The following is a 461373-nucleotide window of genomic DNA, read 5'->3' as shown; positions in this document are numbered from 1 at the left end:
GGCTTCTCGTGGGACGTGCACGGCGATTCCACGCTCAAGATCTACGGCAGCGCGGGCGATTACTCGCTACCCCTCGATGGCAATGTCGCCCTCCGCGGCGCCTCGGCCTCGCTGTACCAGATCAAGTACTTCAGCTACACCGGCGTAGACCCGGTGACCGGCGCGCCGCTGGGCCTGGGCGCCCTTCCCCCGGCTTATGCAGCGGCGTTCCCGGCACGTACGGGCACGACGTACGCGAACGGCGAAGCCGGACAGGTACCGAATCCGCAGGCCGTGGCCACGCAGGACCTCAAGCCGTTCAAGCAGCGTGAGTTCATCCTGGGCGCGCAGCAGCAGGTGGAAGACTGGACGCTGGGTGTAAAGGCGATTTACCGCAAGATTCTCACTGGTGTCGACGATTCGTGTGATTTCCGCCCGATCGCCAAAGCCGCGAACGCGCAGTACGGCCTGAACCTGGATACGACGAGCCTGACGCCGGAAGCCGCAAACGTCCCGGGCTGCTACATCTTCAACCCAGGCAGTGCCGTCACGCTGACCACGCCGGTCGATGCGACGGGCAAGCTGTACAACATCCACCTCACCGGCGATGACGTCGGCGAGCCGAAGTACAAGCGTGCCTATGAAGCCCTGCAGCTGACCGCCGAACGCAACTTCGACGACAAGTGGTACCTGAAGGCCTCGTACGTGTGGTCGCACCTGCGCGGCAACTCCGAAGGCGGCGTGGATTCCAGCAACGGCCAGGCTGATACCGGCACCACTGAGCTTTTCGACTATCCGGAGATCATGGCGGGTTCCAACGGCTACCTTCCCAACGATCGCAAGCACACCTTCAAGGTGTATGGCGCGTGGCAGATCAACGACGAATGGCTGGTCGGCGCCAATGGCGTGTTCCAGACCGGCCGTCCGGAGAACTGCTATGGCCTCAACCCGATCGATGGCGTGGTGAACGGCGGCTATGGTTCCGGCGCGTACCTGTACTGCGATGGCATGATCGTGAAACGCGGTTCGGTGGGCCGTACACCGTCGTACTGGAACATCGACCTGAACACCTCGTACAAGCCGCAGTGGGCGAAGGGCCTGACGCTCTCGGCCAGCGTGTTCAACGTGTTCAACAAGCAGCACACGCTGACCATCAACGAGGTGGGCGAAGACCCGAACGGCGCGCCGCTCACGGATAGCACGTACAAGATCCCGACGAGCTTCCAGAGCCCACGTTACGTGCAGGTTTCCGCCGAGTACGACTTCACGCTGTAACCGTTCATTACAAGAAGACAGGGCGTGCGGCCCCTCCCAGCCGCACCGCCTTGCAGATCTCCCCGGATCGCCGCCCGCTCCCACGGGCGGCTTTTTTTAGGCAGCGGTCGGCTTGCGCAGCAAAGGCGAGACGATGAACACGCCAATGCCGAGAAGGATGAGCAGGACGCCTAGCCACAACGCCGGCGGGAAGCGTTCGCCGAAGGCGAGCCATGACGTGGCGATGCCCGATACCGGTACGAGCAACGACAGTGGCGCCACCGACGAGGCCGGATAGGTCTTCATCAGGAAGTTCCACACCGCGTAGCCAAAGATGGTGGTGATGTACGCCTGGAACAGTACGGATCCCACGGCCGCCCATGTGAGGGTCGCCGGCAACGTGGCAAAAGCCGCCGGCCCCTTCGCGACGAGCGTGAGCACGACCAGCGCCGGCACCGCGAAGGCGCTTGTCCAGACGACGAACGCAAGCATGTCGGGTGGGCGGAAACGCTTCACCAGCAGATTGCACAGGCTCCAGTTGAACGCGGCGAGAAGAATGAGGGATGTGCCCACAAGCGTGGATGTACCCGGCGCTGCGCGGATCACCACGATGAGACCCGCGGTACCCAGAAGCATGCCGGTCACCTGGGGAGCGCGTATCGGCTCGCGGAACACCATCGCGCTAAGCACGACGGTCATGAACGCGGCGAACTGAAGCACCAGCGATGAGAGGCCCGGCGACATACCCTGCGCCATCGCGATATTGACGACACCCCATAGCCCCGCACCGAACAACAGCCCGTAGGCCGCCATCGCGGCGAGCGGCACGCCCACCGGTCGTCGCACGAAGAACACCAGCGGCACCGCGGTAAGGGCGAAGCGCAGCGTCGTGAGCACGAACGGATCGAGGGCGCCCAGGCCTACTTCGATCACCGAGAAGTTGCTTCCCCATATGAGCGTCACAAGAACACCCAGGAGAATGTGGAACGGCCGCATGATGTATCCCTTCGCCATCAGCAAAACGCTAGCGTAAGGCCTCGTGCGGCCACTGACTACGCAACCGTTTTGCGTTCCAAGCCTTGTAGGAGCGCGCTAGCGCGCGATGGGTCTTTCCGCGAGCACCCATCGCGCGCAAGCGCGCTCCTACATGGGGGAACCACGCCGGTCAGGCGCCCGGCAACACCTGCCGGCGCGACACCGCGTAATAAACAAGATTGCCCACGCCAGTGCAGGCCACGAGCACAGCGACGACGCCCGGGTTCAGTTCGTCCCAGCCCTTGGCCTGGATAAAGGCGAAACCGACGGCCAGCAGGGTGAGGACGGTGCCCCAGCGAAGGGCGGACTGGCGGCGCTGATTGAGTTCTTCCTCAAACCATTGCTTCTGCAGCTCGCCCGTCACGCCGGCCTGGATCATCTTGTGGCGGAACCGCGCGTCGATGATCCACTTGATCACCAGGGCGATGGCAAAGAACAGGCTGATGGGAATGAGGGCTTCGACGGCGTTCATGGGGGGCTCCTGTGGGGCCGGTGGTCTTGGCATCATGGATACGGGCAAGCCATGACCGGTTGCACTGCAACCGACCGGGGGGTGGGCGTATCCATGGTCCACATGGACGATAGCGCGACATGACTGAAGACCGGGCCCTGGTGGAGGCCGTGCTGGCTGAGGCGCCGGGGGCGTTCGCGCGCCTGGTGCGCCAGTACCAGGGCCTGTGCTGGCACATCGTGCAACGGATGGTCCGCCAGCCGGACGACACGGCGGAGCTGTGCCAGGAGGTGTTCCTGCGGGTGCACCGGACGCTGCACCAGTTCCGCCACGAAAGCCCGCTGCGCGCCTGGATCGGCCGGGTCGCCTACCACGTGGCCCTGCGCCACCTGGAGCGCAAGCGGATCGACATCATCGACCTGGGCGACGATGAGGACGGCATGGCGTTCCTGGAGAACCTCGGCGATGGCGCCGACATGGAAGCCCGGATCGGCCAGGACCAGGCCGACGCCCTGCTGCATACCGCCATCGATGCCCTGCCGCCCGTACAGCGCACCGTACTGACGCTCTACCATCTGGAGGAGCTGTCGATCGCCGAGATCGCCCAGATCACGGGCATGGCCACAGGTACGATCAAGAGCCACCTGTTCCGGGCCCGCCTGCGCCTGCGCGGCGAACTGGAGCCGAGCATGGGAGTGACACCGCTATGAAAGACATCGATTTCCGTACCCACCCGGCCGCCGAACGCGAGTGGCAGGCACAGGAAGGTAACGCAGGGCCTTACGCTGCGGTGACCCGCGCGGCGCGGCACGCCATGGAGCCCGGCCTGCCTGCGGACTTCGCGGAACGGGTGGCGACACTGGCCCAGGCGCAAGCGCGCGCCAGGCGCCAGCCAGCGCGGTTCGAGGCATGGCTGATCGGATCCCTGCTCGCCACCATGATCGGTGGCGCCGTGGCCTTCCTTGCCACCGATGCCCACGCCCTCGATACCATGCGCCAGCCGTGGCTGCTCGTGCTCGCTGGGTGCGCGGCACTCACCCAGGCCATGGCCTGGCTGCGCCCCACCGGTCGGCGAGGCTAGCGGTTACTCGTTTTCACCCTCGAAGCGCAGGTGCTTCACGCTGCGGCCGTGGCGGCGCACCAGCTTCAGGGCTTCCACGCCTACCTTGATGTGCTTCTCGACGAAATTGGCCGTGACCGTGGCATCGCTCGCTTCGGTCTTCACGCCTTCGGGAATCATCGGCTGGTCGGATACCAGCAGCAGCGCGCCACACGGAATGTGGTTGGCGAAGCCCGCGGCGAAGATCGTGGCCGTCTCCATATCGATCGCCATGCTGCGCGTCCGGCGCAGGTGTTCCTTGAACGCCTCGTCGTGCTCCCATACCCGGCGGTTCGTGGTGAACACGGTACCCGTCCAATAATCGTGGCCAAGGTCGCGGATCATGGTGGAGACGGCACGCTGCAGCTGGAACGCGGGTAGCGCCGGCACTTCGGGCATGAGGTAGTCGTTGGAGGTGCCTTCGCCGCGGATAGCCGCAATCGGCAAGATAAGGTCGCCAATGGCGTTCTTGCGCTTCAGGCCACCGCACTTGCCCAGGAACAGCGCCGCCTTGGGCTCGATCGCGCTAAGCAGGTCCATGACGGTCGCGGCATTGGGGCTGCCCATGCCGAAGTTGATCAGGGTAATGCCATCGGCCGTGGCGTTGGGCATGGGCCGGTCGCGACCACGCACTTCCACGCCGTTTTCCTGGGCAAAGCGCTCGACGTAATGGCCGAAGTTGGTGAGCAGGATGTGCTCGCCGAAGCCTTCCAGCGGCGTACCCGTGTAGCGGGGCAGCCAGTTGGAGACGATTTCATTCTTGGTTTTCATGGGGAACCCGGTGCCAATGCGCCGGCGAAGGGCGGGCCTTTGCAGCCTGGCCGGCGCGGTTACCGGCGACGCCACGCCGGCAAGATGCCAAATTCATTCGCGCAAGTGTAGCATCCGGCGCAGCGGGGTGGGCAGGGCGCAATGGGTGCCCCGGACGCCGCTGGGCCTGGTCCAGGCCCAACTGGAATGAGGGGTAGACCCGATGCGGATCGGTGTGGCAATTGATGCGGCGGTCGACGTACCGCAGGACTTCGTGGAACGTAACGGCATCGCGGTGATGCCCATCACCGTCAAGGTGGATAACCACAAGTTCAAGGATGACCGCGACCTGGCGGAGATCCAGCGCTTCCGTGACCAGAAGCTCGGCAGCCGCAGCCACTCCGCCGAGACCGAAGCCAGCAGCGTGGAGGATGTGCAGAGCCTGTTCCTTGATCGCCTGGTCAAGGAATACGACTGCGTGGTCTGCCTGACCATCATGGCGACGCGCAGCCCGATCCACGACAACGTGATCAAGGCCAGCTTCTCCATCCTGAAGAACTATCGCCCGATCCGTGAAGCGGCGGGCATCAGCGGGCCGTTCCTTATGCGCGTGGTGGATACGCGCAACATCTTCGCGGGCGCCGCGCCGGCCGTGGCTGAAGCCGTGCGGATGATCCAGGCGGGCAAATCACCCGCCGAAGTGCGTGAGCGCGCGGCGCATATCGCCGATTGCTCGTACGGCTACATGCTGCCGCGCGACCTGAATTACCTGCGTTCACGCGCCCGCAGCAAGGGCGACCGCAGTGTGAGCTTCATGAGCTCCATGCTTGGCACCGCGCTCGATATCAAGCCGATCCTGCGTGGCCACCGCGGCGAGACCGGTCCGGTGGGCAAGGTGCGCGGGTTCGAACACGGTGCCCAGGTGCTGTTCGAATACGCCTCCAAACGTGTCCAGGCGGGCCTGCTCGTACCCTCGCTCACCCTGAGCTACGGCGGCGACCTGGACGAGATGCGCAACCTGCCCGGCTACACCTCGTTGGTGCGCCACTGCGGCGATGCTGGCGTCGAGATGCTCGAAACACCCATGAGCATCACCGGCATGGTCAACGTCGGCGAAGGCGCCATGACCATTGGCTTCGCCTCCGAAGAGCACGTCGCCGAGTTCTGACGATGGCCCCACGCGACTACTCCGGGTGCGATGGAGTCCGCTCGTGTAGGAGCGCGCTTGCGCGCGATATCTTTTCGCCACGCGCCCCGGCTTTGCTCCTGCTCATCACCCTGCTCACGCTTGGGCTGATCGCCTCGCACGCCCACGCCGAAACCGTCTACAAATGCACCACGGCAGGCCAGACGATCTATCAACAAACCCCCTGTGCCAGATCGCAACACCAGGAACAACTCCAACTGACCGATTCGGCGCCCGCGGATGGCCGCGTGGCGCCGATGCCTAAGCCACCCACCGACGGCGTCTTCGTCGATGAGACGCCACCACCACAACCACCGCGCCCCCTACCCGCGTTGTACCTGTGCGTGCGCGCCACCGATGGCAAGACGTACACCAGCACCAACGGCCATCCCGATTCGTACGCAGCGCCGCTGGGTGTGCTCGGCGCCGTGGACAACGGCCTGGCCAATACCTACGGCAGCCGCAACGCCGCGGTGTCCTCCTTCCCCGAACTCAACCGCGGCAAAGGCAACGCCGCGTCCGTGGCCACCAGCAACTACGTTTGGGTGCAGGACCAATGCCGCCCCATGTCGCCGACGGAAACCTGCCAGGCACTGCGCGACCAGAACGACGCGAACCAGAAAGCAATTCGCAACGCGTTCAAAAGCGAGCGTGCGCCCCTGGATGCTAAGGATGCGGAGCTGCGGTCGCAGTTGCAGGGGTGTGGCTAGCACCGAGCTGCGGCGGTGATGCGGAGAACGACGGCACCGCATACACGTAGTCGTAGCCCTGCAACTGTTCCGATTGCGCGGTACCGACCGCGGTAAGCTGCCCCGGGGTGAACGCTGCGACACCGGGCAGGTGCTGGACCGCACACGCCCCCATGCAGGCCCACGTCGTACCGTCGTGCGCCGCGGTCACGATGATGTGGCGCATGGTATCGGCAACGTAAGCGCCTGCGGGTTTGACGTCTGCCCCCATGTGCTGCGATTTCTGCGCATGGGCATTCCCCGCGTAAGCGATGACCGTGCCCTTCGCCACCAGCGGCATGAGGCCCTCGCCCATGTACTGATCGGCCTTGTCCTGCGATGCGGGGAAATCACGCATCACACTGTCGTACATCCAATACGTCGTCAGCTTGCCAGCCTTCTCCTGGCCATCCAGCCAGCGAACCAGGCGCGCCATGGCCTTCGATGCACGGCCATCGGTGGCAGACCAGCCAGGCCAGTGAAGATCACGCGCGGGGGACAACTGCTCCAGCGCCACGGTCGGGTGGATGCCACGTGCAACGTCGTGTTCAACCACGCACTGGACGAATGCAGGCGCTTCGTTGGTACCGTGCATCTCGCCGATGAAGACGCTTCCCATCTTCGTAATCGCATCGAGCGTTTTGACATCAGGGCAGGCCGCAGCGTGTACGGCATGGGTGCCGAAGCCAGCGAGCATGACCAGGAACCAGCGGGTGACGTTCATGACAATCCTTATCGATGGTGGATGAAATACTAGAAACCGTAACGCAGGAACCCACCATCAACGCCGATGGTTTCGCCTGTGACATAACTGGACGCCGGTAGGCACAGGAAAGCGACCGCACCTGCTACTTCTTCCGGCTCGCCAATGCGCCCCATCGGCGTGTGATCGAGCACCTCATCCAGGTATTCCGCATCGGCCAGGGCCGGGTCGGTACGCTGCGTTCGGATATACCACGGCGCCACCGCATTCACACGGATGCCGTCCTCGCCCCATTCACAGGCCAGGTTGCGGGTGAGCTGGTGGATGGCCGCCTTGGTCATGCCGTAGGGCGAGCCGGTGCGCACGTGGCGAATACCCGAAACCGAGCCCACATTCACGATGGCTGCGTTCGTGTGTTCCACCAGGTGCGGGTGCGCCAGCCGGCACATCTCGAATGCGGAGAACACGTTCAACTCGAAGATGCTGCGGTATTCCTCTGCGGTGTACGCCAGCGTGGACTTCACGATGTTGCCGCCCACGTTGTTGACCAGGATCGAGAGTTCGATCTCAAGGTCGTTAACCCAATCGAAGACCGCCAGGCGGTCTTCGTGATCGGTGAGGTCGGCGGTCATCGCCAGGATCTCCACCTCGGGGCATTCCTCGGCAAGTTCCTGCGCGGCCTCTTCCAGCGCGGCTTCGTCACGCGCCACCATGAGCACATCGGCGCCAAGCACCGCCAGCTCGCGGGCACAGGCATAGCCAATCCCCTTGCTGGCACCGGTTACCAGGGCCGTACGGCCATCGAGCCGCCAGGCGGCCAGTCGTGGATGCATCGGATAGTCCTCCATGGGGTGATCCTACCGTATGCTCGGGAGCATGGATGCCACGACACCCCTGCTCGCTATTGATCGTGCCACCGTCCTGCGGGACGGGCGTGCCTTACTCGACCGCCTTTCGCTCACGATCGCGCAAGGGCAGCACACCGCCATCCTCGGGCCCAACGGTTCGGGCAAATCCACGCTGGTGAAGCTGGTGGAACGTCGGTTGTACCCACTGGTCCATGACGACGGTTCACCGGTGGTGCGCGTATTCGGGCGCGATCGCTGGAACGTCGCCGAATTGCGGACGTTACTGGGCGTGGTGTCATCTGACCTGCGCCGTGAGTTCGAGGCCACACATGAGAAGGCGATCGATACGGTGCTGTCGGGGTTCTTCGCGTCCATGACACTGGGGCTGGACCACGTGGTGGATGACCGCATGCGCTCTCGGGCCGTGGCCGCACTGGAACGCGTCGGCGCCGCGCACCTGGCACGTCGGGATGTTTCCACCCTGTCGACTGGTGAGGCACGCCGGGTGCTCATTGCGCGGGCACTGGTTCACGAGCCACGTGCGGTTCTTCTGGATGAACCTTGTGCGGGCCTGGACCCGGGCACGCGGCGTCGTTTCCTCGACCTGCTTCGCCAGCTCGCGCGGGAGGGCACTACGCTGGTGCTGGTCACCCACCATGTCGAAGAGATCGTTCCCGAGATCGGGCACATCGTGATGCTTCGCGATGGCGCGCTGCATGCCCAGGGTCCGAAGGACGAGCTGTTGGCCGACACGCACCTTTCAACGCTGTTCGACTGGAACATGGAAGTGGCGCAAGTCGACGGTTTTTACGATGCGCGATTGCGCTAACCGGCATGCCGCCCGAGACTCACGCCCACGCCGCCTGGAGACACCTCATGATCCGCAAAGCCCTGCCCCTCGCCCTGCTGGCCCTGTGCACCGCGTGCTACAAGCCACCCCCGCCCGAGCAGAAACCGCCAGAGCCGCAGGCACGCGTCGAGACGCCGTGGGATAGCCTTGAGGCACAGAAGAAGAAGGCGCAGGACGTGCAGAAGGTGGTGGACAAGCAGGCGGTAGATCAGCAAAAGGCTATTGACGCGCAGACGCAGTGAGCCGCGTTACCGCGGCGAACAGAAGCAATAAGCGTAAACATGCGGCTTGCCGGCTTCCGCCGTGCGGAACAACGCAAACTCCGGCGCCAGCTTCGGCAGCTCCGCCACCCACGACGGGACATGGAAGCCCCACGATACGGCGACACGCGCCTCGGTGCTGTCGCCGACGCTGGTAAGGAAGCGTTCGAACGCGCCCATCGGCTTCTCGGCATAACGCACGTTGTAGTCCTTGCCGAGCCCGGCCTGCTGCGCGGCATCGCGCACGGCATCATCCAGGCTACCCAGGCGATCGACGAGGCCACGCTGCATGGCCTGTTCGCCGGTCCACACGCGGCCCTGGGCGATCGTGTCGATCGCGGCGAAATCCTTGCCGCGCGCACGCGCCACGCCACCGACGAAATCGCGATAACCCTTGTCGATGATGCTCTGGATCAGGATGCCGACCTTCGGATCGAGCGGCCGGGTCATGTCGAATGCACCGGCCAGTGGGCTCGTACCTACGCCGTCGCTCTTCACGCCCAGCTTGGCCAGCGTATCGGGCACGGTGAAGAACATGCCGAAGATGCCGATCGAACCGGTGATCGTGTTCGGCTCGGCGTAAATGCGGTTGGCGTTCATCGAGATCCAGTAGCCGCCACTGGCCGCCACATCACCCATGGAAACCACCACCGGGATACCCGCCTCGCGGGTGAGCTCCACTTCGCGACGGATCTGTTCGGCGGCGTACACCTCGCCACCGGGTGAGTTCACCCGGAGCACCAGCGCGCGCGTGCGGCGATCCTGGCGCACGCTGCGGATCAGCGCCGCCGTGGAGTCGCCACCAATGGTGCCCTGCGCCTGCTTGCCGCCGGTGATTTCACCTTCCGCCACCACCACGGCCACGCCGGGCGAGGTCTGCAGCATATCGATCGTCGTCAGGCCGCGATCAGAGAGGTACGTTCCCAGGTCGACGTTGCGGAAGCCGGTGTCCTTCCGGCCGGCAGGCACGCCTTCCTTGCGGAACATACGCACGATGTCCTGGTCGGTCGCAATGCCATCGGCAAGCTTTTCGTCCACGGCCAACTGCGCCAGGCTGCCCTTCGCATCGCGCACGCGCTCGGCGAGGCCATCCACGTCGGCGCGGAGTTCGGCCGGATCGATATGGCGAGCCTTGGCAACCTCATCGATCCAGGTATTCCACAAGCCACCCAGCCAGTAGCCATCGGCTTCCTTCGACTCGGGCGAGGCGTGATCGAGAATGAACGGCTCCGCCGCGCTCTTGAACTGGCCCACGCGGAACAGGTGCACCTGCACACCCAGCTTGTCCAGCAGATCCTTGTAGAACAGGCGGTAATTGGCGAGGCCAGTGGCGATGACGCCACCCTGCGGGTCCACGTAGATCTTGTCGGCATGCGCGGCCAGGTAGTACTGGCCCTGCTCGAGATTCGCGCCCCATGCGATCACCGGCTTGCCGGCCGCGCGGAAGCGATCCAGTGCACCGCCCACCTCGCGCAGCGCAGCGAAGCCGCCCGCCTGCAACTTGTCGGTGCGCAGCAGGATGCGGGTGATGCGGTCGTCCTTCGCCGCGGCATCGATCGCGCGGACCAGGTCGCGGACCTGCACCTGTTTCACGCCATCGCCTGACAGGCGCGAAAGGGCACGCGATGCCGGGTCGGCACTGTACTGCTCGACCAGGGCGCCATCGGGCGCGAGGACCAGCACGGTCTTGTCATCGATCTGGTCGGCACGGTTGCCGATGAAGACCAGCAGGAAAAAGATGCCGAGGACGCCGAAGAAGATGACGTTCAACACGATGAGCCGCGTGATGTTCAGGCCACGACCCAGCCCGCGCAGGAACCGGCCGAAGCCGTTGCGACGGGGCGGCGGTACCGGCGGCACGGGCGACGGACGTCCGGGCAGGGGCGGCGGCGTGGTGTTCAGCGGATCCGACATCGTGGGCTTTCCTTACGAGTTACGCGCAGCGTAGCGCGTTGCCTCGTCGGCATCACGTGTGGAATGGCACGGGGGTGCTCCCGACGTCCTCGGGCCAGTCGGCGCGGCCGCTGATGCGCCAGAACCTTGCGAACAGGACGATGGCGGCCACGCTCAGGCCGGCGACCAGGCCCATCCACATCCCACGCGCGCCAAGGTCGTGCTGGAAAGCCAGGTACCAGCCGACCGGCATGCCTACCATCCAGTACGCGAACATCGTCAGCCCCATCGGCACCCGGGTGTCCTTCAGGCCGCGGAGCGCGCCGTTCGAAGCCACCTGGATGCCATCGGCGAACTGGAACACGCCGGCCAGCAGCATGAGCTGTGCGGCCGTGGCGACCACCGCGGCATCGTTGGTGTAAAGGTGCGCGATCGGCCCCGGCAACAGGATCATGATGCCGGACGAAAACAGCTGGGTGACGAGCACCAGCGCCAGCCCGGAGAGGCCGGCATAGCGAACGCCCTGGGCATCGCGGCGCCCGGCCGCGTTACCCACGCGAACCGTGATCGCCATGGAAACACCGAGCGGGACCATGAAGGCGACCTGGGCCACGTTGAGGGCAACGTGATGCGCGGCGGATACGGTTTCACCGAGACGGCCGATGAGCAGCGCGACCGCGACGAACAGGCCGGCCTCCATCAGCAGGGTCACCGCCATGGGCAGGCCCACGTGCAGCAACTGCCGGATCTTGGCCCAGTCCGGCGGCGCCATGCGGCTACGCAGGTTGAGGTCGCGATAGTTGCGGTGCATGAGCACATAGGTAGCGAAGCCAAGCATCTCCAGCCACAGCACCGTGGCCGTGGCGATGCCACTGCCGCGTGCGCCCATGGCCGGGAAACCCAGCTTGCCGTACATGAGCACGTAACCGAGCGGTGCCAGCACCACCGTGCCTGCCAGGCTGAAATAAAGCGACGGCTTCGGCATGGACAAGCCATCGGACAGGCCACGCAGGGTGAAGTACACCGTGAGCGCGGGCGCCGCGAAGGCGATGGCGTGCAGGAACGCCGTCACGTCGGCGCGCATGGATTCGACCACATGGAACAGGCCCATCAGCGGCGAGGCATGCCAGACCGCCACTCCGAGGACAAGGCCAAGGACCAGTGCGATGTAGAGCGCCTGGTGGAACACGGCGCCCACTTCAGCGCGCCGGTTCGCGCCATCCAGCTGCGCGACGGTGGGCGGCACGGCCATCATGGTGCCGATGCCGGCCACGATCGCCAGCACCCAGATGTTCACACCCGTCACCACCGAGGCCTGCGTGTGGGCGCCCTGGTGCCCAGCCAGCACCGCGTCGACCACATTGGGGCCAACGGAGGAGAGCTGCGCGGCGATGATCGGCAGGGCCAGCCGGGTGGTGGCGCCGATCTCGCGGCGCGCACGGGCACGGTCGAGGGGCATGGGCAATTCAGAACCAATGGGCCGTCCATTGTACCCGGGGGCATGCCATCATCCGCAGCCGGAAGGGGACAAATACGGGGATACCAGCGGAATGAACGAACTCAAGCCGTCTCCCGCGCTGATGTGCGCGAACTGCGAAGCCGTGCTGCAGGGCGAGTTCTGCCATGCATGCGGCCAATCGGTGCACAGCGTGCTGCGCCCGGTCTCGCACATGCTGGAGGATGCCGGCGACATCTTCTTCCACATGGATGAGCGCATCGTCCACACCGTGCCGCCGCTGTATACCAAGCCGGGCTTCCTTACCCTGGAGTACTTCGCCGGCCGCCGGGTGCGCTATATCGCCCCGTTCCGGCTCATGTTCGTGTTCTGCCTGCTGGCGTTCTTTTTCATGCATGTGGCGATCAACGGCGTGAAGATTGGCGAGGCGGATGGTGGCGATACCGATTCGCTGGGCCAGTTCACGAAAGCTGCCACGGCCGATGACGTGCACGAGATGTACCGCAAGGAAGTCCGCTCGCTGCTGGCGACCCAGGCCGACCCGAACGTGCCGGCGATCGCCAAGGGTGGCCTTTCCATGATGCAGGGCATGGTCAGGGATGCCGCCAACAAGCGCCTGGCCCAATTGAACGCACCAGCGATCGCACCACCGGGCAGTGGCGACGAGGACGATGTAAAGCTCAAGCATGTCCATGTCCTCAGTTCCGATTCGGGCGACATGCGCTTCAACATTGGCTGGGTCCCTGATGCGGTAAACGCCCGCCTCAATGCCGGCCTGGATCGCCTCAAGGCGAACCTGGTCCAGGCGTCCAACCCGGGGCCGCAGAAGAAAGAAGCCATCCAGCGCATCGTCGAGGGCATCTTCGGCGTCCTGCCGCAGACCATGTTCATCATGATCCCGATCTTCGCCCTGATCCTGAAGGTGTTTTACGTGTTCCGCCGGCGCCTGTACGTGGAGCACCTGATCGTGGCGCTGCACAGCCACGCCTTCCTGTTCCTCGCCCTCATGCTGCTGACCCTGCTCAGCTTTGCGCGGGGAGCGATTGCCCCGCACCTGGCGCCGGCGGGCACCCTCATCCGGGTGGTGGAGGTGGCGATGTGGATCTGGATGCCGGTCTACCTGCTGCTGATGCAAAAGCGGGTTTACCGTCAGGGATGGGGAATGACTATCCTTAAGTATTGGTTGATAGGCAGTGTCTATTTCTGGCTACTTGGTTTCGCCCTGACCATTGCCGTGATCATCGGTATTTCCCACTAGGATTTTTTCCTACGTAGCAAGTGGTTGTACACAGGCCGCGAGGTCCCTTCGCCTTTGTCAAGGTTTTGCGGACATCCAGTGAACGCCTATCGCATCGCATTTTTAACCTATTGATTTCACGCTATATTTCAGCTTGGTTAAAATGTGTTCAAGGTAACCGGCACGGCCTGAGAAAGCGGCTGGAGGCCCTCCATCCGAGTCTCATCCACAGACTTATCCACAGCGCTTGTGGATAACCCGGAAAGGGTCCCGAGGACGGGCACTTAGCCACAATTCCTCCCGCCTGACACGTCATTGCCATCCAAGCCCTCGCCACGCTGGTTAATCATTGACCAGCGAAATCGCTGGACCTCGTTAAACTAGGCCTCGCATGACATCCGTTCTCCGCGTCGCCCTCCCGGTTCCCCTGCTCACCTTTTTCGACTACCTGCCGCCCCAGGCTGGGGTCGCGGAGGCGGGCTCGCGCGTGCGCGTGCCGTTCGGTCGGGGCGAGATGGTGGGCATCGTGGTCGATCCGGCCGCCGAGGCCGCCGTGGGCGTCAAGCGGCTCAAGAGGATCAGCGAGGTGCTGGATGAAGCCCCGCTGCTCGATCCCGAATTAATGGCCACGCTGGCCTGGGCCGCCGATTACTGGGCGGGCGCGCCGGGCGAGGCCTTCGCCAACGCCCTGCCCCTGGCGCTGCGCGAGCCAAAACCGCTGCCTGCGACAGGCCGGGAAGTATGGGCACTGACCCAGCAAGGTCGTGCCGCCCACGACGCGCGCAGCCGCAAAGGCGGCTCGGCTGCGTTGCTCGGGGCACTCTACGAAGGCCCGCGGGCCGCCGATGAACTCGGCTTTGCCCTGCCCGACTGGCGCGCGGCCGCCCGCCGCCTGATTGAAGCCGGCCTGGTCGAGAAGCTCGAACTCAAGGAAGGCTCGCTGCCGGCGACGCCGGCACCCGGCCCCGCGTTGAGCGACGAGCAGGCCGCGGCCGTCGAGGGCGTTGCCGAAGGCATGGGTACCTTCCAGCCTTATCTACTCGACGGCGTGACCGGCAGTGGCAAGACCGAGGTGTATCTCGCGCTGATCGAGAAGGCCCTCGCGGCAGGCAAGCAGACCCTCCTGTTGGTACCGGAGATCGGGCTGGCCCCACAGACCGTGCGGCGCCTGCGCGAACGCCTGGGCATCGCTATCGAGGTACTGCACTCGAACCTGGCCGAAGGGGACCGTGCCCGTGCCTGGCTGCGCGCCCGTGATGGCACGGCCCGGGTGGTGATCGGCACCCGCTCGGCCGTGTTCACACCACTGCCGGCGGCGGGCCTCATCATTGTCGACGAAGAGCACGACGCCTCCTATAAGCAGCAGGAAGGCTTTCGCTACCATGCCCGCGACCTGGCCCTCGTACGGGCGCGCGCGCACGGCGTGCCCGTGGTGCTCGGATCGGCGACGCCCTCGTTGGAGAGCCTCGCGAACGTGGATGCCGGCCGTTACAAACGGCTGGTGCTGCGAGGCCGCCCGGGCGCGTCGCAGCCTACCCGCGTGCAGATCGTGGACATGCGTGCACAGCGCCTCGATCACGGGCTGTCGCCCACGCTGGTGAATGCGGTCGCCGCATGCATCGGCCGCGGGGAGCAGGCCCTGGTGTTCCGCAACCGGCGCGGGTATGCGCCGGTACTGCTCTGCTACGACTGCGGCTGGCATGCCGACTGCCCGCGCTGCGAGCGGCCCATGACCCTGCATGCTGGTCGCCGCCGCCTCATCTGCCACCACTGTGACAACACCGAGGCGCAGCCCGCCGCCTGCCCCGCCTGTGGTTCGGCCAACCTCAGCCCGCAGGGCCAGGGCACGGAGCGGCTTGAGGAAGCCCTCGCCGAGCGCTTTCCCGAGGTGCCCGTTGTCCGGATCGATCGCGAGACGACACGTCGGCGCGAGGCTTTCGGCGAGATCCTGGACGGCCTTCGCGAGGACAAGCCAGCCATCCTGGTCGGCACGCAAATGCTTGCGAAGGGCCACGACCTGCCGAACCTCACGCTGGTGGCGATCGTGGGCGTGGACGAAGGGCTGCACAGCGTTGATTTCCGGGCCAGCGAACGCCTGGCCCAGCTAGTCGTGCAGGTGGCCGGCCGCGCCGGGCGCGCATCGCGCCCCGGCAGCGTGCTCCTGCAGACCCACCACCCCGACCACCCCATGCTGCATGGCCTGCTGCGCGGTGGGTACGCCACCGTGGCCGCCGATCTCCTGGCCGAACGCCGCCTGCTCGAACTGCCGCCGTTCTCACACCAGGTGTTGCTACGGGCGGATGCACACGGCCGCGCCGAAGTGGATGCGTTCCTCCACGACGCACACCTGGCGATCGGCGAGCCGGGCGACCTGCGCCTGTCCGGCCCCATGCCCGCACCCATGCCCCTGCGCGCCGGGCGCTTCCGTGGCCAGCTGCTGGTGGAGGCTGCGACGCGTGCGCGCCTGCACGCGTTCCTTCGGCCCTGGCAGCACGCCCTGGCGGCGCTGCCATCGGCCCGCAAGGTACGCTGGTCCCTTGATGTGGACCCCATCGACCTATATTGAACATGGCGACCGATACCATCGGATGCCTATCCCCGCTGCCACCATGGCGCGACAATCTTTTTCCCCACAGGTAACGGAAGCTGCAAACGTGACCAGCCAACTCGAACAACTGCGCAAAGTAACCAAGGTCGTCGCCGATACGGGCGATATGTCGGCCATGAAGACCTTCAAGCCGGAGGACGCGACCACCAACCCGTCCCTGCTGCTCAAGGCGGCCGGCATCCCCGAGTACGCCCCGTACATCGACGAGGCGGTGAAGTGGGCCAAGGAGCAGAGCAGCGACCGCTCCCAGCAGCTGATCGATGCAGGCGACCGCCTGGCCGTGCTCGTGGGCCGTGAGATCCTGAAGATCGTCCCGGGCTACGTTTCGACCGAAGTCGACGCCCGCCTGTCGTTCGATACCGAAGCCTCGATCACCAAGGCCAAGCGCCTGATCGGCATGTACAAGGATGTGGGCGTCGACCCGAAGCGCGTGCTGATCAAGCTGGCCTCCACCTGGGAAGGCATCAAGGCCGCCGAGGTCCTGCAGAAGGAAGGCATCAACTGCAACATGACGCTGCTCTTCAGCTTCGAACAGGCCGTAGCCTGCGCAGAAGCCGGCGCGTTCCTGATCTCGCCGTTCGTCGGCCGCATCTTCGACTGGTATGTGAAGAACACTGATACCAAGACCTATGCGCCGGCTGAAGACCCGGGCGTGAAGTCGGTGCAGCGCATCTACAAGTACTACAAAGACCACGGTTACAAGACGATCGTGATGGGCGCCAGCTTCCGCAACATCGGCCAGATCCAGGCCCTTGCCGGCTGCGACCGCCTCACCATCTCGCCGGACCTGCTCAAGCAGCTGGACGAGACCGATGGCGACCTGCCGCTGGCCCTGAAGGACACCGGCAAGAAGGACGAGCCGCCGAAGAACAAGATGACCGAAGCCCAGTTTCGCTGGGGCCACAACGAAGACGCGATGGCCACCGACAAGCTCGGCGAAGGCATCCGCAACTTCGCCAAGGACCAGCGCAAGCTTGAAGAACTGCTCGGCGCGAAGCTGTAAATCGCCCCTCACCGAGCGACACAAGAAAGGGCCCTTCGGGGCCCTTTTCTTTTAGAGCTTTATTTTGAACGCCAGGAGGCGGTCGATCGCCTTGCCGTAGGGTGGGCGAAGCATCGCGGTGATGTCGAAGCGCGATTGGCGGTAGACGGCGCGGGCGTGGCTGAAGGTGCGGAAGCCATCTAAGCCGTGGTAAGCGCCCATGCCTGAAGGACCGATACCGCCGAACGGGAGGTTGTCCTGGGTGAGGTGCACGACGGTGTCGTTGATCGTGACACCGCCAGCCACGATGTTTGCCAGCACGTGCTCCTGGTCGGCGCGCGCATTGCCAAAGTAATAAAGGCTCAAGGGACGTGCGTGCGTGTTGACGTAGGCGATCGCGTCGTCCAGCCGGCCGTACGGAACGACAGGAAGGATCGGCCCGAAAATTTCCTCGCGCAGCACGCTCATGTCGTCACTCGCGTTCAGCACAACCGTGGGTGCCATGCGTCGGCTATCCAACACCTCGTTCGATGGGTTCAGTTCGCGGATCGTTGCACCCTTGTCGCGAGCGTCGCGGAGATAGCCTTCGAGGCGCTCCTTGTGCCGGTCGTTAATGATGGACGTATAGTCCGGATTCCCGCGCAGCGAGGGAAACATGGCAGCGACGTTTCGCGCCAGCGCGTCGACGAACGCGTCGACTGATTCCATCGGCACCAATGCGTAATCAGGCGCAACGCAGATCTGCCCTGCGTTGAGGGTCTTCCCGAATAGCAGCCGGCGCGCTGCCAGATCGATATCCGCATCTCGCCCGACGATCGCCGGTGACTTGCCGCCGAGCTCCAGGGTCACCGGCACGAGGTTTTCAGCCGCCGCGCGCATCACATGCTTCGCAACCGACGTAGCCCCCGTGAAAAGCAGGTGATCGAATGGGAGCGCCGAGAAGGCCTCGGCCACATCTTGATCGCCGGTAATGACAGCCACTTCTGCTTCGTCAAACGCTTTCGCCACCATCGCCTGCATCAGCGCCGACGCGCGTGGCGTGAACTCCGAGGGTTTGATCATGGCGCGGTTGCCGGCCGCCAGGATGCCAGCCAGTGGCGCGAAGGTAAGGTTGAAAGGGAAGTTCCACGGTGCGATGACACCGACGACGCCCTTGGGCTGGTAATCAACCCAGGCCCGCGCGCCAAGCAATGCTAACGGTGCCGGCGATACACCGCGGTAGTCGCGGCGCATCCAGCGGCGCACTTGGTGCTTTGCATGCTTCAGCGGCTCGATGGACGCCGCGACATCACTGACCAACGACCCCTGGCGCGAGCGGTGACCGAAGTCATCGCTCAGTGCATCAGCAATGTCGCTGGCGTGATCGACCAGCAGGCCGATGGCGCGATCGAGGCGATCGATGCGGAGGGCCGCCGGTGGCGTGCCATCGCGGCGGTGGGCGGCTTGCTGGCGATCAAGGATGGTCTGCATGGGCCGATCATAGGCGACCTCATGCTCGTGTAGGAGCGCACTTGTGCGCGATGGGGTTGCGGCGAGCACCCATCGCGCGCAAGCGCGTTCCTACAGCGGCCCGTCGGCGAAAGCCGGGCCCTTACGACGCCGCAGGCGCCTGCCAGCCGCCGCCGAGGGCGCGGATAAGGGCCACGCTGGCGCGGAGCTGGCGGGTTTCCAGATCGATCACGCTGCGGCGCGCATCCAGCGCGGCGGTCTGTGCCTGCACCACGTCAAGGTAGCCGACAGCGCCCTCGCGATAGCGGTTGAGCGACAGGTCCACCGAACGCTGGGCGGCATCCGCGGCCGCGCGCTGGTCGGTCAGTGCCGAACCCAGGTCACGCAGCAGCGTCAGGTTGTCTTCCACCTGTGCAAACGCGTTCAGCACCACATCGCGGTACTTCGCGCCGGCCTCGTCCGTGGCTGCCTTGGCCGATTCCACGGCGGCCTTGCGGCGGCCACCGTCAAATACATTCAGCAGCACGGTCGGCCCAATGGCCCAGAAGCGGTTCGGCGCCGTGGCAATGCTGCCCCAGGCGTCGCTCTGCCAACCGCCCTGGCCGTCCAGCGTTACCTGCGGGAAGAAGGCCGAACGGGCCACGCCTACGCGAGCGTTAGCGGCAGCCGTGCGGCGCTCCGCAGCGGCCACGTCGGGACGGCGCTGCAGCAGCGCCGAGGGCACTTCAAGCGGAATCGTCGGCACCTTGACGGCGTCGTCCTTCGTTTCCAGTGCAAAGGTGGAGGCACTATCGCCCACCAGCACGGCGATGGCGTGCAGGACCAGGCCGCGCTGCGCCTGCGCCTGGGTGAGCTGCGATTTCGCGCTGGAGAGCTGGGTCTGCGCACGCGCGACATCCAGCCCGGACGCGATGCCACCCTCATGGCGCGACTGGGTGAGCTGCAATGCCTTGCTGAAGGCATCGATGCTCTCGTTGAGCACCTTGATCTGCCGGTCCTGCCCATTGAGCTGCAGGTAGTTATCCGCCAGTTGCGCCTGCAGGCTGAGCTGCGCCCCTGCCAGGTCAGCGGCCGATGCCGCCTGCTCGGCCGTGCCCGCGGCGACGGTGTCACGCACGCGCCCCCACAGGTCCACTTCGTAATCGAGCTGGCCGCCGATGGTGTACGAGTTGTAGTAAGCCGGCGATGTGGCGCCACGAAGCGGACGGGTATCCGACTCGCGATTACGCGTGGCGTTGCCGTTCAGGCCAAAGGTCGGGAACAGGCCGGCGCGTGCCTGCTTGGTGAAGGCTTCCGCCTGCTGGTAGTGCGCGTAGGCCGCAGCCAGCGTGGCGTTGTTCTTCAGCAGCTGGCCCTGCAGGCCGTCGAGGCGTGCATCACCGTACAGCGACCACCAGCTCGAGCGATCAAGATGATCGGCCGGTTTGGCCTCCACCCACGGTGAGTTAGTGTTTGCGAACTGCGGTGCGACCGGTACGTCCGGCGTCTTGTAGGTCGGCGCCATCGAACAGGCGGCGAGGCCTGCCGAAAGCAGCAGGCCCGACAGCAGCCGCAAGGATTCACGCCTTGCCATTGCCGCCTTCCTTCTTCGCCGGGATCACGCGCACGGTGTCACCACTGGCCAGGCCATCGGGCGGGCTTTCGATCAGGCGATCACCGGCGGCGATGCCCGATGCCAGCTGCACGGTCTTACCGAAGTCCTGGGCGATGACCACATCCTTGAACGTCACCTTGTTCTGCGCATCGACCACCGCAACCCGCAGGCCGCTGCCGTCGTACACCAGCGCACTGGCAGGCACGCGGAACAGTGCGGCGTTCGTCGGCAGATCGAAGGTGACGCTGGCATACCCACCCGGGAGCAGCTGGCCATCGTTGTTATCCACCGCGACCTGGACCAGGGTGGTACCGCTGGCGGCATTGATCGCCGACGAGGTCGATTCCACCTTGCCCTCGAAGGTCTTGCCCGGGTACTCCGGCACCGTGAGCTTGACGGTGGCGCCCTGCTTGATCGACGGCGCATAGTTCTGCGGCACGTTCACGTACATGCGCAGCTTGTGTGTGTCGGAAACCACGAACAGTTCCTGGCCGCCGCCACCCGCATTGATCAGCGCGCCGACATCAGTTTCGCGTGCCGTAACCACGCCATCGAACGGCGCAACAAGCTTCGCAAAGCCCTTCGTGGCCTGGATGCGCTCGAGGTTGGCCTGGGCCGCCTGGGCAAGCGCGCGCTTGGCGTCGTAGTCACCGGTCTTCTCATCCACTTCCTGCTTGGAGACAGAATCCGAATCGCGCATGGACTGCCAGCGCTTGGCCGTCGTCTGCGCGAGTGCCTCGTTGGCACGCGCGCTGGCGAGGTCGGCCTTGGCCTGCAGCAGCTGCTGGTCGAGGTCGGGCGTCTCGAGCTCGCCCAGCACATCGCCCGCCTTCACCTTCTGCCCAATGTCGTACTTCCACGACTTCAGGTAGCCACTGGTGCGTGCATAGATCGGCGCGCGGGCATAGGCCTGCAAGCGGCCGGGCAGGTTCAGGTCACCACCGCCCTGGCCACCTTCGGGCGTCACCAGGGTGACGCTCGGGACGGCCTGCTCGTTGGTCCAGTCGCGCAGGTTGCGTGATTCGTTGGCACGCGTGGCGACGCCAGCGACAACAATGGCGAGCACCACGATGGCGGCGATGATGCCGGCCAGGCGCAGGCGGCGCGGCGGGGGGGTATGGATCGTATCAGGCGACATGGACGGGCTCTCCGGAAGCGTTCGCCGGGGTTTTGGAGGCGTGGCCGCGACGGCCATGGACGATATTGAAGACCACCGGCACGAACAGCAGCGTGGCCGTGGTGGCGAAGATGAGGCCGCCGATCACGGCGCGGCCGAGGGGCGCGTTCTGTTCACCGCCCTCGCCCATGCCCAGTGCCATCGGCAGCATGCCGATGATCATGGCCAGGGCGGTCATCAGCACCGGGCGGAAGCGGACGAAGCCACCCTCCGATGCGGCAATGAAGGCATCACCGGTGTCAGCCAGGCGCTCGCGGCAGAAGCTCACCACCAGGATCGAGTTAGCCGTGGCCACGCCCATGCACATGATGGCGCCGGTCAGGGCGGGCACCGACAGCGTGGTATGCGTGGCGAACAGCATCCAGATGATGCCGGCGATAGCGGCAGGCAGCGCGGTGACGATCACGAACGGATCCGCCCACGACTGGAAGTTCACCACGATCAGCAGGTAGATCAGCACGATGGCACCGAGCAGGCCGAGGATCAGGCCGGTGAAGGCGCTGTTCATCGTCTGCACCTGGCCGAGCAGCGCGGTGCTGGATGCCTTCGGCAGATCATTCTTGTGCGCATCCAGGATTTTCTGGATATCGGCAGCGACGGCGCCCAGGTCGCGATCCTGCGTGGTGGCGAAGATCTCCACCATCGACTGGATGTTGTACTGGCTGGCCACCGTGCTACTGGTCGTGCGGGTGAACGAGGCGAAACCACCGAGGATCTGCGAGCCCGCCGCACCCGTGCTGGGGCTGATCGGCACGTTGGCCAGGTCCGGCAGCGTATCGATCGCGTACTGCGGCGTCTGCATCACGATCGGGTACGACACACCATTTTGCGGATTCAGCCAGAAGGTCGGTGCGATCTGGCTGGAGCCGGCGAGGTTCACGCCCAGGCTGTTGGTGACATCACGCTCGGTGATGCCCACCTGCTGTGCACGGCTGCGGTCCACATCCACGTTGAACGTGGGGCTGGCCTGCGACTGCTGGATGCGCGCATCGACGATGCCCGGGACGCGGCGGATCTCGCGCAGCAACGTGTTCGCGTACTTGAAATTGGCCGCCACGTTCGGGCCACGGATCTGCAGATCGATGGGCGCGGGCGAGCCGAAGTTCAGGATCTGGCTGATGATGTCGGCCGGCGGGAACGAGAAGGTCGCGGTCGGGAACAGGCGCGGCAGTTTCTCGCGCATCTCGCGCACATAATCGGCCGTGGGCTTGTGGTCTTCCTTCAGCGAGATCTGGATATCGCCATCGGCCGAGCTGACCGTACCCGTGTTGTTGTAGGTGTTGTTAATACCCGACGACGACAGGCCCATGTTATCGACCACCGTACCGAGCTCGTCGGCCGGGATGATCTTGCGCACTTCCTTGGTCACCGCGGCGAACAGGTTGGCCGTCTCTTCGACACGGGTGCCCACCGGGGCACGCACGTGCATCAGGATCTGGCCCGAGTCCACCGAGGGGAAGAAGTTACGGCCAAGCATCGGCACCAGGGCGAACGACAGGATGACGAAGGCCATGAATCCGATGACGAACGGCTTGCTGTTACGCAGTGCCATTTCCAGCAGGCCGTGGTAGCCCTGGCGCAGCGCTTCGAAGCGCTTCTCGAACCCGCGTTGGAACCGAACCAGCGGGTTGCGCGACACCTTGCCGTGCTCTCCGTGCGGGTCGTCCACCGAATGCGGATGCAGCAGGTACTTCGCCATCGTCGGTACAAGCGTACGCGACAGGATGAACGAGCAGATCATGGCGAACATCACTGCTTCGGCCATGGGCACGAAGAGGAAACGGGCGACGCCATCGAGGAAGAACATCGGCACGAACACGATGCAGATACAAAGCAGCGAAACGAAGGCCGGGGTCACGATCTGTGCCGCGCCATCGAGGATCGCCGTTTCGACATCCTTGCCGTGCTCGAGGTGCCAGTTGATGTTCTCGATGGTCACCGTGGCGTCGTCGACCAGGATGCCCACGGCGAGCGCCAGGCCACCGAGGGTCATGATGTTCAGCGTTTCGCCGAACGCGGAGAGCATCGCGATCGCGCCAAGGATCGCCAGCGGAATCGAGGTGGCGATGATCACCGTCGAACGCCAGCTGCCGAGGAACAGCAGGATCATGAGGCTGGTGAGCGCCGCGGCGATCACGCCTTCGCGGGCCACGCCCGAGATCGCACCACTCACGAACAACGACTGGTCGCCGATCGGGCTGATCTTCAGGTTTTCAGGCAGGGCATCCTTCATGCCCTTCACGCGATCCTTGATGCCCTGGATGATCGCCAGCGTGGACGCCGAACCGTTTTTCAGCACCGTCATCAGCACCGAACGGTTGCCGTCGACGTGCACGATGTTGGTCTGCGGCGGCGAACCATCGCGCACATGCGCGATATCGCGAATAAAGACGGTCGCGCCATTCACCGACTTGATCGGCAGGTTGCCCAGTTCCGCGACCACCGATGGCGAGTTGTTGAGCTGCAACGTGTATTCGAAATCGCCGATCTTCTGCGTACCCACCGGCGTGATCAGGTTCTGCGCAGCCAGGGCGTTCGCCACGTCCTGCGCCGAGAGCCCACGCGCCTGGAGGGCGGCCGGGTCGATATCGATCTGCACCTGGCGGGTCTTGCCGCCGAACGGGAACGGGATCGCCGCGCCGGCCACCGAGGTGAGCTGCGGGCGGATGATGTTCAGGCCCAGATCGGCCAGGTTCTGTTCGGTCAAGCCATCGCCCGACAGCGCCAACTGGATGATCGGCACCGTCGAGGCGTTGTAGTTCAGGATCAGCGGCGGCGTGGTACCGGCGGGCAACTGCCTAAGCAGGGTCTGCGCCACGGCGGTGACCTGCGCGTTGGCCGTGCGGATATCCACGGTGGGCTGGAAGAAGATCTTGACGATGCCGAAGCCGCTGATCGAGTTGGCCTCGATGTGCTCCACGTCGTTCACCGTGGTGGTGAGCACACGTTCAAACGGCGACGACACGCGGCCGACCATCTGGTCGGGCGGCAGGCCGGTGTACTGCCATACCACGGCGATCACGGGGATCTTGATGTCGGGGAAGATGTCGGTCGGCGTACGCATCGCCGACAGCGGACCTATGATCAGGATCAGCAGGGCGAGGACGACGAAGGTATACGGCCGCGTGAGGGCGATCCGGACGATGCCAATCATGGGGGGACGGTTTCCGAGCGCGATGTTGCGTCGCTGCGAATTTTGCCCCCGCCAGTTCCTGCGGCGTAGTTAATATTTATTTAGGCGTATTCGGCTAGGCCGCCGGACAGGTCACCGAGAACACCGCACCTTCGTCATTTCCGCCCACTGCCAACGAGTAACCATGCAGGCGGACGATGGCACTGACGATGGCCAGGCCCAGGCCGCAGCCTGGTTTGGCGCGGGTCTCATCGCCGCGATAGAAGCGACGAAATACCGCATCGCGCTCGCCCACGGGAATGCCCGGACCGGTATCGGCAATATCGATACGCGCATCGCCGGTGGGATCAGTAAGTGCCACCATGCGAATGGCCCCGCCATTTGGCGTGAACTTGATCGCGTTGCCCACCAGGTTCGCAAACGCCTCGAACATCAGCTGCGGATCGCCACGCAGGGGCGGCAGCTTGCCCACATCGAGCTCGAACCGCTGGTGGCGGTCCTCGGCCAGCGGTGCGTAGAAATCGTGGACGTTCTTGAGCACCGTGCCCAGGTCCATGTTCTCGAAACAGGCACTACGCCGGTGGTCTTCCAGCTCGGAGACACGCAGCAGGGCCCGGAATCGCGCCAACACCGTGTCGATCTCCTCCACCGCCGCCTCGAGTTGTTCGGCCTGCGGGGTACCCTCGATCTGCTGCTGCACCCGGTACAGGCGCGTGCGCATGCGGGTGAGGGGCGTACGCAGGTCGTGCGCGATGTTGTCCGTCACGCCCTTGACTTCGCCGAGCAGCCGCTCGATCTCGCCCAGCGTGGTGTTCACGGTGCCGGCCAGCAGATCGACCTCATCGCCGGCGCCGCTGACCGGCAGGCGCACGCTGAGGTCGCCTTCGCGGATGGGCTCCATGGCCAGCTGGATCTGGCGCACGCGGCGCGCCGGGCGGCGGGCGATGAGGATGCCGCCCAGCAAACCCGGGATAAGCGTGAGCGAAAGGCCCCAAAGCGCACCACGACGAATGATCGCGCCCAACCCGTCGATGGTCGCGCTTTCCTTGACCACGACCAGCCGCTGGCCATTCGGCAGCGTACTGGCCAGGCCGCGGGCACGACGGCCGGCTTCGCTCGGGTGATCCTGCACCTGCGCTGTCACGGCGCGGACGACGCCATCTTCTTCGAGGCCCTTGGGGATCTTCCCGACATTGCCCGCGAGGCGGCGCCCCTGCGCATCAAACAGGCCCGCGGCCATGAAACCGGTCGCATCGATGGCACTGGCGGCATCGACGGTATCGGTGAGGCGGCGTGTGTCGGTGCGCTCGAGGTAGTGCAGGCGCGCAGCGAGCATGCCATCCACTACGTTGGTGAGGTAGCGCGACGATTCCCACTGCACGACACCCAGCAGGATGACGCACCAGATGGCGAACAGCGCGCCATAGATGAGGATGAGGCGCGAGGTGGCCGAACGCCAGGCGTCAGTCAGCGGGCGCAAGGACGTACCCCGAGCCGCGCACCGTGCGGATGAGCGGCACCTGGCCAGCACCGTCGATCTTGCGACGGAGCCGGCCGATATGGACATCGATCACGTTGGTGCCGGGATCGAAATGGAAACCCCAGACGTGCTCGAAGATCATCTGCCGGGTAACGATCTGCCCCGCGTTGCGCATGAGGAATTCGAGCAGGCGGAACTCGGTGGGCAGCAGCGTCAGCGGTTGGCCACTGCGCAACGCGTTGTGTTTGACCAGGTCGAGCTCAAGGTCCTCCACGCGCAGGCGGGTCTCGTTGGCGGCTGGCCGGTTCCGGCGTAGCAGCACCTCGGCGCGCGCGGCGAGTTCATCCGGCGCGAACGGCTTGGTGAGGTAATCGTCGCCACCGGCCCGGAGGCCACGAACCCGTTCGTCGACGTCCGACAGCGCACTGATCATGAGCACCGGGGTTTCCACCGCGCGCTTGCGAAGCTCGGAAACCACGTCGATGCCGTCCATGCCGGGCAGCATGCGGTCGAGGGTGATGATGTCGTACCCGTCGGCGAGCGCGCGCGCCAGGCCGTCGCGGCCGTTGGCCACCCAATCGGCCTGCAAACCATGCGCGCCAAGCTCCGCGACGATATCGCGGGCGGTGACTTCATCATCTTCGATGACCAGGGCCCTGGGCATCCTTCTCACTCCACGGTGGGGACAACGGAAAACGGCCCCACGAGGGGGCCGTTCCGGATCTTACGCCGTTCGCAGCCCTCAGGCGGCGATGGCGACACGCATTTTCTTCATGGCATTCGCTTCGATCTGGCGGATACGCTCAGCCGAAACGCCGTACTCATCGGCCAGATCCTGCAGGGTGGCCTTGTCGTCTTCGGCCAGCCAGCGGCGCTGGATGATGTCGCGCGAGCGGGCATCCAGGTTAGCCAGCGCCGAACTAAGGGCACCCATCTGGTTGTTCGAGGCGTCTTCCTCGGCCAGGTTGTCGTACGGATCGGCGCCTTCATCGACCAGGAACGCCGCCGGTGCCGGCTTCTCGTCGTCATCGGCGTCGGCGGGGGCTTCGAAGCCCACGTCACGGCCCGACAGGCGCGATTCCATCTCGCGAACAGTGGCTTCCGGCACACCCAGGTCCTGCGCGACCACGCGCACTTCCTCGGCATTCATCCAACCCAGGCGCTTCTTGCTCTTGCGCAGGTTGAAGAACAGCTTGCGCTGCGCCTTGGTGGTGGCGACCTTCACTATGCGCCAGTTGCGCAGGATGAACTCGTGCATTTCGGCACGGATCCAATGGACCGCGAAGCTGACCAGACGCACGCCCTGGTCCGGATCGAAACGCTTCACCGCCTTCATCAGGCCGATGTTGCCTTCCTGGATCAGGTCGGAGAGCTGCAGGCCGTAGCCGTTGTAACCGCGGGCGACGTGCACCACGAAGCGAAGGTGGGACATCACCAGCTGGCGGGCGGCGTCGAGATCGGCGTCGTCGTGGAAGCGCCGCGCAAGCGTCTGCTCCTCGTCAAGGCTGAGCACCGGGATGCGATGGACGGCCGCGATGTAGGAATCCAGACTGCCAACGACGCTCGGGAGCCCGTAGTTACGGGTGGCGAGGGCTTGGGACATGTGTGGAACCTCCTGAAAGTCTCGGTGCAGGTTAGCAGTCCCATGGTGGGAGTGCTAACCCCTGCCGAAGTTCAAATTGGTTAGCTGTACTCAATGGTACAGAAATACCCCCGGGATGTCCAGAGGACCCGGGGGTGTATTCAGGGGGCAGACGGCCAACCGGAGGGCCCGGCAGCCAAGGGCGGCACGTAGGTGCCTGCAGCACAAGGAAAATGGGGCTGGACCCCCGAATCTAAAGGGGTCAGGACTACACATCTTGCCGCCGGGCGCCGGCAGTCGCCCCGTGGCGCCCTGCCTAGGCTCACAGGCATGCCCTTCTTCTACCCACCCCTTCCCGGCACCGTCCTGATTTGCCGGTTCCCACCGCCTGGCTCAGCGCTATCCGGGGAAATGACAAAGACCCGCCCTGTGGTGGTGGTCAGCCGTCGCCTGAAGGGACGAACCGGACTCACCAACATCGTCCCAGTGAGCATGACGCCACCACGGCATGAAGACCGCTGGCACGTTCGCGTTCCCGCAGATGCTATGCCACCTGGATGGTGCGATCGCGAGGGTGACCGTTGGGCCAAATGCGACATGGCGATGGTGGTAAGCTTTGAGCGACTTTCTCAAGCACGCGTGCAAGCGACGCGAGGCAACGCACTCGCACCTCTATCGCGAGTGAGTGCGGCGACGCTCTACGAGATACGTAAGGCCTTGGCGTTCGTGTTCGAAATCGAATGAATGTAGGCACCGCGCCCTTGCATCTTGGGCGCCCAACAACTATGGTCCCTTTGTCCATCGGCTGCGAAGCCGATTTCAAGACCTCGATGCATTGAGTGGTAGCGATCGAGGCGGGCCGAACCACGATGACAAGTGATCCGGTTGCTACTTAGCCCGCGCGCTTCGGCCGCGGGCTTTTGTCTATTCAGGACTCACGTTCCAGGCGCCGTGGCAACGACCAGTCGATCGGCGCTTCGCCGCGCGCTTCGAGATACGCATTGGCCTTTGCGAAGTGCCCGCACCCCATGAATCCGCGATGTGCGGAAAGTGGCGAGGGATGCACGCTACGCAGGATGCAGTGGCGCTTGCCGTCGATAAGCTGGCCCTTCTTCTGCGCGTGGCTGCCCCACAGCATGAAGACCAGGCCTTCGCGTTCGCGATTCAGCGCATCGATCGCGGCGTCGGTGAATCCTTCCCAGCCCTTGCCCTGATGCGAGCCAGCCTGCCCTGCTTCCACCGTGAGCACCGCGTTGAGCAGTAGCACGCCGCGATCGGCCCAGGGCGTGAGGCAACCATGATCCGGGCGCGGGATGCCGAGGCAGCTCTCGATTTCCTTGAACATGTTCTGCAGTGACGGCGGTACGCGCACGCCGGGGCGAACAGAAAAACTCAAGCCGTGCGCCTGGCCAGGGCCGTGGTAAGGATCCTGGCCAAGGATGACGACACGCACCTTGTCGAATGGTGTGTGCTCAAACGCACTGAAGATCTCGGGGCCGGGCGGGTAGATAACCTTGCCATGGGCTTTCTCATCGCGCAGGAATGCAGAGAGCGCCAGCATCTCTGGCCGATCCAGGTAGTCGCCAATGCGCTCCTTCCAGGAGCTTTCCAACCGCACGCGATCGTTCACGCTTCCGCCTGGGCGCGTAGATGCAATGCCACACGCAACTGGAACAGCAGCTTCGTGATCAGCAGTTTTTCTTCAACGGGCTTTTCGACCAGGTCATTGGCACCAGCGCGCAATAGCGCCGCCTGATTCGCGGGGTTCTCATCGCCCGTCATGATCAGCGTCGGCAGCTTACCCTTGCCGTAGCCGAATTCATTGCGAATGCGCTCAACCAGATCGCCACCCGTGAGTTCACCCTTCAAGCTGACATCGGTGAGCACGACATCCGCACCGACACGGCCTTCTGCCTTCGCGGCGCGCAGGAATTCAATCGCATCTTCCGCGCTGATCACGTGGTGCACGGTCAGGCCGTACTTCTCCATCATGCGACGGGTCGCAAGTGCCACGACGCGACTATCTTCCACGTAGAGCACTTCACCTTCGGCGCCACCCTCGGGGCGCACGTAGCCGCGGATGAATTCCGCGAGCGCGCCGAACCCGAGCGACTTGTCGAAGTAGTCGGTGACGAATTCACCCAGCTCACGGCGATGCAGGCGCTGCTCCACATCGCCGGAAACCACCACGATGGGCATGTAAATCTGCGGCGCCGCTTCGCGAACGAAACGAGCCACTTCGAGGCCATCCATGTCGGGCAGGCGCAAGGCCACCGTCACGAAATCGAAGACGCCGCGCTGCAATTCCGTCTGGGCCTCGGCGCCCGTGCCAACGCCGACGATCTCCACGCCCGGTACCTCGGCGGTGACCACGCGTGAAATAAGCTGGCGCACGACCTTGGAGCCGTCCACCAGCAGGATGCGCGGCGTGGCGCCAGCGACGCCTGATCCGATATGCGATGCCACCCCCTGCCTCCCCTCTTAACCCGCCGCGGCGCGGCGGATCTGCCGTGCACTGACCAGTCGCGCCCCCAGCCATCCGAGGATGGCCGACGCAACCGGCACCGAAAGAAGCAACCACACCGGCAGCCCGCCGAACTGCACGCTGCCGTCGTAGGCGGCGGCCAGGCGCCCGACCGGGCCGGCCATGGCAAGCTCGATCGCGACCGCGAGCACGACGGCAAGGATGCCGGCAAGCAGGCCCAGCCAGATACCCGCATAAAGATAGGGGCGGCGCACGAACGGACGGCTGGCTCCGATAAGCAGCAGCACGCCAATTTCCTCGGCGCGGCTCTGGATATCGACGCGTATGGTGTTGCCCACGACCAGCAGCGCCGCGACGCCAAGCAGCAGCGCGAGCATCGTGGTGGCACGTGCTCCCACGCCAACGATCGCATCGAGGCGCTGCCGCCATGCGCCCGTGTCCTGGACCATGTCGACGCCCGGCGTGGCCTTCATCGATTCAACGAGACGCGCGGCATCATCGGCCGACAGGCTGGGCTTGGGCTGCACCGACAGGACATAAGGCAGCGGGTTTTCATCGAGTGACTGGAGCGCGCCCGAGAACCCCTGCACTTCGGCCAACTCGGCCAACCCATCCTTCGGCGTGCGCACGGTGATGTCCTGCACCTCGGGCCGACCACGCAAGGCGGAGGCTGCCGTTTCTGCCATGGCCGCATTCTGGCCGGGCTTCATGAAGGCGCTGATGGTCTGGTTACGGCCCAGGGCATCGCCCATGCGCTCGACATTGCCGAGCAACAGATAGAACGCAAGCGGAAGCGCCAGCGCCACGCCCATGACCGCCACCGTAAGCAAGGTACCCAGCGGCCGCGAGGCCAGGCGGCGCCAGCTGATCGAAAGACTCCATGCATGGTGCTCACGCCAGGCGCCAATGTGACGCGGCGTGGTGCGCTTGGTTTTCTCCGGCTCGGGCGCGCGGCGCGGCTCGCGTATGGTGTTCATACGACCTCCGTGGCGGGCACGTCGGCAATCAACTTGCCGTGGTCGAGGACGACGACGCGCTTCTTCATACGCTTGATCAGCATCAGGTCGTGGCTGGCGACGAGGACGGCGGTGCCTACCGCCTGGAATTCGGCGAACAGGCCCATGATCTCCATGGCCAGCTGCGGATCGAGGTTGCCCGTGGGCTCATCGGCGATCAGCACGGCGGGCTTCGCGACGATGGCTCGCGCGATACCTACACGCTGCTGTTCGCCGGTGGACAGGGTACCGGGTAGCTGTTTTTCGTAGCTCAGAAGCCCCACTTTCTCAAGGGCGGCACGAACCCGGCGCGCACGCTCCGTGGGCGCCACGCCCGCAATCACCAATGGCAACTCGACATTGGCGAAGACGCTGCGATCCAACAGGAGACGGTGATCCTGGAAGACCATGCCGAGCTTGCGGCGGATACGGGGGATATCAGACGAACGGACGGTGTTGAGCTTCTGCCCATCCAGGGTGACCACACCGTTGGTGGGGCGCTCGATCATGGCCAGCAGCTTGAGCAGCGTGCTCTTGCCCGCGCCGGAGTGACCGGTGACGAACGCCATTTCGCCGGCATCGACCTGGAACGAGACATCCGTAAGGGCCTGGTGGTCGCCCTCGTATCGTTTGCTCACCAGATCAAAACCGATCACCGCGTTACCCGTTGGCCCGTGAATCCCTAGAGGATACGGGATGCGGGGGCCGTTTGGGCTGGGTGTGGGTCGCGGTTCGGGGGTGACGAGGGGACACGAAGGTGCCGCGTCGCCGCTTCGTTGGCTTATCGCTTGCGAGCACGCTCCTACAAGGGCGCCAGGCCCTGTAGGAGCGCGCTTGCGCGCGATGGCGCTTATTTGCCGCCGAAGATGCGACCCAGGCGGCGGAAGAAGCCTTCCTTCTTCACGGGCGCGGCGACCGGTGCCGGCGTGGCCGCTGGCCGCGACGCCGCGACGTGACGCGACGGGCGGCGGCTGCCGTTCGCCGTCGCACCATCCGCACCCGCCGGGCGCGGGGTGGCGGAGGTATTGGCGTCCTGGATCCGGACCGGCGGCGCACCTTCGCCACCCTCACGACGGCCACGGCCACGACCGCCACGACGGCGCCGCTTCTTGGGTGCCGAATCGGCAGCCATGGCTTCGGCGGCGGCGGGCAGTTCGGCCACCGTCTCGGCCACCACCACGGTCTTCACCGGCACTTCGGTCGAGCCACCGGCCGGCTTGTCCTGGCGGGGACGGCGCTCGCGATTGCCCGATCGCTCACCCGAGCCCGAGCCCGAGCGCGAACCGGAGCGCTGGCCATCGCGACCGCCACGGCCGCCACGACCACTCTTCTCCGGCGGCGCGCCGCGGGTCGGAATATGGCCGCCGGTGTCGTTCGGATCATCCACCTCGTCCTGCACGCCATCGGCGCGCGGGCGAGGGGCCGGCATCACCAGCAGCCGCGCATCGATCGACGCCGTCGGGATCTTTTGGTTGATGTAGGTCTCGATGTCCGGCAGGCCCATCGCGTACAGGTCGCAGGCGAAGCTGATGGCATCGCCTTCGGCACCCAGGCGGGCGGTACGGCCGATGCGGTGCACGTAGTCTTCGGCATCCTGCGGCAGGTCGTAGTTGAACACGTGGCTCACAGCCGGGATGTGCAGGCCGCGCGCCGCCACATCGGTGGCGACCAGCATGTCGATCTGGCCATCCTGGAAACGCTGCAGCAACTTCTGGCGCTTGACCTGCGGCACGTCGCCCGAGATGGCGCCCACGCGGAAATTGTGGCGCTTGAGGCGATCGGTGATGCGCTCGGCCGCGGCCTTGGTGTTCACGAAGATGATGCTGCGCTCGGCCTTGCTCTCCTCGAGCAGGTTGAGCAGCAGCGGCATCTTTTCTTCCTTGGAGGGGAAGTAGACCACCTGGCGGACGCGGTCGGCGGTGACGTTTTCGGTCTCCACCACCAGTTTTTCGGCCTCGTGCATGTGCTCGTAGGCCAGCTCCAGCACGCGGTGGCTCAGGGTGGCCGAGAACAACAGCACCTGGCGCTTCTCGCGGGCCGGCAGACGGCGGAAGATGAAGCGCACATCCTTGATGAAGCCCAGGTCGAACATGCGGTCGGCTTCGTCGATGACCATCACTTCGACGCTGCCAAAGCCGAACACATCCTGCTTGTAGTAATCGAGCAGGCGGCCGGGGGTGGCGATGATGATGTCGCAACCGTCGCGCAGCTGCTGGCGCTGCTTGTCGTAATCCACGCCACCATAGATCAGGGCGCTACGCAGGCCGGTGGCCTTGCCGATCGTCTGGAAATCCTTCTCGATCTGGATGGCGAGTTCGCGGGTGGGCGCGATGATGAGGGCGCGCGGGTCAGAATCCTTGCGCCCCGGGGCGGCCGGGTTCTTCAGCAGGCGGTCCATAAGGGCCACGAGGAAGGCGAAGGTCTTGCCGGTGCCGGTCTGGGCCTGGCCCGCGACATCGCGGCCGGTCAGGGCGACCGGGAGGGTCAGCGCCTGGATGGGCGTGCAGCGGGTGATGCCGACGGTGGCGAGGCCCTGCTGCAGCAGGGGATGGAGCTCGAGGTTTTCGTAAAAGACGTCGGTAAGTACGGTCTGGGACATGATGGGCCTGGAAGCTTGCGCCGCGGGTACGCGGCGCCGTCCCTGCGGCAAGGAATGCACCACGGGACGGGTGGTTGATCCGGCCGGCGCCAGCGGGAGGGTCGCAAGGCCCCCGGTTGCCAGCCCGGCGGCGTGTCGACGCGCCCGGCGCACGTTGGCCGGAGGCGGAAGTACCAGGCCCGACAGCTCCCGCTGGCATAGCTGAACCGGCTGCTCGAACCGGTTTACCTATGTCAACGGAAACCATCCGCTGGCACCTTGAATCGCTTGAATCGCGCCCCTAGTTCGGGTGGAATGAGGGCCACCGGCTGCAATGGCCAAGACCTTCGGTTCCGGTTGGACCCGCGACATGGGGCTCCTAAGTGTAGCCGATGCCAGCGTCACGGTCGTCAACTCCCCTTAACACCCGATTTGGAGACCACGGTGAGCGACAAGATCACCCACACGAGCGACGCCGCCTTCTCGAAGGACGTCCTTGAATCCGACACCCCTGTCCTGCTCGATTTCTGGGCGGAATGGTGCGGCCCCTGCAAGGCGATTGCCCCCGCCCTCGAGCAGCTGGCGGATGAGTACCAGGGCAAGGTGAAGATCGTGAAGATCAACATCGACGAAAACCAGCAGACCCCGCGCCAGTTCGGCATCCGTGGCATCCCCACCCTCATGGTGTTCAAGGATGGCAAGGTTGCCGGCACCCAGGTCGGTGCCGTGAACAAGGGCGTGCTCGCCCAGTTCATCGACAAGTCCATCTAAGCGACAACGCGTCATCTTCTCGAGCCACCGCGTGAGGCGCTTTACCTTGCGCCTCACGCGATGCTAGGCTCTAGGCGTTCGCCCCGGGACACCCCGCTGTCCCCCCAGCCGCGAACCCTCCCACCTCTTTCTTCCAACGGCGCCCCGTGAGGTTTGCCCGTGTCCGATATCGAAACCAAAGACTCCATCGACGCCAAGGGCGCCGGCGACCAGCCTGCGACCGAACCGCGTCCGCGTACGCGCCGCAAGGCGCCGACGGCCCCTGCCGCCGCGGTAGAGACGAGCGCCCCGGCGCCGGCTCCCGCACCGGCCCCCGCTCCCCCTCCGCCACCGCCGTTGCCCCCCGTGCCGGCACCCCAGGCTGAGCTTCAGCTCAATAACCCGCCGGCTGCCGAAGCGCGCCAGCCGCAGGAAGGCCGCGAAGGCGGCCAGAATCCGAATCAAGGCGGCCAGGGCCAGAACCCGAACCAGGGTGGCCAGGGCAACCAGGGCGGCGATCGCCGCGAACGCGAAGGCCGCGGCCGTCGCCGCCGCAACGACCGCAACGACCGCAACAACAACCAGCAGCGCCAGGGCGGCGGTGGTGGCAACGGTGGTGGCAACTACCAGCACCAGCGCAACAACAACGGCTACCCCGTCGATGACGACGAGAACGCCGATGCCGGCAGCAACGATCGCCTGATCAACCTGACCGAGCTCAAGCGCAAGAATTCCATCCAGCTCCTCGAATTCGCCGAATCGCTGGGTATCCGCGAGGGCGTGGCCCGCCAGCGCAAGCAGGATGTCGTGTTCAGCATCCTCAAGGCGCATGCCCGCTCCGGCGGTGGCATCTGGGCCGAGGGCGTGCTCGAAATCCTCCAGGACGGCTTCGGCTTCCTGCGTTCCGCCGATGAGTCCTACCTGGCCGGTCCCGACGACATCTACGTCTCGCCCAGCCAGATCCGCCGTTTCAACCTGCGCACCGGCGATTACATCACCGGACGCGTGCGCCACCCGAAGGAAGGCGAGCGTTACTTCGCCATGCTCAAGGTGGACGACATCAACGGCGATCCGCCGGAAGCGTCGAAGAACAAGCTGCTGTTCGAAAACCTGACCCCACTGTTCCCGCGCAAGGCGTTCAAGCTCGAGCGTGGCAACGGCTCCACCGAAGACATCACCGGCCGCATCCTCGACCTGGTGGCGCCGATCGGCCGTGGCCAGCGCGGCCTTATCGTCTCCCAGCCCAAGTCGGGTAAGACGATGATGCTGCAGAACATCGCGCAGGCCATCCAGTACAACCACCCCGACGTTCACCTGATCATGCTGCTGATCGATGAGCGCCCGGAAGAAGTCACGGAAATCGCCCGCACCGTCCGGGCCGAGGTCATCAGCTCCACCTTCGATGAACCGGCCGTGCGCCACGTGCAGGTCGCCGAGATGGTGATCGAGCGCGCCAAGCGCCTGGTCGAGCACAAGAAGGATGTGGTGATCCTGCTCGATTCGATCACCCGCCTGGCCCGCGCGTATAACACCGTGGTGCCCAGCTCCGGCAAGGTGCTCACCGGCGGCGTGGATGCCAACGCCCTGCAGCGCCCCAAGCGCTTCTTCGGTGCGGCGCGTAACGTCGAAGAAGGCGGCAGCCTCACCATCATCGCCACGGCGCTGACGGACACCGGTTCCAAGATGGACGAGGTGATCTACGAGGAGTTCAAGGGCACCGGCAACATGGAAGTGCACCTGTCCCGCCGCATCTCCGAGAAGCGCGTCTACCCGGCCATCGACATCAACCGCTCCGGCACCCGCCGCGAGGATCTGCTGATCGATCCGGACCTGCTCGCGAAGATCTGGATCCTGCGCAAGCTCCTTCACCCGATGGACGAGCTGGCTGCGATGGAGTTCATGCTCGACAAGATGAAGAACACCAAGTCGAACGACGAGTTCTTCAACTCGATGAAGCGCTGAAGTCCAGTAATGGCACAGACGAAAGGCCGCCCCTCGGGGCGGCCTTTTTCTTGCCCGGCGCTCGCACGGCAGTGACCGGGTTTTGTTACGCTCCGCCGCGGGCATGACACCTTTTCCCGGGCGGCATGCGCCCCCATGTGGGGCGGCTACGGCCCCTGCCGTCCACTGCCAAGGAAGTTTTGTGTCCATTCCCAGCGCCGCCAAGAGCACGCCCATCGGTGACCGCCACGACCTGGTCGCCTACCTCGCCGAGGGCGAAAAGCCGCGCGACGCCTGGCGCATCGGCACCGAGCACGAGAAGTTCGGCTTCTATACCGATGACCTGACCCCACCGCCGTTCGAGGGCAAGCGCCCCGGCATCCGTGCCATCCTCGAGGGCCTGGCTGAGCGCTACGACTGGGATATCGCCCGTGAAGGCGATACGCCGGTCGCGCTGTCGAAGGGCAAGGCCAACATCACCCTTGAGCCGGCCGGCCAGCTGGAGCTCTCTGGCGCACCGCTGGAGTCGATCCACCAGACCTGCGACGAAGTCAGCAACCACCTGAAGGAAGTGCGCTCGGTGGCCGACGAATTCGGCATCGGCTTCCTCGGCATGGGCTTCCAGCCCAAATGGCGCCGCGACCAGATGCCGTGGATGCCAAAGGGCCGCTACAAGATCATGCGCGAGTACATGCCCAAGGTCGGCTCGCTCGGCCTGGACATGATGACCCGCACCTGCACCGTGCAGGTGAACCTGGATTACGCCACCGAAGCGGACATGGTGAAGAAGTTCCGCGTCGCGCTGGCGCTGCAGCCGATCGCCACCGCGCTCTTCGCCAACTCACCCTTCACCGAGGGCAAGCCGAACGGCTTCAAGTCGTTCCGCTCGCAGGTGTGGACCGATACGGACGCCGACCGCACCGGCATGCTCGATTTCGTGTTCGAGGATGGCTTTGGCTACGAGCGCTACGTGGATTACATCCTCGGTGTGCCGATGTACTTCAGCTACCGCGATGGCAAGTACATCGATCTGTCCGGCAAGGATTTCCGCAAATTCATGCGTGGCGAGCTCACCGAACTGCCGGGCGTGAAACCCACCATGAAGGATTGGGCCGACCACCTCACCACGGCCTTCCCGGAAGTACGCCTGAAGCAGTACCTGGAAATGCGCGGCGCCGATGCCAGCCCGTGGAACCAGCTGTGCGCCCTGCCCGCCTTCTGGGTGGGCCTGCTATACGACGATGTCGCACTCGATGCGGCATGGGACCTGGTGAAGGATTTCAGCAAGGCCGAGCGTCACGCGCTGCGTGATGGTGTGCCGAAGGAAGCGCTGCACCTGAAGTTCCGCGACCACACGGTGCGTGAGCTGTCGCTCGAAGCACTAAAGATCGCCGATCACGGCCTGAAGCGCCGCAACGTGCGCAGCAACCGTGGTGCGGATGAATCGATCTACCTCGAGCCACTGCTGGAGATCGCGCTCTCGGGCAAGACCCAGGCCGATACGAAGCTCGAGCAGTTCCATGGCAACTGGAACGGCAGCGTGGATCCTGTCTTCAGCGAATACGCTTACTGATTGTAGGAGCCCACCCTGTGGGCGACGGCGGTCGCGGACGAGCGGCAGGTCCTGCGGCGTCATCGCAAAGGATATCGCCCACAGGGTGGGCTCCTACGGAAGGCATAAAAAAAACCTCCCCGTCGCCGGGGAGGTTTTTTTTCAGTGCCTGTTCGCGTTAAGCGATCAGAACTGGTACTTGGCCGACAGGCTGAGCAGGTTGCCCTTGTCGTCGTTCTCGCCGACCAGCGTATCCCCGGTGGCGCTCTCGACGCCGTTCATGTGCGCCTTGTTGACGAAGATGTGGGCGTAGCCGGCGTTGATCTCGAACTTCTCCGACACCTTGTAGCCCATACCGAAGGCGAGCCACTTGCGGGTCGAATCCGGCACGCGCGGCGAGCGGGTGTCGGCGTAGGTCGGGGTGGTATCGACAGCGACACCGCCACGCAGGGTGAACTTGTCGTTGACGTAGTACTCGCCACCGACCGACACGAACCACGTGTTACGCCAGTCGTAGACTTCCGTCGTCGGCGGCTGGTTCGGGTTGGAGTAGTTCACCGTGAGGTTCTTGAACGAATCCCACTTGGTCCACGAGGCATCGATACCGAAGCCGAACTTCTGGTCCTGGTGCCAGAAGCTGGCCGTGGCCACGGCCGGGGTTTCGAAGCCCGCGGTGCCATCGGTGTGCGTGAACGGCGGCTGGCCCTGGAACAGGCTGGAAATTGCCGGGTTCGAAAGCAGCGCGCTGACGTTGGCCGGCACGGTGAAGTTACCGGTGCCTTCCAGGTGGTGCTTGATGGCGCTGCGGTAGTTCAGCGCGATGCGATCCTGCGCGGTGAGCTTCCACAGGCCGCCGAGCTGCCAGCCGTAGGCCCAGTCGTCACCCTTGATCTTGGCGACGCCGTCGGTGCCACGCGGCACGACGGTGTTGATGAGGCCGGCGTACTGCGCCGCAGCCTGCACCGGGATGGCGCCAGCAGCGATACCCTGCTGCAGCACGCCCAGGGCGGCGCTGTTGTAGTTCACGGCGCTGGTGAGTTCAGCGGTGGTCTTCTGCGCGATGAAGCTGGCGCCGATCGCGAAATCGTCGGTCACGTCGAACGAGGCCGACAGCGTGGCGTCGTACGACTTGAAGTCGGACTTGATGGCGTTGTAGCGGCCCTTCCAGTCGGCGTCGTAGTCGGTCTTGAAGCCGAACGGGGCGGTGAGGCCCAGGCCGATGTGCCAGCGATCGCTGACCTTGGATGCGATGTAGAACGCCGGCACCGGGATGGTGGTGCCTGCATCGCCGCCGTTGCCGCCAGAGATCGGGCGACCCTGGGCATCGGTGGCGGTGCCATGGAACTTGGTGCTGAAGTTGATGCCGGTGACGTCGGCCTGGAAGGTGTTGCCTTCCAGCATGGACATGGCAGCCGGGTTGTTCACGATAACCGAGGCATCGTCACCCGCGGCGGCCGAGCCGGCGAACGCGCGGCCGAGCGCCTTGGCGCTGTTTTCCTTCAGCTGGAACGCGCTGGCGTGGGCAGCCTGCGGGGCCACGATCGCGCCGGCGATGGCCAGCGAGAGGGCCGCGATGGCCAGCGGGCGGGTGTGAAGTTTCATCTGCATGCGGAGCGGCTCCTGCTTATTGTTCTGACGGGGATCGAACGGGGCGGAAAACGCAAAACTTAGCCGTTTTCATACGCGCGTTTAACAATCTGGGGTCGAACTCTGGACGAGTTGACGAAGATTTTGCAAGTGCAGGTGCAACAAACCTGAAACAGGCCACAGATTCTCCCCTCGTCCCGACGGCGGATCCGGTAGACTGGAACGCCACGCCGCCGCGAGACCTGCCGTCATGCACTGCTACGTCTACGCCAGCCTGCGCAAACCCGATACCTACGTCTGGCTCGCCCGCCGGGAAGGCTTCGATGTGCTTCCCGAGCCGCTCGTGCTATTGCTCGGCGAACTGCGCTTCGTGCTTGAAGTGGAACTCACCCCGCAGCGGAAGCTCCCGCACGAGGACACTGAGAAAGTCCTCGCTTCGTTGGGTGGGCAGGGCTGGCACCTGCAAGCGCCACCGAATGAAACCCTGAGCGTTTGCAACCAGCCCAACCTGAACCGAGAGATCGACCCGGACGCATCGCTCGTCAGGGCCTGACCTGGCCGAAACCGCGCATTCCGGAAACGTCGAGCCCGGGTTAACACAGGGTTACCGCGCAGGCGTGGCGTGGTCCGTATACTCGCGCGCATGGCCAATCCCAAACGACGTCGACCGCCGCTGATCAAGGCGCTGCCCTGGTTCCTGCCCGCCCTTGCCGCTGTCGCGTGTGCTGGCCTTTCCGCCTCACCGCTCGCCCTGATCCCGCTGCTGCTCGCCAACGCGCTGGGCATGGCCGCGGTATGCCACGCCATCGGTTTCGATCCGGAGCCCACGTACCTGCGGACCGCCCTGCGCCGGGGCTCCGCTTACGTGGTGATGTTCACGATCTACACCTTCGTGGTGTTCGTGCTGGTGGCCTGGCCGCTGCTCAAGCTCACCCAGGCACCCAGCCTGGGTGCCGCACTGCTCCTCGCCGCCTCGCTGGTCGTGGCGTTCGGCGTGCTGTGGCGCATGTGGCCCGCGTTTGGCCTGGTGTACCTGTGGGATGACGCCTACCCGGAAAGCAGCGGCGATGGCTCATGGATCTTCACGGCCATGGCCCGCTCGCTCAGCTTTGGGAGGCACCTGTCGGCCGAGGAGCGCTTTTTCACGCATTTCCTCCCGGCGGCACTGGGCCTGCTCGTGCTGGCCTTCTGTGCCGTCGCGCTATCCGGGCTGTATGGCGTACTTCCCTCCGAGATGCGTATCGCCGCACTGGCGATCTATGGCGTCGTGGTGTTGCCCGCTTGCTCGCTGCTCATCGCCAACCGCACCCTGCGCGCCTTGCTCTGTGATCGCCGCGGCCATCTGCGCACCGCACGCGCGGATACCCGTCGTGAGCCGGCCTTGAACGATGCCCACAGGGTGCCGACCCCCACGCCCATTCCGCAGCTTTCCACGGAAGAGCAGCAGCCTGAAATTCGTGACGGCGCCCTGCTGGCCGCGATCCGCGCGGCCGATGTCGCCCGTGCGGTCGCCCTGGTCGAAGCCGGAGCCAACCCGAACACCCCGGCCGAACCGGGCGATCGTGACCAGCGCCCCGTGCTCACGCTCGCGGCGCTCTCGGCGGATACACGGCTCCTGCGCGCACTCATCGCGCGCGGCGCAGAAGTAGACCGACCGCACCACGGTGTCACCGCCCTGCTCGCCGCCTGCCGCGATAGCTGGCACGGTCGCCCGGATGCCGTTCTCACCCTGCTCTCCAACGGCGCGAATGCCTCGGCCACCGATGCAGAGGGCAACACCGCCCTGCACGGCGCGGTGCTCAGCGCCGAGCCAATGGTCGCGGCCATGCTGCTCGATGCTGGCGCGCCGGTCGATGCGGTAAATGCCGCCGGCGAAACGCCCCTGGCCATCGCATGCCGCGCCGCCAATTGGGCGCTGGCACGGTTCCTCCTTGAACACGGTGCGAAGCCGGCACCGGTGGGCGCGGAACCCGCGCTCGTCGCCGCCGCCAGCATCACGGATGACGATGCCGAGGGCGTCAAGATCCTGCTTCGGCACAAGGCCCCGGTGAACGCGGCCAACGCGCATGGCCGTACCGCGCTGATCGCGGCCGCCGCCGAGGGGCACGAGCAGGTCGCGCGCGCGTTGCTGCAGGCCCACGCCAACCCGAACCTGGCCGATCGCCACGGGACGACGGCGCTGATGGAAGCTGCACGTGCGGGCGCCGCCGGCATTGTGCAGATGCTGGCCGATAACCAGGCCGATGCCTCGCCCCGCGATGGCCACGGCCGCGATGCACTCACCCTCGCCTGCCAGTCGCCGCGCGCCCAGGCTGCAACCGTTCGGGCCCTGCTCGCTATCGGCGCACAGGCAAAGGATATCGGCGCGGACGGCCGCAGTCCGCTCGACCACGCCACGGCCGGGGGGCGTTGGGACTTCGTCGCGTTGCTCGATCCTGAAACGCCGCTGCCGACCTCCCTGAGCGAATCGGTGTTGCCCGAGGCTGGCGCGGATTCGCCGCTACACCTGCACGATGCGCTTCGCTTCGGTCACTGGGCCGTCGCTTCCACGTTCGCGGCGAAAGTGCGCGAATGGCCCGTACATGAGCTCGCGGCGATGTACATCGACCTTGCCGGCCCCGGCTTCGATGCGGCACGGGCGTGGCTTTTCGATCATGGCTTGGCCGCCGAGGCACGCCTTGCGCCGCCGGCGGATGAGACGGGCGACGTGCTTGGCCGACGCCTTTTCGATGCGCTACTACCCCAGTTGCCGCAATCGGCGGATGCGCTGCTGCAACTCATGCGTGCTGGCGCCAGCCCGGCTGGCGCAGGGCTCCTGGGCCAGGCCATCTGCCGCCTTGACGGGGCGGATGAGCGCCTTGCGCTGGCCATGCTGGAAGCCGGCGCCGATCCGTTCGGCGCCGATGCGCGCGGCCGCACGCCGATGCATATGGCCGCCGCCACCGGCTGCTCGCGGTTGCTTGGTGCGCTGCTCGCACGCGGCCTCGATCCCAACGTGCGCGATGCCGGTGGCCGAACGCCACTGCATGCCGCGCTCGAGCATGGTGGGGATGCGCTCCCTCTCGTTCGCTTGCTGGTGGCTAACGGCGCTAACCCTGAAGCGGCCGACGTTAACGGCGAGACCCCCTATGGCCTGGGCATTGGTCACGGCGATGTCGAGCGCTGGCTCAGCTGGCCACAGTGGCCCTTGCCGGGCCGCCCGCTAACCGCCGCCGACCTGCCCGCCGCGGCCGCCGTGGGGGACATGCAGGCCATCGACCGCCTGCTGGAACTCGGGTTCGATGTGGATACACGCGATGCACAAGGCGCCACCGCCCTGCTGCGCGCCGCCGGCGCGGGGCAGGCCGATGTCGTCGCCCACCTCATGGATGCCGGAGCCAACCCGGTGACCAGTGCCGCGTCCGGCGTGACCCCGCTGGCAGCGGCGGTCAATGCGCGCCGTGAATCGGTGATCGAACTCCTGCTGGCGCGCGGCGTTGCCGCCGACCAACGCCTGCCTGGCGATACCACGGCCCTGATGATCGCCGCCGCACTCGGCTACCCCGAGATCGTGGAGCGGCTGCTTACCGCCGGCGCGGATGCCAACGCAGAGGATGCGCACGGCCACACTGCACTGCATGCCGCCGCACAGTACTGCTTTGGCAGCAGCGACAGCCTGCGTGCGCGCCGCCTGCTCGACATGGTGATCGGCAAGGGTGCCGACGTGAACAAGGCTGACAAGGATGGCGCGACGCCATTGCTTCTGCTGCTGGGGTCGCACATGCGTCCTGGCGCTACGGCGGATGCTACCCACCTTGGCGCGCTGGTACCCGTGCTGCTCGATGCCGGCGCGACGATGGAGCATGCGGATCACCGCGGCGTAAGCGCACTGCATGCCAGTGCCATGCACGCGCTGCTACCGCCTGCACGCGTGCTGTTGCACCGTGGCGCGAACCGCAACGCTGCGGATGCCTTTGGTCGTACGGCGGCGGATGTAGCGCGGCATATTGGGTATGTGGACATTGCGCACGAGCTGGGGGTGCGGGCGAACGCCATTCCCAGCGTGAGGCAGACGTTGCGGCAGCCGGCGCAGCCCGAATAGGAGCATCGCGCGCAAGCGCGCCCCTGCAAGGGCGCCTTGCGTTATTTTTCTTCGGCGCGTTCGCGTTCTTCGGCGGCATCGGCCTCGAAGAGGTGCTGCAGGTCGTTCAGCGCTTCCTTGGAGCTCTGGATCAGCGCGGCATCGTCGTCGTACACCAGGTACTGCGAGCGCAGCACCTGCTCGTCGAGCTTGCGGAAGCGGGCGATGCGCGCTTCGACCACCTCCGGCGCCATGTCCAGCGCCTCCAGCACATGGCGAGTCATCATCAGGCTGGAGTAGAACGTCTCGCGCACCGGATCTTCCACGCCGATATCCATCAGGCGGAACACGTGCTGGCGATTACGCGCACGCGCCACGATTTTCAGGTGCGGGAACTGGCGGCGAACCAGGCGTGCCGTGCGCAGGTTGGCTTCCGGGTCATCCGTGGCCAGCACGAACACTTCGGCTTTGTCCGCCTGCGCGGCGCGCAGCATCTCCGGGCGGCCGGGATCACCAAAGAACAGGGACGTACCACCGAAGCGGCGCGATGTCTCCACCTGCTCCACCGAACTTTCCAGCGCAACGAACTGGATGCCCTGCGCGCGCAGCACACGGGCGACGATCTGGCCCATGCGACCGAAGCCCGCGATGATGACGCGCGGCGCATCGGTTTCGATCTGGTCGAATTCGCGGTCCGGCTTGCGTGCGCGCTCATGGACGAGCCGCGCGGCAAGCAGCACTAGCAAGGGCGTCAAGGCCATCGAAAGCGAAATCGTCATGACCATCAGGCCACGCTGCGGCTCGGTGATGATGTGTTGCTGCTGCGCCAGGTTGAGCACGACGAAGGCGAATTCGCCACCGCTGGCCAATATCGCGGCCAGCCGTACCGAATCGGCATTGCTCAGCCCCCCGACCAGCTTGCCCAGCGGCATGATAAGGATAGCCTTCACCGCCAACAGCGCGGCGACCAGCGCGATCACCACCAAGGGCTTCGCGTACAGCAGCTGCAGGTCGACCGACATGCCGACGCTGATAAAGAACAGGCCGAGCAGGAGGCCCTTGAACGGCTCGATGTTGGATTCAAGCTCATGCCGGTATTCCGAATCCGCCAGCAGCAGGCCCGCAAGGAAGGCACCCAGCGTGCTCGAGATGCCCGCCAGCTCCATGAGCCAGGCCGTACCCATGACCACCAGCAACGCCGTGGCCGTCGAGACCTCCGTGCTCTTGGCGCGCGCCACGAAACGGAACACGTGGCGCAGCACCACGCGGCCACCGATGATCACGCCGATGATGGCGCCGACCACGCGCATGATGCTCATGATGTCGGGGGCGTGCGTATCGCGCGCGAGCGCGCCGCCCAGCAACGGCACGGCGGCGATCAACGGGATGGCGGCCAGGTCCTGGAACAGCAGGATGGCGAACGCCTGGCGGCCATAGGCCATGCCCGCCTCCTTGCGCTCGGCAAGGATCTGCAGGCCAAACGCCGTGGAGGAAAGCGCAAGGCTGCCGCCGACGATCACCGCGGCCTTCCAGGTGAGCCCGAACAGGTAATAGCCCATGGCGCCGAGCGCCAGCGCGCACACGATCACCTGCAGCGTGCCGCTGCCAAACACGGCGCGGCGCATGACCCACAGGCGCGAAGGCGATAGTTCGAGGCCGATGACGAACAGCATCAGCACCACCCCGAAATCGGAGATGGTGGCCACGCCGGCCGTATCGCTGACCAGGCCCAGCACCGAAGGGCCGATAATGACGCCTGCGAGCAGGAAGCCGAGGACGGCGCCGAGACGGAAACGCTTGGTCAGCGGGACGGCAATGACCGTCGCCAGCAGGAAGACCACCGCCGTTTCGAGGAAATGATGTCCGTCCATCCCGTGACTCCCGAAATACTGTCCGGGATTATGTCATGGGCATGCCCGCGCGGTTTGGACGAAACACCTGCCTGCCGGCGAGCGGGTTCAGCCTTTGAGCCAGCGTGCGACGTCGATCGCGAAATAGGTGAGGATCGCGTCGGCGCCCGCGCGTTTCATCGCCACCAGCGATTCGAGCACCACCGCTTTCTCATCCAGCCACCCGTTCTGTGCGGCCGCCTTGATCATGGCGTACTCGCCGCTCACCTGGTACACGAACGTGGGCGCACCGAAGGTCTCCTTCACGCGGCGCACGATATCGAGGTACGGCAGGCCCGGCTTCACCATCACCGCATCGGCGCCTTCGGCCAGGTCGAGTTCAACCTCGCGCAGTGCCTCGTCGCTGTTGCCCACGTCCATCTGGTACGTGTGCTTGTTACCCTTGCCGAGGTTGGCGGCCGAGCCGACGGCATCGCGGAATGGGCCGTAGAAGCTGGATGCGTACTTGGCCGAATAGGCAAGGATGCGGGTGTGGATAAAGCCTGCCGCCTCCAGGGCATCGCGTATGGCACCGATGCGGCCATCCATCATGTCCGAGGGTGCGACGAAATCCATCCCGGCCGCGGCCTGCGCCAGCGACATCTTGATCAGGGCCTCGACCGTGGGCTCGTTCATGACGTAGCCCTCCGCGTCGATCAGGCCATCCTGCCCGTGGGTCGTATACGGATCCAGCGCCACGTCGCCGATCAGGCCCAGCTCGGGGAAATGCTTCTTCAGCTCGCGCGTGGCGCGCTGGAACAGTGCGTCGGGATTCCACGCCTCGCGGGCATCTTCGGTCTTGACCGAGTTATCCACCGAGGGAAACAGCGCCAACGCCGGGATGCCCAGGGCGACGCATTCGGCGCCCAGCTTCACCAGTTCATCAATCGACAGGCGCTCCACGCCCGGCATGGAGGGCACCGGCTGGCGGACACCTTCGCCATCCACCACGAAGGCAACCATGATCAGGTCGGCGCTGGTGAGGACGGTTTCGCGCATCAGCGCGCGGGAGAAAGCGTCGCGACGCATGCGGCGCATACGGACAGCAGGAAAGGTCATGGGGACGTGCCTGTTCGTGTGGCGATCCGCCTATTTTACGCCCCGCCGGGCGCCGGGCGGGGCGTCAGGTCGTCGCAGGCGCCTTCAGGCGACGTCGATGCCGAACGCCCGCCCCAGGGGTATGCCGTAGATCTCGGATAGCAAAGCGGTATCCAGGGCTTCCTGCGGTGGGCCATGGCGCAAGAGGGCGCCCGATGCCAGTACCGCCACCTCATCCGCATAGCGCGCGGCCAGGTTCAGGTCGTGCAGCACGGCGATCACGCCCAGGCCAAGCGCAGCACACGCACGCGCCCGGCGCAGGATGAAGTGCTGATGGGCAATATCCAGCCCGGCCTCGGGCTCGTCGAGGAGGAGCCAGCCGCCCGAACGTCCACCTTCCCACACCTGCGCCAGTACCCTGGCCAGCTGCACGCGCTGCTGCTCGCCACCGGAGAGCGCGGTATACCGGCGATCGCGCAGCTCCCAGGCGTGGGCCGCGCGCAGGGCGGCGGTAGCGATGCGCTCATCACGCGCGGCGTCCTGTACGTGGGGACTCCGGCCGAGCATGGCCACTTCCCATGCCGTGAAACCGAAGGCCAGGTCCACGCGTTGGGAGAGCATGGCGCGGTGCCGGGCCAGCTCGCGGGGGTCCCACTCGGGCAAGGGCCGGCCATGCAGGCTCACCTGCCCCGCATCGGGTCGCACGCGGCCGGCCAGTGCCCCAAGCAGGGTGCTCTTACCCGCACCGTTGGGGCCTACCAACACCAGCAGGCGCCCCGGCGATGCAGCCAACGACACGTGCCCAACAATGGTTCGCCCCTGGCGGACGATGCACACGCCCTCGGCGACCAGATCGCCACTGTTTGCCATGGTCATGACAAGGCCTCCCCCGCACGCCGGCGTAACAGCAGCCATAGGAAGAAAGGGCCACCGACCAGTGCGGTCAGGACGCCGATGGGCAATTCACCGGGTGCGACGATGGTACGTGCCAGGGCATCGGCGGCCACCAGCAGCGTCGCGCCACCCAGCGCGGACGCCGGAAGAAGAAAACGATGATCCGGCCCGCACGTCATCCGCAACAGGTGCGGAACGACGAGCCCGACAAAGCCAATGACCCCGGTGAACGCGACCGACGCACCGACCGACAGCGCGACCAGGGCCACGAGCAACGGCTGCAGGCGCTCCGGGCGAAAGCCGAGTAACGCGGCTTCGCCTTCGCCAAGCAAGAGCGCATTCAGCGCCACCGCCGCGCGCGGCACGAGCAGCAAGGGCAGCACGATCCATGGTGCGACGATGCCCAGCCGTGACCAGCTCGCGCCACCCAGGCTGCCCAGCGACCAGTAGGTGAGATCGCGCAGCTGGTTTTCATTGGCGAGATAGGTGAGCAAGCCCACGCCCGCCATGGCGATGGCGTTGATCGCCACGCCCGCCAGAAGGAGATTGGCGACCCCGGGGCGCCTGCGCCCGATCAGGAAGACTAAGGTGGTCGCCAAAAGACCGCCAACGAAGGCAAAGGCGGCGACAAGCCAGGAGCCCGATTGGCTACCCAGCACGATCGCGCCGACCGCACCGAGCGCCGCACCCGCGGAGACGCCGATGAGGCCGGGATCCGCGAGCGGGTTGCGGAACAGGCCCTGCATAGTGCCGCCGCCGGTCGCCAGCGCCGCGCCCACCATGGTGGCGAGCAACAGGCGTGGCAGGCGCAGGCCGAGGATGATCTGATCATCACCGCGCGCGGGCGCACCCGTCAGCCAACGCAGCAAGGCCCCCGCGACATCGCCCGGCGAGATGGCCATGGCACCCCGGGTAAGGCTCCAGGTCGCCGTCGCCAACAACAGTAACGCCAGCGCGCCAAGCAGGGCCTGGCGGCTGGCGCGGCGCCGTGGCAACGACGCTGCCACGCTGTTCACGGGTGCGCCCAGCGTGCCTGTAGCGCTGCCGCATTCTCGGCCGTGCGCGGGCCGAATCCGAGCAACGCCTGGCCTTCCACGAAGTAGATACGCTTCGCCTTGCCCGCTGGTGTATCGACGATACCCGGCATGCGCAGCACGCCGTCGATGCCACCGACGGCCTGCTCCTGCTCTTTCATCAACAGGATGGCATCGGGCTTCATTGCCACCAGCGCTTCCGGCGATACCGCCTTGTAACCCGGTACCTCCGCCGCGGCATTCACGCCACCCGCCAGCGTGATCGCGCGATCCGCCGCGGTATCGTGGCCCGCTGCCATCGGGCTGCCGTGCCCCGCCGACATGAGGTACACGGCGCGGGGATGGTTTGCCATCGCCGCCACCGATTTGGCGAGCGCCGCAAAGCGAGCCGCCACGTCGTTGGCCAACGCATCGGCTTCCTTCGGGTGGCCCGTGAGTTCGCCGATCTGGCGAATCTTTGCCTCGATATCTTCCGGCGAGCGCGAGGCTGGCAAGGTCTCGATGCGCACACCCGCACCGCGGATCTGCTCCATCGCCGTCGGCGGCCCGGCATCGTGCGTCGCGAGGATCAGGTCCGGACGGAGCGCGAGCACGCCTTCGGCGCTCAACTGGCGCACGTAGCCCACGTCCGGGAGCGTGCGCGCTGCCTCGGGCCACGTACTGGTGCTGTCGACGGCGGCGAGCTGGTCCTGTGCATGGATCGCGTAGATCGTCTCCGTGACATCGCCACCGAGCGACACGATGCGTGTGGCGGCCATCGCCACACCGGGAAGCGTGAGCAGCGCGACCGTTGCCGCGAGCAGGGTGCGACGGACGTTCATGCCGCCACCTCCACGGTGGCGAGCAGCGCACGCCAGTCTTCGCGCTCGGGCACGCCCGGTTTGCGCTTACCGAAGATCTGCACGATCTGCGTTCCGTCCGCGGCGTAAAGCTCGAGCGATGTAACCACGCCCTCGGGCACTGGCTTCCTCACGATCCAGCTGCTGACGATCGCATCCGTCCGCAGGTGCAGGTTGAACCCCGGGTCCATCACGTTGATCCATGGCCCGGCCATCATGATGTTGCCCACCGGCCCGGTGTGGATCTGCACCACGCCGGGCGAGCCCACGAACACCATGAGCGGTGCACCCGTCGCCGCGGCGCCCTCCAGCACGGTGCGGATCGCGCCGTCGTCCACCCGGGTAGCGAACTCATCGCCGACCAGGCGAAGCGCCTGGGTACGCGTCACCTTGTGCTTCTTCAGCATGGCGAAGAAGTCGTGGGGATCACGCAGCGCACGCCAGTGGTCGCGCAACGAGTCCACATCCACGCCGTCGTCTGCCAGGCGCTCGGGAAGCGGCTCATCGACGCTTACGATATCGATCAGTGGCGACTGTACCGCTGCCGTGTAACGGTTCAGCAGCGCACGCCACGCGGCGCGATCGGTGTGTTCGGTCAGGTAGACCTTGTGCACCGCCGCTCCATCGCCGTCGAAAAACTGCAGGCTTTCGAGCTCACGGCCACGCGAGGCCTCCTTCACGGCAAAGCCAAAACGCCAGTGACGGAGGAACAGGCGCAGGTCGATATCTTCCGCGAGCACGATACCCATCGTGCCGCCGATATCGATGTGATCGTACTGGCCGGTCTTCTCATGCACGCAGTATTCATTGCGCGTGAGTGCCATGACCGGCCCAAGCGCTGGCAGTTCGCGGATCAGGGCGGGCAACTCGCCTTCCAGGCGAATCACGCCATCCCCCACGCGGCTCGCGACCAGCGCGCCTTCGCTGACGCCCAGGCGCTGTGCGGCATCGCGGGCACGCAGGCCGGGCTCGGTTTCACGCAGGCGGCGGTAGCCATTGAGCAGCGCCGGAATATCGATTCGCGGCGCGGGGGCCGTCTGGATCTCTTGCATGGCAAGGCCTCCTTCAGAAGGTATAGCGGGCCGAAACAACGAGGGCGCGACCGGGCATGGTCAGCCGCTCAATCTGCGCATTGCGTGCCTGGGTATCGTCGATGCCACCGCCCGTCGCCACGTTGGTGAGTACGCCGCCATGCAGCGAGCCCCAATCCCAGTACTTGCGGTCGGCGATATTGGTCACGCCAGCCATCAGCTCCAACGGCTCCCACGGTTTCCAGTGCGCGTAGAGATCCAGCGTGGCGTAGCCGGGCGCACGGAACGTCGTCGTGTCGTCCAGGCGTGATTTGCGCTGCACGCCCTTGCCAATCAGCTCGGCACCCCAGGTTTTCGCGTCGTACGCGATACCCAGCGAGGCAGTGAGCGGATCGACGCTGTTGAGCGGCGACCATCCGCCTTCATAGGTCTTCTTGTCGCCCTTGGAAGCGGCAAGATTACCTTCCACGCGCCAGCCGGCCAGGGCATCGTTGAGCGCGCCGAGCATCAGGCCACCCGAGGCTTCCACACCCTTGATGGTGGCCTTGGGAAAGTTCACCGCCTGCATCACGATCAGGAGGTTCTGGTTGATCGCCCACTGCGGCCACTCGCTGCGCGGCAGCGTGTAGCCCCCGTAGATGAAGTTGCGGTAGCGGTTGTAGTAGGCGCTGGCGCTGAAGTAGCCCAGCTCGCCGTTACCGCGTACGCCGATCTCGATACCCTTGCTGGTTTCGGGCTTCAGGTTCGCATTGGGCACGATGCCGTACAGGCGCGCGGTGCCCCACGCAACGGCAAGTTCGTTGTAAAGCGGCGGACGGAAGCCCTGGCTGTAGTTACCGAACAGCTCAATGTTCTCATTCATGGCCCAGGTCACGCCCAGCTTGGGCGAGAACCGGTTCTTCTTCACGTCATCCAGGCCCTCCTGCACGAAGGAGCTCTGGTAGTACGGATCGTTCTGGTCCGGCTTGAATGCGTAGTGGTCCCAGCGCACGCCCGGGGTGATGTGCAGGCGACCGTCCACGAGCGAGATATCGTCCTGCGCGAACACCGCGTAACGGTCGGTGTCGTTGCGCGGGAAGAATCGCAGCGGATAGTTTTCAGGCATGTACGGTGAGCTGCTCGACGTGATGCCCGTGGCGATGTTGGTGCCCTGCCCGCCCAGCTGGCCGGTGGGCGTGGTGCGCGAGGCTTCGAGGCCATACGTGATGTGCTGCTGCACGCTGCCCGAATCGATCGTCTTGCCGAGGTTCAGGTGCCCGCCGAACAGCTTCTCCTGCAGGTCGCTGAGGTACAGGCGGTCGTAGGTCGCTGCGCGGGACGGCACGTTGGCGAGCGTGCGGGTCTGCGATTCGGTCTCCGACTTCTGCCAGTACGCATCCCATTCGAGCGTATCGGCGATCCCCATGTCGATCGTCGGGAAACGCTGGCCCACCGAGACACGCTGGCGGGTCGCACGGTCGTTAGCGGTGTCGGTCAGAAGCTTCGTCGTCCCGGACTGGCCGACGGCGCTCAGCACGTTGGTATCGACGTTGTTGCGATAGAAATCCGCCGTGATGCGATCTTCGCGACCGCTGGCGGCCACGTGCACGTACTTGGCCAGGATGCTGGTGGTGTTCTGGGTCAGCGGATCGGGGCGGGTGCGGGTGTAGTCCTGCGTCGCGACATCGCCCTTGTTGCCGAGGTCATGGCCTTCTACGTGGTTCGCGACGATCACCAGGCCGTTATCGGGCCGCCCGCCTGCCAGCGTGAGCGACGTGCCGAGCGAACGGTCGGCACTGTCGTAGCGCTCACGCACCGACACGTAGGTATCCTTGCCGTCCTTCAGGTAGTCCGCCGGGTCTTTCGTGGTGTAGCGCACCGTGCCGCCGAGCGAATCCGACGGATTCAAAGCGGAAGCCGGGCCACGGGTGATTTCCACGGCCTTGAGCGTGTCCGGATCGACGAAGCTGCGGCCCGCGCGCATGCCGGTGGTCGAGAAGCCGAACGAACTGGACGCCGGCACGCCGTCGGTAAGGATCGAGACGCGGTTACCGTCCAGACCGCGGATGTTGTAGCTATCCAGGCCCCAACGGCCGGCGGTGCCCACCACGGAAACACCCGGCTCGTACTTCACTAGGTCACGGATAGTCGCCACGAGGTGGCGATCCATCTTTTGACGATCGATGACGGTGACCGTGGCCGGTACGTCGAACCGCAGCGACGACCCGATGGCCGTCACGGTGATGCGCGGCAGATCATCGGTGGTCGTAGCGGCGATAGGCGCCGCAGGTACATCCGCTGCGTGCGCGGCGCTGGCACAGAGGAGCGCCGCGCCCACGGCTGCGGCGAGGAGGTTTTTCCGGGTTGTGAACACGTGGATCGTCCTTCGCTAGGCACACCACCCCAGGGGTGGTGCGTATCGGGAGCTTGCGAAGGAGGAACGTGCCTCCGGGCTGGCGGCCGGGGTTATCGGGGAGTCGTTCGCCGCCTCTTCATGAGCGGTCGCCGCCTAGTTTATTGAGAATGGCTCGCATTCGCAATATGAGACGATACTCACACTTCGATACGGGCCGCGGTCTCGGGATCAAAGAAATGCAGGCGTTCGGCGTGGAAGCCCAACCCGACGTCGCTACCCGGCTGGATCGACGAATGCGGCGGTACCCGCGAGACGAGTTCATCACCGGCGTGACGCATGTTGAGGAACACTTCGTTACCCACCGGCTCCACCACTTCGACATGGGCGCGCAAGCGCTCGTCGATGCCGGCATGATCGGCGACGGTGAGCAGATCCTCGGGGCGCAGGCCCACGATCAACGGCTTGTCGAGGTACGGCGCCAGGGCAGGCGAGTCCACGCCAAGGGTGATGCTGCCTTCGGGCATGACCAGGCGCAGCCCGTCTTCGCGACGCAGCGTGCCGTGGAACAGGTTCATGGCCGGGCTGCCAAGGAAACCCGCCACGAAAAGGTTCGCCGGCTTGTTGTACAGGTTCATCGGCGTATCGAGCTGCTGGATGACACCACCGTTCAACACCACGATGCGCTGGCCCAGCGTCATCGCTTCGATCTGGTCGTGGGTGACGTAGACCATGGTCGCGCCAACGCGGCGATGGATGCGGGCGATCTCCACGCGCGTGGAAAGGCGCAGCTTGGCATCGAGGTTCGACAGCGGTTCGTCGAGCAGGAACACCGATGGGTCCCGCACGAGCGCGCGGCCAAGCGCGACGCGCTGGCGCTGCCCGCCCGAGAGCGCGGCGGGGCGATGGTCCAGGCGTTCGTTCAGGCCGAGCATGTCGGAGGCGGTTGCGACGCGCTTATCGATCTCGGCCTTGTCGACGCCACGCAGCCGCAAACCAAACCCAAGGTTCTCGCGAACGGTCATGTGCGGGTAAAGCGCGTAGTTCTGGAACACCATCGCGATGTCGCGATCCTTCGGCGCCACATCGTTCACTACGCGATCGCCGATGCTCATCGTGCCCCCGGAAATGGACTCCAGGCCAGCGATCATGCGCAGCAGCGTGGTCTTGCCGCAGCCCGAAGGGCCCACCAGCACCAGCAGCTCGCCATCGGCGATCTCGAAGCTCGCTTCTTTCAGCGCGACGTGGCCGTTGGGGTAAACCTTGCGCACCTTGTCGAGGCGGACTGCTGCCATCAAAACTCTCCGGTAGGAACCCGGCCGGCAGGCGAAGGCCTGCCATCGGACTGGGTGATGGGGTATTCTGCCAACGTAATCGTTTACGTCAAAGTGTCGGATCCACGGCCCCATACAGGACTCCCCGGCCGTGTCAACGGAGTGAAGAGCAAACCGTCACTAGACGACAGCCCCCGCAAGAGGCACCCTTGCGGGCTTCCGTGACACGACAGGTTTCCCATCATGGCCAACGTTAGCGCCGCGGCGCCGACCCTGCTCGCCGACCTCGGCGGCACGAATGTCCGGTTTGGCATCGCCCATCCCGAAGCCGATCAGCCGCTTATCCAGGAAAGCATCCGGTGCTACCACGTGAAGGATTACGCCTCGCTGGCCGACGCCGCGAAGCAGTACTTCAAGGAAACCGGGCACGAGGCGCAGCGCGCCATCATCGCCGCCGCCGGCCGTATCGATAACGGTGAGACGGTAAAGGTCACGAACAACCCGTGGGCCATTTCCGCCCATAAGCTCGCTGCCGAGCTGGACCTGGAATGGGTCCACCTGGTCAACGATTTCGCCGCGCAGTCCATGGCGGTGATGTTGATGAGCCCGGACAAGGTGGTCGATGACAAGGGCAACACCGAGCTCATGCGCGTGGGCAACCCCGCCGTGCCGCGCATTGGCGCGAAGGAAGAACAGACCTTCGTCGTCGTCGGCCCGGGCACCGGCCTCGGCGTGGGCGGCCTGCTCATCCGTGGCGACAAGGTCAGCGTGCTGCAGACCGAAGGTGGCCACGCTGGCTTCGCCGCGCATAGCGCCGAAGATATCGAGATCCTGAAGGTACTGAACCTGCGTTACGGCCGCGTCTCGAACGAGCGCCTGATCAGCGGCGGCGGCCTGCAGAATCTGTACGAAGCCATCTGCGAAATCTCCGGCCAGAAGCCGGAAGAAGGCATCACGCCCGAGCTCATCACGAAGCGCGCCACCGATGGCTCGTGCCCGATGTGCCTGCGCGCGGTCGAAACCTTCGCCGGCATCTTCGGCAGCGTCGCTGGCGACCTGGTCCTGACCCTGGGCGCATGGGATGGCGTGTACCTGACCGGCGGCATGACCCCGATCCTGCTGCCGTGGATCCAGAAGCATTTCCGCGAGCGCTTCGAAGCCAAGGGCCGCTTCCGCGACACCATGGAAGCCGTGCCCACCCAGGCCATCATGAACCCGGAGCCGGGCCTCATCGGTGGCGCGGCACTGGCGATCGTCGAAGCCGGCGGTACGCCGCTGCGCCGCTGACCTAGCTACTGATCGCGCGCAAGCGCGCTCCTACAGGAGCGTATGCAGCGCGCGATGCCCGCGTAGGAGTGTGCTTGCGCGCGACCCACCCACGAAGCGGCGAGCCTCTTCAGCTCGCCGGGGCGAGCAGCGCATCCAGGTCGCTTTCGTCGAAGCTCAGGCGTTCGCGGCTGCCGCCACCTTCAAGCACTGCATCGGCGAGTTCGGCCTTGCGGGCCTTCAGCTCCTCGATTCGCTCTTCCACCGTGCCTGCGGTGATCAGGCGGTAGACGAACACCGGCTTGTCCTGGCCGATGCGGTGCGCGCGATCGCTGGCCTGCGCTTCGGCCGCCGGGTTCCACCACGGGTCGTAGTGGATTACGGTATCGGCCGCCGTGAGGTTAAGGCCGACGCCGCCGGCTTTCAGCGACAGCAGGAACAGCGGCACTTCACCGTCCTGGAAGCGCTGCACGGGCTCCGCGCGGTCGCGTGTTTCGCCGGTGAGCGTGACGTAGCTCAGGCGGCGGCGATCGAGCTCGCTGGCGATGAGCTTGAGCATCTCGGTGAACTGGCTGAACAACAGTACGCGGCGGCCTTCTGCAAGCAGCGCCGGCAGCATGTCCATCAGCAGTTCGAACTTGGCCGATTCGCGCACGCCGCGCGCGGCTTCCAGTTTCACCAGGCGCGGATCGCAGCAGACCTGGCGCAGCTTCAGCAGCGCATCGAGCACGACGATACCGCTGTGGGCGATACCGCGCTGCGCGATGACCTCGCGCAGTTCCTCAGCCAGCGACAGGCGCAGGCTCTCGTACAGATCGCGCTGGCGCGGCTCCATGACGACGCGGCGGGTAATCTCGGTTTTGGCCGGCAGTTCGGACGCAACCTGCGCCTTCGTACGGCGCAGGATGAACGGGGCGATGCGCCGGTTAAGGCGTTCCTGCACCGCGGTGTCCTGGTGTTTTTCAATCGGCGCGCGGTAATGGCGGCGGAACGCACCTTCATCGCCGAGCAACCCAGGCACTGCCAGGTCGATCTGCGACCATAGCTCGCCCAGGTGATTTTCCAGCGGCGTGCCGGTGAGACACAGGCAACGCGGGATCTTCAACGCAAGCAACGCGCGACGTGCCTGCGTACGCGGGTTCTTTACCTGCTGCGCTTCATCGAGCACCACCAGCGAGAACGGCTGCTTCTTCAGCGCCTCGACGTCGCGTGGCAACAGCGCGTATGTCGTGAGGATGACGTCGTTTTCCGCCATGCGCGTGAAGGTTTCGGCGCGCTGCGGGCCGTGCAAGGCAAGCAGGCGCAAGCTCGGTGCGAAGCGCGCCACTTCGGAAACCCAGTTCGGCACGAGGCTGGTCGGCACCACGACAAGCGCGGGCGCCTCGAGCTGGCCGCTCTCCTTCAGCGCGAGAAGGTGGGTTATGAGCTGCAGCGTCTTGCCCAGGCCCATGTCGTCGGCGAGCACACCGCCGGTGCCCGCTTCGGCGAGTGCGTTCATCCAGCGCAGGCCGTCGCGCTGGTAGCCACGCAACTCGGCCTGCAGCAGTTCGGGCACGGCATCGCTCGCGCGCTCCGCGGCATCGCGCAGGCGCTTGGTGAAACCGCGCAGCCGCTCCGGTGCTTCGAACGAACCGCCGCTCGGCAGTGCCTGTACCAGTTCTTCAAGACGGCCAGCCTGCACGCGCGGCAGATGCAATTGCTGGCGTGGCTTTTCGAGGTATTCGGCCAGCGGCGCGAGCAGGTCGCGCAGTTCTTTCAGGCGAACCGGCACGCGGCGGCGATCATCCACCGGTGCGTACCACACGGAATCTTCGGCCTCGCCCGGCAGGGGGCTAAGGCTGAGCTGATGTTCGGCGAGCGCCTGCGCCACGGCGGGCAGCAGGTTCACCCGGCGGCCTTCCACCTCGATGCCGATTTCCAGGTCGAATGCGCGGTCGGCATCGTCTTCGCGAGCCTGGCCGTACCAGTGCACGGGGCCTTCCAGCACTTCGAACGGAAAGCTGGGTGCGTAATCGAGCAGGAAGCCATCGGCTTCCAGTTTCGGTCGCAGCGCGAGCCAGCGCGCCGGCGTGTTTACTTCAAGCGCCCCCGCGTACCCCTTGCCTGGGAACAGCCACGCATCGTCAGGGAGCGTATCGGCCATGTCCCACGGCAGACCCTCGGTATCCACCGCCGGGTTGAGGCCGGCGGTCTCCAGGCTCTCCATGCTGGCAAGTTCTTCGGCACGACGGCGGGTGATTTCCAGCAGCACGCCGTTGCGCACACGGCGCACCAGCGGCTCGCCGCCACGACCGGGCAGGCGCTCGCCCGCGTAGTCGAAGGACAGGCGGCCATAAGCCAGCGGCGGCGTACCGGCCGCCAGGCGTGCGTGGCGGGTGAGCGCGTGCAATGTAAGCACGGGGCGCGGCGATACCTCCGCGCGGCGCATCTCGCCGAACACCTGCGGGGCGGGAACGCGAGAACCCACGCCAGCCGAGCCCATGCCCGACACGAACGTACCGGTGCTTTCGGGTGGCAGGGGCGGAAGGTCCAGCCACGCGCTTTCTGCCGGGTCGCCTTCCAGCGGGCCCACTTCCGCGTGCTCGGCATCCAGGAACCACAGCGTGCCGACGCGGAACAGCCGCTGGCTAGATGGGACATCCGGAAGCAGTTTCTGGCCGCCGTCTTTCTCGACATTCCAGCGCCAGCGCAAGGCATGGGGTGCGCCGCGCGACAGGCGCAGCCCCGCCACGCCACCGAAAAAACAAGGCGCGGAATCCAGGACCTCGGTGAGCAGCTGGTCGCCCAGCGGGCCAGCGAAACGGGCGTAACTGCGGCTCTTGCGCAAGGTTTGCGGCAAGCCCAGCACCGTGGCGGCAAGGCGCTTCTCGGCAACGCTGAGAACGGATTCGGGGAGGTGCCGGCTATCCAGCGGCAGGGGCCGGGAGAACCGGCCATCCTCGCTGAGCGTGAGCAGGACAGGGGCGACATCCAGCCGCGCGGCGGGCTCGTGGTCGTCGTTTACACCTTCGAGGAAGAAACCAAGGACCGTGCGATCCGTGGCGGCCGCCGGGGCCGGCGCCGGCGCAATGCCGCCCATGGCCCGCTGCCAGGCCACCGGCAGGTCGCCTGCCGGCCCGTTTCGCCTGCGCTTTTCGTCCGGTTGATGCATCCGTGTCGGTCCCGCCTGCGCGACCAAAACAGGAAGCTTAGCAAAGGGACCGTGACGTGCCCGTAGGACTTTTTACCCGGGACCGGCCCGGTTCAGCGAACGGCGTGGCGTCCGGGGGCTAGCCCCGGCGGTTGGCGAACAGATCGACCGGGTATTCCGCCTTCTGCTCGCGGCCCATCAGGCGGCGCACGCCTTCCTCCGGCGTGACCTTGCCGTGGAGGACATCGCGGACGGCCGCGGAAATCGGCAGATCGAGGCCGTGGGCGACCGCGAGCCGGTCCACCTCATCGGCCGTCACCACGCTTTCGACCACCTGGCCGATCTGGCGGATGGCTTCCTGCAGCGGAATGCCCTTGCCCAGTGCCAGGCCCAGCCGACGGTTACGGGACAGATCGCCCGTGCAGGTCAGCACCAGGTCGCCCAGGCCGGCCAGGCCCATCAGGGTCTCGGCGCGAGCGCCAAGCGCTACGCCCAGGCGCAGCATCTCGTTCATGCCTCGGGTAATCAGGCCAGCGCGGGCGTTCAGGCCCAGCTCCATGCCATCGGCCACACCGGTGGCCACCGCCAGCACGTTCTTCATGGCACCACCGAGCTCGGCACCCAGGATGTCGTGGCCGGTGTAGGCACGGAAATTCGGAGCATGCAGCAGCACGGCCAGTTCCTTGCCGAACGCCTCATCGGTGGCATGCACCGTGACAGCGCTGGGCAGGCCCGCCGTGACCTCGCGGGCGAACGACGGCCCGGTGACCACCGCGGCAGGGTGGCCGGGGAGCTTTTCGTTGACCAGTTCGTGCAGGAACCGCCCCGTACCTGTCTCGAAACCCTTGGTAGCCCAGGAGATGCGGGCGCCCGGATCGAGCATCGGGATGATCTCGTCGAGCACCGACGCAAAGGCGTGGCTGGGCACCACGATGAGCACGATCGCCGCGCCGCGCAGGACGGTGGCAAGGTCGGCCTCGTACGAGAGCTCGGGCGGGAGATCCAGATCCGGCAGGTAACGCAGGTTGCGCCGCGCCGCGGCCATCTCGGCCAGGGCAGCGGCGTCACGTCCCCACAGGCGCGTGGGGACGTCATTGCGCGCCAGCAACGCGGCCAGCGCGGTGCCCCAGGACCCGGCGCCGAGGACGGCGACGGTGGGTCGGGAAGGAGCGGTCACGGCTTAGCTGTTGAGCGAATGGGTACCGGCGCCTTCGACCTGCTGGCGCTGCTGCTCGGCGTACAGGGCATCGAAGTTGATCGGCTGCAGGAGGAACGGCGGGAAGCCACCTTCCTGGATCATGGCCGAGACCATCTGGCGGCCGTACGGGAACAGCAGGTTCGGGCAGTACGAGCCCAGGATGCCGTCGCGGTCTTCGTCAGTGAAGCCGGCGATGCCGAAGATACCGGCCTGGTGCACTTCCGCCAGGTAGGCGGTGCGCTCGCCCAGGGCGCAGGTCAGGGTCAGCGAGAGCACCACTTCGAACAGATCGTTGCCGAGATCCACGGCCTTGTGGCCCAGGTTCAGCTGGACCTGGGGCTGGGCCTCGGTCTCGCCCATTTCCTGGAAGATCTGCGGCGCATTGGGCGCTTCGAAGGAGGCATCCTTCACGTAGATCTTCTGCAGAACGAGCTGGGGCTGGCCGGCCTGGCCGTTGGCGTTGAACTCTGCCATGGGTGTGGTCCTCGAAAATTGCGTCGTTGGGTAAGGATTCACGCCAGCGGCGCGAAAGCCGGGATTGTTTCACACAACCCGGGCAAGCGCACATCCGGCTTGCGTGAAGGGGCCGGTATCTGGGAGAATGCCCGGCTTCCCTATGCCAACCCGCTTTGTCGGGCAGGTCCTTCACGCGATGTGGGCCTCGAACTGGCGGAAGCGCTCCATCTCCAGCCATCGCGTGGCACCCCTGTTTCCACGGGCCGTGCTGCTGGGCCGTCACCACCCTGGCCAAAGGGCGGTCCAACCGAATCTATAAGGAGGCCACATGGCCCGTAGATGCCAAGTCACCAATAAGGGTGTGCAGACCGGTAACAACGTCTCGCATGCGAACAACAAGACCCGTCGCCGCTGGTTGCCGAACCTGCACGAGCGTCGCTTCTGGGTCGCCAGCGAAGGCCGTTGGGTCAAGCTGCGCGTTTCTAACCACGCCCTGCGCACCATCGACAAGAACGGCATCGAAGCCGTGCTGGCCGACCTCCGTGCCCGTGGCGAGAAGATCTAAGGAGTCCGACAATGGCTGGCAAGCGCGATAAAATTCGCCTGATCTCCTCCGCGGGTACCGGGCACTTCTACACCACGGACAAGAACAAGAAGAACACGCCGGAAAAGATGGAGATCAAGAAGTACGATCCCGTCGTCCGCAAGCATGTGATCTACAAGGAAGGCAAGATCAAGTAATTGATCTTCGAAGAACCCGCCGCAAGGCGGGTTTTTTTTCGCCTCCGTGCGGGCAGGGGCGTGAGTCGCCCGCTACTGCGGGCTGTGAGTCGGCCACTGCGTGGCCTGTGAATCGTCAGTAGATTCGCAAGAATGAGGTCCGCGACTTTGCTGACGATTAACAGGCCGCATCACGGCCGACTTACAGGCTGCGCAGCAGGCGACTTACGCCTTACGCCCTATATCTACCAAAGAAAAGGCCCGCCGAAGCGGGCCTTAACCTGGCTAACGGAGTGCGTTACCTCACGCACCGACCGCCGAATAGCCCTTCAGCCGCTGCGCGAATTGCTGCAGCGAACGAATGCCGCTCTCTTCCGCTTCGTGGATCCACTGTTGCAGGGCGCTGAGCGCCTTGTCCGCACCACGCTCTTCCATCAGTGCCACCAGGCGGGCACGGAAATCGCACACCGTCTGTAGCGCGGGGCGATTGGCCAGCGCGGCATGCATGCGTTCGCGGGCATCGTTATCCAGCCAGCGGCCGCCATCGGCCAGCGCACGACGCATACGGCGCGGGATCGCCTTCATGCGATCACCCGCCTGCTCCACCTCTTCACGCATGGTCGGCAGGATGACGTTGCGGTAGTAGTCGGTGGTGGCCTGGAAACGCAGCGTAAGCACACCCTTCAGCGTTTCTGCGTCAGGCAGGTGCACGTTCGGGCGAATGTTCAGCGTAGGCGCCACGCGCAGGACCTTGGCGAGGCCCACGGCACGCAGCGTGCAGATCATGGTCCAGCCAATATCGAACTCCCACTTGCGCAGGGCGAACTTGGCCGAGCTCGGGAAGGCATGATGGTTGTTGTGCAGCTCTTCGCCACCGATCCAGAAACCCCACGGCGAAATGTTCGTCGCCGTGTCGCTACTTTCGAAGTTGCGATAGCCCCACCAGTGGCCGATGCCGTTGACGAAGCCAGCCGCCCAGAACGGAATCCACAGCATCTGCACGGCCCACAGCGCCATGCCGATCACGCCAAACAGCGAAAGGTCGATGACGGCCATGAGCACGGGCCCCCAGTACGGGTGCTTGCCGAACACGTTGCGTTCAAACCAGTCATCCGGCGTACCGCGGCCGTACTTCTCCATGTCGGCCTTGTTGTAGCTGGCCTCGCGATACAACGACACGCCGTCGAGGAACACCTTCTTGATGCCGAAGATCTGCGGGCTGTGCGGATCTTCCTCGGTCTCGACCTTCGCATGGTGCTTGCGGTGGATGGCAACCCACTCCTTCACCACCATGCCGGTGGTGAGCCAGCCCCAGAAACGGAAGAAGCCGTTGAGGGTCCAGTGAAAATCCACGCCGCGATGGGTGGCGCTACGGTGGTAATACAGCGTCACCGTGAAGATGGTGAGCTGGGTGACCACGAGCATGTAGACCACGATCTCGCCCCACGTCGCGTGGGTGAGGCCGTTGGCCAGGAAGTCGAGCACCGTGTCGAACATCGAGTCGTTACCGCTTGGGCAGTGAAGGGGATGTACAGTTGTGCAGTCTATATCCGGCATTCCATACCCACCAGCACGGATCGCGGCAAATTGTGAAGCCCATGGTTGTGGGAAATGCGCCGCTTTCCGCACAATCGCCGGATGACTGCGACCCGCCTTGTTCAGCCACGTGAAGACCGCCCGGCACGATGCCTGCGGGTTCCCGCGCTTTGCGCGACTTTGGGCGATTTAGCCGCATGATCGATGCCGCTTTGCTGAATGTCGCCGGCGTTTCCCGCCGCCGGGCTGGCCGCGCGGCGGTGACCGACGTCAGTTTCTCGCTGAACCGGGGTGAAGTGCTGGGGCTGCTGGGCGTCAATGGCGCCGGCAAATCGACCACCCTGCAGATGTTGGCGGGCGCCCTGAAGCCCGATACGGGCACCATCCTGGTTGATGGCCGCGACTTCGTGTCCCACCCCGGGATGGCCCGCCGCCTTGTGGGCTGGCTACCGGAAAGCGCCCCGATGTGGCCCGAACTCAACGTGGACGAACATTTGCAGGCCTTCGCGACGCTGCGCGGGGCCTCGCGCCGGGATGCTCGCACGGCGGCCACTCGCATCATTGAACGCCTGCAGTTGGGTGAACTGCGCCAGCGGCTGGCTGGGGTCCTTTCCCAAGGCCAGCGCCAACGGCTAGGTCTCGCGTGTGCCCTGGTCCACGAACCTGCCCTGCTTATCCTGGATGAGCCCGCCAACGCACTGGATCCGGTCCAGGTGGGCGAACTGCGCAAGGTGATCCGCGAACGAGCGGCCGCCGGTAGCGCCGTGATCCTCTCCACCCACGTGCTCGCCGAAGTGACGGCCGTCTGCGATCGCGTCGTGATTCTGCACGAGGGCCGTGTGCGCCACGACGCACCACTCAGCGGCAACGCCGGTGGCAAGGCGCTCGAAAGCACGTTCTTTTCTATCGCTACGGGAGCGGCCGCATGAGTCTCGCCGCCGTCACCCGACTGGAGCTCCGCCGCCTCGCGGTGCGCCCGCTGGCGTGGGCGCTGGCCGCGCTCACCATTGCCTGGCTGGCCTGGACCTTCGTCCTCGGCCTGGGCCAGTTCCTGGGCATGCAGGTGAAGCTGGCGGCGGTGGCCGATGCGCCGGGATTCACCGACCTCGTGGCCATCCCGCTCCTGGCTGAGCTGGTGAAGCTGTCGTTCCTGGTGGTGCCGCTGATGACCATGTCACTGCTGGCGGGCGAGCGCCGCACCGGCACACTTGCCCTGCTCGCCTCTACCGGCCTGGCGCCCTGGCGCATCGTGGCTGGCAAATACCTTGCGGTCCTGACGTGGCTTGGCCTCTGGCTGCTTGTCACCCTGGCCATGCCGCTCGTGGTCGGGTTCAGCGCGACGGCGGATTGGGGCAAGCTGGCGGCGGCGACGCTCGGCACCGCCCTCGTGCTCGCCACGCTGGCCGCCATCGGCCTCGCGTGCTCCGCCGCCACGGCCTTCCCGGCCATCGCTGCCGCCATGGCGCTGATCATTACGCTGGCACTATGGACCATCGACCGCGGCGCCCAAGCCGCCGGCGTCAGTGGGGGCTTCCTCAACTGGCTCACCATGGCGACGCATTTGCAGAACCTGTTGCGCGGCCTGGTGACCTCGGAAGACCTGGTCTGGTTCGTCCTGGCCATCGCGCTGTCGCTCACGCTCGCCACCCGCCGCCTTGGCGCCGACCGGGAGCGCCAGTAATGCGCCGCCTTGATCGCTGGCTCGTCGTCATCGGGCTGTTCGTCGCCGCCGGCTGCATCGGCTTCCTGAGTTCTCGCCACGTGTGGACGGCAGACTGGACGCGTGGCGCCCGCGCCAGCCTGGCCCCTGAAAGCGTTGCCGTGCTCTCCAAACTCCCCGGCACGGTGGATGTCGTCGGTTACCTTTCACCGACCGGGCCGCTGCGCGAGCAGACGGCCGCGATCATCGAACGCTACAGCCGTGAAAAGAGCGACCTGATCCTTGCTTTCGTGGATCCCGACAAGGATCCGGCGGCATCGCGCCAGCTTGGCATCAGTGGCAACGGCGCATTGATCGTTCGTTACAAGGGCCGCGAGGAACGCGTCGAAAGCCCGATCAACGAGCGCAACCTGTCGAACGCACTGGAGCGGCTTGCGCGTGGCGGCGAACGCATCATCGCCTTCGTGACGGGCGACGGCGAACGCCAGGCCGATGGCATCGCGAACGCCGACCTGGGCACCTTCATGCAGCAGATGGAGCGTCGCGGTGTGCGCGCGGTGCCGCTTAATTTCAGCCAGACCCAAGGCGTGCCCGAGCACACCGATGTGGTGGTGCTCGCGAGCCCCACGGCAGCGCTCACGCCCCAGGCGGTGGGCGCCCTGGTCGATTACGTGCGCGGTGGCGGCAACCTGCTTTGGCTCACGGAGCCCGGCAACGAAGACCTCGGCACGGGTGCGCTTGCCGATGTGCTGGGTGTGCGCGTGCTCCCCGGCGTCCTGGTCGATGGCCAGGGCAGTACCTTGAACGTGCAGGATCCACGACTGGTCGTCGCGGCGGACTATCCGTTCCATGCGATCACACGCGCTTTCCGCGATACGACCCTGTTTCCCCAGGCATCGGCGCTCGCCCAGGTCTCGGACCATGATTGGGCCGTGGTGCCGTTCCTGCGCTCGGGCGAACGCAGCTGGACGGCTTTCGGTGGCATCGACAACGACAAGCCGTCGACCATTGCATTCCATCCGGAAGCCGGTGAGCTGAAGGGACCGTTGGACTTTGGCTTCGCGCTGAATCGCCTCTCCCCGAGCCCGGTGAAGAGCGAACAGCGTGCCATCGTGATCGGCGACGGTGATTTCCTTTCCAACACGTACGTTGGCAATGGCGGCAACCGCGCGCTGGGTGAGCGCATCTTCAACTGGCTGCTCGGCGATGACGTACTGGTGGACCTGCCATCACGCGGCGCGCCGGATCGCGTCGTGACCGTGTCGCAGGATGGCCTGAACCTGCTTACGTTCGGCTTCCTTTTTGCCCTGCCCGCCCTGCTCCTGGCGGCTGGTGGATTCATCGCCTGGCGTCGCCGGAGGCGTTGAGCATGCGCAACCGGATGATCGGCATCGTCGTCCTGATGGCGCTCATCGGTGCCGTCGCGTGGCAGCTACGCACGGATGACGCGGAGGCGAGCGCGCATACACTGACAGCCATCGATCCGACGGCCGTGCAGCGGATCGATATCACCATGAAAGGCTTGCCACCGCAGCACTTTGAGCGGCAAGCCAATGCATGGACCGGCAATGACCAGGGACGCCCGGCCGACCTCGCACAACTCGCACAGACACCCGTGACGGAGTGGAAGCCGGCAGCCGATTTCGACCCGGCCAAGTTGGGCCTGGCGCCTCCCCTGGCCGTGCTCACCCTGGACGGCACGCGTATCGAATACGGCGACCTGGCAGCGTTGGGGCGCCAGCGTTATGCCCGCGTGGGCGACCGCATCGCCTTCATCCCGGCGCAGGCCATGCCCCGCGCCCCACGAACCCAGGCCTTGCCCACCAAGCCCATGTAGGGTCGCGCTTGCGAGCGATCCCGCCAAACCCCACATTGGCACTATGCCCGAGCTGCCCGAAGTCGAAACCACCCGCCGCGGTATCGCCCCGCATATCGAGGGCCATCGCGTCACCGGCGTGGTCCTGCGCCGGCCGGACCTGCGTTGGCCGATCCCACCCGAAGTATCGACCCTGCTCCCAGGTCAGGTGGTGGACAGCGTAGACCGCCGCGCAAAGTATCTGCTCCTGCAGACAGGCGCTGGCACCGCCCTGCTCCACCTGGGCATGTCCGGCATGTTGCGCGTGCTGCCGGCCGATACGCCCATCGCAAAACATGACCACGTGGACATCGCCTTTGAAACGGGAAAGGTCCTGCGCTTCACCGACCCTCGCCGCTTCGGTGCGCTGCTTTGGCAGATGCCGGGCGAGACGCACGAACTGCTCGACGGCATCGGCCCCGAACCGCTGACCGACGCGTTCGATGGCGAGCGCCTGTTCGAGCTCTCGCGTGGACGCAGCGCATCGGTAAAGACCTTCATCATGGATAACGCCGTGGTCGTCGGCGTGGGCAATATCTACGCCAGTGAAGCGTTGTTTGCCGCCGGCATCGACCCGCGCAGGGCGGCAGGCAAGGTGTCATTTGAGCGATACGTGCGGCTTGCCGGAGAAATCAAACGCATCCTCGCCCACGCCATTACCCGCGGTGGCACAACGCTACGCGATTTCCTCGCGCCCGACGGCGCACCGGGCTATTTCTTCCAGGAACTCTTCGCCTACGGCCGGGCGGGCGAGGCGTGCAAGGTGTGCGGCACGAGCATCCGCGTCGTCACCCTGGGCCAGCGTGCATCATTCTTTTGCCCAGGTTGCCAGCGATAGATTCCTACAAGGATGTAGTCATTTCCCTACCCTCCTAGCCAGGGACAAGACCGTAAGCTGGCCTCACCCCTCCCTAAACGACGCAAGGATGCGTATGAAGCGATTGCTGGCCACCCTGCTTGGCGTCACGCTGGCGCCCATCGCCTGGGCCGCTGACCCGCGCGGTACCGATATCGACAGACCGTTCAATGAATACACCTGGCTGACCGCGCATAACGCGTTCGCCAATGCGCCAGCGCTACTGCCCGCTTTCTTGCCTAACCAGACGCTTTCCATCGGCGAACAACTGCAAAACGGCGTGCGCGGCCTCATGCTTGACGTACATGAGAGCAACGGCCGCGTACGGCTTTGCCATGGCACATGCATTGGCGTTGAACCGACACTGGCCGACACACTGGAGACGCAGATCCTGCCCTTCCTTGAGCGAGTGCCGCATGGTGTGGTCACGCTGCTTCTGGAAGACGATACCCGCCGCGAAGCGCTCGAAGCCGAACTGGAACGAACGCCAAAGACCGCCGCCCTGACGTTCAATCCGGCAAGCTGGGGCACCGCGGCGTGGCCCACGCCGCGGCAAATGATTGAAGCGGGCCAGCGGCTCGTCGTATTCACGCAGACGGTGCGTAACGCAGGCACGCTGAACACAGCGGGCGGCCCCTTCCATCTGCTCTACGATCGCGATTACACATCAGAAAACTACTGGAGTTTGGGCACGTCAGTCTTCGAACATGACATGTCGTGCCGCTCCCGCTGGGAGAGCCAGCCCCTGTATCTGGACACGACCCGCACCGCCCAGGCATGGCCCCGGCTGTTCGTCATGAATCATTTCCATGGCGTGCCATTCGGCAACCATAGTGGCTCGGACAACAGCTATGCCGTATTGCGTGCTCGCATCGACGACGAATGCGCGCCCGCCGCGCAACGCAAGCCCAACTATATTGCCGTGGATTTCGTCGAAGCCGGCCAGGCGCGTAGCGTCGTCGCCGCACTGAACCAGGGCGCCATTGAGTTCTTTGATGGCCCGGGCGGCACGGGTGAGCTTGTTTGCGCTGTGCCAGGAAGCGAGCGCCGCACTGTGGAGCTCGGCGACGCTGGCCTGGATCGCTGCCCGACCGCGCGGTTGCGTTCAGCGGTGTTGCGCGATCTCCCTGCAGGTACCCGGATCGTCCTGAGCGACGGACTGTCACACGCCGCCAGCCGCACGGCCATCCTCGTGCGAAAGGACTTGATGGGAGAGCGTGCCACCATCGCCCGTTTCAGCGAGGCTTACGATGGCGACGGTGTCCACGTACAACCATCCGCGAATGGCCTCCGGAACGGAATCACCCACGTGACGTTCTCGATCCCCCGCTGATCAATCGGCCCAGCGCATTGCAGCATGCGAATTGTTGAAGCGCGGATCGTTCTCGTCACCGCTGAGCTCAACGATGAGATCGCCGGCCACGCCATCGACTTCGATGGCCTGGCCGTTCTCGAAGTGGGCGCCGAGTGCACCAAGATCGACGAAACGCTCCGCCAGCGCGCCAGCGCGGTCAATCTCGCGATCAGGCACGTTGGTGATGCTGATATCCGGGCGGCCGAACTTGCGCATGCCGCGCGTGCGGATCCACGAGCGCCCCGTCGTTTCTTCCGGGCTGCACAGGATGAGCACATGGTTGCGCGTAGGTGCGCCGCCCTGGACCAGGTAGTGCTCGCGCCAGTCGTTGGCGCTGAAGAGGGTAAGGATCTGCGGATCGATCACGACCTTGCCTCCGACCTCGGTCAGGGCAGCGACCACGCCGAGCGTATCGCGCAGGTAATCCAGGCTGTCGCGATCCGGGAAGCGGCCACGAATCGCCATGACGTGCGGGGCATCCTTCGCCGTTTTGAATGCGTCGGGGTTTTCTTCCTTCAGCAGCTCACCCAGTGCGCCGGCGAGCGGATAGCCTTCCCAGCGCGCCAGCACGGCATTTTGCATGCGCCGCATTTCCACGCCTTCGGGCAGCCCAGGGCTGCCGTACTTCATGCTGGGAATGGCGACATCCTCGGCAAAGCTGCCGAACACGAAGAACAGCAGCACGCCCTGTTCATCGCTGGGGTGCCAGTGGGGGCGCGGCCATGCGGCGGCAGGGGTCGTCGTCTCGGTCACGCGTCGTGTCCTTCGGTGGGTTCGCTTTCGCCCAGCGGCAGCACGGGTTGCTGCAGCTCGATGCGGCCTTCGCCGGCAGTGATGCTCTTGAATTCAGCGCGGCTCACGGACACATAGCGGTCATTTCCGCCGATCTCAACCTGCGGGCCCTGGGTCACGGCCCTGCCGTGCTCGTCCACGCGGACCACCATGGTGGCTTTCTTGCCGGAGTGGCAGATCGTCTTGATCTCGTCCAGGTTGTCGGCCCAGGCCAGCAGGTAGCGGCTGCCTTCGAACAGCTCGCCACGGAAGTCGGTACGCAGGCCATAGGCCAGCACGGGAATGTTCAGGCGATCAACAACATCCGACAACTGCCACACCTGATTCTTGCTGAGGAACTGGGCCTCATCGACCAGTACGCAGTGAAGCGCGCCGCGATGGGCGATGTCCTTTTCGACGATGGCGAAGATGTCCTCCTCCCCTGCGAACCGCATGGCACGGGCCTGCAGGCCGATCCGCGAGGCCACGATGCCTTCCCCATAGCGGTTGTCCAGCGCGGGGGTGAGAATCAGGGTCCGCATGCCGCGCTCATGGTAGTTATGGGCGCTTTGCAGCAGGGTCGTGGTCTTGCCGGCATTCATTGCCGAGTAATAGAAGTACAGCTTGGCCATGCGCGTTCCTGGTCTGGACCGGACATGGTAGCGAATCCTGCCCCCTGCCGTGCCGACCGTCGCCGGGAGGACCCGGGCGGCATGGGGGCGGTCCTGCTACCATCAGCCCCCTCGTTCGCCCGCCCTGTCCCGGCCGATCCCGATGCTGAATCCGCAACAACACGCGGCTGTCGAGTACTGCGACGGCCCCCTCCTTGTGCTCGCTGGCGCCGGCTCCGGCAAGACCCGCGTCATTACGGAGAAGATCTCCCACCTCATCTCCCGGCGCCACCTGGCGGCGGAGAAGATCGCCGCGATCACCTTCACCAACAAGGCGGCGAAGGAGATGCGCGAGCGCGTGGGCAAGCTGATTTCGGATGAATCGGCCCGCGCCCTCACCGTGTGCACGTTCCACGCGCTCGGTCTCAAGTTCCTCCAGATCGAGCACGAGCGCGCCCAGCTGCGCCGTGGGTTCTCGGTGCTGGATGCCGATGACAGCGCCAACATGATCAAGGAGCTCTCGCCCAAGGGCGTGAAGCCCGAGGTGATCCAGGGTATCCGCAACCTGGTGGGCCAGGCCAAGAACGGCGGCCTTACACCCGACCAGGCCATGGCCGCGGCGCGCACGGCGCGTGAGATGGAAGCCGCGACGATCTACGGCCTGTACCAGCAGCGCCTGGCGGCGTTCAACGCGGTCGATTTCGATGACCTGATCCGCCTGCCGCTCACCATCCTGGAAGCGGATGACGAGGCCCGCGCGATCTGGCAGGAACGCCTGCGTTACCTGCTGGTGGATGAATACCAGGACACCAACGATGCGCAGTACCGCCTGCTGAAGGCGATCGCCGGGCCCAAGGCGCGTTTCACCTGCGTGGGCGACGATGACCAGAGCATTTACGCATGGCGCGGCGCGAACCCCGAGAACATCGACCAGCTCGGCCGCGACTATCCACACCTGAAGGTAATCAAGCTCGAGCAGAACTACCGCTGCGCCAAGCGCATCCTGCGTGCGGCCAACCAGCTGATCGCCAACAACCCGCACGTCCACGAGAAGAAGCTGTGGAGCGACCATATCGAAGGGCCGCCCATTCGCGTCATCGAGTGCAAGGACAACGACCACGAAGCGGAGAAGGTCGCCGCCATCGCGTCGAGCCTGCACGAGCGATTCAAGGACAAGGGCTGCCGCTGGGATGATTTCTGCATCCTGTATCGCGGCAACTTCCAGGCGCGGCCCATCGAGAAGGCACTGCGCCTTGCACGTGTGCCGTACCACCTGAGCGGCGCGCTTTCGTTCCTCGACCGCCAGGAAGTAAAGGACATCCTGAGCTACCTGCGCCTGCTGACCAACCCCACGGATGACGCCGCGTTCCTGCGCATCGTGAACGTGCCCAAGCGCGAGATTGGCGCCACCTCGCTGGAAAAGCTGGGGGAGATGGCGCAGTCGCGCAATGCGTCCCTGCTTGATGCCGCGCGCAGCGACAGTGCGCTGAAGAACATTTCGCCGCGACCGGCCTCCGCACTGGCGGGGTTCGCGCGGCTGATGGACGAGCTGCGCAGCCACGCGGTGCACGAGAGCGCCGCCGACCTCGTCAATACCGTCATCGAGAAGACGGGGTACGGCGCGCATATCGCCGCGACGACCACCGATGACGCGCTACGCGAGCGGCGCCTGGCCAACCTGCGCGAGCTGATTGACTGGTTCCGCGCGATGGGCCGCGATGGTGGTCGCACCGGCGATATCGCCCAGCAACTGGCCCTGCTTAGCCACGCCGATCGTGACGACCCGGGCAACGCGCTGCGCATGATGACGCTGCACTCGGCCAAGGGCCTGGAGTTCCGCTTTGTCTTCATCGTGGGTTGCGAGGATGGCACCTTGCCGCATGAAGGCGCGATCGACGAAGGCCGCCTGGATGAAGAGCGCCGGTTGATGTACGTGGGGATCACGCGTGCGAAGGAGATGCTGACGCTCTCGTTCGCCGCGCGCTCACGCAAGTACGGTGAAGTGCTCAACAACGATCCCAGCCGGTTCCTCGAGGAACTACCGGATGACGACCTGCACTGGGATGGGCAGGATCCGGAGGCCGATGCCGAGGTGAAGAAGGAAACCGCCGAATCGCACATGGCGCGCATCCGCGCCATGCTGGCCGGCAACGCCTGAGTTATCAGATGAGGTTTTCGGCTTCCAGCTCGCTCTTCAGGTACGCGTAGTAGATCGGTCCCGCCACCAGGCCGCCTATGCCAAACGCCGCCTCGAACACCAGCATGGCGACCAGCAGTTCCCACGTGCGCGCACGAATCTGGCCGCCGACGATGCGCGCGTTGAGGAAGTACTCGAGCTTATGCACCACCACCAGGAAGCCAAGCGCAGCGACGCCCACCCACAACCCGACCGATAGCGCGGCAATGGTCACCAGGGTGTTGGAGATGAGGTTACCCACGACCGGTAGCAGGCCAACCACGAACGTGACGATGACCAGGGTCTTGGCCAGTGGTACATGGATACCTGCGATAGGCAACGCGACCAGCAGGAACAGTGCGGCAAGCGACGTATTGATCGCTGAGATTTTCAGCTGGGCGAAGATGATGTTGTGGAATGCATCGGCCAGGCGTGTCGCGCGGATCGAGAGTTCGAAAGCCAGCGGACGCGTCGGTCGTCCGCCGCTGCCGTGCGATACCGCGACGATGGCACCCAGTACGAGGCCGATCAGGATGTGCGCGAACACGCGAGCCGCCGTGGTGCCCATGAGGCGCAGGTCGCCGGAGTGCTCGTGCGCCCAGCCCACGCCCTGGGAGCGGAAATCGGCAAAGCTGTCGGGCAGGTTCGAGGTGATCCACGCCGGCAGTTGCTCGTGCGCCTTGTCCAGCAGCGGCAGCAGCTTCTCATCCCACAGCTGTTGCGGGTCGCCCAGGTCGTGGCGGTAGAAACTAAGCCCCGAGACCACCAGCAACACGATGACGCCGACGACCACGACAGTAACGACCCCCACGGCAATGAGGCGTGCCCGCTCCCCGGGGATGGCACGGCGAATGAGGGGCGTCATCCCCTCGACGACCTCGTAGACCAGCAACCCGGCGAGGAGCGCCGAGATAAGGTGCAGCATGAGGATGCCCCACAGCGCGAGCGCGGCGAGGATATAGGTGGCGACGCGGATGGCGCGGGAATCGCCCGGCACGCTGACCATGCTGGAACTCCTTCAGAGGTGGGCGGATTCCAGCAGCCGGGCGATGAACGCTAGATCAAGCGCTCGGCTTCCAGTTCAGCCTTGATGTAGGCGTAGAAGATGGGTGCGGCGACCAGCCCGGGCAAGCCGAAGGCCGCCTCAAAGACCAGCATGGCCACCAGCAACTCCCACGCGCGGGCCCGGATCTGTCCGCCGACGATGCGTGCGTTGAGGAAGTATTCCAGCTTGTGGATGAGGATGAGGAAGGCCAGGGCGCCCAGGCCCACGTACAGCCCCACCGACAGGCCGACGATGGTGATGGCCGTGTTCGAGAGCAGGTTGCCGATGACCGGCAGCAGCCCGACGATGAAGGTGATGACGATCAGCGTCTTGGTCAGCGGCAGGTGCTGGCCGAACAAGGGGAGCACCACCACCAGGAAGATGGCTGTGAAGGCCGTATTGACCAGGGAGATCTTGATCTGCGCGAAGACGATGTTGTGGAACGCATCGGCCAGGCGCGCGCAGCGCAGGCCGAGTTCCGAGGCGAACGGGCCGATCTGGTGCGTGGGCCGCGCGCGGCTCAGCGCGACGAAGGCGCCGAGGATAAGGCCGAGCAGGATGTGCACCAGTACCCGCGCCGCTTCCTTGCCGGCCAGCTGCAAGGTGACCGCGTGCGAGCGGACCCAGTCCAGTGCCGTCACCCGCAGGGCATCCACGCTATCGGGCAACATGCCGACGATGGTGGGCGGCAGCTGCTGGCGGGCACGCTCCACCATGGGCATCAGCTTGTTCTGCCACAGGTCGGCAGGGTTGCCGATCTCGGTGCGGAAGAAGCTGATCGCACCCAGGATGAGCAGGGTGAGCAGCCCGACAACGACCACGCCGACGAGTGCCACGGCCAGGATGCGGGCGCGCTCGCCCGACAGGCGACGCCCCATGAGGGGCGCCACCGACACCACCACTTCGTAGACCAGCAGGCCGGCGAGCAGCGCGGGCAGCAGGCGCAGGAACATCACCAGCAGTAGGGCGACGCCAGCAAGGATATAGCTGGCGGTGCGCACGGCGCGGGTCCGGGTTTCGGCATCCATGGACAAGCTCGTCGTGTGTGAAGGCGCAGTCTGTCAGGACACGGGGGGCACGCGCTATAGGTGTGCCGCCGTCGTCACGCTGTCGTAAACTGCCGCCACAATCGCCGGCCCTCGGGCACAGGCGCCCGTTTTTCCAAGGGAATCCCATGATGAAGTTCGCCCCGGCTGCCCTTGCGGCCGCTCTTGCCGTCGCCCTGGTGGGCTGCGCTTCCGCACCCCATGCCCCTGCCGCTGGCACGCCCGTCGCGCAGCCGGCGCCCGCAGCCGAACCGGTAGCAAAGGGTCCCGCCGCGGACGACAACCTCAATGCCGTCCTCTGGTCGCAGACGGCGAACGAGCACGATTTCATCTACCTGCAGACTTACCGCGATGCGCAGGAGAAACTCCTCAAGGCCAAGGCGGACGCGACCTGGGATGCCCTCGCAAAGGACGACCGCGCCGCGCATGCATCACTGAAGGGCCTGAAGCCTGCCGTGGTGCTGGACGTGGACGAAACGGCGCTGGACAACTCGCCCTACCAGGCGCGGCTGATCCGCTCAGGCGGTGAATACAACGAGGCCGAATGGGCCGCGTGGTGCCAGGAAGGGGTGGCGAAGCCGCTGCCCGGTGCCGTGGCGTTCACGAAATTCGCCGCGGACCACGGCATCGCCGTGATCTTTATCTCCAACCGCGCGAAGGATCTTAACGACGCCACGCTGGAAAACCTGCGCAAGGCCGGCTTCCCGGTGGCGGGCAAGGAATCCTTCCTCGGCCTGGGCACGTTCGTAGAGGGCTGCGAGCAGTCCGGCAGTGAGAAGGGCTGCCGCCGCCAGCTCATCGCCGGCAAGTACAGGGTGCTGATGCAGTTTGGCGACCAGATCGGGGATTTCGCCAACGTCTACGGCAACACGGCCGAAGGCCGCACGAAGGCCATGGCTCCTTACACGGCCTGGATCGGCGAACGCTGGTTCGTACTGCCCAACCCTACTTACGGCAGCTGGGAACCCGCGGTGTTCGATAACGACTACACTCTTCCCCGTGCCGAGCGTCGCCAGAAGAAGATTGACGCGCTACGAACCAATTAAATCAATGACTTAATCATAGTTTTGTGACGTATTGCTTTAGCAATGTCGTCCAACTATCATTTGTCTCGCCGAAACCTGCGGTGCGTAAAGCAAAGCAGGCAAGGCCATTTCCCTTACCGGCTTCGGGCCGGATAACCCCGTGAGACGTCGCGTCTGCGGGGTTTTTCTTTATCCGGGGCCACTTGTGGGCGGCCCGCGCGCCTCGTACCCTCGCCTCCCCGCTGGTCTCCGACGAGCTACCCATGAAGCGCATGACCCCCAAGGCCTGGGTACTGCTATCGGCCCTGGCGCTGAGCCTGGTCGCTGGCTGCAACCGACATAAGGAAGCCCCGGGCACCCCAGGCGGCGGCTCGCCGGAAGATGCCGTTCGTGATTCGCTCGAACTCATCCGCGATGGCAAGTTCGATATGTTCTGGCAGCACGCGCTGCCGCCGGCCGATTTTGCCGCGTTGAAAGCCGACTGGCCCAGGCGCAATGCGGCGGAAGAACCCATCAACGACGATGACCGCGCAAAGTTCGCAAACGGCGTGAAGCGCCTGACCGAGCCCGATGCGGAAAAGAAACTGTACGCCGACCTGCGCCCGACCCTTGTCCGCTTCGACCGCGAGTACAAGGAACAGATGCCGCTGGTGACCGGGGTGGCCCAATCCATGGCACTCACCGCCATCGATCAGGCCAAGGATCTCACCATCCCGCAGAAACGGCAGCTGCGCGAGGCGGTGAACGTCATCGCGCCCTGGGCACAAACCGTGCCCTGGGGCGACCAGGACAAGGCGAAGCAGGCCATCGCCGTGCTGGTAGATACCGCGCGCAAGGCACGCCTGACCACGCCAGAGGCGCTGCATTCGATGGACTTCACGCAGTCCATGGCGTCGTATTCGGCGATGTGGCTTGGACTTAAGAACCTGTTCAACGTGTATGGCCTTTCGCTGGACAAGAGTTTCGAGTCGGTCAGCATCGATACGCTGGAGAACACGGGCGGGACGGCCCACGTCAAGATCACCTACACCCTGCTCGACAAGCCCATCCAGACCGACGCCACGCTGGTCCTGCTGGATGGCCGCTGGTACGACAGTGACCTGCTGCAAAGCGTCCGCAACCAGCACATCAAGCTGAACCCTGCGCCCGCCGCGAGCGCGCCAGCACCGGCACCCACAACCACCGCCGCACACCCACCTCGCGACCCCGCGGCGCCCGTCGCGGCCGCGAAGGCCCGCTAAAGCCGTACAATCCCACGATGTCCGAATTACCCATGAGTGCGGAGTCGCACGCCCAGGTCGCCCGCTCCCCCTGGTGGTTCAAGCTGCTGGGGCGGTTGCTCGAACCGTGGGTGCGCATCAAGCGCGACCCGGCGGAACCCGCCAGCCTGCTCAAGAGCGGCGCGGCCGTGTGCTACGCCATCGAACGCGATGGCACCTCCGATGCCCTGATCCTGGAGCGCGCCTGCCGCGAGGCTGGCCTGCCCAGCCCCATGCAGTTGCTGGAGCTCCCGGGACGGCGCAGGCGCTCGGTGTTCTCACTCAGCCGCCAAAAGGGCTGGTTGTTCGGCCGCACCGATGCCCGCGGCCCCAAGGAACCCATCGGCCAGCTTATCCGCGCCATCGAAGACGATCCGACGCGTGATATCCAGGTTATCCCGGTGTCGATCTACGTGGGCCGCGCCCCCAATCGTGAGAGCGGCTGGTTCAGCGTGCTGTTCGCGGAAAACTGGCTGGTGGTCGGTCGCTTCCGGCGCATGCTGGCGCTCCTGTTGAATGGCCGCGACACGGTCGTGCACTTCTCCGAGCCGGTATCGCTCAGGAACGTTCTCTCGGAATCGCAGGGCCTCACCAACGAGCGGCTAACCCGCAAGATCGCCCGCGTACTGCGTACGCACTTCCGCCGCATCCGCGCCGCGGTGATCGGGCCGGATCTCTCGCACCGCCGTACGGTGGTCGATTCGGTGCTGAATGCACAGCCTGTGCGCGATGCCATCGCCGCCACGGCCAGCAAGGAAAACATCACTCACGCCAAGGCCGAACGCCGGGCGCGTGATCTGGCGCTGGAAATCTCCGCCGATTATTCGCATCCGGTGGTGCGCTCTACCTCGTTCCTGCTTTCGAACTTCTGGAACAAGCTGTACGACGGCATCGCCATGCACCACTTCGACAAGGCCCGCGCCGCCGCGCCCGGCCACGAAGTGGTGTACGTGCCCTGCCATCGCAGCCACACGGATTACCTGCTGCTGTCGTACCAGCTCCACCACTCGGGCGTGGTGCCGCCGCACATCGCGGCGGGTGTCAACCTCAATCTTCCGGTGGTGGGCCCGATCCTTCGTCGTGGTGGCGCGTTCTTCCTGCGCCGCAGCTTCAAGGGCAACGCGCTGTATTCCGTGGTGTTCAACGAGTACCTGGCGCAGCTGGTGGATCGTGGCGTGCCGCTGGAATACTTCATCGAAGGTGGGCGCTCACGCACAGGCCGCCTGCTCGCCCCGCGTGCGGGCATGCTGGTGATGACCGTGCGCGCGTTCCTGCGCGCGCCGCGACGCCCGGTGATGTTCCAGCCCGTATACATCGGCTATGAAAAGCTGATGGAAGGCAAATCCTATGTCGGCGAACTTTCCGGCAAGCCGAAGGAAAAGGAATCGCTCCTGGGGCTCATCCGTGGCCTGAAGGTCCTGCGCCAGCGCTACGGCCACGTCACGTTGAACTTCGGCGAGCCGATCCTGCTCACGCCCATGCTCGATGACGTGGCGGCGGACTGGCGCGACACCACGGCCGATCCGGATACCAAGCCGGAATGGCTCAACCGCGTGGTGGATGACCTGGCCGAGAAGATCCAGGTCAATATCAACCGCGCGGCGGATGTGAACCCGATCAACCTGCTCGCGCTGGCATTGCTCGCCACACCCAAGCACGCGATGGCGGAGAACGACCTGCTCGCGCAACTGGAACTGACCAAGGCACTGTTCCAGGAACTGCCCTACTCCGATCGCGTTACGATCACGCCCATGAACCCGCAGGGCATCATCGCCTACGGCGAACAGATGGGCTGGGTCCGCCGCGTGCGCCACCCGCTGGGCGACGTGCTGGTGACTGAGGGCGAGCAGGCGGTACTGCTTTCGTACTTCCGTAACAACGTGCTGCACCTGAATGCCGCGGCGGCATGGGTGGCGGCGTGCTTCCTCAATAACCGCCGCATGTCGCGCTCCTCGGTGCTGCGCCTGGGCAAGATCATCTATCCCTTCATCCAGGGGGAGTTGTTCCTGCCGTGGGATGACGAGGGCTTCGCGAAGCAAGTGCAGGACACCATCGAATTCTTCGTTCGCCGCGGCATGCTCGAGGCCTCGTCCGAAGGCCGCGTGCTCGAGCGCGGCCCTGGCCAGGATGATGGCGCCTACCAGCTTCGCGTCATCGCGCGCAGCATGCTGCAGGCGTTCGAGCGCTACTACATCGCGATCGCCGCACTGGTGAAAAACGGGCCGCACACGATGTCCGCCGGCGAACTGGAAACGGCCTGCACCCTCACGGCGCAGCGCCTGGGCCTGCTGAACGAACTGTCGGCGCCGGAGTTTTTCGACAAGGCACTGTTCCGTGGCTTCATCCAGAAGCTGCGCGAGGCCAAGGTCGTGTGGACGGACGAGAACGGCAAGCTCGATTTCAGCGACGCACTGGAGGACATGGTGCGCGATGCGCGCGTCATCCTGGCTCGCGAAGTGCGCCATTCCATCCTGAAGATCACCCCTGGCGGCGACAACGACCGCGACCTCGACGCGCGGCCGCCCAGCGATCCGGGCGAAACCACGGCCGAGTCGCTGCACGATCGCCACGTGGCGAACGAAAAGCACCGCCACCACGAAGAACACTAAGGTCACCGCGTCATGGAAAACAAAACCACCCATTTCGGCTTCCGCGACGTTCCTGTCGGCGACAAGCAAAAGCTGGTCGGCCAGGTATTCACCTCGGTGGCCCGCAATTACGACCTGATGAACGACCTGATGTCGTTCGGCGTGCATCGCTTGTGGAAGCGGCACTTCGTGGCCGTGAGCGGCGTGCGCCGTGGCGATCGCGTACTCGACCTGGCAGGCGGCACCGGCGATATCGCCGCACTGCTGAAGCCAGTCGTCGGCGATGAAGGCGAAGTGGTGGTCGGCGATATCAACGCCGCCATGCTTGGAGTAGGCCGCGACCGCCTCACTGACCGCGGCCTGGTGGCTGGCCTGCGCTGGGCGCAGATGAACGCCGAGGCGCTGCCGTTCCCGGATAACAGCTTCGATGCCATCACCATCGCGTTCGGCTTGCGCAATGTCACCGACAAGGACAAGGCGCTGGCCGATATGCAGCGCATCCTCAAGCCGGGCGGCCGTCTGCTCGTGCTCGAGTTTTCCAAGGTGCAGAGCCCGCTGCTGTCGAAGCTTTACGACGTGCACTCGTTCCAGATCCTGCCGCGCCTTGGCCAGCTGTTTGCGAACGATGCGGATAGCTACCGCTACCTGGCTGAATCCATTCGCAAGCACCCGGACCAGGCGACGCTGAAGGAAATGATGCTCGGCGCTGGGTTTGGCCATGTGGAGGTACGCAACCTCACCAATGGCATCGTTGCGATCCACCGCGGCTACAAGCTCTGACACCGACCGCCTAGGGCCGAACGGGAAGAAACCTTACATCCCGTACGGCGCCTTGCTTACCTGACACTGCGGCGCCGCCCGCTCCCGCGCGGCAGCGCGTGCTCCATACACTTTGCGAAAGGACTTTATCCCCACGCAAAGGAATGTCATGGACATGACGCCGCCGCAGGCACCGCCTGCGCTGGAATCGCCGGCCCACCAGGCCGCCATCAACGCCTTCAACCGCCTCGTCGCCACGCGCGACTGGCTCGCCGCCCAGCGTGTCGCCATGCCACACGCCCCGGCTCACCCCGACGCGACGCAACGCATGGCCTACCTGCGCGCATTCGATGCGTACTGGCTCGCCGCCGCGCGGACGGAACTAGCGTCGCGTGTTGGCAGCGCCATGGCCGATCTCGCGCAACTGGGGATGGACGACCGCACGCTTGATGCCGCCGATGCCGCCCTGGTCCGCGCGTTCACCGACAGCGTGCCGGGCACGCCACGGCCGACCCTGCACACACGGGAGCTCGTGCTCGGCGGGAAGCCGCTGGCCGGAAGCATCGTGATCGAAGACAGCACCTTGTCAGCCAGGGTGTTGCTCTTCTCCTCGACGGCGGGCTGGGAATCGTTCGCCAGCCTGGACGCCCTGCAGGAGGCGATCGCGCACAGGGTGCGCCTGCATCTTGGCGTCGGCGGCTCCCTGCCCGGCCTGTCCCGCCGGGCACTGGGCAGCATTGCCACCGACGAAATGACGTCGCGAGCCAGCGAGCGCCATGGCCTGGCTACGTACATCGATCGTGCACTCGCCGTGCATCGCGAGCGACTCGACGAGGCGTGGACAGCCTGGGCGGTTACTACAATCCAAACCTCGCGCGACACTTTGCTGGCCGATTCGATCGCCGATGAACTGGCCTACATTCCCGCTCTCGATATTGAAAGCCTGCTGGCGACGCGCCATGCGCGCCTGGTAGAGGCCGCGAATGAAGAGCGCCTGGCGGCCGTCCCGGCCGATGCCGCGACGGCATGGCGCCAGGCGGCCGATGTACTGGCATCGGCTACCGATATAGTGGATATCGCGACGCCACCCGCGCAGACCCTTGCGAGCTTCGCCACCGCCGAGCTCAATATCCGCCTGGCGGCGCTAGGGGTGAGCGCGGCACCCGCCGACATCACCGTGGTTGTCGATGATCACCTCGATGTCGTTGCCCGTACACAATCGCTGCAAGCGTTGTTCAAAGGCAACACCCCGGCCAAGGTTCCCTTGCTGGACATGGCGTACCAGAACATCGCCGCATTCGATCCCGTCCGGCTTACCGCCCGTGATGCGCAGGGCCATGTCATCGCCGCGCTTGATGACGTGGCTATCCGCGCGCTCGTGCGCGACATGGATCTGGCAAACCGCTATACCGCCTATCTCGGTGAACATTGGCAACACGGCGAAGATGCGGGTGCGCGCAAGGCAGCAGCTACGGCACTGCTTGCGGCGCGTATGCGCCTGCAAGCGGAGGATGCACGACTCTCGTACTACCTTCCTTCTGAACCACGCTCATTCCGGCCCGATCACGCCGGGCGAGGCTACCACTGGGTAAAGGCCGTCCTGGATTCACCCGCGGCTAGCGGCCGCAAGCGCGTGGAGGGGCACGAGGTCGTGGTGCGCCAGGTGACCTACAAAGGAGTACCGGTGAGCGAGGTCCTGGAGATAGGCGTGCGCCAGCAACAGGCGGTGCCCACCGTTGTCTACTACACGCCAGGTGCCCCGGATGGAATCACCTTTCGTGAGTTTGACGATCGCCATGAAGCCGCCCGGCGTTTTCTTTACCACCCGGCCTTTCGCGAATACCTGCTCGACCGCCTCCCGGCGGACTTCGCCAGTACGACGCCAGGCCGAAGCGAGCGCATGTTTGCAGGGGACCGCCTCGGCAGTTGGGTGCTGGGCCAGGGCGGCACCGCCGACTACACCTGGACTGCGGAGCGGTTCGCGGATGCGGTCGTCGCGGAAAACGTTCTCGACCGAGTCTACGACACAGCCACCCAGCTGGCGCTGCGCAACACCCGTTCATTCACGCGCAGCGCTACCGAGGCGAACTGGGCCTGGCTGACCGAGCAGTCCTTCCGCCTGCTGCTCGATGATCCGCTCGCAGGAGCCGTTAAAGGCGTCGTCAGCGCACCTGCCCACGCCGCGCAAGCAGCGTGGCGGCTATACGACAGCGTCAAGGCAGGCGATGCCGCGCAGGCATGGGTCGATTTCACCGGCTTCTATGTTGCATCGCTTGGCGTGGCCGCGCCGGGCGTAGTGAGTGGTTCCGCGCAATCGCTCGTGGCGGCCAGCTTCCGTCACGGTGCGCGCGTGGGTGCCCATACGGCGTCGCGCGCAAGGCCCGCTCTTTTTGAACCACGTTACGAGGCGGGAAACGTGGCGCGACGCGGTACAGCTGACGCCAACGGCGTGATCACGATAGACGGCCACCGGTACATCGATCATGCGGGCACGCTATATGGTGTGCGTTACGACACGACGTTCGAGACGTGGCGTCTGCAAGCGCGCGACCGTGATCCACTTGCCTGGGGACCCGCGATTCGCCACACGGGCGGTGGTCGCTGGGATTACCACACCGTGGGACTCAAGGGCGGCTTCGATCGCGCTCCGACGCAGCGCCCCACGCAAACACGTGCTGCCCCAAACACGATGTTTGATCGATACAGCCATGCCATGGAGCAAGCATTTCCCGATCCATTTGAGCGCGAACTCGTCACGCGAACAATGGAGGCTGAAAGCCTTGGCACGGCACCAAACATGAACGTCAACCTGATCCAGCGTGCGCGCTGGATCGAGGCGCGCGCCAATGCCGTATCGGCGCAGGGGTTTTCCGATTGGCAGCAACTGCGGCTCGGGGCCCCGCAAATTGCTCCCGAAAACCTGGCAACGCGAACTGCTGGTTCGGCGGGCCTGTCGCTGCCGCCGTTACCTTCCGCATTCCGGCGTGTCGATCCGGCGCAGCTTCCGGATAACGTTTACTTCTACGGGCGATTGCCGTTCGCTTCCAGCCCGTTCTATCGCATACCCACGCAACATGGTTACAACACGCACTGGGCACACCTGAAAGGTGAGCGGCTTGCAAATGGTGTCATTGGCATCCCCATTACTACCATCGCCCCGCAAGCACCCATCGCTACGCTGCGTCACGCCGTCGGAAACAGCAGGCTAAGCCGCTCGTCAACGTTCGCTGTCCGGATTCAGCCCGCGTCGCTCCTCCGCAGCAATACCTCGCCACCGCGGGCCGAACTCATCGCCATGGAGCGCGACGGCGTTACCCGCCTCTATCTCAGGCCGCTGACCGGCGAGAACTTCCTGCGGCTTGGCAACAACCAGCAGGTAGTACCCCTGGGCCGAGAGCCCTGATCACACGAACCAAGGAAACGAGCAATGGATATGCTTCCACCGGAGACCCCCGCGCGCTACGGAGCGACGCGTGAGGCTGAAATGGCACAAGGTGCGCTGCAACGCCTCGCGGCTGCGCACGGATCACTGAGCCGCCTGCAGGATGAGGCACCCGCGTGGCGTGATCCGCCGCCACGGGACATGGCACCTTACCTCGATTCGCTTGACGCGTACTGGTCAACACACATCGAGTCGCTTGCCACCACGATGCAGGGCATCTGGCGCGACGAGGCCACGTTGCGCTCGGTCGATGGCACGTTGCCGGCGGATGCCGCGGACTTGATTCGGCGAGTCACGAATCAAATGGCCGATGACCGCGCTGTTCGGTGGAACGAACTGGTCCTCGGACAACAGGCGCTCGCCGGTGCCGTGGTCGTCAGCGCGGACGCCGTTGCGGGCCATCACCTGCTGTTCCTTCCCGGCGTCGGTTGGGAGTCGTTTCCGTCACTGGATACGCTGGCTAGTCACGTGCAACGCGAGTTTCTCCAGGGCGGCGCCCATCCCGTGGCGCTGCGCGGGATGACCACGGACGCCTATGCGCGGGCACGCACTGCGAGGACGGTAAGCTTGCGTCCACTGGGTTCCCAACCCGCGCGTTCCGTGGCAAGGCGCCTGGTGCAGGTGCAACGCGAGCAGATCGCCCTGGCATGGGATGACCTGCAGCTCGACCGCGACCTGGAGCATGCGGCTGCCACGTTCTCGGACAGGGCGCATGCCTATTTGCACATGGCCCAGCGCATCGATGTGCCCACCCTGCTCCGCACACGCGAGCATCGCCTGGTGGGCATGGCGAATGAAGAGCGCCTCGCCCGGGTTCCCGCTGAAGCCGCCAATGCATGGCGTGATGCCACCCGGGCTTATGCGAGCCTCGCCGTCACCGTGGCCACGCTTCGCCCGGGCCTCGGCATCGACGCACCGGCAACGCCGGCGGGGTTCACCGATCGCGAACTGTCGGCTCGCCTTGTGCCGCTGGGCATTACAGATGCCCCTGCCGATCTCGTGGTCGAGATCACTCACATGCCATTTCCCGGTTCTTACGAACACCTCACCCAATGGGTGCGCGGGGCGGATACCGTCCAGCAGTCGCTGCGGGAACTCGCATGGCGGGGATTATCCAGCCTGGATCGGGTAAGTCTTCGCGTCATGAGGCGAGATGGGGCCGGCATGGCCACGGCGCTGCCCGAATCATCGTTGCGTACGCTCATTCGTGACGTACGACTGGCCGACCGGTATCGGGAGTACCTGGAACAAATGCTGCGCGCCAGCCATCGAGGAGCTGCCGGCCGGGCCATCGACGTGGAAATGCTGGCGGCGCGCATGCGCGCCGAAGCGACCGAGGCACGGCTTTCCTACTATCTGGCCGATGAGCCACGCTCGTTCCGCCACGATCACGCAGAACGCGGGTACCGCTGGGTCGAAGCCGTGCTCGATCATCGGGCGGCCGCCGGGCGCGCGCGCGTCGAGGGCCACGACATCGTCGTGCGGCAAGCCACCTACCGGGGGGCCGCGGTGCGTGACGTGTTCATCATTGGCGTGCGCAACCCGGCGAGCGTCGGCACGCTCATCCTGTACACGCCCGATAGCCCCGATGGCGTCTCGTTCAGGGAATTCGACGATGCGGCCGGTGCACAGCGCAACTTTTTCTACGCACCGGCATTCCGCGAGTACCTGCTCGACCGGCTGCCAGCTGCTTTTGCGGAATTCGAACCCAACGGCGTGACACGGCGTTTCGCCGGCGGCCGGACGGTAGCCAGCTGGGTATTTGGCCAGCCCGGCGGCGGCGCATTTACGCGCACTGCCGAAGCCTTTGGCGAACGCGATGTGACCGGTGATTTCTTCGCCGCAGGTTACGACACGATGGTGGATCAGCGCCTGCATGATGCCGGTACCTTGCAGAGTGAGGCGCGGCGCTGGGCGTTCGATCCCCTGGGTAGGAATCCGGTGACGGGCCTGCTGGCCGATGCAGTGATTGAAACCGCGCGTGCGCCTGCCCGCACCTTCCAGGCACTCAACCGATTCTACGATCACGTCAAGGCGGGCGATGGTACGGCGGCCTACCTGGCGTTCACCGAGGCGTACACCAGCGCGCTCGACATTACGGCACCACCGTGGTTCCTGGGCAGGGCGCGTCGCCCGCTGATTCGCCCTTCCCTGGGGGCCGCGCCGCAAAGCGCCTCATTCCAGCTACCACTACCGGGGGTGCGTTTCGAATCACGCTATGCCGCGCCGGGTATCGACCTGACCGGCGTGCCGGACAGGAACGGCGTCTACCGCGTCGGTATGCAGCACTACATCCAGCAGGACGGTCATGCCTTTGCCGTCCGCTACGATCACGGGTTCGATACGTACCGTTTGCAGCCCGCGGGCGGCAGTGCAGTGTCGTGGGGGCCGGCGATCCAGCGAACGGATACCTGTGGCTGGGCGTTCAACGATGTGGGTCTTGCAGGGGGCGCAGGCCGCGGCCTGCGCGATCGTTTCCGCCGCCTGCTGCACCTTGACCATGAGCGGGCGCCGGCCGCCCAGCCGCCTGCGGGCGCGGCCGCCCTCCCGGACCCGGCACCTGCGGAGGCTGCGGCACCCGTAGCCAACCTGCGCCTCCCCGAAGCGCTGGAGCCGCGCCGCGCGGAACTGGAAGCTGCGTTCCGGGATAACCCGGGCATGGTGTTGATGACGCGCCACGGCAGTAACGATTCGCTACACATGCGGATGGAAGTACCCACCCGCAGCGCCGTCATCCATGAAGATGGTGTCGCGGCCGATCTGCGAACACTCGATCCTGGGCAACGGCGCTTTTTCATGCATGAACTGGAAACGCAATTTCCCGATCCGCTCGAGCGTTCGCAAGTGCTCGCGCGTCGTGGCTGGGCAAGCGATGGCCGTCGCGTTCCATCACGCACCGAGCACACCTGGCACGGCGACGATGGCCAGGATCCAGCGATTTCTTCCAGCAGCGACACTACCGTAACCGACCCTCGAGCGGACCTCTCGGCCACACAGAACCAGCGATGGGACGAGACGGTGGCTGCCGCGCGACGCCATCCCACTGAAGCCGCCGACCCCGCACTCCAGTCGCTGGGCCGCGCAGCTGAATTTATCGAGCCGGATGACTGGCCGGATCGCCTTTGGGTTTATACCGACCAGCGGCCGGCCCGCCGCCTGGGCAGCCAGGGCCAGGAACTGGTGATCCGGCCTGCGCCGGGCGAGTCGCTGCAGGCCTTTCACAATTACCGGGTCACGACGTTGCCCCCCGGCACGCCGCGCGCACAACTCGAAGAGGTTCTTGGGGTCACGCCCGGCCACCGCCTGGGTGGCCGGGACCCACTGGCCTATTGGGTGCAGATCGATACCCGCTACATGCGCGACGCGTTCCGCAGGCCCAACCACGCGCTTGACCGCAGGCAGCTCGCCAGCGGCGAATACGCGTACACGTTACACACCTGGAACCTGGAACTGCGCGTACCTCACAGCTACACGTTCACCGCGCCCAGGCAATAACCCCCCAAGGACGACAAAACGCATGGATATGCAAACACCTCAAACAGTATCCGCACCGCTGGCTTCGGCCGAGGAGTCGGCATTCATGAGCGAACGCCGACTCGTCGGCGCCGCACGCTGGCAAACGGCGATGATGGAGCGCAGCCCTTTGCTGCCCGATGCGCTCACGCCTGACGGAAAAGCCGCATTCCTCGCCTCGCTCGAGGCCTGGTGGAACGCTTCGGCCACATCCACGGATACGACCCCGGCGCGGACAGCGTTGGCGACACACCTGGCCCAGGTCATGCGAGACGATGCCACGCTACGTGGCCTTCAGGGCACGCTGTCTGCGGCTGATGCGGCTCGTGTCGTTGCATGGTTGGATGCCGGGGGGCATATCGCGCCCCCCGGCACGGACGCCCGGGAACTCATGATCGGCCAGGAGCCCTATGCCGGCTCCATCATCCTGGCGCGCGCCGACGGCGCGCTGCTTTTCCTTCCCGAGCGCGGCTGGGAGGCCTTCGCCTCCCTCGACCAGCTCCACCACGAAGTGGAGGAGCGAACCCGCCATGAGTTGATGGCGCGCGATACCTTGCCCGGCACGCGAAACGATATCGTCGATCGCATCGTGAAGGATGATCGCTTCGTGGACTCGCGCCCCACATCGTTCGGGGGCATACCGGTAATCGCGCAGCGGCTTGTCGCCCTGCAGGCGGCGCAAGTTGGCGAGGCATGGGACGGGTTGAATGCGGGCGACGACCCCGTCACCGTGGCCGATGCGGTACGCGTAGCGCTTGACCTCCACGGCAAGATCGATATCGAAAACATGCAACGCGATCGTGAATGGCGCGTGGCCGCCAACCGGCAGGTAACGAGGTTAGCGGCGGTTCCCGCGGGCGTCCGCACCGCATGGTGGGAGGCGGAAGATGCGCTACGCAACGCGCAGGTACACGCTGAGCAGCTGGCCGCACAGGCGGCGGCCGCGCCGGTATTCGCCGCCGCCAGCAGCCTGTCCCTGGCGGACGCGGTGCGCTCTTACCGTGAGGCCCTCATGGGCATGCTCGACGTTCCCGCGGGTTCTCCGCTGCGCGAGGCAAGCATTGCCTTGCGCAGCGCGCAGTTCCGGCTGGCTGTCGCCGATGCGCGGCTTGGGTACTATCCGCCGTCGGAACCACGGCGCTTCCTTCCCGATCACGGTGAACGCGGCTACACGTGGATGCGCTCGGTGTTTGAAAGCCCAGCGGCAAACGGACGCGGGAGAGTGGACGGCCACGAGATCGTGGTTCGGCAGTTAACCTACCGCGGTGCCGTCATAGGCGATCTCCTGGCGATCGGCGCGCGTGAACCTCGGAGTGCGTCCCGCGTCATCCTCTACACACCCGATGCGCCGGACGGGATCGATGTACGCGAATTCGTCGATGGCGAAGAAGCCGCACGTGAGTTCCTGTACAACCCGCGCTTCGAGGCCTGGCTACTGGCCCGTCTTCCGGCATCGCACGCCCGTAGCGATGCAAATGGCCAGCTACATTTCGACGTACCGGCGCATGTGGCCACGACGGCGTGGGTACTGGGAACGACCGCGGCAGGGACGCGGACGCGCACGGCGGAGGCATTTGGCCAGCGCGAGGTATCCAGTGACATCTTCGAGGCCAGCCATGCGGCGGAGCTGTCACGTATTTCCGTGGATTTATACGAGCTGGAGGCCTCCCTGCGCGAGACCCAACGCGCACCGGCCCTGCACATCGTGCAGGCTGCCATCGATACGTCGGCCGCACCTGATCGGGCGGCGCGTGACCTTATTGCGGGCCTAGGCCAGGGGCTGCGTGCGTTATGGCGCCTGGAAGACGCGCTGAGGGCGGGCGATTACGCGCAAGCCGCCATCGACGGCAGCGAGGCGTATGTCGGCCTGCTGGGCGCACTGCCGGTGGCGCAGGTGGCAGCGCGGCCCGGCCTTTTCCTGCAAGCGTCCATGGCCGGCCGTGGTGCGTCTCGTGGTGCGCTCAAGCCCGCGTTGCACCCTCTCGATAAGCGGTATGCCGCCACGGGCGTCGACCTGGCTGGCCTGAGGCCCGATGCACGGGGGATCCACACACTGGCAGGCAGGCGCTACATCGTCTCCGCAGGCCAGGCGTTCGAGGTGCGCTTCGACACCGGCAACACGACATGGCGCCTTGCCCGGCCGGGTGCCCTCGACAGCACCTATGCCGGGCCCCCCGTACGCTGGACGGCCAGCGGATGGCAGCTACGGCCCGACGTGGGGTTGCGCGGCGGCCGCACGGGCACGCCGCCGCCCGATTCCCCGGCGCTGCGCGTGTCTGCCGCAGGGTATTTCGAACTGACGGCCCACCAGCGCGATACCTTCCTTCGCACACTGCGCCGGCGCCTGGGCAACTCGGCCGCCGATGACATGCATACCGACGTACTGCTGGCCGACGCCCATGGCATCGCTGTGGGGCGGCGGCGCTGGAACGCCTGGAGCGAAGCCCTGCACACGGGCCGCGGGGCGCCCGCCGTGGCCCCGGCCGCCACGCCACGGGCTGTTGTCGCCTCGCCGCCGTGGCGCGAGCTGCCAGCATCCGAATGGCCGGATACGGTCTGGTACCAGGCCCCGGAATTCGCCGGCAGCCTCGAACGGCCCTCGCTATACCTCCCGGTGGTACGGGTGCGTGGGGCTGGGGTCTCCGGTGTCGTGGTATCGCCCCTTGATCCGGCACTGCAACAGGCACGGGGAATGTCCCTGCCATCGCGATGGGTACAGATCGATCTGCGCCGGTTGCGCTGGCGTGGCCAGGGCGGCACGCCAGCCCTGCGTGTGTTTGCCAACGATAGCGGCGCCAACCCGCATTTGGTGCTCCGCAGCGCGGCCGATGCACCGGCCATGTATTTCGTGCTGCGCCAGGGTGACTTCAGCGTGGCCCGGGCGCCCGTGCCATGAGCCCTGGGAGCCCCCAGGGCCAGCAATGGCATACTGGGGGCTTCCCTCCCACGGAAACTGCTCCATGCGCCTGCCTGTCTTCGCGGCCCTCACCGTGTTCCCCCTCGTGGCCCTCGCGGCCGATCCACACTCCTATGCCCAGCCGGACGTGGTCAAGGTCACCCATCTGGATCTCGACCTGAAGGTTGATTTCGCGAAGCGCGAGCTGGCGGGCAACGCCACGCTCAAGCTTGACTGGAAGGCCGGCAAGAGCAACGACCTGGTGCTCGATACGCGCGACCTGAAGATCGCCAGCGTCGATGCCGTGGATGCGAGCGGCAAGGCCTCTCCGCTGAAGTTCGCCCTGGCGCCGCGCGACAAGGAGCTTGGCTCCAAGCTCACGATCCAGGCGCCGGCCCACCCGGGTAGCGTGCGCATCGCCTACACCACGGTGCCCGAAGCCTCGGGGCTGCAGTGGCTCACGCCGGAGCAGACCGCGGACAAGAAGCAGCCCTTCATGTTCTCGCAGTCCGAATCGATCCATGCCCGTTCGTGGGTGCCACTGCAGGATTCGCCCGCCATCCGCTTTACCTACGACGCGCACGTCAGCGCGCCGAAGGATGTGCGCGTGGTGATGAGCGCGATCAACGACGCGAAGCACCCGCTCGATGGCGATTTCACCTTCGACCAGCCGCACCCGATCCCGTCGTACCTGCTGGCGATCGCCGCCGGCGATATCGCGGTGAAAGAAACCGGTCCGCGCAGCGCCGTGTATGCCGAGCCCAGCGTCGTGGGCAAAGCGGCGCACGAATTCGAGGATACCGAGAAGCTGATCGCCACGACCGAACAGCTTTACGGCCCGTATGCGTGGGGCCGTTACGACATCCTCGTGCTCCCGCCGTCCTTCCCGTTCGGCGGCATGGAGAACCCGAACATGACCTTCGCTACGCCCACCGTCCTGGTGGGCGACAAGAGCCTGGTCTCGCTGGTGTCGCATGAGCTGGCGCATTCGTGGTCGGGCAACCTAGTAACCAGCGCCGCATGGCGCGATATCTGGCTCAATGAAGGCTTCACGACCTACGTGCAGGGCCGCATTACCGAGGCGGTCTACGGCAAGTCGCTGGCCGATGAGGAAGCGCTGCTTTCCGCACGCGAACTGCAGAAGACCATCGGCGACATGCCGGCGAACACACAGAAGCTCACCCCTGACGCGCGCGGCGTCGGCGCCGACGATTCGCTGTCCTCCGTGGCATACGACAAGGGCTCCTGGTTCCTGCGCACGCTGGAACAGCGCTTCGGTCGTGAGACCTTCGATGCCTACCTGAAGGGGTATTTCGCCCACTTCGCCTTCCAGAGCATCGATACCGACACGATGTTCGCGTACCTGAAAGCCAACCTGCTCGATAAGTACCCGGGCAAGATGAGCGAAGCCGAAGCCCGCGCGTGGATCTGGCAGCCGGGTATCCCGAAAGATGCACCCCTGCCGACATCCGCCCGCTTCGACAACATCGACAAGGAGCGCACCGCGTTCCTGGCCGGCACGCTCGATGCCAGCAAGCTTGACGCGAAGACCTGGAACACCCAGGAGTGGATGTACTTCCTGGACCGCATGCCGGATGTGCCGCCGCTTGAGAAGATGAAGGCGCTCGACGCCGCCTGGCATCTCACCGGTACGCCCAACGCCGAGATCGGCATGCGCTGGTACGCGCACGCGATCGCCGCGGGTGACAAGGATGTGTGGACGGCCGCCGCTGAACACATGACCCGCATCGGCCGCCTGTACCTCACCACGCCGGTCTACAAGGCCTTTGCACGCACGCCGGAAGGGCTGGCCTTTGCCAAGGAAACCTATGCAAAGGCGAAGTCGGGCTACCACCCGATGACCCAGCAGGCGGTGGAAGGCATCCTCGCCGGCAAGTCGAAGAAGAAGTGACATGGCCAAATCACCTGCTCCCGTGAATCCCGCAACGGCCCGCCCGCTGTGGCAGCGGTTGCTGCTGCGCCGCCTGAAGTTCCTTCTGGTCGTCGCCGTGGTGCTCGGTGTTGGCGCGGGCCTGGTGTACCTTGCCGCGCCGCAGCTGCTCCTCCGGGCAGATGCGGCGCGCATGGCCATGCAGGCACACGTCGATAAGCAAACCGTCGTCGCTGGCGATACCACGTGGTCGTATTACGAAGGTGGCCAGGGCCCGACCATCGTGCTGCTGCACGGTTTCGCGGCCAACAAGGAAACCTGGCTGGAGATGGCCAAGGGCCTTACCGACCATTTCCACGTGGTGATCCCCGACCTGCCGGGTTGGGGTGAGTCCTCGCGCAACGACAACGGCGACTACGGCATTCCTGCCCAGGCCGCACGGCTCGAAGACTTCGCGAAGGCCACCGGCCTGAAGCACTTCCTGCTGGTCGGCCAGTCCATGGGTGGCGCCATCGCCGGCGTGTATGCCGCCGATCACCCGGATCGCGTTGCCGCACTGGGCCTGATGAGCTCGCTGGGCCTCACGTTCAAGGAGAACGATTTTGTCCGCGATGTGAAGGCAGGCAAGGACCCGTTCGTCTTCAGCGACCGCGAACAGCTGGAAGCGTTGCTCGCGCGCATCTTCGTCAAGCCGCCGCACCTGCCCGGCCGGATCCAGGATGCGCTGATCGAGCGCAACATGAAGGACCACGCTTTCATCGAGCGGACGTTTGCAGAGCTGAAACAGCCTGAGCAGGCTTACGCGCTCGATCCGGTCATCGGCAAGCTGCAGATGCCGGTGCTGGGCATCTGGTGCCACGATGACAAGATCATCGATGTCTCGGCACTGGATACGTTACGCGATGGCCTGAAGAGCTCGCCGTCGATCGGCGCTACCGTGATGAACGGTTGCAACCATATGCCGATGCTGGAGAAGCCTGAGGAAACCGCGCGGATCATTACCGGGTTTGCGCTGGCGCATTAAGCGCCAACGTAGGAGCCCGCCCTGTGGGCGACGCTGTTCGCGACGTGGATGCAGGTCCTGCTGAGTCGTCGCGAAAGATGTCGCCCACAGGGTGGGCTCCTACTAGTCGGCTACATCAGCGATGAGGCGGTCCAGCTGCGCCTTCAATGCGCTGCCATGCGCACGCAACCACGTACGCTGCTCCTTATGCTCCGGCAGGATGCTCTCCACCCAGTGCCAGAATTTCGGCGAGTGGTTGCGCACCTTCAGGTGGCAGAGCTCGTGCACGAGCACGTAGCGCAACGCCGCCGGTGGTGCGAGCGCCAGCGCGAGGTCCAGGTTGATGCGATCGCGCGTATCCAGGCTGCCCCACAAGCTCTTTAAGGGCCGGATACGCAACGCCGTCGGCGCCGCATTGATCTGCGGGATGTAACCCGGCAACCAGCGCGACACATCCCGGCGTATCTGCGCTTCAAAGAATGTCGCAAGCAGACCACGCGCCACCAGCAGTTCACGATGATGCGGACCGGGGATGATCAGCGTGATGCTCCCTTCCTCGTGCTGCACGCGCGGATACGGCCCCTCGGCCCAGTCCAGCGTTACATCCTCGCCGCGGAACGGGAACGTGGTGGGCACGCCTACGCGCAACGCAGGCAGCGGCTCGGCATCCATGTGGAACTCGCCGAGCTTTTGTTCGAGCCAATCGGCATGATGGCGCAGGAACGCGGTCATCTGCGCCACGTGCGTACCGTTGGGATAGGTGAGGCGCGCACCCTTGGGCGTCACCGTGAGCCTTAGCCGGCGCGCGCGTGGGTGCGCCGACTTGAGCACACGGATGGTGCCCCCGGTCGGGGTGGAGAGTTCCAGCCAGTCGCCTTGTTCAAATGCCATGTTGCCAGTCCCGAACCGATCCCGACAAACATCCCATCCTGCGGTATCAACCGATGCGACCGGCCCGGCGGATCACTCCGGGCGCGGCAGCTTGAACCACTCTTCGAGCTTGCCCAGCAGGCGCTCGTATTCCAGCGCCATCAGGGCGAAGGTGGCGTCCATTTCGGCGGCGGCGTTCTCGTGGCTATCCGCCTGTTCATCCAGCACCACGTCCGTGAACTTGATTTTACGCAGGATCAGGTCTTCGCCAAGCACGAAAGAGATGCGGTCATCGAACACCAAACCAAGCTGGAACACCTGTTTTCCGGTGCGCAGGTGCTCCCGGATCTCATCCGTGTCGAGATCCTGGCGGCGGCAGCGGGCAATGGCGCCCGAGGCCGTGGCCGGGTCACGCAGTTCGCACTCGTCGCCGAGGGCCAGGCCGCCTGGAAGCTCGCCCGTGGCCACCCAATGGGTCATCAGGATCCGCGGGGATTCCTCGGGGGCCAGCGGCACTGCCGGGAAGCTACCCAGGGCCTCACGCACCTGGCTCAGGGTGTTCTCAGCGGATTTGCGACTGGAGGTATCCAGCACGAACCAGCCGTTTTTCTTGTCGGCGTAGGCCTTCATCCGCGAGCTGCGCACGAACGCGCGCGGGACGAGTTCGTTCATCACGTCGTCCTTGATCTTCTTGCGCTCGCGGCCACCGACCTTGCGCCCCTCTTCCTCGGCGATCTTCTGGACGCGGTTGGCGACCTCATCGTTGATCACCGACGACGGCAGGAGCTTATCTTCGCTGCCCACCGTGACCATGGTGTTGCGGGCCACGTTGTGGGTGAGGCCTTCTTCGTTACGACCCAGCGGGGAGACAAAGCCGCGAGCGGAAAGCTCCATCGGGCCCACCGGACGCAGGCGGTGCTCAGGCAGCGCTTCGTCCAGGCGGTCGAGATCGGTGGCGACGGATTCGGAAAAGCGGAACAGCGTCAGGTTGCGAAAGAACATCTATCGGTGATTCTCATGCAAAGGATGAGCCGTGGCAGGCGCAGTGCGCCCGCCGGCGATAATACGAGCTGTGACTCAGACGACCTTGGCGATCGCGTCGGCAACGCGATCAATGTTCTTGTCGTTCAGCGCGGCCACGCAAATGCGGCCCGTGCCCACGGCATAGATCCCGAACGCGTCGCGCAGGCGATCGACCTGCGCGCCGCTGAGCCCGGAGTACGAGAACATGCCGCGCTGCTGTTGAATGAAACCGAAATCGCCCGCCTTGGCCAGGCGCTCCACGAGGCCACGACGCATGGCGCGGATGCGATCGCGCATGTCACCGAGTTCCGTTTCCCAGGTGGCGCGCAGTTCTTCGTGGTTGAGCACCGCGGAAACCACGGCCGCGCCGTGGGTCGGCGGGTTCGAGTAGTTGGTGCGGATGACACGCTTAAGCTGCGACTGCACGCGCACGGCTTCGTCATGCGAGCCGGTGACGATCGACAGCGCACCGACGCGCTCGCCATAGAGCGAGAACGATTTGGAGAACGAGCTGGCGACGAAGAACGGTACGTCGGCCTGAGCGAACAGGCGCACCGCCACGGCATCGGCCTCGATGCCATCGCCGAAACCCTGGTAGGCGATATCGAGGAACGGCACCAGGCCATGCGTACGCACGGCCTCGATCACGCGCTTCCAGTCGGCCTCCGCCAGGTCCACACCCGTCGGGTTATGGCAGCAGGCATGCAGCACGACGACCGAGCCCTTGGGAAGCTTCGCCAGGCCCGCCAGCATGCCTTCCACATCCACGCCATGCGTGGCGGCGTCGTAATACGGGTAATCCACGACCTGGAAACCCGCCGATTCGAACAGCGCGCGGTGGTTCTCCCAGCTCGGATTGCTGATGGCGACCGGCACATCCGGGTTAAGGCGCTTGAGGAAGTCGGCACCGACCTTGAGCGCGCCGGTACCGCCCAGCGCCTGCGCGGTGACCACGCGGCGATCGGCCAGCAGCGGCGATTCGGCGCCGAACAGGAGTTTCTGCACGGCGCTGTCGTACAGCGCGATGCCATCGATGGGCAGGTAACCGCGCGGCAGCTGCGCCTCCAGGCGCGCTTTTTCCGCCTCGCGCACGGCGCGCAGCAGCGGCACGTGGCCGTTGGCGTCGTAATACACGCCCACGCCCAGGTTCACCTTGTCCGCACGGGTATCGGCGCCAAAGGCTTCGTTGAGGCCAAGGATCGGATCGCGCGGGGCGAGTTCGACAGCGGAGAACAGGGTCATGATCGTCAGGCCTTGAAACGGTGGAAGGGGAAGTATCAGTCGTTGTCGTCAGCGGTATCGCTACCGCCGAGCCATGCATGGGTATCGGCGCGGGCCGCGCCTTCGCGTGCGCCAAGGCCCGCGAAATCGAACAGGTTGCGATCCATCAGCTGGGTGGGTGCGATATTGCCCAGCGCGCGGAACATGGTTTCGCTGCGACCCGGATGGGATTTCTCCCACTCCTCGAGCATGCGCTTCACCACCTTGCGCTGCATGTTCTCCTGCGAGCCGCACAGGTTGCAGGGAATGATCGGGAAGGCCTTCGCCTCGGCGTAGGTTGCGATGTCGTCCTCGCGGCAATACGCCAGCGGGCGGATCACGACGTGCTTGCCATCATCGGACTGCAGTTTGGGCGGCATGGCCTTCAGGCTGCCCTGGTAGAACATGTTCAGGAAGAACGTCCCGAGGATGTCGTCGCGGTGGTGACCGAGCGCGATCTTGGTAACGCCGTTATCGGCAGCCCACTGGTACAGCGCGCCACGACGCATGCGCGAGCACAGGCTGCACATCGTCTTGCCCTGCGGGATGACGCGGGTGACGACGCTGTACGTGTCCTGCTCGATGATATGGAACGGCACGCCGCGCCCGGTGAGGTATTCCGGAAGCACGTGCTCGGGGAAATCCGGCTGCTTCTGGTCCAGGTTCACCGCGATCAGCTCGAACCGCACCGGAGCCTTCGCCTGCAGTGAAAGCAGGATATCGAGCATGGTGTAGGAGTCCTTGCCGCCGGAAAGGCAGACCATGACCTTGTCGCCATCCTCGATCATGCCGAAATCGGCAATGGCCTGCCCGACCTGGCGGCGCAGGCGCTTGGCCAGCTTGCCGGCTTCGTAGGTGTGCTTTCGGGCGGCGTCGGGGTTGGCGGACATGTCGCGGGGTGCTTCGGAAGGGACGAGCCTCCTATTGTAGCTGCTGCGGCGCGGCACGCCGGGGGGTAAACTTGCGGCTTCCCCCAAGCCGCCGGCCGCCGCCATGCAGGTTCAGGATCCGATCCAGCTGTCCCACCGCCTTGCGGAGCTCAAGGTGGAGCACCGGGACCTCGACGCCGCCATCGACCACCTGGCCCAGTCGATCGGCCGCGACGAGCTCCAGCTCACCCGGCTGAAGAAGCGCAAGCTACTGCTGAAGGACGCCATCGCGCGGATTGAAAGCAGCCTCATTCCCGACCTGGACGCTTAGAAGGAGCGCCGCGCATGGCCGATCGCCTGGAAAACGCCTGGGTGGCCCTGGAACCCATGGCCCTCACCCACGTGCCCGCCCTGGAGCAGGCCGCGGCGGATGGCAACCTGTGGGACCTGTGGTTCACGACCGTCCCCGCCCCGGGCCAGATGACGGCCTACGTGGAAAAGGCCCTGCGCGGCCAGGTCGAGGGCCGGATGACCCCCTGGGTGGTCATCGAGAAAGCCAGCGGCGACATCGTGGGCACGAGCCGCTATTACGACATCACCCCCGATCCGTACCGGCTGGCCATCGGCTACACCTGGTACGCGAAGCGCTGGCAGCGCAGCCACCTGAACACGGCCTGCAAGCACCTGCTGCTGGATAACGCGTTCCAGAACCTGGGCGTGGTCGCGGTGGAATTCCACACCGATGCCTACAACCAGGATTCCCAGAAGGCCATCGAGCGCCTGGGCGCCAGGCGCGAAGGCGTGCTCCGTGCCCACAAGCGCCGCGAGGATGGCTCGCTGCGCGATACGGTCTGCTACAGCATCCTGGCCACCGAATGGCCCGATGTGGACAAGTGGCTCCAGCTACGCCTGAAGCGCCTCACGGCCTGAGATATCGCCCGTTAGCGTGACGCCACCTGGTCCGCCTGCGACGGGTGCACCACCAGCGTCGCCGTCATGCCGGCCGCAAGCACCGTGCCCTTCGGCAGGTTTTCCGCCTCGATATGCACGCGCACCGGCACGCGCTGCGCGAGGCGCACCCAGTTGAAGGTGGGGTTCACGTCGGCCAGCATGTCGCTACCGGTGGGGTTATCGGCATCGGTGATGCCGCGGGCGATGCTTTCCACGGAGCCCTTCAGGCGCAGGCCGCCGGCCATCAGGCGGATATCCACCGGGTCGCCGATTCGCAGGCCCGGCAGCTTGGTTTCCTCGAAGTAGCCGTAGATCCAGTAGGAATGGCTATCAATGAGCGCAAGGCGCGCCGTCCCGGCGCTGGCGTAATCACCTACGCGCACGTCCAGGTTCGTGATGTAGCCATCCACCGGGGCACGCACTTCCGTGCGATCGAGGTTGAGCTGTGCGGCGGCCACTTCGACCGAGGCCTGGGCCACGGCGGCGAGGGCTTGCTCCTGCGCGGCCGATGCCTGCTTCGTGCTTGCCTGCGCAGCCTGCCAACCTGCCTTCGCGGCATTCGCAGCGGCTAGCGCATTGGCCTTGTCTTCAGCCGAGATCACATTGTTGATCAGCTTCTGGCGACGCTCCGACTGGGCCTGGTACATCTCGAAGTTCGAACGGCTCTGTTGCGCACTCGCGGCTGCGGCGTTGATGCTGGCGCCGGATGCGCGCGCGGCTGCCTCCGCCGCGTGCAGGTTGGCCTGCGCCTGGTTCAGCGCATTCACGTAACGGGCCTGGTCGACGACAAACAGCAGGTCGCCCTTCTTCACCGTCTGGTTATCGATCACCTTCACGTCGGTGACGATACCGGCGACGTCGGGCGCGATGCGCACGATTTCGGCGCGCACACGGCCGTCGCGCGTCCATGGCGAATACATGTAGTGCTTCCACAGCGCGTGGCCTACGAGGGCCGCGACGACGATCACGGCAGCGGTGATGGCAAAGCGGATGAGGGTTGCGAGTTTCATGACGGCATCACTCAGATGAGGAACAGCGCGAACGCGCCGAAGACACAGACGAACACACCCAGGCGGAACAGCGGCGGATGCCATACCAGGCGATAAAGGCCAAAGCGGCCGGCCACCCAGTCGAGCAGCGCAAGCGCCACCAGGGCTAACACGAAGAGGACGAGCAGCCCCGGTACGAGGGCGTCGCCGAGCGCGATCTCACGAGGCATGGACGATCTCCTTGGCAAGCGGAGCGGAGGGCATGTACGCAGCGAGGACGGATTCACCATCCAGCAGGGCCATGCGGACAAGGTGCAGGTGTTCGAGCAGGTGCGCGTGACCTTCATGCTCACCCACGCTGGCGATCGCCGTGGCGACCGCGTCACGCGCGAGCAGGTAGCCGGCCGCGTCGGGCTTCTCGTAGAAGCGCGCCAGCGATCGCAGCGCATCTTCCAGATACGGGCGCAACGTGGATGCCACCTCGCGCCGGGCCATGTCATGACGCAGTTCGATCAGCGCACGGCCGGTCTCGTGCACCGCCAGCGCCCATGCAATGAGCGCACGTGAATCCGCACTGCCCGGCTGCGTCTGTGCCACCACCTGGCTCACCAGATCATGGTTCACGCTTTCAAAGCGATGACGCAGGCCCGGTAGCGGTGCCTCGGCCGCCAGTGCCACCTGGCCGCGCAAGCGGGCCAACTGGCGGCGACGCAACCAGGCGCTGCCGATCGCCGGCGGAATGACCACGAACGAAACCGCCGCGGCACCCAGGCCGATCACCTGCGCGATCGCATCGTTGATGAAGTGCGCTGGATCGTACGTCTGCACGTTCTTCAGCGCGAGGATGTACGCCAAGCCCATGCACCAGCCCAGTCCGAACGAACCCAGCCGGCGGCTCATCATCATGACCAGGCCCACTGCCAGGAACGGCGCGATGCCTACCACCAGCAGGCCATAGCCATCCACCTGGGTGAGCACGAAGAACTCGCAGATGAAGCCCATGGCCATGCCGAACAGGTAACCCAGCATCACGATCCAGGTGACGCGTGTCGGGTTCGGCGTGGTCGCGAACAGGCCGGCGAAGATGGTGGCAAGCAACATGGCGCTTGAGCCCAGCGGCCACGCGCTTTCAATCCAGAAAATACCCAGCACCAGCATGGTGACCGTCGTACGGAAGGTCGCGAGACCCGCGCCAAGCCAATCGTTGCCGCGATCGAAGCGCACGCGCTCGGCGGCACCACCGGCGATACGGGGTGCCTGCAACGACGCGGCGGCATCGACGTAGGCATGCAGCTCATCGACGAAGCGCATGAGCAACGAGGCCCCGGTGTCGTAGTCGCGAAGGTCCTGCGCATCACTGAGCGTGGCGCGCAACACCGGCACCTGGGCGCGCATGGTCGTGCGTGCATCCGCCAGGCGCGGCAGCAGCACCCGGGCGCCCATGCCGGCCTCGATCGGCACATGCAGGGCCTCGCCGATGGGGGCGTACAAGCGGACCAGGGTATCGGCGGTGCGGTCACGCTTCGCCCGCTTCAGGCGGTTCACCAGATGGTGCAGCGACTGGAAGCTGGTCGAGGCCGCCATGAAGCGCTGGTTGAACAGGCGCAGGTGGTTGCTGCGTGCACGGGCATCGGCATCCTCGAAGATCACCGAGCTGCGCAGGTCTTCCAGCGTTACCGCTTCACGCACGAAGCGGAGGTGGGCGGACTCCATCACATCGCGCGGGATGGCACCTTCCGTCGCACCACGCACAAAGCCCACGAAGTGAGCGAATTGTTCGCGCGCCGAACGACGCAACACATCGCGCATGCGGCTGGGGAAGACCACGTCGTTCACTACTCCGCTGACGAGCAGGCCCAGCAGCACTTCGGAAAGGCGAGCCACCGCGGAATCGAACACGCCCGGCGGGTTGTCGATCACCGGCAGGGCGACGATGGCGGCGGTGTAGCCACCCAGCACGAAGGCGTACGACTTGAAGTTGCGATACAGCGTCGCGCCGCCCGAACACACGCCAATCCACAGCGAAAGGGCCAGCAGGAACAGATCACGCTGCTGCGGGAATGCCGCGACGATGCCCACGGCGACCGTCGCGCCGCCCACCGTGCCAATGGCGCGGTAGAAACTCTTGGCCAACACCATGCCCGCCTGCCGGTTGGCCACGATGATCGTGGTCAGCATGGCGGTGGACGGCGCCGGCAGGTCAAAACGCATGGCCAGCCAACCCGTGGCGAAGAACGCCACAAGCGTCTTCACCACGAAGAGCCAGATCGAGGCTTCCTCGCGCAGCGACTCGACCACGACCTGGCGTGTATCGGGTGTAGCGGCAGCGGTAGGGTTAACGGCAGACATGGCGGCGTTCGCTCAGGCCCCGAAGCCGGCCAGCATTTTCTTCAGCAGGGCCTCGAGCTGGCCCTGCTCCGTCGCCGACAGGTTACGCGTCTGCCGGTGCAGCAGCGTGACGATGTCCGGCAGGAAGGTTTCGATGAGGGCGATGCCCGCCGGAGTGAGCGTGAGCTCCACCTTGCGGCGGTCGTCCTCGCTGGAGGCGCGGCCGATGTAGCCCATGTCGCACAGGCGGGTGGTCAGCCGGGTGACGTTGGCCGACTTCTCGCCGGCGGCGTCCGCCAGCTGGGTGGGGTTGAGTGCATGGCCCGGCGCGCCGTACAGCATCATCAGGATGTTGTACTCGGGGTGGTTCAGCCCGTAGGGCTTCATCACGCCGTTGGCCTCGTCGTGCACCTCTTTGTAGATGTGCTTGATAAGGCGCACCAGCACCGCCGGCTCCCGGGGGAAGGCGGGGTACTTCTTGATCGTGTTGTGGATCCGCGCTTCGGTGGGGACGAAATCGCTCATGAGGAGGGCCTGCGGCTTGGTTACCTCATAAGTATATAGTTCATTCCTGAATTATCAATATGCAAAATTACCCGTTTCACAAGCAGTAGAGATTTTCATCCGGGTTTAATATGTGCCGTTATGGAAGCTGCACCGAGTGGGGACGCAGGCCTCATCCGCGTGCGAGCACCACATGCGTCGCGCGCGCCGTCGGCACGTGCTCGATGGTCCTGTATCCCATCGCGCGCAGATCCAGCCCGGCGAACAGTGGCTCGCCCTGCCCCATGACGACAGGCGCCATAGCGAGGTGCATTTCATCCACGTGGCCGGCTTCGATGTACTGCCTGGCCGTGGCGACGCCGCCACCGATCTTGATGTCCTTGTCGCCCGCCGCTTCGCGGGCGCGGCGCAGGGCTTCCTCGATGCCACCCGTGACAAAATGAAACGTCGTCCCGCCTTCCATCTCGATGGACTCACGCGGGTAGCGGGTCAGGACGAAGGTCGGCGCGTGGTACGGCGGGTTGTCGCCCCACCAGCCTTTCCATTCGTCATCCGGCCATTCGCCGCGGATGGGGCCGAACATGTTGCGGCCAAGGATGAAGGCGCCGAAGCCTTCCATCGCACGATACGCGAAGTCGTTATCCGGTCCCGTCTCGCCGCCATCCTGGCCGATCATCTCGCGGAACATGCGGGTCGGGAAAAACCACTGGAAGATGTCCGGGCCGTTCTCACCAAGCGGATGTTCAAGGCTCTGGTTCGGGCCGGCGGCGTAGCCGTCCATGGAAACGTTGAACCCTGCGATGCGCACTTTCGACATGGGGACTCCCTGATTGGCTGCCAGGTGCAGCCATCCGGCGAGTATAAGTGCGCTGAAAGAAAACGCCCGGCGTCAGGCGGGCTGCCCCGGCGCCACAAGAAACGAGCGGGTTGCGTTGGATCAACCGCAAGACCGCAGCGATGCCGCCATCTCGACGAGCTCCACCAACGTCCGCGCGCGCATCTTCCGCATCACCTTGCCGCGGTGCGCCTTCACCGTGATTTCGCTGATGCCGAGCTCCATGGCGATCTGCTTGTTCATGCTGCCGGCGACGACCATGGCCATCACCTCGCGCTCGCGGCCAGTAAGCGTCTCGACGGCGGCCTGGAGCTTGCCCACCGCCTGCCTGGCGCTCAGGGCCTGGCGACTGGCATCGATCGCCGATGCGATCGCATCGAGCAGCGCATCAGCATCGAACGGCTTGGTGAGGAATTCCATCGCGCCGGCCTTCATCGCCTGCACCGTGCTGGGAATATCACCATAGCCGGTGATGAAGATGATCGGTACGACCTGCGTCTCGCCAAGCAACTGCCGCTGCAACTCAAGGCCGTTGAGGTCAGGCAGGTTGATATCCAGCACCAGGCACGCGGGTGCGCCGTCCCGCGCGTGATCAAGGAATGCCTGCGCGGACGAGAACGCGAGGAAGCGCCAGCCTGCAAAGCCAAGCATGGCCTCCAGCGACTCGCGTACCGAGATGTCGTCATCCACGACGTACACCACCGGATCGAGCACGACCGGTGCCCGGCGCTTGCGCGTGGATGGGTAGGCGTTAGCCAGTGGCACCATGCTGCATCCTCACTCGTTCAACGCGCGGGCATCGCCGCGGCAAGTGCCTGGAGAAGGTCTGGCTCACCAAACGGCTTCTGCAGGTAAGCCACCGCGCCCTCGGCCAGCAACGCTGGCCGCAACGCAGGATCGGCCTGCGCGCTGATGAAAACAATGGGAATGGCCCTGCCCTGCGCCTTCAGCTCGCGCTGCAGCTCGGGCCCGGACATGCCCGGCATCGATACATCCAGGATCAGGCAATGCGTGGCGTCCGCATCACCTTCGTCCAAAAAATGATGCGCAGAGACAAACGCCCGCACCGCGTAACCTAATTCGCGCAGCAGGCCCGCCAGGGCTTCGCGTATGGACTCGTCATCGTCTACGACAGATACGAGCAATGGCATGGCCATGGCACAAGCTCCACAAGTCACGCATGGTTCGGAAGAAAGCACGCGAAGCATGCGCCATGGTGCCGCCGGCGCCCATGATACCTTGGTGTCGGTGCTTTCCCGTGTCTTGCACGACCGTGGCAATGATACGTTGGTATGGATCAATACCTTGGTGCAATCGCCGCCCCCTCCCGGCTCTGCTGTCATCGCTCTTCATCCAAGCACACCGATGGAGAACGACCATGCGCGCAGCGACGCTCGCCCTGGGCATCGCCCTGTTGGGCACCCTCTGGCAATCCCCTGCCACCGCGGCCACCACCCCCGACGACACGTCGATACGGCCGTACCACGTACACGTGCCCGACAAGGACCTTGCCGACCTGCACCGCCGCATCGCGGAGACGCGCTGGCCGGACAAGGAAACCGTCAACGACGATTCCCAGGGCATCCAGCTGGCCAAGGTGCAGGCGCTGGTGCAGTACTGGGGCAAGGGCTACGACTGGCGAAAGTTCGAGGCCCAGCTCAACAAGCTGCCGCAGTTCGTCACCACTATCGATGGCGTGGATATTTATTTCATCCACGTGCGCTCGAAGAACCCGAACGCCCTGCCGCTGATCCTCACCCACGGCTGGCCCGGCTCGCCCATCGAGTTCCTGAAAACCATCGACCCGCTTGTGAACCCCACCGCCCATGGCGGTACGGCTAACGATGCGTTCGATGTCGTGATCCCGGCCATCCCGGGCTACGGCTTCTCGGGCAAGCCCACGGGTACGGGCTGGGGCCCGGATCGCGTGGCGAAGGCATGGGACACGTTGATGCACCGCCTGGGTTACAGCCGCTATGTATCGCAGGGCGGCGACCACGGCTCGGTGATTTCCGATGCGCTCGCGCGGCAGGCGCCACAGGGCCTGCTGGGTATTCACCTGAACATGCCCGCCACCATTCCACCCGAACTGGTGAAGCCGATCTTCGGCGGTGACCCGGCACCCGCAGGGCTGCCTGCCGACGAGAAACGTGCCTTCGACGAGCTCAGCGCGTTCTTCGGCCGCAATGCCGCCTACGGCGCCATGATGGTGACGCGCCCGCAGACCATCGGTTATCCGCTCGCGGATTCGCCCAGCGGCGAAGCCGCATGGATGTATGAAAAGTTCGTACAGTGGGCCGATAACCGTGGCCACCCCGATGGCGTGCTCAGCCGCGACGAGATGCTCGATGACATCAGCCTTTACTGGCTGACCAATACGAGCGCATCGGCATCGCGCTTCTACTGGGAAAACAACAACAACAATTTCAGCGCGGCGGCGCAGAAGACCAGCGAGATCAAGGTGCCGGTCGCGATCACCGTGTTCCCCTACGAGATCTACCGCACGCCAAAGGCCTGGGCGCAACGCGCCTATCCCTCGCTGTACTACTTCCACGAAGTGGATAAGGGCGGCCACTTCGCCGCCTGGGAACAGCCGCAGCTGTTCGTCGAAGAACTCCGTGCAGCCTTCAAATCCCTGCGTTAAAGGAGCCCCCACATGTCCCCTGAATATGTTCTCTCGCGGCGCCGCTTTCTTGGTGTGAGCGCCATGGCCATGGCCGCGGCCCCGCTCGGCTTCGCCGGCCTGGCAGGCGCTTCCCCCGCACCCTCGCCGGCGCGCGCAGGCGCCCCTGCCGGCGCACACGGCGCAAGTGACGCGGCGTCGCTCCCGCCCCTGAAACAGATCCGTGCGGGCGCGCTGGATGTCGGTTACGTGGATGCCGGCCCGGCCAAGGGTCCGGTGGTGATCCTCCTGCACGGTTGGCCGTACGACATCTACAGCTTCGCGCAGGTCGTACCGGTGCTGGTTGCGAAGGGCTACCGCGTGATCGTTCCGTACCTTCGTGGCTACGGCACCACCCGTATCGTGGATGCCGCCACGCCACGCAACGCGCAGCCGGCGGCGCTCGCTACCGACATCATCGACCTCATGGATGCGCTGAAGATCAAGAAGGCGACGCTGGGTGGTTTCGATTGGGGCGGCCGTACGGCCGATATCATCGCGGCGATCTGGCCGGAGCGGGTCAAGGCACTGGTTGCGGTAAGCGGGTACCTCATCGGCAGCCAGGAAGCCGGCAAGAAGCCGCTGCCGCCCAAGGCCGAGCTTCAGTGGTGGTACCAGTTCTATTTCGCTACCGAGCGCGGCCGCCAAGGCTACGAGCAGAACCGGCACGACTTCAACAAGCTGATCTGGAACCTTGCCTCGCCGAAGTGGCAGTTTGACGACGCAACCTATGAACGTAGCGCGGCGGCGTTCGATAATCCGGACCATGTGGCGCTGGTGGTGCATAACTACCGCTGGCGCATGGGCCTGGCGGAAGGTGAAGCAAAATACGACGCGATCGAGGCAAAGCTTGCTACCGGCCCGACCATCGGCGTGCCGACGATCACCATGGAAGGTGACGCCAACGGCGCGCCGCACCCCGAGCCGGCGCAGTACGCGGCGAAATTCACCGGCAAGTACGAGCATCGCAACATCACGGGCGGTATCGGCCACAACCTGCCGCAGGAAGCCCCGCAGGCGTTCGCCCAGGCCATCCTCGATGTGGATACGTGGTCGTGAACCGGCCACTCGTCGTGTTGTTTGCCATCGCCGCAGGCTCATTCGCCACGGCGGTGACCCTGGCCGCCAGCAAGGACGATGTCGCGCGATCGCCGATCTACGGCGTGGCTATCCCCGACGGTTACCGGCACTGGGAGATGATCGCGCCGGCACACGAAACGCCGCCGCTGGATGAACTTCGCGTCGTGCTCGGCAACGACGTGGCGGTGAAGGCCTACCACGATGGCACCCTGCCGTTTCCCGATGGCAGCGTGCTGGTAAAACTCGCATGGAAGCACGTGCAATCGAAGGAGTTTGCACCCGCTTTTGTTCCGGGTGCAGCGACCACCGTGCAGGTCATGGTGAAGGACTCGAAGAAGTACGCATCGTCAGGCGGATGGGGCTTTGGTCGTTTTATCAACGGCAAGCCCGCCGACCTGGCGCAGCACCAGAGTTGCCTGGCGTGCCACCAGGCCAAGGTGGTGGACCACGACCTGGTGTTTACTCGCTACGCACCGTGAGCCCACGCGTGCCGGCCCGATCGGGGCCGGCACGCGTCATGGCGTTTACTTCGCCGCGGCTGCTTTCTCAATCAGCTTTGCCACGGCCTGCGGGTTCGACACCATCACCACGTGCGACCCGCCCTTCACCACCACGACATCCCGGGCGTTCGCGCGCCTGGCCATGAAGGCCATCGCCTGTGGCGGTATGTTCTTGTCCTTGTCGCCGTAGATGAAATACACCGGGGTGTGCTTCCATGATGCCTCACCCGATTTCTCGTTGAGTGCGGCCTCCGTGATCGGGCGCTGCGTGGCAGCCATGAGGGCGGCTTCGGCGGCCGGCACGTCGGCGGCGAACTGGTCATGGAACTTCGACGCGATGATGTAAAGGTCCTTGCCGCCGTCGGCCAGGGCAACGGGCGGGGCCAGCGTCGGCCCAAGCGTGCTACCGGGGAACTTGCCGGCGAGGTCCGCGGCGGATTCGCCCTGTTCCGGCGCAAACGCGCTGACGTAGACCAGCGCCTTCACGTTCTCGTGGCCGTTGGCCGCGCTGGTGATCACCGAGCCGCCATACGAATGGCCCACCAACACGACCGGGCCCTGCTGCGCGCCGACAAGGCTGCCGACGTAATCGCCATCGCTCTTCACGCCACGCAGCGGGTTGGCGGCGCCGATGACGGTATAGCCATCCTTCGCGAGGATCCTGATCACGCCGGTCCAGCTGGAGGCATCGGCAAACGCGCCATGCACTAGCACGATGGTGGGCTTCTTTTCCTGTGCGAAAGCCGCGGAACCCGTGGCAAAAGCGGCGGCAAACAGCACGCCGGCGATAAGTTTCTTCATGGTGTCGCTTCCTGGGTTTGGTTGGGTGCCCGATGGGAGCAAACAGGCGTGGGGCTCGCCATTGCACGATGGTATCGACCCATACCAAGGTGTCACACCAAGGTATGATCCCGGCCCGCGCGGCGAGCACCGGATAATCGGTGGGACGCGCCTGGCAGAGGACGTGACATTGGGTTCGATGGATGATTTCGACGACATGCGTGCTTCGGAAGCACGCCTGCGCGCGCTCATCGACACCGGCCCGGGGTTCGTCTGGCGCACGGGTGCCGACGGTGGCGTCGATTTCCTCAACCAGCGCTGGTACGACTACACCGGCATGACGCCTGCCGAAGCCCACGGCTTTGGCTGGGCGCGGGCCGTTCACCCCGATGATGCCGATGGGCTCTCGCGCTATTGGATCGGCCTGCTGCAATCGAACCAGCCGGGACAGTACGAAGCCCGGTTGCGCCGTTTCGACGGCGCCTACCGCTGGTTCCTGATCCGGGCCACGCCCAAGCTGGACCAGGCGGGCCGTGTCACGCACTGGTACGGCGGCAATACGGACATTGACGACCAGAAGCGCGGCGAATTGCTGCTCGCCGGCGAGAAGCGTGTGCTGGAGATGATGGCGACCGGGCGCGCGTTGCCCGAGATACTGGGTGAGCTATGTACCGTGGTCGAAGGTGCGCTGGGCGGATGCGCCAGCGGCATCGTCCTGGCACCGTCGCGACGCGGGCACGCCGTGACAGAGACCACGTGCATATCCCACACGTTGCCGGAGGCGCTGATCGCGCGGGGGATGCGCAGCGTGCTGGATCCGGCGGGCTGTCCACTTGCCGCCGCGGCGCTCGCTGGCGACCAGGTGGTGGTGGACGATCTCTCCGCGGAATCCCGATGGCCCGGCTGGGCCACGGTCGTCCGCGCCAATGGCTTCTGCGCCGCCATTGCCACGCCCGTCGCCTCATCACAAGGTAAGGTGCTCGGTGTGCTGATCATTCTGTACCGGCAGATCCATGCGCCCACTGGAAACGAGCAGGCGCTGATTGCCCAGTTCAGTCACATGGCCAGCATCGCCATCGAGCGTGCGCTCAACGATGTAGCGCTGAACCAGATTCGCTCGGATATGGCGCATGTCGCGCGGGTTGCTACGCTGGGGGCACTGACCGCGTCGATCGCCCACGAGGTGAACCAGCCCCTGTCGGGCATCATCACGAATGCGAATACGTGCCAGCGCATGCTCGGTGCCAGTCCACCAAACATCGACGGCGCACGTGAAACAACCCAACGGATCGTGCGCGACGGCTACCGGGCCGCGGATGTGATCAAGCGCCTGCGTGCGCTGTTCGCGAAGAAGCCGCTTGCCACCGAGCGAATTGACATCAACGACACGACCCGTGAAGTCGTCACGCTCCTGCTTGGCGAACTGCAACGCCAGGGTATCGGCGTGTTCCCCATGTACGCGGATGATGTTCCCCAGGTGACCGGCGATCGCGTCCAGTTGCAGCAAGTGATACTCAACCTGGTGCTGAACGCGACCGATGCGCTGCAGACCGTGACCGACCGGGCGCGCCAGGTTCGCGTACGCACCTGGCAGGATATCAACGGCGTTCACCTTGCCGTCGAAGACAACGGCACCGGTTTCGACCCCGCTGACGCGGCCCAGCTGTTCGATGCCTTCTACACAACCAAGGATGCGGGCATGGGTATCGGCCTATCCGTAAGCCGTTACATCATGGAAAGCCTCGAAGGCCAGCTACGCGCGTCGCTCAACGAAACGCATGGCGCGACATTCACGCTGACACTTCCGATAGCCGCCCCCGTGTAGGAGCGCGGTTGCGCGCGATGGGCCCTGCCGCAAGCACCCATCGCGCGCAAGCGCGCTCCTACAGGTCGGTCGTCAGGCGTATTTGGTGACGAGCAACTCATCGATACCGGCGCGGAAGAACAGCTCGCGGCGGACGCGATCGGCAACACCATTGACGATCTCGGCGCCGTCCTGCGACGGATCGACGTGCACACGGAAGGGACGCTTGCCGAAGGGCATGTTCACCACCTCAACGATCTTCGTGGCGACCTCGGCGGCATCGGCATCCGCCGGCTCCAGCGAGGCCAGGCCTTTCAGGATCCGGTCCGGCATGCCGGCATAGGGACCATCCATGTATTCGGCTTCTACTGCCGTATCCGACGGTTTGCCCGAGTGCGCAAAGTGGTTGGTGCCCTTGGTGAAGGCGCCGGGCACCATGATCGAGGTCTCGATACCCCAGCGGGTGAGTTCACCGGCGTAGCTGACCGCGAGCGAATCCATCGCGGCCTTCGCGGCGAAGTACGGCGCAAGGAACGGTGGCGTGCCGCCTCGCGTGCTGCTGGATGACACCCAAAGCAGCAGGCCCTTGCCTTGCGTGCGCATGGCTGGCAGCGCCGCGCGGTTCACGCGCTGCGTACCGAGCACGTTCACGTCATAAAGCTGTGCGTACTGCTCAGCCGTGAAGGCTTCGGCGGGACCGAACACCATGTGCCCCGCGTTATGCACGAGCACATCCAGGCGCCCCGCCTCGCGCAGCACGCTGTCGATCGCGGCCCTTGCCGAGTCATCGGAGGTGACGTCGAGTTCAACCACGCGAAGGTCCACGTTGCGCTCGCGGGCTTCCGCCAGGACGGCTTCGGCCTGCTTCGCGTTGCGGCCTGCGATATCACGCATGCTGGCGTAAACGGTGTGGCCGGCATCGGCCAGGGCACGTGCGGTGAGCAGGCCGAAGCCGCTCGAGGCGCCCGTAATCAGGATGATCTGTTTCATGAGGTTTCTCCTTTCGTCCGGGCGCAGGTCAGATGATGCCGCCGTTGGCGCGAAGCACCTGGCCGTTGATCCAGCCGCCGTCCGGGCCAGCGAGGAAGGCGACGGCCGCGGCGATGTCTTCCGGCGTGCCCAGGCGTTCCAGGGGGGCGAGCTTGGCGAGGTGGCTCACCAGCTCATCCGACTTGCCGTTGAGGAAGAGCTCAGTCGCGGTCGGACCGGGGGCGACGGCATTGACGGTGATTTCCTTGCCGCGCAGTTCGCGCGCCAGCACCACGGTCGTGGCTTCGATCGCCGCCTTGGTCGCGGCGTACGGTGCATAACTGGGCTGTAGCAGACCGACCACGCTCGACGAGAAGTTGATGATGCGACCACCCTTGCGCAGGCGCTTTGCGGCCTCACGCATGGTGTTGTAGCTGCCCTTCACGTTGATATCGAAGAGGCGGTCGAAGTCTTCGTCCTTCAGGTCGGCGATCGGCGAAAGCGCCATCACGCCGGCGTTGTTCACCAGCACATCGACGCCGCCGTAGACTTCCTCGGCCTGGTCGAACAGGCGGCGGGCATCCGCCGGCCTGGATACATCGGCCTGGGCCGTGATCGCCTTGCCGCCGGCGGCCTCGATGGCCTTCACCACGTCATCGGCGGCCTTGGCACTGCCGGCGTAATTCACCACCACCGTGAAGCCGTCTTCCGCCAACCGCTTCGCCACCGCCGCGCCGATACCCCGCGAGGCGCCCGTCACGATGGCAACCTTGTTGTTCGCTTGCTCGTTCATCTGGAATCTCCGGATCCGGCGACAGTGCCGGGCGAGGAGAAGCATGCGCGTTGTCGCAGGCCGGATAATCCAGCTAAATTAGGCTTCACTATTCTTTACGGTGGAACAAACGATGACCATGGACCGTTTCGACACCATGCGCTTGTTCGTCCGGATCGTGGAACGGCGCAGCTTCACCGCTGCCGCGGCTGACCTGGACCTGCCCCGGTCGACCGTCACCCAGGCCATCAAGCGGCTGGAGGCCCGGCTTGGGGTGCGGTTGCTCCAGCGGACCACACGGCAGGTGAGCCCCACGCTGGACGGCGAGGCATACCACCGCCGCTGCGTCGCCATCCTGGCCGATGTGGAGGACGCCGAGGCCGCGTTCACGGATGCGCGCCCAACCGGCCTGCTCCGGGTCGACATGCACGGCATCCTCGCTCGACGCTTCGTCCTGCCCGCCCTGCCCGCCTTCCTTGAGCAGTACCCGGGCCTTCGCGTGCACGTGGGTGAGGGCGACCGCTGGGTGGACCTGGTGCGTGAGGGCGTGGATTGCGTACTGCGCGCGGGTGACCTTGCCGATAGCAGCATGGCCGGCCGGCGTATCGCGATGTTGCGCGAGGTCACGCTGGCCAGCCCGGCGTACCTGGAACGGCATGGTGTCCCGACCTCACCCGACGATCTCGAGGGTCACCAGGCGATCGGCTTCTTCTCGAGCGCCACCGGCGGCACGTTGCCACTGGAGTTCGTCGTAGGGGGGAACGTGCGCACGGTGCAACTGCCGTCCGTGGTGACGGTGACCGGCGCTGAAACGAACAAGGCGCTCGCACGCCTTGGCCTGGGCCTTATCCAGGTCCCGTATTACAACGTGGTGGAAGATATCGCCGAGGGGCGGCTGGTGGAGGTATTGCCGACGTACCCACCGACGGAGACGCCGGTATCGCTGCTGTACCCGCATAGCCGGCAGCTTTCGCCGCGCGTACGCGTGTTCATCGACTGGGTGGCCACCACCTTCGCCGCGCAAGCGGGCGAAGGGGTGCGCATGCTCTGACTCAGTTCTTCAGCGGAACGGTTTCGAAACCACCCTGCGGCGCCGTGTTCTGCGGCGGGGGCGGCGCATTGTTGCCCTGCGGGCCCACGATACGGTTGCTGCCGCAGGTGTAAGCACCCCAATCCTGCGAGCCATCGTGCGGCTCACCCAGCGGTTTGATCGTATCGGCACCGAGTTTGACGGCCTCGTTGCGTGCGAGCACTTCAAGCTCGTCGCGGACCTTCAGGTCGTTGCGGTCCACCGGGCCGACGCGGCTGGTGACCGAGACGCTCACCTTGCCCTGGTCCTTGCAGCTGCCGACATCACCGTTCCACGCCGTGCGCACGTTGCGCGCCTTGTCGTCGAGCTTGATGCCCCAGTCGCACGCGCTCAGCGCGAAGGTGGCGAGGGGGATGAGTAGAAAAACAGCTTTACGCATAGGTGGCTCCGGGAGGTATCGCGTTCGCGGCCAATGCTAGCCCGATGAAAGCGAAGGCGCGATGAGAATCCTCACCACGCCTTCGCCGTCAGTCACTTGCCAGCCGGTTTCGTTGCCTTTGCGGTGGGGGTGGCCCTGGCCTTGCCCTCTTTCACCGGGTTGCCGTCGGCATCGATCACGTACACCTCGCCCAGGTTCAGCGCGCGCACCGGTGCCTCGATCTTGCGCAGGTCGCCCACGATCACCCAGGTGAGCGCATCGGGCTTCACCACCGCAGAAATCGCGGCTTCCGCATCCTTCTGGTCCACGCCTTCGATGCGTGCCTTGAGCGTCTGCACGTAATCATCGGGGCGATCGTAGATGAGGATGCCGTTCATGGCGGACATGACCGACGAGGTCGATTCGAAGCTACCCGGCAAAGCGCGCACGCGTTGCGAGCGGATCTTGGCGACCTCATCCGCGGTCAGCGGCTTGTCACCGACGATGCCACGCGCCTCCTTCAGAATCTCCGCAGCCGATTCGGCGGTCTTGTCGGTCTGTACCGGTGCGTACAGCAGCATCGGGCGCTGGCCCTGGGCATCGGTAAGGATGCTGCCCGCGCCATAGGCCCAGCGCTTGTCCTCGCGCAGGTTCATGTTCAGGCGTGAGGTGAAGCTGCCGCCGAACGCGCCATTGGCGATGCCGAGATCCAGGGCATCCTTCGCCTTGGTCGAAGGCGCCAGCAGGCCGGCGAGCACGAGCGACTGCTGCGCATCAGTACGGTTCACCAGGAACACGCGCGGCTTGGCCTGGATGGCCACTTCCGCCACGTTCTTCCTGGGGATGGGGCTGGCCGTCGGCGTCCAGTCGCCGAACGCGGCTTCGAGCTGCGGCAGGATGGCCGCCAACGTCGTATCGCCCGCGACCAGGATGCGCACGTTATCCGGGCGCAGGTAATCGGCCTGGAACGCCGCGAGGTCCGCGGCGGTGAGCGAGGCGATGGCCTTCTCGGTGCCGCTGCCCGTAAAAGGAATGCCATACGCGTGGTCCGGGCCATACAGCAGCGGCGGCAACGAACGCAGCGCGATACCCTCCGGCTCGGTCTTTTCCTGGGCGATGCCGGCGATCCACTGGCCACGCACGCGCTCGATATCGTCGGCCTTGAATGCCGGGTTGCGAACGATATCGGCGAACAGCTCCAGCGACGGCTTCAGGTCGGTGTTGAGCGCGTTCAGGCCCACGCTGCAGTTATCCAGCGAGCAGCTGGCACCGATGATGGCGCCGAGGCGCTCCTTGCGGCGCGCCACTTCCACCGAATCGAGCGACCTGGTGCTCTCATCCAGCAGCTGCGCCGTGAAGGCTGCCGTGCCCAGCTTGCGGCCCTGGTCGGCGGCGTAGCCCGCATTGAACAGCAACTGCACCTGGGTGACCGGAATGGTGTGACGCTCGGCCAGCACCACTTCGATGCCGTTCTTCAGCTTGCCGCGCTGCAGTTTCGGGAAGGTGAGATCGGGGAACGTTGTGACGGCCGGTACACCGGCAGCGCGGTCCACCGTGGACTTGTCGACGGTGTACGTTTTGGCAGGCGGCAGTACGGCCGCCGGACGGCCCGGCGCATCGGCAAGGCCCTTCACCGCCTTGTCCTCCGCGGCCGGATCAAAGCCCGGTGCGGCGGGGAGTACGGTGAGCGTGTAGCTACCCTTGCCCAGCCACTCCTTCGCGGTGGCAAGCACGGAGGCAACCGTCGCAGCTTGCGCGCGCTCAAGATCTTTCTTGTAAGCGCCCGGATCATTCCGGTAGACCTGGCCCTCGGCGAGGATGGTGGCCTTGCCGCCACCCCGGCCGCCCACTTTTTCCAGACCGCGCACAAAGCCCGCACGGTTGGTGACCTTGGCACGTTCGAGTTCGTCCTCGGTCGGGCCCTTGGCGAGGAAATCCTTCCACACGTCGGCGATGGCCGCCTCAACCTTTTTCGGGTCCACGCCCTTCTTCACGTCGACACTGAGCTGCACCTGGCTCGATAGCGCGAACGGCGCGATACCGACGCTGACATCGTCGGCCAGCTTGTCCTGGTACACCAGGCGCTGGTACAGGCGTGAGGTCTTGCCGCCACCGAGTACGGTCGTGGCGAGATCCAGGCCCACGGAATCGTCGGTACCCAGCTGCGGTGCAATCCATGTGCGGATGATGCGCGCCTGGGCTACCTGGTCGTGCTGTACGGCGGTCGTGCTCTTCGCCAGTGGCGTGATCCACGCCTGCTGGCGCGGTACCGGCGGGCCCGCCGGGATGTCGCCAAAGTATTTCGCGGCTTTTTCCTTCGCCTGCGCCACGGTGATATCGCCAGCCAGCACCAGCGTGGTGTTGGCCGCACCGTAATAGTCGTGGAACCACTTCTTCACGTCGGCCAGCGAAGCCGCATCCAGGTCGGTCATGGAACCGATGGTTTCGTGATGGTACGGGTGATTTGCCGGATACGTGTTGAGGAGGATGTTCTCGTCCGTGCGGCCGTAGGGACGATTTTCGTCCTGGCGCTTTTCGTTCTGCACCACGCCGCGCTGGGTATCCAGCTCTTTCTGCCCAATGGCACCCAGCAGGTGACCCATGCGATCCGATTCCATCCAGAGCGCCATGTCGAGCGCGGTGGTGGGCACGGTTTCGAAGTAGTTGGTGCGGTCGAACCAGGTGGTGCCATTCAGGTCGGTGGCACCGGCCAGCTCAAACGGCTGGAAGTACGTGCCCTTGTGGTTCTCCGAGCCGGAGAACATCAGGTGCTCGAAAAGGTGTGCAAAACCCGTCTTGCCGGCGGGCTCATCCGCCGAACCCACGTGGTACCAGATGCTGACCGCGACGACGGGCGCCTTGTGGTCCTCATGCACGACCACGGTCAAACCGTTCGGCAACTGGAACCGGGTGTAGGGGATATCGGGAATGGCGTCGGACGAGGGGGAAGCCGCCGATGCGGCGCCGACGACGGTCATCAGCCCTGCGGCAAACAGGGCGAGGCGTTTCTTCATGCACAGCTCCTCGGGGCCTTCGTGGCCCATGGCTCCCTGAGGCTAGCCGCAGCGGTCCTTCCGGCGCAATCGGGCACAGGTCATCCGCCCGGACGGTGTCCGTTTTTCACGGGACAGTGTCCGCGGACAACCAGCGCAGCATCGTGCGATCTGACAAACCTCATACGAATCAGCTGATTGGCGCCTCTAAAAAGCTGGCACGGCGTTTGCGTTACTAGACACGCCCCGGGAACCACCTCCCCCGGCACCACCAACCCCTGGAGAACGCCATGAAGTACGAACTTCCCATGCTCGCCACGCTGCTCGCCACTTCCATGCTGCTCTGCGCCCTCGTGCTTGGCGGCATGGCGTAACACCCCGATCCCATCATCAAAGGAACCGATGTCATGAAACACGAACTCCTCGTCCTGCGTAGCTTGCTGGTCGCCTCGCTGCTCGTCTGCGGCCTGATCCTGGGCAACATGCTGACCTACCAGGGGAAGCCGGTGCAGTTGGCCAACGATGCCAAGGTTGCCCCTGGGGCGCTTGGCCTGGTTACCGCCAGCAGCTGCGCCCTGCCGCCGGATGGCATCGTTTGCCCGCGCGCGGCGTCATAATGGGGGCATGCCCCACGTCATCCTGTTCCGACCTGAGATTCCGCCCAATACGGGCAATGTGATCCGCCTTTGCGCCAACACCGGCGCGACGCTTCACCTGATCCGCCCCCTGGGCTTCGAGCTGGACGATACCCGGCTGCGCCGCGCGGGCCTGGACTACCACGAGTTCGCCTCGGTCCATGTCCATGACGACCTCGCCGCCTGTCTTACCGCCCTTGACCAGCCCCGCGTCTTTGCCTTCTCGACGCGTGGCAAGCACCTGCATACCGATGTGACCTACACGGACACCGATGCGCTGCTGTTCGGCTGCGAGACGGCCGGCCTGCCCGACGACGTGCTCGACAGCATTCCGGAGCCACAGCGCATCCGGTTGCCCATGCGCCCGGGCAACCGCAGCCTCAACCTGTCCAACGCCGTCGCGGTAGCGGTCTTCGAGGTGTGGCGCCAGGCAGGGTTCGACGGCGCCGGCTAGCCGCGACATCGTGGATACGTCGCATGGAGGGTCACGGGCTACAATCGTGGCATGACCCCCGACCGTTCCCCGGCCGACGCTGGCCCCAACCGTTTCCTGCCCCGCCCCCTGCGCGCCCTCGCTGGCCGCGCCATGGAGGCGGCGCTCAACCGCGCGGTCGATCTGGACCCGGATACCCGCACCCGCCTCGATGTCCTTGATGGCCGTAGCGTGCAGGTGCACATGACCGGGCCGGAGCTCGCACTGCGGATCACCGTTGAGAAGGGCCGCCTGCGCGTCGGGCCGCCTGAAGACGGCGGCAGCCTGCGTGTCACGGCCTCGCCCGGCAGCCTGTTGGCCATGGCCTTGCGCCGGGATGACGACGGCGTGGCGCCCGGCAAGGTGGATATCGCCGGCGATGCCGAACTCGCCCGCCGCCTTGAACGCCTCGCCCGGCAGTACGCACCCGATGTCGAGGAGGCCTTTGCGAAGACCTTCGGCGACACGCTGGGCGTGGCACTGGCCAAGGCCCTGCGTGAAGGGCTTTCGCATGCCCGCGAGTCCGGCCGGCACCTGGTCGAGGATGGCGCCGACTGGCTACGTGACGAGGGCCGCGTGGCCGTGGCACCTGGTGAAATGGAAGCGTTCCTCGATGGCGTGGACGCCGTGCGTGAGCGCACCGAACGCCTCGAAGCCCGCCTCGCCCGTATCGAACGCACCCGGAAGGGGACGGGCGCATGACGCCGTTGCGCCTCGCTCCACGGCTGCTACGCGTTGCCGCCATCCTGTTGAAGTACCAGCTCGATGAACTCGTCGATGGTGCACACCTCTACCGCCCGCTGAAGCTGATGAGGCTGTTCTTCCCCCAGGCGCCTGCGGAGGTTCGCAAGCTGCCGCGTGGTGCGCGGTTGCGCCTGGCGCTGACCGAACTCGGCCCTATCTTCGTCAAGGCGGGCCAGGTGCTTTCCACCCGTCGCGACCTTGTCCCGGCCGACGTGGCCGACGAACTGGCGTTGCTGCAGGATCAGGTGCCACCGTTTCCGGGGACTGAAGCGCGCGCGATCATTGAGCGCGAGCTGAAGGCGCCGGTCACCACGCTGTTTGCAACGTTCGATGAGGTGCCGCTCGCGTCCGCGTCGATTGCCCAGGTGCATGCGGCCACGCTGCACGACGGTCGCGAGGTGGTCGTGAAGGTGCTGCGCCCCGGCATCGACAAGCGCATCGCCCGTGATATCGATCTGCTGCACTCACTCGGTGAGCTGGCCCAGCGCTGGCACCCGAACGCCGACAAGATCCGCCCGCTCGAAGTGGTCGCGGAAGTGGAGAAGATGCTCGACAACGAGCTGGATCTGCAGCGCGAAGGCGCGAGCGCCAGCCTGCTCCGGCGCAACTTCGCCAGCGGCGTGGATCTTTACGTGCCTGAGGTGCACTGGGATCTAAGCACCGAGCGCGCGCTCACCCTCGAGCGCGTACGTGGCGTGAGCGCCGATGATATCGCCGCGATCGACGCGGCAGGCCTGGATCGCAAGCATCTCGCGGAGAAGGGCGTACGCTTGTTCTACGAACAGGTGTTCCGCGACAACTTCTTCCACGCGGATGCCCACCCCGGCAACATCTGGGTGGATACCTCACGGGTCGATGAACCGCGTTTCATCGCGCTCGATTTCGGCATCATGGGTTCGCTCCCGGAAGCGGACCAGTATTGGCTGGCCGAGAACTTCATCGCCCTGTTCGAGCGCGATTACGCGCGCATCGCCCAGCTACATGTCGCCGCTGGCTGGATGCCTTCAACCATCCGCCTGGACGAGCTCGAAGCCGCGGTACGCACGGTATGCGAACCCTATTTCACCCGGCCGCTTTCGCAGATCTCGATCGCCGAACTGGTGGTGAAGTTGTTCCAGACCGCACGCCGCTTTGAGCTGACGTTGCAACCGCAGCTCATCCTGTTGCAGAAGACGCTGCTGAACATCGAAGGCGTCGGCCGCATGCTCGACCCGGAGATCGATATCTGGGCCGTGGCGCATCCGGTGCTCCGCCGCATCCTGCGCGAGCGTTACAGCGTACGCGCCACCCTGCGCGATGTACGCCGCCGCCTGCCCGAGTGGATCCACACGGCGCCGCGTGTGCCGGAACTGGTGCGCGATGCGCTGCGCCAGGTGGCCAGCGGTGAACGCCGTGAGGTCGCCGATCCGCGCACCCTTGCGCTGGCCCAGGAAGAAGCGCGGCGCACTCGCCGGCTGCTGGCTTTTGGCATGCTGGGCTCGTCCCTGCTCATCTGCGCTGCGCTGGTCGGCACGCTTGCGCCGCGCGGCTTCTGGCCCGCCGTGGTGGCCGCCGTGCTGGGCATCGTGGCCTTTGTCGCGGGTTGGCCGCGACGCCACGCCTGATCCCCGCCGTGCTTGAAATCCTTTACCAGGACGACGACATCGTCGCCGTCAACAAGCCGGCCAACCTGGCGGTCCACCGGTCCAAGTTCGTCGGCCCCGACGATGCGTTCCTGATCGACCTGCTCCGCGAGCAGGTCGAGGGGCGCTTACATCTGGCGCACCGGCTGGATCGCGCTACGTCGGGCGTATTGCTCGTGGCTCGGTCGCCAGAGATGGCCAGCGCCTTGGGCGAGCAGTTCATGGGCCGATCGGTGAGCAAGCGCTATCTCGCGGTGGTGCGTGGCTGGCCCGAGCCCACCGAAGGCACCATCGATTACCCGCTGCCCGGCTCACGCGATACCGGCCCACGCCGCGACGCCGCGACGGATTACCGCCGCCTGGCCACCGTGGAGGTCGATATCCCACTGGGCCGCTACGAAAAGCAGCGCTATGCACTGGTTGCGGCCGAGCCGCGTACGGGCCGTTTCCGTCAGATCCGAAAACATTTCGCGCACATCCACCACCCGATCGTGGGCGATAGCCAACACGGCCGCGGCGATCACAACCGGCTGTTCAAACAGCACTTCAGTTCGCACCGGTTGTTGTTGCATGCCGAGCGGCTGACGTTTATTCACCCGGCGACTCAGCACCCGATGCTTATCGAGGCGGGTCTGGACGATACGTGGCAGCGGCTGATCGCGCGCTTCGCGTGGGATGAGGCCGTTCGAGTCCTGGCTACTGGCATCACAGGTGCTGATGCCACTGACGCCGGGTGTGCGTAAGCGCCCAGACAGCCACGGCTGTCAGCCCTTGTGGCGCCCCGCCTTGTAGTGCGCCAACCTTTCCTGAACGCGACGCCGCCCCTCATCGGAAGGAAACATCGCCTCCGCGCCGGCCGCCATGGCGGCATCAACGACGTCGAGCTTTGCCTTGAGCCAGGCATCGTATTCGGCCTGTTGCTTGAGAACGGCCGCTCGATCAGGCCGGGCGGCTCGAAGGGTGCCGCTTTCGTACTCGTCCGCAATGACCTGAAAGCGGGTGATGCCCAACCGGATCAACTGCTGGATGGCGCTATCGGAGGTAGTAAAAACGCGAATGGCGCCCGTCGCCGCGGCCAGCAGCGGAGGGCTTGCCTCGCCGGTCGTCACGCGGATAACCCAGCCGCCGCGACGGCCGACCACTTCGACGTCGCCGACGAGATCGGCAGCGACGAGCGAACGAAGCTTGGGCAGTTTGATCGCGTTTTCCACTTCGAAGCCAATCGCGCGCTCGGGACACGGTATGGGCGCAAGTTTAACGTTAAACATGCCAAAGGCTCCAGACGACGATGTGGAGCACTAGAATCCCAAAAGTTGCTTGCGCAGACAGTCAGCCGATTCCGCCGCAGCATGTAAGCGGCGCCCGCGCGACTGCGCTGCGTCATGACGGCTGACCTCACGCTGCTAGAATCCGCCACCGTCATGCTTATCGTCAGCCCAACTATCTCGATTCCCGAAGGCGAGCTCATCGAGCGCTTCACGCGCGCCGATGGCCCCGGCGGCCAGCACGTCAATCGCACCGAAAGCGCCGTTGAGCTCCGGTTCGACGTGGCGAACTCGCCCTCGCTACCGGATGAGGTACGCGAGCGCCTGCTTGCCCGCCGCGACCGGCGCATGACAGATGCCGGAACACTGGTGATCCAGGCCCGCCGGTTCCGCGACCAGGCACGCAATCGCGACGATGCGAGGGAGCGGCTTGCCGAAATCATTCACGCGGCCACGCTGGTAGCAAAGAAGCGCGTCGCGACGAAGCCCACGCGCGCATCGAAGGAACGCCGCCTGGCGGGCAAGGCACAGCGCGGGCAGACCAAGCGCACACGCTCACGTGACTGGAGCCGCGAATGAACGGCGTGCCCACCGATTTCCCGCCCAACGTACCTCGCCTGCCGGAATCCTGGTTCCGTCGGCTCTGCCGGTGGACGATCAAGCGCACCGGTTGGCGGCTCGTCGGCGAGATGCCCAATGAGAAGAAACTTGTCCTGATCGGCGCGCCGCACTCGTCGAACTGGGATGGCGTGTACGGTCTGATGATGCTGCAGGCCATCCGCCTGGATCTTGGTGTGATGATCAAGCGTGAGGTATTCGATGGCCCGCTCGCGCCAATCGTGCGCCGCCTGCGCCTGATCCCGATCGACCGCAAGGCGGCCACGAATATCGTGGACCAGATGGTCGAGCGCTTCGCCGGTGCCGACAAGCTGTGGCTTGGCATCGCCCCCGAGGGCACGCGCAAGAAGGTTGAGCACTGGAAATCCGGGTTCCTGCGTATCGCCCGTGCCGCTGACGTGCCTATCCAAACGGTCTTCATCGATTACCCGACGAAAACGTTCACGCTGGGCCCCCTCGTCCACACGACGGATGATCCTGACGCGGACATGGCGCGTATCCGCGCCATGTTCGTGGGCTACCACGGCAAGCATCACGACGCCTGATCAACCCGTACCGTATTTCAGGCTGACCTTGTAGTCGGTGGGAATGCCGTAGGGGTTGCTGACGACCAAACGATAGGTTCCCGAGGGCAGCCTCGGGAAGATCGTGGAGATTCCGGTCTTGATCTCGCGCCAGACCCCGCCATCCTGGACCAACAGAGTAAGACGCCCTTTCGCAGCGGACGCGTTGATCGCGCCAGCGCAGGGACTATGCCATTGGGTCACGTGCTTCGATTCGCCGATGGCGAGCTTTCCGTCGTAACTCAGGCGCGGTGAGTACGCTCGACAGTTGGTTGCGTGAGCGTTGCATGCAGACGCTGCGGCGACGAGACCAAGCGTTACCAAAGTGATCTTTCGCATTTCCACTCCTACGTTGATGGAGTGCCGACCCTAACTAGATTGCGCGTTGCCGTTGCTATGACCTCGCGTAGGCGAGCCTTTCCCCTACACACATTTCGGCTTCGCCCGCGCCAATCAGCACGCTTTAAGCCGAAGGATGACGCGCACTCAAGCATTCCTCCTACGCATGCCACGGATGCGATAGGCCATCGTAAGGCGCCGAGAGGAGAGTCGAATGCGCCTAATGAGCCAGCCATTGCTTTACGCGAAGCCCCCACCCTCATACGCCGGTCTCTCCGTTGCATCGCGGCGGATCATCGATCGCATCGATGCACGGTCCGTTCGCCCGAGTGAATTGCGAGGCCTTGCAGAGAGCCTCTATAAGGATGGAGCCATCAGTGATGCGCAGAAACTTGAGCTTTGCACGATCAGAAAGCCGTACGCCCCCGACAACGACGACAGCCTGCTTGATCTCGTTGGGAGCATGGATTCGGGGGTTACGTTTGCCGCCGGGTTTCAGCAATACGTACCAGGATCGGGGTGCGCCTCCTACTACGCTGGCATGGCAAGATTCGCGCACTGGCTCGATTCGACCTCGCGCCTACACCGCCGCGCTTTCAGCGACTGGGCATAGCGGCTATCTTTCGGAATGCCCTGACTCATCGTAGTCACGATGAGTCAACAGTCCCGGCTTGATCAAGTCGATGAATGCCCTCGCTTCCGGACTGAGAAACTTGCCCTTTCTCATCACTACGCCATAGCTTCGCTGTGGAAAGTACTGACGAAGGTTGCGCACGACAAGGCGCTCGCGATCCGCATCGGTGATACAGATGCCCGTGACAATCGAAATGCCCAACCCCATGGCCACGTACTGCTTGATCACATCCCAGCCACCGACTTCAATCGCCACGGTGTAAGGCACGCGGCGTTGCTGGAACACCAGATCGACCAGCCGGAACGTGGTGAGTCGCTGTGGCGGCAGGATCAAGCCGTACGGTGACAGGTCCTCCAGGCGGATCGTTTCCTTCGACGCCAGGGGATGGTCGGGCGGCATGATCAGCATCGGGTCGTAGTGGTACACCGGGGCCCACGCGATGTCGTTGGGCACATCGAGCATCGATCCGATCGCGATATCCGCTTCGTCCGCCCGCAGTAGCGCCATGCCGTCCTTGCCGGTCACGTTGGCGAGCTGCAACTGTACGTCGGGGTAGCGCTCCCGGTACGCCTTCACCAGATCGGGAAGCAGGTACTGGATCGTCGAGGCGCCAGCGGCGACCGTCAGGCGCCCCGACTGCTTGCCGCGCGTCTTCGCCGCGAACTCGCGATCCAGGTTCTCGAATCCCTCGACGAGCGGGCGGGCCATCTCGTACAGCGTCTCGCCGGCATCGGTCAGCGTGATGCGTCGACGGGTGCGCTCAACCAGCGGCGCGCCCAGCTCGCGCTCAAGTGCCTGGAGCTGGAGGCTCACGGAGGGCTGAGACAGAAACAGTGCCTCGGCGGCCCGGCTCAAGGTCCCCAGCCGCGTGATGTACACGAATGCGCGCAACTGCTTGAGGCGATTGCCCTTGTAATAGAAGCGGCTGGCCGGGTCGCCCTCGGGGACCGATGCCTTGGACGCCAGGCGCTTTCCTGGCCGTTTGGCCGCCTTACTGGCGGCATTCAGCTTGTTAGGCATGCCATTTACCTCAGTTAAAGCAGCCAGTTACGTTACTTATTAACGCAGTTAATGTTATGGATTGAAACATATGCTTTGTCAACAGCAAGCGCCCGGCCGTAGCTTGGCCTCCAGACCCAAAGCTGGAGGCAGGACCGATGGCCGTTCCCAAGAGCGTGATGAATCCCCTGGCTGGCGTCCGCCTGCAGGGAGCTGACGAAGCTTTCGCCGATGTGCTGACACCGGCAGCCCTGGCATTCGTCGCCGACCTGCACCGCCGCTTTGATAGCCGCCGCCTGGCCTTGCTGGCCGAGCGGACGGCCCGCCAGCTTCGCTATGACGCCGGCGATCTCCCGGACTTCCGTGCCGACACCCGCGCCATCCGCGAGAACGACTGGACGGTTGCCCCGATTCCGACGGCCCTCCAGGACCGCCGCGTGGAGATCACCGGTCCGGTCGAACGCAAGATGATCATCAACGCGTTGAACTCGGGCGCGAAAGTGTTCATGGCCGATTTCGAGGACTCCAGCGCCCCGACCTGGACAAACCAGATCGAAGGGCAGCGCAACCTCCGCGACGCCGTCGAAGGCACCATCGAGTTCACCAATGCCGAGGGCAAGCGGTACGTCGTGGGGACCAACCCTGCCGTGCTCGTGGTTCGTCCGCGCGGGTGGCACCTGCCCGAGCGCCACGTGGAGATCGACGGGGATGTGCTGGCGGGTTCGCTACTGGACTTTGGCCTGTTTGCATTCCACAACGCCAAGGCCCTGCACGCTCGCGACCGCGGCCCCTATTTCTACCTGCCCAAGCTGCAGTCGATGGAAGAGGCCGCGCTGTGGGACGACGTCATGGCCCACGCCGAGGACGTGCTCGCGTTGCCGCGCGGCTGCATGAAGGCCACGGTGCTGATCGAGACCCTACCCGCCGTCTTCCAGATGGATGAAATCCTGCATGCGTTGCGCACGCGCATCGTCGGCCTGAATTGCGGCCGCTGGGATTACATCTTCTCGTACCTGAAAACCTTTCGCGCCCACGCCGATCGCTTGCTGCCCGAGCGCGGCCAGGTCGTGATGACGGTGCCGTTCCTGAGGGCGTACTCGGAACAGTTGATCAAGACCTGCCATCGCCGCGGCGCCTTCGCGATGGGCGGCATGGCCGCACAGATCCCCATCCGCGGGGATGACCAGGCGAACGATGCGGCGATGGCGAAGGTGCGTGCCGACAAGCTGCGCGAAGTGACGGCGGGCCACGATGGAACGTGGGTGGCGCATCCCGCCCTCGTCCCCGTTGCCGCCGCTATCTTCGACGAGCACATGCCCATGCCGAACCAGTTGCATGTCACGCGCGACGATGTCACCGCCAGCCGCGACGCGCTGATCGCACCCGCCAACGGCACCGTGACCCGCGCCGGTTTCGACAACAACGTGGAAGTGTGCCTGCGCTACACGGCGGCCTGGCTCGATGGCCAGGGCTGCGTCCCCATCCACAACCTGATGGAAGACGCCGCCACTGCGGAGATCGCCCGTGCACAGCTATGGCAGTGGCTGCACCACGGCCCTGTGGAGTTCAGCGACCACGCGCCGATCACGATGCCACTGTTCGACCAGGCACTTTCCGCACACGCACACCGCCTTCGTGCATCGACCCACCCCGGCGCCGCACGCGCCGACGAAGCCGCTGCACTCATCAAAGCACTGACACATGCGAGCGAACTGCGCGACTTCCTCACCCTGCCCGCCTACGAACACCTGGCCTGATTCATTCCTTTAGGAGTACGACGATGAAGACGCACACCGCTGAACAGATCACGCTCGACTGGAAGAACAACGAACGCTGGAACGGCGTCGAGCGCCCGTACACCGCCGATGACGTGGTCCGCCTGCGCGGCACCGTGCAGGTGGAATACACCCTGGCGCGCCGCGGTGCCGATCGCCTGTGGCGGTCGATGCACGAGCGCCCCTACGTGAATGCGCTCGGCGCGCTCACGGGTAACCAGGCCATGCAACAGGTGAAGGCGGGCCTCCAGGCGATCTATCTGTCGGGCTGGCAGGTGGCGGCCGATGCGAACACCGCCGGCACGATGTACCCCGACCAGTCGCTATACCCCGTGGATTCCGTGCCCAACGTGGTGCGCAAGATCAACAAAACCCTGCTTCGCGCTGACCAGATTCATCACGCGGAAGGCAAGGATGGCCTTGATTGGCTGGTGCCGATCGTGGCCGATGCCGAAGCAGGCTTCGGTGGCGTGCTGAATGCCTACGAGCTGATGATGCACATGATCGAGGCCGGCGCCGCCGGCGTGCACTTCGAGGACCAGCTGGCCAGCGCGAAGAAGTGTGGCCACATGGGTGGCAAGGTGCTGGTGCCGACCCAGGAAGCCGTACAGAAGCTCGTCGCCGCCCGCCTGGCCGCGGACGTCGCGGGCGTGCCCACGCTCATCGTGGCACGCACCGACGCCATGGGTGCCGGCCTTGTCACGTCGGATGTCGATGATTACGACAAGCCGTTCCTCACGGGCAAGCGCACGGTGGAGGGCTTCTACGAAAGCGAACAGGGCATCGAGCAGGCGATCAGCCGCGGCCTGGCCTACGCCCCGTATGCCGATCTGATCTGGTGCGAGACGTCCACGCCGGACATGGATGAGGCGCGTCGCTTCGCCGAAGCCATCCACGCGAAGTTCCCAGGCAAGAAGCTGGCCTACAACTGCTCGCCCAGCTTCAACTGGAAGAAGAATCTGGACGAGAAGACCATCGCCAGCTTCCAGAACGACCTGGGCAAGCTTGGCTACGCGTTCCAGTTCATCACCCTGGCCGGCTTCCACGCCCTGAACTACTCCATGTTCCAGCTGGCCCGCGGCTACCGCGATCACCAGATGGAAGCCTACGTGGCCCTGCAGGAGGCGGAGTTCGCCGCGGAGAAGGACGGCTACACGGCCGCCAAGCACCAGCGCGAAGTGGGCACGGGATACTTCGACAAGGTGAACCAGGTCATCTCGGGCTCGCTAAGCTCCTTGTCGGCCCTGTCGGGCTCCACCGAGGAAAGCCAGTTCCACCCGGCATCGGCGGCATAACCGCCGCGGGCGGTCACGGCGCGGGTGGCACCAGCGCCATGACCGTCCAGCCGGGCTTCGGCTCGAGCGGGCGTTGGCCCGTGGCGATACGAAGATCGCCGCGGGCTTCCACGCCGAACAATGGCACGACGTTGTCGCCGTACTGCTCGGTGAAGCGCGACCAGTCGAAGGTTTCGCTCAACCGTGTCGATTTGATTCGCCAGCCCTCTCGCAGGAGATCATCGAACCGCGCGTGGGTCATGTCTTCCGCGAACAGCGCCGGTGCGAGCAGGCTCCCGGCAAGCGAGACGCGCCCGTGGCTCTCTTCCGGCGACAGGTTACGCAGGCGGAACACCTTCTCGCGGCCAAATTCCTCACGGTAATGCACGCTCACCAGCGAGTTGAGTTCGCGATGCGTGGACATGGCCATCAGGTGGCCGATCCCGGCCAGATCGAGGTTTCGGTCGGCGGCCTGTGATGCGGGATTACCGAAGAATGTAGGCACGCCTTCCATTCGAGCGGTGCGGATGCCATGCCAGTCGTCATCGGCCACCACGACGCGCAAGCCGTCGACCGCGTGCAGCGCGCGCGCAATCTCCAGGGCTACCGCGTTCGCACCGTACACCAGCACGCCACGCGGCTCGGGCTCGGCGACACGCAGCCACCGCGCCAGGGGCCGCGCCGTGGCACCCTGGAATACCACGGTGCCAATGATCATCAGGAATACCAGCGGTACGAGTTTGTCCGCGCCCGCCATGCCTGCGCCCTCGAGACGGATGGCGAACAGCGCCGACACCGACGCGGCGACGATGCCGCGCGGTGCGACCCAGGCCACCAACGCGCGCTCACGCCACGTCAGGCCGCTGCCAAGGCTGGATATCCAGACCGAGAGCGGGCGGATGATGAGCTGTGCTACGGCAAAAATCATGATCCCCGCGGCGAGCGTGCCTTGCGGGAGGGGCCAATCCAGCCTTGCGGCAAGCAGGATGAACAGCGTGGACACCAGCAGCGTGGTCAGGTGCTCCTTGAAATCCATGATGTCATCGATGTGCACGTCGCGCATGTTGCCGAGCGCGATGCCCATGATGGTCACGGCGAGCAGGCCCGATTCGTGCGCGATCGCGTTGGACACGCTGAAGGCGATGAGCACCGCTGCCAGCGTGCCGAAGTTCTGCAGGTATTCGGGGATCCAATGGCGGCGCAGCAGGTTGCCGTGGATGAATGCGGCCACGGCACCAACGGCGGCACCGCACGCCACCGTACCAAGGAACACTTGCAACGAATGCCCTTCGCGGTGCGACGCGATCGCCTCGTACACCAGCACGGCGAACAGCGCGCCCACCGGATCGATGACGATGCCTTCCCAGCGAAGCACGTTGGCAATGCGTGCATTCGGGCGCACGGTGCGCAGCATCGGAGCGATCACGGTAGGCCCCGTCACGCACGTGAGCGCGCCGAAAAGAAGCGATAGCTCCCAGCCCAGGCCGCCTATGAAATGCGCTGCGGTGGCCAGCATCAGCAGTGCGACGACAGCACCGTAGGTGACCAGGCCGCGTACCGCATGCCCGATCCCCTTCAACTCGTGGAAGCGCAGGGTGAGGCTCCCCTCGAAGAGGATGATCGCCACGGCGAGCGACACGACAGGGAACAACAGATCGCCCATCACCTTGTCGGGCTGCAGCAGCCCGGTGACCGGTCCCGCCAGGATGCCGGCGAGCAGCAGGAACAGGATGGCCGGTAGCCGTACCCGCCAGGCCAGCCATTGGCACAGGAACCCGATGCCAAGCATCAAGGTCAGCAGCATCCCCAGCTCTAAGCGCATATAAACCCCTGGCCCATAAAAAGAATCGGCCTGCACCAAAACGGTGGGCCGACTAAGTGAGAAGCATATAGAAGGGGATGTGAAGCTAAAGGCCGGTCCCGGTGCTGACGCGGGGGGAGGGAGGGGTAGCCAGCACCGGGACGGGGCAGGCAGCCATTAGCGAACCGCCTGGTACAGAATTCTCCGCCTCCCCCACCCCTTTTGTCAACTAGTCAGTACATGAAATAAGTATTAACTCTGACAGGGGATGCGGCCGAGGCTGACATCGGCGGGGTCGCGGTGAGTGCAGCGAGCAATACGGATGCCCTGTACTCATGGCGTCGTCGCAATCCTCCCCCGGACTGGCTAATGGATCTCAACGAAGACCTCGCACGCGAATGGCGCTCAGTCTCCAAGCCTCCCGAGGAACCGCAGGATAAGTGACGCGATCTCATCCACCTTCTCATCGAGCGCGAAGTGCCCGGCATTGAGCTGGTGGATGTCTGCCTTCGGCAGATCGCGCCGGAATGCATCGCCCCCAGCAGCGGTGAATGACGGATCGTGGGAGCCCCACACAATCAGCGTGGGTGGCTGTTTCTCTCGGAACCACGCCTGCCACGCCGGGTACGAAGCGATGTTGGTCCGGTAGTCGTAGAGCAGCGCCTTCTGGATCTCGGCCTGCCCCGGCCTGCTCAGGAAGGCGTATTCGTCCACCCAGAGGTCGGGGCTGTATCGCTCCGGGTGTGTGCTGCCGGCGATGTGCCGCTGCTTCGTCCCTTCGAACGACGTGAACGCCTCGAATACCTCCGGATGCGCATCCGGGTTCTCCCAGAACTTGGCGATGTTCACCCACTTCGCGCCGAGACCTTCCTTGTAGGCGTTGGCGTTCTGAAGTATCAGGGCACGCACACGCTCCGGATGCTTCACCGCGATGCGATAGCCGATCGGGCCACCGTAGTCCTGCAGGTACATCACGTAGCGATCGATCTTCAGTTTCTCGAGCAACGCATTCGTCGACTCGGCCAGATGATCGAATGTGTACGTGTACTGCGATGGCGGTGGCGCATCGCTGTTGCCGAACCCCGGATAGTCCGGCGCGATCAGGTGATACTTCGGCGCCAGCAGTGGAAACAGCGTATCGAACATGCGCGATGACGACGGGAAACCGTGCAGGAGCACGATGGTGGGCGCGTCCTTCGGCCCTGCTTCGCGGTAGAACATGCCGACGCCGTCTACGTCGATCTTGTGGTACGTGATCGATGTGGAGCTCGAGGGAAGCGTGGCTGGAAAGTCCGGTGCGGCCGCTGGCGTCGCCACACCCATGGCGAAAGCGAGAAGCAAGTACGAGGGCATATCAACACTCCCGGGAACGCAGTGTCTGCCGAGGTTGCGCCCCAACGAGACCCGTCTTCAATCCCATTCCCGTTTCCATTTGGCTCTGCTTGCCCCGTTCTTCATCGGGCACCGCCACTCGGCTGCTTCAAAACCGCCGGTAATGCATCGCCTCAGCCAGGTGCGCCTGCTCCACGCACCCGCTGCCGCCCTCAAGGTCTGCGATCGTCCGCGCTACGCGCAGGATGCGGTGGTACGCGCGCGCCGAGGCGCCCAGCTTGTCCAGCGCACCTTCCAGCCAATCGCGCTCGGCGGATGGCAATGCGCAATCGCGCTCCAGATTCACGACGCTGAGTTCGGCGTTCGGCTGCCCGGCCCGTAGCAGGGCTTTTTCGCGTGCCGCGACGACGCGCTTGCGGACGGTGGCGCTGTCGTCGTCATGCGGGCCACGCGGAGCCGAGAGGTCCGCGATCGACACGCGCGGCACTTCCACGCACAGGTCGATGCGATCGAGCAGTGGCCCGGAGATCTTCGCTCGGTAGCGCGACACCTGATCCGGTGTGCACCGGCACTCGTGCAATGGATCGCCCTGGAACCCGCAGGGACAGGGATTCATAGCGGCGACCAGTTGGAACTCGGCGGGAAACGTGGACTGGCGCGCGGCGCGCGAGATCACGATCTGCCCCGATTCCAGGGGCTCGCGCAGCACTTCGAGCACGTGCCGGCTGAACTCCGGCAACTCATCGAGGAACAGCACGCCGTTATGCGCCAGCGATATCTCGCCAGGGCGCGGTGACGAGCCGCCACCCACAAGCGCAGGTCCCGACGCGGTGTGGTGGGGCGCGCGGAACGGCCGGCGGCGCCAGGCGGAGGGATCGATGCCCTCCCCCGCCAGCGAACGGATGGCGCAACTCTCGAGCGCCTCCGATTCCGTCATGGAAGGCAGGATGCCGGGCAAGCGTTCGGCGAGCATGGTCTTGCCGGTACCCGGTGGCCCGATCATCAACAGGTGGTGACGGCCGGCCGCGGCGATCTCCAGCGCGCGGCGCGCCTGGTGCTGGCCGCGCACATCGCCCATGTCGGCACCGCCGATGGGTACGTCATAAAAGTCAGGCGCGTTGGGGCTGGCCAGCTCGCCTTTCCCTCGCAGCCAGGCGCACACGTCGGCCAGGCTATCGGCCAGCAGGATGTCGCCCTCGCCGACCAGGGCGGCCTCGGCCGCATTCGCGCGCGGCACGACGATGCGCCGGCCGCAGCGGCGGGCGCGGATCAGTGCGGGGAGAATGCCGGGCACCGGGCGGAGCTCACCGGACAGGGCGAGCTCACCCAGAAACTCACAGTCGTCCAGTCGCTCGCGAGGTACCTGCGAACCGGCGGCCAGGATACCCAGGGCAATCGCCAGGTCGAACCGGCCGCCATCTTTCGGCAGCTCGGCCGGGGCGAGGTTCACCGTGATGCGGCGACTCGGGTATTCGAAGGCGGTGTTCTGGATAGCGACACGGACACGATCGCGGGCCTCACGTACGGCCGCCTCGGGCAGGCCGACAATGGAGGTGGATGGCAACCCGCCGGAGAGGTGGACCTCGACGACCACCTGGGGCGCCGCGACACCCTCCTGCGCGCGCGATAGCGTGACAGCGAGGCTCATGAGGCGGGGAAGCGTAACCGCTTACGGATCAGGATGGGCCGCGAGCATGGATCCGTGCTGGACCGGGTTCGCATGACGCACTCCTTTGCGCAGGTTTTGGGAAATAACCGCCCCCGACCGCTCTCGGGGTGAGGGTGACGGATCGGGGGCGGTCCCGGGACCTCGCGGCCGTCCTTCTTTACTGGCCGCTAGGCGTGGCGCCGGCTTCCAGGCTGGCGACCCGCTTTTCCAAGCTTTCGAGCCTTTCGCGGGTCCGTGCGAGTACCTGGCTCTGAACGTCGAATTCCTCTCGCGTTACGAGATCGAGGCGGCGCAATCCTTGAGCCAGGATATCTTTAAAGTTGGCGTGCAGATCCTCACGCGCTTGCGCCAGCCCTGGCGGAACCAACGATGCCAACCGCTCAGCGAGTTGGTCGATACCCTTCACATCCATCCTGCAAACCCCGACGTCGTGGAATAAATTCTAGGTGAATCTTTTGTAGGCGCTATCAGCCTTCGCCCCTACGTAGTGTAGGGTTTTTCCTACAAACCACCCAAGGCGGCCGGGACACAGGCCTATGGCACAATGGCTGTCCGCGTGCCTGCAGCCGGTGCGCCCCAAGGAGTTCAATACATGAAGCTGGTGGTCGCCATCATCAAGCCGTTCAAGCTGGACGATGTCCGCGAGGCCCTCGCCGACGTAGGCGTGCAGGGCGTCACGGTGACGGAGGTGAAGGGCTTCGGCCGGCAGAAGGGGCATACCGAGCTCTACCGCGGCGCCGAGTACGTCGTGGATTTCCTGCCCAAGATCAAGCTGGAAGTGGCCGTGGCCGACGACCAGCTGGAGCGGGTGGTCGAGGCTATCCAGCAGGCCGCCCGCACGGGCAAGATCGGCGACGGCAAGATCTTCGTCAGCTCGCTGGAGCAGGTCGTTCGTATCCGTACCGGCGAACTGGACAACGACGCCCTCTAAGGGCTTCCCGCTCAGGCCGCCTGGCCCAGCGCCTGCCGCTTGAAGCGGCGGTGGTGGACCAGGATGCCGGCGTAGTACGCCAGGTAGTAACCCAAGGTCAGCCCCACCACCGCCATGGTCAGCGGGCTATCGCCCGGCGCCGGGCCGTGGGCGGGCGCCGCGGCACCCGCGTGCATGGCGGCCCCCACGACGATGAAGCGGTAAGCCATGCGCCCGATCAGCAGGGCCGTAAGGGCCGCGCCAATCCAGGGGTTGGGGATGTAGGCATCCGTATCACCCGTCCCGAGCTCGAAGCGCGTCAGTTTCAGCCCGACCATGCCGAGAGCCGCACCGACGATCAGGCCAGCCAGGGCGCCCTCGGCCAGGCGAATGCTGGCAAAGCCGATGGTCATGAGCAGGCACGAGACCAGGACGAACAGGCCCACGCGAATGGCCATCTTGCGGGTGTGGATGGTCTGGCGGCCAAAGTTGCGGCGGACACGGCGGTAGACGACCCAGACCATGAGGCCGGCCATGGCGACCGGGACGAGGGCGGGCGTGGTTGCGGCGGCGGCCTGGAGGAGCATGGTGAGGTCTCGGGTTATCGGTGTGGGGCTACCTTAGCGCCGCCGCCAGGACTCCCCCTATGGGCAGTCGCCACCCTTTGAGGGTGACGGTTGTCAGATAGGGGGATCGCGCGCGAGCGCACTCCTACAGGGGTCAGGCCTTGGCCTTGCCCTGGTTGGCCACCGCGGCCATCTTGGCGGCGATCTCGTCGGCATCGCCCAGGTAGTAGTGCTTCACGGCCTTCAGGTTCTCATCGAACTCGTACACCAGCGGGATGCCGTTGGGGATGTTGAGTTCGGCGATGTCGTCGTCGGAGATACCGTCGAAGTACTTCACCAGCGCGCGCATGGAGTTGCCGTGCGCCGCCATGAGCACGTTATTGCCCGCCTTGATCGCCGGAGCCAGCACGTCGTGCCAGTACGGCAGCACGCGGGCCACGGTGTCCTTCAGGCACTCGGTGAGCGGTACCTCGGCAATACCTTCGTAGCGGGCATCGTCGGCGAACGACATCTCGCCCGGCTTCAGGGCCGGCGGCGGGGTGTCGTAGCTACGGCGCCAGATCTTCACCTGGTCATCGCCGTACTTCGCGGCGGTCTCGGCCTTGTTCAGGCCGGTGAGCGCGCCGTAGTGACGCTCGTTGAGGCGCCAGTCGGTCACCACCGGGATCCACATCAGGTCCATCTCGTCCTGCACGTGCCACAGCGTGCGGACGGCGCGCTTCAGGTACGAGGTATGGGCGATGTTGAAGCTGAAACCGGCTTCCTTGAGCAGGCGACCGGCCTCTTTGGCCTCGGCCACGCCCTGCTCGCTGAGGTCGACATCGGCCCAGCCGCTGAAGCGGTTTTCGAGGTTCCAGGCCGACTGGCCGTGGCGAATCATCACAAGCTTGTACATGGCGTCCAACGATGCGAGGGGAAAATCCGATGGTGGAACGCCGGCCCGGGGAGGTCAACTCCGGAGCTACCCCTGCCGCAAGTCACGCTAAACCTTGCGCCGCCATGGCGCATCCTAGGGATCCAGTCCACCCGTGGAGCAGTACACCATGCGTCGTACCCTGTTTTCAGTTGTTATCGCCCTGTCCTTTGCGGGTGCCGCCCTTGCGGCCGAGGACATCAGCAAGGTCAACGGCACGGCCAGCGTCGAGGCCGGCCAGCGCGCCGGTGACGTCGGCACCGTCAATGGCTCGGTCCGCATTGGTGACCAGGCCATCGTGGAGAAGGCCCATTCGGTCAATGGTTCGGTCGAACTGGGCAAGGGAGCGACGGCCGATGAAGTTCACACCGTGAACGGAAGCGTCACGCTGAATGACCACGCACAGATCAAGGGCGAGCTGGAAAACGTCAACGGACGCGTCAAGCTGGAGCAAGGTGCGAACGTCGCCGGCCATCTTTCGAACGTCAATGGCGATATCACGCTCGAGCGGGCGCATGTCGGGGGCGGCATCGAAACGGTCAACGCCAACATCACGGTCGGCGAGGGCTCGCAGGTCGAAGGCGGCATCCTCGTGAAGAAGCCACGCATGAGCTGGAGCAGCAGCGACAGCCGTCCGCCCACGATCATCATCGGGCCGCATGCGGTGGTCACCGGCACCATGACCTTCGAGCGCGAGGTGCAGCTCTACATCAGCGACTCGGCCAAGGTCGGCAAGATCGAAGGCGCCACGCCCAAGGCGTTCAGCGGCAACGCCCCGTAACCAAGGCCAGGTAGGAGCGCGCTTGGGCGCGAAAAGCCAACAGGGCGGGGACGCGGCAAGCTCCCATCGCGCGCAAGCGCGCTCCTACAGCCAGTCTCGCGGCTTGAGGAATTCGTACAGCTTCGCCTCGGCACTTTCCGGTTCGGGGCTGTACGCGTACTCAAAGCGCACGCGCGGCGGCAGGCTCATCAGGATCGATTCCGTCCGGCCGCCCGATTGCAGGCCGAACAGCGTGCCGCGGTCGTAAACCAGGTTGAACTCAACGTAGCGGCCACGGCGGTAGAGCTGGAACTCACGCTCGCGCTCGCCGTAGGGCGTGTCCTTGCGCCGCTCGACGATCGGCAGGAACGCATCGAGGAAGCCCTGGCCGACATCGCGGGTGAAATCCATGCAGCGATCGAACCCGCCCTCGTTCACGTCGTCGTAGAACAGGCCGCCCACGCCGCGCGTTTCACCGCGGTGTTTCAGGTAGAAGTATTCGTCGCACCACTTCTTGTAGCGGTCGTAAACGTCATCGCCATAGGGCGCACACAGGTCTCTGGCCACGGTGTGCCAGTGACGCACATCCTCGTCGAACGGGTAATACGGGGTCAGGTCGAAGCCGCCGCCAAACCACCACACCGGTTCCGCGCCATCGCGCGATGCCTCGAAGTAGCGCACGTTGGCGTGCGTGGTGGGGATATACGGGTTGCGGGGATGGATCACCAGCGAGACACCGGTGGCGATGAAGCTGCCACCCACCAGGTCGGGGCGATGGGCCGTCGCGCTGGGTGGCAGGGGCGAACCTGCCACCCGCGAGAAATTCACACCGGCCTGCTCGAACACCGCGCCCTCGCGCAGCACGCGCGTGCGGCCGCCGCCACCCGCGGGGCGGGTCCACGCATCCTCTTCAAAACGCGCCTCGCCATCGGCCTGCTCCAGCGCGGTGCAGATGCGGTCCTGGAGCCCGCGCAGGAACGATTCGGCGATATCGGCTTGTCTGGACATGGTGGCGCGAAACCCTTCTTGGAGTTGGCGCAAGCTTACCAAGGCCGCCCACCGGGGCTGCTGCGGCACGGGGCCGCGTGGCGCTGACGGTCAGGAGAGGCGTGCTACGACGCGCTGGTTGCCCGTAAGCCTCGCCCAGCGGAACCCCGTATCGATCCACATGAGGTACCCGGCCTCCAACGCCATCCGGCGCATGTAGCGGTAGCCGCCGGGAAACGATGCCTCGGCCGCCACGGGGATCGCGTCGAAGGCCAGCCGCCGCGCGAGGTAAAGGCACCGGGCAAGGTGGTAGCGGCTGGTGACCAATGCGACGGAAGGCGCGTGGCCCTCGCGGCGGAGGATATCGCGGGCATGGCGAAGGTTTTCCAGCGAATCCACGGACTCCTGCTCGAGCAGCAAGGGCACGCTGGCAGGCCAGCCCGCAACCTGCAGCCAATGCTGGCCCGCTTCTGCCTCACTGACACCGCCGTCATCGCTACGGCCGCCCAGCAGCAACACCTGCGGCGCAAACCCATCGAACGCGTTGGCCCGCGCCCGGTCCAGCCGTCCGACGAAATCGGCTTCCGGCTGCCCATCGACCAGCTTTCGCCCAAACACCAGCAAGGTGCGTGGTGCGCCGGCCTGCAGCGGGCTGCGGGTCGCCACGCGCCATACGCGTACCAGATGCGCGACATACAGGAGGCCGAGGCTCCCCACCAGCGCCACGAGCGTGACGGCAGCGGCGACGAGGATGTCGCCGTCACCCAGGTATCGCCATGGGCCGCGACGCATCGGTTGGGTGATCCCGGTCATGGCGTGGCTGGCTTACTCGGGGGGCGCCAGTCTTGCGGATCGCAGGTAACCGCGCAATCGCCTGAATCACAGAACGTCGTTCACGCGACGCTACGACGCAAAAAGGATAGGCTCGCCGCATGCCTCATCCCATGCCTCCGTTAGCCATCACCGCGTTCACCGCCACCTCCGCGCTGGGTCGCGGCCTGGATGCCCACGCAAACGCCATCGCCTCCTCCACAGGCGGCCTTAGCCCCAACGATTTTTCCACGGCGCCGCTGCCCTGCTGGATCGGCCGCGTCGCCGGCGTCGAAGACGAACCGCTGCCACGCGAGCACGCCCAGTGGGAATGCCGGAACAACCGGCTGGCGTGGCTCGCCCTGCGCCAGGATGGTTTCAGCGATGCGGTGCACGCCGCCCGGGCCCGCTATGGCGCCTCGCGCGTGGCCGTGCTGCTCGGCACGTCAACCGCGAGTATCGGCGCCACCGAGGAGGGTTACCGCCGCCTTGAACATGGCGCGATGCCTGCCGACCTGCACCGCCCTGCCATTCACACGCCGCACTCGCTGGCAGGGTTCGTCGCCCACGTGTTCGACCTGGAGGGCCCGTGCCTCACGGTCGCGACGGCGTGCTCGTCCAGCGCCAAGGTATTCGCCAATGCCGAACGCATGATCCGTCTCGGCCTCGTGGATGCCGCCGTGGTCGGTGGTGTCGATACGCTCTGCGATAGCGTGCTGTTCGGATTCAACTCCCTGGAACTGGTATCGGCCGCCCCGTGCCGCCCGTTCGATGCGGAACGCAATGGCATATCGCTGGGCGAGGCTGGCGGGTTCGCGCTGATCGAGCGTGCCGCGGAGAACGCCGACGCACCGCTTTTCATCGGCTACGGCGAAGCCAGCGACGCCCATCACATGTCCACGCCGCACCCGGAAGGCCTTGGAGCCGAACTCGCCCTGCGCGATGCGCTCGCCCGCGCCGGTATCGAGGCTGGTGATGTCGATTACATCAACCTGCACGGTACCGCGAGCCAGAAGAACGATGAGGTGGAAGCCGCGCTCGTGGCGCGCAGCTTCCCCGCCACGACCCGGGCCAGTTCGACGAAGGGCTTCTCCGGCCACACGCTGGGCGCGGCAGGCATCCTTGAAGCCGTGCTCACGTTGCTCGCCATGCGCGATGGCGTGATCCCGGCCAACCTGGGCGCCACCACGCCGGATCCCCTGTGCGGGCCGCAGATGGCATGGCACGCCGAACGTGCCGATGTGCGCATCGCCCTCAGCAATTCATTCGGCTTTGGCGGAAACAACGCCTGCCTTGCCTTCGCACGGCGCGGAGTGGTCGCATGAGCGAAGCGCTGACGGTATGGGTGAAGGGCATCGGCCTCTGGGCACCGGGCACGCCGACTTGGCACGCCTTCCGTGAAGTGGCGACGGCCGAAGCGACACCAGGCGAGGCCGAACGTCCGCTGGCCGATGTGCTGCCCGCGAACGAACGCCGGCGCGCACCCGAGAGCGTACTGCTCGCGGCGGCAGCCGCCGGGCAGGCCGTGGCCATGAGCGGGCACAGTGCTGCCACGTTGCCCTGCGTGTTCGCTTCCGCGCACGGCGACCAGGTCATCACCGACTACATGTGCGCGACGCTCGCCACGGCACCTGCGGAACTGTCGCCGACCAAGTTCCATAACTCCGTGCATAACGCGCCAGCCGGCTACTGGACCATCGCGACGCATTGCCACGCGGCATCGAGCGCCGTCTCCGGCGGTGAAGAGAGCTTCGGGGCCGGCCTGCTGGAAGCCGCCAGCCAGGCGATCGCCGATGATCGCGACGTGCTGCTCGCCAGCTACGACATCGCAGGCACCGGCCCGCTCGGGAGCATGACCAGTACCACCGGCCCCTTCGCATCGGCGCTGGTGCTGTCGCCGCGCCCGGATGGTGCTGCGATCCGCCTGGATATCACGCCGGAACCGGGCAACAGCGGCCGCGAGCCCAGTGGCGATGCGTGGATGGATGGCGTGGCCGCGAGCAACCCGTCGGCCGCCGCGGTCCCGCTCTTCCGTGCGATCGCCGCAGCACGGCCCGCTGCGTTGCGCGTCGCGGCGGCACGTGGGCTCGACCTGCATATCGATCTGGGCGCTGCTCCATGAACGCCGCCGGCAACCGTTTCTGTGTGCTGATCCCCTGCCTCAACGAGGAGCAGGCGATCGAAGGTGTCATCAGGGACGCGTTGCAACTCGGCATGCCGGTCATCGTGGTCGATGACGGATCGGACGATCGCACGCCGGACATTGCCGGCGCACTGGCGGTCACCCTACTGCGCCATGACGTGCGGCGCGGCAAGGGCGAGGCATTGCGCACAGGCTTTCGCGAGGCCCTTCGCCATGGCTTCGATGGCGTGATCACGATGGATGGCGATGGCCAGCACCTGGCGAGCGATATCCCGGCCATGCTGGAAGCCAGCCAGCAACATCCAGGCGCCATCGTGATCGGCGCGCGCCTGCTTGAGCGTGAGCAACAACCGCGTGGCCGTCGTCGCGCGAATGCCGTGGCGGATTGGGGCATTTCCTGGGCGTGCGGACGGCCCATTGCCGATACGCAGAGCGGCCAGCGCTTCTATCCGCGCACGGCGCTGGACCTGGTCGAACTCCCCGCCGATGACTTCGTGTTCGAGGCGGCCGTATTGATTACGGCGTGCCGCGAGCGCGGTATGGGCGTGGTCTCCGTGCCCATTGCGTCGCGCTACCAGGGCCAGTTCCGCATCAGCCACTTCAACCCGGTGCGCGATGTGACGCGCATCACCACGTACACCATTGGCCGCGTGATCCATTACGGCCACATCGTCGACAGTTACCGCCGCTCGCGTGCGACGCCCACGATCATCGGGGGCGAAACACGCACGGGCGCCACGCATTAGCGATCACGAGCGAAGGGGTGCAAGGCATGGAGCACAAGCCACACGATGCCATCATCATGGGTGGGGGCCTTGCCGGCCTCACGCTTGCGATGCAGCTGAAAGGCGAATACCCCGACATGGATATCGTCGTCCTTGAGCGGCACACAAGGCCGCTGCCCGAAGCAGCCTTCAAGGTCGGCGAATCGACGGTCGAAATCGCGGCGCACTACTTCGCGGATACGCTCGGCCTGCTCGGCCACCTTGAAGCCGAACAGATCCGCAAGTTCGGCTTTCGCTTCTTCTTCTCCGATGGGCGCGACGACCTGGCAGATGTCACCGAGCTGGGTGTGAGCGCCGTGCTGCCGACGCCGAGTTACCAGATCGATCGCGGCATCCTGGAAAACTTCCTTGGCGAGGAAGCACTGCGCCGTGGCATCGATTTCCGTGAAGGCGTGACCGTCCGTGGCTTCGACATCGGCAGTGGCGAAGCAGCGCATACCGTGCGCATTCGCAGCGAGGCCGGCGAGGCCGAACTGAGCGCACGCTGGCTGCTGGATGCGAGCGGCCGCGCCGGCCTGGTCCGCCGCAAGCTCGACCTCACCCGCGATAACGGCCACCATGCGAACGCCGTGTGGTTTCGTGTCGATGACCGGCTGGAGATCGACCAGTGGTGTGACGATGCCGAGTGGAAGGATCGCTGCCACCCGCCGGAACGCTGGCGATCGACAAACCATCTGGTCGGCCCCGGGTACTGGGCGTGGCTCATTCCGCTGGCCTCCGGTGCGCACTCGGTAGGCATCGTGGCTGATGCGACCACGCACCCGCTCGATACGATGAACACCTTCGATAAGGCACTTGCCTGGCTGTGGAAGCATCAGCCGGTGCTTGCGCGCCAGGTGGAAGCGCGAAAGGACAAATTGCTGGACTTCGCATTTTTCCGTCACTTCTCGTACGGCTGCGCCCGCATGTTTTCGTCGGACCGCTGGGCCCTGACCGGCGAGGCGGGAGCATTCCTGGATCCGTTCTATTCGCCTGGCAGCGACTTCATCAGCATCTCGAACACCTACATCACGCTACTGGTGGGCATGGACCGCCGTGGCGAGATGCTGGCACCGCATGCACGCTTGTTTGAACGCCTGTTCTTTTCGTTCTACGAGGGAACGCTGCGGATGTATCGCGGCCAGTACAACCTGTTCGATGACCCCGAGGTCTTGCCGATCAAGGTCATCTGGGACTACGCGTATTACTGGGGCGTGCTGTGCCAGATCGTGTTCCAGAAACGGTTGGGCGATGCGGCCTTCATCGCGCGCATGGGGCCGGAACTGCTCGCTGGCGCTGAACTGAATACGCAGGTCCAGGCCTTTTTCCAACGCTGGCATGCCGTATCGGAAAAGCGTAACCGCAAGGTGATGCTCGATCAGCGCGACCTGACCTGGTTTGCTGACATGAACCGCACCCTTCATGACGTGCTGGATGACGACACCCTGGCCGAACGCCTGGCCAATAACGTGAACATGATGCGCCTGCTCGCCGCCAGCATCGTCGAACGTGCAGCCGCCGATCATCCATCCCTTCGCGAAGGGAGCGAAGCGCTGATCGACATTGACGGCGAGCGCACCCGCCTGTTCGATCTCGTGGCCTGACAGGTCAGGCCGGGTGGATCACCGCAGCGCGGCCGCTGGCGATTTCCCGGCCATCATGCTCGATACGAAAGGTGTACTGCGCGCCTGAGTCGTCAGCCATGAGGCATTCGGCGAACACGTCGAGACGGCCAGCCAGGTGGTCGATCCGTTCAACGGCCAGCTTCACGCCTCGCAGGCTGACAAGCATGCCCGGGCGTGGCTGGGTGGCGCCGTTGGCCTTGGCGCGCAGGGCACCGTGCACCGCCGTGGCCTGTGCACCGTACTCGGCCAGGTGTACCGCGTGGAGGCCCGCGTTCCCTCGCAGGGGATGCCCGGGCGCAACATGCGACGTGCTGATGGCGTGGATCGTCGTTTCGTCGAAGGCCACGACGCCATCGAGCAGGCACATGTCACCCGCATGCGGCACGAGGGCGACGAACTCGTCCTTCGCCAGGATAGGGGTGGGCAAGCCGTCAGGCATCAGCATGCTGCACCGGTGGCGTCGCAGCCGCTTGCGCATGCGCGCCGTCCATTTCCTGCCAGAAATCGTAGAAGTTGAACCAGTTGAATGGATAGACGCGGCAGTAGTGCTCGATGCGTGCCGCGTAGCGGCCGACGATTGCATCGAGGGCTTCCGCCCGATTCGCGCGGGCGATGTCGATGCCATCCGAGAACGCCTCGAAAATCAGCCGGTACCGGTTGCCACCCAGGTAAATACCGAAGCACAGCACGACGGGAATCTTCAGCGCGGACGCAAGCAACCATGGCCCCACCGGAAAGGACGCCGGCGTACCGATGAACGGCACCGTGCGCGAGGCTTCCAGCCGATGTCCGCGATCGGCGAGCAACGCCACCATGCCACCTTCGGCGGCACCTTCAGCCATCGCAAGAGCGACGGATGTGCCACCCAATGACGCATCGATCACAGCGGCACCCACCTCGGGTGCAAGTGCCTCAAGCAGGGTCGTGAGCGCTGGTGTCTTCTGCTTATCCAGCACCACTCGCAAGGGCACGTCCGGCCGCCGCTGGCCCAGGGCGCGGAGCGCTTCGAAACTACCCTGGTGCGAACCCAGCAGCAGGACACCCCGGCGCGCATCGATCCAGCGGTCGAGTGCAGGCAGGCCTTCCACTTCCACCTGGAAGTCGCGCTCGCCGCGGGCGAGGAAGAACATACGATCGAGCAGCGTGGCAGCGAACATGTGGATGTGATGGAACACATCCCGGTGGGTCACGTCGCGGCCGAGCACCCGGGCAAGATACAGGCGCGATGCGGCGCGTTCGTTCGCGCGGCGCAAGAAGAAGTACAACGCAATGGGCCACAACAGGAGCCGCGCGACGCGACGCCCCAGGCCAAGGCTTACGGTACGCAGTAGCCATATCGCAAAGAAGCCGCCGCCCTCGCGTTGTTGCCAGTGGCTCATGCGCTTGCCTCCAGCGTGCCGCGCAACAGGATCTCGTCACCGCGACGCACCACCAGGCGATAGCGGCATTCGCCGGCATCGGCGAGCTCCACCACAGCATCCTGCCCGGGAAGCAGCGGCGCCAGGAACTTGGCATCGATCACCTGCCGCACCGAGGCGCCGCGCCAGGCGTGCAATGCCTGGGCCGCCTGCTCCAGGATCAGGACACCGGCCACGATGGGGCGGCCGGGAAAGTGCCCGGCGAAACTCGGGTGATCCGCTGCAAAGCGGAAGGGCTGGGCATGGGTCATGGCGGCGTCGGTCATGATCGGGATACCGGGTTTGCGAGTGAGCAAACCACGGTACGGATCAGCGTGACCTGAACGGGCCGTCAGGCCGCCGCGCGGTGCTGTTCGATGTGCTCGGACAGGGTGCGCAGGCTGGTGAAGATGGTGCGGTTGTCGGGGTTGTCCGACTTCAGCTGGAAGCCATAGCGCTTCGACACCGCCAGGGCGATCTCCAGGGCATCAATGGAATCCAGGCCCAGGTCGCCGCCGAACAGGGGCGCCTCCGGGTCGATGTCGGCAGGCTTCACGCTTTCCAGGTTCAGGCTGGTGACGATCAGTTCTGCGAGTTCTTTTTGTGCGTCGGTCTGCGTTGCCATGGTGTTTCCAGGTCCCAGGATCATGCCTGCCTCCCCCCGGATGGCAGCGGCGGCGGAGTGTAACACAGGGCTTTTCGTGCTCCGTGGAGCGTACGTTCAGCCACGTGAAGGCGCAGCCACGACCGCCTGCCGCCCGCAGGATATGATGGGCGCCAGCGTTTACATGGAAGCCTCGATGCGCCCAGCCAGCGACATGCGCGAGCGATCCCCGCTTGCCGCCCGCCCGTCACCGAGGGTGACCTACCGCGAGCCCCCGACGGGCAGCCTGCCGCCCGGCACACTGGCCGCGTTTGGCTTTGGCGCGCAGGCCGTTTCACCCGGGGATGATCCGCGCTGGCTGCGCGTGGCGCTTGAGCCGCTGGCCGCTACGCCGCCCGAGCTATGGACGGTGGAAGGCGAGGTGTCCTGCGGGCGCGAAGGCGATCTGCGCTGGTCGCGTGGCGGTGGCTGGCTATATGTGGCCGTCGAGTGCCATGAAGATCGCCATGGCGGGCCGGAAGAGGCGGCGACGTACGCGTATAAGCTCCTCTCGGCGTTCGTCGCCCAGGCGCCCGAGCAGCACGTGCAACGGATATGGAACTACCTCGGGGCGATCAATACCGGGGCGGGCGATGACGAACGCTACAAGCAGTTCTGCACGGGCCGGATCGAGGGCATGGGTGACGTGTTCGCGCAGGGTTTCCCGGCGGCGTCGGCGATCGGCCATCACGCGGACCCGGGCCTGCTGCAGGTGTACCTGTTGGCCACCGACCGCGCGGGCACCCGCGTGGAGAACCCCCGCCAGGTGAGCGCGTGGCAGTACCCACGCCAGTACGGTCGCACGCCGCCCAGCTTCGCGCGGGCCACACTGCTTCCTGCGGAGGATGTACTTGCCATTTCGGGTACAGCCGCGGTCGTCGGCCACGCGTCGGCGCATGCGGGTGACCTTGGCGCGCAGCTGGCGGAAACGCGACGGAACCTCGATGCGCTGCTTGCCCAGGGCGGCCTGCCGGAAGGCTTTGATGGCAACGCGCCGCTCAAGGCGTACGTGCGCCATCCCGACGATGCCGCCGCGGTGCGGGCATTCGCCAACGCGCACTGGCCGGACGCACCACTGGTGCTCCTGCATGGCGATATATGCCGTGAGGAGCTGCTGGTGGAGATCGATGGATGGCGGTACCGGTAGGAGCGGCTCGCGTTCTTATTTCTTCGTGGGGCGCTGCCAGCCCGCGATGGTGGCCTGGCGGGCACGTGCCAGTGTCAGTTCGTTCGCCGGTGCATCCTTGGTGATGACCGAGCCCGCGCCGATCGTCGCACCATCACCCAGGGTGACCGGTGCGACCAGCGAGCTGTTCGAACCGACGAACACGCCATCGCCGATGGTGGTCCGGCTTTTGTTCACGCCGTCGTAGTTGCAGGTGATGGTGCCTGCGCCAATGTTGACCTTGCTGCCGATCACCGTGTCGCCGAGATACGAAAGGTGGTTGGCCTTCGAACCGGCTGCAATCACTGCGTTCTTGGTTTCCACGAAGTTACCGATGTGTACGCCTTCAGCGAGGTCGGTGCCCGGGCGCAGGCGCGCAAACGGACCGATCGTGCAAGGACCATGCGTCACCACGCCATCCAGGTCGCAGTGCGAGAGTACGACCGTGCCCGCCGCGAGCGTGGCGTTACGCACGCGCGTGAACGGACCGATACGAACGTTATTTCCCAGCTCGACATCGCCTTCGAGGATGACGTTCGCATCGATCTCGACATCACTGCCCGCCGTGACCGTGCCGCGGATATCGATGCGTGCCGGGTCGGCGATACGAACTCCGGCCAGCGCAAGCTGGCGCGCCATGCGTTCGCGGTACATGGCCTCGAGGCCGGCGAGCTGCCACGGATCATTGGCACCTGAGGCATCGACGGGATCGCAGTCGACGCACGCTGCCGGCGTGCCTTCCGCCGAGGCCATTTCAAAGACGTCGGTGAGGTAGTACTCGCCCTGCGCATTGCTGTTGCCCAGCCGCTGGGTCCAGGCAAGCAGGCGATCGGCATCGCCGGCCACGATACCGGTATTGACCAGATCGATGGCTCGCTGCGCTGCGCTGGCGTCCTTCTCCTCCACGATGTGGCGCACCATGCCTTCGGCATCGAGCACCACGCGGCCATATCCGGCGGGGTTGGGTAGCCGGGTGGCGAGCATGGCGAGGCCCGCATCGCCGGAGACGAGCGCCGAGAGCACGTCGCTGCGGATCAATGGCACATCGCCGTAAAGCACGAGTACCCGGCCCTCCAGCTTGCCATCCGCCTGCAGGGCCTCCAGCGCGGTACGCACCGCATGGCCGGTACCGAGGCGCTCACGCTGTTCGATCCAGCCAAGCGCGCTATCGCTCGCAAAGGCCTGGCGCACCTGGTCGCCGTTGTGGCCGTACACCACGTGGACGCCAGCAGGCCCAAGGGCACGCGCCGCATCGATGACGTGGGCCAGCAGCGGCCTCCCGGCGAGCGGCATCAGCACCTTGGCCGAGGCGGATTTCATGCGTTTGCCCTCGCCGGCGGCGAGGATCAGGACGTGCAGCGGATGGGACATGGGCTTGCCTGCCAGTTTGCCAGGACGGCACTTTCGCGCGTTTGGGGTTACCGTGCCAACCCCGTCGTTCGCACTAGCCGCCCGCGCCTTAGTCCCTGTCGTCGTCCGGGCGGGCCGTGAGGTGCTCCAGGTTCGGCTTGTACGCCTCGATAAACGCGTTGTGCAGGATGCCGATGATGGCCTGGCTGGTCGACATGCTGCGGTTATCGATCGTGCCGGATATGGGCACGCGTGTCGCGAACTGGTCCTTCGACTGGTTCTTGAAGACCTTGGTGACGCCCTCCGCCACGGCCTCATACGCCAGTTTCAGCGGGTTCTTCTTTTCCTGCTCCACATCCTGCTTCCAGCTGAAAATCTTCAGCCCGCGGAACAGCGGCTTGGCATAGCCCTCCAGCTTCCGGTCCTTCGCCTGCAGTTCCATGATGAAGTCGCCCTCGCCAGCCGCGAAGTCGAGGCCCGAGTACGCGCGCACGAGGTCATTCGCGCGCACCAGCTTGATGTTGTGGACGGTGAGCTCGTAGCGGAAATCGCCAGCCTCCTCCAGCGGATCGAACTCCGCCTTTGTCTGCAACGGCGCGTCGCCAAGGATGTGGGCGGTAGCGTCCATGTGGGCCACGCGCGAGCCACCCTCACGCTGTACGTTGGTCAGATTGGTGATCGTGCCATTCACGTCGGTCATCTTCAGGTCCACCTTGGGACTCGAGACGAAGTTGTGGAAGGTCACGGTGCCGTTGATCACGTGCAGCTCGTCAATGCGCGTAGGCACGATCGCACGGAGCTGTGCGCGCCAATCCACGCCTTTACCGGTCTGTGTGTCACCCTCGCCCTTGCCGTCGACGAAGTTGAGCGTCGGCTCGTAGAACTCGACCTTACCGCGCAGGTGCCCACGGGTGAGTGCGGGCCAGCTGAGTGAAATGTCAGTGCGCTCCGCATCGAACAACGGCACCGGCAGCTTGCCATCGACCTTGGTGATGCGCAGGTTATCGATGGAGTACGCCCCCCGCCACAGGTGGATGTCGATGTCGTCGATGTGCCCGGCGTACGAGCCCATATGGGCCAGCCGCGCGTTGAGCTGCCCGAGGACGATAAAGGGCAAGGCGACGCGCGCCGCGACCAGGGCGATCGCGAGGGCGAGAAGAATCCAAAGGCTGCGGCGATAACGGACATGCATATACGGCAGTGTGGCCGTCGCAAGGTCATCACGGGATGAAGACGGACCACAAAAAACCCCGCCATGGGGCGGGGTTTCATGGGGTTGCTCTTTAGCGAGGCGCTTAGTGCTTCAGCGTCTTGCGCAGGCGCTCCAGCGCCTGGAGCTGCGCAAGGGCTTCGGCCAGCTTGGCCTGGGCCTCGGCCACGTCGAGCTGCTCACCACGGTTGGCCAGCGCGGCCTCCGCTTCTTCCTTCGCCTTCAGGGCCGCGGCCTCGTCCAGGTCGGCCGCGCGGGCGGCCGTATCGGCGAGGATCGTGACAACCTGCGGCTGCACCTCGAGGATGCCACCGGATACGTAGAACTGCTGGCGGTCACCGTTGGTGCCTACAACATCCACATGGCCCGGCTTCAGGCGGGTAATGAGCGGCGCATGACGCGGCGCGATGCCCAGCTCGCCAAGCTCACCGGTGGCGACCACGAGCGTGGCTTCACCGGAGAAGATCTCGGCTTCGGCACTGACGATGTCGACGCGGATGGTGTGGGGCATGAGGGGACTCCGGCGTTACGTTCTAAAGGATTCGATGAGTAGGGTCTTGGTGAAGCGTGAATAGTGAAGTGTCAGTAAGAGCGAAATGAGGCACGGTGCGCGCTGTTACTGACTACTTACGCTTTACGCTTCACGAAGAAGGTCGCCTTAGGCGGCCTTCTTCGCACCCATCTCTTCGCCCTTCTTGATGGCTTCGTCGATGCCGCCCACCATGTAGAAGGCCTGCTCCGGCAGGTGGTCCACATCGCCGTCCACGATCATCTTGAAGCCGCGGATGGTTTCCTTCAGCGGAACGTACTTGCCCGGCGAACCGGTGAACACTTCGGCCACGTGGAACGGCTGCGAGAAGAAGCGCTCGATCTTGCGGGCGCGGGACACGGCTTCCTTGTCTTCCTGCGACAGCTCGTCCATACCCAGGATGGCGATGATGTCCTTCAGCTCCTTGTAGCGCTGCAGGGTGACCTGCACGCGGCGCGCGGTGTCGTAGTGTTCCTGGCCGATGACGGCCGGGTCGAGCTGACGGCTGGAGGAATCGAGCGGATCCACGGCCGGGTAGATACCCAGCGAGGCAATGTTACGGCTCAGGGTCACGGTCGCATCAAGGTGCGCGAAGGTGGTGGCCGGCGAGGGATCGGTAAGGTCATCCGCGGGCACGTACACGGCCTGGATCGAGGTGATCGAACCGGTCTTGGTCGAGGTGATGCGCTCCTGCAGGACGCCCATTTCCTCAGCCAGGGTCGGCTGGTAACCCACGGCCGACGGCATACGGCCGAGCAACGCGGATACTTCGGTACCGGCCAGGGTGTAGCGGTAGATGTTGTCGACGAACAGCAGCACGTCCTTGCCCTTGCCGCTCGCGTCCTTCTCGTCACGGAAGTACTCAGCCATGGTCAGGCCGGTGAGCGCGACGCGCAGGCGGTTGCCCGGCGGCTCGTTCATCTGGCCGTACACCATCGCGACCTTGTCGAGAACGTTGGAATCCTTCATCTCGTGGTAGAAGTCGTTGCCCTCACGGGTACGCTCACCCACGCCGGCAAACACGGACAGACCCGAGTGCGCCTTCGCGATGTTGTTGATGAGTTCCATCATGTTCACGGTCTTGCCGACGCCGGCGCCGCCGAACAGGCCGACCTTGCCGCCCTTGGCGAACGGGCACATCAGGTCGATGACCTTGATGCCGGTTTCGAGCAGCTCGCTCGCGGCAGCCTGGTCGTCATACGACGGGGCTTCGCGGTGGATGACCCACTTTTCCTGCTCGCCGATCGGACCGGCTTCGTCGATGGGGTTGCCGAGCACATCCATGATGCGGCCGAGCGTGGCCTTGCCGACCGGCACCTTGATGCCTTCGCCGGTGTTCACGGCGACGAGGTTGCGGCGCAGGCCATCGGTGGAACCGAGGGCGATGCAACGGACGATGCCGTCGCCGAGCTGCTGCTGCACTTCAAGCGTGATCTCGGTGCCTTCGACCTTCAGTGCGTCGTAGATCTCGGGGACCTGGTCACGCGGGAATTCGACGTCGACGACTGCGCCGATGATCTGGACAACTTTACCCTGGCTCATGAATGTGCTCCGGATGAATCTTCAATAGTGTTTCGTAGCAGCGCCGCGTGTCGCGTCGCCTTCGCTTATTTCGTCAGACCGCGGCTGCGCCGCCCACGATTTCCGAGATTTCCTGGGTAATCGCGGCCTGGCGGGCCTTGTTGTAGCTGAGCGTGAGCTCGCCGATGACCTTGGTGGCGTTATCGGACGCGGCCTTCATGGCGACCATGCGCGCGGCATGTTCGCTGGCCAGGTTCTCAAGCGCCGCCTGGTACACCACCGATTCGATGTAACGCGTCATCAGGTGCTCCAGCACCGTGCGCGCATCCGGCTCGTAGATGTAATCCCAGTCGTGGGTCTGCTCGACCTTCACGCCCTCGGCGGCAGCGCCCTTGGCGTCTTCCAGCTCCTTCGCGACCAGCGACACCGGCAGCAGGGCCTCGATGGCCGGCTTCTGCACGATCGTGTTCACGAAATCGTTGTAGGCCAGGAAAACGCGATCGAGCTTGTTGTCGCTGTAAGCATCGAGCACGACCTTGATGACACCGATCAGGTCTTCGAGCTTCGGCTTCTCACCCAGGTGCGTGGCGGTGCCGATCAGGTTCACGCCCTTGATGCGGCGGAAGAACTGCACGGCCTTCTGGCCCACGGCCACGATATCGACCTCGACGCCCTTCCCCTGCCACTCGCGGATAGCCACGAGCATGCGGCGGAACAGGTTCGAGTTGAGGCCACCGGCCAGGCCACGATCGGTCGACACCACGATGAACGCGACGCGCGCGACGTTTTCGCGCTCGGTCAGGAACGGGTGGGTGAAGTCGGTGCTGGCCTGGGCGACGTGGGCGATGACCTTGCGCATAAGGCGCGCATACGGGCGCGAGGCCTTCATCAGGTCCTGCGCCTTGCGGATCTTCGACGCCGAGACCATTTCGAGCGCACGCGTCACCTTGCGCATGTTCTGCGTGCTCTTGATCTTGGTTTTGATTTCGCGGCCGCTAGCCATAGGTACTCGCCGTTACGTAAAACGTGAAAACTGAAGACGGTAAATCGTGAATCGTGCGCCGGCGGGGCCGGCTCAATCGTCAATTACAGCGTGCAACTGACGATTGACGCTTTACGCTTTACGCCCTTACCAGCTACCGGTCTTCTTGAACTCGTCGGTGCCCGCCTTGAAGGTGGCCTCGATGTCCTTGTCCCAGTCGCCGGTCGCGTCGATCTTCTTCATCAACTCGGCGTTGTTCTGGTGGAAGAAGGCATGCAGGCCCTTCTCGAACGCCAGCACCTTGTTGACCGGGAGGTCATCGAGGTAGCCCTTCTCGGCAGCGAACACCGACAGGCCGAGCTCGGCGATGGACAGCGGCGAGTACTGCGGCTGCTTCATCAGTTCGGTGACGCGCTGGCCACGATCGAGCTGGGCGCGGGTGGCAGCATCGAGATCGGAAGCGAACTGCGCGAACGCCGCCAGCTCACGGTACTGGGCGAGGGCGAGCTTCACGCCGCCGGACAGCTTCTTGATGATCTTGGTCTGGGCGGCGCCACCGACGCGCGACACCGAGATACCGGCGTTCACAGGCGGACGGATACCGGCGTTGAACAGATCGGTTTCCAGGAAGATCTGGCCGTCGGTGATCGAGATCACGTTGGTCGGAACGAATGCGGAAACGTCACCCGCCTGGGTTTCGATGATCGGCAGCGCGGTGAGCGAGCCGGTCTTGCCCTTCACCTCGCCGTTGGTCATCTTCTCGACGTACTCGGCGCTGACGCGCGACGCGCGCTCGAGCAGACGCGAGTGCAGATAGAACACGTCACCCGGGTAGGCTTCGCGACCCGGCGGGCGCTTCAGCAGCAGCGAGATCTGGCGGTAGGCCACGGCCTGCTTGGACAGATCGTCGTACACGATCAGTGCGTCTTCGCCGCGATCGCGGAAGTACTCGCCCATGGCGCAGCCGGAGTACGGCGCGACGTACTGCAGGGCAGCCGCTTCGGACGCCGAAGCCACGACGACGATGGTGTTGGCCAGCGCGCCGTTTTCTTCCAGCTTGCGCACCACGTTCGCGATGGAGCTGCGCTTCTGGCCGATGGCCACGTAGATGCACTTAATGCCGGAGTGCTTCTGGTTGATGATGGCGTCGATCGCGACAGCCGTCTTACCGGTCTGGCGGTCGCCGATGATCAGCTCGCGCTGGCCACGGCCGATCGGGATCATCGAATCGATGGACTTGTAACCGGTCTGCATCGGCTGGTCGACCGACTGGCGCCAGATCACGCCCGGCGCGACCTTTTCGATCGGCGAGGTGCCAGCGGCATCGATCGGGCCCTTGCCGTCGATCGGGTTGCCCAGCGCATCGACGACGCGGCCGAGCAGGCCCGGGCCAACCGGCACTTCGAGGATGCGGCCGGTGGTCTTGGCGGTATCGCCTTCGCGCAGGTGCTGGTACTCACCGAGCACCACGGCACCCACCGAATCACGCTCGAGGTTGAGCGCGAGGGCGTAGGTGTCGTTCGGCAGTTCGATCATTTCGCCCTGCATCACATCGGCCAGGCCGTGGATGCGCACGATGCCGTCGGACACGCTGATGATGGTGCCTTCGTTGCGTGCCTCGGCACCGAGCTTGAACTGCTCGATGCGGCTCTTGATCAGCTCACTGATCTCGGACGGGTTCAGAGTGGTGCTGGACATGGTCGGTTCCTTGGGTTGCGCCGCTCTCACGGCACCCGGTGGTATGAGAAGCTCGTAATCAGTGCGTCAGCACGCTGGCCAGCCGCTGCAGGCGGCCGCGCGCCGAACCGTCGATGACCTGCTCGCCCGTGTCGATGACGACACCGCCGAGCAACGCCGGATCGACGTGCGTATCCAGTTCGATCTCGCGCTTGAAGCGGCGCTTCAGCGAAGCACGCAGGGCTTCGGCCTGGGCGCTGTCGAGATCCAGCGCGCTGGTGACCTTGACCTTCAAGGTCGACTCCGACTCCAGCTTGTACTGGTCGTAGAGCGCAGCGATTTCCGGCAGCAGGCCCATGCGGCCGTTCTCAGCCAGCTCCTCGAGGAAGCGGGCGAACGGTGCATCGGCAGCCATGCCTTGCGGAAGGTGGATCGCGACGAGCTGCTTGGGCTGCACGCGCGGATCATTGCCGAGGCCGGCGACCTGGGGGTCGACCGCGACCGCGGCGGCAAAATTCAGCGCTGCCGACCAATCGGCGAGCGCACCGGACGCGTGCGCTACCTCGAAGGCAGCGCGCGCGTACGGACGGGCGAGGGTGAGCGCCTGGGCCATGATCAGATCTCGGCAGCGAGCTGGTCGAGCAGCGCCTTGTGGGCCGCCGGATCGATTTCGCGCTGGACGATCTTCTCTGCACCCTGGATAGCGAGCGCACCCACCTGCTCACGCAGCTGTTCGCGTGCACGCTGGGCCATCGACGCGATCTCGTCCTGGGCCTGGGCCTTCAGACGGTTGATCTCGTCGATCGCTTCCACGCGAGCCTTCTCGACGATGGCATTGGCCTGGGCCTGGGCCTTGTCGATGATCTCGGTGGACTGGACGCGAGCCTGCTTGATCTCGGCCGCGACCTTGGCGTCGGCGTCCTTGAGTTCCGCACGGGCACGCTCAGCGGCGGCAAGGCCCTCGGCCACCTTCTTCTGGCGCTCTTCGATGGCACCATTGAGCTGGGGCCAGATGAACTTGGTGGTAAACCAGACCAGGATCGCAAAAGAGATCATCTGGCCCAGGAAGGTCATGTTGATTTCCATGATCTCTCCGAAAGACTCCGAACGCTTGTGTACTGACGGCCGCCGCAGCGCTTAGCGCCGCGGCGGCAAGACGAACGAACGGCTTCTTAGCCGCCGATGGCAGCGCGGACGGCGCCAACCAGCGGGTTCGAGAACGCGAACAGCAGGGCGACGGCGAGGCCGATAATGAACGCCGCGTCGATCAGGCCGGCGAGCAGGAACATGCGGCCCTGGAGCAGCGGGACCAGCTCAGGCTGGCGAGCAGCCGACTCGAGGAACTTCGAGCCCATGATGGCGATACCGAGGCAGGCGCCGAGCGCACCGAGGCCGATGATCACGCCGATGGCGATGGCGGTCATGCCCTGGACGTGGGCGAGAAGCGATGCGAGTTCCATGGTGTTCTCCTGGGATAACTAATAGCGAAAGGTTGAAAAAGACGAACTGAAAAAGTGGAACGTCGGTGCGGTGAGTTAGTGATGTTCCCGCGCCGTGGCGATGTAGACGATCGTCAGCATCATGAAGATGAACGCCTGCAGGGCGATGATCAGGATGTGGAAGATCGCCCAGGCTGTGTTGAACAGCACACCAGGCACGAAGCTGATCCAGCTCACCATCAGACCGGCAATCAGCATGAACACCAGTTCGCCGCCGTACATGTTGCCGAACAGTCGCATGGCGAGCGACACGGGCTTCGACAGGGTCTCGACGACGTTAAGAAGGAAGTTCGGGATCACCAGCACGAGCTTGGCGATCGGGTTTTCCGCATGGAACGGCGCAGTGAGCAGCTCCTTGCCGAAGCCGAAGCCGCCCTTGGCCTTGATGCCATGGCCGATGACGATGAACAGCACGGCGACCGACAGGCCCACGGTGGTGTTGATATCGGCGGTGGGCACCATGCGGAAGTAGGTGTGGTGCGCGACCTCATCACCCGCGAACGTGTGGACGAGCCAGCCAGCCAGGTCGACCGGCAGCAGATCCATGGCGTTCATAAGGAACACCCACATGAAGATGGACAGCGCCAGCGGGGTGACCGTTCGGCGGTCGCCGTGGAAGGTGTCCTTTACCTGCGTATCGACGAACTCGATGGCCAGCTCGACCAGGGCCTGGCCCTTGGACGGCACGCCCGAGGTGGCCTTGCGGGCGAACAGCCAGAACCACAGGCAGAACGCGGCGCCGAGGACAAACGAGATGATGATCGAGTCGGCACGGAGGTTCCAGAACCAGAAATGATCGGCGCTGAAATTCACCGTCATGTGGTTCAGGTGGTGCTGGATGTATTCGGTTAGACCGCCCTGCGGTTCGCTAGCCATGCCTCAACCCTTGAATCTGAATGCAAATACGTTGACCGCGTAAGCCGCTACCAGGCCGACCAGTGCCGGCAAGGGTGGCAGCTTCCACTGAACCAGAATGAGCAGCAGGCCCCCGATCAGAATGATCCAGCGAAGGATCATGCCCACCAGGAACCGCATGAACGTTGCCCCTGCCCCGCCCAGCGCGCTGAACGCTCGCGCGGCAAGCAGCGCGGTAGCGAAAGCAACGATCAGGGCACCTGCGAAAGCGGCCAGTCCGGCGGCGCGCCCCTGCAGGCAGAAAGCGAGTCCCGCGACGACAGCCACCGCGAGCTGCGTGATGACCACGCGCATAGCAAGGTGACGACCGGCTGCAAGACTGTTGAGCAACGCGAGGCTCCCGTGGTTTCGCTCGAAGGCGGCACCAGATGGTTCAACGGGCCACGGTTTAATCTGGAAAAGTATACCAGTGCCGTAAACAACCGGACAAGCGACGAAAGTCCATAACCACCCGCCGGCGCGACGATCCGTCGCGTCGTTGGCGAGGAGCGGCGATGGATCAGGCCCTGGCGGGCTTGGCCACCAGTGCGCCCAGCGATGTCGCCGTTTCCACGGCCACATCCATGATGTCGCCGGCGGCCGTTGCGGCCCGCTCGACGCCCTCCCGCTGCAGATCGCCACCGCGCACGAACATGGCGCGCAACGCGTCAGCATCCTGGGCCATCATGGCATCGGCCATGAGCCCTGTTGCCGCACGCGCATGCCCTTCCAGCGCCTGCAGGTGCAGGTCGGCCACGCGCTCCATGCCACGCCAGGCCACGGCCTGTGCGGCGGTTGCCTGTTCGACGAACCGTGCAAGATCAGCGTAAGCGTTTACGTGCGGCATCGTGTTCCGTCGGGGAAACGGGGAGGTGCCGGAGTGTAGACCCGCCTGCTGCAGGGCAGCAACCACTATTTGTTGCGATGACAGCTTTTGTCTTGCCGAAACGGCGCCTGGCTTACGGCGCGTACTCAGCACCAGAGGTGCAGGTTTCGTGGACCACGACCTTGCAAAGGAGCGGCACCTCGGGGCGGAGATGCTCGAAGATCCAGCGGGCGAGATTTTCGCTGGTGGGGTTCTCAAGCCCCTCGATATCGTTGAGGTAGTTGTGGTCCAGGCGCTCATACAGCGGCTTGAACCGCGCCTTGAGGTCGCCGAAATCCATGACCCAGCCGAACACGGGGTCGATCGGGCCCTCCACATGCAACTCCACGTGGAAGGAGTGCCCGTGAAGGCGGGAGCACTTGTGCCCCTCGGGCACGTTCGGCAGCCGGTGGGCAGCCTCGATATTGAAGGTCTTGAAGATACGCATGGGGCCATTGTAGCCGACCGCCCGAATCTGACCGGGCGCAAGGAACCTTCACGACGCAGATCGCACTTTGGCCGATCCGGGCGCCCGGTTCATGGACTTTTCATGGCGTAACGGTTGCAGTGGTAACTACATGGGGCGCGAGGGGGCGCCTCCGACACCGACATTGGTTCACCGAAGGAGGCATCGATGTGCCTTGGTCGTGAGTCTGTCGACCAGCCGCAACCGTGCGCGCTGGCCGAGGGAGTGTTTTCCGCCCTGCCGTGGCCCTGCGTGGTCTGGCCCAGCCAGGGTGGCCGCGCCGTGATGGTTAATGCCGCATTCCAGCGGGAGTTCGGGATAGGCCGGGGCCGGGCTGGCCCGGCGTGGCTCGACGCGCACCTGGCACCCACCGAACAGCCCGACGAATACCTGTTCAGCGACCGCCATGCAGCGCCGCGCCGTTACCGGATCACCCGGCAGACGCTCGACATGAGTCCAATCACGTTCCAGGCGGTGTTCCTGATGCCCGTTGGCGAGGAGCCTGCAGCCGCAGAGGTGGAACCGAACGCGCTCACGAGCCTGCGCCCGGGTGTCGCACTGACCCGCCGGGAATCGCAGGTGCTGGACGGGATCATGCTGGGCAAGCTCAACAAGGTGATCGCCAGTGAGCTGAAGATCAGCCCCAAGACCGTGGAACTGCACCGCTCCAACCTGATGGCCAAGCTACGCGTGCACAACGTGGTGGAGCTGGCACGCGTGGTACTGGATTCCGCGCCCCCCGAGCTCGAAGCCACGCCCCTGTAAGAGGCAAGAAAAAAGCCGCCCTGGCATGCCGGGGCGGCTTTCGTTTTCCTGGTGGCTAGAGGCGGGCTCGAACCGCCGACCTCAGCATTATGAGTGCCGCGCTCTGACCAGCTGAGCTACCTAGCCGTGAAACCTGGTCGTTCGCAGGCAGGCCCGCGAAGGCCGGGCAGTTTAATCGGGGCTGGCTCACCAATCAAGAGGCGCCTTGAAGCGGCTTCTCGCGGTGTGGTTGAATCGACCGTAACGCGAAAGGTTCGCGGAGGCTGAATGATCGACGCAGATGGCTATCGACCGAACGTGGGGATTGTCCTCCTCAACGCCGACGGCCGCCTGTTCTGGGCCCGCCGGGTTAACCGCGACGGCTGGCAGTTTCCCCAGGGCGGCATGCGCAGCGACGAGACGCCGCTGGAAGCCATGTACCGCGAGCTGGAAGAAGAGACCGGCCTCAAGGCCCAGCACGTCGAGGTGCTGGCCGAGACGCGCGGCTGGCTGCGCTACCGCCTGCCCAGCCGATTCGTCCGCCACCACCAGCGTCCCACCTGCATCGGCCAGAAGCAGGTGTGGTTCCTGCTGCGCCTGACCGGTGCCGAAGAAGATCTGCGCCTGGACGCCTGCGAGAAGCCCGAGTTCGACCTCTGGCGCTGGGTGGATTTCTGGTACCCCGCCAACCACGTAGTCAACTTCAAGCGCCAGGTGTACGAACGCGCCCTCCGCCAGTTCGCCCCCACGGTCGAGACCGTCTGCCGGGTCGAAATCGGCACCTGCCCCCAGCAGGCCGAATTGCTGCGCCTTGCCCGGGAAGCCGCAGGCCAGGGCTGAACCGCCGGCTGAACGGCCTTCACAAACGCGCAGTTGACAATCGTTCGCATTCGCGTTCGAATTCGTACCCATGTACATCTGCATGTGCAACGCCGTCACCGACCACGCCATCCGCCGCCACGCGGCCGAGGGCGTGAACACCTTTGCCGAACTCCAGGCCCGCACGGGCTGCTCGGATTGCTGCGGTGCCTGCGAACCCGAGGCGCGGCAGTGCCTGCGTGAAGCCATCTCCGCGCAGCCAGCCGTTCTCTCGTTCCTGCCTGCCACGGCCTGAGGGCCGGATCGCGCGCAAGCGCGCCCCTGCAGTTCAGTCCGAGCGTCCTTGCACGCTGGCGTCTCATCGGCCGCCAGACGCAGACGCAAACCGTCTTCATTCTCGTTACGTCATGGGTTTTCGTGGCGACGTATAGTCGTGGCTGAATTCCCAGGGAGACGCCACATGAAGGGCGACGCGAAGGTCATCGAATACCTCAACAAGGTCCTCTACAACGAGCTGGCCGCCATCAACCAGTACTTCCTGCATTACAGGATGTTCAAGGACTGGGGCTACAACGAACTCGCCAAGCACGAGTACGAGGAATCCATCGAGGAGATGAAGCACGCGGACAAGCTCATCGAGCGGATCCTGTTCCTCGATGGCCTGCCCAACCTGCAGCACCTCGGCAAGCTGCGCATCGGCGAGAATGTCGTCGAAGCCCTGCAGGGTGACCTCGACCTGGAAATGCTGGCGACCAAGGACCTGCGCGAGGCCATCGCCTACAGCGAAGGCATCCACGATTTCGTGAGCCGCGATCTGTTCAAGTTCATCCTTGGCCAGGAAGAAGAGCACATCGACTGGCTGGAGACGCAGTTCAGCCTCATCTCCGATATCGGTCCCGAGCGCTACATGCTCAGCAAGGTCGGGCCGCTGGAGCACTGATCCAACGATAAGAGGCCGCCGCAAGGCGGCCTTTTTCATGGGAACGTGGCGGGGTTCCTTGACCATTCTGAAACGCAGGGGCTATACCATCGGCCCTTCACGCTTCTTGCACGGAACCCTCCATGGCGCCACGCCACCCGCCACGCTTCGTCGTGCGCACGCACGATGCCGCCCGCGAGCGCCGCACCCGGCTGCTGCTGGGGGCCGGCTGGGCGGCGAGCGTCGTGGTCGCGGCGGGCCTGGCATGGGCGCTGTCATCCACGGCCCCTACCGCGCCCGGGGCCTCCCGCGCCAGCACGGCGCAACTCCGCGCCGATAACGACGACCTGCGTCAGCGGGTGGCTAATCTGGAGCGTGCGGGCCAGGTCGCCGATATCGCCACGAAAGAGCTCAAGAAGAACCTCTCAGAGCGCGATGAGGAAATCAGCGGCCTGCGCACCGACCTGGCCTTCTATTCGCGCCTGGTGGGCGGCAACGGCCAGCGCGACGGCCTGAAGATCCAGGGCGCGCGGGTAACGGCCGTACCCGGCATGCCAAACGCATGGAACCTGGTGGCGACCCTCACCCAAAACGCGCGCCGCGGCGAACTGCTCAAGGGCGAGCTCAAGGTGGCCGTCGAGGGCATCCAGGGGACCAAGGTCACCACCCTCGAGGGAGCGGCCCTGGGCCAGTCGGCCGCCTCCACCGCTATTCCTTTCTCCTTCAAATATTTCCAGCAGGCCCAGGCCAGCTTCACCATGCCGGCGGGCTTCCGCCCCACACGCCTGCGCTTCACTGCCAGCGCCGGTGATGGTGATGCAACCAGCACCACGGTCGCCTGGACCGACGCCACCCGAACCGACGAGGTCACCGATGTTCAGCAGCAACCGTAAGAACCCCACGCCCTCGGTCGGCGCGGCCGCCACCAGCCTTATCGCTCGCGGCGTTACGGTGCGCGGCGATGTGCATTTTTCGGGTGCCCTCCACCTGGACGGCACGGTGGAAGGCGCCGTTCACGCCGACCCGGGCAGCGACGGCGTACTCACGATCAGTGAGACCGGCCGGGTCATCGGCAAGGTGGACGTCCCGCATGCCGTCATCAATGGCGGCGTCACGGGCGATATCGATGTCGCTGAACGTCTTGAGCTGGCCCCGCTGGCCCGGATCGAGGGCGATGTGCACTACCAGGTGCTGGAGATGGCCGCCGGGGCCCAGGTGAACGGCAAGATGATCCACCGGGCGCCCGTCACCGTGCGCCAGCTGGCCCAGCAGGCGATCGAAGCCGCGCCAGCGCTCACCTGAAGGCTTGACCTGCGGGCGAACGGCGCCATTATGGGTGGCATGAACAACCCATTCCCCATGGCCCCGACCGGCGCACCGGATTACCGGTCGGCCGGCGCACCGCTGGTCTTCACCGAAGCGGCCGCCCGCAAGGTGCACGAGCTGATCGAAGAGGAAGGCAACCCCGGCCTCAAGCTGCGCGTGTACATCAGCGGCGGCGGCTGCTCGGGCTTCCAGTACGGCTTCACGTTCGACGAAGACCAGGCCGAGGACGACCTCGCCATCTCGCGCGAAGGGGTGACCCTTGTCGTCGATCCGCTCTCGCTGCAGTACCTCACCGGCGCCGAGATCGATTACGCCGAATCGTTCAGCGGTTCGCAATTCGTTATCCGCAACCCCAACGCGAAGACGACCTGCGGCTGCGGTTCGTCGTTCAGCGCCTGACCGGCGCCGCTGCGTGAGCGCAGAGCAGGAGCGCGACAAGGCCGCCGCCACCCGGGCCAGGGAAAACGTCTTCGCCGGCATCGATATCGATCGCATGGCGGAGCGCCGGGACGACCGGCTCTGGGTTGAGGAAACCGAACGCGCCGCGAGCACGCGCTTTCTCGTGCTGGATACCGAAGGCCAGGCGTTCGTCACGCCCGATGCCGATGCGCCACACTGGATGTCGCCCACCATGCGCGACGAGCGCTTTGGCGATGTGCCTTCCACGTTGCTAGGCCTGGCCGAGGGCCGCGCCTGGTTCACGCTGGTCCTCGACGAGGCCCACGCGGAGCTCTTCACCAGCATCACTGGCGCACGGCGTATGTCGCTGCGCGATGCGGGCCTGCTGTTCAATGCGTTCGAGGCAGGCTTGTTCGCCTTCGCCAAGGGCATCACCCACTGGCAGCGGCAGACCCGCTTCTGCACGCTGTGCGGCTCACCCACTGTCGTGGTGGCCGCTGGCCATCGCGTGCAATGCACGAATCCGGATGGCGCCCACCTGCACTTCCCACGTACCGACGCCGCCATCATCGTGATCGTGGAGCACGGCGATGCCTGCCTGCTGGGCCGTCAGCGCGGCTGGCCGGCCGGGCGCTATTCCACGCTCGCCGGGTTTATCGAGCCGGGCGAATCGCTCGAAGACGCCGTGAAGCGCGAGGTGCGTGAAGAGTCCGGCGTGGAGGTACTGCATGCCACTTACCACTCCTCACAGCCGTGGCCGCTTCCTGCATCGCTCATGGTCGGCTTCACCGCCGTAGCGAAGCATCGTGATATTCGCCTGCGCGACGACGAACTCGAGGACGCCCGCTGGTTCACGGTCGATGACATCGTGCAAGGCATGGCCGCAGGCACGCTGGGGGTCCCGCCGCCGCTTTCCGTGTCATACCGGCTCATCGAGCACTGGCTTGGCCTGCGCGGCGTGAGCCTGGCCGAACTGATCGCAAGCGCGCCCAAGCGCTGAGGCTTCGCCTACAATCGGGCCAACGTCCCGTTTGAAACGCGCATGCCATGGCCTTACGACTACTCGCCGTCCTCATCGCCCTCGTCATCACCTGGAGCGTGCCGCAAGTGGCCCGCTGGCGCGACGAGCGTTGGTTTCGCGGCTGGGTAACCCGGCTGGGCGACACGTCAGGCCCGGGGCGCGTCGCCATCGTGCTACTGGTTCCGGTGCTGGCATGCGCCATCATCGCCGGCATTCTCCGGGCCCTGCCCCTCTTCGACCTGGCGTGGCTGGCCTTCGCGGTGGTGGTGCTGGTTTACAGCCTGGGCCCTCGCGAGATCGAGGCGGATATCGATAACGTCGTTCGCGCGCCTGATGTGCTGCGCCGGGATGAAGCCGTCGCCGCGTTGCGCGTCGATGCGGATCCGCTGCCCTGGTTTGCCCCGGCGATCGTGGAAGCCACGTTCTACGCCGCGTTGCGCCGCCGCTTCGGCGTGCTGTGCTGGTTCTTCCTGCTTGGGCCCGCCGGCGCCCTTGGCTACCGCCTGGCGCAAACGCTGGGGCGCGATGCATCGCTCGCCCTGGATAGCGCCACCCGCACGGCAGCACAGCGCCTTGCCGATGCACTGGACTGGCTCCCGGCGCACCTCATGGTATTCGCCATGGCACTCGTCTCGGATTTCGATGCCGTCATGGGGGCATGGAAGGCCTGGCATCACCAGTCGGGTAGCCCGCGCTCTCGCCTGGAGCCGGATTTCCTTGGCGCCGTGGCGCGTGCCGGCGTAGATGCCGACGTGGAAGCCGGCGATGGCTACGCGCAAGACGTGAGCGATCCGGTGACCGCGCTGGAAGACGCGCGACGCGTGATTCGCCGTGTTTTGGTGGTGTGGCTTGCCGTCGTGGCGATCATCGTCCTCGCCGCGCTGGCAGCGTGAGCACGCCTAGGCTTTATCGCCGCGCAGCTCGCTGACGCGCGCCTCGAGCATCGCTGCATTCGCCGCGCCGACCGGTAGAGGCTCGCCGCCGACCAGCTCGATCCGCGACCAGAACCGGCGTGGCAACCGCGCGCGGCGCAGCGCGCCGTCGCGGCGGCTGAAGATGCTTCCCCACATGCCGCGCAGTGCCAACGGCACCACCGGCACGGGCCTGCGCTGGAGGATGCGGTCAATGCCGGGTCGGAACGCCTGGATAGCGCCGTCGGCGGTTAGCCCGCCCTCCGGGAAAATGCAGACCACCTCGCCGGCGGCAAGCGCCGCATCGATCTCCTCGAACGCCTTCTCCATCAGCGCGGCATCCTCGTTCCGGCCGGCGATCGGGATAGCCCTGGCCGTGCGGAACACGAAGTTCAACACGGGAATGTTGAAGATCTTGTAGTACATGACAAAACGCATGGGGCGGCGAACGCACGCCATCAGGATCAACGGATCCATGAAGCTGACATGGTTGCAGACGACCACGGCGGCGCCTTCATCCGGCACGTTCCTAAGCCCATCCACGCGCACACGGTACAACGTATTCACCAGTACCCAGGTGATGAACCGCATCATGAACTCGGGAACGAGCGTGAAGATGTACACCGCGACCGCGATGTTCACCACGCCGGTCACCAGGAAGATCGTGGGCGTATCGAGGCCGGCCGCCGTAAGCCCGATGCCGAAGCCGGACGCGATGCAGATCAGCAGGGCATTGACGATGTTGTTACCGGCGATGATGCGCGACAGACGCTCACGCGGCGCGCGGCTTTGCACGAAGGCAAAGAGCGGGACCACGTAGAAGCCGGCGAACGCGCCGATTAGCGTCAGGTCCATCGCGGCGCGCCAGGCTCCCGGCACGCCAAGGAACGCGCTCCAGGTGAGCGTCGCACCCGCGGCAACCGATGGGCGCGCGAAGTACAGATCAATCGCAAACACGGTGAGGCCAAAAGCGCCCATGGGCACCAGGCCGATCTCCACGCGCTTGCGTGACATTTTCTCGCACAGCAGCGAGCCGATGCCGGTGCCAAGCGAGAACAGCGTCAGCACGAGCGTATTCACCGAACCGTCGCCACCCAGTACGTGGCGCGTGTAATTCGGCAGCTGCGCAATCATCACCGTACCGAAAAACCAGAACCACGAGATACCCAGCACCGCGTTGAAAATGGCGCGATCCTCGTGCGTCAGCTTGAGGACACGCCAGGTTTCGGAAAACGGGTTCCAGTTGAAGCGGAGGTCGGGCGCCGTCGCAGGCGCGGCCGGGATGGCGCGGCACACGAGATACCCTGTTACAGCGATGGCGATGGTGGTGAGCGAGGCCGCCGCCGTGCCGTAGCCTGCGATCAGCATCAGCGAATTACCGACGATCATGCCGGTGAGCATGGCCAGCTGCGTACCCGTCTCCACCAGCGCATTGCCGCCCACCAGTTCACTGCGCTCAAGCGCCTGCGGCAGGATCGAGTACTTGATGGGACCGAACACGGTGGAATGCACACCCATCAGGAACAACACGAGCAACAGCAGCGACACGTGGTGGGTGTAGAAGCCAATCGCCGCGATCGCCATGGCGGCGATCTCGAACAGCTTCACATAACGGATGATGCGCGTCTTCTCGAACTTCTCCGCGACCTGGCCAGCGGTGGCGGAGAACAGGAAGTACGGCAGGATGAACAGCGCGGGCGCCAGGTTCGTATAGAGCGATACCTGATTGTCAGGCAAACCCATCTGGAAGGCCACCAGCATGACCATGGCGTTACGGAATGCGTTGTCATTGAACGCCCCCAGCGCCTGGGTCCAGAAAAACGGCGCAAACCGCCGCTTGCCGAGCAATGAAAACTGGGACATTCCGTGGGCTATCCTGGCGGTGTGACCGCAGTGTAGCCGAGCACGGCTTATTCGCGTGCGAGCGCCCTGTGTGCGATATCGTGGCGGAAGAAGGCATCGGCGAATGTGACGCTTTCCAGGGCAGCGTAGGCTTTGGCGCGCGCTTCAGCCAGGTTCTCTCCGAGCGCGCAGACCGTAAGGACACGGCCACCCGCGCTCACGGGACGACCGTCGGCGTTCATTGCCGTGCCAGCGTGAAATACCTTCACATCCGGGCCAAAATCGATATCGGCCCCGGTGATCACGTCGCCGCTGCGCACCTTCCCGGGGTAGCCACCGGCGGCGAGCACCACACCAAGGGATGGCCGCGGATCCCACGTTGCCTGCACCTTGCCGACATCGCCATCCAGCGCCGCCTCGACAAGGTCAACCAGATCGGACTGCAGGCGCAACATGATCGGCTGCGTTTCCGGGTCACCAAAGCGGACGTTGAATTCGATGACCTTCGGTGCGCCAGCCTTGTCGATCATCAGGCCGGCATAAAGGAAGCCCGTGAACGGGGCGCCATCGGCCGCCATGCCCGCGAGGGTCGGCTCGATGACCTCGCGCATGACACGCGCGGACACGTCGTCCGTAACCACTGGGGCGGGCGAATAGGCGCCCATGCCGCCGGTATTCGGGCCCTTGTCGCCATCGTCGCGGCGCTTGTGGTCCTGGCTGGTGGCCATCGGCAACGCACGCTTGCCATCTGCGATGACGATGAAGCTGGCCTCCTCGCCATCAAGGAACTCCTCGATCACCACGCGTGACGACGCATCACCAAAGGCCTTGCCACCCAGCATGTCCTGCAGTGCGGCCTCAGCCTCGTCCAGGGTCATCGCCACGACCACGCCCTTGCCGGCGGCGAGACCATCGGCCTTGATGACGATCGGGGCGCCGGTACCGCGCACGTGGGCCAGCGCGGGCTCGAGGTCGGTGAACACGGCATAGTGCGCCGTAGGGATGTTGTGCCGGGCGAGGAAATCCTTCGCGAAGGCCTTGCTTCCCTCGAGCTGCGCCGCGGCGGCGCGCGGGCCGAAGCAGCGCAGGCCCTCCGCGGTGAAGCGATCCACCACCCCCGCCACGAGCGGCACCTCAGGACCGACCACAGTGAGCCCCACCCCCTCGGCCTTCGCCAGGGCGACAAGGCCATCAAGGTCGGTGACAGCGACACTCGCGTTGCGCAGGCCCGGCTCAACCGCCGTGCCGGCGTTGCCCGGCGCCACGATGACCTCGTCGACGCGCGGCGACTGGCCGAGTTTCCAGGCCAGGGCGTGTTCGCGGCCGCCGCTACCGATGACGAGGACTTTCATGGGGATCTCCGGTTCGTGGACCGGCGATTGTAACCCGCCCTAGCGCTGGACCAGCGCCAGCAGGGCACCTCGCGGCAGTTTGCCCGTCTCGTTACGCGGCAGGGCATCCACCAGGCGCAGCGGACGTGGCAGGAAGACCGGGTCCATCGCGGCACGCAAGGCGCCCATCACGGCATCCGCCGTGAGGGCTGGCGCCACGACCAACCCGGCAATGCGGCGTATCCCCGCCGCATCGGGCTCATCCAGCTGGAAGAGCACGCCATCCTTCACACCATCGATGGCGAGCAGGCGGCGATTGAGGTCACCCAGCGAGGCGCGTTTACCGGCGATCTCGAGCAGATCGGTATTCCGGCCACACAGGCGGAAGCGCCTGCCACCGCCATGCAACGTGACGATATCGGCCAGCGACATCGGCTCGGCCAGTTGAGGGGCATCGACCAGGGTGCCATCGGGCTGCGAGTGCAGCGTCACGTCGTCGTACAACGACCACTCTTCCTCCACCGCGGTACGCCGGCTGGCAAACACGCAGGTCTCCGTCGAACCGAATACTTCGTGCAGCGGTGCGCCGAACCGCTTTTCCGCCTCAGCTGCCAGCTCGACGGGCATGGGGGCGGTGGCGGAAACGAACGCGGCAAGGGAAGGCAGCTGAACGCCTGATTCGACCAGGGCGCGCAGGTGCACGGGCGTCGTGACGAGCACACGCGGCTCAGGCATCGAGGCCAACGCGGCGGCAACATCGGCGGGAAAGAACGGGCGACCCGAATGGACGCTCACCTCGGACATCAGCGGCATCACCACTGACATCTCCATACCGTACATGTGCTGGGGCGGCACCGTGGCTACGACATCGAAGGGGCCGCCGATCACCGCATCGAGCATGCGGATGTTGCCCGCGTTGCTCGCGTGGAAGCTGCCCCAGGTCTTGATATTGGGTTTGGGCTTGCCCGTCGAACCGGAGGTGTAGCCGATGGCAACGATGGCATCCGCGGCGATCGCGGGCACGTCACCGTAGGCGGGGAGCACGTCGACCAGTGCAGGGATGCGCAGGTAACCCGTGGGCGCGGGATCGAGCGGCAGTTCGCCAATGGCGTAGCAACCTGCGTGGTTAGCCATCACCTCGTCGACAGCGTGCGGTGCGCGCGAAGGAGGCAGCAGGTTGACCTGGCCGCGCAATACCAGGGCCGTGAAGGCCACGAGGAATGCGTAGCGATCTTCGCAAAGGTTGACCGCACCCACCGCATCCGGGAGCAGCGCGGCGACCTGGTGCACATGGGCAAGGAAGGTGGCGGCCGGGATCGCCCGCCCGTCACGCCAGGCCACCGCACGGGAGGGCGCGCCGGCCAGCAGCGGCAGCATCGGCGCGCGCTCGCGCCCGCTCACTTCGTAGACGGTCACCAAGATGTTCTACCCCCTTCCTCAGGCGCGGATGATAGCGCCGGTGAGGGCGTCGCGGATGACGGTAGGCCGATCCAGGCCGCCCAGCGGCGCATCCAGCGTGGCCTCAAGCCGATCGCCGAAGTACCTGGCCAGCGTAGGCACGTCGCGCGCGGGCGGCTCACCATGGGGGTTGGCGCTGGTGGAGACCAGCGGCGCGCCAAAGGCGCGGCACAGTGCGGCGGCGGGTTCGTGCGCGGTCACCCGCAATGCGATACCGGGGTGGCCGCCGGCAACCCAGGCCGGCACGCGATCGCTGCGCGGGAAGACCCAGGTATTCGGACCCGGCCAGGTGGCGTGAACCTGCGCCATGACCTCGGCGGGCACCTTGTCCCGGTCGATGTAGGGTTCGACCTGTGCGAAATTCGCGGCGATCAGCAATACGCCCTGGGTGGCCGGGCGCACCTTCAGCGCAAACAGGCGCTCGAACGCGTCATGATCGTGCGGGTCACAGCCGAGGCCAAATACCGCCTCGGTCGGATAGGCGAGGACGCCGCCATGGCGCAATAGCGCTGCGGCGGCATCGACGTGAGCCAGGTCGAACTGTTGCACGTCAGGCCGCCGGCGCTTTCTTCGCAGCGGCTTTCTTCGTGGCCGTTTTCTTGACCGTGGCCTTCTTGGCCGCCGTTTTCTTGGTCGCGGCCTTTTTTGACGTGGTCTTCTTCGCAGCGGCCTTCTTTGTCGCGGTCTTCTTCACCGCAGCCTTCTTCGCGGCCGGTTCCTTTTTGGCCGCCACCTTCTTGGTGGCTGCCTTCTTCGTCGCCGTTTTCTTGGCCGCCTTGCCACCGCGCGGCTTCTTCACCGGCGCGGCCGCCAGCAACTCGACGCATTCCTGTTCGGTCAACGTCTTGGGCTCGCGATCCTTCGGAATACGCGCGTTCTTTTCGCCATCGGTGATGTACGGGCCGTAGCGGCCATTGAGCACCTGGATACCGTTGCCGAAATCGAGGATGGTGCGGTTGGCGATGGCTTCGAGCTTCTCCTGCACCAGTTGCAGCGCACGCGGCAGCTCGATGGTGTACGGGTCATCCTCCGCCTTCAGCGAGGCATACACGCTGCCCTGCTTCACGAACGGGCCGAAGCGGCCCACGCCCACGGTCACGTCATCACCCTCATCGGACTTGCCGAGGTTGCGCGGCAGCTTGAACAGCTCCATCGCCTCCTCGAGCGTGATGGTGTGCATGCTCTGGCCCGGCCGCAGGCTGGCGTAGGTCGGCTTGTCCTCGTCATCCTTGGTGCCGATCTGCGCATAAGCGCCGTAACGGCCAAGGCGTACCGACACCGGCTTGCCGGATTTCGGATCGGTGCCGAGTTCGCGCGCACCGGTGGCCTCGCTGCGGTCGACACTTTCGGTCTTGTCGTCCACCAGTGTCTTAAATGGCTGCCAGAAGCGCTCGAGCAGGGGTACCCACTGCTCCTCGCCACGGCTGACCGCGTCCAGCTCATCTTCCAGCCTGGCCGTGAAGTCGTAATCGACGTACTGCGAGAAATGCCCGGAGAGGAACTGGCTGACGGCACGGCCAACGTCGGTCGGTCGGAACCGCCGGCTTTCCAGCATGACGTACTCGCGGCTGATCAGGACCTGGATGATGCTCGCGTACGTGGACGGACGGCCGATGCCGTACTCCTCGAGCGCCTTCACCAGGCTGGCTTCGGAGTAGCGCGGCGGCGGCTCGGTGAAGTGCTGGTCGGCCACGATCGCGGCCACGGGCACGCGGTCGCCGACGGCCAGTCGCGGCAGGCGACGGTTTTCTTCGTCGTCCTCGTTCTTCTGGTCGCGACCTTCCTCGTATACAGCAAGGAAGCCCGGGTCGATGATGGTGGTACCGGTGGAACGAAACGCCGACTCGCCCACGGGGAACTCTACCGAGACGGTGTTCATGGTGGCGTGAATCATCTGGCAGGCGACGGTGCGCTTCCAGATCAGCTCGTAGAGCTTGCGCTGGTCATCGTTGAGGAACGACGCCACGCTGCGCGGCGTGCGCATGGCCGAGGTGGGGCGTACGGCTTCGTGCGCCTCCTGGGCGTTCTTCGATTTGGACTTGTAGACCTGGACGGCATCGGGCAATGCGCCTTTACCGTATTCACGCCCGATCAGGTCGCGCAGCTCGGCTACGGCATCGTCGGACAGCGCGACCGAGTCGGTACGCATGTAGGTGATGAGGCCGACGTTACCCTCGCTGCCGATGGACACGCCCTCATACAGGCCCTGGGCAACGCGCATGGTGCGGCTGGTGGAGAAACCGAGCTTGCGAGCGGCCTCCTGCTGCAGGGTGGAGGTCGTGAACGGCGGCGCGGGGCGGCGCTTGCGCTCGCGGCTGGTGACATCGCCTACCGTGAACTGGCCGGCCGCAGCCTTTTCCAGCGCGGCGCGCGCCTTGTGCGCATCGCCTTCATTGGTGAGATCGAACTGCTCGAACTTCTTGCCATCAAGCTTCACCAGGCGGGCGTCGAACGCGCCGTCGGCGTGGGTCAAGTTGGCCTGGATAGTCCAGTACTCGCGGGCCTGGAACGCTTCGATCTCCAGCTCGCGCTCGACGATCATGCGCAGGGCGGGCGACTGCACGCGGCCGGCGGAAAGGCCGCGCTGTACCTTGCGCCACAGCACAGGCGAGAGGTTGAATCCGACGAGGTAATCGAGGGCGCGGCGCGCCTGCTGGGCATCGACCAGGTCGTGGGAGAGCTTGCGCGGGTTCGCCACGGCCTCCTTGATGGCCTTGGGCGTGATCTCGCTGAAGACCACGCGCTGGACATCCTTGCCCTCGAGCAGGCCGCGCTCCTTGAGGATCTCGCTGATGTGCCAGGAGATGGCCTCGCCTTCGCGGTCCAAGTCGGTCGCGAGGAAGATGCTGCTGGCCTTGCTGGCCGCCTTGGCGATGGCATCGACGTGCTTTTCGTTGCGGTCGATCACCTCGTAGGCCATGGCAAAGCCGTGGTCCGGATCGACCGCGCCCTCCTTCGGCCGCAGGTCACGGACGTGACCATACGAGGCCAGCACCTGGAAATCGGCGCCCAGGTACTTGTTGATCGTCTTGGCCTTGGCCGGCGATTCGACGATGAGGAGGTTCTTTGCCATGCGTTCGCGATTCCAAAGTCCGTTGGGGCGAGTGAACCCCAGCGTATGTCTATATTTAGTTGGAAACACACCGTCGTGATGTCTGTCAAGCGACAGTTACCGTACAACCCGCTGATACCGGTTCCCGGGCACGGCGGCGACCTCGCCCTCCAGTTCCAGCATCAGCAACATCGACGACAAGGCACCCGGGGAGAGGGCCGTGCTGCCCACGAGGGCATCCAAAAGGACGGGATCGTAACCCATGGCGTCGAGCAGGCGGCGATATTCCTCATCCTGACGCCAGTCGAAAGGCCCTTTTGGCCGCTTTCGGGCACCGGCAGCAGGGCCGCCACCCTCAAGGCGGGCCCTGAGCTCCGCGCCCAGTTCAAGCGCCGCGGGGCCAAGCACGGCAAGGATCTCATCGCTGCGCTGGACCAGCCGCGCGCCATCGGCGATGAGGGAGTGGCACCCCTCGGCGAGCGGATTGTGAATGGACCCGGGTAGCGCAAACACCTCGCGCCCCTGTTCGCCCGCAAACCGGGCCGTGATCAGCGATCCGGACTTCAGTCCGGCCTCGATGACCAGGACGCCCAGGCTCAACCCGGCGATGATGCGATTACGCATGGGGAAGTTCATCGCCCGGGAGGGCGTCCCCGGCGCGAACTCACTGACAATGGCCCCATGCGCGGCAATACGCCGGGCCAGGGCGTGGTGCTTGCTGGGGTAGACCACGTCCGGCCCGGTGCCGACCACCGCGACCGTGGGCTCCCCGGCATCGAGCGCGCCTGTGTGCGCCACCCCATCCACGCCATCGGCGAGGCCGCTGGTGACCAGCAGGCCGTTCGCCGCCAGTTCCCCGGCAAAGCGCCGCGCGGTCGCCAGGGCAGGCGCCTGCGCGCGCCTGGCGCCCACGATGCCGATCTGCGGCCGGAGCAGCAGGGAGGGGTCTCCCTTCACGAACAGCGCCGCCGGGGCATCGGAAAGGGCTTCCAGCTGGGGCGGGAAATCTTCGTCCGTGCAAAGGAGCAGCCGCTGGTCCGCCCCCTGCAGCCAGGCGGTATCCCGGGCCAGGTCGGCATCATTCGGTGCCGCAAGCCAGGCCTGGGCTTCACGGTCGGCGGCGTCGGGGTGCGCGCGCAGCCAGGCGAGCAGCGCCTCAGCCCCGCCACGCATGGCCAGGCCTTCACGCAGTTTGCGGCCGCCGAACCCGGGGGTGCGGATGAGGGTGAGCCAGGCGCGGAGTTCGGGATCGGTCATGCTGACAAGTCTAGAGGGGCCGCTGCCGGGGCGTGCCCAACGCCACGCGTAAGCCTGCAGGCATGAAAAAGGGAGGCCGAAGCCTCCCTTTTCGTACCCCGCCGGCCCGCCGGATTATTCGGGCTGGACGAGCTTGTCGCCGCTACGGACCGGGCGCAGGGCGTCCATCACCAGCGCGTAGCTCACGTGATCGAACGCCTTGAATACCATCAGGTGACCACCGTATTCGTCCGGCAGCTGGGCGGTGCGCGAGGTGGAGCGGCGGTTGTAATTGCCGCTGACCTCGTCGGCGATGGCCTCGCCCTGGCTCATCACCGTGAACGTGGTGCCGTTATCGATGCCGTCGGCGGTGCCAGCGGAAATCGAGACCACCTGGCGGCTACCGACGCCGTAGTGCGCATCGGCCAGGCCGATCACGCGCGGCTCGGCCGGCATGGCCTTGGGCGCGTGCGGGTAGAAGTATGGGTCGTACGGCTTGTCGTCGACCGGCATGAAGCGGTCACCCTTGCGGATTTCCATCGTCGAATCGACGACCACCAGGCTGGTGATATCGCCGTTGGTGGCGAGGACCTCGGCCGTACCGATGACCGACACTTCCACGCCCGCATCCTTGCCGGTGCCGTTGTGGGTGTCGTGGTAGGTGTCTTCACGCCACGGGCTGGGGTTCATCGACACGTCGCTGTCCAGATCGTCAGCGACGAACGAGCCATGCTCGCGATCGTTCACGGCATCCAGGTGACCCTGGTCTTCGCCGTGGTCGCGGAAACGGTGGGTCGGGCGAACGATGGCCCAGCGCTGGCCCGGCCGGGCGCTATCCAAATCGCGCGCATACACCTTGTTGCCCGGGGTGCCGCGCAGGCCGGCATCCTGGAAACCAACGACATAGGGCGCGCTTTCGACGCTATCGGCATCCATGACGCGCATATCCTTCAGGAACATGCGCAGCTCGGAGAGCGGAATGGCGGGGACGGCGTCATCCTCGATGCGCACGCGCGGCTGCAGGCCAACACGCGGGGCGCCGCCGAACATGCTCAGATTGAGCACGTCACCGGGATAAATAAGGTGGGGATTGCGGACCTGGGGGTTGGCCTGCCAGATCTCGGGCCAGAGCCAGGGCTTGCTGAGGAACTTGGCCGAGATGTCCCACAGGGTATCGCCCTTGCGGACGGTGTAGGTATCCGGTGCGTTCGGACGCAACTGAGCCGCCGCGGCATAAACAGCCACAGTGAAAAACATGCCGCCCAGCAGCATGGCGAACTTCTTGAACATGGCGGGTTTTCCCCCTTCCCCGGTGCTGTCGCGAGTGTAACCGAATCGTTAATGGGCACAATATGTCAGCACGCTCGCCGGGCCCTCGGCGTCAGCGTAGAATGTGAGGGCATCCTACAGGGTCGAAGCGCTTGGTTTTCGCCGACTTGCCCGCAATTTTCGGGGCATGGCGCGCCTCCCCCGGCCCGCAACCGTTTAAGGTGACACCGTGTCCACCCTCACCATCCTCGAATTCCCCGATCCCCGCCTGCGCACCGTCGCGGCACCCGTTACCGTGTTCGACGCCGAGCTGAAGCAGTTCGTGGCCGACATGTACGAGACCATGTACGCCGCCAACGGCGTCGGCCTCGCCGCGACGCAGGTCAACGTGCACAAGCGCGTCCTCGTCACGGACATGAGCGAGGGCCGGGATGAGCCACTCACCCTGATCAACGCCGAAATCCTCGAAAAGGACGGCCAGCAGGTGTACCAGGAAGGCTGCCTGTCCTTCCCGGGCATCTATGCCGACGTTACCCGCGCCCTGAAGGTGAAGGTGAAGGCCAACGATGTCGACGGCAACGAGATCATCGTCGAGGCCGAGGGCCCGCTGGCCGTGTGCATCCAGCACGAAATGGACCACCTCGCCGGCAAGGTCTTCGTGGATTACCTTTCGACGCTCAAGCGCAGCATGTTGCTGAAGCGGATGGAAAAGCAGCGCAAGGCCAGCGCCTGATCCATGGCGGTGTCTTCCTTACGCGTGGTGTTCGCAGGAACGCCTGAATTCGCCGTCCCCTGCCTTGAAGCCTGCCGCGCCTCCGGTGCGGAGGTGGTTGCCGTTTATACCCAGCCTGACCGGCCCGCCGGACGCGGCCGCAAGCTGGCTGCCAGCCCGGTCAAGGAAGCCGCGCTCGCCGCGGGGATCACGGTGGAGCAGCCCGAGTCGTTCAAGGCCACGGCGGACCGCGACCGCCTCGCCGCCTACGCCCCCGATCTGATGGTGGTGGTCGCCTATGGCCTGATCCTGCCGCGCAAGGTCCTGGCCATCCCCCGCCTCGGTTGCTGGAATGTGCATGCGTCGCTGCTGCCGCGCTGGCGTGGCGCCGCGCCGATCCAGCGCGCGATCCTGGCCGGCGATGCAGAAAGCGGCGTCGACCTGATGCAAATGGAAGCGGGCCTGGATACCGGGCCGGTGCTGGTCGAGCGGCGGACACCCATCGCCGTCGACGAAACAGGCGGCACCCTTCACGACCGCCTGTCCTTGCTTGGCGCCGAGGCGCTGGGGGAAGGGTTGCGCCGGGTGCTGGCGGGGGAAACCCTCGTGCCACGCGTGCAGGCCGAGGATGGCGTGGCGTATGCCCATAAGCTCGACAAGGCCGAAGCCCGCATCGACTTCGCCCAGCCAGCCATCGTGCTTGAGCGCATGGTGCGCGCGTTCAACCCCTGGCCCGTCGCTGAAGGCGAAATCGCGGGTGAGCGGCTGCGCGTGTGGGCCGCACTTGCCGTCGCGGGCCGCCCGGGCGCCGAACCCGGCACGGTGCTGGCAGCCACGCGCGATGGCATCGATGTGGCGTGTAGCGAGGGCGCACTGCGCCTTATCGAAGTCCAGCGTGCCGGTGGCCGCCGCATTGGGGTGGCGGATTATCTCAACGCGCGGCCGGAGCTTAAGCAGGCCGCTTCGTGAGCAAGGCCCCCTCGGTACGCGCGCTGGCCGCGGAAGCACTCGCAAGCATCGCGCTTTCCGGACACTCGCTGCGCGAGGCCGCTGATCGTGCCCTGCCCAAACTTCCCGATTCGCGTGACCGTGCGCTGCTTACGGCGCTACTGAGCGATGGTGCTCGCTGGTGGCCACGTTTTGATGCGGCACTGGATCGCCTGCTGGATAAGCCCATCCGGCGTAGTGAGCCGGTGATTCATGCCCTGCTGGTCACGGGGCTCGTGCAGTTGGAAACCTTGGAACTGCCCGGTTACGCCGCGGTGGCCGCTACGGTCGAAGCCGCGCGCGAGCTGCGCCGCCCACGCCTGGCCGGGCTGGTCAATGCCGTGCTGCGCCGCTGGCAACGCGAGCGCGAGGCACTCAACGCGGCGCTCGACGCCAACCCGGCCACGCGGCACGCGCACCCGGCGTGGTTGGCCGACGCGATCGCGCGCGATTGGCCGGCCCAGGCCGAAAACGTGCTGGCGGCGGCAAACATCGAACCGCCCCTGATGCTGCGCGTCAACCGGCGGCTTGCCCACCGCGACCAGGTCGCAGCGGCACTGGCCGGGGCAGGCCACCCGGCAACGTTGCATGCCTGGCTTGCCGACGGCCTGGTACTGCCGCACAGCACCGACGTCACGCGCTTGCCGGGCTTCGCCGAAGGCCATTTCGCGGTACAGGACGGTGCCGCCCAGGTGCCTGCGGACCTGCTCGATGCGCGGGCGGGGCAACGCGTGCTCGATGCGTGTGCCGCGCCCGGGGGCAAGGCCTGCCACGTGCTCGAAAGGGCCGATGTGGACTTGCTCGCCGTGGAATACGAAGCAAGCCGCGCGGCGCGCATTCGCCAGAACCTGGAACGCCTGCGCCTGCGGGCAGACATCACCGTGGCCGATGCAGGCGATGCCTCGGCCTGGTGGGATGGACGCCCCTTCGACCGGATCATGATCGATGCGCCCTGCTCCGCCACGGGCGTGATCCGGCGTCGCCCCGATGTGCGGCTGCACCGCCGCGCCACCGACATCGACGCACTGGTCGCCCAGCAATCGCGCATCCTCGCCGCGTGCTGGGACACCCTGGCCCCGGGTGGGCGGCTGCTTTACGTCACCTGCTCGCTGCTCCGGCGCGAAAACGAAGGCGTGGTGGGGGACTTTGTCCGAAGTCGCGAGGACGCGGTGGTCGTTCCCGTCACCCTGCCGGTCGGCCAGGCGGCCGCCATCGGCTGGCAAGTGCTGCCGGGCGATGGCGACCTGGATGGGATGTACTACGCCCTGCTCGAAAGAAGGCCCGCGTAAGCCTTTTCGGTCGCGTCCACGAAATGCTCCAGGCCGAATGCGGTTTCAGCGTGGTCACGCGCCGCATGGCCCATGCCCGCCAACCCGTCCCGGCTTGCCCATAGCGCACGAAGCGCTTCGCCCATAGCCGCTTTATCGCGGACGGGGACCACCCAGCCGTCCGTCCCAGACCGGATGTTTTCAGGCAATCCGGCGTAATCGGTCACGAGTACCGGCTTGCCCATGGCCATCATCTCGCGGCACGCAAACGAGATGGTTTCCACATCCCACGACAGGACAAACCCGGCGTCGAGGGACGCCACCATCGGCCGGACATCATCGAGGCGGCCAGTGAAGTGAATAAGGTGGGCGACGCCGAGCGCATCGATGCGGGCGAGCTCATCGGCGCCCGGCAACCCGCCTGCGAGCACGATACGGAACCGCTCGCGCTCGTCCGGCCGCAGCATGGCGAGCGCTTCCACCAGGTCCATCCAGCCCTTGTAGCGAGCGGTTCCCGCATTGCTGCCGATCAGCAGGGCGGCACCTTCGGCGGCCGGGGCGAGCCATGCGGAACGATCAGCGGGCGCCACCGCCTGAGGGGCAAAGCGCTGGATATCCACGCCATTGAACACCGTGGCGATCCGGCAACGCGCGTAGGGGGAGGCCTGCAGCTGGCGCCGGACGTACTCACAGACGGCAATCACCATGTCCGTGCCAAAACGGGCACGCAGGCGGTGGCCCCAGCCCGTCATGGGCTTGGAATTGTGCTTGGTGAGCACGATGGCCGGCCGGTTTGGCAGGCCGCGCACGGCCGCCATCGCGAGCCGGTGGTCGGCCGAGCCATTCACATGGACGATATCCACGGGATTCTGGCGCAGCCACCCGGCCAGATGACGCCGCGCGCGACCGCGGGCGGCGAGCTTGCCGAGGCCATTCGGAAACGGCTGGTCGATCACGCCAACGCCGGCGATAGCCCGCGCCTCGCGGTTCAGGCGGCTGCCCGGGGGGGCGGCCACGAAAATCGCGTGTCGCGGCGCCAGCCCGCGGGCCAGGCCGGTCACGTACGTGGTGTGGCCGCCGCCGTCACCGGCGTGGAAATTGGTGAACAGGATCTTCATGCCCGACCTTTGCACTAGCTGAATTGCGGCCGGACCACCGTGGGCACACGGAGCGGCATCCGCGATCCGGTAAAGTACCATGCCTCGCGTACCCGGCCTTCCTGCCCGGGTGGCGAGCAGGCCGTCCGCGGCTGTCCACAGATGCAAGGTGCCGAGTGCAAGACAAACCCAACGCGTGGCGCCCCTGGATCCTCTCGCTGCTGATCGCCATCATGCCGCTGTCGTTCGCGCTGCCGTACAAGGCCAAGGCGCTGCCGGCGGCTATCCTCCTGCTCGTGGGCATCTGGATGCTGGCGACCCGGCCTTACACGCGCCAGGCGTTCCGCCGCAGCGCCCTGGTCGTGGTGCCGGTTGCGCTAGCGTTTGTCTTCTGGCTCGCCAACACGCTTGCACACGGCATCTCCCTCAAGGAGTTCGATGTCATGTCGCACGTCCTTGCGTTCCTGCCCATCGCCGCCTGCTTCGCCGCCCCGTTGCGCCCTATCGTGCTGCGGCTCGGGTTCAGCGCGTCGGCGGCCGCCCTGGGGCTGATCTGCATCGAGCAGCACTACCTGGAGGGCATCGACCGCGTTTACGGGATCAATAACGGCCTGTGGGGTGCGATCGAGTTCTGCATGTTCATCCTCGTGCTGTCGTTGATCAGCACGATCCAGGCATTGCGCATCGAACTGCGCACGGGCGAACGCGTGTTGCACGGCATCTTCGCCGCGCTTGGCATTTACGGCGCGCTCCTGACCCAGAGCCGCGGCCCGCTGCTTGCGTGCATCCCCGTGTTTATAACGCTGGTGATCCTCCAGGCCACCCGCACGCGGCGCTGGCGCCAGGCCATCGCCGTGCTATTGGTGGGTGTCGCTGTTGCTGGCCTTGCCACCACGATCCTCCATGGTGAGGTGGCGGAGCGTTTCGCCGCCGTCTCCGAAGAGGTCTCCACGTACAGCGAACAGGATGCCACCGGCGCCGTCAGGGAACGCCTGGAAATGTGGCGTAACGCCGGCTCCGCCGTCGCGGAGCACCCGCTCGCGGGCGTGGGCCTGAACCAGTTCGGCACCTATGCGCGCGGCCGCATCGCCGAGGGGAAGGCCTCCAACTCGATCGAGCGCTACGACCATCCGCACAGCGAATACCTGGAATGGGCCGTCACCGGCGGCCTGCCTGCCCTGGTCCTGTTGCTGGCCATGCTCGGGTGCGCCCTTTGGTTCTTTGGGCGCCACGCGCTGCACCGTGAAAACGGCGTGGCGATGCCGGCATGCGCGGGCCTGGCGGTGACCGGCATGTATGCACTGTGCGGACTGACCGATAACGTGTTTTACCGGGCCATGCCGCACTCGCTGTATTTCTTCCTCACTCTCGGCCTGGCCGTCTATATCGGGCGTGCGCTTGCGCAACGCGAATCATCGAACAGGGGCCACTGATCCATGGCATCGATCAACCTTATTGCCTGGGACAACGGTCGCGGGCTCACGCACGATATCCGGCTGTTCGAACAGGCGCTCCGCGACCTGGGCCATGATGTCACCGTGACGCGTGCCCCGCAGCGCAACCATGGCCTGCCATGGCGTGCCTGGGGCGCCCGGCTCGCCATGCGTGCCCGCTGGCTGCTGGGGAAGGGCCCCGCGCGCTACGACCTGGGCCTGACGATCGAGCATGTGCACCCCGGTTACCTGGCCATGTCCCGGCGCAATGCGCTCATCCCCCATCCCGAGTGGCTGAGCCGTCGCGATCGCCGATACCTGCATCGCTTTGATACGGTCCTGTGCAAGACCGATAGCGCCATGCGCACCTTTGGCGGCGAGCTGGGGTTGCCGACGGCACAGATCGGGTTCATCAGCACCGATTGCCGCCGCGAGGGCATACCGCGCGATCGCGCGTTCCTGCATCTCGCCGGCGGCAGCCGCATGAAGGGCACGGAGTGGCTGCTCGATGTGTGGCGCCGGCATCCCGAGTGGCCGACGCTGCATGTGCTGCAGTCGCCTTCGGTGGCGGCCGCCGACCGCCCACCCGCCGCCGCCAACCTCGATCACCAGGTAACGTTCCTTTCCGATATCGAGGAAATCCGGCGCCTGCAGAATGCCCACCTGTTCCACCTGTGCCTGTCCGAAGCCGAGGGCTGGGGCCACTACATCGTCGAGGCGATGAGCTGCGGGGCGGTAGTGCTCGCCACTGATGGCGCGCCAATGAATGAACTGGTGACCGATGAGCGTGGCATGCGCGTTGCCGCGCACGAAAACGGCACGCTTAATGCGGCCACGCTGTGGCGCTTCGATGAGGAAGCGCTGGAGGCCTGTGTGGAACGTATCATCCGCATGAGCGATGACGAGGCCATTGGCCTGGGTAACGCCGCCAGGGCCTGGTACGACGCCAACCAGGCCGGATTCCCGCAGCGCCTGGGCCGGGCCATCGACGACCTCCTGAAGTCCTGACGCGGCCCCCGGGCCGCCCTAGACGCTCCGGCGACAAGCCAGGCTGTACGACGTAAGTCAGCTATTCTCGCGACCGTGCGTTTAGAATTCATGATCCTTTAACGGTAACGACGCCCTTGTCCAACAGCGCCTATACCCGCTCGGAACATCTTCGCGCCCTGTGGCCCTGGCTGCCGCTTTGGGCCGCCATGGCTTTGCTGGCCATCTTTTCCCATGGCCCCATGCCGATGTTCTCCACGCGCACCCTCGCGGTGGCGTGGGATATGTGGGCGCACCACCAGTGGCTGGTGCCGCACATCAACGGTGAGCCATACAGCGAAAAAGTCCCCCTGCTGTTCTGGATGATCCACGCTGGCTGGGCGGTGTTCGGCGTCAGCGATGTGTGGCCCCGTATCCTCGAAGTGATCTTCGGCGGCACGCAGCTCGTGCTTGCGTCGCTGCTCGCCAGCCGGCTGTTTCCGGCACGGCCGTGGGTCGCCAAGGCGACGCCGTGGTTGCTCATGGGCTTCGCCTACGCCTTCCTGTTCGGCCTGCAGATCATGTACGAAGTACTGCTCTGCGTTTGGGTGCTCGGCGCCCTGCTCTGCCTCACGCCGACGCCGAACCGGCCAGCACCGCGCTGGTGGCTGTTCGGCATCCTCGTCGGCGCGGGGTTGCTCACCAAGGGCCCGGTGATGCTCCTGCACGTGGTGTTCCCATTCGTCCTCGGCCCGCTGTGGAACGAATGGGCACGGCAAAACAAGGCACGCTGGTACGCCATGGGTGGCGCAGGCCTGCTCATCGGTTGCGCCATCCTGCTGGCCTGGGCCATCCCCGCGGGCGAAGCGGGTGGCGAGGCCTATCGCCAGCGCCTGTTCTTCACGCAAACCGCCGGGCGCGTGGTCGATACCCACGCCCACGATCTGCAGAACCACGCCCACCCGGCGTGGTACTACCTGCTGTTCCTTCCGGTGATCGTCTTCCCGCTGAGCGGGTGGCTACGCGGCATCGTCGCGCTACCCACTACGCTGTTCCGCAAGCCATGGCGCCCGGGCGCCTCCGGTGCAATCGCCTGCGCCGCCGCCGCCCTCGTCCTGCTATTGGTATCGACGCTCGCGCACTTCCCGGCCGTCGTGGACAAGATCCTGGTGGTGCTGCTTGTCGTGCCGCTGTTTGTCGCCCTGCTGCGGCAGCCGCTGGAACCGGGCCTGCGCTTCCTCGTGTGCTGGCTGCTGCCGACGTTCCTGGTGTTCTCGCTCATCACGGGCAAGCAGCTGTACTACGTGCTACCTGAGCTGGGCGGGGTCACCATGTTGGTCGCCGCATGCGTGGCCGACCTGCGCGAGCGCCACCCGAAGCTGGCCAATCACTGGGCGCTGGGCACCTGGCCGCTTTCGCTCGGCGCATTCCTCCTCGCCATCGTCCTGTTCGCCATGCCGTCGGTGGTGCCCACGCGCTTCCCGGACAACATCTGGCTGACGGGCATGGCGCCGTACGCACGCTTCTTTGGCGTGGTGTTCATTGTCCTGGGCGCGCTGCTGCTGCTCCGTGGCCGCGGTGAAATGCGCCGGCTCGCCTTCGCCGGGCTGATCGGCACCGTGGCGCTCAATGCCCTGTTCACCATGGGCCTTTGGTATCGCTACGACCTGACGCCGGCATCGCTCTACCTTGCGCAGGCAGACAGCGCTGGCCGCCCCATCGCGAACCTTGGCGTGTCCTACAACGGCCAGTACCACTTCGCGGGCCGGCTCATGCACCCCATCGCCAAGATCAAGGTCCAGCCAGGCATGGCCGCCGATACCGGCGATGACGATGACGACGATGTCGTCCATGACGGCGACAGCCTGAATGACTTTGCCCGCCACCACCCGGACGGGCTGATCGTTTCGTACGCCAAGCACCCGCCCGCGGATGCGTACCGCTTCGCGCGTTTGATCCAGCCCTCGCGCACGGGCTGGCTGATGATCTGGGACGCAGCGACCCTGGATGCGCTGCAGGACGGCCGTGTGCCGGCCGAGCCCAGCGTGCCCACGCAGCTCTACCCCCTCGATTACTGGCGTACGCGCGCGGCCGCCCGATGACCGATCCCCTGGTCGAACGGCTTCGCGCGCAGATCGGCGGCGTCCGCGACGGTGCCCTGCTGCGGTTCTCCATCGGCAATGCGCTGCTGGCCGATGGCCAGTACGAAGCCGCCGCGCACGCGTTCCGCGAAGCGCTCGTGTTCGATCCCACCTACTCCGCGGCGTGGAAGCTGCTGGGCAAGGCGTTGCTGGCGGTGGATAACGAGGCTGGCGCCGCCGACGCCTGGCGGCAGGGCATCGACGCCGCGACGACGCGCGGCGACATGCAAGCCAGCAAGGAAATGACCGTGTTCCTCAACCGGCTGTCGCGGAAGAGCTGACTTTGTAAGGGTCCGGCCGGTCGTGGGCGGTGTAGCGCTTGTAATGCCATTGGTACTGCGGGAACGCGATATCGACGCACCGCTCCACGCCGCGGTTCAGCGCCGCGCAGGCCACTTTCAGGTCCACATCGGCGATACCTTCCGGCGCCGGCAGCACGTGGATGCGGAAACCTTGCCCATCCGGCAGCCGCTCGGCGAAGCTGAAAAGCACCGTGGCGCCGGTACGCGAGGCAAGGCGGGGCAGCAACACCATGGTCAGTGCATCCACGCCAAAGAAGGGCGCGAACTCCCCTTCCCCCTCGCGCGGCTTCTGGTCGGGCAGGATGCCAACGGTGCCGCCTGCGGCCAGCCGCTTGAACAGCGTGCGTACCCCGGCGCCTTCCGCCCTGACCTGCTCGGGAGCCAGCTTGCCCCTGACCTTGCGCAGCAGCGCCTCGATAGCCTGGATGCGTGGGGGCCGGTAGAGGATGGCCATGGGGGTCTTGCTGCACAGCCAGTAGTTCAGCAGCTCCCAACAGCCCAGGTGCGGCGCGGCGATGATGACGCCCTTGCCGGATGACAGGGCTTCTTCGAACAACTCGCCCCCCACCACCTCGCGCACCAGCCCGAGGGCCTTGTCGGACCCGCCGCCCCAGATCGCAGCGATTTCGGTAGCGCCCTTCCCCTCCTCCTCCATCGTCTGCCGCAGCAGGGCGGCGCGCTGGTCGGTGGCGATCGCCGGGCGAGTCAGGCGAAGATTGGTCGCCGTATAGCGCGCACTACGGGAATTCGAACGCAACGAGCGCCGGCCGATCCACGCGCCCAGGGCGTGAACAGTACGCAGCGGCAGCAGGCTGACCAGGCGCAGCAAGAGATACAGGAGGTAAATGTCCGGACGCATTCCCGGAATGGTAACTGCTCCTTTAAGCTTGGCGCCCATCCGCCGCTACAGAACCCATGATTGCACTCATCCAGCGTGTCGAATCCGCGCACGTCGAGGTCGACCAGGAGACGGTGGGTGCCATCGGCGCCGGCCTGCTCGCCCTCGTGGCTGTCGAGCCCGGCGATGGCGAGCCCCAGTGCCAGCGCATGCTGGAGCGCCTGCTGGGCTACCGGGTGTTCTCCGACGCCGAGGGCAAGATGAATCTTGGCCTGGCCGAGACGGGTGGCGGCCTGCTCCTGGTCAGCCAGTTCACCCTGGCGGCCGATACCCGCAAGGGCATGCGCCCCAGCTTTACCACGGCCGCGCCGCCCGGGGAGGGCAGGCGCTGGTTCGACCGCCTGGTGGCTCTGGCGCGTGCCGCCCACCCCCCGGGGGTGGAAACCGGGCGCTTCGGTGCCCATATGAAGGTTCACCTGATCAACGATGGCCCGGTCACCTTCCGCCTGGAGGTGCGCTGAGGCGTATCCACAGGGGCTCAAGCCCCGCACTCACCCTTATCCTGACGCAAACGCCCGGCTCACAAGGCTTTCTGGCGCGATTCTTGCGTCCCCCGGATGAGGCCAATCCACTTGAAAACTGGTCAAAAAATCATCAAATGACTATACTGATCGGTTCCTGTAACCCGCGGCGGTCGGCATGACTAACAAAGCTCACGAGCAACAGTCTGAAATCAAGCAGCTCATCTCCAAGGGCTTGGAGCAGGGCTACCTGACGTACGCGGAAATCAACGACCACCTGCCCGACGATATCGTCGATCCGGAGCAGATCGAAGACATCATGGCGGTGCTCAAGGGCGTCGGCATCGAGGTCCACGATTCCGCACCCGATACCGACACCATCAGCGATGGCGGTGCCCCCGGCTCCGGCACGGATGACGAATCCGCCGCCGAAGAAGCCGTGGCCCTGCTGTCCGCCGTCGACTCGGAGGTGGGCCGCACCACCGATCCGGTCCGCATGTACATGCGCGAGATGGGCACGGTTGAACTGCTTACCCGCGAGGGCGAAATCGCGATCGCCAAGCGCATCGAAGAGGGCCTCAACCAGGTCCAGACCGCGCTTGCCTCGTTCCCGCTCACCATCCAGCTGCTGCTCGAAGAGTATGACCAGCACCTGGAGGGCAAGCGCCGCCTGAGCGAAATCCTGGCCGGCTTCGCCGACCTGGAAGCCGCCGCCGATGAGGCCCAGGCCGCCGCGGCCGATGCCGTGGATGAAAACAGCGATGCCGACGGCGACGGCGACGAGGAAGAAGAAGAGAACGCAAGCGGCGGCGACGACGAGGATGCGGGCCCGAGCGGTCCCGATCCGGAGGAAGTGAAGCGCCGCATGGAAGAGCTGCGCTCGCTGCACGCCAAGTTCCAGAAGTCGGCACCCAAGGCCGAGATCAACGACAAGAAGGTCGCAAAGATCCGCGAGCAGATGTCTGAGGCGTTCCTCAACCTCAAGCTGCCGTCGGCCCTGATCGACAGCTTCGTGCGCAAGCTGCGCGAAGTGGTGAACGATATCCGTCACCACGAGCGCATCCTCATGGACATCTTCGTCAAGCAGGTGAAGATGCCGCGCGCCGAGTTCCTGAAGAGCTTCCCGTCCAACGAGGGCAACCTCGAGTGGGCGGCCGATCTGTCGCGCAAGCGCCAGAAGTGGTCGCCGAACATCAAGAACTTCCGCGAAGCCATCGATGGCGAGCAGGAGAAGCTGGCGCAGATCGAGCGCACGCTGTACCTGCCGCTTACCGATATCAAGGAAATCAACCGCGCCATGTCCGTGGGCGAGGCGAAGGCCCGCCGCGCCAAGAAGGAAATGGTCGAGGCCAACCTGCGCCTCGTGATCTCCATCGCCAAGAAGTACACCAACCGCGGCCTGCAGTTCCTCGATCTCATCCAGGAAGGCAACATCGGCCTGATGAAGGCCGTGGACAAGTTCGAATATCGCCGCGGCTACAAGTTCTCCACGTACGCCACGTGGTGGATCCGTCAGGCCATCACCCGTTCGATCGCCGACCAGGCGCGCACCATCCGTATCCCGGTGCACATGATCGAAACGATCAACAAGCTCAACCGCATCTCCCGCCAGATGCTCCAGCAGTTCGGCCGCGAGCCGACGCCGGAAGAACTGGCCAAGGAAATGGAGATGCCGGAAGACAAGATCCGCAAGGTCCTGAAGATCGCGAAGGAACCGATCTCCATGGAAACGCCGATCGGTGATGATGAAGATTCGCACCTTGGCGATTTCATCGAGGACACCAATGCCAGCTCGCCGATCGATTCGGCGACGGAAACGGGCCTCATGGAAACCGTGCGCGACGTGCTGGCCGGCCTCACCCCGCGTGAAGCCAAGGTGCTGCGGATGCGCTTCGGCATCGACATGAACACGGATCACACGCTGGAAGAAGTCGGCAAGCAGTTCGACGTCACCCGCGAGCGCATCCGCCAGATCGAGGCCAAGGCCCTGCGCAAGCTGCGCCACCCGAGCCGCTCGGAGACGCTGCGGTCGTTCCTGGATATCGACTGATATCCGGAGTGGTGAGTGATCTGAAAACGCCCGCGCAAGCGGGCGTTTTTTTTGGCACTTGAGATGGAATCGGCCCCCTGACACGATCGGCCTTATGGCGAGCCCGACCGACCCGGCTAAGCAACTCCGCGACCTGGCGCGCCTGCGCCGCGTGCGCGACCGCATTGATCGCGAGTATGCCCAGCCACTGGATGTCGATGCGCTGGCGCAGGGCGTGCATATGTCGGCCGGGCATCTCAGCCGACAGTTCAAGGCCGCTTACGGCGAATCGGTTTACAGCTACCTGATGACCCGGCGTATTGAGCGAGCGATGGCGTTGCTGCGGCGGGGTGATATCAGCGTGACCGACGCCTGCTTTACCGTGGGCTGCTCGTCGCTGGGGACCTTCAGTACGCGCTTCTCCGAACTGGTAGGCATGTCACCTGCGGCGTACCGGCGCGAGCAGGGCAACGCCACCGAAGGCATGCCTTCCTGCATTGCCCGGCAGGTCACGCGACCCGTCAGGAATCAAGAAGCGCCCGTGCCGGCACCCGACCTAGACTGAGCTCCCTGACAACCACCGCAAGGAGATCAGTATGGACATCACGATCAACGCCAGCTTCCTGGCCCAGAACGACCCGGACGCCGCCCTCGCCTTCTACCGCGATACGCTGGGCTTCGAGGTACGCAATGACGTGGGCTACGGCGGCAAACGCTGGATCACCGTGGGGCCCGTTGGCCAGCCGCACACGTCGATCGTGCTCTACCCGCCGGAGGCCAGCCCGGGCATCACCGACGACGAGCGCCGCACCATCGCCGAGATGATGGCCAAGGGCACCTTCGGCATCATCCTGCTTGCCAGCAAGAACCTGGATGCCACATTCGAACAGCTTCAGGCGCGGAAAGCGGATATCGTGCAAGAGCCGACAGACCAGCCTTATGGAGTGCGTGACTGTGCCGTACGCGACCCGGCGGGGAATATGATCCGAATCCAGCAGGCCACCTGAGCCCTTGCTCGCGCCTCACCTTGGGAACGTGAATGATAACGACGACACGTGCGCTCACCGGGATCATCCTTTCGTTCTCACTGTCTGGCGAGGCGGTCGCTTCAAACGCACCGCCCTCGCCACCCGTGACGCTATCGCAACCGCAAGCCGTCGCGGCGACCAGGAATGACTTGCGCGGGCTCCCGCCCGACAAACAGCGCGTCTACGCGGCGGCGCACTTCCTCGGCTATTACCAGACCAACAGCATGGCGGCTGCGCCGGTGTGCAACGCCTTTCACGTCGATATCTCTCCCTTCGTTACCGCCTTCCGCAAGGTATATCAGGCGGAATACAGCACGGCCCTTGCGATACTGAAGGAGGCGGGCGCGACAGACGATACGCTCGACCAGATGGAGGCCAGGCAACGGCCCCGCCAGGAAGAAAATGTCCAACGCGCCATGGGCGAACTCGCACAAACACAAGGCGCGACGGGTGCGGAGGCAGGCTGCCGCTACGTGGCCGCGCATCCCGATGATGTCGCCTCCGCCCGGACCTACGAGGCTGACAATCCCGAGGTCATCGCCATCCTGATGACGAAGAAGTAAACGCACACCCGCCGAGGTTAGCCTTCGTTCGCGGGAGGATCGACCAGCTTCTTCTTTCGAGGCTTTGCCGGTGCCCTCGGCTTCTTGGTACCGATGGTCGCGGGTCGTGGCGCTTCACGTTCCGAGGGCACGGCTGCCGTATTGAGCCGCTCGATCCAGGACAGGTCGTCCACGTAAGACAGGAAATGCTGGAGATAGCCGGGCGAGAGTTCGCGCATCAGCTCGGTCGCGCGGTGCACGAGCGCCGCGGAGTTCAGCGGGCCGGTGCTCTCCATTTCAGGCACGTTGATTTCGGCCTGCTGCAATTGGCTGCGCGTACGCACCTTGTCCCAGAGCTTGCGCACGCGCGCCAGCTCCGCGTCGAGGTTGAGCGCGGGGCTTTGCTGCGCGGAGAGATGCCCGAGCAGCTCGGCAAGCGGACCGGGCGCGTTACGGGCCATGCGCCTTCGCGTCCGTCGCGGATTGGCGCGGGATCGGCGCAATCTCTACGCGGCGATTCTTTGCGCGCCCCGCTTCATCCGTATTTGCGCTGACCGGCTGTTCTGCGCCGAAGGCCGCGGAGAAGACGGAGGAGGACGGCACACCTTCGGCGATCAGCGCGCGAGTGACGGTGAGCGAACGTTCCGCGGAAAGCTCAAGGTTATCCGCGAAGCGGCGGTTCCCTTCATGCACGGCCTGGTCGTCGGTAAAGCCGCTGACCATCAGGATCTCGTCGCGTGATTTCAGGTAACTGGTCAGCGGTCCCGCCAGGCTCTTCAACAAGTCACGGCCTTCCGGCTGCAACTGGTCGGAGTTCAGCGCGAACAGCACGTTGCCACTGATGCCGATGCGGCCGTTCACCAACGTCACACGGCCAGATGCCAGCGGTGCCGCGAGCGCCTGCTCCAGTGACACACGACGCTGCTGCTCTTCCTGGCGTTGCTTCGTCTCCTGCTCAAGCTTGCTGGTGAGCTGCAGCTGCATGCCGATCACGCCAACAAGGATCAGCACGAAGGCGCCAAGCAGCACCGACATCAGGTCGCCGAATGCGGCCCAGATGGGCGCGTTCGATTCGCCGTCGACTTCGAGCTCTTCGCTCATGCCTTCGCCGCTCCGTTACGCTTGGCGGCCAGCTGCTGCATGTCTTCCAGGATCTGCTTCTGCGACAGCACGCTCAGGTCGACCACCTCGCGCGCCTGGGCGACGTAATACGCGAGCTGCTCGTCGCTGCGCACCAGCGAACGATCGAGCGCCTCGCCGATTTCCTGCAGGCGAGCCTGCAGCGCCTCGTTCGATTGGCCGAACAGGGTGACGGCACCGGTGAATGCCTCGCCCAGGCTCGCCACGTTCTCGGCGCTGCCAGTGATGCGCTCGGCCACGCCTTCCAGCTTGCCGGTTTCGCCTTCCACGTGTTCGATGAAGCGCGTGCCGACGCGCTCCAGCAGATCGGCGGACGTCGTGACCAGGCCATCGATCGCCGCACGCTGTTCGGTGGACGCGTGATTCACCGCACCAAGCAGGGTCTCGATGGTCTCGAGCAGGCGGCTGCGTTCCTCGAGCACTGCTGTATCGCGAACCATGCTGTCGGAAAGCTTCTGGCGAAGCTCGTTGACGACATCGGCCGCGGCCTTCGGTGCTTCGGATGCCGCATCCACCAGCCGCGAAATTTCGGCGATAGTGGCGCTGGCATGGGCCTGCGACTGCGTGGTGATGTCGCTGGCCGCCTGGGTGATGGATTCCCGCATCGCGCTTTGCTGGGCCATGGCTTCGTCGCCAGCCTGCTTCCACTGGGCGCTGACGCGGTCGCCCGCTTCTGTCCACTGCGATACCGCGGTGTCACCAGCGTGCTTCCACTGTGCCGTGATGGCATCGCCCGCCTGCGTCCATTGCGATACGGCCTTGTCGCCAGCCTGCTGCCACTGGGCGGTGAGGGTGTCGCCGATCTGGGTCCACTGCGACACGGCGCTATCGCCGACATCCTTCAGCTGCGTGGTGAGGGCTTCGCCGGCCATTTTCCACTGGGCCATGGTGTCTTCACTGCTTGCCGCCCACTGAGAGGAAAGCGACGAGGCCATCGCCTGCAATGCGTCCGTCCATGCGGCAAGGCGCTCGGCATCGCGCGATGCCAGCGCAACCTGAAGTTCTGTTTGAGCCGTGTGCACGGACTCGGCCAGGGATGCCGCGTGCGCGGTGAATGCCTCCGAGGCGCGGGTCATCGCCTGCTCGTGGCGAGCAACGAGGGTATCGTTGCCGCTCGCCTGGCGTGCGAGCGCGTCTTTCCACGCCGCGGCCGAGGCCGTCGCAGAGGCATCGAGGCGATCGGAGACGCTGCCTACGAGGGCGGTGGCTCGCGCATCGAATGCCGTGGTGAACGCATCAAGCGAAGCGCGCAGGTCGGTGGCCTGTGCCTGGTTGAGCTCGCGCTGACCGCTCAGCGCGTCGTTCCACGCCGCTGTCACCTTCGTGGTCGTGTTCTCAAGGCCTGCCGAAACGCCCGCAAGCTGACGCTCCACGGCCGTGTTCACGCTGGCGTGCAGCGCAGCGGTTTCCCGCGCGATGCCCGCCATGGTCGTCTCGAAGATCGGCTGCAATGCGGCGCTGGCGGCACGCGCGCTATCGGCGACACCCTCTTTCAGCGATTGCTCCACCGACGATGCAAGGCGCGCGAAGGTCGCTTCGGCTTTCGCGTGGAAGGCATCCTGGCTATCGGCATGACGCTGCCCTGTCACGGTGCTCTGCTGCTCGATCGTCGCCATCATGGTCTGCAGGCGGTCGATCAGGGAGGGCATCAGTTCGGTCTGCTGCTGCAGCAGGCGGAACGACTCCTCTCGCTGGTGCGCCTGCGAGAACACGCGCAGGGTCGTCGCGGCCTTTACATCGAGCTGCTGCACCGCTTGCGTACGTTCACGACGCGCCAGCGCCGAAAGCAAGCCAAGCATGGCGGATGCGGCGACACCTGCGATGGACGTACCGAAGGCAAAACCCAGCCCCTTCACCGGGGCGGCCAGCGAACCGCGAATGGATTGCAGATCGGTGGCGCTTTCCAGGGCGATACCCGTGCCACGCAGGGTGGCCATCATGCCGAGCAGCGTGCCCAGCATGCCCAGCAACACCAGCAGGCCAATGAGGTAGGGCGTGAGCGACGGTGCAGGCAGTGCCACGCGCTCGCCTTCGATGCGAAGGCGCGCCGGGTTGCGCAGGCTCGGGTGTAGCCCATCCAGCCAGGCGCCAAGGCTTGCGGGCGTGGCGGCGAGGCCCATCGTGGCGGCATCGAGCGTTGCCGTGGCCTGGCGGTAGCGGTGGAGCTCCACCGCGCCCGCAAGGTAAGCCAACGCGATGACCCCGGCGACGAGCGCACCCAGCGGGTTGGAACCCACGTAACCGATACCGACCCAGGACACGACGGCAAGGCCTGCCAGGAACACGGCGAAATAAAGGAAATGTCTGCGCATGACTTACCGTTATGAGCTGTGCAGGGCCGCGATCAGGCCCTCCAGCGGTTGAAAACGTACATCCAGTTCCGCGAGCAGCACGTCCTGCATTTCGCGGAGGAAGATATCGAGCCAGATGCCCGAAGGCTCTGGCGATGCCGCGGCGGCGGCTTTGGCCTTTTCAAAGCGCTTTTCGAGCAACGCAGGGACCCCGCCCAGCAAGCGTTGCTCACGGGGGCTAAGCGCGCCCTCGAGCACGGCATCCACCTCGGCGAGCCTGGCGAGCTCGGGCGAGGCCGCCGCCAGGTGATCGCGCAGCTCACCACGCAGCTTGCCGGTGGTGCCCTGAATCGAGCGTTGCATCATCAGGTAGCGTTCGCGCAACGCCGAGTACGCCACGCGGACGGCGGGGTCACCTTCTGAGGCGCCGGCACGGGAGGCGGCCAGGCTACGCGCACGGGCCCAGCCCTGTTCATCCGTGATCGCTTCGACCAGGGCCGCGCGCGCACCGGCGAGAAGAGCCTCAGAGGGCGCCTCCCCGGGAGCCGGCTCGGCAGGCGGCACCCCGGCGCCATCCAGCGCCGACGAGAGGGCGATCGACTGCGTCCAGCTAAGCCATTGGCTCAACCGGTCTGGCAGGGAACCGCTGGGCTGCCCCGCATCGACCTCCCCCATGCGCGCCAGCAGGCGCACGAAGGTCGATCCCCGGACAGCGGCTCGTGGGTGGCTTTGCACCATGCTAAGTCGCTAAAAAACCGACAGTTTACCCTAAGAAGATGACCCGCTGGCCGGTATCGGGGTATCAGGTGCCCCGAGATTGCCCAGGAAGCAGGCGTGCGCCACGGCGCCAATTGGGTAAACTCCCCCGTCCCGCAAGGGCCTATAGCTCAACGGTTAGAGCAGGGGACTCATAATCCCTTGGTTCCAGGTTCGAATCCTGGTGGGCCCACCAATGCGCTTTGTCGTCAAAGTCGTTTCAGTCCTCGTCACGAGGCGACCCAAGGTTAGGGAGCACGCCATGGACGCGGTGTGGGAGCCGGAATACGCATTCGCGCCGGGACCTTCGCCAAGGTCCATGTACGCAAACAACCAACCTAACCGGGGAATTGCGATCATGTTTGGTTATCCACCAGCTCGATCGTGGATTCCCGTCCAACTACCTCTTCGCGCCCGACGCCTTGGTAGTCGTTCTCGGGCAAGACGGTCTCGTTGCGAGCACGCTTAAGTACCTCAATCAACCGACTGCAAATGCCCCTTCATCGCCCTAAGCCACGGCTTAAGTCGTTCGACATCGTCAAACACTCTAAGGTCCCGTTCGAACAGCTGGATAAACCTGTTCACATCGGCAAGGTATTCATTAAGCGCGCGCTTGATGATCTTGGGTGAGGTCGTCCCGGCCGGTTTCAGCCCGCAGCGCATCTGAAATTCCGAATCCACTTCGACCAGCTCCTTGTCGAGCTCGCGGAGTTGTTCCTTGAGAACCGCGTTCCAGCGCTTGAGGCGCTCCGCACTCACGCTATCGATCGCTGCCTGGTCGATGTGTTCCAGCTCAAGCTGGATCTCCAGCAGTTCAAGCAGGCTTCGACCCGCGTATGCACGATTGACCCGCTGCATCAGTGCCGCCTTCCGGCCGCGCTCGACGGGATCGGCCTCGCGATCGGGATGCAACGCGCTGACGAGCTTGCGGTAAACCTCCCGAAGCGAAACGTGGGCTTCGGCTTCCTCGGCCTGAGCACGCTTTCGTGTCGCCTTTTGCCCTTGAGCCTTCCTGCGTCCGGCCTGGGCGTCCTCGCGCGCCTGGCGCTGCTGATCTTCGCTGCGCTCCTGCTGGTCGAGCTGTTCCTGGATTCGCCGCATGGTCTCCTCAGGTGAGCTCGCGTCGGCGGCCTCGGTGGGGTCGACGACAGGCATCTGATGGAGCGCGGTCTTCTGATCCGCCGGAATGCTTGCTTCGTCCGCACGAGCTGACGCGCTGTAGCGTCCATGGATCTCCGCGACAACAGGATCATCCACCCACATGAGCACCTGGTCGGCGAAGTGCGTGATGAGCTCCGCGACGATCCCCCGCTCCGCCTTGGTGAGCTCCCTCATATCGTGCGATTGGTCGAGCCGGTGAATGAGCCGAGAGCGCACCTCATCCAGCTTCTGGCGCCGCGGCACGAGTTCCCCGTTGTACTTGCGGTTGAACTCGACTCGGTACGCTTCCCAAGCAGCCAGCGTGGCGCGCCGCTCCCTGATCCTGGTCACGAGCGTATGGAAGGATTTTTGGCTCTTCGATACTGGCCGAAGGCTATCTACGTTCGGCGCATCGCTGGCTGTAAGGGCTTTCTTGACCATGCAGAGCCATTCTACCGCGCGTCATTCAAGCGTAGACCGTGTTCCCAGACCACCTTGGGCGCCATGCCTGACGGCACTCCTCGGCCCGGGCGAGAGACTGGCATCATCGGCGGCAGTCCAGCGGGGAGCTCCTCATGCGTAAGGTGTTGCTGCTCAGCGTCATGCTCGCCTTATCCAGCCTCCCAGCGTGGGCCGCACCGCCGCCCGCCCTGGCCTGGCGTCCGGACGCTACCGGCGGTGCCGAGCGTGACCTGGCGACCCAGGCCATCGCGGCCCGGCACGACGACGACCCGGATACGCAGCTCGACACGCTCGCCCAGTTGCAGCTGGCCGCCGGTCGCTACGGCGACGCCGAGGGCACCCTCGCCCAGCTGATCGCGCGCAGGCTGGCCGGGCCCAGGCCTCTCGACGCGGCGCCGGCGATCCGCTTCCAGCTCTACGCGCGAGCCAGGCGGCTCGAGGCCACCGAGCACCTGAGCTTCGGCGACGCCTTCGCCCGCGCCTTCCGCGACCTGTCCGCCAGGTGGGACGATGTGCTGGCGTCGCAGGTCATCGCCGGCTTCGGCTCGGCTCTGGAACCTTACGGACCGCAACCCGAGGCGCTGCGCACTGACTACACTCGATTGCGCGACGCCCAGAGCGGCAAGACGTCCATCGACCTCGCGCACGCGGTAGCGTTGCTCAAAGCCTATGAACTTGCCGAGTCCTACACCGCCTACCGTCCGTTCACCGACGCGCTGATCGCCGAGGACGATGCCCGCCGCTACGAACTGCACGCGCCGGTGCTGGTGAAGACGCCCGACGGCGCTCAGGTCGAGGCCATGTTCATGCTGCCGAAGAAGCGCGGCGCACGACTGCCGACGTTGCTCGGCTTCACCATCTACGCCAATGACTGGCGGTCGACGACCGAGCTGCGTCTCACCGCCGCACACGGCTATGCGGCAGTGGTCGGCTATTCGCGCGGCAAGGGCCTCAGCCCCGATCGCGCCACGCCCTACGAATACGACGGGGTGGACGCCGACGCGGTGATTGACTGGATCGCGAAGCAGCCCTGGAGCGACGGTCGGGTCGGCATGTACGGCGGCAGCTATAACGGGTTCACTCAGTGGGCGGCGGCGAAGCACCGGCCGAAGGCGCTGCGCGCGCTGATGCCGTCGGTCACGGTGGCACCGGGTATCGACGTTCCGATGGAAGGGAACGTGTCGTGGGATTTCGTGTACTCCTGGGTGCCCTACACGACCAGCGGCAAGGATCTGGACGAAGCCCACTATGGCGACCACAAACACTGGAACGATCTCTACCGCCGCTGGTACCAGAGCGGCCGCGCGTTTCGTGAACTGGATGCCTTGAACGGCGTGCCCAATCCGATCTTCCAGCGCTGGCTCGACCACCCTTCGTACGACGCCTACTGGCAGGCAATGATTCCGTACGGCCGTGAGTTCGCCGACATCGACATCCCTGTGCTGACCACGACGGGCTATTTCGACGGCGGCCAGATCGGCGCGCTGTACTACGTGCGCGAACACCACCGGTATAACCCGAAAGCCGAACACTACCTGTTGATCGGTCCGTGGGATCACGTGGGCGCCCAGCGGCGGGCGTCGCCGGTGGTTCGTGGCTATGCCATCGATCCGGTGGCGAAGCAGGACATCAGCCGGGATATCCGCTACCAGTGGTTCGATTACGTATTCCGCGGTGCACCGAAGCCCGCGCTGCTCACCGACAGGATCAACTACGAGGTGATGGGCGCCAATGTGTGGAAGCACGCACCCACCGTCGAGGCCATGTCCGCCGGCCATCGCCGCTTTTACCTCGCCAATGACGGAAAGACGCTTTCCCTCGCCGACCAGCCATCGAAACAACCATCCCCGCTGACCGTCGACCTGGCCAAACGCGACGACCTCCCTGCCGACGATGCGCCCGCCCCGGCGATCGACGATCGCAACGGCCTGGTCTTCACCAGCGAGCCGCTGGCGCCGGGCACCGAGATCAGTGGCCTGTTCAGCGGCTCGCTGCAGGTGGTCACCAACAAGCGGGACTTCGATGTGGCGATCCAGCTTTACGAGAAGAAAGCCGACGGCACGTACTTCGCGCTGTCGTCCTACCTCGCCCGTGCCAGTTACATCGGCGACCGTTCGCGCCGTCAACTGCTGACCCCTGGCAAGCCGACCACGCTGACGTTCACCAATGGACGGACAACCAGTCGCCTGTTCGAGCCAGGTAGTCGTCTGGTCGTGGTGGTCTCCGTGGTCAAGGACCCCGGGTCCTCGATCAACATGGGCAGCGGCAAGCCGGTCAGCGATGAAACCGTCGCCGATGCCAGCGCACCGTTGACCCTCAGCTGGCTACCGGGCAGTTACCTGGACATCCCGGTGACGGTGAACATCACAGCCAACGCGCCGAACGCGCCTACATCTCCTTAGGCGACGGATTAAGTCGCTATATCGTCATAAACCCGTCCGGCGTGACACGACTGGCGCCGCAGAGGAAACTCGCGGTTTAATGCGCCCACGCCGGGCCACGAGCTAGCTCGCGTAGCACCCGGCACCGTGCAGCCGGCGCCGCTGCCACTATCGGACCTTGGGGACGCGTGTCACATGGAGAGCGTAGCGCCCCATCTGCTCATGGACAGCACACACTACAACTGTGCCAGTTGCCGCAAGACCTTTAAGTTCAGCACAAGGACTCGCGTGATGCCAACCAAAGCCCTTCCGCTTAAAGCCCTGGCCCACGCTACGGTGGCCGCCATGCTCCTCACCGCCCCCATGCTTCACGCCCGGGAAGCCCCGCCACCGTGGCTTCGCAAAGGCCTCGTGCCCTCGCTCATGATGGAAGCCGTGGATCAGGTCTCCGGCGACAGCATGCTCAATGCCACGCCGGCCACCTACGATGTCGCGACCCAGAGTTGGTCGGTCACGTTCATCCCCGTAAATGGCACACCTTTCATCGGGACGCTCGACGAAACGACAGGCAAGGTCTGTGCGCACCGCCCCAACGAGACCGAGTGCCTGGGTAGGGGAAGCGCGAAGCTCAGCCTCGACCTGGCAAAGGCATCGTACGCCCGGCAGGAAGAGGGTAGACGCAACCCAGCGCCCGACATCGAAGACCTGTGGCGGGCCGTCATCCGCTACGCGCAGCCGCCCGAGCACATGCCATCGGGCCCGCGAACCATCTACCTGGCACTCAAGGATACGAACGACGAACGTGTTGTTCCGGCCGCCTCGTTTTTCGACAGCATCCACGTCGACGGCGTGGCCTTCGTACCCGCCGGCAAGGCACCCGATACCCGCCATCTCGCGTGGCTGACCATCGGCCAGCCTTTACCCAGGCCCGATGGCGATTACGACGTCACCTACGGCCAGGTGAGCGGCATCGGCGGCCAAAGCTCAACATTGCGTATGACCCACACGACGGCCGGCTGGCGTGTCGTCTCACGGCAACAGGGTGACATGATGTGATCGTGCACGCCGTCACGGTATTCCGCCAGACGATGCCTTGCCGACACCACAGATCTCAGCGCAACAGGTACCGCTTCGCCAGCGCGCCGAAAAGCATGAACATCAGAAGGCCTGCCATGGATGGGATTCCTACCATCATCGTCGCCAGCAACACTTGTCCCTCAAAACCTCGAAACATCATCTCTTCATCGGGCGGCCCCTGACGAAGGAAGCAGACAAGTGTGCCGATACCAATGGCGGTTATAGCGAACCATGCTTTCACGACGCTGGACACGCGCGGCCACGTTTTCACAAGAATGGTTGCTCCGTTTCTCCGGGGATGATGCTGTGCTGCCGCGTCTTGCGAACGGGTCGATCACTCATCTGTGGCAATGATTCGTGAACGCCGCCGACACCATCCTACAGCCTGCCGCATTCGATAGTTACAGCTGGCTCAATTAAATCCAATCTCTATCAGGGTCAGGAGCTCGGGATTCGCTGCGACCTGGATTGAAATCTCCTTGTCATTCACCTGACCTACGTTGGATTGCTCGACAGACAACGAGCGATGACTACCCATGGACAGTTCCCGACGCCGTTTCCTGGGCGTTGCCGGCGGATTCGCCGGCGCATGCGTCTTCGTCGATACCTTGCGCGTGGCCCAGGCGATGGAAATGCCCATGGCCATGCCCATGAAGCAACGGATGGCCATGCCGGCCCTGGCCGCGCCGAACGTGCCGCTGGTGAACCCGGTGACCATGGCGAAGTTCGTGGATGCCCTGCCAGTGCCGCCGATCGCCGTGCCCACCGGCAAGCGTACTCACGCCGCCTTCGGAAGCCGGGAGTTGCCGTTCTACCGCATGCCCATGCAAGCCTTCAGTGCCAGGGTGCACCGGGATCTGCCGCCGACACCGCAATGGGGCTACGCTGGTTCCACACCCGGCCCCACGATCGTGACGCGCCGTGGCGAGCCGGTTCTGGTGGAATGGGCCAACGAACTTCCCACCCGGCATTTCCTGCCGATCGATCACGGTGTTCACGGCGCGGAGAAGTCCAAACCCGAGGTTCGCACTATCACCCACGTGCACGGTGCACGCGTCTCCGCGCCGAACGACGGCTGGCCGGAAGACTGGTACGTGCCGGGCAAATCGCTGACTGCCCTTTACCCGGGTGACCAGGACGCCACCACCTTGTGGTACCACGACCACGCCATGGGCATCACCCGGCTGAACATCTATGCGGGCCTGTTCGGCAGCTTCCATGTGCACGATGACGACGAGCAAGCCCTGGGGCTGCCCTCAGGCGAGTTCGACATTCCGTTGATGCTGTATGACCGCCTGCTCGCCAAGAGCGGCAAGCTTTATTACCCAGTGTCCGACGATCCCGAGGCGCCATGGGTGTCCGAATGCCGCGGCGACGCCGTGCTTTGCAACGGCAAGCTGTATCCATATCTCGACGTGGAGCCGCGCCGGTACCGCTTCCGGCTGATCAACGCAGCCAATACCAGCTTCTTCAACCTGTCGCTGTCACATGGCAAACCGTTCCAACAGATCGGCAGCGACCAAGGCCTCTTGATAGCGCCCACCGATCGCATGAACATCGAACTCTACCCGGCCGAGCGAGCCGAGGTGGTCGTCGACTTCAGTGCTTATGCGGGCAAGTCGGTGCAGCTACGCCACCAGGCCGACGGCATCGTGGAGTTCCGTGTGCGCGCCAAGGGTCGCAACGACTCCTCGGTGGTCCCGGCCACATTGCGCCCGATAAAGCGCATCGAGTTATCCACCGCAGTGCAGGACCGCGTACTCGCACTAGGTGAACAGGACGATTCGGGCGGCAACCCAATGACGATGCTGCTCGATGGAAAGATGTGGAGCGATCCCATCAGCGAGAAGCCCAAAAAGGGCACGGTCGAAACATGGACGTTCGTCAACGTGACCGGCGACGCGCACCCCATCCATCTGCACCTTGTGCGCTTCCAGGTACTCGAGCGTCGCCCGTTCGATCTCTACGCGTGGAACGCACGCAAGGAACTGAAGTTCACCGGACCATCGATACCACCGGCCGCGCATGAAGCCGGTTGGAAAGACACCGTGCGCTGCGACCCCGGCATGGTCACGCGCATCATCACGCGCTTCGACGGTGAGCCAGGCAAATACGTCTGGCACTGCCATTACCTAGAGCACGAAGACAACGAAATGATGCGCCCCTACGAACTCGTCTGAAAAAACGATTGTTCGCAAGATCTTGCGTTGACACGTTAGCGTCATCACGCTCTCGCGCATTGTCGCCACCATGCCAACGATTCGTCACATGCGGGGCAGATGCTCACGCCGGTCGACGGGCCAACCAAAACCTTCGTCGATACGCATCAGGGGGAAGACTTCCAGTAGGGAGAAATTCGCACATGGTTACTTGGTTGCGCCGCACGCGGCTTTCGCCGCTGTTGCTTGGTGCGCTTTCCGTCGGCCTTGCCGGCATTGTCAGCGCCCAGGACACCACTCCGCCCGATCACGATGCACAGTTTCGCCAGAATGTGCCCGTGGCTCCCTTCAAGAACCAGGCAGGCCTTCCCGGCGGCGTGGTTGTGCTGCACAAGCCGCCCCGCGGCCAGGACAACAGCGACAATACGGTCACCCCGATCAAGCACGTGATCCTGCTGATCGGCGAGAACCGCACGTTCGACCACGTGTTTGGCACCTACACCGCGCCGAAGGGCCAATCGGTGGACAACCTGCTGTCCAAGGGCATCGTCAATGCCGACGGCACGCCGGGTCCGAACGTGGACCTTGCCACGCAGTTCATGGCTTCGAGCACCGGCAAGTTCGACATGTCGCCCAAGAAGGCTGGCAAGTACAAGACGCTTCCGCAGATGAACACCGGTGGCGCACCCACCGCGGCACCCTTCGCTTCGGCAGCACAGGCGCAGGCGCTTGAACCGGCACTGCCCGATGGCACCTACGACATGCTTGCTGCCGGTGGCACGGGTTTGCCCAACGGCGTGGTCGATACCCGTTTCCCGGCCAAGCTCGCGAACGCGCCAGTGGATATGCACGCATCGATCAGCTACGACGCATACGCCAACAGCCCCGTGCACCGCTTCTTCCAGATGTGGCAGCAGCTCGATTGCGACACCAAGGCAGCCACCGCCGCCAACCCCAGCGGTTGCCGCAACGACCTGTTCCCCTGGGTCGAAACCACCATGGGCGCGGGCAACAACGGCGCGCCGCTGCCGGCGAACTTCAACGACCAGACCACCGGTGAAGGCGCGACCGCCATGCAGTTCCTGAACATGGCCCAGGGCGATGCGCCGTACTTCAAGAAGCTGGCCCAGAAGTATGCGCTGAGCGATAACTTCCACCAGTCAGTGATGGGTGGCACGGGTGCCAACCACATCATGCTGGGCTACGGCACCTTGATCTACTACGCCGATGCCAACGGCAACCCGGCCACCCCGCCGGAAAACCAGATAGAGAACCCCGACTCGCAGTTCGGTACCAACAACTGGTGGGTGCAGGACGGTTACGGCGGTGGTTCGTACGTCGAGTGCGCTGACGAAAGCCAGCCGGGCGTGAAGCAGATCAAGAACTACCTGCGCTCGCTGCCGTACCTGTCATTCAAGGGCACGGACTGCAAGCCCAAGGCCTACTACCTGGTGAACAACTACAACCCAGGCTACATGGGCGACGGCACCCCGGCCCCGCTGGGCGCTGATCAGTTCACGATCCCGCCGACCACGCAGGAGAACCTGGCGCTGCTGCTGGAGAAGCACAACGTTTCCTGGAAGTACTACGGCGAAGGCTTCGGTGGCGGCAAGGAAGACGGCGAGGCCGGCACCTTCTGCAACATCTGCGACCCGTTCCTGTACTCCACCCAGGTCATGACCAACCCGGAACTGCGTGCCAAGAACCAGGACATCAACGACCTGTACAGCGACATCCAGAACAACACGTTGCCGGCCGTTTCCATCGCCAAGCCGGACGGCATCCTCGATGGCCATCCGGCCTCGTCGAAGCTGGATCTGTTCGAAGGCTACGTGCGCAAGATCGTCGAGATGGCCGAAGCCAACCCGAAGGTGTGGGACGACACCGTGATCATGGTGACCTTCGATGAAGGCGGTGGCTATTACGATTCGGGCTACATCCAACCGATCGACTTCTTCGGCGACGGTACACGCATCCCGCTGCTGGTCGTGTCGAAGTTCTCCCTCGGCGGCAAGGTCGTTCACACGTACTACGACCATGTCTCGTTCGACAAATTCGTCGAAGCCAACTGGAACCTGAAGGATCAGATCTCTCCCCGCAGCCGCGACAACCTGCCTAACCCGGTGTCGTTCAGGGAGAACCCGTATGTACCGGTGAACGCGCCGGCCATCGGCAACCTCATGGACATGTTCAACTTCACCAGGAAGGATGTCAGCGATACCACCGCGATCGCTGACTGATCACTCACGGTTCACTCGATACCGACCCTGCCCGCGAATGCGGGCAGGGTTTTCGTGTTGCAAGGAGTCAAATGATGATGAAGCGTTTGCTGCTGGCCCCGCTTGCCGCGGCCACCTGTGCATTTGCCATGAGTGCTGCCACACCTGTCCAAGCCGATCCCGGTGACTTCGGCGCCATGCCCGGGCTGTGGAAGATCCTGGTCCGGCACGTGACCAACGGTAAGGCGGGTGCACCGGAGGTGCATTGGCACTGCGTGGATGAAGGTGCCGATCCGTGGACCACGTTCGCCGCGTGGACGCCTGCCGAGGGCGAGTGCACTGCCACGGACCAGCAACGACGCAGCACCTCGCTGGCGTGGACGCTCACCTGCAAGGGGGCGTCGGCGGCGTCGGCCCATGTCGATTTCGATAGTGCCAAGCACTACACGGGCAGTGTCACCGTCGAAGGCCGTGGCGAGATCACGCAGGTCGAAGGCGCCCGTTACGCAGCCTGCACCAGTCCGCAGGATTGATGCGGCGGTCGTAACTATCGCACCGCCTTCTGGCGCTTGCCGTTTCGCGTGTGTGCGGAGGAAATGTCGCACCGCATCATCGAGTCGATCGTTTCCCCTGCGATTAGATCGATTGAATCTCCGAACGATATGCGATATGAACTCCAGCTGCCTTCCTGGGCTCGGGCTTCGTCCCGACCGCTTCCTGATAGCCAAACGGAGATCGCAGCGCATATGTCGGACAAATCGAAGCTCGAGAACGAGAAGCAGGCCACCGTCACTGGGGAGGCACCCGGCGACACCCTGGGGAACATCAAACTCTCCCGCCGCAACTTCCTTGCCGGCTCGGCCATTGCCGCCACCGGCTTGCTGATCGTCCCCCGCCATGTGCTGGGCGGGGTGGGCCACACGGCCCCCAGCGATCGCCTCAATATCGCCGGCGTGGGCGTCGGCGGTATGGGCGGCAACAACATCCGCGCCCTCGCCAGCGAAAATATCGTCGCCCTGTGCGACGTGGACTGGGGCTATACCGACCGAAACTTCCGCAAGATGTTCGATGGCGTGGCGAATGCGCAGGCGCGCCTGGACAAGGCAACCACCGCGAAGAAGCGCCTCGAGATCCAGCAGCAGATCGCGCTCACGAAGCAGCTGGCGAAGAAGTACGACTCGATCAAGCGCTACACCGATTTCCGCCGGATGCTCGAGGAGCGGAAGGACATCGATGCGGTGGTCATCGCCACGCCCGATCACCTGCACGCGACGATCGCCAGCGCGGCGATGGCCCTTGGCAAGCACGTGTATGTGCAGAAGCCGCTGACGTGGTCGGTCTTCGAAGCCCGTGAAATGGCGCGAAAGGCACGGGAAAACCCGAAGCTCGCCACGCAGATGGGCAACCAGGGCCATTCGACCGACGACACGCGCCTGATCCGCGAGTACATCGATGCGGGCGCCATTGGTGAAGTGCGCGAGGTGCACGCCTGGACCAACCGCCCGCTGGGCTATTGGCCGCAGGGCGTGCCACGCCCGCAGACCGTGCCGGCGCCGTCGGCCACCAGCTGGGACATGGACGCGGTGAATGCGCGGCTTGCCAACGCCATGGCTGGTAACTATCCGAAGCCGCAGGGGCTCGAGTGGGATCTTTTCCTCGGCCCTGGCCCCGAGATCGAGTACCACCCGCTCTATCACCCGTTCAACTGGCGCGGTTGGGTCGACTGGGGCATGGGCGCGCTCGGCGACATGGGCGCCCATCTGATCGATTCGCCGTTCTGGTCGCTCGACCTCGGCTTCCCGACCTCCATTGAGACGGTCTCGACGCCGTTCAACAACGCCTCGTACCCCACGGGCACCATGACGTACTACGACTTCCCCGCCCGTGGCGACAAGCCGCCGGTGCGGCTCACCTGGTACGACGGCAACCTGCTGCCACCGGACCTGGAGGCGCTGGGTGCGGGCCAGATGCACGACGGCGGCACGCTCTACGTGGGCTCCAAGGGCAAGCTGGTCCACGAAACCTACGGTGATAATCCGCGCCTGCTGCCGCAGTCGTTGCAGGAGTCGGTGGGCACGCCGCCCCAGAAATACACGCGCATCACGACCTCGCACGAAATGAACTGGGTGGATGCCTGCAAGGGGAAGGGCAAGACGACCTCGCCGTTCGAATACGCCGCCCAGCTCACGGAAGTGATGCTGCTCGGGATCGTCGCGCTGCGCGCAGGCCACCGGATCGAATACGACGCGCAGAACATGCGGGTCACGAACATCCCGGAGGCCAACCAGTTCCTGCGCCGCGATTATCGGGCAGGCTGGACGCTCTAACCCAGGTCACGGCATGATCGCGCTGATCAAGAAAGGCCGCATGCCGTGACTGATCTTCGTCCTCTAGGTGAGCTGGGCCGTCGGATCTGTATCCTCGGCCCATCGAACAGCGGCAAGTCGACGCTTGCTGATGCAATTGGCAGGCGCATGGGCTCGCGTGTCATCCACTTGGATCAATTGCATCACCTGCCCCACACGGCATGGAAGCCACGTCTTCGCGACGCATTCCATGCCCTCCATGACGCGGCGATCAAGGAGAATGACTGGGTGATCGACGGGAATTACTCGTCCTGTATGCCGCAACGGTTGGCGCGCGCCACAGGGTTGATCCTCCTCGATGTATCCACATTGACGAGCCTGGGCCGCTACCTCTATCGAACTCTGTTCGATCGCCGGCGCGTTGGCGGTCTCGAGGGCGCGCCCGAACGTATTCACATGGATATGCTTCGGCACATCATCGTGGCGACACCGGCCAACCGTACGCGCTATGCGACCATGTACGATGCGCTGTCTCTGCCAAAGGTCCGGCTGGCATCCACTCGGGCGATCGACGAAGCCTACGCTGCGTGGCAGCTCAATCGAGACCGCACGTAGGGGATAAGCCGGATCGCCGGAATGACGCCCATGGAGCCATCCCCTGAAACCCGAAGACCTCAAAACCCTCGTGACGCTCCCCATGCCCTATGGCAAGTACAAGGGGCGTCTCATTGCCGACCTGCCCGGCGCATACCTGGCCTGGTATGCCCGCAAGGGCTTCCCGCCGGGGCAGTTGGGTACCCTGCTCGCACTGGCCCTGGAGCTCGACCACAACGGGTTGAAGGGCTTGCTGGATCCGCTTCGCGCGGGCGGGAAGCGCGCGCCCTGAAGCGACGCGCCCTCGGCTAACGCGGGCACGGTCCGGTCGACCCGCGCACGACCAGCTCAGCGGACAACACCCGCTTCCGCGTTGGCACCTCGGGCTCGTTGAGTAGCTCGATCAGCATGGTCATGGCCTCACGGCCCAGCGCGTTCTTTGGCTGCGATACCGTGGTCAGCGGTGGCGAGGTGTAGCGCGAGTAACGGATGTCGTCGAAGCCCACGACGGAGACATCCTCCGGGATGCGCAGCCCATGCGAGATCAGGGCGCGCATCGCGCCAATGGCCATTTCATCATTGGCGCAGAACAGCGCGCTGAACGACTGGCCTTGCGCAAGGAACATCTCGACAGCACGTTCGCCGGCTTCGATCGAGAAATCGCCCACCGCTGTGAGAGCGGGATTCGGCGCAATCTTCGCGCGCTTTAACGCGAGATGATAACCCTGCTCGCGGTCGACGCAGATGGGACTCGACGCGGGCCCGGCGATGAAGGCGATATCGCGGTGCCCCAGGGTCACGAGATACTCCACGGCCGTGGCGGCCGCGGCGACGTTATCGACATACACGCTCGATATCGCGCTGTCCTTGACGTACTCGCACGCGTTGACGAGGGGCAGGCGGCCTTCCATGGGAATGGCCGGCACGCGATGGAACATGGTGATGATGCCGTCGGCTTGCCGGGCCGCGACCATGTCGGCATACGTCTGCTCGCGCACCAGGTTGCTCTGCGTTTCGCCCAGGAGCACCGAGTACCCCTTCTCGAACGCCACCTGCTCGATACCGCGGATCACTTCCGAGAAGAACGGGTTGGTGATGTCCGGCAACAGGGCGATGATCAGCCGCGTGCGCGCGGTGCGCAGATTGCGCGCCAGCGCGTTGGGTGTGTAGCCGAGGCGTTTGACCACTTCCTGGATGCGCTGGCGGGTTTCCTCGCTCACCATCTCCGGGCGTTGCAGCGCACGGGAAACGGTTGCGACTGAAACTTTTGCCGCGGCGGCGATCTCCTTCACCGTACGCACGCGCACAGGCTGCGCCGCAGCATCGGCGGCCGACGCTGCGCCCGGTTTCCGTTTTCGCTTTGATCCCTCGTCACTCACGCAATTTCCGTCCCTCTGCCTGCCCGTGATGCTCCGCCCGACGGCCACCGACCAGGCCGCGATTATGCTGCATTGCAATGTAATGGATTACATAAAATCGTTGCAGGTGTCTTTACCTGTCTGATACATATCTTGGCATGTTCAGGCTACCTCACCCACCGGTGGCCCGGGGAAACCAAGCTATTCCACGCAGCTGAAGGGCCTTTGGCCCCGGTAGCCACGCGGATGTAATCGAATACATTTTGGGAAGAACATGGCAAGCCAGTCGGTATCGACAAGCGCCGGGAACACCGGACCATGAAACTCGGAATGGGCCTTGTCGGCCCCGGCTTCATTGCCGCGCATCACCTGGATGCCGTGCGTCGCCTGGGCGATGTCGAGATCGTCGGCATCGCCGGCTCCAGCCTCGAGTCCGCCAGGAAGCGCGCCCGCGAATTGAACGCCGGGCAGGGGTACGCAAGCTACCGCGATCTGTTGGCCGATCCGGCCGTGCAGGTCGTGCACAACACGACGCCCAATCATCTGCACCGCGAGGTCTCGCTGGCCGCGCTGCGCGCCGGCAAGCATGTCATCTCCGACAAGCCCCTGGCGGCTACGGTGCAGGAAGCGCGCGAGCTGTACGAGGCCGCACGTAGCGGCAACCTCGCGCACGTCGTGACGTTCAACTACCGCGGCTACCCGCTCGTGCAGCAAGCACGCGCGATGATCGCCAAGGGCAAGCTCGGCAACAGCGTGTTCGTGCATGGTTGCTACCTGCAGGATTGGCTTACCGATGAGCGCGCCTACACGTGGCGTCTGGATCCGAAGCTGGGCGGTGCCAGCTCGGCGCTGGGCGACATCGGCTCGCACTGGTGCGACCTGGCCGAACACGTGACGGGTGCCCGCATTACTGCCGTGCTCGCCGACCTGCACACCGTGGTGCCCGAGCGCGAGGCACCCGATGCCTCGGCAAAGGCCTTCGCCGGTGCGGCGAAGAAAGCAGGCAAGAAACGCAAGATCACCAGCGAAGACCTGGTCAGCGTGCTGCTCCGTTTCGATAACGGCGCGCGCGGCTGCGTCACCGTGGGCCAGGTGCTGCCGGGCCACAAGAATGACCTGCGCCTGGAGGTCAACGGGCGTGAAGGTTCGCTGGCGTGGCGCCAGGAGCAGCCCAATGAACTGTGGCTCGGGCACCACGCCAAGGCGAACACGGTACTCACGCGCGATCCGGCACTTCTTGATCCCGCCGCGCGCGGCTATGCCCACCTCCCTGCGGGCCACCCCGAAGCCTGGGCGGATGCATTCCGCAACGTGATCGCCGACGCCTACGCGTGGATACGAAGCGGTGCCAAGCCGAAAGCGAAACCGCTGGCGCTGCCTACGTTCGCCGACGGCTACCGCAATAGCTTGCTGGTCGACGCGATGCTCAAGAGCCATGCCGCCGGGGGCGTGTGGCAAACGGTTGAAGACCCCCTGGAACCCAAACGAACAGCGAGGAAACGCGGATGAAATGGCGCCTTAGGGTAATGATGCTGTTTGAATTCGGGATCTGGGGCGCGTGGTACGTCACCGTCGGCACCTGGCTCGGCAAGACGCTGCATTTCACCGGCACCGAAATAGGCGCAGTCGCGGGCACCACCGCCATCGGCGCCATCATTTCGCCGTTGTTCGTCGGACTGCTGGCCGATCGTCTCTTCGATACGCGCCGCGTGCTTACGCTGCTGCACCTGCTCGGCGCCGTGCTGCTCGCCGTGGCCGCGCAACAGACCAGTTTCACCATGGTTTACGTGCCGCTGCTGGCGTACAGCCTCTGTTACATGCCGACCCTGGCACTGACGGCCTCGCTCGCCATGCGCCACATCACCTCGCCGCAGGAAGAGTTCGGCGCCATTCGCGTGTTCGGCAGCATCGGCTGGATCCTGGTCGGCCTCGCCGTCGGCGCATGGGGCGTGGAAGCCACGTCGTCCCCGCTGCTCCTTGCGGCCGTCCTGTCGGTCGTGATGGCCGGCTACTGCTTCACGCTGCCGCCGACGCCGCCGCTTGCGCGCAACACGCGCTTCGAGCTGCGCCATGCGCTGCCGCTGGAATCGCTGCACCTGCTCCGTGAGCGCTCCATGGCGGTATTCGCCCTGGCCTCGTTCCTGATCTGCATCCCACTGCAGTTCTACTACGCCTTCACCAACCTGTTCCTCAACGAAGTGGGTGTAGTGAATGCCGCCGGCAAGATGACCGGCGGGCAGATGTCGGAGCTGTTCTTCATGCTCCTCATTCCCTGGTTCTTCCGCCGCCTTGGCGTGAAGTGGATGCTCGCCGTGGGCATGCTGGCCTGGGTGGTGCGTTACGGCATGTTCGCCTTCGGCGGTAGTGGCGAGCTGATGTGGATGCTCTGGCTCGGCATCGTCCTGCACGGCGTCTGTTTCGATTTCTTCTTCGTGGTGGGCCAGATCTACATCGACCGCGAGGCGCCGCCCGCGCTGCGCGCTGCAACGCAGGGCCTCATCACCTTCCTGACCTACGGCCTGGGCATGTTCGTGGGCTCGTGGCTATCCGGCATCGTGGTCCAGACCTACACACGCGCCGATGGCACGCATGACTGGCACGGCATCTGGGTCATCGCCGGCGCCTTCGCCGCCTTCGTCTTCGCCCTTTTCGTCCTGCTCTTCAAGGACCGCAAGGCCACCGCCCCCGCTGCCGTCGTCGGCACTCACTGATTCGGAACCCCGTTCATGATCACTCGCAGACAGTTCCTTGCGCGTTCGGCGCTGTGTAGCACCGCGCTAGGGCTTGGCCTCGCCGCGCCGGGAAAGCTCCTCGCCGCCGCATCGAAGGGTAAGAGCATGGGCATCCAGCTCTACATGGTGCTCGACGCGTACCAGAAAGATCCCGTCGCCACGCTCAAGACGCTGAAGTCGATCGGCTACACCGAGATCGAGGCCATCGTCACCAGCACGGCGGAGACATTGCGCGACCAGTTGAAGCAGGCGGGCCTCGCCTGCCCCAGCATGCACTTCGATAGCCTGGGCTTCGAGCCGGGCATCAAGGCGGCGCATACGCTCGGCTCGCACTTCATCGTCAGCAGCATGCTCCCCGGCATCATGCAGAAGGAGAAAGGGGCCAGTGGCGAGCCGACCTACACGCTCGACGACGCGAAGCGCACGGCCGAGTACGCGAACAAACTGGGCCAGAAAGCCAAGGCCGCCGGCCTGCAGTACGCGTACCACAACCACCACGCCGAGTTCACGGATGTGGGCGGCGGCAAGACCTTCTATGACGTGCTGCTCGCGGAAACCGACCACGCGCTCGTCCAGTTCGAACTCGACTGCGGCTGGGTGCACGCCGGCGGCAAGAACCCGACGGATTACTTCAAGGCCAACCCGGGCCGTATCCCGCTGATGCACGCGAAGGATTTCCTCCCCGGCAACGCCAAGGACTACCCGGGCGCCGAGCTGGGCCGTGGCACGCTCGATTACAAGCCGATCATGGCCGCGGCCGATGCTGCCGGGCTGAAACATTGCTTCGTCGAACAGGAAGGCCCGTTCGCTCGCATGAGCTCGCTGGAAGCCGCCCGCGTCGATTTTGATTACCTGCACCCGCTTCGCTAAGGAACACGCATGGAAAAGAACACATTCGACGCCATCGTCGTCGGTACCGGCGTCAGCGGTGGCTGGGCTGCCAAGGAACTCACCGAGAAGGGCCTGAAGACGCTCGTGCTCGAGCGCGGCCCCATGGTCAAGCACCTCGATTACCCGACGGCCATGAAGGCACCGTGGGAGCTGCCGTACGGCGATGAGCCGACGCAGGAAGATCTCGCCCGCTGGCCCAAGCACACTCGCCCGTCGTTCTACGGCATCACCCAGTCCACCAAGCACTGGTTCGTCGACGATATCGACAACCCGTACGAAGAAACCAAGCCATTCGACTGGTTCCGTGGCTACCATGTCGGCGGCCGTTCGCTGATGTGGGGCCGGCAGAGCTACCGCCTTAGCGAGATGGACTTCGAGGCCAACGGTAAGGAAGGCGTCGGCGTGGACTGGCCGATCCGCTATGCCGACATCGCGCCGTGGTACGACAAGGTCGAGCACTTCATTGGCGTCAGCGGTAACAACGACCACCTGGCCCAGCTGCCGGACGGCAACTTCCTGCCGCCGATGGACCTGAACTGCGTCGAGAAGGATTTCCAGGGCAAGCTGGACAGCAAGTTCAACCGCAAGCTCATCATCGGCCGCACGGCGAACCTCTCCGCGCCGCTTCGCCACGACCAGAGCCCGCAGCGCGGCACGTGCCAGTATCGCAACCTGTGCATGCGTGGCTGTCCGTTCGGTGGCTATTTCAGCAGCAACTCGTCCACCCTGCCCTCCGCCGAGCGCACGGGCAACATGACGATGGTGACCAATGCCATCGTGTACGAGCTGATCTACGACAACGACAAGGGCAAGGCCACCGGCGTGCGCGTGCTGGATGCGGAGACCGGGCACCAGACCGAGTACTTCGCGAAAGTGATCTTCATGTGCGCGTCGACGTTCGGCACGGCGCACATCCTGATGAGCTCCACCTCGAGCCGGTTCCCCAACGGCTTCGGTAACGACAGCGGCGAGCTGGGCCATAACATCATGGACCACATGTTCGGCACCGGCGCGCGCGCCATGGTCGAAGGCCATGAAGACCGCTACTACTCGGGCCGGCGCCCCACCGGCTTCTACATTCCGCGTTACCGGAACGTGGGCACCGACAAGCAGAAGTACCTGCGTGGCTTCGGCTTCCAGGGTGGCGCAGGCCGCCAGGACTGGACCCGCCTTGTCGAGCAGCACGCGCTGGGCATCGAGCTCAAAGAGGCTGCGCAAGAGCCGGGCCCCTGGTATGTCTCGATGATGGGCTTCGGCGAGATGCTGCCCTCCCACAAGAACTTCGTGACCCTGGACCGCAACCACAAGGACAAGTACGGCATGCCCGTGCTGAACTTCGATGCGGCCCACCAGGAGAACGAGAAGATGATGGGCAAGGCCATCATCGAGGATGCGATGGAGATGCTGAGTGGCGCAGGCTACCGCGACGTGAACTCGTTCACCATGAAGGCCAACGTCGGCGCGGGCATCCACGAGATGGGTACCGCGCGCATGGGTCGTGATCCGAAGACCTCGGTGCTCAACGGGTTCAACCAGATGCACGCCTGCAAGAACGTCTTCGTGACCGACGGCTCGGCGATGGCCTCGTCCGGCTGCCAGAACCCGTCCCTCACGTACATGGCGCTGACCGCACGCGCGGCCAACTACGCCGTCGAAGAACTCAAGCGCGGCAATATCTGAGGATCGACACCATGAATCGTCGCGAATGGTTGAAAAGCATGTCCGCGCTGGCCGTCGGTGCCATCGCGGGCCCCTCGCTGCTGGCGGTCTTCGATGCGCACGCCGCATCGCAAAAGCCCACGGCGAAGCCTGAGTTCTTTAATCCTGCCCAGTACAGCCTGGTCGGTGCGGTATCGGATATCGTCATTCCGCGCACCGATACACCGGGTGCCGTGGATGCCGGTGTCCCGCTGTTCATGGATCAGCTGTTCAAGGCCGTCTACGCCAAAGCGGACCAGAAGCGTTACCTCGACGCCATGGCCGCGTTCGACAAGGCGGGCGGCAAGCCCTTCCTGCAGCTCGATGCCGCCCAGCAAAAGGCGCTGGTCACCAAGCTGCACACCGAGGCACTGGGCGTGCCCAAGGGCGGCAAACCCGCCCCGGCGGCTGACTTCGTCATGATGACCAAGAAGCTCACGATGCTCGGCTTCTTCCTGTCGCAGCCGGGCTGCACGCAGGTGCTCCAGTACGATCCGGTGCCCGCGGCCTGGCACGCCGACATCCCGCTGGCCCAGGCCGGTAACGGCAAGGCCTGGGCCGTCGAGGCCGAACTGAAGATCTGACATGAAGACACTCAAGGGTCCAGGCATCTTCCTCGCCCAGTTCGCATCGGACGAGGCGCCGTTCAACACGTTGTCCGATATCGCCCGCTGGGCGGCGTCGCTTGGTTTCGTTGGCGTGCAGATCCCGTCCAACGATCCGCGCCTGTTCGATCTGGAAAAGGCGGCAACGAGCAAGACGTACTGCGATGACCTCACCGGCATGCTCGCCGGGCACGGCATCGCGGTCACCGAGTTGTCGACGCACCTCCAGGGCCAGCTCGTCGCCTCGCATCCTGCCTACGATCGCCTGTTCGACGGTTTCGCGCCGCCCGCGCTGCGCGGACGCCCGCAGGAACGCCAGGCCTGGGCGGTCGAGCAGTTGAAACTGGCCGCCAAGGCGAGCCAGAACCTCGGGCTGACAGCGCACGCCACGTTCTCCGGTGCGCTGGCGTGGCAACTGTTCTATCCCTGGCCGCAGCGCCCGGCGGGCCTGGTCGAAGAAGCCTTTGCGGAACTCGGCAAGCGCTGGAAGCCGATCCTCGATGCCTTTGATGAAGCGGGCGTGGATGTCTGCTACGAGCTCCACCCCGGTGAAGACCTGCATGACGGTGCGACGTTCGAGCGTTTCCTCGATGCGGTCGATCACCACCCGCGCGCGAACATCCTGTTCGATCCCAGCCACATGGTGCTGCAGCAGATGGACTACCTGCAGTTCATCGACAACTACCACGACCGCATTCGCGCCTTCCACGTGAAGGATGCCGAGTTCCGGCCCAATGGACGGTCGGGTGTCTACGGTGGTTACCAGGGCTGGATAGATCGCCCGGGCCGCTTCCGTTCACTGGGCGACGGGCAGATCGATTTCGGCGCGATCTTCAGCAAGCTCGCGCAATACGACTACCCGGGCTGGGCCGTGCTCGAGTGGGAGTGCTGCATCAAGGATTCGCAGCAAGGGGCGAAGGAAGGCGCGCCGTTTATCCGCGACCACATCATCAAGGTCACCGAACGCGCCTTCGACGATTTTGCCGCGAGCGGTAGCGACCGTACGTTCAACCGCCAGATCCTGGGACTCGAATAAGCATGCGTGACGAAACGACCGACATGGGCCGCCGCAGTGCATTGGGGGCCCTGGCTACCGCCGCTGCCATGGCAGGCGCCGCGCCCCTGCTCGCCTCCGCTGCGACGACCGCAGGGAAGGCCAACGCGGCCAACGCATCCGGTGGCCGTCTCAAGCAATCGCTGAGCCGGTGGACCTCCAAGGCGCCGCTCCCGGAGCTGTGCAAGCGCCTCAAAGCCATCGGCTTCGTGGGTGTCGACCTGCTCTATGCCGATGAGTGGTCGGTGGTACAGGACCACGGCATGGCGGTATCCATGGGTTATCCCGCCAAGCGCGATAATTTCATCGAGTTCGGCTTCAACGATCCGGCTAACCATGCCCAGCTGATCAAGGAGATCGAGACCACCATCCCGCTCGCCAAGCGTGCCGGCGTGACCAACATCATCACGATGTTCGGCAATCGCAAGGATGGCATCGATGACCAGCGCGCGATCGACAACTGCATCGCGGGCCTTTCGAAAATCGCACCGTATGCGGCAGAGAACGGCATCACCTTGTGCCTGGAGCTGCTGAACAGCAAGGTCGATCACCACGGCTACCAGGGTGACCACACGGCCTTCGGCGTGGCGGTGACCAAGGGCCTGAATTCGCCGAACGTCAAGCTGCTTTACGACATCTACCATATGCAGATCATGGAAGGTGACGTCATCCGCACCATCCGCGACCACATCCAGTGGATCGGCCACTTCCACACCGGTGGCGTCCCCGGCCGCCACGAGATCGACGGCACGCAGGAACTGAATTACCACGCGGTGGCCAAGGCCATTGCCGACCTCAACTACCAGGGCTTCATCGCGCACGAATTCTCGCCCACGCGGCCGGATCCCTTCGCGTCGTTTGCCGAGGCATTCAAGATCTGCACGGTATGACACCTTCCCAAGGAACCCCTATGAAGCGCACCACGTCGCCCACCCTTGCCCTCCTGACACTCGCCATCGTCGGTTCGTCATGCGCCCTGGCGCAGGATGACCCCAAGGCGACGGAACAATGGGAGCCGGTTCCCAAGGTCGTTACGCCGGGCAACCCGGGCAGTGCCCCGCCCTCTGATGCCGTGGTGCTGTTCAACGGCCGTGACATCAGCCAATGGGAAGCGTCCAAGGATCATTCGGCGGCGCATTGGAAGGTGCACGACGGCGTGCTGACGGTCGATAAGACCTCGGGCAACATCCAGACGAAGCAGAAGTTCAAGAGCTACCAGCTGCACCTGGAGTGGCAGGTGCCCAAGGACATCACGGGCGAGGGCCAGGGTCGCGGTAACAGCGGTGTGTTCCTGGCATCGACCGGCCCCGGGGACGAGGGCTACGAAGTCCAGATCATGGATTCGTTCAAGAACCCCACCTATGTCAACGGCCAGGCAGGAAGCGTCTATAAACAGGCGGCGCCGCTGGTCAACGCCATGCGCCCGCCGGGTGAATGGCAGACCTACGACATCATCTGGACCGCACCGACGTTCGCCGCCGACGGATCGGTGAAGTCGGCGGCCTACGTCACGCTGTTCCACAACGGCGTGCTCGTGCAGAACCACACGGAACTCGCCGGCGAAACGTTCTACATCGGCAAGCCGAAGTACAACGCCTACACCGAGGCGCCGATCAAGCTGCAGGCCCATGGCGACCACTCGCAGCCGATCAGCTTCCGCAATATCTGGGTAAGGCCGCTGGACTAAGGGCTTTGCGCGCCCGGCCCCGGCGGGTCGGGCGCGCAACGGGCTCACGCTGTCGCAGATCAAGGGCATCTGGCACTGAACCTGTCCGGTTCAGTGCGCTCGAGCCGCCTCCCCTGCTTGCGTGGGAGTGTTGATCCAGTGCAGCGCGCGCCGTATCCACGCCGCCGCCATGCTCTGGTGCCACACGAAGGTCGCTACGCTTTCTGCCGGCATCTCGTACTCGAAGCGGGACGTACCTTCGGTGACGGACACGCGGCGCGCCTGTTTGTTGATGTTGACCATCACCATGACTACCGAACCATCGACCGCATTGCGGAATGCCACGTTGGCGATGCCCTTTTCCTTGTCGGTATCGGTGGATTTGACCCGTAACGCACCGGGCAGCACGAACCGGCTGAAGTGGGCGATGGCGTAGTACTCATCGTTGCGGGTGACATCGCCCGTATCGCGGTCGATGGTGATGAGCCCCTTGCACAAGCGGCAACCGCCAAACTGCGGGCCGTGGTTTTCATCGAGGGCCAGGTTCCAGTAGATGACGCCGCGCGCCCACTGCCGCGTTCCGGTCACCAGCAAATTGCGTGAGAACCACAACAGCTCACCGTTCATATCCAGCGGCCAGTCGCCGCCGGTGCATTCGGTAATGTACGTATCCTTGTCCGGGTGCGCGCGGTGTACCTTGCCTTGCTCGAACGGGCTGCCCTCGTAACAGTGCCAGGCCACGCCATCGACATAGCGTGCCACGTCGGGGTCGGATAGCACGGTGAGCGGCTGCTGCGGAACGGCCCAGTTGTGATCCCACTCCAGGATCTGTGTCCTGGGCGTGCGGCTCGCCAGCTTTGGGCCAAGGTGTTTGATCACCCGCGCACGCACGTCCGGCCCCATGGTCATGCCGGGGTACGCGACCGGGGCGTAAAGCGGTTCGTTCTGCAGCGTCAGCGCGAAGATGGGAATACCCAGTCTGGCGTACGCATCCACGTACTTCACCAGGTACTCGGCGAACGTGCCCTCGTATTGCTGCAACAGCTCCCCACCCGTGAGGTTCTGGTTGCCCTTCATCCACGCGGGTGCCGTCCACGATGACGCCACGATCAACAGCCCCGGGTTGATCGATAGTGCCTGCCTGATCACGGGCACGAGGTAATCCAGCGTGGGGCCCACGTTGAAATGCCGAAGCTGGGGGTCGGCTTCACCGAACGGCATGTCATCCATGGTGTACAGGCCCAACGAGAAATCCGATGCGCCGATCGGCAAGCGCATCATGTTCAGGTTGAGGTTGGGCGCCTCGCCATACAGCTCATGCATCAGGCTATCGCGCTGCTGCGGGCTCATCCTGTTGTGGATGAGCCACGCCGAGGCGTCGGTCATGGAGGCGCCGAACCCGGTCATGGACTGGTACGTGGTCGCCACATCCACATCGATATCAGCCGGCCCGGTGCCCCTGGGCAGCAGGGCAGCATTGGATTGCAGGGCGAGCTTGAGCCGGTGGTCGGCCGTACTCAGCCACACCTCGACGAAGGGGGTGGCCGGCAAGGCTGAGATCGTCGTTTTAGCCACCGCATGGCGCTGCACGAAGCGCGGGGCATACAGGGCGCCGAGGGTGAGCATGACAAGCAGCGCAATGACGACGCCCGTGACGCGGTTGGATTCAGGCATCCGCTCATCCATGCCGGCCGAACGTCCCCTCGCTTGTCTTACCCATCACAGAATGAACACCACACGCCCTGTCGTTGGCACCCAGTCTATCGAAGGGGACGCCAGCCGGGAATCTCAGGGTTTCCCAGGGAAGATTCGGTGCCCTGGCGCGCTCGTAAGGCTATCTGGCCCACTCCAGCAGCGGCTTGCCCTTCGGTACGACATAGGTACCCAGTTCCGCGGCATTGTCCTTGCCCACGTTCTTCGCGCTGTGGACAACGCCCGCGGGCACCACCAGTACGTCGCCTGCCTTCAGGGTGAGCGGCGCCTTTCCGGCAACGTCGTATTCGATCGTCCCCTCGATGACGTAGATGATTTCCTCACCCGGATGCTTGTGGTTCGGGACGGACTTGCCCGGATCGAAATCGACGCGCACTTGGAGTTCTTCCCAGCCGGGGATGCTGAGGTCCTGCCGGGACAGCTGCTTTCGGTGGGTACCCGAGGTGTCCTGGGCCGGGGTCGTGGCCGCCCAGGACAGGCTAAACGCGAGTGCGGTGATACAAGTGAGGCAGGCACGCTTCATGACGATAACCTCGGCGGGGGGCGGGGTACCCGGCGCGCCTACCCTAGCGCGACCTGGCCCCGCTGGCTTGGATGCGAAGACCCGCCTGCGATACCCCGCTCCGTCAGGGCGTACCCGCGGGCTGTATGGCGCCTACGGTCACATGCCCCGTCCAGTCCTCGAACACGTTGTTCGCTTGCTTGTCCACGTACTGCACGATTTGCGCGGTGGGCGGGCACGAGGGCTGGGTCTTGCCCTGGGCCAGGTCACGGAAATCCTGCGTCCCCTCCATGCAGTAACTCGTGCCGGGGGTGTCCTTCAGGGCAGCCATGCCGTCGTGGTAGCGCCGCTCAGCCCGCGGCGCGGCCACGGCATCGGCGTACGTGCGGCGCAAATCCGCAAGCAACGCGTCGGCTTTCGCTGCCTCGTCCTTGGTCAAGGTGGCTTTCAAGGCGTCGCGCGGTTGCACGAACCGCGGCGTGTTGCGTTCAGCGGCCAGCGTGAACCACGCGTACGCCAACGGCCGGTCCATCGGTTGGTGGTCGCCATTCAGCGCCATGATCCCGAGCACGTACTGCGCCGGCTTGCTCGCCCAGCCGGCAGCCTCCTTGAAGAACCGTTGCGCGGCTTCGATGTGCTGCGTGCCGTAGTTCTGCGCGCCCAGGCAATAGAAGTAATCGCCCGGCAGGAACTTCTCCATGCCGATGGCGCACTTCGCATCGGCTAATTGTTTGTCGGTGGCATGCGCCGGCGCATCATCGGCGTGCACCGCGACGCCCGTGCACACGAGGCACGTGAATACCAGGGCCTTTGCTACTCGCATCAGGTACCGCATCTGTCGCTCCATGTATGTCGCTGGCTCCCGGCCCAGCCTCCCCGCGGCGCAAGGTTTACCACTTCGTGCCACGAGGCGATACGACAATATTTTGCGAAGCGAATCAGGCGCCGTCTTGCCAGCCGCCACCCAACGCGTAGAACAGGTGGATACGCGCCTCGGACACGGCCGACTCGGCGTCGGTGAGCGCGGTTTCCGCCGCGACACGGGTACGTTCCGCATCCAGCGCGCTTAGATACGGCGTGCGGCCTGCATGGTAAAGATCCGCCGCCTGCTTCGATGCCAGCGTGGCATCGCTCAACGCCTGGCGCAGCGTTTCTTCGCGATCGAGCGCGTGCGCGTAATCACTAAGGGCCGTCTGCGTCTCCTTTAGCGCCTGGATCACCCTCTGGTCGAACGAGGCGAGCGCGACATCCGCACCTGCCTTCGCCACCTCCACGCGCTCTTTCGCCGAGCGCGTGGGCAGCGTCCAGCTGATCAGCGGGCCAATCGACCAATAACGCGCCGGCGCCTGCCCGTAGTCGGCCAGCAGGCCATTAGTGCCTGCGCCGGCACCCAGCGAAACGCTGGGATACAGGTCGGCCGTGGCGACACCAATACGCGCCGTGGCGGCGGCGAGCTTCCGCTCTGCCTCGCGGATATCGGGGCGGCGACGTAGCAGCGCCATGCCATCGCCGACGGGTATGGGCTGGGTCGGCTGGGGCACGCTGGTGCATGACTTCGCTGCATCGGGAATATCGCCAGGTACGTGGCCAAGCAACGCCGCGAGGGCGTACTGCGATGCCTCATGGCGCCGCTCCAGCGGCGGCAGGGCCGCGCGTGCCAGGTCCAGTTGCGCGGTGGCGCGTGTGACATCCAGGCGGTTGCCAAGGCCTGCGTCGAACAAGCGCTTCGCCACGTCGGCACCGCGCTCCTGGACGTGCACGGTGCGTTGGGCCACGTCGAGATCGTGCGCTGCCTCGCAGATGCCCACATAACTCGACGCGACCTGCGCCGCCACGGTCACCCGCACCACGTCACGCGCGGCCATCGCCGCTTCGGCATCCGCAGACGCGGCCTCCACGCCACGGCGCAGCTTGCCGAACAAGTCGAAGTCGTACGAGGCCTCGATGCCCGTGGTAGCGACGTTGAATGTGGGGAGCTTTTCTTCCTGCAGGTACGATTCCGCCGAGATCAGCGTGCGCTCGGCGGCCGCTGATGTCTTCGCGGTGATTTCGTGTTCCGCTTCCGCCGCGGCGAGCAATGCGCCCGCACGGCGAAGGTTCGCATCCGCGGTACGCAGGCCGGCGTTCGCCTGTAGTGCCTTGCGCTCCAATGCGTCGAGCGTCGGATCGTTGTACAGCCTCCACCAGTCATCACGCGCCTGGGATGAACCATCCACGGCGCCCTTGCCCACGGGCAGGAATGCCCCGTTCGCACGCGCATCGTTCACCATCGCGCTGTCGGGCACTTTGTAGTTGGGGCCTACGGCAGCGCAGCCCGAAAGCACGATGGCCGCGGCGAGCGCGGTAGCGCCAGCAGGCCAGGTCATGATTTCGGCCCCGCGTGATCCTCCGTGCGGATCGTGACGGTGGCTGTGCGCCCGGCGACCAGGAGCAGATCGGGCGAGGCATCCTCGATACTGATCCGGACGGGGATGCGCTGCGCCAGGCGAACCCAGTTGAAGGTTGGGTTGATGTCCGGAAGGCCTTGCGTGCTGTTGGCGCGTTCGCGATCTGCGATGCCCCCCGCCACGCTCTGCACGCGGCCGTGCAGGATGCCCTGCTCGCCCATGACCTTGATCGTTACCGGTTGGCCCGGCTTCACGCCGTGCAACCGCGTTTCCTCGAAGTAGCCATCAACGTGGAACGAATGCCCGTCGACCATGGCGAACGGGGCGTGCCCTGCGCTCACGTAGTCGCCCACGCGAACCACGTGGTCGTTCAGTGTGCCATCGGCCGGGGCTTTCACCACGGTGCGCTCCAGGTCGAGCCGCGCCGTGTCCGCCGCGGTTTCGTCCGCGTGCAGGCGCGCTTCGGCGGCGGCGAGCTTTGACGTCACCTGCTCGGCGGCCTCGCGTGCCACGAGATCGCTGACTGCGCGGTTGCGCGCATCTTCACGACGCAGCTCGGCCACGCTGGAGCGCTGCTCTTCGACGGCGGCTTCTGCACGGCGCACGGCAAGCTCAAAGCGCGCGCGATCCACCACGAACAAGGGCTGGCCACGCTTCACCACATCGTTGTCGTGCACGAGGACATCAGTCACCAGCCCCGAGACGTCAGGCGATACCTGCACGGTGTCCGCGCGGATGTGTGCATCGCGCGTCCACGGCAGATCATCGTAGGCGTGCCACACATGCACACCCGCCGCGATGGCCGCCACCACGACAGCGAGCGTCACCACGCCAGGGAGCATCCGCTGGACGACATTAGCCACGGGCCACCTCCGGCAGCAGCGCCAGCACGCCGGCGAGCGCCAGTACGTACAGGGCAAGGTTGAACAACGCGGGGTGCCATACCCATGCGTAGAAATGCGTCTTGCCGAGGGCAAAGCGCACAAGGCTCTTCACGCCATAGGCCGCGGCCATGACGGCCAGCAACATGGGGATATACACGCCGTAAAGGCTGAACTCGCCGTAGAGGGGGGTGTTCACTGGGGGAGGATGGACAAGGTGGGTTGAGTGGAAGGGGCGTCGGCGTGCACGGCGGGTGGCAATGCCAGCAGTGCGAGGCGATAGCGAAGCAGGGCCGCGGCGGCATCGCCGTGCATGGCGGCCAGGCGGGACATGGCCGAATCGATCGACGCCAGCAGTGCCGCGGGTGGTACGAGTGATGCGCGTGCCGCTAGGCAGCGCCGGAAGTAGTCGTGACTGGCGTCCAGCACGGCATCGATCTGGGCAACCCCGCGTGCGCTGTACTCACGCAAGTCGATAAGCGCCACACTGATGCGCAGGTCACGCACCGAATCCATGTGCGAAAGCGGGCGGCCCGTGGTGAGTGCCAGGCGCGGCATCCACTGCGCCGTGCGGTCAACGATGCGCGACAAGGCGGATGGCCGGTCCAGCCGCAGGTCAAGGCGAGACAACGCCACCTGCTCACGCCAGTTCGCCAGGGCAAGCCGGCGTGCACCGATGTCGGCACCGAACGGGCGCGTCGCTGCGGTCCATACGGCGGCAAACGCGAGGCCGCCGAGCGCCGCCAGGCTGCTATTGGCGTAGTCCTCGAAATTCGCCGCCGAGTTGTTATGCAGGGCGATGCCGCTGATCGTCTGCGATGTCACGAGGAGCACGCCCATGTTGAAGGCGGGGCGCCCGGTGAGCGTGCCGACCAGGATCAGCGGTGGGGCCAGCGCCAGGGCGACACCTGCAAAGGTGGTGACCTGCGGGAAGATGTAGAACAGGTACACCAGCCCTGCCGTTACGCTGATCGTTTGCCAGAGCAGGAAGCGCGCGATGAGGGCGGCGGGCGCATCGGAAGCGGCGAAAAAGGCCGTGGAAACCGCGACGAGCACCACGCCAAATGCGCCACCGGGCCATCCGCTGTACAACCATGCCGTGGCCGAGACGACGAAAGCCAGCGCAGGCGAAAGCGCCGCATGCAGCATCATCACATGGTCGTAGAAGCGTTTGCCCTTATCGGGCACGGCATCGCGGTAGGCCAACGGTGGCGTAGTGGCCGCTTTCGTGATGAACGCGCGGTGCAGCACCAGGCAGTCCTGCCACAGGTCGACCAGGTCACGCAGGCGTTCTGCCACGTTGGCGACCGGCAACGTGGCGGCTGTCGGTTGGCCTTGCGCGTCGCGCAGCGCCGCGATGGCCTGCCGCAACACGGCGCCTCGCGCGGGCGCGCCGTCGACACCTTCGCGCAGCCATGCAATGACATCGCCCAACACATCGCTGCACGCATGGCCGGCGCCCTCGTTGTTCTCACCCACGTGCCCTAGCGCGTCGGCGAGGGAGGCCACCTGGGGAATCAGCATGGTCATGCGGTAGCGCACCTGGCGGGCTTCGCTGGCCTCGTTACGGCGCGTGGCATCGTGTCCCAGGTGGGTGATCAGCGCATCCAGCGCCGCGATATCACTCAGCAGGTTGAAGCGCAGCGGAGGCGTGGCGCGCCGCGCGGGGTCGGTGAGCCGGCGTACCGCCCATGCTGAGGCATCCCTCATCAGGGCCGCGACGCGCTCGTGGAAAACCGGACCCACGCGGTCCGGCAGCAGGACCGTGCTGACCACGCTGGCGCAGATGATGCCAAGCAGGATTTCTTCGGTGCGGGCCACCGCGGTATCAAATACGGTGCCCGGCGCGATGATCGCGGAGACGGCGATCAACGGGGTGGTGTAGGAGGCGAGCAGGAAGCCGTAGGCGCTTGGTGTGTTGTCACGCAGTGAGAGGTACAGCGCGATCGCGCTCCAGGCCCCCATCGCCATGACCAGTGTCAGCGGGCTCGACGCGAAGAGCGAGACGAGCAGCACCGCCATCGTGGCGCCAAGCACGGTACCGAACGCGCGATAGATCGACTTTGAGCGCGTCGCGCCTGAAAGCGGGTGCGACACGATGTAGACACTGGCGAATGACCAGTAAGGATTGGGCAGCGGGATCTTCAGCGCGATGTAAAACGCCAGGATCGCGGCAAGGAAGGCTTTCCCCGAATAGAGCCATTCGGAGGCCGTGGGCAGGGCGAGGCGCATGCGCTCAGGCTTCGCTGTCATCCTGGGCATCGAACGCCAGTGCAGCATTCAGCGCCTGATGTACGCGCAGCGCGGCGCGCACGTCTTCCTCGGGCACCGCCGCAAGGATCTCGCGGCGCATCTGCACCATGCGTGCTTCCATCTGCACCGCCATGGCCTCGCCGGCCTCGGTCAGCCAGAGGGTCTTGGCCCGGCGGTCGGCAGGGTCGCTTTCGCGACGAACCAGTCCCAGCTCGACCAGCTTGTCGAGGGTGCGCACCAGCGAAGGGCCGGTGACGCCGATCTGCTCGGCCAGCGTGACCTGGTTGATGCCGCCGCCCGAACGGCCCACGAGGAGCATGGGCACGACCGTGGCCGAGGTCACCTCGAAATCGGCCAGGCGCACGTCCAGCATCCGCTGGAAGCGGCGGCTGGTGGCGAGCGCAAGGGTGGTCAGCTGCATGTGCAGCCGGTCGAGGGGCGTCATGGGATAAAGAATAGCATGCTAATAATTGCAGAAGATACAGCTAGCAACCTATCCATTCAGCCCCGGCGTGGGCTGACCCGTGGCGGCGCCTTCAGGCCCCGGGCACCTCCGAGCAGCTCACCGGCGTCACCTTGCCCGTATCGGGATCCATCCGTGAGTTGTAGAGGTCCGCGTTGCGCCCCTTGGTCCACCAGATCACCGACCCGGCGCCATAGCGCACGCCGCTGCCCGAGATCAGGCTCACCAGCAGCGTGGGCCTTCCATCGATGGGCACGAGGGCGAAGCTCTGCCCGTTGTCCCCGTTCCAGTACGTGACCGTGAAGGGTTTTCCGGTCGGGCAGCGGTACGTTCCCGTGATGGGTTTGCCGGTCTTCACGCCCGGTATGGCCAGGGATTGCGCCGCCGCCGGGCCGGCAAGCAACGACAGCGCGGCAAGGACAAGTGCGGTTTTCATGGCAGGGCTAGCTCCGTGGCGGCTTGTTGCAAGGGCGCGCCCGAGACGCGCAGCCATCCGGTGTAGGGGGATTCCAGCTCCATCACCAGGAAGATCGAGCCGGAGAAGGCCAGGGCGGCACAAAACAGGACCACCCGCACCGAGGCGTTGTGCATGGCGAACGTGCCCATGCCAATGAAGATGAGGACGATCCACGCTGTCACGACGGCCAGCAACGGCAGCGGCTCGGAGGACTTTTCATGTTCGGAGGTAAGGATGCGCTCGCGTGCGAGCTCGGCCGTCACCTCGAGCGCCCGGTGCTGGAACCACCACTTGGCCTCGCTATCGGGGTGCAGCGCCAGGATCGACGTTTGTAGCTGGGTAATAAGGCTAAGGCTGGTATGTGGCAGGCGGAACACGATCTTTTCCATCTCCCCGTCCGGGGCGACACGCTCCGTGGCGCGGGCAAGGAATGCGCGCAGGTCGGTGCGGATGGGTGCCGTTTCCGGGCCGTATCCCGATAGCGCGCGGTCCAGCAGCAGGATCGATGTGGAGACGCCCACGATGTCGTCATTCGCGCGATCAAAGGTCGCGCGCGCCGAGGTCACCATGAAGCCGAGTACCAGCGCCGCGAGCGTCGCCATCATGCTTATGCCGAACTGCGCGGCCTTTTGTGCCTCGTAGACCAGGTGGCCCTCGGGCATGTGCCGCGCGAGCCAGCCACCCAGGTAGAGGCTGCCACACGCGAGCACCAGCACGCCCAGCGAGACGACTATCGCGAACATGGCGGATTCCCCTGCATGGATGGCACAGGCCACATCGTCGCCGCAGATGCGCCGCGTGGCTTTCGAAATAGCACGGTCCTTTGTGAAAAGGACGGGCCGTCACTGCTATCCTGCCGAGCTGTTTGACGGGAGCGTCGCAGGGTGCGAAGCGCAGCGACAACGCGGGTACCGCGGATGGCCACGTTTGGCGCAGCCCTTCGGCTCTGGGCCGGCCTGCTCGTGCTCTCGGCCCTGGTGGTGCTGGCTTCCGTGCTGCTAGGTGGTGATGGATCCACCCTGCGCGCCTCATGGCGGGGCCTGGTCGGCTCGGCAGAGACGCCCATGCATACCATCATCCATGAACTGCGCATCCCGCGCGCGCTGGCGGCGTATGGCGTCGGCGGGCTCCTGGCGCTCTCCGGGTGCCTCATGCAGATCCTGGTCCGTAATCCGCTGGCCGATCCCTACACCCTGGGCCTTTCGGGTGGCGCCGCCGTAGGCGCGCTGGGCGCCATGCTCGCTGGCGCGGGCGCTGTTGCGACGGCAGCGGGTGCGGCGTTCGGCGCCTTGTTCGCGTGCGTGGCCGTGTTTGTCCTGGCCCACCGCGACCTGATCGCCCGCCGCCGCGCGGCGCATCGCGACGACGCGACCGACCTGATCCTGATCGGCGTCATGCTCGCCGCCGGCTTCGGCGCCATCGTCAGCATGATGCTGGTGCTGGCTCCCGACCGGAACCTGCGCGGCATGCTGTTCTGGATGATGGGCGACCTGAGCGGCGTCGCCACCCCGTGGCCACCGCTGCTTTCCATGCTGGCGGCGCTCGTGCTGGTGGCGCCCCTGGGCCGCCAGCTGAACCTGCTGGCTCGCGGGGAAGAATCGGCCAGCGCGCTTGGCGTCCGCCCGAACGCGGTCAAGTCGGCGATCTTCGCCATCGCCTCCCTGGCCACTGCGATTGCCGTGACCACGGCCGGTACGGTGGGCTTTGTCGGCCTTGTGGTACCCCACGCCCTGCGCCGGCTGGTCGGCAACGACCAGCGCGTGCTTATCCCGGCCAGCGCCTTGTGTGGCGGCATGCTGGTCGTTATTGCCGATACGATCTCGCGGATCGTCGCCGACCCGATCCAGCTTCCCGTGGGCGCGGTCATGGCCATCATCGGCGTGCCTACGTTCCTCTTCCTCCTGGTGCAGCGCCGGTGAGCATCACGCTTGCCACCGAGCGCCTGCGCCTGGCCGTGCGTGATCGCAGCCTGGTCGATGCCCTGGACCTGCACATTGAACCGGGCCAGGTGTGGTGTGTGCTGGGCCCGAACGGCGCTGGTAAGTCCACCCTGCTGCGCACATTGGCGGGCTTGCGCGATGCCGAAGGTGGTCGTGTGTTGCTGGATGGGCGGGACGTCGCCGCGTGGAAACCCATGGATCTGGCGCGGCGTCGCGGCTTCCTTCCGCAATCGGTCGTGGATGCCTTTAGCCTCACGGTCATCGAGGCCGTGACGGCCGCCCGCCACCCGCGCCTGCCGTTCTGGGCGTGGGGCGATGAGGACCTGGCGGATGTGCAGGCCGCGCTGGCGCGCTTCGAGTTGAGTGGCCTGGCGGAGCGGGACATCACTACGTTATCCGGCGGTGAGCGCCAGCGGGTCAACATCGCGGCACTGTTCGCGCAGGATGTCGGCGTCATGCTGCTGGACGAGCCACTCGCCTCGCTCGACCTGCACCACCAGATGAAGACGCTGCACGAGCTCGTGCTCGCGTCCCGCGCCGGGCGTGCCGTGGTATTCACGGTGCACGACATCAACCTGGCGATGCAGCACGCCACCCACGCCGTGCTCCTGGATGGCCATGGCGGCGCCCTCGCCGGCCCGAAGGAAACCATCGTTACACCGGCCAGCCTTACCGCCGCGTTCCATCACCCCATTCGCGGTATCACCGTGGATGGCGAACTGTTCTTCCGCGCTGCACGCCTTACGGACACCCGCTCATGATCCGCCACCTCGCCTGCCTCGCCCTGTTCCTCGCCGGGCCCGTCTCGGCGGCGGTCAGCGTCACCGACGACGCGGGCCACACGGTCACGCTGCAAGCACCCGCGCACCGCATCGTGAGCCTGGCGCCAAACATCACAGATACGCTTTATGCGGCCGGCGCCGGGAACTTTGTCGTCGGCACGTCGCGCTTCAGTGAGCACCCGCAAGCCGCACAACGCATCCCGGTCGTCGGCGATGCCACCATGCTGGATCTCGAGCGCATCGTCGCGTTGCGGCCTGACGTCATCATGGTGTGGAAGAGCGGCACCCCCGCAGCGCAGGTCGAGAAGCTCGCGCGGCTCGGCATTCCCATCTACTACGCCGAAACGACGCGCCTGGCCGATATCCCGGCCGCCACACGACGGCTTGGTCAGCTGGCAGGTACCACGCCCGTCGCGGAGGCGAACGCCCATGCGTTTGCCCAGGCGCTGGATGGCCTGCGCCGTACGTTCGCCGGCAAGAAGCGCGTGCGGGTGTTCTTCCAGGTGTGGGATCGCCCGCTGATGACCGTGGGCCGCGCGCAGATGATTTCGGATGCACTCGATCTTTGCGGCGGACAGAACATCTTCGATGACCTGTCGCAGGCCGCGCCGACCGTCGGTCGCGAGGCTGTCCTCGCACGGCGCCCCGATGTGATCATGACGGCGGGTGGTGATGGTGATTCCCTCGGCGCATGGACGCAGGCCGAGTCACTGCCCGCGGTAAGGCACGGCAACGTCATGGTGATCGACGCACCCACGCTCGCCCTGCCCTCACCATCCATCCTGCCCAGCGTGCGCACGCTGTGCCTGAAGCTGGACGAAGCCAGGCAACGCACACCGTAACGCGGGACGGGCATGCACAGCCCGGAACGATCGTCGCCTACGCCTTGGCGACGATAAGCCAGGCCGGCGCCCAGCTGTAGTCGTGTACGTGCGTGGTCGAAGCCACACGATACCCTGCGCGCAGCAGCTCTTCCTGCCACGCAATGATCGGCTGCTCCCAGTTGGACGGCGTCGTCGCACGCAACTGCCCCAGCAACATGGGTGCGAGGAAGCCACCCGCCACGAGCGGCGCTTCATCGCCGTATTCACGGGCCGCCCGTTCGTAACGTTCGGCCAGCGAAGCGAACCGTTGCCCGGCATTGTCGAACTCGGGCACATCAAATTCGATGATGGCCAGCCGGGTGACGTGGCGCCTCAACCGCTTTAGCGCGGCCAGGCGATCGCCGGGCGGAATGGACTGCAGCGCGAATGTCGATTGGGCAAGGTCCCACCGCCGCTCGGGGCCGAGCTGCGTGAGGAATGCCTGCAACGTGAGCTGCCATGCCTTCCCCGCCGGCAGGCGCGGCCTCAACGCGTCCAGCAACCCGCCGGAGGGTTCCACCACGTCCACGGTGGCAGGCACATGCCGCGCCTGGCCGAGCGCAGGCAACAGGGCCATGCCATCGCCTACGCCGATATCAAGCAGGCAGCGCACACCCAGCTGCTCGTAGAGGCGAGCCAACGCACCGCTCACCGCACCGTAGAGTGACCGGTTGCCGCCAGCGCGAATGAACACTTCGAACGCGCGGGGCATGTCGTAAGCCCCGCGTTCGTCACTGCCGGCGGCGTGCGCAAGGGCGGCAGCCATGACCGAGCCCTCATCCCGCGCCCTGGCCAACCAGGGCGCGGCATCGCCGTGTTCCGCGAGCAGGCGAAGGGCATGGGCGAGCGAGGGAATCATCAGTGGATTGTAGGCCACCCACGGCGGCCCGCTCGATTCACGGCTTCGTCTCGCCCGCCTTGGGTGCCAGGCGGTAACGCTGGTGGCTGTAAGCCCAGCTCGGCCACAGCGCGTGCGCCAGCGCGAGCTTCTCCAATTGAGGATCGACCGCCTCGGGATCGAGCTTCTCGCCATCCACGCCGTAGTGGTACTGCGAGGCCGGCTGGTTGGGCCGCAGCACGACCAACGTGTCGTCCTTCAGGTACCCGTAGTTATCGCCGTACTGCATGATCGCGCGCTGCGGGTAGCGCTGGGTCAGGTCGGCGCCAAGCATCGGGTGCTCGCTGCTGATGCCGATCAACGACAACAGCGTGGGCGCAAGGTCGATCTGGCTCACGATGTGCTCGTCTTTCTTCACCGGCACCCCGGCACCGAGGATCAGCGCGGGAATGTGGAAGTGACGCACCGGCACCAGGCTGGCACCGAACACGCGGGCGTCGTGATCGGCCACGATCAGGAACACCGTGTGGTTCCAGTAGGGCGAGGCCTTGGCCTTTTCGAAGAACTGCCCAATGGACCAATCGGCATAGCGCACCGCGTTGGCGTTGCTAGCCGGATCGCCCTCGGCCTTGATGCGGCCGGCCGGGTATTCCCACGGCGTGTGGTTCGATACGGAGAAGGCGACGGTGAGCGTGGGCTTATCGCCATCGTCCATCAGGCGATGGTGCAGCTCGTTGAACATGTCCTCGTCAGAAGCGCCCCACGAGCCCACGAAGGCAGGCTTCGTCTCGAAGCTCGCACGGTCCACGACTTCGTTGAAGCCGTTGCCGAAGAAGAACGAACGCATGTTGTCGAAGTGCGCTTCGCCACCGTAGAGGAAACGGGTGTGGTAGCCATACGTATCCAGCAACGCCCCCAGCGTGAAGAAGTCACGCTGGCTGCGCGGCAGCTTCAGCACCGCCTCGGCAGGCGTCGGCAGGAAGCCGGTCGTGACCGCTTCCAGGCCGCGCGCGCTGCGCGTGCCCGTGGCGTAGGTGCGCTCCAGCCACCAGCCCTCGTTCGAAAGCTTGTCGAGTTCAGGCGTGTAACCAGCGCCGCCCAGGCTACCGACGAACTGCGCACCCAGGCTCTCTTCCAGGATGATCACCAGGTTGAGCGGCTTGCCATCCTGCCGCGTTGCGACCTGTTTGTGCAGCGACGGGTAATCCGCATTGAGCGGCGCGCCGGTCAGCCCAGCTGTCTCCCGCACGATCTGGTTCATCTCGTCATCGGGCAACTTGCCGTACACCGCGGAGGCGGAACGTTCGTTACCTAATGCCAGCGCGGCATTCAACACGTTGTACAGCGAGTTCAACGGCAGCGTATTCACCATGGCATCGTTGGTGAATGCCACCTGCGAGGCATTCAACGGACGGTGCTGCAGCGTGCCGCGCCCCGCCAGGAACAACACGCAGAACACCAGCACGGTAGCCACCGGGCGTACCCAGCCGCGAACCGGGCGGCTATCCGGGCGGCGCGTGGGCAGCAGCTTGAAACCGATCCAGCCCAACAGGGCGAAGACCACGAGGCCTGCACCCACCGAGAGCTTGTAGCCGTTCCACAGCATGGACGCGACTTCATGCGGGCTGGTCAGGTACTCGAAGTACAGGCGGTTCGGGCGGGTGTCGTATTCCACGATGAACTGCGGCGTGGAGACCTCCAGCAGTACGTACAGCAGCCACCACAGCCGCAGCCACCAGGCGGTGAGGCGCGTGGGCCACGCCCGGTGGCCCAGCCAGGGCGCCAGCAGCGCCGGAACGGCGATGACCATGGCCAGCAGGGAAAGATCGATGCGCCAGCCACCCAGGAGCACGGGCCACAGGCCACCGGCATCGTGGACGCGCGACCATTGCCAGGCCGAGAAGCCAAGGCGGGCCAGGGTCAGGAAGACGAGGACGGCGGCGACGAAACGCCAGATAAGCTTGCGCACGAGGGTGGTCCGGGCTGGGCGCGGCGCGGCGGCCACGCGGTGACGGGCATGTTACAGCCCGCTCACTTTACACTGTGCGCCTAGTCAGCAACTTACCGCAGCCTTTCGGGGCGCCCTGCAAGGAATCACGATGTTCAGACTGGCCGATGCCACGCCTATCGCCACCGGCCATGTCCGTGAGGTGTACCAGCACCCGGATGACGAAAGCCTGCTCATCAAGGTGATCTCAAGCGCGTCGATCGAGGTCCGCTGGAACCAGGCTCCGTGGTACCGGCGCATCGCTCGCAGCGGCCCGTACAAGGACTTTGTGCGTGAGTTCCGCGAATACGTGACCAGCGTCTATGTTGGTAGTTACGCCACCTCGCCCATTGCCCGCGTGGTGGGGCTGGAGATGACGGACATTGGACTGGGCCAGATCGTGGAGAAGGTGCGCACACCCGACGGCCGCTTGGCCCCCACCCTGCACGACTGGGTGAAGGCCGAAGGCTTCACGGAACGCACCCGCGCCGAAATGGAAGCCTTCTACGCTCGCCTGCTCAGCCACGACACGATCGCGGCCGACCTTCACGCCTGGAATGTCGTGTACGGCGAGGATTCCCGGGGCGGCCCGCGCCTGGTGATGATCGATGGCTTTGGCGAGAAGAACATCATTCCCCACCAGTCGATGAGCCGCTCACACAATGCCGCGCGCACCAAGAAAAAGTACGAGCGGATGTTGAAGCGCACGATCGCCGAAGCCCCCCAGGGCAAATAGCCCGCTGCAGGAGCGCCGGGCTCAGGGTTGACAGCCGGGTTGGGTCGCATCGGCCGGCAGCAGTACGAAACGCACGCGGTTGGCGAGGCCTAGCGGGCGAACCTTGTCGGGAACGACACAACGGTCCAGCGCTTCGGCGTTGACGAACAGGTAGCGATGCACCGGGTCCGCCGCCTGCCACGCGCGTGCCTTGGCCATCTGCGCGGCCGCCCCCTGGGCAAAGCCGAATTCCGTCACCGGCCGCTGCGCCTGCAGCAGGTTTTCCTCGCGCCAGGCCACCAGGCCCAGTTGGCCATCCGGCCCGATCGCTTCGTCCGCGGCCACCATCACCGCACGGGCAGACTGGTTTTCGTTGAGCAGGGGAAAGGTCGCGAGGGGCCACAGGATCCAGCCCAGTGCCATGCCACACAGCAATGCGCCAACGCCGCGGCGCGGCCGGAACACCACCGCGGCGAGAAGGAACGCCGCACCCACCGCGATGACGCAGACCCAAAGCGCCTGGCCGTGACCGGCCATCTCATATCCCTTGGCAATGCGGACGGCTGCCCTGGGCGCCGCGAGGAGCGCCCATGTTCCCGCCCCGGCGAACGCCACACCACAGGCCACCGTGATCCAGAACGCGACCCGCGGCAGCCATCGGGTCTTCACAAGCTCGATGACATACGGCGCCATGGCCAGCGCAAGCATCGGCAGCATGGGCAGGATGTAGATCTCGCGCTTGCCACGCGGGATGGAGAAGAACACGACCACGAGGACGCACCAGGCAAGCGGAACCCATGCGCGCGGTTCCCGCGCACGCAAGGCATCGCGCCAGCGCGGCACCAGCACGGGGATAAGCAGCCATGTGGGTAGCCACCCACTGACGATCACCACCAGGAAGAACCAGGGTGCCTCTTCGTGCTGCCACGAGTTTGCGTATCGCTCGGCGGTCTGGCGGAACAGGATGTCGTTCACATAGGCGAGGTATTCCGGCGTGCCTTTCGCATAGGCGGTGATGAGCATGGGGCCCATCCACACGGCGACGGCAGCGATAAACGCCAACGCACCACCGGCCCATCGCCAGCCGTCGCCCGATGTACGCAGCACGCCAGGCCAGCCGCGGGCCCGCACGGCGAGGTACGGCAGCAGCATCAGCAGGGCGATGACACCCACACCCTTCGTGATCACGCCAAGGCCCGCCGCGAAACATCCCAGCCAGTACATGCGCCAGTTCGGCCCACGCAGGCAATGCAGAAGGATGCCGGTGTTACCCAGCGTGATCCAGAACAGGTTCAGCGGATCGATCTGCGCATGGCGGATCACATCCACGAAGGGCATGGTCATCAGCACGATGGCAGCGGCATACAGACCGGTGCGGGCATCCCACAGCTGGCGCGCGAGGTACCAGGTGAGCGCCAGCGTCCCCAGCCCCGAGATGAGCGAGGTCAGCAAGAACGCGCCGCGCCAGCCGCCGGTAAGCCACATCCATGCAGCTTCGGTCCACATCAGCATCGGTGGCTTGTCGGAGTAGAGCTCCGTGCCACGATGTGGAAACAACCACTGGCCGGATTCGAGCATCTGCTTCGCGACGAGCGCGAAGCGCGGCTCATCGGGCGGCCATGGGTCGCGCAGGCCGATGCCTGCGGCAAGCACGATGAAGGCGACGAGCATGAACCAGGCAAACTGACGCCAGGCGGTTCGGTCTTCAGGGGAAAACATGCAACGGCCGGGCCAGAGAGATACGACGATCCTAGCCCAGGGTGCGTGTCGGAGGCCTTACAAGAGCCTTATATAAGCCGTCCCGGCAACGATCCGTGGGCTCCCCCGCCCTTTCCGTCACCCCAGGGCTGGGGGCGGATGCGAGCACCCTGGGGTGCCCATTTCAATTTTCCGGAGCTGGCACGTCTAAGGGTTTCGCCGGTGCGGAAACCGGGATGCGTCCCTGCCCGTACGTACTCCGGTTCCGCACCGTGCGACCCTATATCCGGAACACCCCCATGAACGCGGTACCCCAGACGATGGACCCATCCGAGGCGACCGGCGCGCCCCGCGGACGACGCGCCGACCAGGTGGTCGCGCTGTTCCGCGAGCACAACGCGGCACTGGTCGCGTTCCTGCGCGTGCGGCTGAATTCGCATGCCGATGCCCAGGAAGTGGCCCAGGAGGTGTACCTGAAGCTGCTGTCGCTGGACGAATCCACCAAGATCGACTCCCCGCGCGCGTTCCTGTTCCGTGCGGCGGCGAACCTGGCGGTGGACCGGCTGCGCATGCGCAACGTGCGCGCCGCGGCCCCGGTGGACCCGGAGCACGACGACTGGCACGTCACCCCCATCCCCGAGCAGCACGCCTCCGCCCTGCAGCAATGGCGGGACATGCGCGAGGCACTGGATGAGCTGCCGCCCAAGACCAGCCGCGCCTTTGTCATGCATGTGATCGATGGCCGTGATTTCGCGTCCGTCGCCAAGGAAATGAACCTGAGCGAGCGCATGGTGCGCTACCACGTCGGCCATGCGCTTGCGCATTGCCGTGACCGCAGAGACCGTGCGGAGACCCCCCGATGAGCCCTTCGACCTTTTCCCCCGGCCAACGTATCGAGCACGCTGCCGCCGAGTGGTGGTCCCGCCTGCGCGACCCCGCCGTGCCTGACCAGGCCATCGCCCAGTGGGCTGCATGGCTCGAGGCGGACCCGCGGCATGCCGCCGCGTTCGACCGCGCGAGCGCCCTGGCTGAAGCCGCCGCTGCCCTGAAGGGTGACCAGCGGGCCGACCTCCTGGCCAGGTTCGCTCCCCCCGCCAGCACGCCCCGCCGGGGTCCCGCACGCGCCACGCTGGCCCTCGCCGCCGGGCTGGCCGCTGTCGTCGTCCTGGGTGGGGGGCTGTTCCTTGCCTACCGGCATGGGCCCGATGCGCCACGTGCGTATGCCAGTGAGCGCGCCGGGCACCGCGATATCGACCTGCCCGATGGCTCCAGCATCGAACTGGGCGGCGCCACCTCCGTCACCGCCCGCTATGGGCGCGATATCCGCGCCGTGGACCTGGATGCCGGTGAGGCTTTCTTCCGCGTGGCCCATGCAGAGCGGCCCTTCGTGGTGACGGCAGGGCCCCTGCGCATCCGCGACCTGGGCACCGCCTTCAACGTGCGCCGTACCGGCGACCGGGTCACGGTGGCGGTCACCGAAGGCCGCGTACGCGTCTCGCCGTCCGCCGACGAAGGCGACGGCGGCACCGTGGAACTGGGCGCGGGGCGTGAAGTCTCATTCGACCCCGAGACCCGCGCGATGCGGATCCTCGATATCGACCCGGTGACGGCCACGGCCTGGCGCGACCACCGGCTGGAGTTCGTCAACGAACCGCTCTCATCCGTGCTGGAGAACATCAACCGTTACAGCGCGCGCCCGATCCGCGTGGCCGACCCGGCCCTGTCGCGCCTGACGTTTACCGGCACGGTCCAGGTCGATACCATCGACAGTTGGGTGGCGGCGTTGCCACGCGTATTCCCTGTCCGCGTGGATACGTATGCCGACCACCTTGAGCTAACGCGACAAACATCCATGGCGCGGAGTCCAAAGCCGCGCTGACCCAATCGAAGTCTTGGGGCCGCAGGTCTTGCAGCACACCGTTCGCGGGCGCCGGCGCGTAACCACCGGCGCGCTCGCGCTTGCGTTGGTTCTGGCGCTCCGCCCGGCCCAGGCCGGTGAAGGATCGCCCGCCGGCGAGGCGGGTTCCGTGCTGCCTTTCGCCATCGCGCCCCAGCCGATGGCCACCGCCCTGCTCGCGTGGGGCAAGCAGGCCAATGTGCAGGTCCTCACCGCGTCGGGCGCCATCGCCAACTGGCGCTCTTCCGGCGCCAAGGGCCTGCTCACGGCCGATGCGGCCCTCGATGAACTGCTTGAAGGCACCGACCTGGAGCGCGAGTCGTACGACGCGCATACGGTGGTAGTCCGTCAGCGGCAACAACCGGGCAATGCCGTGCCGGCACCGGCAGATCCCTACATCGCCTTTGATCCGCATTCCGTCACGCCCCTCGCCACGGTCGATGTGCGCGGCATCCTGGCTGACGACGGCTTCAAGGCCGACACCTCGCGCACCGCCACGCGTACCGAAACAAATCTTACCGACGTGCCGCAATCGGTCAGTGTCGTCACACGCGAGGTCATCGCATCGCAGCAGGCCGTAAGCATCGGCGATGTCGCCCGTTACGTGGCGGGCGTGCAATACGTCGATGGTTACGGCGGCTCGCCCTTGTTCCTTATCCGTGGTTTCGACGCGGGCAATGGCATGACGGATGGCATGCCAAACGGCATCGCGCGCATCGAAGATCTCCCGCCGCTGATTGGCATCGAACGGGTGGAAGTGCTGCGCGGCCCGGAAGCCATCCTGGGTGACGCATCGCAGAACAACAACTTCGGCGGGTCCATCAACGTAGTGATGAAGCGCCCGCAGGCCGAAACCGTGCGCACGCTCACCTGGTCGGCCGGTGAATACGATGGCGCGCGCGTCGGCCTGGACCTCGCTGGCAAGGCATCGAACGATGGCGCGTGGACCTACCGCCTGGTGGCTGCTGGCCAAACCGCCGAACGCACGCAGCAGGGGCACGGGAATGGCCGCGGGGCCTACCTTGCGCCATCGTTCGCATGGCAAGGCGCCGATACGCGCGTGATGGGCGGACTCGAGTACGTGGATAACCGCGTGCCGGGCCCCGAACACACGGTGCTGCTCGGGGCCTCGCTATCGACGGCATCGCCTTACCGCGACCTGCCGGACGTGCCCGACGATTACTCGACGTACCGCACCACCCGTGCGGTGTTCGAATTCGACCACGACTTCAGCGATGACTGGAGTTTCCACAGCCAGGCGCAGTACGTTCGCCAGCACAGCGATGGCCGCAACTGGTCGTACACGGCATCGGGCTATAGCAGCTACCTCGTGCCCGTAGCGCGGAGCTTCCGCTATCAGGGCAGCTACTGGACCTGGCAGAACGACCTGCGCACGACGTTCACCCACGGCGATACATCGCATACGGTGTTGCTGGGCTTCGATGTGGCGCGCACGCACGCGGGCGACAGTGGAGGCGGCAGCACGGTGGAAACCCTGGACACGTCCGATGTGGATCGCGATGCGCAGATCGTGACACGTCCCATCGCCTTCGACCTGGCGACGGGCACGCGCATGTCCGCGAAGTACAACTCCCTGGTTGCACCGGTCACGACCGTGCAGAACCTCGGTGGTTCGTGGCAAACGAACGCCGGCCTTTACCTGCAGGACCAGGTGGCGATCGGCGAACGCTGGAACATCCTGGCGGCCGTGCGCCGCACCACGTACCAGCTGGATACGCACTACGAAGATGGGTTGCCGCGGCGCCAGCGCAAATCGCGCTGGGTGCCCAAGCTGGGTGTCGTGTACAAGCTCACGCCCACGGTCGCCCTGTACGCCGATACCGCGGTGGGCTTCCAGCCCGACCCGCTGCTTGGCAAGGATGGCCAGCCGCTTCCGGCGGTCACCTCACGACAGGTGGAACTGGGCGGCAAGTTCGACCTGTTCGATCAGCGTGCGCGGCTTACCGCGGCCCTCTATCGCATTCGCGTCGATCACAGCGTAGACCTCGTGTCACCGGAGCCACCCTTCTTCGCCACCCCAGGGCCGGGCCAGACGAACCGTGGCCTGGAGGTGGAGTTCAGCGGCAACATCGCTCGCGGGTTCGACGTGCTTGCCAGCCTGACCGAAACGCGCATCCACAACAACGACGACACACGCCCCACCGGTACGCCGAAGCACCAGGCGGCGGTGTGGGCCAGCTACCGCTTTGGCCAGGGCCCGGTGCAACCGTGGGGCGTTGCGGCCGGCATCCTTGCGCGCAGCCGCAGCCTGGGCCGTACGAGCGTGGATGGCCAGTACTTCGGCATCCCCGGGCAGGCCAGTGTCGAGACCAACGTCACCCGTTACGGCGAACACTGGCGCGTGACGCTGGGCGTGAAGAACGTGTTCGCGCGCACCCTCTACGCGGTGAACTTCGATGACACGTTCGTGCCGATTCGCCAGGGCCGTACGGTGTTGCTCACCGGCTCCTACGATTTCTGAAAGGCCTTGAGTACGACTTCGCAGGCTTCCCGGCGGAACGCATCGCGCGATGGCCGACCGGTAGGCAGGCCCAGCACCGGCACTTCGTAGCACCCGGCAGCGCCCACCATGCCCCCGTGACGGCGCCAGAACCGGTCGTACGCCGTGGGCGTCACGCCGTCACGGCGATCGAGCGGGTGCGCATCGGCCGATACGCCACGGATCCGCTCGATCCCGTAGTAGGTCGCCATGGCCCGGATCACCGCCAGCAGCAATTCTCTTGGATGCAGGCCACCCGTGGCGCGGGTGAACCCGGCGATGGCGGCCCGGCCCAGGTAGGCCCACGAGCCACGCATGGCACCGACGAGCAGGCCCTCGTTTCCGGCGAACGTGATGGCGCAGGACGAAATCACTTCCTTGTCGCCGTTCAACAGGAAAAGCCCGAGCTCTCCGCACTGCTCGCTCTCGGGAGCGCGGGCATGCAGGTACGCCAGCTCGCCATTACCGAGGGGGAGCGTGGCCAGGCGGACGTCATGGCCCTTGAGCAGGCGCAGGCGGAGGCGCTCGGGAAACTCGCGCGATACGAAGCGGTAATGCGCTTCGATGATTCGCGCCCGCGCCACGAGGTCGAAGCGGCGCGAGATGTAATGGGGTTGCCAGCGCTCATACAGCGCCGGGTTGGCCTCGGCGGCCTCGCGCATATCGCGCGAGCGGCCCACCAGCCGCAACCAGGCTGCCTGGCGCGGCAGTGCACGCAAGGTACGCCACAGGTAACGCACCCGGTTTTCGGTCGGGGGCAGCCGGTGGCGCTGGGCGGCGCGGCGGCGCAGGTGCGCCAGCACCAGCCTTATCCCGCCGGCATCGGCGGAGGGCGGGGACCAGGCCAGGGGCAGGTCGTGGAGCGTGCGGCTGGGTGGATAGCGGGACGACATACCCCCTAGACGGTTGGGGGCTCAAAAATTGAAACGCCTACCGGCGCTTACGTTCATCCCGCCAGACGACCCACGCGCCCACGAGGGTCAACAGGGCCAGCGCATACCAGGTCAGGGCGTACTGCAGGTGGTTGTCCGGAAACGCGATGACGGTCAGGCCGCCCACCGGGGCGTCGCTGCCATCGGTCCGTCCCGGCGCCGAGGCGGCATCGGCATCCACGAAGTACGGCGCGGCATCGGCCAGGCCCTTGGCCTCGGTGATGGCCGCCACGTCGCGCGAGAACCAGCGCTCGCCGGCTGGGTCGTTCTTTTGCAGGAACGCTCCCTTGGGCTCGGTGACGCGCAGCAAACCGGTGACGGTCGTATGGCCCGTGGGCCCGGTTGGGCACGTGGCTTTGCCACCGCACCATGAGGGCGTGACGAAACCGCGGTTCACCAGCACCACCTCGCCGTTATCGCGGCGAAGCGGCGTCATAAGCCACGAGCCCAGGCCCAGCTCGGTGCTCGCGCGCACGCGAACACTCTTGTCCTCGAGGAAATCGCCCGAGAGCTTCACTCGCCGATACTCGTCGCCCTCCGCACTGACCTGCGGCCACTGGCCGCGGCCTGGTGCATCCACCGGCTGGGCGTGCACGCGCGCATCCACGCGCGCGATCAACTCGTGCTTCCACGCACGGCGGTGCACCTGCCACGTGCCCAGCGCGAGGAAGGCGGCGAATACCACGGCACCGAACAGCGCCAGCAGGCCCAGAACGAAGACGCCGCGCGGAGAGCGCGGCGTTTCGTGGTTTGTTGCGGGTGATGCGCTCAAGGCAGGTTCTTCACCTGCTGGCTCATGTCGTGCGACATGCCCGGCATCATGTTGGCGTTCATGTGGAACATGACCCAGATCGAACCACTCAGGGTAATGACCACCAGCACCAGGGTGAATATCAGCGCCAGCATGTTCCAGCCGCCCTGCGATTTCGTATCCATGTGCAGGAAGTAGATCATGTGCACCACGATCTGGATGGCGGCGAACGCCAGCAGGATCACGGAAAGCGTGCGCGTATCTGGCACCACCTTGCCCATCACCAGCCAGAACGGGATGGCGGTGAGCACCACGGCCAGGAAGAAGCCGAGCATGTAGCCGCCCAGCGTGCTGTGGCTGACGACTTCGTCGTCGTGGTGGTCGTCGTGGTGATCGTGCGATTCAGCGTGCGCGCTCACGGCAGCACTCCCATCAGGTAAACGAAGGTGAAGACGCCGATCCAGACCACATCGAGGAAGTGCCAGAACATCGACAGGCACATGATGCGGCGCTTGTTCGGACCGGTAAGGCCATGCTTGCCCACCTGGAACAGCAGCGTGATCAGCCAGACGATACCGAAGGTAACGTGCAGGCCGTGGGTGCCGACCAGGGTGAAGAACGACGACAGGAACGCGCTGCGCTGCGGGCCCGCACCCTCATGGATGAGGTGCGCGAACTCGTACAGCTCGATGCCCAGGAACGCCAGGCCGAACAGGCCGGTGATGATGAGCCACGCCATCATCGTGCCGCGGCGGTTCTTCTGCATCTCGAGCACGGCAAAGCCGTAGGTGATCGAAGACAACAGCAGCATGGTGGTGTTGAGTGCCACCAGCGGCAGTTCGAACAGATCCGCACCCGAGGGGCCGCCGGCGTAGCTGCGGCCCAGCACGCCGTACACGGCGAACAGGCAGGCGAAGATCAGGCAGTCACTCATCAGGTAGATCCAGAACCCGAGCAGGGTTCCGTTCTCCGGATGGTGATCCTTGGTCATCCAGAACTGGGTCTGGTTTTCCGCGACGGCCGCGGACGGGGTAGCGTGCATATCAGACATGGGCGGCAAGCTCTTCCGTACGGGCGGTCTCGGTACGCTCCACCACGTCAGCGGGGATGTAGTAGTCGCGCTTGTAGTTGAAGGTATGCGTGATGGCGCTCACCAGGATGCCGAGGAACGACAGGCCGGCGATCAGGAACATGTGCCAGATCATCGCGAAGCCAAAGACGAAGGCGAACGCGGCGATGATGAAACCGGCAGCGGTGTTCTTCGGCATGTGGATCGGCAGGTAGCCCTCGGTGCGACGGGTAGCGTTGCGCTCCTTCATGTCCCACCAGGCATCCGCATCGTGGATGAGCGGGGTGAACGCGAAGTTGTATTCCGGCGGCGGCGACGAGGTGGCCCACTCCAGGGTGCGGCCGTGCCACGGATCACCGGTGACATCGCGCAGCTTCTCCTTGTTCTTGATCGAGACGAAGATCTGGATCAGGAACGAACCGATGCCCAGGGCGACAAGGCCGGCGCCAACGGCAGCGATCTGGAACCAGATCTGCAGCGACGGGTCCTCGAAATGGTTCATGCGGCGGGTGACGCCCATGAAGCCCAGCACGTACAGGGGCATGAAGGCGACCCAGAAGCCGACCAGCCAGAACCAGAACGAGCACTTGCCCCAGAACGGATCGAGGCGGAAGCCAAAGGCCTTCGGGAACCAGTAGTTGATACCGGCGAACAGGCCGAAGATGACGCCACCGATGATCACGTTATGGAAATGCGCGATCAGGAACAGGCTGTTGTGCAGCAGGAAGTCAGCCGGCGGCACCGCGAGCATCACGCCGGTCATGCCACCGATCGTGAACGTGACCATGAAACCCACGGTCCACATCATCGGCACATCGAACTTGATGCGGCCGCGGTACATCGTGAACAGCCAGTTGAACAGCTTCGCACCCGTCGGGATCGAGATGATCATCGTCGTAATGCCGAAGAACGAATTGACGCTGGCACCCGAGCCCATGGTGAAGAAGTGATGCAGCCACACCAGGTACGACAGCACGGTGATCACGACCGTGGCGTACACCATGGAGGCGTAGCCGAACAGGCGCTTCTGGCTGAACGTGGAAACCACTTCGGAGAAGATGCCGAACACCGGCAGCACCAGGATGTAAACCTCGGGGTGGCCCCAGATCCAGATCAGGTTCACGTACATCATGGCGTTGCCGCCAAAGTCGTTCGTGAAGAAGTTGGTGCCGGCGTAACGATCAAGCGCCAGCAGCACCAGCACGGCCGTCAGGACCGGGAAGGCGGCGACGATCAGCACGTTGGTGCACAGCGAGGTCCAGGTGAAGACGGGCATCTTCATCATGGTCATGCCCGGCGCGCGCATCTTCACGATGGTGGCGATCAGGTTGATGCCGGAGAGGGTTGTTCCCACGCCGGCCACCTGTAGTGACCATATGTAGTAGTCGACACCGACATCCGGACTCTGCGCCAGGCCGGAGAGCGGCGGGTAGGCCAGCCAGCCGGTGCGGGCGAACTCACCCACGAACAGCGAGGCCATCACCAGCAGCGCGCCGGAGACGGTCATCCAGAAGCTGAAGTTGTTGAGGAACGGGAAGGCCACGTCGCGCGCGCCGATCTGCAGCGGCACCACGTAGTTCATCAGGCCCGTCACCAGCGGCATGGCCACGAAGAAGATCATGATCACGCCGTGGGCGGTGAAGATCTGGTCGTAGTGGTGTGGCGGCAGGAAGCCCGGGTTGCCGTTGAAGGCGATGGCCTGCTGCATGCGCATCATCAGCGCGTCGGCGAAGCCGCGCAGCAGCATCACGATGCCCAGCACCATGTACATGATGCCGATCTTCTTGTGATCGATGCTGGTGAACCACTCCTTCCAGAGGTAGCCCCACAGCTTGTACTTGAAGAGCAGGCCCAGCACGACCGCGCCGCCGAGGGCGACGCCCGCGAACGTGGCGAGCAGGATGGGCTCGTGATAGGGGATGGCCTCGATGGTGAGGCGTCCGAAGATCAGTTTGGCTAGATCGGGCGTATTCATTACCGGACTCGGCAAGCTTAAATCGGTGGGGGCGACCGCTTAGAGCGGGCGTCCGGCGGGCGTCATGGCTTCACCGGTGGCGCCGCGGGCGGCGCACAGGGCGCCCACGTAGCGGCGACCATCATCGTTCAGGCCAAGGCGCGAGCGTGTGGGGGCATCCAGCGAGGTCACGTTGTACGTGCCCACGATGCCCTGTCCGCCGGCCTTGTCCAGCGCCATCATGTCGCTGGAGCACATGCGGTTGGCTTCGACGCAACGATTGAGGATGCGGTCGTACAGGCCTTCGGCCACCGAGCCGTAGTAATGCACGGGCTCGCGCTCGCTGGGCTGTTCCAGCTTCAGGTAGTCGTCGCGATCGAGTGCATCGCCGCTGGCCTTGGCCTTGGCCACCCAGGCGTCGAAATCGGCATCGCTCAGGCTGTGGAAGCGGAAGCGCATGTCGGAGAAGCCCGCGCCGCTGTAATTGGCCGAGATGCCTTCGAAATCGCCGGTCTTGTTCATCACGGCGTTGAGCTTGGTCTCCATGCCCGGCATGGCGTAGATCATGCCGGCCAGGCTGGGGACGAAGAAGGCATTCATCACGTTGGAGGCCGTGATGCGGAATTCGATCGGGCGATCGACCGGGGCGGCCATCTCGTTCACCGTGGCGATGCCCTGCTCCGGGTAGATGAACAGCCACTTCCAGTCCAGCGCCACGACATCGACCACCAGCGGCTTGGTGCCGGCGGCAATGGGGCGGCCCTGGCTGATCTGGTCAAGCGGGCGGTACGGGTCCAGCTTGTGCGTGCTGGTCCAGGTCACCGCGCCCAGGGCGATGATGATCATCAGGGGGGCCGACCAGACGATCAGCTCCAGGACCGTGGAGTGGTTCCAGTCCGGGTCGTAATCGCGCTCCGCCGCCTTGCTGCCCGCGCGGTACTTCCAGGCGAACAGCAGGATGAGGAAGATGACCGGGACGATGATGATCAGCATCAGCACCACGGAAATGAAGATCAGGTCCCGCTGCTGGCGGGCGACATCACCCGAGGGGGAGAAAAGGACGGCGTCACAGCCTGACAAAAGCAGGGCCAGGGCGGGGATCAGCAATCCGCGCAACATCTTCATGGACATTCGCATGGTGGGAGCTACCGTGGGGACCCGAAAAAATACGCCGAAATTCACGTCAGGACCATAGGACACTTTGTCCCATGGGATCCAAGCCAGACGCCCCCGCCGGGGGTATGCTGTACCCAAGCACAGGAAGGGAGTTGTTCGATGTCGAGCATTTCACACGCCCCTCACAACGCCGTTGACGTCGCTGAAAACGATGTCCGGCGGCAGCACCAGGCAAGCCATGCCGCGGTGGCTCCCAACGAGATCGCCGTAGGGGTGGTTATTGGCCGAGCCTCTGAATACTTTGACTTTTTCACGTACGGCATCGCCTCGGTGCTGGTCTTCCCGTCGGTCTTCTTTCCCTTCCTCAACCAGGTCGATGGCATCCTCCTGGCCTTTGCCATCTTCTCCTTCGCCTTCATAGCGCGGCCCTTTGGTACCACGCTGTTCATGGCAATCCAGCGAAATTTCGGCCGCAGTACCAAGCTGACCGCCTCTCTGTTCCTTTTGGGCACTTCCACGGTGTGCATCGCCTTCCTGCCGGTGAACCACACGGGGGGCTACACCGTCATCTTCATCCTCGGGCTGCTCCGGTTCTTGCAGGGCATTGCGCTGGGCGGCTCCTGGGATGGCCTGCCCTCCCTGCTGGCCCTTAACGCCCCGAAAAACCGCCGCGGCTGGTTCGCCATGCTGGGCCAGTTGGGCGCCCCGGTGGGGTTCCTCATCGCCGGCTCGCTGTTCCTGTTCCTCAATACCCAGCTGTCCCGCGAGGATTTCCTCGACTGGGGCTGGCGCTTCCCGTTCTTCGTGGCATTCGCCATCAACGTGGTGGCCCTGTTCGCCCGCCTGCGCCTGGTGGTCACCGAGGAATACACCCAGGCCCTCGAGGAATGGGTGCTGGAGCCGATCGGTACCATCGACCTGATGCATGCCCAGGGCTACAACCTGTTCATTGGCGCCTTTGCCGCCCTGGCCAGCTATGCCCTGTTCCACCTGGTGACGGTGTTCCCGCTGAGCTGGATCGCCATCAGCCGCTCGCAAGACATCAATAACGTATTGATCGTGCAGATTATTGGTGCGTTCGTGGCGATCCTGGCCACGGTGGCCTCGGGCGTCATCGCCGACAAGATCGGCCGCCGGAACACGTTGGGCACCATGGCGGCACTCATCGGCCTGTTCGCCATCGCCACGCCGTTCCTGCTCAATGGCGGCCGCCTGGGCCAGGATACGTTCCTGGTGGTGGGCTTCGCCCTGCTCGGCCTCTCCTACGGCCAGGCGGCCGGCACGGTCACCGCCAACTTCGAAAAGCGCTTCCGCTATACGGGTGCCGCGCTGACCACCGATTTCGCCTGGCTGATCGGCGCGGCCTTTGCCCCGCTGGTGGCGCTGGGCCTGTCCCAGCGGTTCGGGCTGGTGGCCGTCAGCGCCTACCTCCTCTCCGGCGTGGTCTGCACGTTGCTGGCCTTGCGCATCAACAAGGCGCTGGAAACCGAGCGGGTGAAGCCAGCCGCCTGAACCAGGGCGAAAGATCCGCCGAGAGGGGTCCCCTCGATACGGGGACCCCTTCTTTTTGCCGAAATACAAAGCATGATTTGTATTTTCGTTTTACAGCTCAGGGGCTGTAAGCCTGAAAAAGGGACACCGCAGGCGTGGAATGGTCGCCCGATTCGCGGCGCCACGATGCCTGGCCTCCGGTACCCTGTCCGCATGCTTTTCGACCTGCCTGACCACGACGTTCTTTACCGCGCCCTGCTGGAGCGCGACCCGGCCTACGACGGCCACGTGTACGTGGGCGTGACCAGTACCGGGGTGTTCTGCCGGCTCACCTGCCCCGCCCGCAAGCCGAACATCGAAAACACCCGCTTCTTCGACTCGGTGGCCGGGTGTTTCGAGGCCGGGTTCCGGCCGTGCCTGCGCTGCCGCCCGCTTGACCCGATCGGGCAACGGGAGCCGGTGGTCTCCGCCCTGCTCCGCGCCCTCGAGGATGAGCCGGAACGGGTGTGGTCGGAGGATGACCTGGTGGGAATGGGTTATGACCCCTCGACCGTCCGCCGCACCTTCAAGCGCCAGTTGGGCCTGACCTTCCTGGACATGGCACGCCTGCGCCGTGCGGGACGAGGCCTGGATGAACTCGGCGCCGGCCAGCGGGTGATCGATGCCCAGCAGGCGGCGGGTTACGCATCAGGTAGCGGGTTCCGAGATGCCGTGGTGCGCCTGCTGGGTGATAGCCCCGTTCATTTGCGCGGCCGCGAGCTGCTGAAAGCCGCCTGGATCCCTACGCCCATCGGCGACATGCTGGCTGTGGCCGATCACCATGCCTTGCACCTGCTCGAGTTCTTCGACCGGACCGGGCTGTCGGCGGAACTGAAAAAGCTGCGCGAGGCTACCCGTTCCGCCATCACTTTTGGCCGCACCCCGGTCATCGACCAGATCGAGGCGGAGCTTGCCGCCTACTTCGCTGGCACCTGCCAGGCGTTCACCACGCGGCGGGTGCTTCATGGCTCGGCGTTTACCAAAGCGATCTGGGATGAACTGGTAGCGATCGCACCAGGAACGACCTGCAGCTATGCCGAACTGGCCGCCCAGGCCGGCCGCCATACCGCCGTGCGCGCCGCGGCACGCGCCAACGGCGCGAACCAGCTGGCCATCGTCATCCCGTGCCACCGCGTCATCGGCGCGGATGGCTCGTTGACGGGTTATGGCGGTGGCTTGTGGCGGAAGGACTGGCTGCTCCGCCACGAGCGCAAGGTGCGGGCCGGGCTTAAGGCGTGACCGGGTACGGCCCGTGCGCGAACACCTCATCGTGGTAGCCCTTGGCCCCGATGGCCAATGCCATGGGACTGCGGAACTCCTCGCCCCTGCGCAGGCAATCCAGCACGAAAGCGAAGTCTCGCTTCGGCCGCCAGCCCAGTTCATGTACCGCGCGGCTGCTGTCGTAGACGCGATCGAGCGAGGGCAGGAGTTTCCAGCCCTGCGCGGCATAAAGCGCATCAACATCGGGGAATAACCGGCGCACCACGGCGGGCGCATCGGCGCGTAGCGCGGCCACGTCGACCCGCGTGAACGGGGGTGGAGCCGAGACGATGTAGCGCCCGAAGCGAAGGGCCGGGGCCTTGTCGATCGCCAGCAGATGCGCGGTCACGATGTCATCGATATCCGCACGGCGGTACAACAATTCGTTCGCCTGCAGGTTGGCCGTGCCGTATTCGGCACGAACACCCGCATTGTCATCATCTTCGGGAAAGAAGCGCGAGGTTCGTAGGACGAGCACCGGCAGGCCATCCTTTCGGGCCACAAGCTCGCACATGCCTTCGGCCGCAATCTTGGTGGCGCCGTAGATGTTCTTCGGGATAGGCGCCACATCCTCGTCGATCCACGCCGCCGGTTCGCCAGCGGCGGGCGAGAGCGCCGCGCCAAAGGCACTGGTGGTGCTGGTGAAGACAAACGCGCCCACGCCATGCGCCACAGCGGCCTCGAGCAGCGCAACGGTACCTGCCACGTTCGTATCCACGAACTGGCGCTTGCTGTGGGTGGCGACGTGGGGCTTGTGCAGGGTCGCGCTGTGGATGACTGCCGTCGCGCCGGCCATCGCATCGCGCACGAACGCTTCATCCGCGATCGAACCCACGTGATCGGTGAACGCGGAGGGCTTGATATCCACCCCGCGAACGGCACGCCCCTGCTCGCGCAGCCGGCGGACCATTGCCTCGCCCAGGTGGCCGGCACTGCCGGTGACAAGAATCGTCATTCGCGCCTCACCACATCAGGTCGTCGGGAACGACGAACTGTTTGTAGAAGTCATCGTCCTCATCGGCGACCGGTGCCGGGTCGCCCTCCTTGTGGCCGTGGTCGAGCGCGATCAGTTCGGGCACGCGTGCGTGGACCTGATCCGCCGCGGCGCGGGGCAGCAGTTCGAAACCCTCGCCGTGATGAACAATGGCAAGCGCGCCGGCCGCGAGCTGGGCGCGTTGCGCCTCGCTGACCAGCACGCTGCTGATGCGGTCGCCATCGGTAAAGCGATATGGCACTTCACCGTCGCGCTTGATCTTCTTCGCGTCGACGATCTGGCGGACCTGGGCGCGGAGTTCTTTCGCCCTGGCTTCTGCATTGCGCTCGGCCGCCAGCGCGCGGTCGCGCTCCGCTCGCTCGGCCTGGAGCTGACGGGCATCGACCTTCTCCTCATCCGTCGCGACCGGCGCCTTACCCTGGCGCTGCTTGGCCTGGTCGCGGACGATCTTGGCGGCCTTGTCTTTCTTGACGAGGCCGGCTTTGAGAAGTTGTTCCTGGAGGGGGTTGCGCATGAGAGGCCTGCGGTCGTGCCGTTCGAGACTCGCAATGATATCCCGGTCAGAGGTATTCCACCTCGACGCGGACCGGGCGATGGAAGGTCCCGCCACGGACCGTGGCCCTCGTCTCGCGCAAGCGCACGTTGAAATCGTACGTTTCGCCGGTTCCCAACGCGTTGAGCGGCACCGGCATGCCAGGCGCCATGGTGCGCTTGTCCTTGGTTCCCAGCTCAAGGGCCACATTCTGCGGCCCCGTAAGCGTAAACCAGCCGGGGTGCCCGGGCTCGGCATCTCCCGTGACCCCAAACGTAAATTGCGCCACAAGGCCCACCGGGTCGGCGCAGGAGCCAACCTGCAGCGAGAACGGCAGACATAACGGGTTGCGTTCATAACGACGCTGGCATCCGTTGGCGCGGCACAAACGGTCGCTACCGCCACGCAAGCCGCGTGCAGCATGAATCTGCTCATCATGGAATTGACCTTTCATTTCGGCCGTCGGCATGCCGACGGCCGAACCCGCGATTACGGGGCTTCGTAGTTGATCGTGTACTTCACGCGGCCCTGCGCGTCACCGGCGCTGATGGCACCGGTGCGCTCGAACGATGCGGCGTGATAGATCGTCGCGACATTGCCGACCACGGTCTTCTTGATAACCTTGTCGTTCAGCCACGCATTGATCTTTTCGCCGTCCTCGTTAAAAAGGCGAATGTCCACGCCGGTGGCAGTGCCGCCGGTGACGCGCACGAGGCCCGTGTCCGGGTTGACGGTCGCGCCATCCGCATCGAACGCCGCCCAGACCTTGGTATCGTCCTGGCAGCTCGGCTCACCGCCAATCTTGATCTTGAAACCGGTCTGGCCCACGTTGTCGCCGATGTTGGCAAAGTCTCCGGCACTGACGGCGCCGAGGTCGACCGCGAAATTGGGGCCACCACTATCGTTGCCATCCACCGAGCACGTCACGTTGGTGATCTTGCCCGTAAAGGAGATGGTGCCGGTTTCCGCAAACGCGGCCGGCGAAGCGAGACCCGCAACAAGCAGGGCAGAACTAAAAATCTTGAGGTTCATCCAATCAACCTTTCTCAAAGTTACGCAGTTCAACGGCCCACCATGGACCGCCGGCCTGGGGCGACACGGGTCACCCCGCACAGCACGCAGCCGGGCCCGACTACGCGAGCGCTGGAGAAAGTTTGTCGGATTACCCCTACAAAGTTATATGGAAGTTTCCTCAAAAATCAGACTTTCTTTGAGGAAAATCGGCGAGACGATAAAACGACAATTGGCAGAAATTCTCAAACCAAAGGTGTCGTCGCTGTGGTTCGGCGCCGAATACCACCGCGTGCGAACCAGGTCACGATCACGGGCATCAGCACGAGCGGCACGTTACTCATCCCCGGGATCCAGAACGCAAGGATGAACGACAAGGTCGACATCAAGGGAAGCGCGAGCGTCCTCCGCTTCATGGCAGCGACATCCTCATCCCGCACGCCCTCGGCGATAAACGGCGCGCGCAATGCGGTACGGAAGAGCCGCCATTGCAACAGCCCCGCGATGAACAGGTTCAACGAATAGAACATTTCAGGCACGCGCTCGGTCGGGTGCGTACTCATGAGCGCGGATGAGAACGGCATGAACGCGACCGACATCAGGAGTGCCAGATTGCGCCACACGATGGCGGGGTCGAATCGCTGCAGCATGCCGAAGACGCGATGGTGGGCGGCCCATAGCGCGCCGACCACGACGAAGCTGAGCAAGTAGCCGAGAAAATGCGGCACCAGGTGTGCCAGTGCCTGAAGCCAGGCATCGTCGCCGCCCCCTGGCACGTCAGGCACGTGGATCTCGATGACCAGCAACGTGATCGCGATAGCGAATACGGCATCTGAAAAGAATGTCAGCCGCTCGAGTTGCTGTTCTTGCCCATGCGACATGCCCGGTCCCCCACCGTTTGCGTGAGGGCCGATCATCGCCTTGCCGGTGGTGAGTAGGCAACCACCGGCCAGGCGGAGTACATCAGTCGAGCGACGATGCCGGGCCGAAGAACTCGTATTTCGCGCGGTCGTCGGGCACGCCAAGATCGCGCAGTGCGTCGCGCACGCTTTTCATGAACGGCTTTGGCCCAAGGAAGTAGGCATCTATCGTGTCGGTGGCCGGCAACCACGCGGCCAGCCGCTCGCGGTCCAGCAGGCCGGTCGCATGCGGCTCGGGATCGCCTGTGCGTGGAGCCTCGTAGCAGTAGTAGCGTTTAAGGTTGGGGTGCCGTGCCGCCAGCGCATCAATCGTATCGCGGAAGGCGTGCGCGCCACCGTGGCGCGCCGCGTGGATGAAGTGAATCGGGCGTCGGGTCGTCAGCGCCTGCTCGAGCATGGCCAGCGTGGGGGTGATTCCCACGCCCCCGCTGATCAGCACGACATCGCGCTCGCTTTCCTCCAGCGTGAAGTGGCCGGCGGGCGGGAATAGCTCCACGGTGCCGCCCACCGCCAGCTGATCGTGCAGGAAGTTCGAGACCGCGCCGCCGGGGTGGCGTTTCACGCTGATCCGGTAGGTTTTTCCATCCGCCGCGGCGGACAGCGAGTAGTTCCGCCGCATGTCCTGTCCATCGACGATGACACGCAGGCCTATGTATTGGCCGGGTGCGTGTGCATACACGGAAGCCCCATCCACCGGGGCAAAGCGAAACGAGGTGATTTCGTCGCTCTCCCGGGTTTTTTCAACGACCCGGAACATGCGCCCATCGCGCCAGCCCCCCGGAGCGAGTGCCTGCTCGTCGTAGATGGCCTCCTCGGCGCCAGCAAGGATGTTGGCGAGCTGACCGTAGGCCGCCCCCCATGCCTCGATCACCGCATCGGTGGCGATCTCGGGCCCGAGCACGTCGCGAATGGCGCGGAGCAGGCAGGCGCCCACGATCGGGTAGTGCTCGCGGCGAATGCGCAGCGAGACGTGCTTGTTGACGATCATGGTGACCAGATCGCCAAGCGCCTCCAGCTGGTCGATATGTTTGGCGTACATCAGCACGCCGTTGGCCAGTGCGCGCGGCTGCTCGCCGGTCAGCTGGTTGGCCTGGTTGAAGTACGGGCGAACCTCGGGGTGCTCGTCCAGCAGAACCCCGTAAAAGTGCGTGGTGAGCGCCTCGCCGCCGGCTTCGAGCAGCGGGACGGTGGCACGGACGATGGCTTTGTGTTCGGGGGAGAGCATGGGGACCTTCGCTTTGGGTCGTTGGAGTTACCCGTACCTATCCACAAGCCGTGCCAGCCACCTGCGACCTTTTTGATCAATACGTTATGCCATAGCGAGGGTCATAATGACCCTCGCCATAGCGAGTCATCCCGACTCGCCGACGAGTCAACATGACTACGCCAGACCCCATTCTCGCTGCCCTCCTCCCCCTGGTGGACGACCTTTCCCGCGACCTTCCGGAATCCGAGCGTTACCGCCGGCTGCTGGAAGTGCTGCGCGGCCTGGTACGCAGTGACGCCAGTGCACTGCTGCGCCTGGAAGGCTCCGAGCTGGTGCCGCTCGCTGTCAGCGGCCTCAGCGTGGACACCCTCGGCCGTCGCTTTCGGGTGGCCGATCACCCGCGGTTCGCGGCGCTTCTCGCCCACGACGCACCAACGTTGTTTCCTCCCGATAGTCCGTTGCCCGATCCCTACGACGGCCTGGTCGCGGCCGAACCCCACCTGGATGTCCACGACTGCATGGGCTGCCCTCTCAAGGTCGATGGCAAGCCGTGGGGCCTGGTGACCCTGGATGCGCTCGAGGCAGGCCGCTTCGATGAAGGCGACCTCGCCACCCTGAAGGCATTCGCCAGCCTGGCGGGTGCCACGGTGGCCGCAGGCGATCGCATGCGCGGCCTGGAGCGGGATGCCGCACGCGAGCACTCTCGCGCGGAAGGCTTCCGTCTTGCCGCGGGCCAGGCACCCGTTCGCCATCTGGCAGGGCTCAGCCCGGCCTTCCGCCGTCTTCAGGACGATATCGCCACCGTGGCGCACAGCGACCTCACCGTGTTGATCCGCGGCGAAACGGGAACGGGCAAGGAGCTTGTGGCGCAGGCCATCCATGCCGCATCCGCGCGCGCGGATCGACCGTTGATCGCCGTGAACTGCGCGGCGTTGCCAGAACAATTGCTGGAAAGCGAACTGTTTGGCCACGTACGCGGGGCATTCACCGGTGCCACCAACGAACGACGCGGCAAGTTTGAACTGGCCGACCACGGCACGCTGTTCCTGGATGAGGTCGCCGACCTCTCGCTGGGTGCCCAGGCCGCACTGCTCCGCGTCATGCAGAGCGGCCAGTTGCAGCGCCTCGGCTCCGATCGCGAGCACCGCGTGGATGTTCGCATCATCGCCGCCAGCAATCGTGACCTGGCGGATGAAGTGCGCGCTGGCCGCTGCCGCGCGGATTTTTATCACCGGCTGAGCGTCTATCCCCTGTCCGTGCCTGCACTGCGTGACCGCGGTAACGACGTACTCCTCCTGGCCGGCGGCTTCCTGGAGGAGAACCGTGCTCGCCTCGGCCTGACCGGCATCCGTCTGGCCAGCGAAGCGCAGGCGCTGTTGCTGGGCTGGCGTTGGCCGGGCAACGTCCGGGAACTGGAGCACACGGTAGGCCGCGCTTCGCTGAAAGCCCTGGCGCGCATGGAGCGGGGCCATGTGCTCGTCATCGAAGGCACCGATCTGGACATCGCATCGGCCGATGGGGCGACGGGCGTTCCCGATGCCGGTATACGGCCACCGCATGACACCAGCGACTTGCCCCTGCGTGCCGCCCTGGAACTCTACGAGCGGCAACGCATCGAAGCGTCCCTCGCACGCAGCGGCGGCAACTGGGCCGCCGCTGCGCGCGAACTGGGCATGGACCGGGCAAACCTGCGCCGCTCGGCTGCCCGGCTTGGCATCGCTTAGCTGCCGATACGACGCAGCGGCTTACCGCTCATAAGGTTGCGCTCGATCTGTTCCAGGGTCACACCCTTGGTCTCGGGCACGAGCCAGGCGGTGAAGATGATGAAGACGGCATTGAGCGCGGCGTACAGCCAGAAGGTCTGTGCGTTGCCGATGCCGGCCATGAGGCTGAGGAAGGTGACGCCAACGATGCAATTGGTGCCCCAGTTGGTGAACGTCGAGGCGGCGATACCAAAATCACGCCCCTTCAGCGGTTGCACCTCCGAGCACAACGTCCAGATCAGCGGACCGGCCGACATGGCGAAGCCGACGATGAAGAACAGCAGCATGCCGACGGTGAATAGCTGCTCGGCGCGGCCGTTAATGCCGAGCGCCATCATGGTGCCGACCACACCCAGGCCCACCGCCATCATGCTGAAGCCCGCATACAGGATCGGTTTGCGGCCCAGGCGATCGACCAGGCCGAAGGCGATCAGCGTAGCGAGCACATTGGTCAGGCCCACGGCAGCGGTAAACCACATCTGCGCCTGGGTGTCGTAGCCCATTTCCTTGAAGATGCGCGGTGCGTAGTACATCACCACGTTCATGCCGGTGAACTGCTGCATGGCCTGCAGCAACATGCCCAGGCCCACCGAGCGACGGAAGTTGCGGTTCTCGCGGAACATGCTCCAGCCGTGCTGCTTCGTCTTGAGCTGTTCTTCGATATCGGCGATTTCTTTCTCGACCACGCGCTCATCGCCACGCAGCTTCGCCAGCACGATCTGCGCATCCTCCTTGCGGCCCCGCAGCAGCAGCCAGCGTGGGCTATCGGGCAGGAAGAACAGGCCGACCATGAACAGGGCACCGGGCACCGCGATCACGCCGAGCATCCAGCGCCAGTTACCCGTGCTGCTGAAGGCCGTATCGGAGAGGAACGCCAGCAGGATGCCGGTAGTGATCATCAGCTGGTAGGTGGAAATCATGGCGCCACGGATGCGCTCCGGGGCGACCTCAGCGAGGTACAGGGGCGCAGTAAAGGTCGCCACGCCAATGGCAAGGCCAAGCACCACGCGGGCCGCGATCAGGCTGGCCGGGCTCCACGCCAGGGCGCAGAACAGGGAGCCAGCGATGAAGAGCACGGCGCCCAGCATCAGCGAGCGCTTCCTGCCCAGCGTGGCCGACATCCAACCCGCGCCCAGAGCGCCAGCGGCGGCACCGAGGGTCATGCTGCTCACCACCCACTCGATGGTGCGGTCAGTGGCGGCGAAGTCTTTCTGGATGAATTGCTGGGCGCCTGAAATGACGCCGATATCCAGGCCGAACATCAGGCCCGCCAGGGCCGCCAGAATGCATGTGGTGATGATGGCCGCCTTGGGGTGGGCGGCCTGGATCTGTTGTTTGACGGCGACATCCATGGGCTTACCTGCGTGGAAGGGGTCCCAGGCATTGGATGCCGTGTCATGTATTCATGGAGTCGGCTGCGTGTCGGGTCTTCGTGATGCTCCATTGTGCATTTACGGCAAAATGGTGCGCCTGAAGGGGTTCGCCGGGCGCCTGCGCCATGCAAGGCGTGGGGGTAACGTGGTGATCCGGGGCGGTAACGATCCCGGCCGCCGTAATGCCACCCACGCGAAAGGCCGCCATGCCCCGCATCGCATACCCCCTCAAAAATCGCATCACCGCCACCGAAAAGCGCAACGTTTGGCAAGCGCTTTGCGGCAAGCGCTGTGGTAGCGTCGATCTGCTATTGCTTGCGTTTCCTTTCCTTCCGCACTTGTAAGCCGCCTTGAGTTACCAGAACGCCACCACGCCAACCGACGATCCCACCCTGACAACGCGCGACGCCGCGCGGCTGCTCGGCATTTCCGTGAGCACGGCCCAGAAGTGGATCGAAAGTGGTGCCCTGGTGTCCTGGAAAACGCCTGGCGGCCACCGCCGCATGCGCCAGAGCGCCGTCCTTGCGTTATTGGAAGAGCGTACGGCCCTGGCGGCGGATCCCCTTCAGGCCATGTCGCCCGAGCTTCGCCCGGAGCGCATGCCCTCCTATCCCGTACCCGACGACGAAGCGGGCCGGCTTCGGGCCGTCGGCCGTACGGGCCTGCTGGATACGCCGGCTGAGCCGGCGTTCGATCGCATCACCTGGCTGGCCGGCCTGATCGCAGGCACCCCGGTGTCGCTGATCACCCTGCTTACCTCGCAGCGCCAGTGGTTCAAGTCGCATCGCGGCACCGGTTTGTCCCAGACACCGCGCGAATGGGCCTTCTGTGGGCATGCCATTCTCGGCGACGACATCATGACGGTGGAGGACGCACGCAACGACGAGCGCTTCCGCAACAACCCGCTGGTGACAGGCCACGAACACCTGGTGTTCTATGCGGGCTGCCCCCTGCGCAGCCCCGACGGCCACGCGCTGGGCACCCTCTGCGTCATCGACAATGCACCGCGCCGGCTGGATGAGACGCAAAAGGAAGGCCTGCGCGCCCTGGCCGATATCGCCGAAGACGAAATCCGCCTGTACATGACCGAGCGCGGCCGCCGCTGGGCCTAGCCGGGCGGCGCCCACGGGTCGTAGCTGCCGAAGTACCAGAGGCGGCCCTCGAGGTCACGCGCGGAGTAGCCGGCACCGCCGTACTCCTTCTCCTCGTAGTCGTCGATGATGGTGGCGCCGTGGGCCTTGGCGCGCTCGTAGTGCGCGCGCAGGTCAGCCACGGTGACGCAGGGGCACTGCGTTTCGCGCCCGCCGATCTGGTCCGGCTGCACGATGTGCTCGGCGAAGGGTGTATCGCCGATCACCGAGCCCAGCATGACCATGCCGTCGCCGAAGGTCAGCTGGGCATGGACCACGATGTCCGGGTTGGTCTCGTCCCGGTAAACGGCGTGCTCGCTGAAACCGAACGCATCGCAAAGGAACCGGATAGCCGCGGGTGCATCGCGGTAGCGCAGGCACGGGATGATGGTGCTGGGCATGGCAGCAGGCTCCCATTGAGGAGCCCCAAGCCTACGCCAGTTCGGAGACCGCGCGGCGGACCGAGTCGATGCCGCCGGCCTGGGTGTTCGTCGCCCGGGCCACATCGCTTACGCGATCGAGCAAGGTGGTGACGGAACCGAGGATATTGCGCATGGCCTCGCCGGCCTCGCCACTGCGCTCGCTGCCCTCGCGTACGCGATCGAGCGTGTTCTCGATGAGGGAACGAATGTCCTTGGCGGAGTCGGCGCTGCGTTGCGAGAGCATGCGCACTTCCTGGGCCACCACGGCGAACCCCTTGCCGTGCACGCCGGAACGGGCCGCTTCGATCGAGGCATTCAGCGCCAGGATATTGGTCTGGAACGCGATCGAATCGATGAGCCCCACGATCTCGGCGATATCGCGCGCACCATCCTGGATAGCGCCCATGGTGGCGATCACCGCATCCACCATCGCACCGCCATCGGCCGCGGAGCGGCTGGCTTCGTTGGCGAGCGCGTTGGTCGCCCGCGCCTGCTCGGCGATGGCCGGCACCGTATCGGCCAGTTCGGTAAGTGATGCATGCAAGGTGCGCGTGGCGCGCGTCTGCGCGGTGACATCGGTGGCGTACTTCACCACCTTGAACGGGCGCCCCGCCATATCGAAGATCGGGTTGTAGCTGCCCTGGATCCACACCTCGCGACCACGCCGGTCCACCCGGTGGTACAGGCCCGAATCGTATTCGCCGCGGCCGAGTTTCTCCCAGAACGACAGGTAATCCGCGCTCTCACGTTCGGCCCGGTCGACGAACATGCAATGGTGCTGACCGATCACTTCGTCGCGCTCATAGCCCATGGTGGCGAGGAAGTTGTCGTTCGCTTCGAGAATATGACCATCCAGGGTGAAGCTGATCACCGCCTGCGCCTTGTCGATCGCAGCCAGGCGCCCCTCCATGTCGGCGGCACGCAGGCGCTGCTCCGTGACATCGGTGGCGAACTTCACCACACGCACGGGGCGGCCACGGCGATCGAGCACGGGGTTGTAGCTGGCCTGGATCCATACCTCGCGGCCACCGGCGCCGACGCGGCGGTACAGGCCCACGTCGGGCTGGCCCGAGCCCAGGCGCTTCCAGAACTCGGCGTAGGCAGGCGTCTCGGCTTCGGCCGGGTCCATGAACACCCGGTGGTGCTTTCCCTGGATATCCTTGAGCGTGTAGCCCATGGCATCGAGGAAGTTCTGGTTGGCGGAAAGGATGGTGCCGTCCAGCGCGAACTCGATGACGGCCTGGGTCCGGTTCAGCGCATCCATCTTGCAGCGCATACCCGACCGCCCCGCGCCCATGAACGAACGCAGCCCTTCGATGATGTTGGATGCCATTAGAGCCCCCGCCCTGTGATTGACCCTCAGGCGCTACTTATCGTCGCTGGCGGGGGCCCGCTGAACGGTGGGTGCCGAATTTACCCACAGGTTTCACAGACGGCAATTCACACGTGCTATTCAACCGATCCAATGCCGAGTTCGCGGGCATCGGAGGCGCCGCGATCATCGACCACGCGGACGAGAAACCGCCCCGTTCGCTCGGGTGTCCACATCCAGGTCTGGCCCGCAGGGGTGCTCCCGACATAGGCGTTATCGACGAACCAGTACAACGTACGGATCCCTGCATCGGTCGTCGCGGTGAATGCGATCTTCTCCGTGCCGAACCGGGACACACGCACCTGGTAGGTACTGCCTTTCAATGGCGAAGTGATGCGTGGCGGATCGCCCGGTGCCTGGCCGCCGCCCTGGCAATCGGGCAACGGGGGCGGCAGGCGCCGGGCCATGCCGGCCTGGGCGAACACACGGGCAAGGTCGGATGGCCAGTATTCGTAGACCTCGGCATGCGTCGTCTCCGGATCGAACGGCGGGCAGGCGGGCTTGCCGCTGCGGTTATCCACCACCACGGGACGATGCACGTTGCTGACCTTGATCGGCGACTTTCCGGGGATGAACCAGGTGCTGCCCACCTGCGGGCACCACGCGTTGGGCAGGTCGCCGCTGGCCAGGCAGATAGGCAGGCGGCGCAGGTTGGGTGGGTTGCGGCGGATCGGTTCCGCCAGACCCGGCCGTTCGGCACGCAACGCATCGGCGATACGAAAGAACAACGGTGCCGCGGCGTCCACGCCGACAAACGCCGGATTGCCGGTGCTATCGAAGTTGCCAATCCACACCACCAGGACGTACGGGCCGAACGAACCCGCGGTCCATGCATCGCGGAAGCCCCAGGACGTGCCGGTCTTCCAGTACACGGGCAACCGCGAAGGCTGCGCCGCAACGGCATCGTCCGGACGCGGGTTCTGCCGCAGCATATCCATCACCATGAAACTGGCTTCTTCGCTGAGCAGCCGCGTGCCTTTCGTTTGCGGTTGCATGGCCTCGGTGCGTAGCGGCCGAAGTTCACCGCGGTTCGCCAGCATGGCGTAAAGGCCGGCCAGCTCCTGCATGGTGACTTCGCCGCCGCCGAGCACCAGTGCCAGGCCGTAGTGCTTTTCACTCTGCATACGCGATACGCCCGCATCGCGCAGGAACTGGTACAGGTTGGGATTGCCCAGGCGTGCGGCGACCTGCACCGCCGGAATGTTTCGACTGCGGATCAGGGCCTGCGTAGCCGTCACCGGGCCAAGGAACCGGCCATCGAAGTTTTCCGGCGTATAGGGGCCAAACGCCGAAGGCACATCGCGCAGCACCGTCTCGGGGTGCAGGATTCCCTGGTCGAAACCCAGCGCGTAGATGAAGGGTTTGAGTGTCGAGCCCGGCGACCGTTTGGCTTGCGTGCCGTTGACCTGCCCGAAAATCGCCGGATCGAAATAATCCGCCGAGCCCACCATGGCCTTGATGCCCATGTCGCGCGTATCGACGAGCAGCGCGGCCGCATTGCGGATGCCGCGCGCGTTCGCATGATCCACGTATTGGCGTACCTGGCGCTCCAGGCTGTGTTGCAGGCCAAGATCGAGCGTCGTGGTGACACGCATGTCGTCGCCGCCCGTCAGGCGACGGTCCGCGAGCACCTGCTCCACGAAGTGCGGCGCTTCGAACGGCAGGCGCGAGAGTGGGCGCAGGCGCAAGGGCAAATCGAACAACGGGCGCGCACTGGCGTCCCCGGGATGCCGCGCCACCCAGCGCACGAACAGGCGATCGCGTGATGCACGCAGCGCCTTGTCGATGATTCCGGTACCGTTGGCGTTGCCCGGCAACCCGCGCGCGGGCTCCTGTGGGATCACCGCCAGGGTCAGCGCCTCAGGCAAGCTCAGTCTGGCAGGCGGCTTGCTGAAGTACGCAAGGCTGGCCGCTCCCACGCCTTCGACATTGCGCCCGTAAGGTGCCGCGTTGAGGTAGGCCTCCAGGATGTCGTGTTTGGAATACTGCAGTTCGAGCTGCACCGCACGCATCGCCTGGACGATCTTGCCACCCGGCGTGCGCGTATCCAGGTGCCACAGCAGGCGTGCCAGCTGCATGGTGATCGTGGAGCCACCCTGCGGATTGCCGTGGCGTACGTAAGTCACCCATGCACCGCGCAGCAACCCCCACGCGGACACGCCAGGGTGCCAACGGAACCAGCGGTCCTCGTGCAACAACACGCCATCGACGAGCGCCGGCGAGATGTCCTCCAGCGGCACCCACAAGCGGTAGCGGTCATCGCTGGCAAGGGTGAGGCGCAGCAACTGCCCGCGGTCATCGTAAATGGCCGTGGACGAGGGCAGCCACGCCCGCAGGGGATCGTGTGGCCAGAGCCGGCAGGCGACCGGCACGGCCGCGACCAGCAACAACGCCACGAGGACGTTGTGCCAGCGCGGCCAGCCGAAGCGGGAGAAAAACCCCTTCACGTCAGGGCTTCGACTCCACCGTGAGCTTGCCGCCACCCGGTGCCGTTGCCTGTGTACCGCGGTCGTACAGCGATTCCACCTGCGCGGGCGGGATCACGAAGGTACCGGCGTTGGTCGCCTTGATGCGATAGATGAACTCCTGCACATCGGTCGATGCGTAGCCGTACACCACGACGCGATCCTCGCGCACATCGGCGTACTCGGGCTTCCAGGTGGAGTTCGGGTTGCCGATCGGCGAACGCCATGCAGGCGTCGCATCATCCGCGGCGTTCCCATCGCCTTCCGAATCATCCTCCGGGCCGGTTTCGGCATCGCCACCTTCCGTATCCGACGTGGTCTCGTCGGACGATGGTGCAGCCTGGTCATCCGGGGCAGGTGCTGCCTGGGTATCCATCACCGGTTCGAAACCACCCGGGAGCAGATCGGTGATGGCGATATTGCTGACCCCGTCCTCCTTCGTAGCGCGGATCCGCACGTGCACATCCACTTCGTCACCCACGCTCACCTTGCTGATCGCACTGCCCTTGGTATCGGTATAGCTACGCGTGATCTCGAGTCCATCCTTGCGCACCTGGCTGGAAGGCGCGCGGTCGAAGCCCGCCTGGGTCACGGCGTACCAGCCGGTGCTGTCGGCATCGTTGACCAGACGCAGGCGCTGGGCAGCGGCGCTGAACTTCGCATCGAGCAGCACGCCCTCCGGCTTGCCGATCGGCGTGACGGCGCCATCCTTCGCCACCGACCCGATCGACAGCTTGTCGACCACGGCACCGCCGTCCTTCGCCCAGGCATCCAGGGCGAGGATAATCATGCCCGACGACAGCGTGTTGTAGTGGCCCTGGCCCAGCGGGCGCACCAGCGTATCGACCAGTGTCGGCGGCAGATCCTTTGCCTGCTCAGGGAAGTGCTTTGCCAGCAGGTAAAGCACGGTGGCGTCACGGATAGCCGGGTCGTAGTACTCCCCATAGCTGTACGGCTCGTTGGTGGCCTTGCGCAGGAGCAGCTTGCGCGGCCCGGCCATCAGGTCGTTGGCGACGCGGTCCTGGTGCAGCAGTCGATACGAAGCGGCGACCCAGGCGGCCGCGAGGTCGTCCTTCCACGTCGTGGCATACGCATCCTGCAGGCGTCGCTGTACCGAGGCCAGGTCGTTGGTGGTGACGACGCCCTGGCGGGTCAGCAGGTAGATGGCATAGGCGCGCTGGCGCATCTCGGCCAGGCTGTCGCCGCTGTCGTCGGCGGCAACCTGGCGTAGGGCCTTGTTCGCCGCATCCAGCATATCGCGCGGCACGGCCACGCCATGGTCGCCGGCTTCGATCAGGTAGTGCACGGCGTAATCGGTGGCGAACACGTGCGTATCCGGCGTCGCGGTCCACAGGCCGAAACCGCCCTGCCCGTTCTGCCGCGCGCGCAACGTATCGAACAGCGCCGCTACGGGATCGGCCGGCGGCGCCGCGCCATCGAACATCTGCGCTGGCTTGATATCGCCGAATTCCGGACGCTTGCCCAGGATCAACGCAGGCATCGCCGCGCTGATGACCTGTTCCGTGCACGCGTGCGGGAAATCGACCAGATACGCGGCAAGCCCACGCGCCAGCACTACCGGGACCGTCGAGAACGCCGCGTCGCGGCGAGCGTACGCGTCGAACATGTCGCGCAATGGGGATATATCGGCACGGCCGTGCGCATCGACATGACCGAAAGCCAGCTCGGTACGCATGGCTGAGGCCGGGCGCACCGAGACATCCACGCCCTGACGTGCGGATTTACCATTGGCTCCGGCGCTGAACGCCAGGTGGCCTGAGCCGAGCTTGTCCGTGGCACGCACGCGGAAGATCGCTGCACCTTCGCGCATCTCGCCCAGCTGGAGCGTCTGCGTCGCGCTGCCCACGACCTGCAGCTGCGGGCCCACCTTCAGCTCGACGGACACCGGGATGGTTTTGCCCCCCAATCCGGTGAGGTTGTTAGCCACGCCAACGCTCACCTCGGCCTCGTCGCCCGGGGCCAGCGTGGTCGGTACGTTCGGCGAGAGCACGAAATCGCCGCGGACCGTCGTGGCACCTTCGAACGTACCGATGCGCTCCGGCGATACCGCCACGGCCATCACGCGCAGCTTGCCGTTAAAGTAATCCGGCACTTTCCACGTGAGGTCGCGGCTGCCGTCCACATCCACGATGCCCGACCAGAACGCCACCGGCTTGTCCTGCTTGCGCCGGAACGGGTTGAGCTGGCGGCCGATGGCGCCCTCGGCATCGCCACCCGGCGCGGCGAGCGTGGTCAGCTTGGTGAAGTCGGGAATGATCAGGTCAAGGATCTGCGTGGTGCTCACCTCGAGCATGCGCTTGCGGAAGAAGTACTGCAGCGGGTCGCCCAGCTTGTAGCGCGCGACCTGCAGGATGCCTTCATCGACGGCGAACACCACGGCCCGCGTCGGCGTGCCCGAGGTGACATGCATGGTGAGCGTATCGCCCGGCTTGACCAGGTCAGGTGTTTCCACGCGCAGGCCTTCCTTGCGCGCATCCATGTTCACCGAGAACGGCACGACACCGAACGAGAGCGGGCTCATGAAGATCTCATCGGACGACGGATCCCGCACATACTGCACGTTGATATAGCCGTTACCCTCGAAGCCCGCCGGCACCGTGATGTGCTGGACGGAACTGGTGGTGTCGGCGTGGAACCAGGCATGCGCGTACACCTTGTCGCGCTCGATGGTGATGAGGCCGCTGCCGGCGTAAGGCGCGCGGATCGCGATATCCACGGATTCGCCCGGTGCGTAGTCCTTCTTCGACAGGGCGAGCTGCAGTTCGGCGTTACGTTCCAGCGAGCGCGACACGTTGCCTTCGCCCGCGACCGACCACGCCACGCGATTCACTTCCTTGCCATCAGCGTTCTTCACGACCAACGCGAAGTTACCTGGCTTGGTCGTCGGCAAGGTGACATCGAGGCCGGCCGCCGGGATCGTGAGGGCCGTTTCCGAGAGCGTGGTCTCGCGTGCCTTGGATTCGTACTTGTAAACGCCCGAGTCCTGCTTGGTCAGCACCGAGACGTAGCGCGTTTCGACGATGGCCTGCTTGAGGCCCGCCAGGTCCATGCGCTTCGCTTCGGGGTTGATCGCGACCAGGTTCACGCTGCGCACGGCATCGCGCGCCACATAGTCCAGGTTATCCGGCGCCTTGTAGCCCACCAGCCAGTCGTTCGACGAGACCATGCCCTGGGTGGCCGCCGCCACGCTGCGCCCACCTTCTGCTTCGTAGGCCTTGGCCAGGAAGTAGAGCTGGTACGTGGCGTCGGCGTAGCGGGAAAGGTCCAGCGGGAATTCCGCGTGCCCCTTGTCGTCGCTCTTCTGGTCGGCCAGCTTCTCTTCGAAGCCATCCTTCGCGCGGCGGATGTCGTAGAAGTGGTAATCCTTATAGCTGGGGAACGACGGGAACGCGGGGCGCAAGGTCAGCGAACCTTCCACGCGGCGGCCTGCCGCCGGCGTACCGAACAGGTTCTGTACATCGACCAGCGCTTTCAGTTGCGCCGGCTTCACCCAGCCTTCGGCCACGGCAGAGGAAAGCTTTGCAGATACCTTCATGCGATCGGGCTGGAACTCCTTCACCTGTACGGTGGTGTCACCGATCTGCGAGTACGGTTTGCCGTCCTTCGCGATGTACAGGTTCACGGTCCAGTTGCCCGTGGGCGAGGTTTCCGCGGTGGTGTAGTCCAGCTCGGCGAACCCGGCCTGGTCCATCGTGACGGGTTGCTGGCGCACCGTGGTACCGCGTGGGTCGACGATCTGCGCGACGAGCGGGATGCCCGCAACGCTCCGGGTCCACGTACTAGCCCGCACGATCAGGCCGATGTGGAACTGATCACCAGGCCGGTAGATGCCACGGTCGGAAAACAGGTAACCGGAAAGCTGCCCCGCGCTGGCCGGGCTCACATCGCCACCCACGTCGAAACGCGAGAAATCGAGCTGGCGGTCGCGAGCACTGATCGGCAGGAACGAGAGATCCTCGCCCTGGCGCACCACGACCATCGCCGGCTCCTTCTCCTGGAGGAAACCCGCCAGCCCCGCGAAGTGCGCGTGGCCGTCGGCGCCCGTGGCCTGGGTGAGCAGGGTGGTGCCGTTCTTGGCGATGATCGATACCGATGCGCCCAATGCCGGCTGGCCGCTGCGGATCGACTGCACATAGATATCGCGGCTGCCGTCGGCGGCGCGCTTGGCGATCACGCCCAGATCGGTGATGACGACAAGGCGCTGGTCGCTGGGCCACTCGTACGACGTATAGCCGCCTTCACGATCGAAGCGCTCACCGGCCGCCGCAGCCTCGGCATCCGGATCGCCACCGGCTTCCCGGCCTGCGGCTTCGCGCGCGGCCTGCATGGCCTTCTCGCGCATTTCCTTCTCGCGGGCCGGATCGAAGCCCTGCAACTTGAGCAGGAATACACCACGCTTGCCGCTGGCCAGGTACTGGCCGACATCGAACCCTTCGTAATGCGCCTTGCCCGGGCCTTCGTCGGCGATAGGCACCTTCTTCACGAAGCGCTCGGTGATGTTGTCCTCGCTGATGCCATACAGGTAGGGCTTGGCAAAGCTACCCCCCGACATGGTGACCAGGTGCTGCAACTGATCGGGTAGCACACGGCCTACTTCCACGCGCAGGCCCGGCATGTTCCGCGAGACGATCGATACCCGGTGGTCCCCCGAGAGCGACAACAAGGCGCCATCGGACATGAAACGGAGCAGGCGCGGGTACTCGGGTACCGGCAGGATCTCCGCATAGGCGTTCGGCATCACGTAACCACCGAACGAGGTCATGCCCTTCTCGACACGCACGTACAGGCGATCACCAGGCTGGGCATGGAAGCGGAAGCTCTGTGTCTCCGACCAGTCGTTTTCGGTCGGGACGACCTCGGCTTTTGCCGAGGCCCACCCACGCAGGTCCGCCTCACGCACGGTGCTTGCGCCAAAAGCCTTTGCATCCTTAGGGATGATCCATGCGCGCACGTGCTTCGCCAGGTCGGTGTCGCTCACCGCGCTGGCAAAGGCCATGGTCACGACCTGCTCCGGTTCGAAGCGATCGTTGTCGACCAGGGTGGCCTGCATCTCGTTGATCTTCAGGCTGTACAGGCCGGGTACCCGAACGCTGGTCTCCAGCGCTTTCTCCGTACCATCGCCGCCGCGGCTGCTGCGTACGCCATCTGCCACTTTCATGCCGACGGCGCCATCATCGCGCGGCAGTTGGAGGGGCATGGAGTGCACGAAGGCATTAAGGTGGTGTTCGTCGTACGTGACGCTGAACTTCAGGTCGTTCCCGTGCTTCTGGTCGTGCTCGCGCAGGTCAAGCGCAATGCGCTTTTCGAGCTCGGCCGCATCCACCGGGTAGTTGAAGGCCAACTGGATGATGGTCTTGCGCCGGGTTGGATCCTGCGGATCCTGGTAGAACTCCCCGTTGGTGACGCGCGCGGTGAACGGCACGGTGTTGAAGCTGGCCTCGTCGTCGGCAAGCAACGCCTGCGGGGCGAAAACCTTTGCCTTGTCGAAGCGGACCTCGAACTTGCGGCCTACCGGCCAATCGGTGGCGGGGGTGAACACCAGCGTACGGTCGTCCTGCCATTTCCACTGGCCACCCTGCCGGGGTTCCAGCGCAATGCCATCCGTGACCGGCTTGCCCAACGATTCAATGCGTGCCGCGGAACCGGAGAAGCGAATTTCCAGCGGATGGATATCCGGGCGCGTATCGCTGTAATCGGTAACGGCCGGTGCGACCACCTCGAACGTGATCCGGTTGGGCTCCGCCGCCTTGGGCCGGTTGACCCACCAATGCCAGCCAAACCACCCCGCTGCCACCAAGAGCAGGACACCGGCGATCGTGCCGGTGAACTTCAGCGGATGCTGGCGCGCGGCCTTGCCGGTAGCGGGCACCCATGCCGGTGCAGACCAGGCCACGTTGCCGAAGATGGGCCGCAGCAGGAAGGCAAGCAGCCAGCCCAGGCCGCGCAGCAGGCGCACCGGGAGCATTGCGAGGAAGCGCAGAAGATCCATGTTCCGTTCCGATCCTTTCATGTTGGGCGGTTGGCCGCCGAGGGGCCCGGGGTGCACGCCGCCGCTGCCACGCAGTGCGCGGCCATGCTTCAAGCGGTTGTCCCCGGACATAGCCTGCGCGTCACCCCTGTCACGCTGGCGGCAGGATTCTGACATATCGACGACCGGGTTCGGGCCGTCCACGGGCAACGCGCCAATGCAATACGGTAATTCTGAAATCGCTTACGTAACCGTGCCCGCGTGACCGGGCTCACGCCACGGCGTGGCGCCATGCACGCCGCGTGATAAACGCGTTATCGTGGGCTGACTTCGGCGCGTCGGCGGCGAAGGGTCCCGGCGCGATGGATCGCGCGGACCACCATGGATGTCCCGCGCCGAGGGATCAGGAGGCGACGCGTGGACCGCGACGGTGAGAATCGATGAGCGAATACGCCACCAGTCCCTTCCAGCGGGCCATCGCCACCTCGGATCGCGAATTTCGCGAGTTGGCCGATTTCGCGCCGGTCATGATCTGGCGCTCCGGCGTGGACAAGCTCTGCGACTGGTTCAACAGGCCCTGGCTGGATTACACCGGGCGCACCATGGAAGAGGAAGTGGGCAACGGCTGGGCCGAAGGCGTGCACCCGGAAGACCTCCAGGGCTGCCTTGCCGTGTACACGGGTGCGTTCGACGCCCGCGAACCCTTCTCCATGGAATACCGCCTGCGCCGGCGGGACGGCGAGTACTGCTGGATGCTCGATAACGGCGCACCGTTCTATCGGGATGGCCATTTCGCCGGCTACTGGGGCAGTTGCATCGACGTCACGGCCCATCGCGATGCCCAACGTGCCCAGCGCATCCTGATCAACGAGCTCAACCACCGGGTAAAGAACACCCTGGCCGTTGTCCAGGCCATGGCGATCCAGAGTTTCCGTGGTGAGCGGCCGGTGGAGCAGTCCCTGGACCTCTTCGAGAGCCGGCTGCGTGCCCTTGCCGGGGCCCACGACCTGCTCGTGTCCCGAGCCTGGGAGGAGGTGGCGTTGCGCAGTATCGTCGAAGCCACCGTCGCCCCACACGACCCGGATGGCACCCGTGTACAGCTGGATGGGCCCGCGCTGATGCTGCGCCCCGAACCCGCGGTTTCCGTCGCCATGGCCTTGCACGAGCTACTGACCAACGCCATCAAGTACGGCGCATTGTCGGCGCCGGGCGGCACCGTGGCACTGCACTGGGCCTATGTGCCCGAGCGCCGTTCGGTGCGGCTGGAATGGCAGGAGGCGGGAGGCCCTGCCGTGGAGCAGCCGGTCCAGCGGGGGTTCGGCACCCGTTTCATTGAGCGCGTGCTGGCTACGCAGGCCGGCGGCAGCGCCGAGGTGACGTTCGCCCGGGAGGGCGTGCACTGTGTTTTCGAAGCCGAGGCGCGCACAGGGTCCACCCAGACCTGGCGCAAGGCGGGCGTGAACGACCCGCACGGACGCTTTGCCGACGCCTGAGCGCCCGTCGCTCATGCTTTGAGAATCCTCTGCTGCATGCTGTCTTCCCGGTGCGCTACCACCGCGGGCCGGCGCGATAAATTTTTTCCGCCGCCATGTCGATCGGCCCTGGGGTCGTTCGACGTACCCATGAAGGCCGGGAAGCGTCCCGGCCACCGGCAAGGAGAAGGCAGATGCGATTCATGGTCATGGTCCGTGCAACACAGGCATCCGAGGCGGGCATCATGCCCAGCGAAGCCCTCATCACCGCCATGGGCAACTTCAACGAGGAACTGGTGCGTGCCGGCGTACTGCTGGCCGGTGAGGGCCTGCGCCCTACCAGGGATGGTGCACGCATTCGCTTCAGCGGTGACCGTCGCGAGGTCATCGATGGGCCGTTTGCCGAGACGCGCGAGCTGATCGCCGGATTCTGGCTCATCCAGGTGCGCTCGCTGGACGAGGCGATCGAGTGGATGAAGCGCTGCCCCAACCCGTTCGAGGACGGAACCTCCGAGATTGAGATCCGCCAGATATTCGAGGCCGAGGATTTCGGTGCCGAATTCACCCCGGAAGCCCGGGCGCAGGAAGAACGCCTGCGCGCCGAGATCGCCGCCCGCCAGTAACCCAACCCCGCACACAAGGATCACGCCATGAACATCACCCCTTACCTGCACTTCAAGGACAACTGCGAAGAAGCGTTCAAGTTCTACGAAGAGGCCCTGGGCGGAAAGATCGTCATGATCAGCCGCTTCAAGGATATGCCGCCGCCCCCGGCGGATGCGCCGAAGAACGAGGGCTGCGGTCCGTCCCCCGAGGACATGGCCGGGATGGGCGAGAAGGTCATGCACATCCGCCTGCAGGTGGGTGATGCCATCCTGATGGGTTCCGATACCCCGCCGGTGTTCAAGCACAGCGGCAAGGTGGAGGGCTGCACCATCGCGCTCGGCTTCGAGACCGGCGCGGAAGCCGAGAAAGTGTTCGCCGCGCTCGCGAAGAAAGGCACCGTCACCATGCCCGTCGGCGAGACCTTCTGGGCTGACCGTTTCGGCATGCTCGACGACGCCTTCGGCGTATCGTGGATGGTGAACGGCGGCGAAAAGAAAGGCCCCTGAGGAGGCTCCCCATGCGATTCCTGATCGTCCGTAAGGCGGATGCCGATACCGAAGCCGGTGCGCCCGTGACGCAGCCGTTGCTCGATGCCATGGCGGAGTATTGCGACGTGCTGGCCTCGGAAGGCCGGTTCCTCGCCGGTGAGGGGCTCAAGCCCAGCCGTGAAGGGGTACGGGTCAGCTTCCGCGACGGCAGGACGCCGGTCATCGTGGATGGCCCGTTCGCCGAAGCGAAGGAACTGGTGGCCGGCTTCAGCATCATCGAAGCGGACTCGATGGAGGACGCCGTCGATTGGGTAAAGCGTTGGCCCGCCGAGGATGCCAACGGCCACGCCGAAATCGAGATCCGACCGGTGGGCTGCCCCGGTGGGCTCAGCAACTTCGGTGACCCCGCCGAGGATGAGTCGGACCGGCCGCGCTACATGGTGATGCTGAAAGCCAACGAACGCAGTGAAACCGACTGGAACCCCGGCGCCGAAATCCTGGGCAAGATGGCCGAGGCCAACCGCGCCGGCCATGAGGCGGGTTACCTCATCGCCGGCAACGGCCTCTCCTCCAGCCGCCATGCCAGGCGGGTGCGTTTCAGCAAGGGCCAGCCACAGGTGTTCGATGGCCCGTTCGCCGAGATCAAGGAGATGGTCGCCGGTTTCTGGGTACTGCGGGTGGATAGCCTGGATGACGTGATCGCGTGGGCACGAACCTACCCGTTCCCCGATGGCGACGACGCCCGGCTGGAGATTCGCCCGCTTTACAGCATGAAGGAACTGCTCGCGCCCCTGGCGTAATGCGGCAGCGCGGCTTGCCTGCCATGGCGACGGGTGCTGTCATCCGTCGCCATGGCAGACCACGTTCATCGCGCGATCGACGCGATCTGGAAAATCGAATCGCCCCGGCTTATCGCCACCATCGCCCGCATGGTCCGCGACCTCGACCTCGCCGAGGAGCTGGCCCAGGATGCGCTGGTCGCGGCCCTCGAACAGTGGCCACGCGATGGCGTGCCGCGCAACGCGGGCGCCTGGCTGACCCAGGCGGCGAAGCACCGCGCGGTGGACCGTATCCGCCGTGAGCGCATGGCCGGCCGCAAGCTCGAAGCGCTCGGCCAGGATATGGAAGGCCTGCTGGAATCCCATGACGACGCCCTGATCGATGCGCTCGACGACGATATCGGCGACGACATGCTGCGGCTGATCTTCACCGCCTGCCATCCGGCGCTATCGGTCGAAGCCCAGGTGGCGCTGACCCTGCGGCTGCTGGGCGGCCTGACGACCGATGAAATCGCCCGCGCGTTCCTGGTACCCGACGCCACGGTGGCGCAACGCATCGTCAGGGCGAAGCGAACCCTGGCCGGTGAAGCCGTGGTGTACGAAGTGCCACGCGGCGACGAGTTAAAGGAACGCCTCGTCGCTGTGCTGCGCGTGGTCTACCTTGTCTTCAACGAAGGGTATGCCGCCACGGCGGGTGAGGACTGGATGCGGCCGGGGCTGTGCGAAGAAGCACTGCGCCTGGGCCGCATCATCGCCGAGCTGATGCCTCGCGAGGCAGAAGTACACGGCCTAGTCGCGCTGATGGAAATCCAGGCCTCGCGTGCCGGCGCACGCACGCGGGCCAATGGCGAACCCATCCTGCTCATGGACCAGGACCGCGGCCGCTGGGATCGCCTGCTTATCCAACGTGGCCTGACGGCATTGGAGCGCGCGGAAAGACTCGGTGGCGCCCGCGGACCGTACGCGCTGCAGGCCGCGATTGCCGCCTGCCATGCCCGCGCACCGCGCGGTGAGGATACCGACTGGCGGCGCATCGCCAGCCTCTACGCGGAGCTCGTGGATGTCATGCCCTCGCCCGTGGTCGAGCTCAACCGTGCGGTCGCCGTCTCCATGGCCGATGGTCCGGGCCCTGCCCTGGCGATCGTCGACGCGCTGATCGACGAGCCGGCACTGAAGGACTACCACCTCCTGCCCAGCGTCCGCGGCGATCTGCTGTTTCGCCTTGGCCAGTTCAACGCCGCCCGCGAGGCCTTCCTGCAGGCAGCGGGCATGACGCGCAACGAGCGCGAGCGGCACCTGCTGGAGTCGAGGGCGGCCGCCTGCTCGCGGGCCTGAGCGGGGGCGATACGGCGTTTGACACGTCGTGCTACATTGCATCGCAATTGCAATGCACGAGGCGCGTCATGAAAACGGCAACGATTCCATCGATCCGCGTTGAACCCGCGTTCCGCGAGCGCGCAGAGTCGGTGTTGCGCGATGAAGAAACGCTCTCCTCGTTCGTGGAGACCGCCCTGACTGAAGCCATCGAACGCCGCACCATGCAGCGGGACTTCATCACCCGCGGGCTTGCCTCACACGCGAAAGCGGAAAGCACGGGCATCTACCACTCGGCTGAAAGCGTACATAAAGAGCTCGCCGAACGACTCGGCCTCAGCGGGCAGAAGAAAGGCAAGGCATGAGATACGAGGTCCGTTACACGGACGAAGCGCGCGATGACCTGTTCCGATTGACGAGCTTCCTTCGCGACGTGAGCCCGGACGCCGCGGCTCGCGCGCTGGAAACGATCATCGGAGCGACAGCGATCCTCGAACAGTTTCCTTTCACGTGTCGCAAGGCCGACCCGACCATGCCCTTTCATCGCGAGCTGGTCGTACCCTTTGGATCAGGCGGATACGTGGCGCTGTACGCCATCGGCAAGAGCCACGTGTCCATCATCGCGATTCGCCACCAGCGTGAAGACGATTTCTTCTTCTGATCACCACTAGTGCGTGATGTCGATATTGACGTCGGTGCCGTCGGGGACATCCTGCAGCTGCTGCAGCACTGAACCGGTGAGTTCGAAATGTTCGCGCGCGGGCACCGGGTTGAAGTTCTCAACCGTATACTCGCCCTCGGCGAATACCGGCAGCGTCACGTACGTATAGCATTCGCCTTCGGCGCATACCTTGCCTGCGTCGATCAGTGCTTCGATCAACGGCGGCAGCAACCATTCATCGGCGATCTCTTCGCGAAGCAACTGGTTGAACGCATCCACGTCATCTGCCACGCGCTCCACTTCCGCCGTACCGGTGTTCAGCCAGTAAATGCCACCTTCATCGGCCTCGTAGAACATATCGCCCAGCGCGGTGAACAGCAGCGGCGTGAATGCATCGCCGATGCACCAGCTCCACGACGCAGCGAGGGCGTCAATGGCGTCTTTATCGGGCGTGCACGTGAGTTGATTCCAGGAAAGGGGCATGGCGGGGAGGCCTGGGGAGGGGTGCGTGGATTGTACCCCCTACCGGTCGGCGTCGACCGCCCGGGTGACCGCCCGTACGAAATCGCTGCGCGCCATGGCTTGCGCATCGTCCGTGGCAACCGGCCATGCCGCCAGTTGCACGATCACCAGATGACGCGCCGGATCAACGTGCAGCAACTGGCCGAAGATGCCGATACCTGCGAACGCGCCGTTATCCCATGTCCACCATTGGTAGCCGTAACCACGGCCGGCTATGCCGATATCGGCGTGCTTTTTCGTGGCATCGGCCAGCCAGCCATCCGCGAGCACCGCGTGGCCACCGGCCCGCCCGCCATCCAGCAGGAACTGGCCCAGTCGGGCGTAGTCGCCCAGGGTCGCTGAGACGCCCGAGCCACCGGCTTCCGTTCCGTCCATATCATCCTTCAGCCACAGCGCATCATTCGCCATGCCGTACGGTTTCCAGATTTTCTCGGAAAGGTAGGCCGCGAGTGTCTTGTGCGTGGCACGGTTGACCAGGATGCCTATGAGATCGGTTTCGCCGGTCTTGTAGACCCAGCGCTCGCCGGGCGCAAATTCGCGGGGCAACGGTGCCATGTACGTGACGAGCAGGGGCTCACCCGGCACGCGCCGGCCTTCGTACATCTGCGCGACATCCGAATGCGGATCGCTGTAATCCTCGTTCCAGCGCACGCCCGAGGTCATCGTGAGCAACTGGCGCACGGTCACGTCCCGGTACGCGCCCACCGCCAGTTCGGGGATGTAGCGCACGACCTTGTCATCCAGCGACTGGATGCTGCCATCGCGCAACGCGGCACCCACGAGCGTGGACGTAAACGACTTGGCGACCGAGAACGACGTCCAGCGCGTGTGCGCATCGGACCCGAGGCCATAACGCTCAAGGCGTACCTTGCCATCCTGTACCACCATCACACCGGCAACGTGATGCGCGGTCATGTAGGCGTCGAGCGTGGTGCCGTCGTCCAGCACCGGTGCGATGGGCCGGCCGGATGGCAAGGGGTGCGCCACGCCGTGCTTGACCACGTTGCTCGCGTACTGCGTTTCCATCGCGCGGAAATTGGCTTCCCGCTGGGGCTGGTTCCAGAACAGCACATCGGTACGGCGGGCATGCTGCGACGCGCAGCCGGCAAGCAGTGCGGCGCAGGCGATAGCGAAAAGAGCCTTCATGCAGTCTTCCGTGTGCGCCGGCGAAACTCGAACCCGCCCAACGCGATGGACGCAAGGATAAACGGCCCGAAGCCGTAGATAACCCGGTAGGCCAACAGCGCCGCCAGCACCTGCGCGCGTTGCTCCTGCGGAAACGCCGCAAGGGTCAGCGCCTCGAAGGCACCGATACCGCCGGGCGTATTGCTGATGATGCCCGCGAGTACCGCGCCCACGTAGATGGGGGCGAAGTCGAGGAAGCTGCCCGCGATCTCCGGAGGTAAAAGCAGGTACATCGTGAGAATGGCGGCGACCATTTCGACGATGCCAAACAGGATCTGCGCAGCGGCCGAACGTGCGGAAGGCACGGGCGTGGTGAACTTCCACACCTTCAGCTCATCGTGCTTGCCGGCCAGCCAATGCAGCAACAGCACGAACGCGACGACCAGGCCCATGCCAAGCCAGCGGCCCCACTCGTTCGCGATCGAAGGCTCCAGCACCAGTGCGATACAGGTGACCGCCGCAAAGCCCATGCCGACGGCGAATCCGACCAATCCCACGACGCGGGCCACATCGGCGGCGCGCACGCCTTGCGTGGAAAGCATCCGGTAGCGAAGCGCCGTACCGGTGATGGCATGGAACCCCAACGCATTGCAGATGGCATGGGTGGTGGCCCCGGAGAAGATCTTCATCTTCATCGGCACCTTGCCAGGCACCACCGTTTCCACGGCGAACACATCGTAGGCCGTGAGGCAGGCCCAGCTGGTCAGCGCCGCGCCGATCGAACCCAACACGTGCCAATGCGGAATGCGGGTGAGCGCATCGCGCACGTCATGCCATGCCATCTTCGCGATGTAACGGTGCAACAGGAATGCCGCCGCACCGACAATGGCCAGCGTGATGCCGTACTTCAGGGCGCGGGCGGCCATGGCCTTGCCCGGGCTGGTCTGGCTTGGCTCTCTCAACGGTTGATCCGCCCCGACACAATGGGGGCCGATGATAGCCGAGCCGGTTTGCTTCCGGTGTTCACGCCACGACATGGCCATCGCGGATCTCGATCGTATGCCCTTGCAGGGCGTCGACATCCGCGGGGTCGTGGGTGATGACCAGCAACTGCAGATCCAGCCGCTGTTGCAGCGCCAGCAGCTCCGCCCGCATGCGCCCGCGCAAGGCAGGGTCCAGCGCGGCGAACGGTTCATCAAGCAGTACGAGCCGTGGCTCGCCCGCCAGCGCCCGCGCCAGCGCCACGCGCTGGCGCTGCCCCCCGGAGATGCGCGCCGGGTAACTGTCGGCCACGCCGCCCAGTTCGAACAGATCCAGCAGGTGGCTTACGCGCGCATCGCGCCCGCGTCTTGCGGGATTGAGCCACCCGCGATGCAGCGAGAAGCCGATGTTCTGCGCGACGGTCAGGTGCGGAAACAAGGCGTAGTCCTGGAAAACGTAGGCGACGCCGCGTTCGCGCGGCGGTAACGCCACGCCCGCCCCGGCGTCGTACAAAGTATGGCCATCTACACGTACGTGACCTGCATCCGGCAGAAGCAAGCCAGCCATGGCACGCAGGGTAAGGCTCTTGCCAGCCCCCGAGGGACCAAACATCACGATGCGGCGGGCATCCGTAGCGAATGCGATATCGAGGTCGAAATGTCGCTCGTCATCGCGCAAGGCCTTGCGGATCGCGATATCCACGCTCATGGGCGGCTCCGGCGCTGGTGATCCGGCGCCAGCCAGCCGGCAAGGAGCAGCGCGACGACGCACGTCACCGACGTGACCGCCACCATCACGGCCGCGCCACGGTCGTCGCCCGCCTGTACGGCGGCGTAAATCGCAACGGAGAGTGTCTGGGTGCGCCCGGGCAAGTTGCCCGCGATCATCAAGGTCGCGCCAAATTCGCCCATGGCACGGGCGAATGCCAGCAGCGCGCCTGCGGTGATGCCCCGCGCGGCCAACGGCAGCGAGACCCGGAAGAACACCGCCGCTTCGCGCAGCCCCAGTACCCGTGCGGCGTTTTCCAACTGGGGATCGACGGCCTCGAAAGCGGCGCGCGCCGCCTTCTGCACCAATGGGAATGCCACCAGGGTGGAGGCGATGACTGCCCCCTGCCAGGTGAAGACCAACGCGATGCCCAGGCTATCCAGCCACGCGCCGAACACGCCGCGACGGCCCAGGAGCACCAGCAGGTAGTAGCCCAGCACCGTCGGCGGCAAGACGAGTGGGAGCGTCAGGATGGCGTCGACCACCTCGCGCGCATGCGATCGCCAGCGCGAAAGGCCAAACGCCACCGCCACGCCCAACACAAGGTTAAGGGCGGTCGCCCACAGGGCGACCTTCAGCGTGAGCAGCAGTGGCACCCAGAGCGAGCCCACGTGCTGCTTACGGCGCCTCGAAGCCGAAACCGGCCAGGATGCCGCGGCCTTCCGCCGACTGCACGAAGGCTTCGAACGTGGCCGCGTCTCCAGGCTGCTTCGAACCGGCAACAACGGCGATCGGGTAGGTGATCGGCTTGGGCGTGGGAACCGTGGCAGCCACCTTCACCTTGTCTTTCATGATGGCGGCATCGGTCGCGAACACGAAGCCGGCATCCACCTCGCCGCGGGCCACGTAATCCAGGCTCTGGCGCACGTTTTGCGCCAGCACGCCCTTGGCCGACACCGCCTCCCACAAGCCCTGCTGCTCAAGCGCGGCCTGGGTGTACCGGCCGACCGGCACCGACGCCGGGTCCCCGTAGGCCACGCGCTTCACGCCAGCGGCCTTCAGATCGGCCGGGCCATGGATGGCGGCCTGGCTATCATGTGGTACCACCAGTACCAGGCGGTTGGCGGCAAAATCCTTTCGGGTCGCCGGATCGATGGCCTTGGCGGCTGCCGCCTTGTCCATGGCCGCCTGGTCGGCGGAGGCGAACACATCCGCCGGTGCGCCACTGGTGATCTGGCGTAGCAGCACGTCCGAGGCGGCGAAGTTCAGCACGACATGGGTACCCGGGTGCTTCGCCTCATAGGCCTTGCCTACGGCCGTGAAGGCATCGGTCAGGCTGGAGGCGGCGGATACCACCAGATCGGTAGCAGATGCGCCGGAAACGCCGGCGAGCAACAACAACGCGACAAGCGGGCGAAAGCGCATCGTGGGAGATTCCGGCAGTGGGGTCGGCGAGGACTATACGCGCGGCGGTAGGGCACGGAAACCGCGGGCTCGAACGGACAAGGATCTCCAAGCCAGCCCTTCGTGCGGGTGGCAGCGTGGCGGGACCGAACGAGGGTTGTGGCCCACATGAAAGTCGCCTTACGCATCATTGGTGCCCTGCTGGTCATCGGCACCCTCGTCGTGCTGCTCTTCGCGTGGCTCGATCGCACCGAAACGACCACCGATGCGTATGTCACCGGGCGCATCCATCCGGTCGCACCGCGTGTCACCGGCACGGTCACGGCGCTGTACGTGGATGACAACCAGCACGTGAAGGCCGGCGATGCCCTGCTGTTGCTGGATACGCGTGACTTTGACGTGCGCGTGGAGCAGGCGCGCGCGGATATCAATCGCGCAAACGGCCAGGTGGCGAGCGCCCAGGCCCAGATCGCCCAGGCCCAGGCCGCCATCGTGGCAGCGGATGCCACCGTCAAGAAAACCGGCTTCGACCTCACCCGCGCCAGCGAGCTGGTGAACGAAACGCCGCGCGGCATTTCGAAACAGGAATACGACGCGGCACGCGCCGCTTCGGATTCGGCGAAGGCGAACAAGAACAGCACCGAGGCGGCCAAGGTGGCTGCCGAAGCGGCGCTGGAATCTGCCCGGGCACAGGTCGCGACCGGTGAGGCCGCGTTGCACGATGCACAGCTTGCCTATGGCTATACGAAGGTCATCGCGCCGGTCAGCGGGTACGTCGGCCGCCGTACCGTGGAAGTAGGCGCGCGGGTCAGCGCGGGCCAGACCTTGCTCGCGATCGTATCCGACCAGGTCTGGGTGGTCGCCAATTACAAGGAAACCCAGCTGCACGGCATGAAGCGCGGCACCGAGGCGCGCATGACGGTGGACGCCCTGCCCGGCATCACCTTCATCGGCCATGTCGACAGCATCGCACCGGCCTCGGGTTCGCAGTTCGCACTGCTGCCGCCGGATAACGCTACCGGTAACTTCACGAAGGTGGTCCAGCGCGTACCGGTGAAAATTCTCTTCAGCGACGATGACCTGCGTCGCTACCGTGAGCGCCTGCCGCCCGGTCTTTCCACGATCGTGAAGATCCGCGCGGGGGACACGAAGTGACGCTGGCGCGCGCCGCGTGCGTGCTGTGCGCCGTGGTGCTTGGCGGCTGCGTGCTGGGGCCTGATTACAAGCGCCCGGAACGGCCGGCGCCGGCCGCGTGGCAGCACCCGCCAATGAGCCAGGGCGAGTTGCCGGGCCCGTGGTGGTCGCTGTTCGGCGATGTTGAGCTGGACCGGCACATCGAGGCGACGCTCGCGGCCAACCAGGACTTGGCCGGTGCGCTTGCGCGATACGACCAGACCCGTGCCCTGCTTGGGGTGGCTCGTGCGGATGAGTTCCCCCAGGTGTCGCTCGACCCGCTGTACCTGCGCGGCCGCACCTCTGGCACCGTGTCGAACGCCCTGCCCGCACTTGAGACGACGCTATACCGGGTACCCGTGGATGTGTCCTACGAGGTAGACCTGTGGGGCCGCGTTCGTCGCAGTGTGGAAGCGGCGCAGGCCGATGTGGAAACGAACGCCGATACCATCGCCGCGCTGCGGCTCAGCCTTTCCGCGACCACGGCATCGACGTACTTCTCCCTGCGTAGCGCCGATCGCGACATCGATGTACTCGTGCGGACGGTGAGCCTGCGCGAGGACGCGCTGAAACTGGCGGATCGCCGTGCCCACGCAGGCGTGGTCGGTGACCTGGATGTGCTGCGTGCACGTGCTGATCTCACCCAGACCCGCGCCGACCTGGCTGATGCACACCGCCGCCGCGACAACCTCGAACATGCGCTCGCTGTGCTGGAGGCGCGCGATGCGCCCGACTTCCATGTCGTGCCACGGACATGGACTCCCACGGTACCGGATGTGCCCACCGGCGTGCCGTCCACCCTGCTGACGCGGCGCCCCGATGTCGCCAGCGATGAACGCGCACTGGCGGCGGCAAGCGCCCGCATCGGCGTGGCACGCACCGCATTTTTCCCATCGGTGCAACTCACCGCCTCCGCCGGCTTGTCCAGCAACGATGTGGGCGACCTGACGGCGCGGGATAGCCGCCTGTGGGGCATCGGTCCCTCGATCCACCTGCCGATCTTCGAAGGGGGCCGCAACCAGGCCCGCCTCGAAGCCGCCCAGGCCGCCTATCGCGGCGCTTACGCGCGCTGGCGGCAGGACGGTATCGAGGCATTCCGCGAGGTGCAGGATGCGCTGAGCGACAGTGCGTGGCTGCAGGAACAAGGCACCGCACTCACTGCCACCGTCGATGCCGCAACCGCTGCTGCCAAGGTGTCGCGTTCGCGCTACGACCGCGGCCTGGCCGGCTACTTCGAAGTCGTGGATTCCGAACGGCAGGCACTGGCCAGCCAGCGCGCCACGATCCAGAACGACCAGCAACGCCTGCTTACGGCGATCTCGCTGGTAAAGGCGCTGGGCGGTGGCTGGAAAGAGGGGGATCCCGTGCCACGCCAGCCCGAGGCCAGCGCGTCGGTCACTCCATGAACGCCGTCGCCGCACCTACGGCGCAAGCGCCCGCCACGTCACCGTTGCCCTGGCTTGGCATCGTGGCGGTGCTGATTGGCGCCATCGCCACCACGCTTACCTCACGCCTGACCTCGATCGGCCTTTCCGACGTGCGCGGCGCCGTAAGCGCGGGGTTCGACGAGGGCGCGTGGATTCCGACGGCATTTGCCGCATCACAAATGTTCATCGGCCCCCTGGCCATATTCCTGGGCCGCGCCTTCAGCCCGCGGCGCGTGTTGTTGGCCGGCTGCGTCGCGTACGGTGTCGCCGAATTCCTCATACCCTTCGCCCCGGACCTGCGTAGCCTGCTGGTGCTGCAATGCATCGCCGGCCTAGGCTCCGGCACGTTTATTCCGCTCACCGCCTCGTTCATCCTGCTGAGCCTGCCACGTTCGTTATGGCCATGGGGCCTGGCCGCGTATGCGATGAACATCATCCTTGGCCTCAACGTCGCCAGCTCCCTCGAGGGCTGGTACGTCGAGCACGTGCAGTGGGCGTGGATCTTCTGGCAGAACACGCTGGTCGCCATCCCCATGCTGTTCCTTTACTGGTTCGGCCTGCGCCGCATCCCCATCGATTGGGATTACCTGCGCGGTGGCGACTTCCGCGGCATGGTCACAGGCGCCATCGGCTTTACCCTGATTTACATAGCGCTGGACCAGGGCGACCGGCTCGATTGGTTCTCGTCGTCATTCATCGTGGGCGTGCTTGCTGCAGGCATCATTGCCCTCGGCCTCTTCTTGCTGCACGAGACGACGCTGCCTGCGCCGAGCGTCGATTTTGGCCTGCTTATCCGCCGTAACGTCATGCTGTGCATCCTGCTCGTACTGTGCACACGCTTCCTGGTCACATCCAGCAACACGCTGGTGGCCAACTTCCTGATCCAGGTGCGCGGCCTCCGCCCGCTCGAGGTGGGGAACGCGTTGCTGTGGGTAGCCCTGCCCCAACTCATCATCGCGCCCACGGTCGCGTGGCTGCTCAACCGGATCGATGCCCGGTTTGCCATCGGCGTTGGCTTCGCCATCGCCACGGCGGGCTTTCTCCTCGCCACCGGCATCACTTCCGAGTGGGCCGAAGGTGACTTCAAGGTGGCGCTACTCCTGCAGGCGGTGGGTGAAACGCTGGAGCTCACGGCCGTGGTCTACTTCTTTGCCCACCACGTGGGGCCCACCGACGGCATTACCTTTGGCGCGATCATCCAGACCGCGCGCTTGTTCGGTGGCGAGCTGGGTACGTCGCTGATCATCTCCTTCACCCGCAAGGCCGAGCAGTACCACTCGAACCTGATTGGCCAGCACGTGCAGGGGGATTCCCCGCTGACCGATGCGCGCCTCAATGCCTATGCCACCGCGGTGGGGCACCTTTCGCAGGGCACCGGTACGGCCGAGGCGCGCGGCGCCGGGCTGGTAGCTGCCGCCATCCGCGGGCAGGCGTACACCTTGTCGATCCTGGATGGTTTCCTGCTCGCCAGTTGCGTTGGCACGGTCGCCATCCTGATCGTGCTGTGCCTGCGCGAACCGCCCGCAGTCGCCACGCCACCGGCCGTGCCGCCGTTGCCCGATCCGGCGGCCGCCAGGCGTACGTAAGCACCGCAGGTCGGCGGGGAGCGACACCGTGTCGCATTCCGTTAACCCCGGTCCGTGCCATCATCCCTGGACCCGGGTCCGGGGTTTGCAAGAGGGGACGCCACGTGCGTCGTAGCGCGGCAAGGCAACGATGGTGGGGATGGATGGCGCTGGTCGCCGTCTGGCTCGCCGCGCTCGCCCCCACGCTCTCGCGCATCGACGCGTGGCGTTTCCCCGACCTGGGCGCGTGGTGCGAAGCCGCCGATGCCCCTCATCATGGCGACGAGGGTGCAGGTGCGCACGACGATGGCGGTGCCGCCTGCGGCTACTGCACGTTGTTCGCGCACCACCCGGGCCTGGCGGGTGCCATTCACGCCGGCGGGGTACCCGTACTTTCCCTCGATGGCCTTGAGCTGACGCCCCCCAACCGCGCGTTCAGCCCGCAAACCATCTTCCACACCCACCCACGAGGTCCGCCGGTCGCCGCGCACGCCTGATCGCCATCGATCCCGCTGTACGCCACCGACCTACGGACTTTGACCCCATGCCTTTCCTTTCCAACGAGGGACGCGCGCTGGCGCGCGCCATCGCCTGCGCCTTAAGCGCTGGCACGTTTGCCGCGCACGCCACCAGCACGCCCGATCTTCCGCCCCCCACGACCAATCTGCACGAAGTGCGGGTTTCCGCGACCAGCCACGGAACGGCGGTGGATCCCGACATGCCGGCCGCCGTGGAGACGATCACGCCCGCGAAGCTGGAGCGGCTGAACATCGTCAATACCGAGGACGCGCTGAAGTACCTGCCCGCTTTCGGTATCCGCAAGCGTTTCGTCGGCGACGAGAACGCCACCTTCTCCGTACGCGGCACGAGCAACCAGCAAAGCGCTCGCGGGCTGGTGTACCTCGATGGGTTGCTGCTCTCCAACCTGCTCGGCAATAACTGGGCGAACCCACCACGCTGGTCCATGGCTTTCGCGGAGAACCTGGCACGTATCGATGTCATCTACGGCGCCTACTCGGCCTTGTACCCCGGTAACAGCATTGGCGCGACGGTCGTGATGACCACGCGCATGCCCGACAGGCTCGAAGTCACCGGCGATGTCCAGGCGTTCACCCAGCATGTCCATACCTATGGCGTGGACCGGGACTACGGCGGCAGCAAGCAGAGCGCCACGATCGGCGATCGCAGCGGGCGCTTCGCCTTCCTGATAGGTGTGTCTCACCTGCAGTCCAACGGGCAGCCGCTGGTTTATGCCGTGCAGAATCGTTCCACCACCGTGGGCGTGAACCGCCCCGTCACTGGCGCGATCGGTGACACCGGGGCCACCGGGTTGCCACGCGAAGTGCTCGGCATCAATGCCGAAGGCCAGGAAGCGACGAGCCAGGACGAGGCCCATGCGCGGTTGACCTATGACGTGACGCCCGAGCTCACGGCCGCAGCCACCCTGGGCTACTGGAAACAGGACCTGTCGCACCGTACGGATACCTTCCTGCGCGATGCGACCGGCAACCCTGTCTGGTCGGGACCGGTAAGTATTGATGGCCGCCAGTACACGCTTCCTACCAACTTCTTTGCGCCGTCGACGCGACAAAGCCGCAATTACCTGTACGGCCTTTCCCTCGGCACGCACCGCGATACGGGCTGGAACGTGGAGGGCAACGTGTCGTACTTCGACATGGACCAGAACCGCGACCGCACGGCGAGTGGTGTGACGTATGACGGCCCTGGCCTGCTGACCGCGGGCGATGGCAGCCGCTGGCGCACCCTGGATATCCGGGCGAGCCACACGCCCGACAGCATGGCCCCGAACACGCACACCGTGAGCTTTGGTTACCACTACGACGGCTACCGGCTGGATAACGCAACGTACGCACTCGACGCATGGCGTCGCGGTGATGCAGGCGCGCTGACGACATCCAATGGCGGGAGCACGCAGACGCAGGCGCTCTACGTACAGGATGCCTGGCAGTTGGCCGAACGGTGGCGCCTGACGGCGGGTGCGCGCTACGAGCAGTGGCGAGCCTTCAACGGGACCCGCGCGACGGCGACGGCCAGCACCGGCTACCCGGAACGCAAGGAAACACACACGTCGCCCAAGGTATCGCTGGCTTATGCGGCCAGCGATGCGCTGACGCTGCGCTTGTCAGGCGCCCGCGCGTACCGCTTCCCCACCGTGAACGAGCTGTTCCAGGGTACGTTCAACGGCATAAGCCTGGTCAACAACGACCCGAACCTTAAGCCAGAGAACGATCTCTCGCGCGAGCTCTCTGCCGAATGGTACCGGCGGAACAGCGTGACGCGGTTTACCGTCTTCCGCAGCGATACGCGCAATACGCTTTTCAGCCAGACCGATACGACGGTGTTTCCCAATGTCACCAGCGTGCAGAACGTCGACCTGGTTCGCACGCGCGGCGCCGAGGCGAGTTACGACAGCACCGGCGTTTTCATGCCTTGGCTCGATCTCACGGCCAATGCCGCCTATACACAGGCGACGACTGTACGGAACCACCGCAACCCGGCGTCCGAAGGCAAGCAGTTCTATCGCATACCCCGCTGGCGGGCCAACCTGGTCGCGACGATGCACGCAAGCGAAAGCGTCGCGCTGACGCTCGCCGGCCGCTATTCCGGCCGGCAGTACAACACACTCGACCACAGCGATATCGATCCGGATACGTTCGGTGGCGCCAGCGATTTCCTCACCTTCGATGCGAAGGTCGGCTGGACGGTGAGCGAGCATGTGGCGCTGAGCGTGGGTGTGGATAACCTGACCAACCGCCGTTACTACGTGTATTACCCTTACCCCTCGCGCACGTGGCTGGCGGAGGCGAAGTTCCGCCTGTAGCGGCTCATGCCGCCACGCAACGCGATTGCGTGGCGGCGGGCATGGCCTCGTCAAGCATGAACGACGCCGCGCCGCCTTGCGTGAGACGCAGGAGGAAGCTTCCGACGCCTGCGTTGCCCGTGGCGAGGTCGCACGAAACGCGTGCCAGTTCGGCACCCGGCACGGCGAAGCCCTGATCGCGAGGCAGGAGGAACGGTTCGATCCCGCATGCAACGCTGCGAGCATGGTCCATGTACAGCGCCGCGCGGTCGGGCACGAACACGGCAAGATCGAGCAGGGTTTCGCCCAGGCCGGCCAGGCCATCGAACACACCGGGGCGAATCGCATGCCTACGGAAGAGATCTCGCTCGGTAGCGACGATCGCCTGGCGGTAGCGCGCGTCTCCCGTGCATGCGTAGAGCCTGGCGGCGACGGCGAGTACGCCGGCCGTCCCTTCGCGCAGGTAAGGCAATACCGTGCCCGAGCCGACCCACGCCGGCCAGGAGCTGGTCCCATCGATCCCCGGCACGGCCTGTGCCAGGTCAAAATCGAGCGCACGGCGCGATGCGTCGAGGTAACGCTCCTCACCGGTCGCCAGGTGGAGATGCAGCATGAAGAGGGCGATGCCACTTGCCCCGTAGCCCAGGCCCAGAGGCTGCCGTTCGCCGACTGGCCAATGCAACAGGCCGTTACTGACCTCAGCGCGCGCCAGCAACAGCGCGCCAGCCTCGCAAGCGGCCGCCAGGCACGACCGTTCGGCGGTAGCCAGCCACGCTTTCAGCCGTGCCATGCCCCAGCCCGCGATACCGTCATCGAGCCCAGGGTCCTCGCGTACCGCGCCCTCCAGTGGCGTGCCGCGGAGCAGGGTCATGGCGAGGTCGGATTCGCATGCGTCGAACAATGTCCACGCGATGCCACCTGCGCCGCCCATCAGGCCCCCACCCAGTTCACGCTGGCCCCGCACGCCGGAACAAAGCCACGGCAGCAGGTTGGATGGGGCACGCATCCCGAGCCGCTGGTACGCGTGCAACACGCCGGCTGCCCCGTGCGCTACGCCGTATGGGTGCGACTCGAAGATTTCAGGCCCTGCTGGCACGAAGCGGTCGTGACGTGGCGCCAGGGCCTGATGCTCCAGGTAGGCAAGTACACGCTCACCGGTGCCTGGTGCGGGCACGCCAGGCCGGGCCCGGTGTGGCACCGGCTGCGTGTCCCGCGGCATGGCCACGACGGCTTCGCGCAACGTCGCCATGGCCTTTACGGGGTCGGGACGGCGCAGCGGATCGGGATGAGTCAGGGCAACCACCATGTCGGCGTATGCCTGCGGATACCCCAGGTCTTCCACGAACTGCGCCAGGAAGCGGGACAACGCACCGGCGTCAAGCGCGAGCAGCGCATTCACCGGCGCGCAAGCCGCGAACAGATTGGCACCGAAGGCATACCGATCGGATGCGACGGCCGAACCATGCGTACTACGCGATGCATGGCGTGAAGCGAAACCTGGCGTCCATGCATTGGCGACCGTGTCGAAGTCGTGTTCGACCGCCGTCTCCAGATCGATTAGTCGCACGCTACCCGCAGCGTCGACGATGATGTTGTGGAATGACAGGTCACCCACCGAGATGCCTGCACCGTGCACGCGATCGAGTGCCGCGGCGAACGATTCGAACACACGGCACAGGTCGTCGAAGTACGCGGCGACGTCGGCGCGCGATGGCTCGATGCGCAGCGCTGGATAGCGACGCCCCAGCCACAGGCGGAGCGTCTCACCCTCGAGCAACTCCTCGGCAAGGAAGCTGTGCTCCCATTCGCGAAAGTAGGCGATGGGCCGTGGTGCTACGCCGTGCGGGGCCAGCCGGCGGAGTAGCCTGAACTCCTTGCGCAGGCTGGCCGTCGCCGGTTCGGCGGCGCCGATATAGTGACGCGCCTCCTTGATCACCACGCGGCGCCCTTCGTAGAGATCATCGGCGATATAGACGCCACCCGCCGCCGAGAATGCGAGGGCCCCAAGGGGCCGGAACCGGCCGCGGCATAGCAACGGGGCATCCCCATCGCCGCCTGCCTCACTACCCAGGGGGTCGGCGAGCCAATCGGGCACGCGGTAACGTGGCTCGCGATCATCCGGCTCCGTGCCGCCATCCGGCCGACGCAGGAGCCACTCCCGGCGCCCGCGACCATCCACCCGATAGTCGCTCAACATACCCCCATATCGGTACGACACGATGGGACAGTGGGGGTGCCTTCGATCCGTAAGTACGTGTGGGCCCACATAACCGCCCAGTGCCTCGGCAAGATCGTCCAGGATCCGATGAAACATCCGCAGGTCGGCGGGGTAGACCGTGACGAATTTCCCTGCCCCGCCCCTTGGCCAGCGCTTCCCATTGATCGCCCCGAGCAGGCGGAGGTCACCCGCGAACTTGAACGCCACGTCGTTGGCCACGAGGATCGCGGTCGTGATCGCAAGCACGATCCTTGCGGTCGCCGCGACCGATGCCACGTGAATCTTCCAGCCCTGGACGGGCAGCCGGCACGCCGGTGGCTGCGCCTGGAGCCATGGGCCTGAGCGCTGCAACGTCCATCCCGCGGGGAGCTGGCGGCCCACCATGTCTGCGAAATCGTCGGGCGCGATGGGGTGGCGGGCGTACGGTTCAAAAAATTCGGCATCCACCGCGGTGTATGCCCACAACTGCCTGTGTCGCTCCATGCGGTGCCTATCCTCGTCCGGAGCGGGCCCAGGCCCCGTACCGGCCCGGACGCCGGTACGGGAGCCTCTGCCTCCCGTTGACTGACAAAGCGCCTGTGCCAGGTGGGAACCGGGCACAGGGCGCCTCTCGTACCGCTCGTGAGCCAGTGCCCCGTTACCCTTCGCCCGAATCGGCGGGGCCCGCGATGCAACCCGCGCCGCTATACGAGCTTCCCAGGTTGGTTTCGATGCCGGGTACTTCCCGGCCACTCGTGTCGAGACCCTGGAGCAAGAGAATCGGATGCATGGAGGTCTCCTTGACCGGTGCGTGCGCAACGCCGGAAGTGCGTGTGCGGGGCGAATCTAGGTTGCTCCGCGTTTCGCGCACAATCGGTTTGCCACGCCTCGAAAGCTGCGGATGGCCGCATGCGGGACCTTTCCACGACCGAGGTCCGATTCCGGTCACGCGGCGCGTCCGGAAGCGGACAGCCCTGTCCGCTTCCGGACGCCTGGTCACGTGGCCAGCTTTAACCGCACCGTCGCAATAGCGCCACGCGCATCGGTACGGTTGGCAAGCCCGACGGTTCCCCCATGGGCTTCGATGATGAGCCGCACCAGGCTCAGTCCAATGCCGGATCCTTCGTGCTTGGTCGTGAAGAACGGCACGAACAAGGAATCGCTGACCGGGAGCCCTATGCCCTCATCCACGACCTGGATACAGGCCTCGCCGGCCTCGGCCTGCCAGTCGATATGCACGCCACCGCCGGTTAGCAAGGCGGATTCCGCCGCGTTGCGCATAAGGTTGATGAACACCTGGCCCAGCTGGTCTTCGTCGCCATGCACGCACAGGGCAACCCGGCCGTCGATAACCACCGGCACGCGCCGCTCCAGTTGCGCCAGGCGCGAAAGCGCGATGTCCAGTCGGAACGGCTGCACGGACAACGGTGGCAGGCGAGCCAGCATGCCGTATCCCCCCACGAAACGCGCGAGCGAACCCGAGCGCCGCGCAATGGCTTCCAGGCCGGCATGCAACTCGACCTGGGGTATATCCGCTCCGTGCCGCTCAACCAGCCGACTGAGCGTATCGGCGAGTGAACCGATGGGCGTGAGCGAGTTGTTCAATTCGTGGCTCAACACGCGCACCAATCGCTGCCATGCGCGGTGCTCCTCTTCGCTGAGTACGGAACTGAGGTCGTGGAGCATAACGAGCGTGTGCTGGCGACCTTCGCTGTACCAGGTAGCACGGCGCACCGCCCAACGGCCGGTCGCCGTGGGAAAGCGGTGCGCGAACACACTGCCATCAGGAGCGTCCATCGCCTCGGCGAAACCCAGCATGGCCGGAGCCATGCCGACGACAGCCTTGCGCTCGGCACCCACCAGGCGCCTGGCGGCCGGGTTGATCAAGCGAATGGTGCCTTCGCCATCCACGACGATGACTGCGCTGTGCAATGCGACCAGTGTCTTGCCAAGAAAGCGCGATGCCGCCGTGCGTGCGAGGCGACCATGGCGTAGCTCATCGGAGAGTTCGTTCACGCCCGCGATCAGCCCTTGCAACGGGTCGTAACCCGGACGGACGTGGCCGCGCAGGCCATAGTCGCCTTCCCGAAGCGCACCCAACAAATCCGAGACCGTTCGCAACGACTCAAGAATACGCCGGCCGCCAATCCACCCGACCAGGAGTGAGCCGCCGACACCTGATGCGAGCAAGACGGCGCGCACAAGCGGTGGCGCCGCCGGATCCCATGCGACGGCGAAGGCGGCGGCGGTCACCGGGGCAATGAAACCCAGCGCCCAAAGCGCGGCGCCCAGTGCAGGGGTGGGGCCAAAGCTCGGCAGCGGCGGTGGATCGCTAGCCACGACGCCTGCTCCTTACTCCACCGATTCGAAAGGATCTTTCAAACGCCGCTTGTCGAGGCGGCGATAAAGCGACTGACGCGAAATGCCGAGGGCGTCGGCCGCACGCTGCAGGTTGTTGTCGTTCCGCTCGAGTGCCTGCTGGATCAGCAACTCCTCTGCCTCCGGCAGTGTGATGCGATCGAGCAGGAGCGGGGCATCGTCCTGGCGCTGCAACGCCAACGCATCGAGGTCGATCTCGCCTCCTGTCGTCGCCAGCACGGCGCGTTCGATCGTGTGCTCGAGTTCGCGGATATTGCCCGGCCAAGGGTAAGCGCGCATGGCGCGCTCGGCGAATGGTGACAGCCGGGCGGCATCGCGCCCGAGCCTTCGGCATTCGCGGAGCAGGAAGTGGCGCGCGAGAGGGATGATGTCTTCCTGACGTTCACGCAACGCGGGCAGCCGCACCTGCATCGCATTGAGTCGGTAGAGAAGATCCAGGCGAAAGCGGCTCGCCCGCGCCGCTGCTTCCAGATCGGTGTTGGTCGTGGAAATAACCCGCACATCTACCCGCCGGGTCAACCCGGAACCGTGCCGCTCGAGCTCACCCTCCTCCAGCACACGCAACAACTTCACCTGCTGGAACACGGGAATCGTGGAAATCTCTTCAAGCACCAGGCTGCCACGGTGCGCGAGTTCAAAGCGACCGGGCCGCTGCCACGATTCGTCGCCAAACATGTCGTCCATGAACCGCGCTTCGGGCAGGCTACCCATGTCGACCCGGATGAAAGGGCACAGGGCGCGAGGGGAGTGTGCGTGGATGTCCCGGGCCAGCATGGACTTTCCCGTACCATTTTCACCCAGCACGAGCACGTTCGCATCACCGGCGGCGATACGATCGACCAGTTCAAGCACGCGGCGCATGGCGGAGGATTCCGTCATGCACACGCCATCCGTTCCAGCTCGGTGGAGTGCGCATTCCGCGCGCAGTCGGCGGTTCTCCTCGCTCACGTCATGCAGGTTCAGCTGTGCCCTTAGCGTATGCAGCAAACGGTCGCGGTTCCATGGCTTCTCGATGAAATCCGCGGCACCCCGATGCATCGCCTGCACCGCCAGGTCAATACTTCCCCATGCGGTCATCACCACCTGCGCCATGCCTGGCGCCAGCTCGCGCAAGCGGGCCACCAGTGCAAGTCCTTCGTGGCCGGAGGTCGTGTCCGCGGTGTAGTTCAGATCGACCAGGGCACAGGAGAACGCCTGGCTCGCCGCGATCGCACACGCGGACTCCGGGGACGCGGCCTCGACAACGCTGAAGCCTTCGCTTCGCAACAGCATGCTCATGGCCAGCCGTATGTCGGCGTGATCGTCGATGATGAGGATCGGAGCATGGGTGGGAGGGCTGTTCACGGGATGTACCTCAGTGGTCTCGCATCACGTACAACGGCGCGGTGGCCGCCGATCGCCAGGCAGGTGACAGGGCGACGGCCGACGCCATGAACAACATCGCCACGGCGACGACCAGCGCAGCGGCCATATCAAAATGCGCATCGGGGGCGAGCGCGGCAGGCGGCCATCGGCTCCAGGCGAACGCCGCCGCAAGCCCCAGGCCAATACCCTGTGCTCCGCGCGCGACACCGCGTGCAAAGCACATACCCAGCAAATCCGACGGCGTCGCTCCCAGCGCGGCGCACAAGGCAAGATCCCTGTGCCGTGAAGCCACCTCGACACGTTGCGCCGAATACAAGCCGACCAGGCTGAGGCATAAGCCGAGGCTGGCAAACAGCGTCGCGAGCCACGTGTCGCGCTCCATCCCGGCACGCGAATCGTGCCAGGCCCGCGCGAGCGATTGCGGGCGCTCAAGCACCAGCCAGGGAGCAACGGCCCGCACCGCGGGATTAAGGTCCATGCTCGCCGCGGCGGCGTCGCTGGTTCCACGCACCACGACGTAATACGACAGCAAGCTGCGATAGGCGGCAAACTCCGCACCCGGAAGCTGTGCGAACGGCACAGTGACCCAGGGGCGCGGTGCGTCGGCGGGGCCAGCATCACGTGTATCTGCCACGACGCCCACGATGCGTAGTTCACGGTTTCCCAGGCTGCGGGAAACCTTGCGGATCGTTGTACCGAGGCCTGCGCCTGGCATCGCGGCGAGGAATGCGCGATTGACTACGGCGACCGCGGGTGCATCCGCCGAATCGCTGCTGGTGATGTCGCGCCCAGCCAGCAAATGCAGCCCCTGCGCAGCACGCGCACCGGGCGTCGCCAGGGCGAACTGCGTTTCCATCGGCTTGCCATCGGTGCCGGCGAACGCCACGTTGAAGCTGGTTCCTGTCGGGAGCTGGGTCGTCACACCCGCGCTGGCCACGCCCGGCAACTCAGTCGTCTGCCGGGCGATCGCCCACGCCGCCTGCGCTACCAGCGTCACCGCGTCGAAATGAGTGGAATCCAGGCGGAATCGCGCGGCCGCGGCGCCTGTCGCATCGAAGCCCGGTGCCACATCCTCCAGGCGCAAGACCTGCATGGCGCGTACGACGCACAAGGACAGAAGCACCGTGGCAAGGGCCAGTTGCATCTGCACCATCGCCACCCTGATGGCACGCGCCGTCACCCGTTCGTTGTATGGGTAGCCTCCCGCGCCTCGCGTCCTCAGCAGGGCATCGCCATGTTCGTGCAGCGTGCCCCCGATCGCGGCAAGCGCCGTAGTGGCGAGTGCGGCGATCCCCGTTGCGACATACACGCGCCAGCCTATGGGGAGTTCCCCCGCATTGACGCGCCAGCCATCGGGAATGTAGCTCTCGCCCGACCGGACGAGCATGTAGCCCAGCACCATACCCGCCCCCAGGCCCACGGCGCCGATCACTCCGGCCTCAATGACCGCCGGGGCCCACGTTCCCCATGAGCCCGCCCCCAGTGCCCTGCGCAGCGCGGTTTCACGGCTGCGCGCGAGCGCACGGGCGAGCATGAGATTGGCAAGATTACCGGCCGCCGTGGCGAGCACGAGCACGGCACAGGCGAGGAAGAACCACAGGCCAGGCGCACTCACCTGAGTGAGGGCATCGTTGATGTAGGTGGCACCGAAGCGACCCCTGTTCGCGCCGCCACCGTGAGGCGGTGCGGCGCTTCGCAAATGCGCGACAAGGCCGTCCGGGGACACATCCGGCGCAAGCCGCGCGAGGGCCAGGTAGTTCGGTACGCTTGCCGACGCGCCCGGGACGAGCCGCAACGGAAGCAACAGGTCCACTTCGTCGAACAAGCGGTACGCCGGTGGCAGAACTCCTACGATGGGAAGCGTGCGCCCATCGACGACAACCGTGCGACCGGTCAGGTTCGGCTCGCCACCGAACCATGCCCTCCAGAGCCGCCATGACAGTGCGACGCCGTCGCGGCCTCCTGCTTCCAGCGCCAGCGTCCCAGCCGAAGGAGTCACGCCAAGGGTCGGCAGGAAGCCCGGATCCACCCGCTGGACGGTGAGCAACCCTGCATGCGGGCCACTGCGAACGCTCGCGCGCTCGATGCTACGTGCCAGGCCACGGGAGAGAACGCCTTGCGGGGAACCCGTAGCGTCGTACAGGGACATGGACAAGCTACGGGGCGATGCCGGGCGGACAACCTCACCGTAAAGAACCACGTCGGCGTGGTGGCCGAAAGCCGGCGGCGTCAGTAGCAATGCATCGATCAGGGTAAACGTGGCAAAGAACGTGGCCACGGCGAGGGCCAGCGTGGTGGCGCCCAGCACAACATGGCCTGGCCGCTGGAACAGCCGCCTGCAGGCGCGCAACACGCTGGCCGTGCGCTCATTCATGGGAAAATTTCCATCGTGCGCCGCTCATCCAGACCGCACTCCGCTTCGTGCTGCCGTTGGTGGAACGTCGCCTCATCCACCACGCGGCCATCGAGCAGGCGTACGGTCCGGTCGGCGGCGGCGCTGAATCGATCGTCATGGGTAACCATGCAAATCGTGGTACCGGCCGCGTGCAGCCGACCGAGCAAGGCCATGACATTTTCGCCATTGCGCAAGTCGAGGTTGCCCGTCGGTTCATCGGCCAGGAGGATCGCGGGCTCGCCCACCACGGCTCGCGCCACCGCGACGCGCTGCTGTTGGCCGCCCGAGAGCTGCCCTGGGTAATGCCCCATGCGATGCGCCATGCCGACGCTCGCCAACGCGTGAGCGGCGCGCTCCAGGCGCTCGCGGCGCCCTATCCCCGGGCGAAACGTCAGCGGCAACGCCACGTTTTCCGCCACCGTCATGTCGGCGATGAGGTTGAACGCCTGGAAGACGAAGCCCACGTGCGCGTTACGCAGGAAGGCGCGCTGCCGGCGTCCGAGCCCAGCCGTGGGCTGGGCAAGGAATTGCATCTCGCCCCGGGTTGGCTGATCCAGCAGGCCCATGAGCGACAGCAAGGTGGTTTTCCCGCACCCCGACGGGCCGGCAATCGCCACGAATTCGCCACGGGCGACCGCGAGATGGATATCGGTGAGCACGTGATTCTCGATGGCGCCGGCCAGGAACACCTTGCCCACACCGCGCATCTCGATCACCGGGGGAGCGTTAGGCGGACGCATGCACGACCTCGCTGGAGCGCGGCCGCTGGGTAGGCGGCGGAACCTCCACCATAGAATCTGTCGCGGCCGCGCCAAGAGTGCGCGAAGGCGTAATTCGCACTCTTGCCGATTCGGCGCAGTAGATGCCGGAGACGGGCTCTTCCTTAACGGTTTCCTTACGGCAGGCAAAGCCCATACCGACGGATGGGTCGAATTGCTGTACTGCAAAGCTTACAATTAGCTTACGGGGGGAGAGCGGCATAGCCGCCACATGTCTCGTGGCGTGACGGGCAGACCACAGCGCGGGGGCGCGGGGAAATCCGGCACGCATGGAGTTTCACTCATGGTCCAACGGTTTTCCCTGGGCGGCCGCACCGCCTGGCTCAAACGATACGAAGCGGATGGCTGGCTGCGCCCTGCCCTTGTCCGGCTCTGGAACAGCCTTGCGGCGCGCCTGGAGCTCGATGCGCTCCGCTCCCCGCCACGTCACGCCGGCGAAGATGCCAAGCGCGTCGAATCACGACGAATCGAAGCCCTTCGCGCCTGCGGCGCGCCGGTCCCGCGCATTCTTGGCGAAGGCCCGCGCAGCCTCATCCTCAGTGACATGGGCCCTACCCTGGCACACCGGCTGAAACGCCTGGAAAGCGCGAACGACGCCGATATCCTGGTGCGGCAGACCGCGCACGCCATCGGCGAGCTGCATCGGCACGGCGGATATCTTGGCCAGGCGTTCGCACGCAACATCACCGTGGGCGACCGTGGCGTGGGCTTTATCGATTTCGAAGAAGATCCCAGTGAGATCATGACGTTGCCGCAAGCTCAGGCACGCGACTGGGTCATGTTCACCACGGGTATTGGCCGGTATTACGTCGGCCGCATGGATGTCCTCTCCGAACTGATCCGCGAAGAAGCCGATGGCATCTCGCCGCAGGTCGCCCTCGAAGTGCACCGTATCGCCGGTAAGCTTTCGTTCCTTGAACGCGCCGGACGCCTGTTTGGCCGCAAACTCGGCACGATGGGGGCAGCCATAGGCGCGGTGCGCAAGAGCTTCGCCGCTGCCGCTATCGCCGCCCTGATGGTCGATGTGCTCAGCGATGGCGACTGCGACATGCTCACGGCCGTGGTCGAAGCGGTACGCCACGTCGCAACGTAGGCCGTCACTTCGATCGCGAACCCCCCGCGGCGATCGCGGCGGGGGACGTGGCGCAGGCGTCTTCACCTCCGTGAAGCCTTTGGGCGCCAAGGCCGTAATCGTTTACGTGTAACGTCATTTACGTGCCCACATCGGGTCCGGTTACCAGTATCCTTGCCCGCCGTAGCGTCTGCTGACGCCGCCGTCATTCCCCGCAAGGCAAACCCATGACCTCCAGCTCCCGCATCGAAGCCCTCATCGCCCGCATGACCGTCGAGGAGAAGGTCGGCCAGCTTGGCATCTTCGCCGATGCCGTCCGCCCATTTGCTCCCGATATCAACCCGGAAGCCAATGCGCGCGATGCCGCTGAAGTGCTTGAGCAGGTGCGGGCTGGCCGCGTGGGTTCGCTGTTCAATGGCGTGGGCGCGGCGGAGGGGCGCGAGGCCCAGCGTGTAGCCGTGGAAGAGAGCCGTCTTGGCATCCCCCTGATATTTGGTTCGGATGTCATCCATGGCATGCGCACCGTGTTCCCGATTCCCCTGGGCGAAGCCTCCACGTTTGAGCCAGACCTGGCCGAACGCACGGCCCGCGCTACGGCCGTTGAGGCCACGGCGGCCGGCATCCACTGGACGTTCGCGCCGGCGGTGGATATCGCACGCGACCAGCGCTGGGGCCGCGTCGCCGAGGGTGCAGGCGAAGATGTCGTGCTGGGCTCGGCGTTCGCCGCCGCGCGCGTACGCGGCTTCCAGGGCAACGACCTGAAGGCGAACGACTCGCTGCTGGCCACGCCCAAGCATTTCGCCGCTTATGGCGCCGTCATGGGTGGCATGGAATACAACCAGGTGGACATCGCCCCGCAGACGCTGCGAGACATTCACCTGCCGCCCTTCAAGGCGGCGATCGATGCTGGAGCGCTCACCATCATGAGCGCCTTCAACGATATCAACGGCGTGCCCGCATCGGCCAACCGCGAGCTGATGACCGACATCCTGCGCGGCGAATGGGGGTTCAAGGGTTTCGTCGTTTCCGATTACACCGCCGACATGGAACTCATCGCGCACGGCTTTGCGGAAGACGAGCGCGATGCTTCGCGCCTGGCATTCCTGGCGGGCGTAGATATGAGCATGCAGAGCGGCTTTTACGCAGCCAGCTTGCCCGACCTGGTCGAGAAGGGCGATGTGCCCATGGCCGTCCTTGACGAGGGCGTTCGTCGCGTCCTTGCGGTAAAGGATGCCATTGGCCTCTTCGACAATCCCTATCGCTCGCTTGATGCGGCGGTCGAGGCCGATAGATCGAAGGATGCCGCGCACGCTGAGCTCGCGCGGGATGCGGCGCGGCGCTCTATCGTCATGCTGAAGAACGACGGCGCACTGCCCCTGAAGAAAGCGGGCCAGAAGATCGCACTCATCGGCCCGTTCGGCGCGGATGTGGATAACCTCGAAGGTTGCTGGACGTTGTTCGGCGACAAGAACCGCCACGTGAACATCGAAACCGGCCTGCGCGATGCGCTGGCCGATGTCTCGTCGCTCGAAGTCGTCGCGGGTTCCGGCTTCGAAGACGCGATCGAAGGCGGCATTGAAGCCGCCGTTGCCGCCGCGAAACGTGCCGACGTCGTCTTGCTGGCCATCGGCGAACCACAAACGTATTCGGGCGAAGCCCAGGCGCGCACGCAGATCATCGTCCCGCCGGCGCAGCAGGCGCTGGCCGAAGCCGTCGCGGCGGCGGGCACACCGGTCGTGGTGTTGCTCAAGAACGGCCGCGCACTTGCATTGACCGGTGCGGTGCGCGAGGCGAACGCCATCCTCGTCACATGGTTCCTGGGTAGCCAGACTGGTCCGGCCATCGCCGATGTCGTCTTCGGCGACTACAACCCCTCGGGCCGCCTGCCTGTCAGCTTCCCGCAGGACAGCGGCCAGGAGCCGTATTTCTACAACCACCCGCGCACCGGTCGCCCCGAACTGGCCGACCAGCCGCCGGCCTTCAAGGCCCGCTACCGCGAGGTCACGTTCGAGGCGCTTTATCCGTTCGGCCACGGCCTGAGCTACACCACGTTCGATTACACGCCGCCCGTCGTGAAGGCGCAGGTGGGCTGGAACGAGACGATCGTGGTCACGGCCACGGTGACCAACAGCGGCGCGGTGACCGGCGAAGAAGTGGTCCAGCTCTACGTCCACGATCGCGTCGCCAGCCGCGTGCGCCCGGTGCGCGAACTGAAGGCGTTCCGCAAGATCCTGCTAGCCCCGGGTGCCTCTGAAGAGGTGTCGTTCGAACTCGAGCGGCGTGATCTCGCGTTCACCCATCGCGACGGCCGCACGTTCGAGGCCGAGCCGGGCACGTTCGATGTATGGATCACCCGTTCGTCGACACAGGGCGAATCCGCATCGTTCGTCCTTGGCAAGCCCTGAAGGCACACGCCTTCAACGCCCCGCCACGCGGCGGGGCGCATACTGGCCGCTTGTCCCTCAAGCGGAGCAGCACCATGCAGGATCTGAACGGCAAGGTCGCCCTGGTGACCGGCGCGGCCAGCGGTATCGGCAGGGCGATCGCCGAGGCCTACGCAAACGCCGGCGCGAAGGTCGCCGTCGCCGACATCGCGGCGGACAAGGCGGCGGCCGCCGCTGACGCGATGGGCCCGAACGCCATCGGCCTGGCCATGGATGTGACCGACGAAGCACAGGTCGAAGAGGGCTTTGCGCGGACGGCACGCGAGCTTGGCTCCGTCGACATCCTGGTCAGCAACGCCGGCATCCAGATCATTGCCCCCCTGGTAAACCTGGCCTACGCGGACTGGAAACGCATGCTCGCGATCCACATGGATGGCGCGTTCCTCACCTCGCGCGCCGCCATGCGCCAGATGGTAGCTGCCGGACGGGGCGGAGCGATCATCCTGATGGGATCAGCTCATTCCCATGTCGCATCGAAGTTCAAGGCACCTTACGTATCAGCCAAGCACGGCCTGCTCGGGCTCGCCCGCGTCATCGCGAAGGAAGGCGCCCCTGACGGCATTCGCGCGAACGTCATCTGCCCCGGCTTCGTGCGCACGCCGCTGGTCGAGAAGCAGATACCGGAGCAGGCGCGGGAGCTGGGGATCAGCGAGGAGGACGTCGTGCGCAACGTCATGCTACGCGATACGGTCGATGGCGAATTCACCACCCTTGAAGATATCGCCGATACCGCCCTGTTCCTGGCCGGTTTCGATTCGAATGCGTTGACCGGACAGTCGCTCCTTGTCAGCCATGGCTGGCACATGCAGTAGCGAAGGACTACGTGCCGCCGTGGCATGCGGCGACGCACTCGTGGGGCCGTCGCTGATTGGGCGCCGTGGCATAAGCACCTAACCTGCGCGTTTCCGAAGGCCCGCACCGGATGCGGGCCTTCTCGCCTGCAAGGATGCCCCCGTGCGTTTTCTCACCCGCCCCACCCCCACCCGTGCGGTCGTCGCCGTCGCGATGGCGTTTGCCGCCGTCATGCCGCTCGCTGCCATGGCCGATACACCGGTAATTCATTGGCAAGCCTGCCCCGCCTCGTCGGAAGCGGGCACATGGCCTGCTCTCGGTGATCGCCTGCAATGCGCGGATATCGACATGCCCCTTGATCACCGCCGGCCGAACGGTGCCACCCTGCCGGTCGAAGTGGTGCGGGTCACTGCGATGGATCCCGCGCAACGTGAAGGCAGCATCTTCTTCAACATCGGTGGTCCCGGTGGGCACCCCGGTTCCGTCGTGCCCAAACTGGCCCAACTGTGGTCCATGGCCGATCCAAACGATTCACTCCAGGCTGACAAGGCGTCGCTGGCCAGGCGTTATGACATCGTTGCCGTCATCCCACGCGGCTTGGCGGCCAGGGCCCGCCTGGAGTGCCTGGCCACGCGCAGGCACACCGCCGCCTTCCTCCCTACAAACCGTGACGACGCGAACTGGCAACGGTTCGTCGACGATGCATGGGGCGACGCGAAAGCGTGCCGTGGCGCCCCGGGCGCACGCTACATAAACACCGAGCAGCACGTACACGACATGGATTACGTACGCCGTGCCATCGGCGATGAACGCATCCATTTCTATGGTGTGTCGTACGGGGGTCTGGTCGGGGCATGGTACGCGGGCACCTACCCTGCACACATGGGCCGCATGCTGCTCGATTCGCCGGTGTATTTTCCAGGGAGCTTCCAGACGGCGATCCGGCTGACGCTCGATGCGGAGAAACGGATTTTCGAACGCGATGTGCTCGAGCCGGTGGTAGCGGCACCGCGCAACTATGGCCTTTCGATGGACAGCAAGGCGATCGAGCCGTCCCTGTGGGCCATGCCAGGGTTTCTTCGGCAAGTTTGGCGCAGACAGCTTGCGACACCGTTCCACCTGGCGGCCGCATTGCATATGAATGCCTGGGTGAGGGAGGCCGGCTGGCACGGTTGGGATTGGATGGAGCGAAGCGTGCTGCGTCGCACGTTCTCCAACGACCCGGATACGGATGCCGGCCTGTTCGCCGCTGCGCTTGAACTGGCCGGTGCAAACGCCGCGGCGTATTCGCCTGCCATGCGTGGTGCGCCTGTCGGCAACGCCTTGCTCCACGGTGTGATGCTCGGCCCCGCAAGCGATTCGGTGTGGCTGGCCACGTTGTGCAACGACGATGCGTGGTGGGGTTCGGTCCCGGCGATCCGGGCCCGTGCCGACCAGTACGCCGTCACATACTGGGGCGATAACGGCATGATCATCAAGCCTTACCTCACCTGCACGCGTTGGGGAGGCTCCACGGCCGACAAGCCCGACATGGATATCGTAAAGCTTGCCGCTCCGTTCCTGATGTTGCAGGCGGACGACGATACCCGCACCCCAGTGGAAGGCAGCGAAGCGATCCTTGCGCGCTTCCCCAATGCCCACCTGATAGTCGCAAAACATAGCGACTTCCATGGCTTGTACAACGGCTCGTACACGCCTTGCATCGAAGGCGCAGCCTCGCACTTCCTGCTTACAGGCGAGGTACCTGCCGCGCCAACCCGTCGCACTGCGTGTGACTTCGTCCCCGCGCGATGATCCCCTCGCGGCGCCACGGAACGGCGCTGCCTCATAGAAGGATGCTCCATGAAACCTCGCTATTTCGATACGCTTCTTATCCTGGTAACGCTCACGTTTTCCCTTGAAGCGCGTGCCGACAGGCCTCTTTCATTCCCGGTCCCGTCCGTCGCGTGGTCGGCATGCCCGGATGACACGTTCGCCGATGTCGACGCGAACGTAGCCAGGATAAAGAGCGTACTCAGAACGCGACTTGCCGAACGGCTGCAATGCGCGCGGCTTCGCGCACCGCTGGACCACTATCATCCGGAGGGCCCAAAGATCGACGTAGGCCTCATCCGCGTCACGGCATTGGATGCTGCAAGGCGTGAAGGTAGCTACTTCATCCATATCGGCGGACCAGGCGGCAATCCCCGCGATTTTATCGTAGCGGTGGGCGCGAAGTGGGCGCTGTCCGATGCAAATGACCCGATCGCCGGATGGCAGCGAAAGGTGTCGGACCGTTACGACCTGGTCGCCGTCGTACCACGCGGCCTTGAGGGCGGGGATACCTTCCAGTGTCGGGGCATCGATGCGATCGAAGCACCGCCCGATGCGCTGTCGGACTGGCACGCAACAACGGCCACCGCACGCGATATTGCTGAGAACTGCGGGGCGAATCCCGCCGCGCGGTGGATCGGCAGCGAACAGCATGTGTTTGATCTGGAGCAGGCGCGGAGGGCACTGGGCGAGCCGCTGCTCAACTTCATCGGGTATTCCTACGGCGGCCTGGTCGGGGCGTGGTATCGCGCCATGTTCCCCACCACTGCAGGGCGCTTACTGCTGGATTCCAGCATCGATTTCACCGGCAGCATCGACGATGCCGATTTGGCAACCTCGCAGGAGCGGCACCGCGAGTTCCAGCGCCGGGCCCTGCATCCGCTACTTAGGAAGCACATGCTCTACCGTGTCGCCAATGACGAGACGGCCATCGTCCGTCGGCTCCGGGCCATGCCCGCGAGGGCGCGAAATACCCTCCTGCCGCTCGTACAGAGCGCCTCGTCACTGAAAGCCGCGCTGGTACTGGCCGACCTGCTCATCGAACGGCCATGGATGACAGAGAGCGAGATGCATGCACGCATCACGGGGGTACGCTTTGCCATGAGCGGCGACGTCGAAGCCAAGGTCCGCAAGCGCGTCGACGCACTCATCGGTGCTTACTTCGGCAACGATGCGAAGATCATCGAGGCTCTGGACGCCGGGGAGCCCGATGCGGAGACGATCCATGCGCCGACGTGGCACACGCAAACCCTTGGTGCCCGCGAATCCGTTTTTCTCGCCACACGCTGCAACGACAATCCATGGGACTTACCAGCGAGCCATTGGCAGCGAGTGATGCAAGAGCGGAGCGCGGCGTTTCCCGCCAGTCGCCAGGGCGTTGAGTTCTTTGCCCTCATCTGCTCGCAATGGCCTGGAAGAGTCGCCCACCGTCCCGCGCTCGAGCCGGCACTCGCCACACCGCCCTTCCTTCTCATCCATGCGGAGCACGACGTGCGCACACCGCTGGACGGCGCCGCACGCATCCTTGAACACTTTCCGGCGGCTCGCCTGGTGGTCGCCAAAGGCGTAACGGGCCACGGTATCGTTGCAAATTCGAGCACGCCGTGCGTCGAGAAGGCTGCCGGACACTATCTCCTTACGGGCGAGGTGCCCGAAGCCAGGCTTGGCTCGTGCCCTTATGTACGCAAGCCACGCAAGGCCAGGCAGCATCCGGATGTCGCATCGCCTGGCAATGTGGATGAACTGATCGAGCGCTCGCTTCAGGACAGCTAGCCGGATCAGATCATGATCTGCGCGCGCACCTCGAAAATATGCGGATCGATGCGCAGGTCACGCCGGTCGCTGAAGGCACGCACGTAGTTCGCCTGGAACTTCAGGTACTTCGTCAGGTACCAGTTAGCCCCGAAGGTCCAGTCGTGTTCGTTACCGCCCTTGGTGGGGCCGTCGTCGAGATCCAGCGTGCTGTAGCGAACCAGCACTTCGACGGCACCCCAGGGGCCTTTCGGCAACACATCCGTTACATTGCCGCCGCTGTAGCCGCGCGACTCGCCCGTGATCACATAGCTGCCAAAGGTGTACCAGCCGTGCGCGTTGTAGGCGGGCTTATCGACCAGCTTCACCTTGGCGTCCAGGTACTCGCTCTGCACCGACCAGGGGCCGTGGATCCACAACTGCTCCGCACCGCGGCGATCGATATAGCTGGCGGGTGCCAGGTTGCCCGAATCGATCAGGCGCTGGGTGGTAAGGCCGGCTTCGGGGAGCGCCCGCAAACGCGCCGAGGGTGGGTTGTAGTGGCCGCGGCCATCCCACGTACCTTCGGGGTTCTCACGTGATACCGAGGCACCCAGGTGCAGCACGTTGCCCGCCGAGTTCATCGGCGTCCACGCCGCACGCGCGGCGACCATGCGGCCATCGAGGTCGCCCTGCAGGTTGCCGCCCTTGTAGTAGCCCAGCTGGACCAGATAAGCCTTGCGGGTGAGCGCCCAATCCACGCCGATCCGGCGGTTCGCATACACCGCCTGCATGGGCAGCGACGATTCCATGAACGATGTGCTACCCGTACTGGTGTTGCCTTCAAACCCCACCGGGGTCTTCATGAAGCCAACACGTACTGCGCCGGCATCCTCGCCTAACACGGCCTTGGTCTGCAGGCGGAAGTAGACATCCAGCCAGGTCTTTGCCTGGAAATCGTAGTTCGCCGTGGCGTCATAGACGCCCTTTTTCCGGATGAAGAAGCCGAACTCCTTGCGCCGGTTGGTCTGCGAGTCCTCGTAGGTACCTTTGTCGTTCTCGAAACGATCCACGTCGAACTGGTATTTCAACGCCAGGCCAAAGTCCGTGCCATCGGCGAAGACATAATGGGTCGGCCAGTTGCTGCGCCAGTCGTAGGTATTGCGCGGCGCATCGTCGGCCACGGCACAGGCGCTGCCAGCCAGCGCCAGCACGGCGAGGATCGTCTTCTTCAAGGTAGTACCCCTTCCAACCCGCCGGATGCGTGGCGGCTTCAGCAAAAAAGTAGCAGCCGACGCAGGCTTCTACGTCAGTAATAAAGCCCAGACCGTCACAAAACTGTCATCTGGCCCTGCTGCATCGGCCGGAAGGGGCACGACTTGAGCGAAATCTCAGCGGAACAATCCATTCTGTAGAAAAAAAAGGGGAGCCGAAGCTCCCCTTCCTTCCTCACCCCGAGGAATGCGATCAGATCGCGTAGTACATCTGGAACTCGAGCGGGTGGGTGCTCGCGCGGTAGCGGGTCACTTCCTGCATCTTCAGCGCGATGTAGCCGTCGATGAAGTCATCGGTGAACACGCCGCCCGCCTTCAGGAAGTCGCGATCCTTGTCGAGGGCCGACAGGGCCTCGTCCAGGCTCGCGCACACCTGCGGGATGTTCTTCTCTTCTTCCGGCGGCAGGTCGTACAGATCCTTGTCGGCCGGTGCACCCGGGTCGATCTTGTTCAGGATGCCGTCCAGGCCAGCCATCATCAGCACGGTGAAGGTCAGGTAGCCCGACTGCATCGGATCCGGGAAGCGGATTTCGATGCGGCGACCCTTCGGGCTGGCCACGTACGGAATACGGCACGAGGCCGAGCGGTTACGCGCCGAGTAGGCGAGCATCACCGGGGCTTCATAGCCCGGCACCAGGCGCTTGTAGCTGTTGGTCGTGCTGTTGGCGAAGGCGTTGATGGCCTTGGCGTGCTTGAAGATGCCGCCGATGTACCACAACGCCGTCTGCGACAGGCCGCCGTACAGGTCGCCCGCGAACAGGTTCTCGCCGTTCTTCGACAGCGACTGGTGCACATGCATGCCCGAGCCGTTGTCGCCGACGATCGGCTTCGGCATGAAGGTGACGGTCTTGCCGGCCTGGTGGGCGACGTTCTTGATGACATACTTCATCGTCATCAGTTCGTCGGCCTTCTTCACCAGCGTGTTGAAGCGGGTGCCGATCTCGCACTGGCCCGCGTTGGCCACTTCGTGGTGGTGCACTTCCACCACCTGGCCCAGCGACTCGAGCACCTTGCACATGTCGGCGCGCAGGTCACCCAGGCTATCCACCGGGCTGACCGGGAAATAGCCGCCCTTCACGCCCGGGCGGTGGCCGGTGTTGGTGCCGTCGTACTTGTACCGCGACGACCATGCGGCTTCTTCGGAGTTGATCTCGTAGAACACGCGGCCCATGTCGTTCTGCCAGCGGATCGAGTCGAAGATGAAGAACTCGGGTTCCGGGCCGAAGAAGGCGGTATCGGCAATGCCGGTCGACTTCAGGAAGGCTTCGCCACGCTTGGCGATCGAGCGCGGATCGCGGCCATAGGCCTGCATGGTGCTCGGCTCGAGCACGTCGCAATGCAGGATCAGCTGCTTGTGGGCGCTGAACGGATCGAGGTGGGCCGTTTCCGGGTCCGGCATGAGGACCATGTCGGATTCATTGATGCCCTTCCAGCCCGGGATCGACGAACCGTCGAACATCTTGCCGTCTTCGAAGGTGCCTTCGTCGATGGCGTGGGCCGGGAACGTGACGTGGTGGTGCTTGCCGAGCATGTCGGCGAAGCGCAGGTCGACGAATTCGATTTCCTCGTCCTGGATCAGGTTCAGCACTTTGGAAGCGGCGGACATGGGCAAACCTCGGAATTAGGTATGTGGGCGCAGGGCTTATAGCAATCGCTATGCCAGCGGCTCCGGAGCGACGGACCGGCCTGGAACAAGCCCCGGCATCATAGAACGCCTAAGTGACATGTGCAGGATTGCACCTAAATGGTGCATTGGTTTGGCTGGTGCACCAATCCGGCCGAGGACGTTTTCCGCCCGAAGGGCGAACGGCCACCGTCCGGGTCGATCCGGACATGCTCGACCTTGCTGGTGCCGACGATGCCCCTACGCCCCGAGAACACGCACGTTTGCAGCGCGTGCAAATTCCAACAATCGCGCCTCATGCTCGCTGCGTGGGATAAGCCACGCGGTGTTGCGGCCGATGAATACATACACGGTGTGGGCCGACACGCAGACACGCTCCACGTTCTTCCACGTAACTTCCAGGCTGTCGCCGTCAAAGTCGCAGCGCATATGTAACGGAGTCGCCGTGAACCGAAGCGGCCCGCCACTGCGCGTTTTGTTGAACAGCTGCCGTGCGCTCTTCAATGACATCCACACTGACATCGCGAGCATGGACACGACGAAGCCGCCGATGGCAGCGGGAACGAGTGGCGCGTGACGGATGCCCTGGGGGAAGCACAAGAAAATCAACAGCCAAAGGCCGATACCCGCTAGCAGGAGCTTCCCTCCGGGTGTCCATCGATACATGCCGATCATGCTTCGACGAATCGTCGGCAACGTAGGCTGCGATTCGATCACCAGTACGTCTTCCATGCCCCTGCTCCTTAGGTTGTGGCAGTACTGCCGTATCAGTATGCTCACCTAAATACGTCACCCAGGGAAGGTCAATGGCGCAAGATATCCTCATCATACGCTGTGATCGGACGCTGTCCGGGCTCCGGCGTAGTGTGCTCGGTATGTATCGCTGGCTACCAGACGGTGTTCTGCTGCTTGCAACGACCATCCTGATGGCGGCGATGTGTCTGTCCGACCACGGCCGCAACCCCCTGCTCAATTGGATGCCGATGCTGGTGTTCATCGCCGTCATGCTGGCGCTGGTGGTCCCACGCTACCTGAAGATCGCCAGAAAGCTGTATTTGCAGAGCCGGGAACATGGGCCGCCCGAATTCACCGTGACGGCAGAGCGCATCCGTTGCGACAACGCGGGCAATAGTGCGGACCTGAAATGGGACTCGGTACATAGCGTGTGCGTTTCCCCGCACACGCTCTACATTTTCGTCAACCGACGGTGCGCATGGTTTGTTCCGCGGGGTGCCCATGACGAACGTTTCCTCGCCATGGTCCGAAAGGCGAACGTCCGCGTCCGTGGCCCTAAGGGGCGGATATAGTGCCGGCACAAACAGGGATAGGGGGCACCGGATGATCGATCTCGTCGTGAATATCGGGGCTGGGTCCCGGGTGGCAAGGATCCGGCTCGCCTTACAGGTGGGCGCGGCAGGCCTGTGGCTCGCGTCAACGGCCAGCATGGCCGCTGGTGCCTCGCCATCCAACGCACCGCCCACCTACGCGGCGTTCGTTGAGCAGGCACGGAAAGCATCGACCATGACCGATCCGCTACAGCGGTGCCTGGCCATGCCCGATCCACCCGGCTCCCATTGGCACCCCGCCGGTGTCGAGGCGTATTGCCGCTACCGCAACTATAAGACCTTGAGCGGACCCGAGATCAGCCGACTGATCGCAGCGGGCAAAGGCGCGGCCGTCGACAAAGCGTTCGAAGACTACCTGCATGGCCAGATGACCGATCCGACGCAAGCCGGATTGCTCGACATCGCGGTCATCAATGCGGGCTTCAGGAGGTCGACGCCCGGCATGCGCAAGACGATTGATGCGTGGATGCACCAGCGGCCACATAGCGCGTTTGCTGTCGCAGCCAGCGCCATGCAGTACACCGGTGCCGCATCGATCGCGCGCGGCTCCGCGTACGCCGCGGATATGACGGACGAACAACGGCATGGCATGCATGAACAGGCGGGGCTCGCCCGGCGCGAGTTCGCCCGAGCGGCCACGATGACGCCCGCGGTGCCGACAATGTACTCGGATATGTTCGTAATCGGACGCCTTACCGCCGACAACGAATATTCAATCGCTGCCATGGAGAAAGGCATCGCCCTGGACAGGATCAGCGTGGCCATGCGTATCACGGCCGCCGGGATGTCTTCGCGCAAGTGGGGAGGCAGCCAGGGCTGGCTGCTCAAGCTCGAAGACGATGCGACATCGCTCGCACCCGAGCACCCGCTATTGTGGGTCGCGGCAAGCCGGGCCCACATCGCAGAGATCAATGAGCGGCCAATCTGCCCGGCACCAGGGGCACGTTTTGCGGAAGCGGGCAACGATGTGGCGACAGCCACGGCGCTCGCCGAGCTTTCGTCCGATGCCCGGCGGGCAAATCGTCGCGAGGATGCCGTCATCTTCGCCCTCGAATCCCTGCGCTTCGACGACAGCTCGTACGGGGCCCTCTACACGCTCGGGCAGGCCAATTCGCGCAATATCCGTGACCCATGGGCGACTGACATACTCAGGCGCGCCGCGAGGAATCATCCGACCGATCCAGACGTGCTCGGCGTGGTCGGCGCGTGGATGTACTACTCCGGCAACATGAATGACGCCCCCGGCCTCCTCGATGCCGCATTCAAAATGGGTAACCGCGACACCTGGGTGCTGTCGGTCATCGGCAATTATTACTTTCTCAATGCAAAGCGCTATGACCGCGCCGCGGCAGTCGCCGACCGCCTCATCGAGGTAGATCCGGACATGGCTTCGGGCTACCTGCTCCGGGCGAACGTGCTGATGACCACCGATAGCCCGGCGCGATTCAAAGCCATTCGCGCTTACATTGATCGCTTCGCTGAGGATCCGGATGAACGGGGCGATGTGGTGAACATGCGCCAATACCTCCAGGGGCACCCTGAGCCCTCGAACAGCGCCAAGACAAAGACGCGCAGCTAGCGATCGTGTCGCGCTCAGGTACTGACCATTTCGACGAAGGCGAGGATGTGTTTTGCCGCGTCGCCAGGATTCGCTTGCAGGATCCCGTGTGGACCGTCAACGATAAGACGTCCCGTGTTGCCGGGTAACGGGATCCGCTCCGTCCCTGTGCCTATGGCTGCGGGTATTTGCGATTCTGTCCACGAAAGTTGCCGAGCGTAACGCGGGTTACGCTGGCACCATCGACGGATCGTCGCAGAAGGCTCTCCCATGCCACGCCTTGCCTACAGCCTCGCCGTGATGCTGGCCGCAACCCCGTTGGGGAGCATTGCCGCCCAGCATACCTATGCGAACCCCCTCGATATCGACTACCGGTACAACTGGGAGCAGATGAACGAGGGAATCTCGTACCGCACCGGCGCGGATCCAGCGATCGTGCGTTATGGCGACGCCTACTATCTGTTCCAGACCCTGGCCGATGGCTACTGGATGTCGAAGGATCTGTTGCACTGGGATTTCGTGCAGCCGGATCACTGGCCGTACGACGGTCATGTCGCGCCTGCTACGCTGGTAGCCGATGGAAAGCTCTTCCTCATGCAATCGGCCTTCGGACCGCGGCCAATGATGGTGTCCACCGATCCCGCGCATGGCCGCTGGTCGTTCTGGACCCGGAGCCTGCCCTTCATCCCCGGTGCGACGCAGTACGACGAGTCAGGAAAGGTACCCTTCAATGGCGCGCTGCCGCCAGGGCCGTGGGACCCTGGCCTGTTCCAGGATGACGACGGGAAGGTTTATCTGTACTGGGGATCATCGGACACGCTGCCGCTCTACGGCGCCCAACTCGACATGAACTTTGGATCGAACGAAGGCGAAGGCAAGCGGCTCGCATTCGTCACGACGCCCAAGGCTTCCATCTACCTCGATCCGGCGAACCACGGCTGGGAGCGGTTCGGTCCAGACCACACGATGGGCGACAAACCGGCGTATATCGAAGGCTCGTGGATGAACAAGCACGGTGGGCGCTATTACTTTCAGTACGGAGGCCCCGGTACCGAGTACAACGTGTATGGCACCGGCGTGTACGTGAGCACATCCCCGCTGGGGCCATTCCATTACGCGCCTTACAACCCCGTCGGCTACAAACCTGGCGGTTTCGTGACCGGCGCCGGCCATGGGTCGACGTTCGAGGACGTGTACCGAAACACATGGAACACCGGCACTGCCTGGCTCGGCGTGAACTGGAAGTTCGAACGGCGCGTCGACATGTTCCCCGCAGGCTGGCACGACGATGGCCAGATGTGGGTGGATACGCGCTTCGGCGATTTCCCACAGCGCATGCCAGACCACAAGCTACGCGATGGCGAAAGCACGTTCACAGGCTGGATGTTGCTTTCGTACCGCAAGAAGGCGACCGCATCATCCGCTCTTGGCGACCACCCGGCGTCGATGCTTACGGATGAAGACCCGCGTACATTCTGGGTGGCGAAGAAAAACGGTGCCGGCGAAACGGTGACGCTCGACCTGGGCGGAACGCCTACGGTGCGTGCTGTGCAAGTCAACTACGCTGACTATATGTCGGACCGTTATGGCGACGCGCCGGACCTGGTCACGCAATTCATTCTCGAAGGTTCTGTCGATGGCAGGGCATGGACGACGCTCGCGGATCTCTCCGCTTCCGATCGCGACCGCCCGAACGCATACATCGAACTGGAGAAGCCGGCACGGCTTCGCTTCATCCGCTATGTGCACAAGCACGTGGGCGCGAAGCATCTTGCGATTTCCGATATCCGTGTCTTCGGTAACGCCGACGGCCCCGCGCCATCCGCGCCCACGAAGGTGAGTGCGATTCGCGGCACGGATACCCGCGAGGCCACGATTTCATGGAATCCCATACCCGGCGCCGTGGGCTACAACGTCCGTTGGGGCCTGGCGGCTGATCGGCTGCACTCGACCTACCAGCGTTTTGCCGATCAGCCAACTTCGTTTACCCTGCGTAGCTTGAACCGGGGCGTTCGCTACGTGGTGGCCGTCGAATCATTCGACGAGCACGGCGTATCCCAACTTTCTCAAAGCGTGGAGCTTCCCCCTTGATGGCTCCACCCCACGGTGTGGAGCCATGACGAAGAAGCACGATAACGATACCCCTGACGCCGGCCGGCGCCGCCTGCTTGGCGGCATGGCCACGACGGGTGCGATGCTGGCCCTGGGTGGGGCTGCGGACGCTGCCGCAGGCGCCGCGAAGACGGCGCCCGCCGCGCCGACGGGTGCCGCGCTCGATGCCCTCCTGGAAAAGCACATCCAGAACGTCGTCGTCATCTACGCCGAGAACCGCAGCTTCAACAATCTTTTCGCGAACTTCCCCGGCCTGCTCGAGCCACTCAAGGATGTGCCTGCCGAGCGCACTGTCCAGCGCGACCGCGATGGCACGCCGCTGAAGACCCTTCCGCCGATCTGGGGCGGCATGGTCCCGCACGAACAGACCGTGGACCACCGCACGTACAAGATCGCCGAAGGCGACATCACCGGCCTGCCGAACGCCCCCTGGGCGCTGCACACTGGCGATGGCACGCCGCTCCCGCACGGCGTGGTTACCCGCGACCTCGTGCACGCGTTCTACAACAACCAGCTGCAGATCAACGGCGGCAAGAACGATGGTTTCGTGGCCTGGGGCGATAACGGCGCGCTCACCATGGGCCACTACGCCGACGCCCCCGTGCACCTTCGCCTGTGGCGCCTGGCCGAACAATTCACCCTGTGCGATCGCTTCTTCATGGGCGCGTTCGGCGGCTCGTTCCTCAATCACCAGTACCTGGTCGCCGCGCAGCCACCGTTCTACCCGGATGCGGACAAGAGCCCGGCCCAGTTCGCCATTGCGGTGACCGAAAGCGGTAGCGCCACGGATTACCACCTGAAGATGGACGAGAAATCACCGAAGAGCGCGATGGACGGCAAACCCAAGTTCGCGCACCACAATCAGCTGACACCCGACTTCTACGCGGTGAACACCATCGGGCCGCCGTACTCGCCGGGCTTCAACGTGGACCGCAAGAACCCCTTGCTGGCCGATGCCAGCAGCCCGAATACCCTGGTGCCGCAGAAGCACAAGCAGATCGGCGATGTGCTATCGGCCAAGGGCGTCGACTGGGCGTGGTATGGCGGCGGCTTCCAGGCCGCGCTGGATGGCAAGGGCGATAGCGACGACGGCACGTTCCCGTCCACCCCCAACTTCCAGCCGCACCACCAGCCGCTCAACTACTTCGTCTCGCTCGCCCCGGGCACGGATGCGCGCGCGAAGCACCTGCGCGATGGCGGCACGGGCGAATCGCCGAAGACCAATAAATTCCTGGCGGATGTCGCCGCGGGCAAACTGCCGACCGTGGCGTACTACAAGCCACAGGGCGACCTGAACATGCACGCCGGCTATTCCGACGTGGAGGCGGGCGATCGCCATATCGGCAGCATCGTGCACCAGCTGCAGAAGAGCCCGCAGTGGAAGAACATGCTCGTCATCATCACGTTCGATGAGAACGGCGGCTGGTGGGATCACGTGGCGCCGCCCAAGGGCGATCGCTGGGGGCCGGGCACGCGTATTCCCGCGCTGGTGGTCTCGCCATTCGCAAAGAAGGGGCACGTCGAGCACACCATCTACGACACCGGCTCGATCTCGCGCTTCCTGACACGCCGTTTCAAGCTGGAGAAGCTGCCCGGCCTGCAGATGCGCGACGACGCAATGGTAAAGGCCGGCGGCCCGGCCCCGGGCGACCTGACCGAAACCCTGACCTTCGGCTGACCGACCGCGCGGAAAAATCTTGCGAACAGGCCGCCCGATGGCGTGCCTGGCGCACGTAATGGTGAACAGGGTGCCCGTCGTGCGGGCACCTGCCATGCCGGACAGGCTAAGCTGTGCCGCCGTCCCCATTGGAAGCACCGCGACGTGAATGATCTGATCAGCGCCATCCTCCTCGGCATCATCGAAGGAATCACCGAATTCCTGCCCATCTCGAGCACAGGCCACCTGCTGATCGCCGAGCGCTGGCTCGGCGCCCGCTCCGATCTTTTCAATGTCGCCATCCAGGCCGGTGCGATCCTCGCCGTGACGTTCATCTACTGGCGCACGCTGTGGAGCTTCGTGCAGAACTGGCGCCGCCCGGAAACCCGCGATTACATCGCCAAGCTTTCCGTCGCGTTCCTGATCACCGCAGTGCTTGGCCTTATCGCCACGAAGATGGGCTTCAAGCTGCCCGAGACCATCACGCCGATCGCGTGGGCCCTGATCGTCGGCGGCTTCTGGATGATCCTCGCCGAGCAGGTCGCCTCGAAGCGTCCTGACCAGGTCGCGATCACCTGGCGCGTCGCCATCCTTGTCGGCCTCGCACAGATGGTCGCGGGCATTTTCCCGGGCACGTCGCGCTCTGCGGCCACGATCTTCATTGCCATGCTCGCCGGCACCAGCAACCGGGCTGCCGCTACCGAATTCGCGTTCCTTGTTGGCATCCCGACCATGTATGCCGCTACCGGCTATGAACTGCTCAAGACCTTCCAGCATGGCGGTGCGGCGGGCGAAGACTGGACCGGCCTGGGTGTCGCGTTCGTCGTATCCACGATCGTTGCGTTCGTGGCCGTGAAATGGCTGCTGGGCTATATCCGTTCGCATCGCTTCACGCCTTTCGCGGTGTATCGCATTGCGCTGGGCATCGCCCTGCTCCTGTTCCTCCCCGCCGGTGTCTGATCCGGCATAACCTGTGCGCCGCTACCGACTGCTCGATCTCATCATCGATCTCGACCGGCAAACGGTTGAGCGGGACGGCATCCGGCTCGATGTCGCCGGGCTAAGCTTTCGCCTGTTGGCCTGCCTCGTCGAACACGGCGACCGCGTAGTCACGTTCGATGAACTGATCGACGCGGTATGGGCGCCTGCCGTAGTGAACGAGGAGACCATCACCCAGCGTGTGCGCCTGCTGCGGCAGGCGTTGGGTGATGATGCACGGGCGCCACGCTATGTACGTACCGTGCGTAGCCGTGGCTACCAGCTTGGCGCGCCGGTGGTTCCCGATCTTATCGAGCACGGCAAGCGGCGCTTCACCCTCTGGCCGGCACTGGCCGCCGTAGGTGTGCTTGCGGCTGCCGCATTCGGTGCCAGCTTTCTCGCACGAGAACAGAAGCCCGCACCCAGCGCCGAGCAGCAGATCCTCGATCGCGCCCACTGGTACGCGCGCATGGGCCAGCGCGATAACAATGAGCGCGCGCTCGCCCTGTACGATCGGGCGCTGCACGAAGCCCCCGACGATGTCGAAGCGTTATCGGGGGCCAGCCGTACGCGCGCGGCACGCACCTGCCTGTACAACGGCAGCATCGATGATGCGCGTGATGCGTTACGAATTGCGGGCCGCGCGGTATCGGTGGGCTCGGAGAGCGCCGTGGCATGGTCCGCACTCGGCTATGCGCGCGATTGCCTTGGCGATATCGGCGGGGCCATTGCCGCCTACGAGGCCGCGGTTCGCCTGGATCCCGCCGACGATGCCACGCGCTCGTCCGCAGCGTACCTCTACCAGGAGCAGGGCCGCCTCGCCGATGCCTTGCATGCCAACCTGAGCATGCAGGGCGACCCGGCCCGCGTGCGGTATCGCGATGTGCAGCTGGCACGTGAATACGAGCTGCTTGGTTTTACGACGCAGGCGGGGCAGCGCTACAAGCAGGTATTCGACCTCGCGCCCGATAACGTCTTCGGCAACATCGGCTGGCCAGCGTACCTGTTTGCACGTGGCCGCTTTGACGAGGCGCGTGCGGCCATCGCCGCCGCTCGCCAACGGGATACCGCGCGCCCTGAACTCCCGCTGCTTGAGGGCGAGCTTGCATTGCGCCGCGGTGACAAGGACGCCGCTTCGAACGCATTCGCGGAGGCGCATGCGCTACGCCCGGAAGCATCGCTGCCCGAGACGCTGAGCTTGCTCTACGCGGCCAGGCCCATCGCGGGTGAAGCGCTGCAGCAACGCGTCGTCGCGACGCGCAAGGCCCTGGCCAACGATCCCTGGCCAGCAAGCCGCTTTGAACTGGTGTGGCTACTGCAGGCCGCGGGCGATCATCGAGGGGCCATCGCGGCGCTGGATGATGCCGTGGCGATGGGCTGGCGGGATGCCGGGTACTTGCGCGCTTCTCCCTTGTTTGCGCCGATTGCCGCGGATCCAGGTTTCCAGGACGTGATCGGCAGTATTGAGCGGCGCACGCGTGCCGAGCGCGAACGCGTGCTGGAAGCGAAGTGGTGTCCTGCCGATCTTCCCTGTGATCGGGAATCGCGCGCAAGCGCGCTACTACAGGATACCGTGCCGTAGTAGCACTGCGGTGCACATGCATCGCGTGCAAGCACGCTCCTACAGAAATGGTGGCTTTTGTAGGGCCGTGCTTGCGCGCAATCAGCGTTTGGGCAGGGACTTGAGCACGATGTCGCGGAACAGCCCCTGCGACTGCGGGTGCGCGAAGCGCTCGTTGAATGCCTGGCTGGTGATGACGGCGACGACACCGCGTGACGGCACGACGAACACGTAGTTCCCGCCATTGCCACTCATCGCCCAGACCGGCGTATCCACGCCATCGATGGTGAAGTGGAAGCGCCACCACAGGTAGCCGTACTCGGCGTCCTCGCGGGCCTGCGCGTGCGGCGTGAGCATCGCCGTCACCCACGCCGCCGGCAACACCTGCTTACCCTGCCACTCGCCCCCATCCAGCGCGAGCTGCCCGAATTTCGCGAGGTCGCGCGAGCGGTAGCGCGTGCCACCGCCGCCCATGCCAATGCCTTCGCTGGAGGTGTTCCAGTGCGACTGGGTGATGCCGAGCGGTGCTTCCAGCGCCTCGCGGGCGAACGTGGCCAATGGCTCCTTCACGGACCGCTCCACCGCCGCGCCGGCCACGAAGGCACCCGCGGTGCAATAGGAGAACGCCCGGCCATACGGTGCCTCCGCGGGGCGCTGCACCCACGGCGCATAACCGCGCACCGGCAAATTCAGGGCGAAATCCAGCCAGCGCTCGGAAACGTACATGCGCTCCTCGTTACCGGTGGAGAATGAGTTGTCGTCGTCGCACTCCCAGATCGAGCTCATGGTGAGCAGGTCTTCCAGGGTGATCTTTGCCCGGCGGGCATCGGCCTTCTCGAGCTTCACATCGGGGAAGAACGTGTAGACGGGGGTCTGTACGTCTTTGATGGCCCCCCGCTGGATGGCGGCACCGACCAGCATGGCGGTCAGGCTCTTGGTCGCCGAGCGCACATCGTTCAGCGCGTCGGCCGAGCCATCGTTGAAGTAGCCCTCGTACACCAGCCGTCCGTGGTCGGCTACGACCACGCTGGTGATCTTTTTATAGGTGCCATCGGCCATCTTCGGGCCGAGGCTTTCGAGCGTCGCGGTGTCCCAGCCGAGGCGGGCTGCATCGGCGACCTGCCAGCCATCGGCGCTGGGTTTGGGGGGTACGTAGGTGGCGGCCCAGCCCGGAAAGGCGGCCAGGGCGAACAGGAGTCTGGCAAGTCGATAGCGCATGAAGGAGGCTCCGTGTGAGGAGCCCCCAGTACGCCTTCAGGTCATCTGAAGTGCCTGAAAACCGAATGATGAATTATGAAGGTGGCGGGTTAGGCCACCGCGGCGATAGCCGGCATCTTCTTCTTGCGTACCGCCTCGAGCTCCGCCTGCTGCTGTTCCACCAGGCGACACTGCGGATCGCTCGTGCGCTGGAACAGCTCGCTGGTCCACTCGATGAAGGCCTGGACGCGGGCGGACAGGTGGCGCTTCTGCGGGTACACGATCCACAGGTTGGAGCCGGTCGAGATCGTATCGGTCATGATGATCTCGAGCATCCCCTTGGAAAGCGCGCAGGCCGCCAGGCAGTGCGGGGCCTGGATGATGCCCAGGCCGGCGATCGCCGCCTGGATCACCGATTCGCCGTCGTTGATCATCATGTGGGCGTCGACGTCCACCGAGACGCGGCCGCCCGGGGAATCGAACTGCCACTGCGAGGCCTTGCCGGTAGCCGGGTGCACGAAGTTCACCGCCCGGTGGCTCTTGAGGTCCTCGATGGAACGAGGGGTGCCGTGCCGGGCAAGGTACGCCGGTGACGCACAAAGCACGTTGCTGAAGTGGCCAATCTTGCGCGCGATCAGGCTGGAATCGGCCAGTTCGCCCATGCGAATGGCGCAATCGAAACCTTCCTCGTTCAGATCGAACGGGAAGTCACACATGGTCAGCTCGAGCCGGATATCCGGGTAGCGCTGCTCGAATTCCACCAGATTGGGAATAAGTGCCGCCCGGCCCACGGCCGACGAGGCGGCCACGCGCAACTTGCCCGCCGGCTTGGTCTTGGCGTACCCCAGGGCCTCGGTGGCCTCCGTCAGGTCCGCCAGGATTTCCTTGCATCTTGCGTAGAACGCGCTGCCATCGTCGGTCAACCGTAGCGAACGGGTCGATCGGAAGAACAGCCGCGCACCCAGGCTTTCTTCCAGCCGGGAGATGGCGCGGCTCACCCCTGAAGGGGTCATTTCAAGGTGGGTAGCGGCGGCGGAGAAGCTCTTCGCTTCCACCACCCGGACAAACACGCTGATAGCGGAAAAGTCTTCCATCGCCAGCTCCGGTCTGAAGGTATTCGTGACTCAGCGTCACAGCCGCGATGATTGTAGACCCATTTTTAGCTTGACGCGCAAGACCTAAGTTACGCCCCCTGAGACGGACCGGCTTGACCTCAACCAACGTTGAGGTTGGATCCTGCGCCGCCCGAACCCTTTCGGCTCCCCCTACACACACTCACCGGACTCCCCTCCATGAAGAAGAAAATCCTGTTCGGTTCGTCCGCCCTGGCGGTGGCTATCGCCTCGGCTATCTGGCTCAGCTCGCCGAGCACCCACGCCGCCGACAAGGCCCCGGCCATGCCGACGCCCGAAGTGACGGTGGCCCAGGTCCTGCTCCGCCCCGTCAGCGACAGCAACACCTTCACCGGCCGGATCCAGGCGGTGGATACGATCCAGATCCGCCCGCGCGTCAGCGGCTACGTCGATTCGGTGCACTTCGTCGAAGGCGCCACGGTGAAGAAGGGCGACCTGCTCTTCACCATCGACCCGCGCCCCTACCGCGCCGAGAGCGACCGCCTGGCGGCTAACCTGGCCCAGGCCAGGGCCGAGGCGAAGAACGCCGATGCCAACGCGGCCCGCGGCGCGAAGCTGGTGCAGCAGCACGCTGTCTCACAGGAAGAGGCCGATCGCCTGGATACCGCGGCCGCCAGCGCCAAGGCGCAGGTCGCCTCGGTACAGGCTGCGCTCGACAACGCGCGCCTCAATCTTTCGTTCACCGAGGTGCGTGCCCCGGTCGATGGCAAGGTCAGCAACGCGCAGATCACCGCCGGCAACCTCGTCACGCCCACCGATACGCTGACCAGCGTCGTCACCACCGATCCGATGTACGTGTACTTCGACGTGGATGAGCAGAGCTTCCTCAAGCTCGATCGGCTGCGCCGTGCCAACGGCCACGCGCCGGAAGTAGACATGGGCCTCGCCGACGAACAGGGCTACCCGCACATCGGCAAGATCGACTTCATCGATAACCAGGTGAAGGCCGGTGCCGGCACGATCCGCCTGCGCGCGGTGTTCCCGAATGCCGATGGCGCATTCACGCCGGGCCTGTTCGCCCGCGTCGAACTGCGCAGCGGCAACACGCAGCCGCGCGCACTCATTGACGACAAGGCGGTCGGCACCGACCTGGGCAACAAGTTCGTCTACGTGGTCGGCAAGGACAAGAAGGTGGAATACCGCCGCGTGTCCACTGGTGCGCTTGTCGATGGCCTGCGCGTTGTCGACAGCGGCCTGAACGCCGAGGACGTCGTGATCGTGAATGGCCTGCAGCACGTGCGCCCCGGCGTCGAAGTGAACGCCAAGCGCGTCGCCATGGCCTCCCTGGTACCCGATAGCGCGCGCAACGTCGCCAGCCGCCCCGCCGGCGTCGATAGCGTTGCGCAGGCGAAGGACTGATCCACCATGAAAATCGCTCAATTCTTCGTAGAGCGCCCGATTTTAGCGGGCGTGCTGTCGGTGTTGTTCCTGATCGCGGGCAGTATCGCCGTGTTCAAGCTGCCGATCAGCGAGTACCCGGAAGTGGTGCCGCCCACCGTCGTGGTGAAGGCGACCTACCCCGGCGCCAACCCCAAGACCATCGCTGAAACCGTTGCCACGCCGCTGGAAGAGCAGATCAACGGCGTGGAAGGCATGCTGTACACCTCCTCGCAGTCCACCAGCGACGGCGCGATGACGCTCACCGTCACGTTCGCGCTGGGCACCGACCTGGATAACGCCCAGGTGCAGGTGCAGAACCGCGTGGCCCAGGCGCAGCCGCGCCTGCCCGAGGAAGTGCAGCGCCTCGGCGTGACGACGACCAAGAGCTCGCCCGACCTGACCATGGTCGTGCATCTCACGTCGCCGGATAACCGCTACGACATGCTCTACCTGTCGAACTACGCGCGTACGCACATCAAGGACCAGCTCGCCCGTCTTGATGGCGTGGGCGATGTGCAGCTGTTCGGTGCGGGCGAGTACAGCATGCGCATCTGGATGAACCCGGAGAAGCTGGCCATCCGCAACCTCACCACGGGTGACGTGGTCAATGCGATCCGCGAGCAGAACATCGAAGTCGCTGCTGGTGCGCTGAACGCACCTCCCGGCCCGAACAGCAACGCCTTCCAGGTGAACATCAACACCCGCGGCCGCCTGATCACGGAGGATGATTTCTCCAACATCATCATCCGCAGCGATGGCGCCTCGGTCACCCACCTGCGTGACGTGGCTCGCGTCGAACTGGGTTCGAACAACTACGCGCTGCGCAGCCTGCTCAACAACAAGGAAGCCGTTGCGATCCCCATCTTCCAGCGCCCGGGATCGAACGCGATTGCGATCTCGGATGAAGTGCGTGCCGAGATGGCCACGCTGAAGAAGGAATTCCCGCAGGGCGTGGATTACTCCATCGTCTACGATCCGACCGTATTCGTTCGCGGTTCGATCGAGGCCGTGGTGCATACGCTGTTCGAAGCGATCATCCTGGTCGTGCTCGTCGTCATCCTGTTCCTGCAGACCTGGCGCGCCTCGATCATCCCGCTGGTCGCCGTGCCGGTGTCGCTTATCGGTACGTTCGCGATCATGTACGTCGCGGGCTTCTCGCTTAACGCGCTTTCGCTGTTCGGCCTGGTGCTCGCCATCGGCATCGTGGTGGATGACGCGATCGTCGTGGTCGAAAACGTCGAACGCCATATCGAGCATGGGCTCGAGCCGAAGATGGCCACGCGCCAGGCCATGACCGAAGTGACCGGGCCGATCGTGGCCACGGCCCTCGTGCTGTGCGCCGTGTTCGTGCCCGCTGCGTTCATCAGCGGCCTTACCGGCCAGTTCTATCGCCAGTTCGCGCTGACGATCGCCATCTCCACGGTGATCTCGGCCTTCAACTCGCTGACGCTTTCCCCCGCACTCGCCGCGATCCTGCTGAAGGGCCGCGACGAGCCGAAGGACAAGCTCACGGTGTGGATGGACCGCAGCCTCGGCTGGCTGTTCCGCCCGTTCAACCGCACGTTTGACAAGGCCTCGCACGGCTACGTCGGCGGCGTGAAGAAGATCCTGCGTTTCTCGGCCGTGGTGCTGGTGCTGTACGCGGGCCTGGTGGGCCTGGGCGTACTCGGCTTCGCCAAGACCCCGACCGGCTTCGTACCGACCCAGGACAAGCAGTACCTGGTGTCGTTCGCGCAGCTGCCGGATGCCGCCTCGCTCGACCGTACCGAAGGCGTGATCCGTCGCATGGGCGATATCGCGCTGAAGGATCCGGGCGTGGAAAGCGCCGTGCAGTTCCCGGGCCTGTCGATCAATGGCTTCACCAACAGCACCAATGCCGGCATTGTGTTCGTCACGCTGAAGCCGTTCGAAGAGCGCCGCTCGAAGGATCTCTCGGCCGAAGCGATCGCTGCCCGCCTGAACGGTCAGTTCGCGTCGATCCAGGATGCCTATATCGCGATCTTCCCGCCCCCGCCGGTGAACGGCCTGGGCACGATCGGCGGTTTCCGCATGCAGATCGAAGACCGCGGCGACATGGGCTTCGAGGAGCTGTTCAAGCAGACCCAGGGCATCATTGCGCAGAGCCAGAAGACACCTGAGCTGGCCCACCTGTTCACCAGCTACCAGGTGAGCGTGCCGCAGTACGACGCGGATATCGATCGCGAAAAGGCGAAGTCGGAAGGCATCGACCTGAGCGATGTGTTCCAGACGATGGCCGCGTACCTCGGTTCGCTCTACGTCAACGACTTCAACCGCTTTGGCCGCACCTACCAGGTCAACGTCTCCGCCGAGCCGGACTTCCGCCACGAGCCGTCGGATGTGGCCAACCTGAAGACGCGCAATGCCGCAGGCGATCTCGTACCGCTGGGTTCGTTCCTCACCGTCCGCCAGAGCAACGGCCCGGATCGCGTGCAGCACTACAACGGTTACCCCACCGCCGAGATCAACGGTGGCGCGGCGCCGGGGTACAGCACCGGCCAGGCCCAGGCGGCGATGGAGAAGCTGGTTCAGGCCAATCTGCCTAACGGCATGACCTACGAGTGGACGGAGCTGACCTACCAGCAGATCCTCGCTGGCAATACCGCGGTACTCGTGTTCCCGCTGTCCGTGCTGCTGGTGTTCCTGGTGCTGGCCTCGCTGTATGAAAGCCTGAGCCTGCCGCTGGCCGTGATCCTGATCGTGCCGATGGTGCTGCTGTCCGCGATTACCGGTGTGATCCTGACCGGTGGCGACAACAACATCTTCACCCAGATCGGCCTGATCGTGCTCGTAGGCCTGGCCTGCAAGAACGCCATCCTGATCGTGGAGTTCGCCCGCGAAGCCGAGATCGAAGGCATGAACCGCGTGGATGCCGTGCTTGAAGCGGCCCGCCTGCGTCTTCGCCCGATCCTGATGACCTCGTTCGCGTTCATCATGGGCGTGGTGCCGCTGGTGACCTCGCACGGTGCCGGTGCGGAGATGCGCCACGCGATGGGTGTGGCGGTTTTCGCCGGCATGCTCGGCGTCACCTTCTTCGGCCTGATCTTCACCCCGCTCTTCTATGTGCTGATCCGCGCGTGGAACGAACGCTCCGAGGCAAAGCGTGCTGCTCGCCGCGAGCGTCGCCTTCTTGAACACGCGGCTCGTGAGGTCTGATCCATGAAAACGATTCTTCGTTCCACGGCCTTGTTCGCCGCCCTGGTCCTCGCTGGCTGTGCCAGCGTGGGCCCGGATTACCACGCACCGAAAGAACACCCGGTCACGCTGCAGGGCGTCGATGCCACGCAGCAGACGACGGCCAACTTCCAGGCGCAGTGGTGGAAGCAGTTTGGTGACCCGACGCTGGATAGCCTGATCCAGCGTGCGGCCACGAACGCCCCTGATCTGAAAATCGCCCTCGCCCGCCTGAACCAGGCGCGCGCGGCACTCGGTACGGCGAAGTCGCAGCAGATCCCTGACGTGGAAACGGGCGTGTCCTACACCCGCAGCCGCGAGCAGCAGCCGGGCTTCACCGACCAGCGTGTCACCACCACGGCGTACCAGGCAGGCTTCGATGCCTCCTGGGAACTCGATCTGTTCGGCGGTATTCGTCGCTCGGTGGAAGCCGCCCGTGCCGATGCCGCCGCGGGCGAAGCGTCGGTGCAGGATGCGCAGGTCACGTTGTTCGCCGAAGTGGCGCGCAACTATTTCGACCTGCGTGGCACCCAGCTACGCATCGATGTGGCCAAGCGCGATATCGCCAACCAGCAGGACTCGATGAAGGTGATCCAGGCGCGTGTCGATGTGGGCACGGGTGCCGAGCAGGACCTGGCCAGCGCGAAGGCGCGCCTGGCCTCGGTGGAAGCACAGTTGCCCGTGCTGGAAACCCAGGCCTCGGCCGACCAGTTCCGCATCGCGGTGCTTCTGGGCGCGCGCCCGGGTGAGCTGGATATCGATCTCTCGCCGGCCACGTTCAAACCGATCGATGTGAGCATCGCGATCGGTGGCGCGGATGACGTATTGCAGCGCCGGCCGGATATCCGCATCGCCGAGCGTGAGCTCGCCGCTGCAAATGCACGCATCGGCGTCGCGAAAGCGGACTGGTTCCCGCACATCTCGCTAGGCGGCTTTATTGGCTTCCTCGCAGGCCGTAGCAATGACTTCGGTGGAGCCGATTCACGCGCGTTTTCGCTGGCCCCGAGTATCTCCTGGCAGGGCCTGAACGTGCAGCGTGTCGCCTCCGGCGTAAAGGGTGCGAAAGCCCGCGCCGAGGAGGCCCATGCGAACTACGACCGCACCGTGCTCACGGCGCTGGAAGATGTCGACAATTCGCTGGTCGGCTTCAACCAGCAGCGCGAGCGCGTGGAGAAGCTGCTCGTGCAGGCGAAGGAAAGCCGCCGTGCGGCGGAACTTGCCAAGCTTCGCTACGACGCAGGCCGTACGGACTACCTTGAGTTGCTCGACGCCGAGCGCACCCAGCTCTCGGCAGAAGACCAGCTTGCGGAAGCCGAAGCCGCGATCAACGTCCGTGCCGTCCAGTTGTACAAGGCGCTCGGCGGTGGCTGGGAGGCCTGTGGCAATACCTCGTGTAGCGAGGTTGCAAAGGTGCCATGAGCAGCGCGAAGGTTCACCGCCTGCCGGTGCGGGCGAAGCGGCCAACCACGGTCGCCATGGACCCGCCGCTCACCCAGCGCATCGCGCTGGTGAGCGGCGCCAGCCGCGGAATCGGCCTGGAAGTCGCCAAGCAGCTGGCAGCGTTAGGCATCACCGTGTTCATGGGCATGCGCGAGCCATCCAGGGGCGATAAGGCCCTGAAGGCGGTTCGAGAGCTCGGGGGTGATGCGTATGCCATCAAGCTGGATGTCACCAAGGCACGTGACATCGAGGCGGCCATCGCCCACATCGAAGGGCGTTTCGGCCGGCTCGATATCCTGGTGAACAACGCCGGCGGGTACTACGACCATAGCGGTAAATCGGCGGACAACGACCTCACGAATATTCGCGGTGCGCTGGACGTCAACCTGCTTGGTGCGTGGTCACTAACGGCAGCCGCGTTGCCGCTGATGCGCCGCCACGGCTATGGCCGCGTCGTGAACGTCTCCAGCGAATGCGCGGTGCACGCCATGTGCGGCGAAAAGGCGCCCGCCTATCGCATCTCCAAGGCCGCGCTCAACGCCTACACCCAGGTCATCGCGAAGGAAATGCAAGGCAGCGGCATCCTGATCAACGCCGTTTGCCCCGGCTGGACCGCCACCGATCTCGGCGGCGCGGGCGGTCGTCCCGTGGCCGAGAGCGCGGAAGGCATCGTCTGGGCCGCCCTGGTCAGCGAACACGAAGCCGGCACCGGCGACTTCTACCGCGACCGCGCCCGTATCGCCTGGTAACCCAGGCGATACCGCCCCCTGTAGGAGCGCGCTCGCGCGCGATACACCCCCGCGACATGCTCCCATCGCGCGCAAGCGCACTCCTGCAACCTCATGGGCGCGTGACGGCACTCACGCAGCATGAGCGTGAATCCGGCCCCGGCCCGTGGGTTGCTTGGCGATACCACGGCGCGCGACTACAGCGAAAAGCTGCGGCGCTTCAATGCGTTCGCGGAGCCCGAACTTCGCCAGGCCATCGCCAGCCTTGGACTGGAACCTGGCATGCGCGTGCTGGATGCCGGGTGCGGCACGGGTGAAGCGCTTGCCTGGATCGCCGGGCATGTGACGCCCGGCGGCACGGTGGTCGGCATGGACCTCGCCCTGCCCCACGTGGTGGCTGCGAGGGCGATGGGTAACACGGTGAACGCAGACGTGCTTCTGCCACCGTTCGCCGATAGCACCTTCGATCTCATCTGGTCGGTCAATGTCATCCATCACCTCCGCTCACCCGAGGATGGCGTACGCACGCTGGCGGCATTGCTTCGCCCCGGCGGCCGTATCGCTCTCGGGCAGAGTTCCTTCCTGCCGGACATGTGCTTCGCGTGGGATGCGCGGCTTGAGCGCGTGGTCAATGAAGCCGTTCGCGCGTACTACCGGGACAGGTACGGTGTGGATGAGCGGCGACTCGCGGCCGTGCGTGCAAACGTCGGCCTTCTTCGCGCGGCAGGGCTAAGCAACGTGCAAGTGCGAACGTACGCGATAGACCGCATTACACCGTTGCGCCACGCGGATGAACGTTACATCGTCGAGACGTTGTTCCGCGACTCATGGGATGAGCGGCTTAAACCCTATATGGAAGCCAATGACTTTGCAGCATTGAAAAAGCTCTGCGACCCCACGCACGATGCCTTTGCGCTCGCCCGGGCGGATTTTCATTTCTTGCAAACCTTCACCCTGGCCATCGGGACGTCGCCCTTGGAGGAGCGCGCTCGCCAGCGATGGGCGTTCGGGTCAGCGCGAAATGATATGCGCGAACCATTCCCACCCGCGCAGCCGGGCCGTGATCAACTTCACGCAGGTCAGCATCGGCACGGCGAGGATCGCGCCTGGGATGCCCCAGATCCAACCCCACAACAGCAGCCATAGCAGGATGGCTACCGGCGACAGGCGCGAGCGGCGGCCCTGCAGCATCGGCGTGATCATATTGCCTTCGACAGCGGTGATGCCCGCGAAGGTGGCGGCAGGCAGCAGGGCCGGGCCAAGCTCCTGGAAATGCAGCGCGCCCACCACGGCGAGCACGGTGGTGGTGCTGATCGCGCCCACGTAGGGAATGAAGTTCGCCACCGTGGCGAAGCAGCCCCACAACAGGGGGTCGGGCACGCCATACAGATACAGCATGGCCGCGGTCACCAGGCCCAGTGTCACGTTGATGGCGGCCGTGAGCAGCAGGTAGCTCGATACCTCGACCTGGATGCTGCGGACAATGCTGACCGTGTGTCGCTTGTAGGCAAAGGTCGGCGATATCTCGACCGCTCGCCGGAGGATCTCGTCGCCATACACGAGGAAGAAGAACACGAGCAGCGCGACGGTAAGCACGCTCGCGATGATCTTGGGCGCGGTCGCGACGATATCCCACGCGGTGAAGGAAAAGCTGTTCGGCTGGGCGGCCACGCGCGAGACCGTGCCACCGACCAGCGTCTGCGTCGCACGGCTCGCCGCTTCGATCTGCTGGGTCATCGGCTTGATCTTGGGCGCGAATGCGCGCATCGCCGCCGGTGCTTCATGGAACCAGTTCAACGCGGGTTCCGAGAGCGTACCCACGGCAGTGACGATGCCGGTGCCGAGCAAACCCATGACCACCATGGCCGCAAGCCAGCGCGGGATACGCCAGCGCGCCGCCGCGGCCACGATCGGGTTTAGCGCCAGGCCGATGAAAGCGGCCAGGACCAGCGGCACCAGCAGCGACTTGCTGATGGCCACGGTATAGAGCAGCGCCAGCAGGATGAGGCCGGTCAGTCCAATGCGTATTGCGCGCAGGTTGCGCGAAATACGGCGTACGTTGTTGCTTCCCCCCGGCTTGCGGCGCGCGGGGCGTGACGACGGGGTGGCTAACGTGGCTACGGCAACACCGGGCGCCACCGAGGTTACGGGCGCAGGGAGAGGATTGGGTGACTCGTTCACGTTGCCTCGTCGGCGGCATCCGCCGCATCACCGGCCATTTCGCCCAGGAAGCTGCCGGCGGCGATGGACACGATCTTGCCGACGATATCGGCCGTGCCACCCGCTACGAGGTTGCTGACGCCCGGAATGCCGAGCGGATTGACCTTGACACTGCTGAGCAGGAAACCGGACCCGGCGGCGAGGCCGAGCACGGTCAGTGGATGTTCGTAACCACGGGCAATGAGCGCAGCAGCGGGTTCGACGGTTTCAGCGCGCGCGGCGACGACGCGTGCGCGCGCCGCGGTCACTTTCGCCATGCTGCTGAAAATACCCATCGCCTCAATCCCTCTCGCGGAGTTCGCCCTCGGCCTTGCCCTGCGCCGCCGCCTGCTTTGCCAGGGTGGCCAATTCGGCACGGGTGGCCGGCAGGGTAAGCCAGCGCATGGCGTGACGGAAGACCAGAATGGCCAGCAACAGCAAAATGACCTGGATGCCCGCCAGGGCAGCCAGCGCCCACGCCCAGGATCCGAACCACTGCGCGAGCGCCCAGCCCACCAGCGCCAGCAAGGTAAAGCCCAGGCCGACGGCGAACGTGATCGCCGCCAGGCCCATGAACAGCATGAGGACGATGCCGCTGCGCGCGAGCCCGAGCTCGGCACTCGCCAGCTTCAGCTGGGCCGCGAAAAGGTTCTTGAGCCCCTTGCCCAGGCGGCGCAGATCATCTATCCAGGCCGGCATGGACAGCGACGGCCCACCGGCCGGCGCATCGTCGCCGGGCGGCGGGTTTTCCATCCTGTCCTGCCCTGAGGATCCGTCTTCAAGCATGCATCAGCCCCTGGGCGTACCGAATCAGTTGCGCAGGATGCGGCCGGCGAGCCAGCCGGCCGCCACGGCCAGCGCAATCGACTGGACAGGCTTCTCGCGCACGTACTCACGGGCGACATCCAGCCAGTCGTTTGCCTTGTCCACGGCATCGTCGTACGCCTCCTTGCTGCGCAGCTTGGCCTCTTCGGCCTTTTCCGCAGCGCGCGTGGCGCCGTGGGCCGCGCGGTCGGTGGCGTTGTGCAAGCTCGACTCGACGCGATCCGCCGTACGGTCCACCGCTTCCTTGGTGCGGTCGGCGGCACGGTCCACCGCATCGCGGGTGCGGTCGACGGCATCGGAGGTGGCCTGCTTCACCCGCTCGGCGCGTTCCTCAATGCGCGCGGCGGCCGTCACGGTGTTCGCGGCGGCGGTGGCGGCGTTGGCGACGTGGTCCTCGGGCTTGGTCATGGCTGTCTCCGGGTGTTCGGGCGTTGGGATGGGGGAGCTTAGGGGGCACAAGGTGATGTGGAGGTAGTCGCCAGCGGGGATCGCGCGCAAGCGCGCTCCTACAAAGCCGTGGCGCACCCACCCCCGGGGCAAGCTGGCGGAATAAACCGACCGGCTTGCCGAGACTACACGCTGCGACCGCGGAAGAACGAAATGATGGCCAGGATCAGGAAGATGATGAACAGGATCTTGGCGATGCCGGCTGCGGTACCCGCGATGCCACCGAAACCGAAGATCGCCGCGATGATGGCGATGACCAGGAATACCAGGGCGTAGTGCAGCATTGTCGTTCCTCCCTCCGGGGTTTGCGCCACCATTTAGGCGCGCTCTCCGCGCAGGGGGTGTGAAGCACTGCGCGCACAGCCTAGATCCGTTCATGTAGGAGCGCGCTCCTACAGGTTCACACAGCCGTCACGCGTGGACCTTGGGGTTGAGCGAATAGGTGCCGGTAATCACCGCCTCGTCGACCACATGGCCTTTGATCACATCACGCAGCTCGGCCAGGTTGAAGCCGTTTTCCAGTTCCACCGACGGCACGTCCAGCGCGTACACGTGGTAGTGGTAGTGGTGCACGATCGAGTCGTTCCACGGCGGGCAGGGGCCATCGTATCCGTGGTAATGGCCTTCCATGTCCGCATCACCCTTGAACCATTCGGTGTAGCTGTTAAGGCCCTGCACCGAACCCGGCGGGCCGACCAGGTCATCCTTGATCTTGCCGTTGCCCTTGCCGCGCGGGACGATGCCTTCGCCGCAGGCGCCTTCCGCCAACTCGCGGCATTCCAGCGGGATATTGGCCATGAGCCAGTGCACGAACTCGACGCGCGGCAGGTTGCGCGGCACCTCGCGGCCCTCGACATTGACGTCGTCGGCCTTCGAGGGCACATCCGTATCGATCACCGCGATGACGAACGACCGCGCCTTGTCAGAGACCTCGGTCCACGCGAGGTGCGGGGTCGCGTTGCCACCCGGCTTGATCCGCTCCGGTGCCGGCGCCGGGCCCATGAAGGCATTCCTTTCCGGAACCGGCTTGCCGTTCTCGATGCTGTCGCTCTTCAGTCGCATGCTGCTCTCCTTCTACTTCTCATAGGTAAGGCTGTAGATCGCGCGCCAGCGTGACACTGCCAACGCGAAGGCGGAGTTAGCGCGCGATAGCGTCGAAACGGGCGGCGATGTAGTCGTCGGTAAAGCTGGTCATGCCGAAGTCGCGGATAAACCCGCAGTGGCCGCCGTAGTGGGCGATGTCGAGTTCCACGTTGGCCGGCAGGTCGAGCTGGTCGAAGGCAGCCACGGGAATCACGGGGTCATCGCGCGAGGTAAGGATGGTGGCCGGGATGTGCAGGCCCTTGAGGCGATCGCCGGCAACGGAGTACCCATCGAGGTAGCTCTCAAGGGACCCGAAATCCGTGTGCCGCAATACCAGCGAGCGCGTAAGGTCGCGCATGTTCTGGTTGAGTTCGTCCAGCTCGAAATAGGTCTGCTGGGGGAACGCCTGCTGCTTCTGGCGCAATGAACGCCGCCATTTGCGCATGAAGTACGCCTGGTAGATCCATGGCGCATCGCTCTCCAGTGAGAACAGGCCTTCGGCCGGATCGATGATCGGGCAGATGGCGCATACGTAATCGAGCGGCACGGCCTCGCGCGTAGCCAGCATGGCGGCGCGCAGGGCGAAATTGCCGCCCAGCGAGAAGCCGGCCAGCCCCACCGCCCGGGCGGGGAACATGCGGCAGATTTCCCCGAGCGCCACGACGACTTCGTCGATCCGGCACGAATGAAACAGCGCTTCGTTCAGGCCGTGGCTATCGCCGTGGTCTCGGAAGTTCAGGCGGAAGATATCCCACCCGTCTTCGAGCAGGCGGCTACCGGTCTGCAGCACATAGGTTGAATCGACGCTACCTTCCCAGCCATGGAACAGGATGGCCAGGCCGCGCGATTCACCGCCCGTCGTCTGTGCCGTGTAGCGGCCGCTGAGGCGGTCGCCGTGGCCGACATCGACCAGCACCTCACGTGCTTCTTCCTGGACCTGGTGCGCGCGCTTGGGCAACAGCCAGCGGCGAATGCCGCTGGAGGAAAGCATGGTCTGGATGTGGCCGCTGCGCAGCGGCCACGGGGGATGGAAATCGGCGCCCGTTGGCAGGCTCATGCCGGCGTATCGGTATCCAGCGCCAGCGCGATGCGCTCGCGGGCCGTCTCGGCCATGCGCCGGCGGCCGTCGGCCGAGGTGGCCACGGGTTCAAGGAAGTGCACTTCCACGTCGAGCGGCGGGCCGCCGAGCAGGCGCACGATGTTGCCCACGAAGCTCTCGTGCTCGCGGAAGCCGGCGTCGATCACCCGCCGGCCATGGCTGGCGAAGCGCAGGGCGACGGGCTGGACCGGAACCTCGGCATCGAGCGCCGCCTGGAAGATACGTGCGTGGAACACCCGGAGCACGCCGTTGTGGCCGGTGCCGCCTTCGGGGAACACCGCGACCGAACGGCCTGCCTTAAGGCGCTCGACCATGACCGCCATGACCGAGGCCAGCGAGTGGTTATTGCCGCGGCGGTGGAAGATGGTGCCGCCCTTCGCGGCCATCCAGCCGACCAGCGGCCAGCGGGCGATCTCGGCCTTGGCGACAAAGCACGCGGCGCGCTGGGAATGGAGCAGCACGATGTCCAGCCACGAGGTGTGGTTCGCCACGAACAGCACGGCATCCGGCAGCGGCGTGCCTTTGCGGTAAACGGTGAAACCGAAGATCCGCAGCAGCCACGTCGACCACAGGCGGATGGCCCGGTGGGCCAGCGGCTCCCGGCCGTTTTTCATCACGGCCGTCGACCAGCTCAGGATGAACGCGCAAATGAAAATCGCGAAGACAAGGTGCGCGATGACCAGCGGCACGCGCCACAGGTAGCGCAACGGGCGCATGCGGTCGCGTGGGGCGGTATTGGCGGTGGCGGCTTCCATGGAGCGCACAAGATTAACGACGCGACGACTCCGCCGCTAGAGCGATCTTAATTTCTCCTTAAACCACCGGCATTTGTAGGAGCGCGCTTTAGCATTTATCCGGGGTTTCGCGCTCAAAGGGGCCTGGCATTGCCTAGCGGCAGGGCTGTGCTGGCCTTGACGGTGCGCAGGACGAAGCTCGTATTGACGTCCGCCACCCCGGCCGCGTTGAGCAGCCGATCGAGCAGGAACGCCGAGAACCCGTCCAGGTCGGCCACGTAAACCTGGAGCAGATAGTCCATGTCGCCGGTTAGTGCGTGGCAGGCCACCACCTCGTCCCAGTCGGCCACCGTGGCGGAAAAGGCGGCCACCGCCTCGCTCTCGTGCCGGGATAGCTGCACGCGGACAAAGGCCTGCAGGCCCAGGCCGATGGCCCGCGGTTCCAGCCGGGCGCCGTAACCGGCGATAACCCCATCGGACTCCAGTTTCTGTACGCGGCGCAGGCAGGCCGAGGGTGAAAGGTTCACCTCGGTGGCCAGGTCGGCGTTGCTGATGCGGCCATTGGCCTGAAGCGTGGCCAGGATGCGCAAATCGGTACGGTCGAGGGTGCCTTGCATGGAAATGTCGCCAGATCGATCCTGTACGCAATATCATTGCACAATCATTGGCAATTCGTGCAATAACACAAGCCTGTTGCGGGGATTTGGCCGTAAGCTGTTGCCATCACCCACCGCAGCAGCCCCAAGGAGGCCCGCCATGGACACCCCCCGTCGCGTCGAACACCAGCAGACCGACCGCGGATACGTGCCCGTCTATGCGACCGGCATCGTGGAGCAGCCGTGGGCGAACTATTCGAAGACCGACCACGAGGTGTGGGACACCCTGTACAAGCGCCAGCGCGAGCTGCTGCCGTCCTATGCCTGCAAGGAATTCCTGGAAGGCGTGGAACGCTTTGGCTTTGGCGAAGGTGGTATCCCGCGTTTTGATGACCTGAACAAGGTGCTCGCCGAGGCCACGGGCTGGCAGATCGTGGCCGTGGAAGGCCTGCTCCCTGATGAAGTGTTCTTCGACCACCTGGCCAACCGCCGCTTCCCGGTGAGCTGGTGGATCCGCCGTCCCGACCAGCTGGATTACCTCTCCGAACCGGATCTGTTCCACGACCTGTTCGGCCACGTGCCGCTGCTGCTCAACCCCGTGTTCGCCGATTACATGCAGGCCTACGGCAAGGGCGGCATGAAAGCCCATGCCATCGGGCCCGAAGCGCTGATGAACCTCACGCGCCTGTACTGGTACACGGTGGAGTTCGGCCTCATCAACACACCCGAGGGCATGCGCATCTACGGCGCCGGCATCGTCAGCTCCAAGGGCGAATCCATCTACTCCATCGATTCGCCATCGCCCAACCGCATCGGGTTTGGCCTGGAGCGGGTGATGAACACGAAGTACCGGATCGATACCTACCAGCAGACATACTTCGTGATCGACAGCTTTGACCAGCTCTTCGATGCCACGCGCCCGGACTTCACGCCGATCTACGAAAAGCTCGCCCACGGTTCCGCCGTCGCGGCAGCCGAGGTTCTCGAATCGGACAAGGTGTTCCAGCGCGGCACCCGCGAAGGCTTCGCTTCCGGCGAAGACAACTGAAACTCAACGGCGGCCTAACGAACGGCCCCCTACGATGGAACCATCCAAGGTCGAACAGGGTGGGTCCATCGTGGTTGTCTTCGATATTCCGTTTGAGTCGGTCGGTCCGGGCCTCTGGCTTCTGCAGAAGAACGAATCCGAATATGGCGAGTTCTGCTCGCGCGATGACGCACTGGAGTGCGCCCTGACCGAGGCAAGGCGCCTCGAGGCACGGGATGCGCTCTCCGACATCGTGTTGAACATCGAAGGCAACGACGGCGTGTGGCGTGCATTCGATACATCGATCCGCCCTTATGCGGGCCGCATGCGCAGCTGACGCTATCCGGTACACGGAGCAAGCGACGACGGGTCGGCGAAAGCCGACCCGTTATTTTTTTGTCAGACAAAAAACCCAGGCAAAATAAAACCCCGGCAGCTAGGGGAGGAGCTGCCGGGGTCGCGTCGGGTCCAGGCTATCAGGGGAAATAGCGGGACCCGGGACAATCGCGCGGTTCGAAAACCACCGTTTGCCAACAGGTCGCCTCTCGGCGATCGAATACTTAGATAAGGGCGGCGCCGTGAAGTTCCCGTACTACTTCGTGGCTTCGTTTGGGCTCTGTTTAACTTGGGCGGCCATCGCGTGGTCGGCCAGCCACGGCTTCACCTGCGCCACCCACAGGGCGTAGCCCTGCGGGCTCATGTGCAGGCCATCCGCGACGAACAGATCCGGTTTGGGCTGGCCGTTCGCATCGACCATGGCGGGCGCCACATCGAGGAACGCCACCCCCTTCTCCTTCATGGCCTGGTCGCGCACGAGCTGGTTGGCGAGATCGATCTGCGGCAACAGGTTCAGGCGAGCGATGCTGGGCTTGATCGAAATGAAAGCGATGGGAACTTGCGGATCGTAGGAACGCACCTTCGCCACGAAAGCGGTGAAATCGTCGCGCACCTGCTCCGGGCTGTCGCCGTTCTGCAGGTCGTTATCACCGGCATACACCACGATCGCCGCCGGGTGGTACGGCTTGACGATGCGATCGGCGAACGCCGTGCTGTCATCGAGATCGGATCCGCCGAAGCCCCGGTTGATCACTTTGTAGCCAGGAAAATCGGTATCGAGCGTCTTCCAGAACCGGATGGAGGAACTGCCGATGAAAAGCACCGCGTGCTGCGGTGGGGGCGCAGCCTTGTCCGATGCTTCGAAAGCCTGGATATCAGGCTCCCACTTGGCGTGGTCGTTATCCTTGGCGGCGGCGCCGAAGGCGAGGAACAGCAGGGTGAGGACGATCGTCAGGCGTTTCATCCCCCGACCGTAACCCGATTAGGTGCCGCGCGACAAACCCTGGCGTTCCACGGGTGTGACCTTGAGCACCGCTTCAATGCGCTGGCCATTCCATCGGTAAATGAAGTGTTCTGCCTGTGTGCAGGGCGCGACCACATCCGGGTAGAACGCCGCCACGCATTCACCGCCCGCGTGCCGGGCGCTGTCGTACACGATGCCGTTGGAACCGCTGTCGCGAAGTTCGCGGGCCAGTTTCACGCTTGCCGAGTAGGAATCGGGATCGTGTTCCGCCGGCCAGCCACCGCGGATGTCGTGGAACCGACCGGCGATCGATGTGCGATAGCAACGCACCTGCACGTCGGTCGGTGGTTCTTTCGTCGCGGCCATGAACGCCTCGCGATGAAACACCGTCTCCTCGATGGCGGTGGCCACCGTGTGCGCCGCGTAGAACACACCCCAGTGCCCATCGCTGAAGCGGCTGCCATCCGGCGATATATGCGCAAACGCCGCCATGACCGGGCTGGACCCTGGCCCTGCGATGCGGCGCTCGGGCGGGACCAGGCTCAACGCGCCGATTTCGTCGCGCAGGCGCGGGTTGGTCAGCGATTCGATCTGCATCACCGCGTCGATGTCCTTGGGATCGGCAATGCGATCGAACAGGCCGACGGGTGGGAAACGGCTGGAAACGATGCGGTACGCGTGGCTCCAGCGGATGCGGCGGAGCGGTGGCGCGGCGCTCATCCGTTCCAGCCGCGCTGGGCGTCCAGGTATTGGCGGACGACGTAAAGGTCGGCGACGTTGCCGGAAAGCATGCGATCCAGCGCCGAACGGCCGCCGAACAGGGGGGCGTCGTTAGGCTTGCGTACCCAGGCATCGGCCTGGGAGGGGTCGGGGAAGAGGATCTGCAGGTCTTTCCAGATACCGAGCAGATAGCTGATCCGCTCGATGACATCGCGCGACGGCGAACCTTCCTGCTGCTTCTTCCACTTGAAATAGGTGGATTCGGGCGGATCGCCCAGCAACGTGCGCTGCTCCGCGCCCTTCAGCTTCCAGTGGTCGGCCAGGCTGAAAAAGGCCCGGAGGGCAGGCCCGCCAAGGTCGCCGCCAGGGGTGGGTTCGGTTCGGATGGCTGGACGCATCACAACTTCACCTGTGGAGTTGTGATGCATCATACTACATACGTGTAGTCTTTGGTGTAGGGGCGCGCGGTTAGCCCTTCCGGCTGGTGATCCACGCATCCACGCGCTCTTCCAGCACCGGCATGGGCACGCTGCCCATCGCCAGCACCATGTCATGGAACGCGCGCAGGTCGAATTTCTCGCCCAGCTGCTTTTCCGCGCGCTCGCGAAGTTCGCGGATCTTCAGGTAGCCCAGCTCATACGACAGCGCCTGGCCGGGCCAGCTGATGTAGCGGTCCACCTCGTTGGCGATCTCGCGCTGGCTCAGCGCCGTGTTTTCGGTCAGGTAATCGATCGCCTGCTGGCGGGTCCAGCCCAGGTGGTGGATGCCGGTATCAACCACCAGGCGGCACGCCCGCCACATCTGGTAGGTGAGATAACCGAAGCGCTCATAGGGCGTGTGGTAGATGCCCATCTCTTCGCCCAGGTACTCCGAGTACAGCGCCCAGCCCTCGCCATACGCCGAGATATACCCATCGCGGCGGAACGCCGGGAGGCCCTGCTGCTCGGCGGACAGCGCCAGCTGCAACGCATGGCCCGGCATCGATTCGTGCAGCGTGAGCGCCGGCATATTGAACAGCGGACGTGACGGCAGGTCGTAAGTGTTCACCAGGTACACATCGGCACCACCGCGGCCGGAGGTGTAGTACGGCGCGATATCCGCCGGCACCGGCTTGATGGCGAACCGCTGGCGCGGCAGCAGGCCGAAGTACTTCGACAGATCGCCATCCACCTGCTTGGCCACCCACGCGGTGCGCATCAGCAGTTCATCGGGCGTCTTCGCGTAGAACTGCGGATCGGTACGCAGGAACCGCAGGAATGCCGGGAAATCGCCCTTGAAGTCGGTTTCCTTCATCACCTCGAGCATGCGTGCGTGGATGCTTGCCACCTCGCGCAGGCCGATCGCGTGGATCTGGTCGGGGGTGAGTTCCAGCGTGGTGTATTCGCGGATCTGCTGCAGGTAATACGCCTTGCCATCGGGCATGGCTTCGGCCGCGAGCGTGGCGCGCGCCTTCGGCAGGTACTCATGGCGGAAGAAGGTGAGCAGCTTGCCGTAAGCGGGAATCACGCCTTTCGCGATGGCATCGCGTGCCTGCGCGCGCAGCGCCTCCGCATCCTTCGCCGGCATCGTCGCAGGCATGTGTTTGAACGGCTCGTATAGTGCGCTGTCTTCCGGGCTCTTCAGCTCCGCCACTGCCGCGATCGACACGTCGCGGCCATCGAGCACGGCGCGCGGCACGGTGAAGCCACGCGCCAGGCCCAGGCGCATGTTCGCGATCTCCTGGTCCATCCAGTTGGGGATCTGCTTCAGGCGCGCCACATAGGCGTTGTAATCATCCCGCGTACGCAGGTCGTCGCCGTGCATCACGTAGCCCACATCGGACCAGAACGCCGAGTCGCTGTTGAACGGCATCTGCCACTGGCCGAAGCGCTGCGCGGCGGCCAGGTTGTACACCTGCTCGCGGTAGACCTCGAAATCGATCCGCGCTTCGTCGCCCAGCTCGCGCTTGTCGATCCGGTCAAGCTGCGCCAGCACGTCGTTCCAGTAGGCCAGCCGTTTGGCCTGGTTCGTCGCATCCACGGTATCCAGGCGGCCATCGCCCGGCTGAGCCTCACCCGAGGTGAGGATGCCGGCCTGCCCGTTGCGCCACGACCACTCCTTCTCGTAAATCGCCTTGAAGGCGTCATCCGCCTGCTGGCTGGCGTGGGCGGCACCGGCGAAAAGGCCGGCGAAGGCAATGGCGCGGATCCAGGGGGTCATGCGGCTTCCAATGGGGGGACGTGGAGAGACCCGATGATCGCATGGGGCGCCAGGCGATGACCCGTGACATTGGTCGGGCATGGCTCCTGTAGGAGGTTATTCCAGGCCGCCGTAGTAGCCGCGGATGGTCTCGAGGAACGTTTTCAGGTCGCGGCCAGGCACATCCTTGAACGTTTCGCCGGATTCGCGGAGCGCCTCGATGCGATCGGGCCGGAAATTGCGGAAGTCGTCGCGGTGGCGGCACCACGCCGTCAGCGTCCATGCACCACCCCAGAACGACAGGCAGAGCGGCTCGACTTCGCGTGTGCTCGGACGGCCTTGCACATCGCGATACTCCAGGCACAGCACATGCCGCTGCAACACCGCCTCGTGCAGGCGATCAAGCAGTTGCGCAACGCGGTTCTGCTCCGGATCGCGCCAGATCGGCGCGAAGATTTTCGACTGTGCGGCGCGTTCGCGAAGATCGGGCGGAAGCACGGCTTCGATCTTGATCAGCGCCGCCTGCGCCTGCCGCGCCAGGCGCTCGCCGGCGAAGGCACGCACGAAACGCGTACCGGCGACCAGCGCTTCGAGTTCGTCGGCCGAGAACATCAGCGGCGGAATATCCGAGCCCTTGCGCAGCAGGTAGCCGACGCCGGCTTCGCCCTCGATGGGCACGCCGGAGAGCTGGAGATCCGCCACGTCGCGATAGACCGTGCGCAACGAGACCTCGAGGGTTTCGGCCAACTGCCGGGCAGGCAGCGCCGTGCGCCGCCCACGCAGGGCGTTGATGATGAGGAACAGGCGGTCGGCGCGGCGCATTCGCACATCATCGCTTTCCGCGCGACGCGCGGGAAGCGATGGAAGTCACGGCGCCGGACCATGCCCACGGCCTCAGGCGGCAGCCCGCTGCTGGGCGCGGGCGAGCGCCTCGTCCTGCTCGGCAGCCCGGATGATGGCCGGGCGCACCTTCAGGCGGGCCACGTAGCTCTCGAACACGGGGCGCCGCATGACCAGGCCAAACGACATCGTGTAGTCCAGCGCATTGGCCCAGAGGATATCCGCCGCCGTGAACCGGTCGCCGAGCAGCCACGGCCCCGTTTTCAGCTGCGCCTCGATGAGCGCCAGCACCGTGTCGTGGTCGCCATAGGGGCATGTGCCGGCCGGGGGCACGGCGTTGTTCATGTACTTGTCCAGCACGGCCGGTTCGAAGCACGACCCGTAGAACGCCAGCCAGCGCAGGTACGGCCCACGCAATGGATCGCCCAGGCCCGGTGCCAGCCCGGCCTGGGGGAACAGATCGGCCAGGTAGTTGAAGATCGCCGGCCGCTCGGTGACCAGCTGGCCGTGGTGCGAGATGGCCGGCACCTTCCCCATCGGATTCACCTTGAGGTAAGCCGCCTGGCGTTGTTCACCGGCGGCGAGGTTCAGCACATGCATGTCGTACTGGGCGCCCAGCTCCTCCAGCAACATGAGCGTGCTGGTGGAGCGGCTCTGCGGGCCATGATGGAAAACGATGCGGCTCGTGTTCATTCCCTTCCCTCTTCTCTCAAGTGCCTGATGTGTGTGCAGGAGCTCATTTCACTGCCAGGTAGCGACCGGGGCGCCAGGTGGCCGGGCGCTCCTCCGCAGGCTTGCGGGCAGCCGGGCTGGCCTTGCCGCGCGGCTGATCCGCTGCAAAGCGGTACTGGCCGTCCATAAACAGCCCGCGCTGGCCGACGGGTGCGTAGAGATCGGCGATACGATCCAGGAAACGGTTCATGGCTGCGCATTCCCCAATGCTTCGGTAGGGAAGAGTGTGCGCGGGGGCTACTGACAACGTACTGTCAGCAGGCCCCTCTGGCGCCATTCACCCGGCACCCGGACAATGCGTGCTTTCGTGCCCGGGCCCTTGTGATGACGAAACCGATTTCATTGATCCAGTTCCTGATCGAAGAGAAGCGAGCTGGCCACGTTTACAGCGAGCTCAGCCTGCTGATCGAGGTGGTGGCGCGCGCCTGCAAGCGCATCTCCGTGGCCACCGGCAAGGGTGCACTGGGCGGGGTACTGGGTAACGCCGGCTCGGACAACGTGCAGGGCGAGGCGCAGAAGAAGCTGGACGTGATCTCCAACGAGATCCTGCTCGAAGCCAACGCCTGGGGTGGCCACCTCGCCGCCTGCGCGTCCGAGGAAATGGAAGACCCGCAGCCGATCCCGGACGCTTACCCCAAGGGCCACCACCTGCTGCTGTTCGATCCGCTGGATGGCTCGTCGAACATCGACGTGAACGTGTCGGTGGGTACCATCTTCTCGGTGCTGCGCTGCCCCGATGGCGTCACCGAGCCCACCACCGAGGATTTCCTGCAGCCGGGTACCGCGCAGGTCGCCGCAGGCTACGTGGTGTATGGCCCGAGCACCCTGCTGGTGCTGACGTTCGGCCACGGCGTGCACGAATTCACCCTGGATCGCGAGCACGGCAGCTTCGTGCTGACCAAGCGAGACATCACCATCCCGGCCGAAACGGGCGAGTTCGCCATCAATATGTCCAACCAGCGCCATTGGGAAGCCCCGATGCAGCGCTACATTGGCGAACTGCTGGCCGGCACAACGGGCCCGCGGGGCCGGGACTTCAACATGCGCTGGGTGGCATCCATGGTGGCCGACGTACACCGCATCATTACCCGCGGCGGCGTGTTCTTCTATCCGCTGGACGCCAAGATCACGGCCAAGGGTGGCACCGGCAAGCTGCGCCTGATGTACGAAGCCAACCCCATGGCCTTCATCATCGAGCAGGCCGGCGGCGCGGCCACCACCGGCCGCGAGCGGATCATGGCGATCCAGCCCACGGGCCTGCACCAGCGCGTCCCGGTGTTCCTTGGCTCGAAGCACGAGATCGAGATCGCCACCCGCTACCACCTTGAAGCCGACCAGACCCGCGGCTAAACCCTCCCGAGACCCCGACGACATGATGTCCCGCCGCCTTAGCCTGATCCCGCTCCTGCTGGCCTGCCTGCTCACGGGCTGCTTTGGCGGCGGCGCCACCAAGCCCGACCAGCGCCCCGATAACGCGGTACCGGTGCTGGCCGCCAAGCCACGCATCGGCCTGGCGCTGGGCGGCGGTGCCGCGAAGGGCTTCGCCCATATCGGGGTCATCAAAATGCTGGAAGCCAGCGGCATCCACGTGGATGTCGTTTCGGGCACCAGCGCCGGCAGCGTGGTCGGCGCGCTTTACGCCAGCGGCATGGATGCCTTCCAGCTGCAGGAAACGGCCTTCTCGCTCGACGAAGGCCGCATCCGCGATGTGCGCTTCTTCTCCGGCGGCATGGTGCAGGGGCAGAAGCTGCAGGATTACGTGAACGAGCTGGTGAAGCAGCAGCCGATCGAAAAGCTGCGTACGCCGTTCGCCGCCGTCGCCACCGTCCTGGAGACGGGTGACCGGGCCATCTTCGTCAGGGGCAACACGGGCCAGGCGGTACGTGCCTCCAGCAGCATCCCGGGCGTGTTCGAGCCGGTGGAGATCAACGGCAAGCATTTCGTCGATGGCGGCGTGGTCAGCCCGGTCCCGGTCGATGCCGCGCGCCAGCTCGGCGCCGATATCGTGATCGCGGTGGATATCTCGGCCCGCCCTGACGGCAGCAACCCTGCCAACATGGTCGGCATCGTCGGCCAGTCCATCACCATCATGGGCCGCAAGCTCGCCGAGCAGGAGCTTGGCCGGGCGGACATCGTGATTCGCCCGAAAGTCGGGCAGATCGGCCCCACGGATTTCGACCAGAAGAACGTGGCCATCCTGGAAGGCGAACGCGCCGCCCTCGCGGCCATGCCCGCGATCAAGGCAAAGATCGCGGAAAAGACGGCCGCCATGGGCAAGCCGCCTGTTCCCGCGAAGTAATCAGCCGGCTTCGATCAACGCCAGTGCGGACTGGCGCCCCACGTGCAGCAGGTCATCGGACATCGCGCCATCCGCTACCGCGCGCGCCAGTGCGAGTGAACCCACCATCGAGGCCAGCACCGCCGTGGCCAGCGTGCGCCGGCGCTTGCCACGTACCGTCTCCGGCAACGTGGACGCGATGAGCTCAAGCATGCCGCCGACGCCTTCAGTGAACACGGCGCGCGTTTCCTCGGGCCGGCGGGCCAGCTCGCTGGCGAGCGATGCGGCGACGCAACCGTTCGCGGGGTTATCGCGATGGTCCGTGGACAGGTATTCGTTGACCAGCGCGCGATAGCGTTCGCCGCGCGAATGGGCCACCCGATCGGCCATGCGCTGGGTGGCCTCGGCAACGCCACTGGCAACGCACTCCCGTACCAGATCCTCCTTGGAGGGGAAGTGGTTATAGAAGCCCCCCTGGGTCAGGCCGACGTCGCCCATCAGGCTGACGACCCCGACCGCATCAATGCCATCGGCGCGAAACCGCTCCGACGCTGCTTCGACAATCCGCTGTCGTGTCAGCTCCTTATGGCCCTTCTCGTAACGCATGCCCGTTGCCCTGTCGCGAGTGCTTGCCCCACTCGCCGGACATTGTAGCTAATCCTTGCACGTTGAAATGTCGCAAGGACCTGTGAATTTTTCATAGGGCACGCCGGCGCGCTACTTCTTCGGGTGTCACTTCACCTTGCTTCCCGCCGAAGTGGGCGATCACGTAGTTCGCCAGCGCAGCGACTTCCGCGTCGCTGTAGGCATGACCAAAGGCGGGCATGTACACCTCGTTCTCGCCGATGCGCATCTTCACGCCCTGGAGGATGGCCTGGGTGACGTTGGCGCCTTTGGGATCGTTGACGCCGCGCGTACCTGCCAGGCTGGCATACGAGGACTGCTGGCCGGCGCCATTCCATTGGTGGCAGCTCGCACACGCGCCCTCGAACAACTGCAGGCCCATGGCATTCGCGGGGGTATCTCCGCCCGGGGCAGCCTCGGTGGACGCCAGCATCGCCTGGGCCTTCGGGTCCACCACGATCGGATCCTTGCCCTCACGTGCCGGCACCGTGCGCAACCAGCTCACCAGCGCAGACGTATCCTCCGGCGTAAGGAATTGCAGGCTATGCGCCACGGCTTCGCCCATGGGGCCCGATGCCGAGGCGTGCCCCTCGGCATGGCCCGTACGCAGGTACTGCGCCAGCGCCTCATCCGACCACTGGCCCACGCCATGCACGTTGTCGGAGGTGATGTTGTAGGCACGCCAGCCCTGCAGCACTTCACCCGCGAGGGCATCGCCCTGGTTCATGCCAAATCCGAAGTTGCGCGGGGTATGGCATTCGCCGCAATGGCCGAGCGCGCCGGCAAGGTAGGCACCCGAGTTCCATGCCGGTGGCCGCGCCGGATCCGGTTCAAAGCGATGGCTACGGAAGAACGCGGCATTCCAGAACGCCATGGCCCAGCGCTGGTTATAAGGGAACCCGAGCTCATTGGGCCGGTTTTCCTGGTGCACCTTCGGCTGGGTGAACAACCACGCCTTGATCGCCAGCACATCGGCCCGGCTCAGCTCGGTGTACGAGGTATACGGGAAGGCGGGATACAGGTGTTTTCCATCGTTGCGAATGCCTTCGCGAACCGCACGCACGAACTCATCGTCGGTCCACGTGCCGATGCCGGTTTCCGGGTCGGCGGTGATGTTGGATGAGTAGATGGTGCCGAATGGCAACGTGAAGGCCACGCCGCCGGCGAAGGGTTTGCCACCCTCGGCCACGGTATGACACGCCACGCAATCGGCTGCGCGCGCCAGGTAGGCACCGCGCGCCACGGGGTCCGCATTCGATGGAGCACCAGCAATCACGGGAGCGGTACCGTCGGCGGTATCGGGCCGCGTACGCCAGAAGAAAACCGCCGCCCCAATGACGACAAGCACCAGCAGGATGATCAGCACGCGTTTCATGCCACGCCCTCCCCGCCCGTACCGGTATCGGCCACGTGTTTCATTGCTTCGGGTTGCGCCAGTGACGTGCGTGCCACCGGCATCTGGTGCAGCCGGATCCCGGTCGCCGCGAAGATGGCATTGGCCAGGGCCGGTGCGGCAATCGCGGTACCCACCTCACCAATGCCGCCCGGCGCCTCATCGCTCTCCACCTGGTGCACCTCGAAGAGCGGTGTCTCGTTGATACGCAGGTTGCGGTAATCGTGGAAATTACTCTGCTGGATCGCACCGTGCTCCAGGGTGATCCCGCTGTAGAGCGCCGCACTGAGCCCGAACAACACGCCGCCTTCGATCTGTGCCTTGACCGAACTTGGATTGATCGTAATGCCGTTGTCGATCGCGGCCACGGCCCGCCGCAGTTTCACCACACCCTGCGCCGTCACCTCCACTTCGACCGCCAGGCACACATGGCTGCCGAACGGCGAACCCACCGCGATGCCGCGCCCGCAACGTGCAGGTAACGGGCTGCCCCAGCCGATCTCTTTGGCGACGCGATCCAGCACGCCGAGCGGCCGCGAACCCGGTGCCATGATCGCCCGCCGAAATGCGACCGGGTCCTTCCCGGCCGCATGCGCCAGTTCATCGATGAAACTCTCAACCACCCAGAGGTTGTGCGTCGGACCCACGCCGCGCCACCAGCCGACCACCAGCCCAGGTGGCATGTCGTGGCGCACCCACTCGACGAGCGCGTTGTCCATCACGTACGGCAGGTCGGCGGCGGATTCGATCGCATCGCTGTCCATGCCGTCCTTGCCCATGGCACCCGGCAGCCAACGGCCCAGCACGGTGCCGCTGGTAATACGGTGATGCCACGCGACCGGCTTGCCGTCACTATCCAACGTCGCCGAGATGCGATCGAAGTACAGCGGGCGCACGCGGTCGTGGCGGATATCCTCCTCACGGCTCCAGATCACCTTCAGCGGGTAAGCCACCTGCTTGGCGAAGGCGATGGCCTGCTCCACCTGGTCGGTCTCCAGGCGGCGGCCGAAGCCACCCCCGAGATAGTGTCCGTGCAATGTGACTGCGTCGGCGGGTATGCCGCAGATGCGGGCCGCTTCCGCCACGACGCGGGTGGGCACCTGCGTGCCGGTCCACACTTCGCATTTCCCCGGCGTGACATGCACGGTCGCGTTCAGTGGCTCCATGGGCGCGTGCGCGAGCATCGGGGTAATGAATTCCGCGTCCACTTGCTTACCGCCCGCGGGCGCATCGCCCTTCGGTTTGCGCCCGACCAGCACGGGCCCATCCTGGGAGCTCCGCTTCAAGGCATCGATGAGGCCCTGTGTATCCAGGTTCGCGTTGACACCCGGCTTCCACGTGATCTGTAGCGCCTCGAGCCCCCGCGATGCGATCCAGTAGTTACTGCCCACCACGGCGACGGCGTTATCGAGCTTGATGATGTCGATAACGCCCGGGATGGCCCGGGCAGCCGTGTCATCCACTGCGCCCAGCGTACCCGCGAGTTCGGGACTGGTGCGCACGGCGGCGAACTTCATGCCCGGCACGTTCACATCGATGCCGAACTGCGTGGCGCCATTGACCTTGTCGGGCGAATCGACGCGACGCAGTGGCTTGCCGATGAGGGTGAAATCCTTGCGCTGCTTTAGCGTGACGTTAGCGGGTTGCGGCAACTTGCCCGCGGCATTGGCCACCGAACCAAAGCCGAGCGTGCGGCCGGAAGGCGCGTGGGTAATGACGCCTCGCGCCACACTGCACTCTGCGGGTTCAGCGTGCCACTGCGCGGCCGCCGCAGCGATCAGCATCTCGCGTGCGACAGCGCCCGCTTCGCGCAACACCTGCCACTGCCCGCGCGTGCTGGTGGAACCACCGGTGATCTGGCCGCCGCCCAGCAACGCCTGCCCATACAGCGCATCATTGGGCGGCGAGTGCTCGATCGTGATCTGATCCATACCCACGCCGAGCTCTTCGGCCAGCATCATCGAAATGCCGGTGTAGATAGCCTGGCCCATCTCGACCGTCGGCATCACGAGGCGCACCTTACCGTCGGCGTCGATGCGAATGAAGGCATTCGGTGCGAACGGTGGATTGCCATCCGCGGCGCTGGCTGCGGCATCGGCATCCTGGCGGCGGGCATTCATGGCGGCCACCGCGGGCCCCATCCCCGCCGTCCAGAGAAAAGCGACCGCCAGGCCACTGCCCGCGACCTTGAGCGCGGCGCGCCGTCCGGGATCCATGCCATCGTGCTCGACCCGGGCGCTCATGACGGGCTCCCATCGACGATGACCTGCAGGCCATGGGCTTCGCCGGTGGCCGCCTGGTGGATCGCTTCGCGGATGCGCACGTACGTGCCGCAACGGCAGATGTTTCCCGACATCGCTGCATCGATATCGGCATCGCTCGGCTTGGGTGTCCGTGCCAGCAGCGCCGCCGCCGACATGATCTGGCCTGATTGGCAGTAGCCACACTGGACGACATCGAGCGCCAGCCAGGCTTGCTGCACTTTCGCTCCTTCCGGCGTGGTGCCGACGCCTTCAATCGTCGTGATCGCGCGGTCACCAATTGCTGACACCGGAAGCTGGCAGGAGCGCACCGGCTTGCCATCCAGATGCACCGTGCAAGCGCCGCACTGGGCGATGCCACAACCGAATTTCGTACCGGTCAGCCCAACGACGTCACGAAGTACCCAAAGCAGGGGCATCTCCGGCGGCACATCGACCTGACGGTCTTCGCCATTCACACGAAGCACGATCATGCGTGACTCCTCCTGGCTGTCGCGGGCAAGGCCGCGGCGTTCGCTGGGGTGCGTGTCGGAAAGAGCTTACGCCAATCCGAGGCATTCGGAGCGCCACATCGGCAGGGATACCGACATCGCGAGATCGCATCGTTTCGCATGATCGACCTTGCTGCTTGCACGTCCTTGCGGTGAGTTCGTCCTGCGAAACCACCGGTTCCGGCAGTTATGCCGTTTTACGTGCACGCCGCGCGGGCCTTTAGGACTTCACCGAATAGGCCCGGTGCCTTTGCCCCACTACGTTGTCGCTGTGCCGTGAGGCACCTACCCATCGAAACGCAAGGAGGCTCCATGAAGCGTTATATACGCAGCGCCATAACGCCTGCCGCTGTACTGCTCGCCCTGTCCCATGCAACGGCCGCGCGTGCCCTCGACTACGACCCGACCTATAGCTATCCGGCTGGTTGCGTCGTCAACTGGAAGCAGCAGGTTTTCCAAAGCAAATGGTGGACCGGTCCCGGCCACTCGCCCGATGAGGTCGATTCCGTCGCAAACCCGTGGGATACATCGTGGGAACGCGCACCGCAGGGGACACCTACCGGCTGCAAGCACGAGCAGCCCGTACCTCCTGACACGGGCGGTCCTGGCGATCCAGGCAAGCCGCGCGAGGTATTGTTGAGCACGCTGCTGGCCGACGAGGCGGCGAAAGCGGCCGAGTACCCGGTCATCGAAGCCTTGCGTGCATCCATGCGCACGCTGGACAACGCTACCGTGGAGGCCGTGCAGCCCGGTCGCGAACAGAACCCGGCCAACGTCAGGCGCGTGGAACGTATCGTTGATGCGACGAGGTTCGAGTACCTGTTTCCCTTGCACTCAGGGGAATACTCGTACCTCGGTTTTCTCAAAGCCATTGCCAAGTTTCCCGCCGTGTGCGACGACTACGGTGCGCCGCGCGATGCGGAGGCCATCTGCCGGAAGACGCTGGCAACCATGTTCGCGCATTTTGCCCAGGAGACGGGCGCCCACGAAAGCTGGCGCCCCGAAGAGGAATATCGCCAGGGCCTGTTTCACGTAAGGGAAATGGGCTACGAAGAGCAGTCGAATGCGTTCAACGGCAATTGCGCGGCACCGATATGGCAGAACGAGGCATGGCCCTGTGGCAAGTGGCCGGACGGCCGCTACAAGAGCTACTTCGGCCGCGGGGCGAAACAACTGTCGTATAGCTTCAATTACGGGCCCTTCTCGGAAACCATCTATGGCGACGCAAGGGTCCTTCTGGATTCGCCGCACCTGGTGGCCGACACATGGCTCAATCTGGCGAGCGCCGCGTTCTTCTATGCGACCGCACGGCCGCCGAAGCCCTCGATGCTGCATGTCATGGATGGTTCCTGGCAACCGAATGCCGCCGACATCGCCGACGGTCGCCTTCCCAGCTTTGGCGTCACCACCATGATCATCAATGGCGGCGTCGAATGCGGGGGCAGCGGCCCGGAGCATGCGGCGTCGGCTAATCGCATCACGTATTACCGCGCCTTCGCCGCCCACCTTGGGGTGCCCATCGAGGCGTCGGAGAAACTCGGCTGCCGCAACATGAAGGAGTTCAGCGCATCGAGTTCGGGCGCGGTTCCGATCAGCTGGGTGCCCCACTGGGACCCGCAGCCGAGCTGCTACCTCGTGCCCTGGGAAGCGCAGCACTCGGTTCTGAAGCCCGGCGACTACGTACAGTGCATTCGCAAGGGGTTTCCGGATCTTGAGATCATCGATGACGTGAGTCGTTGATACACGCAGGTAGCCGGCGCCATGTGTGCCGGCTACCTGCAAGCCACCGCTCAACGCAGCGGCTTGGCCGTCACCCCGTCAAAGGTCATCTTCACCGGAAGGATCTTCCCATCCTTGTCGAACTCCATCTTGTCGATGGAGATGACGCGATGGTTGCCGTTGGTATCACCCAGCGGATGGCGGTGGTACACGATGTACCAGCTGTCATCCTTCGCCACATGGAAAACGGAATGGTGGCCGGCGCCGGTCGCCACTGCCGGATCCCGCTCGAGGATCTTGCCGATCCGCTTGAACGGGCCCATCGGCGAATCGCCAATGGCATACGCCACGCAATAGTCGGGACCGGTCCAACCACCTTCGGACCACATGAAGTAGTACTTGCCGTTGCGCTTGAACATCAACGGCCCTTCCACGTATTCCTTGGCGGGCGTGATTTCCTTGTACACCGTGCCATCGGCCATCGGCTCGACGCCGGTGAAATCCGGCTTCAGCTTGACGATGTTGGCGTGCTTCCAGCCGCCGTAGATGAGGTACCAGGTGCCATCATCGTCGTGGAACGTGAACTGGTCGATCGGCTGCGCGCCGTTGTGGAAGGCACCGACCAACGGCTTGCCGAGCAAATCCTTGAACGGGCCATCCGGCTTGTCGGCCACGGCCACGCCGATGCCGCCGAGTTCCTTGTCGCTCTGGATATCGTTGGCGCCAAAGAAGAAGTAGTACTTGCCGTTGTTCTTCACCACGGACGGTGCCCACAACGCCTTCTTCGCCCAGGGGATATCGGCGATGGCGAGCACGTTGGGATGTTTGGTCCAGTGGACGAGGTCGGGCGAGGAGAACGCATCGAAGCCCGTCTGCTTCGCGTACTCGAGCGACGTGGTGGGGTAGATCCAGTAGGTGTCATCGAAGATCGCGGCTTCGGGGTCGGCGTACCAGCCCGGAAACACGGGGTTGCCCGAATGGCCCGGTGGCGGTGCGGCGAATGCGGCGGTAGACGCCAGCGCGCCGATCAGCGCGAAACCCAAGGCCTTGCGAATCCCCATCACGATCTCCCCGCTCATTTGTAGGACAAACCCCGATCCTAACCCGAGCGGCCCAGCTATGTGTAGGAGCGCGCTTGCGCGCACGATCGCGCGCAAGCGCGCTCCTACAGGGGCCTATCAGAATCGATAGGTTGCGTTGCCGACGATGCTGCGGCGCGGGCCGTAGAAGCAATCGCCGCGCGCCAGGCAGCTCGCGCTGTAAACCTGGTCGGTGAGGTTCGCCGCGTTCACCGAGAACCGCCACGGGCCTTGCGTCCACGCGACCATCGCATCGAACAGCGTTTTCTTCGGCACAGTCAGCGTGCCTGTCTCATCGTAGTTCACGCCGATGTAGCGGACGCCGGCACCAAAGCTCAGGCCATCGCTGTCCGCATCGTTCACGTGATACACCGCCCACGCGGAGGCCTGGTTCTTCGGCAGGCCCGCCACGATCGTGCCGTCACTTGGGCGCGCCTTCGCCCAGGTATAGGTGCCGATCAGGTCCACGTGGTTGGCGAAGCGGGTGGATGCCTCCAGCTCCACGCCACGTGTACGTGCGCGGCCGGCCTGGATCTGGTTCAGCGGGTTCGCCGGATCCGGTGCGAGGCGGTTCTCCTCGCGCAGGTCGTAATAGGTAGCGGTGATGAGCGTCGGGCTACCCACCGGCTGGTACTTCACACCCGCCTCGTACTGCTTGCCGCGCAGCGGCTCGTACGGACGGTTGTAGAAGTCCAGGCTATCCAGCGGCTGGAACGATTCGGTATAGCTCACGTACGGCACGATGCCGCTATCGAAACGGTACATCAGGCCATAGCGCGCGGTGGTGGCGTTATCCACCGAGCGGTCGTCACCCGTGGTCAGCGTGGCACGATCGTGGCGAAAGCCCACGGTGCCGATCCAGTGTTCGCCCCAGTTGATCTGGTCCTGCACGTAAAGGCCGGTCTGCTTCGACTGGCTGTTCGCGATCGGGAACACATCCGGCGGCACGAAGCCGTTGCCGTACACCGGGTCGTACAGGTTGAACGGCGTCGCGTCGTACCCGTAGCCCTGACGGCTATCCGTGTGCGAGCGGCCGATATCCAGGCCCATCAGCACACGGTGCTGCATGCCGAGCCAGTCGAAGTCGGCCTGCAGGTGCGTGTCCGTCACCAGGCGCTCGTGGCGGTCCTGCGAGATATAGCTATAACGCGCCACGGTGCTGGCCGTGTCGTCGAGGAACGGATACGCCGGATTCGAGTACACATCCGGATACAGCGAACGGTAGTCCACGTCGTCATGCGAGTAACGCAGGTTCGTCTCGAACTTCCACGTGTCGTTGAAACGGTGTTCGAAGAACGAGCTGAGCGAACGCTGCTGGGTATCGTAACGGTCGAAACCCGGCTCGCTCACGAAGCGGTGCGTGGAGATGCGGCCATTAGGGTTCGGCAGCAGCGTGCCCTCGTGGGGCAGGAAGTTCAGGGTCGAGCCGTTGTGGTCGAACTGCAGGTTCGCCAGCAGCGTCCAGCGGGTGTTTTCATCCGGCTGCCAGGTAATGGAGTGCGCAATACCCTTGCGGTCATCCGGGACATGATCGATCTGCGAGTCGGAGTCACGGTAAACACCGATCAGGCGGTACGCCCAATGGCCAGCTTCATCGAGCGGGCCGGTGAAGTCGAAACCCACCTGCTTGCGGGCGTTGTTGCCCACCTGCAACGTCACTTCGTGCGACGCATCGAACTGCGGGCGCTTGGAGGTCAGTGCGATGAGGCCACCCGTGGTGCCCTGGCCATACAGCACGGACGACGGACCACGGACGATTTCCAGGTGGTCCAGGAAGTAGGGCTCAGTGCGTGCGTACGAATAACCAAACGCCTGGCGCAGGCCATCCAGGTACTGCACGAACGAGGTGCCGCGCAGGAAGGCGTCATCACCGCGACTGTCCACACCGTAGGCATCGGCGCGCACACCGGCCGAGTAACGCAACGCATCCTGCACGGTCAGGATGCCCTGGTCGCGCATCTGCGTGCTGGAGATCACCGAGATGGCCTGCGGCGTTTCGATAATCGGTGTGTCGGTCTTGGTCGCCGAGGTGGCGTCGCCACGGGTGTAGCCCGCATCGACGGCCGTGCCCTGCACTGACACGGCGTCGAGCTGCACGGCCTTGTCGCGCTTCTGCTGGGCCTGATCGTCCGCGGCCGCCGGGCCGTCGGCCGCATTGGCCAGCAGGGGGAGGAGCGCGCTGGCCAGCAGCACGGGGCGCAATTTCTTGTGGAAGATCATGGGTTTTCCCTGGGCTGGCGGGGCAGGAGAGCCCGGCGCCGACTCGTATTTGCGAATGAATCTCATTAATATAATCGCCCGATACCGGCGTTCGTGCAATATTGCGAATGACACGCATTGACGGTTAACCCGCGCCTGGCGCGTCGGCGGCCGCCCGCCCTGAAGAGAGTTCCATGCCCCGTTCCGCCCCCCACGGCGCCGCCGAATCGCGCCTTGCCCATGCCCTGGACGTGACCTCACGCACCGTCCTTGCCGCCGTGGGCGGCTATATCGCCGCCGCCCTCACCACCGCCGGGCTGGCCCGCTGGCTGCCCCTGCCCCGGGTTGAGGCGGTCATGGCCGGCATGCTGGTGTCGTTCGCTATCTACGCCACCGTCGCGATCTTCGCGTTCGCCGTGGCGCGCACCGCGCGGGTGTGGTTCTGGACCAGCGTTTACTGCGTGCCGCTCGCGCTCGCCCTTTACCTGTCCATGCACGGGGGTGGTGCATGAACGGCGGGCTTCGGCAGTCCATGGCCTGGCTGCACACGTGGGTAGGCCTTTTGCTCGGCTGGCTCCTGTTCCTTGTGTTCGTCACCGGGACCGCGGCGTATTTCCAGGACGAGATCACCCGCTGGATGCAGCCTGAGGTGCATGGCCAGCGCAACATCGAGGCGGGCGCCGAAGGCGCCATCGCATATATGCAGCAACATGCGGCCGATGCGGAACAGTGGTCCATCGAGTTGCCCGGCCCGCGCGCGGTGGCGACCACGGCATTCTGGAAAGAAAAGGGGGAAACCTTCGCGCAGTGGCGCGACCATGCGTTCCTCGTCGATGGCCAGGGCCAGAAGGTGGATGCCCGCGATACGCTGGGCGGCTGGCGGCTGTACCGCATGCACTTCGATCTGTACTACCTGCCGGTGCTGTGGGCACGCTGGGCGGTAGGCCTGGCCGCCATGTTCATGCTGGTCGCGATCATCAGCGGCGTGATCACCCACAAGAAGATCTTCGCGGACTTCTTCACCCTGCGCTTTGGCAAAGGGCAGCGTTCCTGGCTGGATGGCCACAACCTGAGCGCCGTGCTCGCCCTGCCGTTCCATTTCATGATCACGTATACGGGGCTGGTCACCCTGGCCGCGCAATACATGCCGTGGGGCGTCGCCGCGGCATACGACAACCGGGCCGCGTACTACGCCGACGCCTTCGGTGCGGATGAATCGCCCAAGCGCTCGGGCACCACGGTGCCCATGGCCTCTGTCACCGCCATGATCCAGAAGGCACGCGAAACCTGGCACGGCGCCGAGCCCGGCTACATCTTCGTGCCGGTGCCCGGCGATGCGAACGCGGTGGTGAAGCTCACCCGCGCCACCGGGGAAGGCATGGATACGCGCGGCGAAACGCTGACCTTCGATGCCGCGACGGGCGTGATGCACGAGCGGCCGCCGATACGCGGCGGAGCGCGCGAAACCGAGAGCGTCATGGTGGGCCTGCACGCCGGTCGATATGCACCGCTGTTGCTGCGCTGGTTCTATTTCCTGTGCGGGCTGGCCGGCACCGCCATGGTCGCTACCGGGCTGGTGCTGTGGACCTCCAAGCGCCGGGTCCAGTTACCCGATCCAGAACGGCCCTACTTTGGTTTTCGCCTGGTCGAACGCCTGAACGTGGCGACGATCGCCGGCCTCCCCTTCGGTATTGCCTGCTACTTCATGGCCAACCGGCTGCTTCCGGTCGAGATCGCGCAACGCCCCAACTGGGAAACGAACTGGCTGTTCATCGGCTGGGGCGTGCTGTGTGTCGTTGCCATCGTGCGGCCAGTGAAACGCGCCTGGGTGGAAACGTTATCTGTCGCGGCAGCAGGGTTCCTCGCTGTACCGGTCGTCGACATGATGACGACCGATCGTGGCCTGTTCGCGAGCTTGTGGCGTGGCGACGTGCTATTCGCCAGCTTCGACCTGATGATGTTGGCATTCGCCGCCCTGCTTGGCTTTTGCGCATGGAAGGTGCACCACCGCAAGGAAGGGGTCCGGCTGCGGCGCAAGAAGGAAGCCCTCGCATGATGTTCGTATGCGTGATGGCAGCGATGCTCGGGTTCGCCGCACTAAGCATGGGCATGTCACGGCACCAGCGCGATGTGCTCGGCAAGGCGTTGCCGGCACCCACCACAAAAGCGTTGAAGGCGGCAGGCTGGCTGTTGCTCACGGCCTCATGGGCCGCCGCCATCGCCAGCGATGGCGCCGCGCTGGGCTCGGTGTACTGGATCGGCGCACTGACCTTCGGCGCGCTGGTCGTGGCCTTCTCGGTTACCCGTCTGTCGCGCTAAGCGTCACGCCATCAACAGATCTTCGTAGAACGCGCCAATCGGCAACTCCGGGTGCGCGATCTGGATCTCGAGAATCCAAAGGCCGGGTACCGGCGTGGCATCGAAGTCACCGAGGTTGCCTGCCTTGTGCACGGCATGCGGGTAATCGCCCACGCGGTGACCCTTGGTCTCGTGGTTAAGGCGCCAGCCCAGCGATTCGGCCTGTGTGGCCACATAGTCGTACAGTGCTACGCCGGTCACGCCCTCACGCCAACGCGCTTCGCCCCGGCGGAATAGCTCGCGGGCCGCTTCGACACAGGCGTGCATGATGCTGTCATCGCCGACGACGAACGTGTCGCCCACATCACCTTCGTGACCCTCGAAGACCGGCCCAAGGTCGACAAAGAAGATGTCGTTCTGCGCCAGCACGGTATCGGGTGCGGAACGCTGGCGGAACGTCTTCAGCGTGTTCGCGCCGAAGCGGATGATGCTGGGATGCCAGATACGCTGCATGCCCGCTGCATTCAAACGCTCGCCAGCCACCGCAACAGCCTCGGGCTCGGTCATGCCCGGCACGATGTGCGCGGCGATGTCGTGCAACGCGGCCCATGAGCGCTCGCGCGCTTCGAGCATGCGTGCGGTAGAGAACGATGTACCGGTGTTTTCGGCGGTGGCGTTGGGCATGGCTGGCTCTCGGGCTGGCGTCAGGCGCCATCAGGCAGCAGCGCAGGCAGATCACGGCTGGCCTTGTAGCGACGAATCAGGTTCAGGGGCTTGCGGGCGAGTTTGCCAAACTCGCCGCGCTGGTACGCAGCCACGGCATCGAGCACACGCTCGCTGGCGTGGCCATCGTGGGATGGATGGATCGCGTCGGCATGTGCCTTGATGGCCGCCATCAGCTCGGGCGGGTGGCTGAGCGCACGGTCGATCGCGGCATCGACATCCTCCGGCGTGGGCACATCGAGCATGAAAGGATGCGGCACGCGGTTGGCGATGGTGACGACGGGCTTGTTCATCACCGCGAACTCGTGGATCACTGACGAGGTGTCGCAGACGAGCACATCGGCCGCGCGCTCGAGTTCGATGAGCTTGTCCGAGGTGAAGAAGCGTGCGTTCTCCGCTTGCAGCCCGCGATACGCGGCAAAAAGTTCGTCGCTGCACTTCGGATGCAGGGTGAGTAGCCATTGGCGGTCACCGCGGGCGATCATCCTTCGCAGCGGCTCCACCATGGCGGGTGCGGCGCTAAGGCGGTGGCTGAATGTCGATGCGTACATCACGACCGGCCGCCCGTCGCGCTCGGGAATGGCCGGATCGCGTGGTGGCGCAGGCTCGATGAACAGCGGATCCAGCTTCGGCCAGCCGGTTTCGCGCACGGCGAAGTAGCGGTGTTCCTTTGCGAGCGCTTCGAAAGGCGTCGTCGTCGCGGGCCCCTGGGTCACATACAGATCGAAGAACCCGCGAATGGCGAAGTGCCCCCGGCCCGGTTCGCGTTTCTCGGCGTTGAAGCCGTGGAACACCTGCACCTTGATGCCGGGCAGGCGTGGCGACACCCAGTTGGCCGCGCAATACACGGCCTCGGGCTGCATGGCCTTCGCCGCTTTGAGGCTGGTGACGCGCCGCTCACCGGGCGTCAGCTGCGCCGCCACGGCATCGGGGACGATCCAGCCCACGGCCTGCCCACGCGCCTGTGCAGCCGCGGCCAGAGGCCGCAGGATAGGCAGGGCGTATTCCTCGGTGGCGAACATCAGGCACGCGGCCACGGCAAACCTCGAACGGGGGCAACGTGGCATTATGGCGCGTCAGCCCCTTTCATTCCCGTGCTTTCATGACCCAACGGCCCATTTCCCTCTGCGTGATCACCCAGAACGAGGCCGACCGCATCCGGGATTGCCTGGCCTCGGCCAGCTTCTGCGATGACCTGGTGGTAGTGGATGGCGGCTCCAGCGACGAGACCCAGGCGATCGCACGCGGCATGGGTGCCCGCGTGTTCGAGCGCGCCTTCGATGGCTTCCGCAGCCAGAAGGCGTTCGCCGTGGCCCAGGCGAAGAACGATTGGGTGCTCTGCCTGGATGCGGATGAACGCGTGGGCGATGACCTTCGCGCCGCGATCGAAAAGGCCTTCGAGGGCGGCTTCGCGGGCGCGTCCGGCTACCGCTTTTACCGCCGCAACGATTTCTTTGGCCGCTTCATGCAACACGGCAACGCCGGCGCCGACAAGGTGCTTCGCCTGTTCGATCGCCGCCAGGGCGGTTGGCGGGGGGCGCGTGAAATCCACGAATCGGTGAGCGTGGATGGTGAGGTGAAGATGCTCGGGGGCTACCTCGATCACTACCCGTACCGCTCGCTGTCGGAGCTGATGGCCAAGCAGGAACGCTACGCACACATGATGGCCACCGAGGAATTCACCGCCGGCAAGCGCGCGACGCTCACGCAGATCATCGTGAGCCCCATGTGGCGCTTCTTCCGCGGTTACGTGCTGCGCGCCGGTTTCCTGGATGGCTGGCGAGGGATCGTGTACGCGTTGCTTCGTGTGGAGTACGTGCGGCGCAAGTACGTAAAGCTGTATCTGCTGCAGCACGGCCAAAAGCCGTAGGACCCTCGTCACCCCAAGCGCCGTGGTCACCGGCCGCCCCATCATCAGATGCCGGCGTTTTTCTTTAGCCAGGCGTCTATCTGGTCGGTGTAGGTGTTCTGCGCACCGAGCGTGCGGTTGATGTCCATGTGGCTGAGCGGCACCGGCAGCACGTCGGCCTTCCCTCCCAGCTGCCGCGCCTTCGCAACGAATCGCTCATTGGCCGGGCACGATTCGCGACGCTCGCTGGAGCACACCATGAACATGGGTGCCGCGGGTGCCGCTGCCATGCGGTCGTAAGGCGATACGGTGGCCCACGCAACCGGGTCGTTACCGAACACCCGGTCGTAGAAGCGGGCGTGCGGGTTGTTCATGATCCCCGGCACATCCACCGCGCCGCTATCGAGCGATACCGTTGCCAGCCATGGTTGAACGCCCGCGGCGCGGGTCAGCGATGGCGCAACCGCCAGTAGCGAAACCAGGTGCGCGCCCGCCGAGTGCCCCATCAGCACGATGCGCGACGGATCCCCATGCCATTCGCGGGCGTGCCGCTGCACGTAGGCTAGCGCAACCGCCACATCCTGCGCCTGCGCCAGCGGGCCGGCCTGGGGCAGCATCCGGTAATTGATGGCCACGAAAATGGCGCCCGACGCACTCCAATGGCCCGCTTTCGGCTCGGCCAGCCCCGGGTTGTCCTTGTCGCCGAACATCCACGCGCCGCCGTGCACCATGACGATGATGGGTGCGTCCCGCGGGTGCGGTGGCAGGTACACGGCCATCGTCTGCCGCGGATCAGCGCCATAGGAAAGATCCGTCGCCGCGTGCGCCAGGCGTGCTACGGAGGAGAGCAAGACCAGGAGAATCAGCAGTACACAGCGACTCATCAGGTTTCCTTTAGCGGCACGGAATGGGCTGGCCAGAGGCATCGGCGCACGTTCCGCTATGGCTCACACCATCCTTCGTGACCGTGGTGCTACCGGTGTAGGTGTTGCCGTTGCGCCCCGTGGCATCCGTGTCGTGCGTGATGCCCTGCCCCGTGGCACCGGTGGTGCTGCCGTTATAACTGCCGCCGTTCGCACCGTGGGCCTGGGTGGTGCGGTCGAAGCTGCCCGTGCCATCCGCGTTGCGCGATGCGCTGCCCTGGCTGGTAGCGGTGCCGCCATTCGGGCCGCGCCAGGCACTGCGGGCATTGGACGTGACGTTGCCCAGGCCATCGCTCGTGGTGCGGCGACCGTGAACACCCGCGGCGCCGTCAGGGCCACGGAAGCCGCCCGCGTGGCCGGCAGTCACGCCGCCGTTCGGGTTGGCGTGGATGCCCCGGGCGGCGAACCGGCCCGTCGCGTCCACCGTGCCGGCGACGAACAACATGCAAAGGGTAAAACCAAGCGGACGAAGCATGGGAAGGCTCCTGCGGGTGGCCATGAGGCCGGTACGTCATCCTCCGCCAGCGGGCACCGGCCGTGTGCGTGCAATCGCAACAGGAGGTTTCAACACGGGCCGGCTGAAACATCCTGTTACAACTTCGCCCCCCACCGCCGGGCGAACCCGGCAGAATCAGCCCATGGCCGACTCTCCTCCCGCACGGATCCTTATCGTCGATGACGATGTACGCCTGCGCGACCTGCTATCGCGCTACCTGGAAACCCAGGGCTTTTCCACGGCCACCGCCGAGGATGGTCGGGCCATGGATCGCGAACTCAAGCGCGGCCATGTCGACCTGATCGTGCTGGACATCATGATGCCGGGCGAGGATGGCCTGGCGATCTGCCGACGCCTGCGCGGACAAGGTGTGCAGACACCCGTGATCATGCTTACGGCGCGGGGGGACGACATCGACCGCATCGTGGGGCTGGAGCTGGGCGCGGACGACTACCTCGCCAAACCCGGCAACCCACGCGAACTGGTCGCCCGCATCAACGCCGTACTCCGCCGCGGACGTGGTATCCCCGGCGCCCCACGCGCCGACGCCGCCGATGTCGCGTTCGGCCCCTTCGTCCTGGAACTGGGCACGCGCCGGCTACTGCGCGACGGTGAGGCCCTGCACCTGACCACCGGTGAGTTCGCCGTGCTGGCGGCACTTGTGCAGCGGCCGCGCCAGCCGCTCACCCGCGATCAGCTGATGAGCGCGGCACACGGGCGTGAACATGAGGCCTTCGAGCGCAGCATGGATGTGACGATGAGCCGCCTGCGCCGCCTGATCGAAGATGACGCACGCACGCCGCGTTGGCTGCAGACGGTATGGGGAACGGGCTACGTCTTCGTGCCCGATGGTGGCGCGCCATGACCCACAGCCTGTTCTCGCGACTGGCGTGGCTGCTTGGTGGCACGGTAGCTGTCGTGCTGATCGTTGGCCTGGTCGTACTCCGCCTGAGCGGCAATGGCGCCGCGGGCGAGATCGCGGCGCACACGATCGGTACGCGCATCGTCGCGGCTGACGCGTTGCTGGCCCACGGAGACGAGGGCGCACTCGCGGCGTTGAATGTCATACATGCACCGGCGGCCCCGGTCGGGCGCACACCGATGCTCGGCATGGTGCGCAATGCGCTCGGTCAGTTGCGCGAACAGTTCCCCGGTCGCGAGATACGCATTGATGGCCTACGGGATGCCTCTGTCTGGATCGCCGCGCGAGACCCGGCTGCCGGGTGGCTCGGAGTACGCCTCGATGGCACTCGCGTGCCCGTATTTCGTGCGGGTCTTCTGACGATCCTGCTAGCCGGTGTGGTCGTGCTGGTGGCAGCCGCGCTCTACGCACGCAGCCTCACCGCACCCCTGCGCCACCTTGCCGCCGCCGCCAATGGCATCGTCAACGGCGCCGAGCCCCCGGCACTGCCTGCCGGGGCCGCACGTGAGTTGACCGAGTTGCGCGGCGCCCTTGCACGCGGCGCTGCCGATGTACGCGCCAGCCGCAAGGAACGTGACCTGATGCTGGCTGCGCTATCCCACGATATGCGAACGCCACTTGCTCGCCTGCGCTTGGGATTGGCCATCGCGGCACCGCCTGACGAGGCGTTGCGCACCGGCATGGAGGCAGATATTGAAGCGCTGGATGCCCTGTGCGAGCACTTCATCGCCTTCGCGCGGGATGGCCGTGATGAACCGGCCGCAAGCGTTGACCTTGCTGCGCTGTGTGCAGATGTCGTTGCGGCTGCGGCCACCCATGGCGAACCTTGGGCGCTCCACGTACCGGCAGCATGCGTGGTCATGGGCAAACCCCTTGCCTTGCGCCGCGCGGTGGAAAACCTTGTGCGCAATGCCACTCGGCATGGCGCGGCGCCCTTCGCGCTAGCCGTCGAGCGGGCGGGCAAGGAAGCGCACGTGGAAATCCGCGACGGTGGTGTGGGTGTACCGCCTGATGTGCTCGCTCATCTGGGCGAGCCGTTCGTGCAGGGCAATGCCGCCCGCAGCAACGCCGTGGGTAGCGGCCTGGGGCTGGCCAGCGTCAGACGTACGGCCGAGCAGCACGGCGGCAGCCTGCGCCTGCGCAACCTCCCCGCAGGCGGCTTCGCCGCGACGCTAGTCCTCCCTGTGTAGGCGCTTTTGGGCCGCGTCGGCTATCGCGCGGGTGATGGCTTCGGCGCTGCCTTCGCGGGCAAGGGCGCCAGCCTGGCCGCTCCACAGCGGCTGGAAATCGCCGTGGCCGTTCTTCTCCGTGGCCGCACGCATCGGTGCCAGTGGGCCACCGGCCAAGGGGAACGGCAGCGGGTCGGAGGATAGCGGCCCGACTTCGCGCATGATCCGGTTGAGCACGCCGCGCGCCGGGCGCCCGGTGAGGACATTGGTGACGGCGGTGTTGTCGTCACGTGCTTCCTTCAGGGCCGCCTTGTGCACCGGCACGCTCACCGATTCATCCGATAGCAAGTACGCCGTTCCGATCTGGACGCCCGCTGCGCCCAGCATGAGCGCGGCGGCCATGCCGCGACCGTCGGCAATGGCGCCGGCGGCAATCACCGGGACATCCACGGCATCGACCAGTTGCGGTAGCAGTGCGAACAGGCCCGGCTGGGTCGCCATGTCGTCGGTAAGGAAGTTGCCACGGTGGCCGCCGGCTTCGTTGCCCTGGGCAACGATGGCGTCCACTCCGTGATCCGCCAGCCAGCGGCCCTCCGCCACGGTGGTAGCGGTGCCCACGATCTTGGCGCCGGTGGCCTTCACCCGGTGCATTAACTCGTGATCGGGCAGGCCAAAGTGGAAGCTGACCACTTCCGGCTTCAGTGACTCGACCATCCGGCACATCGCATCATCGAACGGCGCGCGGCCGCCGGCGGCCGGAAGGCCGGAGGGATCGACACCGAATTCCTTGAAGTACGGCGCCAGCCGGCCGAGCCAGCGTGCCTGCTCGGCGTCGGTCGGCGTGCGCGGCTGGTGCGAGAAGAAGTTCAGGTTGATCGGCGCGGCCACGGCGCCCCGAAAGAGAGCGACCTCCGCGGTCACCTTCTCGACCGTGATCGAGGAGCAGGGAATCGAGCCCAGGCCCCCGGCCTTCGCCACGGCAATGGCCAGGGCCGACCCACCCGAACCCGCCATCGGTGCGAGCAGGATGGGGGTGTCGATTCGGAACAGATCGAGCAGGCGGCGATCGGGCCAGGCTGGCATGCGTGAAGCTCCCGGGGACGGAGGAAGGCCCTAATGATGCGCCGGTTGCCACCGTCCCGCTTGTCCCCACCACCCCGCGGTTCGTCCCCGGGATGGCGGTTTTCCTCCCCATCCGGGCGACACGGGGCGCGCTGCGGCGCAGGATCGAGGCCATTCAAAGGAGACCGACCATGGACCGCCGCACCCTGCTGAAGACCGCCCTTGTGCTCCCGCTGCTACCCCTTGCCGCCAAGGTGGATGCGTTCGTGACCGGCGGAGGCCGCTGGTTGAAGCCGGGCGCGGCGGGCTGGCCGACGGAGGCCGATTGGGACGCGCTGAACCGACTGGTCGGCGGCCGGCTTTCCATTCCGAAGAACCCCCTGCTCGATCCCGCCACCCGTGAGGACGCGCTCGCCCACATCGGCAACCAGTTCTACGTGGGCGACCAGCCAGGCCTCACCCAGACCGGTGCGTACTACAACGCCTGGACCTCCACGCCCAGCGCCAGGGTGCTCACGGCGGAGAGCGCTCAGGACATCGCGACGGCGGTGACCTGGGCGCGCCAGCACCGCGTGCGCCTCGTGATCCGTGGTGGCGGGCACAGCTACCTCGGCGCCTCCAACGCGCCGGATTCATTGCTGATCTGGACCCGCAAGATGAACGCGGTGCAGCTGGCTGACGGGTTCGTACCGCAAGGTGCGAAGGCGGGAACGCCCGGCGTGCCGGCGGCTCACGTCGGCGCGGGCGCCATGTGGATCGACGCATACCACGCCGTGACGACCATGGGCGGCCGCTACATCCAGGGCGGCGGCTGCACCACGGTGGGCTGCGCCGGGTTCACCAACGGGGGTGGCTTCGGCAGTCTCTCCAAGGGCTTCGGCACCGGCGCCTCCAACCTGCTCGAGGCGGAGATCGTCACGGCCGACGGGAAGATCCGCGTCGTGAACGCTTACCAGGATCCGGAACTGTTCTGGGCATTGAAGGGCGGTGGTGGTGGCAGCTTCGGCGTCATCACCCGGCTTACGTTCCGCACGCATTACCTTCCCCAGCTGTTCGGCGTGGTGCGCGGCACGATCCAGGCCAACAGCGACGAGGCCTATCACGCGTTGGTCGCGCAGGTGATGCGGCATTTCCGCGACCACCTGTGCAACCCGAACTGGGGCGAGTGCATGGAGTTCCACGGCGATGGGCACATCGACCTTCGGATGCTGTTCCAGGGGCTGGCGGAAGACCAGGCGAAGGCGGCGTGGCAGCCCTTCGTCGACTGGGTGGCGGCGCACAAGGAATACACGTGGAAGGATCCTTTCTGGGTCAGGACCCTGCCAGCCCGCCACTTCTGGGATATCGATTTCTACCAGGAGCGCGGCCTCACGTTCGCCGTGCCCGATAACCGGCCGGGCAAGCCCGCGTACCACATGGTCTGGGCCGGCGACCAGGAGCAGGCCGGTGCTTACATCTACGCTTACACCTCCGCATGGCTCCCTTCCCGCCTGCTCAAGGACGACCAGGTGGATACCCTGGCCACCGCCATCGTCGAGGCCTCGCGCATCCAGGGGTTTGCCTTCCACTTCAACAAGGGGCTTTACGGTGCCTCCGAGGAAACGCTGGCACGGGCCCGCGATACCGCCATGAACCCGGAGGTGCTGGATGCCTTTGCCCTGGCGATCATCGCGACGGGTGGCCCGGCGGTGTTCGAGGGCCTGCCGGATGCGCACCGCGACGACGTCAAAGCCAGGCGCGAGTCCGACGCCGTGCAACGGTCCTACGCCCGGCTCACCCGGGTCGCCCCCGGGGCAGGCGCCTACTTCTCCGAGAGCGATTACTTCCAGAAGGACTACGCGAAGGCCTACTGGGGCACGAACGTTAGCCGGTTGACCGCCGCCAAGCGGAAGTACGATCCGGATGGCACGTTCGCGGTGCGCAACGGGATCGGCTGAACGGCGCAAACCCTTGCGCCACGGGGGTTTGGGCAGGCTCCTGCGACAGGCTGTTGCTTTGCAACAGCGGTGTGATGCGGCATACTTGAGACCTATTCTCATTTCCATTCGCATTACTGGGCGCCTCGCCGCCCACCAGGATCCGCCATGTTCGCCTCGCCCCTCGCCCGCCGCTGCCTCGCGGCTTCGGTCCGTTCCGCCCTTGTCGGCGCCCTCCTCGTCTCCGTGTCGGTGCATGCTGCCGATGCCGACGTGGCCGATGCGCAGCAGAAGAAGGTCCAGGAAAACGCCACGACGCTGTCCGGCGTGCAGGTGAGCGCGGACATGGCGGCCCCGACCGCGGCGTACGCCGGAGGCCAGGTCGCCCGCGGTGGCCGCTTCGGCGTGCTGGGCAACCAGGATGCGATGAGCGTGCCGTTCGCGCTCACCAGCTATACCGATACGCTGATCCGCGCGCAGCAGGCGCGCACGCTGGGCGATGTGGTCGATAACGACCCGGCCGTGCGTTACGGCTTCGGCTACGGCAACTACTCGCAGCAGTTCACCATCCGCGGCTTCCAGCTGTACAGCGATGACATCGGCTTCGATGGCCTGTACGGCCTGCTGCCGCGCCAGCTCCTCGCGCCTGAACTCATGAGCCGCGTGGAAATCTTCAAGGGCGCGAACGCGTTCCTCAACGGCATCAGCATCGGCGGCAGCGGTATCGGCGGCGGCATCAACATCGCACCGAAGCGCGCCGAAGCCGATCCGATCACCCGCGTAGGCATTGATTACGGCACCGACAGCCAGATTGGCGAGACCATCGATGTCGGCCGCCGCTGGGGTGCCAACAAGGAGTTCGGCCTGCGCGTGAACGCCGTGCACCGCGAAGGTGGTACCGCGGTCGATGGCGAAACCCGCCGCCTTACCGCCGCCTCCATCGCCTTCGACTACCAGGGCGAGAAGCTGCGCCTCACCACCGACGTGGGTTACCAGAAGCAGGACATCCTGGGTGGCCGCTCGGTGGTGTTCATCGGCAGCGCCACCGACGTGCCGCGCGCACCGTCGGCGCGCACCAACTATTCACAGCCGTGGTCGGGCTCGTCGCTGGAAGATACCTTCGGTGTCGTCCGCGCCGAATACGACTTCACCCCGTGGCTCACCGGCTATGTGGCCGCAGGCGCACACCACGGCAACGAGTTCGGCGATTACGTCAGCCCGACGCTCACCGACAACAACGGCAATGCCGGCGAATACCGCTTCACCGTGCCGTACATCGCCAACACGGGCACCGGCGAAGCTGGTTTCAACGCGCATTTCGATACCGGTGAAGTCACCCACCGCGTGACGCTGGGCTTCTCCGCGCTGTCGACGAACAAGAAGGCCGCTTACGCCGGCGGCGGTTCATTCAGCACGAACATCTACAGCCCGAGCTACTTCGCCGCGCCGTCGTACAGCTACAACGTGGGCCCGATCAGCGATCCGGGTTACACCGGCCGCACGCAGCTGCGCAGCCTGGCGCTCTCCGACACGCTGGGCTTCATGGATGACCGCCTGCAGGTCACGCTCGGCGCCCGCCGCCAGAAGCTCCAGGTGGTCGGTTACGCCTACGCCGTCGATGGCGTGAACGGCGCCAAGACCTCCGAGTACGAGCAGTACACGACCAGCCCGGTGGCCGGCGTGAACTTCCGCATCAGCGACCAGTGGGCGGTGTACGCCAACCACATCGAAGCCCTGACCCAGGGTGGCGAAGCGCCGGTGAACTTCAACGGTGCGCCGGTCACGAACGCTGGCCAGGTGTTCAAGCCGTACAAGGCTAAGCAGAACGAAGTGGGTGTGAAGTGGGATGCCGGCAAGATCGGCAGCAGCCTCGGCCTGTACCAGATCAAGCAGCCCAGCGCCTACGTCGATGCCAGCAACACCTACGTCGTCGATGGCGAGCAGCGCAACCGCGGTATCGAGTGGAACTTCTACGGCGAGGCCGTGGACGGCGTGCGTATCCTCGGTGGCGCGAACTACGTGCAGCCGAAGCTGGTGAAGACCCAGGGCGGCCTGAACGACGGCAACGATGCGATCGGCGTGCCGCGCTTCCAGGCGAACGCCGGCGTGGAGTGGACCATCCCGAACACCCCGGACCTCACCTTGAGCGCCCGCGCCGTGCGTACGGGCAAGCAGTATCTCGACGTGAACAACAAGCTCCGCGTACCCGCATGGACGACGTACGACATCGGCGCACGCATCACGCCGACGCTCGAGAACGTGCCCGTCACCTTCAACGTCAGCGTCGAGAACCTGATGAACAAGGGCTACTGGGCCTCGGCCACGGGTGGTTACCTGACCCAGGGCACGCCGCGTACCGTGATGGTGTCTGCCCAGTTCGACCTTTAAGCATCCATGTAGGAGCTCACCCTGTGAGCGACATCTTTCGCGAATGAGCAGCAGGCCCTGTTGCGCTATGGCGAACGGCGTCGCCCACAGGGTGGGCTCCTACGTGATCAGGTGCGACGCCGGGCCACCTGCATGGACAGTGATCAGAGCGTCATGTAGGTGATAATGAAACAAACCGCGGTAAGCATCACCATGGCCAGGATGAACGCGACATCGGCGATCCGCTCCAGCCGGTGCAGCCGTTCAGCGGTCTCCACGCGCAGGGCGAAATAGGCGCTCAGCGTCGCGATGAGAAACAGGATCGCGTCGAACGAGAGCAGGTCATCGGCGATGGTGCCGCTCTTGCTCAGGTTGATCGATACCCGCAGCAGGCCGATGCCGGTCAGGCAGGCGCCGACCATGGCCGCGGAAATGCTGCAGACCATGCGGCTCGTGCCTTCGGCGAGCGGGGTGAGCGTAGGGCGGAGTGGCATGGGCGGTCCCGGCAACCGGCATTGACCGGATCCTAATAGCACGTGGGCACCGCCATCCACAGGAAACTGCAAGCCGCGCGTTCCCGCAGGTTGCTACGTTCCCCCGGGACCCTTTGGAACCCGGAAACCCATGCGTATCGGAATCGTCGGCGGCTCACTTGGTGGCCTTTTTGCGGCAGCCCTGCTGCATGCCGACGGCCACGACGTGCATGTCTACGAGCGCACTGAGGGAGGCCTGGTCGGGCGTGGCGCCGGGCTGGTCGCCCAGCACGAGGTCTTTGAAGTCCTGCGACGGCTGGGTGTCGAATCGGTCGCACGCGTGGGGGTGATCGCCTACGAGCGGATCGTGCTGGCCCGCGATGGCACGGTGACCAGCACCGAGCCCACACCCCAGATGCAGGTCTCCTGGGATGGGTTGTACCGAGCGCTACTGGCCCACGTGCCGGCTGGCGGGTACCACATGGGCGATGCGGTCGCTGGTGTCGAGCAATCGGTCAACGAAGCGTTTATCTCGTTCGCCTCGGGCCAGCGCATCGGGTTTGATTGCGTGGTCGGCGCTGACGGTATCGGCTCGGTGGTGCGCAGCGTGGTGACGCCGACGCAACGCGATAACCACTACGCCGGGTATGTCGCATGGCGCGGGCTCTTGCCCGAAGCCGATGTCCCGCCTGTCGCGGCCTCGGCGCTATTCGAACGCTTTGCCTTCTATTTCGAACCGGGCAGCCAGATGCTGGGTTATCTCGTACCCGGCCCATCGGGCGAGATCGCGCCCGCTCGCCGGCGCTACAACTGGGTGTGGTATCGCCAGGCACCGGGCCTCGCGGACCTGCGCCGCACGCTAACCGATGCGAACGGCCACGTGCATCCTTACTCGCTTGCACGCGGCGAACTGAGTGCAGACGATCGCGAGACCTTGTACAAAGCCGCCCGCGAGTCTCTGCCACCGGCTTTTCGCGCCGTGGTGGAGACGGAACCCACGCCGTTCGTGCAGGCGATCTTCGATCACGAAAGCAGCCGGATGGCCTCGGGACGCATCGCCCTGCTGGGTGATTCCGCGTTCGTGGTGCGCCCGCATACTGCCATGGGTGCGGCCAAGGCGGCCGGCGATGCGATGACGCTCGTAGCCGCGTTGCGCCGGCTGCCTGTGCGTGAAGCCTTGGTGGCCTACGAGGCCGAGCGGTTGCCGGTGGGCCGGCGCGTCGCCGCGTACGGGCGCCACCTGGGTGAATCGCTGCAACCGGCGTGATGTACCGTGGCGCGCCGCTTACTTTGCCTTGCGCTCGCGGAACTTGCTGACCTTATGCCGGTTGCCGCACATCGCCATGCTGCACCAGCGGCGACGGTGCGCCTTGGTGCGGTCGTAAAACCACAGCGAGCACTCATCGTGTTCGCATTCGCGTACCAGGCTGAAGTCGCCCTCGGCCAGCAAGGTGAGCGCGGCTTCGCCGAGCGGCGCCAATGCGCGCCACGACGCATCGCCTTCGTAACGGCGCTCGATATGCATCCCGTTCGCGTGCTGCACGAGCTCCATGTGGCTGCTCATGTGGCGGGTCAAGGCGTTGAGATGCGCGGCGTCGACCGCGTTGCCCCGTTTGCGGGCCAGTACCGCCTGGCGGATGACCTCACGCAGTTCCACCGCACGGGCACACAGGCCGGCCGATGCTTCAACCGGCCTGCCGGTCATCCGCGATAACCAGGCGGCGGTGGCGGCATCGGACACCAGATGGTCGACCGACTCGCCGTTCTCCATCACCACGGTGTTGATCAGGTCCAGCGCGGGCTGGTCGGCCAGGATCGGTGGGGTCTCGAGGGAGGTCACGGGATTCATGAGTCAATAGTAACCTCTAAAAAGGCTATTGACAAGTTACATGGTCGATGATTAGCCTAGTCGTAACCCCGATAACTACTTTATTCAGGTTACCAACCTCGGAGAACCACCGTGAATGCCCAGAACGCCGCCGATTACCCCGTCCACCACCGCTATGTCGACGCCGACGGCGTCCGCGTGTTCTATCGCGAGGCGGGCAACCCGAATGCCCCGACCCTCCTGCTCCTGCACGGCTTTCCGACCAGCTCCCTGCAGTACCGCGAGCTTTTCGCCGAACTGAAGGACCGGTTCCACATCGTGGCCCCGGATCTGCCCGGCTTTGGTTTCACCGAGGTGCCGGAGGCCCGCAAGTACGAATACTCCTTCGACAGCCTGGGCAAGACGCTGGAAGCCTTCGTCGACGCGGTGGGTCTGCAGAGCTACATCATGTATGTCTTCGACTATGGCGCGCCCTCGGGCCTGCGCCTCGCTGTGGCGAAGCCTGAGCGGCTGGTTGGGCTCATCAGCCAGAACGGCAATGCCTACGTCGAAGGCCTGGGCGATGCCTGGGATCCGATCCGCACCTACTGGGCCGAGCCGACCCAGGCCAACCGCGATGCGATCGCTGGCGTCTTCACGCTGGAAGGCATCCAGTGGCAATACACCACCGGCGTGGCCGACCAGACCCTGCTCGACCCCATGATGTGGCAGATGGACTACATGCTCATGCAGCGCCCAGGCAACAACGAGATCCAGCTCGACCTGACGCTGGACTACCGCAACAACCTCACGCTGTATCCGGAATTCCACCGCGTTTTCCGCGAGCGCCAGGTGCCGACGCTGGTGATCTGGGGCAAGAACGATCCGTTCTTCATCCCGCCGGGTGCGGAGGCGTACCGCCGTGACAACCCCAACGCCATTGTGGAGATGCTCGACACTGGCCACTTCGCGCTGGAAACGCATGGCAAGTACATCGCCAAGCGGATTCGCGAGGTGTTTTTGGGCTGACGGGTAGATTCGATCGCGCAAGCGCGCTCCTGCACGGGCGGTCGTGTGTTGATGACCTCTGTGGGAGCGCGCTGGTGGTCCTGAGGCGTCGGTGCGAAAGATGTCGCCCACAGGGTGGGCTCCTACGTCAGGCGTTGAACCAGATCTCGGCGTCATCTCCTGCTGGAATTCGCATCGGGCATGAAGGATCCGTCGCTGCCCGCCATACGGCTTCAGCCACCGCGCTGGAGCTCGTGGTGGGGGTGGTCGCGTCGCGCAAGCCTTCGAACACCTTCGCCGCGAATGCCGCATAGGGCGCCGGGAACTCACCAATGCGCGCTCGCGCGTTCTCGCCGAAACGCGTGGTGGGGGCCCTGCCCGGCAACACCAGCCGCGCGCGGATGCCGAACGGCGCCAGCTCCAGTGCGACCGATTCAGTGAAGGCGTTCACTGCCGCCTTGCTGGCCGTATACACCGAGAGCAGCGGCAGGGGCCTGAGGGTGACGGTCGAGGTCACGTTGACGATCACGCCAGCCTTGCGTTCACGAAACTGTGGCAGGACTGCCTGGGTCATCGTCATGGTGCCCAGCGTATTGGTCTCGAAGATATCGCGTGCCACATCGATCGGCGTGCCTTCGAGTGCGTTGAACATACCGATGCCTGCATTGTTGACCAGCACGTCGATTGGTCCCGCTTCGGCGAGGCAGCGACGGATGCTTTCCCGATCGGTCACATCCAGCGCGATGACCTTTAGCTGATCCGATGCCGGCAGGATCGCCGGGTCGGGATTGCGCATGGTGGCGACCACGCGCCAGCCCTGGTCGAGGAAGTAGCGGGCGGTCTCAAGACCGAAGCCCGACGAACAGCCGGTGATGAGCACGGTTTGCATGGCGACTCCTGTGGCGTGGGGATACCAACAAGATAGGGGTCGCTCACCGGACGGCCTATAATCAAACGTCCTTGATTCGTTCGCAGGAGTCCGGCCATGGCCGATCCGTTCACCGAGGTGGTGACCCTGCTCCAGCCCGTGATGCGGTTCTCGAAGGTCGTGGCCGCGGTGAGCCCCTGGCGGGTGACGCGGACGACGACCGGTGAGCCGTTCTATTGCGCGGTGCTGGAGGGTTCGTCTCGCTTGCTCATCCATGGCCAGGCGCCGCTGGTGCTTCACGCTGGCGACTTCGTGCTTGTGCCGGCCGCGTTGGATTTCACGACGGAGAGCCTCGTGCCACCGCCGGCGGATCATGTGTCGCCCGTGACCGTCGCCGAAGGCCGCGCCCGGGTCGGCGCTCCCGAAGGCACCGTGGACTACCGCGCGCTGATCGGCCATTGCGCTTTCGGTTCCCCCGATGCCGCCCTGCTGGTGTCGCTGCTGCCCGGCGTGTTGCACGTTCGCGGCGAACCCCGCCTCACGGCACTCGTCGGCATGGTCGGCGACGAATCGCGCGGTGATCGTCCCGCGCGCGATGTCGTGCTGGAGCGCCTGCTCGAGGTGTTGTTCATTGATGCGCTACGTTCGGCGGGCGCCACGGCGCCGACAGGGCTGGTGCGTGGCCTTGCCGATACGCGCCTCGCACTGCCCTTGCGCCGTATTCACGAAAGCCCCGCCGAAGCGTGGACCGTCGCGCGCATGGCCAATGAAGCCGCGTTATCGCGGTCGGCCTTCTTCGATCGGTTCACCCGTGTGGTGGGCGTCGCCCCGATGGAATACCTGCTGACCTGGCGCATGGCCCTGGCCCGGCAACTCCTGCGCCGCGAGGGCGCAGGCGTAGCGAGTGTGGCGGAGCAGGTCGGCTACGGCTCGGCGAGCGCCTTCAGCGTCGCTTTCGCGCGGCACGTGGGGCAGCCACCGGCGCGCTTTGCACGGGCGGCGGAGTGATGTTGACCGCACCTGTCTTCATCGCGGTGTAGAAACCCCATAAGAGATGCGCCGCCACGGCGCGGTACGGCTTCCAGCGTTCCGCACGTGCGTACAGTTCTTTTTCGGTCGGGCGCACCGCCAGGCCATCAACGATACGCACGGCCTCCTGCAAGGCGATGTCGGCTGCAGGGAAGAAATCCGTGCGCCCATAGGCACCGATGAGAAAGGCTTCCGCCGTCCAGCGCCCGATGCCGATCAGGGTCGTAAGGGCAGCGACCGCGTCATCGTCACCGGCATCCGCGAGTGATGCGAAATCGATGCGGCCTTCCTGTTCAGCGCGGGCGATCTCCACCGCGTAGCGCGCCTTGGGTTTCGAAAGCCCCAGCGTGCGCATGCGCTCCTCGCCGGCGGCAAGGACGGTGGCGGCGGTCACGCTGCCCAGCCCCTCCTCGATCCGCTTCCAGATGGCTGCCGCGGACGCGACGGACACCTGTTGCTCCGCCACCAGCCGCAGCAATCCCGCAAAGCCGGCAGGACGTGAGCGCCACGCGAACTCGGGCGTAACCGTGTTCGCGATGACCAGCGCCGGATCCACGCGACAAAGACCCGCGCGCAGGGCGCGGATCTCGTCGGCGGTGTAGCTGTGGCCGTGGGCTCGGGGCGCTTTCTCAGGCATCCGCCGAGGTTAAAGGCTTACGCGGTAGCGAGGTAGCGCTCGGCCGGCGTGGCGCTGGAAAGCTGCGGTGCCATGGCCTGGCGGGCAGCTTCATACGCATCCCAATGCTCCACCGCGTGCAGCGGCGGGATGGTGATCAGCTCGCCGCGATCAAAGCCGACCAGTGCGGCATCGACCAGGTCCTCGGCGCTCATCACGATCTCCTTCGGCAACATATCCACCGACATGCCACCCGCCTCCCAGAAGTCGGTCGCGGTCGCACCCGGCAGCACGGCCTGCACCTGCACGCCCTTGTCGCCCACTTCGTGCTTCAGCGACTGGCTGAACGCCACGACATAAGCCTTGCTGCCGCCGTACACGCCATTGAGGATTTCAGGCGCGATGGCAACGATCGAAGCGATGTTGATCACCGCGCCCTGGCCGCGGGCCACGAAGCCCGGCACGGCCGCGTAGGTCAGGCGGGTCGGCGCCGTCACGTTGAGGTCGATCATCTTGTTCATCGCCTCGATCTTGCTGTCGAGAAGCGGCGTGTGAGTGCCCACGCCGGCATTGTTGACCAGCACGCGTAGGGTCGCATCCTCGCGCAGCTTCGCTTCGACCTTGGCCAGATCGGCGGGGTTGGCCAGATCGGCCACCAACACTTCCACGGCACGGCCGGTGGCGTTGCTGATCTTCGTGGCCAGGGCGTTCAGGCGATCACGGTTGCGGGCAACCAGGATCAGGTCATAGCCGCGATCGGCCAGGCGCTGGGCGTACACGGCGCCGATGCCCGACGAGGCACCAGTGACAACGGCGGTTCCGAGGGAAGCGTTCATGAGGGTATCTCCAGGGTGAGGCCGCGGGCGCCGCGGCATGGGAGATAGCTTGCGCCGGCTCGACCATGGCGCAAATGACGTATATAGTCATGTTTTAGGTCACGCGCCGGGAGGCCGGCCATGCAACGCATCGGGTACGTCCTGTCCGATAGTTTCCAGATGATGGCCCTGGGGACCCAGGCGGTCTTCGAGTTCGCCAACCAGATCCACGGCAGCACGTACTACGCCGTGGATGTCTATTCCCCGGGTGGCGGCGATGTGCGCTCGTCCTTTGGCGTAAGCGTGGCGACGAAACCGCTGACCGCGCGCTCCTCCGCCGATACCTGGCTGGTCCCCGGTGTACTCGACCCGCTGGTCGATCCCTCCGATCCGGCCGTGCTGGATTTCCTCGCCGGCCCGGGTCAGCGCGCGCGGCGTATCGCCGGCTTGTGTACCGGAGGTTTCGTGCTGGCGGAAGCCGGCCTGTTGGATGGCCGGCGTGCAACCACGCACTGGCTGTTTGCGGAGGCCATGCGCCAGCGCTTCCCCGGTATCACCGTGGAGCCTGATCGCATCTTCGTCACCGATGGCCCGATGTGGACCTCCGCCGGCATGACCGCTGGCCTCGATCTCGCGCTTGGCCTGGTGGAAAAGGACCTGGGCCCGGAGCTCACCCGGTCACTCGCCCACAAGCTGGTGATGCCGCACCGCCGCTCAGGCGGGCAGACCCAGCATTCGGAAATGCTGATGCTTGCGCCACGCACGGACCGTATCCAGGAAGCGCTCGACTTCGCCCGACGCAACCTCGCCCAGCCGCTGGGGGTGGAAGAGCTGGCGGAAGTGGCACACCTGAGCCCGCGTCAGTTCAGCCGCGTATTCACGGCCGAAACCGGGGAGTCCCCTGCGAAGGCCGTCGAGAAGCTTCGGCTTGAGGCGGCACGCACGATGATCGAGCAGAGCCGGCATTCGCTCGATGTGGTCGCGCGCGAAACCGGCTTTCGCGACCGCCGCCACCTGCGCGAAGTGTTCGTGCGCGGTTACGGCGTCGCGCCACAGGCAATACGGCGCACCGCTCGGGGCTAAAACAGTTCGGGCTGCTGGTTGGTCAGCGCCGAAAGGCTATCGCCAAGCGGTGCGAGGATCGCATCGGCGATGGGCTCCAGCTGGTTGGTCAGGTAGTGCTCATGGTCGATAGTGGCCATGCGCGCTTCGACAGGCTCGGGGCCGCTCAGCGTCATCACGTAATTGATCCAGCCGCCGTTCTGGTACTGCAACGGCCGGCCGTGCTTTGCGTTGTACTCATCGGCCAGGCGCGCGGCGCGTACCTGCGGCGGCGTGGTGCGGTCGTAGGAATCCAGCTTGCCGCGCAGGCGCTTGCGATACACCAGCAGGTCATCCAGCTCGCCTGCCTGCAGGCGGCGCACATAATCCTTGATGTAGTCGGCATACGGTTCACGCCGGAACACGCGGCCGAACAGTTCGCGCTGGAAGCCCTGTGCTAGCGGGGTCCAGTCGCTACGCACGGTTTCCAGCCCGCGGAACACCAGCTCTTCCTTGCCGTCTTCCTCCACCAGACCCGCGTAGCGTTTCTTGCTGCCCATCTCGCTGCCCCGGATGGTCGGCATGAAAAACCGCTTGTAGTGTGTATCGAATTCGATCTCGAGGAAGCTCTCGATGCCATGGGCGTCGGCGAGTGAATCCTTCCACCAGCGGTTGATACGGCTGACAAGATGCGCGGCCACCTTCATGGCCTCGCCTTCATCGTGTGCGCGGCCGAGCCAGATGAAGATCGAGTCGGTATCGCCGTAGATCGCCTCGTAGCCTTCGTCTTCCACCAGCTTGCGCGTGGTGCGCATGATCTCGTGTCCGCGCAATGTCACCGCGGCGGCAAGTCGCGGATCGAAGAAACGGCCACCGGAGGCGCCCAGCACGCCGACGAACGCGTTCATCAGCAGCTTGAACGCTTGCGAAAGCGCCTGATTGCCATCGCGCTTGGCCTGGTCGCGGCGTTCCCACAGGTGGGTGATGATCCCGGGCAGGCAGTGCTTCGTCCGCGAGAAGCGCGTGCCGTTCGGGCCGGGGACCGTCTTCGTTTCGTCCTTTTCCAGCGCGCCTTCCGCCAGCCCGATCGGATCGACCAGGAACGTGCGGATGATCGACGGATACAGGCTCTTGTAGTCGAGCACCAGCACCGAATCGTAAATACCGGGGCGCGACTCCATGACAAAGCCCCCGGGATACGACTCGCCGTGGGATACGCCGATATTGGGTGCCACGTAACCTTCGCGATGCATGCGCGGCAGGTAGTGATGGCTGAAGGCGGCGATGGAACCGCCGGATTGATCGGCGGGAAGGCCCGTCGCGTTCGCCCGTTCGAGCACGAAGTCGAGCAGGCTGGCCTTGCCGAAGATCTTCGTGACCAGCTCGCAGTCGACCAGGTTGTAGCGCGCCAGCGCTGGCTTGTCCTCGCGAAAGCGCCGCTCGATCTCGTCCATGCGGTGGTACGGGTCATCCATATCCTTGCCTTCGCCGAGCAGCGTTTGCGCCACGCTCTCCAGGCTGAAGGATGGGAACGACCACATGGCCGAACGCATGGCTTCGATGCCATCGATCGCCAGGCGCCCGGGAATCGAAGCGAAAACATAACCCTCGCGGCGGCCGTGCTCGCGCCAGTCGATCGGTTTGCCTGAGCGGCCCAGCGCCAGCACCAGCCCGTGCTGGTCGGCGCACGCCTGCAGCAACCGCAGATCGAACTGCACCAGATTCCAGCCGATGATGGCGTCGGGGTCGTGTTCGCGGAACCAGGCGTTGATGGCGAGGATGAGTGCGGGGCGATCGGGAACGTAGGCCAGGTCGAAATCGAGCTCGGGTGGGTCACCCTCAGGCGGCGCGCCCAGCATGTATACCTGCCGCTGGTCGCAACCCTCCAACGCCACGGAGTAGAGCTCACCCATGGCACTGGTCTCGATATCCAGCGACACCACGCGAAGCGGCGGGCGGTAAGGATCGGTCGCCTTGAGGCGCGGATTCACAAGCACGGCATGGTCGCCGCTTTCGCTTGCCTCGACCGTGACCGATGCCGTGATAAACCGCTCCATCAGGAAACGGTCGGTGGGACGGATATCGGCTTCGTGCAGGGTGATGCCCTTTTCGGCCAGCCGCTTCTCAAGGCGCAGCATGGCGCGGTAGCTCTGCCCGTACAGCCCGTGCACGGGCTCTTGCCCCAGTGTCTTCAGCGGCAGCGGCTTGAGTTCAAACGCGGTATCGCTGCGGACGGCCGACTCCACCTCACCGACCTGCGACTCCCGCACAAACGCCACGGCCGTCTGCCCCTTCACCAGCACGCAGCGCGGCCCCTGGTCCGTGGCCAGCCACAGCTCCAGGTCCACGCCATCGCGGGTATCCCGCCAGTGGCGGGTGAGGATGAAGGCCTGTTGGCCGGGGGAGTTCATCCGGGGATTTTACAGCGGCACCGGTGTGCATACCGCGATTCAACAGCCGCGCTACTGACAGCGTGGTGTCAGTAGCCGGCTCGAGCCGCTTGATTCACCTCGACCGTGATGTGCGCCAGCTCCTCGTGAATCGACAGAGCCTTGCGATAGTGCGAAGCATCCACAGGCACCGCGGTCACCAGGCTCAGCACGACGGCGTACTTGGCCTTGCCCACGCGCCATACGTGCAGGTCAGTGATGATGGCTTCGTGGGCGTCGTTGTCGATGACTTCGCGGATCTCGGCCACGACCGGTGCATCCATCTCGGCATCGAGTAACACCCGGCCGCTATCGCGTAGCAGGCCCCAGGCCCACACCGTGACCAACACGGCGCCGGCGAGGCCCATGACCGGATCAAGCCAGCGGGCACCCCACAGCATGCCTGCGACCAGGGCGATGATGGCGAGGACCGAGGTCGCGGCATCTGCCACGACGTGCATGTAGGCGGAGCGTAGGTTGAGATCGTGGTGATGGCTGTCGTGGCCGTGGCCGTGGCCGTGGCCGTGGCCGTGGCCGTGGCCGTGGCCGTGGCCGTGATGATCGTGCGGATGACCGTGACCATGGTGGTGGTGATCGTGGTTGTCGCGGAGCAACCACGCGCAAACGAGGTTGACGATGAGCCCCACCACGGCGATGGCGATAGCCTGCTCGTAATGGATCGGCAGCGGGTTCATTAGGCGCTCGAACGACTGGAACGCCATCAGCGCCGCGACACCCAGCAACAGGATGGCTGACGAATAGCCTCCGAGAATCTCGATCTTCCACGTACCAAAGGCAAAGCGCGGGTCATGCGCGAAGCGGCGAGCACACGCATAGGCGAACACGGATAGGCCCAGCGCCAGCGCGTGCGAGCTCATGTGCCACCCATCGGCCAGCAGCGCCATGGAGTTGTAGTACCAGCCACCGGCGATCTCGATCACCATCATCGCAGCGGTCAGGTAGACCGCCCGGCGGGTGTTCCGCTCGGCCAGCGGGTTGCCCTCATTGAAGGCGTGGCTGTGGATAAAGGCCGGCGCGGCCTGCTCGATGGACATGAAAGGGCTCGCTGGGATAACGTGACCAGATCGTAACCCATATACCCCTAGGGGGTATACATTATGGCCCACGTCAACCAGAACAAAGCCCGCCTCGTGACCCGCGTCCGCCGCCTTCGTGGCCAGCTGGATGCCCTGGAGCGCGCCCTCGATGGCGATGCCGATTGCATGGATGTGCTGACCCAGGCCGCCGCCATCCGCGGCGCCTCGCAGGGCTTGATGGTGGAGCTGCTGGGGGACCACCTGCGCCAGCATGTGGTGAACGAGGAGGATGCTTCCGTCCGGGACACCGAAGCGGACCAGGTGCTGCAATTGGTCAAACGCTACCTCGGGTGAAGCCAGCCCATAGGCTGAGGTGGGGCCGGCCGGTAAACAGGGGCGTGCCGTATGATCGGGGCAGGCAACCAGGCGAAGCGCGACCGCATGGCAAACGATAAGACCTTCGATGTGGATGTCGTCATTGTCGGCGCCGGCGCAGCCGGTATCGGTGCGGCGCGGCGTCTTTCCGGCAAGGGCTTGTCGGTGTGGTTGCTTGAAGCATCGCAACGCATCGGTGGCCGCGGCTGGACGATCGATCTGGAGGGCATTCCTCTCGACATGGGTTGCGGCTGGCTGCATTCCGCCGAGCACAATGCCTGGCGCGCCATCGCAGAGGAGCAAGGCTGGGAGATCGATCGGCGCCCTGCGGCCTGGGACAAGCATCAACCACATCCGCATTTTTCAGATGTAGAACAGGGTGAAGCCCATGCCGCCTTTCGTGCGTGGCACGAACGGCTGATGGATTCACCGCCCGCCTCCGATCGCGCCTCCGATGCGCTGGATCCGCAGAGCCCGTGGAACGGTTATCTCCAGGCGATGAGCGGGTATATCAGCGGCGCACCGCTGGAGGCCATTTCCGCCACGGATTACAACGCCTACGAACGTGCCGCGACTGAACATAACTGGCGCTTGCTTCGCGGTTACGGCTCGCTCATCGCATCACAACTTCCTACCGATATCGGCTGCCGGTTCGCGGCGCCAGTGGAACGCATCGACACGGACGGTTCCGGCGTCACGCTGAGCACGCCCATGGGCACCGTTCACGCGCGCGCTGCCATCGTCACCGTCTCGACCAATGTCCTGGCCGGTAATCTTATTCGACTGCCCACCGCCCTGGATGACTGGCGCCATGCCGCCTCATGCCTGCCGCTGGGTTGCGACGAGAAGCTGTTCTTCCACATCGATGGCGAGGTGGATCTGCCGACCGAGCAGGTGATCATCGCCGACCCGCGCGACGCCGACAGCCCGGTGTTCTACTTCCGCCCTTTGGAGCGGCCGCTGGTGGAAACCTTTCTTGGCGGGCGCAGCGCGCATCGCGTTTCGCTCGAAGGCCCGGCGGCATCGTTCGATCAGCTATCGACGGCACTGCTAAAATTGGTGGGCAGCGATGCGATGAAGCACCTGCGGCCGCTGGCATCGTCGGCCTGGAGCGCATCGACCTACATTCGCGGCTCCTATAGCCACGCCCTGCCCGGCCACGCACCCCAGCGCCATAAGCTGGCCACGCCGTTCCAGGAGCGGCTGTTCTTTGCCGGCGAGGCGACGCATCACGACGCTTTCTCCACCGCCCACGGTGCCCTGGCGAGCGGCGAGCGCGCGGCAAGTGAAGTGCTCGCGGTTCTTCAACCCGCGGCATCTCGCTAAAGCGCTAGCGGTTGCTCGCCGATACACTTGGGCACAAGCCCCGGCGGGATGGTCGGGCTCTTTAGGGGAAGGGGAACATGTCAGACGATACGAGGCTGCCGGCAGGCGGCCCGGAGCTGCCGCCGCCATTGCCACCACCGCCGCCACCGCAGCCGGACTGGGCACGCGGGGTCGCTGACGGCGGCCGTGTGAAAGCTGACCTTTCCGGCGGCACGTTCGGCCTGTGGATGATCGGGATCGGCGCGGTCATGCTGGCCATGGCCGTGCACCGCTACGCGGCGAGCAAGGGGCTTTCGTTTGCGCTAGGTAATGCGATGGCCCCGTTCCTGATGGGGGCCTTGATTGCCGGCATCTGCCGCTTGTGTGGCGCCCGCCGCCTGCGCTTCTGCATGGCGGTGGCCGCCTCGGTCATCGTGGCGATCAATGTGCTGGGCTCGGTGGGCAGCGCCACCAACGCAGCGTACCGCCGTCAGGATCTGCACGACGCGGCCGCCCAGTTGCGGGACATCGCCGATGGGACGCCGAGCCACGCGGCGGTCGGCGACGGCCCCATGAGCCGCCTTGTACCCAAGATGCAGGCCCTTGTGGTCGCGGAGCGGCAGCGCGAGGCGCAACACGAGGCGACGCAAGATGCGCTTCAGATCGAAACCGTGCTTACGCCTGCCACGCTGGTGGATAAGGAGCGCATCGCCGATGGCCGCGACCGACTGGCACGTGCCCTCGCCGATACCCGGACATCCATGAGGGAATACGCCGAGTTCGTCCAGTCGCTACGCGCCTTGCTCGACGAATTGCCACCCGCCGAGCGCGCCGGAGCCTATGCCGGGTTCGATAAAAAGATGCCCGCACTCGAAAGCGCGATGGACCACTTCCTGGGGGCCGAAGAGAACTTGCATATCGCCGCGAACGGCCTGCTCAATCTTGCCGAAGCCAACCTCGGCAAGATCACGATTCAAAAGGGCACCGGAAAGCTGGTGATGCCCAGTGAACTCGCTGCGGATTACAACGCCAGGATCGAGCAGATCCAGGCTCTCGCGAAGGATGAAGAGCGCGCCGTCGCCGAGTTGAGAAACCTGCAGTCGATGGGACGACAGAGCATCGACGACATGGAGAAGCAGCTGCGCTAGCGCTCCTCCATGCCGCCTGTAACGTCACATCTTAGTGACGCCACCCGCCACAGTCGTGATATCGGCTATCGCAGTGGTAGTCATGGTGATCGTAGTAACGGTTCGGACGGCGGTCATCGATGATGCAGCCACTAAGCGACGACGCAGTCACGAGCACGGTTAGCACAAGCATGAGGCGTTTCATGGTGATCCTCCCGGCGTGCGCATTCGGCACCCTTGGATCACAGCCTGAGGTGGATTCGCTGAACGGATGGTCGATAAATGCGTCGCCGTCGCGTGAGCAAATGGCGCGCATTCAGGGATACGTTGGCGTGCAGTCAGGTGAATGAACCACGAGAAACTCGCCTGGCGCGCGCTGTGCACGCCAAGGCGTCCCGGCGCGTTACGCGTTCGGCAGCAAACGACCGAGCGGCATAAGCGGCATCACCGGCAGCAGCTCATAACTCATGAGCCCGGCGGCGACGAGCGGGAGCGAGTCCAGCGTCGTGCGCGCCTGCTCGATCGAGCCGACATCCATCAGGAAGATCGGGCCAGACTTATCGCGAAACCAGAACTGCTCGACCTTACCGTCGAGGTAAAGCTGCAGCGTGGCGTGCACTTCGGCAGGCATATGCGGCTGCAGCTGATCAGGCGTGAGCGAGCCGGGGACGTTGGCGATGGCAAAGATTTTCATGGCGTTTCCTCGTTGATGCGTTAAGTGGTGGAACGAACCCACTCTAGGCAGCACCGGCCACCCGGGGTATCGTCGTAAACGACATCTTTAAGGTCATTTACGCCATGCGCATCGCCGTCCTCGCCCTTGATGGGCTATTCGATACCGGCCTCACGGTGCTGTTGGATGCACTTTCGCTCGCCAATAAGTTCGCGGTGGTGCATATGGGTGGCGCGCCGCGCTTCGATGTCACCGTGGTGGGCGTTCGCAAGAAAGTGCGCTCGGGTCTCGGGATCAGCATCCCTGTAAGGGCCATCGAAGACGATCTGAAGCCGGACTGGGTCATCGTTCCGGCACTCGGTGCGGGTTCGCCCGACGTGCTGGTCCCCGCGCTCGAACGCCCCGATGTGCGCAAGGCGACCAGGCAGCTCCTGGCATGGCGCGAGGGGGGCGCCCAGATCGCCGCGTCGTGCATCGGCACGTTCATCCTGGCGGAAGCCGGCTTGCTGGATGGACGGGAGGCCACCACCACGTGGTGGCTTTCACCCTTGTTCCGCCAGCGTTATCCGCAGGTTCGCCTTGATGAATCGCGCATGCTTGTACCCACCGATGTCGGCGTCACCGCGGGTGCGGCGATGGGGCATCTTGATCTCGCGTTGTGGTTGATCCGCAAGGCGAGCCCGGAGCTATCCAGCATGGTCTCGCGTTACCTGCTTGCGGATATCCGCCGCTCGCAGGCGCCCTACATCATCCCCAACCATCTGGCACAGGCCGATCCACTTATCCTCAAGTTCGAGCGCTGGTCGCGTGACCAGCTCAAGCATGGCTTCTCGCTGGATGATGCCGCAAGCGCGTTGGCTACGAGTCCACGCTCGTTGCAACGCCGCTGCCAGGCGGTTCTCGGAAAGTCACCGCTCGCCTACTTTCAGGATCTTCGCGTGGAACGCGCGCAGTCGTTGCTGCATGGCAGTGGTATGGATATCGAGGCCATCGCGGCGGAAGTTGGGTATGAAGATGGCGCTACGTTGCGGACTTTGCTGCGCCAACGGCTTGGGAAGGGTGTGCGGGATCTGCGGGCGGACTTGAGGTAGCGAGACATTCGCAAATTGCGATAATTCTCAATGCTTTAGGTGGATCAACTGGCTATCTCATGGGTTGCGAAGCACGGCGCCAAGTCGTATATTCAACCTCGATCGGCCAACCCGAACTCGTCGATAAGAGCCCCTGGGCGCTTCTTCGGATAGACGAAGTTTCAGGGTTGGCCATTTTTTTCAGTAGTAGTGGCAGTCGCTCGACGCGTATAGGTCGTAGCACGTCGCAACATTGCGCTCGATCTGGCGAAGACGGCGATCGTCGCCTCGCTCAAACGCTCTCTGGATCGCCCATGCGCAGTAGTCCGCCACTTGTATGCAGGGATCGCTACTCGCGGGCCAGAACGTTGTTCGCCACGTCACCCCCCGAAGCGCTTGCTGAGCTACATCATTGATTGCAGCGCGGAATGCAACGCGCTCTCGCTTCGTACCGATCGATGCTGCCTGAATAAGTAGATCGTCGCCTTGTCCGGCGATCTCACGCCCGCAGTGTTTAAAGTGTACATACCATGCGTGTTTGTAGAAGCTGAAGCGGTCCGCTCGCGTAGCAGGGTAGACCTTGGATTTCTCCAAGAGTGTAGCGTCGATCCGGAATTTCTTGGTCTCGAGGAGTGCATATACCTCAGAGCGGACCACTTCTGGATCCTTCGACGCGTGAAACTGATCGGCGTCAACGTTGAGGCCACGCCACGCGAGCTCCCGCCGAAGATCAAGAAGATCGGTACCCAGTGAACAGTCGTCAACCTGGACGGTACAGATCACGAAGTATCTCGATGCGTGCGGCTTCCGTGCAAATTCCATGCATCCCGCCTCGTCAGCAAACATGTAGCGCACGTCGGTTCCCTTGCAATCGATACTCCTCTGATCAGAGCACGGCCGCTCACTCCAACCAAACTCGCCTCCGCAAATGCCGTCGTTTCGATGCGCGCTTATATATCAAGGTCGGATGGCGCGGGCGATATTCCGTAGGTAGCCGTCGCGGACAGCCGCGGCCGACCTCCAGGTCGCCGACGAGTCGACTTCCCCGTGGCGCATCGCGACCATTGAGAGCGCAGCACAAATGGCCTCCAGTGTCGCCGCACGACGTTTGACAGAAGGTAAGGCAACAGCCTACCTTTCGCGACGAAACGTCGGGAATCTGTGGGTAGCGCGGCTTGTCGTGACGCACACCTGACGTCGATTCAAAAGGCCGCCCGATGGCGGTCTTTTTCTTTGCTCAGTGCAGACTCCGCATCAGAGATCTATTTGCATATCCCCAACCGGCCGGCTGCAACAGATGAGCACGCGGCCTTCGGCGGGTGGATCGGGCGGTTCGTTGGTGTACGCCACGTCGCCGCCGATCAATGCGGTTTCGCAGCTGTGGCACACGCCTGAGCGGCATGACCAACGAACCGGAACGTCGCAGGCTTCGGCCAGTTCCAGGAGGCTTGGGTAGGTTGCGGCGCTCCAGCGCACGGCGATGCCGCTGCGTACGAAGGCGACAATGGGGCCGTTGCTGTCTTCGACAGCAGGTGCATGGGGTGGTTTGCCCTGTGCGCCAACGACACCGGGCTGGAAGCCTTCCTGTGCGCCGAAGAGCTCGGACATCACATCGGGATAGCCGGCTTTCGGAAGCTGTTCGCGTAGCGCCTGGAGAAAGCGCGTTGGTCCGCACAGGTAGATGCGCGCATGGTTTGGGACGCCGAGTGCGATGAGGTTGGCGATTCCGATGTGGCCTTCGATATCGAACGCGGGCGCTTTACGGTCTGTATCAGTCGGCTTGCTGAAAGACAGCAGGTGCTTCGCTTCGGGCAAGGCCTTCAGCAGCGTGTCGATTTCGGAAGAGAAGGGATTGTCAGTGCCGTCTCGTGCACCGTATAGCCAATAGATCGGCCGCGGCGGTGCCGCAGCCAGTTCGTGCAGCATCGACAGTAGCGGCGTGATGCCTATGCCGGCGCCCCAAAGCACGACAGGTCGCTGATCGTCGACCAGGTTGAAGGTGCCACGGGCGGCACTGATACCGAACGTGTCGCCCTCGTGTATGTCATCGTGGAGATAACGGCTGCCTTCGCCGGTGCCTCGCTTCACGGAGATACGATAGCGCCCGTCGAGTGATGTATCGGAGAGCGAGTAACTGCGGATGATCGGTGCTCGCGGCGCGGGTGGCTGCAGGCGCAACACGATGAACTGCCCCGCACGGGCTCTCGGTAGCGGGTGGCCATCGACCGGCTCAAGCACGAAGGATCGAACCAGCGCGCTCTCCTCGCGAATGGCCGTGACGCGCACCTCGCGAAAGCCGCTCCATGCCGGTGGTGCCGACGCAGGTCCACCGAGCGCGACGTTGCCGCTGGCTTCCGGCCCTGCCGCCAGCAACTCCTCAAACGATTGCTTCCATCCTCTGCTCAGGGCCGGAATCTGCGCGGCGCGCTTCAGCCTGATCGGCGACTTGCCAGGCAGGTACAGAAGCGCATCGATCTCGGCGACCGTCATGCCGCTGCCTTCCTGCTCCCTGGCGATGGTATCTCCCGCACCGATGAGGCCTTCCTCGATCACCCGGAAGTAAAACCCCGGGCGCCGGTGCGAGACCAGCAGATTGGCCATGCGCGGCTCGTTCATGCGCAGGGCCACGCGGTAGCAGGTGACCCGCGGCTGGGTCACTTCGAGTAAGGCCTCGCCGATGCGGTAGCGGTCGCCGATGCATACCTCATCATCGGGCAGGCCATCCACGGTGAGGTTTTCACCGAAGCTGCCGTAGTCGAGCGTGGGCCGTTGGAAGAAGGCCTCCCAGTAGCGATAGGACGCCGCCTGGTAAACCATCACCGCGCGGTGCTCACCGCCATGCCCCGCCAGGTCGCCCTGCCCGTCGCCATCGATATTGAGCCGGCGCACCATGACCCGCCCTTGCACAGGCCGTTTCCACACGGCGGTGTGCACGGTCTTCCCTTGCCACTCGATATCTTGCGGAAGGCCGACATTGACGGCGAGTAATACAGCCATGGCGCTGATCCTCTAACCTACCGGGGCCTCAACCTTACGCCCGCGCCCTCGCCTGCGCTTTGCCAAAATCACTACATCGCCCATGACCAGCCTACGCCGCGCATTCGCCGCGCTCTGCCTTGCCACCATGCCATTGGCCACCCAGGCCGCCGAGCCACCCCGCTTCGAAGTGGTCGCGCTGGGTGTTGGGGGTGGGGTCGCCAGCGATAATCTCTCTGGCTATCTGATCCGGGCCGCGGGCGACGACCATTACCTCGCGCTCGATGCCGGCACGTTGGTGACGGGGATCGACAAGGCACGTGCGACGGGTGCGCTGAAGGGCACCACCGGCTACATCCTGCATCAAGGCATTGCGGCTTATTTCATCAGCCACGGCCACCTCGATCACGTGGCTGGCCTGGTGATCGCCTCGCCCGAGGATCATGGGGACAAGCTGGTTTACGGCCTCCCCTCGACGCTGGACGTGATCAGCCGCGACTACTTCAACTGGGAGGCGTGGCCGAACCTGGCCGACCGCGGAAAAGCGCCTGCGCTGGGCTGGTACCACCTCACCGACGAGGCGCCAGGTGCCTGGTTTGCAGTTCAAGGCACCTCGATGTCCGCACAGCTGTGGCCGCTGAGCCACGACGCGGTCGTCTCGTCGATGATCCTGCTGCGCGCGGGCGGCGACTATTACGCCTACTTCGGCGACACCGGCCCCGATGCGCTCTCGCACGGAAAGCACGATCTGGCCGAGGTATGGCAGGCACTCGCGCCGCTGGTCCGTAGCCACGCCTTGAAGGGCATACAGATCGAGGTGTCGTTCCCGAACGATGTGCCCGATGCGAAACTGTTCGGGCATCTCACCCCCACATGGCTGCTGCGCGAGTTGCAGGTACTCGCCGAGGCGAGTGGCGGCAAGGATGCGCTGCGCGGGCTCACCGTCGTGGTGGACCACATCAAGCCCAGCCTCGATGCAGGGCGTGACCCACGGGCGCTGGTCCGTGCGCAACTGGCCACTGGCAACACCCTGGGTGTGCGCTTTGTTGAACCAGCCCAGGGCGAGCGGCTGGTATTTCCCTGAGGATCGCCATTGGCCCCGTGGTACGGCTACTCTTTGCGCCATGCGCGCCAAGCCCAATGCCCAACCCAACCAGAGCCTGATTGACGGCATCCTTACGCTGCAGGCGCTGGCCTCGGCACCGGAACCGATCGGCTGCCGTGAACTCGCGCGCCAGCTCGGCGCGAACACGACACGGGTGAATCGCCTGCTGAAGACGTTGGCTTATATGGGTATCGTGCGACAGACCTCCGATCGGAAGTACGCGCCCGGCGCCGGCATGCACGTGCTGGCGGCGCAGAGCCTGTTTGCGTCGGGGCTTATCCGGCGCGCGCTGCCTGAGCTCGAACGCCTGCGCCGGTTTGGCCACACCGTGGCGATGGGCGTGCTGTGGAACGACAGCGTCAGTTACCTGTTCCATGCACCGCCGGGCATCGAAGCCGCACGCGGCCTCGGCCGTATCGGCCTGTTACCGGCCACTACCAGTGGTATCGGGATCGTGCTGCTGGCTCAGCTGCCCGATGACGAAGTGCGAGAGCTCTACGACGGCAAGGACATCCCGATGTTCCCCCAGGGGATCGAGGGCCTGCTCGCCACGTTGGAGACAACCCGCCAGCGAGGCTACGCGCGCGTGCATGTGGCCGATGAGCGGGACCACCACATCGTGGCGGTGACGACCGGCGATCCGGTGGTCGCCGGCCTCGCCATGTCCGGCTGGATTCCCGAGCACGCCACGGCCGAACTCGTGGAGGCGCTACGCGCCGCGGCGCTGGAGATCGCCTGAGCCCTGCGGCGCTGCGGATTGACCTGTTGCTATTTTAGTAATAGCTTCGATCGACCGGTGGAGGGGGGCAAGGCATGGTGGAAGAGGTGGGGAAAGCGAAGCCCGATCGGTTCCGTTGGGTGCTGCTCGCCCTGCTGTTCGTCTCCACGGTGATCAACTACCTGGACCGCCAGGCACTATCGATCCTTGCAACGACGATCCAGGCCGATCTCTCGATCACGGATGCGGCCTATGCGCATATCGTGCAGGCGTTCCTCGTGGCGTACACCGTCGCTTACCTGCTGGCGGGGCGCATCACCGATTGGCTGGGTTCACGAGTCGCACTGGCCTTGTTCGTCGCGTGGTGGTCCATTGCCAACCTGCTGACCGGCATGGCGCGCAGCGCGTTCGAGCTGGGCGCCGCACGCTTCGCATTGGGCCTCGGCGAGCCTGGCAACTACACCGTCGGCACCAAGGTCGTCTCTGAGCGCTTCAAACCGTCCGAGAAGGGCCTGGCCTACGGTATTTACACGGCGGGTGCCATGGTGGGAGCGACGCTTGCCCCGCCCTTGATTGGCGGTGTCGCGCTGGTCTATGGGTGGCGGGCCGCGTTCGTCGTCACCGGCGCGGCCGGCATGCTTTGGATGGCGGGTTGGTTGTGGTTCCATCCGAAGGAGGCACGCCCCGCAAAGTTGCCCGATGCCGAATCCGAAACGGCACGCTGGGGTCGCGTGCTTCGTGATCGCACGCTATGGACGCTGGTGCTCGCACGCGCCATCGCGGATCCCGTCTGGTACTTCTACCTGTTCTGGTTTCCCAAATACCTCAACGATGTGCGCGGCATGTCGTTGGCCGCCGTGGCGTCGCTGGCATGGGTGGTCTATCTCGCCGCTGACGTGGGCAGCATTGGTGGCGGGGCGATATCGAGCGCGATGGTGAAGCGCGGCATGGAGCCGACGCGCAGCCGGCTCATCGCGATGGCAGGTGCCGCGATCCTCGCGCCGGTCGGCCTTGCGGCAGCGTTTCATCCAGCCCTCTGGCTATTGTTCGCCATCGGATCGGCGGTCGCCTTTGCCCACCTTATTTTCCAGATCAACATCAGCACGCTGGTGGTTGATCTGTATCCGAGCCGCTACATCGCGACGGTGTCCGGGCTGATCGGTGCGGGAAGCGCCCTGGGTGGCATGTTGTCGGCGCAGGTTGTCGCCGGCCTGGTGTCCTCCGGGCATTTCGACCGCAGCTTCGTGCTAATGGCCACCCTGCATCCCATCGCCTTCGGCGTGGCATGGCTCGGCGTGAAGATGGCACCGCGATCGTCGGCCACGATCGTCGCGGTGCCGGCCGCTCAGGTAGCCAATTCGGCGTAGTCCCAGAAACGTGGGCCCGGACGGACGCCGAGACCGGGCCCGGTGGGCAGCACGTAGTGGCCATCCACATAGGCCATGTCGGTCTCGAGTAGCTGCAACGACCGCGCGAACACCGAATGCTGCCACTCGTGGCGCCAGAAGCGCGCCACCGTGCTCGACATATGCAGGCTCGCCGCGAGGAAAAGGCCGGTACCGACGGTGGCGTGGGGCGCCATCGTGACACCCGCGGTATCCGCCAACCGCGCAATGCGCCTGTACTGGGTAATGCCCGCGTGGCCCATCTCAGGCTGGATGAACGCGATGCTCCCGCGGTTCAGGCGCAGCCGCGCATCGTGCTCGGTATACCACTCCTCGCCCGCCGCGATCGGCACGGGCGAGCGTTCGGCCAGCCATGCCAGGCCATCGACATCTTCGGGCTTGATCGGTGCTTCGGCGAAGAAGGGTTGGTATGGCGCGAGGCGTTCGGCCAGGGCAAGCGCGCCGGCGGGGTCGAACTTCCAGTGCAGGTCCACCATCAGCAACGCATCATCACCCAACGCCTGGCGCAATGCGGCTACTTCTTCGACGATGCCTTCCGTGCTGACCGCTGTGTGGATCTTGAACGCGTCGTGCCCCTCCTGCTGGAAGCGAACGGCCATCGCTACCCGTTCTTCCAGGTTTCCCGCGGGCAATCCCGAAAGATAGCCAGGGATGCGCTCGCGTTGGCGCTCACCAAGCATCTGCCACAGGGGTACTCCGTGCGCACGGGCACGCAGATCCCACAGGGCGATATCCAGCGCCGTGATCGCATCGACATGAAAGCCCGAGGTACAACCACGTACACGCATCAGCCCGTACAGGTCGTCCCAGATCGTTTCGACATCCTCGGGGTCGCGGCCGATCAGTTCCGGTACCAGCAGGTCGTTGATGATCTCGGTGGTCGCGCGCGGTGCGCAGATGCCATACGTTTCGCCCCACCCATCGCTGCCGTCATCGCAGGTAATCCGTACGGCGATCGAGCGATCCACGGAGGGATAGATCGTCCCGTTACCCTTGCGCACGACGTACCCACGTGAATTGATCCGCTCGCCGGGCCCGAGCGGCCCGAGGTACGGCGTATCGCGCGGCACGGTGACGATGAAGGTTTCAACCTTGCTGACAGGGCTGTTCATGGGGCCATTCTCGCCGGTTTGCCGGGCACGCGGTCGAGCGGAAGAATATCTGCGATACGCGCAAGCAGGTCGTCCAGCTCGCGTTGGTCCCATGCATCCAGCGTGGGCCCGGCAGCACGCACATGATCGGAACCGATAAGCCCTCGGCGAAGCAGCACGGCCTTGGTCAGTCGCCAGCGAAACACCGCCTGCATGCTAAGCAGGGGCAAGGTGCGTTCAAAAAGATCCCGCGCCCCTTGCAGATCACCCTTCGCGTGCCGGGCCAGCATGGCCACGTGGATCTCGGTGACCTCGCACGCCGGCATGGTGCCGATCGCGCCGCGCTGGAGTTCATCGATCACATAACGCGCGCCCGCGCCACCAAAGACGGCCTCCACGCCAGCGCCGGTCGCTTCCATCAAGGCCGTGATCCGATGGCCCGAAGGCTGCGTTTCTTCCTTGACATAGCGAATGCCAGGTACGGCACTCGCCAGGGCCGCCACCTGGGCCACGCCGAGGCCCACACCCATCGGCGCCGGCGCGTTCTGCAGCATGATCGCAACGCCCGACGCCTCATGGATGTCGTTGAAGTAGGCCGCCATCGCAGCGGGATCACTCGCATGCTTGTGCGGCGTAAGAATCATGGCCGCCACCGCGCCCGCGACGGCGCCTGTCGCGGCAAGCTGCGCGGCGATGGCCGCATCCGCGTGGCTCGCGCCAACAATGAAAGGGACGCGCCCCGCGATCCAGCCGCCGAGCGATGCCGTCAGCTCGATGCGTTCATCCACGCTGAGCATGTCGTACTCACTTGCCAGGCCGGGAAACACCACGCCAGCGGCACCCGCGCCGATGATGTATTCGAGCACGTTGCGCGTGCCGACAAGATCGATCACGCCATTCGCGTGAAAGATCGTTGGAACGATGGGAAAGACACCAGCCAGTTGCGTCATGCGCGGATTTCCTTGGGCGTCGAACGGCGAGAGAAGGGCATCGGCGAAGCGGTTTTCATGCTGCTTTGCAGCAGCGATTCCTTGTCCGGTCGCTCTTGCGTGCCCATCTATATTGCTATAATAGTTACACCATGCCAAGCGAATTCCGGTTGGCAAACGGCGATACACACAGCGACATTCGTGCGAGCGACGGGGAAGAAAGTGGGGCCGTGAACGCGGCTGCTTTCCCGGGGCTCACCACCTCGGGGGAGGAAAAACATGGTTCTTGCTCGGCGTACCATCCTGTCGGCCCTGATCGCACAGGTGCTCTTCGCATCCGTGCCGGCCGTTGCCCAGACAGCACCTTCCACGGCCGATACCGCCCCGGCCAAACCCACGCAGGATGCCGCCGCCCCACAGGGCCAGAACCCGGTCGATCTGGAAGGCGTCACGGTGTCCGGCATCCGCCAGAGCCTCGAGAAATCGCGCGACCTCAAGAAGGATTCGTCGCAGATCGTCGATGCCATCGTCGCCGACGACATCGGCAAGCTGCCCGATTCCAACGTGGCCGAGTCCCTCGGGCGTGTGGCCGGCGTACAGCTCGAGCGCGGCATGGGTGAAGGCAGCAACATCCTGGTGCGTGGCCTCAGCCAGAACGTGTACCTCTACAACGGCCGCGAGATCTTCGACGCGACGGGACGTGGCGGTAACGGCCTCGATCAGCTGAACACCTCCACGTATGGCTTGCTGACGCTGGTTCCCTCACAAGTGATTTCGCGTCTTTCGGTCACCAAGCTGGCCAGCGCGGACCAGGTATCCGGTGCGCTGGGCGGCATCGTCAATATCGAAACGCGCATGCCGCTGAATGCGGATGGTGACCAGAACGTCGTCAGCGTCTCCGGTACGTACAGCAAGCTGGCCCGCAAGGGCGGTGGTGATGGCTTCGCCCTGCTTTCCGGCCGGAACAAGGATGAAACGCTTGGGGCGATGGTCGCGGCCACGTATAGCCACGGCACGGTCGTGCAGCAAGGCCTGGATACGTTTTCGGGCTACTCGCAGTTCACCGATAGCGCTGGCGTGAAGCATTTCGGCAGCACGGATATGCGTGCACAGAACATCGAGGACGACCGCACCAAGAAGGGCGTAAGCGCCATCCTGCAGTGGCGTCCCACGCCGGGCGTCGAGATCGTGGGAGACACGTTTTATTCAAAGCAGACGTCCGATCGTGACCGTTACTGGCTGGCCTTCAATCCCAGCGCGGGCCTGAGCAACGCCACGTACTCGAACCACAATATCCTGCTGGCCGGGCGGGCCACGACACCGATCCAGGCCAACACGGAAATCGCGGATATCGATGCCGACGTCTGGTCCACGGCGCTACGCGGCAGCTTCCACGCCGGTGACCACCTGGATGGATCGGCGGAAATCTCATTCGATCGTTCAAAGGCCGAGTACCACCAGAACTACATGCGCCTGCAGCCAGCGGCCGGCATCACCTCGGTCATCGATTACGACCTGCGTTCGGGCAACTTCGGCAGCTTCAACATCAACGGCGTCAACCTCACCGATCCGAACCAGATGGCCATGTCCATTCTGTTTGACAATGACTATCGCGCGAAAACCGATGCACCCGCGGCGCGTACCGACTGGGTATGGAACTTCGATAACGATAACTGGCAGTCCCTGTCGTTTGGCGCCCGTGCGACCAAGGTCAAGAGCGACCAGGACCCGTTGCGCGCAGATATCCGTCCCACGGGGGGCGTGCCGGCGACGGCGCTGGCCGACTACCTCCGCGTGTACAGCAACAGCAACTTCATGAAGGGCGAGTTCGACGGCCTGCCGCGCAGTTACCTTGGCAGCTATCGCTCGGTGTTCACCGGCTGCGATGCGTTTACCAACATTCCCGCCATCAGCCAGAATGCCCAGTGCCTGGATGGTCGCGACAATGCGCTGGCTTATGCGGGCACGTTCAGTATCGACGAGAAATTCACCGAGGCGTACACCAAGGCGGACTGGAGCTTTAATGCGGGAAGCATGCCTGTGTCGGGCAACTTTGGCATTCGCTACGTGCAGCGCGAACTGGATTCGAAGGGCAACCTGATAACGGCCACCGGCCAGGCCAGCCCGACGGACTACCGAAGCACGACCCGCGAGTGGCTGCCATCCTTCATCGCCAAGTGGGAGATCACCTATCAGTTGCTCGTTCGTGGCGGCGCGGCCCGGGTCGTGGCGTTCCCGAACACCGAGGACCTCAACAACGGCGTATCGCTCAACAACAGCGCCGTGTTCGTCAACGGCGTGCAGGTTACGCCCGGTACCGGCAGTGGTGGCGCGCCGGGGCTGAAGCCGTTCAAGGCCGACCAGTACGATCTCTCGCTCGAGTATTACTACAACGATACCGGGATGGTCTCCGCCGGCCTGTTCTACAAGGATGTCTCCACCTTCATCATCCAGCAGCAGAGTGCCGAAACGATCGGTGGCGTGAACTACTTCATCAACCGCAAGGTCAACGGCGATTCGGCCATGGTGAAGGGCGCCGAGCTATTGGCCCAGGTACCGTTCACCTTCCTGCCCGATCCGCTCGATGGCTTCGGCATGGTCGCCACCTACACGTATATCGATTCGAACACGCCGATCAAGGACGTCAACGGCAGTTCGTTGACCTTCCCCGGCCTGTCGAAGAACAACTACAACCTGATCGTTTACTACGAGAAGGGCCCGTTCAGCTCGCGCGTCGCCTATAACTGGCGCAATCGCTACCTGGTCGGCCTCTCCACCGCCGCCACCGGCATCTACAACGATACCTACAAGGACCTGGCCGCCTCGGTGAGCTACAACTTCACACCGCAGCTTTCGCTGCAGGTCGAGGCCACCAACCTGCTCAACAGCCGCCAGCGCACCTTCGATGGTTACGAGGAAGGCCTGCGCACCAATGTGATATATGGACGCAATTACATGGCCACGGTGACCTGGCGGTTCTGATCCACGACCGTGCACAGCAAGGGGACGTTCGCTTGAACAGCAAGGCATGGGCAGGAAAGGTCGCCATCGTCACGGGCACGGGGAGTGGCATCGGAGCCGCGGTCGCCAGGCGGTTGCGCGAGGAGGGTGTCGCGGTGGCGGGACTCGACCTGGCGCCATCATCGGACGTGTCGCTTTCGCTCAGCGTGGATCTGCGCGATGACGCTGCGGTGCGCGAAGCGGTAGAGGCCACTGCACTGGCGCTGGGGCAAGCCACCATCCTCATCCATTGCGCGGGGATCAGCCCGCCGGGCTCGATCCTCGAGTCGGACGATGCGCTGTTTCGCGATACCTATGACACCAACGTCATCTCTGCTGTGCGCCTGATGCGGCACGTCGTACCGGGCATGCGCGATGCGGGGGGTGGCGCCGTGGTGATGACCACCTCGATCAACGCCCGGTTCGCCACGCCGGGCCTGGCCGCTTATGCGGCAAGCAAAGCGGCATTGGAATCGCTGGTTCGTACCGCTGCGCTGGAATTTTCAGCCTGGCAGGTACGTGTCAACGGGATCGCGCCAGCATCGGTCGATACCCCCATGCTGCGCGCGTCGTTCGAACGGGCTGACGACCCCATCGCCGCACGCGAGGCCAACGTGGGCAGGCATCCGCTGGGGCGGCTTGGAACGGCCGACGATGTCGCGGAACTCGCGATATTCCTCGCCAGCGATGCCAGTGGCTGGATGACCGGTGGTATCTATCCGATTGATGGTGGCGCGTCAGTGACGCGGCGCTAAGGGACTTTCATGGCGCGTGACTTCATTGCGATCAACTGGGGCAGCTCCAATTTCCGTTCCTTCCTCCTGGGTGACGAGGGTGCCGTGTGCGATGCATTTGCCGAACCTGCAGGCATTGCTTCGCTGGACCGATCCGGCATGGAAGCTCAGCTCGCGCGGTTGGTCGCACGCTGGCCCGATGCCGGGATGATTTATGCGTGCGGCATGGTCGGCTCCAACGTGGGCTGGGAGGATGCCGGCTACGTGGCATGCCCTATCGGCCTGGAAGAGCTGGCCGCTCGGCTGCACCCGGCGACGATTGCCGGCCGCACCATGCATATCGTTCCCGGTCTTGCATGCCGCCGCGCGGTGGATAACGCGCCGGACATCATGCGTGGCGAAGAGACCGAGCTGTTCGGCCTGCTCAGGGCGGGGCGCTTGCCGCAAGACGGCATCGTCGCCCTGCCCGGCACCCACGGTAAGTGGGTAAGGATCGAAGGGGGCAAGGTGCAGGAATTCATGACGGCCATGTCAGGGGAAATCTTCGACCGGCTGACGGCGGCCGGTATGCTGGCGTCGGTCGTGGCCGCACCCGCCGCAACTGGTGCCGCGTTCAAGGCGGGCGTGGATGCCGGCTTCAAGCGCCAGCCTGGGCTGGGTACTGCGCTGTTTGGTGTGCGCGCGCAGGTCATTCGGGGCGATCTCGCCCGCGACGATGCGGCGTCGTATCTGCGCGGCCTGCTTATCGGCTCGGAACTGGCCGATGCGCGCGCGATCTACCCACTGGAGCCAACGGTGACCCTGGTCGGTGCGGCACCGGTATGCGCGTTGTATGCCGCCGCCCTCGCACACGTCGGCATCGGTTCGCAGGCGGTCGATGCTGCCGACGCCACGGCACAGGGGTTCGCCGGTATCCACGCAGCACGGCGCGCACTCGCATGAGCAACGTCCACCTCGCCGCACAGCCGCGGGCCCTGGTGGGTGAATCGGTGCGGGTGGATGGCGACGATATCGTCTGGCTGGATCCGCCGGGACATCGGCTCCTGCGGTGGAGCCCGCCCGAGGGTCGGCTGACCGAGACGCCGCTGGCCCATCCGTTGTGGTCGTTGGGTCAACGTCTCGACGGTGGCTGGGCAGGCGCGGGCGAGGATCGTTTCTTCGCTGTCGATATCCGAAGCGGCACGCTCGAAGCGGGGCCGCTCGCACCTCTCGCGGCGGGCTGCCGCTTCAACGATATGACCGTGGATGCCTCGGGCGGCTTGTGGACCGGTTCCATGCACCGCGGGCTCCTGCACACACGGGGTGGCTTGTTCCATGCGGCGTCACCCATTGCCGACGTGCAACCGGTGGCAGCCGGGCTCGGTGTGGCGAACGGCATGGCGTTCGTGCGCCATGGCCGCTCGTTGCTCGTCATCGATACGCTGAGCCGGACGTTACTTGCGTACCCCGTGCATGATGGCCACGCATCACTGGGCGAGCCGACCGTGGTCACCGATTTCCTCGCTTGCCCCGGCAAACCGGATGGCATGGCTATCGCACCGGACGGCAGCGTGTGGGTCGCCATGTGGGGTGGCGGCGCCATTGTGCAACTCGCCGCCAACGGCGCCGTGGAGCGATCGATCGCGATCCCCGCGCCCCACGTCGGCAGCCTGGCGTTCGATCACGAAGGCACCGCCTACGTCGCCACCTCGCGCGCGCGGCTGACCGAAACGACGTTGTCAGCGTACCCGGGCTCAGGTGGCCTCTTCGTTGTCAGCGGGCTTTTCTGAGAAACGCGTTCTCGGACCGGCCACCTAGCGCGACGGTGAGCTGCACCGCATCGAGGTACTGCGCCGTCCGCGCCTGCACCTGGCCGATCAGCGCGCGCTGGCGGGCGCGCTGCGCGTCCAGTACCGCCAGCACGCTGGCATCGCCGGCGCGGAAGCCTTCCTGGCTGAGCTTCAGGCTGGTTTCGGCGGCATCGAGTGCACGGCCTTGTGCCGCGTATTCCTCCGCGTCGTGGCCGATGCCCTGCAGTACGTCGGCCACCTGACCAAGCGACGAAAGCAACGTCTGCCGGTAGTTGGCCAGCGCGGCGTCGTAGGCATCGACGGCACCGCGGCGGTTTGCCTTCAACGTACCGCCGTCGAAGAGCGGGCCGGCGAGCGAGCCGATAATGCCCCACAAGGTCCCTACACCAGCGCCAGCACTGGCCTGGGTAAGCGCACCGGAAAGCTGCAGGTGCGGATACATGTCAGCGGTCGCCACGCCAATCGCTGCGCTGGCAGCATGCAGCTGCGATTCCGCTGCCAGGATGTCCGGGCGCTGGCGGGCGAGTTCCGAGGGCACGCTCAACGGCAACTCGACCGGCAACGTGAAGTCGGCCATGTCGAAATCCGGCGGTACCCAGTCGGCCGGGCCCTGGCCCGCCAGCACGGAGAGTGCGTGGCGCGCCACGTCGCGCTGCTGGGCCAACGGCGGCAGCAGGGTCTCATCCTGTGCCAGCTGGCTTTGGGCAAGGGCGATATCCGCCTTCGTCGCGCTGCCGTAGCGCTGCGCCGCCGTGACAAGTTCAAGGTTGTGCCGGTCCGTCGCCAGCAGATCTTCAACGGCGACGATCTGCGCGCGTGCGGACGCCAGCTTGATGGCTTCGGTGACGACATCGCCTGTCACCGTCAGGTACGCCGCATCGAAATGATGGCGCTGCAGATCGGCCAGCGCCGTGGCTTCCTCTACCCGGCGGTGATTACCGCCGAACAGGTCGAAGTCGAAACTGACCGAGGGTCCTACCGAGTAAGCGTTGGATGTCGCGCGCCCCGCACCGAACCCCGTGCGCTGGCGGCCCGCATCCGCGGCGAAGCCCACCTGGGGATACAGCGCACCGCCCGCCGCGGCGATGGCTTGGTTCGCCTGCGCGATGGTCGCGTTCGCGGCATCGAGGCTGAGGTTACCCTCGATCGCTTTCTGCACCACGTCATTCAGCCGGGGGGATTTGAACAGCGTCCACCAGTCGGCATCGACCTTCGCATCGAAGCTTACCTTCGGTGCGGTGTCCGCGCTTGTGTGATCGAGCTTTTGCTCTGCCGCCACATCGTAATGCGCGGAGGCGGTGTCACCCGGGCGCTGGTAGTCCGGCCCGACCATGCACCCGCTCAGGAGTGCCAGCGTCGCGCCACCCAGCACCGCGGCGAGCGCGGTGCGCCTTGCATGGAACAGTCGTGCGGTTTTCATGTCAGTACCGGGGTTAGTGACCAGCGCGCGGCTGGCGAAGGAAGAAGATGAGCGGGCTGACGGCCAGCATCGCCACGAACAGCAGCTTGAACTGGCCGATGACGGCGACCATGGCGGCCTGGCCGGTCGCGCCTTCGTTCAGCGCGGCAAGCGCGCCGCCGCTCGTCACGGCCGATACGTGGGCGAAGGCGCCATACGGCCGCAGGTGTTCGGCAAGGGCGCTGTGCATGCCTTGCGTATTCATGAAGAAGTACAGCTGCACCACGGCGACGCCGAGCGTGCTGCCGTAGAGGCGCGCAAGGTTGAACAGCACCGTGCCGTGCGCGCGCAGCGCAGGCGGAAGGCTGCCGAATGTTGCCCGCGTGATCGCTGGCATGAGCACGCCCAGCCCGGCGCCCTGCAGCAAGCCCGCCATGCCCACCGCCCAGCCATCCATGAGCGGCGAATAGCCCACCATGCGCCAGTTGCCGAGCGTCACCAAGGTGACACCGCCGATCAGAACGAGGCGGCTATCGATCCGCGGCGATATACGCCACGTGGCCAGCAGACACACCATCATGCCGATGCCGCGCGGAATCGTTAGCAGGCCTGCGGCATCACCTGGATAACGAAGCAGTTCTTCCAGCATCGGCGAGGTGAGCGCCAGCGTCGGCAGTAACACAAAGCCGAACACGAAGTAGAGGATGCTGCCCAGCGTGAAGTTGCGATGGCTGAAGAGTGCGCGGTCGAGGTAATGGTTTGGCCGGGTGAAGATATGCACGAGGTACATCCACATACCCAGTGCCGCGGCGGCGGCCTCGATACGAATCTCGGTGGATGCAAACCACTCCAGCCGTTGGCCGCGATCCAGCAGCATCTGCACGGCCGTCAGGCTGATCGAGAGCATCGCCCAGCCGAGGAAATCGAATGGCTCGCGCGTCGTCGGCCTGCGTTCGCGCAGGAACAGCGCCACGACCGTGATGATGAAGAGCACCAGGGGAAAGCTGACGTAGAAGATAGCGTGCCAGCCGAACGCTTCGCTGAGGAAGCCACCGATGGAAGGTCCGCTCAGGATGCCCAGCGTGCCTGTCACGGCCCAGGTCAGGCCGATGCGGCCATGACGCAGCGGCGGTAACTCCGACAGGAGGATCGACATCGACAGTGGCGCCAGCGTGCCACTGGCCGCGCCTTGCACGATGCGCGCGCCCACGAACTGAAGCGGCGTGGTCGCGAGCACATCCAAAACGAGGCCAAGCATGAACAGCGCCAGCGAAAGCAGGTATATCGTCTTCCTGCCGATCCGCGCCGCCAGCCAATGCGTCAACGGCATGACCACAGCGCTCGCGGCGATGTAGGAGGTGAACACCCAGCCCACCTGGTCATCCGTCATCGACAAGCCACCCTGTAGCCGAAGCAGGGCTGCATTGGGGATGGAGATATTGACCGCCTGCATGTAGGTCGCCAGCAGACCCGCCAGGATGAGCATGCGATGCTCCACCGGCGAATGCGTGGCGGTGTTGGCGGCGTTCATTACGGGGCCCCCGCCACGCGGTCAGGCGCGCTGGATGTGGTCGTATCCACGTTGACCAGCACACTGATGCCCGAATACAACGGCCACTGCGGGTCGGTATGGTCCAGCTCGAGCCGCACCGGCAGGCGCTGCACCACCTTCACCCAGTTGCCCGTCGCGTTCTCCGGCGGCAGCACGGAGAACTCCGAGCCCGTGCCGGGGCTCATGCTGGCAACGCGTGCGGTGAACACGTGGCCGGGGTACGCATCCACGCGGAGGTTCGCGCGCTGGCCAGGGCGCATGTTCGTCAGGCTCGTTTCGCGGAAGTTCGCTTCGATCCACACATCACGGCTGGAGATCAGCGCGAACACCGGCGCGCCCGCGTTGACGAAATCGCCGGCCTGCACGTCATCGACGCGAGCCACCGTACCCTCGTCCGGTGCGGTAACCGTCGTGTAGGAGAGATCGAGCCGTGCGCGGTCAAGCTGGGCCTGTGCTTCGCGCACACTCGGGTGACGCTCCACCGGAATGGCCGGGTCGCCAGCAAGGGCCGCGATGGTGTTGGCGACATCTTCCTGTTCAGAGGCGATGTGCTGTCGGCTGACCTTCAGGTCGGTTTCGGCACGCTCGTACGTGGCGCGCGATGCGTAGTCGGAGGCGAGCAACGCCTTCTTGCGGTCGACCTCGCGCTGGTTGAAGTCCGCCGAATCCTTCGCCGACTGCAGCTCCGCCAACTGGTGCCGGTAGGTGGCCTTCAGGCCTTCCACCTTCAAGCGTGTACTCGCCAGCTTCGCCTCGGCGGCATCGACCGTGATGCGGTACGGCGCCGGGTCGATCCGCACGAGGACCTGGCCCTTGTGCACCGCCTGGTTATCGACCACGGCCACCTCGAGCACCTGACCGGGCACGCGGGCGTTGATGGCCACCTTGGCGGCACGCACATACGCGTCGTCAGTCTCCACCTGGCCGGCGCGGTTGTAGTGATACGCGATACCCCCCAGCGCGAGCAGGGCCGGAACGCCGATCATGAGTGCCCAGCGGGTGGCGCCAGAGCGGGTGGGTCGGCCGTCTTCTAGGTGCGAGTTCATCGTAACTACCTGTTTCAGCGAAGGTTGAGCGGGACAGCTAGCGTGGCCATCCGCGCAGTTGAATTTTGTACGTCACCGCATAATATGTACGGGCAAGACAGCCTTCAAGGGTTTTTATGCAAGATCGAACAAAAACTACCGAGGCACCGAAGCGCCCCCGCGGGCGCCCTCGCGCCTACGAACCGGAAACCGCCCTGCGGCATGCCGCCGATGCCTTCTGGCGCAGCGGCTATGCCGGCACGTCGCTGGACGACCTCTCGGCGGCCACCGGCATGAATCGGCCGAGCCTCAAGGCTGCGTTCGGCGACAAGCACGACATCTACGTTCGCGCGCTGGGCGACTACTGGGATCGAAAGTTCGCCCTGATGGCCGAGGTGCTCGCACCCGGCAAGCCGCTCGACGAGACGCTGATGCAGGCGTACGACGCCGCGCTCGGTATCTATTTCTCGGGCGAAGGCCAGCCACGCGGCTGCTTCGTCGTGGGTACGGCGGTGACCGAGGCGCTGGAAGATCCGGTGGTGCGACAGATCGTGAGCGACGGCTTCATGGGTCTCGACGAGCGGTTCCGCGCACGGCTTGAACAAGCCGCCGCCGATGGCGAGCTTTCCGCGGGCGCGGATCCCGAGGCATTGGCCCTGCTGGCATCGGCGACGATGCACACCATTGCCATTCGGGCGCGTGCCGGCCGGTCGCGCGATGAGCTGCACGCACTCGCACGCAAGGCCGTGAACGCTATCTGCCGATGAGCACCCACCTGCCCGATGTGATCGCGCCAGGGCTTGCCGTGCTGTTCTGCGGGATCAACCCCGGCTTGCTCGCCGCTGAGACAGGGCATCACTTTGCCGGGCGCTCGAACCGGTTCTGGCAGGTGCTGCATCGGTCGGGCTTCACGCCCACGCTGTTTGCAGCCGAAGAAGGCCACCGCCTTCTCGAGGTGGGTTGTGGCATCACGGCCGTTGTTCGCCGGCCGACGGCAGGAGCCGGTGAACTGGGGCGCGACGAGTTTGCGTCCGCCGCTGCACCCTTCAACGCCATGCTTCGGAAGTACAAACCACGCTACATCGCTTTTCTTGGCAAGACGGCGTATGCGGCGCTTACCGCGCAACGCGACGTCGCGTGGGGAAGACAGGCGGTGCTCATGCAGGGCTGTATTCCCTGGGTGCTTCCCAACCCCAGCGGGAGGAATCGCAGCTTTACGCTGGAAGCGCTGGTGGGCGCGTATGCGTCGTTACAGCAAGCCGCCTTTCCCTAGCGGACAGCGTGCCGCGCCACGGCACGGTGCGCATAGAGCTGGTCATCAGCCCGTGCGATGACCTGATCGACGGGTTCCTCGGCATGGGCTTCAGCCGCGCCTAGACTCAGTGACCACGGGCTGGTGGCGAGCGCGCGGCGTAGCCGCTCCAGCACGCCACTCACCTCGTCCGCCCTGTCGATCACCATCAGGAATTCATCGCCGCCCATGCGCACGACGACATCGTTCGGGCCGCTGCAATCACGCAGCTGCTGGGCTACGGCGACAAGGATTTCGTCGCCCCGCGCGTGGCCGTAGGTGTCGTTGATGGATTTGAAGTGATCCAGATCGACCACGATGCAACCCCATGCGGCGCGCCCCTTGCTGCGCTCTTCCAGCTGGGCCAGGTAACGCCGGTTCATCGCATGGGTCAGCGGATCGCGGGTGGACCACTCAATCAACGTGTTCTCGTAGCGCCGCTGTTCGGTCACATCCTGTGCGTGGCCGAGCACGTAAGGCTCATCGGCGTCTTCATCCAGCACGTTCTGGTAACGCCAGTAGCGCAGCGAGCCATCCGCGGCGACCAACTCCAGGATGCCCATGGCGATGCGCTCGGCCTGTATGCGTTGCAGGTAGCGATCCAGCTGCGCACGCCGTTCGGGCAGCATAAATTCCTTGAGGTTGGCGCCGAGCATGTCACCGATGTCGTAACCGAGCGACGCCGCGGCGGAGGGATTCACCGAGAGCACTTCGCCCTGCAGGTCGTGCGTGCAGATAAGCCCCAGCGAGTACTGGAACAGTTTGCGGTAGCGTCGTTCGCTGGCTTCAAGCGCCAACGTAGCCATCTTGCGCTCGGTCACGTCCTGCACCGCACCGGCCAACCTTACGGCGACACCGTTTTCCCGTTCGACGCCGCCCACCGCACGCATCCAGATGGCCCGCCCCGTGGCGGTCATCATCGGCACGGTCAGGTCCCAGGGAATATCCATGCGCTGCGCACGGTCCATGGCTTCGCCGAGTTCGGCCTGGGCTTCGGGCGAGAAGAACGACAGCGCTTCATCGAGCGTCGGTTCGAACCCCGCGGGCAAGTCGTGGATGCGGCAGGTCTGTTCCGACCATTGCAGATGTTTCGTCTTCAGGTCGAGTTCCCAGCCACCCACACCTGCGACACGGCCGGTCCGTTGCAGGAATTGCTGCTTCTCGTCGAGCTCGCGCTCCAGCTTGCGTGCGCGCACGGCTTCGGCGCGGGCGACCTCGCGCTGGTGGATCAGGTCGGCCCGCTGTTCCAGCGCCATGGAGGCCGCGGCGGCCAGGTGGCTGAGAACGCGGATCTGGTCGGGGCGAAGGGCGCGTGGCTCGCGGTCGATCACGCAAAGCGAACCCAGGTGCGTGCCGTCGGTTAGCGTCAGGGGTACGCCGGTATAGGCCCGGATGTTCGGGTCACCCACAACGAGCGGGTTATCGGCAAATCGCGGATCCAGCCGCGCGTCGGCGACCTGCACCGCGGCCCCGGCGCGAACGACATGGTCGCAAAAGGCATATTCGCGGGGTGTCTCGCTTACCCCGGGTAAACCGATATTCGCCTTGAACCACTGCCGGTCCCGATCGACCAGGCTGATAAGCGAAATCGGCATCCCGGTCACTTCGGCGGCGGCCCCCACGAGGGCGTCGAAGAAGTCTTCGGCGTCCGAGTCCAGCACGGCCAGGTTATGCAGGCGCTCCAGGCGCTCGAATTCGGTCTGCGGCATGCCAGGGTTCCGTCGTCCGGGACAGGCTAGCCGATGATCTTCGGGCGATGTGAAGCCTGCGTCTCGGTATGACAAGCAGGTGCCATGCCCGCGTGCTAGCGTTTACGGCAAGTTTTTCGTTCGACCGGATCTGGCATGCGAGCACGTGGGGAACATGACGCGGTAGTACTTGCCGCGGGGGGTAGCAGCCGGCTGGGCCGGCCGAAGCAGTTGCTGACCATCGGCGGGGAGACCCTGCTGCAACGGGCGGTGCGGCTGGCCAAAGGCACCTGCCCCACGCGCCTTCTCGTCGTACTCGGCGCGCATGCGGAACAGCTCGCCCCCCTGGTCACCGGCACCCCCATCCTCTTCAACCCCACCTGGGAAGAAGGCATGGGTACGTCTTTGCGGCGGGCCGCCACGGCGCTGGCGGGGCGACCTTACCCGGTGCTGATCACCGTGGTCGACCAGCCCTGCCTGACCCAGGAGCACCTGGACAAGCTGTTCGTCTGCTATGACGGCAGCTGCGACGTGGTGTCTGCGTATGGCGATGCCATGGGCCCCCCAGCGCTGGTACGCCCCGAGACCATGGCGACCGCCAGCACGCTGCAGGGCGACACCGGCTTCCGCCGCCTGTGGGTGGGTGCCCACCCGGCGGCCGTACGCAAGGATGCCCTCGCACGCGACCTCGATACCCCTGAAGACGTCGCGGAGGCGATCGCGGCGGGCTTGTTGGACGGCTAAGGCCTGAATCAGGCGCCAAGGCCGCGGAGGTACGCCAGGCTTTCCAGGGCTTCCTGGCGAACATCGGGATCCGTATCGCGAGCGAGACGCTCCAGTGCCGCCACCGTTTCCGGTGACTGTTCCAGCAGATCCAGCTGGTAGGCCACCAGGCGCCGCACCTCGGCCGACGTATCTGTCTCGACGCTCAGCACAGCGTCGCGCGCCTCCGGTCCGCCCAGATGACGGAGCGCGGATATCGCCGCCAGCCTGACGTCCACGTCCGTGTCCTCAAGCAAGTGGCCGAGCACCGGAAGCGACTCACTCCGGAATGGCCGATCGGGTGTCCCGAATTGCCCGAGCACATAGGCGGCGACCTCGCGACAATACGCTTTGTCACTGTCAGCCAACGCGAGCACGGCCAGAAAGACCGCCTGGTCACCGCCCGAAAGGTGCAGCAGAAACGCGGCCGACGAACGAACGATGACGTCTTCGTTAGAGAGGAAGCGAACCAGTTCAGTAGGCGAAAGGTCACTCATGCCCTTCCGCACAAAGTGCCGGGATAGCAAAATTGCCTCGTCGTCGCTGTCGAGCATGTCGCCTACCCCTCAGTCCGTCACGCCAACTTCCATAGTATGGCAATCCCCATGCCTTCTTCGGCAAGACGCTTGAGCGCTATCGGCTCGATGACGGGCCCACCATCGAATGCGAACTGGATATGCTCGCATACAACGACGTTGCCGCTTTCAGCGAGCGGCGCTACGCTTATTCGCGTGAGTGCATGTTCGAGACCTTCGCCAAACCGATGCCACGTCTCCAGGCCCTCTGCGCCCGGGCCGTCGACCAGGTAAGTGTTGATTTTCTTCCCCGGTTCATCGAACCAGAAGCGATAAGCATGCCCTGCGGCCGCCGGCAGGTCGTCCGCTTCTCCCGCCTGCGGAGCTGACGGAGCGAAGGCAGACTCGGACGAAGGAAAGTAGTTGTCGATGTGAAGGGAGACACCGATCCCAGCCAATGCCTTCACGAGTTCCGCACGCAGATAAACCATCGACGGCGGGTTGTCGTGGAAACAACCACACCACCAGTACGCCTGCCCCATGGCACCGTAACGGGAAAGTGGCCGCTGCGCGCCCCTGAGTGCCCCGGCATGCGTGGCCAGTGCCTCCTCCAGGGCGGTCCAGTCCGTATGACCGCTCGCAGGTTCAACGGGATATTCCCAACGATGGAAATCCAGCGCGTTCCGATGGCCACTGGCCTTGCGCACGATATGCATATGATCGCCCTGCACGCCAAGTTCAACATCGAGCAACGCGGGATCCGCGTCATCGATATCGATGCGCAACGTGCAGGTGAAGCGGTCTGGAGTGGCCATGGAGTCCCTTCACAAGCCATGTGGGTCAGGTTGGGCGGATCTTACGTCGGCATCATATTCGCGTCCATGTGGTACATGACCCAGACCGAGCCAACAATCGTGATCACCACGATGATGGCAGTGAACAGAAACGAGAGCAGGGTCCAGCCGCCTTCGCTTTTGGCATCCACGTGCAGGAAACACACGACGTGGACCACGATCTGCACCAGGGCGAACGCGAAGATGGTGGTGATGGTCGCACCGGGGCTGGAGAGCACCCCGGTCATTACCAGCCAGAACGGGATGGCCGTGAGCAGGATGGAGAGCGCCGAGCCGATGACCAGGCTGCGCTTGCTGCCGTGGCCGTGCGCTGTGACGACGTGTGCGGTCACCGGATGACTCCCAGCAGGTAAACGAAGGTAAAGACGCCGATCCAGACGATGTCGAGGAAGTGCCAGAACATGGACAGGCACATCACGCGGCGGCGGTTGTCCTCGGTGAGGCCACGCTTGCCGATCTGCATCAGCAATACGATCAGCCACACCAGGCCAAAGGCCACGTGGGTGCCGTGAGTAGCCACCAGGGTAAAGAAGCTGGATAGGAACGCGCTGCGGCCGGGGCCCGCGCCTTCACCCACCAACGTCGCGAACTCGTGTAGCTCCACGCCCAGGAACGCTGCGCCCAGCAGGCCCGTGATAGCGAGCCAGACCATCGTCCGCCCGGTACGCCCCGCTGCCATGGCCAGCATCCCCACGCCAAACGTGATGGACGAGGCCAGCAGCAAACCGGTATTCACCGCCACGAGCGAAAGATCGAACAGCTGCTTCGGGCCGAGGCCGCCGGCGTAATTCCGGCTGAGCACCCCATACACCGCGAACAGCGAGGCGAAGATGAGCGCATCGCTCATCAGGTAGATCCAGAAGCCGATCATCGTGGCCCCGCCACTGTGATCGTGCTCCTCCCGTGCATGCCACACCCGTGGGCCGGCCTGCGTCGTTACCGTGGTGCTCATGTCAGGCCCCTGCCAGCGCGCGCGTCCGCTCACCTTCGGTCGCGTTGACCTCGCTGGCGGGAATCACGTAATCGCGGTTGTAGTTGAACGTGTGGATGATCGAGACGGCGATGATGCCGACGAAGCTGAGCGCGGCCAGCCACCAGATGTACCAGACCATGGCGAAGCCGAGGACGGTGCACAGGCCGGCGATGATCACGCCCACGCCGGTGTTGCGCGGCATGTGTACGGGCTGGAAACCTTCTGTGGGCCGCTTGTAGCCATGGTCCTTCATGTCCTGCCACGCATCCAGGTCGTACACCACCGGCGTGAGCGCGAAGTTGTAGGCCGGCGGCGGCGATGACGTGCTCCACTCCAGCGTGCGGCCGTTCCAGGGATCACCGGTGACATCGCGCAACGCCTTGCGCTTCACGATACCCATCACGATGCTCATGACGAAGCCCAGGATACCGATCAGGATGATGACGGCACCGATGGCGGCAACCACGAAGTACGGGCGAAGCGATACATCATCGAGGTGGTTGATACGGCGCGGTACACCCATCAGGCCCACGATGTAGATGGGCGTCCAGGCCACCCAGTAGCCGATGACCCAGCCCCAGAAGGCGACCTTGCCCCAGAACTCATCGAGCTTGAAGCCGAAGGCTTTGGGGAACCAGTACACCATGCCGGCGAACAGGCCGAAGACGACACCGCCGATGATGGTGTTATGAAAGTGCGCAACAAGGAACAGCGAGTTGTGCAGCACGAAATCGGCGGCGGGCACGGCGAGCAGAACACCGGTCATGCCGCCTACGACGAAGGTGAGCATGAACGCCACGACCCACATCATCGGCAGCTCGAAGCGGATCTCACCGCGGAACATGGTGAACAGCCAGTTGAAGACCTTCGCACCCGTGGGGATCGCGATGATCATGGTGGCGATGCCGAAGAACGAGTTCACCGAAGCGCCGGAGCCCATGGTGAAGAAGTGGTGCAGCCACACCAGGTACGAGAGCAGGGTAATCACGACCGTGGCGTACACCATGGAGCTGTAGCCGAACAGGCGCTTGCCGGTGAAGGTGGAGGTGATCTCCGAGTAGATGCCAAACGCTGGCAGGACCAGGACATAGACCTCGGGATGGCCCCAGATCCATACCATGTTCCAGTACATCATCGGGCTGCCGCCCATCTCGTTGGTGAAGAAGTTGGTACCGGCGTAGCGATCGAGGATCAGCAGGAAGAACGCGGCGGTAAGCGCCGGAAAGATCGCGATGGCCAGGATGTTGCTGCACAGCGCTGTCCAGGTGAACACTGGCATCTTCATCAGGGTCATGCCGGGTGCGCGCATCTTGATGATGGTCGCTACCATGTTGATCGCTGATAGCGTGGTACCGACGCCCGCGATCTCCAGTGACCACAGGTAGTAGTCCACGCCCGAATCCGGGCTGTACTGCAATTCCGCCAGCGGCGCATACGAAAGCCAGCCCGTGCGCGCGAACTCGCCGACGAACAGCGAGATCATCACCAGCACCGCGCCAGCTGCCGTCAGCCAGAAGCTGAGGTTGTTGAGGTAAGGGAATGCGACGTCGCGCGCGCCGATCTGCAGCGGCATCACGAAGTTCACGATGCCCACCACTAGAGGAATGGCCACGAAGAAAATCATGATCGTGCCGTGCGCGGTGAAGATCTGGTCGTAGTGGTGAGCGGCCAGGTAACCCTGGTTCGCGCCGAAGGCCATGGCTTGTTGCACACGCATCATCAGCGCATCGGAGAACCCGCGCAGCAGCATGATGATGCCGAGCACGATGTACATGATGCCAATCTTCTTGTGATCGACACTGGTGAGCCATTCGCGCCACAGCCAGCCCCAGCGCTTTAGCCAGGTCAGCACGCCAACAGCGGCCAGGCCAAGGACGGCCACCGCGATAAAGGTTCCCACCAGGATCGGTTCGTGGAGTGGTAGGGCGTCGAGCGAGAGCCGCCCGAGCAGCCCGTGGGGAGAGCTAGCGTCTAGCATGGTCTTTCCGTGGGCAAGCCCGAAGGTGCGCATCGCACCCCGGGCGGGTAAGTGAAGGGGTTCAGTGGCCGGCGTCCATGGGTGCCATATCGGCATGCATGTCGCCAGCCATCGTCATGTCGCCGTGGGTGGCGCCATCCTTGGCGGCATCGATGCGCATGATCTCGTTCTTACAAAGCGTGCCCGGGGCGACGCAGCGGTTCACGGCGCGCTGGAAGATGTCCTTCGGCACGCTGCCGAAATGCATCACAGGTACCTTCTCGCTCGGCTGGTCCAGCGCCACGTAGCGCTCAGTCGACAGCACATCGCTCGAGGCCTTTACCGTCGCTACCCAGCGGTCGAAGCCGGCCTGGTCCACGCCGTGCAGCTGGAAACGCATATCCGTGTAGCCGGCCCCGGTGTAATTGCCCGAGTAGCCCCAGCTGTCGCCCGGCTCGTTCAGCACCGCATGCAGCATGGATTGCATGCCCGGCATTGCGTAGATCATGCCGGCCAGGGTCGGTGCGTAGAAGGTGTTCATCTGGCTGGTGGCGGTGATGGTGAAGCGCACCGGGACATCCACCGGCAGCGCCAGCTCGTTCACCGTGGCGATGCCTTGCTCGGGGTAGATGAACAGCCACTTCCAATCCATCGCCACGACCTGGATCTCGAGCGGCTTGGTGCCTGCAGGGATGGGCCGGCCCTCGGCGATGCGATCAAGCGGGCGGAACGGATCCAACTTGTGCGTGGTGACCCAGGTGATCACACCGAGGATGCCGATGATGATGAGCGGGATGCTCCACACGGCCAGCTCAATGCGCGTGGAGTGCGTGAACGAGGGGTCGTAAGCCTGTGGATTCTTCCCCTTGCGGTAGCGCAGGGCGAACACCACGATCAGGGTCATCACCGGCACGATCACGAGCAGCATCAGGCCGGTGGCGACAAGGATGAGATCACGCTGCTGCCGGGCGATGTCCCCCGTGGGGTTCATCACCACCATCTCGCAGCCGCTGAGGAACAGGGGCGCGGCCGCCATGGCGAGCCGTCTTGCCCATTTTGTGGTGAAGGTTTGACCAGTCATGGGCGCAAAGGCTAGGCCCATGACCCCGGAACAGTTTTGACCCTGCGCAGTATTTGCGGCGTGCTCGCTGGGTGCGGCTATTTGCCCAGCAAGGTTAGTCTCGAAGCTTAGCGATCACCTTGATCTCAAACTGAAACCCATAGAGCCACGTCACGCCTACGCAGGTGATCGTTGGGTGCGGCGCGGCGCCCCAGAACTCCGGCACCACGGCCCAGATCCGCTCGAAGTGTTTGTCCGGATCGACGATGAAGACGGTGGTGTCGACCACGTCGTCAAAGGTGAGGCCGGCGGCGGCGAGGACGCCGTTGAGGTTGGTGAAGGCCAGGCGCACCTGGGCTTCGAGGTCGGGCTCGGGGGAGCCATCCTCGCGGCTGCCGACCTGGCCGCTGACGAACAGGTGGCCGCCGGAGCGGACCGCGGGGGAATACCGGTTGCGCTCGTAAAGGGCCTGGCGGCCGGTGGGGAAAACGACATCACGCTTTGCCATGGGGTTACTCCATCTGGGGGCGCTTGGGCCCGTGGGGAACGATGGCTCCAATCTAGGCACCGCAGGGGGTGGGATAAACGAGCAATCGCACCCATCACTGTTTGTAGAATCCAAACAGTCCGACGTCGGTTGGGGGTAAGTTGTGGATCGTTTCGACGCCATGCAGGCGTTCGTACGGGTGGTGGAGACGCGAAGCTTCACCAAGGCCGCCGATACCCTGCATATGAGCAAGACCACGGTGACCCAGCTGGTGCAGCAGCTGGAGACGCGCCTGCGGGTGAAGCTGCTCAACCGCACCACGCGCAAGGTGAACGTTACCGCCGATGGCGCCGTGTATTACGAACGCGCAGTGCGGCTGCTTGCCGAACTGGATGATGCGGAGACCAGCCTTTCGAGTGCTTCGGCCGTGCCGCGTGGCCGGCTTCGCGTCGATGTGCCCAGCCCCTTCGCGCGACTGGTACTGGTACCGGCGCTACCTGCGTTCCATGCGCGTTACCCCGATATCCAGATCGATATGGGTGTCAGCGACCGCGTGGTCGACATCATCGGAGAGAACGTGGATTGCGTAGTGCGCGGCGGTACGTTGCTGGACCAGTCGCTGATGGCGCGCTCCCTGGGCGACCTTCAGCTGGGTGCGTATGCCGCGCCAGCCTACCTGGCGAATCACGGGACACCGATCGATCCACGCGACCTCGAAGGCACCCACCACCGCATCGTCGGCTTCCTCTGGGCACGTTCGGGCAAGACATACCCCTATGTCATGCAGCGTGATGGGGAGCAGGTGGAGGTGCAAGGCCAACACGCGTTCGCTTTTGATGACGGGAATGCTTACCTGGCCGCGGGCGTGGCTGGGCTCGGCGTGATCTGGCTTCCCACCTATATGGCACGGGCACACCACGAGCGTGGGGAGCTGGTCCCGCTGTTCGCGGACTGGTCGTTTGAATCCATGCCGATGCACGTGGCGTACCCGCCTAACCGGCACGTGAGCGCGAAGCTTCGAGTGTTTATTGATTGGGTGGTGGAACTGATGCAGGGGAAGACGCTGTGATACCGCATTTTACGGACCATGCCGCGAACGAACGCACCTACCTGGCGTGGGTGCGCACGGCAATCGCCGTGATGGCGTTCGGATTTCTGCTGGAACGCTTCGATCTGTTCCTGGCGTTTGCGTTGGCGTCGAGCCCGCACACGGCCTTGCACGTAAATACCCGGGCCACGGAACTGCTAGGGCTGGGTTTGATACTGGTCGGGGCGTGGATGACGTGGCTGGCTACGCTGCGATATCACCGGAACAAGCGGCAGATTGCCGATGAGGACAACCATAGTTACTCGGGCACGGGGCCGCAGAGGGCGCTCTCTTGGCTTGTGGTGGTGATTGGGATCTTCCTTGTGGGGTATGTGGCCAGGCAGTTGGTGGTGATTTCTTTGTAGGTGGGGGTGAGGGGATCGCGCGCGAGCGCGCTCCTACAGGGTTATTGGAGGAGGCGGTTGATTTCTTCGACGTCGCTTAGCTGGGCGGCGCCGACGCTGCGCTTGAGCAGCAGCTTGTTGAGGATGAACTGGTGGCGGAGCGAGGTGTACTGGGTGCGCACTTCGGCGAGAATCTGGATCGCCACCACCACGTTGGTCAGGCTCTGGGTGCCGATGTCGTAACCGGCGCGCAGCGAGGCGAGTGACTTCTTCGCCGAATCGACCGCGATGCGTGCATCGTCGACCTGGCTGATGCCAGCGACCACCAGGTTGAAGTAGTTGTAGGCGTCGCGTGCGGCCTGGCGGCGCGATGATTCCAGGTCGCCCTGGTCGGCATCGCGCTGATGGATCGCCTGACGGACCTGCGATTGGGTGAGGCCGCCGCTGAAGAGCGGCACAGCGACGACCAAGCCGATCGTGGTGCTGCCGGGGCCATAGCCCGCGCCACCACGGTTCACGTTGGACCACGAGCCAAGCTTGTCGTAACCCACGGCAAGGTTCAGCGTAGGCAGGTGGCCGCTGCGCGCAGCATTGATTGAATGTTCGTCGGCCTTCACCAGGTGGGTGGCTGCGACGACCGAGGGATTCTGCTCTTCGGCCTGCTTCACCCAGACGTTCGCATCGTCCGGTGTCGGGCGATCCATCGGCAGGTCATCGCGCAGGGTCTTCAGCGTTCCGGGCTCCTTGCCCGTCAGCTGCTGCAACGCACGGCGCGCGTCTTTCAGCGCGTTCTCTGCATCCACGCGCTCGGATTTGATGAATAGGTAATACGCGTGCGACTGGGTCAGGTCCGCTTCGGGTGCCAGGCCTTTGTCGAACAGCGTCTGTGCCTGCGTGTAGGACTGGTGGTAAGCGTCCTCATACGACTGGAACACTTCGACCTGATCCTGCGCGACGAGCACGTTGAAATAGGCCTGGGTCGAACGGACGTACAGATCCTGCAGCTCACCTTCGTAGGTCGCGTTCTGCGCTTCGGCGGTCTGCTGCGCCTGGCGTTCGCGAGCGAACTTGGAAAGATCGACCACGGTCTGGTCGAGGTTCAAGGTAAGGTCGCGCTGGCGGCTGTGGCCGTCACCGCCGTTGACCGGTGTGCCATCGGCGTTCGTGTTGTTCGAATACGCCGGGTGGAACTGCTGCAGGCTCAGGCCGGCGGAAAGCTGCGGCAGCAGCGCGGCGCGGGCCTGCGGTACGCCCTCGGCCACCACCAGCCGCCGTGCGTCGGCGCTTTGCAGGACCGGATCGTTGGCCACCGCCTCGCGGTAGATATCCATCAGGTCTTCAGCACTGGCGACGGCTGGCAGGGCCCCGGTGAGGGCCAACAGGCTGGCAAGGCAGGCCGAGAGGGTGTTCTTACGCATGGACGGTTCCCTAAACGCACGGAGGCTTCCCGGCGTTGAGCAACTACCATGCCACGGCCATCGGGCCGTTCTATCTCGCTGTTTCTTCGCAGGTTCGATCGCACCGCCGCGAGCGGCCGCTGTACGGAACCGTGTCCGCGGACAACCTGAACCGGACAGTGGCGGTCATGGTGAACGGTTATCCTGTTGTCTTTCCCATGGGGCTTCAGCCATGAGCGATTCCAAACCGGTGCTTGTCGAGACCACGGGCGCAGGGGGCCACCAGGTCGCCATCGCTGCGCAGGGTCCCACGTTCTTCGCCGATGAACCTGCCGAGCTCGGCGGGCTTGCGACGGGCCCTACCCCTTACGAGTTACTGGGTGGCGCCCTAGGTGCCTGCACGGCCATGACCATGCAGATGTATACGCGGCGCAAGGCGTGGCCGGTCGCCCGGGTGCAGGTCGCCGTGGCGCACAGCCGCGATGCTGATGGCCGCGATCATTTCGACCGGCAGATCTATGTGGATGGCCCGCTGGATGACACCCAGATGGCCCGGCTGATGGAGATCGCCGAGCGCTGCCCGGTAGGCAAGACGCTCAGCGGCGGCGCCAGCATTTCGTCGCAGCGGGTGTCGTCGCCACCGGGGCACGCCCATGAACCGCCGCGCGACACGATGCACGAACCGGCGATGGTCAAGGTCTGCGACGACTTCGACAAGACGGGCTGAGTTACGCCCGCATCAGCGCCACGTCGCCCACCAGGGCGTAGTTGTGCATGGGCCGCTGCGAACCATCGCTCGCGGTGTATACATCGGTATCGCCTGCCGAATCGCGGATGTTGCTGCGCGGGCCACCCGTGCGGCCGGCGATCGAGGCAGGCTCGTGGGGATCGCCCCAACCGAGGCTTAGCTTTGTCACATTGGCGGGAAGCGCCGTCTTGAGGGTCAGCCGCAGCATGTCGCCTGCGATCACCTCGACGACTGCAATGAGGTTGTCGTCGCCAGCGTTCACGGGAACGATCGCGTTGTTCGCATCGCGCAGATCGAGGCCGTAGTTCCTCGTTGGTGCAACCCACGAGGTATCGAGCGTCAGAACCCCCTCCGGCACGTTGAACACCACATAGATCGTACGCGGTCCTGTCACCATGGCCATGACCATGTCGAGCGCGGGGTTACGCATGGGCAGGCCTGCCTGCCGATCCTGTACGAGCTGGTAGATCGCCCGTGCGAAGTAGCGGCCTTGCCAGCGGTGGCTCTCATTGGTCAGGTGCAGCATCGGTTGGCCGATCGATGATTCGTCGAAGTAATCGAACAGGTACTGCGGGTTCACCATGCGCATGCTCGCGCTGGCGAGGCAGGCATCGCGCTGCGCCAGCGCGATGAACGGGTTGCAGAACGCCATGCTGCCGCTGCCGTAGCTGTTGTGGCTGCACACCTGCGCCACCAGCCACAGCGGGCGCCACGCCTGTTCGGGCACCAGCACCTGGCACAGCTTCGTCCAGTGCGCGGCTTCGAGCGCCTTGAGTTTGGAGGCGTAGGTTTTACGGGTTTCGCTAAGCCCGGTGGAATCGGCTTCACCCTGTTGCCAGGTGGTCGCGAGCCAACCGATGTTGCCGCCCGTGGCCGTGGCTTCCGCGCGCATCAGGCCAACCATGTTTTGCACGCGCAGCTGGCTGTTCTTCCAGCCCTGGTAACCACTGAGGTTATCGGCGGCAAGGAAGCTCGCGAAGTAGCCGATCGGCCTGCCGCCTTCGCCGCTGGTGAACGCGCTGTACTGGCTGAACTGCGCCGCGAACGGAACACCGCTCAATGCAGCGGTGTATTCCACGAGACCATCCGCGCACGCGTTCGTGCCCACTTCGCCGCCCGTACCATGGCCACCGTCGTATTCGACGAGCGGTGCCAGGCTCGTCATCGCCGCGGGATCCGTGCCGGGGCGCACGCCACCGTTGAAGGTGACGTTGGCGTAGATCTCCTCCAGGGTCAGTGCGGGTTTGCCGCCGGTGCCTACCGCGTTGGATTGGCCGTGGAACAGGATCAGCTCACGGCGGGCGCGCGTGATGACATCGCTGGCCGGCGCGGCCGCCGCGGCGGCGCTATCGCTGAAGAACGCCGACACGCCCGCCAGGCCCGTGGCACTGGCAACACCCAGGCCGCCGATCGCAGCCAGGCTCTGTCGCAAGAAGTCGCGGCGTGGCCGCGAGGGGTCATCCTTTTTCATCGTGGCGCCTCACATGCGGGGAGGGGAATGGCGCTGTGAGGTCGATGGTAGAGGCATGAACACGATGCGCGAGCGGCTGTTGCCGTCTTCGCGCATCGGTTCAATATCGCGTGCGAAAAATGTTCTCCGCGCGTGAGGGTTGGATTACCAGGGCAACGTTTTGCCGAGGTAAGTGAACGTACCGCTCGGGCCGTTCGCATCAAGCAGTGCCATCTCGACGCTCGACTTCGCGCCGGTCGGCACATCGATCTCGCCGTGGCCGCCATTCATCTCGGTCTTCACGTAACCCGGGTGGATGGCGTTGACCTTGACGTTCGTGTCGCGCAGTTCATAAGCGAGGTGAATGGTCCATGCGTTCACGGCGCTCTTGGAGACGTTGTACGCCGGGATCTTGAAATCGAAGATCGGCGACTTCGGATCAAGATGCAGCGCGAACGAACCCAGCTGGCTGGAGACGTTGACGATGCGGCCCGCCGGCGACGCCTTGATCAGCGGCAGGAAGGCGTTGGTGACTTCAACGACAGCGAACAGGTTCGTATCGAAGGTATCGCGCCACACCTGCTGCGACTGCTGCGACGGCTTCTTGTCCAGCGCATCAAGCAGGATGCCGGCGTTGTTCACCAGGATATCCAGGCGGCCGTACTTGTCGGTCACGTGCTTGACGGCGGCAACGATCGAGCCGGCGTCTGTCACATCCAGCACGATGGGATCCACTGGCAGGCCGGCGTCGCTGAGCTTCTTGGCGGCTTCCTTCGTGCGGGCCTCGTCGCGGCCGGCCAACAGCGTACGCACGCCGGTCTCGGCGATCTGGCGGACGGTTTCGAAGCCAATGCCACGGGTCGCGCCCGTGACCAGTGCAACCTTTTGCGAGTCATTCATTGCGGTACATCTCCAAGGGTGAGGCATTCGGGTTGGACATCCTTTTCGACCTATGGGCGGTGGGTGCGTGATGCAACCGCTGGATGTCTACCTCCGCGCGATTGGCGCGTTACCGGGGTGTTACCCAATGGTTTGCCTGCCGGAAATCTCGCCATGCCCCTGATTCGCCACCGCGCCATCCCGCTTTCCCTCGCGTTTGCTGTACTCGCAGCGGCGGGCTGTGCCAGTAATCGCTTGCTCCCCCTCACGCCGGTGCCCACCACGCCGGTCGACCTGACCGGTAACTGGCAGCTCGACCCGACTCGAAGCGAAGACCCTGCGCAGAAGCTCGCCCTGGAGCAAAGCGGCTCGGGTGGTGGGCGTGGCGGTGGCCACGGGGGTGGGCACGGCGGCGGCCATGGGGGCGGCTTCGGTGGTGGTGGGATGGGCGGCGGAGGTATGGGGGGCGGCGGCATGGGCGGTGGCGGGATGGGCCACGGTGGTATGGGCGGCGGTGGCGGTGGCGCCTCGTCGGGCTCCGGCAGCCGCGCGGGCGGTGGTGATGGCATCACCAAGCAGACACCCTGGCCCACGCATATCGTTATCGCCCAGGACACGACCACGCTGCACGTCGAAGGCGACGGCGTGCGCCGCGAGGTGCCGCTTTCGTCGAAGGGCACCAGCGACCCGCGCGACCCGATCACCGGCTGGTACGGCAGTGAGTTCGTCGTGGAATCCGGCAACCCGGATCGGATGCAGGTGACGCAGCGCTATTCGCTTTCGGCGGATGGACGACAGCTGTCGATTCGCACCGACCTGGCGGCCAAGCGGATGAAGGAGCCGGTGACCGTGTGGCGGGTGTTCAATAGAGTCGCGCCAAGCGGGACGTAATGGCCCGGTGGTGGCGGCTTACGCCACAACCACCACGACCTTCCCACCAGCACGGCCACTCTCGACCAGATCGAGCGCCGCATTGCCTTCGGCCAGAACGAAACGCTGTTCCGAAAGCACCGGCCGCAGCTTGCCTGCATCCACCAGCATGGAAGCCTCGGCCATGATCTCGCCGTGGTGCTCGCGGCCTTTGCCGGTGAGTAGCGGCATCAGGGTGAACACGCCGGAATAGGTCGCCGCGCGGAACGACAACGGCGCCAGCGCATGCGTGCCCCATCCGAGGCTGCTGACGACGTGTCCGCCGTAGCGGCGTGCGGCGACGAACGCGGCATCGAGCGTCGCACCGCCAAGGGTGTCGTAAACAATGTCGAAGCCTTCGCCAGCGGTGTGTGTTTCGACGACGGCATCGATCGGCGCGTCGCGATCGACCCACGTAGCGCCCAGGCTTTCGATGATGGCTTGCTGTGCCTTGCTGCCCGTGGCGAATACACGTGCACCACGCGCGGCAGCGAGCTGCACTGCCATGCTGCCGACACCGCCTGCGCCGGCAATCACCAGCACGTTCTGACCCGCATGTACGTTGGCGCGATCGACGAGGCCTTCCCATGCCGTGATGAAGACGAGCGGCAGTGCGGCGGCCTGGGCCAGCGGCAGCGTGCTCGGTGCGTGGGCTAACAAACGTGCATCCACGGCGGCGTACTGCGCCAGTGAACCCTGCACACCACCCACGCCGCCGGTCATGCCGTACACCGCATCACCTGGTTCAAAACCCTCGACACCCGGGCCGACGGATTCGACATGACCCGCCATATCGATACCCAGGATGGCCGGTGCGGGCTGACGGGCATGGGCGCCTTGGCCAGCGCGGATCTTCCCGTCCAGCGGGTTGAGGCCAGCGGCTGCGATGCGGACGAGCACCTGGCCGGGGCCGGCGACAGGCCGTTCCACGGTAGCTAGGCGGAGGGGTTGGCCGGCGGCTTCGAGACGCAGGGCGGTCATGGTGGCGTGGGTGGACATGGGCTTGCTCCGGGGCGACGGCGTCGCTGTTGTGGATAAGTTAGGCCATTCGAACCCGCATGAGAACGCCCTTATTTGCACGATACCCATGCATAAATGCATGATCGGCCTATGGAATGGAGCGACCTGAAGATCTTCCTGGCCGTGGCACGCGGGGGCACCCTGGGCGCCGCCGCGCGCGACCTTGGCCAGACCCAGCCCACCATGGGCCGGCGGATTAGGGCATTGGAAGAGGCGCTGGGCACGACGTTGTTTCAACGCACCAGCGAAGGCTTCGTGCTCACCGATGAAGGCGCCGCTGTGCTGGCCCATGCCGAACGGATGGAGGCCGAGGCGCTGGGCATCGCACGCGCGGCGAGTGGGCAAGCGGGGGCACTTGATGGCGTGTTGCGCGTGTCGTCATCGGATTGGTTCGGTGCACATGTACTCACGCGTGCGGTCGCTGCACTCGGCGTGCGCCACCCGGCCGTGCTGGTTGAACTCATCACCGATGCACGGCTGCTCAGCCTCGCACGCCGCGAAGCCGACCTGGTGTTCCGCATCACGCCATTCGATGAGCCCGATATTGCACAACGACGCTTGATGACGATGCCTTACGCGGCGTACCGCGCGGTCGGCGCGACGTTCGTTGATCGTCTGGTAACGATGGATGTCGCGTTTGGCGGCATGCCGGATGTGGCGTGGCTACAGCAGCGTTTGCCCGATGCGCGGATCGCTTTTCGCAGCAACAGCCGTGAAGCGCAGGGACGCGCATGCGCGCAAGGTGTCGGCATCGCCGTGCTTCCCTGCCCGCTTGGCGATGCCATTCCAGGCATCGAGCGTATCGATCTTGGTGAAGCACCACCTGAGCGCGATGTGTGGCTTGGATACCACCGTGATCTTCGTCATTTGCCGCGGTTGCGGGCGTTCCTGGATGAAGTCATGGCGATCGTGGATTCGCGGGAGTGAGGCAGAATCGCCTTACGCGAAAGCGAACGGCTTACACACGATGTCCCAAGTTCCTACAGACATCATCACCAAACTTTTGTTACCGTCACCTCGTTGCCTGCGCGCAGTTCACCCCCGCCACGCAGGCAACCACCGCTGTATGCGGTGAGAGTCGCGAGCCAGAGGTGTTAGAGCACCGCCTGGCTCGCTAACCAAAACCAACTTCTGGAGAGCTGATTTGGCTACGCCCGATCATACGGCAACCGTTCGCCCGCCGAATCCCCCCGGCGACACCTCACCGGCCAACGGGCCGCCTGCATAAGCCGCAGGCACGGTTGAAGAACCGCGGCGAAGCCTTCTTTTTGAGGCAATTCTTGATCGAATGAGGCAGGCAAGGCGCCTGGCGTTCCTCATCGTTGGCCTTCGCCCCGACTACTTCGTCAATCAAGCCACCCGGTGCCCGGCCGCGGGCTACCGGTGAACCCGCGATCGTATGGTCCGTGGCATGGCAGGTCGCGTCGACTGTCGTGCCACGTTAGATCGTGGTGTGGTGACACATGGGAGTGAGTGATGCGAGCAGTGAGCGATAACCTGGGTTCTGGATCTGATGTTGGCGACGATGCCGGCACTGTTCAGACGACCCACGATCTCTTGAATGAAGCGACGATGTGGTTGCAATACTCGCGTGGCGTGACGGCCACGCTGGCCGATTTAATCCATGAAGCGGATGAGGTCGACTACAAGGGGCTTGGATTGTCCCTGGAAGCCATTGCGGCGATGACCTTGTTGGGCACGCAGCGGTTGGGCGAGGCGCATGCGCTGGTTTGTTGGGACACCGACCGCCGCTTGCCCTAGAGTGGGCGGTTCGTACCGCCATAAAGCACACGGCAAGGCATGGCCCACTCGGTTTTCCCGGACGTCCCGGCGCCCCAACCCACGCGCCAGCATTTCCCCGCCCTGGACGGGTTGCGCGGCGTTGCAGCGCTCGCAGTCGTGGTGTTCCATTTCATGGAAATGGTCATCGGCAATTACAGCCAGCTGTTCATCGGCCACGGCTGGCTGGCGGTGGATTTCTTCTTTTGCCTGTCCGGCTTCGTCATCGGGTACGCCTACGACGACCGCATCGGGTCGATGGGGCTGCGGATGTTCGCGCGGGTGCGGCTTATCCGCCTGCATCCCATGGTGGTGTTTGGATCGGTACTCGGACTTATCGCGCTGTACGCGGATCCCTTCCGCGCCACGCCGCTGGGTTTGAGCCCCGGCCAGGTCAGCCTGATCTTCCTGGCGTCGGTGTTCCTGATTCCCTACCCGGCCATGCAGGAGCGAAGCTTCTGCCTCTTCAGCCTGAACTCGCCGGCGTGGTCGCTGTTCTGGGAATACATCGCGAATATCGTCTACGCCCTGTTCCTTTGCCGCCTGGGACGGCGCGGGGTGGTCGTGGCCACGGTGGTGGCGGCCGCCATCCTCTGCGCGGTCGGTTACACGCAGGGCAACCTGTGGGCGGGCTTCAATGGCGAGACGTTCTGGGTCGGCGCGGCACGGGTCAACTTCTCGTTCCTCGCCGGGTTACTGGTTTATCGGTCCGGCTTCCTGATCAAGACACGGCTGGGATTCACCGCACCGGCCGTGCTGCTTGCGCTCGCCCTGATGACGCCTTATGCCACTGGCGGGTGGATTCGCGAAGCCACCGTGATCATGCTCGTCTTTCCCGCGCTGGTGATGTTGGGGGCGGGCGTGACACTCAACGAACGTTCGAAACGCTTCTGCAAGTTCGCTGGTGATATCTCGTATCCGCTGTATACGACGCACTATGCAGTCATCTATGCGTTCGGCAATTACGTCGACACGAAGCACCCGGGAACGGCCGAGCTGACACTCGTCATCGTCGGTGGCGTGGTGGCTACCGTCGCCTTCGCTTACGTGGTGATGCGGTGCTATGACATGCCGTTGCGCAGCTATCTGAGCCGGGAAAAGCCCATGTCTGGTCGCGTACCGGGCGCGAACTAGTCACGTCTCCTTCTGTGCACCACCGTCGAGGCGCCCGAATTCCACTTCGCTCCTGCAATAGAAGAGATCGACATGCTCGGCGGCGATCGCGGCCATCAGCGCCTCGCATATCGCCTCGTCCGTCGTCACCGAGACGGTGATCGGCCGATCGGCCATCTCGAAGAACCCCGCGGAGTGCATTTTTCCCGAGTGACCAAAACCCGCCGCGTCGACAGTCATGGTGCCACCTGGTGCACCTAGCTTCCGCGCCGTATCGAGAATCCACTGGCCGACCGGATGACCGTGGAGCTTCCGGTTTTCCTGCGTAAAGAAAAGTATGCGGTAGCCTTTCATGGTGTCTGGCCCTCGGTGGATGATCAGTCGGTGGCGATGGCCTTCAAGGGCTCGCCATGGAACATCAGTACGCGTACTTTTTTAAGTTCATCGGCGTGCTCCTTCAGGAAGGTCTCCAGTTTCGGGCGGCGGTCGACCAGCTCCAGGCACTGGGGGTGGTGCATCGTGTGCGCCTCGGGATGATGGTGGCTCGGGCGATGGCCCTTGAGGTAGCCCGAATCGATGTGGTGGAGGATGGCTTGTTCCACGCCCGATTTGCGAGCGACCGTCAGCAGATGATGCGCCAGCGCAGGGGCCGACAGGTGGTGCCAGAAACGGGTGCGCTCGGCGCGGCTGGATGAGGGGAAATAGAGGCGCAAGGCCGCCAGATCGTGCATGTATCGCTCCTGTGTCACGGTTCGCGGGACTGGGATGTGGATTCGTTCGCTGGCCGGAGGCTCTTGCGGTACGCCTTCACTTCGGCCAGGCGCAGATCTTCCGGCAGGTGGCGCACATGCTTGGCTCGCCCGAGGCGTTGCGCGTGGTAAATGCCGGCGTGGCCTGACAACAGATAGCTCGCAACGCAGGCGATCGCGGCGAACGGGGCGATGGCTGGCCCGAACAGCTCGATGGCCATCACCGTACAGGCCAGTGGCACGTTCGCCGCGCCAGCGAAGACGGCAACGAAGCCGAGCCCGGCGATCATGCCGACAGGAAGGTGGAGCAGCGGTGCCAGCGCACTTCCAAGGGTCGCACCGATGAAGAATAGAGGTGTTACCTCACCGCCTTTAAAGCCGGACCCCAGCGAGGCCACGGTGTAGACGAACTTGCCTGCGAAATCCCAGGGCGCCAGCGGATGTTGGAACGCTTCGACAATCGTCGGGATACCCAGCCCGATGTATCGGTAGGTATGGAAGACGGCGACGGACAGCGCGATGACTGCGCCGCCGATCAGTGGCCTGAAGGGCGGGTACGCGATCCAGCGCTTCATCCACGCTCCCACGTGATGCGCGGCCGTCGCGAAGAGCAAGCCCACCAGGCCGAAGATGATGCCGGCAACGATCACGCTCAGGGCCGTTTGCCAGGTCATGGCGGTGACGGTATCGACAACATAGACGGTGTGGTGAACGCCCCAGGCGAGGCAGACGCGGTCGGCCACGATCCCGGCGATAACGCAGGGAAAGAGCGCGTCATAGCGAAGCCGCCCGATGGCGAGTACCTCAAGGCCGAATAACGCGCCCGCTAGCGGGGTGCCAAAGACAGCGGCGAAACCGGCACTCATGCCGACCATGAGTAACACCCGCCGATCTTCGTGGCGTAGGCGGAAGACATGGGTAAGCTGGTCGGCGAGCGCACCGCCCATCTGGACGGCCGTACCTTCGCGACCCACCGAGGCGCCGAACAGATGGGATACCACCGTACCGATGAAGACCAGCGGGACCATGCGCCGCGGGATCACCTTCCGGGGGTCATGGATCTCGTCGATGATGAGGTTATTACCCGCCTCAACCGGTTTGCCCATCCGGTGGTACGCCCAGCCGACGACGAAGCCGGCAAGCGGCAGCAAACCGATCAACCAGGGCGACGCTTCGCGCGTGGCGGTGGCCCATTCCAGGGCGAGCAGGAAGAAGGCCGAGGCCGTGCCAGCCAGGGTGGCGGCGCAACTGGCGATGATCAGCCACTTGCCCATGTAGGGCAGCAGCTCCCATTGCTCGAGTGAACGTAGGTGGCGCATCGGGGTTCCAGAAGTGGTGGGACCACCTGGTTTTCCGACGCCATAAGCACGAATGCCTACGCCCCCGGGAATCCAGGATACGTAGGCATCATCAGCCCGAAGGCGGTTCTCGGAGGCATGCCATCTCCGTTGGGCTCAGTGTAATGCGGCATCGGCCCAAGGGCAAAGTCTCAACGGGTGGCCATCCTGACGAGGAAGAAGCCCAGGGCGAGGCAACCCAATGCCCCCAGGACATGAGCCGCCAGGTGCGCGGCGACCGCGCCGAACTGACCCCGCTGCAGCAGCAGAAAGCTCTCGGCGGAAAAGGTGGAAAACGTGGTCAGGCCGCCGAGGAATCCGGTGGCGATCGCCAGCCGCATGGCCACGGGAAGCTGCGGCATGGCCATGAATGCCGCGATGGCAGCGCCCATGAGAAAGCCGCCCAGGAGGTTGGCCGCCAGGGTCCCCAAGGGGAGCGTTGGAAAGACGTAATTGAAGGCTTCGGCCAGGCCAAACCGCAGTAGGGCACCCAGGGTTGAACCGATGGCGATGGAGAGCAGGGTCAGTGGCATGTCAGATGGCTCGGTCAGGCGGAATGGAAAGCCGTACCCATTGCGCACAGCCCGACGCAGCAACGGGCAAGCTCGGCGCGAGAAACAAGGGAGAGGGGAGAATGTCGGACACGCGGATGCCTGCTAACCGTAGCGGTTGGCAGGCATCATCAGCCAAGGCGGCGGTTCGTCCTTTTCTGGACCGGAGGAATGCCATCTCCGACTATGGAGCGTGGGGGCGAGATTCGCCGACCTCATGTGTGGGTAATGTCAAACAGGAGCACGACGTTCCCTTGGAGACACTTCATGCCGGTGGGGCGGCCCGGTTGATTAGAACAGCTCGCCTTGTGGCGAGTGAATCCGTGGCGCGATGAACTGCGACGTATCCAACACCGTATCCCAGGCCCGATGCAGCCCCGCCTTCCTCGAAGCCACCTGCACCCTCTTCCTGATGATGTCCGCAAACACCCCCTACCCCCGCATCCGCGTGGCGAAGTTGCTGTCGTAATCCTTCCCGCCATTCATCTGCTGGATGAGGCTGATGATGTGCGCAGCTTTCTCCGGGTAATGCACATCCAGCCACTCGCGGAACAGCTGCTTCAGCTCATGCGGTAGCCGAATGCACGTATAGCCAATCGAGTTCGCACCATTCGACGCAGCCCGCTCGATGATGCCTTCCACATCCTTCTCATTCAGCGCCGGAATGATCGGCGCAACCAGCACACCGACCGGCACCCCCGCATCGTGCAGTGCCTTCACCGCCTGCAATCGCCGGTGCGGTGCCGACGCGCGTGGCTCGAGTTTCGACGCCAGCTTGTTATCCAGCGAGTTGATCGAGATGAAGACCTGAACCAGGTTGCGCTCGGCCATGGGCGCGAGGATGTCGATATCGCGTTCGATCAGCGCGTTCTTGGTGACGATGGTGCACGGGTGGTTGCACTCATTCAGCAGCGCCAGCGCGGCACGGGTGAGGCGCCAGCTTTTCTCGATCGGCTGGTAGGGATCCGTGTTACTGCCGATATTGATCGGCTTGCAGGTGTAGTTCTTCTTGGCCAGCTCGTCGCGGAGGATCTCCGCCAGGTTGGTCTTGGCGAACAGCTTCGTCTCGAAGTCCAGGCCAGCCGAGAGGTTGAGGTAGCCGTGGGAGGGGCGGGCGTAGCAGTAGATGCATCAACAATTTATAACGTAATGCAAGGTGCCCAGTTTTTTTTGCCGGCGGGTGTCTCTTCGTTTTGAACCGGACGCAATCAGATCTCTTTGTAGAGCGAAGATCGGCTGATCGCACCCTTGTATTTTAGCTTTGATCTCAGATAGTGCGTGCATACTCGCTCGTAGAATCGATCTACTCGCGGATCGAAATAGATATTCTCAATCAGCTCATGCGGCCGAACTGCCACCCGTAGGAATCCTTTTTCCTCATGATTCGCCTTATCTCGCACGATAGCTCGGACCTCGTATTCGTGATCGAATGCATCTCGTTTTGTGAGTAGCGAATCTGCCGCACGACGCGCAGAAGGTTCTAGTCGTATCTCTTCTCTGATTTCCGCCAAGCGTTTCCTGACAAGATAGGACTTTTCGTACGTCACGTCCTGGACAAGCCAACTTATGCCGGTTTCCTCTCTAGCCGTCTTTAGGCTCAATTTTAGCTTCGAGCGCGATGTTCTTATCCGCAGACCCCGCCTGTCGTTCGAATATATGCGCCACATCGCATCCGAAACAGCCCTCTTTGACCAGCACTGTGCGAACACGGCGCCAGTCTCGTCCGCGCTTAAGTAGCTCTCGTACGGGTCATCCCATGATCTTGGAGACGCGAAATAGAGCGACTCGGATTCAAAGATGTCAACTATGTGCTCAAAGCTAAGGATGCGGTAGAGATACTGGTCGTTAGCCATGTCCCAATTTCCTTATTGATTTCTAGGCTTCTATCGTTGAATGGCATATGACGACAGTTCGCGCTTACTAGCTGGGTCTGAGCTGTCTCGCGCTTCGTCCACTACACAGACCCTCTAACTTGGATGTGGCCCCGGCATCGTGTTCGTTCGCATCCACAGAGTGAACCGCTGACCTTACTCGTCCAGTGCTCACGTTGGTATTCTTGAGCAATCGATCACCGCCATTCCAGGGGGATCAGCGCCTCGCCGTGGCGCCACCGCTCGATGATCGCGGCTTGGAACCATTCTTCATGAAGATCGGCATGCTCCGTGATGATCACCTGCATGTTAGGTGCGAGCTCACTGACCACGTTCTTGATGAGCTCGAATATCCTGACGACGGCCATCCGGTCCTCGTCCAGTAAGGTCTCACCATCCGAGCCCACGTCGACCTCGGCGGGAAAGTAGACTTGAGACGGTTGGTCAAGAAAGAGAAAGCGTGGCACAGGACGATCTTTTCGGACGAACCACTCGTGAAGCGCCAGGTGGGCGATAAGGTGGCAGCCAAGCCAGTTGGCGCCGCTGCCCATGACGCTCATTGGGATCGGCCCTTCGTCTCCGTCCGCAACTACCTCAAGCTTCTTCCGATCCAAACGGAACGGAACACCACTGTGCTCGAGCTCCAAGAAGCCCGCCCAACGCGTCATACGCTCACTTAACCGCGATAGGATGGAATCCGCACGCTCCCGCACAGCGTCGTCACCGAGGTCAGCCTCGAGCAGCCTGATCTTCTCCGCCAGATCCATGATGCTTCCCTGCAAAGACGAAGAGTCGCCTCGCGTTGGGTACGACTCCACGGTAGCGCTTATGCGCCCCAGCACCAACGCGCGACGCGTCGCGGTGTCTCGCATGGAGGACAGGCGCTGATCCGACCGACGGACGGCCTCAAGGGAGGCCCAATTGTCTTGTAGATCAATGCGGACTAGGTCAAATTCGCGCCGCTTCTCGACGATCAGCGCCTCAAGCCCCGGCGTGCTACGCCTTACAGCCTCAAGCTGAGCGGAAGCCGCCCTAAGCTCGGCTTCGAGTTCGGCATAGAGCGGAACGCGGTCGCTGGGTTGGCTACAGAGAGGACAGTGACTCCCGACAGAGGGCTCGAGCAGCCCGATGCTTTCTAACCGCGAGACCTGTTCGCTGGCTTCATGGGTGTAGGCGTTCTCTTCATTGCGGAGCTCGACCATCGCCCTGATCTCATCGTCTAAGCGATGCAGCTCACGCCGGAGTCCGCTCCGTCGATCGTTCAGACGGGCAAGCTCCGCTTGATCCGGGCCATCTAACTGCTCTGCGATCTGGTCCGCTATGGGGCGTGACATGACGCCCGATAGCGCGGCCATGTCGCCTGCGGACGATTCGGAGGCGTAATCCTCTGGCAGAAGCCCGACATCCCTCGCCTCCGAGATCAATGCGGAAATGCTCCCGTCACTCGTCAGTGTTCCAATGCGGGTGAGTGCTTGCTCCTTCACCCGAAGCTCGCGGCGCAATTCCTTTAGCATCGCGGACTTGCCGACGTAGTCCTCCTCGACGGCGCCCAGGAAATAAGGAAACGAGTCCTTGATCGCCTGCGCAAACCACGTGTCGTTCTGCCCGTGAAATAGGAACCCGGGCTGGGAGATCTCCGTCTGAGGCTGGAATACGTAAGCTAGCGCGTGCCGCAGGTTTGCGGACAGCGGTAACCGCGTCCGGTCCGCCGGCGGGTCGTGTCGGTTCAGGGCGATGCCCGACACCATACCCAACCGTTCTGCGACGGAATCGATATTGGTGGTTACGGCCAATTCTTCGAGGAGCGGGATCGGTAGCTCGACGCCGGATGAATAAAAGGCATCGGTCGTGCTTTGACGATTCTTTGCAGGCGCGCGCCGAGCGACGAAGTGCTGCGCTTCGCCATCAGTCAGGCGAAGGCCATACCAAACGACGTGCTCACGGATAACTCCATGCGGAACCTCGTAGGATCCGCTGCCAAGACAGTAATCGACGATGGAGACGAGTGCTGATTTTCCCGTTTTCGAATCACCGGTAATGATGTTTAGCCTGCCAGGCTTAAGTGACAACACTCGTGGCATACGCCCGTTGGCGTATAGGACGATGTCAAGAATCTGGATGCTCAAGGTCGCACTCCCCAAAGTGCCATGACTGTTCGATAGTCGCCCGAACCCGCGAACCACCTGCCAACGAAAATTGCCTTCTTCACACAGTCGACGACTTCAGGTGACTTGATCGAAGTCACAAATCGTTCGACAGTCCTCAGCTTCGCCATTCCATGAAGACGTGGCCCCTGAATGTCGATCAGGCCTCCGTGACAGGCGGTCGCTACGGAGTCCTTTACCATGGGGACCATCGCGGAAGCGCGCTCCGCAAAACCTACTTGGGCGTACGCGTTGACACTAATCCAGGCAGCCAGCGACGTCGCGATCGTCTTCGGTAACGCATCACGAGTCGTCTTATGCAGAACCACGGGAACTGCGAGAAAGGCTAACGCGTATGGGAGGCCCTGCCGCTCATCTTTCGACTCTCGTTCATAACCGCGAACGGCGCAGAAAACGAGCGCACCGAGAAAGGCCGGGTTAAACAGACGCGCCTGCTCAACTGGTTGGTCGCGCCATGGAGACATAGTCATGCCGCTGGCCTCGATGTAAGCATGGCCTCAAGCCGCTCCAAGAACTTTGGGTGCCACCCTACCGCACGCTTGTCTGCCAGCATGTGTAGTGAACCCCGCGACATACTGGCGTTGCTGACCCTGACGCGGATCGGAAAGCAGGACGTTTCCGCCCACTTATAGATATCGCGTGCTGTTTTGGTCATCGCATCTTCCGCCGCGTCGTCACCAAGCTCATCCACGGCACGTTCAAAAACGATTTCCCATTCCTCCCTTAGTGTTCGCTCGTACTTGTCGAGCTCACCAAAGAGGAGAAGATTCTCACGCATCCATCGCGATCTCTGCTCGAACGCCCGATAGTAATCTCTGACTGCGGCGACCACGCGCTTCGGCGAAACCTGGGCGAGCCTCGCCTGATGGACAAAGATCGAATCTTCGAAGGCGGCTAGCGTCACCTCTGCCTGAAGGATGTCTTCATCAACTGGCAACGAATCGAGAAGAAATTGATCCCTGAGTTCGTCAATCTCCGATTCCAACGCCGCGCTGACAATGGGCGTCATTGATTGCTCAATCAGGTGTTTCTGGCACTGCACGAACCACCAGCCTTCGAGCCGGGCCAGGAATGACCATGCCACGTCGCGTCTTACCGCGGTGCGGGCATACTCAATCAGACCGGTCTCGATGTCGCCGATGTTTGGCGATCTGGCAACAATCGTGATGGAGCCGACCAAGTCAAGCTTCTCTCTCTCACTCAGACAAAGAAAAAGCTTATAGGCTTTTGCATTATCGGCGTTCATCGATGTCGCGGCGACATCAGAAAGTGCAGCTACTGCCCCTACTTCGTCTCGCCCGTCCACACCAAGCTTGGCGGCTACGGCGTTTCCCGCCGTGGGACTGGTAGTGACCAAACATAGACGCGCGTCGCGCGGGATTTTGCCGTCGGAGAGGCCGGTAATCCACACGCGCAGTGTCTTCCAGATGTCAGAACTGCTATCTGATAGGTTCGCTGCGGATTTTAGGTGGTGTTTGAGCTGGAATAGCTCGACCGGACTACCTGACGGCTCGAACGTCACATCGTCGAGCGTTTCGAGACAGATGGAAAATATCTGTCCCTTAGCGAGCCGTTGAAGTGATTCGAGCAGCGCGTGACGAATTTGGTAAAGGTACCCGAGGGCGGCGTCGCCCGCGCCAAAGAGCGAACCAGTGGAGCCTCCTGAGGTCATTTCCTTATCTCCTCTGCCTGCCTAGCATCGTGTTCACTGCGTTGCGCAATACGAACATCTAGCGCGATAGATCCGTCTTAACTCGTCAATCATCTACCAAGGTCTCACGCCAGCGCAAGCCCAGCGCCGGGGCGCTTTTAACGCTCGAGCATGACCGCGGCGATGCCCTTCTCCGAATAAGAGGTCACAAGCGCAACTGGCCCTAAAGTTGAAAGCGGCGCAGCCGATACCCCTATGGAATCACGATCTGACAGCGAGTCGGAACGATGCGTGGTGCGCGCCAGCTTTTTGCCGTTTCTCCATAAGTCCACACCCATGAGAAAACCTTCGGTCACTACGAGGGGGAGAGTCAACGCGACGCCCGCTGAACTGGGTAATCCAGCTTCTTTCATTGATGCCCTGACCAGGCGCATCAGCGTTTTTGAGCTACCTGTCCTGGCAATGGGTGGCATCCTCAGCTTTGTGATGATTACGCGTGCCAAGAGCCGCTAAAACAGCTCACCCTGTGGCGAATGCACCCGCGGCGGCACAAACTGCGACGTATCGGACACCGTATCCCACGCCCGGTGCAGCCCCGCCTTCCGCGAACCTCGTCAACGAAGGTGTGAATGGTGGACCATGCCTATATATAGCCATAGTCACCAGCTAATCCCGGTACGCGCCAAACACATCTCTTGCCAAGGCGCTCACCTCTGCGTCGACGCCTCGTAGCCGTTCTGAGGACCGAGCAGCGGGGTAAGTACAAGCATGGCAACACCCACAGCGACTAGGATCCAAAGGGCTATATCAAAGCTCCCGGTTATGTCTCTCAAGGCTCCGACGAGCAGCGGACCTGCCGAAGCGAAGATATAGGCGATCAAAAGCATAAACGCGCCCCAAATGTTCGCTTCGTCCTGGTCGTGCGTGTTGTCCAAGGGCAACACCATTCCCAACGTAAAGCCGCCGCCAATGCCGAACGAGATCAAGGGTAGGACCGCAAAGGGCGCTGCATCTGGCGCAAGTGCTAGCACCACAAGACCTATTAGGGTAATCGCCGAGAATGTAGCCAACAGCTGCCGACGGTCGCTACTACGACTCAGCGCACCCGCTATCGGATTGGCAACGAGAAAGCACCCCGTAAAGCTGGCGAGGATGAGACCCGCGGTGCTGTCACTCAGGCCGTGCTCGCGATAGAGCGGTGCAATCCACGAGACCAGTGCGTAATAGATAAAATTGTCGGCGGCATAGAAGAGGCCGATAAGCCACGCCTTTCTCTGGCGCAATGGCAGCCGATATCGCTGCGACGTCTTGGTTGCCTGATGTCGCTGGTGCCGTTCAATTAGGAGCCACGCGATGATTGCCGACACCCCGGGTAGGGCCCAAACACCAGCGCCAAGACGCCAGCCACCGTAGGCGGCAAGTGGACCGCTCAGCCCCGCCGCGAGGGTTGCGCCGAGGGCTAACGCGGCCGAGTAAACGCCTATTAGCAGGGGTGCCCGACCGGGAAATGTCGACTTGATAAATCCACCGACGAGCGCACCTGCCACGGCAATGCCGCAACCCACCAGCGTGGTGGAAAGGAAAAGCATCGTGGATGAGGGTGAGAATGCGCGCCCTAGCGTAGCCAATAGAACCAGACACAAGGCGACGAGCATCACTCGGTCTCTGCCATAACGGCGGGCCAGCGCTGGGGCCGGGACCGCAAGTACACCCATGAGAACGTCTGGGATGGCTGTCAGTAGTGACGCGCCGGTATGTGAAAGACCGAATTGCTCGCTTATGTCGCCCAGCAATGGCCCCATCGAGACAATAGCCGGGCGGAAGACCAGACCAATCAGTGTCACACTTGCCAGCCCAGCGGCCAACGATAAGCGCTTAGGCACCGTGTGCACCCGCGCTACTGAGTTCGCCGGGGAGGCCATCACTCCACCCCGATAACGTATGCATCAACGTCGGCGTCCCGCAGCACATGCTCACGAGGCGTCTCCAGCATGAACTGGCGGAGCAACCCAGCAAGCCGTTCTTCGGCTTCCAGCGCGAGGCTATGCCCGCACTTCTCGAACATTTCACTTCGTTCGACGCGGTCTACAACCTGCAATAGATGCTCTGCGATGAGCGGGCCGAAGAACTCCGTCGCGCTCAACGCCATGACTGGCAGCGTGAGTTTGGTTTCCCTCAATACGTCGACAATGCGCGCGTTTTTCATACCGGCGCGGTAGCTCTCGAGACATCCTCGCAGCCCACCAGGCGCCTTCAGGCAACCAATCCACTCATCGATCGCCTCGTCAGCGATGGCGTACGGGTTGTACGTCTCCGCCTTGATCCAGTACTCCCAAAACTCGCGCTCCCGCCCCGTGATAAGCATTTCGGGGATATGAGGGAGCCAAAAGAATGGCGGATGCCAAAGCCATATGCCCTCACCACGGGACCGTGCACTCAGGTGTTCAGGGGTGAAATGTGTCCACTTCTCGAATCCCAGCCCCGGCAGAAGCATCTCACCGAATGACAGCGTCTCCACCCGCGCTGGCTGCATCGCAGCGAGGACGTAGCCATACTCCGCACCACGGTCTTCGCCGTGAATATGGAACGTCGCATGGCCAAGCAAATCCATTAGCTCGGTCAGGTCCGCCATGACCGTGAGGCTGTCGTAACCCTCCTCCGCCGGCGGTTTGTCGGAATGGCCGAACCCCCGGATATCGGGCGCCACCACGGTGAAATGACGCGTGAGCAACGGTATCAACTTGTACCAGTAATAGTGATTCTTCGGCGTCCCGTGCAATAGCAGCAATGCCGGTCCATGACCTGCAGTGACGTAATGCATACGGATACCGTTAACCCACGCACGCCCGTGCGTAACGGGCTCGCCGTTGTGATCGTAGATCTCGGCCATAATCGCTACCTCATCTCGCGGCTTACTTTAGTAACCGCTTTAGCTACTTAATGAGGTTACACCTTACGATCGATGTGGCGTTCCTTCAATGTGCAAGAATGCAATTCGCGATCGCAAGAATGCTCAGCTCATTCGACGATCAGTTGTAGTCGGTAGAGCGGGACACCGGATCCCAGATATCGAGCTGCCGTGTAGTCTCGCCAAGCTGCTTCCGAACGGTCTCCACTGCGTCGCTTCCCAGCACCAGATGCCGAGGCGGGTTATCGCTGTCTACGATATCCATCAAGACGCGCGCCGCTTCATAAGGATTGCCAGGCTGGTTTCCATCCTTCGCCATGCGCGCCCTGCGCACCGGTTCGAATACACCATCGTAGTCTGGGATGCTTCGAGTGTTGCGAACGAGGGATCGGCCCGCCCACTGGGTACGGAACGCCCCAGGTGCGAGCGCAGTAACGTGGACTCCGAAGTCGCTCACTTCTTGCGCCAACGCTTCTGAGATCGCTTCCAGGGCGAACTTGCTGCCGGCGTAGTAGGCGATACCGGCCGCAGCGACGTACCCGGCCAGCGAGGTTATGTTTACGATCCGCCCGCGCCGGCGTTCACGCATGGACGGAAGTACCGCCTTCATCATGGCCACGGCCGCGAAGACATTCACGGTGAATTGGTGGTGCAAGTCTTCTAGCGATGATTCTTCCAGCGGGCCCTCGTAGCCGTATCCCGCATTGTTAACCAGCACATCGATAGGGCCGGTAACCTCGACTACGCCGTCAATGGCCCTGGCTATGCTATCCAACTGGCTTAATTCCAGTTGCACGGCAACCGATCGCCCGGGAACAAGCGACTCGAAATCGCTTTTGTCATGTTCGGTCCGGACTGTTCCGATGACAGTATGCCCATCGGCCAGAGCGACCTCTGCAAAGCAACGCCCGAACCCGGAGCTAACCCCGGTGATGAGGAAGACCTTTTGGTTGTTTGGTGCGGTCATGGACTTGATCCTTTATTCGACTAGAAAACTACTGTGCGAAAATCATCAGCCGCTGCGCAGGTACAGCCGTTACATGTCGTGGCATGGCTGTTTAGATTCACGCCAACCAATCCTAGGAACCGCCGCCATGACCGCGACTATCCCCACATTGCCTCTCGTCACGCTTCGCCATCTCTTTACAATCAAGATGCATGTCAGTGGCGTCTTTCCTTACAGCACGAACGCACCTGCGAAGCAGGTAGGCGTCGTCGCCGGTGGCCACTTCACGGGGGCGCGACTCAATGGCGTCATACTCGAAGGTGGCTCAGATTGGCAGACGATCATCGACGATGGCACCGTGCTCCTCGACTGCCGCCTCGTTCTGCGGACCGATGATGGAGCGCAGATCGCTATGCGTTATCAGGGAATGCGCGCCGGCAGCCCTGAGGTGCTCGCCCGCATACGGGCAGGGGACCACGTGGATCCGTCGGAGTACTATTTCCGCATGACCGCGCAGTTCGAAACCGGGTCGGCTGAGCACTCGTGGCTCAACCGCCTTGTTGCCGTCGGTACAGGTAAACGCCTGCCAGAAGGGCCGGTATACGACGTCTACGAGGTGCTCTGATCCGGCCTTAGTCGTTCGCGGTTACCCCGTCCAGGGCGGGGTAATCGACATAGCCAGCCGCGCCGCCGCCGTAGAACGTCTTCTCGTCACCTGCCGCCATTGGAGCCTGGGCGCGCAGGCGTTCCACCAGGTCAGGATTGGCGATGTAAGGGCGACCGAAGGCGATCATATCCGCGTGGCCCGTCGCCACCGCTTCTACCGCAAGCGTTCGATCATAGCTATTGTTAGCGATATAACTTCCGCCAAATGCGCGGCGCAGCGACTGAAAGTCAAACGATGTCGCTGCATTGTCGCCCTGCGTCTGGCCTTCGACGCAGTGCAGATAAGCCAGCCCGAGCGTACCGAGACGCTCCGCCATCCGCTTGTACGTGCCCACGGGGTCACTATCCAAGGGGGTATCGCCCACGGCACGGGTAATCGGTGACAGACGAACCCCTACACGATCCGGGCCAAACACATCGGCGACAGCCTTGGTTACCTCGAACGGGAGCCTCGTTCGATTCTCGACGGATCCACCGTAGGCATCGGTCCGCCGATTGGTGCTGTCGCGGATGAATTGGTCCAGGAGATAAGCATTGGCCGCGTGCACTTCGACGCCATCGAAGCCCGCTGCTCGCGCGTGCCGGGCGGCAAGCACGTAGTCGTCGATGATCGACGGGATCTCGTCGAGCTCCAGGGCACGAGGCATGCTTGGCCGCGCGGCGCCATCCTCGGTGAAGACCATGTCGCCAGCCTGAATCTCAGAAGGTGCAACGGGGGGCTTCCCATCGTGCAGGCTGCTATGAGCGATGCGACCGGTGTGCCAGAGCTGAAGTACGATCTTTCCGCCAGCCCTATGTACCTCCTCAGTAATCTCACGCCACGCAACGATCTGCGCGTCTGTGTAGATACCCGGTGTATAGGCGTAGCCACGTGCCTGCTTCGAGATGTTGGTCGCCTCCGTGATGATCAGGCCCGCGGAGGCGCGCTGGGCGTAGTACTGAGCGGCGTAACGGCTTGGAAGGCCTTCCATGTCCGCACGTGCGCGTGTCAGGGGCGCCATGACTACCCGATTGGAGACGGATATGGCGCCTATCGTTCCCGCAGAAAATAGCGTCGTCATTGCAAAGGTCCTCTCATATAGGCCACCGCAACGTCGTGCGGTGGCCGTGCAGATGCTCGTGGCAGCTCAATAGACCAGCTGAGCCTTCCTCTTTCGGTATTCGATGACCGATGAGCTTCCCCGCCCCCAGTCCTCCAGCTCGATCTCCTGAAAGACGACGAACGTGTCATCGGGGTGCTTACCCAGCACCTCAAACAGCAGGTCACAGACGCCCTTGTGCAGAGCTTCCTTCTGCTCGCGCGTCGTACGCTCGGCTCCAGGCAGGGTGCCTTCACGGGTAACCTGGATCGTCACGATAGGCATGGGGGTTTCCTCGAGAGAAGGGTCTGTCAATGGCCAGCGATCATGCCGCCATCGACATGCAGGATTTCGCCGGTGATGAATGGCGCGTTCTCCAAATAGATCACGGCCTCGGCGATATCGCTGACTTCACCCATGCGCTGCATTGGATGGAAAGCGGCGAGCGCCTCGTGAGTCTCGGGCGCATGCATCGGAGTCTTCACGATACCAGGGGCGATGGCGTTCGCGCGGATCCCTCGGGAGGCATATTCGATCGCGAGGCTACGCGTTGCAGCATCCAGGCCACCCTTGGTAATCGAGGCGACGACCGACGGAATACGTGTATCGGCGTAGCTTACCAACGTCGTGGTGATCTGGATGACGTGGCCACTACCCTGCTTCAACATGACTGGGATCACGTTCTGGGTGGTAAAGAAGAATCCGTCGAGGTTGGTCTTGAGCTTCGCGCGGTACTGTTCCTCGGTGTAATCAGTAAACGCGCTTGCGATAAAGATCCCTGCGTTATTCACCAGCGTATCGATTCGGCCGAATCGCTCCATCGCTTCTTTGACGATGCGCTTGCCAGTTTCCGGCTCACCGATGTCACCGGCGATCGTCAATACGTTCGGATTGCTCGAAGGCTTAATGTTTCGCGACGTGGCGACGACGCCATATCCACGGGCGAGGAGTGCGTCGACGATACCTTCGCCGAGGCCCTGGGATGCGCCGGTTACAACAGCAACTTTCCTGACGTCAGACATGATGGTTCCTTTTGTGGTTTTGAGAGTTCTAGCCGCCACAGTCAGGCGGCGATGTTGAAACAGAGCTTCTTCCCCGGATAGAGAAGTCGTAGGCCTGGTGGCCTTTCGTCGCGCGTGATAGGTCGACCCATGTCCTTCAGGCGAGGCCGCGCTTCATCGCTTTGATCGTCGACAGCGACGGTTATCACCGCGTCGGGGAATGCGCGGGAAACGTTGATCAGCCCCTCGCCTTCCATCGTCGTGAAAATCACTTTGGGCGAAAAGCAGTCTGCGACCGTGGCCATTTCGTCGCACCACACAGACCTCCCAGTAGCGTAGAAAAGGTCGCCGGGTCGATCGCGCCCCAGGGCGAAGCCCAGCGTGTCGACCGGAGACCGCGGCGCTCGCGTGCGTCTTCCTGGCGTCGCGGTAATCAGGAGGCTCGCGCCCGTTACCGAGCTCATCAGGCACGTTTCAAATGGCGCAAGTCCGCGGGATACGGCCAATCCTGGCTCGGTCACGACCCTTAGGTCACCGTATTCAAGCAACACGGCGCAGCTGCCCAGATATGTCAATGAAAGGTTGGTGCGAAACATGTCCCAAGCATAGGGTCACGGTCTCTTTCCGAAAATTTCCTTTCTTTGCGCAGTCGCGGTTGGAAAACGCACAACGACAGGTGTGATTAGCCACTTCCTTTCGTATCAGGGTCCATCCAGCACGCGGCGGATCTGACGTTCGAACTCCTCCGGCGTCTGTCCTCCGGATATGACGTATCGCTGATTAATCACGAGCGTGGGAACGCTGTTGATGCCGCGCCGGATCCATACGTCCTCTTCTGCACGCACCTCGAGAGCGTAGGCTTGGGACTGGAGCACCTGGCGTGCTTTCGCCCGGTCCAGACCCACCGATTCGGCTGCAGCGATGAGTACGTCGAAGTCGCCGACGTCGGCCTGGTCGGTGAAGTTCAGGACAAACAGCCTGCGCTTCAGGTCCGGCTGCTTTCCGTATTCTTTTGCCCATGCCAATAGCCGGTGCGCATCGAAGGTGTTGTACATGCGACTAGTTTCCGTCAGCCGCATGTCGAATCCGACGTCGAGTGCACGAGCTTTGATGCTGTCCTGATTCGCGCGCACGTCGAGCTCTTCCATCCCATATTTGGCTCGAAGGTGATCCGTCCGACTTCGTCCGCCAGGTGGCATGTTCGGATTCAATTCAAACGGGTGGAATGTGATCTCCGCATCTGCCTCATCGCCAATTTTATCGATCGCGATCCCAAGGCTAGCGACGCCAATGGCACACCATGGACATGCCACATCAGAAACCACATCTATCTGCAATCGCGTCGTCATGGCTCGCCCACTCACGCCAGAGAAAGGCCCACGTCCACGTTATTGCGTGTCGCGTTCGAGCAGGGGCAGATTGTGTACGCGAGCTCAACAAGATCGTTCGCCACCGTGGCATCAATACCCGGTAGGTCAACGACGAGACTTGCGGTAATGCCGAAGCCACCCTCCGTACGGGGGCCGATTCCCACGGTTGCTGTTACGTTCACCGAGGCCGGGATGTCGACCTTCATGGTACGACCGGCGAGGCGTAGCGCCCCGATGAAACACGCGGCGTAGCCGGCGGCGAAGAGTTGCTCCGGATTGGTGCCTTCCCCGCCCGAACCACCGAGTTCAGCGGGTGTGGAAAGCTTCGCCTCGAAGCGCCCGTCCTCGGAGCGCGCAGTGCCGTCGCGTCCGCCGGTAGCGGTAGCGCGGGTGGTGTACTTCACATTCACGGACATCGTTTTTACCGTTCGGGTTTATGTGTTGTCCCAAACTATAAAGCGCTGTTTCGGGTCTTCAGAGACACGAGGTACGCGCAGCGGCTGAGCGATTCTGCACACGGGCATTGCCGTTGCCTGCGTGAGGTCGCCATGCGACGCTCAGCACATCCGACCTATCGAGTGATACCATGATTCAGTCAGCAACGTGTGGCATCCACCACGTGGGCCTTGCCGTTCCCGATCTTGACACCGCCATGGACTTCTTCGTCGATGCGCTGGGTTGGGAGTCCCTTGGCAGGAACGACGACTATCCGGCAGGTTTCGTATCTGATGGAGTTATCACGCTGACTCTTTGGCGTGTCGCGTTTCCTACCGAGGCGACGCCATTTGATCGCCGTAAAAACGTCGGCCTCCACCACCTGGCGATCGCCGTCTCCGACGAGGCCGCCTTGCATGCGGTCTTCGCGCGTGTGTCGAACTTTCCTGGCGTGACTATCGAGTTTCCACCTGGCCCCACACGTCCAGGATCCGCACGCATGCACTTCATCTGTGGCATGCCTGGTGGGATACGCCTTGAATTCACTCCACTCAACTGAGTGCACTCAATCCTCGAAGAGTGCTTGTGCCTCGGCGAACACTTTCTCCAGGTGTTCCACGATCGTTCGGATGGGTACATCGGTGCGATCCTGGCGGCGCATGAGAACCCATATCTCTCGGCTTGCAGGTAGCGGCTCGAGCTCGCAACGGCGTAAGCCGGGTTGTAGACGGCCGACATAGTGAGGAAGCAAGGCCAACCCCGCACCCCGGGTCGCCGCGACAGCCTGAGCGACATGGTTGTTGGCACGAAATGAAACTCTTGCCCGGGGGAAGTGCCGTGCCATCCAGAGCGCCTCGGGCATATCAGCGTTTTCTTCGTTAAAGCTGATCACTGTCTTGCGCTCGCCCCGTTCCACCGCACTACAGATCTCGTCGGTGCCGTAGAAGCCGAACGCCATGTGGCCAAGAGGTTTCGCGATGAAATCACCGTCCATGGGGCGACCTATGCGCACGGCAATGTCGGCCTGATGACGCTCCAGGCTAATGGAGCGCAGGTCCGTCGCGAGCTCAAGATCCAGACCAGGGTGACGGGCTGGGATGTCGGCAAGGTGCCTGACAAGGAAGCCCTGGGCAAGGCCCGGGGGTGCGTTGACGCGAACCAGGCCGGTCGGCGTGTCACTCGCTCCGCCGCGTCCCAGGCTTTGCGCGGCGGTCTCCATATTGCTCGCCACATCCATGATCCGGGTGCCAGCCGCCGTCAGCACATAACCCTCCGGACGTCGCTCGGCCAGGCGCTCCCCCATGCTGGCTTCAAGCGACTGAATCCGGCGCGCCACGGTGGCGTGGTTCACCGAAAGGGCCCGCGCTGCGGCTGAGAGGCTGCCGTGCCGAGCCAGCGCCAGGAAGATGCGGACATCTTCCCAATCGACCTCGCCGCGTTTTTTATCATTCACTGAATGATGCTCCCCGTGCCGGGCTGCCACCGGATTACTTTAAGCGGCGAGGGGCCCCCCGCCGCTGTGCATATTTGATCAGCCGCTGTCGTTATTTATTGCTCATGGCCGCAGGTTAGCGTCAAGAAAGCGGTGGATTTCATCGCCGATCTCATCGCCGTTGGTCTCGAGCGCAAAGTGACCCGTGTCGTAAAACTTAACTTCAGCCGTCGGCACGTCGCGCTTGAATGCCTCGGCACCTGCGGGAAGGAAGAACGGATCGTTCTTTCCCCAGACAGCCAGCACAGGCGGTTTGTGCGCACGCAAGTACTCATGGAATTTAGGATACATGGCCACGTTACTCGCGTAGTCGTGGAACAAGTCGAGCTGAATCTCAGTGTTTTCCGGCCGGCTGACCATGGCGGCGTCAAGGGTATAGGTTTCGGGCGCCACGTCGTCGGGGTTGCGGGTACCGTGGGTGTATTGCCACTTGATCGCGTCGAGCTTGAGGAAGTCGCGTAGGGCGTCTCGGTTAGCTTGGCTACCGTCCTTCCAGTACTTCTGGATAGGCTGCCATCCGGTACTCAGGCCTTCCTCATAGGCGTTTCCGTTCTGGCTCACGATGGCCGTGATGCGCTCGGGATGTGCGACGGCCAGGCGCCAACCGACCGGTGCGCCGTAGTCAAATACCTGGATCGCGTAGGTCTTGAGCCCAGCGATCTGGGTGAAGTGATCAACCGTCTGGGCCAGATGTTCGAAGGTGTAGGCGTAGTGCGCTCGGTCGGGGCTCTGCGTGAAACCGAAGCCTGGCAGGTCTGGAGCGATCACGTGGTAGCGATCGGCCAGCTTGGGAATCAGGTTGCGGTACATGAAGGAGGAGGTGGGGAAGCCGTGAAGCAGCAATACCGTCGGCTTGTGCGGGTCGCCAGCCTCTCGGTAGAACACCGTTACATCGTCTACCTTGACGTAGTGGAAGGTAACGGCGGGTGTGGCAATACTCGCCGCGGGGGCGCCCACGGCAGTTCCGGCAACGGCTACTGCGGTCGCGGCACCAAGGATCAGGGTCTTGAGGTTCATGACTTGCTCCAATGAAGAAGGCGGGCGCGGTGCGCCCAGCACGATGTAACCTATATCTGTCGTTTTAAAGGTTACGCATTGTCGGCGTAACCTGTCAAGACGCAATATACGGTTACAATGAGCGCATCACCCGGATCGCACCCATGAATCCTGACCAGCACATCGAGAGCCCACTCTTTCTCGGCGATAACCTCGCCCTGGATTTCATAAACTCCGCGTACGGCGTGGGCGAAGGCAGGCGCGATTACTTCAATGACGATGCCGCTGTGGTGGCATGGCTCAAGCAAGCCGGAGCGCTTGACCAGGATGTCGCGGTAAAGGCAACGCTAGGACTGAAGGTCGTCGCGCGCCGGTTTCGCGACAGCGCCCGTAAGCTGGTCGAGCGCCGTCTTGAAGGCGGGTGGGCCGATGCATCCGAACTCAACCGACTGCTAGCACTAGGCCAGATCCACCAACAGCTGGCATGGAAGCGCGGCGGTCAGCCAGAGTTGCAGCTGGTCCGTACTACACAGGAGCCCGATGCCGTCCTTGTTCCAATTGCCGAGGCACTCGCCGCTCTGCTTGTGCAACCCGATATGTCGCGTATTCGCCAGTGCGCAGGTAGTGACTGCACGCTACTGTTTCATGACCATTCGCGCGGCGGTCGCCGCCGCTGGTGCGACATGGCCCAGTGCGGAAACAGGGCAAAGGTCAGCTCGCACCGAAGTCGCGAGAAGCACCATACCAGCTAGCAGCTGTGCGTTTACGCGCATCCACTGAGCGGAGATCATCACTACTCGGGTCAAGGTGCCGGCGGGATCATCGCGCCGTTGCATTCCGCCATCCTTACTCGAGAATCACCATGAAGATTTTGTTCCGCACTGCGGCGCTTGCCGCGGTGATTTGTACTTTTGCCGCGCAGGGGGCCGATTCCGGGGCCAGTTACTCGAAGCCGGTGCTCTGGCGTGATTACCATGGCGCCACCTGGGGTCCCGACACTCCAGCAGATGTATCGCTTAATGCGCCGATTACTGGCGTGCACTTCGACAAGGCTGGACGCGCATTCGCAAGCACGCCGCGATTTATTACCACTGCATTGCCTGCGACGTTGAACCTGTTGGATACCGCGCAAGCCTCGGGCTCCGCGCACCTCACAGCCTTCCCCTCCGGTAGCGAGAACGATGCCTCAGGCGATCCGGCTACGCACCTACGCAGCGTACTCGGCTTTTACGTCGACCAACGCAACGGGTGGGTGTGGGTGTTGGATATGGGCTTTGTTGCGGGTGAATCCGAAGCCCCCGCGGGCGCACAGAAGCTGGTCGTCTACGAGTCGGCAACGGGCAAGCTGGTGAAACGCGTGGCACTGGATGCCGTTGCTGACCGCAAGGGCAGCTATCTCAACGACGTCGCCGTCGACGAGAAGCGCAAGGTGGCCTTCATCTCCGATAGCGGAGTACGTGGCGGTGACCCTGGCATTATCGTAGTCGACCTTCAATCAGGCCACGTACGCCGCGCGCTCGATAAGGATACCCATGTAAGCCCAGAACCCGGCGTCACGCTCGTCGCCCATGGATACGATGTGCTCCCGGGCAATCCTTTGAAGGTCGGGATCAACGGCATTGCGTTGTCCGCAGACGGCAAGACACTCTACTGGGCGGTGACAACCGGCCGACATGCCTACGCGCTGGCAGCAGATCTCCTGCGCGATGAACATGCAAGTGATGTGGCGCTTTCTGCCGCCGTGATCGATCTCGGCGACGTCGGTGGAAACACCGATGGGATACTCGCCGATGCGAGCGGCCATGTATATCTCACCGACCTCACGCGTAACGGCATTGTCGAGTACCGCCCCGGTAGCTCTATGACGCTGCTGGCGTCTGACGTCGCGCTTCACTGGCCTGACACGATCTCGATGACACCGGACGGCGACCTCCTGTTCACAACCAGTGCGCTCAATGAGCATTTCATGGGCCTGGTGAAACCTGGCGAAGAGCGCTATCAATTGTGGCGGATGAAGAAGACCATTCGACGTCCTACGACGCAGTCTGGTCACTGATTCGTAGCTTGCTGCACGTTATTTAATCACCCATTGACGCGGTATGACCGGCGTCAATGGGGGACGTGGACAACCTGGCAAAGTGATTCAGTGCTTGCCGACTTCTTCGGTGTACTGATTCAGGTTTCGCTCCACCTCCGGGTCCGTCTGGAGGCCGCGCTTCATCAGCGCGTTGATACGGTACTGGGCTTCGGGGCGTTGCACGGAGCGGATGAACAGATCCCACCCAGCAGACAGTTCCGAATCCGGTGGCAGCGTGGCGTAGTTGACGGCTTGCTTCACGTCGGCCAACGTGTCACCGTCGAAACTCGCAATACGACGCGCAAGCTTGTCGACGAAGGCGTCGAGCTGTGCGTCGGGCATAGCGCGGTTCACGTAACCGTACTTTTCTGCCGTGTCGCCGTCGAAGTTATCAGCACTCAACAGTACCTCCATCGCGCGACCGCGGCCGATCAGGCGCGGAAGGCGAGCCATCGGGCCGCCGCCCGGAACAAACGCGGAGCCGACTTCCCACTGAGAGATCTGCAGGTTTTCCCGCGCGGCGAAGCGCATGTCGCTGGCAAGCGAAAGTTCGCTGCCCACACCGGTTACTCGGCCACGTAGTTTAGCGATGGAAACCACGTGCGAGCGGCTTATACGGGACAGCATGTCGGGGATCGGATGCAGGCGGCTCGGTCCGTTTGGCAGGCTCGTCGATGCTGAAAGAGGCGGAACAAAGTTGTAGTGGGTGAGGAAGTACCCTGGAACGTCGCTCTGGAAAACAACCACCTTGAGCTGAGGGTCGGTTTCAATAGCCGCCACGACCTTTTCGAACTGCGGGATCGACTCGGGCCCGAAGATATTGAACGGAGGATTGTGGAACGTGACCTGCCAATAGGCCGGGCTGATCTTCGTGACACTTATCTGTTGGTTGGCCTGCGATTTCTCTTCGTGATGTTCGGCTGGCACCGAATCAGCGGCATTCACCACCATGGGCGCGAGTGACGAGAGAGCAAGAAGGGCGGAGATCGAACGAGCGTTCAGGAACAACTTGGTGCGTGTGCGCGAAAAGCGATTCACGAAAGTATCCTCGTAGTTGTATGCGGTGGTGCGGACGACGTCCACAGCAACGAATGTTGCGTAGCGCCGCAGCCTCATACCATTCGGATTTCACGATCGTCGGTTGATCATAAATGCGCAGGCTTAGCTAACCACCTGCGACGTTTCGGTCCGCCACTTCGACGTCGGTGTAAATCATTGCTCCCATAACAGCTGTTCATGATTGGACCTGGACGATGTGCATGAATGATCAGCCGCTGGGCGTCTATGCGACCTTCCATTTCAGATCACGTTCCCTAGGCTATCGGCTCACCTGGGAATGACGTGATCTCGCATGATGAGCATCAAAGAACCACGTGCGGCCTTCCCGGCGGCGCTCGCGTTGGTGGTAGGCATGGGTATAGGCCGATTCGCGTTTACCGGCCTGTATCCGCAGATGGTGCAGGAGGGCCTGATGACGGTAAGCGCCGGATCGTTGGCTGCTTCGGCGAATAATGCCGGTTACCTTATAGGTGCGGTGTTTGCGGGCATGTTTCCTTCTATTGGAGCTCGGCACAAATGCACCGCGGCCTTGGTGGCAACGGTCATCTTTTGTCTTGCGCTGGCTATGCCGCTCGGCCCCGTCATGTTGATTCTTGTTCGCGCTGGTGCCGGCCTGGCAAGCGCAGTGGCGATGGTTGCCGCTTCATTCTGGCTGTTGCACGACCAGGGCGACACTCACAGTGCGCCGTTGTTGTACGCGGGAGTCGGCGTCGGCACAGCACTTTCGGCGGAAGTGATTGCTGCTGGTAGATCGCTTGGCTTGCATAGCGGGCTCATCTGGCTTGTGATCACTTCCATGTCTATTGTGCTGACGATAATTTCTGTTGTCCTCATGGGACGGTCGCACCGCAGGCATGGCCTATCCAGGACAACCATCGCTGCGACATGGATTGATGCCGTACCTCTCACCGTACGTAAGCTTGCCTTGCTTTATATGCTTGCTGGTTTTGGCGGAAGCATCACTGCAACATACCTTCCTTTGTTTGTCCGCGGTGCATTAGGCGCCGTGAACCCCGTTCACGTTTGGGCTCTCTTCGGCGTGGCGGCGATACCTTCGAGCTTCCTGTGGCATTCCCTGCATGTCCGACTTGGTACCCGGTACGCATTGTCGATCAATCTCCTTGTGCAGGGCATTGGCGTTGGACTTCCCGCACTCTTCGCGTCTGCCGCCACCTACGCCATTAGCGCCGTTCTAGTGGGTGGTGCATTCATGGGAACCGTTACCATCGTGCTCCCAGCTGCTCGACGGGTTTCACACCAGGTGCGCTACAACGTGATGGCACTGATGAGCACGGCATATGGTTCGGGACTGATTGTTGGTCCTCTTGTTGCCGACGCATTCTTCGCAAAGCACCACGACTTTTCCATTTCATTGCTAGTCGCTTCGGGCGCGCTGATCGTCGCAAGCGGATATGCATCCATGCGTCGTCGAGTTGACAGGCATGACCAGGACACCAACCTTCAGACCGACACCTAGCTCGTTCGGATGATGCGGCGCAAGTGCAGACGGATTGCCTCGTAAGACTCGACGCCTCAGCATTCTAGAAAAGTTCCCCTTGCGGCGAATGAATCCGCGGCGGCACGAACTGCGACGTATCCAACACCGTATCCCAAGCCCGATGCAGCCCCGCCTTGCGCGAAGCCACCTGCACCCGCTTACGGATGATGTCCGCAAAGATCCCCTGCCCGCGCATGCGCGTGGCGAAGTTCGAGTCGTAGTCCTTCCCGCCATTCATCTGCTGGATCAGGCTGATGATGTGCGCGGCGCGGTCGGGGTAGTGGAGGTCCAGCCATTCGCGGAAAAGCTGCTTTAGCTCATGCGGCAGGCGCACGCAGGTGTAGCCAATCGAATTGGCTCCATTCGCCGCAGCACGCTCGATAATCCCCTCCACATCCTTCTCATTGAGCGCCGGAATGATCGGCGCAACTAGCACACCGATCGGCACGCCAGCATCATGCAGCGTCTTCACCGCCTGCAACCGCCGGTGCGGCGCCGACGCGCGTGGCTCCAGCTTTGACGCGAGCTTGTTGTCCAGAGAGTTGATCGAGATGAACACCTGGATCAGGTTGCGCTCGGCCATGGGCGCGAGGATGTCGATATCGCGTTCGATCAGCGCGTTCTTGGTGACGATGGTGCACGGGTGGTTGCACTCATTCAGCAGCGCCAGCGCGGCACGGGTGAGGCGCCAGCTTTTCTCGATCGGCTGGTAGGGATCCGTGTTACTGCCGATATTGATCGGCTTGCAGGTGTAGTTCTTCTTGGCCAGCTCGTCGCGGAGGATCTCGGCCAGGTTGGTCTTGGCGAACAGCTTCGTCTCGAAGTCCAGGCCAGCCGAGAGGTTTAGGTAGCCGTGGGAGGGGCGGGCGTAGCAGTAGATGCACCCGTGCTCGCAACCCCGGTACGGGTTGATCGCCTGATCGAAGCCTACATCCGGCGAGTCATTTCGTGACACGACGCTGCGGGCGACTTCCTGGCTCACGGTGGTAGCCGGGCGACGATCATCTTCCTCGCGGTGCCAGCCGTCGTCTTCGGCCTGGTACCGGGTGGATTCGAACCGGCCCTCCGGGTTGGAGGCGGCGCCGCGGCCCTTGTGGGGGCGGATCATGGGGATCGGCTGGGTCATCGTACAAATGTATACCATCCGAATCTCAGGGCGCGCGACCTGGCGAAAGGGTCTCTTTTGTTCGAAATCTGATCCCAATCACGAACTATCGGCCGTTTCGAGGTGTGAGATTCGGCCATTCCTTGATCTATTGCCGAAAATTCCTACTCATATTCGGTCATCACGAATGTGAACTACGTCACATAACGACCTGCCTCGTCACCCGCTGCCATGGCTTCCACTGCCTAAGCAGTTGTAACGCAATCTTCACAAGGCATGGCACGCAACTTGCTGATAGGCCCCCGCTCCCGACCAAGGGCAGCTGTCATCGATCAGGGAGGACCAGAGCGATCGACAGGGGGGGCGCCCACCACTGACAGGACTTTGCATTTCCCATGAATAGAATTTTTCGCATCGTCTGGAACAAGACGATCGGCCAGCTTGTTGTCGTTTCCGAGCACGCTCGCTCCGCCGCCAAGGGTGGCCGTTCTGCCGCCGGCGGTTCGTTTGCATCGACCACGCTGAAGCGCGTAGCACTGGGTGCCGCGCTCGCACTGTGCGGTTTGCCGTTCGCGAACGCGCATACCATCTCGGTGGGCTACACCAACAACGGAAGCGGCAACCTTACGTTCTGGTACGGCACGTATCATGCGCCGACCGAGGCGACTGGCTTTGAGGGTCAATTCCAGCTGACCGGCCCGAACGGCTACAGCGAGCTGGTCGATTTCAGCCAGCGCGCCACGTCGACGCCTGACGGCCTCGAGGACGGCGTCAACAACTTCTACGCCGACTCCATCAACGGCAGCACGCTCACCCCCGATAACGAGACGGGCGAAGGCCCCGTACAGACCTGGCAGGGTGTGTCGTTCAGCGACCTTTTGCCGGGCACCTACACGTACACCTACGTGCCGATTGCAAACCCGTCCGTGTCGTGGAGCCCCTGGGCACCAGTGTTGACCAACACGCTCACGATCACCGGCGCCGACCTGAACGGCGTGCCGATGATCGGTGGCAACACGTATACCGAGGTCGATCCGGAACTCAATTACGAGTACTCCATCCTGTTCAACGACGGCACCTTCAAGCCCACGACGGATGTGACGAAGGGCCAGGACGTCACCGTGCGTAGCGGCGGCGGTACAGTCGATACCAGCAACGGTGACGTGACCTTCACCGGCGGCCTCGACGGCAACGGCACCCTGACCAAGACCGGCGACGGCACGCTGGTCCTTACCGGTCCGACCACGCTCACCGGCGGCATCGATGTCGACCAGGGCACGCTGCAGGGCGATACCGGCAGCCTTACCGGTGCCATCGATAACAGCGGCACCGTCGCCTTCAACCAGAACACCGATGGCACGTTCGACGGCACGATCAGTGGCACCGGCGATGTCGTGAAGAGGGGCACCGGCACGGTCACGATCGACCAAGCCAACACCTACACCGGCAACACCACCGTCAATAGCGGCACGCTTGCCCTGGATGGCGCGGGCACGATCGGCACGGGCGACATCACTGTCGATACCGGCGCGACGCTCGATACCTCGGCCGCGACCCATGACACCACGGGTACCTCGCTGGCAGGCAACGGCAGCGTGCTCCTGGGCGGCAACGACCTGAACCTGACCGACGCGCACGATACGTTCACCGGTACGATCGGTGGCACCGGTGGCGTGAACGTTAGCGGCGGCACGGAAGTGCTCACCGGCACCAACACCTACGGTGGCGGCACGACCGTGAGCAACGGCGGCACCGTCGCGATCAACAACGACGGCGCGCTCGGCACCGGCGGCCTTACCCTCAACGACGGCACGCTCGCCACGACCACCGATATGTCGTCCACCCGCGCCACTGAAGTGGCGGGCTCGGGCACGATCAATACCGCGGCAAACACCACGTTTGATAACGCCGGCGGTGTCTCGGGCAATGGTGACTTCATCAAGAGCGGTTCGGGCATCCTCGACCAAACCGGCGCACTGACCCAGGATGGCAAGACCGTCGTCGATAGCGGCGTACTGGTGCTCGGCTCCACGGCAAACACCTACACCGGTGGCACCGTCGTAAACAGCGGCGCGGGCCTGCAGATTTCGAGCGACGCCAACCTGGGTGCTGCTTCGGGCGATCTCTCGCTCAATGGTGGCGCGCTCTATACGACCGACTCGGTGACCACGTCGCGCGATGTCCACGTAACCGGTAACGGCGGCGTGTTCGTGAACGACGGCGGCGAATCGCTGACGCTCAACGGCACGGTCGATGGCACGGGCAGCGTGTATGAGGCGGGCATGGGTACGCTCGTACTCAATGGCACCAACACGTACGCCGGTGGCACCACGGTTGCCAATGGCGGCACCGTGCAGATCGCCAACGATGGCAACCTGGGCGATGCCGCAGGCAGCGTCACGTTGAACGGCGGCACGCTGCACTCGACCGGCGATGTCGATTCCGCACGCAACATCGCGCTGTCGGTGGACGGCGGCCACTTCACCACCGACTCCGGTACCACGTTCGCAACGACCGGTAACGTGTCGGGCGACGGCACCATCTACAAGAATGGCGACGGCACGCTGCGCATCGATGGCGACGCCAACCAGACCGGTGGCGTCGTGGTCAACGACGGCACGCTCGTGCTCAACGGCAACAACGGCTACATGGGTTCGACCGTTATCAACAGCGGCACGACCCTTGAAGTGAACAGCGGGAACGCCCTCGGCTCGGCGCTGGGTAATGGCCTGATCGTGGCCGGCGGTACGCTGCACACCACGGGTGATGTCGACACCACAAAGCAGGTCGCTCTGCTCGGCGGTATCAACTTCGATGTGGACAGCAACACGACGACCACGAGCAGCGGCGAGATCCTCGGCCTTGGCCCGGTGGTGAAGAGCGGCGACGGCACCCTGGTGCTCGACCAAGCCAACAGCTACACCGGCGATACCTGGATCAATGACGGTACCCTGCAGATTGCCAGCGACAACAACCTCGGCAACGGCGGCAACCTCGTCTTCAACGGCGGCATCCTGCACACCACGGGCGACGTCAATTCCACCCGTGACCTCGTACTTGATGGAAATGGCCTGATCGCGACTGACGCGGGCACCCGCATGGTCACGTCCGGCACGGTTTCCGGCAGCGGCGTGCTCGCCCAGGGCGGCGCCGGTACCCTTGAAGTTGACGGCGTGGCATCGCAGACGGGCGGCACGTATGTGCTGAACGGCACCATGGTACTCACCGGCAACAACACGTACACCGGCGGCAACTTCATCGGCAACGGTACGCTGCAGGTGGGTTCGGATGCGAACCTCGGCGCGGCATCCAACAGCATCGACCTGATGGGCGGCACGCTGCACACCACGGGTAGCTTCACCACCGCGCGCAACATCACGCTTGATGGCACGGGTACGTTCAACACCGACGCGGCGACCAAGGTCACCGCCACCGGCAACGTCATCGGCGTGTCGGGCCTGGTGAAGAACGGCGAAGGCACGCTCGAGATCGACGGCGTGGCCTCGCACAGCGGCGGCACCACGGTGAACGATGGCACCCTGATCCTGGGTGGCAACAACACCTACACGGGCGGCAACACGATCAACGGCGGTACGCTGCAGATCTCGTCCGATGCCAACCTCGGTGCGGCCTCGAACAACATCGCGATCAACGGCGGCAACCTCACCGTCACCAAGACGATGACGACCGACCGCGATATCGTGATCGGTGCCAACGGCGCCAGCATCACCACACTCGATGGCGTGACCCTGAACCAGCAGGGCGACATGAGCGGCAGCGGTGGCCTGGTGAAGCTGGGCGGCGGTACGCTGATCGTCAGCGGCAACAACACCTTCACCGGCGGCACCCTGATCGACGGCGGTGTCATCCGCATCGACTCCGGTTCGTCGCTCGGCACGGGCCAGATCCTGCTCCAGGGCGGCACGCTGCAGACGGTGGCCACGCTCGGTACCGGCCAGCAGGTGATCATCAGCGGCAACTCCGGCGTGAACGTGGATGCCGGCACCACCACGGTGCTCTCAGGCAACCTGGCGGCCGCTGCGGGCGATGCCTGCTTCGTGAAGTCGGGCAAGGGCAAGCTGAGCCTCACCGGTTCGGCCAACCTCGGCAGTGGCACCTGCGTGCAGGATGGCATCCTGAGCGCGAACGGCGACCTGAACAGCGCCTTCGTGCAGGTGGATGCCGCCGGTACGCTGCGCGGCACCGGCCACATCAGCGGCCCGGTGAACGTGGAAGGCACCCTGGCGGCCGGTAACTCGCCGGGCACGCTGACGGTGGACGGCACGGTCACCATGCAGGCCGGCGCAACGCTCGAGGTCGATATCGATGGCCAGGGCACGGGCAACGGTGCGGGTAACTACTCGCGCGTGCTCGTCACCGGCGCCGGCAACCAGTTTGTCGCCAACGGCACGTTGGCCCCGACGCTGCGCGGCATCACCGGCAACGCGACCAACACCTACACGGCGGCGCTCGGTACCACGTACCGCATCGTCACTGCGGAAGGTGGCGTCACCGGCTACTTCACCTCCATCACGCAGCCGACCGACGGTCTTGCCGCGAACACACGCTTCCTCGCGTTCTATGGCGTGGACGGTGGTCACAGCATCGACCTGCGTGTGACCCCGGTGTCGTACGCCCAGCTGCTCGGTGCGTCGGCCAAGCGCAATGGCCTGGCCGCCGCGGGCGCGCTGGATGGTGCGGTGACGGCGCAGGATGCCGGCACGGCCACCGCCGCGCAGAGCACGCTGCTGTACGCGGTATCGGCACTGGGCGCCAACCAGGTCGGCACGATGGTGAAGAGCCTTTCGGGTGAAGTGCACGCCGATGAAGCCGCGGCCGCGCGTAATGCGGGCCTGGGCATGCAGCGCGACGTGAGCGACCACCTGGGCACCGACGTGCAGGCGACCGACACGGCACACAACGCATGGGCGAACGTCACCCGCGACGGCAACCGCTCCATCGCCGATGGCCAGGGCAGCGGCTTCGAGACCGGCACCGACCGCACGACGGCCGGCGTGGATCTCTTCGCCTCGAATGGCACGGTGATCGGCGTGGCTGCGACGCACCACGACACCAACGTGATCGCCCACGGCGGTTCGGGTTCGATCCGCGGTAACTCGGGCATCGTGTACGCCCAGCAGTCGCTCGGCGCTTTCGTGCTCGATGGCATGGCGGCACGTGGCACCACAGACTGGTCGACGCGTCGCGCCGATCCGATGGGCAACGGCACGCTGGATACGCGTACCTCGGGCAAGGACACCATGGCCAGCGCGACCCTGCGCATGCCCATGCAGACCGCCGCCGGTAACCGCATCGAGCCATACGTGAGCGCGGTGTGGCAGAAGGTGGAGCGTGATGCGACGTCCGAACGCGGTACCTCGGTCGCCGCACTGTCGCTCGACAAGCTCTCCGAAACCGGTACGCGCGTCCTCGCGGGCGTGACGCTGGGTTCGAAGGCAGCCGATCCGCTGGCCACCACGCTGACCTGGCGCGCCGGCGTCGCCGTGGGCGCCGACACCGGCAACCTGCTCGACCCGACCGTGAACAACACCATGGCCGGCCAGCGCTTCGACACCGCCGCACCGGGTGTGGGTCGCGGCTTCGTGCAGGTGAATGCGAACGGCACGATGCGCCTGGCGAAGAGCACCTACCTCTATGGCGGCCTGACCGCTGAAGAAGGTTCGGGTCGCTCGGCGTATGGCGTGACTGCGGGTGTGCGCGTGGCGTTCTAAGCGTTAGCCTTGTGGAATGAGAAGGGCCCGCCGGTTTATCCGGCGGGCCCTTTTTGTTGGGGGGTTTTCGCGGCGTGGATCTCAATGCTCCAGAGGAACGTCCTTCGTCTCCCGCACAAAGAACAACCCCACCACAAACGTCATCAACGCCACCACCACCGGGTACCAAAGCCCGTAGTAGATATCGCCCTTGTACGCCACCAGCATGAAGCCAATGGTCGGTACGAAGCCGCCAAACCACCCGTTACCAATGTGGTACGGCAGGCTCATGGACGTGTAGCGAATGCGCGTCGGGAACATCTCCACCAGCCACGCGGCGATCGGGCCATAGACCATGGTCACGTAGAGCACCAGGATCGCGAGCAACACCACCAGCATCGGGTAGTTGGACTGCGCAGGATCCGCCTTGGCCGGGTAGCCGGCGGTCTTCAGCTGGTCATCCACCTTGCTGGTGAAGCCCTTCTGCTCGGCAGTGAACGCGGCCTTGTCCATCCCCGCGCCTTCGAACGATTCGATCACCTCATCGCCGATCTTCACCGTCGCAAGTGTTCCGGCCGGTGCGGCCGCGTTGCTGTACGGAATGCCCTTCTTGGCCAGCACGCTCTTGGCTACGTCGCACGAGCTGGTGAACGTGTGCTTGCCCACCGGATCGAACTGGAAGCTGCACGCGTTCGGGTCGGCGGTGACGACGACCGGAGCGTTGGCGGCGGCTGCTTCAATGGCCGGGTTACCGAAGTGGGTGAGGCCCTTGAAGATCGGGAACATGGTGAGCGCGGCGATCAGGCAACCGGCGAGCACCACCGGCTTGCGACCAACGCGGTCAGAGAGCCAGCCGAAGAACACGAAGAACGGCGTACCGATGAACAAGGCGGCGGCGATCAGGAGGTTCGCCGTGGTGGCATCGATCTTCAGGCTCTGGGTCAGGAAGTACAGCGAGTAGAACTGGCCCGTGTACCAGACGACGGCCTGGCCGGCGGTGGCGCCGAGCAGGGCCAGGATCACCAGGCGGAGGTTCTTCCACTGGCCGAACGCCTCGGTAAGCGGCGCCTTGGAGTGCTTGCCCTCCGCCTTCATCTGCTGGAACACCGGCGATTCGTGCAGCTGCATGCGGATGTACACCGACACGCCGACGAGGATGGCCGAGATGAGGAACGGGATGCGCCAGCCCCAGGCATCGAACGTATCGGCGCCCAGGCCAAGGCGCGTGCCCAGGATCACCAGCAGCGAGAGGAACAAGCCAAACGTCGCGGTGATCTGGATGAAGCTCGTATAGAGACCGCGCTTGCCGTCAGGTGCATGCTCGGCCACATACGTTGCTGCGCCACCGTACTCACCACCCAGGGCCAGGCCCTGCAACAGGCGCAACACGATCAACAGCACGGGTGCGGCCACGCCTATCGTCGTGTATCCGGGGAGCACACCCACAAGGAACGTGGAGGTACCCATGATGATGATGGTGACAAGGAACGTGTACTTGCGACCGATCAGATCGCCGATGCGGCCAAACACGATGGCACCGAACGGGCGCACCGCAAACCCCGCCGCGAACGCCAGCAGCGCGAAGATGAACTGGCTGGTGTCGTTCAGGCCGGTGAAGAACTGCTTGCCGATGGTGGCAGCAAGCGAGCCGTAGAGATAGAAGTCATACCATTCGAAAACGGTGCCCAGGCTGGACGCGAAGATCACGCGTTTGTGACTGGTACCGATGCTGCCGTCGGCACGCATGCCGTGTGCGGTGGTGGCCATGCTGCTCTCCGTCAGAACTTGTACATCGCGTTGAGGGTGTACTCGTTGCCGGAATCCGCCTGGCGACCGAGGCCATTGGTGGTGGTGGAGTTGATCTTGGAATGGATCCACTCGCCACTGAAGTCGAACGGCCCGGTGCTGTACTGCAGGCTGAGTGCTTGCTGCGTGCCCTTCAGCAGGCCCGCCGTGTTCGCGGCGCGCCAGCGCAGCACATCATCCTTGTCCGGCTTGCTGACCGAGCCGAACGCGAACAGGGTCCAGTGCTTGTCGAACTTGTAGCCGGCCTGCAGCCAGGCGCCCTTGTCCTTGATATCGCCGAACTGCGAGAGGTCGCCGAACATCTGGCCGATGGCGTTGCCGGTGTAGAGGGCGCCCTTCAGGATGAAGCTGCCCGGGGTCCACATACCGCCAAGTTCCACGGCGGTGCTCTTGATGTTGGATTTGATCGGCGTGACCGTGTTGCCGTCCACACCGTGCAGGTCGACGCGGCTGTAGTGCGCGCCCAGGAACGCCTGCCAGTCCTTGCCCTTGGCGGTGATGCGCGCCTGGATCTGCGGCTTGAAGCCCGCATTGCCGGCGGTCAGGAAGTTGGTCGTGGCACCCGGGCCATTCCAGCTGCCCTCGTACGCACCCAGGTCGAAGCGCCACTTGGTGCCTTCGGAGCCCTTGTTCAGGTCCTGCATCCACACGATGCCCGGGTAGCGCCAGCCGATCAGGCCGGTGCCGTAGCCCAGCGGGAATGCGATGTGCGAGAGCGACTGCGGGACGTAATCCAGAGGGAACAGCAGCTGCCACATCTGGCCGATGCGGAACGTGGTGCCCGAATCGGCGTTGCTGATATCCATGTAGGCCTGGCGCAGGCGCTGCTCAGGCTGTGAGCCTGCATAAGCACCGGTGCCGTTGAAGCCGCCGAAGAAGTCCATTTCGATACGGCCGGAGCCCGACCAGTTCTCGTTGAACTTCGCGCCGGTGAAATCCAGCCAGAAGCGGGTGTTGCGCACGTCCACACCGGTGATGGAATTGGCCTTGCCGCTGGACCCCGGCAGCGGGTATTCCGCGTTCTGGCCATTGCCGTACTGGTAGTTGCCATCCTGCTTGAAGCCGCTGACGTTGATGAAGCCGTGCAGGGCCAGCGAGACGCCCGGCGTGGTCCCGGTGGTGAAGGCGGGCTTGGTCGGTACGGCCGCCACGGTCTTTTCGACCTTGGTGACCTTCTCCTCGGTCGCCTGCGACTGGGTCTGCGCCGCCTGGGCCGTGGTGGTGGCCTCCGTCGTCGCCGTCTTCTGTTCCTGGATCATGGCCTTCAGCTCGGCCAGCTGTTGTTCCAGCTGGTTCACGCGCTGCTCCAGCTGCGCCTCGCGGCTAGTGGTCTTCTTCGTTTTCGACTGGGCGTGCGCGAGGTCCGGCATGGCTGCGAGCGGCAGCATGAGGGCACAGGCAACGCTGAAGGCGATGGCCTTACGGCCACCGGAATGCGTGGTCTTCATCAATGGTCTCCCCAACCCTTGGCGAGCCGAGCATGTGGCACAGGGGGCCCGGCATCCATTCGCCAAAGGTCGAACCTCGACCAAAGTCGTAAGTGCGCCGCATCCGGATGCTGCGCCGCGACGTTACACTCAGGGCCCACGCCCCACGAACCATGGTTACGCAGGAGCCAGCATGTCCGAGATCCACCCGGTTGACCCCGCCTTCGCCGAAAAGGCGCGTGTCCGTAAGGACGATTACCAGCGTATGTACGCGGAATCGGTCCAGGATCCGGAGGGTTTCTGGAAGAAGATGAGTGAGCGGCTGGACTGGATCACCCCGCCCACGAAGATCAAGAACGTCTCGTACGACCCCGCGGACCTGCATATCCGCTGGTTCGAGGATGGCCAGCTCAACGTGGCCGCGAACTGCCTGGACCGCCACCTGGAGAAGCGCGGCGACAAGACCGCCATCATCTTCGAAGGGGATGACCCCAACGAGACGCGCACCCTGACCTACCGCCAGCTCCACGCGGAGGTGTGCCAGTTTGCCAACACCCTGAAGAACCTGGGCGTGGTGAAGGGTGACCGCGTGGTCATCTACCTGCCCATGATCCCGGAAGCCGCGGTGGCCATGCTGGCCTGTGCGCGCATCGGCGCCATCCACTCGGTGGTGTTCGGCGGCTTCTCGCCCGATTCCCTGGCCAGCCGCATCGCGGACTCGAAGGCCAAGCTGATCGTGACGGCCGATGAAGGCTGCCGCGGCGGCAAGAAGATCCCGTTGAAGGCCAACGTGGATGAATCACTGACACGCCCGAACACCAACAGCGTGGAGACCGTGATCGTGGTGCGCCGCACCGGCGGTGCGGTGCATTTCCAGTCGCCACGCGATCGCTGGTACCACACGCTGATGGAAGGGCAATCCACCGATTGCCCGGCCGAGCCGATGAACGCGGAGGATCCGCTGTTCACCCTGTACACTTCCGGCTCCACCGGCCTGCCCAAGGGCGTGCTGCATACCAGCGGCGGTTACCTGGTCTACACCAGCCTGACCCACGAGCTCACCTTCGACCTGCGCGAGGATGACATCTACTGGTGCACGGCCGACGTGGGCTGGATCACCGGCCACAGCTACGTGGTGTATGGCCCGCTGGCCAACGGCGCCACGGTGGTCATGTTCGATGGCGTGCCGAACTACCCGGATTTCAGCCGCTTCTGGCAGGTGGTGGATAAGCACAAGGTGACGCTGTTCTACACGGCGCCCACCGCCATCCGCGCGCTGATGCGCGAGGGCGATGCACCGGTGCAGAAGACCTCGCGCAAGAGCCTGCGCATCCTGGGCACCGTGGGCGAACCGATCAACCCCGAGGCCTGGAACTGGTACTACCGCGTGGTGGGCGAAGAGCGTTGCCCCATCGTCGATACCTGGTGGCAGACCGAGACCGGCGGCTTCCTGATCACACCGTTGCCCGGCGCCATCGACCTGAAGCCGGGTTCGGCCACGCTGCCGTTCTTCGGCATCAAGCCGGCCATCGTCGATGCCGAGGGCAAGGTGCAGGAAGGCGCGTGCAGCGGCAACCTGGTGATCACCGATTCCTGGCCGGGCCAGATGCGCACGGTGTATGGCGATCACCAGCGCTTTATCGACACGTATTTCAAGACGTACCCGGGTAACTACTTCACCGGCGACGGCGCTCGCCGCGACGAAGATGGCTACTACTGGATCACGGGCCGCGTGGATGACGTCATCAATGTCTCTGGCCACCGTATTGGTACGGCCGAAGTGGAAAGCGCGCTGGTTGCACACCCGAAAGTCGCCGAAGCCGCGGTCGTCGGCTGCCATCACGATATCAAGGGCCAGGGCATCTATGCGTTCGTCACGCTCAACGCGGGCGAGGCGGGCAGCGATGAACTGAAGAAGGAGCTGATCGCCGGCGTGCGCAAGGAGATCGGCCCGATCGCCGCACCGGATCACCTGCAGTGGGCACCGGGCCTGCCCAAGACGCGCTCGGGGAAGATCATGCGCCGCATCCTGCGCAAGATCGCTGAGAACGCGCCCGACCAGCTGGGCGATGTATCGACGCTGGCCGATCCGGGCGTGGTGAAGAACCTCGTGGAAGAAAGACTGATCAAGTGAGCGACGTCCTCATCGCCGATGACCACCCGCTATTCCGTGACGCCTTGCAGCGTGCGGTCGTAGCGGCCCTGCCGGATGCCACCGTGCATACGGCCGACAGTGTGCCTGCGCTTTTCGCGCTCATCGAAACGATGCCGGAAGCGGATCTTCTGCTGATGGACCTGCACATGCCGGGCGCGCGCGGGTACTCCGCGCTCGCCCACATCCGTGGGCAGTATCCCGGTTTGCCGACCATCGTCGTCTCGGGGCATGAGGAGGCGCAGGTGGCTCGGCGCGCACTCGCACACGGTGCCTCGGCGTACATCCCGAAATCGGCTGCGGTGGATGACATCGTGCAGGCGGTGCGCACGGTGCTCGATGGCGATGTGTGGTTGCCGCATCAGCTGATGGGCGGCACAGTGGAACTCAAGCCCGATGAGGCGGATGTGGCCGCGCGCGTTGCATCGCTCACGCCGCAGCAGTTCCGCGTGCTGAACATGATTGCCGAAGGCTTGCTCAACAAGCAGATCGCTTACGATCTTGGTGTCTCCGAAGCCACGGTCAAGGCGCACATGACCGCGATCATGCGCAAGCTCGGTGTATCCAACCGCACGCAGGTAGCGCTCGCTGCGTCGCACCTCGACGTAGAAAAAGAAACCATCCCCGGCGCGACAGAAGAAGAATAAGCCCATGTAGGATCCCGCTTGCGCGCGATCGCGCGCAAGCGCGCTCCTACATCGTCACTATGCAGCGTGTGTGCCCGTGCGTTTCGCCAGCGCGACAAGCATCGCCCTCAGCGCCGCCGGCTTCACCGGCTTATGCAGCAGTGGATAGCCCATCTCTCTCGCGCGCTGCTTCAACTCCGTACTGCCATCCGCCGTCACCATCGCCGCCGGTGGCATGGGCGAAACCTGCGTGCCCATGATCTGCAGGGCGACGAGGCCATCCATCTCTTCCGTCAGGTGGTAATCGGCAAGAATCAGATCGACACGTGTATCGCGCAGGACTGCCAGCGCTTCACCGACATCGGTGGCGACGCGGCAATCGACGCCCCAACGACCGAGCAGCGCCTTCATGCCATCCAGGATGGACTCGTCGTTGTCGAGGCAGAGCACGGTGAGTGGTAACTGCTCGCCACCCGGACGGGCCACGGCGGCGACGCGCTTGCGCGCGGTGGCTTCGGCACGCGGCACGCTGATACTGAAGCAGCTGCCGTGGCCCACGCGCGACTGCAGGCCCAAGCGGTGGCCGAGGATCCCCGAGAGGCGATCGCAAATCGACAGGCCCAGGCCCAGGCCTTTTTCGCCCCATGGCGACGGCCTGTCGATCCGCTGGAACTCCCCGAAGATGCGCGCCTGCTGTTCGGTCGCGATGCCAGGGCCGCTATCCCATACCTCGATGCGTATGTCTTTCCCATCACGACGGGCGCCCAATACGACGCCACCGGAACGGGTATAGCGCAACGCATTGGAAAGGAAGTTCGCGACGATGCGACGAAGGAGCTGGGCATCCGAGCGAACGGCAACGGTGGTCGGCACGACATGAAGGCTGAGCCCACGTTGCTCGGCGACAACGGCGAACTGTTGGCGCAATGAGTCGAACAGGTCGGCGAGCGCAAACGGTGCAAGCTCTGGTCGATAGCTACCTGCATCAAGACGCGAGACATCGAGTAGTGCATCGAGCAGATCCTCAGCCGCACGGAAGGAAGCATCGATGCGCTCGGCGAGCTGCGTCGCTTCGCCGTCCAGGCCAGGGTGCTGCCGTAAGGCGGAGGTAAACAAACGCGCGGCGTTGAGTGGCTGCAGCAAGTCGTGGCTCGCCGCTGCGAGAAAACGTGTTTTCGACGCGTTCGCAGCTTCGGCTTCTCGTCGCGCGATGGCCGTGGCATCGAGTGCCTCGGAGAGCTCGGCCGTGCGATCCGCCACGCGCTGCTCCAGCGTTTCGTTCGCATCGATCAGCGCGAGCTCGGCGTGCTTGTACGCCGTGACGTCGGTAAAGGTCGTGACGAAGCCGCCACCCGGCAACGCGCGCCCACGCATTTCGATCACGGTGCCATCGGGGCGAACACGCTGGAACAAGTGCGGTGAACCTGCACGCATGTAGCGAATGCGCTTGCCAACATGCTCATCCACTTCACCCGGCCCGCATTCACCGTGCTCGGCATTCCAGCGAATGAGGTCGGCAACCGGCAGGCCGACGTACACCATGCCTTCCGGGTAATCGAACAGCTCGAGGTAGCGGCGATTCCATGCCACCAGGCGCATATCGCCATCCACCACGCTGATACCCTGGGAGACGTTCTCGAGCGTGGTGGAGAGAAGCTCACGATTGAAGCGCAGCTCCTGCGAGGCTTCATCCATCAAGGCCATGGCTTCGGCGATATCGAGACCGGTGCCGCTCAAGGCGCCCATGAGGATGCGCCGCGCACTCGCCGCACCAACCGCGCTCGCCAGTAAGCGCTCCGTGAACTGGATCAACGGGCGATCGGCGGAATCGGTAGGGGAGAGCGTCACGCCGTGGCGCTGGCCATACTCGTGGAACGCACGCTGGGTAACGCGGTCACCGACGATGCGCCCGGCGATGGTCCCGAGGTCGCGCACGGTCACGCGGCCGCGCCAGTCGCCCGCGCCGCTCACGCTGCGAACGAACGGATCGACGAACAACGCCGCGTGCAGGCGTTCGGCCACACTGGGACGGAAGCGCAGCGAGATGAAGACGAGGCACGACACATTGATCAGCAGCGACCAGAAGGTGCCGTGGGTTACCGGCTCCCAGCCGCTGAGGTGGAAGAGCTCGTTGGGCTTCAGCCAGCCCAGCCCGAACGGTCCCTGGTCCATCCAGGCGCTGGCGATCCAGCCCGCACGCGTCATCGCCGGAAGGAGCAGTGTGTATGCCCATGTCGCGAAGCCCGCGATCAGACCAACGTACACACCGACGCGGCTCGCACCACGCCAGTACAACGCCGAGACGATGGCCGGCGCGAACTGCGCAACGGCGGCGAAAGAGAGCAGGCCGGTCGCCGCGAGATTCTCCGCATCGGCGATGACGCGGTAGTACAGGTAGGCCATGGCGGCCAGGCCGATGATCGCGATACGCCGGATGGCGAGCACGAGGTGCGAGACATCGCCGCGTTGCTCGAGGCCTAACCGGCGGATCCGCAGCAATGCCGGCATCACCAGGTCGTTGCTGATCATCGTCGCGAGCGCCACGGCCGCGACGATCACCATGCCTGTCGCGGCGGAGAAACCGCCAATGAAGGCAATCAGCGCCATGGCGTGATCACCCAGGGCGATCGGCAGGTTCAACACCCAGGCATCCACGTGACGTGTCGTGACCGAGGGCAGGCCCAGCCCGGCGCTGACGATCGGGAGCACACCGACCGAGATCAGCACCATGTAGATAGGGAACAGCCAGCGCGCCTTGCGCAGGTCGCGGGGGTCTTCGCATTCCACGACGCCGATCTGGAACTGGCGCGGCAGGCAGAACATGGCGCAGAAGGCGAGCAAGGTCTGCGCGACAAAGCCGGGTGGCACGCTGCCTTGTTCGATCTGCAACACCGGTGCGCGGACGGTCTCGATCAGCCCCGGGCCGTGCAGGTACGCGTATACCGCGATGGCAACGAACGCGAGCAGCTTCACCAGCGATTCCACGGCCACCGCGAGCATCATGCCGTGGTGGTGTTCCGTTGCATCGATGTTGCGGGTGCCGAATAGGATGGCGAACACGGCGAGGAGGGCGGCGCACCACAGCGCGGTATCGCCGAACCACCAGCTGGAGCCATCGCCGAGCACGCTGAACGACATGGCCACGGCTTTGAACTGCAGGGCGATGTACGGAATGATGGCCACGACGGCGATGATGGCGACGAGCGCCGCCAGGCCGTGTGACTTACCGAAGCGTGCGGCGATGAAATCGGCGATTGAAGTAATGTTGCGCTCGCGGGCGACCAGCACGAGGCGCTCGAGCAGGCCGAACCCGAGCACGAACAACAACAGCGGGCCGAGATAGATCGGCAGGTAGGCCAGGCCGGAGCGTGCGGCGGTGCCCACCGCGCCGTAGAACGTCCACGACGAGCAGTACACCGCGAGCGCAAGGCTGTACACCAGCGGGCGCAGGCGCGGCTGGCGAGGGTAGAGTGGGCGGCGGTCGCCAAGGTACGCGATCCCGAACAAAAGGCCGACGTACAGCAAGGCCACCAGCAGCAAGAGCCAGCCTGCGATCACGAGTGGGGGTCCCTGTCCGACACGGGCTCAGGCTAGCATGGGGGAATGTCCTTCGCCGTCCCCCACCTTTCCCACGCCGAGATTCATGTCTGGCGGTTGCCCTGGTCCACCGATGCCGCCGAGGCGGCGCCGTTCCGTGCTTTGCTCTCGGCGTATGCCGGACCCGATGCGCCCGAGGTGGCTCGCGGCGAACACGGCAAGCCGCATTTTCCGGGGGCGGCCGGCACGCTGGGCTTCAGCTGGTCGCACAGCCAGGACACGGCGCTGTTTGCCGTGGGCCGGGGGTCGGCTGGCTTCGAGGTGGGTGTGGACGTGGAGCGGATCCGGCCCCGGGCCAGGGCGCTGGAACTCGCTCGCCGGTTCTTCGCGCCGGCGGAAGCGGCCTGGCTGGCAAGCCTTGGCGAAGCGGACGTGCTCAACGGGTTTCTCACCCTGTGGACGGCCAAGGAGGCGGTGCTGAAGGCGCACGGGGGCGGGCTGTCGTACGGCTTGCACCGGGTGGCGTTCGCCTCCGACGGCGACGAGTTCGCACCGCTGGCTTTCGACGGCGACCTGGGCCCGGCAGCGGGCTGGCAGGTGGCGCCGGTCCCACTCGAAGCCGGGCTCGTCGCGGCGGTCGCATGGCGCGGTGAGCCGCGTTCTGTTTACGTCTTCACATTTCCGCTTTGAACCTTTCCGCTCCGGGTTGTGTCTTAGTTGGCGTGTGTGTGTGAGCCGTGGAGTGCGCCACAGGGAGGTGGCGCGTTATGCTGGGACGACAGTCATTGCGCACGTCGCGCTTGGTGACGTGCGCATTTTTTTGGACCGTCGATGACCCTACTCAGCGTTAACCTGAACAAGATCGCCGTGCTGCGCAATTCCCGGGGTGGTAACGAACCGGATCTCGCCACCGCGGCCAATACCTGCATCGATGCAGGCTGTGGCGGCCTTACCGTCCACCCCCGCCCCGATATGCGCCATGTGACGCCCGCCGACGTTCGTACGCTGGCCGGTTTGTTGCGCGGGCGCGTGGAATACAACATCGAGGGCAATCCGTTCGCCGGTGCCCGCGGTGCCTACCCGGGCCTGATCGAGCTATGCCGCGAGGTGAAGCCTACGCAGGTCACGCTCGTGCCTGATGGCGACGGGCAGATCACCTCCGACCATGGCTTCGACCTGACGAAGGACATCGAAACGCTGAAGCCTGTGGTCGCGGCGTTCCGCGAAATCGGCTGCCGCGTGAGTGTGTTCGTCGATGCCGGTGGCGAAGGATTCGCCGAGGCGAAGGCGATCGGCATCGAACGTATCGAGCTGTATACCGGGCCTTACGCGCACGCGTTCCACGAAGGCGATGCACGTGCCGAACTCGCATCGTTCGCCGATACGGCTCGTCGTGCGCAACAGGCCGGGCTTGCCGTGAATGCCGGGCATGATCTGAGCCAGGCGAACCTTGGTACGTTCAAGGCTGCAATTCCTGGATTGGCCGAGGTGTCGATCGGCCACGCGTTGATCGGCGAGGCGCTTTACCAGGGCCTCGCCAATACCGTTCGCGCGTATCTCGATATCCTGAAGTAGGAGCCCACCCTGTGGGCGACATCTTTCGCGTAGGTGCGTCAGGGCCTGTTGCGTTATCGCGAACGGCGTCGCTCACAGGGTGAGCTCCTACATTGGGCACGGTGCATAAAAAAACCCCGCCGTGAGGCGGGGTTTTTCGTCTTACCGGACAGACCTGATCGGTTACTGCGCGTTAACGAAGCCGATCTTGGTCAGGCCCTGGCCCTTCGCGTCAGAAAGCACGCGAGCCACGACCTCGTACTGAACCGAATCGTCCGCATCGATCTGCAGTTCCGGCTGGTTCGACTGCTGGGCGACCACCGCGATCTGGGCGCGAAGGCCCAGTTCGTCGACCGGCGTGTCGTTCCAGTACAGCGAGCCATCCTGGCGAATCTGCAGACGGATCGGATCCGGCGGATTTTCTGGGTTGACGATGTTCGGATTCGGCTGCGGCAGATCGATCTTGATCTTATGCGACAGCATCGGAGCCGTGATCATGAAAATGATCAGGAGCACCAGCATCACGTCGACGAGCGGCGTGACGTTGATGTCCGACATCGGGCCACCAGAGTTACCAGAGCTGAAAGCCATGTTCGTTACTCCTTGCCAGTCGACATGAAGCCGACGTGGACCATACCCGCTTCCTTGGCATCGCCAAGGATCTTCTTCACCACCTTGTACTCGGTGGTGCGATCAGCACGGATCTGAAGTTCCGGCTGCGGGGATTTGGCGGCGCTGATGGCGAACTGCTGCTTCAACTCTGCCTCAGTGACTTCGTTGTCATTGAGGAAGTACGTACCGTCCGGCTTGACCGCGAGATCCATCGGCTCCACCGGGGTGTCATCCTTAACGTTCGGATTAGCCTTCGGCAGATCGATCTGGACCTTATGGGACATCAGCGGTGCCGTGATCATGAAGATGATCAGGAGAACCAGCATCACGTCGACTAGCGGCGTGACGTTGATTTCCGACATCGGCCCACCGGAGTTGCCCCCGCTGCTCATAGCCATGGGTCAATTCCTCTAGCGGATTACTTCGTGCCTTCGACACGGGCGCCGGTGGCGAAGAAGTCGTGCAGGTCGTGCGCGAATTCGTCGAACTGGGCGTAGGTCAGGCGGTTCGAGCGCATGAAGAAGTTGTACGCAAGCACGGCCGGGATAGCGGTGAACAGACCGAACGCGGTCATGATCAGAGCTTCACCCACCGGGCCAGCGACCTTATCCATCGAAGCCGAACCCGAAGCGGCGATGCCGATCAGCGCGTGGTAAATACCCCACACCGTACCGAGCAGACCGATGAACGGGGCCGACGAACCGACCGTGGCGAGCAGGGTCAGGCCGCCTTCGAGACGCAGGCTCTCGCGAGCCACGGCCTGGCGAAGGGCGCGGTCGATGAATTCCGAACGCGACAGGGTCTCGGCGAGACGACCACCGGCAGCAGCCTGGTGATGCGCAACGGCCGAAGCGGCGTCGAGTGCGATCTTCGAGAACGGTTCGCCCTTCGGCTGCTCTTCGAGCATACGGATGGCTTCCTGGGTCGACGCGGTGTTCCAGAAGCCCTGGATCACCTTGTCGGCGCGCGAACGCACCAGGCTGTTACGGATGAAGTTGGCGACGATGAAGTACCACGAGAGCACGGACATCGCGACCAGCACCACGAACACAATCCAACCGAGGAAGTCGAAGTTGTGAATGAGGTGGTCGAAGCCCATCTGCTTCAGGGCATCGGCATTGGAGTTACCTGGCGAAGCAGGCTGAGCGGAGGTGTCTTGCAACATAACGCTACCCTTGGGAAGTCAAGCGTGAACTTAAAAGTTATAAGCCGTGGGGGCTTACAGCTGGTTTAGGTTGAACGTAACGGGGACACGTGCATAGCCTTCGACGGCCTGACCGCCTCGCTTGCCCGGGTTGAATCGCCAGTTCCTGGCCGCATCCTGCGCTGCCTTGTCCAGTTCGCGGAAACCGCTCGACTGGTCGATCTGGATGTCTTTCGGCGTACCGTCGACAGCCACGAGGACCAGAAGTACCACCGTACCTTCATGCCGCTGGCGAACCGCCTGCGGCGGGTACTTTGGCGGGTTGCGCTGACGGTACGACAGATTTTCGCTAGGCGCGATATCCGCCGGCGGTGCCGGAGGCGCGGGAGGCGCCGGAGGCGGTGCCGGAACGGCATTCGTGCTCGCCTCTTCAACAGCCGGCGGCGGCGGAGCCGGCGGCGGCGGTGTCGGGGGCGGTTTCACCTGCTGAATGATTTTCGGCGGCGGCTGCTTGGGGGGTTCCGGCGGCGGCGGCGGGGGAGGCGGGGGCGGCGGCGGCGGTTCGATAAAGTCGACCTGGACCACCTTATCCGTCTTCTTTTCTGCCTGCTTGGGCGGCGCCATGGGCGCTACCAGCAGGAGGAAAGCGAACGAGTGCAGCGCGATGGCGACTGCCAACGCACTTGTGCGCCCCCAACTGAACGGCGCTTGGCCGGTTGATTCGTTACTTGAGGCCATCAGTCACTATCAAGAGCTAATCAAGCGGAAGTGGGCCCGCTGCTTCCCGGCGCTCGGCGATTCACATTGCCTGAACGCGGGTTTATGCAAGCGGAAAATATGCAAGTTACACCAGCATATGGCGTTTGTATAGCGCCTGAAGGGAAGATTTATGGCACGCCATAACACCCCCCTTCCGGCACTTTACAAGGCCTTACTGGTTACCTGCGGTTTTCAACCAGGCGTTGGCCTTGGCAGACGTTTCAGGATCCTGGGCCGCGAGCTTCATGTCCGCGATAGCACCCTGCTTGTTCTTCTGACCACGCTTGGCTTCCGCGCGCACCATATAGGCCTGGCCTTTATGCTGCACACCCTTGCTGATGGCATCCGTCGCGGCCTTTTCGGCAGCGGCGTACTTGTTTTCCTGGAGATTGACGCGCGCGAGCTTGAGTGCCGGCTCGCCGTTGGTCGCGACCTTGACCGCTTCGTTGAGCGCGGACGTCGCATTGGTCATGTCGTCGGCGGTGATGTACGAATCGGCGAGCAGGTTGTAGTTCTCGCCCGTCTTCTGCACCACGCCCTTGTCCATGCCTTCCTTGAGGACGGCCGCCGCCTTCTGGGCGTTCGTCTTCTGGCGGGCATCGTTGTTCTGGCCGTCGATCAGGTAGATCTTGGCGAAGTTCACATACTGCTTCTCGTCCTTGATGGCGCCGGCAGTGTGTGCCTTCTCCATCAGGGCGATCGCTTCGGGATACTTCTGTGCCTGGATGAGCGACGACGTGGCGTTGTTCAGCGCCATCGCATCGTTCGGGTTCTTCGCGAGCTCATCCGAAGCCATCTGGGCAGCCTTGTCGCCCTGGCCGGTTTCGGAGTAGCTGGCCATCAGGATCTGGTCCCACGATGCCTGCGGCTTCGCATCCGGCATCGACTTCGCCTTGGTGATGGCGGCAATGGCTTCCGGGTACTTCTCGAGGCGGTAATCGATGTTGCCTTCGAGGCCGTACGAATCAGCCGTTTCCTTCTTGCCCTGGTCGCGCCACTCGTGCAGCGACTGCAGTGCCGGAGCGTACTGCTCATCGGCGACGAGGAACTGGGTGTACATGTACTTCAGCTGGAAGTACGTGTCGTTCGGCAGCACGCCGATATCGAGCGCCTGCTTCAGCTGCACGATGGCGCCCTTCACGTCGCCAGCGTTGTACTTGATGTTGGCAAGGCCCTGCAGTGCGAGCGCCTGGGCGTACTTGCTGCTCGTGGCCGAACCATCGGCAAGCGGCGTGAGCAACTGGACGGCCTTGTCGTTCTCGCCATTGTTGGCGGCGTCGAGGCCTTCGTTGATCGCCTTCTGATCCTTCTCGCTCTTCAGGTCGAGCTTGGGTTCCGTGCGAGTGGCATTCGGGTACAGCACTTCCTTCTTCGCATCGGCCGGCTTGTCTTTGGCACCGACAACGCCGCTGGTGAGGGAAAGTGCGATCGCCGTAGCGAGCGCCATCTTGTTGAAGAAACCCTGTTTCATTGACTGACCTCGGTTGAAGGAGTCGTCGCACACGGCGGTGCTCCGGGGGACTACAGAGGTTACCCTGATTTGATTCCTAAGAACAAGTCGCAGCGCCACAAAAAAGAGGAGTCAAAACAATGACTTGTTAGAAGAATGTTGGCACTGACCGATTTAGGGTGATTTTTGGCCCTTGAAAATCGCTTTTCGATCCACCCTACGCGGCCGAACGTTGCGGGCAAAAAAACGCCCGGCGGTCTTTCGACGGCCGGGCGTTTCGATGGCATTCGCCATGTCACTGGATCGAATCAGATATCCAGGTTGGCAACCTTCAGCGCGTTCGACTCGATGAAGTCGCGGCGCGGCTCGACGGCTTCACCCATCAGCATGGAGAACATCTGGTCCGCGGCCACGGCATCCTCGATGCCCACCTGGAGCATGCGGCGCGTTTCCGGGTTCACCGTGGTTTCCCACAGCTGCTCGGGGTTCATTTCGCCCAGGCCCTTGAAGCGCTGGATGGTACGGCCCTTCTTGGCTTCATCGAGCAGCCAGTTGCGCACATCGGCGAAGCTGGTGACGCCACGCGAGCCGTTACCGCGGCGGATGACGGCGCCCAGCTTGAGGCTGAGCTCGGCGAGCTGGCTCGCGATCGTACCGATGGCGCGGTAATCGCTGCCGTTGAAGAACGCCTGCGGCATGATCCAGGTGTGGCTCAGGCCGTGCTGCATGCGCTCCACTTCCACCGCCGCGCCCTGCTCGTTCAGCGCCGGGCGGAAACGCAGTGCATAGGTGGGCTTGCCGAGACCGCTCGCGCTGAGGCGCTTGGCGATCCCATCGAGCCAGGCCTGCATGGCGCCGGCATCCTTCCAGAAGCCTTCGTCCAGCGGGGTGTGCTCGATCATCGCGGTCAGCACGGAGGTATCGAACCGGTGCGACATGCGTTCGATCTGGTCGAGCGCCGTCTGGTAGTCGCGCAGCAGCTTCTCCAGCGTCTCGCCGCCGATACCCGGTGCGCCCTCTTCCGGCTCCAGGGAGGCATTGTCGACCGCGCTCGAAATCAGGAAGTCGTTCAGGACGCTGTCGTCCTTGATGTAGAGCTCCTGCTTGCCCTGCTTCACCTTGTACAGCGGCGGCAGGCCAATGTAGACGTGGCCGCGCTCGATCAGCTCCGGCATTTGCCGGTAGAAGAACGTCAGCAGCAGCGTGCGGATGTGCGAGCCGTCCACGTCCGCGTCGGTCATGATGATGATGCGGTGGTAGCGCAGCTTGTCCGGGTTGTACTCCTCCTTGCCGATACCCGTGCCGAGCGCGGTGATCAGCGTGCCGACTTCGGCGGAGGAAATCATCTTGTCGAAGCGAGCCTTCTCGACGTTGAGGATCTTGCCCTTCAACGGCAGGACGGCCTGCGTACGGCGGTTACGGCCTTGCTTGGCGGAGCCACCTGCGGAATCACCCTCGACCAGGAACAGTTCGGACAGCGCCGGATCCTTTTCCTGGCAATCGGCCAGCTTGCCGGGCAGGCCGGCGATATCCAGCGCGCCCTTGCGGCGGGTCATCTCGCGCGCCTTGCGGGCCGCTTCGCGTGCGCGAGCCGCATCGACGGCCTTGGAGGCGATGGCCTTGGCTTCGTTCGGGTTCTCGAGCAGGAACTCGGCGAGCTTGTCGTTGACGACCTGCTCCACCGCGGTCTTCACTTCGCTGGAAACCAGCTTGTCCTTGGTCTGCGACGAGAACTTCGGATCAGGCACCTTCACCGAGAGCACGGCGATGATGCCCTCACGCATGTCGTCGCCCGACAGGGCGACCTTCGCGTTCTTGGCGATGCCTTCCTTCTCGATGTAGTTCTGCAGGGTGCGCGTCAGCGCCGCACGGAAGCCCGTGAGGTGGGTGCCGCCGTCGCGCTGCGGAATATTGTTGGTGAAGCAGAACATCGTCTCCTGGTAGGCGTCGGTCCACTGCAGGGCCAGTTCGACCGTGATGCCATCGGAGAACGAGCTGAAACTGATGACCGTGGGGTGCAGGGCCGTCTTCAGCTGGGCGAGGTGCTGCACGAAGGACTTGATGCCGCCCTCGTAAGCAAAGATGTCCTTCCGCTCGTTGCGCTCGTCGACGAGTTCGATCGTGACGCCCGAGTTCAGGAAGGCCAGCTCGCGCAGGCGCTTCGCCAGGATGTCGTAGTGGAACTCGGTGTGGTTCGTGAAGGTGAGCTTGCTGGGCAGGAAGCGCACCATGGTGCCGCGGCGCGAGGTGTCCTGCGTGGCAGCGATGGGGGCCAGCGGCTCGCCGTGGGCGTAGACCTGGTTCCATTCCTTGCCTTCGCGCCAGATCGTGAGCCAAAGCTTCTCGCTCAGGGCGTTAACCACCGAGACGCCCACGCCATGCAGGCCACCGGAGACCTTGTACGAGTTCGCGTCGAACTTACCGCCGGCGTGCAGCACGGTCATGACCACTTCGGCCGTGGACCTGCCCTCTTCCGGGTGGGTATCCACCGGGATACCGCGGCCGTTATCGGACACGCTGACGGTATCGTCCTGGTGGATGGTGACCGTCACGTAGTCGCAGAAGCCGGCCAGGGCTTCGTCGATGGCGTTATCGACCACTTCGAACACCATGTGGTGCAGACCGGTGCCGTCATCGGTATCACCGATGTACATGCCGGGGCGCTTACGTACCGCTTCCAAGCCCTTCAGGACCTTGATGCTGCCGGAGTCGTAGGCGTTCGAGTTGGTCGGATCGAGAGGTTCGTTCATGCGAGGCCTGGTAATGACGCAGGAAGCCCCGGCGCGCGACAGGCGCAGCACCGGGACAGTCGGTCGATTATAGCAAAGCCGTCACGGCACCCTGTTCCACGTGGAACACTGTGACGGGCTGGTCGGAAAGAGCGTGCGGAACCTCGGTACCGGTTACGAGCACCTGGACATCGCGGCCCATCAACTGGGCAACCACCCACTCTTGATGGGTACGATCGAGCTCCGAAGCAAGGTCATCAAGGCAGACCACCGGCCATTCACCGCGCATCTCCGCGTGCAGGGACGCCTGGCCCAACAGGCAGGCCAGGGCGCACAGCTTTTCCTGGCCACGGGAGAGGTGCTCCCGCAACGGGGCATGCTCGAAGGCCACCGAGAAGTCGGCGCGGTGGGGGCCCGCGGTCGTATGGCCCCGAGCCAGATCGCGCCCCCTGCGCTCCAGGAGCGTGGTGGCGAGGTCGCTCGTCTCGTCCCAGCCCGATTTGTACCTGACCGTGAATTCGCCCAGTTCTGGAAGAACGTTTCCCATGAAGCCCTGGATATGGGGGAGCAGGCGCTCCAGATAGCCACGCCGGTAGGAGGAAAGACCCTCCCCGGCGGTCGCCAACTCGGATTCCCAGGGTTCAATGAGACCGGGATCGATCGGGCCGCCACTGCGTAGCAAGGCGTTTCGCTGTTTCAGCGCGCGCTGATAGCGCCGCCACTGATTCACGAACGCGTGTTCCACGTGGAACAAACCCCAGTCGAGGAACTGGCGCCGTTCCTCCGAGCCGCCCGCGATCAGGTCATGCGAGCCTGGCTCGAAACAGACCACGGCGCATTCCTGCACCAAAGCCCCTAGCGATACGGCATCGCCATCGACCCTCGCCTGCCAGCGCGCGCCTTCCCTGCCCAATCCGAGCCGCCTCGCCCGCCCATCCGCAGAACTTACCTCCGCGAAGACGGAAAGTGCCGTGGCGCCCCGCTTCAGGAGCACATCCCGCGAGCCCGATCGAAACGACCGGCCGTGGGATAGCAGGTACGCGGCCTCGAGAACGCTCGTCTTCCCGGCGCCGTTGGCGCCCACGAACACACTGATGCCAGGCGCAGGTGCGATCGAAACCCCGTCCAGGCACCGCAGACCCGCGATTCGCAACGACTCGAACTTCATTCCCTGCCTTTACCCGTGCCAGAACGAACAACGCCGGGGTGTCGAAGACATCCCCGGCGTCGTGTGCCGAACTTTACCGTGTCGTGCGGTCAGAGGCGAAGCGGCATCACCACATGGCGAGCTTCATCGTTGCCCTCTTCCTGCAGGAGGCAGCTCGACTGGGCGTCGCGCAGGTTCAGACGAACCTTATCGCCGCGCAGTGCGCCAAGCGCATCCAACAGATAGCCCACGTTGAAGCCCACGGCGAGGTCGCTGACGCCGGTCTCGGCTTCCACCTCTTCCTGGGCTTCTTCCTGCTCCGGATTGTGGGCAACGATCTTGATGTGCCCCGGCTGCAGTTCCAGCTTCACACCGCGGTACTTCTCGTTCGACAGGATGGCAGCGCGCTGCAGGGCGCTACGCAGCACATCGCGCTCGATCGTGGCGGTCTTGTCGGCGCCGAGCGGAATCACGGCCTCGTAATCCGGGAACCGGCCGTCGATCAGCTTCGAGGTGAACTGGACGCCACCGCGGCGAACGCGCAGGTGGTTGCGACCAAACTCCAGCTCCACCGTGCCCTCACCCGATTCAAACAGGCCGATCAGCTCGTTCACGCCCTTGCGGGGAATGATGATCTGGCGGCGTGCTGATACCGAGCTCTCCAGGCGGGTTTCCTTGAGCGCCAGGCGATGGCCATCGGTGGCCACGCAGCGCAGGGTGTGCTCCTGCAGATCGAGCAGCATGCCGTTGAGGTAGTAACGGACATCCTGGTTAGCCATGGCAAAGGCCGTGCGCTCCATCAGGTCGCGCAGCACTTCCTCAGGCAACGTAACCCGCTCGACCAGCTCGATCTCGTCGATGGTCGGGAACTCCGTTGCCGGCAGCGTCGCCAGCGTGAAGCGGCTGCGGCCTGCGTTCAGGGCGATACGGTCGCCGTTGAGCTTCAGGTCGATCCTGGCGCCATCGGGCAGTGCGCGAACGATATCGAACAGCTTGCGGGCAGGGATGGTGATTTCACCTTCCTGCACGGCATCGGCGGCGGTGGTCGCCACCATCTCTACTTCAAGGTCGGTGCCCGTAAACGAGACGTCGCTACCGGAGGCGCGCACCAGGAGGTTCGCCAAGACCGGAAGCGTCTGGCGACGCTCTACGACGCCCACGACTTGCTGCAGGGGTTTGAGCAGTACTTCCCTCTGGATGCTGAATTGCATGCGTCCCCTACTCCTGCTTTTAAGGTTTTAAAGATTTTATAGTGGTTGTAGTTAGGCCGGTGGATATCTTGAAAAGTCCGATTTCATCTTACTTTTCAGATACCTACAGCTTCATATCAACTGGCTTGAAGCGACGGTTTCATGTGGGTCCGTTGTGGATAACTTTAGGGCCTGAAACCGTCCTCAGGTCGCCCACCTATTATCCACAGGTTCTCAGCCCGTCAAGATACGGATCAACTGTTCCCAATCCTGGCGCATACGCACGTCTTTCTCGCAGAAACCGCGGATCGTCCGGCAGGCGTGGAGCACAGTCGTGTGGTCACGGCCGCCAAACGCCTCACCGATCTCGGGCAGGCTGTGCTCGGTCAGTTCCTTGGACAGGGCCATGGCAACCTGTCGCGGGCGCGCCAGGGAGCGCACACGGCGCTTGGAGAGCAGATCGGACAGGCGCACCTGGTAGTAATCGGCCACCGTCTTCTGGATGTTGGGCACGGTCACGGCCTGCGCATGGGTATTGAGCAGGTCGCGCAGCGTCTCTTCCGCGAAATCCGTGGTGATGGCGCGACGGTAGAAGTTCGCCCGGGCCGCCAGCGTGTTGAGCGCGCCTTCCAGGTCACGCACGTTGGAACGGATGCGGCGTGCGAGCAGCATCGCCACGTCCTCCGACAGCGCCATGTCCTTGTCGGCCGCCTTGGAAAGGAGAATGGCGGCGCGCGTTTCGAAATCCGGTGGCTCGATAGCGACGGACAAACCCCAGCCAAGACGCGATTTCAATCGCGGCTCGAGCTTGTCCAGTTCCTTCGGATAGCGATCGCAGGTAAGGATGATCTGCTGCTTGGCTTCGAACAGCGCATTGAAGGTATGGAAGAACTCTTCCTGCGTGGTGTCCTTGCCGGCGAAGAACTGGATATCGTCGATCAGCAGCGCATCCACCGAGCGGAAGCGGCGCTTGAAGTCATCCATGTTCTTCTGCTGCAGCGCTTTCACCATGCCGCTGACGAACTGTTCCGAACGAAGGTAGAGCACCTTCGCCTCGGGATTGTTCTGCAGCAGCAGGTTGCCGGCCGCATGCATAAGATGCGTCTTACCCAGGCCCGTACCACCATAGAGAAGGAGTGGGTTGTACGCGCGGCCCGGGTTCATCGCGACCTGCATCGCGGCCGCCTTGCCCAGCTGGTTGGATTTGCCCTCGACGAACGTTTCGAACGTGTAGTGCGGATCCAGGTTGTGCTGGTGCGGCGGTTCCGGTGCGGCGGGCATCTGCATCGCGGGCGATGGTGCGTGCGTGGGCGCGGGTGCCGGCGTGGTGGCGGCCACGGACGATGCCGGGCGCGCGGGTGCGGGGCGGCCGCCGTGCGAGCCTATTTCCAGGCGCACGGGCAGAGGGTGGCCCGCCAGGTGTTCGATGATCGCTTCGATCCGAACCAGGAACTGGGTGCGCACCGCTTCCAGCGAATACGGGTTGGGTGCGTACAGGTACAGGCCCGTGCCGTCCTCCCTGGCCTGCAAGGGCATGAGCCAGGTGTGGACGTCTTCGGGGCTCAATTCGCCATCAAGACGCTCGAGACAGCGCCTCCAGAGATCACTCAT

At 64.7% G+C, this 461373-nt stretch carries 413 protein-coding genes, 2 tRNA genes, 3 pseudogenes and 2 riboswitches (1 of these 420 only partly in view); of the genes and pseudogenes, 183 read left to right on the top strand and 235 right to left on the bottom strand.

Features of this window, described 5'->3' with window-relative positions:
- Positions 1–1254: the final stretch of a TonB-dependent receptor gene (locus L2Y97_RS02070; RefSeq protein WP_247432337.1), read on the top strand. Its footprint begins 1866 nt before the window's first position; the window shows 1254 of its 3120 coding nt (coding positions 1867–3120); the start codon falls outside the window, past its left edge; the stop codon is at positions 1252–1254.
- Positions 1255–1350: 96 nt separating this feature from the next.
- Here L2Y97_RS02070 and L2Y97_RS02065 read toward each other — a convergent pair whose 3' ends face one another.
- Entirely contained in the window at positions 1351–2229 is an 879-nt protein-coding gene (locus L2Y97_RS02065) for an EamA family transporter (protein WP_247432334.1), read from the bottom strand.
- 169 nt (positions 2230–2398) lie between these two features.
- Positions 2399–2740 (bottom strand): DUF6249 domain-containing protein, encoded by a 342-nt coding sequence (locus L2Y97_RS02060; RefSeq protein WP_247432332.1) that lies wholly within the window; start codon positions 2738–2740, stop codon positions 2399–2401.
- 119 nt (positions 2741–2859) lie between these two features.
- On the opposite strand from L2Y97_RS02060, the gene L2Y97_RS02055 reads away from it, so the two are divergent.
- Positions 2860–3429 carry an RNA polymerase sigma factor gene (locus tag L2Y97_RS02055; RefSeq protein ID WP_247432329.1) on the top strand — a complete coding sequence of 190 codons (570 nt, stop codon included), beginning with the start codon at positions 2860–2862 and terminating at the stop codon, positions 3427–3429.
- Positions 3426–3800, top strand: a complete 375-nt coding sequence (locus L2Y97_RS02050; protein WP_247432326.1) for a hypothetical protein — start codon at positions 3426–3428, stop codon at positions 3798–3800. Before L2Y97_RS02055 ends, L2Y97_RS02050 begins: the two co-directional genes overlap by 4 nt.
- A gap of 3 nt (positions 3801–3803) precedes the next feature.
- On the opposite strand, the gene L2Y97_RS02045 is transcribed toward L2Y97_RS02050, so the two are convergent.
- Positions 3804–4589, bottom strand: coding sequence for an AMP nucleosidase (locus tag L2Y97_RS02045; protein ID WP_247432323.1), 786 nt, complete (start codon positions 4587–4589; stop codon positions 3804–3806).
- 202 nt (positions 4590–4791) lie between these two features.
- Here L2Y97_RS02045 and L2Y97_RS02040 point away from each other — a divergent pair, with 202 nt between their 5' ends.
- Positions 4792–5736, top strand: coding sequence for a DegV family protein (locus L2Y97_RS02040; RefSeq protein ID WP_247432320.1), 945 nt, complete (start codon positions 4792–4794; stop codon positions 5734–5736).
- A gap of 92 nt (positions 5737–5828) precedes the next feature.
- The gene (locus tag L2Y97_RS02035) at positions 5829–6464 is read left to right on the top strand and encodes a DUF4124 domain-containing protein (protein ID WP_247432318.1); all 636 of its coding nucleotides are present in this window, start codon (positions 5829–5831) and stop codon (positions 6462–6464) included.
- On the opposite strand, the gene L2Y97_RS02030 is transcribed toward L2Y97_RS02035, so the two are convergent.
- Together L2Y97_RS02030 and L2Y97_RS02025 are read right to left on the bottom strand one after the other, a co-directional pair.
- Positions 6421–7206 carry a hypothetical protein gene (locus L2Y97_RS02030; RefSeq protein WP_247432316.1) on the bottom strand — a complete coding sequence of 262 codons (786 nt, stop codon included), beginning with the start codon at positions 7204–7206 and terminating at the stop codon, positions 6421–6423. The genes L2Y97_RS02035 and L2Y97_RS02030 overlap by 44 nt on opposite strands.
- A 29-nt stretch (positions 7207–7235) precedes the next feature.
- Positions 7236–8018 (bottom strand): SDR family oxidoreductase, encoded by a 783-nt coding sequence (locus L2Y97_RS02025; protein ID WP_247432313.1) that lies wholly within the window; start codon positions 8016–8018, stop codon positions 7236–7238.
- Between the two features lie 31 nt (positions 8019–8049).
- On the opposite strand from L2Y97_RS02025, the gene L2Y97_RS02020 reads away from it, so the two are divergent.
- Both L2Y97_RS02020 and L2Y97_RS02015 read left to right on the top strand, forming a co-directional pair.
- Positions 8050–8862: an ABC transporter ATP-binding protein gene (locus L2Y97_RS02020; RefSeq protein ID WP_247432311.1), complete on the top strand. Its 813-nt coding sequence runs from the start codon at positions 8050–8052 to the stop codon at positions 8860–8862.
- 47 nt (positions 8863–8909) lie between these two features.
- Positions 8910–9125, top strand: a complete 216-nt coding sequence (locus tag L2Y97_RS02015) for a hypothetical protein (RefSeq protein WP_247432308.1) — start codon at positions 8910–8912, stop codon at positions 9123–9125.
- 6 nt (positions 9126–9131) lie between these two features.
- Here L2Y97_RS02015 and sppA read toward each other — a convergent pair whose 3' ends face one another.
- A complete protein-coding gene (sppA, locus tag L2Y97_RS02010; protein WP_247432305.1) occupies positions 9132–11057 on the bottom strand; it encodes a signal peptide peptidase SppA in 1926 nt (641 codons plus the stop codon).
- 52 nt (positions 11058–11109) lie between these two features.
- Complete coding sequence (locus L2Y97_RS02005; protein WP_247432302.1) at positions 11110–12495, bottom strand: MATE family efflux transporter; 1386 nt, start codon at positions 12493–12495, stop codon at positions 11110–11112.
- 91 nt (positions 12496–12586) lie between these two features.
- Here L2Y97_RS02005 and L2Y97_RS02000 point away from each other — a divergent pair, with 91 nt between their 5' ends.
- The 3 genes from L2Y97_RS02000 to tal all read left to right on the top strand — a co-directional run bounded on the left by L2Y97_RS02000 (position 12587) and on the right by tal (position 17340).
- Positions 12587–13750, top strand: a complete 1164-nt coding sequence (locus L2Y97_RS02000) for a DUF3667 domain-containing protein (RefSeq protein WP_247432299.1) — start codon at positions 12587–12589, stop codon at positions 13748–13750.
- Positions 13751–14120: 370 nt separating this feature from the next.
- A complete protein-coding gene (locus L2Y97_RS01995; RefSeq protein ID WP_247432296.1) occupies positions 14121–16295 on the top strand; it encodes a primosomal protein N' in 2175 nt (724 codons plus the stop codon).
- Positions 16296–16383: 88 nt separating this feature from the next.
- Entirely contained in the window at positions 16384–17340 is a 957-nt protein-coding gene (gene tal / locus L2Y97_RS01990) for a transaldolase (protein WP_247432293.1), read from the top strand.
- 51 nt (positions 17341–17391) lie between these two features.
- Here tal and L2Y97_RS01985 read toward each other — a convergent pair whose 3' ends face one another.
- The 7 genes from L2Y97_RS01985 to rpoH all read right to left on the bottom strand — a co-directional run bounded on the left by L2Y97_RS01985 (position 17392) and on the right by rpoH (position 27755).
- Positions 17392–18789: a coniferyl aldehyde dehydrogenase gene (locus tag L2Y97_RS01985; RefSeq protein WP_247432290.1), complete on the bottom strand. Its 1398-nt coding sequence runs from the start codon at positions 18787–18789 to the stop codon at positions 17392–17394.
- A 121-nt stretch (positions 18790–18910) separates the two neighbouring features.
- On the bottom strand, positions 18911–20341 hold the full coding sequence (locus tag L2Y97_RS01980; RefSeq protein WP_247432287.1) for an efflux transporter outer membrane subunit: 1431 nt from the start codon (positions 20339–20341) through the stop codon (positions 18911–18913).
- Positions 20328–21500: an efflux RND transporter periplasmic adaptor subunit gene (locus L2Y97_RS01975; protein WP_247432284.1), complete on the bottom strand. Its 1173-nt coding sequence runs from the start codon at positions 21498–21500 to the stop codon at positions 20328–20330. The genes L2Y97_RS01980 and L2Y97_RS01975 overlap by 14 nt, the downstream gene beginning before the upstream one ends.
- Positions 21490–24693, bottom strand: coding sequence for an efflux RND transporter permease subunit (locus tag L2Y97_RS01970; protein ID WP_247432281.1), 3204 nt, complete (start codon positions 24691–24693; stop codon positions 21490–21492). Before L2Y97_RS01970 ends, L2Y97_RS01975 begins: the two co-directional genes overlap by 11 nt.
- A gap of 94 nt (positions 24694–24787) precedes the next feature.
- Positions 24788–26152 carry a sensor histidine kinase gene (locus tag L2Y97_RS01965; RefSeq protein WP_247432279.1) on the bottom strand — a complete coding sequence of 455 codons (1365 nt, stop codon included), beginning with the start codon at positions 26150–26152 and terminating at the stop codon, positions 24788–24790.
- Positions 26136–26816 (bottom strand): response regulator transcription factor, encoded by a 681-nt coding sequence (locus tag L2Y97_RS01960; protein ID WP_247432276.1) that lies wholly within the window; start codon positions 26814–26816, stop codon positions 26136–26138. The genes L2Y97_RS01965 and L2Y97_RS01960 overlap by 17 nt, the downstream gene beginning before the upstream one ends.
- A gap of 78 nt (positions 26817–26894) precedes the next feature.
- Complete coding sequence (rpoH, locus tag L2Y97_RS01955; protein WP_247432274.1) at positions 26895–27755, bottom strand: RNA polymerase sigma factor RpoH; 861 nt, start codon at positions 27753–27755, stop codon at positions 26895–26897.
- Between the two features lie 309 nt (positions 27756–28064).
- Between rpoH and L2Y97_RS22480 the strand changes: the two genes are divergently transcribed.
- The gene (locus L2Y97_RS22480; RefSeq protein ID WP_425492810.1) at positions 28065–28478 is read left to right on the top strand and encodes a type II toxin-antitoxin system PemK/MazF family toxin; all 414 of its coding nucleotides are present in this window, start codon (positions 28065–28067) and stop codon (positions 28476–28478) included.
- 184 nt (positions 28479–28662) lie between these two features.
- On the opposite strand, the gene ung is transcribed toward L2Y97_RS22480, so the two are convergent.
- The 5 genes from ung to L2Y97_RS01930 all read right to left on the bottom strand — a co-directional run bounded on the left by ung (position 28663) and on the right by L2Y97_RS01930 (position 33813).
- Positions 28663–29364, bottom strand: coding sequence for a uracil-DNA glycosylase (ung, locus tag L2Y97_RS01950; RefSeq protein ID WP_247432272.1), 702 nt, complete (start codon positions 29362–29364; stop codon positions 28663–28665).
- A complete protein-coding gene (locus L2Y97_RS01945; protein WP_247432269.1) occupies positions 29361–30200 on the bottom strand; it encodes a response regulator in 840 nt (279 codons plus the stop codon). The genes ung and L2Y97_RS01945 overlap by 4 nt, the downstream gene beginning before the upstream one ends.
- 15 nt (positions 30201–30215) lie before the next feature.
- Positions 30216–31196: a permease-like cell division protein FtsX gene (gene ftsX / locus L2Y97_RS01940; protein WP_247432266.1), complete on the bottom strand. Its 981-nt coding sequence runs from the start codon at positions 31194–31196 to the stop codon at positions 30216–30218.
- Entirely contained in the window at positions 31193–31870 is a 678-nt protein-coding gene (ftsE, locus tag L2Y97_RS01935; RefSeq protein ID WP_247432263.1) for a cell division ATP-binding protein FtsE, read from the bottom strand. The genes ftsX and ftsE overlap by 4 nt, the downstream gene beginning before the upstream one ends.
- Before the next feature lie 194 nt (positions 31871–32064).
- Positions 32065–33813: a DEAD/DEAH box helicase gene (locus tag L2Y97_RS01930; protein ID WP_247432260.1), complete on the bottom strand. Its 1749-nt coding sequence runs from the start codon at positions 33811–33813 to the stop codon at positions 32065–32067.
- Between the two features lie 423 nt (positions 33814–34236).
- On the opposite strand from L2Y97_RS01930, the gene trxA reads away from it, so the two are divergent.
- The 3 genes from trxA to L2Y97_RS01915 all read left to right on the top strand — a co-directional run bounded on the left by trxA (position 34237) and on the right by L2Y97_RS01915 (position 38056).
- Positions 34237–34563: a thioredoxin TrxA gene (gene trxA, locus L2Y97_RS01925; protein WP_139979157.1), complete on the top strand. Its 327-nt coding sequence runs from the start codon at positions 34237–34239 to the stop codon at positions 34561–34563.
- 159 nt (positions 34564–34722) lie between these two features.
- Positions 34723–36504 (top strand): transcription termination factor Rho, encoded by a 1782-nt coding sequence (rho, locus tag L2Y97_RS01920; RefSeq protein WP_247432258.1) that lies wholly within the window; start codon positions 34723–34725, stop codon positions 36502–36504.
- A gap of 181 nt (positions 36505–36685) precedes the next feature.
- Positions 36686–38056 (top strand): glutamate--cysteine ligase, encoded by a 1371-nt coding sequence (locus L2Y97_RS01915; RefSeq protein ID WP_247432255.1) that lies wholly within the window; start codon positions 36686–36688, stop codon positions 38054–38056.
- 165 nt (positions 38057–38221) lie between these two features.
- Here L2Y97_RS01915 and L2Y97_RS01910 read toward each other — a convergent pair whose 3' ends face one another.
- A complete protein-coding gene (locus L2Y97_RS01910) occupies positions 38222–39643 on the bottom strand; it encodes an OmpP1/FadL family transporter (protein ID WP_247432253.1) in 1422 nt (473 codons plus the stop codon).
- 229 nt (positions 39644–39872) lie between these two features.
- On the opposite strand from L2Y97_RS01910, the gene L2Y97_RS01905 reads away from it, so the two are divergent.
- Positions 39873–40175 (top strand): YcgL domain-containing protein, encoded by a 303-nt coding sequence (locus L2Y97_RS01905; RefSeq protein ID WP_247432250.1) that lies wholly within the window; start codon positions 39873–39875, stop codon positions 40173–40175.
- Positions 40176–40265: 90 nt separating this feature from the next.
- Positions 40266–43703: an ankyrin repeat domain-containing protein gene (locus tag L2Y97_RS01900; RefSeq protein WP_247436980.1), complete on the top strand. Its 3438-nt coding sequence runs from the start codon at positions 40266–40268 to the stop codon at positions 43701–43703.
- A gap of 41 nt (positions 43704–43744) precedes the next feature.
- On the opposite strand, the gene L2Y97_RS01895 is transcribed toward L2Y97_RS01900, so the two are convergent.
- The 8 genes from L2Y97_RS01895 to L2Y97_RS01860 form a co-directional block, all read right to left on the bottom strand.
- The gene (locus L2Y97_RS01895) at positions 43745–45553 is read right to left on the bottom strand and encodes a monovalent cation:proton antiporter-2 (CPA2) family protein (RefSeq protein ID WP_247432247.1); all 1809 of its coding nucleotides are present in this window, start codon (positions 45551–45553) and stop codon (positions 43745–43747) included.
- An 87-nt stretch (positions 45554–45640) separates the two neighbouring features.
- Positions 45641–46630: a porphobilinogen synthase gene (gene hemB, locus L2Y97_RS01890; protein ID WP_247432245.1), complete on the bottom strand. Its 990-nt coding sequence runs from the start codon at positions 46628–46630 to the stop codon at positions 45641–45643.
- Between the two features lie 84 nt (positions 46631–46714).
- A complete protein-coding gene (locus L2Y97_RS01885) occupies positions 46715–47485 on the bottom strand; it encodes a heme ABC transporter ATP-binding protein (RefSeq protein ID WP_247432242.1) in 771 nt (256 codons plus the stop codon).
- Complete coding sequence (locus tag L2Y97_RS01880) at positions 47482–48519, bottom strand: FecCD family ABC transporter permease (protein WP_247432239.1); 1038 nt, start codon at positions 48517–48519, stop codon at positions 47482–47484. The genes L2Y97_RS01885 and L2Y97_RS01880 overlap by 4 nt, the downstream gene beginning before the upstream one ends.
- Entirely contained in the window at positions 48516–49358 is an 843-nt protein-coding gene (locus L2Y97_RS01875) for a heme/hemin ABC transporter substrate-binding protein (RefSeq protein ID WP_247432238.1), read from the bottom strand. The genes L2Y97_RS01880 and L2Y97_RS01875 overlap by 4 nt, the downstream gene beginning before the upstream one ends.
- Positions 49355–50428, bottom strand: a complete 1074-nt coding sequence (locus tag L2Y97_RS01870) for a hemin-degrading factor (RefSeq protein WP_247432235.1) — start codon at positions 50426–50428, stop codon at positions 49355–49357. The genes L2Y97_RS01875 and L2Y97_RS01870 overlap by 4 nt, the downstream gene beginning before the upstream one ends.
- Positions 50429–50441: 13 nt before the next feature.
- Positions 50442–52760: a TonB-dependent hemoglobin/transferrin/lactoferrin family receptor gene (locus L2Y97_RS01865; RefSeq protein ID WP_247432232.1), complete on the bottom strand. Its 2319-nt coding sequence runs from the start codon at positions 52758–52760 to the stop codon at positions 50442–50444.
- A 179-nt stretch (positions 52761–52939) separates the two neighbouring features.
- Positions 52940–54034: an ABC transporter ATP-binding protein gene (locus tag L2Y97_RS01860; RefSeq protein ID WP_247432230.1), complete on the bottom strand. Its 1095-nt coding sequence runs from the start codon at positions 54032–54034 to the stop codon at positions 52940–52942.
- 222 nt (positions 54035–54256) lie between these two features.
- On the opposite strand from L2Y97_RS01860, the gene glk reads away from it, so the two are divergent.
- The gene (glk, locus tag L2Y97_RS01855; protein WP_247432229.1) at positions 54257–55300 is read left to right on the top strand and encodes a glucokinase; all 1044 of its coding nucleotides are present in this window, start codon (positions 54257–54259) and stop codon (positions 55298–55300) included.
- 109 nt (positions 55301–55409) lie between these two features.
- Here glk and L2Y97_RS01850 read toward each other — a convergent pair whose 3' ends face one another.
- The 3 genes from L2Y97_RS01850 to secB form a co-directional block, all read right to left on the bottom strand.
- The gene (locus tag L2Y97_RS01850) at positions 55410–58430 is read right to left on the bottom strand and encodes a DEAD/DEAH box helicase (RefSeq protein WP_247432227.1); all 3021 of its coding nucleotides are present in this window, start codon (positions 58428–58430) and stop codon (positions 55410–55412) included.
- Positions 58431–58548: 118 nt separating this feature from the next.
- Positions 58549–59586, bottom strand: coding sequence for an NAD(P)H-dependent glycerol-3-phosphate dehydrogenase (locus L2Y97_RS01845; RefSeq protein ID WP_247432224.1), 1038 nt, complete (start codon positions 59584–59586; stop codon positions 58549–58551).
- A 3-nt stretch (positions 59587–59589) separates the two neighbouring features.
- Positions 59590–60081: a protein-export chaperone SecB gene (gene secB / locus L2Y97_RS01840; RefSeq protein WP_247432222.1), complete on the bottom strand. Its 492-nt coding sequence runs from the start codon at positions 60079–60081 to the stop codon at positions 59590–59592.
- Between the two features lie 310 nt (positions 60082–60391).
- Here secB and rpmB point away from each other — a divergent pair, with 310 nt between their 5' ends.
- Together rpmB and rpmG are read left to right on the top strand one after the other, a co-directional pair.
- Positions 60392–60628 carry a 50S ribosomal protein L28 gene (rpmB, locus tag L2Y97_RS01835; RefSeq protein WP_139979130.1) on the top strand — a complete coding sequence of 79 codons (237 nt, stop codon included), beginning with the start codon at positions 60392–60394 and terminating at the stop codon, positions 60626–60628.
- 11 nt (positions 60629–60639) lie between these two features.
- Positions 60640–60804 (top strand): 50S ribosomal protein L33, encoded by a 165-nt coding sequence (gene rpmG / locus L2Y97_RS01830; RefSeq protein ID WP_216156718.1) that lies wholly within the window; start codon positions 60640–60642, stop codon positions 60802–60804.
- Positions 60805–61086: 282 nt separating this feature from the next.
- On the opposite strand, the gene L2Y97_RS01825 is transcribed toward rpmG, so the two are convergent.
- Positions 61087–62280, bottom strand: coding sequence for a DesA family fatty acid desaturase (locus L2Y97_RS01825; RefSeq protein WP_247432219.1), 1194 nt, complete (start codon positions 62278–62280; stop codon positions 61087–61089).
- A 236-nt stretch (positions 62281–62516) separates the two neighbouring features.
- Here L2Y97_RS01825 and L2Y97_RS01820 point away from each other — a divergent pair, with 236 nt between their 5' ends.
- The 6 genes from L2Y97_RS01820 (at position 62517) to L2Y97_RS01795 (ending at position 68023) form a co-directional block, all read left to right on the top strand.
- A complete protein-coding gene (locus L2Y97_RS01820) occupies positions 62517–63248 on the top strand; it encodes an ABC transporter ATP-binding protein (RefSeq protein WP_247432217.1) in 732 nt (243 codons plus the stop codon).
- The gene (locus L2Y97_RS01815) at positions 63245–64000 is read left to right on the top strand and encodes an ABC transporter permease (protein ID WP_247432214.1); all 756 of its coding nucleotides are present in this window, start codon (positions 63245–63247) and stop codon (positions 63998–64000) included. The genes L2Y97_RS01820 and L2Y97_RS01815 overlap by 4 nt, the downstream gene beginning before the upstream one ends.
- On the top strand, positions 64000–65346 hold the full coding sequence (locus L2Y97_RS01810; RefSeq protein WP_247432211.1) for a GldG family protein: 1347 nt from the start codon (positions 64000–64002) through the stop codon (positions 65344–65346). Before L2Y97_RS01815 ends, L2Y97_RS01810 begins: the two co-directional genes overlap by 1 nt.
- Positions 65347–65348: 2 nt before the next feature.
- Positions 65349–65816 carry a DUF4340 domain-containing protein gene (locus tag L2Y97_RS01805; protein WP_247432208.1) on the top strand — a complete coding sequence of 156 codons (468 nt, stop codon included), beginning with the start codon at positions 65349–65351 and terminating at the stop codon, positions 65814–65816.
- A 43-nt stretch (positions 65817–65859) separates the two neighbouring features.
- Positions 65860–66672, top strand: coding sequence for a bifunctional DNA-formamidopyrimidine glycosylase/DNA-(apurinic or apyrimidinic site) lyase (gene mutM / locus L2Y97_RS01800; RefSeq protein ID WP_247432205.1), 813 nt, complete (start codon positions 65860–65862; stop codon positions 66670–66672).
- Positions 66673–66766: 94 nt separating this feature from the next.
- Positions 66767–68023 carry a phosphoinositide-specific phospholipase C-related protein gene (locus L2Y97_RS01795; RefSeq protein ID WP_247432202.1) on the top strand — a complete coding sequence of 419 codons (1257 nt, stop codon included), beginning with the start codon at positions 66767–66769 and terminating at the stop codon, positions 68021–68023.
- On the opposite strand, the gene L2Y97_RS01790 is transcribed toward L2Y97_RS01795, so the two are convergent.
- Positions 68024–68797, bottom strand: a complete 774-nt coding sequence (locus tag L2Y97_RS01790; protein ID WP_247432200.1) for a hypothetical protein — start codon at positions 68795–68797, stop codon at positions 68024–68026.
- Positions 68794–69447 (bottom strand): thymidine kinase, encoded by a 654-nt coding sequence (locus L2Y97_RS01785; RefSeq protein WP_247432197.1) that lies wholly within the window; start codon positions 69445–69447, stop codon positions 68794–68796. The genes L2Y97_RS01790 and L2Y97_RS01785 overlap by 4 nt, the downstream gene beginning before the upstream one ends.
- Positions 69448–69589: 142 nt before the next feature.
- Here L2Y97_RS01785 and L2Y97_RS01780 point away from each other — a divergent pair, with 142 nt between their 5' ends.
- Positions 69590–71584 (top strand): UvrD-helicase domain-containing protein, encoded by a 1995-nt coding sequence (locus L2Y97_RS01780; RefSeq protein ID WP_247432194.1) that lies wholly within the window; start codon positions 69590–69592, stop codon positions 71582–71584.
- Positions 71585–71588: 4 nt separating this feature from the next.
- On the opposite strand, the gene L2Y97_RS01775 is transcribed toward L2Y97_RS01780, so the two are convergent.
- Positions 71589–72608 (bottom strand): AI-2E family transporter, encoded by a 1020-nt coding sequence (locus tag L2Y97_RS01775; protein ID WP_247432192.1) that lies wholly within the window; start codon positions 72606–72608, stop codon positions 71589–71591.
- 50 nt (positions 72609–72658) lie between these two features.
- Entirely contained in the window at positions 72659–73675 is a 1017-nt protein-coding gene (locus tag L2Y97_RS01770) for an AI-2E family transporter (protein WP_247432189.1), read from the bottom strand.
- Between the two features lie 146 nt (positions 73676–73821).
- Here L2Y97_RS01770 and L2Y97_RS01765 point away from each other — a divergent pair, with 146 nt between their 5' ends.
- The 9 genes from L2Y97_RS01765 to L2Y97_RS01725 all read left to right on the top strand — a co-directional run bounded on the left by L2Y97_RS01765 (position 73822) and on the right by L2Y97_RS01725 (position 92090).
- The gene (locus tag L2Y97_RS01765; RefSeq protein WP_247432186.1) at positions 73822–74739 is read left to right on the top strand and encodes a 5'-nucleotidase, lipoprotein e(P4) family; all 918 of its coding nucleotides are present in this window, start codon (positions 73822–73824) and stop codon (positions 74737–74739) included.
- Between the two features lie 242 nt (positions 74740–74981).
- Positions 74982–75959, top strand: a complete 978-nt coding sequence (locus L2Y97_RS01760; protein ID WP_247432184.1) for a hypothetical protein — start codon at positions 74982–74984, stop codon at positions 75957–75959.
- Positions 75960–75976: 17 nt separating this feature from the next.
- On the top strand, positions 75977–78586 hold the full coding sequence (plsB, locus tag L2Y97_RS01755) for a glycerol-3-phosphate 1-O-acyltransferase PlsB (protein ID WP_247432181.1): 2610 nt from the start codon (positions 75977–75979) through the stop codon (positions 78584–78586).
- 12 nt (positions 78587–78598) lie between these two features.
- Positions 78599–79345, top strand: a complete 747-nt coding sequence (gene ubiE / locus L2Y97_RS01750) for a bifunctional demethylmenaquinone methyltransferase/2-methoxy-6-polyprenyl-1,4-benzoquinol methylase UbiE (protein ID WP_247432179.1) — start codon at positions 78599–78601, stop codon at positions 79343–79345.
- 148 nt (positions 79346–79493) lie between these two features.
- Entirely contained in the window at positions 79494–82727 is a 3234-nt protein-coding gene (locus L2Y97_RS01745; protein WP_247432176.1) for a dermonecrotic toxin domain-containing protein, read from the top strand.
- Between the two features lie 24 nt (positions 82728–82751).
- Positions 82752–86261: a dermonecrotic toxin domain-containing protein gene (locus tag L2Y97_RS01740; protein ID WP_247432174.1), complete on the top strand. Its 3510-nt coding sequence runs from the start codon at positions 82752–82754 to the stop codon at positions 86259–86261.
- Between the two features lie 85 nt (positions 86262–86346).
- Positions 86347–89175: a dermonecrotic toxin domain-containing protein gene (locus L2Y97_RS01735; RefSeq protein WP_247432171.1), complete on the top strand. Its 2829-nt coding sequence runs from the start codon at positions 86347–86349 to the stop codon at positions 89173–89175.
- Between the two features lie 64 nt (positions 89176–89239).
- Positions 89240–91087, top strand: coding sequence for a M1 family metallopeptidase (locus tag L2Y97_RS01730; protein WP_247432168.1), 1848 nt, complete (start codon positions 89240–89242; stop codon positions 91085–91087).
- Between the two features lies 1 nt (position 91088).
- Positions 91089–92090: an alpha/beta fold hydrolase gene (locus L2Y97_RS01725; RefSeq protein WP_247432166.1), complete on the top strand. Its 1002-nt coding sequence runs from the start codon at positions 91089–91091 to the stop codon at positions 92088–92090.
- A 102-nt stretch (positions 92091–92192) separates the two neighbouring features.
- On the opposite strand, the gene L2Y97_RS01720 is transcribed toward L2Y97_RS01725, so the two are convergent.
- The 4 genes from L2Y97_RS01720 to ttcA all read right to left on the bottom strand — a co-directional run bounded on the left by L2Y97_RS01720 (position 92193) and on the right by ttcA (position 96112).
- Positions 92193–92960: a M48 family metallopeptidase gene (locus L2Y97_RS01720; RefSeq protein WP_247432164.1), complete on the bottom strand. Its 768-nt coding sequence runs from the start codon at positions 92958–92960 to the stop codon at positions 92193–92195.
- A 72-nt stretch (positions 92961–93032) separates the two neighbouring features.
- The gene (locus L2Y97_RS01715; RefSeq protein ID WP_247432161.1) at positions 93033–93941 is read right to left on the bottom strand and encodes a recombination-associated protein RdgC; all 909 of its coding nucleotides are present in this window, start codon (positions 93939–93941) and stop codon (positions 93033–93035) included.
- Positions 93942–94016: 75 nt separating this feature from the next.
- Positions 94017–95204: an amino acid aminotransferase gene (locus L2Y97_RS01710; protein WP_247432158.1), complete on the bottom strand. Its 1188-nt coding sequence runs from the start codon at positions 95202–95204 to the stop codon at positions 94017–94019.
- A gap of 35 nt (positions 95205–95239) precedes the next feature.
- Positions 95240–96112: a tRNA 2-thiocytidine(32) synthetase TtcA gene (ttcA, locus tag L2Y97_RS01705; protein ID WP_247432155.1), complete on the bottom strand. Its 873-nt coding sequence runs from the start codon at positions 96110–96112 to the stop codon at positions 95240–95242.
- A 103-nt stretch (positions 96113–96215) separates the two neighbouring features.
- Between ttcA and L2Y97_RS01700 the strand changes: the two genes are divergently transcribed.
- A complete protein-coding gene (locus L2Y97_RS01700) occupies positions 96216–96422 on the top strand; it encodes a YdcH family protein (protein ID WP_247432153.1) in 207 nt (68 codons plus the stop codon).
- Between the two features lie 14 nt (positions 96423–96436).
- Positions 96437–97021: a GNAT family N-acetyltransferase gene (locus L2Y97_RS01695; protein ID WP_247432150.1), complete on the top strand. Its 585-nt coding sequence runs from the start codon at positions 96437–96439 to the stop codon at positions 97019–97021.
- 11 nt (positions 97022–97032) lie between these two features.
- Here L2Y97_RS01695 and L2Y97_RS01690 read toward each other — a convergent pair whose 3' ends face one another.
- From L2Y97_RS01690 to L2Y97_RS01660, 7 genes are all read right to left on the bottom strand, one after another.
- Positions 97033–98052: an HlyD family secretion protein gene (locus tag L2Y97_RS01690; RefSeq protein WP_247432148.1), complete on the bottom strand. Its 1020-nt coding sequence runs from the start codon at positions 98050–98052 to the stop codon at positions 97033–97035.
- 11 nt (positions 98053–98063) lie between these two features.
- Entirely contained in the window at positions 98064–98261 is a 198-nt protein-coding gene (locus L2Y97_RS01685) for a DUF1656 domain-containing protein (protein ID WP_247432145.1), read from the bottom strand.
- Entirely contained in the window at positions 98251–100380 is a 2130-nt protein-coding gene (locus L2Y97_RS01680; RefSeq protein WP_247432143.1) for an FUSC family protein, read from the bottom strand. Before L2Y97_RS01680 ends, L2Y97_RS01685 begins: the two co-directional genes overlap by 11 nt.
- Before the next feature lie 12 nt (positions 100381–100392).
- The gene (locus L2Y97_RS01675; RefSeq protein WP_247432141.1) at positions 100393–100884 is read right to left on the bottom strand and encodes a MarR family winged helix-turn-helix transcriptional regulator; all 492 of its coding nucleotides are present in this window, start codon (positions 100882–100884) and stop codon (positions 100393–100395) included.
- 151 nt (positions 100885–101035) lie between these two features.
- Positions 101036–101680 (bottom strand): dihydrofolate reductase family protein, encoded by a 645-nt coding sequence (locus tag L2Y97_RS01670; RefSeq protein WP_247432138.1) that lies wholly within the window; start codon positions 101678–101680, stop codon positions 101036–101038.
- A gap of 120 nt (positions 101681–101800) precedes the next feature.
- The gene (locus L2Y97_RS01665; RefSeq protein ID WP_247432136.1) at positions 101801–102466 is read right to left on the bottom strand and encodes a response regulator transcription factor; all 666 of its coding nucleotides are present in this window, start codon (positions 102464–102466) and stop codon (positions 101801–101803) included.
- 17 nt (positions 102467–102483) lie between these two features.
- On the bottom strand, positions 102484–102855 hold the full coding sequence (locus L2Y97_RS01660) for a response regulator (protein ID WP_247432133.1): 372 nt from the start codon (positions 102853–102855) through the stop codon (positions 102484–102486).
- Between the two features lie 221 nt (positions 102856–103076).
- Between L2Y97_RS01660 and L2Y97_RS01655 the strand changes: the two genes are divergently transcribed.
- The 3 genes from L2Y97_RS01655 to L2Y97_RS01645 are packed head-to-tail and all read left to right on the top strand — an operon-like array spanning position 103077 to position 105919.
- Positions 103077–104342 (top strand): epoxide hydrolase family protein, encoded by a 1266-nt coding sequence (locus L2Y97_RS01655; RefSeq protein WP_247432130.1) that lies wholly within the window; start codon positions 103077–103079, stop codon positions 104340–104342.
- 12 nt (positions 104343–104354) lie between these two features.
- Positions 104355–105419 (top strand): alpha/beta fold hydrolase, encoded by a 1065-nt coding sequence (locus L2Y97_RS01650; RefSeq protein ID WP_247432127.1) that lies wholly within the window; start codon positions 104355–104357, stop codon positions 105417–105419.
- The gene (locus L2Y97_RS01645) at positions 105416–105919 is read left to right on the top strand and encodes a cytochrome P460 family protein (protein ID WP_247432125.1); all 504 of its coding nucleotides are present in this window, start codon (positions 105416–105418) and stop codon (positions 105917–105919) included. The genes L2Y97_RS01650 and L2Y97_RS01645 overlap by 4 nt, the downstream gene beginning before the upstream one ends.
- A 45-nt stretch (positions 105920–105964) precedes the next feature.
- Here the strand turns inward: L2Y97_RS01645 and L2Y97_RS01640 are convergent, their stop codons facing one another.
- The gene (locus L2Y97_RS01640) at positions 105965–106741 is read right to left on the bottom strand and encodes an alpha/beta fold hydrolase (protein ID WP_247432122.1); all 777 of its coding nucleotides are present in this window, start codon (positions 106739–106741) and stop codon (positions 105965–105967) included.
- A gap of 163 nt (positions 106742–106904) precedes the next feature.
- Between L2Y97_RS01640 and L2Y97_RS01635 the strand changes: the two genes are divergently transcribed.
- Positions 106905–108545, top strand: a complete 1641-nt coding sequence (locus L2Y97_RS01635; protein WP_247432120.1) for a sensor histidine kinase — start codon at positions 106905–106907, stop codon at positions 108543–108545.
- Between the two features lie 72 nt (positions 108546–108617).
- Here the strand turns inward: L2Y97_RS01635 and L2Y97_RS01630 are convergent, their stop codons facing one another.
- Together L2Y97_RS01630 and L2Y97_RS01625 are read right to left on the bottom strand one after the other, a co-directional pair.
- Positions 108618–109514, bottom strand: coding sequence for an SDR family oxidoreductase (locus L2Y97_RS01630; protein WP_247432117.1), 897 nt, complete (start codon positions 109512–109514; stop codon positions 108618–108620).
- 28 nt (positions 109515–109542) lie between these two features.
- Entirely contained in the window at positions 109543–110286 is a 744-nt protein-coding gene (locus L2Y97_RS01625) for an SDR family oxidoreductase (RefSeq protein ID WP_247432114.1), read from the bottom strand.
- 118 nt (positions 110287–110404) lie between these two features.
- Here L2Y97_RS01625 and L2Y97_RS01620 point away from each other — a divergent pair, with 118 nt between their 5' ends.
- The gene (locus L2Y97_RS01620; RefSeq protein WP_247436978.1) at positions 110405–111316 is read left to right on the top strand and encodes a LysR family transcriptional regulator; all 912 of its coding nucleotides are present in this window, start codon (positions 110405–110407) and stop codon (positions 111314–111316) included.
- Position 111317: 1 nt separating this feature from the next.
- On the opposite strand, the gene L2Y97_RS01615 is transcribed toward L2Y97_RS01620, so the two are convergent.
- Together L2Y97_RS01615 and L2Y97_RS01610 are read right to left on the bottom strand one after the other, a co-directional pair.
- Positions 111318–111734: a DUF4156 domain-containing protein gene (locus tag L2Y97_RS01615; RefSeq protein ID WP_247432111.1), complete on the bottom strand. Its 417-nt coding sequence runs from the start codon at positions 111732–111734 to the stop codon at positions 111318–111320.
- Positions 111735–111826: 92 nt separating this feature from the next.
- Positions 111827–114727, bottom strand: a complete 2901-nt coding sequence (locus L2Y97_RS01610; RefSeq protein ID WP_247432109.1) for a M16 family metallopeptidase — start codon at positions 114725–114727, stop codon at positions 111827–111829.
- Positions 114728–115113: 386 nt separating this feature from the next.
- Between L2Y97_RS01610 and L2Y97_RS01605 the strand changes: the two genes are divergently transcribed.
- From L2Y97_RS01605 to L2Y97_RS01585, 5 genes are read left to right on the top strand one after another with little or no spacing between them, the layout of a single operon-like run.
- Entirely contained in the window at positions 115114–115323 is a 210-nt protein-coding gene (locus tag L2Y97_RS01605) for a hypothetical protein (protein ID WP_247432108.1), read from the top strand.
- Between the two features lie 7 nt (positions 115324–115330).
- Positions 115331–115795, top strand: a complete 465-nt coding sequence (locus tag L2Y97_RS01600; RefSeq protein WP_247432106.1) for a tRNA (cytidine(34)-2'-O)-methyltransferase — start codon at positions 115331–115333, stop codon at positions 115793–115795.
- Between the two features lie 51 nt (positions 115796–115846).
- Positions 115847–116515: a ubiquinone biosynthesis accessory factor UbiJ gene (locus tag L2Y97_RS01595; RefSeq protein ID WP_247432103.1), complete on the top strand. Its 669-nt coding sequence runs from the start codon at positions 115847–115849 to the stop codon at positions 116513–116515.
- Positions 116512–118161, top strand: a complete 1650-nt coding sequence (gene ubiB / locus L2Y97_RS01590) for a ubiquinone biosynthesis regulatory protein kinase UbiB (RefSeq protein WP_247432100.1) — start codon at positions 116512–116514, stop codon at positions 118159–118161. Before L2Y97_RS01595 ends, ubiB begins: the two co-directional genes overlap by 4 nt.
- An 8-nt stretch (positions 118162–118169) precedes the next feature.
- Positions 118170–118922, top strand: a complete 753-nt coding sequence (locus L2Y97_RS01585; RefSeq protein WP_247432097.1) for a pseudouridine synthase — start codon at positions 118170–118172, stop codon at positions 118920–118922.
- Between the two features lie 21 nt (positions 118923–118943).
- On the opposite strand, the gene L2Y97_RS01580 is transcribed toward L2Y97_RS01585, so the two are convergent.
- Positions 118944–119447 carry a hypothetical protein gene (locus tag L2Y97_RS01580; protein ID WP_247432094.1) on the bottom strand — a complete coding sequence of 168 codons (504 nt, stop codon included), beginning with the start codon at positions 119445–119447 and terminating at the stop codon, positions 118944–118946.
- 153 nt (positions 119448–119600) lie between these two features.
- On the opposite strand from L2Y97_RS01580, the gene arfB reads away from it, so the two are divergent.
- Positions 119601–120023 (top strand): alternative ribosome rescue aminoacyl-tRNA hydrolase ArfB, encoded by a 423-nt coding sequence (gene arfB / locus L2Y97_RS01575; RefSeq protein ID WP_247436976.1) that lies wholly within the window; start codon positions 119601–119603, stop codon positions 120021–120023.
- The gene (locus L2Y97_RS01570; protein WP_247432091.1) at positions 120020–120607 is read left to right on the top strand and encodes a 1-acyl-sn-glycerol-3-phosphate acyltransferase; all 588 of its coding nucleotides are present in this window, start codon (positions 120020–120022) and stop codon (positions 120605–120607) included. The genes arfB and L2Y97_RS01570 overlap by 4 nt, the downstream gene beginning before the upstream one ends.
- Here L2Y97_RS01570 and L2Y97_RS01565 read toward each other — a convergent pair whose 3' ends face one another.
- Entirely contained in the window at positions 120608–120964 is a 357-nt protein-coding gene (locus L2Y97_RS01565; RefSeq protein ID WP_247432088.1) for a hypothetical protein, read from the bottom strand. It abuts the gene before it with no gap.
- Positions 120965–121580: 616 nt separating this feature from the next.
- Positions 121581–122618 (bottom strand): LysR family transcriptional regulator, encoded by a 1038-nt coding sequence (locus L2Y97_RS01560; protein ID WP_247432086.1) that lies wholly within the window; start codon positions 122616–122618, stop codon positions 121581–121583.
- A 137-nt stretch (positions 122619–122755) separates the two neighbouring features.
- Here L2Y97_RS01560 and aceB point away from each other — a divergent pair, with 137 nt between their 5' ends.
- Together aceB and aceA are read left to right on the top strand one after the other, a co-directional pair.
- A complete protein-coding gene (gene aceB, locus L2Y97_RS01555) occupies positions 122756–124354 on the top strand; it encodes a malate synthase A (RefSeq protein ID WP_425492809.1) in 1599 nt (532 codons plus the stop codon).
- A 23-nt stretch (positions 124355–124377) separates the two neighbouring features.
- On the top strand, positions 124378–125667 hold the full coding sequence (gene aceA, locus L2Y97_RS01550) for an isocitrate lyase (RefSeq protein ID WP_247432083.1): 1290 nt from the start codon (positions 124378–124380) through the stop codon (positions 125665–125667).
- Between the two features lie 13 nt (positions 125668–125680).
- Here aceA and L2Y97_RS01545 read toward each other — a convergent pair whose 3' ends face one another.
- From L2Y97_RS01545 to ubiK, 4 genes are all read right to left on the bottom strand, one after another.
- Positions 125681–127468, bottom strand: coding sequence for a cation:proton antiporter (locus tag L2Y97_RS01545; protein WP_247432080.1), 1788 nt, complete (start codon positions 127466–127468; stop codon positions 125681–125683).
- A 384-nt stretch (positions 127469–127852) separates the two neighbouring features.
- On the bottom strand, positions 127853–128800 hold the full coding sequence (locus L2Y97_RS01540; RefSeq protein WP_247432077.1) for an alpha/beta fold hydrolase: 948 nt from the start codon (positions 128798–128800) through the stop codon (positions 127853–127855).
- A gap of 127 nt (positions 128801–128927) precedes the next feature.
- Complete coding sequence (locus L2Y97_RS01535) at positions 128928–130427, bottom strand: YifB family Mg chelatase-like AAA ATPase (RefSeq protein ID WP_247432075.1); 1500 nt, start codon at positions 130425–130427, stop codon at positions 128928–128930.
- A 178-nt stretch (positions 130428–130605) separates the two neighbouring features.
- The gene (gene ubiK / locus L2Y97_RS01530) at positions 130606–130860 is read right to left on the bottom strand and encodes a ubiquinone biosynthesis accessory factor UbiK (RefSeq protein WP_247432072.1); all 255 of its coding nucleotides are present in this window, start codon (positions 130858–130860) and stop codon (positions 130606–130608) included.
- A 180-nt stretch (positions 130861–131040) separates the two neighbouring features.
- On the opposite strand from ubiK, the gene glnK reads away from it, so the two are divergent.
- On the top strand, positions 131041–131379 hold the full coding sequence (gene glnK, locus L2Y97_RS01525; protein WP_247432070.1) for a P-II family nitrogen regulator: 339 nt from the start codon (positions 131041–131043) through the stop codon (positions 131377–131379).
- A gap of 11 nt (positions 131380–131390) precedes the next feature.
- On the opposite strand, the gene L2Y97_RS01520 is transcribed toward glnK, so the two are convergent.
- Both L2Y97_RS01520 and gpmA read right to left on the bottom strand, forming a co-directional pair.
- Positions 131391–131945, bottom strand: a complete 555-nt coding sequence (locus tag L2Y97_RS01520) for a CcdC protein domain-containing protein (protein WP_247432068.1) — start codon at positions 131943–131945, stop codon at positions 131391–131393.
- A gap of 133 nt (positions 131946–132078) precedes the next feature.
- A complete protein-coding gene (gene gpmA, locus L2Y97_RS01515) occupies positions 132079–132819 on the bottom strand; it encodes a 2,3-diphosphoglycerate-dependent phosphoglycerate mutase (RefSeq protein WP_247432066.1) in 741 nt (246 codons plus the stop codon).
- Positions 132820–132967: 148 nt separating this feature from the next.
- Between gpmA and L2Y97_RS01510 the strand changes: the two genes are divergently transcribed.
- On the top strand, positions 132968–133618 hold the full coding sequence (locus L2Y97_RS01510; RefSeq protein ID WP_247432063.1) for a DUF4097 family beta strand repeat-containing protein: 651 nt from the start codon (positions 132968–132970) through the stop codon (positions 133616–133618).
- An 84-nt stretch (positions 133619–133702) separates the two neighbouring features.
- Here L2Y97_RS01510 and hemF read toward each other — a convergent pair whose 3' ends face one another.
- Together hemF and L2Y97_RS01500 are read right to left on the bottom strand one after the other, a co-directional pair.
- The gene (gene hemF / locus L2Y97_RS01505; protein WP_247432060.1) at positions 133703–134605 is read right to left on the bottom strand and encodes an oxygen-dependent coproporphyrinogen oxidase; all 903 of its coding nucleotides are present in this window, start codon (positions 134603–134605) and stop codon (positions 133703–133705) included.
- Positions 134606–134695: 90 nt separating this feature from the next.
- Complete coding sequence (locus L2Y97_RS01500; RefSeq protein ID WP_247432057.1) at positions 134696–135397, bottom strand: YdcF family protein; 702 nt, start codon at positions 135395–135397, stop codon at positions 134696–134698.
- Positions 135398–135528: 131 nt separating this feature from the next.
- Between L2Y97_RS01500 and L2Y97_RS01495 the strand changes: the two genes are divergently transcribed.
- Genes L2Y97_RS01495 through L2Y97_RS01480 form a run of 4 tightly spaced genes read left to right on the top strand, consistent with a single transcriptional unit; the run spans position 135529 to position 139905 of the window.
- Positions 135529–136719, top strand: coding sequence for a beta-ketoacyl-[acyl-carrier-protein] synthase family protein (locus tag L2Y97_RS01495; RefSeq protein WP_247432054.1), 1191 nt, complete (start codon positions 135529–135531; stop codon positions 136717–136719).
- Positions 136716–137516, top strand: a complete 801-nt coding sequence (locus L2Y97_RS01490) for a beta-ketoacyl synthase chain length factor (protein ID WP_247432051.1) — start codon at positions 136716–136718, stop codon at positions 137514–137516. The genes L2Y97_RS01495 and L2Y97_RS01490 overlap by 4 nt, the downstream gene beginning before the upstream one ends.
- The gene (locus L2Y97_RS01485; RefSeq protein WP_247432048.1) at positions 137513–138283 is read left to right on the top strand and encodes a glycosyltransferase family 2 protein; all 771 of its coding nucleotides are present in this window, start codon (positions 137513–137515) and stop codon (positions 138281–138283) included. Before L2Y97_RS01490 ends, L2Y97_RS01485 begins: the two co-directional genes overlap by 4 nt.
- 26 nt (positions 138284–138309) lie before the next feature.
- Positions 138310–139905 (top strand): NAD(P)/FAD-dependent oxidoreductase, encoded by a 1596-nt coding sequence (locus tag L2Y97_RS01480; protein ID WP_247432045.1) that lies wholly within the window; start codon positions 138310–138312, stop codon positions 139903–139905.
- Between the two features lie 4 nt (positions 139906–139909).
- Here the strand turns inward: L2Y97_RS01480 and L2Y97_RS01475 are convergent, their stop codons facing one another.
- The 4 genes from L2Y97_RS01475 to L2Y97_RS01460 all read right to left on the bottom strand — a co-directional run bounded on the left by L2Y97_RS01475 (position 139910) and on the right by L2Y97_RS01460 (position 141948).
- Complete coding sequence (locus tag L2Y97_RS01475; protein WP_425492808.1) at positions 139910–140371, bottom strand: hotdog family protein; 462 nt, start codon at positions 140369–140371, stop codon at positions 139910–139912.
- Entirely contained in the window at positions 140358–141305 is a 948-nt protein-coding gene (locus L2Y97_RS01470) for a lysophospholipid acyltransferase family protein (RefSeq protein WP_247432043.1), read from the bottom strand. The genes L2Y97_RS01475 and L2Y97_RS01470 overlap by 14 nt, the downstream gene beginning before the upstream one ends.
- Positions 141302–141610: an ApeI family dehydratase gene (locus L2Y97_RS01465; protein ID WP_247432040.1), complete on the bottom strand. Its 309-nt coding sequence runs from the start codon at positions 141608–141610 to the stop codon at positions 141302–141304. Before L2Y97_RS01465 ends, L2Y97_RS01470 begins: the two co-directional genes overlap by 4 nt.
- A gap of 65 nt (positions 141611–141675) precedes the next feature.
- On the bottom strand, positions 141676–141948 hold the full coding sequence (locus tag L2Y97_RS01460) for a phosphopantetheine-binding protein (protein WP_247432037.1): 273 nt from the start codon (positions 141946–141948) through the stop codon (positions 141676–141678).
- A 175-nt stretch (positions 141949–142123) separates the two neighbouring features.
- Between L2Y97_RS01460 and L2Y97_RS01455 the strand changes: the two genes are divergently transcribed.
- Complete coding sequence (locus L2Y97_RS01455; RefSeq protein ID WP_247432034.1) at positions 142124–143113, top strand: chorismate transformation FkbO/Hyg5 family protein; 990 nt, start codon at positions 142124–142126, stop codon at positions 143111–143113.
- A 15-nt stretch (positions 143114–143128) separates the two neighbouring features.
- On the opposite strand, the gene glmU is transcribed toward L2Y97_RS01455, so the two are convergent.
- The 13 genes from glmU to queD form a co-directional block, all read right to left on the bottom strand.
- Entirely contained in the window at positions 143129–144502 is a 1374-nt protein-coding gene (gene glmU, locus L2Y97_RS01450) for a bifunctional UDP-N-acetylglucosamine diphosphorylase/glucosamine-1-phosphate N-acetyltransferase GlmU (protein WP_247432031.1), read from the bottom strand.
- Positions 144503–144590: 88 nt separating this feature from the next.
- Positions 144591–145673, bottom strand: a complete 1083-nt coding sequence (locus L2Y97_RS01445; RefSeq protein WP_247432029.1) for a DUF748 domain-containing protein — start codon at positions 145671–145673, stop codon at positions 144591–144593.
- 103 nt (positions 145674–145776) lie between these two features.
- Positions 145777–146202 (bottom strand): F0F1 ATP synthase subunit epsilon, encoded by a 426-nt coding sequence (locus L2Y97_RS01440; protein ID WP_247432026.1) that lies wholly within the window; start codon positions 146200–146202, stop codon positions 145777–145779.
- A gap of 147 nt (positions 146203–146349) precedes the next feature.
- Positions 146350–147762 carry a F0F1 ATP synthase subunit beta gene (gene atpD, locus L2Y97_RS01435; protein WP_247432023.1) on the bottom strand — a complete coding sequence of 471 codons (1413 nt, stop codon included), beginning with the start codon at positions 147760–147762 and terminating at the stop codon, positions 146350–146352.
- Between the two features lie 73 nt (positions 147763–147835).
- Complete coding sequence (atpG, locus tag L2Y97_RS01430; protein WP_247432020.1) at positions 147836–148744, bottom strand: F0F1 ATP synthase subunit gamma; 909 nt, start codon at positions 148742–148744, stop codon at positions 147836–147838.
- Positions 148745–148870: 126 nt separating this feature from the next.
- The gene (gene atpA / locus L2Y97_RS01425; protein ID WP_247432017.1) at positions 148871–150421 is read right to left on the bottom strand and encodes a F0F1 ATP synthase subunit alpha; all 1551 of its coding nucleotides are present in this window, start codon (positions 150419–150421) and stop codon (positions 148871–148873) included.
- 58 nt (positions 150422–150479) lie between these two features.
- Positions 150480–151013 (bottom strand): F0F1 ATP synthase subunit delta, encoded by a 534-nt coding sequence (locus tag L2Y97_RS01420; RefSeq protein ID WP_247432014.1) that lies wholly within the window; start codon positions 151011–151013, stop codon positions 150480–150482.
- Between the two features lie 2 nt (positions 151014–151015).
- Positions 151016–151486, bottom strand: coding sequence for a F0F1 ATP synthase subunit B (locus L2Y97_RS01415; RefSeq protein WP_247432011.1), 471 nt, complete (start codon positions 151484–151486; stop codon positions 151016–151018).
- 86 nt (positions 151487–151572) lie between these two features.
- Entirely contained in the window at positions 151573–151860 is a 288-nt protein-coding gene (atpE, locus tag L2Y97_RS01410; protein ID WP_247432008.1) for a F0F1 ATP synthase subunit C, read from the bottom strand.
- A 75-nt stretch (positions 151861–151935) separates the two neighbouring features.
- The gene (gene atpB, locus L2Y97_RS01405) at positions 151936–152775 is read right to left on the bottom strand and encodes a F0F1 ATP synthase subunit A (protein ID WP_247432006.1); all 840 of its coding nucleotides are present in this window, start codon (positions 152773–152775) and stop codon (positions 151936–151938) included.
- A gap of 3 nt (positions 152776–152778) precedes the next feature.
- Positions 152779–153144 (bottom strand): ATP synthase subunit I, encoded by a 366-nt coding sequence (locus L2Y97_RS01400; RefSeq protein ID WP_247432003.1) that lies wholly within the window; start codon positions 153142–153144, stop codon positions 152779–152781.
- A gap of 169 nt (positions 153145–153313) precedes the next feature.
- Positions 153314–153640 carry a phasin family protein gene (locus L2Y97_RS01395; protein ID WP_247432000.1) on the bottom strand — a complete coding sequence of 109 codons (327 nt, stop codon included), beginning with the start codon at positions 153638–153640 and terminating at the stop codon, positions 153314–153316.
- 112 nt (positions 153641–153752) lie between these two features.
- Positions 153753–154106 carry a 6-carboxytetrahydropterin synthase QueD gene (queD, locus tag L2Y97_RS01390; RefSeq protein WP_247431997.1) on the bottom strand — a complete coding sequence of 118 codons (354 nt, stop codon included), beginning with the start codon at positions 154104–154106 and terminating at the stop codon, positions 153753–153755.
- Positions 154107–154292: 186 nt separating this feature from the next.
- Here queD and L2Y97_RS01385 point away from each other — a divergent pair, with 186 nt between their 5' ends.
- The gene (locus L2Y97_RS01385) at positions 154293–154889 is read left to right on the top strand and encodes a response regulator transcription factor (protein ID WP_247431994.1); all 597 of its coding nucleotides are present in this window, start codon (positions 154293–154295) and stop codon (positions 154887–154889) included.
- 49 nt (positions 154890–154938) lie between these two features.
- Here L2Y97_RS01385 and L2Y97_RS01380 read toward each other — a convergent pair.
- Positions 154939–155015, bottom strand: a tRNA-Met gene (locus L2Y97_RS01380).
- Between the two features lie 141 nt (positions 155016–155156).
- Between L2Y97_RS01380 and L2Y97_RS01375 the strand changes: the two genes are divergently transcribed.
- The 8 genes from L2Y97_RS01375 to L2Y97_RS01340 all read left to right on the top strand — a co-directional run bounded on the left by L2Y97_RS01375 (position 155157) and on the right by L2Y97_RS01340 (position 160245).
- Complete coding sequence (locus L2Y97_RS01375; protein WP_247431991.1) at positions 155157–155708, top strand: RNA pyrophosphohydrolase; 552 nt, start codon at positions 155157–155159, stop codon at positions 155706–155708.
- 82 nt (positions 155709–155790) lie between these two features.
- Positions 155791–155982: a (2Fe-2S)-binding protein gene (locus L2Y97_RS01370; protein WP_425492807.1), complete on the top strand. Its 192-nt coding sequence runs from the start codon at positions 155791–155793 to the stop codon at positions 155980–155982.
- 165 nt (positions 155983–156147) lie between these two features.
- Positions 156148–156627 carry a bacterioferritin gene (gene bfr, locus L2Y97_RS01365; RefSeq protein WP_247431986.1) on the top strand — a complete coding sequence of 160 codons (480 nt, stop codon included), beginning with the start codon at positions 156148–156150 and terminating at the stop codon, positions 156625–156627.
- 122 nt (positions 156628–156749) lie between these two features.
- The gene (locus L2Y97_RS01360; RefSeq protein ID WP_247431983.1) at positions 156750–157499 is read left to right on the top strand and encodes a DUF6776 family protein; all 750 of its coding nucleotides are present in this window, start codon (positions 156750–156752) and stop codon (positions 157497–157499) included.
- On the top strand, positions 157480–157908 hold the full coding sequence (locus L2Y97_RS01355; RefSeq protein ID WP_247431980.1) for a bactofilin family protein: 429 nt from the start codon (positions 157480–157482) through the stop codon (positions 157906–157908). Before L2Y97_RS01360 ends, L2Y97_RS01355 begins: the two co-directional genes overlap by 20 nt.
- 39 nt (positions 157909–157947) lie before the next feature.
- Positions 157948–158331: an iron-sulfur cluster insertion protein ErpA gene (erpA, locus tag L2Y97_RS01350; protein WP_157006468.1), complete on the top strand. Its 384-nt coding sequence runs from the start codon at positions 157948–157950 to the stop codon at positions 158329–158331.
- Between the two features lie 13 nt (positions 158332–158344).
- Complete coding sequence (gene nudC, locus L2Y97_RS01345; RefSeq protein WP_247431977.1) at positions 158345–159331, top strand: NAD(+) diphosphatase; 987 nt, start codon at positions 158345–158347, stop codon at positions 159329–159331.
- 47 nt (positions 159332–159378) lie between these two features.
- A complete protein-coding gene (locus L2Y97_RS01340; protein ID WP_247431974.1) occupies positions 159379–160245 on the top strand; it encodes a beta-lactamase induction protein in 867 nt (288 codons plus the stop codon).
- 6 nt (positions 160246–160251) lie between these two features.
- Here L2Y97_RS01340 and L2Y97_RS01335 read toward each other — a convergent pair whose 3' ends face one another.
- The 7 genes from L2Y97_RS01335 to L2Y97_RS01305 all read right to left on the bottom strand — a co-directional run bounded on the left by L2Y97_RS01335 (position 160252) and on the right by L2Y97_RS01305 (position 170472).
- A complete protein-coding gene (locus L2Y97_RS01335; protein WP_247431972.1) occupies positions 160252–162126 on the bottom strand; it encodes an MFS transporter in 1875 nt (624 codons plus the stop codon).
- Between the two features lie 47 nt (positions 162127–162173).
- Positions 162174–163457: a phosphoribosylamine--glycine ligase gene (gene purD / locus L2Y97_RS01330; protein WP_247431969.1), complete on the bottom strand. Its 1284-nt coding sequence runs from the start codon at positions 163455–163457 to the stop codon at positions 162174–162176.
- A 39-nt stretch (positions 163458–163496) separates the two neighbouring features.
- Positions 163497–164855, bottom strand: coding sequence for an AMP-binding protein (locus L2Y97_RS01325; protein WP_283248296.1), 1359 nt, complete (start codon positions 164853–164855; stop codon positions 163497–163499).
- Positions 164856–164873: 18 nt separating this feature from the next.
- Complete coding sequence (gene tsaC, locus L2Y97_RS01320; protein WP_247431967.1) at positions 164874–165443, bottom strand: L-threonylcarbamoyladenylate synthase type 1 TsaC; 570 nt, start codon at positions 165441–165443, stop codon at positions 164874–164876.
- A 1-nt stretch (position 165444) separates the two neighbouring features.
- A complete protein-coding gene (locus L2Y97_RS01315) occupies positions 165445–167967 on the bottom strand; it encodes a DNA topoisomerase I (protein ID WP_247431964.1) in 2523 nt (840 codons plus the stop codon).
- A 96-nt stretch (positions 167968–168063) separates the two neighbouring features.
- On the bottom strand, positions 168064–169203 hold the full coding sequence (gene dprA / locus L2Y97_RS01310; RefSeq protein WP_247431961.1) for a DNA-processing protein DprA: 1140 nt from the start codon (positions 169201–169203) through the stop codon (positions 168064–168066).
- Positions 169204–169317: 114 nt separating this feature from the next.
- Positions 169318–170472, bottom strand: a complete 1155-nt coding sequence (locus L2Y97_RS01305) for a LysM peptidoglycan-binding domain-containing protein (protein WP_247431959.1) — start codon at positions 170470–170472, stop codon at positions 169318–169320.
- A 208-nt stretch (positions 170473–170680) separates the two neighbouring features.
- Here L2Y97_RS01305 and def point away from each other — a divergent pair, with 208 nt between their 5' ends.
- The 3 genes from def to rsmB are packed head-to-tail and all read left to right on the top strand — an operon-like array spanning position 170681 to position 173439.
- Positions 170681–171184 (top strand): peptide deformylase, encoded by a 504-nt coding sequence (gene def / locus L2Y97_RS01300; RefSeq protein ID WP_247431956.1) that lies wholly within the window; start codon positions 170681–170683, stop codon positions 171182–171184.
- A 3-nt stretch (positions 171185–171187) separates the two neighbouring features.
- The gene (gene fmt / locus L2Y97_RS01295; protein ID WP_247431953.1) at positions 171188–172132 is read left to right on the top strand and encodes a methionyl-tRNA formyltransferase; all 945 of its coding nucleotides are present in this window, start codon (positions 171188–171190) and stop codon (positions 172130–172132) included.
- Positions 172129–173439, top strand: a complete 1311-nt coding sequence (rsmB, locus tag L2Y97_RS01290) for a 16S rRNA (cytosine(967)-C(5))-methyltransferase RsmB (protein ID WP_247431950.1) — start codon at positions 172129–172131, stop codon at positions 173437–173439. Before fmt ends, rsmB begins: the two co-directional genes overlap by 4 nt.
- On the opposite strand, the gene L2Y97_RS01285 is transcribed toward rsmB, so the two are convergent.
- Complete coding sequence (locus tag L2Y97_RS01285) at positions 173409–174536, bottom strand: glycosyltransferase (protein ID WP_247431947.1); 1128 nt, start codon at positions 174534–174536, stop codon at positions 173409–173411. The two genes, rsmB and L2Y97_RS01285, sit on opposite strands and share 31 nt — an antisense overlap.
- Before the next feature lie 155 nt (positions 174537–174691).
- Between L2Y97_RS01285 and L2Y97_RS01280 the strand changes: the two genes are divergently transcribed.
- From L2Y97_RS01280 to L2Y97_RS01265, 4 genes are all read left to right on the top strand, one after another.
- Entirely contained in the window at positions 174692–175948 is a 1257-nt protein-coding gene (locus L2Y97_RS01280; protein ID WP_247431944.1) for an O-antigen ligase family protein, read from the top strand.
- A gap of 3 nt (positions 175949–175951) precedes the next feature.
- A complete protein-coding gene (locus tag L2Y97_RS01275; protein WP_247431941.1) occupies positions 175952–176956 on the top strand; it encodes a glycosyltransferase in 1005 nt (334 codons plus the stop codon).
- A gap of 116 nt (positions 176957–177072) precedes the next feature.
- A complete protein-coding gene (locus L2Y97_RS01270) occupies positions 177073–179016 on the top strand; it encodes an ArnT family glycosyltransferase (protein ID WP_247431939.1) in 1944 nt (647 codons plus the stop codon).
- Positions 179013–179336 (top strand): tetratricopeptide repeat protein, encoded by a 324-nt coding sequence (locus L2Y97_RS01265; protein WP_247431936.1) that lies wholly within the window; start codon positions 179013–179015, stop codon positions 179334–179336. Before L2Y97_RS01270 ends, L2Y97_RS01265 begins: the two co-directional genes overlap by 4 nt.
- Here L2Y97_RS01265 and L2Y97_RS01260 read toward each other — a convergent pair.
- Positions 179311–180216 (bottom strand): LpxL/LpxP family acyltransferase, encoded by a 906-nt coding sequence (locus tag L2Y97_RS01260; protein ID WP_247431933.1) that lies wholly within the window; start codon positions 180214–180216, stop codon positions 179311–179313. The two genes, L2Y97_RS01265 and L2Y97_RS01260, sit on opposite strands and share 26 nt — an antisense overlap.
- A 56-nt stretch (positions 180217–180272) precedes the next feature.
- Here L2Y97_RS01260 and dtd point away from each other — a divergent pair, with 56 nt between their 5' ends.
- The 5 genes from dtd (at position 180273) to L2Y97_RS01235 (ending at position 184336) form a co-directional block, all read left to right on the top strand.
- On the top strand, positions 180273–180716 hold the full coding sequence (gene dtd / locus L2Y97_RS01255; protein ID WP_247431930.1) for a D-aminoacyl-tRNA deacylase: 444 nt from the start codon (positions 180273–180275) through the stop codon (positions 180714–180716).
- 178 nt (positions 180717–180894) lie between these two features.
- On the top strand, positions 180895–182766 hold the full coding sequence (gene rpoD, locus L2Y97_RS01250; protein ID WP_247431927.1) for an RNA polymerase sigma factor RpoD: 1872 nt from the start codon (positions 180895–180897) through the stop codon (positions 182764–182766).
- 94 nt (positions 182767–182860) lie between these two features.
- Positions 182861–183310, top strand: a complete 450-nt coding sequence (locus tag L2Y97_RS01245) for a helix-turn-helix transcriptional regulator (RefSeq protein WP_247431924.1) — start codon at positions 182861–182863, stop codon at positions 183308–183310.
- A gap of 31 nt (positions 183311–183341) precedes the next feature.
- The gene (locus tag L2Y97_RS01240; RefSeq protein WP_247431922.1) at positions 183342–183752 is read left to right on the top strand and encodes a VOC family protein; all 411 of its coding nucleotides are present in this window, start codon (positions 183342–183344) and stop codon (positions 183750–183752) included.
- Positions 183753–183784: 32 nt separating this feature from the next.
- Complete coding sequence (locus tag L2Y97_RS01235) at positions 183785–184336, top strand: hypothetical protein (RefSeq protein ID WP_247431919.1); 552 nt, start codon at positions 183785–183787, stop codon at positions 184334–184336.
- Positions 184337–184353: 17 nt separating this feature from the next.
- Here L2Y97_RS01235 and L2Y97_RS01230 read toward each other — a convergent pair whose 3' ends face one another.
- Genes L2Y97_RS01230 through L2Y97_RS01215 form a run of 4 tightly spaced genes read right to left on the bottom strand, consistent with a single transcriptional unit; the run spans position 184354 to position 188484 of the window.
- Positions 184354–184776 (bottom strand): DUF2894 domain-containing protein, encoded by a 423-nt coding sequence (locus tag L2Y97_RS01230; protein ID WP_247431916.1) that lies wholly within the window; start codon positions 184774–184776, stop codon positions 184354–184356.
- Positions 184766–185416: an OmpA family protein gene (locus L2Y97_RS01225; RefSeq protein ID WP_247431913.1), complete on the bottom strand. Its 651-nt coding sequence runs from the start codon at positions 185414–185416 to the stop codon at positions 184766–184768. Before L2Y97_RS01225 ends, L2Y97_RS01230 begins: the two co-directional genes overlap by 11 nt.
- The gene (locus L2Y97_RS01220; RefSeq protein WP_247431910.1) at positions 185413–187767 is read right to left on the bottom strand and encodes a DUF802 domain-containing protein; all 2355 of its coding nucleotides are present in this window, start codon (positions 187765–187767) and stop codon (positions 185413–185415) included. Before L2Y97_RS01220 ends, L2Y97_RS01225 begins: the two co-directional genes overlap by 4 nt.
- A 9-nt stretch (positions 187768–187776) precedes the next feature.
- Positions 187777–188484, bottom strand: a complete 708-nt coding sequence (locus tag L2Y97_RS01215) for a DUF3348 domain-containing protein (RefSeq protein ID WP_256452068.1) — start codon at positions 188482–188484, stop codon at positions 187777–187779.
- A gap of 138 nt (positions 188485–188622) precedes the next feature.
- Between L2Y97_RS01215 and L2Y97_RS01210 the strand changes: the two genes are divergently transcribed.
- Positions 188623–188698, top strand: a tRNA-Ile gene (locus L2Y97_RS01210).
- Positions 188699–188976: 278 nt separating this feature from the next.
- On the opposite strand, the gene L2Y97_RS01205 is transcribed toward L2Y97_RS01210, so the two are convergent.
- Positions 188977–190083 carry a hypothetical protein gene (locus L2Y97_RS01205; RefSeq protein WP_247431905.1) on the bottom strand — a complete coding sequence of 369 codons (1107 nt, stop codon included), beginning with the start codon at positions 190081–190083 and terminating at the stop codon, positions 188977–188979.
- Positions 190084–190217: 134 nt separating this feature from the next.
- On the opposite strand from L2Y97_RS01205, the gene L2Y97_RS01200 reads away from it, so the two are divergent.
- Positions 190218–192506 (top strand): CocE/NonD family hydrolase, encoded by a 2289-nt coding sequence (locus tag L2Y97_RS01200; RefSeq protein WP_247431902.1) that lies wholly within the window; start codon positions 190218–190220, stop codon positions 192504–192506.
- A gap of 270 nt (positions 192507–192776) precedes the next feature.
- A complete protein-coding gene (locus L2Y97_RS01195) occupies positions 192777–193541 on the top strand; it encodes a hypothetical protein (protein ID WP_247431900.1) in 765 nt (254 codons plus the stop codon).
- A gap of 55 nt (positions 193542–193596) precedes the next feature.
- On the opposite strand, the gene L2Y97_RS01190 is transcribed toward L2Y97_RS01195, so the two are convergent.
- Entirely contained in the window at positions 193597–193815 is a 219-nt protein-coding gene (locus tag L2Y97_RS01190) for a hypothetical protein (protein WP_247431898.1), read from the bottom strand.
- A gap of 283 nt (positions 193816–194098) precedes the next feature.
- On the opposite strand from L2Y97_RS01190, the gene L2Y97_RS01185 reads away from it, so the two are divergent.
- The 6 genes from L2Y97_RS01185 (at position 194099) to L2Y97_RS01160 (ending at position 201132) form a co-directional block, all read left to right on the top strand.
- Positions 194099–195742 (top strand): multicopper oxidase family protein, encoded by a 1644-nt coding sequence (locus L2Y97_RS01185; RefSeq protein WP_247431895.1) that lies wholly within the window; start codon positions 194099–194101, stop codon positions 195740–195742.
- Positions 195743–195924: 182 nt separating this feature from the next.
- Positions 195925–197961, top strand: a complete 2037-nt coding sequence (locus tag L2Y97_RS01180) for an alkaline phosphatase family protein (protein ID WP_247431893.1) — start codon at positions 195925–195927, stop codon at positions 197959–197961.
- A 71-nt stretch (positions 197962–198032) separates the two neighbouring features.
- Entirely contained in the window at positions 198033–198473 is a 441-nt protein-coding gene (locus L2Y97_RS01175; RefSeq protein WP_247431891.1) for a DUF3617 domain-containing protein, read from the top strand.
- A 213-nt stretch (positions 198474–198686) separates the two neighbouring features.
- A complete protein-coding gene (locus L2Y97_RS01170) occupies positions 198687–200267 on the top strand; it encodes a Gfo/Idh/MocA family protein (protein ID WP_247431888.1) in 1581 nt (526 codons plus the stop codon).
- A gap of 45 nt (positions 200268–200312) precedes the next feature.
- On the top strand, positions 200313–200861 hold the full coding sequence (locus L2Y97_RS01165) for a P-loop NTPase family protein (protein WP_247431885.1): 549 nt from the start codon (positions 200313–200315) through the stop codon (positions 200859–200861).
- Positions 200862–200904: 43 nt separating this feature from the next.
- Complete coding sequence (locus tag L2Y97_RS01160; RefSeq protein WP_247436968.1) at positions 200905–201132, top strand: DUF3820 family protein; 228 nt, start codon at positions 200905–200907, stop codon at positions 201130–201132.
- Between the two features lie 16 nt (positions 201133–201148).
- Here L2Y97_RS01160 and L2Y97_RS01155 read toward each other — a convergent pair whose 3' ends face one another.
- Complete coding sequence (locus tag L2Y97_RS01155; RefSeq protein ID WP_247431882.1) at positions 201149–202219, bottom strand: LacI family DNA-binding transcriptional regulator; 1071 nt, start codon at positions 202217–202219, stop codon at positions 201149–201151.
- Positions 202220–202516: 297 nt separating this feature from the next.
- Here L2Y97_RS01155 and L2Y97_RS01150 point away from each other — a divergent pair, with 297 nt between their 5' ends.
- From L2Y97_RS01150 to L2Y97_RS01115, 8 genes are read left to right on the top strand one after another with little or no spacing between them, the layout of a single operon-like run.
- On the top strand, positions 202517–203707 hold the full coding sequence (locus L2Y97_RS01150; RefSeq protein ID WP_247431879.1) for a Gfo/Idh/MocA family protein: 1191 nt from the start codon (positions 202517–202519) through the stop codon (positions 203705–203707).
- Positions 203704–204909 (top strand): nucleoside permease, encoded by a 1206-nt coding sequence (locus L2Y97_RS01145; protein ID WP_247431876.1) that lies wholly within the window; start codon positions 203704–203706, stop codon positions 204907–204909. The genes L2Y97_RS01150 and L2Y97_RS01145 overlap by 4 nt, the downstream gene beginning before the upstream one ends.
- A gap of 15 nt (positions 204910–204924) precedes the next feature.
- Positions 204925–205800 carry a sugar phosphate isomerase/epimerase family protein gene (locus L2Y97_RS01140; protein ID WP_247431874.1) on the top strand — a complete coding sequence of 292 codons (876 nt, stop codon included), beginning with the start codon at positions 204925–204927 and terminating at the stop codon, positions 205798–205800.
- 9 nt (positions 205801–205809) lie between these two features.
- Positions 205810–207501, top strand: a complete 1692-nt coding sequence (locus L2Y97_RS01135; protein ID WP_247431872.1) for a GMC oxidoreductase — start codon at positions 205810–205812, stop codon at positions 207499–207501.
- An 11-nt stretch (positions 207502–207512) separates the two neighbouring features.
- Positions 207513–208103, top strand: a complete 591-nt coding sequence (locus L2Y97_RS01130; RefSeq protein WP_247431869.1) for a gluconate 2-dehydrogenase subunit 3 family protein — start codon at positions 207513–207515, stop codon at positions 208101–208103.
- A gap of 1 nt (position 208104) precedes the next feature.
- Positions 208105–209160 (top strand): sugar phosphate isomerase/epimerase family protein, encoded by a 1056-nt coding sequence (locus L2Y97_RS01125; protein ID WP_247431866.1) that lies wholly within the window; start codon positions 208105–208107, stop codon positions 209158–209160.
- A gap of 2 nt (positions 209161–209162) precedes the next feature.
- Positions 209163–210068: a hydroxypyruvate isomerase family protein gene (locus L2Y97_RS01120; RefSeq protein WP_247431864.1), complete on the top strand. Its 906-nt coding sequence runs from the start codon at positions 209163–209165 to the stop codon at positions 210066–210068.
- Between the two features lie 20 nt (positions 210069–210088).
- A complete protein-coding gene (locus tag L2Y97_RS01115; protein ID WP_247431861.1) occupies positions 210089–210865 on the top strand; it encodes a 3-keto-disaccharide hydrolase in 777 nt (258 codons plus the stop codon).
- Between the two features lie 90 nt (positions 210866–210955).
- Here the strand turns inward: L2Y97_RS01115 and L2Y97_RS01110 are convergent, their stop codons facing one another.
- From L2Y97_RS01110 to L2Y97_RS01065, 10 genes are all read right to left on the bottom strand, one after another.
- A complete protein-coding gene (locus L2Y97_RS01110; RefSeq protein ID WP_247431858.1) occupies positions 210956–212518 on the bottom strand; it encodes a glycoside hydrolase family 30 protein in 1563 nt (520 codons plus the stop codon).
- Positions 212519–212678: 160 nt separating this feature from the next.
- Positions 212679–213080 carry a cupin domain-containing protein gene (locus L2Y97_RS01105; protein WP_247431856.1) on the bottom strand — a complete coding sequence of 134 codons (402 nt, stop codon included), beginning with the start codon at positions 213078–213080 and terminating at the stop codon, positions 212679–212681.
- A 103-nt stretch (positions 213081–213183) separates the two neighbouring features.
- The gene (locus L2Y97_RS01100; RefSeq protein WP_247431854.1) at positions 213184–213894 is read right to left on the bottom strand and encodes an SEL1-like repeat protein; all 711 of its coding nucleotides are present in this window, start codon (positions 213892–213894) and stop codon (positions 213184–213186) included.
- 103 nt (positions 213895–213997) lie between these two features.
- A complete protein-coding gene (locus L2Y97_RS01095; RefSeq protein ID WP_247431851.1) occupies positions 213998–215425 on the bottom strand; it encodes an efflux transporter outer membrane subunit in 1428 nt (475 codons plus the stop codon).
- Positions 215422–216309 (bottom strand): efflux RND transporter periplasmic adaptor subunit, encoded by an 888-nt coding sequence (locus tag L2Y97_RS01090; protein WP_247431848.1) that lies wholly within the window; start codon positions 216307–216309, stop codon positions 215422–215424. The genes L2Y97_RS01095 and L2Y97_RS01090 overlap by 4 nt, the downstream gene beginning before the upstream one ends.
- Positions 216302–216475: a DUF1656 domain-containing protein gene (locus L2Y97_RS01085; RefSeq protein WP_247436966.1), complete on the bottom strand. Its 174-nt coding sequence runs from the start codon at positions 216473–216475 to the stop codon at positions 216302–216304. Before L2Y97_RS01085 ends, L2Y97_RS01090 begins: the two co-directional genes overlap by 8 nt.
- A 47-nt stretch (positions 216476–216522) precedes the next feature.
- Positions 216523–218580, bottom strand: a complete 2058-nt coding sequence (locus L2Y97_RS01080) for an FUSC family protein (protein WP_247431845.1) — start codon at positions 218578–218580, stop codon at positions 216523–216525.
- Positions 218564–219025 (bottom strand): MarR family winged helix-turn-helix transcriptional regulator, encoded by a 462-nt coding sequence (locus tag L2Y97_RS01075; protein ID WP_247431843.1) that lies wholly within the window; start codon positions 219023–219025, stop codon positions 218564–218566. Before L2Y97_RS01075 ends, L2Y97_RS01080 begins: the two co-directional genes overlap by 17 nt.
- 91 nt (positions 219026–219116) lie before the next feature.
- The gene (locus tag L2Y97_RS01070; RefSeq protein WP_247431840.1) at positions 219117–219479 is read right to left on the bottom strand and encodes an MliC family protein; all 363 of its coding nucleotides are present in this window, start codon (positions 219477–219479) and stop codon (positions 219117–219119) included.
- Positions 219476–220243 (bottom strand): bestrophin-like domain, encoded by a 768-nt coding sequence (locus tag L2Y97_RS01065; protein WP_247431838.1) that lies wholly within the window; start codon positions 220241–220243, stop codon positions 219476–219478. Before L2Y97_RS01065 ends, L2Y97_RS01070 begins: the two co-directional genes overlap by 4 nt.
- Positions 220244–220417: 174 nt before the next feature.
- Here L2Y97_RS01065 and L2Y97_RS01060 point away from each other — a divergent pair, with 174 nt between their 5' ends.
- The 3 genes from L2Y97_RS01060 to L2Y97_RS01050 are packed head-to-tail and all read left to right on the top strand — an operon-like array spanning position 220418 to position 223064.
- Positions 220418–221419, top strand: a complete 1002-nt coding sequence (locus L2Y97_RS01060) for a FecCD family ABC transporter permease (protein WP_247431835.1) — start codon at positions 220418–220420, stop codon at positions 221417–221419.
- Positions 221416–222201 carry an ABC transporter ATP-binding protein gene (locus tag L2Y97_RS01055; RefSeq protein ID WP_247431832.1) on the top strand — a complete coding sequence of 262 codons (786 nt, stop codon included), beginning with the start codon at positions 221416–221418 and terminating at the stop codon, positions 222199–222201. The genes L2Y97_RS01060 and L2Y97_RS01055 overlap by 4 nt, the downstream gene beginning before the upstream one ends.
- Positions 222198–223064 (top strand): cobalamin-binding protein, encoded by an 867-nt coding sequence (locus L2Y97_RS01050; RefSeq protein ID WP_247431829.1) that lies wholly within the window; start codon positions 222198–222200, stop codon positions 223062–223064. The genes L2Y97_RS01055 and L2Y97_RS01050 overlap by 4 nt, the downstream gene beginning before the upstream one ends.
- Positions 223065–223101: 37 nt before the next feature.
- Here the strand turns inward: L2Y97_RS01050 and L2Y97_RS01045 are convergent, their stop codons facing one another.
- The gene (locus tag L2Y97_RS01045; RefSeq protein WP_247431826.1) at positions 223102–223944 is read right to left on the bottom strand and encodes a class I SAM-dependent methyltransferase; all 843 of its coding nucleotides are present in this window, start codon (positions 223942–223944) and stop codon (positions 223102–223104) included.
- 37 nt (positions 223945–223981) lie between these two features.
- On the bottom strand, positions 223982–225892 hold the full coding sequence (locus L2Y97_RS01040) for an LTA synthase family protein (RefSeq protein ID WP_247431824.1): 1911 nt from the start codon (positions 225890–225892) through the stop codon (positions 223982–223984).
- 130 nt (positions 225893–226022) lie between these two features.
- Here L2Y97_RS01040 and L2Y97_RS01035 point away from each other — a divergent pair, with 130 nt between their 5' ends.
- The gene (locus tag L2Y97_RS01035; RefSeq protein WP_247431821.1) at positions 226023–226646 is read left to right on the top strand and encodes a YrbL family protein; all 624 of its coding nucleotides are present in this window, start codon (positions 226023–226025) and stop codon (positions 226644–226646) included.
- Between the two features lie 21 nt (positions 226647–226667).
- On the opposite strand, the gene L2Y97_RS01030 is transcribed toward L2Y97_RS01035, so the two are convergent.
- Positions 226668–228344, bottom strand: coding sequence for an ArnT family glycosyltransferase (locus L2Y97_RS01030; RefSeq protein ID WP_247431819.1), 1677 nt, complete (start codon positions 228342–228344; stop codon positions 226668–226670).
- 278 nt (positions 228345–228622) lie between these two features.
- Between L2Y97_RS01030 and L2Y97_RS01025 the strand changes: the two genes are divergently transcribed.
- From L2Y97_RS01025 to L2Y97_RS01015, 3 genes are read left to right on the top strand one after another with little or no spacing between them, the layout of a single operon-like run.
- Positions 228623–229186, top strand: a complete 564-nt coding sequence (locus L2Y97_RS01025) for an RNA polymerase sigma factor (RefSeq protein WP_247431816.1) — start codon at positions 228623–228625, stop codon at positions 229184–229186.
- A complete protein-coding gene (locus L2Y97_RS01020) occupies positions 229183–230202 on the top strand; it encodes a FecR family protein (protein ID WP_247431813.1) in 1020 nt (339 codons plus the stop codon). The genes L2Y97_RS01025 and L2Y97_RS01020 overlap by 4 nt, the downstream gene beginning before the upstream one ends.
- Positions 230203–230230: 28 nt before the next feature.
- Positions 230231–232702 carry a TonB-dependent siderophore receptor gene (locus tag L2Y97_RS01015; RefSeq protein ID WP_247431811.1) on the top strand — a complete coding sequence of 824 codons (2472 nt, stop codon included), beginning with the start codon at positions 230231–230233 and terminating at the stop codon, positions 232700–232702.
- On the opposite strand, the gene L2Y97_RS01010 is transcribed toward L2Y97_RS01015, so the two are convergent.
- The 6 genes from L2Y97_RS01010 to cyoA (L2Y97_RS00985) all read right to left on the bottom strand — a co-directional run bounded on the left by L2Y97_RS01010 (position 232690) and on the right by cyoA (L2Y97_RS00985) (position 238551).
- Complete coding sequence (locus L2Y97_RS01010) at positions 232690–233613, bottom strand: DUF535 family protein (RefSeq protein WP_247431808.1); 924 nt, start codon at positions 233611–233613, stop codon at positions 232690–232692. The genes L2Y97_RS01015 and L2Y97_RS01010 overlap by 13 nt on opposite strands.
- Before the next feature lie 37 nt (positions 233614–233650).
- Positions 233651–234424 carry an SURF1 family protein gene (locus L2Y97_RS01005; RefSeq protein ID WP_247431805.1) on the bottom strand — a complete coding sequence of 258 codons (774 nt, stop codon included), beginning with the start codon at positions 234422–234424 and terminating at the stop codon, positions 233651–233653.
- Positions 234421–234822: a cytochrome o ubiquinol oxidase subunit IV gene (gene cyoD, locus L2Y97_RS01000; RefSeq protein ID WP_247431802.1), complete on the bottom strand. Its 402-nt coding sequence runs from the start codon at positions 234820–234822 to the stop codon at positions 234421–234423. Before cyoD (L2Y97_RS01000) ends, L2Y97_RS01005 begins: the two co-directional genes overlap by 4 nt.
- Positions 234819–235445, bottom strand: a complete 627-nt coding sequence (gene cyoC, locus L2Y97_RS00995; protein ID WP_247436964.1) for a cytochrome o ubiquinol oxidase subunit III — start codon at positions 235443–235445, stop codon at positions 234819–234821. Before cyoC (L2Y97_RS00995) ends, cyoD (L2Y97_RS01000) begins: the two co-directional genes overlap by 4 nt.
- A 1-nt stretch (position 235446) precedes the next feature.
- Complete coding sequence (cyoB, locus tag L2Y97_RS00990; protein WP_247436962.1) at positions 235447–237420, bottom strand: cytochrome o ubiquinol oxidase subunit I; 1974 nt, start codon at positions 237418–237420, stop codon at positions 235447–235449.
- Between the two features lie 66 nt (positions 237421–237486).
- Positions 237487–238551, bottom strand: coding sequence for a ubiquinol oxidase subunit II (gene cyoA, locus L2Y97_RS00985; protein WP_247431799.1), 1065 nt, complete (start codon positions 238549–238551; stop codon positions 237487–237489).
- Positions 238552–238701: 150 nt separating this feature from the next.
- On the opposite strand from cyoA (L2Y97_RS00985), the gene L2Y97_RS00980 reads away from it, so the two are divergent.
- Positions 238702–240054, top strand: a complete 1353-nt coding sequence (locus L2Y97_RS00980; protein ID WP_247431796.1) for an MFS transporter — start codon at positions 238702–238704, stop codon at positions 240052–240054.
- A gap of 192 nt (positions 240055–240246) precedes the next feature.
- The gene (locus L2Y97_RS00975) at positions 240247–241311 is read left to right on the top strand and encodes a bifunctional transcriptional activator/DNA repair enzyme AdaA (RefSeq protein ID WP_247431793.1); all 1065 of its coding nucleotides are present in this window, start codon (positions 240247–240249) and stop codon (positions 241309–241311) included.
- On the opposite strand, the gene L2Y97_RS00970 is transcribed toward L2Y97_RS00975, so the two are convergent.
- From L2Y97_RS00970 to hmpA, 6 genes are all read right to left on the bottom strand, one after another.
- On the bottom strand, positions 241301–242287 hold the full coding sequence (locus L2Y97_RS00970; protein ID WP_247431790.1) for an NAD-dependent epimerase/dehydratase family protein: 987 nt from the start codon (positions 242285–242287) through the stop codon (positions 241301–241303). The genes L2Y97_RS00975 and L2Y97_RS00970 overlap by 11 nt on opposite strands.
- A 7-nt stretch (positions 242288–242294) precedes the next feature.
- Complete coding sequence (locus tag L2Y97_RS00965) at positions 242295–242840, bottom strand: DUF2058 domain-containing protein (RefSeq protein WP_247431787.1); 546 nt, start codon at positions 242838–242840, stop codon at positions 242295–242297.
- A 46-nt stretch (positions 242841–242886) separates the two neighbouring features.
- The gene (locus tag L2Y97_RS00960; RefSeq protein WP_247431784.1) at positions 242887–243312 is read right to left on the bottom strand and encodes a fimbrial protein; all 426 of its coding nucleotides are present in this window, start codon (positions 243310–243312) and stop codon (positions 242887–242889) included.
- A 35-nt stretch (positions 243313–243347) separates the two neighbouring features.
- Positions 243348–243890, bottom strand: a complete 543-nt coding sequence (locus L2Y97_RS00955; protein ID WP_247431781.1) for a fimbrial protein — start codon at positions 243888–243890, stop codon at positions 243348–243350.
- A gap of 224 nt (positions 243891–244114) precedes the next feature.
- A complete protein-coding gene (locus L2Y97_RS00950; protein WP_247431778.1) occupies positions 244115–244675 on the bottom strand; it encodes a TMEM175 family protein in 561 nt (186 codons plus the stop codon).
- A gap of 157 nt (positions 244676–244832) precedes the next feature.
- Complete coding sequence (hmpA, locus tag L2Y97_RS00945; protein ID WP_247431775.1) at positions 244833–246014, bottom strand: NO-inducible flavohemoprotein; 1182 nt, start codon at positions 246012–246014, stop codon at positions 244833–244835.
- Between the two features lie 152 nt (positions 246015–246166).
- Here hmpA and norR point away from each other — a divergent pair, with 152 nt between their 5' ends.
- Positions 246167–247720, top strand: a complete 1554-nt coding sequence (norR, locus tag L2Y97_RS00940) for a nitric oxide reductase transcriptional regulator NorR (protein WP_247431772.1) — start codon at positions 246167–246169, stop codon at positions 247718–247720.
- On the opposite strand, the gene L2Y97_RS00935 is transcribed toward norR, so the two are convergent.
- Entirely contained in the window at positions 247717–249111 is a 1395-nt protein-coding gene (locus L2Y97_RS00935; RefSeq protein ID WP_247431769.1) for a sugar porter family MFS transporter, read from the bottom strand. The two genes, norR and L2Y97_RS00935, sit on opposite strands and share 4 nt — an antisense overlap.
- Positions 249112–249482: 371 nt before the next feature.
- Here L2Y97_RS00935 and L2Y97_RS00930 point away from each other — a divergent pair, with 371 nt between their 5' ends.
- Positions 249483–250244, top strand: a complete 762-nt coding sequence (locus L2Y97_RS00930) for a GAF domain-containing protein (RefSeq protein WP_247431766.1) — start codon at positions 249483–249485, stop codon at positions 250242–250244.
- Here L2Y97_RS00930 and L2Y97_RS00925 read toward each other — a convergent pair.
- From L2Y97_RS00925 to L2Y97_RS00910, 5 genes and pseudogenes are all read right to left on the bottom strand, one after another.
- Positions 250241–250663: a VOC family protein gene (locus L2Y97_RS00925; RefSeq protein WP_247431763.1), complete on the bottom strand. Its 423-nt coding sequence runs from the start codon at positions 250661–250663 to the stop codon at positions 250241–250243. The genes L2Y97_RS00930 and L2Y97_RS00925 overlap by 4 nt on opposite strands.
- A gap of 31 nt (positions 250664–250694) precedes the next feature.
- A pseudogene (locus L2Y97_RS22475) lies at positions 250695–251096 on the bottom strand (methyl-accepting chemotaxis protein); the annotation flags it as partial.
- A gap of 150 nt (positions 251097–251246) precedes the next feature.
- Positions 251247–251948: pseudogene (locus tag L2Y97_RS22470) on the bottom strand (PAS domain-containing protein); the annotation flags it as partial.
- Positions 251949–252133: 185 nt separating this feature from the next.
- Complete coding sequence (pbpC, locus tag L2Y97_RS00915; protein WP_247431757.1) at positions 252134–254503, bottom strand: penicillin-binding protein 1C; 2370 nt, start codon at positions 254501–254503, stop codon at positions 252134–252136.
- 1 nt (position 254504) lies between these two features.
- Positions 254505–260531, bottom strand: a complete 6027-nt coding sequence (locus L2Y97_RS00910) for an alpha-2-macroglobulin family protein (protein ID WP_247431754.1) — start codon at positions 260529–260531, stop codon at positions 254505–254507.
- Between the two features lie 419 nt (positions 260532–260950).
- On the opposite strand from L2Y97_RS00910, the gene L2Y97_RS00905 reads away from it, so the two are divergent.
- The 7 genes from L2Y97_RS00905 (at position 260951) to L2Y97_RS00875 (ending at position 265830) form a co-directional block, all read left to right on the top strand.
- Positions 260951–262003, top strand: a complete 1053-nt coding sequence (locus L2Y97_RS00905; protein WP_247431752.1) for an HWE histidine kinase domain-containing protein — start codon at positions 260951–260953, stop codon at positions 262001–262003.
- A 173-nt stretch (positions 262004–262176) separates the two neighbouring features.
- Positions 262177–262605: a YciI family protein gene (locus L2Y97_RS00900; protein ID WP_247431749.1), complete on the top strand. Its 429-nt coding sequence runs from the start codon at positions 262177–262179 to the stop codon at positions 262603–262605.
- Positions 262606–262632: 27 nt separating this feature from the next.
- Positions 262633–263094: a VOC family protein gene (locus tag L2Y97_RS00895; protein WP_247431746.1), complete on the top strand. Its 462-nt coding sequence runs from the start codon at positions 262633–262635 to the stop codon at positions 263092–263094.
- Positions 263095–263105: 11 nt separating this feature from the next.
- Positions 263106–263876 (top strand): YciI family protein, encoded by a 771-nt coding sequence (locus L2Y97_RS00890; protein ID WP_247431743.1) that lies wholly within the window; start codon positions 263106–263108, stop codon positions 263874–263876.
- Between the two features lie 51 nt (positions 263877–263927).
- A complete protein-coding gene (locus L2Y97_RS00885) occupies positions 263928–265190 on the top strand; it encodes an RNA polymerase sigma factor (protein ID WP_247431738.1) in 1263 nt (420 codons plus the stop codon).
- Positions 265191–265258: 68 nt separating this feature from the next.
- A complete protein-coding gene (locus L2Y97_RS00880; RefSeq protein ID WP_247431735.1) occupies positions 265259–265534 on the top strand; it encodes a YlcI/YnfO family protein in 276 nt (91 codons plus the stop codon).
- Positions 265531–265830, top strand: coding sequence for a type II toxin-antitoxin system RelE/ParE family toxin (locus L2Y97_RS00875; RefSeq protein WP_247431733.1), 300 nt, complete (start codon positions 265531–265533; stop codon positions 265828–265830). Before L2Y97_RS00880 ends, L2Y97_RS00875 begins: the two co-directional genes overlap by 4 nt.
- Before the next feature lie 6 nt (positions 265831–265836).
- Here the strand turns inward: L2Y97_RS00875 and L2Y97_RS00870 are convergent, their stop codons facing one another.
- The 6 genes from L2Y97_RS00870 to modA all read right to left on the bottom strand — a co-directional run bounded on the left by L2Y97_RS00870 (position 265837) and on the right by modA (position 270591).
- Positions 265837–266313, bottom strand: a complete 477-nt coding sequence (locus tag L2Y97_RS00870) for a T6SS immunity protein Tdi1 domain-containing protein (RefSeq protein WP_247431730.1) — start codon at positions 266311–266313, stop codon at positions 265837–265839.
- Positions 266314–266352: 39 nt separating this feature from the next.
- Positions 266353–267498: a serine hydrolase domain-containing protein gene (locus L2Y97_RS00865; protein WP_247431727.1), complete on the bottom strand. Its 1146-nt coding sequence runs from the start codon at positions 267496–267498 to the stop codon at positions 266353–266355.
- Positions 267495–268439 carry a lysylphosphatidylglycerol synthase transmembrane domain-containing protein gene (locus tag L2Y97_RS00860; RefSeq protein WP_247431724.1) on the bottom strand — a complete coding sequence of 315 codons (945 nt, stop codon included), beginning with the start codon at positions 268437–268439 and terminating at the stop codon, positions 267495–267497. The genes L2Y97_RS00865 and L2Y97_RS00860 overlap by 4 nt, the downstream gene beginning before the upstream one ends.
- A gap of 61 nt (positions 268440–268500) precedes the next feature.
- Positions 268501–269166 (bottom strand): ABC transporter ATP-binding protein, encoded by a 666-nt coding sequence (locus L2Y97_RS00855; RefSeq protein WP_247431721.1) that lies wholly within the window; start codon positions 269164–269166, stop codon positions 268501–268503.
- Positions 269163–269837 (bottom strand): molybdate ABC transporter permease subunit, encoded by a 675-nt coding sequence (modB, locus tag L2Y97_RS00850; protein ID WP_247431718.1) that lies wholly within the window; start codon positions 269835–269837, stop codon positions 269163–269165. The genes L2Y97_RS00855 and modB overlap by 4 nt, the downstream gene beginning before the upstream one ends.
- 7 nt (positions 269838–269844) lie before the next feature.
- On the bottom strand, positions 269845–270591 hold the full coding sequence (gene modA / locus L2Y97_RS00845) for a molybdate ABC transporter substrate-binding protein (protein ID WP_247431715.1): 747 nt from the start codon (positions 270589–270591) through the stop codon (positions 269845–269847).
- A gap of 147 nt (positions 270592–270738) precedes the next feature.
- Between modA and L2Y97_RS00840 the strand changes: the two genes are divergently transcribed.
- From L2Y97_RS00840 to L2Y97_RS00820, 5 genes are all read left to right on the top strand, one after another.
- Positions 270739–271725, top strand: coding sequence for an HlyD family secretion protein (locus L2Y97_RS00840; RefSeq protein WP_247431713.1), 987 nt, complete (start codon positions 270739–270741; stop codon positions 271723–271725).
- Positions 271722–273149 carry an efflux transporter outer membrane subunit gene (locus L2Y97_RS00835; RefSeq protein WP_247431710.1) on the top strand — a complete coding sequence of 476 codons (1428 nt, stop codon included), beginning with the start codon at positions 271722–271724 and terminating at the stop codon, positions 273147–273149. Before L2Y97_RS00840 ends, L2Y97_RS00835 begins: the two co-directional genes overlap by 4 nt.
- Entirely contained in the window at positions 273146–274756 is a 1611-nt protein-coding gene (locus L2Y97_RS00830; RefSeq protein WP_247431707.1) for an MFS transporter, read from the top strand. Before L2Y97_RS00835 ends, L2Y97_RS00830 begins: the two co-directional genes overlap by 4 nt.
- A 143-nt stretch (positions 274757–274899) precedes the next feature.
- Positions 274900–275232 (top strand): DUF2946 family protein, encoded by a 333-nt coding sequence (locus L2Y97_RS00825; protein ID WP_247431704.1) that lies wholly within the window; start codon positions 274900–274902, stop codon positions 275230–275232.
- Between the two features lie 47 nt (positions 275233–275279).
- The gene (locus tag L2Y97_RS00820) at positions 275280–277577 is read left to right on the top strand and encodes a TonB-dependent receptor (RefSeq protein WP_247431702.1); all 2298 of its coding nucleotides are present in this window, start codon (positions 275280–275282) and stop codon (positions 277575–277577) included.
- A 4-nt stretch (positions 277578–277581) separates the two neighbouring features.
- Here L2Y97_RS00820 and lanKC read toward each other — a convergent pair whose 3' ends face one another.
- From lanKC to L2Y97_RS00795, 6 genes are all read right to left on the bottom strand, one after another.
- Positions 277582–280257 carry a class III lanthionine synthetase LanKC gene (gene lanKC / locus L2Y97_RS00815; RefSeq protein WP_247431699.1) on the bottom strand — a complete coding sequence of 892 codons (2676 nt, stop codon included), beginning with the start codon at positions 280255–280257 and terminating at the stop codon, positions 277582–277584.
- Positions 280258–280411: 154 nt separating this feature from the next.
- A complete protein-coding gene (locus tag L2Y97_RS22330; protein WP_256452067.1) occupies positions 280412–280543 on the bottom strand; it encodes a hypothetical protein in 132 nt (43 codons plus the stop codon).
- A 206-nt stretch (positions 280544–280749) separates the two neighbouring features.
- On the bottom strand, positions 280750–282093 hold the full coding sequence (locus L2Y97_RS00810; RefSeq protein WP_247431696.1) for a sensor histidine kinase: 1344 nt from the start codon (positions 282091–282093) through the stop codon (positions 280750–280752).
- Positions 282094–282105: 12 nt separating this feature from the next.
- The gene (locus L2Y97_RS00805; protein ID WP_247431693.1) at positions 282106–283476 is read right to left on the bottom strand and encodes a sigma-54-dependent transcriptional regulator; all 1371 of its coding nucleotides are present in this window, start codon (positions 283474–283476) and stop codon (positions 282106–282108) included.
- A 10-nt stretch (positions 283477–283486) separates the two neighbouring features.
- Positions 283487–285871, bottom strand: coding sequence for an ABC transporter permease (locus L2Y97_RS00800; protein ID WP_247431691.1), 2385 nt, complete (start codon positions 285869–285871; stop codon positions 283487–283489).
- Entirely contained in the window at positions 285868–286632 is a 765-nt protein-coding gene (locus tag L2Y97_RS00795) for an ABC transporter ATP-binding protein (protein ID WP_247431688.1), read from the bottom strand. The genes L2Y97_RS00800 and L2Y97_RS00795 overlap by 4 nt, the downstream gene beginning before the upstream one ends.
- Positions 286633–286954: 322 nt before the next feature.
- On the opposite strand from L2Y97_RS00795, the gene L2Y97_RS00790 reads away from it, so the two are divergent.
- From L2Y97_RS00790 to L2Y97_RS00770, 5 genes are all read left to right on the top strand, one after another.
- A complete protein-coding gene (locus L2Y97_RS00790) occupies positions 286955–287764 on the top strand; it encodes a BUD32 family EKC/KEOPS complex subunit (RefSeq protein WP_247431685.1) in 810 nt (269 codons plus the stop codon).
- A gap of 206 nt (positions 287765–287970) precedes the next feature.
- Positions 287971–290148 (top strand): glycoside hydrolase family 3 N-terminal domain-containing protein, encoded by a 2178-nt coding sequence (locus L2Y97_RS00785; RefSeq protein WP_247431684.1) that lies wholly within the window; start codon positions 287971–287973, stop codon positions 290146–290148.
- A gap of 74 nt (positions 290149–290222) precedes the next feature.
- The gene (locus L2Y97_RS00780) at positions 290223–290999 is read left to right on the top strand and encodes a 3-hydroxybutyrate dehydrogenase (RefSeq protein ID WP_247431681.1); all 777 of its coding nucleotides are present in this window, start codon (positions 290223–290225) and stop codon (positions 290997–290999) included.
- Between the two features lie 142 nt (positions 291000–291141).
- Positions 291142–292773, top strand: a complete 1632-nt coding sequence (locus L2Y97_RS00775; RefSeq protein ID WP_247431678.1) for an alpha/beta fold hydrolase — start codon at positions 291142–291144, stop codon at positions 292771–292773.
- Positions 292774–292821: 48 nt separating this feature from the next.
- Entirely contained in the window at positions 292822–294564 is a 1743-nt protein-coding gene (locus L2Y97_RS00770; protein WP_247431675.1) for an alpha/beta hydrolase, read from the top strand.
- 5 nt (positions 294565–294569) lie between these two features.
- Here L2Y97_RS00770 and L2Y97_RS00765 read toward each other — a convergent pair whose 3' ends face one another.
- The 3 genes from L2Y97_RS00765 to L2Y97_RS00755 form a co-directional block, all read right to left on the bottom strand.
- On the bottom strand, positions 294570–295757 hold the full coding sequence (locus L2Y97_RS00765; RefSeq protein WP_247431672.1) for an OprO/OprP family phosphate-selective porin: 1188 nt from the start codon (positions 295755–295757) through the stop codon (positions 294570–294572).
- Between the two features lie 232 nt (positions 295758–295989).
- Positions 295990–297402, bottom strand: a complete 1413-nt coding sequence (gene glnA / locus L2Y97_RS00760) for a type I glutamate--ammonia ligase (protein WP_247431669.1) — start codon at positions 297400–297402, stop codon at positions 295990–295992.
- 258 nt (positions 297403–297660) lie between these two features.
- Positions 297661–298152 carry a YcxB family protein gene (locus L2Y97_RS00755; protein ID WP_247431666.1) on the bottom strand — a complete coding sequence of 164 codons (492 nt, stop codon included), beginning with the start codon at positions 298150–298152 and terminating at the stop codon, positions 297661–297663.
- 74 nt (positions 298153–298226) lie between these two features.
- On the opposite strand from L2Y97_RS00755, the gene L2Y97_RS00750 reads away from it, so the two are divergent.
- The 6 genes from L2Y97_RS00750 to L2Y97_RS00725 all read left to right on the top strand — a co-directional run bounded on the left by L2Y97_RS00750 (position 298227) and on the right by L2Y97_RS00725 (position 306653).
- Positions 298227–298727: a YcxB family protein gene (locus tag L2Y97_RS00750; RefSeq protein WP_247431663.1), complete on the top strand. Its 501-nt coding sequence runs from the start codon at positions 298227–298229 to the stop codon at positions 298725–298727.
- A 31-nt stretch (positions 298728–298758) separates the two neighbouring features.
- Positions 298759–300345, top strand: a complete 1587-nt coding sequence (locus tag L2Y97_RS00745; RefSeq protein ID WP_247431660.1) for a tetratricopeptide repeat protein — start codon at positions 298759–298761, stop codon at positions 300343–300345.
- Between the two features lie 249 nt (positions 300346–300594).
- Positions 300595–302415: a family 43 glycosylhydrolase gene (locus L2Y97_RS00740; RefSeq protein WP_247431657.1), complete on the top strand. Its 1821-nt coding sequence runs from the start codon at positions 300595–300597 to the stop codon at positions 302413–302415.
- A gap of 25 nt (positions 302416–302440) precedes the next feature.
- Complete coding sequence (acpA, locus tag L2Y97_RS00735) at positions 302441–304114, top strand: acid phosphatase (RefSeq protein ID WP_247431654.1); 1674 nt, start codon at positions 302441–302443, stop codon at positions 304112–304114.
- A gap of 144 nt (positions 304115–304258) precedes the next feature.
- A complete protein-coding gene (locus L2Y97_RS00730; RefSeq protein ID WP_247431652.1) occupies positions 304259–305053 on the top strand; it encodes an undecaprenyl-diphosphate phosphatase in 795 nt (264 codons plus the stop codon).
- Positions 305054–305066: 13 nt separating this feature from the next.
- The gene (locus tag L2Y97_RS00725; protein ID WP_247431649.1) at positions 305067–306653 is read left to right on the top strand and encodes a winged helix-turn-helix transcriptional regulator; all 1587 of its coding nucleotides are present in this window, start codon (positions 305067–305069) and stop codon (positions 306651–306653) included.
- 81 nt (positions 306654–306734) lie between these two features.
- On the opposite strand, the gene L2Y97_RS00720 is transcribed toward L2Y97_RS00725, so the two are convergent.
- Both L2Y97_RS00720 and L2Y97_RS00715 read right to left on the bottom strand, forming a co-directional pair.
- Positions 306735–307850, bottom strand: coding sequence for a serine hydrolase domain-containing protein (locus tag L2Y97_RS00720; RefSeq protein ID WP_247431647.1), 1116 nt, complete (start codon positions 307848–307850; stop codon positions 306735–306737).
- 89 nt (positions 307851–307939) lie between these two features.
- A complete protein-coding gene (locus tag L2Y97_RS00715; protein ID WP_247431644.1) occupies positions 307940–308923 on the bottom strand; it encodes a LysR family transcriptional regulator in 984 nt (327 codons plus the stop codon).
- Between the two features lie 198 nt (positions 308924–309121).
- Here L2Y97_RS00715 and L2Y97_RS00710 point away from each other — a divergent pair, with 198 nt between their 5' ends.
- From L2Y97_RS00710 to L2Y97_RS22440, 5 genes and pseudogenes are all read left to right on the top strand, one after another.
- Positions 309122–310321: an efflux RND transporter periplasmic adaptor subunit gene (locus L2Y97_RS00710; protein ID WP_247431641.1), complete on the top strand. Its 1200-nt coding sequence runs from the start codon at positions 309122–309124 to the stop codon at positions 310319–310321.
- 6 nt (positions 310322–310327) lie between these two features.
- On the top strand, positions 310328–313516 hold the full coding sequence (locus L2Y97_RS00705) for an efflux RND transporter permease subunit (protein WP_247431638.1): 3189 nt from the start codon (positions 310328–310330) through the stop codon (positions 313514–313516).
- 3 nt (positions 313517–313519) lie between these two features.
- Positions 313520–314953, top strand: coding sequence for an efflux transporter outer membrane subunit (locus L2Y97_RS00700; RefSeq protein WP_247431635.1), 1434 nt, complete (start codon positions 313520–313522; stop codon positions 314951–314953).
- Positions 314950–315723 (top strand): SDR family NAD(P)-dependent oxidoreductase, encoded by a 774-nt coding sequence (locus L2Y97_RS00695; RefSeq protein WP_247431633.1) that lies wholly within the window; start codon positions 314950–314952, stop codon positions 315721–315723. Before L2Y97_RS00700 ends, L2Y97_RS00695 begins: the two co-directional genes overlap by 4 nt.
- A 120-nt stretch (positions 315724–315843) precedes the next feature.
- A pseudogene (locus L2Y97_RS22440) lies at positions 315844–316221 on the top strand (class I SAM-dependent methyltransferase); the annotation flags it as partial.
- Between the two features lie 492 nt (positions 316222–316713).
- Here L2Y97_RS22440 and L2Y97_RS00685 read toward each other — a convergent pair.
- From L2Y97_RS00685 to L2Y97_RS00645, 9 genes are all read right to left on the bottom strand, one after another.
- Entirely contained in the window at positions 316714–317883 is a 1170-nt protein-coding gene (locus L2Y97_RS00685; RefSeq protein WP_247431630.1) for an AI-2E family transporter, read from the bottom strand.
- Positions 317880–318197: a hypothetical protein gene (locus L2Y97_RS00680; protein ID WP_247431627.1), complete on the bottom strand. Its 318-nt coding sequence runs from the start codon at positions 318195–318197 to the stop codon at positions 317880–317882. The genes L2Y97_RS00685 and L2Y97_RS00680 overlap by 4 nt, the downstream gene beginning before the upstream one ends.
- A gap of 4 nt (positions 318198–318201) precedes the next feature.
- Positions 318202–318654: an ABC transporter ATP-binding protein gene (locus tag L2Y97_RS00675; RefSeq protein ID WP_247431624.1), complete on the bottom strand. Its 453-nt coding sequence runs from the start codon at positions 318652–318654 to the stop codon at positions 318202–318204.
- 57 nt (positions 318655–318711) lie between these two features.
- On the bottom strand, positions 318712–319134 hold the full coding sequence (locus tag L2Y97_RS00670) for an ElaB/YgaM/YqjD family protein (RefSeq protein ID WP_247431621.1): 423 nt from the start codon (positions 319132–319134) through the stop codon (positions 318712–318714).
- A 164-nt stretch (positions 319135–319298) separates the two neighbouring features.
- Complete coding sequence (locus tag L2Y97_RS00665) at positions 319299–319457, bottom strand: DUF1328 domain-containing protein (protein WP_247331038.1); 159 nt, start codon at positions 319455–319457, stop codon at positions 319299–319301.
- A gap of 127 nt (positions 319458–319584) precedes the next feature.
- On the bottom strand, positions 319585–320235 hold the full coding sequence (locus L2Y97_RS00660; protein ID WP_247431618.1) for a YbhB/YbcL family Raf kinase inhibitor-like protein: 651 nt from the start codon (positions 320233–320235) through the stop codon (positions 319585–319587).
- Positions 320236–320311: 76 nt separating this feature from the next.
- Positions 320312–321313: a YheT family hydrolase gene (locus L2Y97_RS00655; protein ID WP_247431616.1), complete on the bottom strand. Its 1002-nt coding sequence runs from the start codon at positions 321311–321313 to the stop codon at positions 320312–320314.
- On the bottom strand, positions 321310–322110 hold the full coding sequence (locus L2Y97_RS00650) for a lysophospholipid acyltransferase family protein (protein ID WP_247431613.1): 801 nt from the start codon (positions 322108–322110) through the stop codon (positions 321310–321312). The genes L2Y97_RS00655 and L2Y97_RS00650 overlap by 4 nt, the downstream gene beginning before the upstream one ends.
- Positions 322111–322223: 113 nt before the next feature.
- Positions 322224–322706: an Lrp/AsnC family transcriptional regulator gene (locus tag L2Y97_RS00645; protein WP_247431611.1), complete on the bottom strand. Its 483-nt coding sequence runs from the start codon at positions 322704–322706 to the stop codon at positions 322224–322226.
- Between the two features lie 139 nt (positions 322707–322845).
- On the opposite strand from L2Y97_RS00645, the gene phhA reads away from it, so the two are divergent.
- Together phhA and L2Y97_RS00635 are read left to right on the top strand one after the other, a co-directional pair.
- Positions 322846–323733 carry a phenylalanine 4-monooxygenase gene (phhA, locus tag L2Y97_RS00640; RefSeq protein ID WP_247431608.1) on the top strand — a complete coding sequence of 296 codons (888 nt, stop codon included), beginning with the start codon at positions 322846–322848 and terminating at the stop codon, positions 323731–323733.
- A 34-nt stretch (positions 323734–323767) separates the two neighbouring features.
- The gene (locus tag L2Y97_RS00635) at positions 323768–324049 is read left to right on the top strand and encodes a hypothetical protein (protein ID WP_247431605.1); all 282 of its coding nucleotides are present in this window, start codon (positions 323768–323770) and stop codon (positions 324047–324049) included.
- Between the two features lie 255 nt (positions 324050–324304).
- Here the strand turns inward: L2Y97_RS00635 and L2Y97_RS00630 are convergent, their stop codons facing one another.
- The 7 genes from L2Y97_RS00630 to L2Y97_RS00600 all read right to left on the bottom strand — a co-directional run bounded on the left by L2Y97_RS00630 (position 324305) and on the right by L2Y97_RS00600 (position 329672).
- The gene (locus tag L2Y97_RS00630; protein WP_247431603.1) at positions 324305–325012 is read right to left on the bottom strand and encodes an SGNH/GDSL hydrolase family protein; all 708 of its coding nucleotides are present in this window, start codon (positions 325010–325012) and stop codon (positions 324305–324307) included.
- An 18-nt stretch (positions 325013–325030) separates the two neighbouring features.
- Positions 325031–325732: an RES family NAD+ phosphorylase gene (locus L2Y97_RS00625; RefSeq protein ID WP_247431600.1), complete on the bottom strand. Its 702-nt coding sequence runs from the start codon at positions 325730–325732 to the stop codon at positions 325031–325033.
- On the bottom strand, positions 325729–326130 hold the full coding sequence (locus L2Y97_RS00620; RefSeq protein ID WP_247431598.1) for an MbcA/ParS/Xre antitoxin family protein: 402 nt from the start codon (positions 326128–326130) through the stop codon (positions 325729–325731). Before L2Y97_RS00620 ends, L2Y97_RS00625 begins: the two co-directional genes overlap by 4 nt.
- A gap of 70 nt (positions 326131–326200) precedes the next feature.
- Positions 326201–327931: a DUF885 domain-containing protein gene (locus tag L2Y97_RS00615; RefSeq protein ID WP_247431595.1), complete on the bottom strand. Its 1731-nt coding sequence runs from the start codon at positions 327929–327931 to the stop codon at positions 326201–326203.
- Between the two features lie 96 nt (positions 327932–328027).
- On the bottom strand, positions 328028–328732 hold the full coding sequence (locus L2Y97_RS00610) for a helix-turn-helix transcriptional regulator (protein ID WP_247431592.1): 705 nt from the start codon (positions 328730–328732) through the stop codon (positions 328028–328030).
- Between the two features lie 72 nt (positions 328733–328804).
- On the bottom strand, positions 328805–329443 hold the full coding sequence (locus tag L2Y97_RS00605; protein WP_247431590.1) for a glutathione S-transferase family protein: 639 nt from the start codon (positions 329441–329443) through the stop codon (positions 328805–328807).
- Between the two features lie 43 nt (positions 329444–329486).
- Positions 329487–329672: a hypothetical protein gene (locus tag L2Y97_RS00600; protein ID WP_247431587.1), complete on the bottom strand. Its 186-nt coding sequence runs from the start codon at positions 329670–329672 to the stop codon at positions 329487–329489.
- 134 nt (positions 329673–329806) lie between these two features.
- Here L2Y97_RS00600 and L2Y97_RS00595 point away from each other — a divergent pair, with 134 nt between their 5' ends.
- On the top strand, positions 329807–330832 hold the full coding sequence (locus tag L2Y97_RS00595; protein WP_247431585.1) for a class 1 fructose-bisphosphatase: 1026 nt from the start codon (positions 329807–329809) through the stop codon (positions 330830–330832).
- A gap of 22 nt (positions 330833–330854) precedes the next feature.
- On the top strand, positions 330855–331781 hold the full coding sequence (locus L2Y97_RS00590; protein ID WP_247431582.1) for a patatin-like phospholipase family protein: 927 nt from the start codon (positions 330855–330857) through the stop codon (positions 331779–331781).
- Here the strand turns inward: L2Y97_RS00590 and L2Y97_RS00585 are convergent, their stop codons facing one another.
- From L2Y97_RS00585 to L2Y97_RS00570, 4 genes are all read right to left on the bottom strand, one after another.
- Positions 331782–332366, bottom strand: a complete 585-nt coding sequence (locus L2Y97_RS00585; RefSeq protein WP_247431579.1) for a TetR/AcrR family transcriptional regulator — start codon at positions 332364–332366, stop codon at positions 331782–331784.
- Positions 332367–332457: 91 nt separating this feature from the next.
- Entirely contained in the window at positions 332458–333759 is a 1302-nt protein-coding gene (locus tag L2Y97_RS00580; protein WP_247431576.1) for a c-type cytochrome, read from the bottom strand.
- Entirely contained in the window at positions 333756–336020 is a 2265-nt protein-coding gene (locus L2Y97_RS00575; protein ID WP_247431573.1) for a xanthine dehydrogenase family protein molybdopterin-binding subunit, read from the bottom strand. The genes L2Y97_RS00580 and L2Y97_RS00575 overlap by 4 nt, the downstream gene beginning before the upstream one ends.
- A complete protein-coding gene (locus L2Y97_RS00570; protein ID WP_247431570.1) occupies positions 336017–336511 on the bottom strand; it encodes a (2Fe-2S)-binding protein in 495 nt (164 codons plus the stop codon). The genes L2Y97_RS00575 and L2Y97_RS00570 overlap by 4 nt, the downstream gene beginning before the upstream one ends.
- A gap of 330 nt (positions 336512–336841) precedes the next feature.
- On the opposite strand from L2Y97_RS00570, the gene L2Y97_RS00565 reads away from it, so the two are divergent.
- Entirely contained in the window at positions 336842–338269 is a 1428-nt protein-coding gene (locus L2Y97_RS00565) for a chitinase (protein ID WP_247431567.1), read from the top strand.
- Positions 338270–338319: 50 nt separating this feature from the next.
- On the opposite strand, the gene L2Y97_RS00560 is transcribed toward L2Y97_RS00565, so the two are convergent.
- On the bottom strand, positions 338320–339309 hold the full coding sequence (locus L2Y97_RS00560; RefSeq protein WP_247431564.1) for a glycoside hydrolase family 43 protein: 990 nt from the start codon (positions 339307–339309) through the stop codon (positions 338320–338322).
- A 117-nt stretch (positions 339310–339426) separates the two neighbouring features.
- Entirely contained in the window at positions 339427–341547 is a 2121-nt protein-coding gene (locus L2Y97_RS00555) for a TonB-dependent siderophore receptor (RefSeq protein ID WP_247431561.1), read from the bottom strand.
- 173 nt (positions 341548–341720) lie between these two features.
- Here L2Y97_RS00555 and L2Y97_RS00550 point away from each other — a divergent pair, with 173 nt between their 5' ends.
- The 3 genes from L2Y97_RS00550 to L2Y97_RS00540 are packed head-to-tail and all read left to right on the top strand — an operon-like array spanning position 341721 to position 343845.
- Positions 341721–342038 (top strand): DUF3649 domain-containing protein, encoded by a 318-nt coding sequence (locus tag L2Y97_RS00550; protein ID WP_247431559.1) that lies wholly within the window; start codon positions 341721–341723, stop codon positions 342036–342038.
- Positions 342035–343582 carry a PepSY-associated TM helix domain-containing protein gene (locus L2Y97_RS00545; protein ID WP_247431556.1) on the top strand — a complete coding sequence of 516 codons (1548 nt, stop codon included), beginning with the start codon at positions 342035–342037 and terminating at the stop codon, positions 343580–343582. The genes L2Y97_RS00550 and L2Y97_RS00545 overlap by 4 nt, the downstream gene beginning before the upstream one ends.
- Positions 343579–343845, top strand: a complete 267-nt coding sequence (locus L2Y97_RS00540; protein WP_247431554.1) for a DUF3325 domain-containing protein — start codon at positions 343579–343581, stop codon at positions 343843–343845. The genes L2Y97_RS00545 and L2Y97_RS00540 overlap by 4 nt, the downstream gene beginning before the upstream one ends.
- A gap of 3 nt (positions 343846–343848) precedes the next feature.
- Here the strand turns inward: L2Y97_RS00540 and L2Y97_RS00535 are convergent, their stop codons facing one another.
- Both L2Y97_RS00535 and L2Y97_RS00530 read right to left on the bottom strand, forming a co-directional pair.
- Entirely contained in the window at positions 343849–344508 is a 660-nt protein-coding gene (locus tag L2Y97_RS00535) for a M24 family metallopeptidase (protein ID WP_247431551.1), read from the bottom strand.
- 20 nt (positions 344509–344528) lie between these two features.
- Positions 344529–345614, bottom strand: a complete 1086-nt coding sequence (locus L2Y97_RS00530; RefSeq protein WP_247431548.1) for a CDP-glycerol glycerophosphotransferase family protein — start codon at positions 345612–345614, stop codon at positions 344529–344531.
- A gap of 35 nt (positions 345615–345649) precedes the next feature.
- On the opposite strand from L2Y97_RS00530, the gene L2Y97_RS00525 reads away from it, so the two are divergent.
- Positions 345650–346417, top strand: a complete 768-nt coding sequence (locus L2Y97_RS00525; RefSeq protein ID WP_247431545.1) for a glycosyltransferase family 2 protein — start codon at positions 345650–345652, stop codon at positions 346415–346417.
- Between the two features lie 44 nt (positions 346418–346461).
- Here L2Y97_RS00525 and L2Y97_RS00520 read toward each other — a convergent pair whose 3' ends face one another.
- Both L2Y97_RS00520 and L2Y97_RS00515 read right to left on the bottom strand, forming a co-directional pair.
- Positions 346462–347280 carry an alpha/beta hydrolase fold domain-containing protein gene (locus L2Y97_RS00520; RefSeq protein ID WP_247431542.1) on the bottom strand — a complete coding sequence of 273 codons (819 nt, stop codon included), beginning with the start codon at positions 347278–347280 and terminating at the stop codon, positions 346462–346464.
- Positions 347281–347290: 10 nt separating this feature from the next.
- Positions 347291–347794 (bottom strand): hypothetical protein, encoded by a 504-nt coding sequence (locus L2Y97_RS00515; protein WP_247431539.1) that lies wholly within the window; start codon positions 347792–347794, stop codon positions 347291–347293.
- 163 nt (positions 347795–347957) lie between these two features.
- Between L2Y97_RS00515 and ompR the strand changes: the two genes are divergently transcribed.
- Positions 347958–348680, top strand: coding sequence for an osmolarity response regulator transcription factor OmpR (gene ompR / locus L2Y97_RS00510; protein WP_247431536.1), 723 nt, complete (start codon positions 347958–347960; stop codon positions 348678–348680).
- Complete coding sequence (locus L2Y97_RS00505; protein WP_247431534.1) at positions 348677–349927, top strand: ATP-binding protein; 1251 nt, start codon at positions 348677–348679, stop codon at positions 349925–349927. Before ompR ends, L2Y97_RS00505 begins: the two co-directional genes overlap by 4 nt.
- Here L2Y97_RS00505 and L2Y97_RS00500 read toward each other — a convergent pair.
- Complete coding sequence (locus tag L2Y97_RS00500) at positions 349910–350989, bottom strand: NAD(P)H-dependent flavin oxidoreductase (RefSeq protein WP_247431531.1); 1080 nt, start codon at positions 350987–350989, stop codon at positions 349910–349912. The genes L2Y97_RS00505 and L2Y97_RS00500 overlap by 18 nt on opposite strands.
- A gap of 170 nt (positions 350990–351159) precedes the next feature.
- On the opposite strand from L2Y97_RS00500, the gene L2Y97_RS00495 reads away from it, so the two are divergent.
- Together L2Y97_RS00495 and L2Y97_RS00490 are read left to right on the top strand one after the other, a co-directional pair.
- Complete coding sequence (locus L2Y97_RS00495; RefSeq protein ID WP_247431528.1) at positions 351160–352905, top strand: FAD-binding oxidoreductase; 1746 nt, start codon at positions 351160–351162, stop codon at positions 352903–352905.
- 147 nt (positions 352906–353052) lie between these two features.
- Complete coding sequence (locus L2Y97_RS00490; RefSeq protein ID WP_247431525.1) at positions 353053–355272, top strand: TonB-dependent receptor; 2220 nt, start codon at positions 353053–353055, stop codon at positions 355270–355272.
- Between the two features lie 143 nt (positions 355273–355415).
- On the opposite strand, the gene L2Y97_RS00485 is transcribed toward L2Y97_RS00490, so the two are convergent.
- Positions 355416–355745: a hypothetical protein gene (locus L2Y97_RS00485; protein ID WP_247431522.1), complete on the bottom strand. Its 330-nt coding sequence runs from the start codon at positions 355743–355745 to the stop codon at positions 355416–355418.
- A gap of 130 nt (positions 355746–355875) precedes the next feature.
- On the opposite strand from L2Y97_RS00485, the gene L2Y97_RS00480 reads away from it, so the two are divergent.
- Positions 355876–356991, top strand: coding sequence for an FAD binding domain-containing protein (locus tag L2Y97_RS00480; RefSeq protein ID WP_247431520.1), 1116 nt, complete (start codon positions 355876–355878; stop codon positions 356989–356991).
- Positions 356992–357009: 18 nt separating this feature from the next.
- Here the strand turns inward: L2Y97_RS00480 and L2Y97_RS00475 are convergent, their stop codons facing one another.
- Positions 357010–357573: a CGNR zinc finger domain-containing protein gene (locus tag L2Y97_RS00475; protein ID WP_247431518.1), complete on the bottom strand. Its 564-nt coding sequence runs from the start codon at positions 357571–357573 to the stop codon at positions 357010–357012.
- Positions 357574–357684: 111 nt separating this feature from the next.
- Here L2Y97_RS00475 and L2Y97_RS00470 point away from each other — a divergent pair, with 111 nt between their 5' ends.
- A complete protein-coding gene (locus L2Y97_RS00470; RefSeq protein ID WP_247431517.1) occupies positions 357685–358560 on the top strand; it encodes an alpha/beta fold hydrolase in 876 nt (291 codons plus the stop codon).
- Between the two features lie 127 nt (positions 358561–358687).
- Here L2Y97_RS00470 and L2Y97_RS00465 read toward each other — a convergent pair whose 3' ends face one another.
- Positions 358688–359428 carry an SDR family oxidoreductase gene (locus tag L2Y97_RS00465; protein WP_247431515.1) on the bottom strand — a complete coding sequence of 247 codons (741 nt, stop codon included), beginning with the start codon at positions 359426–359428 and terminating at the stop codon, positions 358688–358690.
- A gap of 96 nt (positions 359429–359524) precedes the next feature.
- On the opposite strand from L2Y97_RS00465, the gene L2Y97_RS00460 reads away from it, so the two are divergent.
- Positions 359525–360415: an AraC family transcriptional regulator gene (locus tag L2Y97_RS00460; RefSeq protein ID WP_247431513.1), complete on the top strand. Its 891-nt coding sequence runs from the start codon at positions 359525–359527 to the stop codon at positions 360413–360415.
- Here L2Y97_RS00460 and L2Y97_RS00455 read toward each other — a convergent pair.
- Positions 360351–361073, bottom strand: coding sequence for a DNA-3-methyladenine glycosylase family protein (locus L2Y97_RS00455; protein WP_247431511.1), 723 nt, complete (start codon positions 361071–361073; stop codon positions 360351–360353). The two genes, L2Y97_RS00460 and L2Y97_RS00455, sit on opposite strands and share 65 nt — an antisense overlap.
- Positions 361074–361090: 17 nt before the next feature.
- Complete coding sequence (locus L2Y97_RS00450; RefSeq protein WP_247431509.1) at positions 361091–361888, bottom strand: SDR family NAD(P)-dependent oxidoreductase; 798 nt, start codon at positions 361886–361888, stop codon at positions 361091–361093.
- A gap of 120 nt (positions 361889–362008) precedes the next feature.
- On the opposite strand from L2Y97_RS00450, the gene L2Y97_RS00445 reads away from it, so the two are divergent.
- Positions 362009–362950, top strand: coding sequence for a GlxA family transcriptional regulator (locus tag L2Y97_RS00445; protein ID WP_247431507.1), 942 nt, complete (start codon positions 362009–362011; stop codon positions 362948–362950).
- On the opposite strand, the gene L2Y97_RS00440 is transcribed toward L2Y97_RS00445, so the two are convergent.
- Together L2Y97_RS00440 and dmeF are read right to left on the bottom strand one after the other, a co-directional pair.
- The gene (locus tag L2Y97_RS00440; RefSeq protein WP_247431505.1) at positions 362947–365319 is read right to left on the bottom strand and encodes a DNA polymerase II; all 2373 of its coding nucleotides are present in this window, start codon (positions 365317–365319) and stop codon (positions 362947–362949) included. The genes L2Y97_RS00445 and L2Y97_RS00440 overlap by 4 nt on opposite strands.
- Positions 365320–365387: 68 nt before the next feature.
- On the bottom strand, positions 365388–366392 hold the full coding sequence (gene dmeF, locus L2Y97_RS00435) for a CDF family Co(II)/Ni(II) efflux transporter DmeF (RefSeq protein ID WP_247431503.1): 1005 nt from the start codon (positions 366390–366392) through the stop codon (positions 365388–365390).
- A 63-nt stretch (positions 366393–366455) separates the two neighbouring features.
- Here dmeF and L2Y97_RS00430 point away from each other — a divergent pair, with 63 nt between their 5' ends.
- From L2Y97_RS00430 to L2Y97_RS00420, 3 genes are all read left to right on the top strand, one after another.
- A complete protein-coding gene (locus L2Y97_RS00430; protein WP_247431502.1) occupies positions 366456–366728 on the top strand; it encodes a metal/formaldehyde-sensitive transcriptional repressor in 273 nt (90 codons plus the stop codon).
- A gap of 87 nt (positions 366729–366815) precedes the next feature.
- Positions 366816–368075, top strand: a complete 1260-nt coding sequence (locus L2Y97_RS00425) for a flavin monoamine oxidase family protein (protein WP_247431500.1) — start codon at positions 366816–366818, stop codon at positions 368073–368075.
- 77 nt (positions 368076–368152) lie between these two features.
- On the top strand, positions 368153–369202 hold the full coding sequence (locus L2Y97_RS00420; protein WP_247431498.1) for a hypothetical protein: 1050 nt from the start codon (positions 368153–368155) through the stop codon (positions 369200–369202).
- A gap of 31 nt (positions 369203–369233) precedes the next feature.
- Here L2Y97_RS00420 and L2Y97_RS00415 read toward each other — a convergent pair whose 3' ends face one another.
- Entirely contained in the window at positions 369234–369386 is a 153-nt protein-coding gene (locus L2Y97_RS00415; RefSeq protein ID WP_247431496.1) for a hypothetical protein, read from the bottom strand.
- A gap of 198 nt (positions 369387–369584) precedes the next feature.
- Positions 369585–369875, bottom strand: coding sequence for a hypothetical protein (locus L2Y97_RS00410; RefSeq protein ID WP_247431494.1), 291 nt, complete (start codon positions 369873–369875; stop codon positions 369585–369587).
- Positions 369876–369979: 104 nt separating this feature from the next.
- On the opposite strand from L2Y97_RS00410, the gene L2Y97_RS00405 reads away from it, so the two are divergent.
- Positions 369980–370945, top strand: coding sequence for a GlxA family transcriptional regulator (locus L2Y97_RS00405; protein WP_247431491.1), 966 nt, complete (start codon positions 369980–369982; stop codon positions 370943–370945).
- 180 nt (positions 370946–371125) lie between these two features.
- Here the strand turns inward: L2Y97_RS00405 and L2Y97_RS00400 are convergent, their stop codons facing one another.
- Positions 371126–371770, bottom strand: a complete 645-nt coding sequence (locus L2Y97_RS00400; protein WP_247436960.1) for a DUF3800 domain-containing protein — start codon at positions 371768–371770, stop codon at positions 371126–371128.
- A gap of 408 nt (positions 371771–372178) precedes the next feature.
- A complete protein-coding gene (locus L2Y97_RS00395) occupies positions 372179–373921 on the bottom strand; it encodes an MOSC and FAD-binding oxidoreductase domain-containing protein (RefSeq protein ID WP_247431489.1) in 1743 nt (580 codons plus the stop codon).
- Positions 373922–374003: 82 nt separating this feature from the next.
- Between L2Y97_RS00395 and L2Y97_RS00390 the strand changes: the two genes are divergently transcribed.
- The 3 genes from L2Y97_RS00390 to L2Y97_RS00380 all read left to right on the top strand — a co-directional run bounded on the left by L2Y97_RS00390 (position 374004) and on the right by L2Y97_RS00380 (position 377090).
- Positions 374004–374984, top strand: a complete 981-nt coding sequence (locus L2Y97_RS00390) for a 3',5'-cyclic-nucleotide phosphodiesterase (RefSeq protein WP_247431486.1) — start codon at positions 374004–374006, stop codon at positions 374982–374984.
- 40 nt (positions 374985–375024) lie between these two features.
- Complete coding sequence (locus tag L2Y97_RS00385) at positions 375025–375744, top strand: IclR family transcriptional regulator (protein WP_247431483.1); 720 nt, start codon at positions 375025–375027, stop codon at positions 375742–375744.
- A 74-nt stretch (positions 375745–375818) separates the two neighbouring features.
- Positions 375819–377090, top strand: a complete 1272-nt coding sequence (locus L2Y97_RS00380; protein WP_247431481.1) for an MFS transporter — start codon at positions 375819–375821, stop codon at positions 377088–377090.
- On the opposite strand, the gene L2Y97_RS00375 is transcribed toward L2Y97_RS00380, so the two are convergent.
- Both L2Y97_RS00375 and L2Y97_RS00370 read right to left on the bottom strand, forming a co-directional pair.
- Complete coding sequence (locus L2Y97_RS00375) at positions 377069–378241, bottom strand: mandelate racemase/muconate lactonizing enzyme family protein (RefSeq protein WP_247431478.1); 1173 nt, start codon at positions 378239–378241, stop codon at positions 377069–377071. The genes L2Y97_RS00380 and L2Y97_RS00375 overlap by 22 nt on opposite strands.
- On the bottom strand, positions 378238–379170 hold the full coding sequence (locus L2Y97_RS00370; RefSeq protein ID WP_247431475.1) for a dihydrodipicolinate synthase family protein: 933 nt from the start codon (positions 379168–379170) through the stop codon (positions 378238–378240). The genes L2Y97_RS00375 and L2Y97_RS00370 overlap by 4 nt, the downstream gene beginning before the upstream one ends.
- A 258-nt stretch (positions 379171–379428) precedes the next feature.
- On the opposite strand from L2Y97_RS00370, the gene L2Y97_RS00365 reads away from it, so the two are divergent.
- From L2Y97_RS00365 to L2Y97_RS00350, 4 genes are read left to right on the top strand one after another with little or no spacing between them, the layout of a single operon-like run.
- The gene (locus L2Y97_RS00365; RefSeq protein WP_247431472.1) at positions 379429–382131 is read left to right on the top strand and encodes a TonB-dependent receptor; all 2703 of its coding nucleotides are present in this window, start codon (positions 379429–379431) and stop codon (positions 382129–382131) included.
- Between the two features lie 32 nt (positions 382132–382163).
- A complete protein-coding gene (locus tag L2Y97_RS00360) occupies positions 382164–382904 on the top strand; it encodes an SDR family NAD(P)-dependent oxidoreductase (protein ID WP_247431469.1) in 741 nt (246 codons plus the stop codon).
- Between the two features lie 9 nt (positions 382905–382913).
- A complete protein-coding gene (locus L2Y97_RS00355) occupies positions 382914–383825 on the top strand; it encodes a 2-dehydro-3-deoxygalactonokinase (RefSeq protein ID WP_247431466.1) in 912 nt (303 codons plus the stop codon).
- Positions 383822–384652, top strand: a complete 831-nt coding sequence (locus tag L2Y97_RS00350) for an SMP-30/gluconolactonase/LRE family protein (RefSeq protein ID WP_247431463.1) — start codon at positions 383822–383824, stop codon at positions 384650–384652. Before L2Y97_RS00355 ends, L2Y97_RS00350 begins: the two co-directional genes overlap by 4 nt.
- Here the strand turns inward: L2Y97_RS00350 and L2Y97_RS00345 are convergent.
- Genes L2Y97_RS00345 through L2Y97_RS00335 form a run of 3 tightly spaced genes read right to left on the bottom strand, consistent with a single transcriptional unit; the run spans position 384636 to position 388670 of the window.
- Positions 384636–386093 (bottom strand): efflux transporter outer membrane subunit, encoded by a 1458-nt coding sequence (locus L2Y97_RS00345; RefSeq protein WP_247431461.1) that lies wholly within the window; start codon positions 386091–386093, stop codon positions 384636–384638. The genes L2Y97_RS00350 and L2Y97_RS00345 overlap by 17 nt on opposite strands.
- Positions 386094–386106: 13 nt before the next feature.
- Positions 386107–387603 carry a DHA2 family efflux MFS transporter permease subunit gene (locus L2Y97_RS00340; RefSeq protein WP_247431458.1) on the bottom strand — a complete coding sequence of 499 codons (1497 nt, stop codon included), beginning with the start codon at positions 387601–387603 and terminating at the stop codon, positions 386107–386109.
- Positions 387603–388670 (bottom strand): HlyD family secretion protein, encoded by a 1068-nt coding sequence (locus L2Y97_RS00335; RefSeq protein ID WP_283248295.1) that lies wholly within the window; start codon positions 388668–388670, stop codon positions 387603–387605. The genes L2Y97_RS00340 and L2Y97_RS00335 overlap by 1 nt, the downstream gene beginning before the upstream one ends.
- Before the next feature lie 116 nt (positions 388671–388786).
- Here L2Y97_RS00335 and L2Y97_RS00330 point away from each other — a divergent pair, with 116 nt between their 5' ends.
- Both L2Y97_RS00330 and mug read left to right on the top strand, forming a co-directional pair.
- Entirely contained in the window at positions 388787–389416 is a 630-nt protein-coding gene (locus L2Y97_RS00330) for a TetR/AcrR family transcriptional regulator (RefSeq protein ID WP_247431455.1), read from the top strand.
- Positions 389413–389922 (top strand): G/U mismatch-specific DNA glycosylase, encoded by a 510-nt coding sequence (mug, locus tag L2Y97_RS00325; RefSeq protein ID WP_247431452.1) that lies wholly within the window; start codon positions 389413–389415, stop codon positions 389920–389922. The genes L2Y97_RS00330 and mug overlap by 4 nt, the downstream gene beginning before the upstream one ends.
- Here mug and L2Y97_RS00320 read toward each other — a convergent pair.
- The gene (locus tag L2Y97_RS00320) at positions 389919–391649 is read right to left on the bottom strand and encodes a sensor domain-containing diguanylate cyclase (RefSeq protein ID WP_247431449.1); all 1731 of its coding nucleotides are present in this window, start codon (positions 391647–391649) and stop codon (positions 389919–389921) included. The two genes, mug and L2Y97_RS00320, sit on opposite strands and share 4 nt — an antisense overlap.
- Positions 391650–391784: 135 nt before the next feature.
- On the opposite strand from L2Y97_RS00320, the gene L2Y97_RS00315 reads away from it, so the two are divergent.
- The gene (locus tag L2Y97_RS00315; RefSeq protein ID WP_247431447.1) at positions 391785–392372 is read left to right on the top strand and encodes a nucleotidyltransferase family protein; all 588 of its coding nucleotides are present in this window, start codon (positions 391785–391787) and stop codon (positions 392370–392372) included.
- Between the two features lie 8 nt (positions 392373–392380).
- Here the strand turns inward: L2Y97_RS00315 and L2Y97_RS00310 are convergent, their stop codons facing one another.
- From L2Y97_RS00310 to L2Y97_RS00280, 7 genes are all read right to left on the bottom strand, one after another.
- Positions 392381–392944 carry a HEAT repeat domain-containing protein gene (locus tag L2Y97_RS00310; protein ID WP_247431445.1) on the bottom strand — a complete coding sequence of 188 codons (564 nt, stop codon included), beginning with the start codon at positions 392942–392944 and terminating at the stop codon, positions 392381–392383.
- A gap of 20 nt (positions 392945–392964) precedes the next feature.
- The gene (locus L2Y97_RS00305) at positions 392965–393720 is read right to left on the bottom strand and encodes a hypothetical protein (protein WP_247431442.1); all 756 of its coding nucleotides are present in this window, start codon (positions 393718–393720) and stop codon (positions 392965–392967) included.
- 41 nt (positions 393721–393761) lie between these two features.
- A complete protein-coding gene (gene cyoD / locus L2Y97_RS00300) occupies positions 393762–394091 on the bottom strand; it encodes a cytochrome o ubiquinol oxidase subunit IV (protein WP_247431439.1) in 330 nt (109 codons plus the stop codon).
- Entirely contained in the window at positions 394088–394711 is a 624-nt protein-coding gene (gene cyoC, locus L2Y97_RS00295; RefSeq protein ID WP_247431436.1) for a cytochrome o ubiquinol oxidase subunit III, read from the bottom strand. The genes cyoD (L2Y97_RS00300) and cyoC (L2Y97_RS00295) overlap by 4 nt, the downstream gene beginning before the upstream one ends.
- A gap of 1 nt (position 394712) precedes the next feature.
- On the bottom strand, positions 394713–396710 hold the full coding sequence (gene cyoB / locus L2Y97_RS00290; RefSeq protein ID WP_247431433.1) for a cytochrome o ubiquinol oxidase subunit I: 1998 nt from the start codon (positions 396708–396710) through the stop codon (positions 394713–394715).
- Positions 396711–396771: 61 nt separating this feature from the next.
- Positions 396772–397725 (bottom strand): ubiquinol oxidase subunit II, encoded by a 954-nt coding sequence (gene cyoA / locus L2Y97_RS00285; protein ID WP_247431430.1) that lies wholly within the window; start codon positions 397723–397725, stop codon positions 396772–396774.
- A gap of 139 nt (positions 397726–397864) precedes the next feature.
- Positions 397865–398257: a RidA family protein gene (locus tag L2Y97_RS00280; RefSeq protein WP_247431427.1), complete on the bottom strand. Its 393-nt coding sequence runs from the start codon at positions 398255–398257 to the stop codon at positions 397865–397867.
- Positions 398258–398417: 160 nt separating this feature from the next.
- On the opposite strand from L2Y97_RS00280, the gene L2Y97_RS00275 reads away from it, so the two are divergent.
- Positions 398418–399305 (top strand): LysR family transcriptional regulator, encoded by an 888-nt coding sequence (locus L2Y97_RS00275; RefSeq protein ID WP_247436957.1) that lies wholly within the window; start codon positions 398418–398420, stop codon positions 399303–399305.
- A complete protein-coding gene (locus tag L2Y97_RS00270; RefSeq protein WP_247431424.1) occupies positions 399302–399688 on the top strand; it encodes a YidH family protein in 387 nt (128 codons plus the stop codon). The genes L2Y97_RS00275 and L2Y97_RS00270 overlap by 4 nt, the downstream gene beginning before the upstream one ends.
- Before the next feature lie 41 nt (positions 399689–399729).
- Here L2Y97_RS00270 and L2Y97_RS00265 read toward each other — a convergent pair whose 3' ends face one another.
- Positions 399730–401085, bottom strand: coding sequence for a TolC family outer membrane protein (locus L2Y97_RS00265; protein WP_247431421.1), 1356 nt, complete (start codon positions 401083–401085; stop codon positions 399730–399732).
- 211 nt (positions 401086–401296) lie between these two features.
- On the opposite strand from L2Y97_RS00265, the gene L2Y97_RS00260 reads away from it, so the two are divergent.
- On the top strand, positions 401297–401791 hold the full coding sequence (locus tag L2Y97_RS00260; RefSeq protein WP_247431418.1) for an OsmC family protein: 495 nt from the start codon (positions 401297–401299) through the stop codon (positions 401789–401791).
- A 1-nt stretch (position 401792) separates the two neighbouring features.
- Here L2Y97_RS00260 and L2Y97_RS00255 read toward each other — a convergent pair whose 3' ends face one another.
- Together L2Y97_RS00255 and L2Y97_RS00250 are read right to left on the bottom strand one after the other, a co-directional pair.
- Positions 401793–403283: a hypothetical protein gene (locus L2Y97_RS00255; protein ID WP_247431416.1), complete on the bottom strand. Its 1491-nt coding sequence runs from the start codon at positions 403281–403283 to the stop codon at positions 401793–401795.
- A gap of 144 nt (positions 403284–403427) precedes the next feature.
- Complete coding sequence (locus L2Y97_RS00250) at positions 403428–404162, bottom strand: SDR family oxidoreductase (RefSeq protein ID WP_247431414.1); 735 nt, start codon at positions 404160–404162, stop codon at positions 403428–403430.
- A 153-nt stretch (positions 404163–404315) separates the two neighbouring features.
- Between L2Y97_RS00250 and L2Y97_RS00245 the strand changes: the two genes are divergently transcribed.
- Positions 404316–405032: a hypothetical protein gene (locus L2Y97_RS00245; RefSeq protein ID WP_247431411.1), complete on the top strand. Its 717-nt coding sequence runs from the start codon at positions 404316–404318 to the stop codon at positions 405030–405032.
- A gap of 18 nt (positions 405033–405050) precedes the next feature.
- Here L2Y97_RS00245 and L2Y97_RS00240 read toward each other — a convergent pair whose 3' ends face one another.
- Complete coding sequence (locus L2Y97_RS00240; RefSeq protein WP_247431408.1) at positions 405051–406049, bottom strand: zinc-dependent alcohol dehydrogenase family protein; 999 nt, start codon at positions 406047–406049, stop codon at positions 405051–405053.
- 96 nt (positions 406050–406145) lie between these two features.
- Here L2Y97_RS00240 and L2Y97_RS00235 point away from each other — a divergent pair, with 96 nt between their 5' ends.
- The 3 genes from L2Y97_RS00235 (at position 406146) to L2Y97_RS00225 (ending at position 408983) form a co-directional block, all read left to right on the top strand.
- Entirely contained in the window at positions 406146–406997 is an 852-nt protein-coding gene (locus tag L2Y97_RS00235) for a LysR family transcriptional regulator (protein ID WP_247431406.1), read from the top strand.
- Between the two features lie 558 nt (positions 406998–407555).
- Complete coding sequence (locus tag L2Y97_RS00230) at positions 407556–407831, top strand: hypothetical protein (protein WP_247431403.1); 276 nt, start codon at positions 407556–407558, stop codon at positions 407829–407831.
- Between the two features lie 39 nt (positions 407832–407870).
- Positions 407871–408983, top strand: a complete 1113-nt coding sequence (locus L2Y97_RS00225) for an acyltransferase family protein (RefSeq protein ID WP_247431400.1) — start codon at positions 407871–407873, stop codon at positions 408981–408983.
- Here the strand turns inward: L2Y97_RS00225 and L2Y97_RS00220 are convergent, their stop codons facing one another.
- The 13 genes from L2Y97_RS00220 to L2Y97_RS00165 all read right to left on the bottom strand — a co-directional run bounded on the left by L2Y97_RS00220 (position 408984) and on the right by L2Y97_RS00165 (position 421161).
- Positions 408984–409316: a DUF190 domain-containing protein gene (locus L2Y97_RS00220; protein ID WP_247431397.1), complete on the bottom strand. Its 333-nt coding sequence runs from the start codon at positions 409314–409316 to the stop codon at positions 408984–408986. It abuts the gene before it with no gap.
- Positions 409317–409339: 23 nt separating this feature from the next.
- Positions 409340–409693: a DUF190 domain-containing protein gene (locus L2Y97_RS00215; protein ID WP_247431395.1), complete on the bottom strand. Its 354-nt coding sequence runs from the start codon at positions 409691–409693 to the stop codon at positions 409340–409342.
- A gap of 14 nt (positions 409694–409707) precedes the next feature.
- Complete coding sequence (locus L2Y97_RS00210; RefSeq protein ID WP_247431392.1) at positions 409708–411030, bottom strand: voltage-gated chloride channel family protein; 1323 nt, start codon at positions 411028–411030, stop codon at positions 409708–409710.
- Positions 411031–411105: 75 nt separating this feature from the next.
- Positions 411106–411167, bottom strand: a riboswitch (Fluoride riboswitch).
- 33 nt (positions 411168–411200) lie between these two features.
- Positions 411201–411581 carry a fluoride efflux transporter CrcB gene (gene crcB / locus L2Y97_RS00205; protein ID WP_247431390.1) on the bottom strand — a complete coding sequence of 127 codons (381 nt, stop codon included), beginning with the start codon at positions 411579–411581 and terminating at the stop codon, positions 411201–411203.
- A 133-nt stretch (positions 411582–411714) separates the two neighbouring features.
- A riboswitch (Fluoride riboswitch) is annotated at positions 411715–411790 on the bottom strand.
- 241 nt (positions 411791–412031) lie between these two features.
- Positions 412032–412676: a radical SAM protein gene (locus L2Y97_RS00200; protein ID WP_343218408.1), complete on the bottom strand. Its 645-nt coding sequence runs from the start codon at positions 412674–412676 to the stop codon at positions 412032–412034.
- Between the two features lie 131 nt (positions 412677–412807).
- Positions 412808–413452 carry a DUF2971 domain-containing protein gene (locus tag L2Y97_RS00195; protein ID WP_247431387.1) on the bottom strand — a complete coding sequence of 215 codons (645 nt, stop codon included), beginning with the start codon at positions 413450–413452 and terminating at the stop codon, positions 412808–412810.
- Between the two features lie 215 nt (positions 413453–413667).
- Positions 413668–415596 carry a DUF3732 domain-containing protein gene (locus L2Y97_RS00190; RefSeq protein WP_247431384.1) on the bottom strand — a complete coding sequence of 643 codons (1929 nt, stop codon included), beginning with the start codon at positions 415594–415596 and terminating at the stop codon, positions 413668–413670.
- Entirely contained in the window at positions 415593–416099 is a 507-nt protein-coding gene (locus tag L2Y97_RS22465) for a three component ABC system middle component (protein ID WP_425492867.1), read from the bottom strand. Before L2Y97_RS22465 ends, L2Y97_RS00190 begins: the two co-directional genes overlap by 4 nt.
- Before the next feature lie 2 nt (positions 416100–416101).
- Positions 416102–417307, bottom strand: a complete 1206-nt coding sequence (locus tag L2Y97_RS00185; protein ID WP_247431381.1) for an ABC-three component system protein — start codon at positions 417305–417307, stop codon at positions 416102–416104.
- Between the two features lie 137 nt (positions 417308–417444).
- Positions 417445–417759, bottom strand: coding sequence for a hypothetical protein (locus tag L2Y97_RS00180; protein ID WP_247431378.1), 315 nt, complete (start codon positions 417757–417759; stop codon positions 417445–417447).
- A gap of 234 nt (positions 417760–417993) precedes the next feature.
- Entirely contained in the window at positions 417994–419130 is a 1137-nt protein-coding gene (locus L2Y97_RS00175; RefSeq protein WP_247431375.1) for an MFS transporter, read from the bottom strand.
- A 77-nt stretch (positions 419131–419207) separates the two neighbouring features.
- Positions 419208–420176: an alpha/beta fold hydrolase gene (locus L2Y97_RS00170; protein WP_247431372.1), complete on the bottom strand. Its 969-nt coding sequence runs from the start codon at positions 420174–420176 to the stop codon at positions 419208–419210.
- 139 nt (positions 420177–420315) lie between these two features.
- Positions 420316–421161: an oxidoreductase gene (locus L2Y97_RS00165; protein ID WP_247431369.1), complete on the bottom strand. Its 846-nt coding sequence runs from the start codon at positions 421159–421161 to the stop codon at positions 420316–420318.
- Between the two features lie 127 nt (positions 421162–421288).
- Between L2Y97_RS00165 and L2Y97_RS00160 the strand changes: the two genes are divergently transcribed.
- A complete protein-coding gene (locus L2Y97_RS00160; RefSeq protein WP_247431366.1) occupies positions 421289–421765 on the top strand; it encodes a DUF3237 domain-containing protein in 477 nt (158 codons plus the stop codon).
- A gap of 7 nt (positions 421766–421772) precedes the next feature.
- Here the strand turns inward: L2Y97_RS00160 and L2Y97_RS00155 are convergent, their stop codons facing one another.
- The 6 genes from L2Y97_RS00155 to L2Y97_RS00130 all read right to left on the bottom strand — a co-directional run bounded on the left by L2Y97_RS00155 (position 421773) and on the right by L2Y97_RS00130 (position 425666).
- Positions 421773–422867 carry an alkene reductase gene (locus tag L2Y97_RS00155; RefSeq protein ID WP_247431363.1) on the bottom strand — a complete coding sequence of 365 codons (1095 nt, stop codon included), beginning with the start codon at positions 422865–422867 and terminating at the stop codon, positions 421773–421775.
- Positions 422868–422933: 66 nt separating this feature from the next.
- Positions 422934–423170 carry a tautomerase family protein gene (locus L2Y97_RS00150; protein WP_247431360.1) on the bottom strand — a complete coding sequence of 79 codons (237 nt, stop codon included), beginning with the start codon at positions 423168–423170 and terminating at the stop codon, positions 422934–422936.
- Positions 423171–423196: 26 nt separating this feature from the next.
- Complete coding sequence (locus L2Y97_RS00145; protein WP_247431357.1) at positions 423197–423907, bottom strand: SDR family NAD(P)-dependent oxidoreductase; 711 nt, start codon at positions 423905–423907, stop codon at positions 423197–423199.
- 41 nt (positions 423908–423948) lie between these two features.
- Positions 423949–424482 (bottom strand): hypothetical protein, encoded by a 534-nt coding sequence (locus L2Y97_RS00140; RefSeq protein WP_247431354.1) that lies wholly within the window; start codon positions 424480–424482, stop codon positions 423949–423951.
- A gap of 105 nt (positions 424483–424587) precedes the next feature.
- Positions 424588–425235, bottom strand: a complete 648-nt coding sequence (locus tag L2Y97_RS00135; protein ID WP_247431351.1) for a DsbA family oxidoreductase — start codon at positions 425233–425235, stop codon at positions 424588–424590.
- A gap of 11 nt (positions 425236–425246) precedes the next feature.
- Positions 425247–425666 carry an organic hydroperoxide resistance protein gene (locus L2Y97_RS00130; RefSeq protein WP_425492806.1) on the bottom strand — a complete coding sequence of 140 codons (420 nt, stop codon included), beginning with the start codon at positions 425664–425666 and terminating at the stop codon, positions 425247–425249.
- A 176-nt stretch (positions 425667–425842) separates the two neighbouring features.
- On the opposite strand from L2Y97_RS00130, the gene L2Y97_RS00125 reads away from it, so the two are divergent.
- Entirely contained in the window at positions 425843–426250 is a 408-nt protein-coding gene (locus L2Y97_RS00125) for a VOC family protein (RefSeq protein ID WP_247431345.1), read from the top strand.
- A gap of 6 nt (positions 426251–426256) precedes the next feature.
- Here the strand turns inward: L2Y97_RS00125 and L2Y97_RS00120 are convergent, their stop codons facing one another.
- Positions 426257–427144 (bottom strand): LysR family transcriptional regulator, encoded by an 888-nt coding sequence (locus L2Y97_RS00120; protein ID WP_247431343.1) that lies wholly within the window; start codon positions 427142–427144, stop codon positions 426257–426259.
- Positions 427145–427246: 102 nt separating this feature from the next.
- Entirely contained in the window at positions 427247–428200 is a 954-nt protein-coding gene (locus L2Y97_RS00115; RefSeq protein ID WP_247431341.1) for an alpha/beta fold hydrolase, read from the bottom strand.
- A gap of 143 nt (positions 428201–428343) precedes the next feature.
- Between L2Y97_RS00115 and L2Y97_RS00110 the strand changes: the two genes are divergently transcribed.
- Together L2Y97_RS00110 and L2Y97_RS00105 are read left to right on the top strand one after the other, a co-directional pair.
- Positions 428344–428931 (top strand): CGNR zinc finger domain-containing protein, encoded by a 588-nt coding sequence (locus L2Y97_RS00110; protein WP_247431338.1) that lies wholly within the window; start codon positions 428344–428346, stop codon positions 428929–428931.
- A gap of 110 nt (positions 428932–429041) precedes the next feature.
- On the top strand, positions 429042–430235 hold the full coding sequence (locus L2Y97_RS00105) for a major royal jelly family protein (protein ID WP_247431335.1): 1194 nt from the start codon (positions 429042–429044) through the stop codon (positions 430233–430235).
- 87 nt (positions 430236–430322) lie between these two features.
- Here the strand turns inward: L2Y97_RS00105 and L2Y97_RS00100 are convergent, their stop codons facing one another.
- Positions 430323–431294 (bottom strand): enoyl-CoA hydratase/isomerase family protein, encoded by a 972-nt coding sequence (locus tag L2Y97_RS00100; protein WP_247431332.1) that lies wholly within the window; start codon positions 431292–431294, stop codon positions 430323–430325.
- Between the two features lie 313 nt (positions 431295–431607).
- On the opposite strand from L2Y97_RS00100, the gene L2Y97_RS00095 reads away from it, so the two are divergent.
- Entirely contained in the window at positions 431608–432792 is a 1185-nt protein-coding gene (locus L2Y97_RS00095; protein ID WP_247431330.1) for a YbfB/YjiJ family MFS transporter, read from the top strand.
- Between the two features lie 64 nt (positions 432793–432856).
- On the opposite strand, the gene L2Y97_RS00090 is transcribed toward L2Y97_RS00095, so the two are convergent.
- Positions 432857–433939, bottom strand: a complete 1083-nt coding sequence (locus tag L2Y97_RS00090; protein WP_247431327.1) for a PA0069 family radical SAM protein — start codon at positions 433937–433939, stop codon at positions 432857–432859.
- Between the two features lie 374 nt (positions 433940–434313).
- On the opposite strand from L2Y97_RS00090, the gene L2Y97_RS00085 reads away from it, so the two are divergent.
- Positions 434314–439650: an autotransporter-associated beta strand repeat-containing protein gene (locus L2Y97_RS00085; protein WP_247431324.1), complete on the top strand. Its 5337-nt coding sequence runs from the start codon at positions 434314–434316 to the stop codon at positions 439648–439650.
- 81 nt (positions 439651–439731) lie between these two features.
- Here the strand turns inward: L2Y97_RS00085 and L2Y97_RS00080 are convergent, their stop codons facing one another.
- Both L2Y97_RS00080 and L2Y97_RS00075 read right to left on the bottom strand, forming a co-directional pair.
- The gene (locus tag L2Y97_RS00080; protein ID WP_247431321.1) at positions 439732–441396 is read right to left on the bottom strand and encodes an MFS transporter; all 1665 of its coding nucleotides are present in this window, start codon (positions 441394–441396) and stop codon (positions 439732–439734) included.
- A gap of 11 nt (positions 441397–441407) precedes the next feature.
- Positions 441408–442883 carry a hypothetical protein gene (locus L2Y97_RS00075; RefSeq protein WP_247431319.1) on the bottom strand — a complete coding sequence of 492 codons (1476 nt, stop codon included), beginning with the start codon at positions 442881–442883 and terminating at the stop codon, positions 441408–441410.
- Positions 442884–443055: 172 nt separating this feature from the next.
- Between L2Y97_RS00075 and acs the strand changes: the two genes are divergently transcribed.
- Together acs and L2Y97_RS00065 are read left to right on the top strand one after the other, a co-directional pair.
- Entirely contained in the window at positions 443056–444996 is a 1941-nt protein-coding gene (gene acs, locus L2Y97_RS00070; protein WP_247431316.1) for an acetate--CoA ligase, read from the top strand.
- A complete protein-coding gene (locus tag L2Y97_RS00065) occupies positions 444993–445661 on the top strand; it encodes a response regulator transcription factor (RefSeq protein WP_247431313.1) in 669 nt (222 codons plus the stop codon). The genes acs and L2Y97_RS00065 overlap by 4 nt, the downstream gene beginning before the upstream one ends.
- A 57-nt stretch (positions 445662–445718) precedes the next feature.
- On the opposite strand, the gene L2Y97_RS00060 is transcribed toward L2Y97_RS00065, so the two are convergent.
- Positions 445719–449198 carry a hybrid sensor histidine kinase/response regulator gene (locus tag L2Y97_RS00060; protein WP_247431310.1) on the bottom strand — a complete coding sequence of 1160 codons (3480 nt, stop codon included), beginning with the start codon at positions 449196–449198 and terminating at the stop codon, positions 445719–445721.
- A 45-nt stretch (positions 449199–449243) separates the two neighbouring features.
- On the opposite strand from L2Y97_RS00060, the gene L2Y97_RS00055 reads away from it, so the two are divergent.
- Positions 449244–449867 carry a 4'-phosphopantetheinyl transferase family protein gene (locus L2Y97_RS00055; protein WP_247431307.1) on the top strand — a complete coding sequence of 208 codons (624 nt, stop codon included), beginning with the start codon at positions 449244–449246 and terminating at the stop codon, positions 449865–449867.
- A 141-nt stretch (positions 449868–450008) separates the two neighbouring features.
- Positions 450009–450752 (top strand): pyridoxine 5'-phosphate synthase, encoded by a 744-nt coding sequence (locus L2Y97_RS00050; RefSeq protein ID WP_247431304.1) that lies wholly within the window; start codon positions 450009–450011, stop codon positions 450750–450752.
- Between the two features lie 162 nt (positions 450753–450914).
- Here the strand turns inward: L2Y97_RS00050 and L2Y97_RS00045 are convergent, their stop codons facing one another.
- The 9 genes from L2Y97_RS00045 to dnaA form a co-directional block, all read right to left on the bottom strand.
- The gene (locus L2Y97_RS00045; protein ID WP_247431301.1) at positions 450915–451322 is read right to left on the bottom strand and encodes an ExbD/TolR family protein; all 408 of its coding nucleotides are present in this window, start codon (positions 451320–451322) and stop codon (positions 450915–450917) included.
- A gap of 5 nt (positions 451323–451327) precedes the next feature.
- The gene (locus L2Y97_RS00040; protein WP_247431298.1) at positions 451328–451741 is read right to left on the bottom strand and encodes an ExbD/TolR family protein; all 414 of its coding nucleotides are present in this window, start codon (positions 451739–451741) and stop codon (positions 451328–451330) included.
- A 20-nt stretch (positions 451742–451761) separates the two neighbouring features.
- Positions 451762–452508, bottom strand: coding sequence for a MotA/TolQ/ExbB proton channel family protein (locus L2Y97_RS00035; RefSeq protein WP_247431295.1), 747 nt, complete (start codon positions 452506–452508; stop codon positions 451762–451764).
- A 54-nt stretch (positions 452509–452562) separates the two neighbouring features.
- Positions 452563–453165 (bottom strand): energy transducer TonB, encoded by a 603-nt coding sequence (locus tag L2Y97_RS00030; RefSeq protein ID WP_425492805.1) that lies wholly within the window; start codon positions 453163–453165, stop codon positions 452563–452565.
- 253 nt (positions 453166–453418) lie between these two features.
- A complete protein-coding gene (locus tag L2Y97_RS00025) occupies positions 453419–454717 on the bottom strand; it encodes a tetratricopeptide repeat protein (RefSeq protein ID WP_247431289.1) in 1299 nt (432 codons plus the stop codon).
- A 287-nt stretch (positions 454718–455004) separates the two neighbouring features.
- Positions 455005–457446 carry a DNA topoisomerase (ATP-hydrolyzing) subunit B gene (gyrB, locus tag L2Y97_RS00020; protein ID WP_247431286.1) on the bottom strand — a complete coding sequence of 814 codons (2442 nt, stop codon included), beginning with the start codon at positions 457444–457446 and terminating at the stop codon, positions 455005–455007.
- 67 nt (positions 457447–457513) lie between these two features.
- Positions 457514–458593, bottom strand: a complete 1080-nt coding sequence (recF, locus tag L2Y97_RS00015; protein ID WP_247431284.1) for a DNA replication/repair protein RecF — start codon at positions 458591–458593, stop codon at positions 457514–457516.
- An 89-nt stretch (positions 458594–458682) separates the two neighbouring features.
- Entirely contained in the window at positions 458683–459783 is a 1101-nt protein-coding gene (gene dnaN, locus L2Y97_RS00010; protein WP_247431281.1) for a DNA polymerase III subunit beta, read from the bottom strand.
- A gap of 213 nt (positions 459784–459996) precedes the next feature.
- Entirely contained in the window at positions 459997–461373 is a 1377-nt protein-coding gene (dnaA, locus tag L2Y97_RS00005; protein ID WP_247431278.1) for a chromosomal replication initiator protein DnaA, read from the bottom strand.

Origin of the sequence: Luteibacter aegosomatissinici, from assembly GCF_023078495.1 — a bacterium.
Taxonomy (GTDB): domain Bacteria; phylum Pseudomonadota; class Gammaproteobacteria; order Xanthomonadales; family Rhodanobacteraceae; genus Luteibacter; species Luteibacter aegosomatissinici.
Note: the sequence above shows the minus strand (reverse complement) of the source record. Positions and strands in the feature narration are given on the sequence as shown.

What these genes read in the sequence shown, in the direction of transcription:
- queD (WP_247431997.1), bottom strand. Translation starts at nt 154,106, where the DNA reads ATGCGTATCTTCAAGACCTTCAATATCGAGGCTGCCCACCGGCTGCCG.
- L2Y97_RS01675 (WP_247432141.1), bottom strand. Translation starts at nt 100,884, where the DNA reads ATGAGCGATTTCGTCCCCACCGAAGCGCGGATCCACAACACGATCAAG.
- L2Y97_RS01970 (WP_247432281.1), bottom strand. Translation starts at nt 24,693, where the DNA reads ATGATTGGCATCGTCCGGATCGCCCTCACGCGGCCGTATACCTTCGTC.
- L2Y97_RS01780 (WP_247432194.1), top strand. Translation starts at nt 69,590, where the DNA reads ATGCTGAATCCGCAACAACACGCGGCTGTCGAGTACTGCGACGGCCCC.
- L2Y97_RS01770 (WP_247432189.1), bottom strand. Translation starts at nt 73,675, where the DNA reads ATGGATGCCGAAACCCGGACCCGCGCCGTGCGCACCGCCAGCTATATC.
- L2Y97_RS00870 (WP_247431730.1), bottom strand. Translation starts at nt 266,313, where the DNA reads ATGCCCCTTTCCTGGAATCAACTCACGTGCACGCCCGATAAAGACGCC.
- L2Y97_RS00900 (WP_247431749.1), top strand. Translation starts at nt 262,177, where the DNA reads ATGCGATTCATGGTCATGGTCCGTGCAACACAGGCATCCGAGGCGGGC.
- L2Y97_RS00660 (WP_247431618.1), bottom strand. Translation starts at nt 320,235, where the DNA reads ATGCGACTGAAGAGCGACAGCATCGAGAACGGCAAGCCGGTTCCGGAA.
- L2Y97_RS00025 (WP_247431289.1), bottom strand. Translation starts at nt 454,717, where the DNA reads ATGAAACAGGGTTTCTTCAACAAGATGGCGCTCGCTACGGCGATCGCA.
- L2Y97_RS01175 (WP_247431891.1), top strand. Translation starts at nt 198,033, where the DNA reads ATGATGATGAAGCGTTTGCTGCTGGCCCCGCTTGCCGCGGCCACCTGT.
- L2Y97_RS00650 (WP_247431613.1), bottom strand. Translation starts at nt 322,110, where the DNA reads ATGGAAGCCGCCACCGCCAATACCGCCCCACGCGACCGCATGCGCCCG.
- mug (WP_247431452.1), top strand. Translation starts at nt 389,413, where the DNA reads ATGAGCACCCACCTGCCCGATGTGATCGCGCCAGGGCTTGCCGTGCTG.
- sppA (WP_247432305.1), bottom strand. Translation starts at nt 11,057, where the DNA reads ATGTCGGATCCGCTGAACACCACGCCGCCGCCCCTGCCCGGACGTCCG.
- L2Y97_RS01735 (WP_247432171.1), top strand. Translation starts at nt 86,347, where the DNA reads ATGAGCGAACGCCGACTCGTCGGCGCCGCACGCTGGCAAACGGCGATG.
- L2Y97_RS00755 (WP_247431666.1), bottom strand. Translation starts at nt 298,152, where the DNA reads ATGGAAGACGTACTGGTGATCGAATCGCAGCCTACGTTGCCGACGATT.
- L2Y97_RS00080 (WP_247431321.1), bottom strand. Translation starts at nt 441,396, where the DNA reads ATGGCCACCACCGCACACGGCATGCGTGCCGACGGCAGCATCGGTACC.
- L2Y97_RS00625 (WP_247431600.1), bottom strand. Translation starts at nt 325,732, where the DNA reads ATGAGCGCCGCGCCACCGCTCCGCCGCATCCGCTGGAGCCACGCGTAC.
- L2Y97_RS01140 (WP_247431874.1), top strand. Translation starts at nt 204,925, where the DNA reads ATGATCACTCGCAGACAGTTCCTTGCGCGTTCGGCGCTGTGTAGCACC.
- L2Y97_RS01630 (WP_247432117.1), bottom strand. Translation starts at nt 109,514, where the DNA reads ATGAAACAGATCATCCTGATTACGGGCGCCTCGAGCGGCTTCGGCCTG.
- L2Y97_RS00215 (WP_247431395.1), bottom strand. Translation starts at nt 409,693, where the DNA reads ATGCACGATCTGGCGGCCTTGCGCCTCTATTTCCCCTCATCCAGCCGC.
- L2Y97_RS01185 (WP_247431895.1), top strand. Translation starts at nt 194,099, where the DNA reads ATGGACAGTTCCCGACGCCGTTTCCTGGGCGTTGCCGGCGGATTCGCC.
- L2Y97_RS01335 (WP_247431972.1), bottom strand. Translation starts at nt 162,126, where the DNA reads ATGTCCCAGTTTTCATTGCTCGGCAAGCGGCGGTTTGCGCCGTTTTTC.
- L2Y97_RS00095 (WP_247431330.1), top strand. Translation starts at nt 431,608, where the DNA reads ATGATGAGCATCAAAGAACCACGTGCGGCCTTCCCGGCGGCGCTCGCG.
- L2Y97_RS00525 (WP_247431545.1), top strand. Translation starts at nt 345,650, where the DNA reads ATGACCCAACGGCCCATTTCCCTCTGCGTGATCACCCAGAACGAGGCC.
- L2Y97_RS00275 (WP_247436957.1), top strand. Translation starts at nt 398,418, where the DNA reads ATGCAGGCGTTCGTACGGGTGGTGGAGACGCGAAGCTTCACCAAGGCC.
- L2Y97_RS01145 (WP_247431876.1), top strand. Translation starts at nt 203,704, where the DNA reads ATGAAATGGCGCCTTAGGGTAATGATGCTGTTTGAATTCGGGATCTGG.
- modA (WP_247431715.1), bottom strand. Translation starts at nt 270,591, where the DNA reads ATGCGCTTTCGCCCGCTTGTCGCGTTGTTGTTGCTCGCCGGCGTTTCC.
- L2Y97_RS01220 (WP_247431910.1), bottom strand. Translation starts at nt 187,767, where the DNA reads ATGCGCAGACATTTCCTTTATTTCGCCGTGTTCCTGGCAGGCCTTGCC.
- L2Y97_RS02050 (WP_247432326.1), top strand. Translation starts at nt 3,426, where the DNA reads ATGAAAGACATCGATTTCCGTACCCACCCGGCCGCCGAACGCGAGTGG.
- dnaN (WP_247431281.1), bottom strand. Translation starts at nt 459,783, where the DNA reads ATGCAATTCAGCATCCAGAGGGAAGTACTGCTCAAACCCCTGCAGCAA.
- L2Y97_RS01445 (WP_247432029.1), bottom strand. Translation starts at nt 145,673, where the DNA reads ATGCATGTCCGTTATCGCCGCAGCCTTTGGATTCTTCTCGCCCTCGCG.
- L2Y97_RS00890 (WP_247431743.1), top strand. Translation starts at nt 263,106, where the DNA reads ATGCGATTCCTGATCGTCCGTAAGGCGGATGCCGATACCGAAGCCGGT.
- L2Y97_RS00645 (WP_247431611.1), bottom strand. Translation starts at nt 322,706, where the DNA reads ATGCAAGGCACCCTCGACCGTACCGATTTGCGCATCCTGGCCACGCTT.
- L2Y97_RS00075 (WP_247431319.1), bottom strand. Translation starts at nt 442,883, where the DNA reads ATGAAGACCACGCATTCCGGTGGCCGTAAGGCCATCGCCTTCAGCGTT.
- L2Y97_RS00330 (WP_247431455.1), top strand. Translation starts at nt 388,787, where the DNA reads ATGCAAGATCGAACAAAAACTACCGAGGCACCGAAGCGCCCCCGCGGG.
- aceB (WP_425492809.1), top strand. Translation starts at nt 122,756, where the DNA reads ATGGCCGTTCCCAAGAGCGTGATGAATCCCCTGGCTGGCGTCCGCCTG.
- L2Y97_RS01985 (WP_247432290.1), bottom strand. Translation starts at nt 18,789, where the DNA reads ATGCAGACCATCCTTGATCGCCAGCAAGCCGCCCACCGCCGCGATGGC.
- bfr (WP_247431986.1), top strand. Translation starts at nt 156,148, where the DNA reads ATGAAGGGCGACGCGAAGGTCATCGAATACCTCAACAAGGTCCTCTAC.
- L2Y97_RS00135 (WP_247431351.1), bottom strand. Translation starts at nt 425,235, where the DNA reads ATGACGACGCGATTGCAGATAGATGTGGTTTCTGATGTGGCATGTCCA.
- L2Y97_RS01170 (WP_247431888.1), top strand. Translation starts at nt 198,687, where the DNA reads ATGTCGGACAAATCGAAGCTCGAGAACGAGAAGCAGGCCACCGTCACT.
- L2Y97_RS01905 (WP_247432250.1), top strand. Translation starts at nt 39,873, where the DNA reads ATGCACTGCTACGTCTACGCCAGCCTGCGCAAACCCGATACCTACGTC.
- L2Y97_RS01860 (WP_247432230.1), bottom strand. Translation starts at nt 54,034, where the DNA reads ATGGCAGCAGTCCGCCTCGACAAGGTGCGCAAGGTTTACCCCAACGGC.
- L2Y97_RS01415 (WP_247432011.1), bottom strand. Translation starts at nt 151,486, where the DNA reads ATGGAAATCAACATGACCTTCCTGGGCCAGATGATCTCTTTTGCGATC.
- L2Y97_RS01420 (WP_247432014.1), bottom strand. Translation starts at nt 151,013, where the DNA reads ATGGCCCAGGCGCTCACCCTCGCCCGTCCGTACGCGCGCGCTGCCTTC.
- L2Y97_RS00480 (WP_247431520.1), top strand. Translation starts at nt 355,876, where the DNA reads ATGCGTATCGGAATCGTCGGCGGCTCACTTGGTGGCCTTTTTGCGGCA.
- L2Y97_RS01115 (WP_247431861.1), top strand. Translation starts at nt 210,089, where the DNA reads ATGAAGCGCACCACGTCGCCCACCCTTGCCCTCCTGACACTCGCCATC.
- L2Y97_RS01775 (WP_247432192.1), bottom strand. Translation starts at nt 72,608, where the DNA reads ATGGTCAGCGTGCCGGGCGATTCCCGCGCCATCCGCGTCGCCACCTAT.
- L2Y97_RS00540 (WP_247431554.1), top strand. Translation starts at nt 343,579, where the DNA reads ATGATGTTCGTATGCGTGATGGCAGCGATGCTCGGGTTCGCCGCACTA.
- L2Y97_RS00375 (WP_247431478.1), bottom strand. Translation starts at nt 378,241, where the DNA reads ATGAACAGCCCTGTCAGCAAGGTTGAAACCTTCATCGTCACCGTGCCG.
- L2Y97_RS01510 (WP_247432063.1), top strand. Translation starts at nt 132,968, where the DNA reads ATGCGTCGTACCCTGTTTTCAGTTGTTATCGCCCTGTCCTTTGCGGGT.
- L2Y97_RS00050 (WP_247431304.1), top strand. Translation starts at nt 450,009, where the DNA reads ATGACCCTACTCAGCGTTAACCTGAACAAGATCGCCGTGCTGCGCAAT.
- L2Y97_RS00115 (WP_247431341.1), bottom strand. Translation starts at nt 428,200, where the DNA reads ATGAACCTCAAGACCCTGATCCTTGGTGCCGCGACCGCAGTAGCCGTT.
- cyoA (WP_247431430.1), bottom strand. Translation starts at nt 397,725, where the DNA reads ATGGCGGCCGCGCCCCTGTTCCTCAGCGGCTGCGAGATGGTGGTGATG.
- L2Y97_RS01500 (WP_247432057.1), bottom strand. Translation starts at nt 135,397, where the DNA reads ATGACCGGGATCACCCAACCGATGCGTCGCGGCCCATGGCGATACCTG.
- L2Y97_RS00150 (WP_247431360.1), bottom strand. Translation starts at nt 423,170, where the DNA reads ATGCCTATCGTGACGATCCAGGTTACCCGTGAAGGCACCCTGCCTGGA.
- L2Y97_RS02025 (WP_247432313.1), bottom strand. Translation starts at nt 8,018, where the DNA reads ATGCATCCACGACTGGCCGCCTGGCGGCTCGATGGCCGTACGGCCCTG.
- L2Y97_RS00305 (WP_247431442.1), bottom strand. Translation starts at nt 393,720, where the DNA reads ATGGCCACTCCAGACCGCTTCACCTGCACGTTGCGCATCGATATCGAT.
- L2Y97_RS01395 (WP_247432000.1), bottom strand. Translation starts at nt 153,640, where the DNA reads ATGCCGCACGTAAACGCTTACGCTGATCTTGCACGGTTCGTCGAACAG.
- L2Y97_RS00790 (WP_247431685.1), top strand. Translation starts at nt 286,955, where the DNA reads ATGGTCCAACGGTTTTCCCTGGGCGGCCGCACCGCCTGGCTCAAACGA.
- L2Y97_RS22330 (WP_256452067.1), bottom strand. Translation starts at nt 280,543, where the DNA reads ATGCATCCGATTCTCTTGCTCCAGGGTCTCGACACGAGTGGCCGGGAA.
- L2Y97_RS00865 (WP_247431727.1), bottom strand. Translation starts at nt 267,498, where the DNA reads ATGAAGGCTCTTTTCGCTATCGCCTGCGCCGCACTGCTTGCCGGCTGC.
- L2Y97_RS01135 (WP_247431872.1), top strand. Translation starts at nt 205,810, where the DNA reads ATGGAAAAGAACACATTCGACGCCATCGTCGTCGGTACCGGCGTCAGC.
- plsB (WP_247432181.1), top strand. Translation starts at nt 75,977, where the DNA reads ATGTCCGAATTACCCATGAGTGCGGAGTCGCACGCCCAGGTCGCCCGC.
- L2Y97_RS22480 (WP_425492810.1), top strand. Translation starts at nt 28,065, where the DNA reads ATGCCCTTCTTCTACCCACCCCTTCCCGGCACCGTCCTGATTTGCCGG.
- gyrB (WP_247431286.1), bottom strand. Translation starts at nt 457,446, where the DNA reads ATGAACGAACCTCTCGATCCGACCAACTCGAACGCCTACGACTCCGGC.
- L2Y97_RS01560 (WP_247432086.1), bottom strand. Translation starts at nt 122,618, where the DNA reads ATGCCTAACAAGCTGAATGCCGCCAGTAAGGCGGCCAAACGGCCAGGA.
- L2Y97_RS00740 (WP_247431657.1), top strand. Translation starts at nt 300,595, where the DNA reads ATGCCACGCCTTGCCTACAGCCTCGCCGTGATGCTGGCCGCAACCCCG.
- L2Y97_RS00380 (WP_247431481.1), top strand. Translation starts at nt 375,819, where the DNA reads ATGGTGGAAGAGGTGGGGAAAGCGAAGCCCGATCGGTTCCGTTGGGTG.
- L2Y97_RS01795 (WP_247432202.1), top strand. Translation starts at nt 66,767, where the DNA reads ATGAAGCGATTGCTGGCCACCCTGCTTGGCGTCACGCTGGCGCCCATC.
- L2Y97_RS01025 (WP_247431816.1), top strand. Translation starts at nt 228,623, where the DNA reads ATGAACGCGGTACCCCAGACGATGGACCCATCCGAGGCGACCGGCGCG.
- rpmG (WP_216156718.1), top strand. Translation starts at nt 60,640, where the DNA reads ATGGCTGGCAAGCGCGATAAAATTCGCCTGATCTCCTCCGCGGGTACC.
- L2Y97_RS00260 (WP_247431418.1), top strand. Translation starts at nt 401,297, where the DNA reads ATGAGCGATTCCAAACCGGTGCTTGTCGAGACCACGGGCGCAGGGGGC.
- L2Y97_RS00855 (WP_247431721.1), bottom strand. Translation starts at nt 269,166, where the DNA reads ATGAGCGTGGATATCGCGATCCGCAAGGCCTTGCGCGATGACGAGCGA.
- glnA (WP_247431669.1), bottom strand. Translation starts at nt 297,402, where the DNA reads ATGTCCGCCGCTTCCAAAGTGCTGAACCTGATCCAGGACGAGGAAATC.
- L2Y97_RS00675 (WP_247431624.1), bottom strand. Translation starts at nt 318,654, where the DNA reads ATGGAAAACCCGCCGCCCGGCGACGATGCGCCGGCCGGTGGGCCGTCG.
- L2Y97_RS01130 (WP_247431869.1), top strand. Translation starts at nt 207,513, where the DNA reads ATGAATCGTCGCGAATGGTTGAAAAGCATGTCCGCGCTGGCCGTCGGT.
- L2Y97_RS00590 (WP_247431582.1), top strand. Translation starts at nt 330,855, where the DNA reads ATGATGTCCCGCCGCCTTAGCCTGATCCCGCTCCTGCTGGCCTGCCTG.
- acs (WP_247431316.1), top strand. Translation starts at nt 443,056, where the DNA reads ATGTCCGAGATCCACCCGGTTGACCCCGCCTTCGCCGAAAAGGCGCGT.
- cyoC (WP_247431436.1), bottom strand. Translation starts at nt 394,711, where the DNA reads ATGAGCACCACGGTAACGACGCAGGCCGGCCCACGGGTGTGGCATGCA.
- L2Y97_RS01600 (WP_247432106.1), top strand. Translation starts at nt 115,331, where the DNA reads ATGCCCCACGTCATCCTGTTCCGACCTGAGATTCCGCCCAATACGGGC.
- L2Y97_RS01650 (WP_247432127.1), top strand. Translation starts at nt 104,355, where the DNA reads ATGTCCCCTGAATATGTTCTCTCGCGGCGCCGCTTTCTTGGTGTGAGC.
- L2Y97_RS01700 (WP_247432153.1), top strand. Translation starts at nt 96,216, where the DNA reads ATGCAGGTTCAGGATCCGATCCAGCTGTCCCACCGCCTTGCGGAGCTC.
- L2Y97_RS00370 (WP_247431475.1), bottom strand. Translation starts at nt 379,170, where the DNA reads ATGACGCAACTGGCTGGTGTCTTTCCCATCGTTCCAACGATCTTTCAC.
- dmeF (WP_247431503.1), bottom strand. Translation starts at nt 366,392, where the DNA reads ATGTCCATCGAGCAGGCCGCGCCGGCCTTTATCCACAGCCACGCCTTC.
- glnK (WP_247432070.1), top strand. Translation starts at nt 131,041, where the DNA reads ATGAAGCTGGTGGTCGCCATCATCAAGCCGTTCAAGCTGGACGATGTC.
- L2Y97_RS22465 (WP_425492867.1), bottom strand. Translation starts at nt 416,099, where the DNA reads ATGTCTCCATGGCGCGACCAACCAGTTGAGCAGGCGCGTCTGTTTAAC.
- L2Y97_RS01470 (WP_247432043.1), bottom strand. Translation starts at nt 141,305, where the DNA reads ATGAGCCACTGGCAACAACGCGAGGGCGGCGGCTTCTTTGCGATATGG.
- lanKC (WP_247431699.1), bottom strand. Translation starts at nt 280,257, where the DNA reads ATGGAGCGACACAGGCAGTTGTGGGCATACACCGCGGTGGATGCCGAA.
- L2Y97_RS01685 (WP_247432145.1), bottom strand. Translation starts at nt 98,261, where the DNA reads ATGCCTCGTGAGATCGCGCTCGGCGACGCCCTCGTACCGGGGCTGCTC.
- L2Y97_RS01620 (WP_247436978.1), top strand. Translation starts at nt 110,405, where the DNA reads ATGGACCGTTTCGACACCATGCGCTTGTTCGTCCGGATCGTGGAACGG.
- L2Y97_RS01240 (WP_247431922.1), top strand. Translation starts at nt 183,342, where the DNA reads ATGGACATCACGATCAACGCCAGCTTCCTGGCCCAGAACGACCCGGAC.
- cyoC (WP_247436964.1), bottom strand. Translation starts at nt 235,445, where the DNA reads ATGCACGCTACCCCGTCCGCGGCCGTCGCGGAAAACCAGACCCAGTTC.
- L2Y97_RS01520 (WP_247432068.1), bottom strand. Translation starts at nt 131,945, where the DNA reads ATGCTCCTCCAGGCCGCCGCCGCAACCACGCCCGCCCTCGTCCCGGTC.
- L2Y97_RS02060 (WP_247432332.1), bottom strand. Translation starts at nt 2,740, where the DNA reads ATGAACGCCGTCGAAGCCCTCATTCCCATCAGCCTGTTCTTTGCCATC.
- L2Y97_RS00555 (WP_247431561.1), bottom strand. Translation starts at nt 341,547, where the DNA reads ATGATCTTCCACAAGAAATTGCGCCCCGTGCTGCTGGCCAGCGCGCTC.
- L2Y97_RS00250 (WP_247431414.1), bottom strand. Translation starts at nt 404,162, where the DNA reads ATGAATGACTCGCAAAAGGTTGCACTGGTCACGGGCGCGACCCGTGGC.
- L2Y97_RS00090 (WP_247431327.1), bottom strand. Translation starts at nt 433,939, where the DNA reads ATGACCCAGCCGATCCCCATGATCCGCCCCCACAAGGGCCGCGGCGCC.
- L2Y97_RS01460 (WP_247432037.1), bottom strand. Translation starts at nt 141,948, where the DNA reads ATGGCAACGCAGACCGACGCACAAAAAGAACTCGCAGAACTGATCGTC.
- L2Y97_RS00895 (WP_247431746.1), top strand. Translation starts at nt 262,633, where the DNA reads ATGAACATCACCCCTTACCTGCACTTCAAGGACAACTGCGAAGAAGCG.
- L2Y97_RS00575 (WP_247431573.1), bottom strand. Translation starts at nt 336,020, where the DNA reads ATGAGCGCCCGGGTCGAGCACGATGGCATGGATCCCGGACGGCGCGCC.
- phhA (WP_247431608.1), top strand. Translation starts at nt 322,846, where the DNA reads ATGGACACCCCCCGTCGCGTCGAACACCAGCAGACCGACCGCGGATAC.
- dprA (WP_247431961.1), bottom strand. Translation starts at nt 169,203, where the DNA reads ATGACCGATCCCGAACTCCGCGCCTGGCTCACCCTCATCCGCACCCCC.
- L2Y97_RS01655 (WP_247432130.1), top strand. Translation starts at nt 103,077, where the DNA reads ATGCGCGCAGCGACGCTCGCCCTGGGCATCGCCCTGTTGGGCACCCTC.
- L2Y97_RS00395 (WP_247431489.1), bottom strand. Translation starts at nt 373,921, where the DNA reads ATGGCTGTATTACTCGCCGTCAATGTCGGCCTTCCGCAAGATATCGAG.
- L2Y97_RS01045 (WP_247431826.1), bottom strand. Translation starts at nt 223,944, where the DNA reads ATGATTCCCTCGCTCGCCCATGCCCTTCGCCTGCTCGCGGAACACGGC.
- L2Y97_RS01060 (WP_247431835.1), top strand. Translation starts at nt 220,418, where the DNA reads ATGGCCACGTTTGGCGCAGCCCTTCGGCTCTGGGCCGGCCTGCTCGTG.
- L2Y97_RS00680 (WP_247431627.1), bottom strand. Translation starts at nt 318,197, where the DNA reads ATGGGTATTTTCAGCAGCATGGCGAAAGTGACCGCGGCGCGCGCACGC.
- L2Y97_RS00465 (WP_247431515.1), bottom strand. Translation starts at nt 359,428, where the DNA reads ATGCAAACCGTGCTCATCACCGGCTGTTCGTCGGGCTTCGGTCTTGAG.
- L2Y97_RS02065 (WP_247432334.1), bottom strand. Translation starts at nt 2,229, where the DNA reads ATGCGGCCGTTCCACATTCTCCTGGGTGTTCTTGTGACGCTCATATGG.
- L2Y97_RS01980 (WP_247432287.1), bottom strand. Translation starts at nt 20,341, where the DNA reads ATGGCAAGGCGTGAATCCTTGCGGCTGCTGTCGGGCCTGCTGCTTTCG.
- L2Y97_RS00670 (WP_247431621.1), bottom strand. Translation starts at nt 319,134, where the DNA reads ATGACCAAGCCCGAGGACCACGTCGCCAACGCCGCCACCGCCGCCGCG.
- L2Y97_RS01455 (WP_247432034.1), top strand. Translation starts at nt 142,124, where the DNA reads ATGCGCCCAGCCAGCGACATGCGCGAGCGATCCCCGCTTGCCGCCCGC.
- L2Y97_RS01895 (WP_247432247.1), bottom strand. Translation starts at nt 45,553, where the DNA reads ATGGACGGACATCATTTCCTCGAAACGGCGGTGGTCTTCCTGCTGGCG.
- L2Y97_RS00565 (WP_247431567.1), top strand. Translation starts at nt 336,842, where the DNA reads ATGAAGCGTTATATACGCAGCGCCATAACGCCTGCCGCTGTACTGCTC.
- L2Y97_RS01875 (WP_247432238.1), bottom strand. Translation starts at nt 49,358, where the DNA reads ATGAACGTCCGTCGCACCCTGCTCGCGGCAACGGTCGCGCTGCTCACG.
- L2Y97_RS01815 (WP_247432214.1), top strand. Translation starts at nt 63,245, where the DNA reads ATGAGTCTCGCCGCCGTCACCCGACTGGAGCTCCGCCGCCTCGCGGTG.
- L2Y97_RS00530 (WP_247431548.1), bottom strand. Translation starts at nt 345,614, where the DNA reads ATGCCACGTTGCCCCCGTTCGAGGTTTGCCGTGGCCGCGTGCCTGATG.
- atpB (WP_247432006.1), bottom strand. Translation starts at nt 152,775, where the DNA reads ATGGCTAGCGAACCGCAGGGCGGTCTAACCGAATACATCCAGCACCAC.
- L2Y97_RS00345 (WP_247431461.1), bottom strand. Translation starts at nt 386,093, where the DNA reads ATGAAAACCGCACGACTGTTCCATGCAAGGCGCACCGCGCTCGCCGCG.
- ftsX (WP_247432266.1), bottom strand. Translation starts at nt 31,196, where the DNA reads ATGAACACCATACGCGAGCCGCGCCGCGCGCCCGAGCCGGAGAAAACC.
- L2Y97_RS00320 (WP_247431449.1), bottom strand. Translation starts at nt 391,649, where the DNA reads ATGCCGCAGACCGAATTCGAGCGCCTGGAGCGCCTGCATAACCTGGCC.
- L2Y97_RS01095 (WP_247431851.1), bottom strand. Translation starts at nt 215,425, where the DNA reads ATGACCTGGCCTGCTGGCGCTACCGCGCTCGCCGCGGCCATCGTGCTT.
- ubiB (WP_247432100.1), top strand. Translation starts at nt 116,512, where the DNA reads ATGACGCCGTTGCGCCTCGCTCCACGGCTGCTACGCGTTGCCGCCATC.
- L2Y97_RS00700 (WP_247431635.1), top strand. Translation starts at nt 313,520, where the DNA reads ATGAAAACGATTCTTCGTTCCACGGCCTTGTTCGCCGCCCTGGTCCTC.
- L2Y97_RS01265 (WP_247431936.1), top strand. Translation starts at nt 179,013, where the DNA reads ATGACCGATCCCCTGGTCGAACGGCTTCGCGCGCAGATCGGCGGCGTC.
- L2Y97_RS00880 (WP_247431735.1), top strand. Translation starts at nt 265,259, where the DNA reads ATGAAAACGGCAACGATTCCATCGATCCGCGTTGAACCCGCGTTCCGC.
- arfB (WP_247436976.1), top strand. Translation starts at nt 119,601, where the DNA reads ATGCTTATCGTCAGCCCAACTATCTCGATTCCCGAAGGCGAGCTCATC.
- L2Y97_RS00400 (WP_247436960.1), bottom strand. Translation starts at nt 371,770, where the DNA reads ATGTTTGCTGACGAGGCGGGATGCATGGAATTTGCACGGAAGCCGCAC.
- L2Y97_RS00500 (WP_247431531.1), bottom strand. Translation starts at nt 350,989, where the DNA reads ATGCCAGCCTGGCCCGATCGCCGCCTGCTCGATCTGTTCCGAATCGAC.
- L2Y97_RS01305 (WP_247431959.1), bottom strand. Translation starts at nt 170,472, where the DNA reads ATGTTCAAGAAGTTCGCCATGCTGCTGGGCGGCATGTTTTTCACTGTG.
- L2Y97_RS01440 (WP_247432026.1), bottom strand. Translation starts at nt 146,202, where the DNA reads ATGCCCCACACCATCCGCGTCGACATCGTCAGTGCCGAAGCCGAGATC.
- L2Y97_RS01010 (WP_247431808.1), bottom strand. Translation starts at nt 233,613, where the DNA reads ATGTCGTCCCGCTATCCACCCAGCCGCACGCTCCACGACCTGCCCCTG.
- hmpA (WP_247431775.1), bottom strand. Translation starts at nt 246,014, where the DNA reads ATGCTCTCCCCCGAACACAAAGCCATCGTCCGTGCCACCGTCCCGCTG.
- ubiK (WP_247432072.1), bottom strand. Translation starts at nt 130,860, where the DNA reads ATGGATGTGAAGGGTATCGACCAACTCGCTGAGCGGTTGGCATCGTTG.
- L2Y97_RS00800 (WP_247431691.1), bottom strand. Translation starts at nt 285,871, where the DNA reads ATGAATGAGCGCACGGCCAGCGTGTTGCGCGCCTGCAGGCGGCTGTTC.
- L2Y97_RS00385 (WP_247431483.1), top strand. Translation starts at nt 375,025, where the DNA reads ATGCGCGCCAAGCCCAATGCCCAACCCAACCAGAGCCTGATTGACGGC.
- L2Y97_RS00925 (WP_247431763.1), bottom strand. Translation starts at nt 250,663, where the DNA reads ATGCCCAGCACCATCATCCCGTGCCTGCGCTACCGCGATGCACCCGCG.
- L2Y97_RS01485 (WP_247432048.1), top strand. Translation starts at nt 137,513, where the DNA reads ATGAACGCCGCCGGCAACCGTTTCTGTGTGCTGATCCCCTGCCTCAAC.
- erpA (WP_157006468.1), top strand. Translation starts at nt 157,948, where the DNA reads ATGAACAACCCATTCCCCATGGCCCCGACCGGCGCACCGGATTACCGG.
- L2Y97_RS01725 (WP_247432166.1), top strand. Translation starts at nt 91,089, where the DNA reads ATGGCCAAATCACCTGCTCCCGTGAATCCCGCAACGGCCCGCCCGCTG.
- L2Y97_RS01825 (WP_247432219.1), bottom strand. Translation starts at nt 62,280, where the DNA reads ATGTTCGACACGGTGCTCGACTTCCTGGCCAACGGCCTCACCCACGCG.
- L2Y97_RS00570 (WP_247431570.1), bottom strand. Translation starts at nt 336,511, where the DNA reads ATGATCGTGCTTCGTGTGAATGGCGAAGACCGTCAGGTCGATGTGCCG.
- L2Y97_RS00495 (WP_247431528.1), top strand. Translation starts at nt 351,160, where the DNA reads ATGGACCGCCGCACCCTGCTGAAGACCGCCCTTGTGCTCCCGCTGCTA.
- L2Y97_RS01660 (WP_247432133.1), bottom strand. Translation starts at nt 102,855, where the DNA reads ATGGCCATGCCATTGCTCGTATCTGTCGTAGACGATGACGAGTCCATA.
- L2Y97_RS00965 (WP_247431787.1), bottom strand. Translation starts at nt 242,840, where the DNA reads ATGCGCAACCCCCTCCAGGAACAACTTCTCAAAGCCGGCCTCGTCAAG.
- L2Y97_RS01065 (WP_247431838.1), bottom strand. Translation starts at nt 220,243, where the DNA reads ATGTTCGCGATAGTCGTCTCGCTGGGCGTGCTGGTGCTCGCGTGTGGC.
- L2Y97_RS01200 (WP_247431902.1), top strand. Translation starts at nt 190,218, where the DNA reads ATGCGTAAGGTGTTGCTGCTCAGCGTCATGCTCGCCTTATCCAGCCTC.
- L2Y97_RS01710 (WP_247432158.1), bottom strand. Translation starts at nt 95,204, where the DNA reads ATGACCCTGTTCTCCGCTGTCGAACTCGCCCCGCGCGATCCGATCCTT.
- L2Y97_RS00840 (WP_247431713.1), top strand. Translation starts at nt 270,739, where the DNA reads ATGAAAGTCGCCTTACGCATCATTGGTGCCCTGCTGGTCATCGGCACC.
- L2Y97_RS00035 (WP_247431295.1), bottom strand. Translation starts at nt 452,508, where the DNA reads ATGTTGCAAGACACCTCCGCTCAGCCTGCTTCGCCAGGTAACTCCAAT.
- L2Y97_RS01870 (WP_247432235.1), bottom strand. Translation starts at nt 50,428, where the DNA reads ATGCAAGAGATCCAGACGGCCCCCGCGCCGCGAATCGATATTCCGGCG.
- L2Y97_RS00335 (WP_283248295.1), bottom strand. Translation starts at nt 388,670, where the DNA reads ATGAACTCGCACCTAGAAGACGGCCGACCCACCCGCTCTGGCGCCACC.
- L2Y97_RS00710 (WP_247431641.1), top strand. Translation starts at nt 309,122, where the DNA reads ATGAAGAAGAAAATCCTGTTCGGTTCGTCCGCCCTGGCGGTGGCTATC.
- L2Y97_RS01340 (WP_247431974.1), top strand. Translation starts at nt 159,379, where the DNA reads ATGGCCTTACGACTACTCGCCGTCCTCATCGCCCTCGTCATCACCTGG.
- L2Y97_RS00255 (WP_247431416.1), bottom strand. Translation starts at nt 403,283, where the DNA reads ATGAAAAAGGATGACCCCTCGCGGCCACGCCGCGACTTCTTGCGACAG.
- L2Y97_RS00635 (WP_247431605.1), top strand. Translation starts at nt 323,768, where the DNA reads ATGGAACCATCCAAGGTCGAACAGGGTGGGTCCATCGTGGTTGTCTTC.
- L2Y97_RS00905 (WP_247431752.1), top strand. Translation starts at nt 260,951, where the DNA reads ATGAGCGAATACGCCACCAGTCCCTTCCAGCGGGCCATCGCCACCTCG.
- L2Y97_RS00110 (WP_247431338.1), top strand. Translation starts at nt 428,344, where the DNA reads ATGAATCCTGACCAGCACATCGAGAGCCCACTCTTTCTCGGCGATAAC.
- L2Y97_RS02005 (WP_247432302.1), bottom strand. Translation starts at nt 12,495, where the DNA reads ATGCCCCTCGACCGTGCCCGTGCGCGCCGCGAGATCGGCGCCACCACC.
- L2Y97_RS00750 (WP_247431663.1), top strand. Translation starts at nt 298,227, where the DNA reads ATGGCGCAAGATATCCTCATCATACGCTGTGATCGGACGCTGTCCGGG.
- fmt (WP_247431953.1), top strand. Translation starts at nt 171,188, where the DNA reads ATGGCGGTGTCTTCCTTACGCGTGGTGTTCGCAGGAACGCCTGAATTC.
- L2Y97_RS01765 (WP_247432186.1), top strand. Translation starts at nt 73,822, where the DNA reads ATGATGAAGTTCGCCCCGGCTGCCCTTGCGGCCGCTCTTGCCGTCGCC.
- L2Y97_RS00560 (WP_247431564.1), bottom strand. Translation starts at nt 339,309, where the DNA reads ATGGGGATTCGCAAGGCCTTGGGTTTCGCGCTGATCGGCGCGCTGGCG.
- L2Y97_RS00490 (WP_247431525.1), top strand. Translation starts at nt 353,053, where the DNA reads ATGTTCGCCTCGCCCCTCGCCCGCCGCTGCCTCGCGGCTTCGGTCCGT.
- rpoD (WP_247431927.1), top strand. Translation starts at nt 180,895, where the DNA reads ATGACTAACAAAGCTCACGAGCAACAGTCTGAAATCAAGCAGCTCATC.
- L2Y97_RS00705 (WP_247431638.1), top strand. Translation starts at nt 310,328, where the DNA reads ATGAAAATCGCTCAATTCTTCGTAGAGCGCCCGATTTTAGCGGGCGTG.
- L2Y97_RS00885 (WP_247431738.1), top strand. Translation starts at nt 263,928, where the DNA reads ATGGCAGACCACGTTCATCGCGCGATCGACGCGATCTGGAAAATCGAA.
- L2Y97_RS00910 (WP_247431754.1), bottom strand. Translation starts at nt 260,531, where the DNA reads ATGGATCTTCTGCGCTTCCTCGCAATGCTCCCGGTGCGCCTGCTGCGC.
- L2Y97_RS01495 (WP_247432054.1), top strand. Translation starts at nt 135,529, where the DNA reads ATGCCTCCGTTAGCCATCACCGCGTTCACCGCCACCTCCGCGCTGGGT.
- L2Y97_RS01785 (WP_247432197.1), bottom strand. Translation starts at nt 69,447, where the DNA reads ATGGCCAAGCTGTACTTCTATTACTCGGCAATGAATGCCGGCAAGACC.
- L2Y97_RS00455 (WP_247431511.1), bottom strand. Translation starts at nt 361,073, where the DNA reads ATGCCTGAGAAAGCGCCCCGAGCCCACGGCCACAGCTACACCGCCGAC.
- L2Y97_RS01545 (WP_247432080.1), bottom strand. Translation starts at nt 127,468, where the DNA reads ATGCGCTTAGAGCTGGGGATGCTGCTGACCTTGATGCTTGGCATCGGG.
- L2Y97_RS00240 (WP_247431408.1), bottom strand. Translation starts at nt 406,049, where the DNA reads ATGTCCACCCACGCCACCATGACCGCCCTGCGTCTCGAAGCCGCCGGC.
- L2Y97_RS00605 (WP_247431590.1), bottom strand. Translation starts at nt 329,443, where the DNA reads ATGAACACGAGCCGCATCGTTTTCCATCATGGCCCGCAGAGCCGCTCC.
- L2Y97_RS00420 (WP_247431498.1), top strand. Translation starts at nt 368,153, where the DNA reads ATGTCAGACGATACGAGGCTGCCGGCAGGCGGCCCGGAGCTGCCGCCG.
- L2Y97_RS00745 (WP_247431660.1), top strand. Translation starts at nt 298,759, where the DNA reads ATGATCGATCTCGTCGTGAATATCGGGGCTGGGTCCCGGGTGGCAAGG.
- L2Y97_RS01285 (WP_247431947.1), bottom strand. Translation starts at nt 174,536, where the DNA reads ATGAAGATCCTGTTCACCAATTTCCACGCCGGTGACGGCGGCGGCCAC.
- L2Y97_RS01245 (WP_247431924.1), top strand. Translation starts at nt 182,861, where the DNA reads ATGGCGAGCCCGACCGACCCGGCTAAGCAACTCCGCGACCTGGCGCGC.
- L2Y97_RS00520 (WP_247431542.1), bottom strand. Translation starts at nt 347,280, where the DNA reads ATGAGTCGCTGTGTACTGCTGATTCTCCTGGTCTTGCTCTCCTCCGTA.
- L2Y97_RS02055 (WP_247432329.1), top strand. Translation starts at nt 2,860, where the DNA reads ATGACTGAAGACCGGGCCCTGGTGGAGGCCGTGCTGGCTGAGGCGCCG.
- L2Y97_RS01215 (WP_256452068.1), bottom strand. Translation starts at nt 188,484, where the DNA reads ATGGTGCAAAGCCACCCACGAGCCGCTGTCCGGGGATCGACCTTCGTG.
- L2Y97_RS00935 (WP_247431769.1), bottom strand. Translation starts at nt 249,111, where the DNA reads ATGGATGTCGCCGTCAAACAACAGATCCAGGCCGCCCACCCCAAGGCG.
- L2Y97_RS01625 (WP_247432114.1), bottom strand. Translation starts at nt 110,286, where the DNA reads ATGAACGAGCAAGCGAACAACAAGGTTGCCATCGTGACGGGCGCCTCG.
- L2Y97_RS01230 (WP_247431916.1), bottom strand. Translation starts at nt 184,776, where the DNA reads ATGGCCCGTAACGCGCCCGGTCCGCTTGCCGAGCTGCTCGGGCATCTC.
- L2Y97_RS02020 (WP_247432311.1), top strand. Translation starts at nt 8,050, where the DNA reads ATGCTCGGGAGCATGGATGCCACGACACCCCTGCTCGCTATTGATCGT.
- L2Y97_RS00720 (WP_247431647.1), bottom strand. Translation starts at nt 307,850, where the DNA reads ATGCGCTATCGACTTGCCAGACTCCTGTTCGCCCTGGCCGCCTTTCCG.
- L2Y97_RS00615 (WP_247431595.1), bottom strand. Translation starts at nt 327,931, where the DNA reads ATGACCCCCTGGATCCGCGCCATTGCCTTCGCCGGCCTTTTCGCCGGT.
- atpE (WP_247432008.1), bottom strand. Translation starts at nt 151,860, where the DNA reads ATGGAACTCGCATCGCTTCTCGCCCACGTCCAGGGCATGACCGCCATC.
- ompR (WP_247431536.1), top strand. Translation starts at nt 347,958, where the DNA reads ATGGCCGACTCTCCTCCCGCACGGATCCTTATCGTCGATGACGATGTA.
- secB (WP_247432222.1), bottom strand. Translation starts at nt 60,081, where the DNA reads ATGGCAGAGTTCAACGCCAACGGCCAGGCCGGCCAGCCCCAGCTCGTT.
- atpA (WP_247432017.1), bottom strand. Translation starts at nt 150,421, where the DNA reads ATGTCCAGCACCACTCTGAACCCGTCCGAGATCAGTGAGCTGATCAAG.
- L2Y97_RS00350 (WP_247431463.1), top strand. Translation starts at nt 383,822, where the DNA reads ATGAGCAACGTCCACCTCGCCGCACAGCCGCGGGCCCTGGTGGGTGAA.
- L2Y97_RS01180 (WP_247431893.1), top strand. Translation starts at nt 195,925, where the DNA reads ATGGTTACTTGGTTGCGCCGCACGCGGCTTTCGCCGCTGTTGCTTGGT.
- L2Y97_RS00185 (WP_247431381.1), bottom strand. Translation starts at nt 417,307, where the DNA reads ATGACCTCAGGAGGCTCCACTGGTTCGCTCTTTGGCGCGGGCGACGCC.
- L2Y97_RS00195 (WP_247431387.1), bottom strand. Translation starts at nt 413,452, where the DNA reads ATGGCTAACGACCAGTATCTCTACCGCATCCTTAGCTTTGAGCACATA.
- L2Y97_RS01930 (WP_247432260.1), bottom strand. Translation starts at nt 33,813, where the DNA reads ATGTCCCAGACCGTACTTACCGACGTCTTTTACGAAAACCTCGAGCTC.
- L2Y97_RS00085 (WP_247431324.1), top strand. Translation starts at nt 434,314, where the DNA reads ATGAATAGAATTTTTCGCATCGTCTGGAACAAGACGATCGGCCAGCTT.
- acpA (WP_247431654.1), top strand. Translation starts at nt 302,441, where the DNA reads ATGACGAAGAAGCACGATAACGATACCCCTGACGCCGGCCGGCGCCGC.
- mutM (WP_247432205.1), top strand. Translation starts at nt 65,860, where the DNA reads ATGCCCGAGCTGCCCGAAGTCGAAACCACCCGCCGCGGTATCGCCCCG.
- L2Y97_RS00820 (WP_247431702.1), top strand. Translation starts at nt 275,280, where the DNA reads ATGCCTTTCCTTTCCAACGAGGGACGCGCGCTGGCGCGCGCCATCGCC.
- L2Y97_RS00405 (WP_247431491.1), top strand. Translation starts at nt 369,980, where the DNA reads ATGCGCATCGCCGTCCTCGCCCTTGATGGGCTATTCGATACCGGCCTC.
- L2Y97_RS01360 (WP_247431983.1), top strand. Translation starts at nt 156,750, where the DNA reads ATGGCGCCACGCCACCCGCCACGCTTCGTCGTGCGCACGCACGATGCC.
- L2Y97_RS01715 (WP_247432161.1), bottom strand. Translation starts at nt 93,941, where the DNA reads ATGTTCTTTCGCAACCTGACGCTGTTCCGCTTTTCCGAATCCGTCGCC.
- purD (WP_247431969.1), bottom strand. Translation starts at nt 163,457, where the DNA reads ATGAAAGTCCTCGTCATCGGTAGCGGCGGCCGCGAACACGCCCTGGCC.
- L2Y97_RS01110 (WP_247431858.1), bottom strand. Translation starts at nt 212,518, where the DNA reads ATGCCTGAATCCAACCGCGTCACGGGCGTCGTCATTGCGCTGCTTGTC.
- L2Y97_RS00445 (WP_247431507.1), top strand. Translation starts at nt 362,009, where the DNA reads ATGCAACGCATCGGGTACGTCCTGTCCGATAGTTTCCAGATGATGGCC.
- L2Y97_RS00770 (WP_247431675.1), top strand. Translation starts at nt 292,822, where the DNA reads ATGAAACCTCGCTATTTCGATACGCTTCTTATCCTGGTAACGCTCACG.
- L2Y97_RS00040 (WP_247431298.1), bottom strand. Translation starts at nt 451,741, where the DNA reads ATGGCTATGAGCAGCGGGGGCAACTCCGGTGGGCCGATGTCGGAAATC.
- L2Y97_RS01670 (WP_247432138.1), bottom strand. Translation starts at nt 101,680, where the DNA reads ATGTCGAAAGTGCGCATCGCAGGGTTCAACGTTTCCATGGACGGCTAC.
- L2Y97_RS02015 (WP_247432308.1), top strand. Translation starts at nt 8,910, where the DNA reads ATGATCCGCAAAGCCCTGCCCCTCGCCCTGCTGGCCCTGTGCACCGCG.
- L2Y97_RS00515 (WP_247431539.1), bottom strand. Translation starts at nt 347,794, where the DNA reads ATGCTTCGTCCGCTTGGTTTTACCCTTTGCATGTTGTTCGTCGCCGGC.
- L2Y97_RS00485 (WP_247431522.1), bottom strand. Translation starts at nt 355,745, where the DNA reads ATGCCACTCCGCCCTACGCTCACCCCGCTCGCCGAAGGCACGAGCCGC.
- L2Y97_RS00825 (WP_247431704.1), top strand. Translation starts at nt 274,900, where the DNA reads ATGGCGCTGGTCGCCGTCTGGCTCGCCGCGCTCGCCCCCACGCTCTCG.
- L2Y97_RS00210 (WP_247431392.1), bottom strand. Translation starts at nt 411,030, where the DNA reads ATGCGCCACCTACGTTCACTCGAGCAATGGGAGCTGCTGCCCTACATG.
- aceA (WP_247432083.1), top strand. Translation starts at nt 124,378, where the DNA reads ATGAAGACGCACACCGCTGAACAGATCACGCTCGACTGGAAGAACAAC.
- L2Y97_RS01570 (WP_247432091.1), top strand. Translation starts at nt 120,020, where the DNA reads ATGAACGGCGTGCCCACCGATTTCCCGCCCAACGTACCTCGCCTGCCG.
- L2Y97_RS00225 (WP_247431400.1), top strand. Translation starts at nt 407,871, where the DNA reads ATGGCCCACTCGGTTTTCCCGGACGTCCCGGCGCCCCAACCCACGCGC.
- L2Y97_RS00220 (WP_247431397.1), bottom strand. Translation starts at nt 409,316, where the DNA reads ATGAAAGGCTACCGCATACTTTTCTTTACGCAGGAAAACCGGAAGCTC.
- L2Y97_RS01885 (WP_247432242.1), bottom strand. Translation starts at nt 47,485, where the DNA reads ATGACCATGGCAAACAGTGGCGATCTGGTCGCCGAGGGCGTGTGCATC.
- L2Y97_RS01070 (WP_247431840.1), bottom strand. Translation starts at nt 219,479, where the DNA reads ATGAAAACCGCACTTGTCCTTGCCGCGCTGTCGTTGCTTGCCGGCCCG.
- L2Y97_RS01370 (WP_425492807.1), top strand. Translation starts at nt 155,791, where the DNA reads ATGTGCAACGCCGTCACCGACCACGCCATCCGCCGCCACGCGGCCGAG.
- L2Y97_RS00410 (WP_247431494.1), bottom strand. Translation starts at nt 369,875, where the DNA reads ATGAAAATCTTTGCCATCGCCAACGTCCCCGGCTCGCTCACGCCTGAT.
- L2Y97_RS01375 (WP_247431991.1), top strand. Translation starts at nt 155,157, where the DNA reads ATGATCGACGCAGATGGCTATCGACCGAACGTGGGGATTGTCCTCCTC.
- dtd (WP_247431930.1), top strand. Translation starts at nt 180,273, where the DNA reads ATGATTGCACTCATCCAGCGTGTCGAATCCGCGCACGTCGAGGTCGAC.
- L2Y97_RS02045 (WP_247432323.1), bottom strand. Translation starts at nt 4,589, where the DNA reads ATGAAAACCAAGAATGAAATCGTCTCCAACTGGCTGCCCCGCTACACG.
- L2Y97_RS01995 (WP_247432296.1), top strand. Translation starts at nt 14,121, where the DNA reads ATGACATCCGTTCTCCGCGTCGCCCTCCCGGTTCCCCTGCTCACCTTT.
- L2Y97_RS00585 (WP_247431579.1), bottom strand. Translation starts at nt 332,366, where the DNA reads ATGCGTTACGAGAAGGGCCATAAGGAGCTGACACGACAGCGGATTGTC.
- L2Y97_RS01680 (WP_247432143.1), bottom strand. Translation starts at nt 100,380, where the DNA reads ATGTCTGCCGTTAACCCTACCGCTGCCGCTACACCCGATACACGCCAG.
- L2Y97_RS00665 (WP_247331038.1), bottom strand. Translation starts at nt 319,457, where the DNA reads ATGCTGCACTACGCCCTGGTATTCCTGGTCATCGCCATCATCGCGGCG.
- L2Y97_RS00715 (WP_247431644.1), bottom strand. Translation starts at nt 308,923, where the DNA reads ATGGAAGACTTTTCCGCTATCAGCGTGTTTGTCCGGGTGGTGGAAGCG.
- L2Y97_RS00545 (WP_247431556.1), top strand. Translation starts at nt 342,035, where the DNA reads ATGAACGGCGGGCTTCGGCAGTCCATGGCCTGGCTGCACACGTGGGTA.
- L2Y97_RS00310 (WP_247431445.1), bottom strand. Translation starts at nt 392,944, where the DNA reads ATGCTCGACAGCGACGACGAGGCAATTTTGCTATCCCGGCACTTTGTG.
- L2Y97_RS00450 (WP_247431509.1), bottom strand. Translation starts at nt 361,888, where the DNA reads ATGAACGCTTCCCTCGGAACCGCCGTTGTCACTGGTGCCTCGTCGGGC.
- L2Y97_RS01225 (WP_247431913.1), bottom strand. Translation starts at nt 185,416, where the DNA reads ATGAGCGAAGAGCTCGAAGTCGACGGCGAATCGAACGCGCCCATCTGG.
- L2Y97_RS01690 (WP_247432148.1), bottom strand. Translation starts at nt 98,052, where the DNA reads ATGAAACTCGCAACCCTCATCCGCTTTGCCATCACCGCTGCCGTGATC.
- L2Y97_RS00105 (WP_247431335.1), top strand. Translation starts at nt 429,042, where the DNA reads ATGAAGATTTTGTTCCGCACTGCGGCGCTTGCCGCGGTGATTTGTACT.
- L2Y97_RS00315 (WP_247431447.1), top strand. Translation starts at nt 391,785, where the DNA reads ATGCGAGCACGTGGGGAACATGACGCGGTAGTACTTGCCGCGGGGGGT.
- L2Y97_RS01605 (WP_247432108.1), top strand. Translation starts at nt 115,114, where the DNA reads ATGAAACACGAACTCCTCGTCCTGCGTAGCTTGCTGGTCGCCTCGCTG.
- L2Y97_RS00425 (WP_247431500.1), top strand. Translation starts at nt 366,816, where the DNA reads ATGGCAAACGATAAGACCTTCGATGTGGATGTCGTCATTGTCGGCGCC.
- L2Y97_RS02000 (WP_247432299.1), top strand. Translation starts at nt 12,587, where the DNA reads ATGAACGAACTCAAGCCGTCTCCCGCGCTGATGTGCGCGAACTGCGAA.
- glk (WP_247432229.1), top strand. Translation starts at nt 54,257, where the DNA reads ATGGCCAACGTTAGCGCCGCGGCGCCGACCCTGCTCGCCGACCTCGGC.
- L2Y97_RS00055 (WP_247431307.1), top strand. Translation starts at nt 449,244, where the DNA reads ATGTCCTTCGCCGTCCCCCACCTTTCCCACGCCGAGATTCATGTCTGG.
- L2Y97_RS00955 (WP_247431781.1), bottom strand. Translation starts at nt 243,890, where the DNA reads ATGAACCTCAAGATTTTTAGTTCTGCCCTGCTTGTTGCGGGTCTCGCT.
- L2Y97_RS00580 (WP_247431576.1), bottom strand. Translation starts at nt 333,759, where the DNA reads ATGAAACGCGTGCTGATCATCCTGCTGGTGCTTGTCGTCATTGGGGCG.
- L2Y97_RS00160 (WP_247431366.1), top strand. Translation starts at nt 421,289, where the DNA reads ATGACCGCGACTATCCCCACATTGCCTCTCGTCACGCTTCGCCATCTC.
- L2Y97_RS00795 (WP_247431688.1), bottom strand. Translation starts at nt 286,632, where the DNA reads ATGCGTCCGCCTAACGCTCCCCCGGTGATCGAGATGCGCGGTGTGGGC.
- L2Y97_RS01275 (WP_247431941.1), top strand. Translation starts at nt 175,952, where the DNA reads ATGGCATCGATCAACCTTATTGCCTGGGACAACGGTCGCGGGCTCACG.
- L2Y97_RS01805 (WP_247432208.1), top strand. Translation starts at nt 65,349, where the DNA reads ATGCGCAACCGGATGATCGGCATCGTCGTCCTGATGGCGCTCATCGGT.
- L2Y97_RS01910 (WP_247432253.1), bottom strand. Translation starts at nt 39,643, where the DNA reads ATGCAGATGAAACTTCACACCCGCCCGCTGGCCATCGCGGCCCTCTCG.
- L2Y97_RS02030 (WP_247432316.1), bottom strand. Translation starts at nt 7,206, where the DNA reads ATGAACGTCACCCGCTGGTTCCTGGTCATGCTCGCTGGCTTCGGCACC.
- L2Y97_RS01730 (WP_247432168.1), top strand. Translation starts at nt 89,240, where the DNA reads ATGCGCCTGCCTGTCTTCGCGGCCCTCACCGTGTTCCCCCTCGTGGCC.
- L2Y97_RS01030 (WP_247431819.1), bottom strand. Translation starts at nt 228,344, where the DNA reads ATGTTTTCCCCTGAAGACCGAACCGCCTGGCGTCAGTTTGCCTGGTTC.
- L2Y97_RS01640 (WP_247432122.1), bottom strand. Translation starts at nt 106,741, where the DNA reads ATGAAGAAACTTATCGCCGGCGTGCTGTTTGCCGCCGCTTTTGCCACG.
- L2Y97_RS00960 (WP_247431784.1), bottom strand. Translation starts at nt 243,312, where the DNA reads ATGAAAGGTCAATTCCATGATGAGCAGATTCATGCTGCACGCGGCTTG.
- dnaA (WP_247431278.1), bottom strand. Translation starts at nt 461,373, where the DNA reads ATGAGTGATCTCTGGAGGCGCTGTCTCGAGCGTCTTGATGGCGAATTG.
- L2Y97_RS01020 (WP_247431813.1), top strand. Translation starts at nt 229,183, where the DNA reads ATGAGCCCTTCGACCTTTTCCCCCGGCCAACGTATCGAGCACGCTGCC.
- L2Y97_RS01475 (WP_425492808.1), bottom strand. Translation starts at nt 140,371, where the DNA reads ATGCTGATGCCTGACGGCTTGCCCACCCCTATCCTGGCGAAGGACGAG.
- L2Y97_RS00180 (WP_247431378.1), bottom strand. Translation starts at nt 417,759, where the DNA reads ATGCCACCCATTGCCAGGACAGGTAGCTCAAAAACGCTGATGCGCCTG.
- gpmA (WP_247432066.1), bottom strand. Translation starts at nt 132,819, where the DNA reads ATGTACAAGCTTGTGATGATTCGCCACGGCCAGTCGGCCTGGAACCTC.
- rpoH (WP_247432274.1), bottom strand. Translation starts at nt 27,755, where the DNA reads ATGTCCCAAGCCCTCGCCACCCGTAACTACGGGCTCCCGAGCGTCGTT.
- L2Y97_RS00975 (WP_247431793.1), top strand. Translation starts at nt 240,247, where the DNA reads ATGCTTTTCGACCTGCCTGACCACGACGTTCTTTACCGCGCCCTGCTG.
- L2Y97_RS00460 (WP_247431513.1), top strand. Translation starts at nt 359,525, where the DNA reads ATGGCCGATCCGTTCACCGAGGTGGTGACCCTGCTCCAGCCCGTGATG.
- L2Y97_RS01740 (WP_247432174.1), top strand. Translation starts at nt 82,752, where the DNA reads ATGGATATGCTTCCACCGGAGACCCCCGCGCGCTACGGAGCGACGCGT.
- recF (WP_247431284.1), bottom strand. Translation starts at nt 458,593, where the DNA reads ATGAAGTTCGAGTCGTTGCGAATCGCGGGTCTGCGGTGCCTGGACGGG.
- norR (WP_247431772.1), top strand. Translation starts at nt 246,167, where the DNA reads ATGACTACGCCAGACCCCATTCTCGCTGCCCTCCTCCCCCTGGTGGAC.
- L2Y97_RS01125 (WP_247431866.1), top strand. Translation starts at nt 208,105, where the DNA reads ATGAAGACACTCAAGGGTCCAGGCATCTTCCTCGCCCAGTTCGCATCG.
- L2Y97_RS01595 (WP_247432103.1), top strand. Translation starts at nt 115,847, where the DNA reads ATGACCCCCGACCGTTCCCCGGCCGACGCTGGCCCCAACCGTTTCCTG.
- L2Y97_RS01960 (WP_247432276.1), bottom strand. Translation starts at nt 26,816, where the DNA reads ATGCCCAGGGCCCTGGTCATCGAAGATGATGAAGTCACCGCCCGCGAT.
- L2Y97_RS00045 (WP_247431301.1), bottom strand. Translation starts at nt 451,322, where the DNA reads ATGGCTTTCAGCTCTGGTAACTCTGGTGGCCCGATGTCGGACATCAAC.
- cyoB (WP_247431433.1), bottom strand. Translation starts at nt 396,710, where the DNA reads ATGCTAGACGCTAGCTCTCCCCACGGGCTGCTCGGGCGGCTCTCGCTC.
- L2Y97_RS00785 (WP_247431684.1), top strand. Translation starts at nt 287,971, where the DNA reads ATGACCTCCAGCTCCCGCATCGAAGCCCTCATCGCCCGCATGACCGTC.
- glmU (WP_247432031.1), bottom strand. Translation starts at nt 144,502, where the DNA reads ATGTCCCATCCGCTGCACGTCCTGATCCTCGCCGCCGGCGAGGGCAAA.
- L2Y97_RS00475 (WP_247431518.1), bottom strand. Translation starts at nt 357,573, where the DNA reads ATGAATCCCGTGACCTCCCTCGAGACCCCACCGATCCTGGCCGACCAG.
- L2Y97_RS00875 (WP_247431733.1), top strand. Translation starts at nt 265,531, where the DNA reads ATGAGATACGAGGTCCGTTACACGGACGAAGCGCGCGATGACCTGTTC.
- L2Y97_RS01615 (WP_247432111.1), bottom strand. Translation starts at nt 111,734, where the DNA reads ATGCGTAAAGCTGTTTTTCTACTCATCCCCCTCGCCACCTTCGCGCTG.
- L2Y97_RS02040 (WP_247432320.1), top strand. Translation starts at nt 4,792, where the DNA reads ATGCGGATCGGTGTGGCAATTGATGCGGCGGTCGACGTACCGCAGGAC.
- L2Y97_RS00655 (WP_247431616.1), bottom strand. Translation starts at nt 321,313, where the DNA reads ATGAGCCTGCCAACGGGCGCCGATTTCCATCCCCCGTGGCCGCTGCGC.
- cyoA (WP_247431799.1), bottom strand. Translation starts at nt 238,551, where the DNA reads ATGAAGATGTTGCGCGGATTGCTGATCCCCGCCCTGGCCCTGCTTTTG.
- L2Y97_RS00550 (WP_247431559.1), top strand. Translation starts at nt 341,721, where the DNA reads ATGCCCCGTTCCGCCCCCCACGGCGCCGCCGAATCGCGCCTTGCCCAT.
- L2Y97_RS01720 (WP_247432164.1), bottom strand. Translation starts at nt 92,960, where the DNA reads ATGGCATTTGAACAAGGCGACTGGCTGGAACTCTCCACCCCGACCGGG.
- L2Y97_RS01975 (WP_247432284.1), bottom strand. Translation starts at nt 21,500, where the DNA reads ATGTCGCCTGATACGATCCATACCCCCCCGCCGCGCCGCCTGCGCCTG.
- L2Y97_RS00365 (WP_247431472.1), top strand. Translation starts at nt 379,429, where the DNA reads ATGGTTCTTGCTCGGCGTACCATCCTGTCGGCCCTGATCGCACAGGTG.
- L2Y97_RS00265 (WP_247431421.1), bottom strand. Translation starts at nt 401,085, where the DNA reads ATGCGTAAGAACACCCTCTCGGCCTGCCTTGCCAGCCTGTTGGCCCTC.
- ttcA (WP_247432155.1), bottom strand. Translation starts at nt 96,112, where the DNA reads ATGTCCGCCAACCCCGACGCCGCCCGAAAGCACACCTACGAAGCCGGC.
- L2Y97_RS00155 (WP_247431363.1), bottom strand. Translation starts at nt 422,867, where the DNA reads ATGACGACGCTATTTTCTGCGGGAACGATAGGCGCCATATCCGTCTCC.
- L2Y97_RS01490 (WP_247432051.1), top strand. Translation starts at nt 136,716, where the DNA reads ATGAGCGAAGCGCTGACGGTATGGGTGAAGGGCATCGGCCTCTGGGCA.
- L2Y97_RS01565 (WP_247432088.1), bottom strand. Translation starts at nt 120,964, where the DNA reads ATGCGAAAGATCACTTTGGTAACGCTTGGTCTCGTCGCCGCAGCGTCT.
- L2Y97_RS00125 (WP_247431345.1), top strand. Translation starts at nt 425,843, where the DNA reads ATGATTCAGTCAGCAACGTGTGGCATCCACCACGTGGGCCTTGCCGTT.
- L2Y97_RS00600 (WP_247431587.1), bottom strand. Translation starts at nt 329,672, where the DNA reads ATGAACCGTTTCCTGGATCGTATCGCCGATCTCTACGCACCCGTCGGC.
- L2Y97_RS01900 (WP_247436980.1), top strand. Translation starts at nt 40,266, where the DNA reads ATGGCCAATCCCAAACGACGTCGACCGCCGCTGATCAAGGCGCTGCCC.
- rpmB (WP_139979130.1), top strand. Translation starts at nt 60,392, where the DNA reads ATGGCCCGTAGATGCCAAGTCACCAATAAGGGTGTGCAGACCGGTAAC.
- L2Y97_RS01120 (WP_247431864.1), top strand. Translation starts at nt 209,163, where the DNA reads ATGCGTGACGAAACGACCGACATGGGCCGCCGCAGTGCATTGGGGGCC.
- L2Y97_RS01820 (WP_247432217.1), top strand. Translation starts at nt 62,517, where the DNA reads ATGATCGATGCCGCTTTGCTGAATGTCGCCGGCGTTTCCCGCCGCCGG.
- L2Y97_RS01355 (WP_247431980.1), top strand. Translation starts at nt 157,480, where the DNA reads ATGTTCAGCAGCAACCGTAAGAACCCCACGCCCTCGGTCGGCGCGGCC.
- L2Y97_RS00980 (WP_247431796.1), top strand. Translation starts at nt 238,702, where the DNA reads ATGTCGAGCATTTCACACGCCCCTCACAACGCCGTTGACGTCGCTGAA.
- L2Y97_RS00340 (WP_247431458.1), bottom strand. Translation starts at nt 387,603, where the DNA reads ATGAACGCCGCCAACACCGCCACGCATTCGCCGGTGGAGCATCGCATG.
- L2Y97_RS01075 (WP_247431843.1), bottom strand. Translation starts at nt 219,025, where the DNA reads ATGACGCCCCTCGACCGGCTGCACATGCAGCTGACCACCCTTGCGCTC.
- L2Y97_RS01535 (WP_247432075.1), bottom strand. Translation starts at nt 130,427, where the DNA reads ATGAGCCTCGCTGTCACGCTATCGCGCGCGCAGGAGGGTGTCGCGGCG.
- L2Y97_RS01195 (WP_247431900.1), top strand. Translation starts at nt 192,777, where the DNA reads ATGCCAACCAAAGCCCTTCCGCTTAAAGCCCTGGCCCACGCTACGGTG.
- ubiE (WP_247432179.1), top strand. Translation starts at nt 78,599, where the DNA reads ATGGAAAACAAAACCACCCATTTCGGCTTCCGCGACGTTCCTGTCGGC.
- L2Y97_RS01150 (WP_247431879.1), top strand. Translation starts at nt 202,517, where the DNA reads ATGAAACTCGGAATGGGCCTTGTCGGCCCCGGCTTCATTGCCGCGCAT.
- L2Y97_RS00145 (WP_247431357.1), bottom strand. Translation starts at nt 423,907, where the DNA reads ATGTCTGACGTCAGGAAAGTTGCTGTTGTAACCGGCGCATCCCAGGGC.
- L2Y97_RS01665 (WP_247432136.1), bottom strand. Translation starts at nt 102,466, where the DNA reads ATGGTGCCACTGGCTAACGCCTACCCATCCACGCGCAAGCGCCGGGCA.
- L2Y97_RS01315 (WP_247431964.1), bottom strand. Translation starts at nt 167,967, where the DNA reads ATGGCAAAGAACCTCCTCATCGTCGAATCGCCGGCCAAGGCCAAGACG.
- L2Y97_RS01610 (WP_247432109.1), bottom strand. Translation starts at nt 114,727, where the DNA reads ATGAAGAAACGCCTCGCCCTGTTTGCCGCAGGGCTGATGACCGTCGTC.
- L2Y97_RS00630 (WP_247431603.1), bottom strand. Translation starts at nt 325,012, where the DNA reads ATGAAACGCCTGACGATCGTCCTCACCCTGCTGTTCCTCGCCTTCGGC.
- L2Y97_RS01850 (WP_247432227.1), bottom strand. Translation starts at nt 58,430, where the DNA reads ATGCATCAACCGGACGAAAAGCGCAGGCGAAACGGGCCGGCAGGCGAC.
- L2Y97_RS00170 (WP_247431372.1), bottom strand. Translation starts at nt 420,176, where the DNA reads ATGGCCGAGATCTACGATCACAACGGCGAGCCCGTTACGCACGGGCGT.
- L2Y97_RS01580 (WP_247432094.1), bottom strand. Translation starts at nt 119,447, where the DNA reads ATGTTTAACGTTAAACTTGCGCCCATACCGTGTCCCGAGCGCGCGATT.
- L2Y97_RS00620 (WP_247431598.1), bottom strand. Translation starts at nt 326,130, where the DNA reads ATGCGTCCAGCCATCCGAACCGAACCCACCCCTGGCGGCGACCTTGGC.
- L2Y97_RS00610 (WP_247431592.1), bottom strand. Translation starts at nt 328,732, where the DNA reads ATGCGCCGCGCCGACCGCCTGTTCCTCATCATCAACGCCCTGCGTGGG.
- L2Y97_RS01480 (WP_247432045.1), top strand. Translation starts at nt 138,310, where the DNA reads ATGGAGCACAAGCCACACGATGCCATCATCATGGGTGGGGGCCTTGCC.
- L2Y97_RS01105 (WP_247431856.1), bottom strand. Translation starts at nt 213,080, where the DNA reads ATGAAGCGTGCCTGCCTCACTTGTATCACCGCACTCGCGTTTAGCCTG.
- atpG (WP_247432020.1), bottom strand. Translation starts at nt 148,744, where the DNA reads ATGGCTAGCGGCCGCGAAATCAAAACCAAGATCAAGAGCACGCAGAAC.
- L2Y97_RS00280 (WP_247431427.1), bottom strand. Translation starts at nt 398,257, where the DNA reads ATGGCAAAGCGTGATGTCGTTTTCCCCACCGGCCGCCAGGCCCTTTAC.
- L2Y97_RS00165 (WP_247431369.1), bottom strand. Translation starts at nt 421,161, where the DNA reads ATGACCGCACCAAACAACCAAAAGGTCTTCCTCATCACCGGGGTTAGC.
- L2Y97_RS01235 (WP_247431919.1), top strand. Translation starts at nt 183,785, where the DNA reads ATGATAACGACGACACGTGCGCTCACCGGGATCATCCTTTCGTTCTCA.
- crcB (WP_247431390.1), bottom strand. Translation starts at nt 411,581, where the DNA reads ATGCCACTGACCCTGCTCTCCATCGCCATCGGTTCAACCCTGGGTGCC.
- L2Y97_RS00440 (WP_247431505.1), bottom strand. Translation starts at nt 365,319, where the DNA reads ATGAACTCCCCCGGCCAACAGGCCTTCATCCTCACCCGCCACTGGCGG.
- L2Y97_RS00535 (WP_247431551.1), bottom strand. Translation starts at nt 344,508, where the DNA reads ATGCCCAACGCCACCGCCGAAAACACCGGTACATCGTTCTCTACCGCA.
- L2Y97_RS01760 (WP_247432184.1), top strand. Translation starts at nt 74,982, where the DNA reads ATGAAGCGCATGACCCCCAAGGCCTGGGTACTGCTATCGGCCCTGGCG.
- L2Y97_RS01100 (WP_247431854.1), bottom strand. Translation starts at nt 213,894, where the DNA reads ATGCGGTACCTGATGCGAGTAGCAAAGGCCCTGGTATTCACGTGCCTC.
- L2Y97_RS00415 (WP_247431496.1), bottom strand. Translation starts at nt 369,386, where the DNA reads ATGAAACGCCTCATGCTTGTGCTAACCGTGCTCGTGACTGCGTCGTCG.
- atpD (WP_247432023.1), bottom strand. Translation starts at nt 147,762, where the DNA reads ATGAGCCAGGGTAAAGTTGTCCAGATCATCGGCGCAGTCGTCGACGTC.
- L2Y97_RS01540 (WP_247432077.1), bottom strand. Translation starts at nt 128,800, where the DNA reads ATGCCCTCGTACTTGCTTCTCGCTTTCGCCATGGGTGTGGCGACGCCA.
- L2Y97_RS00245 (WP_247431411.1), top strand. Translation starts at nt 404,316, where the DNA reads ATGCCCCTGATTCGCCACCGCGCCATCCCGCTTTCCCTCGCGTTTGCT.
- L2Y97_RS01385 (WP_247431994.1), top strand. Translation starts at nt 154,293, where the DNA reads ATGTGCCTTGGTCGTGAGTCTGTCGACCAGCCGCAACCGTGCGCGCTG.
- L2Y97_RS01465 (WP_247432040.1), bottom strand. Translation starts at nt 141,610, where the DNA reads ATGACCGACGCCGCCATGACCCATGCCCAGCCCTTCCGCTTTGCAGCG.
- L2Y97_RS00695 (WP_247431633.1), top strand. Translation starts at nt 314,950, where the DNA reads ATGAGCAGCGCGAAGGTTCACCGCCTGCCGGTGCGGGCGAAGCGGCCA.
- L2Y97_RS01745 (WP_247432176.1), top strand. Translation starts at nt 79,494, where the DNA reads ATGGACATGACGCCGCCGCAGGCACCGCCTGCGCTGGAATCGCCGGCC.
- L2Y97_RS00430 (WP_247431502.1), top strand. Translation starts at nt 366,456, where the DNA reads ATGGCCCACGTCAACCAGAACAAAGCCCGCCTCGTGACCCGCGTCCGC.
- L2Y97_RS01810 (WP_247432211.1), top strand. Translation starts at nt 64,000, where the DNA reads ATGCGCCGCCTTGATCGCTGGCTCGTCGTCATCGGGCTGTTCGTCGCC.
- L2Y97_RS00830 (WP_247431707.1), top strand. Translation starts at nt 273,146, where the DNA reads ATGAACGCCGTCGCCGCACCTACGGCGCAAGCGCCCGCCACGTCACCG.
- L2Y97_RS01085 (WP_247436966.1), bottom strand. Translation starts at nt 216,475, where the DNA reads ATGTTGCTGGCCGTCATGGCCGCGGCCTATGGCGTGAAGAGCCTTGTG.
- L2Y97_RS00595 (WP_247431585.1), top strand. Translation starts at nt 329,807, where the DNA reads ATGACGAAACCGATTTCATTGATCCAGTTCCTGATCGAAGAGAAGCGA.
- hemB (WP_247432245.1), bottom strand. Translation starts at nt 46,630, where the DNA reads ATGACCTTTCCTGCTGTCCGTATGCGCCGCATGCGTCGCGACGCTTTC.
- L2Y97_RS00355 (WP_247431466.1), top strand. Translation starts at nt 382,914, where the DNA reads ATGGCGCGTGACTTCATTGCGATCAACTGGGGCAGCTCCAATTTCCGT.
- L2Y97_RS00970 (WP_247431790.1), bottom strand. Translation starts at nt 242,287, where the DNA reads ATGACGATTCTTGTCACCGGCAGTGCCGGCCACCTGGGCGAGGCAATG.
- L2Y97_RS00390 (WP_247431486.1), top strand. Translation starts at nt 374,004, where the DNA reads ATGACCAGCCTACGCCGCGCATTCGCCGCGCTCTGCCTTGCCACCATG.
- L2Y97_RS01080 (WP_247431845.1), bottom strand. Translation starts at nt 218,580, where the DNA reads ATGACAGCGAAGCCTGAGCGCATGCGCCTCGCCCTGCCCACGGCCTCC.
- L2Y97_RS00780 (WP_247431681.1), top strand. Translation starts at nt 290,223, where the DNA reads ATGCAGGATCTGAACGGCAAGGTCGCCCTGGTGACCGGCGCGGCCAGC.
- L2Y97_RS01035 (WP_247431821.1), top strand. Translation starts at nt 226,023, where the DNA reads ATGTTCAGACTGGCCGATGCCACGCCTATCGCCACCGGCCATGTCCGT.
- L2Y97_RS00505 (WP_247431534.1), top strand. Translation starts at nt 348,677, where the DNA reads ATGACCCACAGCCTGTTCTCGCGACTGGCGTGGCTGCTTGGTGGCACG.
- L2Y97_RS01205 (WP_247431905.1), bottom strand. Translation starts at nt 190,083, where the DNA reads ATGGTCAAGAAAGCCCTTACAGCCAGCGATGCGCCGAACGTAGATAGC.
- L2Y97_RS01695 (WP_247432150.1), top strand. Translation starts at nt 96,437, where the DNA reads ATGGCCGATCGCCTGGAAAACGCCTGGGTGGCCCTGGAACCCATGGCC.
- L2Y97_RS01260 (WP_247431933.1), bottom strand. Translation starts at nt 180,216, where the DNA reads ATGCGTCCGGACATTTACCTCCTGTATCTCTTGCTGCGCCTGGTCAGC.
- L2Y97_RS00235 (WP_247431406.1), top strand. Translation starts at nt 406,146, where the DNA reads ATGCATGATCGGCCTATGGAATGGAGCGACCTGAAGATCTTCCTGGCC.
- hemF (WP_247432060.1), bottom strand. Translation starts at nt 134,605, where the DNA reads ATGTCCAGACAAGCCGATATCGCCGAATCGTTCCTGCGCGGGCTCCAG.
- L2Y97_RS01050 (WP_247431829.1), top strand. Translation starts at nt 222,198, where the DNA reads ATGATCCGCCACCTCGCCTGCCTCGCCCTGTTCCTCGCCGGGCCCGTC.
- L2Y97_RS00140 (WP_247431354.1), bottom strand. Translation starts at nt 424,482, where the DNA reads ATGTTTCGCACCAACCTTTCATTGACATATCTGGGCAGCTGCGCCGTG.